This is a genomic window from Kosakonia sp. CFBP8986 (assembly GCF_034044935.1).
Lineage (GTDB): Bacteria > Pseudomonadota > Gammaproteobacteria > Enterobacterales > Enterobacteriaceae > Kosakonia > Kosakonia cowanii.
Genome location: NZ_JAXCXB010000003.1, coordinates 1 through 461,373, shown reverse-complemented (window position 1 = coordinate 461,373; position 461,373 = coordinate 1). Strand labels below are relative to the sequence as shown.

Genomic DNA, 461,373 nt, shown 5'->3' with positions numbered 1-461,373 from the left:
GATGGTGGTGTTTTTGTTGATCAGCGGAGTCATCACGCCGCCCATGGTTTCGATACCCAGCGACAGCGGGGTAACGTCCAGCAGCAGAACGTCTTTAACTTCACCGGTCAGAACGCCGCCCTGAACCGCAGCACCGATAGCTACTGCTTCATCCGGGTTCACGTCTTTACGCGGATCTTTGCCGAAGAACTCAGCCACTTTTTTCTGCACCATCGGCATACGGGTCTGGCCACCGACCAGGATCACGTCGTTGATGTCAGAAACGGAGAGGCCCGCATCCTGCAGCGCAACTTTCAGCGGCTCGATAGAACGGCTTACCAGGTCTTCGACCAGGCTTTCCAGTTTCGCGCGAGTCACTTTGATGTTCATGTGTTTCGGACCGGTCGCGTCTGCGGTGATGTACGGCAGGTTCACGTCGGTCTGCTGGGCAGAAGAGAGCTCGATTTTTGCTTTCTCTGCCGCTTCTTTCAGGCGCTGCATTGCCAGCGGATCGTTGCGCAGATCGATACCCTGATCTTTCTTGAACTCTTCCACCAGGTAGTTGATCAGACGGCTGTCGAAGTCTTCACCACCGAGGTGGGTATCACCGTTGGTCGCCAGTACTTCGAAGGTTTTTTCGCCGTCAACATCGTCGATTTCGATGATGGAGATATCGAAGGTACCGCCGCCCAGGTCGTATACCGCGATAGTGCGGTTGCCGGTCTCTTTATCCAGACCGTAAGCCAGCGCAGCCGCTGTCGGTTCGTTGATAATACGTTTTACTTCCAGGCCCGCGATACGGCCGGCGTCTTTGGTCGCCTGACGCTGCGCATCGTTAAAGTAAGCCGGAACAGTGATAACCGCTTCAGTTACCGGTTCGCCCAGGTAATCTTCCGCCGTTTTCTTCATTTTTTTCAGCACTTCAGCAGAGATCTGCGGCGGTGCCATTTTGTTGCCTTTCACATCAATCCAGGCGTCGCCGTTGTCGGCTGCCATGATTTTGTAAGGCATGATAGATACGTCACGCTGGACTTCTTCGTCCTGGAAGCGACGGCCAATCAGGCGCTTGATCGCAAACAGCGTGTTTTGCGGGTTCGTCACTGCCTGACGTTTAGCCGGCTGACCTACCAGAGTCTCGCCATCCTGTGTGTACGCAATTACGGAAGGCGTGGTGCGATCGCCCTCAGCGTTCTCAAGCACGCGTGCCGAAGCGCCATCCATGATGGCTACACAAGAGTTGGTTGTCCCAAGGTCGATACCAATAATTTTACCCATCTAAACGTCTCCACTAAAAATTCGTCATCAGCTGGTTGTGAACCTGTAATAAGGGCAAACCTCACGGTTTCAACTGCCCTGTATTGATTTTTTTACAAGCCCACAAAATGCGGTTGACTACAAGATGGGGTCGCCGCGCCGCGCATCAAGGGGGAGACAGTAAAAAATTTTTTAATTTCCCCCTGTTCAGATCATAGACAGGCCGGATGGCGCTATTTATGATGCCGCGCCCCGCTTGCAGAAAACGCCCGCGGGGTAATTATTTCTCCCCTTTATCAATTGATTCTTTTGAGGAATTATGGGCAACACTAAGTTGGCTAATCCGGCTCCGCTGGGCTTAATGGGCTTCGGCATGACCACTATTCTGCTTAACCTGCACAATATTGGTTTATTCCCGATGGATGTCATTATCCTGGCGATGGGCATTTTCTATGGTGGTATCGCACAAATTTTTGCCGGCCTGCTTGAGTATAAAAAAGGCAACACCTTCGGCTTAACGGCTTTTACCTCTTACGGTTCTTTCTGGTTGACGCTGGTAGCAATTCTGCTGTTCCCGAAAATGGGGCTGACAGAGGCGACCAACGGCCACTTCCTCGGCGTCTATTTAGCCATCTGGGGCGTCTTTACCCTGTTTATGTTCTTCGGCACGCTGAAGAGCGCGCGCATGTTGCAGTTTGTCTTCCTGAGCCTGACGGTGCTGTTTGCGCTGCTGGCGGTGGGACATCTGGCGGATAACGAAAACATCGTCCATATCGCGGGCTGGATTGGCCTCGTCTGCGGTGCCAGCGCGATCTACCTGGCGATGGGCGAAGTGCTGAACGAGCAGTTTGGCCGCACCGTGCTGCCGATTGGCGAAAAAGCCTGATTCCTTTCTCCCCTAAAATGCGAAGCCGGGCTTCGCATTTTTTTCGCGTTACTACCCATTCTGGCGTTATCCCGCCGGGCCATTTTCCGTTAACGTAGCGCCCACCTCTGCTACTGTGAAGAATTCACCATGACTCGCCTCACCCCCCTTTCGCTGGCGCTGCTTTTACCGCTCCAGACGCTTGCTTCACCTGGCCCCGTTACGGATATCACGCTGCAATCGGCTAACGCCTTTGGCCCACATGATGGTCAGAATATTACGGCTCTTTATCGCGCCACCACTGCATCAACGCCACAGAGCACCAAGATATGGCTGAATGTGGATTGCACCACGCACGCCAAAAACTTGTTAATTACCGAAGTAGCCACCGGCACGCCTCATGAAGTACGCGCCTTTGGTGCAGGTTCTATCAACCGCTATGTGCCTGGCGTCGCCCTTTCAGCCGAGGGGGAAGCGATGTTCAGCGGTAATGCGGAGCTGGATGTCTGCGGGCTAAAGCTACCGCCACCGGCGTGGCGGATCTTATCTGCGGCAGATAAAGAGGGCGACTGGCAGGCCGTGGACGTTAACAACAGCATTCGCGATGGCGACATACTTCGGCTGCGGTTCGGCACCGATTATGGACAGATTCATCGTGACGCCAAATATGGCGCGCCTTACTCCATGAAAATTCACGATATTCGCTTCCATTGTCAGAGCGGAAACGGCACGCCGCTCAACGCTTACTGGCTGGATGAGCACGATCGGTTAACCCTCCAGCAAGCGCCCTCCTCTGACGTCACGCCGCTTACTGAAGATCAGCTGGCTGCGGGCAAAGCGCTTTGCGCCGTGAAGGATATTCGCCAGTTCAACGGCCAGGGGCCGTTAACGACACGGGAGAAAACATTAGCGGCAAATCAGCCCACGCCGCCCGACTTCTCCGGTAACGATCCTGCGCTATTGGGCGAGGCAACCTTGCCGCAAGAGGTCGAAAAGCGTGTGCAACAGGCGATTGGCTCTCCTGAGCAACGCCCTGCTTTTCGCCATTTGCGCTACAAACAGAATGCCGATAGTTCTATGCCGACAATTTTCCGTATCGATACGCAGCCGGACGGTACAACCTTAACGCTCAAAACGGCACCGTTAGCTAATATCGCCTTCTATTTTCAGGATCAGAGTCTGTTTAACCTTGTCGAGTTGAAAAGCGTGGAGTCGATGGCAGTAACGCCTGCTGTGACGCAAACCCTTGAGAGCGATATTGCGCTGCCGCCCGTAGCCGGCGGGCATTTTCAGTGGCGCGTGCAGCAACAGGTTGCGAAAAAAGCGCAACAGGTGACAAAGAGCCAGACCTGTAAAGCTGACGCGCAGTGGCAAGAGGCCGCCACCCTTAACCCGCGCTTCAGCGGCCGCCTGCTGGAGTTCACTTGTACCGACGATCGCGGTGACGGGAGAGCGATGAGCAGCGACTATGCCTGGCTGGAGACATTACGGATATTTATTCGTATCGGTTATCACGAAGAGGGTAAGAAAGTCCGCTTCGCGATAAGCGACGTGGAGATTGAGCAATAAAAAACGGAGCCTGAAGGCTCCGTTTTTTTATAAGGATTCGAGCGGGGTGTCGGCCACGCTATCGGCATGATGCAGATCCTGGCGCAGCCAAACGCCCAAACCAAACCCCATCAAGGAGAGCGCCAGCACGTACCAGGCCGGTGCCATCGGCGAGACGCTCATCAGCATCGTCACCGCAATCGGCGTCAGCCCGCCGAAAATGGCATAAGAGACGTTGTAAGAGAAAGAGATGCCGGTAAAGCGCACCTCCGCCGGAAAGGCGCGCACCATCACATAGGGCACCGCGCCCACAACGCCAACGCACAAGCCGACAAGGCCATAGAGCAGAAAGAGTTGTTCCGGGTGGCTGCCAACGCGGTGATAGAAGAGCCAGCTGGAAGCGGCGAGCAGCAGGCTGCCGACGATAAAGGTGCGGCTGGCACCGAAGCGATCGACTAACAGCCCCGCCGCCAGACAACCAAAGCAGAGCATGACCGTAGCGATGCTGTTTGCCTGTAAGGTCAGGGCGGGCGCGAAGCCATACTGCTTTTGCAGCCAGACCGGTGACATCAGAATGACGACCACAATCCCGGCTGAGAGCAGCCAGGTCAGCAGCATTGAAACCACTACCGCTTTTTTGTGCTTCAGCACCACCGCTTTTACCGGCAACTCCTGCGCCAGCGCTTTGCGCTGCTGCATCTCCAGGAAAATGGGCGTCTCACGCAGCCAACGGCGTAAATACATTGCCACCAGCCCGCACGCGCCGCCAAGCAGGAAGGGAATACGCCAGCCGCCGTCGTGGATCGCCTGCTGCGTCATGCTGGTGTTGACCAGCGTGGCAACCACCGATCCCAGCAGGATGCCAACCGTTAAGCCCGCCGTCAGCGTGCCGCAGGCGATACCGATGCGGCGCGCCGGGACATGCTCAGCAACAAACACCCATGCGCCTGGCACTTCGCCACCAATCGCTGCGCCCTGTAACACGCGCATAAACAGCAGTAACAGCGGCGCGACAATGCCCATTGAGGCATAGGTCGGCAGCAGGCCAATCGCCAGCGTTGGCAGCGCCATCAGCAGGATGCTGAGGGTGAACATCTTTTTGCGCCCGACCAGATCGCCGAAGTGCGCCATCACAATGCCGCCCAGCGGGCGCGCCAGATAACCAGCGGCGAAAATACCAAAGGTCTGCACCTGACGCAGCCACTCGGGGATATCGGCCGGGAAGAAGAGTTCCCCGACCACGGCGGCGAAAAAGACGAAGATGATGAAATCGTAAAACTCCAGCGCCCCGCCGAGGGCGGCGAGGGTCAGGGTTTTATAATCCTGTTTATTCAGAGGGCGTGTGTAATGTGACATAGCGAACCGTTGATAAGAGTGAACGATTATATTTTTACGAGTTATGTAAACTAAAAATGACTATACCGTAAAAATATCAATACGCCACTGCCGGGATCGCATATGTCAGAAAAGCGCTGCTTTCAGGATAAAGTTTCGCGCCTTGCGCTTTTAGGACGAAAAGCTGCTACGACCTGCGGATCCGTTTCCACATAGGGGCCATCAAGAAGCTGTACACAATACGGTACACTGGCAAAAATCCCCGCTACTTTCACTTCACCGTTCTCGCTTTTCAGCCCTTCCAGGGTCTCTTTAATCGATTTCGGCTGGCCTGGCAGGTTGAGGATCAGCGCCTGTTTACGGATCACGCCCACCTGGCGCGAAAGAATGGCCGTCGGCACAAAATTGAGGCTGATCTGGCGCATCTGCTCGCCAAAGCCCGGCATCTCGCGATCGGCAACGGCGATGGTGGCATCGGGGGTCACATCGCGTCGCGCCGGGCCGGTTCCGCCAGTGGTCAGCACCAGATGGCAACTCATCTCATCCACCAGCTCACATAACGTTTGCTCAATGATGGTCTGCTCGTCGGGGATCAGGCGCGTTTCGATATGAAACGGGGTAGTTAAGGCCGATGCCAGCCACGCTTCGAGCGCGGGTAAGCCTTTGTCTTCATAAACGCCGCTGGAGGCGCGATCGGAAATCGAAACTAAACCAATGCGTAAGGTATCCATAATTATTCCGTTGCATAAAACCGTTTACGGAATGATACACGCTGAGGGGAGAGGCAAACAGAGTGGAGAGAAGAAGCGTGACCGGGAGCCCGGCCACGCCTGATGATTACAGCAGATCGCCGATCATTTTTTCCAGTTTTTCCTGGTCAACGGCAAACTTGCGGATACCGTCCGCCAGTTTATCAACCGCCATCGGATCCTGGTTGTGCTGCCACAGGAATTCCGCTTCGCTGATGCGCTCCGGACGCGCTTTCACTTCGCCGGTGTAAACCAGTTTGCGCTCCAGCGCGCCTTCGCTTTCTGAAAGCTCTTTCAGCAGCGCCGGGGCGATGGTCAGACGGTCGCAGCCAGCCAGCTCAATGATTTCGCCGATATTACGGAAGCTTGCGCCCATTACCACAGTTTCATAACCGTGCTCTTTGTAGTACTGGTAGATTTCGCTCACGGAAACCACGCCCGGATCTTCTGCCGGTGCGTACTCTTTCTTGTCGGTGTTGGCTTTGTACCAGTCAAGAATACGACCTACGAACGGAGAGATCAGGTAGACGCCCGCTTCGGCACAGGCACGCGCCTGGGCGAAGGAGAAGAGCAGCGTCAGGTTACAGTTGATGCCCTCTTTTTCCAGCTGTTCTGCTGCGCGAATGCCCTGCCAGGTGGAAGCCAGCTTGATCAGGATACGATCGTTGCTGATGCCCGCATCGTTATACATTTTGATCAGGCGTTTGGCTTTGGCGATGGAGCCTTCGGTGTCGTAAGAGAGGCGCGCGTCAACTTCAGTAGAGATACGGCCCGGGATCAGTTTGAGGATTTCCAGACCGATGTTAACGGCCAGGCGGTCGGACGCATCAACCACTTGCTGCGCGCGATCGCTGCTCTGGCTGCGCGCCCAGGTCACAGCTTCGTCAATCAGTTTACGGTATTCCGGGATTTGGGCTGCCCCAAGGATCAGAGAAGGGTTGGTTGTAGCATCCTGCGGCTGATAGAGCTTCATTGCCGCGATATCTCCGGTATCAGCCACGACTGTTGTGTACTGACGCAGGGAGGTCAATTTATCCGTCATGATAATGTTTCTCTTTAAACGATACCCTGAATAAATCACGTCGAGACCGATGACGCCTTTATGGCTTGTCGGGCGCAAAGGCTGCCAGCGCACCTGAACGAGAAGTATGACGAGTATACTTGTTAGGGGGATGTAACCGGTCTGGCAAGATGATAACACGACGCCCTGTCAGCGCAACCGCAGACAATGCAGGTGGCATTGTATGATAAACTCCCTGATTAATTGCCTGCGAAGGGATAAGCCCGTTGTAAACTCGCCGTCGCAGGTTACCTCCCCCGGCATCGACAAGAGGGTCGTTAATGCCAGAATTCTTCTCTTTTATCAGTGAGATCCTGTGGGGATCGCTGATGGTATACCTGCTGGCAGCGGCGGGTATCTGGTTTGCATTTCGCAGCCTGTTTGTTCCCTTTCGTTTTTTCCGCGACTTTGGCAAAAGTCTGAAAAGCGGCCGCAGCGTGCCGCCCGGTGCCCTCACCTCGTGGCAGGCGCTCTGCCTGAGCCTGGCGACGCGCTTAGGCAGCGGCAACCTGGCGGGCGTGGCGTTTGCCCTCACTGCCGGCGGCCCGGGCGCGATCTTCTGGATGTGGATCGCGGCGCTTATCAGCATGGCGACCAGCTTCGCCGAGTGCGCGCTGGCGCAGCTCTATAAAGAGCGCGATGCCAATAACCAACTGCGCGGCGGCCCGGCCTGGTATATGGCGCGCGGCCTTGGCATGCGCTGGATGGGCGTACTCTTCTCCATTTTCCTGCTCCTCGCTTATGGGCTGGTGTTTAACACCATTCAATCCAGCGTAGTGACGCGCGCCGTTCACTTCGCCTGGCAGGTGCCGGGCACGCTGACCGGCCTGGTGCTGGCGGTGGGCTGCCTCCTGTTTATGACCCGCGGTCTGGCGGTGCTCTCTCGTCTGATGCAGTGGATGGTGCCGCTGATTGCGCTGGCATGGATTGTGGTGAGCTTCAGCATCAGCCTCTGGCATGCCAGCCTGTTACCAGAGGTTTTCGAGACCATTTTTAAAAGTGCCTTCGGCTGGCAAGAGGCGGCGACCGGCACCATGGCCTGGACACTAAGCCAGGCGATGACCAGCGGGTTTCAGCGCAGCATGTCGACTAACGAAGCCGGAATGGGCTCCTCGCCGAATGCTGCGGCGATGGCAGCCTCCTCCCCGCCCCACCCGGTTGCGCAGGGCATTGTGCAGATGATTGGCGTGCTGACGGATACCTTTCTGGTCTGTACCGCCAGCGCGATGATGCTGCTGCTGGCAGGTAGCGGGCCGACGGAGACGGAGAGTAGTCTTATCGGTATCCAGTTGATGCAGCAGGCGATGGTCTCTCTTGCTGGCAGCTGGAGCGCCGGGTTTCTCGCGCTGGTGGTACTGCTGTTCGCTTTTACCTCGATCCTTGCGAACTACCTCTATGCCGAAAACAACCTGATCTTTTTAGGCCGCAATAGCCGGGGCAACCTGCTGCTGCTGCGTGGGGTGGTGGTGGCAATGGTGCTGTGCGGTTCGCTGGTCAGCGTACCGCTAATTTGGCATATCGCTGATGTGGTGATGGCGCTGATGGCGATGATTAACCTGACGGCCATTCTGCTACTGTCGCCGGTGGTTAAGCTGCTGGCGGGCGACTACCTGCGCCAGCGCAAGCTGGGCATCGAACCGGTGTTTAACCCGCAGCGTTACCCGGAGATTCAGCGCCAACTTGCGCCAGGCAGCTGGGACTCGCTTCCCCCTCCGTCTCGCTAATCGCAACTATCGATCAAGCCAGGTGATTTTTTTGTTAAAGTCAGCGGAAATTTCTCACACAGCAAGGAGTGAGCATGCTGATTTTGATTTCACCTGCCAAGACGCTCGATTACCAGAGCCCGCTGGCAACCGAGCGCTACACCCAGCCAGCGCTGCTGGCCCATTCCCAACAGCTGATTAAGACCGCCCGCACGCTTTCCGCGCCGCAGATTAAAAAGCTGATGGGGATAAGCGACAAGCTCGCCGACCTCAACGCCACCCGTTTTCACGACTGGCAACCCGACTTCACCCCGGAAAATGCGCGTCAGGCATTGCTCGCGTTTAAAGGCGATGTTTATACCGGCCTGCAGGCTGAAACCTTCAGCGACGCGGATTTTGACTTCGCCCAGCAGCACCTGCGTATGTTATCCGGCCTGTATGGCGTGCTGCGTCCGCTCGATTTGATGCAGCCCTATCGTCTGGAGATGGGTATTCGTTTTGAGAATGAGAGAGGCAAAGATCTCTACCAGTTCTGGGGCGATATCATCACCGACACGCTGAATGAGGCGCTCGCCGAACAGGGCGATGAGATTGTGGTTAACCTGGCGTCCGATGAGTATTTCCGCGCCGTGAAGCCGAAGAAGCTCAATGCGCGCATCATCAAACCAGTGTTCCTCGACGAGAAAAACGGCACGTTTAAGGTCATCAGTTTCTACGCCAAGAAAGCGCGTGGCCTGATGAGCCGCTACATCATTGAGCAGCGTCTGACGAAGCCGGAGCAGCTAACGGGCTTTGACCGCGAAGGGTACTTCTTTGATGAGACGGCCTCAACGCCAGACGAGCTGGTGTTTAAACGCCACGAGCAGTAAGCGGAAAAGCGTCCCCCACCCGCAGGTGGAGGACGCTTAAGATTACGCTTTTTGCATCATCAGCTGGCGTAACGCCGCAAAATCCGCAGGCAGGGAGTGAGAGAGCAGCGGCAGATCTGCACGGTCAGCCAGCTCTTTCGGCAGCGGCAGCGTTTCGCCGAGGATAGCTTCCACGCTCTCTTTGAACTTCGCCGGATGCGCAGTGCCGAGGAACAGGCCATATTCACCCGGATGAAGCTGATCGCGCAGGGCGCGGTAAGCAATCGCGGCGTGAGGCTCTGAGACGTAGCCCTTTTTCTTCAGTTCAACGATCGTCGCTTTGGTGGTTTCATCATCCACCGCCGCGTAACCCAGCTCGTTCAGACGCCAGATTTTACGGCGGAACAGCTCCTCCACGCGCGGCCAGTTGTTCGGCTGGCTGACATCCATGGCGTTTGACAGTGTCGCCTGCGTCGCTTTTGGCTGCCACTCGCCCTCTTTCAGAAAGCGCGGCACGGTGTCGTTAGCGTTGGTAGCGGCGATAAAACGCTTCACCGGCAGGCCGAGTGACTTCGCCAACAGCCCGGCGGTCAGATCGCCAAAGTTGCCGCTTGGCACCGACACCACCAGCTGATTGCGCGCCTCTTGCGGCAACTGCGCCACCGCTTCGAAGTAGTAGCACACCTGCGCCAGCAGGCGGCTGATGTTAATCGAGTTGGCGGAGTTGAGGCCCAGCGCGCTCTTCAGCTCTTCATCGTCGAAGGCCTGTTTAACCAGCGCCTGGCAGGCGTCGAAGTCAGCATCAATGGCAACCGTTTCGATATTGCCACCCAGCGTGCAGAAGAGCTTCTCCTGCAGCGGGCTGATTTTGCCCTGCGGATAGAGGATCACCACGCGAACATTCTTCATGCCGTAGAAGGCATGAGCAACGGCCGCGCCGGTGTCGCCAGAGGTCGCAGTCAGAATGGTGACCGGTTTGTCGCCGCTGATGGCGCTCAGCATCTGCGCCATAAAGCGCCCGCCGAAATCTTTAAACGCCAGCGTCGGCCCGTGGAACAGCTCAAGGCAGCCAATATCGTTTTCGACCGGTTTTACCGGTGCAGGAAAGGCAAACGCAGCACGCACGCGGGCTTCCAGCGCTTCCTGCGGGATCTCATCGCCGATAAAGGCGGAGAGGATCTTCGCGCTGCGGCTGACGAAGTCCTGCTCCAGCATCTCGTCGATTTCCGTCAGGTTGAATTCCGGCAGATCGTGCGGGAAGAAGAGCCCCTGATTTTTGCCAAGCCCTTGTGTGACGGCCTGCGCGAAGCTGACCTGCTCATTGTGATCTTTTAAGTTGTAGAGTTTCATTGGTTATCCCACTACCCTTGCGCCCGCCGTGTCCAGCCGGCAAATATGAACGAAGCCTTCCTGATTTTGCAGATAATGTTTGCCGAGCCAGTCGGCCACGCGCTGCGCGGTATCCGGCTTGTCGCACAACGCAAACAGCGTTGGACCCGAACCAGAAATGCCGCAGGCCTGCGCGCCGATATCCGCCACCGCCTGACGCGCCTGTTCAAAGCCTGGCAGCAACTTCATGCGATAGGGTTCGGCAATCACATCTTTCATCAATTTCGCCGCCAGCGCGGGCTGGCGGGAGTAACAGGCATGAATAAATCCAGCCAGGTGACGCCCGTGAGCAATACACTCCTGACGGCGATACTGCGCCGGTAAAATGGCGCGCGCTTCTGCCGTCGAGACTTTAATGCCCGGGTAGGCAAGCACCCATAACCACTCATCAAAGCATGGCACTTGCTGGCTGATAATGCCGCCTTCCTCGATCATCAACTGCATGCCGCCGAGGTAACAAGGCGCGACGTTGTCGTAATGCACGCTGCCGGAGATGCGCCCTTCCAGCTCCCCCATCAGCGCCAGCATGCGCGTCTCATCAAGGGGTTTACCGCAAAACTCGTTCATCGCCACCAGCGCCGCGACGACCGAACAGGCGCTGGAGCCGAGACCGGAGCCGATCGGCATGTTTTTTTCCAGCGTCATCGCTACCGGCACCTGCTTGCCAATCTCCTGGCAGAAGAGCTCCCAGCATTGATAGACAATATTCTCCCGCGCTTCGCTCGGTAATTTACTGGCGAAACGCCCTCTGTTTTGCAGACTAAAGTGTTCAGCGGCTTCCACCGACACCGTGTCGCCTAACAGCGTGCCATCGACGGGCGTGACCGCCGCGCCGAGGACATCAAACCCTACGCTCATATTGGCGCTAGACGCCGGCGCATACACCTTCACCATCTCAGACCCCTAACTTCCACGAAAGCGTACGCAGCAGGTCGGCAAACACGCCCGCCGCCGTAACATCATTACCCGCGCCGTAACCGCGCAGCACCAGCGGCAACGGCTGGTAATAGTGGCTGTAAAACGCCAGCGCGTTCTCGCCGTTTTTCACTTTATACAACGGATCGTTGCCATCGACTTCAGCGATCTTCACCCGGCAGGTGCCATCCTCTTCAATGTTGCCAACATAACGCAGCACATTACCGGCGTCACGGGCCTTCGCCACGCGGCTGGCAAACTCATCATCCAGCGATGGCAGACGCGCCATAAAGCTGTCGACATCGCCAGAATCATCGAAGCTTGCTGGGAGCACCGGCTCGATCACGATATCCGTCAGCTCCAGCTCGCGCCCGGTTTCACGGGCCAGGATCAACAGCTTACGTGCGACATCCATGCCGGAGAGATCGTCACGCGGATCCGGCTCGGTGTAGCCCATCTCCCGCGCCACTTTTGTTGCTTCCGACAGGCTCATCCCTTCGTCGAGCTTACCGAAAATAAAGGATAAAGAGCCGGAGAGAATACCTGAGAAGCGTTGCAGTTCATCGCCGGCGTTAAGCAGGTTTTGCAGGTTTTCAATCACCGGCAGACCCGCGCCAACGTTGGTGTCATAGAGGAATTTGCGGCGCGATTTCTCTGCGGCGCGGCGCAGCTGATGGTAGTAATCCATCGACGAGGTGTTCGCTTTTTTGTTCGGCGTGACGACGTGGAAACCTTCGCGCAGGAAGTCGGCATACTGATCGGCGACCGCCTGGTTGGAGGTGCAATCGACGATCACCGGGTTCAGCAGGTGGTACTCCTTCACCAGACGAATCAGTCGGCCAAGGTTAAACGGCTCCTTCGCTTCGGCAAGCTCGGCCTGCCAGTTATCCAGATTCAACCCGTGAACATTGGTCAGCAGCGCTCTTGAGTTAGCGACGCCGCAGACACGTAGATCGATATGCTTACTCTTCAGCCACGTTTGCTGGCGCTTCAGCTGTTCCAGCAATGCGCCGCCAACGCCGCCGACGCCGATCACAAAGACTTCAATCACCTGATCGGTGTTGAACAACATCTGGTGGGTGACGCGCACGCCAGTGGTGGCATCGTCATTACTGACTACAACAGAGATGGAGCGCTCAGAGGAGCCCTGGGCAATTGCCACGATATTGATATTGGCACGCGCCAGTGCGGCAAAGAATTTCGCCGAGATGCCGCGTAAGGTGCGCATGCCGTCACCGACAACGGAGATGATCGCCAGACGCTCCATTACCGCGAGCGGCTCCAGTAATCCCTCTTTCAGTTCAAGATAGAACTCTTCACTCATCGCGCGCTGCGCACGGGCGCAGTCGGACTGCGGCACGCAGAAGCTGATGCTGTATTCGGATGAAGATTGGGTGATCAGCACAACGGAGATGCCGTTGCGCGACATAGTGGCGAAGACGCGGGCGGCCATGCCGACCATGCCTTTCATTCCCGGACCGGAAACGCTGAACATCGCCATATTGTTAAGATTCGAGATGCCCTTGACCGGCAATGCATCGTCATCCGAGGTGGCGCCAATCAGCGTACCTGGTGCTTGCGGGTTGCCGGTGTTTTTAATCAGGCATGGGATCTGGAACTGGGCGATGGGGGTAATGGTGCGGGGGTGAAGAACTTTAGCGCCGAAGTAGGAGAGCTCCATGGCTTCCTGATAGGACATCGACTTCAGCAGCCTTGCGTCCGGCACCTGGCGCGGGTCGCAGGTATATACGCCGTCGACATCCGTCCAGATCTCACAACAGTCGGCGCGTAAACATGCGGCCAGCACGGCGGCGGAGTAATCGGAGCCGTTACGCCCGAGCACCACCAGTTCGCCCTTCTCATTCCCGGCGGTGAAACCGGCCATCAGCACCATATGATCCTGCGGAATACGGCTCGCTTCGATACGGCGCGTGGATTCAGCGATATCGACCGTCGATTCGAGATAGTGCCCGACCGCGAGCAGTTTTTCGACCGGATCGATAACCGTCACTTTGTGACCGCGTGCTTCCAGCAGCCCGGCCATGATCGCGATAGAGAGCTTTTCACCCCGGCAGATGAGCGCAGCGTTAATGCTGTCCGGGCACTGGCCCAGCAGACTGATGCCGTGCAGAACATGTTTGATCTGCGCGAACTCGGCATCGACCACGGTTTTGAGTTGTGCGAGCGGAAAGCCGGGCTGCGCATCTGAAAGCCCCTGCAGCAGCTCGGAGAAAATCCGCTCCGCATCGCTAATGTTGGGAATTGCATCCTGTCCGGAGATGGTTTTTTCAATCATCGCGACAAGATGGTTGGTAATTTTTGCGGGAGCAGAGAGTACGGTTGCGACTTGCCCCTGCCTGGCATTACTTTCCAAAATATCGGCAACACGCAGAAAACGCTCCGCATTTGCCACTGATGTACCGCCGAACTTCAACACTCTCATGCTTTACCCCTTGATTTTTGCTCGAAAAAAAAGCCCGCACTGTTCAGGTGCGGGCTTTTTTCAGTATTTCCTGTACGCGTCAGCCCGCACCGTTACCTGTGGTAATGGTGATGGTTGTAATAGTGGTAATCGTGCAGATGCGTGCCATGGATGTTGTGCTCTGTATTATTATCTGTCTGTGCTGTATGCCTATATTGGTTAAAGTATCTGCCTGCTTAAGTCAATTTATTTTTTATTTATGCAGAATTTATTCAATTCCCGTCTGCGCTAAAAGCGGAGCCGTTTACAGCCCGATCAGGGCGATGGGAAATCGATATCGCAGCATCTTCAGCTATAAAAGAATCTTATTACAGCGCGTTACTCGATAAGCTTTTTTTCGATATCGTGAAGCAAACGGTGCAACATGGCGGTGTCGCGCTGCTCAAGTAAGCCAAGCCGCTGATCCAGCCAGTCGACCATTTTCATATCGTCAACCACGTCTAATTTTTTGAGTAAATTATGTGCCCGCAAACGCAGTGCGCTTAACTGGTTATCATCAACCTGAGAAATGGTTTGTGGCGCCCTTTGCATTAACGCAGATAATTGATAGCAAAATACCATCACCGCCTGGCCGAGATTAAGCGAAGGGTAATCTGCCGCCATCGGCACGCCGGTTAAAATATCCGCCAGCGCCAGTTCATCATTGGTCAGCCCGGAATCCTCGCGCCCAAAAACCAGCGCCGCACCGCTAAGCCAGGTACTTTTTTCCTCTAATAGCGGCACAAGCTGCTCAGGCGTCGCGTAATAGTGAAATTTCGCCCGACTGCGCGCGGTAGTAGCAATGGTGAAAGGAATATCAGCCAGCGCGTCGGCGAGCGTGGCGTAGTGTTTCGCATTATCAAGAATGTCGCCCGAACCGTGCGCAACGCGCCGTGCAGCCTCCTGTAAATGGACCTCGCTGTCGACGATACGTAAGTCAGTAAAGCCCATCGTTTTCATGGCGCGCGCCGCTGCGCCGACGTTTTCCGCTCGCGCGGGAGAGACAAGAACAATTGCCAGTTGCATCGAAACCTTCTTTTTTCATGCCCGCCGAAAAAATGTGACATCAATCAACATATTACGCGGTGCGAATTTACAATTACATAACACTAATCGCCGATCTGACCCATCTCTACGCTTAAAAAAAGCTAAACTGTTTATCAGCAATATTACCTGTTAAGATGTTAACAGAACGGGCATATCCCTCTGTTTCTTCTTGGCATTTTAATACAGAAATGTCTGCCTGTGTTGGATTCAGGCTATTTATCAATTAGCGCACGCAACTACTTGGTTTATTGAAAATTTGTAATAGAAGCTAGCAGCTGGCTATCAGAATTTCGCTAAAGTGTTAACGTGCTACAATTGAACTTGATATATGTCAACGAAGCGTAGTTTTATTGGGTGTCATTTGCGTCTTAGCCTGTTATGTTGCTGTTAAAATGGTTAGGATGACAGCCGTTTTTGACACTGTCGGGTTCAGAGGGAAAGTGCCCACGACCAAGCTAATGATGTTGTTGACGTTGATGGAAAGTGCATCAAGAACGCAATTACGTACTTTAGTCATGTTATGCCGTCATGTTAATTTTCGACATGCACCAGGCTGGTCAGGGACTTTTGTACTTCCTGTTTCGATTTAGTTGGCAATTTAGGTAGCAAACATGCAGATCCCGCACATTCTTATTGTTGAAGACGAGTTGGTAACACGCAACACGTTGAAAAGCATTTTCGAAGCAGAAGGCTACGATGTCTTTGAAGCGACTGATGGCGCTGAAATGCATCAGATCCTTTCTGAACACGATGTAAACCTGGTGATTATGGATATCAATCTGCCGGGTAAAAATGGTCTTTTACTGGCGCGTGAGCTGCGTGAGCAAGCAAATGTCGCGCTGATGTTTCTGACCGGTCGCGACAACGAGGTCGATAAGATCCTCGGTCTTGAAATTGGCGCTGACGATTACATCACTAAACCTTTTAACCCGCGTGAATTGACTATCCGCGCGCGCAACCTGCTGTCCCGTACCATGAATCTCGGTACCATCAGCGAAGAGCGCCGCAGCGTCGATAGCTACAAATTCAATGGCTGGGAGCTGGATATCAACAGTCGTTCGCTGATTAGCCCGAACGGCGAGCAGTATAAGCTGCCGCGCAGTGAGTTCCGCGCGATGCTGCACTTCTGCGAAAACCCGGGCAAGATTCAGTCGCGTGCTGAGCTGCTGAAAAAAATGACCGGGCGTGAGTTGAAACCGCACGATCGTACCGTGGATGTCACCATCCGCCGTATCCGTAAGCACTTTGAATCAACGCCGGATACGCCAGAAATTATCGCCACCATTCATGGCGAAGGTTACCGCTTCTGCGGCGATCTGCAGGAATAAACGAACGCAAACGAAAAAGCGGCGCAGTGCGCCGCTTTTTTTATTTCCAGATCCTTAACTCATCTTCCTTCGCAGGCTCAGCTGCGATCCGTTTTATCCCTGCCGCTGACAGTGCGTACCAGTCAAATTTACGTGTCAGGAACATCACCGCAGTCAGCGCCACAAACAGCACGCCGGTTCCCAGCAAGAGCGCATTATCCTCAGAGTTGAGCAGCCCCCACATCACCCCATCAAGCAGCAGTAGCGCGGCGGTAAAGCTCAGACTGGCACGCCAGCTTTTCATTACGCCCTGCAGATAGAATCCGTTCAACAGCGCACCGAGCAGGCTGGCAATAATCCACGCGACGGTAAATCCGGTATGTTCAGAGAGCGCCAGTAATACCAGGTAAAACATCACCAGCGACAGACCAACCAGCAGATATTGCATCGGGTGCATCTGCCGCGCGGTAAGGCTTTCAAACACGAAGAAGGCCAGGAAAGTCAGTACGATCAGCAGGATGGCGTACTTTATCGCTCGGTCAGTCAGCTGATACTGATCCGCCTGGGTGACGATATTGACGCTGAACGCCGGCAGTTCCCAGTTGTTCTTACTGGAGAGCACGGTCATATCGCGCACTTTACTGTCCAGATTGTTGGCAAACCAGCTGCTCTGCCAGTGCGCCTGGAATCCGCTCTCGCTCACTTCACGTTTTTCCGGCAGGAAATCGCCCATAAAACCCGGGTGCGGCCAGTCGCCCTTCAGCGCCATCTCGCTATTACGGCCAAGCGGCACAACGGAAAATTCACCGGTTCCACTCAGATTGAACGACATCGCCAGCTTGAGCGGTTTTTGCAGGCTCGCCAGCGGCATATGCACACCCTGCAGATCGCTCGTCAACCCAGTGCCCGGCTCGACGCGCAGCGCTTCGCCATTCACACTTGTGCTGCGCACCAGGCCAATGCCGCGTGAGTCGCTCACCGCCAGCACGATAAACGGCTCGCCAAGCGTCACATTTTCACTCGGTTTGATATCCAGCCGCTTCGGGTCGAACTCGGCGTTAATATCAATGTTGTTGTGCCAGAGCTGCCCGTCATAGATACCAATTTTGCGCGTTTCAACCTGCTGATTGCCGTTGACCATCAGCGATTCCGGCAACCATAAGCGGATGAAACTTTGCTTACGGCGTATCTCTTTCGGCGGTTCGTTTTCGCCGCTGCTCTCCAGCGATACGGTGGTTTCCGTCACCGGAATGGCGATCAGCGGGCCAATCAATTTTTGCGAGCCGGCGCTGCTCTGGCGCAGCGTATCGGTCACTTCATGTCGATAATCGGCGCGCTCGCCAATCAGGCTGCTGAGCATTGTCAGCGGGATAAGTAACACACACAGGCAACTTGCCAGCGTAACCATTTTCCAGAACAGGGGGGATTTCAACATAGCCTTCTCCTTAGTGATGCGCGCAGCATAACGAGGCTATGTGTGAAGCATTTGAAGTTATGTGAAGTGAGGGTGAAGTGTCAGACGGGCTTCGCAGCCTCCTTCCGCACGGTTGGAAACAGTGATAGCGCCGTGATGCAAGCGCGCGACCTCCTGGACAAATGCCAGCCCTAATCCGCTGCTCTTCTGCCCGTTCCCGCGCGGCAAGGAGTAGAAGCGCTCAAAGATGCGCGGCAGCGCGTAATCAGGGATGCCGCCGCCGCTGTCGCTCACGGTAATCACCACCTTGTCGGCTTCCTCTGCGGCGCGCAGCACAATATTGCCACCAGCAGGTGTAAAGTCGATGGCATTATCCAGCAGGTTTCCCACCGCCTGCGCCAGTAGCTCTTTGTCACCTGCTACCACTGCATCGTTGGCTTCAAAAACAATGTTTAGTGCCTTTGCCGCTGCCACCGCGCTTCGCTCCTCCTGCAATTGCTGAAACAACACACTCATCTCAACAGGCACAAAGGCGATCTCCAGACGGTTCTCCAGCTTCGCCTGGTGCAGCAGCTTCTCAACCAGGCGCTGCATACGGCTATTCTGCGCAAGAATATTCTCGGTGAAGCGGGTCGCGACTGGCTGGGGAGGATGTTCACGCAGGATCTCCGCCGCGCCGCGGATCGCCGCCAGCGGGCTTTTCAGTTCATGGGTCAGCGCGTAAACATACTGCTCGATGTAGTTTTTCCCCTCCAGCTTGACGCGCATGCTCTCCAGCGCCTGCGCCAGTTTGCGCAGTTCACTGCTGCCCAGCTCGGGCAGTGGCACCGGGCGGTCTTCGGTTACCGAATCCGCATAACGAGCGAGCTTGCCGATCGCGCGGTTGATCCACCAGACCATTGCCCCGCCAATCAGCAGCGCAATGCCAAGCAGCGCGCCGCCGGCCCACAAAATGCGCCGCTCGCTGCGTTTTATCACCGGATCCATGGCGCTGTTGGGCTTACCGACGCTCACCACGCCAATGATGCGCCCCGCATCCGTCACAGGCGCAGCGACATACATCACCGTACTTTGCGGATCGCCCGCAACCAATGGTGAGCTACGCGCGCCATACTGCCCGCGCAGCGTTAACCAGACATCATTCCAGCGCGAATAGTCCTCGCCCAGCGCCTTGCCCGTCGAATCAAATACCACGCGCCCGCTCGCGTCCGTCATATAGACATGGTACTCATTGCGCACTTTGTGAATGCCGTTGATATGGGCGTTAATCGGGTGCTGATGAAGGGTGGAAAAGGCCTGCGCCAGTCGCCCATCCTGCGCATGCCCGCTGCGAAGATCCTCGCGGGCAAACTCCGCCAGCAATGTCGCGGTATCAATCAGCGTGCCTTCGGTGGCGCGACGCACGCCGGGTTTGATCTCCTGTACGAAGATAAACAGCACAAACCAGGCGGCCACCGCCACAATCAGGAAGTAGCCCAGCAGCAGGCGCATGCCGATACGCATCAGCGCAGCCCCAGGCTGTAACCCATGCCGCGATGGGTATTGATTGGCGTCAGTTCAGGATTGATTGCGCGCAGCTTGGCGCGCAGCGTTTTGATATGTGTGTCGACAGTACGATCAAAGCTCTCTTGCCCATCGCACCAGACCTGGTCCATCAACTGCTGGCGCGAGAAGATCCTGCCCGGCGCCTGCAATAGTGTTTTCATTAACAGGAACTCATACCGCGTCAGGTTCAGCGTTTCGCCGCACCAGAGGATAATCGCCGCCGTTTCATCCAGTTCAAACTCGCCGACGCGGATACGGTCGCTATGCAGCGACGCTTTCTGCAACCTACGCAACACGGTGCGCACGCGGGCGCACACTTCGCGCGGCGAGAAGGGTTTGGCGATATAGTCATCCGCGCCCATCTCTAGCCCCAGCAGTTTGTCGACCTCTTCACTGCGCGCGGTCAGAAACAGCACCGGCAGCGCGGGTGCGCGCGCCAGCAGACGCCGGCACAGCTCAAAACCGCTGATATCCGGCAGGCCAACATCAAGGATGACCAATTCGGGCAACCGCTGCGCCGCTGCATCCAGTACCGGTAATCCCCGCTCAAACGCGGTGACAGCAAACCCATCCTGTTGCAGCATATAGAGTAAGGTTTCAGCGATGCTGGCTTCATCTTCCACCAGCCAAATCAGCGGTTGCGGCATAGACACGTTGCTTATTTACCCCACGGCATGATCGGCACCGCGCTAATGGCGTTCTTCGGTGAACCTTCGACCACTTTATCGGAGTAGGCTAAATAGGCCAGCGCGTTACGTTTGGCATCGTAAAAACGAACCACCTGTAACTTTTTGAAAACTAAAGAGGTGCGCTTCTGGAACACGACGTCGCCCTGCGCTTTGCCGTTCTTGATTTTATCGCTCAGCTCAACCGGCCCTACCTGCTGGCAGGAGATCGCAGCATCGGAGGTATCCTCCGCTAACCCTAACCCGCCTTTGATGCCGCCGGTTTTTGCCCGGCTGATGTAGCAGGTGACATTCTTCACATCGGGATCGTCGAACGCTTCCACCACGATTTTGTGATCAGGGCCGAAAATCTTAAACACCGTATCCACCGATCCAATCTGCTCCGCCTGTGCGGAAGCTAGTGAGGTCAACAGGAGAGCAGGAATAACAAACTTTGTATATTTCATATTGTTACCATTTTTGAATATTACGTTGCGCAACTATTCAGTTTTCATATGAGAAACTGTTTGCAGATCACCCATTTACAAAATTTATGATTAAAATCAGTCACAATGCGCGGGTCAGCGCAAAAAAAACACTGCATGCTAAACCCCTTAAAACCCGCTATTATCCCTCCCCTGATATCAAGCGTTCACCGCTGCTGTGCTATGGAAGAGGATATTTTATGGATCAGGCTGGCATCATTCGCGACTTACTTGCCTGGCTGGAAGGCCATCTCGATCAGCCGCTGTCGTTAGATAATGTGGCGGCAAAAGCGGGTTATTCCAAGTGGCATTTGCAAAGGATGTTCAAGGATGTCACAGGCCACGCTATCGGCGCCTATATCCGCGCCCGCCGTTTGTCGAAATCCGCCGTTGCGCTGCGTCTTACCGCCCGCCCGATTCTTGATATCGCGCTACAGTATCGCTTCGATTCCCAACAAACCTTTACCCGCGCGTTTAAAAAACAGTTTGCCGTTACCCCAGCGCTTTATCGCCGTTCACCGGACTGGAACTCGTTTGGCATCCGGCCGCCGCTGCGTCTGGGCGAGTTCGCCTTACCGACGCACAACTTTGTCACGCTGCCACCGATGAAGCTTATCGGCACCACGCAAAGCTACACCTGCGCGCTGGAGGAGATCTCCGATTTTCGTAACCAGATGCGTATCCAGTTCTGGCGCGAGTTTTTAAGCAATGCGCCTACCATCCCGGATGAGCTGTACGGCCTGCACGAGCCGCGGCCAAGCCAGGAAAAAGATGACGAGCAGGAAGTCTTTTACACCACCGCCCTGACGCCGGAGCAGGCGAATGGTTACCTGAGCAACGCTCAGCCGGTCGCGCTGGAAGGGGGAGACTATGTTGCCTTCTCCTATGATGGCGCACCGGAAGGGTTGCAGGAGTTTATCCTGACCGTCTACGGCACCTGCATGCCGATGCTGCAGCTGACGCGTCGTAAAGGCCAGGATATCGAACACTTCTACCCGCAACGCAACGCCACCAACGATCGTGAACCGCCGACGCACATTCGCTGCGAGTATCTGATCCCTATCCGCCGTTAACGCTGCATCTCATCGAGCGCAGGGGCGTCCAGATGCGAGACGTCGCCTGCGGTTTCCACCACCCAGCCTGACGCCAGCCATGGGCTCTGCTGATAGTCGATGCGGGAGATGGAGCAGTTGCGCAGGCGCAAACGGCGCTCGGCATAAGCCGGCAAGCCAAGAATCGTGCTCACCAGACACCCCAGCGCCATGCCGTGGCTCACCAGCAGCGGACGGCTGCCTTGTGGCAATTCGAGACAGGCTGCCAGCGCGGCATGCATACGATCGCTCAACTCCTGCATTGATTCGCCTTCGGGAATGCGGCCATCTGCGGTGCCGTTGACCAGTTGACGACGCCAGCCCTCTTCCTCTTCGGTTAAAGAGTCAAGGGGGCGTCGCTCCAGCACGCCCATATTGAGCTCGCGCAGGCGCGGTTCCAGCGTCACGTCGCAGCCGCAAATGTCCGCGATAATCTCCGCCGTGCGGCGCGTACGCCCCAGGTCGCTGGTGATAATGTGGGTGATGCCCAGTGCTTTCGCGCGTTCCGCCACCTGTCGGGCCTGTGTTTCGCCCTTGTCGGTTAACGGACTGTCAGACTGGCCTTGAATACGACGCTCGGCGTTCCAAAGGGTTTCACCGTGGCGAACAAGGTATACCTGTAACATGTATTGTTATCCATTATACTGCGATGAATTTATTTCTCTGAGGAAGGCTCAAGTCCGCACGGGAAAAGCAGTTTCCTCTCGGACATGCCTTAGATGATTATGCACCAAGTTGTCTGCGCTACCACCAATCCCGCCAAAATTCGGGCGATTCTGCACGGTTTTAACCAGATTTTCGGCGAAGGATGCTGCCATATTGCCGCTATTTCCGTCGAGAGCGGCGTCCCGGAACAACCCTTCGGCAGTGAAGAAACGCGAGCTGGCGCACGAAACCGCGTGCGAAACGCGCGCGCGGCGCAGCCGAACGCGGATTTTTGGGTGGCAATCGAAGCGGGTATTGATGAAGGAAGCACCTTCAGTTGGGTGGTGATTGAGAATGGCGAGTTAACCGGCGAATCCCGCTCGGCAACGCTACCGCTGCCGGAGGTGATTCTGCGCGATGTGAACGTTGGCGAAGCGCTGGGGCCGGTGATGTCACGCTATACCGGCATTGATGAGATTGGCCGCAAAGAGGGAGCCATCGGCGTCTTTACCGCCGGGGCGCTGACCCGCGAAAGCGTCTATCACCAGGCGGTGATTTTAGCGCTCAGCCCGTTCCATAACGCCGTTTATCGCTGAGCGTTAAGTAACGCTTTTTCCAGCCACAGACGTAAATCCGTCGGCGCGGCTTTCAGGCTGTTGGAGCCGCGCGTGATGGTCGCAATGCCCGCGCCAAGCTCGTTTTTCAACTCGCGCTGGCTCATCTCGCCGCGCAACAGCTCTTCGATAATACGCACCCGCGTGCCCAGCGCTTCACGCTCGTCCGGCGTAAGCATCAGGTTAAGCAATGGGATATGCAGTTCGTTGTCGTACGCCTGCCTGAGCAGATCAACAAAGCGTTGCCACTCCTGCTCGCGCTGTTCGGCCATCGCCGCTGAATAGGGGGATTGCTGAGTCATAGTTTGTCGCCGTGTTAGGGATTTTTATGCTGCGTACTCGTGCATGAGTACGCAGCATAGCATAAACCACACTAATCAGTAACGGCGCTGCCATTCAGCGTCACTGAGGATGGTCGCTTTCTCGTCCTGCAGGAAGTAACGGTAGTAGGCATCATAAGCCAGCACGTTTTTCACATAACCGCGCGTTTCCGAGAAGGGAATACTCTCGATAAACGCCACCGCATCCAGCTTGCCGCCGCTGTTATTCAGCCAGCTACGCACCCTTCCCGGCCCGGCGTTATAAGCCGCCGAGGCAAAAATACGGTTATCGCCAAACTGCTGGTAGACATACTGCAGATAGCTGGTGCCGATCTTGATGTTGGTTTCCGGATCGAAGAGCTGGCTGGAGTTACTGTAGCCCGGGATCGAAAACATCTTCACGGTGTGCGTGGCGGTAGCAGGCATAATTTGCATCAGCCCGCTCGCGCCGACCGGCGAGCGCGCCGTCGGGTTCCACGCACTCTCTTGGCGAGAGATAGCCATCGCATAACTCGGCGAAATCTGCTTATCGCCGGTATAGCGCGTATAGAGATCGCGATACGCCAGCGGGAAACGCTCCTCTAACTGATCCCACAACTTGCCGCTGATCGTCGCCTGCACGCTCAGATCCCACCACTGCTGCTCAAAAGCATAGCGCGCCAGCTGCGCCTGCTGTTGCTGGCTGCGGCTGGAGACCAGATTCGCCCACTCGCCGCGCGCGGTGTTATCCATCTTCCAGTACATCAGCTCGCGCACGCGCGCCATCTCTGCACTCTGCAACAGGGTCGGATCGACGTTGCCATCAGCCTTATCTATCTTCAACTGATACGCTTCGCCGAGTCGCTGTGCGGCGGCCATCGGGTAGAAGCCGCGCTGCTGCATCAGCGCATGGAGGATCTCTTTGGCGTCGTTTTCACGCCCGCGCTCCAGCAGCAGATCTGCCTGCCAGTAGCGCCACTCATCTTTCTCTTTCGCCTCCATCGGCAGGCGCGAAAGCCAGGTATTCAGCCCGCGGCGGTCGCCATTACTGAGCGCCATACGAACACGCCGCTCCAGCAGTGAAATGGATTGCGAACGCATAATCGTATCGTCGCGCCAGCGCGCCTGCTCGCTGGTAACATCATTGCCCATCAGCCGCCACGCGACCGTCTCGCGTAGCTGCTGCGTCTGCTCTTCGTTGAGTTTTTGCGCCTGCGCCAGCGACGGGATCATCAGCCGGGCATTTTCCACATCCTGGCGCGCCACGCTTTCAAACGCTTCTGCCGCCATCTGGCGCGTAAAGTCCGTCGCTCCGGTGGTGGTAGCGAAACTCATCACCGTCATCGGATCGTTGGCGAGCGTCACGATCGCCGACGAGATGGTCTGGTAATCGGGCGGCATCTGGCTCGCCAGCAGCGTAACAAGCCGCGTATTGCCGGCTTTCATCGCCAGGCGGATCCGCTCCAGGTAAGCAAGCGGATCCTGTTTGCCCGATGCGCGCCACGCACCAAACAGCTGATCGCAGGCGTTGGGCTGGCTTTTGCCGCTCAGCCAAAGATCCTTCGCGCCCGCCCAGGCTTCATCCGCCTGGCCGCTGTTCCATTTAGCGAAGTAGTAGTTGCACTGCGCCTCGGTGGTCGTGGGTTTGTCCGGGCTAAAGGCCAACAAACCCTGCCAGTCCTGACGCCGCGCCAGCTCATTCACAAAGCGGTTTTTCAACGTCCGCGCGGCGGGCAGCGTCGGATACTGCTGCACAAACTGGGTGACAGTGAGCGCCGGTTCGCTCATCAAATCGTCGGTGATCTGCCGGTATTGCAGGTAGGGGTAAAGGGGATAAGTTTGCAGCGTCGGCATTAGCTGCTGCACAACGTCCATCTGGTTGTTGTCCCAGGCGCTTTTGATTTGCGCATACCGATCGCGTTGTTCATCCAGTGAGTCCGCCCGCGCCGCATTGCTGAAGGACAGCAAACACACGCAGGCCGCCGCTAACCGCCAGGCGGCATGTTTAGCTCTCTGCACAGCTCTTTCCTCTTATCTGTCACATTTTTACAGCATCATGCCGCATACAGGGGTTAATGCTAACCGGGCATCCCGTAACGCGCCACGTTACGCACACTTTTTTACCTTTCTGGTGTGATTTAACAGTGTGAGCGCAGCTGGCTGGGATTAGCGCGCGAAAACGGCTACACTCCGCTGTTAAATGCACTACTCATAACAAAGAGGCGAAGTCCACCGTGGCTCAATTCGTATATACCATGCACCGTGTCGGCAAAGTTGTTCCGCCGAAACGTCATATTCTGAAAAATATCTCCCTCAGTTTCTTCCCCGGCGCAAAGATCGGTGTACTCGGCCTTAACGGTGCCGGTAAATCGACGCTGCTGCGCATCATGGCCGGTATTGATACCGACATCGAAGGGGAAGCGCGCGCGCAACCGGGTATTAAAATCGGTTACCTGCCGCAGGAGCCGCAGCTCAATCCTGAGCAGACGGTTCGTGAATCGGTTGAAGAAGCCCTTTCTGAAGTGGTTAACGCGCTGAAACGTCTGGATGAAGTTTACGCACTCTACGCTGAGCCGGAGGCGGATTTCGACAAGCTCGCCGCTGAGCAGGGCAAGCTGGAAGAGATTATCCAGGCGCACGACGGTCACAACCTGAACGTGCAGCTTGAGCGCGCCGCCGATGCGCTGCGTCTGCCGGAGTGGGATGCGAAAATCGCCACTCTCTCCGGGGGTGAACGCCGCCGCGTCGCGCTGTGCCGTCTGCTGCTGGAAAAGCCGGACATGCTGCTGCTCGACGAACCAACCAACCACCTGGATGCTGAATCCGTTGCCTGGCTGGAACGCTTCCTGCACGACTTCGAAGGTACCGTAGTGGCGATTACCCACGACCGTTACTTCCTCGATAACGTTGCGGGCTGGATCCTGGAGCTTGACCGTGGTGAAGGTATTCCATGGGAAGGCAACTACTCCTCCTGGCTGGAGCAGAAAGATCAGCGCCTGGCGCAGGAAGCTTCTCAGGAAGCGGCTCGCCGTAAATCCATTGAGAAAGAGCTGGAGTGGGTTCGCCAGGGCGCGAAAGGCCGTCAGTCGAAGGGCAAAGCCCGTCTGGCACGCTTTGAAGAACTTAACAGCACTGAGTACCAGAAACGTAACGAAACCAACGAACTCTTTATTCCGCCAGGCGCGCGCCTGGGCGATAAAGTGGTTGAAGTCAGCAACCTGTGCAAAGCCTACGGCGACCGACAGCTGATCGATAACCTCTCCTTCTCCGTACCGAAAGGGGCTATCGTCGGCATTATCGGCCCGAACGGCGCTGGTAAATCGACGCTGTTCCGCATGATGTCCGGTCAGGAGCAGCCTGATGCCGGTACGATCACGCTCGGTGAAACGGTGAAACTGGCCTCTGTTGACCAGTTCCGTGACGCGATGGATAACAACAAGACCGTCTGGGAAGAGGTCTCCGGCGGGCTGGATATCATGCGTATCGGCAACACCGAGATGCCAAGCCGCGCCTACGTTGGCCGCTTTAACTTCAAAGGCACCGACCAGGGCAAACGCGTTGGCGAACTCTCCGGCGGTGAGCGCGGTCGTCTGCACCTGGCGAAGCTGCTGCAGGTTGGCGGCAACATGCTGCTGCTCGATGAACCAACCAACGACCTGGATATCGAAACCCTGCGCGCGCTGGAAAACGCCCTGCTGGAGTTCCCGGGCTGCGCGATGGTTATCTCGCATGACCGCTGGTTCCTTGACCGTATCGCCACCCACATTCTGGATTATCAGGATGAGGGTAAAGTGGAGTTCTTCGAAGGTAACTTCACCGAATACGAAGAGTACAAGAAACGCACGCTGGGCGCCGATGCGCTGGAGCCGAAGCGTATCAAGTACAAACGTATTACCAAGTAATAAGCAGAGCGAATGGGGAAACCCATTCGCTTTTTTTTCCGCAAACCCTCAGCAAATTCCTCTTCTTTCCCGCGCTAAAAAAGTATTTTTGTTTTTCTGTTATTCAGGACGAATAAGCTACCTCGTTATATTCGCCATAGAAATAAAATAAAAATAAACCGCATCAGACAATGCTAATCCAAAGCAGAAATAACTGCGCAATGACTATCGGCAGAATATCTGTTTTAGCTTTCGCTAAAAAAGCAGCATCTTGAATAACGCTACACCCAGTCGCTACCATTTTGCTTCCTCGCAACAGGCAGTAAACGGAGCCTTCTCATGCACATCATTACTGACGATCGCTTCCTGGCGTGCGGGCTGCGGGCGCTGTCTGATCAGGGAATCTTCAACCTTGCCGAAGAGGACGTTATCGTCGATTTCGATAATCACTTTCTGATTATTACCACGCTGCCGACGTTAAAAACGATTATGTCTGGCGACCAATGTTTTGAGCATTTTTTATTACAGCCCTTTTTTAAAATCGAAAAACGCATCGCTATAAAAACGTTGCCGCTCCAGCTGAAATATCGCCCCTGGCGGCAGCGCAAATATACACCACCATCTCCGCCCCTCACGCGCAAAGAGCGGGCACTGCTGACGTATGTGATGAACAGCGAGTATCAAAACGGGATTTTTGATTATGGCGAGCTGGGCAGCAAAACCCTGAGCACCCACAAATACAATCTGCTGCGCAAAGTGAACCTGCGCTCGATTGCCGCGCTGGCGCAGGTGCATATGCGCTGGAAAACGCTCTCTCATCTGCGCTGTTTCTGGCCGGAGGGCGCATGCGCCAGACCGGCCAGAGAGAGCGCGCTACGCGCCCATCAGCTGTTTTACCAGGTCAACGCACTGCAGGAAGCGTGAGTCGTAATCGGCCTCTTCAACGCGAACATAGTCGATATTATTCGCCTCCAGCATCGAGACCAGCAGATCCTGAAACTCACGGCGATCGACAGAGCTGCCGAGGCTGCGCAAGCCGTCGTTGATCCACGGCGTGTTATTTTCCAGCAGGATCACCAGATCGAAACGATATTCATCAATCAGCGCCTGCACAAAGGGGTGCTCGCGCCCCTCATACTTTTTACAGAAGGCCTGCGTGGTGACAAAGTCGGTATCGATAAAGGCAACTTTATTGGCATACTTCACCGCAAAATCAATATATTGCGCATGGCCTAGAGCAATTTTGTCATAGTCGGAATATTGCAGCGCAATCTCATCCCCACCGAGATGGGAGAAGACGTAATCGCGACCAAACTCCCAGGCGCTGGTGGTATTGAAGATATTGGCAAGCTTGTTCACCAGCGTCGACTTCCCGCTCGACTCACCGCCAAGGATCGCCACCGTGCGCACAAAGAAGGGCTTCACTTCCGTCGGAATGTACTCCCAGTAGCGGAACGGGTTTTCACGAATCTGTGAGCCGCTGATGTTCATAAAAGTGCGCTCAGGATCGACCAGCACCGCTTCCGTGCCGAGATGCTGCAAATATTGCGGCGCATCCGCAGCCTCAGAGGTGTAGATCCAGTTCGGCGTAATACCCTTTTCCGCCATAAAGGCTTTGATGCCGTTGCTCCAGACGTCCCAACCGTGAGGATAGGGCTCCATCCCCTCTTCGTTGAACGCATGGATGCGGATATTTTTCTGGTACTTAAAGGTTTGCAGCAGCCAGCGCAAGCGATCGCTTACCGTCGGCTGCTGCGACATCGCGCTCTCTTCAAACAGCGCGCGATCGCGGGTTTCGTCATAACCGAGGATGATATGCAGCTCGTCAACCTGGCTACAGGCGCGCTGGATCAGGTAGATATGGCCGGTGTGCAGCGGATAGAACTTGCCGAACACCACGCCGATATTTTTCTCGCGACGCGGAAAATCCAGCCCGAGGAAACGGTGCAGCGCCTCCAGCTTTTGCGCGCTGGGGCTTTTGATTTTGGCATTCAGCAGCTGGCTTAAGTAGCCTTTGGTCATGCCGCTGGCATCCGCGACCTGCTGCAACGTGCAGCCCTTCTGGCGAATGGCGGTTTTTAAGTAGTCGAATGACGACATCGTTGCCTCCTGCAAATGTGATAAGCCAATTATAAGTCGTCAAAGACGCTTAGCGCATCGGCGAGCTTCTTCACGCCAAAGATCTGCATGCCTTCCGGCGCCTTTTTCGGCACGTTTGCCGCCGGAACAATCGCCCGGCGAAAACCGTGCTTCGCCGCCTCCGAGATACGCTCCTGGCCGCTTGGTACCGGGCGGATCTCACCGGCCAGCCCGACTTCGCCGAACACTACCAAATCCTGCGGCAGCGGGCGATCGCGCAGGCTGGAGACCATCGCCAGCAGCAGCGCTAAGTCGGCGCTGGTTTCCGTCACTTTCACCCCGCCGACCACATTGACAAACACATCCTGGTCCGACATCTGCAAACCGCCGTGGCGGTGCAGGACTGCCAGTAAAATCGCCAGCCGGTTCTGCTCAAGCCCTACCGCCACGCGGCGCGGGTTCGACATCATGGAGTGATCGACCAGTGCCTGGATCTCCACCAGCAGCGGGCGCGTTCCTTCCCAGACCACCATCACCGAACTGCCGGAGGTCACTTCATCCCCACGGCTAAGGAAGATGGCCGACGGGTTGCTCACTTCGCGCAGCCCCTGCTCGGTCATGGCGAAAACGCCCAGTTCATTCACCGCGCCGAAGCGGTTCTTATGGCTGCGCAGCGTGCGGAAGCGGGAGTCGGCATCGCCGTCGAGCAGTACCGAACAGTCAATACAGTGCTCCAGCACTTTCGGCCCCGCCAGCGAACCATCTTTCGTCACGTGGCCGACCATCACAATCGCCACGTCGCGGGTTTTGGCAAAGCGGGTGAGATACGCCGCGGTTTCGCGCACCTGCGCGACGCTGCCGGGCGAGGACTGGATATCCGCCATATGCATCACCTGGATGGAGTCGATCACCATCAGGCGCGGCTTCTCCTCTTCAGCAATCATGCAGATCTGCTCAATGCTGGTCTCGGAGAGCATATTCAGGTTAGTGGTCGGCAGCCCTAAACGGTGGGCACGCATCGCCACCTGCTGCAATGACTCTTCGCCGGTGACATAAAGGGTTTTCATCTGCTCGGCGAGCTTGCAGAGCGTCTGTAACAGCAGCGTCGATTTCCCCGCGCCAGGGTTACCGCCAATCAGAATGGCGCTGCCGGGCACCACGCCGCCGCCGAGGACGCGGTCAAACTCTTTAAAACCGGTGGAGAAACGCGGCAGCGCTTCGAGGCTGATGTCGGAGAGCTTTTGCACCTTCGACACGCCTGCGCTGCCCGCATAGCCGGAGAGGCGCTCGTTGCGCGCAACGGTTGGCGAAGCGGCCACGCGCACTTCGGTAATGGTGTTCCAGGCGTGACAGGCGCTGCATTGCCCCTGCCAGCGCGGATAATCAGCGCCGCACTCATTACAGACAAACGCACGTTTTGGAGCTTTCGCCACATTCACCTCTACTTCTTATTAATACTGCCGGAAAGGATACAAAATACGCCCATCAGGTCGGCGTGACGAATGGTCACTTCCGCCTTCTCATTCACGGTCGGTTTGGCGTGAAACGCGATGCCAAGGCCAGCAGATTTGATCATCGGAAGATCGTTGGCGCCATCGCCAATCGCCACGGTCTGATCCGCGGCGATCTCATACTCTTCCGCCAGCAGCTTCAGCGTTTTCGCTTTGTACTGCGCATCGACGATATCGCCCAGCACCTGGCCGGTAAATTTACCGTCGACGATCTCCAGCTGATTCGCCACCGCTGCCGTCAGATGCAGCTTGTCGCGCAGGTAGTCGGCAAAGAAGGTAAAGCCGCCGGAGGCAATCGCCACTTTCCAGCCGAGGGTTTCCAGTTTTAACACCAGCTGCACCAGACCCGGCATCAGCGGCAGATTTTCGCGCACCTGATGCAGGATAGCAGCATCCGCGCCTTTTAAGGTCGCCACGCGGCTGCGCAGGCTGGCGGTGAAATCGAGTTCACCGCGCATCGCGCGCTCGGTCACTTCAGCAACCTGTTCGCCGGTTCCGGCCAGTTTGGCGATCTCATCAATGCACTCAATCTGGATCGCAGTGGAGTCCATATCCATCACCAGCAGCCCTGGCGAGCGCAGGTGCGGGATTTTACCGAGCGGTGCGACATCCATGCCCTCATCGTGCGCCAGGCGCGTCGCGCGCGGCGTCAGCGAGCCTGCCAGGCGGATCACCTGATACTCATCGACGCTCCAGGCTGAAACAATCACCATCGCGGCACCCAGCTTGCGCTGATAGGTGGTCAGACGCTGCTTATCAAGGCTCCGGCTATAGAGCAACCAGCCGCTGCGACCAGCGTGATAATCCAGAGGCATCACCTCATCACCACTGAGAGAGAGCGGCAATCCCGGCCACTGAGAAACATCATCGGGCAGGTCGCACCAGGTCAGACTGTTAGGCATTAAAGCTCCTGTAAAAACGTTCGCGCCAGAAAGCACCGGAGGGGAAAATAACGCAAGAGGCTACCTTGTAATCAACGCTTCTGGCAACATTAAGCATCAAATTTACAACAGGTGACACATGAGTCGCGCAAAACTTAAATTTCGGCTGCATCGCGCCGTGATTGTCCTTATCTGTCTGGCGCTGTTGGTCGCGCTGATGCAGGGTGCTTCCTGGTTCAGCCAGAAGCATCAGCGTCAGCGAAATCCGCAGTTTGAAGAGCTGGCAAGAACCCTGGCGCGCCAGGTGACGATCAACCTTACCCCGCTGATGCGTACCGAAACACCCGATGAAAAACGCATCGCCGCCATCTTAAGCCCGCTGACGGAAGAGAGCCGCATTCTCGATGCCGGCGTTTATGATGCACAGGGCGACCTGGTGGCGCGCGCCGGTGAAAGTATTGAGGTGCGTGACCGGCTGGCGCTGGATGGCAAAAAGGCGGGTGCCTACTTCAACCAGCAGATTGTCGAGCCGATTCAGGGCAAAAGTGGCCCGCTGGGTTACCTGCGACTAACGCTGGATACCCACACGCTGGCGACCGAAGCCAAACAGGTGGATAACACCACCAATATTCTGCGTCTGATGCTGCTGCTCTCCCTGGCGATTGGCGTGGTGCTGACGCGTACATTGTTGCAGGGCAAACGTACCCGCTGGCAACAGTCCCCCTTCCTGCTGACGGCCAATAAAGCGGTGCCGGAAGAGGATGAGCAGGAAAAGCGAGAGTAGCCGCAGCGGCTTCCCGTACGCTCCCTGATTTTTTAGCAAGGATATCGCCTATGTCGACGCTTCGTCTTCTTATCTCCGACTCTTACGATCCGTGGTTTAACCTGGCGGTTGAAGAGTCGATTTTCCGCCAGATGCCCGCCACGCAGCGGGTGCTGTTTCTCTGGCGCAACGCCGATACGGTGGTGATTGGCCGGGCGCAGAATCCGTGGAAGGAGTGCAACACTCGCCGCATGGAAGAGGACAACGTGCGGCTGGCAAGGCGCAGCAGCGGCGGCGGCGCGGTGTTCCACGATCTCGGCAATACCTGTTTTACCTTTATGGCAGGCAAGCCGGAGTATGACAAAACCGTCTCCACCACCATTGTGCTCAATGCGCTACAGGCGCTGGGCATTAACGCGGAAGCCTCCGGGCGCAACGACCTGGTGGTCAAAACCGCCGAGGGGGACCGAAAAATCTCCGGCTCGGCCTATCGCGAAACGCCGGATCGCGGCTTTCACCACGGCACGCTGCTGCTCAATGCCGATCTCAGCCGTCTGGCGAACTATCTCAACCCGGATAAGAAGAAGTTGCAGGCCAAAGGCATCACCTCCGTGCGCGGTCGGGTGGCGAATCTGGTCGATCTGCTGCCGGGCATCACCCATGAGCAGATTTGCGCCGCCGTCACCGAGGCCTTCTTTGAGCACTATGGCGAACGTGTCGAGGCAGAGGTTATCTCGCCGGACAAAACCCCGGACCTGCCGAACTTTGCCGAAACCTTTGCCCGCCAGAGCAGCTGGGAGTGGAACTTCGGCCAGGCCCCGGCCTTCAGCCATTTACTGGATGAGCGTTTTACATGGGGCGGTGTGGAGCTGCACTTCGATGTCGAAAAGGGGCACATCACCCGCACGCAGATCTTTACCGACAGCCTGAACCCGGCACCGCTGGAAGCGCTGGCGGCACGTTTGCAGGGCTGCCTCTATCGCGCCGATATGCTGGCGCAGGCGTGCGATGCGCTACTGGTGGATTTCCCGCAGCAGCAACAGGAGCTGCGCGAACTGTCGGCGTGGATTGTGCAGGCAGTGCGATAGAACAATACGCATGATGGCGCTGCGCTTATCAGGTCTGATACGCGTAGCGCCAGAGAGATCACGCCATACGGTCTACGCTTCGGGCTGCCTGCTCAACCTTTCCTCTCATATCCCGTGCAATTCGACGGAAGCCATCGCTAATGCGTATATCGTCCGCCACAGCCTGCCAGAACTGGTTTGCCAGCGGGATAGCAACATCCCAGGCCTCCTTCTTAACCTGCGTGTCGACAACCAGATCAACGGCCTCTTGCCGCATCATGCCAGCGGTTGCAGGAGCAAAGGCCATCGGTAACATATCGTAGACCGGGGTCAGTTTCATCGGTGGTGTTGAGAGAAAAAAGGAGAGATTACCAGCATGCATATCACTATTAGCAATCAGCCGCCCAAATGCCCAAATCTGCTCCGTGAGTGTTAACGATTCGGCATCTGTTTGCCGCTGTTTCACTAACTCGGCGACAACTTTTGGCCATGCGCCTGGGGAAGAAACAAATTCACTTTGCAGTGACTCCAGGGAGACAATAGCGCGGCGGCCTTCTGTACCAACACAATCAAAGCGGCGCGTTTCGAGAAACACTTGTCGGTTTTCGCCCATCAACGCAACGGAATGCGTGCTTTCAATTCCGGCGTTTGCCAGGACAGCAAGCGCGAGGGATTCTGCAATCAATAAATCCCCCCAGCGCACGGCAGCTTCAGTGGTCTGCGGAGCGGTAAACTTAACCAGCCGGTGAGCATATTCCGCACCGGTTTGCGCATAACACATAAATTTTGGCTGTTCACCTCCAGCGGAGGAGCCGATGATTTCTCCTTGAAGCGCCTTGAAAGCAAGCTCGGCATAGCAGTTCAGCTTCTCATCTTCTGTTATTGCCGCAGGTGGAGAAGCCGCGATCCATTTTTGATAGCCTGCCTCGCCAATTAACCAGCCGCCGCTCTGCTCGTTCGCACTCATGGCGAGCGCAAAAAGCACATCTTCTTCCTGCCACAGGCGAATATCTTCCGGGAGTTCAAATTGTTGAGCAATGTTGCGTCCCCACGCTCGCCCTAAAAATCCCTGCGGACGTAAATCGGTCAGGTACCAGGGGATGCCATCAAACCATTGCCAGCTTCCGTCCTCCATACTCACCAGACAACTTCCCTGCGGCCAGCAGGGGCGTAATTCTCCCCATTTACAGGCCCGCCCATTTTCATCAATACGCCACAACGGAAAAAGCTCAATACCGCGAACAGGGCGCAATAAGGCATAACGCGTCGCGCGCGCTTTGCCGAATTGCAGGATATGAGGTTCCGACGCCGTAAGACGTGAAAACGTCGCCTGGCTGATCTTTAAGGTACTGCGCAAATCAGCGGCTGTGCGGGGACCTTGTAATAGTGAATCCGAAAGAAGCGGCATAGTGAATAGATACCTGAATAGATACTTGAATAGATTTATATCACTATTTTTATGATTTGAAAGAGAAAAAAATGAAGATGAAAAAATAAGTGAATAGATAGTGAGGGGGTAAAATGCCGGGCAACCTTACCGCCGCCCGGCAGGCAAAATTACGCGTTGTCGCCCAGCAGGACAGATTCCAGCGCGATTTTGATCATGTCGTTGAACGTAGTTTGACGCTCATCGGAGGTGGTCTGCTCGTGGGTGCGGATATGGTCGGAAACGGTGCAGATAGTCAGCGCTTTCGCACCGAACTCTGCCGCAACGCCATAGATACCCGCCGCTTCCATCTCAACGCCGAGAATGCCGTACTTCTCCATCACGTCGAACATCTCGCCATCCGGGGAGTAGAAGAGATCGGCAGAGAAGAGGTTACCCACGCGCGCGTCGACGCCAAGGTTTTTCGCCGCGTCAACCGCGTTACGCACCATGTCGAAATCCGCGATCGCTGCGAAGTCGTGATCCTTGAAACGCATACGGTTCACTTTGGAGTCGGTGCAGGCACCCATACCGATGACGATGTCACGCAGTTTCACATCCATACGCACGGCACCGCAGGAGCCGACGCGGATGATCTTTTTGACGCCAAAATCGGTGATCAGCTCTTTGGTGTAGATGGAGCAGGAGGGAATACCCATACCGTGACCCATTACAGAGATTTTGCGGCCTTTGTAGGTGCCGGTGTAGCCCAGCATGCCGCGCACGTTGTTCACTTCACGATAATCTTCGAGAAACGTTTCGGCGATGTGCTTTGCGCGCAGCGGGTCGCCCGGCATCAGTACGACGTCCGCGAAATCGCCCATTTCTGCATTGATATGTGGGGTTGCCATCGTTGCTTCCTTTGACTTGTTAGAAAATGGAGGGCGGGAAAGACCCCGCCCAAAAACATCAGAACATGGCTTTGCCATACTCCATATCAGAGACGCCGAAGTAGCGGGCGATCGTCTGACCAATATCAGCGAAGGTCTCGCGGTGTCCCAACGAGCCTGCTTTTACTTTCGGGCCGTAGATCAGTACCGGAATGTGTTCGCGGGTATGATCGGTGCCTTTCCAGGTCGGATCGCAGCCGTGGTCGGCGGTAAGGATCAGGATATCATCTTCACCCACCAGCTCCATCAGCTCCGGCAGACGGCGGTCGAACAGCTCCAGCCCGCCCGCATAACCGGCGACATCGCGGCGATGGCCCCAGGATGAGTCAAAATCGACGAAGTTGGTGAAGACGATGGTCTTATCGCCCGCTTCTTTCATCTCGGTAATGGTGGCATCAAACAGTGCGTCAAGGCCGGTTGCCTTCACTTTTTTAGTGATACCGCAGTTGGCATAGATATCGGCGATTTTACCGACGGAGACCACCTGCCCATCCTTCTCTTCAACCAGTTTTTGCAGCACCGTCGCGGACGGCGGCTCAACGGCCAGATCGTGACGGTTGCCGGTACGCTGGAAGTTACCCGCGTTGTCGCCCACAAACGGACGCGCGATAACGCGGCCAATGTTGTAGCCGCCTTCGGTCAGCTCTTCACGGGCAATTTCGCACAGTTCATAGAGCTTATCGAGACCAAAGGTCTCTTCGTGGCAGGCAATCTGGAACACCGAGTCGGCAGAGGTATAGAAAATCGGCTTGCCGGTTTTCATATGCTCTTCGCCGAGCTGGTCAAGAATGACCGTCCCGGAGGAGTGGCAGTTGCCGAGATAACCCGGCAGATTAGCGCGCTCGACCAGCTTATCCAGCAGTTCCTGCGGGAAGCTGTTTTCGGTATCGCTGAAGTAGCCCCAGTCGAAAAGTACTGGTACACCGGCGATTTCCCAGTGGCCTGACGGCGTATCTTTCCCGGAAGAGAGTTCATGCGCCCAGGCATACGCGCCAATAATCTCGGCGTTGCCGTCCATACCGGCAGGAATCGCGCCGGTTGCGCCTTCGTGGGCTTTCGCAAGCCCGAGGCGAGTGAGATTCGGTAGATTAAGCGGACCTTTGCGCCCGGTATCTGCTTCACCTTTCGCACAGGCTTCAGCGATGTGGCCGAGAGTGTCGGAACCCGCGTCGCCGAAGCGATCCGCGTCTTCTGTCGCGCCGATGCCGAAAGAGTCCAGCACCATGATAAATGCACGTTTCATATGTTCTCCGTACCTTGTGCTTTGAAAAAAAGCGATCAGATCAGTATACCGCTATTCAGTTATGCGGCGATAGACCGTCGGTGTCTCTTTTGGTGCGCGGTCGCTCACACTTATTGCCGCTTTCACCACCTGTGCGGCGCTCTGCCAGCTGGCTTCATCTTTGGCGTGAATAATGGCGAGCGGACGTTGGCCGTCAACCTGCTCGCCGAGGCGCACCATGTCGGTTAAGCCAACGCTGTAATCAATGGTATCGGACGCCTGGCGGCGACCACCGCCCAGCGTGACGACCGCCATACCCAGTTCGCGGGTATCCATTGCGCTGACAAACCCTTCATCGTCGGCGTAAACCGCTTTGCTCAGGGTTGCCGTCGGTAAATAGCGATCGTAGTGCTCAACAAAATCATGCGGACCTTTCTGCGCGGCGACCATGCGCCCGAAAATCTCGGCCGCTTTACCGTTATCCAGCACCGCCTGCAATTTCGCACGCGCGTCAGCGTCATCTTTTGCCAGTTTGCCGGAGATGAGCATTTCGGCGCTGAGGGCCATTGTCACCTCAAACAGACGCGGATTACGGTATTCGCCCGTCAGGAACTGCACCGCTTCGCGCACTTCCACCGCGTTACCGGCGCTAGAGGCCAGCACCTGATTCATATCGGTCAGCAGCGCGGTCGTACGCACGCCTGCACCGTTGGCAACGCCCACAATCGCTTCCGCCAGCTGTTCTGAACGCTCATAGGTCGGCATAAACGCCCCGCTGCCCACCTTCACATCCATCACCAGCGCATCAAGCCCTTCCGCCAGTTTTTTGGCGAGGATCGAGGCAGTGATCAGCGGAATGGAGTCAACGGTGGCGGTGATATCGCGGGTGGCGTAGAAGCGCTTATCTGCCGGTGCCAGCGAGTTGGTCTGGCCGATAATCGCCACGCCAACCTCTTTGATGATGTCGCGAAAACGCTGGTCGGAGGGGAAAATATCAAAGCCCGGAATCGCTTCCAGCTTATCGAGCGTGCCGCCCGTATGGCCGAGGCCGCGCCCGGAGATCATCGGGATATAGCCGCCGCAGGCCGCCACCATCGGGCCGAGCATCAACGATGTCACATCGCCAACGCCGCCGGTGGAGTGCTTATCGACCACCGGGCCATTAAGATCGAGGCTTTTCCAGTCAAGCACGGTACCGGAATCACGCATCGCCATGGTCAGCGAGACGCGCTCCGGCATACTCATATCATGGAAGAAAATGGTCATCGCCAGCGCGGCGATTTGCCCTTCAGAAACGGTGTTATCGCGAATTCCGTTGATAAAGAAACGGATTTCTTCATCACTCAGCGCGATGCCATCGCGTTTTTTACGAATAATTTCTTGAGCGAGAAACAAGGTAACCCCCTGAGGATAGAGAGGGCCGGGCAACGGATTCAGCCCGGCAATATGGCGAATGATGGCGCAGCGCCATCAGGCGATCATCAGTAAGCGCTACCGCTTTTACCGTCGCCGTGACCGAGCGCTTTCAGCAGGCTCGCCAGCAGGCTGGACGCGCCAAAGCGGTAGTGACGCGCATCGGCCCAGTCGGCGCCAAACAGCTCATCGGCAATCGCCAGGTACTGCTGCGCATCTTCCGCCGTGCGCACGCCGCCCGCCGGTTTAAAACCAACGCTTTCTTCTACGCCCATATCGCGGATCACTTCCAGCATGATGCGCGCGCTCTCAGGCGTGGCGTTGACCGGCACTTTACCGGTGGAAGTTTTAATAAAATCTGCCCCGGCGTTGATGGAGATTTCAGAGGCTTTGCGGATTAATGCTTCCTCTTTCAGCTCACCGGTTTCGATAATCACTTTCAGCAGCACATTCGCCGCCGCACAGGCCTCTTTACACGCTTTCACCAGATCGAAACCGATCTGCTCGTTACCGGCGATCAGCGCGCGGTATGGGAAAACAACGTCCACTTCGTCCGCGCCGTAGGCGATGGCCGCGCGGGTTTCCGCCAGCGCAATCTCGATATCGTCATTACCGTGCGGGAAGTTGGTGACGGTAGCGATGCGGATCTCTGGCGTCCCCTGCTCGTTCAGGGTCTTACGCGCAATCGGGATAAAACGCGGATAGATGCAGATCGCGGCAGTGTTGCCGACCGGGGTTTTCGCCTGATGGCACAGTGCAATGACTTTCTCATTGGTGTCGTCATCATTCAGGGTGGTCAGGTCCATCAGTTTCAGCGCGCGCAGGCTGCTGGCAGTTAAATCAGTCATATTCTCTCCGACGGCATAATGCCGGTTTCAGTTCGGTTTTGTGAGTATTCTAACATTCACCCACAATTACACTTCGACACGCATCACAGTTAGCAAAAAGTTTGCTTACGCTTGCATAACTGCAACGAGACATTGATCAAATTATTCCGGCACGGGTAGAGGACAACGCGCAAAAGAAGCCGCGGACACCCACGCCATTTGAATGTGAGAATTTTAACATAGGAGAGTGTGCCTGCCGACGAAAAAGCGTTACAGCCGGGAATCAGGCAGAGCGAAGAGCCGTTGGGTATTGTGAAACAGCGCGTTAGCAATCACATCCGGCGCTTCCGGACGCAGCTCGCAGAGGGTTGCAAAAACGTTTGCAGCCCGCTCCGGGCGATTGGGCTGCCCCTGAAAACCGTTGAGCGGCATATCGGGCGCGTCGGTTTCAAGCAGTAGTGAGGCGAGCGGCAGCTGCGCCATCACATCGCGGGTTTTACTGGCGCGTGGATAGGTAATGGTGCCGCCAACGCCGATACAGTAGCCAAGATCGATAAAGCGCTGCGCCTGTTGCAGACTGCCGGCAAAGCCGTGCACCACGCCGGTTCGCGGCAGGTTATGCTTTTTCAGCTGCATCGCCAGCTTGTCATGGGTGCGGCGGGAGTGAAGAAGGACCGGCAAATCATAGCGCTTCGCCATTTTTAGCTGCGCATCAAGCAGTTCCTGCTGGCGCTCAAACTGCGGATTATCGCGATAAAGGTCAAGGCCGATTTCGCCAATGGCGATCACCTTCTCAGGCCGTGTGGCGAGCAGCGCATCCAGCTCTTCCAGGCTCTGCTGCGTATGCTCCTCCACCACAATCGGGTGCAGGCCCAGCGCGGCATAGAGGGCGTGATGCTGCTGCGCCAGGTTGCAGACACGGTCAAAATAGCGGGCGGCGATGGCGGGCACAATAATACGCTCAACGCCCGCCTCTGCCGCGCGGGCGATACTGGCTGCTTCATCGCCTTTGAAGGGTTCAAAATCGAAATGGCAGTGGGTATCGATAAAGCGAAAACTCACGCGCTGTCCTCGTTATTGAGCGAAATATCATTGGCCTCCGGCGCGGTCACCAGCGGCAGATCAAGCGCGTCGTTCGCCACTTCGGCGGGCGGCACCACGCGCGTTGTCGGCGCAACCACCGGCGTATAGCGCAGCAGCGGCGGCGTCTCGGCCAGCAGCTTGCCCACCGTTGCCAGGAAGTAGCGTCCGCATAAGCGGCCAATTTTATAATCTTCCCGCAGCGCCGGTAAACGGCTGCCGAGCGCCATGCTTTTTAACAGCTTCGGCGGGTAGATTTCAATGATGCGCAGCTTGCCCGGCGGGGACTCAATAAACTGCTGCGTGGCGAGATAGCTCTTCTCATGGTGCTGCACCAGGTTGACCAGCGACTGCAGGCTGCTTTCGCCGAGCCAACGCTCCATACGCTTGAACCACTGCGGCGTGTAGTACATCTGCGACGGCACGGTGCGGATCACCACGATGGTATCGGCCCCGCGACGCGCGGCTTCCTGCACCGGGATTGCGTCGCTGACGCCACCGTCCAGATAGTTGACGCCGCTCAGCGCCACGCCGGTGCGATAGAAGCCTGGAATGGCACTTGAGGCGCGGATCAGGTCGAGCCATGTCTGATGATTAGGTAAAAAATACTCCGCCGAATAATCATCCTGGCGGCAGGCGCACATGTAAAAGGCTTTGCCGGCGTCAAAAGCGCGTACGCCATGATCCATTGCCAGTGGCATCTCCGTCGCGGTGGCGTTAACCAGCCAATCAAGATCGATAAGGTTGCCCCCGCGCACAAAGCGCAGCGGGTCGAAAAATTCCCGTCGCGTGGTGTAGCGCATAATCACTTTACGCGCGTAACCCGGTTGGTTGCAGACATACGCCGACAGGTTCTGCGCGCCGGCAGAGGTGCCAAAGAAGAGATCGAAAGGGTTGAAGTCGGCGCGCATAAACTCATCCAGCACGCCCGCGGTAAAGATGCCGCGCTGGCCGCCGCCTTCGCACACCAGTGCCAGACGTCCCGGTCGAAACGGTTTCAGCGCCAGCGGCGCAATATTTCCGAGCGTAATGGGAATATGTTGCCCCACTTCGTTTTCCTTTTAAGCAAATGTCACAACAAAGTAGCGCAATATTTAAGTCCCTGAAACAGCAAAGCCAGTCACGAGGACTGGCTTTAATGTAACCGAAGTTTAAGCGTGTTAAACGCTACGGGCGCCGACGACCCATGAACAGGCTGACCAGGAACAGAACGATACCAACGATGAAGACGATTTTCGCCGCACCGGCTGCTGTACCTGCCAAACCACCAAAGCCCAGAGCGGCGGCAATTAACGCGATAACCAGAAAAATAATGCCCCAACGAAACATAAAACTCTCCTTAACCATAGTTAATGTCGACCGCAAGCGATGGGCTCTCAGATGCCCATCCGCGATGTTTCCTGCTAAGTATCTATCGCGCCCGGACATCGCCAGGCGCGGATTTTTTCACGTACTCTTATTTAACTTTCAGGTCGTTCTTCACGCTTTTCACGCCATCAACTGCTTTGGCGATGCTTTCAGCGCGCTCACTTTGAGCCTTGGACTCTACCGTGCCGGATAACTGAACAACGCCGTCAGTGGTTTCCACTTTCACCATACGGGACGGGACGTTTTCATCGGCCAGCAGCTTCGCTTTGATTTCGCTGGTGGTGGCGGTATCACCCGCGTAACCTTTTGCAGTGCTCTCTTTCGCATCGCGAACGTGCAGTTTGTCGCTTACTGAAGCCACACCTTCTACACCTTTCGCCACGGAAACCGCCTCTTCAGCCTGTTTCTGGCTTTCGACGAAACCGCTCAGGGTTACCACTTTTTTGTCCGTTTTCACGGAGATATCGGTGCTTTTAATGCTTTCATGATCGACCAGTGCTGCTTTCACTTTTGCAGTAATGGTACTGTCGTCCATGAATCCACCGACTTTATTCATAGAGCTATCAATTTTGTCCCCTGCACTGGACGCGGTGCTTTGCGCTTTATCAGTGGTGGTTTCCGCCGCCAGGGCAGAACCCGTGGTCAGAACAGAGCCCAGCGTAATAGCCAGCAGGGTTTTAGAAAGAGTCAGCTTTGTCATAGTCATCGATGTTATTCCTGTATGTTTGCCCACCATTTGGGCTGAAGCAGCAAGAAGCTGCCAACTGCTGCGGTGAAACTCACCGTATCAACGTCAATGGTTGCGATCACATTCCGGCAAATCGCTGCGCTGATGCAGTTGTTAATGTTATCTGGTGATTAGTTGAGTGGATAAAAGACCATTAAACACGCATTGAACAGTACTTTCAGCCACACACCTTGTCATCACTTTGTTAAATATAGATCACTCTCGACAAAGATCCTGTTGGAGTGCGTAAAAAGCGAGCAACAGACAGAAAAAGCGAGGGTTTTAAGAACTTTCCGCAAGAAACGGCAGGGGAGAAAAGAGGCCGGAGCGCAGCGTCTGCCGCGCTCCGTAGAGGGATTAGTGTTCGCGGGTTTTATGGAAGGTCACTTCCGGGTAACGCTCTTGTGTCAGGTTGAGGTTAACCATGGTCGGCGCGATGTAGGTCAGGTTATCGCCGCCATCGAGCGCCAGCTGGATCTCGTTCTTACGTTTAAACTCTTCGAACTTCTTCACGTCGCTGCTCTCCACCCAACGGGCAGTTGCCACGTTGACGGACTCATAGACCGCTTCGACGTTGTATTCGCTCTTCAGACGCGCTACCACCACATCAAACTGCAGCACACCCACCGCGCCGACAATCAGATCGTTGTTGGCAATCGGGCGGAAGACCTGCACCGCGCCCTCTTCTGAAAGCTGAACCAGACCTTTAAGCAGCTGTTTCTGCTTCAGCGGGTCGCGCAGGCGAATACGGCGGAAGAGCTCAGGGGCAAAGTTCGGGATGCCGGTGAACTTCATCATTTCACCCTGCGTGAAGGTGTCGCCAATCTGAATGGTGCCATGGTTATGCAGGCCGATGATGTCGCCCGGGTAGGCCTCTTCAACGTGCGAGCGGTCGCCCGCCATAAAGGTCAGCGCATCGGAGATCACCACATCTTTACCGGTGCGTACCTGGCGCAGCTTCATCCCTTTTTCGTAACGCCCGGAAACCACGCGCATAAAGGCAACGCGGTCGCGGTGCTTCGGATCCATGTTGGCCTGGATCTTAAAGACAAAGCCGGTGAACTTCTCATCGTCCGCTTTCACTTCACGCACGTCGGTTTTACGCGGCATCGGCGCCGGTGCCCACTCAACTAAGCCATCCAGCATATGATCGACGCCAAAGTTACCGAGCGCGGTGCCGAAGAAGACTGGCGTCAGCGCGCCGCTCAGGAAAAGCTCTTGGTCGAACTCGTTGGAAGCACCCTGCACCAGTTCCAGCTCATCGCGCAGCTGCTGGGCCAGATCCTCGCCGACAGCGGCATCCAGCTCCGGGTTATCCAGCCCTTTGACGATGCGCACTTCCTGGATGGTGTGGCCTTTACCGGTCTGGTAAAGGTAGGTTTCATCTTTATAGAGGTGGTAAACCCCTTTGAACAGCTTGCCGCAGCCAATCGGCCAGGTGATCGGCGCGCAGGCAATCTTCAGCTCGCTCTCGACTTCATCCAGCAGCTCCATCGGATCGCGGATGTCACGGTCGAGTTTGTTCATAAAGGTGAGGATCGGCGTATCGCGCAGACGGGTCACTTCCATCAGCTTACGGGTACGATCTTCGACGCCCTTCGCCGCATCGATCACCATCAGACAGCAGTCAACGGCGGTTAGGGTGCGGTAGGTATCTTCGGAGAAGTCTTCGTGCCCAGGGGTGTCGAGCAGGTTGATCAGGTTCTCGCGGTACGGGAACTGCATCACGGACGTGGTGATGGAGATACCACGCTGCTTCTCCATCTCCATCCAGTCAGATTTTGCATGCTGGTTGGAGCCACGGCCTTTTACAGTCCCGGCGGTCTGGATCGCCTGTCCGAACAGCAGCACCTTTTCGGTGATGGTAGTTTTACCGGCATCGGGGTGCGAGATGATAGCGAACGTGCGGCGCTTCGCCACCTCTTGGTAATAAGGAGACAACGTCATAATTGAGATCTTCTGTGTAATTGCGCGGCACTGAGCCCCGCGTTAAAGACGAAAAATGCGGCTATTGTACTCAACGGTTGAGTGCAGACAATCAATGTTTACACAGGAGTTGCTCCAGTTCGTTCAGGGACGTTACCGTCCAGGTCGGGTTGATACCTTCAGGCAGCGCGCGGTTGTGGGCATTGAGCCAGCAGGTCGAGAGCCCCGCGTTGATGCCGCCCAGAATATCCGACTCCGCCGTGTCGCCAACCATTAAGACGCGATCGCGGGATGGGTTACCGGCCTGCTTCAGTGCGTACTCAAAGATACGCGGATCCGGTTTAGCCACGCCAACCTGTTCAGAAATCACTAACAGATCAAAATAGTCGCGCAGGCCGGTGCGTTCCAGACGAATTTGCTGCAAGGCGGTAAATCCGTTGGTGATGATGCCGATTTTCACTTTGCCCTTCAGGCTGTCGAGCAGCGACACCGCGCCCGGCAGCGGCGCGCAGATTTCCGCCATCGCATTAAGAAACGCCTCATTAAGCATGCCCGGCGGCACATCCAGCCGCTCGGACCAGCTCTGGAAACGCTTATGCTGCAACTGCAGCGCGGTGATCGCGCCGTTCTGGTAATCGACCCACAAAGGCTTGTTAACGGACTGATATTCTGCGAAATCCTGATCGGTGAATGTCACGCTATAGTCAAGAAACATCCGTTGTAAGCCGCCAAACGAGTCGAAGGTGAACAACGTTTCGTCAGCGTCAAAGAGTATCCAGTCCCATTTCATTACATCACCTTTATTCAATTACAGAGGAAGCGCCATGATGATGGCATCCTCACGCCCGTGGGCCGTGGGATAGTAGTTGCGCCTGATAGTCGCTTCGTTAAAACCTAAACTTTCATACAGCGCAATGGCGGGCTGGTTAGAGGCGCGAACCTCCAGCCACAGCGTCAACACATCGCGCTTTTCCAGCTCGCTGATCAGATGTTCAAGCAACTGGCGGCCCAGCCCCTGGCGCTGCCAGGCGGGATCGACGGCGATATTGAACAGCGTGGCTTCATCAAGCACCACCTGCGTGATGGCAAAAGCCGCCATCTCGTCACCCACCATCAGCCGATAGTTGAGGTAGCGCTCCCCCTGATTACTGGCGAGCGTTTTTTCGCTCCAGGGAAAGGCGTGCGCCCGGGTCTCTATGTCGTAAGCGCGGGGCAGATCAGTCGTGCTGAGGGAAGAAATCGTGTTCATGTTCGCAGATTTGTTGCCATAACGCGGCGCGTGCCGCAGGGTTTGCGCGTAGCTCATCAACAGCGGGCGTCGAGACTTGCGCGCCCGACAGCGGCAGCGGCGCATCAATGCCCAGCAGCCAGCTGTTGCAATGGCTCTCAGGCGGCAGCATCGCCACGCGATCCGGGGTGAGTTGCAGTACCTGATCTGCCGTTACGGTCAGGGCACGCAGCACGTCGGTGACAAGCGGATCGTTTAATGCAGGCAGCGCCGGCGAAACCATTACCAGACGAATATGCGCGGGCAGCGAAATGGCGATCTCGCCCTGTAACGCCGTCGGGCGGCGCAGGGTCCACTGGGTAATGCCCAGCTGCTGTAATTGCCAGTCGCGTCGGGAAGTCATCGTGAAACACTCCTGTATCAGGCGCGCAAATATAACAAACTCGTCGAAAATGCGCCATCAACACGCGGCATGTGGAGATAAAGACGCAGCCAACAAAGAGGCAGCGCGAAGGATAACGTGTATAATCGCCGGCTCAGTTTAAAGAGGAACACGTAATGTCTGCTTTTACCCCGGCAAGTGAAGTCTTGCTGCGCCACAGTGATGATTTCGAATCTAACCATATTCTTTTTGCCGGTGATCTGCAGGATGACCTGCCTGCTCGTCTGGAGAGTGCCGGGAGCCGTGCCTGGACCCAACAGTTCCACCAGTGGCAAACCCTGAGCCAGCAGATGGGCGAGCGCGCCAGTTTTAGCCTGGTGGCGGATAGCGCGATGATTGGTGAGAGCGATACGCTTATCTACTACTGGCCGAAAAATAAGCCGGAAGCGCTGTTCCAGCTGATGAATTTGCTCTCGCTGCTGCCGGTGGGAACGGATATTTTTGTGGTTGGCGAAAACCGCAGCGGCGTGCGCAGCGCCGAGCAGATGCTGGCTGAGTATTGCACGCTGAATAAGATCGACAGCGCGCGTCGCTGTGGGCTTTATCACGGTCGCCTCGATAAAAACCCTGCCTTTGATCCTGACGGTTTCTGGGGCGAGTACGCACTGGACTCCCTGACGATTAAAACCATGCCGGGCGTCTTTAGCCGCGATGGGCTGGATGTTGGCAGCCAGTTGCTGCTCTCCACGCTGACGCCGCATACCAAAGGCAAAGTGCTGGATGTTGGCTGCGGCACGGGCGTGCTGGCAGCGGCGCTGGCCAGCCATTCGCCGAAAGTGCGTTTGACCCTGTGTGATGTTTCGGCCCCGGCGATCGAAGCCAGCCGCGCGACGCTTGCCGCGAACGGCCTTGAAGGCGAGGTTTTCGCCAGCAATGTCTTCTCTGAGGTGACTGGCCGCTTCGATATGATCATCTCCAATCCGCCGTTCCATGACGGGTTGCAGACCAGCCTGGAAGCGGCGCAAACGTTGATCCGCGGCGCGGTGCGTCACCTCAACAGCGGCGGCGAGCTGCGTATTGTGGCGAACGCCTTCCTGCCCTATTCAGACGTGCTGGATCAGACCTTCGGTTTCCATGAAGTGATCGCGCAAACCGGACGCTTTAAGGTTTACCGTACCGTGATGACGCGCCAGGCGCTGAAAAAATAACGCCTCTTCCCGGCGGGCCTACTCGCCGGGTGAATTTCCCCACCTGTTAGCCGACGCCCATTTTTGCAGCAATCGACGACTCTGCGCGCAATTAACTGTTGACGAAAAGTTGAAAACATCTAGAATGCGCCTCCGTGGTAACGATACTTCTGGTATCGATGGTATGCGAAGGTGGCGGAATTGGTAGACGCGCTAGCTTCAGGTGTTAGTGTCCTTACGGACGTGGGGGTTCAAGTCCCCCCCCTCGCACCATAAACCACGCAGATATCGCTCGCACTGTGCGAAGGTGGCGGAATTGGTAGACGCGCTAGCTTCAGGTGTTAGTGTTCTTACGGACGTGGGGGTTCAAGTCCCCCCCCTCGCACCAACGAGGCGATATCTACAAGTAAGATGACTGTGCGAAGGTGGCGGAATTGGTAGACGCGCTAGCTTCAGGTGTTAGTGTCCTTATGGACGTGGGGGTTCAAGTCCCCCCCCTCGCACCAGATATCTTGCTCACCCCTCTTAATGCCCCTCTGTTTTTACACCATCATTTTCAAATTCAGCAGCATCAAAATGACACCGCCAATCAGAGCAATGCTTGATGGCAGCAGAACGTAATGACGTAATCGTTTGTGGTAAAGCATCACTGGCGTCAATAATAAGCCCAGTAAAATCACCGCGCGCCAGCTGTTGACCGACAGGTCTGCCAGTACTAATGCGGCCACAATCATGCCCGGAAAAACGATCCCCCAACGACTTCCCAACGCGCGCTGCAGCATGGTTTCATCTCTTCAATCACGAATGATAACCAATATCATATGATAAATTTTCTCATCTGTCAGCGAGCTCGCAGTGTTGGAAGATTCTGCATCTTCTAATGACAGCCATTAAGTAAGGTGATAAATTAAGCACCGCTTAAATAAAAATTCTTATTACTAATATTTCGCGATGACCATTTCATTGCGCAACGCTATTTTACGACTCATAACGCACTGAAAAACTGCGGATAAATACGACTTATAGGTATGACATCACAAACATGGCAATCTCTTTGTAATAAGAGATATCGATTGTCCCTACGTCTCTTTTTACTGCTCAACGCCATTTCAGCACTCTTTTCTATGCTGGTGCCGCTCTATAATCTGCACGCCGTGACCGTGCCGGTTTGCGCGATCTTCACGCTCAGCGCGGTGTTACCCGCGTGGCACAAATTTTACCCCAGAAGCAAAATCAACATCACACTGATCTCACTCCTGTTTGGCTGCCTTTGGGCGTGGCATGTGGTTCTTAAAGCGAAACTGATAGGGGATGATGCTTCGGCCTATCTGTTAATCGCGCTACTCAGCGTTCTGTTTATCGGCACTATCGCTTTCTCCAATAATGTCATCGCCTTCCTTCTCCACTCTCTGCCGCTTTTTGTAACCAGCTTATGGCTGAATGAGTCTGAGAGCTGCATGCGCCTCATCTATAGCTTCTCTCTGCCCGTTATTGGGATTGCCATTCAGCATGCAATTCAGAAGCGTAACGATAGTTTTGCCCGCGCCCTGATGCAGCGGTTGATGCAGGAGCGCAAAACCCTTAACGACCTGAGCATGCTTGACCCGCTCACCGGTCTCTATAACCGCCGCGGATTGCAGCATAAACTCGATAACCTGCTTGCCGTCGATGACAGCAGCCGTTTTGTTCTGCTACTGGATATCGATCACTTCAAAGCCTATAACGACCATTATGGGCACATGATGGGCGACCAGGCGCTTATCCGCGTCTCTGCTGCGCTGCGCGACGCAGTGCGCTCGCGGGACATTGTGGCGCGCTTCGGTGGCGAAGAGTTTATGATTTTGTTGAATAACATCGACCAGGATCAGGCGCGGATGGCCGCAGAGCATATCCGCCAGCGGGTTTACGATCTCAAGATCCCTCATATGTTTAATGAAAGCGTCGCCACTAATGTCACCGTCAGTATCGGCATTGCGCCGTTGCAGAATAACGATATTGATGCCGCGCTGACGCAGGCGGATAAAGCGCTGTATGAAGCCAAGCATTTAGGCCGCAACAGTATTCTGGTCAGCGGAGACTTACAGCTCGCCTGACGTGCGCTGGCGCTAACTTTACGATAAACAACTTGCTATCGGTTTGGCCTCTGGATAGGATTGGCAATCATTATCATTTAGATTCCTTCTGCAGCTGGGGCTATGGCATACCGTACCGCATCGATTACGCAACAAGTTATCTGGCAAAGCCCGCTTCATGACGAGCGCGACTCGCTGGCGACTGCCATGCGGGATGCGATTGCCAGCACGCGGGCCCATCTGCTCGATTTCCTGCGCCTTAATGAAGATGTCCCCCATCATGCAATGACGCTGGCGGAGTGGTCGCGCCCAACGGCGTTAAGCTCGCTTATTGCCACCTACTCCGATCATATTTACCGTAACAACCCCACAGAGCCGCGTGAAAGCAAACCGCTGCTCTCGCTGTGGGCGCAATGGTATCTCGGGCTGATGGTGCCGCCGCTGTTGCTGACGCTGTTGACGCAAAAGAGCGCGCTGGATTTAGACCCCGATAACTTCCACGTTGAATTTCACGAAAGCGGTCGCGCTGCCTGCTTCTGGATCGATGTTCAGCAGGATCACAGCCTGACGCTGAAGAATGATGCCGAACGTATTGCCGCCCTGGTCACCCATACCATCCAGCCCGTTATCAAGGCGCTGGAAGCGACGGGCGACATCAATGGCAAACTTATCTGGAGCAACACCGGTTACCTGATTAACTGGTATCTGGGCGAAATGATGCCGCTTATCGGCGAAGCCCGGCTGGCCGCCCTGCGCCAGATCTGCTTTTTCGAAAAAGCGCTTGCTGACGGCAGCGACAACCCGCTATGGCGCACGGTCGTGCTGCGCGACGGCGCGCTGGTTCGTCGGACATGCTGCCAGCGCTATCGCCTGCCGGATGTTCAGCAGTGTGGCGATTGCACGCTGAAATAGCGTCGTACGCTGGAATAGCAAAGGGGCGATAATTCGCCCCTTTTTTGTATCAGGCAACCTGCCGATTTTCCTCTTCTGCGCGACGCGCCTCTTCCGCCTCTTGCTCCAGCAGTTGCTTCTCATACACCTTGAAGAAGGGGTAGTAGATAACCGCCGAGATTGCGGCGAGGAGCAGAACCAGCACGGCAGCGCGGAAATCCCAGCCTAATGCCCACGCGGCACCAATCGGCGCGGGCGCGGTCCACGGTACAACCGAAATCACGCGGCCAATCAGATCCATCTTCATCACCGCCCAGGCAATAATCGCATTGAGCGTCGGTGCCAGCAGGAAGGGAATAAAGAACACCGGATTCATCACAATCGGTGTGCCGAAAATCACCGGCTCATTAATGTTAAACAGACTTGGCACAACGCTGAGACGACCAATCGATCGTAGATGGACCGAGCGACTACGCAGGTAGCAGAACACCAGCCCCATGGTTGCGCCCGACCCGCCAATCACAATAAAGAAGGTCCAGAACGCCTCCATAAAGATATGCGGCAGCGGCGCGCTTTGCGCCAGCGCGCTCTGGTTGATACCCAGGTTGGTCAGCCAGAACATCTGCAGCATGCCAGAGACAATCGCTGCGCCGTGGATACCGGCAAACCAGAGCAGATGACCAATGATCACCGCCAGCAGGATCGCAGGCAGCGAGTCTGCCGCCGACACCAGCGGTTTAAACAGCGCCATGATCGCCTGCGGGATGAGCATATTGAACTGGGACTGAATCAGCAGGCTGAGCGGATAGAGCGTCAGTACCACCACCAGCACCGGGATCAGCAGATCGAAGGAGTTCTTAATCATCGGCGGCACCTGGTCCGGCAAGCGGATGCCAATGTTGTGCGCCTTCAGAAAACGCATCATCTCCACGCAGTAGATTGCCACAAGGATGGCGGTGAAAATCCCCGTGCCGCCAAGGCTGTCCACCGGTAGCGTGCCGCTGGTTTTCGGCGCGGCAACCAGTAAAAACGCCATCAGCGAGAGCATCGCGCACATAAAGGGATCAAGCTGATATGACTTCGCGTAGTGCTTGCCGAGGTTGTAGGCGATAGCGGCGCAAATGTAGATCGACATGATCCCCATTGTCATATCAAACGGCGTAAGGATCCGCCCTTCATACTGCTTCGCCAGATCCAGCCAACCGCGGGCAAAACCCCATGTGGTATCCGGCGAAAAAGGGGGATAAGCAAATACCAGTAAAAACGAACCGACAATCATAAAGGGCATCGCGGAGATAAAGCCGTCGCGGATGGCCATAACGTGGCGCTGGGAAGAGATACGCCCGGCTATCGGGCTGACATAGTTTTCAATAAACCGAAAGATAAGGTTAAACGCAGCATGGTTAGCAGACATCGTCGATCTCCTGTCAGACTTGCAAGGTAATGGCAACAGCAGCAGTGCAGCCGTGCCGCGATCGGTTTCGGATGGTTGAAACCATGCTGATTAGCGGACCAGCATTACAACTGAGTAGAGTAGGTTTCATAAGAGGCTCTTTTTATTTTAGGGTCAGGGGGAGTGACAAAATGAGTATTAACCTGCCCTGAGAACACTGCAACTGGTTCATGTAACCGGTTTCCGCGATTGTGAAGGGGATCGAGAAACGTAATGTAAGCGGTTTGTCATGATGGATTATTTACAGAGATAACTCGCTTGTGACAGATTAGCTGCGGTCTTTCGCAGGAGAACATCATGAGTTTGCAGTCCGTACGGCAATTCTTTGCCGATAACGCCCCCGATATCGATATTATTGAACTCAATCAAAGTACGGCAACCGTTGCGCTGGCGGCGGCGGCCCATCGTGTCGAGCCGGGCCAGATCGCCAAGACGCTGTCGTTAAAGGTGAAAAACGAGGTCATTCTGGTTGTCGCGAAAGGTGATGCCCGGCTTGATAATAAAAAACTGAAAAACACCTTCGGCGCAAAAGCGCGCATGTTGAGCAGTGATGAAGTAGTCACGATTACCGGTCATCCGGTCGGCGGCGTCTGCCCTTTTGGGCTGGAAACTCCGCTGGCGGTCTACTGTGATGTCTCGCTCAAACAGTATCCGGAAGTGTTGCCGGCGGCGGGCGCGATTCACAGCGCGGTGCGTATCTCACCGGAGCGCATGGCGGCGCTGACGTCCGCAAAGTGGATTGACGTTTGCCTGTAGGGTTGCTGCGCCAGGCCCGGTCCTGGCGCTTACGCGCAATGAAGCGAGCGTTACATCAGCTCAGATGCCGCCCGGGTGCTGGGCGGAATCCAGGTCAGAATATCCGCGGCATCAAGTAAACCGACATCGGATGTCACGCCCAATTTTGTCATGGCATTAAATTTGTGCGCGCGGATGGTTTTCACATTGCGGTCCAGCTGCGAGGCGATCTCTGCAATGGAAAAGCCCCGCGTCATATAGTGCAAAATCTCCCTTTCGGTTGGGCTTAACATACGAAACTGGCTGACGTAGCCATGATTAATCATGTTCTCGTTAACCCGCCGGGTTTCGCCAAGCAGCGTGGTGAGTTGCTCAAGCAGCATCGGCAACTCTGATGATTTACTTAAGATGCCGTGCAGGCGCGACGGAGAGAGGTGCCCCACCAGCCGCGCTTCTCTGTCATCTCCCGCCAGCACAATGCGCTGAACGTCCGGGCAGGAGAGCGAGAGCAGATGCAGGCACATCAGGCATTCGCGCCGCTCTTTACGCTGACCAAAAAGCGAATAGATGACCGAGAAATAGGCAGACTTTTTTAATGCCTGCCGAAAGGCAATATGATCCTTAAAAAAATGAAAAGAGTAGTTTGCAAAAACGGGCTCGCTGAATAAACTCTGCAACCCTTCCCGACTCATCATGCATTTTTCAATGATGGCTACATGTCCCGCTTGGCTAATGTTTTCCATTCATTATGGTCTCCATATGCTGATCCTAAATTCAGCTCTTTCATACCCTGATGGCTATTAATCCACGTGTACAAATCTGCATTACTGCGCAGTGATAATCGTCGCATTGCGCTATTTTTCTGCGCGCTGACGGTTTTGTTGCTTTTTTTGAGCAACATGGCGATTTGATTTATTCCCCACCCCTTTCCAAGAAGGCGTAACACTTTCCTTTCCGAAAAGGTGAGTAATTTTCGCGGCGCTGGCGTCTCTGCACAGTGCTGTCGTACCGCAGAAAGTAGCGTTGGGCTCACTTTAGGAGCGTTTTCTTCTCCGCCGCGTAGCGCATTAACCACACTGTCGATAGGCTCAATGTCGGCGAGTAGCATGGTTTGCGGCTGGATTAAAAAGTCCACCGCATCAGGATAAAATTCTGGGGAAATAAAGAAGAGCCAGCGCGTTTTATCGCATTGCGAGATCAAGGTGTAGTAGTGTTCACAGCGCTGCTGCGCAGACCGCAGCCCACCGGAGAAATCAATGATAACCAAGCTGCTATCCGCTAACTGCGGCAGCGTGACCTCCTCTATCGTGGCGTAATGCGTTACCGGATACTCAGGAAAATGATGCTCAAATATGCTGCCAATACCGGCCCTAAGTACGGGAGCCTGGCTAATAATAATCCCGTGATTGCCGCCTGGTGATAGCATAAAAACCTCCGCTTCCATTTGCGCTCTCTATCAATCCTCGTAATGAGTATTTACTCAATCGGTACCAATAATGCGTAAATTAACAATAATGTTCCGAACCAGCCGTTATAAGAATTGTTGGAATTTATGATTAGCAATTTAATATAAATATTTAAAATCATAATATTGCCAACGTGCGTGACAACATAACACAACGACTCTTCAAATACTTAGTGCCTTATTAAAAATAAAATAATTAAAAGAATATAATCAAATTGTATATAGTTAATAAAAGATTAATAACCTTAATAAATATTTAATCGCGCGTGTAACCCAGGAATATTAACGCTTACCAGGATTATCCGTAATATGTCATCGTAATTTACATGGCCTTTATAATAATATTCCTAGAAAGATTGGCACGGTAAATAACCATGGCGAAATCATTATCCGAATTTATTGCACACTTCTTGATCTGCGTTAGCGCCAGCCTCCCCCGCACCTGTGCTAAAAAGAGGTGTTCCGTTCCCCCTTTGCGAGCGGCGTGACCAGATAACCAGGGCAAGCATGCAAACAGACCACTCAACGCAGCGAACCATTACGCGCTTGTGTATTCAGTGCGGCCTTTTTTTGTTACAGCACGGCGCAGAGAGCGCGCTGGTGGAGGAGTTGTCGAGCCGCCTGGGGAAAGCGCTTGGCATGGACGCAGTCGAGAGCCTGATCTCCTCAAATGCCATCGTGTTAACCACCATTAAAGATGGCCACTGTCTGACCTCAACGCGCAAAAGCAGCGATCGCGGCATTAACATGCATATGGTGACGGAGGTGCAACATATCGTCATTCTCGCCGAGCATAAGCTGCTGGATCTTCAGGATGTAGAGAAGCGCTTCACCCAGCTAAAACCGCTGCGCTATCCGCGCTGGCTGGTGACGCTGATGGTCGGTCTCTCCTGCGCCTGCTTCTGCAAGCTCAATCGCGGCGGCTGGGACGGTGCGTTTATCACCTTCTGCGCCAGCAGCATCGCGATGTATGTCCGTCTGCTGCTGGCAGGAAGACATATGCATCCGCAAATCAACTTCTGTATTACCGCTTTTGTCGCCACCACCGTTTCCGGGCTGCTGCTCACCCTGCCCGCTTTTCTGCACTCCTCAACGGTAGCGATGGCCGCCAGCGTGCTGCTGCTGGTGCCAGGCTTTCCACTTATTAACGCTGTGGCCGACATGTTTAAAGGGCATATTAATACCGGGCTGGCGCGCTGGGCGATTGCCAGCCTGTTAACACTCGCGACCTGTATCGGTGTGGTGATGGCGATGACACTCTGGGGGCTGCGCGGATGGATATAATCTCGTTCTTCTACGCACTGGCACAAGATATGCTGCTGGCGGCCATTCCGGCAGTCGGGTTTGCGATGGTGTTTAACGTTCCTCACCGCGCGCTGCGCTGGTGCGGACTGCTTGGCGCCATCGGCCACGGCTCGCGTTTTGCCATGATGCATTGGGGTTTTAATATTGAGTGGTCGACGTTTGTCGCCTCAATGCTGGTAGGCTGCATTGGGATCCGCTGGTCGCGCTGGTATCTGGCGCACCCGAAGGTCTTTACTGTGGCAGCGGTCATTCCCATGTTTCCGGGAATCTCAGCCTATACGGCGATGATCTCGGCGGTAAAAATTAGTCACGTTGGCTACAGTGAAGCATTAATGATCCTGCTGTTGACCAACTTCCTGAAGGCCTGCTCGATCGTCGGTGCGCTGTCGATCGGTTTATCGCTGCCAGGGTTATGGATCTACCGTCGACGCCCGCGCGTTTAAGTTGCCTAAAAAATAACTTGCAATTAAATCGTACGCTACCTATATTTAAAACCATGAAGAAAAGCTCAACATCCACCGCGAATGAGCAGCTCGCGCTAGATAACCAGTTTTGTTTTGCACTCTACTCAACAAACCTGGCGCTGCATAAGCTTTATCGGCAGTTGTTAACGCCGATGAACCTGACCTATCCGCAGTATCTGGTCATGCTGGTGCTGTGGGAGAAAGACGACCTTACGGTGTCGGAGATTGGCGAGCGTCTGTTCCTCGACTCCGCCACGCTGACGCCGTTGTTAAAACGTCTGCAAAGCGCCGGGCTGATTGATCGCCAGCGTTCGCGGCATGATGAACGCCAGGTGGTTATCACCCTGAGCGAAAGCGGCCGTGAGTTACAGCAACAGGCTAAAGCCATCCCGGAAGCGATACGCTGCGCGGTGGCCTGCGATGATGCAACGCTGCGTGATGTCAAAAAGCAGCTGGAGCAGTTTCGTCAACAATTTCACCAGGCATAAATTCCCTTTCGGGGATTTATGCTGATATATAAATCGCACGCTATTTTATAGCAAACACTCAAGATGATAAGGAACCTGTCATGTCTTTAGAAAAAGTTGTTTACACTGCCAAAGCCAAAGCAACCGGAGGCCGTGACGGCCGCGCAACCTCTTCTGACGGCGTTCTCGACGTCAAACTGGGTGTGCCGAAAGAGATGGGCGGCGCGGGCGGTGAAGTAACCAACCCGGAGCAGCTGTTTGCCGCAGGCTACTCTGCCTGCTTCCTCGGCGCGATGAAGTTCGTGGCTGGCCGCGACAAAATCAGCATGCCGAAAGAGGCCTTTATTGAAGGTGAAGTGGGTATCGGCCCGTTGCCGACCGGTTTTGGTATTGAAGCCAAACTGAACATTCACCTGCCGGGGATGGACGCAGACGAAGCCAAAAAACTGGTCGACGCCGCGCACATCGTCTGCCCTTATTCTAATGCCACCCGTGGCAACATCGACGTTACGCTGAACATCATCGCGTAACGCATTTTTTAGCCAGCACTTTTGGGAAATGACAAAGCCGGGGCAACCCGGCTTTTTTCGTGCTGTGCTCTCCTTTCCGCACGCTGTGTTACTATGTGCCTTTCTGTCGGCGGCCTGTATTGCGCCCGCCACTCTTTCTGTCGTTACCCTGTTTGAGAACGTGTTATGTCTTCCAGAATCCTGACGTCGAATGTTATCGGCATTGATGAATTTATGCGTGATAACGCCGCGATACTGGCGCGCGCGGAAGGCGGTACCGTCGCCGTATTTGCAAATAACAGCCCTGCGTTTTACGCGCTCACCGCCGAGCGCCTTGAGCAGCTACTGGCGCTGGAAGCGCAGCTTTCGCGCCCGCCGAGCGATGTGTCGCTTGATGCGCAATTCTATGAAGAGCCTGCCGCCGCGCCGGTGAGCGTGCCAATGGGCAAATTCGCTATGTATCCGGGCTGGCAGCCAGACGCCGATTTTCAGCGCCTGGCCGCGCTGTGGGGCATCGCCCTCACCCAGCCAGCCACGCCGGAAGAGCTGGCGTCGTTTGTCGCTTACTGGCAGGCGGAAGGGAAAGTCTTCCACCACGTGCAGTGGCAGCAGAAGCTGGCGCGCAGCCTGCAAATCGGGCGCAGTAGCCAGAGCGGCGCGGCGAAGCGCGATATCAACACGCTCTCTGAACCGGACAACCACATTCCACCTGGCTTTCGAGGTTAGCGATGAAAAACGTTGGCGAATTGATGAAGCGGTTGCAAAAGATGATCCCGGCTCACGTCGAACCGGCGTTCAAAAACAGCGAAGAGTTGATGGCCTGGCAAAAGCAGCAGGGCGAACTGCGCTCAGCGGCGCTGGAGCGTGAAAACCGCGCCATGAAGATGCAGCGCACCTTTAACCGTTCTGGCATCCGCCCTCTGCATCAAAACTGCTCTTTTGACAATTATCGCGTCGAGACGGAAGGCCAGATGCGCGCCCTCAGCCAGGCGCGGCAGTATGTCGAAGAGTTTGATGGCAACATCGCCAGCTTTATCTTCTCCGGCAAACCGGGCACTGGCAAAAACCATCTTGCCGCCGCCATCTGCAACGAACTGCTGCTGCGCGGTAAGTCGGTGCTGATTATCACCGTGGCGGACATCATGTCGGCGATGAAAGAGACCTTCGGCAACCGCGAAAGCAGCGAAGAGCAGTTGCTGAATGATTTGAGTAGTGTCGACCTGCTGGTGATCGACGAAATCGGTATGCAGACCGAGTCGCGCTACGAAAAAGTGATCATCAACCAGATTGTCGATCGCCGCTCCTCTTCAAAGCGCCCGACCGGCATGCTGACTAACAGCAATATGGACGAAATGAATAAGCTGCTCGGCGAACGCGTGATGGATCGCATGCGTCTCGGCAACAGTTTGTGGGTCATCTTCAACTGGGACAGTTACCGCAGCCGCGTCACCGGTAAAGAGTACTAAAATCAGCGCCTTCAACGCCGCGTTATCCCCAATGCGGCGTTTTTACCCCTTTTACGCTGTGCGATAGCGATCACCTTTCCCGCTTTCTAAACCAATTCTGAATAAACCGCCGATAAGATGACACTACAATTGCAGGCAGGTGACATCGTCATTAAATTATATCCCCTGTTACAAATATTCATGACCAGTAATATCTCTGGCGCTTTTGAGGAATAACGGTTGTCCGGATTGCTCTCCCTTGTCCTGTTTATCGCCTCAGTGGCGATTTATGCTACGAAAGCGGGCCGCAATAAGTGGTGGTTTAGCGCCACGCTTCTCGTATTAGGCCTGTTTGTTCTATTAAACATCACCCTTTATGCCAGCAACTACTTTACCGGCGACGGCATTAACGATGCGGTGATCTACACCCTGACTAACAGCCTGACCGGCGCGGGTATCGGCAAATATCTGCTGCCCGGCGCAGGCTTAGTGCTGGCATTGGTCGCTCTGTTTTGCGCCCTCGGCTGGGTGCTGCGCCGTCGCCGCCATATGCCCCACCATTTTGGTTACAGCCTGCTGGCTTTGGCGCTGGCCTTAGGCTCGGTGGATGCCAGCCCGGCGTTCCGCCAGATAACGGAGCTTGTGAAGTCGCAAACCCGCGAAAGCGATCCCGATTTTGCCGCCTGGTACAAAGTGCCCGCAAAGCAGATCCCCAACCCGCAGTTGAACCTGGTCTATATCTACGGCGAAAGCCTCGAGCGCACCTACTTTAATGAGGATGCTTTTCCCGGACTGACGCCGGAGCTTGGCGCGCTGAAAGCTGAAAGCCTCGATTTTAGCCATACCGAACAGCTGCCCGGTACCGATTACACCATTGCCGGCATGGTCTCCTCGCAGTGTGGCATTCCGCTCTTCGCGCCGTTCGAAGGCAATGCCTCCGCGTCGGTCTCCAGCTTCTTCCCGCAAAACCTCTGCCTCGGCGATATTCTGAAAAACTCCGGGTATGAGAACCACTTTGTGCAGGGGGCGAACCTGCGTTTTGCCGGTAAAGATGTGTTCCTCAAATCTCACGGTTTTGACCATCTGATTGGCGCCGAGGAGCTGAAAAACCAGGTCGCGGATCCCAGTTATCGCAATGACTGGGGCTTTTACGACGATACGGTGCTGGATACCGTCTGGCAGCAGTATGAATCCCTCTCCCGCGCCGGTAAGCGCTTCTCTCTGTTTGCGCTGACGGTGGACACCCACCACCCGGACGGCTTTATCTCCCGCGGCTGCGAGCGCAAAAGCTACCGTTATGACGATAAAGTGAACCAGTCATTCAGCGCGGTGACCTGCAGCCAGCAGAATATCGCCAGATTGATTAACCGCATCAAAGCGTCGCCGTGGTTTAAAGATACGGTCATTGTGGTCTCGTCCGATCATCTGGCGATGAACAACAGTGCCTGGAAATACCTGAACAAACAGGATCGCAGCAATCTCTTCTTCGTCCTGCGCGGCGACCAGCCGCAGCAGGATCTCTCCGGCATTAAGCGCAGCACGCTGGATAATGGCGCGACCGTGCTCGATATTCTCGGCGGCGACAACTTCCTCGGCCTCGGTCGCAGCAGCCTCTCCGGGCAGTCGCTCTCCGGCGTCTTCCTCAACATGAAGCAGAAGGTGCTGGCGTGGAAGCCGGATATCATCCGCCTGTGGAACTTCCCCAAAGAGATGAAGGATTTCACCATCGATGGGGAAAAACAGACCATCACCTTCTCCGGCAGCCAGTTCCGCCTGCCGCTGCTGGTGCGCGTGTCGGAGAAAATCGAGCCGTTGCCGGAGAGTGAATACTCCGCGCCGCTGCGTTTCCAGCTGGCGGATTTCGCGCCGCGCGACAACTTTGTCTGGGTCGATCGCTGCTACAAAATGGCGCGGCTCTGGGCACCTGAACTCGCACTTTCAACCGACTGGTGCGTCTCGCAGGGTCAACTTGGCGGTGAACAGCAGGTGCAGCGCGTGGATAAAACGCAGTGGCACGGGAAAACGGCTTTTAAACAGTCAGTTATCGATACTGCCCGCTACCAGAAGAGCGTCGATACGCTGAAGATCCTCGATGATGACATTCGCTATAAAGCCGACAGTTTTATTTTTAATGTCGCGGGCGCGCCGGAAGAGGTGAAACAGTTTAACGGCATCTCACGCCCGGAAAGCTGGGGGCGCTGGTCAAATGCCCAGCTTGGTAAAGAGGTGGCCATTGAGTACCAGCAGCCGCTGCCGGCGCAGTTCGATCTGGTGATCACCGCGAAAGCGTTTGGTGATAACGCCAATCGCCCGATCCCGGTGCGTGTCGGCAATGAAGAACAGATGTTGACGCTGAGTCATGAGGTGAGCACCACCACGCTCCATTTCACCAATCGCGCGGGCAGTAACAAGCTGGTAATTGTGCCGCCGGATCCGCAGTCGACCAACGAAGGGAATATCCTCGGTCATGCGCCGCGTCAGCTGGGGATTGGTCTGGTAGAGATAAAAGTGGTGAAACGCGAAGGGTAAAAGCGCGCCCTGCAGAGCAGGGCGCAGCGGGAAATCAGAAGGTTTCCCAGTTTTCGCCAGAGGTAGTCGCGACCACTTTACGCGGCAGCACCGCCGGCGCGGCTTTGTTACCACCGGCTGTTTTCGCAGCAGCACGCTGCTCGTTCATCAGGCGGAACACGGCAACCGCTTCAGTCAGACGGCTGGCCTGCTCTTCCAGCGCGGCGGCCGCCGCGGCAGACTCTTCCACCAGCGAGGCGTTCTGCTGTGTCACGCGATCCATCTCGGCAACGGCAAGGCCAACCTGGTCGATACCGCGGCTCTGCTCATCAGAGGCAGAGGCGATTTCGCCCATGATATCGGTCACGCGTGTAACGGCGTTAACGATCTCATCCATCGTTTCACCGGCGCTCTCAACCAGCGTGGAACCCACTTCAACGCGACCAACAGAGTCCTCAATCAGGCTCTTAATCTCACGCGCCGCCTGGGCACTGCGCTGGGCAAGGTTACGCACTTCACCAGCAACCACGGCAAAACCACGGCCCTGTTCACCGGCACGCGCCGCTTCCACCGCGGCGTTAAGCGCCAGGATGTTGGTCTGGAAGGCAATCCCATCAATCACGCTGATGATGTCAGCGATTTTCTGCGAACTGGCGGTGATATCACGCATGGTCTGCACCACGTTATCCACCACTTTGCCGCCTTTCTGCGCCGTTTCCGACGCGCTCAGCGCGAGGTTGCTCGCCTGACGGGCGTTTTCGGCGTTCTGTTTCACCGTCGCAGTCAGCTCTTCCATGCTGGCAGCGGTCTCTTCCAGAGAAGCGGCCTGCTGTTCAGTACGTGAAGAGAGATCGTTGTTACCCACGGAGATTTCGCTGGCACCGCTGTAAATCGCGTTAGCGCCATTACGCACATCGCTGACGGTGCGCACCAGTTCACCCTGCATGTGACGCAGGCTGTCAGCCAACACGCCCATTTCGTTGGAGCCCTGCACTTCAATGCGCTGGCCCAGATCGCCACCGGCGATATGGCGAATGTTGTCGATCAGGTGGTTCAGCGGTGCGATCAGCGCACGTTTGATCCCCACCCATACGGCGATGATCACCAACAGCACCACCAGCAGCACGCTGATAATGATCCAGATAGCAGAACCGTAGGAGCTCTCACTGTCAGCCACGGCGGCGTCATACAGACGATCGTTCTGCTGTAAGTAGGAGACATACTGCTTCTCGAAGCCATCCTGGTAGCTTTGCGTCGGCTGATCGAAGAACTCGTTGATCTTGCCTGCACCAAGTAACTGGATCAGATCCGCCAGCGCGTTGTGGTAGATATCGTAATTACGCTTGATCTCCGCCGCTGCCTCTTCGCTCTGACGCGGATCGCGCGGCAATGCCTGGTAGGCATTCCAGTTCACTTCCGCCTGTTTCAACGAGGTGCTGGCAATCTGCATCAGTTCCGGAACGGTCGCGCCGCTGCCGATATTGTTCTGATCCATCATGTAGCGGATACCCGCGCGGTTCAGGGTGTTACGGGTTTGCAGCAGCGCAACCCAGCTGCCGTTAAGCGTGGATTGTTGCTGACGAATGGTTTGAAGGACGGTGAAGTTTTCTTTGTCTTGCTTTAGCGAATTAAAGAACAATCCGCCGGAGGTGAGTTGTAAAAGGCCAAATAATCCGAGAACCAGTAACAAGCTGGTCACGATTTTGATGCGCGTTAACATATCATTCTCTTTCCTTATAGATAGTAAGTAGATTTTCGGCCTGGCGGGGAAAAACTTTATGGCTAAATGCACTATTTTGTAGGGAGATTAATAGCGCCATCAGCCTGTTACGTTGGCTAAATTGTGGCGATCTTACGTGATCTTGCTCACATAATTTTTCGGAATAGTTGTAGTGTAAAACCTCTTAGACCCACTTCGATACCGCTCACCGCGCTTATATAACCGCTCGGCAAAATCGCCCCCTTTCGCGCGCGTGATTTGCCATCATGGCGGGCAGCATTTGTCCTGTTTAACACCACACACATCTCTTCCCTATTTCTGATAAAAACCAGGTCTGCTATGGATACAAAAAAACTCTTTAAGCACGTTCCGTGGGTCATCCTTGGGGTAATCGGTGCTTTTTGTCTGTCGGTCGTCGCGTTACGCAGGGGTGAGCATGTCAGCGCCCTGTGGATCGTGGTCGCCTCCGTCTCTGTTTATCTTGTTGCTTATCGTTACTACAGCCTCTACATCGCCCAAAAGGTGATGAAACTTGATCCAACCCGCGCCACACCTGCGGTGATCAATAACGACGGTCTTAACTACGTACCAACCAACCGCTACGTGCTGTTTGGTCACCACTTTGCCGCTATCGCCGGCGCCGGCCCGCTGGTCGGCCCGGTACTCGCCGCGCAGATGGGCTACTTGCCCGGCACCCTCTGGCTGCTGGCGGGCGTCGTTCTGGCGGGAGCGGTGCAGGACTTTATGGTGCTGTTTATCTCCTCACGGCGTAACGGTGCGTCGCTCGGCGAGATGGTTAAAGAGGAGATGGGCCGCGTGCCGGGTACCATTGCCCTCTTCGGCTGCTTCCTGATCATGATTATCATCCTGGCGGTGCTGGCGCTGATTGTGGTGAAAGCGCTGGCAGAGAGCCCGTGGGGCGTCTTTACCGTCTGCTCAACGGTGCCGATTGCGCTGTTTATGGGCATCTATATGCGCTTCCTGCGACCGGGCCGCGTCGGCGAAGTGTCAGTAATCGGCATTGTGCTGCTGGTAGCGTCAATCTGGATGGGCGGCGTGATTTCCCAGGATCCTTACTGGGGCCCGGCGCTGACCTTTAAAGACACCACCATCACCTTTGCGCTGATTGGCTATGCCTTTATCTCAGCCCTGCTGCCGGTGTGGCTGATCCTCGCCCCGCGCGACTACCTGGCAACCTTCCTGAAAATCGGCGTGATTGTTGGCCTGGCGTTGGGGATCGTGATCCTCAACCCGGAACTGAAGATGCCTGCGGTAACGCAGTATATCGACGGCACCGGCCCGCTGTGGAAAGGCGCGCTCTTCCCGTTCCTGTTTATTACCATCGCCTGCGGCGCGGTCTCCGGCTTCCATGCGCTGATCGCCTCCGGTACCACGCCGAAACTGCTGGCCAATGAGACCGACGCGCGCTTTATCGGTTATGGCGCGATGCTGATGGAGTCCTTTGTGGCGGTGATGGCGCTGGTGGCAGCCTCCATTATCGAACCGGGCCTCTATTTCGCCATGAACACGCCGCCTGCGGGCCTTGGCATCACCATGCCAAACCTGCATGAACTCGGCACGGAGCATGCGCCGATGATCATGGCGCAGTTGCAGGATGTCACTGCGCACGCCGCGGCGACGGTCAGCTCCTGGGGCTTTGTGATTTCGCCAGAGCAGATCCTGCAAACCGCGAAAGATATCGGTGAACCCTCCGTGCTCAACCGTGCGGGCGGCGCGCCAACGCTGGCCGTCGGGATCGCCCATGTGTTCCACAAAATCATTCCAATGGCGGATATGGGTTTCTGGTATCACTTCGGCATTCTGTTTGAAGCGCTGTTTATTCTGACCGCGCTGGATGCGGGCACCCGCGCAGGCCGCTTTATGCTGCAGGATCTGCTGGGTAACTTCGTGCCGTTCCTGAAGAAAACCGACTCGCTGGTGGCCGGTGTAGTGGGTACTGCCGGTTGCGTTGGCCTGTGGGGTTACCTGCTCTATCAGGGCGTGGTCGATCCATTAGGCGGCGTGAAGAGCCTGTGGCCGCTGTTCGGTATCTCTAACCAGATGCTGGCCGCCGTGGCACTGCTGCTCGGCACCGTGATCCTGGTGAAGATGCAGCGCACCAAATACATCTGGGTAACGGTCGTTCCGGCCACCTGGCTGCTGATCTGCACCACTTGGGCGCTCGGCCTGAAGCTCTTTAGCAGCAACCCGCAACTGGAAGGCTTCCTCTACATGGCTAACCAGTACAAAGCGAAGATTGCCGCGGGCGGCAGCGAACTGAGCGCAGAGCAGATTGCCAACATGAACCATATCGTGGTGAACAACTACACCAACGCCGGGTTAAGCATTCTGTTCCTTGTAGTGGTTTACAGCATCATCTTCTACGGCATCAAAACGTGGCTCCAGGTACGCAATAACACCACGCGTACCGATAAAGAGACGCCGTATGTGCCGGTGCCGGAAGGCGGCGTCAAAACCTCTTCACACCATTAATCTCAACCCTGTGCCGGAGCGGGCTCGCCCCTCTCCGGCATTACCAATATCTGGATGCGCGAATGTTTGGTAACTTAGGCCAGGCGAAAAAGTACCTTGGGCAGGCGGCAAAAATGCTGATTGGTATTCCGGACTATGACAACTATGTTGATCATATGAAAACCAACCATCCCGATACGCCCTATATGACCTACGAAGAGTTTTTCCGCGAGCGTCAACAGGCGCGTTACGGCGGCGATGGCAAAGGCGGCGTCCGCTGTTGTTAAAGGAGAGTCCATGACACCTGTTGCAGTTACCCTGCTGACCGGCTTTCTCGGTGCCGGCAAAACCACCCTCTTGCGCCACATCCTCAATGCACAACACGGCTATCAGATTGCGGTTATCGAAAATGAGTTCGGCGAGGTCTCCGTTGACGATCAGCTGATTGGCGATCGCGCCACGCAGATCAAAACACTGACCAATGGCTGCATCTGCTGTAGCCGCTCGAATGAGCTGGAAGATGCATTGTTGGATCTGCTTGACGGGCTCGATCGTGGCGAACTCCACTTTGATCGGTTGGTGATCGAGTGCACCGGCATGGCCGATCCCGGCCCGATCATTCAGACCTTCTTCTCCCATGAGATCCTCTGCCAGCGATATCTGCTCGACGGCGTGATTGCGCTGGTCGATGCGGTGCATGCAGATGAGCAGATGAACCAGTTTACGCTGGCGCAATCGCAGGTTGGTTACGCGGATCGTATTCTGCTGACCAAAACCGATGTCGCGCCGGATAACGCGCCGCTGCGCGAACGGCTGGCCCGCATCAACGCCCGCGCGCCCATCTACACCGTGACCCACGGCGATATCGATCTCGCGTTGCTGTTTAATACCAGCGGTTTTATGCTCGAAGAGCATGTGGTCGCCGCCAAACCGCGCTTCCACTTTATGGCCGATAAGCAGAACGATATCAGCTCGATTGTGGTGGAACTGGACTACCCGGTGGATATCAGCGAGGTGTCGCGGGTGATGGAGAACCTGCTGCTGAGCTTTGCGGAGAAGCTGCTGCGCTACAAAGGGATGCTGTGGATCGACGGCGAGCCGAACCGCCTGTTGTTCCAGGGCGTGCAGCGCCTCTACAGCGCGGACTGGGATCGCCCGTGGGGCGACGAAACACCGAACAGTACGCTGGTGTTTATCGGCGTGCAGCTGCCGGAGGAGGAGATCAGAGCGGCGTTTGCCGGGCTGAAAAAGTAACTGCCTGATGGCGCTACGCTTATCAGGCCTACAAAAACACACCAGCACGTATGTAGGCCGGATAAGGCAAAGCCGCCATCCGGCAAAAAACCGAATCGCGACTCACAATGGACATCGGGTCACGCGTAGGCCGGATAAGCGCAAGCGCCATCCGGCAAAACCGAATGGCGACTCACAATGGATATGGGGTCACGCGTAGGCCGGATAAGGCAAAGCCGCCATCCGGCAAAACCGAATGGCGGCCCACAATCGATATGGGGTCACGCGTAGGCCGGATAAGCGCAAGCGCCATCCGGCAAACGACGCCAGCTAAGGCTACTGACGCACCACTACCAGCTTCTGGTTCACAAACTCTTTGATCCCCAGATCCGACAGCTCACGCCCAAAGCCCGAGCGTTTCACCCCACCGAACGGCAATTCTGCCGCGGTATCGGTCAGCCAGTTGATGTAAACCATCCCGGTTTCAATCCGCGAGGCCAGCCCTTTCGCGCGCTCAATATCCCGGCTGAAGATCGCCCCGCCAAGGCCATAATGGGAGTCGTTCGCCAGGCGCACCGCCTCTTCATCGTCTTGCACCACATAAACCTGCGCCACCGGGCCGAAGAACTCTTCGAAGTACGCCGGGTTATCACGGGTAATGTGAGTCAGGATCGTCGGCTCAAAGAAGTTACCTTCGCTGTTCGCCGGTTTACCCCCGAAGTGGAGTTTTGCCCCCTTCTGCACCGCTTCACTCACCTGTTTGCTAAGGGTCTCCAGCGCATCTTTCGATGATAGCGGCCCAAGCGTGGTGCTCTCATCAAGCGGGTCGCCCATCTTCACCTGCTGGAAAGCGTCGGTGAACTGGCGCAGGAACTGATCGGCCACTTTCTGGTGCACGATAAAACGTTTCGCCGCGGTACAGACCTGCCCGGCGTTTGCCAGACGCGCCTGCACGCCTGTTTTCACCGCCTTCTCCAGATCGGCGTCGTCGAGCACGATAAAGACGTCGTTACCGCCCAGTTCGAGGGTCGATTTTTTGATGTGCTTCGCCGCCTGCGACGCTACTGCACTACCCGCTTTTTCCGAACCGGTCAGGGCTGCGCCCTGCACGCGCGGGTCAGCGATAATCGCCGAGACCTGATCGGAAGAGATAAACAGGTTAGTCCATGCCCCTTCCGGTGCACCCGCTTCGCGCACCAGATGGGCGAAGGCTTCGGCGCAGTGCGGCACGATGCTGGCGTGCTTACAAATTACCGGGTTACCGGCGGCCAGGTTCGGGGCCAGCACACGAATGAGCTGGTAGTAAGGGAAGTTCCACGGCTCGACCGCCATGATGATGCCGATCGGATGGTGTTCAACCCAGGCATCGCCCAGCTCGGTGTCATATTTCACCGGGGCAAGGAATTTTTTTGCGTTGTCCGCATAGTAACGAGCGATCTGCGCACAGATCTGCACCTCGCTGCGGCTCTGGGCAATCAGTTTCCCCATCTCCTGGGTGGCGATTTTCGCCAGCTCCTCCTGATGGCTCTCCAGCAGGTCAGCCAGTTTATGCAGTACCGGCAGCCGCTGGTCGATGCTCCCTTTTGCCCACTCGGAGTGGTAAAGGGCGTCAGCCTGGCGCAGCGTCGCCTCAATATCGGCATCGCTGTGGTTCGGATACGCTTTAATCAGCTGATTGTTGAAAGGATTCACTGTCTGGTAAGCCATATGGGTCTCCTTAATTTACCGCTTAGGGTAATAAGGGTAGTAAAGCGTCAGGAGGCGTGAAGTAAAGTTGAGTATATCCGGAGTGTTCTTATGTTTCATTTAGCGTGATATTTTTGCCGCCATGAAATTTAAAACTCAAACAAGAAATTAAAAATCAAAGGCTTATATTATTTTTAAAGTAATAGAACCTTATTTAACCCTGAAATATTTCTGGATAAGTAAATAAACGCTCCTGCCTGTCACTTTTTGTTCAATTAAAGCTTAATTAACGCCGCTTTATTTCCACCCCGCCTGCATCCGCTATGCTTAATACCACACAAATAACAGGAGGAAATATGCAGCAGAGCATTCGCGGGATCGATCATATTGGTATTACCGTGCCGGATATAAAAGCCGCCACCCGTTTTCTTACCGAGGCATTAGGTGCGGAGCTGATTTACCAGTCCGTCGCACCGGAAGATGAGGATATTGATAGCGAAGCACAGCAAAAGACGCTGCGGCTGGTGCCGGGCACGGTGATCAAAGCGGTGAGCATGCTCAAGCTACAACACGGGCCGGGCATTGAGTTGTTTGAAATGCAGGGGCCTTCACAGCGTGAACCGCTGCGGGCGAACGACTTTGGTCTGCAACACTTTGCGGTCTATGTCGACGATATCGACGCCGCGCTGAAACAGTTTGCCGAAGCGGGTGGCGAAGTGTTTACCGCGCCGCAGCCGCTCGGTTTCCCGACCGAGAAGGGCGACGGCAACTGCTTTTGCTATGGCCGCACGCCGTGGGGCAGCATCGTCGAATTTATCGCTTACCCAACGCCGATGCCCTACGAGCGCGACACGCCGCTGCGCCGCTGGAAACCGTGACCATTAGCCCGGAGCAGGCTTTGAACAGCCCCACCCAATGTGGCGGCTTCTGCATAACGCGTTTCGCGATCCCAGGCGCGCTGTGCTATACCGGAAAACCGCTCCAGACCGAGATGATGAATAGCCGTGACTCGCGATATCGCACAAACCTTTTTCCGCTCAGCGGCGCTGCCAGGCGTGGAGCTGCGTAGCACCCGCAACAGCACGCAGGCGTATAAGCGCCACCGCCATGCGGAACTCTCCATTGGCGCGATTATCGACGGCCAGACCCGCTGCGTCTGCCACCAGCAGGAGTACCTGCTGCGGCCAGGCGATCTGATTGTGATTCCAGCCCTGACGCCGCACAGCTGCAACCCGCTCGCCGGGCAAGCGCGCAGCTACCATATGCTCTATCTGGCAGATGAAAACCGTGGCCAACAAGTGATTCGCGACCCGCAGTTGTTCGAACACTTCCTGCATATTGTCGCGCTGATGGAGAACAACCAAACACAGCCATTGCAAGGAGCCATCCAGACTCTGCTCGCCGCCCTGCCGCAGGTACCTGATGATGAACCGCTCCACGCGATCAGCGAGCAGGTGCAGATGGCGTTGCAGGAGAATTTGCAGCAGCCACCGACGCTGGATGCGCTGGCCCACGCCTTTTCACTGCGCAAAGAGACGTTGATCCGCACCTTCAAACGGGACACCGGTTTAACGCCCGGCAGCTTTCTCAACCTCGCGCGCGTTGAGTTCGCTAAAAGCCGCCTGCGCGCCGGGGATAAACTGGCAGATGTCGGCTACCAGAGCGGTTTTGCCGACCAGAGCCACTTTCATAAAACCTTTGTCAGCTACACCGCCGCCACGCCGCGCCAGTATGCGCTCGGATCAATATCAGACAATAAATAGCGCCTCACAGCGGCTATGGTGACCGCAATTTTTATGCGAGGTCACTATGGATATCTTTCCCGCCGCTTTTCCCGCCCTGGCGCTGGCGCATTTTGTCGCGCTGCTCAGCCCCGGCCCGGACTTTTTCCTGCTGATAGGTTACGCCATTCGTTACCGCCTGCGCGGCAGCGTCGGGCTCTGCATCGGCATCGCTTTGGGTAACGCGCTCTATATTCTGCTGGTGATTATCGGGGCCAGCGCGCTGCGCCACTTCAGCGGGCTGTTTACCGCCATCGAACTGCTCGGCGCGCTTTATCTGCTGTGGATTGGCTCACACCTGGTGCGCAGCCGCCCGCAAACGCTGGCGCTGGATGAGACGCGTCAGCGCTGCCCCGGCATCGGTAAACAATTTTTACTTGGCCTCGGCTCGGCGCTGCTTAACCCGAAAAACGCCCTCTTCTACCTGGCGCTGATGACCGCCCTGCTCGGCCCGGATGTGACGCTACTGCAACAATCTGTCAGCGGGATCTGGATGGTAATGGTAGTGCTGCTGTGGGATGTAGCGCTGGTCAGCCTGATTGGCCTGCCTGCGCTGCAACGGCGTCTGAGCCGCAGCATCTGCTGGATAGAGCGCATCGCGGGCGTAGTGCTGATGGTGTTTGGTGGGTGGATCTTATGGAAAACCCTGTAGGGCGTTATTCGAATAGCTCGGCATGGGTGCCCAAATCGGTGAATACCACCAGATGCTTTTCGTCATCAAGGCGATAGACCAGCAGATAGTCGCCGCCGATATGCAGCTCGCGAAACCCCTGCATATTTCCGGTTAAAGCATGATCGTTATAGTGGGCGGGAAGCGGGTTGCCGGAGAGCACCATCGACATGATAGCGGCCGTCTCATGCATGTCCCGGCGTCCCGCTTTGTTGTATCGCTCCCAGGCCTTCACAAAGGTTTTGGTGTAATCGGAGCGGAATGGCAGGCGCGCGCGTTTACTCTTTCCCATTGTTTAAGCTGTCCATTAGCTGTTCAACACTCTCAAAGCGTCCCTGCTTTTGCGCGGCGATCTCTTCGGCCTCAACCATTGCGTTACGTAACCGGGCGGTGGGTTTCGCGGTGATTTCAAAAGGTATCCCTTCGTTTTTAACAATTTGCTCAGCAAACAGGCGTATCGCCGTGCTCCAGTTGAGGCCGCAATTTTCAAGTACCAGCCCGGCGCGTGCTTTAAGTTCGCTGTCGATACGCGATCGGATAACAGAATCCATATAACCTCCTGTGCGTTTGTGGGCACAGTGTAGCTACAAAATTGATTCTTTGCACCTTCGCCTCGTCTCGCTCTATGCTTATCAGATGGAAAAATTAGCTGAACTGAAGCGCGCCAAACGACTGGCGCTGTCGCTGCTGCTGATCGCTGCCGCAGTATTTGTTACTACTCTTTTTCTGCCGCCAAACTTCTGGGTGAGCGGGATCAAAGCCATTGCCGAAGCGGCGATGGTCGGCGCGCTGGCCGACTGGTTTGCGGTGGTGGCGCTGTTTCGCCGCGTGCCGCTGCCGTTTATTTCTCGCCATACGGCGATTATTCCGCGCAATAAAGACCGGATTGGCGACAATCTTGGTCAGTTCGTGCAGGAGAAATTTCTTGATACCCAATCACTGGTGGCGCTGATCCAACGGCATCAGCCCGCGCAGATGATCGGCGTCTGGTTCAGCCAGCCGGAGAACGCGCAGCGCGTCGGCACGCATCTGTTGCAAGTGATGAGCGGCTTTCTCGAGATGACCGATGACAGCCGTATTCAGCGGCTGATCCGCCGGGCGGTGCACAAAGCGATCGATAAAGTCGATTTAACGCAAACCAGCGCCCTGATGCTGGAGAGCCTGACACGTAACAACCGCCACCAGAAGCTGCTGGACACGCTAATTACTCAGTTGATTGCGCTGTTGCAGCGGGAAAATACACGTACCTTTATCGCCCGGCAGGTGGTGCACTGGCTGGAGACCGACCATCCGGTGAAGGCGAAAGTGCTGCCGAAAGAGTGGCTGGGGGAGCAGAGCGCGGCGCTGGTCTCCGATGCTGTTAACTCTCTGCTGGATGATATCAATGCCGATCGCACGCACCAGATCCGCCAGGCCTTCGATCGCGCGACGATGAAACTGATCGCTAACCTGAAAAGCGATCCGGAGATGGCAGAGCGCGCGGAAAACATCAAAGAGTATTTGAAGAACGATGAGGCGTTTAACCGCTACGTTGGCGAGATGTGGGGCGATCTGCGCAACTGGATGAAAGCGGATATGCACTCCGACGATTCAAAAATGCAAAAGCGTATCAGCGAAGCCGGGCTGTGGTTTGGCGAAACGCTGCTGGCGGACGGCGCGCTGCGCGCCTCGCTTAACGAGCACCTCGAACAGGCGGCCCATCGTGTTGCGCCGGAGTTTTCAGCTTTCCTGACGCGTCATATCAGCGACACGGTGAAGAGTTGGGATGCGCGGGATATGTCTTACCAGGTGGAACTCAATATCGGCAAGGATCTGCAATTTATCCGTATCAACGGCACGCTGGTCGGCGGCTGTATCGGCCTGATTTTGTACCTCCTGTCGCAGATCCCGGCGCTCTTCAACCTCTCTGCCCTGTGAGTTGCCGGATAGCGGCTTACGCCTTATCCGGCCTACAAAAGCGAACCGTAGGCCGGATAAGCGCAGCGCCATCCGGCAATTGATGACAATTCTGACCAATAAAACAAAAGTTAACTGCAATTCGCTATCAGTATGCGATCTCATTATTGGCGAGAGGGAAGTTTTCTACGTGCCCTTGTTTAAATTCGACGCCAACAACAACACTTCTGGGCGAATCATGCTGAGTGCGCGATTTGAGAATGTAGTTAACAACAAATTGTCCATTCATTGAAAATGAATAAAACGAGGGGGGAATACACAGCTTTTCATCGCGCACTTTCAGTTGCGGTAAAAACGTATATTTTCTCTCTTGCACGGGTGTCTCACGTGGATTTATCGCAATATAGCTCGGCTGAAAATCTCTTGCATTTGGAACCACAAAGCAGACGTTATCACCCTCTTTCAGTACGGTTGTAGTTTCATCCGCCTTCAGGCGATCGCCCTGTCCAGGACAGCCTGTCAACGCGATTAAGCCTGCAACAACAAGCAGTAAGCGTGTACTTTTATTGATAGTTAGCTCCATGGAAACCCCCGCATCGTTTGCTTATATTTCGCGCCGATTACGGCTTCTGCTATGTCTCCATCCATCTTCACATCTCCTCTTGCAAGCAGTGCAATCCAGGCTCTGTAACCGTAAGTTTTAAGGATGAAATAATCTGCGATAATTTGTGCCTGCTGTTCCATGGGATAACAGCGTAAAAGACGACCATCTAATCTGTAGCGGTAGCTAACGAACCTGCTTGCTAAGCCCCTAAGAAGGATATTCATACCCCGGTTTCTTTGCCAGACGTGGCTCATCTCATGGATAAAAAGATTCTGCAGAGATAGCCCTTCACAGGAGAAATCATCCCTGTACCAGTAACGAAAATAGAGTTCGCCATTTGGACTCATCGCCGTCTCATCATCCTGTAACTCAAAGGGAAAAAAGCTACCGTGATGGATCCAAACCTTATGGTATTCAATCGTATCGCCGAAAACGCGCTTAGCTAGTGTAACTTCCCCATGCTTAAGTATTCGAAGACTTCCCTCATTTTGATTACTCATATCCAACTCCTTGTAGCAAACAATCCTTATCGACGCGCTGAACGCATGTTTATTCGACGCTGATTTTGTATAACCCAGGCGTAAAAAACTGTGCTCTAAAATCCACTTCTTCTCACTCCTCAATCACAAACCGTGTCGCTTCAAAGCGGTTCAAAATCAGGTGCACGAGATAGACCATCGTCAGCGTCGCCACCAGCGAAACGGTGACGGAGACAATGCGGTACAGGTCGCTGAACACCAGGTCGGTATCCGGGTGCAGGTTCTGGCCAAACATAATGCCGATGGTGGTGACGCTGGCGAAACCGACGCCCGCGCCCACCTTCTCCATCACATGCAGCCGCGCGCTAAACGCCAGCCCAAGGCCGATCAGCGGCATCATCAATAGCATATGGCTGCTGTGGTTATAGAGAATCAGCTGCACCAGCAGGATGTAGAGACACGCCAGCACCACGCCCGCCACGCGCCACAGCGAACTCAGCACCGAGCCGCGATAGTGCATCGGAAAGAGGATCAAAATTCCCGCCATCAATGCCGAAAGCGAATCGCTCAGGTCGCTCATCTGGAAGACAACAAAAATCATCGTCGCCACCGTGCCGGAGAGCAGCGATTCGTGGCGTACCCGGGCAGCGTTTTTCTCAATCAGCGGCGGACGGGTGCGCGGCTCGACGTCCGGCAGCAGAAAGTGCATCAGCGCGCTAAGGGCGACGGCCATAATACTGGCCTCAATATTGGAAAAGAGCAGCGTATGCCAGTCGCTCGACGGGTAGCTCATAAAGTTGAGCATCGTGCTCTGGCACACCACGCCAGTAGAACCAAAGAGAAACAGCGGGCCTTTACTCATAAAGCGGAAACGCATTACGTAGAGCCCAAACACCACCAGCGTCATGATCACCGGCCACTGCATCAGATAGCCGATGATGAACACCATTTCGACGCAGTTAATCACTGCGCTGAACACGAACTGTTTGGCGACGTGGCGGTTAAACACCGGCACCAGCGACAGCAGCATCACCGGGTAGATGACATAGAAGACGCCATACTGCGTGTTGTAAAAGCTCGACACGCTCAGGGCAATCATTCCGGCAAACACGATGCGCAGCGTCTGGCGGAAATCATTCGCCGTGTAGACGATATTGCCATGCGGCGTAAAGACGCGGGCCAGCGTGTTAATAGACATAGTGCAGCAGGCTTACCAGGCGGATTTGCAGCCCGGAGAAGAAGCGGGCGAAGATCCCTTCGCTGTTATAGAGCTGCACCGTGGCGCGCGCGCCGGTCGGCAGTTCTTTTGGCAACGGCTCATCCAGCGCCACATGAATGCGCATGCGCTGCGCATCGCGCACCCAGCGGTTGGAAGTTTCCGGCTCCGAAAGCTGACCGTTTACCGCTTCCTGCCCGGCGAGTGTGCCCGCATCGCTGCTGGTGACATGCGCGTGGAACACCTGGCCCGGCAGCGCATCAAACACTACCGCCGCATCGGTGCCAACATGGGTATGGCGCAGGCTCTTTTCACGAAAATCGGCGACGATATCGCTCTTCTCATGCACCAGCGCCAGCGACGCGCCGCCCGCCTGGGCATAAAAACCGGGGCTGAGCTGCAGGTTGCTGACCGTGCCGTCTGCTTCGGCGCGCACCTGCGTCCAGCCAAGGTTCAGCTGCGCCTGTTGCAGGGCGTTGCGGTATTTTTGCAGCGTGACGTTATGCGCTTCATCACGTTCACCGCGCTGAATACGCAGTGCTTCAATGCTGGCGTTAAGGTTCGTCACCGACTGCTCACTCCCCTGCCAGGTGGTGCGCACGTTATCGAGGTCGGACTGCGAGACACTCTGCATTTTGCCGAGGCGCTGGTAACGCTCAAAGGTGACGCGATTATTCTGCGCTGTCAGCTGCGCCGTTTTCAGGTTTGCCTGCGCGGCGGCAATCTGCGCGTCGAGCTGTTGATTGGTCAGACGCGCTTGCGCCAGCGCAATCTCCGCAGCTTCGACCTGGTTTTCAAAAGGTGTGGCGTCGAGTCGGTAGAGCAGATCGCCGCGCTTTACCCGGCTGTTGTTCTGCACGTAAACCTCAGAAACATAGCCAGAGACGCGGGCAGAAACCGGCGTCACCACGCGCATCACGGTGGAGTCCGGCGTCAGCGGGATCCAGATATCGGCGACAATAAAATAGACAAACATCAGCAGGAAAGAGGCAATACTGACCCTTACCCAGCGGGCAAATTTTTGTTCAGGCGTCATCATTTTCTTATTCGGTTTTATTATCTTCTTCGCGCATCACGCGCAGATTACAGGCGAGTTGGCTCAGCGTAGCGCTGAACTTTTGCAGATCTTCCGCCGGGATACTCTCTGTTGCCCGCAGCTGACAGGCTTCAATCACTTGTGTGATTTTCTCCAGCAGAGCGCACCCTTTGGCGGTCAATTTCAGCAGGCGGATGCGCTTGTCGTACGGCGATGTCGTACGCGCAATCAGCCCCTGCGTCTCCAGCTGGGCGAGCGTGCGCATCAGTGGCGGCAGTTCAATGCCCTGCACTTCCGCCAGCTCGCTGACCGAAACATTGTCCCCCAGTTGCTGCAACTGCATCAGCACCGTCCAGCTCGACTGGGTAATGCCAGTGTCGCGCAGGGCATGATCAATGGTTGCTCGCCACTGGCGCACCACCATTGCCATGCGCATTCCCAGCGGCCGGCGAGCAAACAGTTCATCTTCGGTCATTACGTCCCCTCACATTAGCGGAGGGGCACGATAAAGGTTATCAGGGTAACTATCAAGAAACGGCGGGGCAAAGAGCATGGATTGTGAAAGGCGCGGAGGTCAATCAAAAAACACCATTCCCTTATAGGGCTTCGCGCGACAAGCCGCCAGACGCTGCGCCAGATCGCCGACGTGTGCTTCCAGCTTATGACCGTCCGGGTCAAGGAAGTAGTACGAGGCCCCTTCGCTTTTGTTCACCTTCCAGCTCACCACGCCCGCCTGTTCCAGCCGCGTGATAAACGCCGCCAGTTCGTGCTCGCCAATGCTAAACGCGTAGTGGGTGTAATCGCTTTGATCGGCAGGAATAACCCGGCGTGCCTCATCGACGGAGAGGCAAATCCAGATATCGCCGCAGGTGAGATACGCGCCGTTATCCCAGCGTGCATGCAGCTTCAGGCCGAGCAACTGATGGTAGAAATCGACGCTGCGCGCCAGGTCGCTGACCGCAAGCGTAAGGTGGTTAAGGGTAGTTAGCACGGTCTCGCTCTCCATTAAAAGTTAAACGCCGAAGCCATTCTTTCCTGCTCGCTGCGCGCGATGCCCAGCGTTTCAGCATGGCTGCGCCACTGGCTTACGCTGCTTAATACCTCTTGTTTAATCGCGTGCGCTCGTGAACTACTCAACTGGAAAAAATCGATAACTGACATTGCCAGTTCAAACTCGAGGCTGTTATCGCTATCGCTGATATTAAGATGCAACCCTTGTGCATCCGGCACCGGATTAATGTCATAAGCGGGCGACAAACGCCAGCCACCCTGCTGATAAATAAAACCGTGGTTACGCAGGTGATCGTCGTTATTAGAAACGGCGATATTGAAAACGATGCGTCGCCATAGCTGGGCTAAATCGTCGCGGCTGCGGGCACCCTTTTCCGTCAGGAACTGCGCCAGTTCAAGGTAAGACGCCTCGTAATCACCATCGTAATAACCAAGCTGTGTCATCGCAGAGGTAAAGTGCAGACGGGAATCGGACGTTCTGTCAAAACGCCTGGTCAGAAAGGTATGGTACTCGCGGTCGAAACGCTCAATACGGCATTCAGCCATATCGATTCCCGCATTACGCGCCAGTTGCCAGGTCAGAAACTCCCACGCCGCAATGTCGTAATCATCGTAGCGGCTGGGGAATTTGGCGATCCATAAATGATCATCTTCATCACGCACGCTGGCTTTAGGCCGCGCGCCGCCCAGCGAGGAGCCCGGCGACATCAGCATTTCCAGCCATTTCAGGTACTCAGCATCGTCACGCTCGTCATGCCGTTCGACCTGCTCTGCCGCATGCGCCAGCTCTCTTAACGAGGTCAGTGGTGGTGCCGCTAGCCGGTGGTTATCGTCAAGAAAAGTGCCGTCTGGATCGCGTTTGAAGCGCAGCGCGCCCTGGCGGTGAAAATCATGCACCCCCAGCAGAAAATCGATTTCGCCCAGTTGCCGTGGACGACGCGCTTCATGCCGGGCAAGGATAGCCTCCCGCCGTTTCATCAGTAGCCGCCCCCAGCGATCCGGACAGGAGTCGAGAAAAACGCGAAAATTTCGTGATGCCTGGCTGTGCTGCTCGCCTGAGTAGAGTTCCAGGTCGGGATCGACTTTCTGCGCGAAGGGCGATATCAGCCACTCATCGTTATAGCGAAAACTAAAATGCTCGCCATTGCGTATCCTGTCTGCGCGCAGCAGGCCAACCCGCGCAGGCTCGGCAAAATCTTGCCAGTCGGCATACACCCAAACATCCGTGGTCATTAACGCGGCTCTCCTCTCTTCCTTAAAAGCTCTATATCTTGCAACTTGCGCCCCAGTTCATCATCCCTGGCAAGCAGAAGAAAATCATCGACCAGCCCGAGTACGCCAAGCACAGCCACATAGTGCCCAAGCGAAACCCCCGGGTCGCCCTGCTCGATTTTTCGCAAGGTGAGACGGCTTAACCCCGTTCGTTCCGAGAGCATAGTCTGAGTGAGTTTTCGGCGTTTGCGGGCGAGTTTGATGTTCTCACCAAACTGCGTAAGCACTTGTTGATGGCGGGGGAAGATAACCGCGCTGCGTTTATCTCTTGCTGTCATGGTCACTATACTTACCATTAATATTGAATTTGGTAAGTATAGTGACCATGAAATCGAAGGTAAAGTATATAAAATGAACACCACCGCATTCTTTTATCAGGTCGCGGCGGTGCTCAGAGGGTTATTTCGCGGCTTTCACCTCGGCGACAAACTCGGGTAGCTCCCAGGCACCGCCCGCGCGGATGCCGCGGCACAGGCCGGTGGTGCCTTCGCTGCTGTGACGAAACGCTTCGCCGTCCCACACCCACTCGGCGGATGCCCAGCAGTCGCCAATTCCGCGCCCGCGCTGCGCGAGGGTGATGGCACCATTGCTGTAGTCGGTTCCCGAGCTGGTGACGAATTGCGGTTTATCTTGCAGGGCGTTGTCGACCACCCAGTAGCCATACCCTTCGTTATAGGCGGCACGCCAGCAGAGTGCGGAAACCAGGCCATGTTTGGCGTCCAGCGGCGTCAGGGTGAGGTCATTATCGCCCTTAACCGTCTCCTCTTCCGGGTTGGCGAGCCGGTCGCAGTCATCATCTTTACCGAGTGTCGCGAGCAACTGTGGCGTCAGTTTTTTTGCTTCGGCTGCGCTAAGGGTACGCGCCTCGCCTTTGCTTACGGTTGCGGCCTGGATCACCGGGGCGCTAATCGCGGCAGTAACGGAGGTTTCAGGCTTATTGCCTTTTTTACTCAGTGCGCCCGGCGTGCCGATGCGCCCCTGCACATCGTCAACCTTCAGCAGCGCGGCGGAAGCGCCGTCGCCAGAGAGCACAAACGGTTTCGCGCCGCCTCTGAACTCAACTTTGCCACTGCCCTTCACCGCAGCAATCATCTGCGTTGCCTGCTCGTCCGTCAGACGCCAGGTGTCGTTATCGCCGGGGGTTAACGCGCCGAGCGATTTGCCGTTGATCCACAGCGCCAGTTTCGTCGGCGACGATGGCGGTTCACTCTCGTCCATATCTGCCAGCACCACCTGCACGGTGACGGGGGTTTGCGGCCCCGCTTTACGGGTGATCAGCACCGAACCGGTTGGGTCGTCCTCCACACTGTAGCCCGCTGCGCGGCAGGTCAGGGTGTTATCGCACACCACTTGCCAGTCTTTATGTTCGAACGAGACGCTGGCAGGTGCCGCCAGCGCAGGAAAGCTCAGGGTCGCTGCGGTTATCAGCGCTGTGGTGATACTGCTTTTCATGCCATCACTCCATAATGAGAAAGGCGTCAGGGGTGCGAAAGAGAATCAGGAAAATGATGAGGCGAGAGAGTTCTCGCCTCAGAAAAGCACAGGAATTAATCGAGGTTGAGATCGGCGTAGGAGTTGACCACGCGGGAGACAATGCCGTAATCCATCGCCTCTTTGGTGTTCATCCAGAAGTTGCGATCGGTGTCCTGCTTCACCTTCTCCACCGGCTGGCCGGTTGCGTCAGCAATCATGCGGTTGACGCGCTCAAGGGTACGGATGATCTCTTTGGCTTCGATTTCGATGTCGCTCGCCTGACCACGCACGCCGCCCAGCGGCTGGTGGATCATAAAGCGGGTGTTCGGCAGCGAGTAGCGGTGCTCTTTTTTCGCCGCGAGGAAGATGGTGATCCCGGCGCTGGCGACCCAGCCGGTGCCGATGATGTGCACTTCCGGGGTGATAAATTTGATCATGTCGTGGATGGTATCTGCCGCTTCGACATGGCCGCCCTGGCTGTTGAGATAGATTTTGATCGGCGCATCGCTGATGCCCTGCAGCAGCAGAAGCTGGGTCACCACTTTCTCAGTCAGCGCCTGGTTGATCTCACCGGAGATGATGATCGAACGCGCATCCAGCAGTTTCTGCTGCATCAGCTGGCTGGCATTGCCTGCTTCTTTCTCTTTTTTGTCGTCATCATCGTGGTTAGTAATAAAATGCATGTGCTCTCTCCCTTCAGGTTATGGAGCTAAGCATAGCCCAACGCAGGGTGGGCGGGAACCACCAGATATTTCCTGCGCCCTTTTCGCCTTCAGCTTATATCGCTGCGTCGTAGTCCCATATCCCTTAACTGCTCGTCACTCAGCCTGCGCAGTTCGCGTCGGGTTTTCGCCAACAGGTGCCAGCGCCGCAGCTGGCGCCAGAGTAAAACAAAGCCGGAAAACGGGCGCCGTGGTCGATTTTCGAAAAATTCCATGTTGCTCTCCTCGCCTGAAAAGAGCTCTATCTTCGCTGCGATCGCCCTGCACAATACAGACTCAGAAAATACTTTTCTTTAACATACAGATGCCGTAAAAGGGGATCTGAACGCCACTTTCCCGCCCGATCTGTACTGTTTTTTGTAACTGTATGGTGACTTTTTAGGATACAGCATGACCCGCTACCAACATCTGGCCACGTTACTGGCAGAGCGCATTGAGCACGGCTTATATCGCCACGGTGAAAAATTGCCTTCGGTGCGCAGCCTGAGCCAGGAGCATGGCGTCAGTATCAGCACCGTACAGCAGGCCTATCAGGTACTGGAAACGTTGCAGTTAATCACCCCGCAGCCGCGCTCCGGTTACTTTGTCGCGCCGCGCAAAGCCAAACCGCCGGTGCCGGCGATGTCGCGCCCGGTACAGCGCCCGGTTGATGTCACGCAGTGGGATGAAGTGTTAACCCTGCTTGATGCGCGCACGGATAAAGAGATTATTGCCTTCGGCGGCGGCGCACCGGACCTCAACCAGCCGACCCTCAAACCGCTGTGGAAAGAGATGAGCCGCATCGCGCAGCACCAGGTGATGGACGCCCTCAGCTATGATCCCCTGCCCGGTCAGCAGGAGCTGCGCGAGCAGGTCGCCCGCCTGATGCTTGATGGCGGCACCTCGTTAAACGCCGAAGAGATTGTTATCACCGCTGGCTGCCACCCGGCGCTGTCGCTGGCGCTGATGGCGGTCTGCGATCCGGGCGATATTGTCGCCGTCGAATCGCCCTGCTTCTACGGCACCATGCAGCTGCTGCGCGGGCTGGATATCAAAGCGATCGAAATCCCGACCGATCCGGAAACGGGGATCAGTATTGAAGCGCTGGAACTGGCGCTTGAGCAATGGCCGATTAAAGGGGTGATCCTGGTGCCCAACTGCCAGAACCCGCTCGGGTTTATCATGCCGGAAGCGCGCAAAAAGGCGGCGCTGTCGCTGGCACAGCGCCACGATATGGTCATTTTCGAAGATGATATTTATGGCGAGCTGGCCACCGACTATCCACGGCCGAGTACCATCAAATCCTACGATATTGATGGCCGCGTACTGCTCTGTAGTTCACTGACCAAAACCGTGGCGCCGGGACTGCGCATTGGCTGGATCGCGCCGGGGCGCTATCTGGATCGGGTGATCCATAAAAAATATGCCGCCATCGGCACTAACGTCCCTTCCACCCAGCTGGCGGTGGCGGCGTTTATCCGCGACGGGCACTATCATCGCCACGTACGCCGGATGCGCCAGGTCTACCAGCAGCGGCTGGCGGTCTACACCTGTTGGGTACGGCAATATTTTCCATGCAATATCTGCGTGACGCGCCCGCAGGGCGGCTTTCTGCTGTGGGTCGAACTGCCGGAAAGCGTCGATATGGTCTGCGTTTCCCGCGCGCTCTGCCGGTTAAAGATCCAGATCGCGCCCGGTTCGCTCTTTTCAGCCTCCGGCAAGTATCGCAACTGCCTGCGCCTCAACTGCGCCCTGCCGCCGGATGAAGAGAGACGGGAAGCGATCAAACAGCTGGGGGCGACGATCCACAACGCGCTGGAGGAGTAGCCTCAGAGAATCGCCTCGTTGGTCAGAATACGCCGCGCGCCGAGGTAATGATCCTGCCAGTAATCATTGGTCAGGTTACTGATACGGATCTTCAGCCCGCTGCGCGGTGCTTCGATAAAGCTATTGTTGCCAAGGTAGACGCCAACGTGGTCTGCCGGGCCGCGCCTTTTACTGTGAAAGAAGATCAGATCGCCGCGGCGCAGCTTATGGCGGGCCACTTTTTTCAGCCCCCTATCCCGGAACATCGCCCGGGTGGTGCGCGGCAGTTTTCGCGCCAGCACCTTGTTATAGGCGTAGACCACCAGCCCGCTACAGTCGAAACCCCGCTGCGGTGAGACGCCGCCACGCACGTAAGGTTTACCGAGCTGCTTCTCCAGACGGTTCATCACCGTCAGCAACGATGCGCGAACGCGCGCTTTTCGCCTCGCCTGATGATGCGCGGCAGTCGTCTGGGCGTTTGTCTCAGACGTGGTTAACAGAGGCGTCGCTCTGCGCGCGGGGGTTTGCACACACCCGGTTGCAAGCGACAGCACAAGAAGCGTAAAAAAAAGCCCCAAAAACCCTCGGAGCAGGCTCCGACTGGGGGCGACGATGGATGACAAAATCACAGCTTTCACGAGAACAACACATTTAAACCAATGAGTTAAACGGAAGCACCGGCTACAGCCAGCACCATAAATAGTGCGTTTATTGACGCGTAAACGCCTGAACCTTCTGGGCAATCCCTTTATTGAGCTGGCAGACGCGCGCTTCCGATACGCCGATCACCTGCGCAATCTCTTTCAGGCTCAGTTCATGCTGGTAATAGAGCGCGAGGATCAGCTGCTCACGCTTGTCGAGGGTGGCTACCGCGCTGCGTAACGTGTAGGCGGGCAGCAGTTCATCCTCGAGCTGGCGGCTACGGAGCGTGCTGGCGTGCAGATCACTCTCCAGCAGGGTATCCAGGCTCTCCAGCGCACTGGCCGAGTGCAGCAGCAGATATTGCTGCCAGGCTTCCGGCGTCACCGACAGCCGCTCACTCAGCTCCTCAAAGCGCGGTTCATACCCCAGCTCACGGGTGATTTCGCGGATCGCATCCGTGAGCTTATGCGTCTGTTGACGCAGCCTGCGCGGCCGCCAGTCCTGCTGGCGTAACTCATCCAGCACCGCGCCGCGAATGCGCTGAATGGCGTAACCGGCAAACTGTGCGTCCGGCGGGCCATAGCGGCGCAAGGAAGCCAGCAGCCCCATCAGGGCAATTTGGCGCATATCCTCTTTGCTCATTACGCTGCTGGTCTGCCAGCTGAACTGTTTGACGACTTTATGTACCAGCGGCAAATAATCACTGATATAACGCGCTTCATCAGCGGGATTTAAGGTTTTTGCGGCAGTTAAATTCATCATTTACATTACGTATGAGGAACAGCGGATAAAACAATTAATAAAAAGTTTCGGCAACACCTAATTAACAAAATGAGAAGAGAAGTAGCTAATAACTTACAAAAGCGCTCCTCAACGGCGTCAAACAATACACCACAAACCCGTTTTTTAATCCTTTGAAAAGCGCCAACTAATGAAATCACATGTAATTTACGCCGCGCTTTCCGTATTATTAACGCCACAAACCGGTGAACTACGAATATTTATTCTGTTATTTATCCGATTCAGCCAACGGCATTATTTCTTGCAATAAGTCTCTGACGGATTGGTATCAATCGTTAACCTTTTATGAATAAACACAATTGCACCGTAAATAACTGGGTCATCGATCCTGCGTCAGGCGCGATCCACCATGTGGTGACCGGCGAGGAGAAACGGCTGGGAACGCACCCGCTCAGACTGCTGGCTGTTTTGCAGCAACACCCCGGCGAGATCCTCTCCCATGAGGCGTTGGCCGCGCAGGTCTGGGAAGATCGCGCGGTCAGCAGCAATAGCCTCGCCAATGCCATTCATGCGCTGCGCACCGCCCTGGCGGATAACGGTAAGCAACAGCGAATTATTCGCACCATCCCCAAAAAGGGATACGTGCTGGAGGCAAAATATTGCCGTCCTCTGGTCAGCGGGCCGCCGCCAGACCCGCGCCCTGTCGCACCTGAAGTCGATATCCCCGTACAGGAGACGGCACCTTCCGCGCCTGAGTTACCCGCGCCACCCCGGCAACCGACGCCCGTTGTTGCGCAACCTCTCCCCTGCATTAACGTTCTGCTTATTATGCTGTTCTTTATATTCACTGTTCTCTGTAGCGGTTATCTGGCGCTCACCTATAACAACAAGATAGTGGCAAAAGAGGTGGCAAAAAATATCTACAGCCATCTGCGTATATTTGCCCTGCTGGCACCGGGCGAGAGAATGAAAGAGCCGACGGCTATTTATGATCGCTTAAAAGAGAGCTATACCCGGCTTAATCGGCAGGCAAAGCAGAAGGCGCTGCGTATTGCTATTTACTATCGCAGTGAAAATCAAACCTTGAATTATACCTTCCGCATACATAATGGCTGCGAGCAGCGGGTACTGGTGATGCAAATTGACCACTGGCGTTCCGATACGGCGTTATTAAATAAGCTGATTGTCAGTGAGACACGGAGAAAAATGGATGAGATGGCACGCTGTAACAGCCAGTAAATGGACACTATTTTTGCTTGCTATCACCCTGGCGGCGTTAGCCTGCGGCATCGTTTTCCAGCGCGGGCAGCGCGCCCTTAACCAGACGGAGGAGATCGTACAGCAGGTGGGGTTTTACGATTTGATGCTGCATCAACAGGAGATCTACGATTCGCGCATGAGCACGGCGGGCAATATTATTATCAGCACGCTCAGCAGCCCGCACGATGCGGCCTTTATGCTCAAAAGTAACTTTGTCCACACGCGCCAGCGGTATGGTAAACACTATTTTGCCTACGCACCGGTGCTGTTCAACCCGGCAAAAGATAACCGCATGGTGACAAACAATGTTGATCTACTCACCTACTCGGAGAATGCCATGCAGCAGATTGCGCCCGACGGCGTGCCGCTGGTCTGTCAGCAAAATGGCATGATTTTTCGCTATCAGCTGGAGCCGGATTAAGCAAAAACGCGGGGATTAAGTTTGCGGCGTCGGTGGTCGTTTTAGGTAGCCAGATAGCCGCCAAACGTTAACCGCCCTCTGTGAGACGCACATCATGACAGCGCCCCCCTTTTCTGACGCGACCCTCTTTTTACTTAACCAGGCGCAGGCCGACCTTGATCAATTGCCGGAGATTGACCAGCCTAAGATCGAACGCCTTCGCGCAGCGCTTAACGCTGGCGAACTTGAGCTCGATCCCGATGCGCTGGTGCAGGCCATCTTCACTTTTCACCAGCGCTGACGCGCCGCTTAATGATCACTTATGCGCATCATGAGCAGCGTCACACTCTCGTTTCGCGCCCCGTGTAAGAATAAATTATTCTTAAATAGACAGTTATGAATAATATATTATTCCTTTTTCGGCTGCCGGGGCCGTGAGGCGGCAGGCAGAAAGTCATAACGCAGAGTGAAGTGAGACGTGATGAACATTGATCTATCCACATTGACGACCGAAGGCCGCAACAGCGCCAGCGCCAATATCGACATGCTTGATACCGAGGCGATGTTGCGGGTGATTAACCGTGAGGATCAGAAGGTCGCACTGGCGGTTGAGCAGGTGATCCCGGCGATTACGCAGGCGGTCGATGCAATTGTCAGCGCCTTTAAAAAGGGCGGACGCCTGATTTACTGCGGCGCGGGCACCTCCGGGCGTTTAGGTATTCTGGATGCCAGCGAATGTCCGCCCACTTACGGTACGCCACGTGAGCAGGTTGTCGGCCTCATTGCCGGCGGCCATCGCGCCATTTTGCAGGCGGTGGAGAACGCCGAAGATAGCCTGACGCTCGGCGTCGACGATCTTAAATCCCTTAATTTCAATGCCAACGACGTGCTGGTCGGCATCGCCGCCAGCGGGCGCACACCCTATGTGATTGCCGCCATGGAGTATGCCAAAAGCCTGCATGCCACCACCGTATCGCTGACCTGCAACGCCGGTAGCCCGATGACGCAGATTGCCGATATCGCCATTACGCCGGTGGTCGGCGCGGAAGTGGTCACCGGCTCTTCACGCATGAAAGCAGGCACGGCGCAAAAACTGGTGCTTAATATGCTCACCACCGGGGCGATGATCCGCAGCGGCAAAGTCTACGGCAACTTGATGGTGGACGTGGAGGCGACGAACCAGAAGCTGGTGCAGCGGCAGGTCAACATTGTTATGGAAGCCACCGGCTGCGACAGCGACGAGGCGAAGCACGCGCTACAGGCCAGCAACGGTCACTGTAAAACCGCCATCCTGATGGTGCTGGCGCAGATTGACGCCGAAGAGGCCGCGAGTTTGCTCGTGGATAACGGCGGGTTTATTCGCCAGGCGCTGGCCCACGCAGGAGTGAAGTGATGGCCAAAATCACGCCGGAAGTGATCGCCTCCATCCTGCAACAGGTCGGTGGCGAAGCAAATATCAAAAGCTGCGGTAACTGCATGACACGCCTGCGCCTGGCGCTGCATAACGACGCGCTTGTCGACAAGGCCGGGTTGCAGGCGCTGCCTGGCGTGCTCGGCGTGGTGAACAGCGACGATCAGTTGCAAATCATCGTGGGCCCCGGCAAAGCGCAAACCGCGGCAGAGATGATGAGTCTCTTAATCAGCCGTGACAACGCGCCCGCGGAATCGGCCTCGCTTAAAGAGGTCGCCCGCGACACCAAACAGCAGATGAAGGCGAAGCAGACCAGCGGCCTGCATCAGTTTCTGGCGAAATTCGCCACCATTTTCACGCCGCTTATCCCCGGCTTTATCGCCGCCGGGATGCTGCTCGGCTTCGCCACGCTGATTGAGCAAAGCCTGCTGGTTGGCGCGCAGGATAAGAGCAGCGCGCTCGCGCACGTCGTCGGTTATATGAAAGTGTTCGGCAAAGGGTTGTTCACCTTCCTGCCAATCCTGATCGGCTACAACGCGCAAAAAGCCTTTGGCGGCAGCGGCGTCAACGGCGCGATTATCGCCGCGCTGTTTGTGCTCGGCTACGACGCGAAAGCAACGGTCGGCTACTTCTCCGGGATCGACAACTTCTTCGGCATGAGCATCGATCCGCGCGGCAATATTATCGGCGTGCTGATCGCCACGATCCTCGGCGCGTGGATCGAGCGGCAGATCCGCCGGTTTGTGCCCGACAATCTCGATATGATCCTCACCTCGCTGCTGACGCTGCTGATCACCGGCGCGCTCACCTTTACATTGATCATGCCGATCGGCGGCGAGCTGTTTAAAGGAATGTCGTGGCTGTTTCTGCACCTGAACGGCAACCCGTTTGGCTGCGCGGTGCTGGCGGGCCTGTTCCTGATTGCGGTGGTGTTTGGCGTGCATCAGGGCTTTATTCCGGTCTACTTCGCCCTGATGGATGCGCAGGGTTTCAACTCGCTCTTTCCGATTCTGGCGATGGCGGGCGGCGGCCAGGTGGGCGCAGCGCTGGCGCTCTACTTCCGCGCGGCGCGTGAATCGACGATCCGCAACCAGATCCGCGGCGCGATCATTCCCGGCCTGCTCGGCGTCGGTGAACCGCTGATCTACGCCGTGACCCTGCCGCGCGTTAAACCTTTTGTTACCGCCTGTATTGGCGGTGCCTGCGGTGGATTTTTTATGGGTGCGGTGGCGTGGCTTGGCTTACCGGTCGGGTTGAATACGGTGTTTGGCCCTTCCGGGCTGGTGGCGCTGCCGCTGATGACCTCCGATCATGGCATCTACGCCGGGATGGCGGTCTATGCGGCGGGCGTGGTGGTGGCCTATCTCGGTGGGTTTATCGTCACCTGGCTCTTCGGCCATAAAGGCGTCGATCTCAGCTAAGAAAAAACCCGGCGCAGCGGCCGGGTTTATTACATCAGAATGCGTAAGAGAGGCTGCCGACGATGCTGCGCTCGGCACCAAAGTAGCAGTAGTTGGCGGAGTTACACGAGGCGACATAGCGTTTATCGGTGAGGTTGTTCACGTTCACCTGGGCGCTCAGCCCTTTCAGCCCGACATTCGACAGATCGTAGCCGACGGCCAGATCCACCAGCGTGTAGGAGGGCAGCGTGTGGGTATTCTCACGATCGGAGGTGATGCCGTTAACATACCGCACGCCGGAACCGAGGGTCAGACCATTCAGCGCACCCGCTTTGACGTCATAGCTCAGCCAGGCGCTGGCCTGGTTACGCGGGGCGTAAACCGCGCGTTTGCCCTGCTCCTCGGGGCTGCTTTTCTTATAACGAATGTCGTTATAGGTGTAAGCCGCTTGTAAGCGCAGGTTATCCGTCAGCTGACCCACCGCTTCCAGTTCAACCCCTTCCGATTCAATCTCACCAATAGCGCGGTAGGGATCGGTCGGCTCCACTTTGGTGGCGATATTGTTCTGGTTGATGCGGTAGACCGAGGCGCTGTACATGGTCTGCGAACCTTCCGGCTGGAACTTCAGCCCCGCTTCCCACTGCTTGCCCTTCATCGGTTGCAGGATTTTGCCGTTCTCATCGGTAAAGCTGGTCGGCGTAAAGGCCGTCGAGTAGCTTACGTAGGGCGCAAATCCGCTGTCGAAGAGGTACATCAGTGCCGCACGGCTGCTGATATGGTCTTTCTCCAGCGTATCGTGAGTGTCACCGATCTTATTGCTGTTAGTGATCTTCACCTGATCGTGACGGCCGCCGAGGGTCAGGCGCCAGCGATCGAGCGACATCTGATCCTGCACATAGATCCCGGTCTGCTCCAGTTTATGCTTTTCACGGCCATACACGGAAATTGAGAGCGGATCGGCACCGTAAACCGGGTTAAAGGCATCGATCGCCGGGAAGCTGCCATAGGACGAGGTGACGTTGTTATTGCGATGCTGATAATCAACGCCCACCAGCAGACGGTGGTTGATGGCACCGGTATCGACGCTGCCATCAAGCTGGTTATCCAGCGTCACAGCCGAGAGGGACTCATCTGAGCCGGAGTAACCGCGGTTCAGCTCGGTCTCATTCAGCCAGCCCGAGGCATAAACCTGATTGAGATCGACTTTGGTACGCAGGTAACGCAGCTTCTGGCGCACCGACCAGCCGCTGTCAAACATGTGCTCAAAGTTATAGCCGACCATGTTTTCACGGCGTTTGTACTTGTCGTACTTATCTTCGCCCTCAAAGAAGGTGTTGGAGATTTTGCCCCCGGCGTGCGGCACTACGGTGCCTTCATAGGGCAGGCCAGAGTGGCTGCCACCTTCCGGATCGCGATGCAGATAGGCCATCACATCGAGGCGCGTGCTGTCGGTAATACGCCAGGTGACGCTCGGCGCGATGGCGTAACGCTGCTCTTTCAGGTGATCAAACTGGGAGTCGGCATAGCGGGTCATACCGGTTAAACGCACCGCCACGCGATCGTTATCATCCACCGGCCCGGTCACATCAAACGCCGCGCCGCGCTGGTTGTTATTGCCCGCGAAGAGTTTCACTTCACCGCCCGGATCGAACGACGGTTTGCGCGAGTTCAGCGCCACAATGCCGCCCGGCGACGATCGGCCATAGAGCACGGATGCCGGGCCGCGCACCACTTCCACGCTGTCTAAAAACCACGGGTCGATCACCAGCGAGCTGTGGGAGTTGGTGTCGCCCATCATCTTCAGGCCGTCGAGATAGACGTTATCGAGGCTGCCGTCGGAAAAGCCGCGCAGCACGATGTAATCAAAGCGGTTAGAGGCGCCGATTTGGTTGCTGTAGACGCCCGGTGTGTAGCTGACGGCCTGGCGCACGCTAGTTGCGCCCTGCTCTTCATACTGCTGGCGCGTGACGATCGAGACCGCCTGCGGCGTTTCGATATCCGGCGTCTCAAGCTTGGTCGCGCCGCTCTGCACCTGCGACGTTACCACCACAGTATCTTTAGCGTTTTCCTGCGCCAGCGCCGAAACGCTCATCCCACCGGTTATGCAGCCAATCATCAATGCCAGTCGCGTTTTTGCGAACATGAAACTCTCCAGAAGCGGTTATTATTGTAAATAAGAATTATTACCCTTTTGGATTCGCCAATAGCTATGCGCAATGACAATTCACATATGCGCGGTGACAAAATGGCGTGCAGGGCGAGAGAAAAGGTCTACGGGGAGGCGATCGGCTGTCGCGCTTCACTCGGCGCGATGCCATACCGGCGACGAAAAGCGGTAGAAAAGTTGGTGGCGTGTTGATAGCCCGACATCCAGGCCGCTTGCTGCACGCTGTAACCCTGGGCGAGGTAGCGCCGCGCCAGCGCCAGGCGGCAGTCGCGCAGATAGTCAAACACCGAGTGGCCATACGCCTGGCGGAACTTCACCCGCAGGCTGCTGGTGCTCATCGCCGCCAGTTGCGCCAGCGCGGTCAGGGTGTACTCTTTTTCCGGCTGCTGCTCGAGCAAGCGGCGCACCGACTCAAGCCGTTGCCCCTCACCGCCGCAGGCGCGCGTACAGCGCTCCACGCCCGCCATCCGCTGTGACAGCGCGTGCCCGACCAGTTGCAGCATCACCCCTTCAAGGATCAGTTCGCGCGAAAGTGCGGGCAGCGTTGAAATCTGGCTCTGTTGTAAACCGGCGAGCAGAAACTCGGGCACCTGCCATAAAAAGGTTGGCGCGCCGTGCGACTCCCACTGCTCCAGCAGCGCGGTAAGCAGCGGCGAGCGCTGGCAGCTGGCCGGATCGACGCCGAGCGACAGCGTGCGCAGGGAGTTATCCGCCAGATGACGAGCGTTCATCACTTGCTGCTCGCTCAGGCGCGAGGTAAAGGCCATGCCGGAGCGGACGATAAACTCCTCGCCGTTGAGGCGCAGCATTACGCTGCCTTCCAGCACCACCAGCATATAGAGCGGGCAGCTGTGCAGGGAGGTGGTTTCATAGGGTTGCAGAACGCGAATGTCGGATCGGGTCAGGTTCAGGCCGCTGGAGAAGCGCATCTCCTGCACATCGCCCTGGATCACGATGCGTCGCTCTTCGCTCAGCGAGCGGCAAGAAGCCAGCGCCGGAAAACTGTAATCAATGCCGTAGCGCTCGCCAAAGCCGATAAAATCTTCAACGGAAAAGTCTCTTTTTTGCATAACCGGCAGCCGTTCGCTCTCGATCAAACCCAGGCCCCACGCCGGGCGAAACGGCCTACACCTTACCATCCGCACCCGGCTGCTTCAATGCTATTGAGAACGATTCTCATAAAACAGATCCGTGGGCGTAGCGGGCATCATGGGCAAGAATTGCTCACCCTGTCGGCCTATAACGGCAAATAAGAGTGCCTCCTTTATATCAGGCAATATCACTCTGCCGGGGGCATGTTTATCTCTTTGCAACCTCTCACATTGCCATCACATTGGCTCCGCACTTTCACGCTAATATATCCCTCAATCTTTCCTGCTTATTTTTTCTTTATTTCTCCACATTATGAAATTTCGTAAAACGGACCTATTTATAAATAAAATATTTACCCAAAAAACATAATTTCAATTAATGTACACCGTAATGAGAATGTTCATTCTCATCCTTATTTAACCGGGGGTCGCGATGTCGCAAAAAGCACTACAGGAGCAACGCCATCAGCAGCGTAAAGACGAGATCATTGCGGCTGCCCGGCGGCGTTTTCGCATCAGTGGCTTTCATGCCGCCAGCATGTCGCAAATCGCCCTCGAAGCGCAGCTGAGCGTCGGTCAGATTTACCGCTACTTCATCAATAAAGACGCCATTATTGAAGAGATGATTTGCCGCATTATCGACTACCGCATCGCCGAAATGGAGAGCAAAGCCGAGACTACGCATCTGCCGGAAATGCTGGCCTGGCGGCACACGCTCAGCCCGGATGACGATGCGTTAATGCTGGAGATGTCCGCTGAAGCGACGCGCAACCCGCAGGTGCAGGCGATGATGATTGAAGCCGATGCCCGCATGTTTACTACCGCCTGCCAGCACTTGCACAACAGCCACCCTCACCTGTCGCAAGAGCGCATACGGTGCTGCGTGGAATTATTGGCAGTGTTAATGGAAGGCAGCACATTTCGCCGCCTGACTCCGCAAAAATGCGACCCGGCACAATTACAGCAGCTTTATCAGGAAATTACCGCGATGTTATTTGCGAAGAAATAAGAAGCCGTAGATGAAAAAGCGGCGGCGCTATTTCTGACGCCGCAGAAATAACCTATTTACTCGCCTGCTCCACACTCCTGTTAATCAAAACGGGCAGGTTCGCTCATGCCAGGAAAACTGAAATGAAGTTAATAAAAACAACCATGTTGGCCGCGATCGCCCTTGTCGGTTGCGATAACGCCACGCCACCTGCACAACGCCCGCCCCAGGAAGTGGGGATTGTCACCTTAAAAAGCCAGCCGCTGGACGTTACCAGTCAGCTTACCGGGCGCATATCCGCCACGCAGTCGGCAGAGGTTCGCCCTCAGGTGGGTGGCATCATTCAAAAACGGCTGTTTACGGAGGGCGATACGGTAAAGGCCGGGCAGGCGCTTTACCAGATCGACCCTTCCAGCTATCGCGCCGCCTTTGATGAAGCCAGTGCGGCACTGAAACAGGCGCAGGCACTGGTCGTTTCCGACTGCCAGAAAGCCACGCGCTATGCGCAACTGGTGAAAGAGGATGGTGTTTCGCGCCAGGATGCGGATGATGCGCAATCCACCTGCGCGCAGGACAAAGCCAGCGTGGCGTCGAAAAAAGCCGCGCTGGAGAGTGCGCACATCAATCTCAACTGGACCACCATTAGCGCACCGATTGGCGGACGCATCGGCATCTCCTCCGTCACGCCCGGCGCGCTGGTGACGGCTGAGCAAACCACTGCGCTCGCCACGATTCGCGGGCTGGAGAGCATGTATGTTGATCTGACGCGATCCAGCGTCGATCTGCTGCGCCTGCGCAAGCAAGCGCTCGCCAGCGACAACAATACGCTGGGGGTGACGTTAACGCTTGAAGATGGCAGCACCTACAGCGAAAAAGGCCGCCTGGCGTTGACGGAGGTATCCGTTGATGAGTCCACCGGATCCGTTACGTTACGCGCGATCTTCCCGAACCCGCAGCACCAGCTGTTACCGGGAATGTTTGTCCGTGCGCGCGTCGATGAAGGGGTAATGTCTGATGCCATTCTCGCACCGCAGCAGGGAATTACGCGCGATGCAAAAGGCAATGCCGTCGCGCTGGTGGTGAATGCGCAGAACAAAGTAGAGCAGCGTACGGTTGAAACCGGCGACACTTACGGCGACAAATGGCTGGTGGTAAAAGGCCTCGCCAGCGGCGATAGGCTCATTGTGGAAGGCAGCGACAAAGTGAGTGCTGGCGCAACGGTGAAAGCGGTGCAGGTGCAAGAGACTGAAGGAGGGAAAGCCTGATGTTCTCGCGCTTTTTTGTCCGCCGCCCGGTCTTTGCCTGGGTTATCGCCATTCTTATCATGATGGCCGGTATTCTGGCGATCCGCTCACTGCCCGTGGCCCAGTACCCGGATGTCGCCCCACCTGCTGTCAAAATCACCGCCACCTATACTGGCGCATCGGCGCAGACGCTGGAAAACAGCGTCACCCAGGTGATTGAACAACAGCTCACCGGGCTGGATAACCTGCTCTACTTCACCTCCACCAGCAGCTCCGACGGCCAGGCGACCATCACAGTCACGTTTGAGCAGGGCACCGACCCGGATACCGCGCAGGTTCAGGTGCAGAATAAAGTCCAGCAGGCGGAGTCGCGCCTGCCAACGGAAGTCACGCAATCGGGCGTCACGGTAGTGAAATCTCAAAGCAACTTCTTGTTGATTATGGGGTTGTACGATAAGACTGACCGCGCCAGCAGTTCTGATATTGCCGACTGGCTGGTGAGCAACATGCAGGATTCGCTGGCGCGCGTGAACGGTGTCGGCAGCCTGCAAGTCTTCGGCGGTGAATACGCGATGCGTATCTGGCTGGATGCAGACAAGCTCAAATCCTTCTCGCTGATGCCGTCTGATGTGCAATCGGCCATCGAAGCGCAGAACATCCAGGTCTCCGCCGGTAAAATCGGCGCCCTGCCCGCGTCCGATAAACAGCAGTTAACCGCCACCGTGCGCGCCCAGTCGCGCCTGCAAACCGTGGCACAGTTTCGCGACATCATCGTCAAAAGTGAAACGGACGGTGCCGTGGTGCGCGTTAAGGATGTGGCGCGCGTCGAGATGGGCAGCGAAGACTACAGCGCCCAGGCAAAGCTGAACGGCCACCCGGCGGCGGGTCTGGCGGTGATGCTGGCACCCGGCGCGAATGCGCTGGACACCGCCACGCTGGTCAAAAACAAGATTAATGAGTACCGCAACAACATGCCGCAGGGCTACGACGTGGCCTACCCGAAAGACAGCACCGATTTTATTAAGATCTCCATTGAAGATGTGGTGAATACGTTAATCGAAGCCATCATTCTGGTGGTCTGCGTCATGTATCTGTTTTTGCAAAATATCCGCGCCACGTTGATCCCGGCACTGGCGGTGCCGGTGGTGCTGCTCGGCACCTTTGGCGTGCTGGCGCTGTTTGGTTACTCGATCAATACCCTAACGCTGTTTGCCATGGTGCTGGCGATAGGGCTTTTGGTGGATGATGCGATTGTGGTGGTGGAAAACGTCGAGCGCATTATGCGCGACGAAGGTTTGCCTGCCCGCGAAGCGACGGAGAAGTCGATGGGCGAAATCTCCGGCGCGCTGGTGGCCATCGCGCTGGTGTTGTCTGCCGTATTTCTGCCAATGTCCTTCTTTGGCGGCTCGACCGGGGTAATTTACCGCCAGTTCTCCGTCACCATTATTTCAGCGATGGTGCTCTCGGTGGTGGTCGCGCTGACGCTCACCCCGGCGCTGTGCGGTGCAGTGTTAAAACAGAGCGCGCCCCATAAAAAGGGCTTCTTCGGCGCCTTTAACCGCTTTTACAACAACACGGAACAGAAATATCAGCACGGCGTATTGCGTGTGCTGCGCCGCGCGCTATCCGTGCTGGGAATCTATGCCGTGCTGTGCGGCGCGATGGCGCTGGTGATGTGGCGCTTGCCGGGCAGCTTCCTGCCGACGGAGGATCAGGGCTCGATTATGGTGCAGTTCACCCTGCCCGCCGGGGCCACGGCAACGCGTACCGATGTGGTGGCGAAAAAGGTCACGGAGTGGTTCCTCAACAATGAAAAAGCCAATACCGATGCCATTTTTACCGTTACCGGTTTTAGCTTTAGCGGCAGCGGGCAGAATGCAGGGATGGCCTTCGTCTCGTTGAAAAACTGGTCTGAACGCGACGGTGCGCAGAACACCGCCCAGGCGATTGCCCAGCGCGCCAGCCAGCAGTTAGCCACGATCCGCGACGCCACCATTTTTGCGATGACGCCACCGTCGGTTGATGGCCTCGGCCAGAGCAACGGTTTTACCTTTGAGCTGCTCGCTAGCGGCAGCACCGATCGCGATCGGCTGCTCACGCTGCGTAACCAGTTGCTGGCCAATGCCAATCAGCGTGCTGAGTTGCAGGCGGTTCGCGCCAACGATCTGCCGCAGATGCCGCAGTTGCAGGTCGATATCGACAGCAACAAAGCTGTGGCGCTGGGGCTCTCCCTGAGCGATGTGAGCGATACGCTCTCCAGCGCCTGGGGCGGCACCTACGTCAATGACTTTACCGATCGCGGCCGGGTGAAAAAGGTCTATATCCAGGGCGATAGCGACTTCCGCGCGTCCCCTTCCGACCTGCAAAAATGGTACGTGCGCGGCAGCGATAACAGCATGACGCCGTTTTCAGCCTTTGCCACCACCCGCTGGGAGTACGGCCCGGAGAGCCTGGTGCGTTACAACGGTTCGGCGGCGTATGAAATTCAGGGCGAGAATGCCAGCGGCTTTAGCTCCGGCGCGGCAATGACCGAAATGGAACACCTCGCCGATAATCTGCCCGCCGGGACCACCTGGGCGTGGAGCGGACTGTCATTGCAGGAGAAACTCGCCAGCGGCCAAGCGATGAGCCTCTACGCCATCTCCATCATGGTGGTGTTTTTGTGCCTTGCCGCGCTGTATGAAAGCTGGTCGGTGCCGATCTCGGTGATTTTAGTTATCCCGCTCGGCCTGCTCGGTGCGGCGCTGGCGGCATGGATGCGCGGGCTAAGCAACGACGTTTACTTCCAGGTCGCGCTGCTCACCACCATCGGTTTGTCGTCGAAAAACGCCATATTGATTGTTGAATTCGCCGAAGCCGCGGTGCAGGAGGGCCAGTCGCTCTCACGCGCGGCCCTGCGCGCTGCACGTACCCGCTTGCGCCCAATCATGATGACCTCGCTGGCGTTTATAGCCGGGGTCGCGCCGCTGGCGATTGCCACCGGGGCGGGGGCCAACAGCCGCATCGCCATCGGTACCGGCATTATCGGCGGCACGCTGACGGCAACACTGCTGGCGATTTTCTTTGTTCCCCTTTTCTTTGTGCTGGTGAAAAAACTCGTCACCGGTAAACGCGCGCGTCAGGAGTAATTATGTTGCGTATAAGTGTTCTGTTTCTTGCCCTGCTGAGCGCTGGCTGTGTCTCCCTCGATCCGACTTATCAGCGCCCGCAGGCTCCGGTTCCGGCTACCTTGCCGGGCAGCAGCGGCCAGGCGCAGGCCGTCGCCACAGAGTGGCAGCAGATTGTGAATGATGGTCGCCTGAAACAGGTGGTCAGCAATGCGCTGACGCAAAACCGCGATGTCCAAAAAGCGATTGCCGATATCGACGCGGCGCGCGCGCTTTATGCTGAAGATCGCGCCGCGCTCTTCCCGACGGTGAACGCCGAACTAAGTAACACCCGTAGCCGCACCGTGGCGGGCGGGCTCACCAGCAGCGCGGAAGCCGACGGCGCGGTCTCCAGCTTTGAACTCGATCTCTTTGGCCGCAATCAGAGCCTCGCCCGCGCCGAGCGTGAAACCTGGCTTGCCAGTGAATATACCGCGCAAAATACCCGGCTGAGCCTGGTGGGGGAAATCACTACCGCCTGGGTGACGCTGGCGGCAGATAACAGCAACCTTGCCCTCGCCAGGCAGACGATGGAGAGCGCGCAAAACTCGCTGAACATTGCCAAACGCAGGCAGGCAATCGGCGTCGCGGCCGCAGGGGATACCGCGCAAGCGATGGCGGTATTTCAGCAGGCGCGCGCCAGCGTTGCCAGCTATCAGACGCAAGTGATGCAGGATAAAAACGCGCTCAACCTGCTGGCGGGCGAGACGGTGCCGGAATCGCTGTTGCCGGGCACGCTGGAGAGCCTGGCAGATAACAGCATTACGCTGACTCCTGCGGGCGTCTCCTCCTCCGTGCTGCTGCGCCGCCCAGATATTCAGGAAGCGGAGCATAATCTGAAAAGCGCGAATGCCAATATCGGCGCCGCGCGGGCAAACTTCTTCCCCACTATTTCACTCACCGCCAGCGCGGGCGTTGGCAGTAGCTCACTTTCGTCCCTCTTCAGCCATGGCATGAAGGTGTGGTCATTTGCGCCGTCCATCACGCTGCCGCTCTTTACCGGTGGGAAAAATATGGCGCAGTTGCGCTACGCCGAGGCGGAGAAAAAGGGGCTTATTGCCACCTATGAGAAGACAATTCAGAGCGCGTTTAAAGATGTTGCCGATGCGCTGGCGCGCCGCGAAACGCTCACCGAGCAACTGGATGCTCAGCGTGAATATGTCGCAGCCGAGCAAAAAGCGCTGGATATCGCCCAGCGCCAGTACAAGGCGGGAACCGGCGATTATCTCTCGGTTCTAACAGCCCAGCGCTCGCTCTGGTCGGCTCAGGAATCATTGATTTCACTGCAACAAACCGACCTGCAAAACCGCATCACGCTCTGGCAATCCCTCGGCGGCGGCGTCAGCTAATCTTGCGGGTTGGCTGACCTCACCCCTTTTTCCCGCCCGGCTTTAAACCCCGGTGAAACTCATTGATGCGTTTCACCGTTTTAATCGCCCGCTGCGAATTGGCTGACGCTACCGACAGCACAATCATCTCCAGGCAGAGCAACACCGTGCCGTGCAGCGGGATTTTGCCTTTCTCGCCGCCGCGCGGGACATGGATCACCACATCCGCTTGCTGGCTGAAGCGCGAGTCGACGGCGTTGGTCAGCAGGATCACCGGAATGCCGAGCCGCCGCGCCTCTTTCAGCGTGGTCAGCCCTTCGCGGTGCGCCGATTTCTGCGCCATCATCACCAGCACATCGCCGCGCTGTAGCCCAATCAGCTGCTCGGAGAGCGCGATGCCGGTGCGGTTAAGTTCAATAGCGGGTAAGCCGATGCGGTTGAAAAGCCGCGCACTGTACTCCGCCAGGATCCCCGATGCGCCAATGCCGAAAATCGCTACCTGGCGGGCGTCGACCAGCAGAGCCACTGCCTGCGCAATGGCGTAACGGTTGGCGGGCGCGGAGAGCACCTCGCAGGTGTGCTGATGCCCTTCGAGGACAAAATCGATACCTGAATTGACGTCGCAGGCGAGCGCATTCACCGTGGTGCTCATCTTCTCAGCCGACGACGCCGCCGGGCCAAACCACTGCTCCAGCGTCTGCTTCAGATCGCGCAACCCGGCAAAGCCCAGCGCCTGAATCGCCCGCACCACGGTGGCATCAGAGGTGTGGGTGGCGGCAGCAATCTCCATCGCCGTCTGCTCCAGCACCGCTTCGCGATGATCGTGGATATAACGCGCCACCGCCTGCAAACGCGGTGACAGTGTCTGCACCCGCGCGCGAAAACGCTCGCCGTAGACATCGACGCGGCTTCTGGCCCGCTTTGCGTTCTGCATGTTCACTTCCCTTGTTGCGGCAGCGGTCGCCCGGCAATCTGCGACTGCACCTGCGCCACCATCAGGCTTAACGAGGCAAAGGAGTTAGAGATCGCCTCTTCCCGTGAAATCAGTACATAGCGCCCGTTGTGACAGGCAGTGAGGAAATCGCACCAGCCGGGCATCACCGCGTCCATGGCAGCCATCTCATCCTGCGGCGTGCCGCCGGTATCGCCGCGCCATGTCGCAAAGACAAAGTCCGCATCCAGCTCCGGTAGCCGCTCGGCGCTGACATCCATCCGCCCGCCTTCAGGAATGCTGTCGATAAGCGGCGGGAAGCGAAAACCGGCATCCCGCAGCACGCGGCCCAGCGAGTGGTAGCTGTGTAAGACGTTGATTTTGCCGTTGTTGGCCTGGATAACCGACACCGTTATCTTGCGGGTATCAATGGTCTTTTTCAGCGCCGCAATCTGCTCCTGATAGCGCCGCATCAGGATCGCCAGCCGCGCCTGCGTGCCGGTCAGCTGCGCCAGCTTGCGGTAGATCTCCGGTGCGCCGCCCTGCAGATGATCGATGCTCACCGTGGGCGCGATCTTCGCCAGTTGCTCCACTGGCGTGTTGCGGCTTGGCTCGGTAATGATCAAATCGGGTTTTGCTGCTGCAACGGCTTCCATATCGATATCGGCGGAGCCAATAAAGCGGATGTCAGAGTTATCAAAGTCGACGCCGGTTAACAGCGCGCCGGAGCGTAAAACGTGGCGACCATCCGCCTGCGTGCGCCCGTGGCTGGCGACCGGCGGCACGCCAAGCTCAATCAGCGGAATGGTGATATCAAGATCGTGCAGCGAGACAATGCGTTTCGGGTGCTGCGGTACCTTGACCACGCGCCCTAAATCGTCGGTGAAAGTCTGCGTTGGCTCTGCGGCCGCGGCGGCGAAACCGGCCAGCAGCAGCAGGGAGAAGAGGATGCGCATAGAACTCCTTAAGGTTACAAGCGATCGCGCCGCTGCCAGAGCAGCAACAGGAAAAAGGGGCCGCCCACCAGCGCAATCACAATCCCGGCGGGAAGTTGCAGTGGCGCAAACGCCAGCCGCCCAATCGTATCGGCAGCCAGCACCAGCAAACCACCGAGCAGTGCGCTGCCCCACAGCAGCGCGCGCTCGCCGCCGCGCAGCAGAAAGCGCGCCATATGTGGGGCGATCAGCCCGACAAAGCCGAGGCTGCCGACGCAGGAGACGCTGGCTGCGGTCAGCAACACCGGCGCGAACACCCGCAGGCCGTTAAGCAGCATCAGCCGCACGCCCAGCCCGGTTGCTGCCTGGTTGCCGAGCTGCGCGACATCCGCCGCGCGGGCGGTGAGCAGCAAAATAAGCGCCGCAGGCAGCGCCCAGCAGAGCGCCACACCCAGCAGCGGCCAGCTGGCAGCCTGTAAACTGCCCGCCAGCCACAGCATCGCGGTCTGTACGTCGCGCACGTCGGCGGTGGTCATAAAGAGGCCGATACCGGCGGCGAAAGTCCAGGAGAGGCCAATACCCAGCAGCACAAAGCGCGGTCGGGAGACATCCCGCGCCAGCGCGATCACCAGCCCGGCGGCAAGCAGGCCGCCCGCCATTCCCGCCAGCGGGCGCCAGACAACGCTCACCGCCGGAAAGCTGAACACCAGCGTTAACACCGCAACGCTGGCCCCCTCTTTCACGCCAATTAAGCCCGGATCCGCCAGCCCATTGCGCGTCATGGATTGCATCGCCGCGCCCGCCATGCCGAGCATCGCTCCGCAGAGCAGCGCCATGCAGAGCCGCGGCAGGCGCAGATCCCACACCACATAGTGCTGCTCGCCGCTGAGCATCTGCGGCATAAACAGCGCCCGGGCAAGGCTTGATGTCGGCACGGGCAGCGATCCGTGCGAAACGCCGAACAGCAGTAGCCCCAGCGCCAGCAGCAGCAGGCCGCTTAGCCACAGCAGCGCGCGCGGGCGCAGCAGGCGGGAGAAGCCGCCGATCCGAAGCGCACGCAGCCCGGCACGATGCAGTTGGTGGCTCATTTGAAGAACCTCGCCGCCAGCAGCATAAACAGCGGCGCGCCGACCAGCGCAGTCATCACCCCGGTTGCCAGCTCCTGCGGCGACAGCAGCGTACGCGCGGCGATATCCGCCAGCAGCAGCAGCGCCGCGCCTCCAAAGGCGGAAAGTGGGATCACCACGCGCAGATCGCTCCCCGCCAGACGGCGCACCATATGCGGCACCACCAGCCCGACAAACCCGACAGGCCCGGCAATGGCCACCGCCGCGCCGCACAGCAGCGCAATGGCGAGTAAGGAGAGCAGGCGAATGCGCGCCAGCGAAACACCAAGGCCGCGCGCCAGCGTATCGCCGAGCGCCAGCATATTCAGTGCTGGTGCCAGCCCAATCGCCAACCCGAAGCCAGCGGTGGCAGCCATCGCCGCAGGGGTGATTTGCGCCCAGCTTAGCCCGGCAAGATCGCCCGCCAGCCAGGTGCGCATGCTCAGCAAGGTCTGCTCATCAAGGATCAGGATCGCGGCGGTGATTGACGAGGCAAAGGCCGACAGCGCCACGCCGCAGAGCGTCACCTTCATCGGCGTGAAGCCAGCGCGCCCGGCCGAACAGAGCAGCATCACCAGGGAAAAAAGTAGGGCTGCGCCGGTGGCGGCAATCAGCGGGCGGCTCACGGCGACATCGCCCACCGTGATGCCAAGCGCGGTAGTTGCCACCACCGCCAGCGCGGCACCGGCATTCAACCCAAGGATGTGCGGCTCGCCTAAGGGGTTGCGAATAACCGACTGCAAGAGTGCCCCGGCCACGCCCAACGCGCCGCCGGTAAAGATCGCGGCGACAAGACGCAGCAAACGCAAGCTGATGATCACCCGGTGATCGAAATTGTGCGGATCAAAGGCGATCAGCGCCTGTACCACCGTCGGCGGTGCGATGTAGCGCGCGCCAAGTCCCAGGTGGGCAATGGCCGCCATCATCACTAATGCCAGCAGGCCAAGCGCGGCGATGCTCACGCGGGCAGAGTGACGAATGATCATGCGCCGCTACCGCCTGGTTTGCGAAAGGGCATAAAGAAGGGCTTGCCGGTCAACGGGTTAACCGACATCTGTACCTCGACATCAAACACGCGTTTGATCAGCTCCGGCGTGCAGGCTTCGCCTTCGTTGATCACCCCCTGCAAACGTCCCTGCTTGAGGAAGATCAGCGTGTCGGCGTAGTTCACCGCGAAGTTAAGATCGTGCAGCACCACAATCACCGTGCGGCCATGATCGCGGGTTAAAGTATGTAGCAGTTCAAGGATCTCCACCTGATAGCGAAGATCGAGGAAGGTGGTTGGTTCATCAAGTAGGATCACCGGCGTTTGCTGCGCCAGCGCCATCGCAATCCAGCAGCGCTGCCGCTGGCCGCCGGAGAGGCTATCCACGGGCTGATGGGCAAACCCGGCGGTGCCGGTCATTTCCAGCGCCTGCTGCACCGCGTTTTCATCCTCTTGCGACCACTGGCGCATAAAGCTCTGCCAGGGAAAACGCCCGCGCGAGACCAGCTCAAACACCGTCAGCCCTTCCGGCACAACCGGCGATTGCGGCAAGATGCCCAACTGGCGGGAGACGGCTTTTGTCGGCTGCTGATGAATCGCTTTGCCATCCAGCAACACGCTGCCGCCCAGCGGTTTCAGCATGCGGGCAATGGTGCTGAGCAGAGTGGATTTCCCGGAGCCGTTTGCGCCCACCAGCACACTCATTTTGCCGAGGGGAATGGTCAGGCTGATCTCATCGACAATTATCTGCTTGTGATAGCCCGCCGACAGGCGGTCGAGCACGATACCTTGCCCGCTTTCAGGTTGTTCCACGTGTTGTGGCATGTTGACTCCTGCGCCGCAACAGCGTGGCTACCCGCGCGTGCGTTAGCATCAAATAAAAATAAATCTCATTCTCTTTTGAAATTTTGCAGTTTGCTACTGTAGTAGTCAAGTATCCTAATCAGCTAGTTCACTTAGCCGCTCTGGCAGATTGCGTCCGCATATTTGAAAAATAGAATGAGCCATTAAGTTATTTATTTTTAATAAGTTAATTAACTAAACCTACTGCACAAACTGCCCTCTTACCGCTGCGCTTCTTCTGTAGTGAATATCTCACTTTTATCATTTACTACTACATAAGCCCATGATTGAATGATTATCAATTACAAATCCGAAGCCGCACACTACGGCTAACGGATACGCTTTATCCACCAGCAATAACCATAAAAAAACGTTCACGCCTGCCGGTAACGCAGGCACGCTTCGGGAAAGAAGAAGACATGGCAGATTTAACGGGTTGTTATTCCGGGCAAAAAGGGCGCGCGCGCCTCTCTGCGCTCATTTTAGGCGCGCTCGTTTCACCACTCACGCACGCCGCAGATAACAAAGAGGGCGACACCGTAACGGTAGTGGCAGATGCCGCCGCCGATAAACCGGCCACCTCCGGGTATCAGCCGCTCAGCTCCTCCACCGCCACCCTGACCTCGATGCCGCTGCTGGATATTCCGCAAGTGGTGAATACCGTCAGCGACCAGGTTCTGGAAGATCAACACGCCACTACGCTTGATGAAGCGCTCTACAACGTCAGCAACGTTGTGCAGACCAACACGCTCGGCGGCACGCAGGATGCGTTTGTGCGCCGCGGTTTTGGTGCCAACCGCGACGGCTCGGTGATGACCAACGGCCTGCGCACCGTGGTGCCGCGCAGTTTTAACGCCGATGTCTCCAGGGTGGAAGTGCTGAAAGGCCCGGCCTCAACGCTGTATGGCATTCTCGATCCCGGCGGGCTTATCAACGTGGTGACCAAACGCCCGGAAACCACCTTTGGTGGCTCCGTTTCCGCCACCTCCAGCAGCTTTGGCGGCGGCACCGGTGAGTTTGACGTTACCGGCCCGATCGAGGGCACGCGGCTGGCCTGGCGCTTGATCGGCGAATACCAGAACGAAGATTACTGGCGTAATTTCGGCAAGCAGAAAAGCACCTTTATCGCCCCTTCGCTGAGCTGGTTTGGCGATAACGCCACGATCAACGTGCTCTACTCCCATCGTGATTATCAGATGCCGTTCGATCGCGGCACGATCTTCGATCTTGCGACCAAACAGCCGGTCAATGTCGACCGTAAAACCCGTTTTGATGAGCCGTTTAATATTACTGACGGTGAATCTGACATCGCGCAGCTCAACGCTGAATACCGCTTTAACAGCCAGTGGACCGGAAAGCTGGAGTACGGTTTCAGCCAGGATAAATACAGCGATAACCAGTCGCGGGTGATGGCCTATAACGCTGCCACCGGCGGGCTGACGCGCCGGGTGGATGCCACGCAGGGATCGACCCAGCGCATGCACACCACGCGCGCCGATCTGCAGGGCAACGTGACGCTCGGTGGCTTTTATAACGAGATCCTCACCGGCGTCGCGTATGAAAATTACGATCTGCTGCGCACCGATATGATCCGCTGTAAGAACGTGAAAGATTTCAACATCTACAACCCGAGCTACGGTCGTGCGAGCAAATGTACAACCGTCTCGGCCTCCGACAGCGATCAGCGCATCCAGCAAGAGAGCTACTCGGCGTATGCCCAGGATGCGCTCTATCTGACGGACAACTGGATCGCCGTCGCCGGGATGCGCTACCAGTATTACACCCAGTATGCGGGCAAAGGGCGGCCGTTTAAGGTCAACACCGACAGCAGCGATGAGCAGTGGACGCCAAAATTTGGCCTCGTCTACAAAGTCACACCGTCGATCTCGCTGTTCGGTAACGTGGCAAAAGCCTTTATGCCGCAGTCGTCAATTGCCAGCTATATCGGCGACCTGCCGCCAGAAACGTCGACTTCCTATGAAGTGGGTGCCAAATTCGACCTCTTCGACGGTGTTACCGCCAATATCACGGCGTTTGATATTCACAAACGCAACGTGCTGTATAACGAAATCGTCGGCGATGAGACGGTAGCGAAAACCGCCGGGCGCGTGCGCTCCCAGGGCGTTGAGATGGATGTGGCAGGTGCGCTGACGCCGAATATGAATGTGATCGCCAGCTACAGCTATACCGCAGCGAAAGTGCTGGAAGATCCGGACTACGCCGGGAAACCGCTGCCGAACGTGCCGCGTCACACCGGTTCGCTGTTCCTGACCTATGACATTCACAATGTTTACGCCGGTAATACGCTGACCCTTGGCGGCGGTGGGCACGGCGTCAGCCGCCGCTCGGCCACCAACGGCGCGGATTATTATCTGCCTGGCTATGTCGTCGCGGACGCCTTTGCCGCTTACAAAATGCAGCTGCGCTACCCGGTGACGCTGCAGCTGAACCTGAAAAACCTGTTTGATAAGACCTATTACACCTCATCGATGGGCACCAATAATTTGGGTAACCAGATTGGCGATCCGCGTGAAGTGCAGTTCACGGTGAAGATGGATTTTTAAGGTTTAACCGGTAACCCTTCTGCATTGCCCGATGGCGCTTACGCTTATCGGGCCTACGCGTTGAACCCTCGCTTTTCGTAGGCCGGGTAAGGCGCAGCCGCCACCCGGCATCTCCTCTGCATTGCCCGATGGCGCTTCGCTTATCGGGCCTACGCGTTGAACCCTCGCTTTTCGTAGGCCGGGTAAGGCGCAGCCGCCACCCGGCACCTCCCCTGCATTGCCCGATGGCGCTTACGCTTATCGGGCCTACGTGTTGATGCCTCGCTTTTCGTAGGCCGGGTAAGGCGCAGCCGCCACCCGGCACCTCCCCCGTACCGCCGGTTCATTAAACAGTCACCTGCACGCCATGCTTTTGCAGCATTGGTTTCACACAATGCCCGCTTTCGAAACCCGTGACGTTTTTTTTCAGGCAACTATGAAAAAGTACTGGCTTCCCTGGCTTATTCTCTCGCCGTCGCTGCTGTTCCTGGCGCTGTTCACCTACTTTCCCCTGCTGCGCTCGGTCTACGACAGCCTGTTTGATACGCGCATGGCGAGCGACAACCCGCCGTTTGTTGGCGCGGCTAACTTTACGCGCCTGCTGGAGGACAGCGTCTTCTGGCAATCGCTGCTCAATAACCTGCTCTATATCCTGCTGACGGTGATCCCGGGCGTCACGCTGGCGCTGCTGCTGGCCGTCGCGCTGTGGGAAAACCACCGCGTCAACCGCTGGCTGCGCACCGCTTTTTTCTTCCCGATGATTATCCCGATGGTCAGCGCGGCTGCGCTGTGGCTGTTTATCTTTATGCCTGGCCTCGGCATGCTCGATCACTACCTGGCCACCCTTTTTGGCCCGATGAATAACAACTGGCTCGGTCGCAGCAACAGCGCGCTGTTTGCGCTGGCGCTGATTGGCGTATGGAAATTCGCTGGCTACTACATGCTCTTCTTTCTCGCCGGCTTGCAGGGTATTCCGGCTTCCACGCGCGAAGCGGCGGTGATGGAGGGCGCAACGCCGACCCAGGTTTTCTTCAAAGTGACGCTGCCGCTGCTGCGTCCGACCCTGAGCTTTGTGCTCACCACGGCGCTGATCTACTCCGTAACGCAGATCGATCACGTTGCGGTGATGACTCACGGCGGGCCGGACAACGCCACCACCGTGCTGCTCTACTACATCCAGAATCTCGCCTGGGAGACGCACGATCTCGGTAAAGCGTCGGCGGCCACCTTTTTAACGCTGGTCGGCCTGTTCATCTTTTCGCTGGTTAACCTGAAATTACTGGAAAGAGGAGCGCACTATGAGCGTTGAGATCTCGCCTGCCCTCAATTCGACGGCTGCCGTTGCCCGCCCGCGCTGGCTGCGCCTGCGCCACTCCCGTTCGTTTACCCTCGCGCTGCTGATGAGCTGCCTGGCGCTGCTGTGGGTCAGCCCGTTTATCTGGATGCTCTCGTCCGCTTTCAGTACCACCACCTTCGGCGAAGAGATGGCCTCAATTCTGCCGCGCTTCCCGCTAACGCTGGATAACTTCCGCGAGGCGTGGAACAGCGCCGACTGGCTGAGCCTCTATGGCAACACGCTGATTTTCGCCTTCGGCACCTTCTTCGTGCAGCTTTTTACTATCACTACCGCCGGGTATGTCTTCGCCTGCCATGAGTTTCGCGGCAAGCAGACGCTGTTCGTCCTCTTTCTGGTGCAGCTGATGATCATGCCGGTGGTGATGATGATCCCCAATATGCTGACGCTGAAAACCTTCGGCCTGCTCAACACCTTAACCGGCGTGATGATGCCCTACTTCACCTCGGCGTTTGGCGTGTTCCTGATGCGCCAGGCCTTTCTCGCCATCCCGAAAGAGATCGAAGAGGCGGCGCTAATGGAGGGCTGCCGCTGGTGGCAGGTGCTGTTCCGCGTGATGTTGCCGATGTCCTGGCCGTCGCTGCTCGCCTTCGCCACCGTCAGCATTACCTATCACTGGAACGAGTATTTATGGCCGCTAATGATGCTCAACGATCCCGATAAACAGGTACTGACGGTCGGGCTGGTCTCCTTCGCCATGGGCGCGGAGTCCGGCGGGCAGTGGGGGGTGATCAGCGCCGGAACGCTGATGGTCTGCCTGCCGCTGATGATTGCCTTTATCGCGTTTCAGAAACAGTTTCTTCGAAGCTTTGGCTTCTCCGGCATTAAATAAGGAGTGCAGTGATGTTTTTAGCGCAAATTTCCGACACCCACTTTCGCAGCCAGCATGAGAAGCTGTACGGGTTTATTGACGTCAATGCCGGTAACGCCGATGTGGTGTGCCAGCTAAACGCCCTGCGCGAACGTCCGGACGCGGTGGTCGTCAGCGGCGATATCGTCAACTGCGGCCAGCCTGCGGAGTACCGCGTGGCGCGCCAGGTGCTCGGCAGCCTCGACTATCCACTGTTTGTCATTCCCGGCAATCACGACGACAAAGCGCACTTTCTTGAGTATATGCACCCGCTCTGCCCGCAGCTGGGCAGCGATCCGCACAATATGCGTTACGCGATTGATGAGTTCCCCACTCGCCTGCTGTTTATTGACTCCAGCCTCGCCGGGGAGTCAAAAGGCTGGCTGACACCGGAGACGCTGAACTGGCTGGAGGCGCAGCTTACACAGAGCAAAGATCGGCCTACCGCGCTCTTTATGCACCACCCGCCGCTGCCGCTCGGCAATGCGCAGATGGATCGTATCGCCTGTGAAAACGGCCATCTGCTGTTAAAGCTGATTGAGCGTTTCCCGGCGCTGACGCGCATCTTCTGCGGCCATAACCACAGCCTGACCATGACCCAGTATCGCCAGGCGACGATTGCCACTATTCCCGCCACCGTCCACCAGGTGCCGTACTGCCACGAAGATACCCGCCCCTATTACGATATGTCACCGCCCGCCTGCCTGATGCACCGCCAGGTCGGCGAGCAGTGGGTCAGCTATCTGCATTCACTTTCTCACTACCCCGGCCCATGGCTCTACAACCCACAGATCAGCTGCCCGGTGGATGAGCGCTAAAACCATGTTAAGACTCAATCAGGTTAGTAAAAGCTTTGAGGGCAACGCGGCGCTGAATGCGGTCTCTCTGGAGATTGCCGACGGCGAATTTGTGGTGCTGGTCGGCCCGTCCGGCTGCGGTAAAAGCACGCTACTGCGGCTGATCGCCGGATTAGAGAGCGTCAGCAGCGGGGAGATCTGGCTCGATAACCAGCAGATCACGACCCTTTCGCCGCGCGATCGCAACTTTGCGATGATCTTTCAGAACTACGCCCTCTTCCCGCATCTTTCCGTGCGCGACAACATCACCTTCGGCATGAAGGTGCGCAATGAGGAGCGAGCAAGCTGGCAACCACGGCTGGAGCGCGTGGCGCAGATGCTGGAACTCGATACGCTGCTGGAGAGAAAACCGGCGAAGCTCTCCGGCGGCCAGCGACAGCGCGTGGCGATGGCGCGCGCCATCGTGCGCAACCCGAAGCTCTTTTTGATGGATGAACCGCTCTCCAACCTCGATGCCCGCCTGCGCAGCGACGTGCGCGACAGCATTATGGCTATGCACCAGCAGTTACAGATAAGCACCATCTACGTCACCCACGATCAGACCGAAGCGATGTCGATGGCCGACCGCATCGTGGTGATGAATGGCGGGCATGTGCAGCAGGTGGGCCGCCCGGAAGAGCTCTATGCGCACCCGGTGAATCTGTTTGTCGCTGGCTTTATCGGCTCACCGGCGATGAACCTGCAACGGTTGCCCTGCGCCGGGGGCGATGTGTTGCTGGGCGAGCAGCGCCTGCTGCTGCCGGCTCACGCCCGTCATCATGTTGAGGTGTGGCTCGGCATTCGCCCGGAACATATCTCTGATGTGCCAGAAGCAGGCAATCTGATGCTGCCTGCCACCGTCACCCAGCGCGAACTGATGGGCGCTGATTACCAGCTGCATGTCACCACGCCCATCGGCAACCTGCGCTATATCCGCCGTCACCGGGGTGATGTTCCCAACAAAGGGGACACGCTCAGCGTCGGTTTTTCACCGTTTGATTGCCACCTTTTTGCTGCCGATACGCAGCGTAATTTACACCAGGAGAGAGACCATGCATAAGTTAATGCGAGCGCTTACTTACGGCATAACCCTTGCGGTAAGCGCCAGTGCGGCGGCGCAGGAGAAGATCGACTTTATGTTTCCGGCACCGGTCGACGGCAAGCTGACGATGGAGATGACGCGCATCATCAAAGCCTTCAACGACTCGCAAAAAGAGGTTGAGGTACGCGGCATTTTTACCGGCAACTACGACACCACCAAAATGAAAGCCGAGTCCGCGCAGAAGGCGGGCCAGCCGCCTGCGCTGGTGATCATGTCCGCCAACTTCACTACCGATCTGGCGTTAAAAGATGAAATCCTGCCGATGGATGAGCTATTCAAATATGGCGATAAAAAAGCGGGCGATTTCCTGCAAAGCGCCTTCTGGCCTGCGATGCAGAAGAATGCGCAGGTGATGGGCGTAACCTATGCCATCCCGTTCCACAACTCGACGCCAATCCTCTACTACAACAAAACGCTGTTTGCGCAGGCGGGCATCACACAACCGCCACAGGACTGGAAAACGCTACTGGAGGATGCGAAAAAGCTGACGGACCAGAGCAAAGGCCAGTGGGGCATTATGCTCCCCTCCACCAACGACGATTACGGCGGCTGGATCTTCTCCTCGCTGGTACGCGCCAACGGCGGCAACTACTTCAATGAGAACTTCCCCGGCGAGGTCTATTACAACGCGCCGACCACCATTGGCGCGCTGCGCTTCTGGCAGGATCTGATCTACAAAGAGAAAGTGATGCCCTCCGGCGTGCTGAACTCAAAACAGATCAGCGCCGCCTTCTTCTCCGGCAAGGTGGGGATGACGATGCTGAGCACCGGCGCGCTTGGCTTTATGCGTGAGAACAGCAAAGGGTTTGAGCTGGGCGTGGCGATGATGCCTGCCCAGCTGCAGCGCGCGGTGCCGATTGGCGGTGCCAGCCTGGTGAGCTTTAAAGGCATCTCAGACGCGCAGAAAAAAGCGGCTTATCAGTTTATGACCTACCTCATCAGCCCGGAGGTGAACGGCGCGTGGAGCCGCTTTACCGGCTACTTCTCGCCGCTGAAAGCAACCTACGACACGCCGGAGATGAAGGCTTATCTCAAGCAGGATCCGCGCGCGGCGATTGCGCTGGAGCAGTTGCAGTATGCGCACCCGTGGTACTCCACTTATGAAACCGTCGCCGTGCGCAAAGCGATGGAGAACCAGCTCGCCGCGGTGGTGAACGATGAGAAAGTGACGCCGGAAGCGGCGGCCGCCGCCGCACAAAAAGAGGCGGATACGCTGATGAAGCCGTATGTCGATAAAACGGCGCTACAGCCGGTGAAATAGGGAATGTGTAGCCCCGCAGGGAGGCGGGGCAGATTTATCCAGTAAGCACTCACTAACGTAGCAGTATCATGCTTACCGTCGCCTGGCGGGTTTGCGCATCGTAATAGAGTGAAAAGGTATCTGCTGCAGGGTCGCCGGGTTTTCGCCACTCTTCTGCACTGGTTATCGGATGCGGATCGCGCTCATAGCCGAGGGTTTGAATGTACTGCCGCAGCGCCTCGACGCTCTCTTTGCTGGCGTTCTCGAAAATAATGCTGTTGATGGAGGGATAACCGTCACCATTATGAAATTCCAGATGATACGTCGTGGTGATACGAGGAGCCTGTGCAATCGCCTTTTCAGTCAATGTGTTGTAATCCCAAAGATTACGCTCGGTGTAGACCGTCGTTTCCCCCAGCCCGGAGAGCATCAGCCAGAGCAGAAAGAAGAGCACCAGCGCGAGTGAAACCACAAACAGGCTGCCCCACTTCACTATGCGGAAGATTAACGCGGTGGCTGCGTGGGGCTTGTGTATCATTATTTTTTATCCTGCACCGTAGTTTGACTCGCCGCTCTTTTCCTACTCTTCGCGCGCCATAATCTTTTCGATAAACGCATCAAGCTGGTGGCGTTGCAGATAGGTTTTCACCTGACGCTCCCAGCCGGAGCCATCACCGAGCACCGCGCGGCTGTGCGTCGGGGCATAGAGATAACGCGTGTCGTAGAGGTTCATCAGTGACTGGTTCATCGCATCGATATTGGCCGGCATTTTCTTGCTCTTCTCCTGCTGGATAGCCAGCGAACGCAGCACTTTTTCACGCGATGCTTCATTGGGCGTCCACGACTGCTCACTCAGTTCGCTCAGCACCAGGAACTGCGGCTGATACTCTTCTGCCAGCGCGGCCTGTAACCGGTCGTGGCCGTCGAGGATGACGAACGACGCCAGCCCGGCGATATACCACACCAGAATTGGCGGCAGCGCGTTTTCGCGGCACTTCTTGCGCCACCACTTCACGCGGCCGGACTCGGCATCCACCGGATAGCGGCTGAGCAGCAGATGACCGCCCCACCACCAGTCAACCCACTTCACCTTCTCCGGATTTTGCAGATCGGGAAAATCTTCGCTGTAGAGCGACCAGTTCACGCCAATATAGGTGCTGTGGTCGGGCGTCTCAAAACGCCACTCTTCGCGCGGCACTTTGCGGTCACAAACATAGGGTGCCTTCGGCTTTGCCGCCAGCATCGGGCGCAGCAGCCAGCGGCGCGGCGGCAACAGTGGAACGGGCGCTTCCATCAATTCACGGGCAAAGTAGCGGCACCAGTGGCTGATCCAGTTCTCTTCGCCCGCCCGTTTAGCGCTTTCTACGTCCGCCGAACTGATGGCAGGCAGCAGCAGATCCTGGCCGGGGTGATCGGCGTTAAACACCAGCCAGACGCCGGAGTGGTCGTTTAGCATCGTCGCCCAGAAAAGGGGTTCGCCATCGACCTGCAGCGCCATGCGGCCGTTGTTGCCGCTCTGCATCTCCATCGCCTGACCGTTGCCTTCGCGCACCACCAGTTCCAGCCCCTGCCAGCGATCCTGACGGTCATGCAGATCTTTCCACCAGTACTCACTCATCCTCTTCTCCTTACGTCGTGACCCGCAGAGTGTAAGGCAAAGTTGCCGAATCGATAACTACCAGAATGGCATGGCTCACGCAGGAGATTAAAGGAAAGGGATCTCCTGCCGTTTATTACATCTCACTACTTTGTGAAAGGAACCACAATGTTACATGCCATTTTGAACAGCAAAGCACGGCGCGTGGATGTGAGCGCTAAGGCCGCGCAAAGCTGGCGGTCGGTATTTCAAAACTATGAAGATCTCTTAACCGCCGCATTCTGGGGGCGAATAAGCTACCTCTCACAAGAAGCCATACAGGCTTTACTCTCCTCCCTGCTCGCTACCGATACAGGCCCGTGGGGAAAGTTTGAATCCCTTACGTTCTGGCCCAAATATCCCTTTCCTGATGTGTTGGATAGCGCTGTCGCGCCGTGGATAAATGAAAAGGATGAGTATGCCGAGCCCGATGTTGTCCTGACCTTCGAACACGCCACGCTGATGGTGGAAGTCAAACCACCCGAGGGTGGTCAGCAGTATCAGCAGCAGTGGTGTAAGGAGATCTACGCGTGGAAAAACAGTGAAGAGGCCCAACAGGCACTGCATTTTTTCGCGGTCGGCAACCTGCCCAGGGAGGCTACCTTACTGTTTGATAACCTGAAGGCCTTGTTCAAAGAGGTCACTTTTTACGGCGCAGAGTGGCGCGAGGTTCGCGCAAAAATGGAACACCCCGCCAGCGGCTGGCCGACTGAGCAGGATCAACGCATTGTCGCCGATTGCCTGCGCGCCCTTGAACTATATGGCATTCGTGCGCCGTTGTTGCCGTGGCAGCCCTTTCTTTCGTCTCTTCATCACGCCGACCTGTCGGCTGGCTTCCCCTCTTTACAAGGAAAATCCTGATGTCCGATCCATTTAGCGTCGTGCGCCAGGCGCACCGGATTTGTGCGGCCTACTATCAGCAGATGCTGCCGCTCATCAATGAAACCGCCTATCGCCTTGGGGCAGAGTTTTTTCGCCGCGATCACTGGAGCTTCAGCCCACCGCCGCAGCGTAACAGCAACCCTTTTACCTGCTGGGAGTGGGATTTTCTGCCGCTACTGGATGCCTCCTTCGTTTTCGCTCACCAGCAGACCGCCAGCAAAATGGGGAGCGAGGATTTCGTTGTTGATTTCCGCCTGGTAACGGACAGCGAACTGGCCTGGGAGCAGCGCAACAAACAGTATGGCGAAGATGAAAAACCGCTCGCCAGCGCATTGAAAACCGCGCCAGAAAATGCAGCAAGCTTGCTTGAAATCTTCCTCTTCGCCGCCTGTAAAAACGGAACCTACGATTCCCCTTACACGCTGTGGAACAGTTATCGCGGTTATCCAAAAACTGACGGTACGGTCACGATTGCACAAGATGAAGCCATCAAAGCGATCGGTTTCAGTGTTCAACTCCATGAGCTGGCCCATGACGGCAGCGTTGACGCGCTTGTTAAACGCATTGAGGCTCATCTGGCAATACTGCGGGCGGATAAAACAGCATAATGCCCGCCAGCAGCGGGATCGCCAGCCGAAACCGCTGCTGACACGCCTGCATTACCGCTGGGATATTTACCGCGTGAAACATCCGAAAAGAAACCATTTCTCTTGAAGCCCCCCCTCCCTTTGCTGATGCTTAAAAATTACCTTCGTACCCCGTTCGTTCCACCACCTTTTTGAGCGACCACCGCTTTCATCTTTCAGGCGCAAGATGATGATTATCAGGGGCTTACCATGTCCGACTACGATATTCTTCCTAAAAATATGCCCGACACCACAAGCGAACTGGCCGATCGTTTTGAGACGGCGCTGCCGGAGGCATCATTCAAAAATGATTATTCACAGCTTGCCGCTGATATTTATGAGCTTTTCCTCGACCCGGAGGATATTACGCATCAGCCACCAAGCGGCCGGGCAAGCAACAGCCCCCCGCCTGATGAAAATAAAAAACAACAGCTGAGGGATTTCATTGAAGAGGCGTTAAATAAAAAACTGCCTCAGCTGATCGAATTTCACGGGAAGGGTTATAACCCCGTCAGCCCGGACAGAAACGCACTGCAGAAGCTTCAGGATATTCTGCACAATGAACGGCTGAATATTCCTGAAGCGCTGCGTCAACCCGCCCGGCGATTTGTTGACACGCTCAGTGCCGTGCTCAGCTCAGAAGCGGCGCTCTCCCCGGATCTGCTCCAGGCATCAGACGACGTTCTTCAGCACCTGCGCGCCGCGCTGGATGACCTCAGCGCCACCCGGAAAATCAGCACGCTGAACTGGGAGGAGGAAGCTGAGCAGACGGCGCGCGAAGCACGCGGGCAGCTGGTTACCCGCGCCGCTGAGCAACTTTTCCCGCAGGAGAGCCAGGCCGCCGCGCGCGAGAAAAGTCGCCAGACTCTCGACAGTTTACTTTTCGCGCAAAGCAACGCGCTCAGCGCAGAGTATAAAAAATTCGACCTGCTGAAAGCCTCACTGGCCGCGGAAAGCCGCCTGACCCGCCAGCGGCTGGCGGCCCATTTGCAGACCCGGGCAGACACCCTTCTTCAGGGCGCGCGGGAAGCACGCCGCACCGCGCTGGATATGCTGCTCGCGGAGTCCGGCAGCGGGCAGATGCACCCGGAGCAGCTTATGCACTGGAGCCAGGGCTACCAGCAGTATGCCCGCTATCTGCGGGCTGTGGATGATGCCCCCACCGGGCATGCCCTTGCCGGGAACCCGCTGATTGCCGCCGTAAACAGGGCGGCGCGAGAGGGCAAATCGGCGCGCGCCAGGCTTGCCGGCAGCATAGTGCCGCTGGCGGATGTGCTGGGCTCGGTGGCCGTGCATCTTTTACAGGAGAAGCAGCGTACGGAACCCGCCCCCGCCGATCCTCAGCCCGGACAGAAGAGAGCGTTAACGGAGAGAATAAAAAACGTGGTCTGGGACAAGGGGAGGAAGAAGGGTCGTGCTGCGCGCGCGGCCTCCGTCTGGCTGGCGAAAACCTCCGCCAGCAAAGCCAGCCGGGCAGCCTCAAAAACCAAACATACCCTGCATCGGGTTCCTGCCGTCAGCGAGGGCACCCGCCAGGCCATCAGCAACACCGCCCTGCTTCTGCTTGATGAGATCCAGCAGGCAGAGCGGCGGCTCAGGCTCCTGCCGGGCTATGCCTGGGTGCGTCAGGAGGCGGTACAGCAGCAACTGCTGCTCAGCCGGGAGATCGCCGATCCCCATGAATCAGCGTTAATGGATGAACTGGTTTCCCGGCGGCTTGCCCTGGAGAAAGACCACTGGCAGCAGATCGCGGACAATGCCGCCCGGCAGATGGAAGCCCTGCTCGCTCCCCTCACCCGGCTTGCGGAAACAACCTGGTTCAACGAGTTTTACTTTGCGCTGAGTGATGAGCTGCGGTCCCGCCCGGCGCCGGGAAGCGCTGAAGCAATTGCGCGTATGGATGAAACGGTGATCCAGGCCGCTGAACAGCTGGCCGGTATTGGCCGTCAGCTGAACGCCGCCGCCGTGCGGCTGAGCGGCCACGGGCATGAGGGCGGAAAAGCGCTGCAGGAGAAAGCCGGTGAGTGGCTGATGACGCTGAAAACCCTGAAAAGCCAGGTCAAAACCCAGGCCATTCAGCTCACCGGCCAGGCGCCGGATAACTTCTCCCGCAGCGGCATGCTGGCGCGCGGCATCGCGGAGTGGGCGCAGACACTCAGGCAGGATTACCTTGCAGGCCTCACGGGTGATGAACGCACCCGCGCAAATGAACTCTTCGATACATTACTCACGGAACTGCTCAGCGGGCAGCGTCAGCACTTTGCCGGGCCTGACGATCCGCAGGCAGAGAGCCTGCTGAAACGCGTCGCCATTGCGTTAAAACATTCCGCGGAAGGGACAACGGTCTACCCGCCGACGGCGGAGGAGATCCTCGCGGGCACCCGCACTGTCCCGGCAGATGTTCAGCACTGGGCGGAGAAGAAGATCCTCACCGGTGCGCTGTCAGCGGCGATATCAGGCGGCATGAAACTGCTGACCGGGCCTGTTTCCCTGCCCGTGCGCATCGCCCTGCGCGGTGCGAAAACCGGCTGGACGCTGAACAAAAACCTCAGGGCGATGAACCGCGTGCGGCTGGGTGAAGGACCGGCAAATGAGCGGGTCAGAAACCGGCTGTTTCATCAGGAGCTGTCGAAGCTGGCCTTCCGGCTGACGCTCTCCTTATCCCCGGCGGGTGGATATGGCGTGGCCGCCACCGTCGTCGGCAGCCAGTTGCTAAAGGATAAAAAAACCTACGCCAGGGCGCTGACCAAAAAAGTGATTGTCGGCCTGCCACAGGAAGCGCTGTGGTTCGGGCTCGCGTATGGCGGTTACGCCGGCGTGAACGCGGTGGTCAGGGCCAGCGCGGAGCGCGCGATGCAGAAAGCCTGGGAGCAGGCGGTGCATGCGCGGCGCGAGAGAATTAACCGCATGCTGCAGCAGTTCAGCATGGCGGATATTGAGGAAGAGGAGAGTGATTCAGAATCAGATGAAACCACAGAGGAGACCGGAACTGAATTAACCGCTGACGACACCATCGCCGGGGATAGAGATATCAGTGAAGACCAGGCGGTTGAAACAACAACGTCACAGCGTGAAACCTCTACAGCAGCAAGCACTGACCAGACCACCACAAATAAAAGAAAAGTGCCGTTATTATCCCGCAGCGGCCGGGTAAAAAGGTTTGCGCCAGGCAGCGGCGCTCCCCGACCTGGCATAGCACTGAATACCACACCGGATAAGGATGATAATAAAGCTATCTCCTCTCAGGTTTCCGGTAGCTTGAAAGGTATCGTCGAAAATCTGACTACCGGGCGTGGATTTTTAAATTCCAGCTTTAAAAACGGACAAGAAGGCGCAGTTTATAATGCGGGCAGCAATTTTTATATTTATATAAATCAAAAATACTGGCCCATTGATTTTAAAAGCAATCAGAAGGGTGTCATCACTCTAAACCCTTATAAAAATGAGAGTGAAATAAAAATAGAGGTTCATCTCAAGAATAATACGTGGATAGCAACTGAAAATGAAAACACAAAAAACAATTACCCTGCCCTCCCTGTTAAGCCTAAAAACCCGGCAGATGAAGGTGATAAAGCCGTTACGAATTCAGACAAACAGGTCGGGGGAAACGCGACTTCGTCAGTAGATTTATCTAACAGCACAGCCACACCTGAGCTTTATAAACAAGTTAAAAGCTGGCCAGCGCACAGCGCCTTTTATTATGACAATATGGCTGGTGGCAAAGAGGCTCAAATTTACACGGATAGTGAAAGCCATAAACACTATATCTATCTTAATGGTTTTTACTGGCCGATAATTTTCACAGGAAATGCGACAGCATCTATCTCGGTGAACACTAATGGTGCTCAGCAGAAAAAAATCTTTAATATAAGAAAAGTAAATCAACAGTGGGGACCGGCACCGACATTTGACACAAGCCCACTACCTGTAAAAAATGTAGGTAATTTTAGCATTGAAGATTATATTAAGGCATTTTTCAGTACTGATAACGCCGCAAAAATCACCTCCGAAAAATTACAAAAATTAAACAATGGATTGTTCGTGGACAAGTCTACGGGTCAGCACTATATACAGGCCAACGGATATTACTGGCATATCACGTCTATTCTCCTTCGTGGCTCTGAAGAGCTGAAAACCTGGAAAATACATGAAGCCGGGACGCGTGAATATCTCAACATACATTATAATGAAGCCCTTGGCGCATGGGTCCCATTGCAAACCAAGGATAATGCGTATGATATTGATAACACTATTGTGCCTGATACATTATCGACAGATTTAATTGGCGAAATGAAAAAATGGGATCTTGATTCGTCTGTGCGCCCTGCTGGTTCAGGACCTGGGATAGAGGGAGTGGTATATCAAGATAAAACGGGGGAATATTATATCTATCTGCAAAACCGCTACTGGCATTTCAGTTGGGTAAAACCAAATGTAGGTGGCGTAACAGTCACCGCAGATGGCATTGAGAAATTTTTCGTTCTCGTTAGGGAGAACAGTCAATGGCACTATTTTGATGAAGAGTTGATATCAGACGCATTCGATCTCGATAGTCTTCTAAAAAGCATCCAGGATGCTACGCTTGATAATGAAACGCAAGAAAAAATAGATGCAATATTATGGAAAGATAATTTCACGTCGCTGGATAATTTATTATATAACTTACAGAAAACACTTGAGCAGGGTTTTTATAGGCTCTATGAAAAGCCGACCAGCGGTGCTCTCATGAGTATAATCTCATTAAGTAATAAGGTTTCAGAACTGCAAAAATCCATTGCTTATTACAACCCTGACAAGGGTAATAAAAATGAAGAGCGTAACTGGAATCAAAACCTACTGAATTTATATCGTGAAGAATTTACAAGCGAGCAAGAAGAGAGTTCATATTTATATGCCGCGCGACAAGCTAAAGTTGCGGCAGATGAGGCCAATAAAAAGATTGCCCAACTCAGCATTGCGGCTATTGATCGACAGATCAAAGAACAATACGCCGCTATCTCTGCCCGTATGAAAGATATATCTTACTGGCTTGATTTCCTTTTAGAGAGGCCGTTATCAGTTGATAAACCAATAGCCCAGGAGAACATAGACGCCCTTAAGTTAACAATTAATACGCATCAAACCAGAATCAAACAACTCAGTACCTTGAGGAAACAAACACTCGATCGGAAAGCTGAATACCAAAAAGTCATAGACGACTATAATAAAAATTATCGTTTGGTAAATATCAGTATTGACTATGTGAAAAAAGCCCTTGCCGTTAAGAAAAAACCAGCAGGATTTAATGATGATGTAAGCATAGCTGAAGAGTTACTAATTGATTTCACCTTACAGAAAATTGCCATAAGAAATTCAGCAACAGAGGCTTATACCCAACTCGAACTCGATAAATTAAAAACATTGAGCATTTCACAAACAATGATTGCGCAACTCATTGAACGCCATACTCTCAGCCAGGAGTTAATAGAAAAAATCCAGCAATCATCTATTCGGTTGCCGACATTGAAAAACAGCTATCAGGATATAGAATGGAGCAATAAAGAAGCAGAGAGAATTTACCAGGAAAGCTATGCAGACGATGAAAATTCCGAAGCGAATCAATTATTACCACCCTTGCTCTACTGGTTATTAAAAAACAACGGTAACTATAACACCCTGAGGACGATAGATATAGATAACGTTATTGATATTTATTATGCTGATGCCTATTTATTGAACCCACTCAAGAAAATCAAGAAAATGCCAGAAGGGTATACACCATTGGCACATATGTTAGGTAGCAATTATTTCAACTCTGATAGCGAGTATTATCAGCAATTTGCCACCTACAAGGAAAAATACAGTGATTACGAGGCCAGTGAAAATACCAAAAACTTCCTTCTTTCATCCGACCTCTCTTTAAATGAGATCACATCCAGGGTCAAAAAGCGTTTCTATTTTAACGTACTACAGTCAACTGACATTAATGATAAACATGATGGCGGAATGTTATTTATTGAACTAGAAGATGGCCGCTGGGTTTTCTTCTCTCTTTTTCCTGACGCTCTTTTTAGCCGGACGTTCTCTCGTAAAGAGATGATGGAAAATATCTGGTTAAAGACAATTGCCACCCTTACTCCTGAAAAAACACATTATCACGGCGTTGAGTCTGTTTTCCTCGAATCTTTCTTTCTTAAAAACTTTGACCCTGACAATAAGAATAAAAAGGCTGGAAAATACAGCACCGTTGAATCCAGAAAGAAAAAGGAGTTCGAAGATTTAATAAAAAACACCTTATACAAGGATAACGATGGCATTACTTACGATACTCCTTTTAAAGATCGCGCATATTATGGATTAACCTATGACTTTTCACTTAATACTGAGCAACCACAAGAGACGCTATTAGAAACCTTGAATAAAGCTTTTCATGATGTTCTGAAGCGCTCCGCTACTAATCGAAAAACGGCGTTATACCAGCCGACACTATTTCAACAAATAGCTGATGCAGTTATTCCTTTTTATGCTGAGATACGTGGTTCAATAAACGACCCAGAGCACAAGGTTGATGCCACATCAATTATGCTTGATGTCGTGAGCATTTGCTTTGTTGCTTCTCAGGCGGGAACTAAAAGTGCAGCATTGCTTAAAAATGCCAAAGGGATGGGCAAAATAATTGGCGAAGGAAGGAAAATTGGATTAGTAGGAAAAGGACTGCAAAAATACGTAATTAAACAAATGGGAAAACAAGGCTTCATCAACGCATCGGGGCTGGCAAAAATCAGCGCCAATGCGCTCATCGATCTTGTTTCACCGGTTAATTTAGCAGATTTATCAAAAATCTCTTTCTCTAAAAGTAAACTTACCTCTGGCTTGAGCAATATCATTAACACTGATGTGCAAGGAGCGTTAAAAGGTAGAAGCATTCCTGCTAAATACATAACCACAAATATTTCATTGGATGATTTATCAAAGGCTCATGTACACGGCGTTGACGTTTATACCTCAACAACAGACAGTAAAATAAATGGCAAGTATTTTATTACATCCGATGGCAATCTCTATCAAATACGCTGGGATGATTATGCGCACACCTGGCGAACTGTTGACCCTAATAACCCGGGACGTTTTAGTTATGGTGAACCGGTTATTTTAGAAGATGGAAACTGGGTAATAAATAAAAATTATGGCGGGTTACGTGGCGGTGAAATAAAGTACCCACTGGTTACTATGGGTGAGCAACCAATGAGGGAAGGTTTAAAAGAGGAGAAAGTCTTTGAAAACATCATCAGCACTCCAGATGTTAATGCAGAGGCATATCTTGAAGAAATAAAAAAAACCGGCGGATTAAGTGGCGCCATATTATCCCCGTCTGAAAAATGTGAACTTGTTATTACAACCATGGCTACTTTTATGAAAAAAAAGGATTTTACAAACATCAGGTGTCGGGGCATGGCTTTTTTTGTTAACGGCATGGATACTTCAGCAACCAATCATTTCGTGCTTATCGGCACAAAAAAGGGTAGAGATTACGCCTTTGACATTACTGCAGGCCAGTTTAATGGACTCTATCCAGAGTTGAGTGGACCAATCATTATGCCCGAGGAGATGTGGGCTCAAAAGTATGCCAATATTACGTCCGAAAGAAAGCTTATAAAGTACGCTGATTATCCCCTGAACGAACTGCGTAAGGTAAAAATAGATTACGGGTCTTATAGCCCTTATCTCGTGCGGGGGCCCAATAGCCAACTGCCTAATGCATTGGTCCTCAAGCGACCTATCTGGTATTTTCCTAAAAAAAGTGTCGATGATGTTGCTGCCATCGCTAGCACCAATAAAAAAATGGCATTCGACACCATTGAGCAGGCCAATCCTGTACGCGAGGCGGCAAGACGTAGCAGGCTAACAAGCCAGGCATCCGACATCAGTTGGGATTATGCGGTTACTCTTCTTGAGAATGCCGAACTTATAAGTAAAGGCCCGGCCATAACGCTACGTACCGGCATACGTCAGGCAACAAAATACCAACGCGCTAGCGCCTCCTCCCCAGGCAACGTTAATGATCTCTTTGCAAGTAGTACCATAATCAACAGCCATGAGAATCTGCTTAGTGTAAAGCAGGGCGAAATATTGATGTTTATGGAGGTTGATCCTAATTTACCGGCCAAAGGACCGCGCCCGATCCATATTATGGTAAGCCTCGGTAATGGCCGCTTCGCTGGGGTAAAAAATAGCGTACTAAACAGCAGCCTCGGTGAGGGCAAACGAATATTAACCGCAGAACAGCTTGGCGAGTTTGTGAACGGGACATTCAGGCGCAGGGGAAATGCGCAGTTACCAGACTTGCAGCTTATCGCGGGCAGACCGAAAGGGCTGCAGCTTGACTCCCCTTCATTAAAATCTCTTGCAGAAGATGCCCCGTTATCGGCAGCGAACAGCAGCGATATCGCCACCACTACCACTGAATTCCTCAGCAAATCAGGGGAACTGGCAGAAGAGCAGGCCAGGGCTTTGAAAGATCTATTAACGCCCCTGTTATCCACTACCACCACTGGCGTTGTTCATCAGCCCATAAACAACTTATTAACGAATGCCGTCCTGATTAAGAAAAAACAGCTGGCAAACGTGCCCAAAGGACAATTGATCATTTTTGATAAAACCTCTGATGCAGCATCGACAAGGCATGCCATGTACAGCCTGGGTAACGGTGAGTTTTTTATGGTAAATCCCGGACACCTTGATGCGGGTCTGCCAATCGATAAAGCTATTGTCAAAGCAGAGCAGTTCTCAGATGAGATTTTTAAAAACCGCAAAGTCTATGCAGGCAATGTCTCACTGACTAATCTTCGCATGAAGTCACTGCTGGGACAGGACGCCAGTTTTGTCGTCAACGGCAATCAATTAATCATTACAGCACATGGTGCTGCATCAAGCGTTAATGCAATGGATGCCTCTGAACTTGCAGAGGTGATTCGTGGCCTGGGGCTGCGTGAAACATCCACAGTGGACTGGTCGAAAATAAAAGAAATCAGGCTTAACTCCTGCTTCGGCGCGTTTGGCTCGTTACCCACCGGTAAGGTTCTGGCGCATATCCTGAACAAAAAAGTAACGGCGTATCCTTTTTACTTCAGCGAGAGAATGCGTGATACCAGGCGCTTCTTTACCCGGGCCAGGACTTACCTCCCTGGTGACCTGCCAACCATCGACGTAGAGAAAATGATAAAACAGCAAAGCCGCAATCACGATTTGTGGGTCAGGCTACTGGGTCTGCAACGGAAAGCCCCGGCGAGGGGAGTGACTGTTGCCAACAGTCGTTTTGACAATGCGCTTGAAGATGTTGCAAAACTGGCGAATGGCGACACAACGGTTGGGCAGTTCATGAAAGATTACCCCGATTACAAAAGCGGGCTGAGTGTGACAGAGAATGAACTCAACACCCTCGTCGGAGAAACTATTCCTGATGATGAAACCTTTGCCATGCGGTGCTGGGATATTCTGATGGCCAGCACCTATACCGCGAATCTGGTGGATAAATATCTTGAAAGCTAGTTAGCGGATTGAGGTATCGCTCACTGAAAGATGCCCTGCGCTATCGGTGGAGAGGGTAAATTGGGCGGTGATCATATGCAATCCTTGCGGGGTATGAATATCCCAGGCCACGGTATATTCGTTGCCATATTTAAAGGTGGCATCAAATAGCGGTAAACAATGACCGTCCGGAACAGAGAGGGGTTTATCGTTAAACTGAATAAAAACAGGTTCATCTTTACTGCTATAGATCTCTACAGCCGTCAACTTTTCACCCGATTTCATGATTGATAATGCGCAAACGCTATTGCCTTTTAAAATGACCTTTGTGGCAGTGCGCGGTGTAAATCTGTCGCCAGGCCCAGGACAACCGGTAAGAAAAAAAGCCATTGATAATAAAAGATACTTATTCATTTATTCCCTCTCACAAATAACAGCGCAGGATTATCAACAAATCTTGTCACCGCTGCGCAGAGGGAATAAGCAGAAAACTAAAATTCAGATTATTTTTTATATTGATGCGTTAGATGAAATTTTAAATTACGGACCTAAATTAATTGCCAGAAAATATTAAAAGCACATAAAAAAGGCCAGCCACATAGCATGGCTGGCCTCAAGTTAACGGCTGCGCCTGATTAGCTGAGCTTAAACACCGCTACCGCCTCTTCCAGCAGCTGAGACTGCTCTTTCAGCGAGTAGGCTGCGGCAGAGGCTTCTTCAACCAGCGCGGCGTTCTGCTGGGTCACGGTATCCATCTGCGCCACCGCGAGGTTGATCTGATCGATCCCACGGCTCTGCTCGCCGGTGGAGAGCGCGATCTCCGACATCAGTTCAGAAACCTGCTTCACCGAGTTGATAATACGCTGCATGCTCTCGCCTGCGCTGGTAACGCGATCGCTGCCCACCAGCACCTGACGACCAGAGAGTTCAATAAGCTCTTTGATCTCTTTCGCCGCCACGGAGGAGCGCTGCGCGAGGTTACGCACCTCGGTTGCCACCACGGCAAAACCACGCCCCTGCTCGCCTGCGCGCGCCGCTTCAACGGCGGCGTTAAGGGCCAGGATGTTGGTCTGGAATGCAATATCTTCAATGATGCCGATAATGGTGCCGATCTTGCCGGAGCTGGTTTCGATCTCCTTCATCGACACCACAGCTTCTTCAACAATCGCATTCCCCTCTTGCGCCGCGCTGCGCATATTCCCCGCCAGGCTGTTGGCCTGCTGGGTGTTTTCAGAGGTGTGTTTCACGGTTGAGGTCAGCTCTTCCATGCTGGCAGCGGTCTGCCCCAGCGAGGCGGCCTGCTCTTCGGTACGCGCCGACAGATCGGTGTTACCCGCGGCGATCTCTTCTGCGGCGTAAGCCACGCTCTGGCTGGAGTTACGCACCTGAGAGATGATCTGCACCAGCGAGAGACGCATCTGCTCCAGCGCGCTCATCATGCCGCCGATCTCATCTTTGGAGCTGGAAACCACCGGCAGATTCAGTTCGCCCGCCGCCATTTTCTGGCAGTGCAGGCGCGCGGCATCCAGCGGCGACAGCACACGACGACGCAGCAGGATAAAGATGCCCACAATGATCAGCGTAAACAGCAGCGCAAAGACGCCGATGGTCACCATGCTGTTAACGAAGCGGCTCTGCGCCTCATTGTTCAGCTGCTGGGCATACTTTTCACGGAACGCCAGCAGGTTATCAAGGGTGATCTCAAACTGACGATCTAACTGAGGAATGGTAGTGCTGACCAGCTGGTTAAAGCGCGCGGTGTCGTTGTTTTTCGCGGCATCCATCAGCGGACGTAAACCGTTATCAACATAGTTCTGCCAGGCCCGGCGATACGGCGTAGCAAGCGCATCTTCACCGGCAACGCGCGGCGCGGCGAGATAGTTATTAAACGCCGACGAGGCTTTTTGCATCACCTCATTGGCGCTCTCAAGGGAGGCCTGGGTTTTCTGGCTATCGCCCAGCGAGGCGTTAATCATCGCCTCCATCAGGCGTACGCGCAGGGTACGGCTATGGTTAATCGGATCGATGACCGACAGCACCACGCGGATCTCTTTGTTTACGTTATCCAGCGAGTCGTTACTGCGGGTAAGCGACCAGAGGTTAGACGCGGAGCTGATAAGGAAGATAGAGAGTAACAGACCAAAAACGAGCAATGAAAAACGCCTGACTGACATAGTGATCCCTTGGGTGATAGAGCGACAAAACGATGTGGCACCGCATAAAATGCGAATTGCCTTAAAAGAGTTATCGACCAAAAGGGGGCGAAATTTAAATTAAATAATCATATTTACACTAAATATGAATCCTCAAAAATCCATTCATAAAACAAATTTGAACCCTTCGCGCAAAGAAGATCTCGCATTCGTAATAGGATTCATTATCATTGCGAAACTATTTCGATGATCCCATAAATCACCATAATGTTAATGAAGGATAGTGTTGAATGAAGAAGGTTCTCTGCGCGCTGGGGCTGGCGCTTGCCTCATTAAGTTCTGCTTATGCCACCACATATCCCCTCACCCTTGAAAACTGCGGCTACAAAGAGACCTTCACCAAAGCCCCTGAGCACGTGGTCGCGTTAGGGCAAAACACCGCCGAGATCCTGCTGCTGCTCGGCTTAGAGGATAAAATCGCCGCCACCGCCTTCTGGCCGACCAAAGTCCTGCCGCAGCTGGCGGAAAAAAATGCGAAGATCAAAACCCTGACGGTAGAGATCCCGACCCTGGAGTCGGTGCTGGCGCAAACCCCGGATTTCGTAGCCGCGCAATCGCCGCTGCTGCTGGGGCCGGAGAGCAAAGTGGCGAAGCGCGAAGATCTCGCCACCGTCGGCGTTAACAGCTATATGTCACCGGGCATGTGCGCCACCAAAAAAGGCACCGGCGATATGTACGGCAGCCGCCAGAAACTGTGGGACATGACCTATCTCTACCAGGAGATCGAAGATTTCGCGAAGATCTTTAACGTTGAAGATCGCGGCCAGGCGCTGGTTGCCGACTTCAAAAAGCGCGAAGCCGATCTGCGTAAAGAGTTTGGTAAAAACAAAAAAGATCTCTCCTTCGTCTTCTGGTTCTCCAGCTCATCCCCTTCCGCTGACGCCTACGTCGGCGGCAAAAACAGTGCCTCCGGTTTTATCGCCAATGTGCTCGGCGGCCATAACGCCATCACTACCGAAACCGAGTGGCCGACCGTTGGCTGGGAGAGCATCATTGCCGCTAACCCGGATGTGATCGTCGTCTCCAGCCTCGACCGCAATCGCTGGGCGCTGGATAACGCGCAGGAGAAGATTAAGTTCCTGAAGAGCGATCCCGCCGTCAGCCAGCTTGAGGCGGTGAAAAAAGGCCACATCGTGGTGATGGATGGCCAGGCGATGAATCCCACCATTCGCACCATTTATGGCGCAGAGCAGGTTGCTGAACAGCTGAGAAAGATGGGGCTTAATTGATGGCAGCGTTGCACCCAACGCGACAAACGTTGTGGTTAAGTAGTGCCGCGCTGCTTGCCGTTGTGCTGCTGGTGGTAGTGATAGCGGTAGGAGCCAGCGTCGGTGAGCTGGCGATTCCGTTACCCAGCGTTTTCTATGCGATTGGCAATAAACTTGGGCTGACCGCCGAGCCGCTCAATCGCATCTATGAAAGCGTGATCTGGGATTTCCGCCTCAGCCGCTCGCTGGTCGCCGCCTGTTGTGGTGCCGGGCTGGCGATTTGCGGTGCGGTGCTGCAAAGCCTGTTGAAAAACGCCCTGGCCGAGCCGTATGTGCTCGGCGTCTCGGCGGGCGCATCGACCGGTGCGGTCTCTGTGGTGGTGCTGGGTCTTGGCGCGGGTGCGGTATCGCTCTCGGCGGGTGCTTTTGCCGGAGCCTTCGCCGCCTTTGCGTTCGTGGCGTTTCTCACCAACGGCGCGCGCGGCGGCAACGAGCGCACCATCTTAGCCGGGGTTGCCGCTTCGCAACTCTTTAACGCCGTCACGGCGTATACCATCAGTACCTCCGCCAGCGCCCAGCAGGCGCGCGACGTAATGTTCTGGCTGCTGGGCAGCTTTAGCGGCGTGCGCTGGCCGGAGTTCCAGCTGGTGCTGATCGTGGTGCTGATTGGTCTGGCGATCTGCCTCTACTACTCGCGGGCGCTGGATGCCTTCACCTTCGGCGACGATGCGGCGGCCTCGTTAGGCATCGCCGTGCCGTGGGTGCGCCTCGCGCTGTTTACCACCACCGCGCTGATCACCGCCACGATTGTCAGCATGGCTGGCTCCATCGGTTTTGTCGGGCTGGTGGTGCCGCATATGATGCGCTTCTTCTTTGGGCCGCTGCACCGCAGGCTGCTGGTAGCCTGTGCGCTGGCGGGCGCGATTTTGATGGTGCTGGCGGATATCGCCTCGCGCATGCTGATCGCCCCGCAGAGCCTGCCGGTCGGCGTCGTCACCGCGCTGGTTGGCGTGCCGTTCTTCGCCTTTATTATTTACCGTTCAAGGAATCGCTAATGAGCATCGCCGCTGAAAACGTCACCTGGAAGGTGGGTAAGAAAGTGATCGTCAACGATGTCTCACTGACGGTTGCGCGTGGCGAAACGGTAGGTCTGCTGGGGCCGAACGGCTCGGGGAAATCCTCCCTGCTGCGCGTGCTGGCGGGGCTGCGCCGCCCGCATAAAGGACGTGTATTGCTCGACGGGCAGAACCTTCACCGGCTGCCCAAAAAGCAGCTTGCCCGCCGGGTGGCGTTCGTTGAGCAGCACGGCATGACCGATGCCAATATGCGCGTACGCGACGTGGTGAAACTGGGGCGTATTCCGCACCACTCCCCTTTCTCCAGCTGGAGCACGGAGGATGATGAGACCATCTCCGCCGCGCTGGCACGCGTCGACATGCTGGAGAAAAGCCAGCAGGGGTGGCTGACACTCTCGGGCGGCGAGCGGCAGCGCGTCCACATTGCCCGCGCGCTGGCGCAGATGCCGTCAGAGATCCTGCTTGATGAGCCGACCAACCATCTCGACATTCACCACCAGCTCCAGCTGATGAAGCTTATCAGCGAGCTACCGGTGACCAGCATCGTCGCCATTCACGATCTCAACCATGCGCTGATGTTTTGCGACAGCCTGATTGTGATGCAACACGGTACTGTGGTGGCGAGCGGTACGCCGCAGGCGATCCTCACCGAAGATCTGCTGTGGGAGGTGTTTCGCGTGAAGGCGAAAATCACGCCATCGCCCTGCCATGACAAAAACCATATCCACTTCATCGCCTGACATCAGGATTTTCGCATGTCTTTTCCCCACCTGCGGCCAGCGAAACAGCTCTGGCCGCCTGTTTTACTTGGTAGCCAGTTTGTTTTTAATATCGGCTTCTACGCCGTGGTGCCCTTCCTGGCGATCTTTCTGCGCGATGACTTACTGCTCTCCGGCGGGCTGATCGGCCTGGTGCTTGGGCTGCGCACCTTCTCGCAGCAAGGGATGTTCTTTATTGGCGGCGCGTTATCGGACCGCTTCGGCGCGCGCGTGATTATTCTCTGCGGCTGCATTATCCGCGTCGCGGGCTATCTGATGCTGGCGTTCGGCCACTCGCTGGGGCCAATTATTGTCGGCGCCTGCCTGACAGGCATTGGCGGTGCGCTCTTCTCCCCCTCGATTGAAGCGTTACTGGCGCGCGCCGGAGCCCAGAGCGAGAGCCGCGGCAAGCGCAGCCGCGCCGAGTGGTTTGCGCTTTTTGCCGTCTGCGGCGAGCTCGGCGCGGTGCTTGGCCCGGTGGCGGGCGCGCTGATGACCGGGCTCGGTTTTCGCCAGGTGGCGTTAGCAGGTGCTGGGGTGTTTGTTGTGGCGCTGATTGTGCTCTTCTTCTGCCTGCCGCCCGCGCCGCCAAAACGCCAGACGCTGGCGGTCACGCCATGGTGGACCACCTTTCGCCAGCCGCGCTTTGTCGCCTTTATCCTCGCCTACAGTTCGTGGTTATTAAGCTACAACCAGCTTTACCTGGCGCTGCCGGTTGAGATCCAGCGCGCGGGCGGCAGCGAAAAAGATCTCGGGCCGCTGTTTATGCTGGCCTCGGTGCTGATTATCACCCTGCAACTTCCCCTCGCCCGCTTAACGCGCCGCATTGGTGCCGCGCGCATGCTGCCGGTGGGCTTTTTGCTCATCTCCGCAAGCTTTGCCAGCGTCGCGCTCTGCGCCGCTAGCACGCCGCCTGCGGGCTGGATGCGGCTGCTGCCCGCCATCAGCTTCGTCTCGTTATTAACCCTCGGGCAGATGCTGCTGGTGCCTGCGGCGAAAGATATGGTGCCGTGGTTCGCCGACGACGCGACGCTCGGCGCGCACTATGGCGCGCTGGCGACAGCGGGCGGTTTTGCCGTGCTGGCGGGCAACCTGCTGTTTGGCAGCCAACTCGACCGGGCGTTAACCCCCTCGGTTGCGGCGATCTACCCCTGGTTGCAGCTGGCTATCTTCCCGCTCTGTAGCGCGGTGGCGTTAATCTTTATCTGCCGCCCGATGCGCAGGAGCTAAGCGGGCGCTCAGTTGCAGCACCAGGCTGAACGCGGCGGGTAACACCGTCAGCGTTACCAGCGTTGCCACCAGCAGCCCGCCGATAATGGCGTAGGCCATCGGCCCCCAGAACACCTGATGGGAGATGGGGATCATGCCGAGGATCGCGGCGCAGGCGGTCAGCATAATCGGTCGCGCGCGGTGCTCCGACGCGGCGATAATCGCCTCATCAGGCTGCATCCCAAGGTGCAGATTGCTGTCCACTTCGCTAATCAGGATCACCGCGTTGCGGATGATCATCCCCGCCAGTGCAATTACCCCCAGCAGCGCGACAAACCCCATTGGCGTGCCGGTCGGCAGCATCGCCAGCACAATTCCCGGCAGGCCAAACGGTGCCATGGTGACGGCCAGCAGCATGCGCGAGAAGCGCTGAAGCTGAACCATTAATAGCAGCAGCATAATAATCAGCGTCACCGGCAGCACGGCATACACCGAACCGTTGCCTTTGTCCGACTCGGCAACGGTGCCGCCCTCCTCAATGCGATACCCGGCAGGCAACTGGGCGCGTAGCTTATCCACCGTCGGGCGCAGACCGGATGATACCGCTTCCGCGCGCAGGCCCGGCGCGAGATCCGTCTGCACGGTGATAAAGGGCAGCCGCTGATGACGCCAGATCACCGGGTCGTCCAGCCCCCACTCCGGCGTCGCCACTTCGCTCAGCGGAATTTTTGTGCCGTTAGACGTCGGCAACATCAATGTGCCGAGCGTACCGATATCGAGCCGCTCGCGATCGTTGCCGCGCAGCACCACATCCACCAGCCGATCGTTATCCCGCACCGTGGTCAGCGTCGCGCCGGACCAGACGGTATCAAGCATCCGGGCAATGCTTTCCGAGGAGACGCCCGCCGCGCGCGCGGCGGTCTGATTGACCTGTAAGCGGATCATCCGCTCCGGCTCCCCGGCGGTCAGGTTCACTTCCCGGGTCAGCGGCGAGCCGCCAATCTGCGCCGCCAGTTGATGAGCCAGCGTCTGCACTTTTGCATAATCCGGCCCGCTCACGCGGTAGCGTACCGGCCAGCCCACCGGCGGCCCCAGCTCCAGCGGCGACACGCGAGAGGTAATCGCGCTGAACTGGCTTGCCAGCAGCGTCTCCAGCCGTTGGCGCAGCCGGTCACGGGCGGCGAGATCTTTTGCCACCACCACCAGTTGCGCGGTGTTCTCGTTGTCCTGCAAAACCTCCATCGGCAGATAAAAACGCACCGCGCCGGAGCCGACGTAGCTGCTGTAGCGATCGAGATCCTCATTACCGGCCAGCGCCCGCTCCAGGCGCTCCACCTGCTTTTGCGTCTCGGTCTGCGAGGCGTTAGCGGGCAGCGAGAGCGTCACCAGCAGCTCCGGGCGATCGGAGGCGGGGAAAAACTCCCCCTGCAAATAGGTGGTGCCGACCAGCGACAACCCCAGCGCCAGCAGCGCGAGTGCCAGCGTGGTCAGCCGCCAGCGCAGCGCGAGGCGCAGCAGCGCCTGATAACCGCGTTTCAGCCTGCCGACGCGATCGCCGTGCTTATCGATGCGCGCGGGCAGCAGCCAGGTGCCGGTAAGCGGGGAGAAGAGGATCGCCACCACCCACGAGCAGAGCAGCGCGATCAGCACCACGGCAAACAGCGAGTAGCAGTACTCCCCGGCGCTGGAGGCGGCGAAGCCGACGGGAATAAACCCGGCGATCATCACCAGCGTGCCGGTGAGCATGGGAAAGGCGGTGGTTTTAAAAGCATAGGTAGCGGCTTGCCTGCGCGACTCCCCCGCTTCGAGGCGTGCGACCATCGTCTCCACGGTGATCATTGCGTCATCCACCAGCAGACCGAGCGCGATAATCAGCGCGCCGAGGGAGATGCGTTGCAGGCCGATCCCGGCGAGCATCATCCCGGCGAAGGTCATCGCCAGCACCAGCGGAATGGCGGCAGCCACCACCAGGCCCGCGCGCAGGCCCAGCGAGACAAAGGAGACGGCGAGCACAATCACCACCGCTTCTACCAGCACGCGGACAAAACCGCTCACCGCCCCGCTCACCACCTGCGACTGATCGGCCACTTTCACCATCTCAATGCCGTGCGGCAACTGGGCCTGGATCTGCGCCATGCGCTCATCCAGCGCCTTGCCAAAGCGCAGCATATTCCCGGTCGAAGCCATTGAGATCGCCAGCCCGAGCGCCGGTTGCCCGTTGACGCGAAACTGCGGCGCGGGCGGCTCAGCGGCCTGGCGGGTGACGGTGGCGATATCGGTGAGCGGAATATAGCGATCGTTGATATGCAGCGTCACCGCCCGCAGGCTCGCTTCGCTGCTTAACGCGCCGCTGACGCGCAGCGCCACGTTATCCTCGCCGGTGCGGATGGTACCGGCGGGCGCGATGGCGTTTTGCGCCTTCAGCGCCGTGCTGATCTGCTCAATATCCAGCCCCATTCCCGCCAGCTGACGCGGGGAGAAGGCGATAACAATCTGCTCCTGCTGTTCGCCGATCAGGCTTATTTTGCCGATATCGTGCAGCGACATCAGGCTGCGGCGGATGGTCTCCAGCCGATCGCGCAGTTCACGCGGCGAGTAACCGTCGGCGGTAAAGCCATAGATGGTGCCGAAGGTGTCATCAAACTCATCGTTGACCTGCGGCCCTTGCGCGCCCTGCGGCAGATCGGCGGCGCTGTCCTGCATCTTTTTCCGCACCTGGTACCAGATGCCGGGCACCGCTTTTGGCGGCGTGTCATCACGCAGGTTGACGTTGATAATCGTGCTGCCAGCGCGGGTTTCGCTCTCAATAAAATCGAGATGCGGGATCTCCTGTAACTTCTTCTCCAGCACATCGGTGACCAGCTGCGTTGTCTCTTCGACGCTGGCACCCGGCCACTGAGCGGTGACGACCGCCGTTTTGATGGTGAACGCCGGATCTTCATTACGCGGCAGCTGCTGATAGCAGAGCACGCCCATCACTATCACCAGCAGCATAAAAAAGGTGACCAGCTGCTGATGTTCCAGCGCCCAGGCCGAGAGGTTAAAGCGCGAGCGTTTCATGGCTGCAACTCCCCGGCGATCACCTGCTCACCGGCGCGCAATTTACTGACGCCCGCAGTAATTACCCTGTCGCCGGGGCGCAGACCGGAACGGATAAACACCGATGAGGCGCTGTAGCCGCCCAGCGTCACCGCGCGCGGCTGCGCCCGGTTTTTGTCATCAATCACAAACAGCGCCGGTTGTTGACCAAGGCGGCTTAATGCAAAGGCGGGCACCGCAAAGCCTGCGGATGCTGATTCCGGCAGCGCAATGGTGGCGCTGGCGCCGAGCGCCATCGCCGCAGGCGGGTTTGCCAGTGCCAGCCGCACCTGCCAGGTGCGCGTCTGCGGATCGGCCTGCGGGCTGATGTCGCGCAGGCTGCCGCTCGCCTTCACTGACGGATCCGCCAGCAGCGCAACGGTGAAAGTTGCGTTTGATGCCAGCTGGCGCGGGTCGGCAACGGCAAACACCACATCGCGCGCCTCGCTGGTAGCGAGGGTAAAGACCGCCTGCCCGGCGCTGACCACCTGCCCGGCAGAGGCGTTAACGCGCGTAATGATGCCGTCTGCCGGGGCGACCAGCTGCGTCCAGCTCAGATTCTGCTCGGCGTTGCGTAATGCCGCAGTGCTGCTTTTCAGTTTTGATGCTGCCGACTGCCAGTCGGCGCGGGCGCTGTCGAGCTGCGTGCGGGCAATCGCGCCGGAGGGCATTAATGCCTGCATCCTTTTCAGATTCAGCGCTGCTACCTGCTCAGCCGCGCGGGCGCTCTCCACATCGGCGCGCGCGCTAGCGAGCTGGTTTTTACCGGTTTCGCTCTCAAGGGAGGCCAGCACCTGCCCGGCATGCACCCGGGCGCCAATATCCACCTCACGGGAAATCATGCGGCCATCCAGGCGGAAGGCCAGCGTTGTCTCATCATGAGCACGGATCTCGCCGGTGCGCACCGTTTGCGGGTTTGCCGCACTGTTAGCAACGACCAGGTAACGCACCGGACGCGGCGGTGCCGGTTTGTCGGTTTTCTTCTCGCCACAGCCGGTCGCGGCCAGCGCCAGCAATAGCAGCAGAGGAAGCCCGCGCACAGCGTGCAAAAGCCTGTGCGCGAGCGGGCGTGCGTAAGGGATAAACTGTTCTGACATAGCGCCACTCCGGATCGGTAATGGCGCTATTACAGGCGTGACGCGTCGAGATTCAGCCCACGTTTCGTCAAGGTTTTATCAAGGCTGCAACTTTTCTTGCGCCGCAACCACGTGGGGAAGGTGAAGGGTGATCGCCAGCCCGCCCGCTTCCGGCAGCACGGCGCTGATGCTGCCGCCGTGGGCATGGACAATCGCCTGGGCGATGGATAACCCAAGGCCGCTGCCGCCGGAATGGCGCGCGCGCGAAGTCTCGGCCCGCGTGAAGCGATCAAACATCAGCGGCAGAAAATCAGCCTCCACGCCGGGGCCGTCATCGGTGAAATCAATCAGGTAGCCGCTCGCCTGCGAGGTGAGGGTGATAAACAGATGGCCGCCCTGCCGCCCGTAACGCACCGCATTCTCCATCAGCACGGTAAAGACCTGCCCTAAGCGGAAAGCGTCGCCCTCCAGCGGCGCGGGCGTTGGCGCGGTCAGGGTAAAGGTGAACCCGGCGGCGTCGGCCTGCGGTTTCATCCACGCCGCGCGTTCGCGCAGCAGATCGTCTAAGAGCAGCGGCTGGCAGTTGAGCATCAGCTGCCCGGCGTCAGCCAGCGAGAGCAGGTGCAGCTCATCCGTTAAGCGGCGCAGCAGTTGTAATTGCTTCATCACCATCGACATCTGCGCAGGGCTTGGCTCAAACACGCCATCCAGCATCCCCTGCAGGCGACCAATCGCGGCGGTGAGCGGTGAGCGCAGCTCGTGGGCCATCGCCACGTGGGAGGCGCGCAGTTCGCGCTCATAGCGCGCCAGCTGGCGGGTCATGCCGTTAAAGTCGCTGGCAAAGCGTACCATTTCAGCGGGGGCTTCTTTTACCAGCTCGGCCTGTGCGCCAAATGTTCCCTGCGTCACCTCTTCGGCGGCGTCGCGCAGGCGGCTAAATTGCAGGGTCAGCGGGCGGGCATAGCGCAGCCCCATAAAGACGATAAAGGGGATCATCACCAGCACCAGCACGCTGACCAGGATCCAGTCCGTCGAGGCGATAGAGGGGGTGGAGTAGCTCAGCCCCCACCAGGTGTCGACAATTTCGTGAAAGCGCGTCGGGTTGATCTCCGGGTTCTCTTTCAACAGCAGAAACTCGGCGCGCACCGGCGCAGGCATGGCATGCAGGATCCAGACAGTCTGCACGGCGTAGCGCAGCCACATACAGAGCGCGATGATGATCACTGTACCGATCGCCAGCGCAAGGATGCGCACGCAGATCCAGCGCCAGAGCGACTGTTGAGCTAAATTTTTCATGGTTGAGAGAACCTGTAACCGACGCCGCGCACATTGCTTAACACGCCGCTGACGCCCGCGTTTTCCAGCTTTTTACGCAGGTTGTAGACGTGCGTATCGACCACCCGCTCCAGCGCTTCGCTTTCGGGCAGGCAGTGCTCCAGCAGATGCTGGCGGGAGAAGGCTCGCGTGGGATGGCGCATCAGTGTCGTAAGCAGGGAGAATTCCGTCGGCGTCAGCTCCAGCGCGCGCGTCTGGTTATCTTCTTGCGTGACGGTCACGCTAATGGCGACGGTGTCGACCGCGAGGTTGTGCCAGCGCAGCACCTCTTCCTGGGTTTCCGCGCGCTGCGTGCGCCGCAGTACCGCCTGCACGCGCGCCACCACTTCGCCGGGGTGATAGGGTTTCACCACATAATCATCCGCGCCGTAACGCAGCGCGCCGATGCGATCCGGCGCATCGCCGAGCGCCGTCACCATGATCACCGGCACATCGCTTTTGCGCCGCAGCGCCGCCAGCACTTCGCTGCCGTTCATGCCGGGCAGCATCACATCGAGCAGGATCAGATCGGGCTTGCAGCGCTGCGCCAGCTCCAGCCCGGCCAGGCCGTCGCTCGCCAGCGTCACCTCATAATTTTCACGGCGCAGATAGGCCTCCAGCACGCCCGCCGCATCCGCGTCATCCTCAATCACCAGCACTCTTTTCGCCACCATTTCCCCACCTTGACCGTTTCTTAACACTTTGCTGACGGTTTATTGATACGACCTGTCTATGTTCCCTTTCAGCGCTTGCGCACACCCTTTCCCACCGACGAGATGTGACGATGATAACCAGAAAACGTACGTTGTATAGCCTCTGCGCCCTGCTGGCGACCACCGCCTCTGCGGCGCACGCCGATGATGATCCATCGGCACAAAATGGCGTTACTGTAGGCATCGGCGCACAGTCTGCGCCGCGCTACAGCGGTTCAGACAAGCAGCGCCTGCAATTCGTTCCGCTGATTCAGGCACGCGATAACGCCCTCTTCATTGATTCGCAAAAGGGCATCGGTTACGACCTGCAAAGCGAGAACGGCCTCTATCTCGAACATACGCTCGGCTATGGCCTCGGCCGCGATGACAGTAACTCCTCCTGGCGCGACGGCGCCAATAACCTGAAAGGGATGGGGAAAATCGATGCCACGATGAATACGGCGCTTGCCGTCGGCTGGTCGATCACACCGTGGCTCTCTGTTGAAGGTAAAGCGACGCTGCCGCTGACCGACAGCCAGGGCGTGCAGTATCAAACCTCGGTGACGCTGCTGCCGGTGCAGAGCGCCAGCGATACCGTTGCACTCCAGTCTGCTGCCCTGTTTGGCGACAGCCGCTATATCAACACCTTTTATGGCGTCAGCGCGCGGCAGAGCCAGCGCAGCGGTTTTCGCCCCTATGATCGCGCGGGCGGTTTCTACGGCGTCAACAGCTCGCTCACCTGGAGCCATCAGTTCGACGAACACTGGGGAACGCTGCTGAGCGCGGGCTACACCTGGCTTGGCGATCGCGCGGGCGACAGCCCGATTGTCTCGCAACGCAATGAGGGCACCGGCACGGTAGCCGTAACCTGGACCTTCTGAACAGGGGGAGATGGTGAAAAAAGAGGATTATCAGCTGGTGGGGAAGATCTGGTTTGGCTGCTTACTGGTTTACCTCGCCGCGTATCTGACATATATCTCTTTGTAATGATTGCCAACAAAACAGCGATGAGATGAATAAAGACGCCCATACCCAAACAGCCCTTTGCCTCGACACGCCACGGCTGGTCTGCACGCAAATCGAGGCGCAGGATCGCGATTTTTTTAGCCGCCTGATGGCGAGCAATGAGGTGCAGCATTACATCTCGGATGAGCGCGCGCCAGAGGAGATCGAGGAGGCTTTCACCACCCGCTTGCCGCCCTGGCAGCCGGGGAGCGCGCACTGGCTCTGCCTGGTGGTGCGCGACAGAGCGAGCGGTGAAAGGCTCGGCGTCACCGGCTATATCCATCGCGAAGCCGACTGCGCGGAAGTGGGCTTTCTCTTTGCTCCCCAGGCGCAGGGAAAAGGCTATGCGCGCGAGTCGTTACAGGCGGTGTGCGATTTCGCCTTCCATAAAGGCGGCATCCGGCGGCTGACGGCGATGGTCACCGCCGGCAATCACCCCTCTCGCCGGCTGCTGGAAAAAGTGGGGTTTGTGCTGGAGGGCGAGCTGCGCGAGAGCTACTGGCTGCATAACCGCTGGCACAATGACTGGCTGTTTGGCCTGCTGCGCCAGGATTATCTCCATCAATAACGAGGGTGTTATGACGCTGAACATCACCACCATTACCCCGGTAGTCGACGGTTTTCAGCCGCTAAAACAGGCGAGCGTGGCGGAAGGATTTAATATGCTGCGCAGGCTTGAGGAGAACTGGCTCAATCAGCACAACCGCTTTGATAAGCCAGGCGAAATGCTGCTGGGCGCGTGGATTGACGGCAAACTGGTCGGCGTTTGCGGGCTGAATATCGACCCGTTTGTGCAGGGAGATCGCGCAGGCCGGGTGCGCCACCTCTACGTTGCCGCAGCCTATCGCAGCCTGGCGGTGGGCAGCGCGCTTTTGAGGGAGATTATCGCCCAGGCCGCGCAGAGTTTTGACAATCTCTACACGCATGCACCGCAGGCGGCGTTCCGCTTTTACCAACGCGCAGGCTTTGTGCCAACGGAAGGGATTGAGCGGGTGACGCACTGCCTGCGGTTGGGGCAAAACTAGCCGGTAAGAGTGCCCTACCGGCTGCTGGCGTTACGCGCGCATCGGCTCGCCGCGCACCGGGCGGTCGCCCGCCACGAAGTAGTCGGCGTTGCTGCGCGGCAGCGGTGTGCGACCACGGATATTATCGGCAATCTTCTCGCCAATCATAATGGTGGTGGCGTTGAGATTACCGGTGATGATCAGCGGCATAATCGAGGCATCGACCACGCGCAGCCCTTGCAGGCCGTGCACGCGCCCTTCCCCGTCCACTACCGCCATCTCGTCGCTGCCCATTTTGCAGGTGCCGCACGGATGGTAGGCGGTTTCGCCGTGGTTACGCACAAACTCATCCAGCTGTTCGTCGGTCTGGCACTCGATACCGGGGCTGATCTCACGCCCGCGATATTTGTCCAGCGCCGGCTGGTTGATGATCTGGCGCGTAATGCGGATCGCATCGCGAAACTCCTGCCAGTCCTGCTCGTGAGCCATGTAGTTAAACTGGATGGCCGGGTGCATACGCGGATCGCGCGATTTCAGGCGCACAAAGCCGCGGCTCGGCGAGCGCATGGAGCCAACGTGGCACTGGAAGCCGTGGGCTTCAACCGCATTGCTGCCGTTGTAGTTAATCGCCACCGGCAGGAAGTGGTACTGAATGTTCGGCCAGGCGAACTCTTCCCGGCTGCGGATAAAGCCGCCGCCTTCAAACTGGTTGCTGGCACCAATGCCGGTGCCGTTAAACAGCCACTCCGCGCCGATTTTCGGCTGGTTCCACCACTTCAGCGCCGGGTAGAGCGACACCGGCTCTTTGCACTCGTACTGCAGGTACATTTCGAGGTGATCCTGCAGGTTTTCACCGACGCCCGGCAGATCGTGCACCACGGGAATATCGAACTTTTTCAGTAGATCTGCCGCGCCGACGCCGGAGCGTTGCAGGATCTGCGGCGAAGCGATGGCACCCGCGCAGAGCAGCACTTCGCGGCGCGCATGCACCTGCTGCGGCGTATTGCTGGCACCGTGCAGATACTCAACGCCCACCGCCCGCTTGCCGTCGAACAGAATGCGATCGGTGGTGGCATGGGTGATGATGGTCAGGTTGGAGCGCTTTTTCGCGGTATCGAGATAGCCGCGCGCGGTGCTCGAGCGACGTCCTTTCGGCGTCACAAAGCGATCCATCGGGCCAAAGCCCTCTTGCTGATAACCGTTGAGATCCTCAGTGCGCGGATAGCCCGCCTGCACGCCCGCTTCGATCATCGCCGCAAACAGCGGGTTGTTGCCCGGTTTGCAGGTGGTGATGCTGACCGGGCCTTCGCCGCCGTGGTAGTCGTTTGCACCGATATCGCGCGTTTCCGACTTGCGGTAGTAAGGCAGGCAGTCGAGGTAGGTCCAGCGCTCAAGCCCCGGTTCCTGTGCCCAGTTATCGAGATCCATTGCGTTGCCGCGCACGTAGCACATGCCGTTGATCAACGACGATCCGCCCAGCCCTTTACCGCGCCCGCACTCCATGCGGCGGTTGTTCATGTGCGGTTCGGGCTCGGTTTCATACGCCCAGTTGTAGCGTTTTCCCTGCAACGGGTAAGCCAGCGCCGCAGGCATCTGCGTGCGGAAATCAAAACGGTAATCGGGACCGCCCGCTTCAAGCAGCAGCACGTTGACGTCGCTATCTTCGGTCAGTCTTGTTGCCAATACGTTCCCTGCGGATCCGGCTCCGATGATGATGTAATCAAATTCCATTAGTCGCTCCTCAGGTTAAAATTCACTCAAAATACAGACTGAAAACGGGTCATTTCGAGCTGCACAGACTTCACCTGGGTGTAGTTTTGCAGCGTCATCAGGCCGTTTTCACGCCCGACGCCGGAGTGCTTGTAGCCACCCACCGGCATTTCGGCGGCGGATTCGCCCCAGGTGTTGATCCAGCAGATCCCCGCTTCAATCTGATGAATGACGCGGTGCGCGCGGTTGAGATCCTGCGTCACTACGCCAGCGGCCAGACCGAAGTCGGTGGCGTTGGCGCGGCGCACCACTTCCTCTTCGCTTTCATAGGTGAGGATCGCCATCACCGGCCCGAAGATCTCTTCGCGCACGATGGTCATCTCATCGCGGCAATCGGTAAAGACCGTTGGCGCAACCCAGGCACCCTTATCGAACTCGCCGCCAGTCAGACGTTTGCCGCCGCAGAGCAGGCGGGCGCCTTCACTGATGCCGGATTCGATATAGCGCATCACGTTGTCGCGGTGCGGGAAGCTCACCAGCGGCCCGAAGTTGATGGCCGGATCGTTTGGATCGCCCGCTTTAATCCGCGCCACGCGATCGGCGATCTTCACTTCAAACTCAGCCTGCCATTTCGCCGGAACAAACACGCGCGTGCCGTTGGTGCAGACCTGGCCGGAGCTGTAGAAGTTGGCCATCATTGCGATATCGGCAGCGAGATCGAGATCCGCATCGTCAAAGATGATCAGCGGCGATTTACCGCCCAACTCCATGGTGACCTCTTTCAGGGTCGAACCGGCGGCGTTTGCCATCACTTTTTTACCGCTGGCCACACCACCTGTGAAGGAGACTTTGTCGATGCCCGGATGCTCGGTCAGCAGCTGGCCAGTGACCGCGCCGCTGCCCGGCAGAACGTTAAAGACGCCGTCCGGCAGGCCCGCTTCGGTGTAGATTTCCGCCAGTTTCAGCGCGGTAAGCGGTGTGACTTCGCTCGGTTTGAAGATCATCGCGTTGCCCGCAGCCAGCGCAGGTGCGGATTTCCACAGCGCGATCTGGATCGGGTAGTTCCATGCGCCAATACCAGCGACCACGCCAAGCGGCTCACGGCGGGTGTAGACAAAGGAGGTGTCGCGCAGCGGGATCTGCTGCCCTTCCAGCGACGGGATCAGCCCGGCGTAGTACTCCAGCACATCGGCACCGGTGACGATATCAACCGCCTGGGTTTCGCTCAGCGGCTTACCGGTGTCGAGGGTTTCCAGCGCGGCCAGCTCGTCATTGCGCTCGCGCAGAATATCGACCGCGCGACGCAGGATGCGTGAACGCTCCATCGCCGTCATCGCGGCCCAGATTTTCTGGCCTTTACGCGCGCTTTCTACCGCGCGATCGACATCGGCCTGCGCCGCTTCGTGCACTTCGGCTAATACTTCGCCATTGGCCGGGTTGATGGTCTGGAATGTTTTTCCAGCCGCGGCCGGAACGTATTGACCATCAATATAGAGCTGCTGTTCTGCGAATCGGGACATGATTCCTCCTTCCTCAGGGATTCTTTGCGCCAGCCAACTGCTGGCGGATGAATTGGGTGGTGAGCGTTCGGGCAACGTCCGGGTTGAACGGTTTGCCGCTCAGGGCTGCGCGCAGCCACAGGCCATCAATTAATGACGCCAGGCCGTGCGCTGCCAGCCGGGCCTGCTCGCGCGGCAATTCGCGGCGAAACTCCGCCGTCAGGCTGGAGAAGAGGCGTCGGCTGCTGACGCGCTCAAGGCGGCCCAGCTGCGGTTGATGCATGCTGCTGGCCCAGAAGTCGAGCCAGGCTTTCATCGCCGCGCTATGCACCTGGGTCTCATCGAAGTTACCGTCGACAATCGCCAGTAAACGCGCTTCGGTCGTGGCCTGGGCTAACGGTTTCAGGCGTACCGCCACCGCATCGCGCAACTGGCGCGTGATGTCGCGCATGGTGGCTTCCAGCAGGCCGTTTTTGTCCTTGAAGTAGTGGCTGATGATGCCGGTCGATACCCCGGCCCGGCGCGCAATCTGCGCAATGGTGGCGTCGTTAATCCCGACGTCGTTGATCGTATCCAGGGTCGCATCAATCAGCTGCCGACGGCGTATCGGCTGCATTCCCACCTTTGGCATGACTCCCTCTTCCACCGCAAAGTAAGGGCTCTATTTAATCTTTTTTTGATTGCACGTTCAATATAAAAAAAGAATTTGTTAAGGTAATGTACCTGCACTGTTACAAAAACGAAGCGGCAGTGTGTAAGCTGTAGCAGGCTCAATCCGTAACAAAAATGAGGGAAAAACAACAAGAAAAGAGGCAGCACGTTGCAAGTAATCTTTTGATTTATTTACAGGAAATTAACCAGAGGTAACCGATGATTAATCCACCTGCCAGTGAAAAAGACAGAATCAATCCTGTGGTGTTCTACACCTCCGCCGGACTGATTCTGACATTTTCACTTGTCACCATTCTCTATAGCGATCTCGCCGCGGCGTGGATCCAGACCACCGTGAACTGGGTGTCGTCCACCTTTGGCTGGTACTACATGCTGGCCGCCACGCTCTATATCGTCTTTGTCATCTATATGGCCTGTTCGCGCTACGGGGCGATCAAGCTCGGGCCAGAGCAGTCAAAACCGGAGTTCAGCCTGTTAAGCTGGTCGGCAATGCTGTTTGCCGCCGGGATCGGCATCGATTTGATGTTCTTCTCTGTCGCTGAACCGGTGACGCAGTATATGCAGCCGCCGGAAGGCGCCGGGCAGACAATGGAAGCCGCGCGCCAGGCGATGGTCTGGACGCTGTTCCACTATGGCTTAACCGGCTGGTCGATGTACGCCCTGATGGGGATTGCGCTCGGCTACTTCAGCTACCGCTACAACCTGCCGCTGACCATCCGCTCGGCGCTCTACCCGATTTTTGGTAAACGCATTAATGGCCCGATTGGCCACACGGTGGATATCGCAGCGGTGATCGGCACCATTTTCGGTATCGCCACCACCCTCGGTATTGGCGTCGTGCAGCTTAACTACGGCCTGAAAGTGCTGTTTGATGTGCCGGAAGGGTTAACCGCGCAGATGGCGCTGATTGTGCTGTCGGTGGTTATCGCCACCATTTCGGTCACCTCCGGCGTCGATAAAGGCATTCGCATCCTTTCTGAACTGAATGTCGCGCTGGCGCTCGGGCTGATCCTGTTTGTGCTGTTTATGGGCAAAACGGATTTCCTGCTCAACGCGCTGGTGCTGAATGTGGGTGATTACATCAACCGCTTTATGGGCATGACGTTGAACACCTTTGCCTTTGACCGCCCGACGCAGTGGATGAACAGCTGGACGCTCTTCTTCTGGGCCTGGTGGGTGGCGTGGTCGCCGTTTGTCGGCCTGTTCCTTGCGCGTATCTCCCGCGGTCGTACCATCCGCGAGTTCGTGCTCGGTACGCTGATTATTCCGTTTACCTTTACCCTGCTGTGGCTGTCGGTGTTTGGTAACGCCGCGCTGTATGAAATCATTCACGGCGATGCCGGTTTTGCCCAGGAAGTGATGGCGCACGCCGAACGCGGCTTCTACAGCCTGCTGGCGCAGTACCCGGCGTTTAAACTGAGCGCCTCGGTTGCCACCATTACCGGCCTGCTCTTTTATGTCACTTCTGCGGACTCCGGCTCGCTGGTGTTGGGTAACTTCACCTCGAAGCTGAAAGATATCAACAGCGATGCGCCGAACTGGCTGCGTATCTTCTGGTCGGTGGCGATTGGCGTGCTGACGATGGGGATGCTGATGACCAATGGCATTTCCGCCCTGCAAAACACCACGGTGATCATGGGTCTGCCATTCAGCTTTGTGATCTTCTTTGTGATGGCGGGGCTTTATAAGTCGCTGAAAGTGGAAGATCACCGCCGCGCCAGCGCCAGCCGCGAAACCGCGCCCTATATTCCCGCGAGCAACGATCGCCTGAGCTGGAAAAAGCGTCTCTCGCGCCTGATGAACTACCCGGGCACGCGTTACACCCAGCAGATGATGGAGACGGTGATCTACCCGGCGATGCAGGATGTGGCAAAAGAGCTGGAGCTGCGCGGCGCTCGCGTCACGCTGGAGAGTGTCCCTGCGGAAGAGGATAAACCGCTCGGCCACCTCGATTTGCGTGTGCATCTCGGCGAGGAGCAGAACTTTGTTTACCAGGTCTGGCCGCAGCAGTACTCCGTTCCCGGCTTTACCTACCGCGCGCGCAGCGGTAAGTCGCACTACTTCCGTCTGGAGACCTTCCTGTTAGAGGGCAGCCAGGGGAATGACCTGATGGATTACAACAAAGAGCAGGTGATTATCGATATTCTCGATCAATATGAACGTCACCTGAACTTTATCCATCTGCACCGCGAAGCGCCCGGCGCAAATATTGTTTATCCGCAAACGTAATGTCATAAGGCCACGCAAGTGGCCTTATTTTTTCAAGCAGATGAATTTGCGCTAAATGACGATGTTTTTAGGAAAAATCTGCAAATACGACTCAGCTTTTCAATTTCATGCGTTGCGCTCTGTATCTGAAGATGTCGATCTGTAAAATGTCGTCTTTCATGGAATGGTTGCGGATTGACGTTAAACGTTTATTCCCGCCAACCGTGAGCACAGCAAAAAACCAAAAAAAGAAACACCTCGCAAACCTTTGAACGCGCGGGGCAATAGCTCCGGGAGAGTTGCTATGTTTGACCGTATCACCGTCACCCCGCCAGCCGGCGCCGAGTCGCTGATGTTCTGGAAACTTAACGGCACAGAAGTGATGTCGCGATCCTTTGCCCTGAACGTCACGATGTTAAGTGAAGATGGCAATATCGACCGTAGAGCGCTATTAGGGAAACCCTTGACTATTAAGGTGCCAACCCAGAGCCTGCAACCGCGTTATTTCAACGGCAAAATCACCGAAGTGAACCTGCAAAGCACCGAGCTTGATGGTGTGCGCTACGCAGTATATCTCCTGAAAATTGAATCCGATTTATGGCCGCTGCTGCGCGACCGTAACCAGCGTATTTTCCAGAACCAGCGCGTGCCGGACATTATTAAAACCGTGCTGTCGGAATATGGCGTTAAAACGGAAGATAAGCTGACCGGCGACTACCGTAACTGGGAGTATTGCGTTCAGTATCAGGAGAGCAGCTACAACTTTATTAGCCGCCTGATGGAACTGGAAGGGATCTACTTCTACTTCCGCCATGAGGCGGATTCCCACACCATGGTGCTGATGGATGCGGCAGAGCATCATGAACCTTTCAGCGGATATGAAGTTATCCCCTATCACGCCACCCTTTCCGGCGGGTCGACGGATAAAGAGGGTATTGGTCAGTGGGCGATCAGCGAACGCGTTACGCCCGGCCTTTACAGCATCGATGATTACGACTTCCGCAAGCCGAATGCGTGGATGTTCCAGGCGCGGCAGAACCCTGCTTCGCCCTCACCTGGCCAGATTGACTATTACGAGTGGCCGGGTCGCTTCGTCGAGCACTCACACGGTGAGTTTTACGCCCGCATCCGCCAGGAGGAGTGGCAGGCCGAGCAGCAGCGCATTGACGCCAACGGCACGGCGCTCGGTATCACGCCGGGTTATACCTTTACCCTCGGCAACCCGCCTTTTGCCGGCAGCAGCAACGATTATCTCGTCGTCAGCGCCGCCTACACGCTGGAAGAGAACAGCTACGCCAGCGGCAGCGCTTCCGACACTATTCATCAGATCCAGTTTGTGGTGATACCCGCGACAACCACCTTCCGTTCGGCACAACGCACAGAGTGGCCGCGTACACACGGCCCGCAGACCGCTCGTGTGGTTGGCCCGCAGGGTGAATCAATCTGGACCGACCGCTATGGCCGCGTGAAGGTGAAGTTCCACTGGGATCGCCATGCAAAAGGCGATGACACCAGCTCCTGCTGGGTGCGTGTATCCAGCGCATGGGCTGGCCAGGGCTTTGGTGGGGTGCAGATCCCACGCGTCGGCGATGAGGTGGTTATCGACTTTATCAACGGCGACCCGGATCGCCCGATTGTCACCGGTCGCGTCTATAACGAAGCGAGCATGCCGCCGTGGGAGCTGCCGGGCGACTCAACCCGTATGGGCTTTATGACCCGCAGTAAAGACGGCAACAAAGATAACGCCAGCTATCTCTTCTTCGAAGATAAGCTCGGCAACGAGTCGGTTGACCTCCACTCCGAGCGGGATATGAACGTCTCCGTTGAAGGTATCCACAAGGAGACCGTGCATAAAGAGACGATCTATAACCATAAACTCACCCGCGCCATAACGGTGGAAGATCACGACACGCAGACCTTTAATAAAGGACAGACCATCTGCGTGAGCGCCGAAGGCCGTAAAGAGACGATTGTCGATAACGAGACCAAATCAGTCACCGGTTACTCCGACAACAGCTATACCAAGAATCTGGTGATCAAAACCGACGCCTCGGTCAGTACCCTGGCGGCAGATAAGATCATGTATGAAGTGCCGGAAGTGGTGTTTGGCCAGGTGGTGAATGCCCAGGGTCAGGCGTCGGCGGTAACACCGGTGCCTTTTGATATCAGCAAACCGGTGGGCCCCGTCATGTCGGCGCCAGGATCGATGCCTTCCCCGGCTGACTATATGTCCTCAGCTTCATCAAGTGCCATTGGCGCCGCCACGAAAGTGACCTACAAGAAAGGCGTAGTGACACACGTCGAAGGGGTCGATAAGTTAACGGTCGATCAGAACCACATTGTCGACATCCATGGTAATGCATCAAGGAATATTCAGGGCGTGCTCACCGAGACAGTGCTTGGGGAGATGAACCTTTATTCTCCAAGCAGGATAACCATCAAAAGTGATACGGAAGTAAATATCGATACGCCATGGGCTATTGAAAAGAAATGGAACTCTGTAGGTATCAGCGCAGTTAATCTGGCTGCGGTAGGTTTTTCCGGAGGAGTAACAACAACCAAGATGGAAAGTAATTCTGTTAATATTGTTTGGAATAAAGGAATTAAATGTAAAGTAGGGGATGTAGAGTACACCAACTTAGGGTTAGCTTTGAAAAAAGCTGCATTGACATCATTCGTATGAGGCTTGTTATGGATATACTTCTAAAGGCGTTTTATTATATTTTTGTTGGCGTTGCAGCGACAGCAATTTGTTATTTAGCGGTCAAAACTCTGCTTGACAAAAAAATAGCCACAGACATCTTAAAAGATCCCTATTATGTGGATGCAACGATAACTGAAATCATGCCTGGCACACCAAGTAGTTATGGTATTGTAAATATTACGGTTGATTACTCGTTTAAGGCTGTAAATGGTCAGACATTCACGAAAAAAAACGTTTTGACAGCGATCAAAACAATGGATTTGCAAAAATTCAATGTGGGTTCAACAATACCTGTTGTTTATCTTAAAAATAACCCATCAAAAAACATGTTGAATATGAAAAATGCAGCGGAGTAATAAAAGTTACTCTACTGAAATCATGACTTTTATTTTTAGAAAATAAACACCCCAAAGCATGAATAAAAACATAAGGATTGTAAAATTATGGTTATGGACTTCCTTTCTTATATCATGCCGAAACTTGCATGGATCATTCCGTTAGGAATGTTGATTTTCGTTGCCTATGTTGTTATCCAAAATAGAGTGTCAGATAAACTTGATGATTATATAAAAGAGAATGGCGTCGATGTTGAGGCGATCATGACAATGATCAAGCCCGATGCTGCTCAAAGAGTAAAAAATAAAATAGTTGCTGTCATTACAGTGCAGTATGAGTTTGAAGGGAAAAGCATAAGATCTAATCGTGGTCTTAGCTTTTATATAACAGATAAAGATAAGTTTGAGGTTGGAAATAAAATCAGGATAAGAATAAACCCTGGCAATCCGACGCAGTTCTATTATCCTGATTACAGGACGTACTAAATAGTTACATCAAAAAACATGACAACCACTGCTTTTTATAGCAAGTAGTCTGTGACTTTGATGTAATGCCTTCTAACTCATCTAATTTTAAGAATTGATATGATTGAAATATTTTTGAAAGCGTTAGTTTACATATTCGTTGGCGCTTTTGTGTTAGCCATTTGTATTACAACTGTCCAAAATTTTATTGAGAAAAAAACAGCTAAAAAGATTATGACAGATCCCTGCTATGTTGACGCAACGATTACCGAGATAATGCCGGGCACGCCAACCAGTTATGGGATCGTCAATATCACAGTCGATTACTCTTTTACAGCCATAAACGGCGAAACTTACATGAAAAAAAACGTCCTGACCGGGATTAAGACGATGGACTTACAAAAATTCAATGTGGGTTTCACCATCCCCGTCGTTTACCTTAGAAACGATCCGTCAAAAAACATGCTTAATATGAGAAATGCGATAGAGGATTACCTGCGGTTTAGATGGAAAAAGAAATCCTGATGTTACTGCATAAGTAGCTTTCAACTAAAACAATAAGGATTGAAATATAAAATGATGGAATTACTCTCTTATATAATGCCTAAACTTGCATGGATTATACCGCTGGTAATGCTGTGCTTCGTTATTTATGTTGCCAGCAACATTAGAGAGCGTCGTATATATGACGAATATATTAAAGAGAATGGTGTTGACGTTGAAGCTATAATGACTGAAGTCACTTACGACCAATACCAACGAATCAATAATCACCTGGTGGCAATACTCACGCTGGAATATAGTTATGAGGGTAAAAAGATCACCCCAAAACGAGGGGTTGTTTTTTGGGTTACTGACCGAGAGAAATTCGTTCCTGGTACGCCGATTAAGATAAGAATCAACCCTGAAAAACCCACTGATTTTTATTATTTGGAATATGAAACCCGTTGATCATTAATAAACATATGCAAACAAAAGTATTTTCCTGAAAGAAATGAACGACATACTGTACGTGGAACCTTTTTCCATAAACTAAACTTTAAAAGATTATATGGACAATTACCTAAAAGCGATCCCCATAATCCTTGTAACGGCAGTGGTTATTGCAATCGTTTACTCGATTATAAGAAGCATATTTGATGGGTTTACCAAAAAGAAAATAATTAGCAACCCTTGTTATGTCGATGCAACCATTACGCAGATTATACCGCGCACACCATCGAACCTCGGCATAGTTAGCATTTATGTTGATTACCAATTTACCGCAGAAAACGGGGAGACATATGAGAGTAAGAATGTACTCATAAATATCAAAACCATGGATCTTTATAATTACAAACAGGGTTCAACCATTCCTGTGGTCTATCTTAAAACTGATCCAGCCAAGAACATACTCAATATGCGCGATGCAATGCTGGATTATAAAAGACGATAGCCACTACTGGAGGAACAGAACTATCATGATGGAATTTTTATCAACCGTTTCACCAAAGTTAGGCTGGATTATCACTGGCGGCATGCTGCTTGTTTTCGTTTATATCGGCATCACTAACTGGCGAAGCCAGTCCAAAGATACAAAAACCAAACAAAACGGCACTGACCTTAAGGCAAATATCGTTGATTTAAAACTCGATGAGCGCCAGGGCGTTAATAATCATCTTACGGCAGCCGTGACGGTGAAATATATATTCAAAGGAGAGGAAGTTATCGCCAAACGTGGTATTGCTTTCCCTTTTATTGAAAAGGATCAGTTTTTTCCTGGTGCCTGTCTCAATATCCGTGTCGACAATGAGACAGGCCAGCACTTCTATTTCAGCGATTACAAAACCTATTAACTCTGTGGTGTTGCGGGGCAACTGCCCTCCTGTTTGCTACGCACTTTCACCAGCACCTGATGCAACTGCCCGATGGAGAGATCGCGCACCATGGGCTCTGGTTCGCCACGCAACCAGCGAAAAAAATAGCAGATGCCGAGTAGATCGAGACCTTCGCTTGTAAAGAGGTACTCGTTCTCCTTTAGCGAGAAAAGCGAGCGAAAATCCTCTTCATCTGTTTCAAAACGGACAGCAAAAAACTTCTCTGCTGCTTCAAGAAGCTCAACGCCGTCATCACCGCAAATACCCAGATCCTCTTCCAGCAGCGTGCTTTCATCGATCGCTTTGCGCGTACATCCCGAAAACTCACGCACAAAAGCAATCACCTCTTCTACGCTCGGACTCACTGTTGCACTCCTCTCGCCCGGCTTTATGGCGCCGGGCTTAATGACTACTGACCTTCAAAGCCGTAATACTGCACCGGATAGCGCTGACCGTTGATCTCCAGATCGCGCCAGGGTTTGCTGACGGTTTTCGGCATACTTTCGCGCAGCGCTTTTTCGGCGTTCTGCGACAGCGTGACGCTGCCCGCCTGACGCCACTCATTGCCCTGATGGGTATAGACCGAGATCCCGGCGTCGTTGCGGTTATAGAGCAGCACTTCCGGCGTGCCGTCGTTGTTGAGATCCTGCATCCAGATCAGGCAGGCGCTGCTATCCACCATGCAGGTGCTCAGCGTGTGATCAACGTACTGCGTTTGTGCCTGCCACCAGCTCTCCGGCGGCGCTTCGCTGCCCGCGCGCAGCGGGATGCTTTTCTGCAACGCGTTAATGTCTTTCTTCGTGCCTTCGTGATAGCCGCCGAGGATTTGCATCAGCATCGCTTGCTGCTGCACCGGATCTTTAAGCCACTGCGGATGCGCCTTCAGCATATGTAACGCCGCTTTGCCACGACGCCCTGCGTTGCTTAACGTATAGAGATCGCCTTCATCCGCTTTTGCTTTGCCCTCGGCGTATCGCGCCAGCTGATTGTTAACGGTGATGCGCAGCGGATCGACAACCGGCGTATGCAACAAAAACCAGCCGCAGGCTGTTAGCGCCAGCATCAGGACGGTGAAACGGTTCATGTTAGCCGCGCCCTGCGTCCAGGCCCGGCGCTGATAGTGGACCAGCAGCAGAGACCCGATCAACGCAAGAAGCGTAAGAGCCACGCCGTAAACGCGATCCACCGTCCAGCCATATTCGGCGATGCGCAGCCACAGCGCCCAACCCGCCAGCGCGGCGAGCAGCGGTGTGATCCACTGCGCCACCAGCACCAGACGCGCAACCATCCTTGACCAGCGCGAAGCAGTTGGCGCTTTTTCGCCAACCATCGCGCTGAACGCCAGCATCAGCAGCGTCATGGTCAGCAGCAGCGTCGCGGCGGAGACAGAGGCCGGGATAATCGCCAGCCCGGTAAAGGGCAAGCAGGCCAGAAACAGCAGAGAGATAACCGCGTGCAGCGGCAGCAGGACGCTGACCGCGAGCGTCAGCAGGTTACGGAACAGCCCGGCAGCGCCCGGCAGGCGTCGGCAAAAAACGATGCCTGCGGCGATGGCAGCACCCGTCGCCATCGGCGGGAACAAAGGGTTATCAAAAAAGAGGTGCTCGAACAGCGTAATGCCAATCATGCTGAAGAGTTTGCTCCACAGCAGCAGCACCAGCCAGAACAGCCCGGTCATCACCGCGGTCACGCCCAGGGTGAAGGTGTTGTTCCACAGCGCGCCGGTGATAAAAGCATGTTTATCCGCTTTCTGCCCGGACGGCGTGCAGAACGCCGCCAGAAACGGCATCACCAAAGTAAGCAGAAATGTCGATGCACCGAAGTTTGTGCCATGAAAATCATCGTTCGGCAGCCCGGGAAAGTTCCAGCGCAGCCAGCCGGTCATCAGCGCGATAAACGGCAGCGTCAGCAGCGCGCAGAGCCACGACTTAACGTCTTTGACGCGATAAAGCGTGAAGGCGAGTACGCTGGCAAATGCAATGGCAAGCGGCGACAGATAAATTGAGTAGTTATCATGCAGCTTAAGCGCGTCCGGCAACGCCCATAGCAGCCCGGCGAGCGTGCCAATGGCGATAATCACCCACCTGGTTTTTGCCGGGAAATCCTCTTTTTGCAACATCGCGGTTCCTTTGCTGTTTAGCTGTGTGAAACGTAGTTATACGCTTCTTTTTTCGTCAAAAACCACTACGGGTTTTTGCTGGCTCTTTTCTTGCTCTGCTTTGTACGGCGCACGCTCAGGCATTGTCCATGCTGAGATGGGGAGCGCAATCACTTGTTTGGGTGGGGATTAAAACCTGGATCAACTCTTTGTCTTTTTCAGACTTATTTAATGCGTGTCGTTTGATACAGAGACAGGTCTAACATTTTTCTTAACCGCATTGATTTTCTTCTATTAATACAATCGGGGGAGCTGGCACTCTATGCCCCGACTGCAAATGGAGTGCGAAGGAAGTGATATGAATAAACTAAAAAGAGCGTCACTGCTTATTCTGCTGGTCATCATTGGCTTCGTGCTGATTGATTGCAGCATGCAGAAAGTTGCTGAGCGCCACGAAGGTTATAGCGAGGCAAACCTGTGGGCCTATTATCTTTACACCGATAGCGACATTCGCCATGCGCCGAGAGCCTCTGAGAAATATCACTTCACCTTTACCGCCGAGGATGGCACTCAGCCAAGGGACAGCAGCATTGTTTACGGTCCGGGCACTGACATAACCGTCATCAGAAATTATTTAACCTCACTGGGTTATGTCAGCGTAAAGCGCGAAGGCTTACTTGAAAGATGGCAGCGCGAGGGGGAAACCCCGCCCTACTTTGTTATTACCCGGGATCCGCAAACACGGACGCTGACGCTGACTCGCTCCAGTTTTTAAATAGGCTTTTCTCTTACCGCGCCATTTACTCCGAGCACCTACCGGTAAGTTAAGGTAAAGGTCGCTGTTGCACTGGCGACACCTGCGCTGACGCGAGGAGCAGTCTGGTAATAGCGAGCCTTAAACTGGACGGTCTCGGTGCCGCCGCCGGGCGAGATGTAGTAAATCCTGCGCTGCCCAAAACGCACAGCCCGATCGTCGGGCGCGAAATAGAGCTGCACACCGATTCCCGTTGCCGCGATATCGCCAGGCGCGCTATCCAGCTTCATCACGCCCGGCACGTTTGAGGGATCCTGTTCCGCATCGACCTGCACGTAGATACGGGCGTCTTTATCGCACTCCAGCTCAATCCAGAAATCTTTCCATTCGGTATAGGCGCCGGGGCCATAAAAGAGCGATTTTTCATGATCGCCCAGCAGCACATAGAGCTCCGGTGTCAGGATCGTGCAGGCCGTGGTGGTAACCGTGTTGGTGCCGCCCAGCGTAACATTGGCAAAATAGAAGCGGCTGGCGATTGAGGCGCGAGCCAGCACGCCCGGGGTCAATGTTCCTGGCGTTATCGCGCCGGTTTTGATTAATTCCGCTTTCATACCGGCACCGATATAAACACTGGTATTCGGCGGTACGCGCTGATCGTAAGGCAGCTGTTTTCGGGATCCGATATTGGTTAAGCGAATCCCCACACCGGGCAAATTCGTTGCATAAATTCGGTTTCCGATGGCGCTCTGAGTGCGCCACTGGCTCATCTCCCAGCGGTAAATCCAGCTCTCAGTACATCCGGCGATGTTGTTCCCGCCGTTATAGGCACTCGTAACTGCCGTCGCAATCACGATACCGACAGGCGTATCACGTTGTACCGAGACGTTGCCGAAGCTGATGGCATTGCCGATCTCACCCGCCAGATTACTGGCAAAACCGCAGGCGGCCTTCGCGCCGCCGGAGAGGCACCAGAGCGCCAGCAGGCCGGAGAGTGATTTTACGAACCGCGTCATGCCAGACACTCCTGTTCTGTTTCAATTACCGGGCTGTTGCCGACGTTGTCCGGCAGGCGAAAATGGACTTCACACTGCTGATCCGCGTTCCATTTCACCTTAAGTTTCCCTTCCTCCGGCACGCCCGCGAGATAGACCACCCCGTCGTCGCCGACGATGCCGCTGCTCCCCTCTTTAAGCGTTGCCTGTGCGCCGAAGGGTACTGGCCGGCCCTGATAAGAGAGCTTCATCAGCACGCGCCACCCGACACGGGTGTTGAAGTTCGCCATCACCACAGCGCCGTTTGTCGGGGTAACGGTTTGCACTGCGCTATCGATATCCACCTCGTCGCCAAGGGTAGTGGTATCCAACACCACGCGGTTTTTCCGGTACGGCGTGACATAGGGCACCACCGCATAGCCACGCCGGTCGGTGTAGAGACCGGTGTTGTTCTGCACTTTCGCATCACGAGCGCCAGGCGCTTGCAGCACGGCCAGCGCCTGGCCCAGCGGCTGAGAGAGAGTTACGCCGTGCGGATGGGCAACCATGCCGCCTTTCAGGCCGTAGTTAATCTGTTGATAGTGCGCGTCATAGTTGTAGCCGCCGGTTATCTCCCCCTGCCCGCCTTTGTAACCGGCGCTGAGACTCCCCGCGCTGCCCGCGCCGTGATGCGTGTGGCTCTGCTGGATACTGTAGCTCAGGTTGTTGTCGGCAAGCGTCGTGCCGCTGAGCCCCACCTGCTGGCGGGTGTCGCCGTGCCGTGCGCTGTTCAGGCTGTAGCTCGCCCACGCGTTGGGCAGAAAACGGCTAAGCGGCACTTGGACGCTGAAGGCCAGCTGTTGCTCTGCGGGCTGGGCGCGAGCTGGATAGATGTTATAGCTGTAGGCGAGGTTGTAACTGATGCCACTGAAATTGCCGCTCCAGCCGGTGCTAAGCGTGCGTTCGTAGCCCTCCTCCTGCCAGAAACTCTGCTGATAACCGGAGAGATAAAGCGAGCCGTAATCACCCACGCTCTGGCTGAGATCGAGCTGAAGCTTTTGCCGCTTATTACTGCCCTCCGCGCGCCGATCGTTCGCCTCCTGAAAGGTGTAAAACCCGGCGGTGGAGTAGCGGTACGCCGCAAGGGTAAAGCGGGTATCGGTGGCCTGAAAATCCTTTGCATATTGCAGCCGGTAGGAGTGGCCGTGGTGAGCGTCGTTGCCGTTCAGCGTGCTCTGGGCAACCGACATATCGGCAGACAACGAGCCGAGATCGCCAAGCCCAAAACCGAGCCCTGCCGCCCCGGCGTGGTAATTTTGCGCTGCGATCGCGCCGCCAAAAAGGGTAACGGCGCGCGGCAAGCCGTAGATGGCTGTCGCCTGACCGAAGGCTGGCTCATCGCTGCTTCGGTTACCGCTGCGATACTTCCCGGCGGTGAGGGCATACTTCAGGCGGCCTTCGCGCTGCATAATCGGCACTGCCGAGAAGGGCTGGACAAAGGTGTGCTCGCTGCCGTCCGCCTCTTTGATGGTGACAGTGAGATCGCCGCTGCCGGAGGTGGGATAGAGATCGCGGATAACAAACGCCCCGGGCGCGACGTAGCTCTGGTAAATGATGTAATCATTCTGCCTGATGGTCACCTGCGCACTGGAGTGGGCGATGCCGCGGATCACCGGGGCAAAGCCGCGCAGGCTGTCTGGCAGCATGTTGTCGTCAGAGGCGAGCTGCGCACCGCGAAACTGCACGCTGTCAAAAATCTCCGACGATGTGTAGCTGTCGCCGAGGGTCAGTTGCCCCTTCAGCCCTTTGATGTTGCGTTGCAGATAGGTGTTAATCGACGCCCAGCGGCTGCCGTGGTCGCTGGCGTAATGCCCGGTCGAGTCGTTACGCAGCCGCCACGCCCCGAGATTGACCCCGCTTTGCAGGCTGGCGTAGTAGCTGTCGCGTGAGCCTTTGCCCACGTCCAGCCAGCGATGGCTGCCGCTGAGGCTATAGTTCAGCAGCGCAGCAGTCACACCCTCGTCCCACTCGGTGGGATCGACATCTCCTCTGGCGCGCGCATCCATCGCCGCCTGCGGCAGGCTAACGTTGAGCCTTAACTGGCTGAACCGCAGTTCGGCGGCGGCCATCGGGATGTAATGGCTGATATCCTCAAGCAGTTCCTCCGGCGACAGCGCCGCCATCCCGGGAAAGGCGTCGATTTTCACTCCCCAGCTTCGCAACATCGCGGGCGTGATCTGCGCATGCAGACGCTTGTCCGCGCCCGCGATAAACGCAATATCCTGCGCCTCCCCCTGCTTTTCACCGTTCACATAGACGGTCACGCGGTAGGTGCCCGGCAGCTGACCGTCCGGTTCAGCAAAGAAGGCGAGATCGGCCACCGGCTGGCCCGGGTTATCAAGCTCCAGCGCATGAAGATTAAACATCTCGCGCGCGTCCGCATGGCGAAGGTAGCCGGGCAGCAGCAATACTATCGGCACCAGCGTCGGTAACAACGCCCGCTGCCGCGAAGTCGGGATTTTCATCACCTTCCCCTCAGAGCGGCCGATGTTCAACCCGGCTGACGCCGCCGTAATCGCTAATCGCCTGCCAGCTGACGCGCGATACCGCAGCCGAGGGCAGCGTAAAGCTGGCGTTGCCCAGGGGCGGCACCATATCAACGTCCTTAACCTCGGTTCCGTCCACTTTCAGGGTGAAGAGCGTGACGTAATAGGGCGTGGGATTTGTGACGGTCAGGCGATTGCCGCGGTGAGTGAACCGCAGATTTTGATAAGCGCTTCCCGGCTCGCCCGGCAGCCCGCCGGGGCGGTAGAAAAGCTTGATGCGCGATTTGATCACCACCTGCAGCATGTTGCTGCGCGCAACGCTGTCATCCATGGCGGGAATCGATTTAACGTTCAGCCAGAACACCGATTCGCGATCCTGCGCCAGCGCGCCGCCGGTGCGGATGATGCGCAGCAGGTTCTCTTCATCCGCGTTGATGCGAAACAGCGGCGGCGTGACGATAAAGGGCGCTTTGCGACCCTGCTCACCGCTATCGACCCAGCTCTGCACCAGATAGACATTCGATTTATTCGGGTTGCGGATGGAGAGCGAAGCCTCTTTTTTATCACCGTTATAAATAACACGCGTCCCACCAATCACGATCCCGGCCTCTGCGGGCCCGCAAATCAGAGCCAGCAATAACGCCAGCACAACATGCAGATGCCTGTTCATCTTCTTCTCTCCGGAGACAACATCCTTGTTATGCGGAGATACACCGTTAATGTGTATCTCCGCGTCAGTCGGGCATTAGCGGTAGTTCAGGGTGAACTGCGAGGTGGCGTTAGCCGTACCGGTGGTGACCGTCGTGCCGGTCGAGACATAGCGAGCGGTGAAGTCCAGCGTGTTGCTGCCTTCATCGAGGGTGTAATCGCCCGAGGCTGAGTAGAGCGGAATGGCGGAGCCATTTTTATCCGCGATTTCGATCCCGACGCCGCTCGCAACGTTACTTCCGCTGTCCAGCGACAGCAGGCGCTGATTAACGGCATGCGCGGTACCGTCGAATTTCACCTTCAGCGCGGTGACGGTGTCGGGGCAATCATTGAGCGTAATGCTGAAGTGTGTCGGAGCAGCTTTCAACCCGGCAGCGCCGTTGAGCGTCGTCACGGAGACTTTGCCTAAATCAACGTTCATGCTTTGCGAGCCGCTGTCGACCGCGCAGGTCTGGTCGGTAATGCTGCCAGTGAAGTAGATGGTGCCGTCTGCGGCCTGCGCCGTGCCGGCAAGCCCCATCCAGACGATAAAAGCCGTGTTTGCTAACCGCATTTTCATTTTCTTCTCCTTGATAAAAATGACGCAGAGCCATGCCCTGCTCTACAACGGCGGCGAAAAAATCTGCTTCAGACTTTCCCGTTAGTGCCAGAGTGGTGAGTTCAGGGGAAGATTTTTAAAAACTGAGAAAGGCAGCATAAAACGTCAGGGAACGCGCTTTTTGGCAAGATAAGAGAGATAAAATAACGGGACGTTGAGAAGATAACACTGGCAACGTGAACAGCTGGATCACGTTGCCAGTAAAGGTTAATGCGTTATTACGACGTGCTTGCAAAAAATAACGATTTAAAAACAGCAAGATAACGTCTTGCCTGAAGAGGCATCAGAAAAATTTTGACTCTACCCTAAATTTTTCTGATACTACTTTGCGTTTTGGCACTAAATGGTTGATTTTGCGAAACATCTCCCCAGACGTTGAGAAACCGCTGCGTGTTGGTGGCCGTGTAGATCACCGTATGCCGGATGTTACGGTGCCCGAGATAATCCTGTATCAGACGCGTATCACGCCCCAAATCTGCCAGTGCGTAACCGCACCCGTGCCGCAACATGTGCGGATGAGCGGAAATGCTGATTCCCCCCAGTTCGCCATAGCGTTTAAGCAGCAACCGCACCTGATGACGCGAGAGCGGCCCGCCTTTTTGCGAGAGGAAGAGCCAGTCGCTGTCCGCATCCCGCCAGCGGCGACGCTCGTTCAGCCAGCGCGTCAGCGCAGGCAGTTCGGTGTCGAACAGCGGATGCTGCGTGGAGAGGCTATTTTTGAGCCGCCGGACGTAGACTGACCGCCCTACCAGATCGATATCCGACAAGCGCATATCGCACAGTTCGCTGACGCGCAGCCCGTGTAAAAAACACATCTGGATGAGGCTGTAATCCCGCGCAAAATGCAGCCCCCGGTCTGTTGCCAGCAATATTTGCCTCACCTCGTGGCGAGTCAGGTGTTTTCTCTTAACTGACATTGTCTTACTCCTTACTTAAAAAAGGGGAATAAAATCAGGCCAGTACCGTGAATGTAGCCCGGCCTGAATCCAGCGACAGGATAGCATTTTGAAAAGGGGGAGTTGGGGAGGAATTTTTTTAGAGGTGGTTATTTGGCTGGGGGAAGGAGTGCGAGTATGGATTGGCGCTGCGCGGCATCAACTTTGTTCCATGCATCGATCAGTGCTGCAAGATCGTTATCTTCGGCATAGAAATAAGCGAGCGGAACCTCAAGTACGCGTGCCAGTTGCTGGACGATTTCGATATTCGCCTGATGGATGCCCTTCTCATAGCGATTGATTCGCGGGCTGGCAACGAACTCATCAATGCCTGCCAGAATGCCGAGCTGCTTTTGCGACAAGCCTTTAGCGAGGCGCGCTGCCTTGAGCCGCCTGCTAAATACTTCATTGTGCGAGGGAGAATTTTTCATGGCTACGATAATCGTAGTAATGCTTATCGCCTGATACTACGAAATACGTAGCTCTGTTAGCTGCTTTGGTCTTTGCACTGAAGTTACAGCAAATCTGGATCCTCCCTGCAAAACTACGAAATACGTAATTTACCCTCTGTTCGCAGAACTACGAATAACGTAGTATTTTGTTGTTAGCTCACCAAAACGGAGGATCAAAGGAATGAAAGCAAACTGGCATAAAGCTGACGTGATAGCTGCGGTGCATAAGAAAGGAACCTCTTTAGCTGCACTTTCCAGAGCGGCTGGCTTAAGCTCTTCGACCTTAGCCAATGCACTGGAAAGGCCATGGCCCAAAGGCGAAGCTATTATCGCAAATGCGATTGGTGTTCTGCCGCAGGAGATTTGGCCGGAAAGGTATTACAGAGAGGGGGAATTGGTGGAAAGGAGGCTTCTAATTCGCAATCCTTTATCAATAAAGGATTTACGTTAAAAAAGACGTAAAGTTGCGATTGATCATGTATTCATTGTTTCAAAAATGCTTTTTTGACTGGCTCATATGTTAATCTAGAAGGTTTTTACGTAAAATATGACGTAAAAACCTCCTCGAACACACGGAACTGCCATGGCAAACTTCGATGCTGATTACTGCTACTCTTTCCCCGCTGTGCGAGGTATGCAAGCTGGAAGGCCATTCTACATTGCGACTTGCCCGATGCGCATCATACCTAAAATTTTCAGCTTTGACGAAACGGATGTCCCGCCAGAGCTGCGAGCGCAGCGCATTTTGAATAAATCTCGCATACCTGAAATGGTGCGTTATCTGCTTGAGAATCCGAAGGATTATGTCTTTTCGGCTCTCACTGCATCGATTGCTGTGGATGTGCAGTTCGATGAGTTTTCCGGTTCAAATAACCTTGGAACATTGCGTGTGCCAATGGATGCGCAAATTCTTATCAATGACGGTCAGCACCGTCGTAAAGCGATCGAGGATGCATTGTCGGAGCGACCTGAACTGGGGCAAGACAACATTCCGGTCCTGTTTTTTGTTGATGAAGGGTTGAAGCGCAGCCAGCAAATGTTTGCTGACTTAAACAAATATGCCATTCGCCCAAGTCCTTCTTTATCGGCTCTGTACGATCATCGCGATGTAAGCTCAAACCTTGCGCGTTACCTGGCGATGTCTATTGAACCTTTTGTCGGTCTTACGGAGCTCGAAAAATCCAGTATTAGTACACTTTCAAATAAGCTCTTCACGCTTAGCAGTATCAAGCAAGCGACCCGTGCGCTTTTGGGTAAAGACCCAAAAGTTGGCAGTATCGAAGACAATACCAATATAGCCGCGATTTACTGGCAGGCAGTTTTCCAGGTCATGCCTGACTGGCAGCTTGCCGCAAGAAAAGAAGTCTCTCCGGCGCAGTTACGTCAGGACTATGTGCATGCCCACGGTATTGGACTGCAAGCTTTAGGTCTACTTGGTCGTGCATTACTGACTGAAGAACCTGAGCAATGGCAGGAAAAAATTAAAGAATTGAAAAATTTCGACTGGCGCAAAAGCAACCCTGAAATGGTTAAGCGAGCAATGCAGCATGGCAAGTTGAGCAAGACTGGCACTTCAATTCAGCTAACCTGTAATGCGTTAAAGCAAGCGCTCTCTCTCCCACTTACCCCCGAAGAACAAGAGCTTGAAGCTCAAATGGTTGCCTTATGAGTAAATTAGTTCAGGCCTTTGATCTGGCCGAATATGAAGACTTTATCAATCAGGAGCAGTTCTCAGGACGCCCCCTGGCTGAATATGTTGCTGAAGTGCAAAGAATTTATTGTGCGGATAAACGCCCTTGGGTAATTGGCTACAGCGGTGGGAAAGATTCTTCCGCCGTGATTACCCTGGTATATCTGGCGTTGCTCGGACTCCCTCCGGAAATGCGCAGTAAAGATGTGTTTTTGGTCTCATCCGATACGCTGGTAGAAACGCCAGTTGTTGTTGATCTGATTAAAAAGACTATGTTGCAGATAGAGGCTGGTGCTAAACGCAATGGTCTCCCGATCACTCAACATGCAGTAATGCCAAAAACCAATGAAACCTTCTGGGTTAATTTGCTGGGGAAAGGATACCCAGCCCCAACCCGGAGTTTCCGCTGGTGTACAGAGCGCATGAAAATCAATCCGGTTAGTGACTTTATAAAAGATAAAGTCAGCCAGTTTGATGAAGTTATTGTTGTTCTGGGTTCGCGTAGCAGCGAGAGTTCATCGCGTGCGCAGGTCATCGCAAAACATAAAATCGATGGTACACGCCTTGCACGCCACACCACGTTACCCAATGCATTCATCTATACACCGATCGATACATGGGATGTGGAAGATGTCTGGAAATTATTGAGAGGAGCATTTCGCTACTCTCCTGATGATATTGAAGAGTGGGAAAGCCCGTGGGGGGGTAATAACCGTCCGCTATGGACGTTATATATGGATTCTTCTGCACAAGGTGAGTGCCCGCTGGTCATTGATGACAGCACTCCCTCTTGTGGCAACTCCCGATTTGGTTGCTGGACATGTACTGTCGTCACGAAAGATAAAGCGATGGAAAGCCTGATACAAAACGGTGAGGAGTGGATGTCTCCTCTGCTCAAATATCGTGATCTCCTTGCGTTCACAACCGATCCTGTTAACAAGGATACTTTCCGTAACTACAAACGTCGTACCGGGAAAGTGAGCTATCAATACGCTAAAGATGGCGAAGATATCACTGCAGAACGCAAACACGTGCCGGGCCCGTACTGGCTCAAGTATCGCCAGCAGTGGCTAAAAGACTTGTTAGAAATCGAACGCGATTTGAATGCGCAAGGTCATACCATCACGCTGATCACACAGCCGGAGCTACATGCTATTCGGCAAGAGTGGCTGAAGGACCCCAACGAACCAGATTGGTACGATACCCTGCCCGGCATTTATCGGGAGGTTTACCAACGCGATCTGGACTGGGTTGTTGACGATCAATCCAGGTTTGATGCCAGCGATGCCGATTTGCTGATGCAAATTGCACAAGGTTTTGACGTTGAACCTGAAATGGTAATGAAGCTGATCGAGCTTGAAACCTCAATGGAAGGTTTGAGCCGTCGCCAGGGAATCTTCGACAAACTGGGTACCATCTTGAAACAAGATTGGGGCACTCTGGAAGAGATTCAGCAGCAACATGCAAAATTACAAACGCGCAATGACCGTGATATTCATCAGGAAGAAGTAGCAAAACTGGAAGCTGAACTTCAGGTATTACAACGCAGAATCGTTGATGCCAGTGAATCATCTCTCTTTGCCGGCGAGGAAAACGAACGTGTTAATTAAGCAACTGGTTTTGCGCAACTTCCGGGTATTTAACGGTACGCATACCATTGATCTGGCTCCCAGAAAGCGACCAAATGATACAAACCAGCGTCCTATCGTCCTCTTTGGTGGGTTAAATGGCGCAGGCAAAACTTCAATTTTATCTGCCATAAGATTGGCGTTGTATGGACGTCTGGCATTCGGTCAGGCCACTCAACAGCAAGATTATGTTGAACAGCTCAGCTCCCTGGTTCATAAGGGCGCTTATGTCACAGACAATCCTGATGAAGCTGCCGTAGAGCTGAGCTTCACTTACAACAAAGATGGGCGTGAAGCCGAATTCACTGTCACGAGAAGCTGGAAAAAAGGCAGGAAAGATAATTTATCGCTGCAGCAAGATGGGATCCCTCTTAAAGAGATGAATTACGATCAATGCCAGGGATTCCTTAATGAATTAATCCCACACGGTATTGCTGACCTGTTCTTTTTTGATGGTGAAAAAATTGCTGAACTCGCAGAAGACGAGTCCGGTAAGATCCTGCGCACTGCGGTACGCCGCCTTTTGGGGCTGGACCTCATCGCAAAATTGCATAACGATCTGACGATTTTTATCAAACGTCAGCAGACCAACCAGCTTGAAGGTTCGCAGCAGCAAAAGCTGGCAGAACTCGAGGCGGAAGGCCAAAAGTTAGCATTTCAGGCAGAAGAACTACTCGAAAAAGCTGACTTTGCAAAAATACGTATTGATCTTTTATCCAAAGAAATCATTCGCTACGAAGGGCAATTGAACGCTCAGGGCGGCGCATTTGCGCAAACCAAAACCCAGGAAAAGATTAAAGTTGAGACGCTCCTGAAAGAAAAAGAGCGGCTCGAAAAAGCATTGCGTCAGGAGTGCGATGGATCATTACCCTATGCCCTGGCTCCCAATATTTTAGGGCAACTACTTAAAAGAATTGCTGAAGAAGCAGAGATCAAACAAGCCAAAAGTTTTGAGAAGGAGCTGGAGAAGTTCCTGGCACAACTCAAAAATGATATTGCGTTCCGCACCAGTAGCGGGAGTAGTACACAAATTATCGCGACCGAAGCGATCGCTGATAATTTGAAAGATTACATGGCGGCAAAGCCGAAGGGTGATTTGCTCTTTGATGTTTCTGAAAGAGAAGCAGGCATGCTGCAGCAATCAATTGAGCAAGATAGCCAAAAAGCGTGGCAGCGTTTCGACTCATACCGTCTTCAGTTGACTGATATCGAGCAACAACTTGAGCAAGCTGCCGCAAATATTGCGCGAGCGCCAGAAGACGATCAGTTAATGGATATCTTTGACAAGCTGCGCGAGCTTGATAAAGAGCGTGAGAAAAAACGCCAGGAATATATATCCCTGCTTGATGAAGCCAGAAAAATAAAGCAACAACAGCTAGATTGCGTACGTAAAATACAGAAAAACCATGATATTGCGCGTAATCAGCATGGCTCTAACAGTGCATTGAGAAACGCACAAGAAGCTATTAACTTGCTTAGCCGATACAGTGATGTCTTAACACAAGCTCGAGTAAAAACACTGGCAACGAACTTTGAAAATGCCTATAGAAAATTAGCGCGGAAGGAAGATCTGCAATTAAATGCCCATATCAACCCAGATACATTTGATGTCGAATTGGTTGATGAAAATGGCTCAGTCATTAATCGCAAATTACTTTCTGCGGGCGAAAAGCAAATTTATGCCATTGCCATTCTTGAGGCGTTAGCAAAAACATCTGGGCGTGACTTGCCTGTGATTATTGATACGCCATTAGGCCGTCTTGACTCACAGCATAGGGATAAATTGATCAATCATTATTTCCCTGAAGCCAGCCATCAGGTCGTATTGTTATCAACAGATACCGAAGTGGATGAGCGCTATTTCGTTGACAGGCTGCGGGATGACATTTCGCATGCTTATGAAATTGTATTTAACGCACGAACCAAGTCCTCTTCGCTAAAACCGGGTTATTTCTGGGAATTAACTAAGGAGGCAATCTGATGCTCCCTAATCGCATGCAATTAAGCCGACAGACAGAAGAGCAGCTCAAAAAATTGAAAGGTTACACTGGCGTCACCCCAAATGTGGCCGCACGTTTAGCTTTTTTTCGCTCAGTTGAGAGCGAGTTTCGTTATTCACCAGAAAGAGATACTAAGAAACTAGATGGTTCTTTAGTGCTGGATAAAATAACGTGGTTGGGTGATACAGTCATGGCGACTGAGATGGTACTTAAATTATTATACCCCACTCTTGATAATAGAGAATACATGCAAGCCTGGGCATACCATGTACAAGATGGAATTGCATCTATCAGAAATTACAGAAAGTTATTAGATTTAGCTGTAAACATTTAAAAAAAATGCGCTTTTATTAGCGCATTTTAATTTTTCAAACTAATTAAATGAAAACACTTTAACAGCTAACTCAACATACCTATCTGCCAAATCCCTTATCGAACCTTCATCCCAACAGTTTCGACTATGTATGAAAGAGTGCATTCCAATACCTGTATTCTCAAAATTATTCCTTTTATCTGAAAACATTTTATTTTCATTTTTGTTATTTCTGCCTGGATCTAAAAGGACGATATTGCCTATAGAATTTTTTATTTTTTCCATATCAATATTTTTATCTTGAGGGGCAGCAGAATAGGGGTAAATATGTTCAAGCGTCATACTATTGAAATCGTATACTAAATTATGATCTTCTTTTTTTAATCTATTTAAACTACTGCCTTGGCAGGGTAATGACAACCACTCCCAATTTTCTTGTATTGTTAATAAAAAGCATTTCAATGCTTTATTATCACCTTTTTTTTGATAAGTTAATCCTCTGATACCAGTCATGAATTTGATATCATCAGGATCTTTATCAGAAATAACTTTACTGAATTCGTTAAGCAAAGTAAGAAGCTCAAATCGATCCCGTTCTAAGTGTATTTTATTAGCCAATGTCGAATATAGCTTAGCAAATATAGTTGCATGTAAGTCAGTTATCATTTTACATCTAATGAAAAACTTACAAACCTCACTTATTATATCCTTAAAGTTTTTTTCTGATGAAAAGCTCGCGGCAAGTAATAAAGGCATAGCATACAAATGCTTTAACCTATTAATAATCAAATCAAGTTTACTTTTATGCCAATTATTATTTTCTTCATTATCAAACGGCCATTCTCCATTTGATATGAACTCTAACCGTTCGACACACTCTCTTATAAAAGCAACGCTTTCACATACTTCTTCTTTATTACGGGTCTCATTGAAAAAATTATTCTTATACACCCCCAAAACGGATGATGCTGTATAATTATTACCAGTAAGCATTATGAGAATCCATCTTAAATAATCAGTAACTTTCTTAGATGGATGCTGCAGGATGTAATCCCAGTTATCGGAAATACTTCTTTCTAAAGCAGGTTCATTATGACATATACCTATTGTATGTGCTTTTAGAAGCTCCCCTTCTGTTAAATTTATTCCTCTATCATTTAGAACAGTAAATAACTTATAAGCATCTTCAATGCTATTGGTCACAATATGAATAACCAAGAAAGACTCTTCGAAAAGCTTAACAATATCATCGATTATCTCTAAACATTCTGATAATTTTTTATTTTTGAAAAGTTCTTCTCTTAAAAAAGAAAGAAAACTTTTCCGTGCGTCGAGCATCAACTTATGTGAATGCCTGACTGCCTTGAGTGGTTTTGCATCAATCAAAGACTGATAAAAATCATTATCAGCACTTCCTATTATTATTCGCACATGTTTTTTTATTTGCCGATTTTCCCTTTCCTCAAAGGTGAAATATTTTTCAATATCCTTCAATATCATTCCAATATATTCAGAGTCCTTATCTTCATCACATTTCAGATTCGTTATGATATCTCTGATGACCGAAAAAAACAGAACTATCGTAGATAATCTTTGCTGGCCATCTACCAAAAGATTTTCTATTTTCGTGTGTGCTGCAAATGTTTTCTCTTGTGCACAGACAACACCGCCAAAAAAATGCTCGCAGTTTCTTCCTGCTCTTTTTTTATCTAATGCATCTTGTATATCATTGCAAAACTGCTCAATTTGCTCATCCTCCCATGAGTAATCACGTTGATATTTTGGTGTATAAAAGACATTATTGTTTTTGAACAACTCACCAAAAGACATATAATCCGGTTTAACATTCATTATAGCCACCTTATTAACTTATTTGTATAATTCCCAAAAGGCTTTATCGCGCATTTTTAAGACCTTTTTATTGCCATTAATATAAAGGCTATAATGCTTATCAAGCTGTCTAATCTGCCCCATCAGCGATTCCTGCTCTCCCTTATCATCAATATTAAACACGGCTTTAATATCTGCATTCTTGATTTCAGAAACACGATGAATCACCCACGTTAATATATAAGAGGAATAATTATTTTCACTAGTCTTAAAGTGAGTAATCTCTTGCGTTGACAAAATTGCACCTACTCCGTATTCACGCCCTTCCTTAAGGATTTTGCGCAGGCTAGCAAAATTCTGACGCATAAAGTTATCTGCCTCATCCACTAAGATCATTTTAGTAAGCTGTCGATATTCCCCCTGTACCATTGGTTTACCACGCTTCTGCATCTGCGCATAAAACAGATCTAATGTGAGCGCGACCACCAAGTTTTGTACTTCTGGCGGGTAGCCTGCCAGTTCAATAACGGTCACGCCGTCAATTAAATCGTACAAACTGGTCATATTCTCGGGGATAGTTTCGAATATCTTGTAACGAGCCAACTTAGAGAGTGCAGCGTAAAGCGAATCCTCTTCGACTTTTTCCTGATCAAGAAAACGCAGCCATACATCTTCAATGGTCGGAGCCGTTTTTGACCATGTGCTTGGATCTTCTGGTGAAATGCCTGCCGAGTCGTAACATTCCAGAATCAGGTTTTCTAACTTAAGCTGTTGCTTATGTCCTAAACCATACGCTTTCGCCATCGTTTCAGACAATCCACCGGCAGTGTGGATCGGCAGCATTGGCGTATCACCAAAAAGAGATAATGGGTTATAGGGCAGTTTGAATAACTTGTATTTTTTAGCACCAGTAGCGTTCAGAAAATCATCATCTACATAGTCAGATTTATAGTCAAAGATAAGCAGGCCAATAGGTTTGCTATCAACATTGCGCGATTGTTTGCGGATCAACTGCGTAACAAGAGCTTTTGTAAATTGGGTTTTGCCGGTCCCCATAGTGCCGATGATGCCAGTGTTGGTGTTCATAAATTTTGCTGTATTGGTCGGCTCCCAATACAGAGCATCATTTTTTACAGCATCATGCCCAAAGAGCACTGTTAATGAAGTATCAGAAGTTGCACCGCTCTTTTCTGCTATTGATAACTCAAGGGGCTGGATGTCAGGGTCAAGAACAGACGCCTGCAGCTCGATTTCTATTGGAGTGTCGGTGACTTCCGCGTTCTGAGGTTTGAGAAGATATTTTTCTGGCACTTTATAACGATCGGCGAGGGGCTCGCCTTCTTTGTCAGAAGCAATAAGCGAAGACAACAAGGAATACGGGATCTCAATTTGTAAAATATTATCCACTGTCATTTTATAAGTAAGATCGAAGCACGTTGCGCTATCAACGTGTGCCACGACAATACCGTCAGGATAATCGTTGAGTTCAGCTATCTCATAATCTCCCGATAGCCACCATTCACGGCGCTTTAATAAAGGAGAGAGTAAAGTATTATCGAGCACACCATAGAGCCGCAGTTTTTCGACTTGCATTAAAACCTGGCGGATGAAAAGTGCACGATAGAATTGTGATGCCAGCGTTTTTGGCTCAAGAATGTCTTGCTGTAAATAACGTTTTAGCTCGCGGGCTTGCTTACCTGCATAGCTGTAGTCAGGTCTGGCACCCGTTTTAACTTCTAATGGTAATAAATAGAGGGACTCATCTTTGAACCCGACGAAAAGTACATCATCAGAGATGGCCCCTTGACGATATCCTTGAAGGTTCCTGGACAAATCGCTCTCTTTCATTTTCAAGCCAACGTTGCCGGAAACACGGATCATTTCAGCGACAGAAAGAGGGATCCAGCAGATATCAGATTGACGCAACATGGATTGCACGAACTTATAGGCACCGATAATGCCATGCTTCTCTTTGCGCTCCTTCTCGTTGGAACGCAACATTTTCAACAGCCACTCACCATTAAAGGCATTAAATTCTGAGAGAAGATGCTGACTATCTACAGCGGTTTGCCCTGTCTGTTTTTCGGTTTGAAGTAAACGCAGGAACAAATCAACTTGTTTCGTGACCGTGACAGCATCGTAGCCTGCACAGCTGGTGTACTGGTCGGAGTAATGAATAAGAACAACGTCTTTTTGATTGGTAAAGAAATCGAGTGTCACTTTCGGATCGATGATCGTAGTCCAAAGTGCACTGTTATATGAACGTGTAAGTAACTCTTTGAAATTACCGCTCACCGCGAGGCCAATTCCCTGACCGTGATACTGGCTGTTACTCTGTCTTGCTGGTTGCCATAAACTACCTACTAATTTTGCAATACGCAGAGCAACGTATGGTTCAGTATCAACACCACGCAAACCAAAAGCAGTAAAGAAAGCATCTTCTTGTGTTTCAGTACCTTCTCCAGCAATCAAGCCATGGCACAGCACACCACTTGAGGCATCCTCGATACGGATTTGGCGGCAATCGACAGGAGCGGTGTTAGTAAAGAACGCCAGGTGCGCGTAAGCAAGCTCTTTACTGCCAGCTGGTAAGTTAAACTTACTAAAGGTTAGACGGCTGCGCAGTAAGTCAATCAGCATGTCTGCTTCTGCACGCCATGCTCCGCTGTTCAGATCAAGATCAATTTTGAGCTGTTCATAGCTTCCGCTTTCAGCAAAACGATCAAACATATTTGGTAACAGATGTTCATCATAGCAGTTGACGTGAATGTAAACAGCCCGCTCTTTTTCCTGCTTGAAATATTCAACCAGCCCAAGGAACAGCTCTTTTGCATGACCTTGATTAATAGCATTGATGATCAGTGAATTACTTTCTGCACTTTGGAACAAACGAGCATAAGCATCTGTAAACTCGTAAAGCTTATCTTTCACAAGCCGCTTAACGTATTCATGGCTCACATTTTTCTGCGGAACAACATCGATCCAGAAACGGTTTTCCTCAACCGGCTGTAACTGCGCATACTCATGCTCATTGTGATAAACAAAGGGCATCAATCCGGAAACAACTAAGCGATCGCGAGTAATTGGGGGTAATGCGGCAAATGAAGACGAATCATATTTTTCAGACTCAGAGATGATGGATTCCACTAATTGTAAGTGGTAGGCAAGTACCAATGGATGCATTGAGGACAGCCGTTCAATACTTCCGCTACGATACACCCCTATTTGTAAAAGACACTTTTCATCTGAAGTTAACGTCTTGCTCAATCCAATCCGCTGAAGCACTTCTTCAAATGTGATAAGTAAATGATCAACTAAAGCACGGTAATCTTTTGACCATGCGACGAGGCTGGGCAATGTATTACGCTGAAGATAATATTCAAACAGTTGGTTATAAGCGCTATGAAGCTCTGGATAGCATACAAGCAGTTCATCTAAAGCTAATTCAGAATCATCACCTCTTGTACCGAGTAAACGCTTGTCAACCAGCGATGCCTCCAGCATAAGCAACTGCTGTCGGACCCCAACAACCTTGTGCTCAATATTATCCAGAATGACACGCCCTTTAAGGCGATTCCAGGTAGCGTTACCTTCTTCTTTGAAGAGCTTAGTGAAACGATTCTGATCAAAAAGAAGTGGCAGGGTTAAACCCTCTTCCGCTCCAGGCCCTTCGATATTAAAAGATAAACGAGACTCACCCGAAACAAGGGCGAATTGAATTAAATCACTGCGATTGGCCAGCGTTTCAAAATTAACGCAAGAAAACTCTTTACAGTCGATATCTTCACTGCCTTCATCAAGCATCTTTGTCTGGCCGCCAGACTCTGCAATACGTAGATTATTATCTTCTAATTGCAGCGTGAGTTGCCCTTTACCAGGTTCAATTCGGTAGCAATTTTTAATATCCTCTAACCAGAACTGACCTTTCTCAATAAGCAACACACGGAACTTATATTCCTCAGCCGAATTATTACGATTTGTGATCTCAAGGCTAAAATAGCAAGGCTGACCGTAGAAAGGTATCAACATACTAATACGGGAGTTTTTCCCACCCGCTCTACTTATCTTCCAGGACAGCTCTTTCTTTAACTTAGTATTATGAGCGATTTTAATGTTACTATCCTGAAGATCGTTGCCCTGGAAGACAAAATTCAGTTCGATCTGCTTATCACCGGGATTAGATTGCACCATGACACTGATATCACGTATCCCCGCTTTACTGGTGCTCTTTACACGCTGCCAAACTTCACCATTAACGACGCTAACGGTATCCAGTAATAATTTCTGTTCGCTGTTTTTCTCTTTTTCCTTTTGATATTCAGAAAAATCAAGAGAACGCCAGTCATCTTTATCGGTGAAATGGTCCTGAATAAACTTCGCACTAAACTCAGGAAGAGCATTTTCTAACTGCCCGCTATAGCGTTCAACGCTATCCTCGATCTGACGGTATAATTTCCGGTTCTCGTTTAGCCGTGTTTGCAGCTGCTTATCACTAAAATTAAGTAGCTCCTCATCTTTAAAGAGATTTAATTCTGAAAAATCGAGATTACCATCTTCCAGTAAGCGGTACAGAGAAGAAAAACCAAATACTGTTGCACCTTCATCCAGAACCGTTGCCAACTGATCCTTGAGTAGACAACGGGATAGCTCCGAGCTATTACTACCCGGAGTGATAAGTGTTTCTAATTTCTGGCTAAATGTTTTTGGATACCAAATAGCGCCCGGGGCTGATACATCTTTAGTACTATTAATTAAAGTATCAAGCATGCTGTTATGAATTATCAACAGTGCTGTATCTGCAAAATTACCACTACGGCCTGCGACCTCATCACGCAAAAGAGAGATGTAATTCTCCGTGAACGCGGGTTCGTTTGCACCATGTAGTACAGGTATAAGCTTAACACCGTTACAGTCGATGAAAGGCAAATTTTGCTCTGGTGCAATGTCGAGCTGATTGCCTCCGGAAATAGAGTCAAACGCCTGCCATAACTTTAAGGCGTTAACCGGATCTGGGGATTTAAATTGATAACGTTCCCCAGGCTGGATAATTCCGCATACCCATTCAATGAAAGTTTCAGCCAAATAAACTTCATATAGTTTTACGGACATATACAGCATCTCCACTATCACTCATTCTTTCAACATTGCCCATGCGCTCATAAAATGCTACTAATGTCTGCGCTGACTGGTTATCAAGGTAAAAACCACGCTGTTCAAATCCAGCTATCAATTCATGTAGACGAAGTTTTGGATTGTTACCTATAGTAAGGTTAGTAAGTAATAGTAAGCGGTCTTGATTTAGCACCAACACTTTACCTGCACGACCTCGTACCTGAATAAAATCAGAGCATATCTGCGCTTCAATCTCATTCATATATTTTCTATTTACAGATGCACGCTCTGATTTTTTACCTTTGAATTGTTCGATTGCAACAGATAACAATTCCTTAAAAGCATCTTCCAGATTTGAAGAGGGTTCTCGTGCCGGGAGGTCGCGTTCTTCCTTACTAATAAACTTTTGAATATAATTATTTATATCATTAAGAACTTCATTTGTGGGGTCTGGATAAGCGCATACATCCTGATACACTTGCCATAAAGGCCGTTTTTTAAATCCCTTCCCCCACTGCAACACTTCTAAAGCAGATAGAATCGGGAACACTTTTTCATTTTGCTCAGCAAGCCACTTGTAACCAAAACGCTTTATTTGATCTCGCTCAGAGCTAGCTTTTTCGCTATCTAAGATGAAAAATAAAGATTTACTTTCTGGCTGCCCATTACGCCAATTATCAAGGTTCAATGCTAACTGAGCACACCAACTGAAGGCATATAATTTGAGAGTATTAGTTAACTCTTGAAGAAGATACTGTGGCCGACTTGCAAGAAATGCCAAATCTGCTTGAAATTTTTCTACCAGATAAGGAAGATAGGGTTGTTCTTCAGAAAATGGTCCCTTTCCGAGTAACATAATCTTTTTATTAAGAACATTCAGCATATTCTCTTCGATAAAATTTAATTTATCTTTAATCGGGTAGGTAAGGCTATACTCCCCCAAGAGATTAGCAAATAGTGTGCCGAGGCGTTTGTCAGCTGCGGAACCCAGATTTATTTTATCACCTGAAAACTGCGCATGGAATAAAAGAAAAAGCGGGGAAACTTTAAAGATGTCATGGTTCGCAAAATACATTCTTTCCAACACCGACCAAAATGCTGGATTATCAAGTAATCCCTGTAATTCATTCTTGCAATCTTCACGAAACTGGTCAGAATCATACGAATCGATTTTGCGCTTCATAGCATAACTAAGCACTAAGCCTGTAACCAACTGCCAATTAATATCATTATTCTTATTCCTTACTGGCAGGTAACTATCGAGCTGATTATTACCAACTTTTAAGGGCTTTGCTATAGGGAACATAAAATTATCCCTCTAAGCCGCTAACAGTAATCATATCTTCATACCCTTTTACTCTATAAACTTTGTACCTACCGTCATAAAATTTTATTTCGCGACTCGTTTTAGCATGCTCAGCGATTAGCTCAATTATCTCATCTAATAATACAATCGCATTTTTATCATATTTATTAGGACGATAACCATTATTTAGTTTTCGTATTAATTCAAAAAGATTCAGACCTATGCGAACTGGTTTAATTTTATGCTCAGCAACTTTTATATAAACGTCAAAGCAAGTTGAATTAACTGTATTTTTATTCAGGATAGCATCCCAATCAGGCATCAATTCAACTGGGACAGTAACTTTTATCCCACCGTATTCGCCTAAGAAAAACTCTTCCTTTTGCATAGTCAACTCAGGGGCTTTGCGATTGGCATATCGTTGTATTCCAGCTATAAGTTCGAAGGAATAAAAACGATTGAGCTTTTTCTTTTGCTCTGAGTCGCCAGTGTAATTTTTGTGCAGATGCCAGACCTCGGAATAATGCTCTAATAATGGCTCTCCAAAAAATACAGCAAATTTTTTATGATAATTATTCCCTATATCCTCATCTTTTAACAACCAAAACAACCGAATCAACGATGCTGCATCACCCCGTTTAATGTCATCACGGCTAAATCTAATGTGTAAAGGAATAAGTGAAATCAAAAATTCATCCAGTTCAGAATCGATTAATCCAAGCTCATAACGCAAGACAAATTGATCAAGTTCATAATTATGTATCCTGACAGGATCAAACTCAGAGAGTTTGTTTATGAGTTCATTTTCAACACCCTTAAATAAGTTGTCGAATAAATACCCCGGGCCTGTCAATAAATGATGAACAAAGTCTAGTAAAGTTCTGGTATTAACGAATTGATCCTTGATTAGCCTGGCCTTAAATAATTGTGTTATTAACACATCCTGAACGCCTGGCATGCATAACAATTTATAATTCGCTACTTCTTTAAGGTCAGGACTCCTTGCTTCATCGCTGCGAAAAATAAACTGGAATAAATTTTTATCATCATCACGCGTTAAGTTTTCAAGCAATGATTTTATGAATGCTGAATACTTTTTCTCTTCTGAAAATTGAAATTTTGGATAACGTTCAAAATCAAAGAATGTGCAGTTTTCGTTCCGGTAAGGTCGTGTTACGCCCTGAGGAGACGATAAAAAAGCATCTATGGCAGACTTGACTTTATCATGGGCGTCATCACCCTCTCTTGAAAAATTAGCCAGCATGCCGGTATTAATACCGATCAAGAGAGGAGGCGCATCATGAGCATGGCTGCTAAACAGATCATTTAGAGCATCAATGGCCGACTGGCGAGGGGAGAAGCTGTGAGTAGCATCCAGATGAAAATGAAAGCGCTCTCGATAATGAGGAATTGCCTTGAGGCGCGTCAATATCTCTGACTTTCCATCACCACTACTACCACATAAAAAAATGATTTCTCCATCATCTGCTCGATCAAGATATCGTTGCAAATCGGATTCAATTTCCTGTTGAACAAAGAGTTGTTCCTTCAGTTTATCGAACTCATCTTTCTTACGCTCGGTGACAGTGGTAACGGAAAAGGAAGATGATTTTGCGAGTACATTCAAGGCGTTACGTAAAGTTATTGCGCCCATAACAACATTGTCCCTGGCAAAAAATGATAACCATTTTATATAAATGTGAGCTTTAACTCCACCCAGCAATGTATATTTGAAGTGACATATCACGCATATTTATATCTTACAGTCAGCTTTGGCTTATCAGTGCCTACTATTTTAAGGGGGGAACGCATCCTTCTTGGATATATACTATTTCGCCAGATGACTATCACACGTTAGATATGTCTTAGAACCCAATATCGATTCGATTTTATTTACGTTGCAGCGCCGTATCTGAACTAAAGCGAAATCATGCTTACAAGTAATAAAATCGGCGGTATGAAGAGCAAGAAGTTTGAAGAAACAGCAAGAAAATGCAGATTTCAGAAACAAAAAAACCGCTTCAAAGCGGCTTTTTTGCATCTTTTGGTGCCGAAGGCCGGACTCGAACCGGCACGTATTTCTACGGTTGATTTTGAATCAACTGCGTCTACCGATTTCGCCACTCCGGCACGGAAGGGGATGCGGAAACGTGTTGGATTATACCTGCCATCGAGGGCTATGCAAGTCACTATCCTGCAGCCCTCTGCTAAGTGATGAAAAAAACAGCGTAATGGCAAACTGCTGCGCCTGCCTCTTTAACCCGGCGGCATATCTTTTGCACGCGAACATCACAAATAATTGGCCTCCTCAGGCTAACCCACCCGCAAAAACAGCGCCCGCTCCGCTTCGCGCCGCCGGGTCAGGCCGGGCAGCACTCTGCCGCCCGCTTTGTTCCAGCGCAGAAACTGGTCGGCGGCTTGGGTATATTCGCCCTGATTTAACAGCTTGAGCAGCGTCGAGCTCTGCAAGTTCCCGGCGCCAAGGTTGAAGGTAAACGACACCAGCGCGTCGAACTGATCCTGGTCGAGATCGACCGTCACCAGCCGGTGCACGCCGCGCTCGCTCGTCTGCAAATCCTTGCGCAGCAGCGCATCCGCCTCCGCTTCGGTAATCGGGCGGGGAAAGTTCTCGTTCGGCAGGATCAGGTGCCCGTAGCCGATGGTCCACTTGCCAACGGCATCGCGATACTTCTCGAGCCGTAGTCCTTCAAAGGATTTGATTAATGCGACGCCAGCATCGCCGGTGTGTTGCGGTTGATTCGCCATCATCGTTGCTCCTGTAGAGAGAGAATGGCGCTGAGCGTTGACTGCGCGTTGCGCCCTTATTTGAGGATGGTTCGGACACATCGTGTTGCAAAGTCGCCACGGCTTAATAGACGGATGGAAAATCCTAAAAAACGCGGCTTTCAGAGCAATCGCTTAACGAAACGGGCGGTATGCACAGCCGCAGGCTGCCAGAGCGGCGGCAGATGCCCTACACTTCAAGCGTCTCCCTCAACATAAAGGAATCCGTGATGAGCATCATCAAAAACTACGCCGCGCCACAGGCTGGCGCCGAGCTTGAGCTTCAGGAATACGATGCAGGCCCGCTGGCGGCTGAAGATGTTGAAGTCGCCGTGGATTATTGCGGGATCTGCCACTCTGACCTGTCGATGATCGACAACGAATGGGGCTTCTCCCAGTATCCGCTGGTTGCCGGGCATGAAGTGATTGGCCACGTGGTGGCACTGGGTGACGCCGCGCAGAACAAAGGGCTGAAAGTGGGCCAGCGCGTTGGTATCGGCTGGACAGCGCACAGCTGCGGCCACTGCGACGCCTGTATCGACGGCAACCAGATCAACTGCCTGGAAGGCGCAGTGCCGACCATTCTGAACCGCGGCGGCTTCGCCGATAAAATCCGCGCCGGCTGGCAGTGGGTGATTCCCCTGCCGGACAGCATTGATATTGAAACCGCCGGTCCGCTGCTATGCGGCGGCATTACCGTCTTTAAACCGCTGCTGATGCACAATATCACCGCGACCAGCCGCGTTGGTGTGATCGGTATTGGCGGTCTGGGCCATATCGCCATCAAACTGCTGCGCGCGATGGGCTGCGAAGTGACGGCCTTCAGCTCGAACCCGGCAAAAGAGGCGGAAGTGCGTCTGATGGGCGCAGATTATGTAGTGAACAGCCGCGATCCGGAAGCGCTGAAAGCGCGCGCCGGTCAGTATGATCTGATCATCAACACCGTTAACGTCGATCTTGACTGGCTGCCCTTCTTCGAAGCGCTGGCGCACGGCGGCCATTTCCACACCGTTGGTGCCGTGATGAAGCCGCTGGAAGTGCCGGCCTTTACGCTGATTGGCGGCGATCGCAGCGTCTCCGGTTCCGCAACCGGTACGCCGTACGAGTTGCGTAAGCTGATGAAGTTTGCCGGTCGTGCGAAGGTTGCGCCAACCATCGAGATGTTCCCGATGTCGCAGATCAACGAAGCGTTGCAGCATGTGCGCGACGGTAAAGCGCGTTACCGCGTAGTGTTGAAAGCGGATTTTTAAGCCGTTCAGCCCGGTGAGCGTTAATGCCGCCGGGCAGGTTTAAGGCCGGACGGCGCGTTGTTGAGCGTGCGAGTTAAATGCCGGATGGCGGCTTCGCCTTATCCGGCCTACGCGGTTTCAGCGACATATGCTCTACGGCAACTGTGCCCGGTTAACCACCGGGCACCTCTTCCTATTTCCCTATCGCGGCAAACACTTCGGCAATCGCTACTGCGCCGGGATCGGTCACGCCCTCGAGGTTCTCACTGTTGACGTAAGATGAACGCCCCGCGCCCGCTTTCTGCATGGTGGCGGTGCTCTCTGCCCCTTTCTGCGCGGCATCGATGGCAGCGCCTAATCCGCGATCGCGCAAGGCTTCCAGCGCCGGTTGTAGCGCATCGATCAGCGTGCGGTCGCCGAGATCCGCCCCGCCATAGTGTTTCATCTGCTTTAACCCCAGCAGCAGCGCGTCGGGCAACGGCGTGGCGTTGTGCACCGCCTGGCCTGCGGCGGTAAAGAAGATCGACATCAGCACGCCGCTGGAGCCGCCCATCACCGTGGCCAGCCGCTCGCCAATCAGTTGCAGCAACTGCGCGGTGTTGTTCAGCGGCAGCGCGTTCTGCTCCAGCAGGCGCTTAATTTCGCGTGCGCCTTCGGCAAAGGTCGAGCCGGTATCGCCATCGCCCACTTTCGCATCCAGCGCGTTGAGGCGGTTCTCCAGGTCGATCAGCGTCTGCGCCGCGGTGCCGACCAGCGCTTTTACCTGCGGGTTATCGGAAGGCTCAATCTCCAGCCCGGTGTAAACGGCTTTGTGTGGCTGGGTTTTCATCGGCGCGAAGGCGACCGGTTTCTGCCAGCCGACGGTCTGCACTTCGGCGCAGAGCGCCTGCTCAAACTCATCCGTTAAACGCAGCAGCGAAAGGGAGAAGCCTTTCATATCGAGCGAACTGACCAGCGGCGCGGGGCCAATCAGGTAGGCCAGTTGATCTTTCAGCGCCGAATGGGCCAGCTCTTTGGTCAGCAGCGCCATCTCCAGCGCCGAAACGCCGCCGAGGTTGTTGATCAGCACCGCCACGCGATCGTTGCCCACCGCCGCGCGCAGCGGTTCGACCAGCGTATCGATCAGTGATTTACTGTTGTGGGTCTCAAGGGTACTCGCACCCGGCTCGCCGTGAATGCCGAGGCCAAGCTCAACGTGGCCCTGCTGAATGCGCCCCTCTTCGCTGTCACTGCCCGGCAGATTGCAGCTCTCCATCGCCAGCCCGAGACTGTAGACGTTGTCGCAGGCCTGCTGGGCGAGGTCGCGCACTTCGCTCAGGGATTTGCCCTGCTCTGCGGCGTAACCGGCAATTTTATGCACCAGCGCCGTGCCGGCGATGCCGCGCGGCTGTTTGTTATCGGGCAGCGCGATGTCATCGGCGACAATCACCATCTCCACTTTCAGGCCGTAGCGCTTGGCCTTCTCGGCGGCGAGGCCGAAGTTGAGCCGGTCGCCGGTGTAGTTTTTGACAATCAGCAGGCAGCCGCGATCGCCGGTCACCGCCACAATGGCGTTCAGCACCGCGTCTACGCTCGGTGAAGCAAAGAGATCGCCGCAGACGGCGGCGGTGAGCATGCCTTTACCGACAAACCCGGCGTGGGCCGGCTCATGGCCGGAGCCGCCGCCGGAGATAACCGCTACGCGGCTTTTATCCCAGTCGGCGCGGGCGACGATGCGGATCGCCGGATCGCTCTCAAGGCGTACAAGGTTGCCATGCGGGGCGGAGATCACCAGCCCTTCGATGGCGTCGTTGACCAGCTGTTTGCGGTCGTTGAAAAAGAATCTGGACATAATCTTCCGGGAGTGTAGTGAAACATCCCTCAAGCATAGCCCGCACCGGGCGCAGCGGGGCAAAGACCAGATTTTACTGAAAGGTATCAGGGCGTGGTGCGGCCAAAACCGGCGTGGTAACCGTGGGTATTACGAAGTTTGTCGAGGCGGTTGCCCTGCCAGAAGGTCATAGCAATCGCCAGCAGCAGCAGGCCGCCATGCAGGTACATCGCAAGGTGCGTATCGAGGAGGAAAAACCCGGCAATCACTGGCAGCAGCGCGCTCATCCAGAGCTGATCGAGCAGGGTCTCCGCCGCGTTAAAGCGTGCCAGCACGCGATCCGCCTGCGCCTCTTCGGGCGAGCCGCGGCGCACCGTACCAACGGCTTGCGCCAGCGCAGCGGCACGGCGGATAAGCCACTGTACCAGCAGCAGCGCCAGCACGACCACGGCGGCTTCAAAGGCCAGCAGCGCGCTGTCGCCCACAGAAGAGGTCAGCCACTGCCCGCTCAATACGGCCATGGTGAAAAGGGCGTTGAGGATGCCGAACAGCAGTGCGGTAGAGAAACGGAGGGCAAAGCGCCTGGCGAGGGACAACATCGTGTGCTCCTTGCAAAAAAGAAGAGAGGCCGCAGCCTCTCTCTTGGGATTTACTGGCTCTTGCGTGACATTAGCCACAGGCTCAGCAGGAAGAAGGATGCGCTTGGCAGCAGCGCCCCGACCACTGGCGGAATGCCGTAGACCAGCGTCAGCGGGCCGAAAATCTGATCCAGCACGTAGAAGACAAAGCCGAAGCTGATGCCGGTGATGACGCGCACGCCCATTGCCACGCTACGCAGCGGGCCGAAGATAAACGACAGCGCCATCAGCATCATCACCGCCACGGAGAGCGGCTGGAAGATCTTGCTCCACATATTGAGCTGGTAACGCCCGGCGTCCTGGCCACTCGATTTCAGGTACTTCACGTAGTTGTGCAGGCCGCTGATGGAGAGCGCATCGGGATCGAGCGCCACCACGCCGAGCTTGTCCGGCGTCAGGTTGGTTTTCCAGGTCCCGGTAACGGTCTGCGAGCCGGTCACCTGTTTCGGATCGGTCAGGTTAGACTCGTCGACCTGCGACAGATTCCAGATTTTGTGCTCGGCGTCGAACTTCGCCGACGCGGCATAGCGCACCGACTGCAAACGGCGCTCTTTATTGAACGCATAGATACTGACGCCACCCAGCTCGGTGTCGCTCTTCACGCGTTCAATGTAAACAAAGTTACTGCCATCTTTCGCCCACAGGCCAGACTGGGTCGAGAGCAGCGAGCCGCCGTACATCGACTGTGCACGCTGGTTACGTGCCATCTGCTCGCCCTGCGGCGCAACCCACTCGCCAATCGCCATGGTCAGCAGCACCAGCGGGATCGCGGTTTTCATCACCGCCAGCGCAACCTGCATACGGGTGAAGCCAGAGGCCTGCATTACCACCAGCTCGCTGCGCTGTGCCAGCATGCCGAGGCCGAGTAGTGCGCCAAGCAGCGCCGCCATCGGGAAGAAGATCTGGATATCTTTCGGCATGCTGAGCAGAGTATAGAGACCTGCGCCGAGGGCATCGTAGCTCCCCTGCCCGGCCTTTTTCAGCTGGTCGACAAACTTGATGATGCCCGAGAGCGACACCAGCATGAACAGAGTCATCATGATGGTGGTAAAAATGGTTTTACCGATATAGCGGTCGAGAACGCCAAAAGCCTGCATTATACCGCTCCTCTACGGGTAAAACGGGCACGAACCCGGCGCATCGGCACCGTATCCCACAGGTTCAGCACCACGGCCAGCGCCAGATAGAGCAGGTTAACCGCCCACATCCAGATCATCGGGTCGAGCTTCCCTTTCGCGCCATTGGAGCGCAGGGTGGTCTGCAACAGGAAGAAGATGAGATAGAGCAGCATTGCCGGCAGCATCGAGAGCACGCGGCCCTGACGCGGGTTGACCACGCTCAGCGGAACCACCATCAGCGCCATCATCACCACGGCGAAAATCAGCGTTAAACGCCAGTGCAGCTCGGCGCTGGCGCGCGGGTTGTCAGTATTGAACAGCGTACGCATGTTCATCTGCTCGGTATCCGTCGGATCAAGCGCCACGGCCTGATGACCAATAACGGCCTGGTAGTTCTGGAAATCGGTAATGCGGAAGTCGCGCAGCATCGCAGTGCCTTCAAAGCGCGTACCGCTGTTGAGGGTCACTACCTGCGAACCATCTTTATGCTGGGAGAGCTGCCCGGAGTCCGCCAGCACCACAGAAGGACGGGCGTTGCCTTTTGGACGCAGCTGGGCAAGGAAGACATTGGTGAAGTTCTTACCGTCCACGCCTTCGATAAAGAGCACCGAGTTGCCATCCGTCGCCTGCTGGAACTGGCCCTGCGCCAGCGCAGCCATGCCGGGGTTGGCTTTGGCATCAGCCAAAACCTGATCCTGATGGCGCGAAGACCACGGCCCGGCCCACATCACGTTGACCGCCGCCACGACACCGGTAAACAGCGCCAGCACCAGTGCCGCTTTCACCAGCACCGCCCGGCTCAGGCCGCAGGCGTGCATCACCGTAATTTCACTTTCTGTATAAAGTTTACCCAGCGTCATCAACAGACCCAGGAAGAGGCTCAGCGGCAGGATAAGCTGCGCCATCTCTGGCACGCCAAGCCCGAGCAGAGAGAGAACGAGGTTCGTGGGGATTTCGCCGTCAGCGGCTGCGCCTAAAATCCTGACCAATTTCTGACAAAAGAAAATCAGAAGCAGGATGAATAGGATTGCAAGCTGGCTTTTCAGCGTCTCCCGCACCAGATATCTTGTGATTATCACTTTAATTACGCCCGTAAAAACCAGTCTTTTTCCTGGAAAATCGCTTGTTTCATGGCTTAAACGTCATTTATTCTCTTGAGTCGTCGAAATGATCGCTAAGATTAATATACTCAGCGGATACGTGCGTGAGACCCGATTCTGACGTGCCGAAACCGCAGTAACGTTAAGATTAACACGAAGTCACCGCAACAGCGGACCTGAGTTACGAAAGCTTGCAATTCTATCCGTAGCCGCCGCCGTTGTCTTTAAGATTCAGGAGCGTAGTGCATGGAGTTCAGTGTAAAAAGCGGTAGCCCGGAGAAACAGCGGAGCGCCTGCATCGTTGTTGGCGTCTTTGAACCGCGCCGGCTCTCTCCGATTGCCGAGCAGCTGGATAAAATCAGCGACGGTTATATCAGTGCGCTGCTGCGTCGCGGCGAACTGGAAGGCAAGCCGGGTCAAACCCTGCTGCTGCACCATGTGCCAAATGTGCTTTCCGAACGTATTTTGCTTATTGGTTGCGGAAAAGAGCGTGAATTGGATGAGCGTCAGTACAAGCAGGTCATTCAGAAAACGATAAATACGCTGAATGATACCGGCTCGATGGAAGCGGTCTGCTTCCTGACCGAACTGCACGTTAAAGGGCGTAACACCTACTGGAAAGTGCGCCAGGCCGTTGAGACGGCGAAAGAGACGCTCTATAGCTTCGATCAGCTGAAGACCACCAAAAGCGAGCCGCGTCGCCCGCTGCGTAAAATGGTCTTCAACGTGCCGACCCGTCGCGAGCTGACCAGCGGCGAACGCGCCATTCAGCATGGTCTGGCGATCTCCGCCGGTATCAAAGCGGCGAAAGATCTCGGCAATATGCCGCCAAATATCTGTAACCCGGCCTATCTCGCCTCTCACGCGCGCCAGCTGGCGGACTCCTACAGCAAAAACGTCACCACCCGCGTGATTGGCGAACAGCAGATGCGCGAGCTGGGCATGTGCTCCTACCTCGCCGTCGGTCAGGGTTCGCAGAACGAATCCCTGATGTCGGTGATTGAGTACAAAGGCAACCCGTCTGAAGATGCGCGCCCGATTGTGCTGGTCGGCAAAGGGCTGACCTTTGACTCCGGCGGTATCTCGCTCAAGCCTGGCGAAGGCATGGATGAGATGAAGTACGACATGTGCGGCGCGGCGGCAGTGTATGGCGTGATGCGCATGGTTGCTGAACTGCAACTGCCGATCAACGTCACCGGCGTGCTGGCGGGCTGTGAAAACATGCCTGGCGGACGCGCGTACCGTCCGGGCGACGTGCTCACCACCATGTCCGGTCAGACGGTCGAAGTGTTGAACACCGACGCCGAAGGCCGCCTGGTGCTGTGCGATGTGCTGACCTACGTTGAGCGTTTCGAGCCGGAAGCAGTGATCGACGTGGCAACGCTAACCGGTGCCTGCGTGATTGCGCTGGGCCACCACATTACCGGTCTGCTGTCGAACCACAATCCGCTGGCCCATGAGCTGATTGGCGCGTCTGAGCAGGCGGGCGATCGCGCATGGCGTCTGCCGATGAGCGATGAGTATCAGGAGCAGTTAGAGTCCAATTTTGCGGATATGGCGAATATCGGCGGCCGTCCTGGTGGTGCCATCACCGCAGGCTGCTTCCTCGCGCGCTTTACCCGCAAGTACAATTGGGCGCACCTGGATATCGCCGGTACCGCGTGGCGTTCCGGTAAAGCGAAAGGCGCCACCGGGCGTCCGGTCGCCATGCTGTCGCAGTTCCTGCTCAATCGCGCCGGATTTAACGGCGAAGAGTAACATGTGACTTTGTGCGCCGGATGGCGGCTGCGCCTTATCCGGCCTACAAAACAGCGTAGGCCCGGTAAGCGTAGCGCCACCGGGCTTTGCATTTAAAACCTCAACCAAAAGCCCCATATATGAAAAATGCGACGTTCTATCTTCTCGACAATGACAACACTGCGGATGGCTTAAGCGCCGTCGAGCAGCTGGTGTGTGAGATTGCCGCAGAACGTTGGCGTCATGGCAAACGCGTGCTGATCGCCTGCGTCGATGAGCAGCAGGCCATTCGTCTTGATGAAGCGCTGTGGGCGCGACCGGCGGAGAGTTTTGTGCCGCACAACCTGGCCGGTGAAGGCCCGCGCGGCGGTGCGCCGGTCGAGATTGCCTGGCCGGCGAAACGTAACAGCAGCCCGCGCGACATCTTGATCAGCCTGCGCGCGGAATTTGCAGATTTTGCCACCGCTTTCACAGAAGTGATAGACTTCGTCCCTCACGAAGACTCTCTGAAACAACTGGCTCGCGAACGCTATAAAGCCTACCGCGTGGCCGGTTTTAACCTGAACACGGCAACCTGGAAATAATGGAAAAGACATACAACCCCAAAGATATCGAACAGCCGCTGTACGAGCAGTGGGAAAAGCAGGGCTATTTCAAACCGAACGGTGATGAAAGCCAGGAAAGCTTCTGCATCATGATCCCGCCGCCGAACGTCACCGGCAGTTTGCATATGGGCCACGCCTTCCAGCAGACCATCATGGACACCATGATCCGCTACCAGCGCATGCAGGGGAAAAACACCCTCTGGCAGGCCGGTACTGACCACGCGGGTATCGCCACCCAGATGGTGGTGGAGCGTAAGATTGCCGCTGAAGAGGGTAAAACCCGCCACGATTACGGCCGCGACGCCTTTATCGACAAAATCTGGCAGTGGAAAGCGGAATCCGGCGGTACCATTACCCGCCAGATGCGCCGTCTCGGCAACTCCGTGGACTGGGAGCGCGAGCGCTTCACCATGGATGAAGGCCTCTCCAATGCCGTGAAAGAGGTGTTCGTCCGTCTCTACAAAGAGGATCTGATTTACCGTGGCAAACGCCTGGTGAACTGGGACCCGAAACTGCGCACCGCCATCTCCGATCTGGAAGTGGAAAACCGCGAGTCTAAAGGCTCGATGTGGCACATCCGCTACCCGCTGGCTGACGGCGCAAAAACCGCCGACGGTAAAGATTACCTGGTGGTTGCTACTACCCGTCCGGAAACCCTGCTCGGCGATACCGGCGTAGCGGTAAACCCGGAAGATCCGCGCTACAAAGATCTGATTGGCAAATTCGTGCTGCTGCCGCTGGTTAACCGCCGCATTCCGATTGTTGGCGACGAACACGCCGATATGGAAAAAGGCACCGGCTGCGTGAAGATCACCCCAGCGCACGACTTTAACGACTACGAAGTGGGCCGTCGTCACGCCCTGCCAATGATCAACATTCTGACCTTCGACGGTGATATTCGTGAAAGCGCAGAAGTGTATGACACCAAAGGCAATGAATCCGACGTCTACGCCAGCGATATCCCGGCTGAGTTCCAGAAGCTGGAGCGCTTTGCCGCGCGTAAAGCGATCGTTGCTGCCGTTGACGCCCTTGGCCTGCTGGAAGAGATCAAACCGCACGACCTGACCGTTCCGTATGGCGATCGCGGCGGCGTGGTAATCGAACCGATGCTCACCGATCAGTGGTACGTGCGCGCCGATGTGCTGGCGAAACCGGCCGTTGAAGCGGTCGAGAACGGCGATATCCAGTTCGTGCCGAAGCAGTATGAAAACATGTACTTCTCCTGGATGCGCGACATTCAGGACTGGTGTATCTCCCGCCAGCTGTGGTGGGGCCACCGCATTCCGGCGTGGTACGACAACGACGGCAACGTCTACGTTGGCCGCAGCGAAGAGGAAGTGCGCCAGGAGAACAGCCTCTCTGCGGATGTCGCGCTGCGCCAGGACGACGACGTGCTCGACACGTGGTTCTCTTCCGCGCTGTGGACCTTCTCTACCCTCGGCTGGCCGGAAAACACCGACGCGCTGCGTCAGTTCCACCCGACCAGCGTGATGGTGAGCGGCTTCGACATCATCTTCTTCTGGATCGCGCGCATGATCATGATGACCATGCACTTCATCAAAGATGAGAACGGCAAACCGCAGGTGCCGTTCAAGACCGTCTATATGACGGGTCTTATCCGCGATGACGAAGGGCAGAAGATGTCGAAATCGAAAGGCAACGTTATCGATCCGCTGGATATGGTTGACGGTATTTCGCTGCCGGATCTGCTGGAAAAACGCACCGGTAACATGATGCAGCCGCAGCTGGCGGAAAAAATCCGCAAGCGCACCGAGAAGCAGTTCCCGGACGGCATCGAGCCGCATGGCACCGACGCCCTGCGTTTCACCCTCGCAGCACTGGCCTCTACCGGCCGTGATATCAACTGGGATATGAAGCGCCTCGAAGGTTACCGTAACTTCTGTAACAAGCTGTGGAACGCCAGCCGCTTTGTGCTGATGAACACCGAAGAGCAGGATTGCGGCTTCAACGGCGGCGAAATGGTGCTGTCGCTGGCGGATCGCTGGATCCTCGCCGAGTTCAACCAGACCATCAAAGCCTACCGCGATGCGCTGGACAGCTACCGCTTCGATATTGCAGCCGGCATTCTCTATGAGTTCACCTGGAACCAGTTCTGCGACTGGTATCTGGAGCTGACCAAGCCGGTGATGAACGGCGGTTCCGAAGCCGAGCTGCGCGGCACGCGCAACACGCTGGTAACGGTGCTGGAAGGTCTGCTGCGCCTGGCGCACCCGATCATTCCGTTTATCACTGAAACCATCTGGCAGCGCGTGAAAGTGCTGAAAGGTATTGATGCCGATACCATCATGCTGCAACCGTTCCCGAGCTTTGACGCCGCCCAGGTGGATGAGCAGGCCGTGGCCGATACCGAGTGGCTGAAGCAGGCGATCGTTGCGGTGCGTAATATCCGCGCCGAGATGAACATCGCGCCGGGTAAACCGCTTGAGCTGCTGCTGCGCAGCGCCAGCCCTGAAGCGCAGCGTCGCGTAAACGACAACCTGAGCTTCCTGAAGACTCTGGCGCGTCTGGAGAGCATCACACTGCTCTCTGCCGACGAGAAAGGGCCGGTTTCCGTCACCAAGATCGTTGATGGCGCTGAGCTGCTGATCCCGATGGCCGGTCTTATCGACAAAGAGGCCGAGCTGGCGCGTCTGGCGAAAGAGGTGGCGAAGGTTGAGCAGGAGATTGGCCGCATCGAGAGCAAGCTGGGTAACGAAGGCTTTGTTGCCCGCGCGCCGGAAGCAGTGATTGCCAAAGAGCGTGAGAAGCTCGACGGCTATGCGCAGACCAAAGCGAAGCTGATTGAGCAGCAGGCGGTTATCGCCGCGCTGTAATGTTCAGCACGAAAAAAAGCCGGGCATCGCGCCCGGCTTTTTTATTGGCTGCGGGATAACTCCCGCTGCTTTTGTAGGCCGGATAAGGCGTAGCCGCCATCCGGCACTTTCTACCGAACTTAAATCGCCGCCGGATAGAACGACAAACCACGCGCCAGCAGGTTAGCCGGATCTTTCGCCGGCTGAACGCCGTGATCTTCCAGCGTCAGCGCTTCCAGGTTGCCATGCACATGGGTATTTTCCAGCAGGTAGCGGGTCATACGCACTTTCGCCCACGGCCACGCCAGGAACAGCGTCACCAGGCACACCGCCATATTACTGATGGCGATCCACAGCATGCGCCCAACGGTCACCGTGGAAGAGAAGCGAATATCCCCTTCCAGCGCCAGCTGGCTGTAGAGGTAAGCGCGCAGCTTCACGAAAGCAAAGGTAAAGCAGATAATCGCGCCGAGAATATAGATCAGGTAGGTCAGCATGATTTTGCCGTACATCGGCCCCATCATCATCGCCATCTGCTCCGGATCGCCCTGCAGTAAATAGGCAGACTGCATCAGTTCAATCATCGCCGGCACAATCAATACCATCACCAGCGCGATAAACGGAATAAACAGCAGCATCGACAGCAGCACAATACCGATGCATTTTTTCATTGAGAAACTGCCGGAGAATTTTAATTTGCCGTACTGCAAATTATTCGCCAGCATGCCATACCACTGCGCGGCAAATACGCCCTGCATCACGCCAATACCCAGCAATACGGCCAGCGATCCCACGATGCTCACCGTAACAATGGCGCTAATTGAGCCGCTGCTTGCCGCCATGGTCGCGAAGATAGAGAAAATAATCCCCACGCCAACCATAATCAGCAGCGGGCAGCCCATCATCACCCACCACGCGCGCAGCGGGCTGGCGTAAAAGTTAAAGCGCACGCCGTTAATCTCGGTCATCAGCATCTGATAACGCAGACCCTGCGTAATTAACCATGGGAAGAAGAGAATAAATAAACCCATCATGCAGAGTTGCAGAATAACGTTCCCATGTACCACGTTAATTAAAAAAATCACATACAGCGCCAGCAGGCAGAGCCAGCCAACAAAAATGGAGCTGCCGGTCGCGTGGTAAGAGAAACGAGCCCCCTCCAGATCGGTGTTTTCGTAGAAATAACGACGCGCGCGAATTAACGCCCACGGTAAATAAATCCCCAGCGTTATTAAGGTCAGCAGAATATTAACCAGCCAAACAACGAAATAGCCTTTCCCGCTACCCTGAAAGCGGAAATGGCGCACGGGAGCCGCCACAGAAGCATGAATGTCGGAAGTCATAACAATCCTTATTGTAAAAAAGAGGTGCTAACGGAGTTAACCACAGCAATATTGCTTAAGAATTATCTCCACTGTGCAGTGTAAATACCTTACGGTCAAAAAAATAGCGCCCAATATTCCTGGTCTTGCCAGATGGGCCCTGTAGTGGTATTAACCAGGATCCCCGAAAAAGCAACAGACAGAGTGCGAAAATGAATGTAACCGCGCCGGTAGAGGTCAAAATGCGCCGCATTGCCGCGACAGATAATGCGGCTATCGCCTCGGTGATCCGTCAGGTGTCAGCCGAATATGGCCTGACGGCTGATAAAGGCTACACCGTTGCCGATCCTGAACTGGACGAGCTTTATCAGTTATATAGCCGCGAAGGCTGCGCTTACTGGGTCGTTGAATTGAACGGCGAGGTGGTGGGCGGCGGCGGCGTGGCGCCATTGAAGTGCAGCGAGCCGGATATCTGCGAACTGCAAAAGATGTATTTTCTGCCCTGCGCGCGCGGCAAGGGGCTGGCGAAAAAGCTGGCGCTGATGGCGCTCGATCACGCGAAAAAAAGCGGCTTCACGCGCTGCTATTTAGAGACCACCGCCTTTTTAACCGACGCCATCGGTCTGTATGAGCACCTGGGGTTTGCGCATATCGACGGCCCGCTGGGCTGCACCGGGCACGTCGATTGCGAAGTGCGGATGTTAAAAACGCTCTAATCAAGTGCGGGCGCATCGGCCCGCGCCATCACTGCTCTTCCGACGCCAGCACCAGCCGTACAATCGCGGCGGCTTTCTGCGGCGGTAGCGCCAGTACATCACCCCAAAGCTGTTGCAGCATATCGCAGACCAGCTTCTCTTTGCCGATGGCATTTTGCGGCGCATCCAGCAGTTGCAGATCCTGACCATACTTCTGCGCCATCGGCTGCACCACCATGGCGACATCCCGCTGCGCATTGGCCCGCTCTTCGGCTGTCACGGTGTGTTTATTGGGCCCGTAAGAGGCGTTGAGCATGGCGGCTTCGGTATCGAGGCGGCGTTTTAACATCTCCGGGGAGATAAAGCGCACCGGGTTGATGCCCCCTTTTACCGCCGGGTATTGAAAGCGGAAGCAGGCATCATCGCTCTTGGCCTGAATTTCGGCGGCCTGCTCCATCATCACGCGCATTTCGGCGACCACCAGATCGTCCGGCGCAAACTGCAAACGCTGCATCTGCACCGCGAGGATCTGCGGCTGAATGGCGTCGATCACCTTCTGCTCATTCGCTCCCTCTTTCATCATCACCATCACCTGGGCGCGCAGTTTCGCCATCAGGGCGGGATCGTGTTCGGCGATAAATTTCCACGCCGGGACCTGCTGCACCGTCGCGTCAAACTTCTCATCCGCGGTCTGGGCTAAATTCTCTCCCTGCAAATATTTAATGTCGATCACGTTCCACAGGGCGATAAACACCACCACCAGCACGATCGCGCTTCCTTTGCTCAGCCACCCTTTTTTACGCAGCAGGCTGGCGACCACGGCGATCGCCATCCCGGCGTAGCCCGCCATCAGGATATGTGTCCAGTTCATTATTTTCCTTTGATCTCAAATCAGGCCGGTACGCCGCTGTGAAAACGGAACTCCGTATCCGGTGAGCTAATCAGCGCCGCTTCCACTTCGCCGAAATGGCGCACACGCGGCGCAATATCGGTGGCCGAAATCTGCTGCGCCAGCGCGAGGTAATCCTGGTAGTGGCGCGCTTCGGAACGCAGGAGCGACAGGTAAAATTTTTGCAAATCCGCGTCAAGACACGGCGCAAGCGCGGCGAAGCGTTCGCAGGAGCGCGCTTCGATATAGGCACCGCAAATTAATTTATCGACCAGAGTCAGCGGTTCATGAGTGCGAACTTCTTTCAGCATCCCTTTGGCATAACGGCTGGCGGTAATTTTGACATAGGGAATATTGCGGGCGAGCATCGCTTCGCGCACCTGCCAGAAGTGGTGCAGCTCCTCTTTGATCAGCAGCACCATGCTGTCGATCAGCGCCTGGCCCCAGGCATCATCGGTCTGTGGCATCACGCTTTTGCCGATCTGCTTATGCAGGGCGACAAAGTCCGGCTCAGGGCCTTCGCGGAAGGTAAATGCTTCATAGGGCTTCAGCCAGGCCAGCAGCGCTTCTGAGCCGGTTTTATCGGCAACATAGCGGCGCACCAGCAGCATGGCGGTTTGGGCAGCCTTCAGTTCGCAGACCAGATGATCGGTGAGCAGCAGCGGCAGCATCTCGGGCTGACGGGCTTTTTCTATCCAGGCGGTGGGAGTGGGGCAGTGCAGAAAAGCGCGAACCGGGGCGAGTAGTTGCGGGTAATCCATGGCATTTCCTTGCTTTGCGGCAGCATGGCGCTGCCGCAACGTTCACTTAGTGACGGACACCGTCATCTTCTTCGTCAACGTAATCTTCGTCGTCTTCGTCGTCGCCCTCTTCGCCGTTCGGGTCTTCGTAGTACGTGCCCCAACCGTCGTACTCAACGTCGAATTTCTCTGCCAGATTGATCAGCTGCTCAACCTGCGCGTCGATCAGATCGGCATTCAGCGCGCTTTCGCTCAGCACGTCGCAGCAGATGACCACTTCGCCCTCTTCCAGCTCCAGCTCTTCCGGCTCGGTCACTTCGTAGCCGAGTTTGAAGGCTTCAACGGCCGCTTTTTCCAGCGTTTCGAAATCATCTGCCGACAGGTGATGCTCAATGGTGTAGAGCGCATCAGGATCGCTGCCATCTTCCAGCAACTCTTCAATAATCAAACGCGTCTCTTCGCGCTGCTCTTCCAGGTGTTCCGGGTTTGCCATGGGTCGTTCCTCATCAAAGTGGCAGATACTCTTATTGTCACACACCGCCGCCGTTGCCTCCACTCTTCGCCGAAAAGATTTATCCATCAGGGTTGCAAATGAATATTCATCCATATAGATTGAATTTTAATTCAATAAGTGGCGTTCGCCATGCGAGGAAAAAATGTCACCTTTTTACCAGAAACATTTTCTGAAACTGCTCGATTTTACCCCTGCTGAAATCCACGCTCTGCTGCAACTTGCCGCGCAACTCAAATCAGATAAGAAAAAAGGCCAGGAAGTCCAGAAGCTTACCGGCAAAAACATCGCGCTCATCTTCGAAAAAGACTCTACCCGCACACGATGCTCTTTCGAAGTTGCCGCTTACGATCAGGGCGCTCGCGTCACCTACCTCGGCCCAAGCGGTAGTCAAATCGGGCATAAAGAGTCAATTAAAGATACCGCGCGGGTACTGGGCCGGATGTATGACGGCATTCAGTATCGCGGCTATGGCCAGGAGATTGTTGAAACCCTGGCGCGCTTCGCGGGCGTGCCGGTGTGGAACGGCTTAACCGATGAGTTTCACCCCACGCAGCTGCTGGCGGATCTGCTCACCATGCGCGAGCACCTGCCGGGCAAAGCCTTTAACCAGATGACGCTGGTTTATGCAGGCGATGCGCGTAACAACATGGGCAACTCGATGCTGGAAGCCGCCGCGCTAGTGGGCCTCGATTTACGCCTTGTAGCACCGAAAGCCTGCTGGCCGGAGGCGAGCCTGGTGGCGGAGTGCCAGGCGCAGGCGGTGAAAAACGGCGGCAATATTCTGCTGACCGAAGATGTCGCCGTCGGCGTGAAAGATGCGGACTTTATCTACACCGATGTCTGGGTATCGATGGGTGAAGCGAAAGAGAAGTGGGCAGAGCGCATCGCCCTGCTGCGTCCTTACCAGGTCAACAGCAAAATGCTGTCGCTGACCGGCAACCCGCAGGTGAAGTTTCTCCACTGTCTGCCGGCATTTCATGACGATCAGACCGCGCTTGGCAAGCAGATGGCGCAGGAGTTCGGCCTGCACGGCGGGATGGAAGTGACGGATGAAGTGTTTGAATCACGGGCAAGCGTGGTGTTTGATCAGGCGGAAAACCGCATGCACACCATCAAAGCGGTGATGGTCGCCACGCTCAGCGAGTAAGGCGTTTCCCCTCTCCTCGCAGAGAGGGGGAGCAATCAGGCCACCAGCAGCTTAACCACCACTTTGCGCACCTGCGCCGGTGCGTTGACCGCGCAGAGCGGTTTATGCACTTCGCCAGGATAGAAGACGACAAAATCTCCTGCGCTCAGCACCACGGTTTTCTCCTGCTCGCCCTGCGGCAAAAAGGCGATATCTTTATCCGCCAGCCAGTCGGTATCCGGCGCGCCCGCAGGCTGCGTGCTGAAGGTCATCCCCTCTTCGCCTTTTAAAACGATCTGGATATCCAGATAGCGCGCGTGATACTCGGCGCGGCGCTCGGCAAAGGGCTGCGTCATATCTTCCGATACGAGGTAAAAGAGGCGGTTGCCATCGACATCGTGTTTGCCAACCGGCGTCGCTGCGGTCACATGCTGCTTGATATGCTCGATCGCCTGGCGCAGCTCTTCCGGCAGCCAGGGTTGTAGGTTGTGAATATTGCCAACGATCATTGCTAAACCCTCAATTAAAACAGCGTTTCATTTCCACCATTTATACGAGGATTCCCCCGCGCCTGCTACCCCTATCTGCCTGAGTTTTGCGTTAACGCATGTTTCAACGCTGGCGCGTAAGCGGCGTTTAAAACGCATTACTATTCATAGAGAACCGTTTGCACTGCGTAAAGTGTGCATCAAACGCTTGATCCGTGAAAACAGCTGCGTATAATCCGGGACAATTTGCCGGGAGGAAGCATGGTCCAGTGTGTTCGAGAGTCTCTCTTACCGCGTCTGAATACAGGCGCCGGCCTGCCGTTTTTCGCTCCCGTGGCTTACCCCATATCCAGCCCCTCTTTTGAGGGGCTTTTTTTTGCGCCGTCGTCAGGAGATAACCATGGCTAATCCGCTATATCAGAAACATATCATTTCCATAAACGATCTCAGCCGCGAAGAACTTGAACTGGTCCTCCACACGGCGGCGAGCCTGAAAGCCAACCCGCAGCCGGAGCTGCTGAAGCATAAAGTGATCGCCAGCTGCTTCTTTGAAGCCTCCACCCGCACGCGTCTATCTTTTGAAACCGCCATGCACCGCTTAGGCGCAAGCGTGGTCGGCTTCTCCGACAGCAGCAACACCTCGCTCGGCAAGAAGGGCGAAACGCTGGCGGACACCATTTCGGTGATTAGCACCTATGTCGATGCGATTGTGATGCGCCATCCGCAGGAGGGCGCGGCGCGCCTGGCGACGGAGTTCTCCGGCGGCATTCCAATCCTCAACGCCGGTGACGGTGCGAATCAGCATCCGACGCAGACGCTGCTGGATCTCTTCACCATTCAGGAGACCCAGGGCCGTCTGGAGAACCTTAATATCGCGATGGTGGGCGACCTGAAATATGGCCGTACCGTGCACTCGCTGGCGCAGGCGCTGGCGAAATTCAACGGCAACCGCTTCTACTTTATCGCCCCGGACGCGCTGGCAATGCCGCAGTACATCCTCGATATGCTGGATGAAAAAGGGATCGCCTGGAGCCTGCATGCCAGCATCGACGAGGTGATGGCCGAGGTCGATATTCTCTATATGACGCGCGTGCAGAAAGAGCGCCTCGATCCGTCAGAGTATGCCAACGTCAAAGCGCAGTTTGTGCTGCGCGCCGCCGACCTTGAGGGCGCGCGCAGCAATATGAAAGTGCTGCACCCGCTGCCGCGCGTCGATGAGATCACCACCGATGTCGATAAAACCCCGCACGCCTGGTACTTCCAGCAGGCCGGGAACGGTATTTACGCCCGCCAGGCGCTGCTGGCGCTGGTTCTGAATCGCGATTTGGCTCTGTAAGAGGGAAACGACAATGACGCATGACAACAAACTTCAGGTCGAAGCCATCAAACGTGGCACCGTGATTGACCATATTCCGGCGCGTATCGGCTTTAAGCTGCTGACGCTGTTCAAGCTGACGGAAACGGATCAGCGCATCACCATCGGCCTGAACCTGCCTTCCGGTGAAATGGGCCGTAAAGATCTGATTAAAATCGAGAATACCTTTCTGACCGACGAGCAGGTGAACCAGCTGGCGCTCTATGCGCCGCAGGCGACGGTGAACCGCATTGATGAGTATGAAGTGGTGGGCAAATCGCGCCCGAGCCTGCCTGAGCGCATCAGCGGCGTGCTGACCTGCCCGAACAGCAACTGTATCAGCCACGCCGAGCCGGTATCGTCGAGTTTTGCGGTGAAAAAGCGCGAAAACGACATCGCGCTGAAGTGCAAATATTGTGAAAAAGAGTTCTCGCACCACGTGGTGCTGGCTAACTAATTGCGGCTGGTAAAGCCGGGTGCCCTCCCTATAATGGATCGGCATCCCTTTTACCGCAGATTACAGGAGTGATTTATGACTAAAGTTATCGCTACGGAAAACGCGCCAGCCGCGATTGGTCCTTATGTGCAGGCCGTCGATCTTGGCAATATGATCCTGACTTCCGGTCAGATCCCGGTCGATCCGAAAACCGGCAGCGTGCCGGATGCGATCGATGCCCAGGCGCGCCAGTCGCTGGAGAACGTGAAAGCGATCGTTGAAGCGGCAGGTTTGACCGTGGGCGACATTGTGAAAACCACCGTTTTCGTCAAAGATCTCAACGATTTCGCCACCGTTAACGCCACCTACGAAGCCTTTTTCACCGAGCATAACGCCTCCTTCCCGGCGCGCTCCTGTGTCGAAGTGGCCCGTCTGCCGAAAGATGTGAAAATCGAAATCGAAGCCATCGCCGTTCGTCGTTAATGCCTTCAGCCGCCATCAGCGCTCCTGCCTGATGGCGGCTTCGCCTTATCAGGCCTACAAAACCAGACCACAAACCGCATTCCCGTAGGCCGGATAAGCAAAGCGCCATCCGGCAAACAGCCCGCACATCACCCTCCGACGCAATGCCTGATGGCGGCTTCGCCTTATCAGGCCTACGAAACTGCGCCTTTCAGGCTTGGAAAAACCCATGTCACTGAAACGGCGTAGGCCGGATAAGCGTAGCGCCATCCGGCACTTATCCGCGCTACTGCCAGCCATAGCGGCGGTAAAAGATCCCCTTCACGCACTGGGTCAGGATCATATACCCCGCGAGAATCGCCACCAGCCACGGGAAATACCCGAGCGGCAACGCCTGCAATTGCAGGTAACCCGCCAGCGGTGAGAAGGGCAGCGCAATGCCAACGCAAATGCCCATCAGCGTCATCGCCACCAGCGGCCAGGCGGGGCGGCTCTGAATAAACGGCACGCGGCGGGTGCGGATCATATGCACAATCAGCGTTTGCGACAGCACGCCCACCACAAACCAGCCGGACTGGAACAGGGTTTGCGCCTCCACCGTATTGGCCTTAAACACCCACCACATTACGGCGAAGGTAATAATGTCAAAAATGGAGCTGATCGGCCCGAAAAAGACCATAAAACGCCCGAGATCGGCCGGGTTCCAGCGCTGCGGCTTCGCGATCTGCTCCTCGTCGACGTTATCGAACGGGATCGCCACCTGCGACACATCATAAATCAGGTTCTGAATCAGCAAGTGCAGCGGCAGCATCGGCAAAAAGGGCAGAAATGCACTGGCCACCAGCACGCTAAAGACGTTCCCGAAGTTCGAGCTGGCGGTAATTTTGATGTACTTGAGCATATTGGCAAAGGTGCGACGCCCTTCGATTACCCCCTGCTCCAGCACCATCAGGCTCTTCTCCAGCAGGATGATATCCGCCGCTTCACGGGCGATATCGACCGCGCCATCCACCGAGATACCAATATCCGCCGCCCGCAGCGCAGGCGCATCATTAATGCCGTCGCCCATAAAGCCCACTACGTGCCCTTCGCGCTTCAGCAGGCGCACAATGCGCTCTTTGTGCATCGGCGTCAGGCGGGCAAACAGCGTCACATGCTGCGCCACGTGCGCCAGCTCGTTGTCGCTCATGCGTTCGATTTCACTGCCAATCAGCACATCCCCCACCGCTAAGCCCACTTCGTGACACACTTTGCCGGCGACCAGTTCGCTGTCGCCGGTAAGGATTTTGACGGTGATGCCACTGGCTTTCAGCGCCTTTAACGCCGGGGCGGTGCTCTCTTTCGGCGGATCGAGAAATGCGATATAGCCTTCGAGGATCAGATCCGACTCATCAATCCGCTGATAGTCACCGCTACGCGCGGGCAGATACTTGGTCGCCACCGCCACGACGCGCAATCCCTGGCGGTTAAGGGTGCTGGTGACGCGCTCAATGCGCCGTAGCATGCTGTTATCCAGCGGCACAATCTCACCGTTGTAGCGCACATGGCCGCAGACGCTGAGCATCTCGCTGAGCGCGCCTTTGCAAATCAGCTGATGGGCATCCGCATCCTGCGCTACCACCACCGACATGCGGCGGCGCTCGAAGTCAAAGGGGATCTCATCCACTTTGCGCCACTGTGTGGCAAGCGTCTGCGCCATCTCCGCCTCGACGCTCTCCAGCACCGCAGTATCGAGCAGGTTTTTCAGCCCGGTCTGGTAGTGGCTGTTGAGCCACGCGCAGTGCAGCACGCGCTCGCTCACTCTGCCGCTGATATCGGTGTGGTTCTCCAGCACGATTTTGTCCTGCGTCAGCGTGCCGGTTTTATCGGTGCAGAGAATATCCATCGCGCCAAAGTTCTGAATGGCGTCGAGGTGTTTCACAATCACTTTCTGTTTTGAGAGCTTCACCGCGCCGCGCGCCAGCGTCGAGGTGACAATCATCGGCAGCATCTCCGGCGTCAGCCCAACGGCGACAGAGAGGGCAAACAGCGCCGCTTCCCACCAGTCGCCTTTGGTAAAACCGTTAATCAGCAAGACGATGGGCGTCATCACCAGCATAAAGCGGATCAGCAGCAGGCTGACGCGACCGATCCCCTTCTGGAAGGCGTTGGGTTCGCTCTCCTGCTCGCCGACCCGGCTGGCGAGTTGCCCAAACCAGGTCTGGCCGCCGGTGGCAATCACCAACGCCTGCGCGGTGCCGCTCACCACATTGGTGCCCATAAAGCAGAGGGTGTCGCACTCCAGCGGGTTACTCTGCGCTACCTGACGGGTGATGGCGCTCTTCTCAACCGGCAGCGATTCGCCGGTCAGCGACGCCTGGGCGACAAAGAGATCCCGCGCCTGCACGATGCGCAGATCCGCCGGGATCATATCCCCGGCGGAGAGCTTGACGATATCGCCCGGCACCAGCTGATCGATCGGCAGCTCGCACCAGTCGCTCTCGCCACTATCACTCATCACGCGCCGCACCGTCGCGGTGTTGGTGACCATCGCTTTTAACGCATCTGCCGCTTTGGTCGAGCGCGCTTCCTGCAACCAGTTCAGCAAGGTGGAGATCGCCACCATCAGCGCGATCACCCCTGCGCCAAAGAGATCTTCCGAAGCATAAGAGATGATGCCGAGCACGGTGAGCAGCAGGTTGAACGGGTTGCGGTAGCAGAGCCAGAGATGCACCCACCACGGCGACGGTTTCTGCGCCGGAATCAGGTTCTCGCCGTGGATCTCCCGCGCCAGCCGCACCTCCTGCGCGTTTAACCCCTCCGGGTGGCTGTTAAAGGTTTCCCACAGCTGCGGCTGCTCCATCAGCGCTGTTTGCAGGCAGCGTTCACTCATTGAGGGCGGGATCTCGCCTTGGGTGGCGCTACGCACGCCGGGAAGCGGATCGCGCGTGACCAGGCGGCGCGGTAAGTGGCGGTTCAAGCGAGCAAAAAGCTGCCGGGTAAATGTTTTCAGCATAGCGATGTCCTTGCCCCCGCCTCACGCGGGTGCGTTAACTACGGGCGCGACAATGCCGCACCAGAAGGTGTTAATAACTCGGGCAGGGACGAGATGACGTCGCTGCCTTACGCATCCGGTAAGGCAGCAAATGCGGGCTTACCGGAAGGGTCTTCTCCATCGGGGATGAGGGGTGGGATCGGGATCCATAGCGCCTCCGGTAAGGGTTAAAAGGGAATGATTACGCAGCGGTATCATATACCCCGAAATGTAAACCGAACGTATACGACCGCCACTCGCGCCGCGCAGGGATAAACCAGACTTTACTCATTGTTGTTATTTGCTCTGAAGTGCAACACTTTCTGACTCTGCCAACCCCCATCGCCAGTATCAGGAGTGCTGCATGCCAAACCGGCTGACCATTAATGACATCGCGCGTTTAAGCGGAGTGGGAAAATCGACCGTCTCGCGCGTGCTGAACAATGAAAATGGCGTCAGCCAGCAGACGCGCGAACGGGTGGCGGCGGTGGTCAATCAGCATGGCTTCTCCCCTTCCCGCTCCGCACGCGCCATGCGCGGGCAGAGTGACAAAGTGGTGGCGATTATCGTGACGCGGCTCGACTCCCGCGCCGAAAACCTGGCAGTACAAACCATGCTCCCGGCCTTTTATGAGCAGGGCTACGACCCGATCATGATGGAGAGCCGCTTTCAACCGGAGCTGGTGGCGGAACATTTGCAGATGTTGAGCCAGCGTAATATCGACGGTGTGGTGCTGTTCGGTTTTACCGGCATTACGCCCTGCCTGCTTGCCGCCTGGCGCGACTCGCTGGTAGTGATGGCGCGCGACGTCAGCGGCTTTTCCTCCGTCAGCTATGACGATGAGGGCGCCATTGAACTGCTGATGGCGAAGCTCTACGCAGAGGGACACCGGCAGATCGCTTTTATTGGCGTCCCGCACAGCGATATCACCACCGGCAAGCGTCGCCACCAGGCTTATGAGACCTTTTGCCGCCAGCACGATTTGACGCCGCGCGCGGTGCTGCCCGGTCTGGGTATGCAGCCGGGTTACGATCATGTGGCGCAGGTGCTGACGCCCGAGACCACTGCGCTGCTCTGCGCCAGCGACAGCCTGGCCCTCGGTGCCAGCAAATATCTGCAGGAGCGGCGCATCGCGCTTCAGCTTGCCAGCGTCGGCAACACGTCTCTTATCAATTTTCTCCACCCGGAGATCCTCACCGTCGATCCGGGCTACGCCGAAGCCGGTCGTCAGGCGGCGGCGCAGCTAATCGCTCAGGTGACCGACGTTGACGCCCCCCGCCAGCACGTCATCCCTGCCCGTCTGGTTTAACTTTTGCGCGCTTTTTTGATGCATTTTTAATCATCATAAAAGCGTGAAATTTTATATCTCCCCTGAATGCCCCGCCCGCTGTAGCGTCAGATTTTTACTTTGTCCTGAGTCAAAAAAGACGTAAACATCTTTGATGCAAATCACTATATATAGAAATTAGAATGCCACCCGGCCCTACATGTTGTAGTTCTTGACTATTATACGAACAAACCTACAGCCCGGAATGCAGGTCATTCTGTGGATAATCGGGGCCAGAACGGGACGAACTTATTGGTTTTAATAATGAATAACCAACCGATGGGACGTCTTTATCGTGTGGATAACCTGTTTTGCAGAAGGGAGTGATCATGACACCGCATGTGATGAAACGAGATGGCTGTAAAGTGCCTTTCAGCTCGGCGCGGATCCAGGAGGCAATCTGGCGCGCCGCAACCGCAGCGGGAGTCGATGACGCAGACTATTGCGCCACCGTCGCAGCAGTTATCAGTAGCCAGATGCAGGATCGCGCGCAGGTCGATATCAGTGAAATCCAGACCGCCGTTGAAAATCAGCTGATGTCTGGCCCTTATAAGCAGCTGGCGCGCGCCTATATTGAGTACCGTCACGATCGCGATATCGCCCGCGAAAAGCGTGGCCGCCTGAACCAGGAGATCCGCGGCCTGGTGGAGCAGACCAACTCGGCGCTGCTTAACGAGAACGCCAACAAAGACAGTAAAGTGATCCCGACCCAGCGCGACCTGCTGGCGGGGATTGTCGCTAAGCACTACGCCCGCCAGCACCTGCTGCCGCGCGATGTGGTGCAGGCTCATGAGCGCGGCGAGATTCACTACCACGATCTTGACTACTCGCCCTTCTTCCCGATGTTCAACTGCATGTTGATCGACCTGAAAGGGATGCTGACTCACGGCTTTAAGATGGGCAATGCGGAGATTGAGCCGCCGAAATCGATCTCCACCGCCACGGCGGTGACCGCGCAGATTATCGCCCAGGTCGCCAGCCATATTTATGGCGGCACTACCATCAACCGCATTGATGAAGTGCTGGCACCCTTTGTTACTGAAAGCTTTGAAAAGCATCGTAAAGTGGCAAACGAGTGGCAGATTGCCGACGCCGACGCCTACGCCCGCTCGCGCACCGAGAAGGAGTGCTACGACGCGTTTCAGTCGCTGGAGTATGAAGTCAACACGCTGCATACCGCCAACGGCCAGACGCCGTTTGTCACCTTCGGCTTTGGCCTCGGCACCAGTTGGGAATCGCGGCTGATCCAGCAATCGATTCTGCGTAACCGCATCGCAGGCTTGGGTAAAAACCGCAAAACCGCAGTGTTCCCGAAACTGGTGTTTGCCATTCGCGACGGGCTGAACCACAAGTTCAGCGACCCGAATTACGACATCAAACAGCTGGCGCTGGAGTGCGCGAGCAAGCGCATGTACCCGGACATTCTCAACTATGACCAGGTTGTGAAAGTGACCGGTTCGTTTAAAACCCCGATGGGCTGCCGCAGCTTCCTCGGCGTGTATGAAGAGAACGGTGAGCAGATCCACGATGGGCGCAACAACCTTGGCGTTATCAGCCTCAACCTGCCGCGTATCGCGCTGGAAGCGAAAGGGGATGAAGCCGCTTTCTGGAAGCTGCTGGATAGCCGCTTAGCGCTGGCGCGCAAAGCGCTGATGACCCGCATCGCCCGCCTCGAAGGGGTGAAAGCGCGTGTAGCACCGATCCTCTATATGGAGGGCGCGTGTGGCGTGCGTCTGCAAGCGGATGACGATATTGCGCCGATTTTCAAAAATGGCCGCGCGTCGATCTCACTGGGCTATATCGGCATTCATGAGACCATCAATGCCCTTTCCGGCAATAAACATATTTACGACAGCGAAACCCTGCGCGCGAAAGGGGTGGCGATTGTTGAACGCCTGCGCCAGGCGGTGGATCAGTGGAAAGAGGAGACCGGCTACGGCTTCAGCCTCTACAGCACGCCGAGCGAAAACCTCTGCGACCGCTTCTGCCGCATCGATACCGCCGATTTTGGCGTGGTCGATGGCGTGACCGATAAAGGGTATTACACCAACAGCTTCCACCTCGACGTGGAGAAGAAGGTGAACCCGTACGACAAAATCGACTTCGAAGCGCCCTATCCGCCGTTAGCCAGCGGCGGGTTTATCTGTTACGGCGAGTACCCGAACATTCAGCACAACCTGCGCGCGCTGGAGGATGTGTGGGATTACAGCTATCAGCATGTGCCCTATTACGGCACCAATACGCCGATTGATGAGTGTTATGAATGTGGTTTTACCGGCGAGTTTGCCTGCACCAGCAAAGGCTTTACCTGCCCGAAATGCGGCAACCATGACGCCTCCCGCGTATCGGTCACCCGCCGCGTGTGCGGTTATCTTGGCAGCCCGGACGCGCGCCCGTTCAACGCTGGCAAGCAGGAAGAGGTGAAACGCCGCGTGAAACACCTTGGTAATGGGCAGATGGGTTAAGCCCGGCGATGTGCCCGATGGCGCGACGCTTATCGGGCCTACGGTTGCCATACCGGTTTTTTGCAAAGCGACTCTGAAGCAATTTCGCAACACAGTTATGGCGGCAAGTGGGAAGCGATTTCGCAAAGCAATTGGCGTCATAACAAGGCGGCAAACGAAGGAATCCCGGGGAGCTTACATAAGTAAGTGACCTGGGTGAGTGAGAACAGCCAACACAGTTATGGCGGCAAGTGGGAAGCGAAAATGAAATATCATCAATACTACCCTGTCGACATCGTCAACGGCCCCGGAACCCGCTGCACCCTGTTCGTCTCCGGCTGCGTGCATGAGTGCCCAGGCTGCTACAACAAAAGCACCTGGCGGCTGAACTCCGGCCTGCCGTTCACGCAGGAGATGGAGGATCGGATCATCGCCGATCTCAACGACACGCGCATTAAGCGCCAGGGGATCTCGCTTTCCGGCGGCGATCCGCTGCATCCGCAAAACGTGCCCGATATTTTAAAGCTGGTGAAGCGCATCCGCACCGAGTGCCCCGGCAAAGATATCTGGGTGTGGACCGGCTACAAAATCGATGAGCTGAACGCCGCACAGCAGGAGGTTGTTGAGCTGATCAATGTGCTGATCGACGGCAAGTTTATGCAGGATCTGAAAGACCCGATGCTGATCTGGCGCGGCAGCAGCAATCAGGTAGTGCACCATTTGCGGTGATGGGGCTACAGGCGGTGATTAGCGCTGTGGTAAGCCGCCTCTTTTTCGCGTTTACCAATCGCCACGACAAACACCGTCACCACGTTGTCTCTAACCTGGTAAATCAACCGATAGCCCGAGGCGCGAAGCTTTATCTTGTAGCAATCCGGCAAGCCATGCAGCCGGGCTTTTTCTACTCTCGGCTGAACCAGCACTTCTGCGAGCTTCTTTTTAAACTGCGCCTGAACCGTCACGCCCAGTTTTTTCCACTCTTTCAATGCGCGCGGATCAAACGCCAGCTCATACATCATCCAGCCTGACCTTGATCCCTTTTTGCGGGTTCGCCAGGCGCTCTCTGACCACCTCCAGCAGTGCCGCTTCGTCTTCGCTCACCGTTACGGTTTTAACCGGCATGCGGCCATTCTCGGCAACATATTGAAACAGCAGGCGCACCGCTTCGGTGGGCGTGATGTCGAGTTTCTCCAGCACTTTCCAGGCCTCCTCTTTGAGCTTGTCATCCAGTCGAACATTGAGCGTTGCCATTATGCCTCCGGGCAGGTGGGAATGTGTAATGCAATATAGCATTACATTGGCATTACATCTGTTTTTGGATAACCGCTCTCAAAACCGGCTTACGCAGGCCATCGCCACGCGTTGAAAGGTGTCGAAATCGGCGCAGGCGCAGAGCCTGGCGGTGGCGCGTTCGCGCAGAAAGGTGACGAAGATATCGTAGATCGCCATCGCCTCTTCATACTCGCTTTTGCTGATCGCCAGTAAAAAGATGACGTGCGCCGTCTCCTCGCCCCATGCGATGCCCTGCGGGGCCAGCACGGTGTAAACCACGGTTTTCTTTGCCAGCAGGCCAAGGGCGTGCGGCAGCGCGATGCCTTCGCCGAGCAGGGTGCTGACAATTGCTTCGCGCTCCACCACCGAATCGAGGAACTCGCCATCGACAAAGCCCTCCTGCTGTAGCTCGGCGCAGAGGGTGCGGAACAGGGTTTGCTGATCCATCGCCTCATCGATAATGCGAAAGTGGGCGGCGTCGAAATACTTCTTCAGCATCCACGGGCGGGTGCGATCCACCAGCACCAGTTTGCCAATCTGCTCCAGCTGGTAATCGCTGGGGAACGGCGCGATGGTCACCACTGGTTTATCTTTTTCGCTGATGCGCGCGGTAGAGATAACAAAATCTTCCGCCAGCTTGTCGCACTGCTCGTAATCGCGCAGCGTCACGGTGCGGGTAATGACGATTTGCGGATATTTGCGTGCCAGCACCGCTTCAATCATCCGCACCATCGCATTCCCGGCATCGCACACCAGCAGCACGCGCGGCTGGCGCTGGTAGCCAACGTTGTAGTGCCGCTCCAGCCCGACGCCGATATGCAGCACCAGAAAACCGATCTCATTTTCGCTGATGGTATAGGGCGTATATTTCCCCCAGCTCGACACCGCTGCCAGCGTCATATCCCACGCCATCGGGTAGTGCTGTTTTATGTTATCCAGCAAGGGGTTAGGGATCATGATCTGGTAGCGAACGCGGGTGATCATGGTTTTGATATGGGTCAGCAGGTCGGCATGCAGCTGCGCATCGCCCTGCAGGTTGTAGTTATAGTGGGTATTGATATAGCCGAGGATGTAGTTCACCAGCGTTTCGTCATCATCAGCACTGATGGCGCTGGGCGCCGGATCCTGCACCCGCCGGGCGGCAATATGCACCCGCAGCCAGTGCTCCTCCGCCTCCGCCAGCGGTTTGCCAGCCAGCTGCTGCAACGCACTGGCAATATCCCGCGCGGCGTGGTGCACCTGCTCATCGCCATCGTCGGCGGTGAACTCCGAGAGTGGAAACCCTTCGCTAATACGCCGCACGGCGACGGCGCAGTAGAGCTGGATAAAGCGATCGCCCTCATCGGTGAGGCGAATATGGTAGCGGCTAAAGCAGTCGTGCAGAAACGGCGCCAGCGCCTCGGGCACGCCCGCGTTAAGCGCATCTTCGGTAATCAGCGGGTTATGGGCGTTGTGCTGCGCCAGCTCCCACAGCAGGTCGGTGAGGCAGGCGCGCAGCGCCATCTCGCTGCCGAAGAGCTTCATGCCGTGGCGCGGCCGGGTCTCCAGCGTCAGGCGATAGCGGGAGAACCACTCGCGCACCTCGGTCATATCGTTTTGCAGCGTGGCGCGGCTGACAAACCACTCGTCAGCCAGATCCTCCAGCTTGAGGGAGAAGGCCGAGGTGAGAAAGCGCACCACCAGATAGTGCACCCGCTCCGGCCCGGTGCGCGGAATGCGCAGCGCGCGCGGGCGGGTGGCCTGGAGGGCGTGATAAAGCGCGGCATCGAGCACCTTCAACTGATAACCGCTGCCGCGGCTCAAAATAAACTGCGCGCCGTGGTTCTCCAGCAACGCATTGAGCGCAGTGATATCAGCGCGGACGGTACGCGTGGAGACCGACAGCCGCTGCGCCAGCTCATCCTGCGGCAGCGTCTCGTTCTGCAGCAGGCTGAAGAGTCGCGCTAAACGTTGGTTCGGAAATCGCACGTCGTTACCTCATGGTTAAAAGTGGCGTAAAGCGTTGAAGCCTATGCAGATAATCAAAGCGCAGCCGCCATCCGGCGATAGCCTTACACCAGCGCTTTGGTCATCATAAGTAACTGGCGGACATCCGCCGGGCGGGTCTCGCCACTCACCTTATCAATAATTGAACTATAAATGTGCGGAATGATTTTGCTGACGCCCGCCGCCAGCGCGATCTCGACGATCTCGCTGAAATTCTCCAGATCGATGCCGCCGGTCGGTTCCAGCCAGAAGTCGTGTCGCGCGCAGGCTTCGGCTACGGCTTTGTACTCCTCGCGGCATTGCAGCCCGCCCATCGGGAAATATTTGATTGAGCTGCCGCCCATATCTTTCAGCAGGGCAATCGCCGTTTCCACCGGCACAATCGCATCGGCGGCCTGGCTGCTAAGCGGCCCGGTGGAGATTTTCACCTGCCCCGGCGTGCCGGTGGGCGAGACCAGACCGTTAACCACCGTCTCGTTCTGCCCGAGCAGCGCGCGGCTGGTGCCCACGCCGGTAAAGACCTGGTTCACATGCTGCGGCTGCACTTCGCGGGAGATGGCGCTGACCATCGCCGACTGGTTCGGATCGCCAGCACCAAGGCCGACGGAGAGCGCGTTATCGATTCTCAGCGCATACTGGCGCATATCGGCCACCGCTGAGTCGATATCCGGGTAGTTTTTTGACAGCACGCCGACCAGCACATGCCCTTCCGCCGCTTCATAGATGGCGCTGGCGTTATCAATACTGCCTGCCAGCACGTTCAGACATACGCGGTCGTGGTAAAAATTGGGGGTCAGTTTCATGGGCGTGGCTCCTTATTCAGTTCCTCGGCGATGCGTTGCGCGATGATGGTCAGTTGCTCGGCGCTGACGCTGCGCACATCGGCTTCGATAATCCCTTCATTGGCTTTGTAGCCGCGAAAATAGATGGCGTAATCCCCCTGTTTGAGGGCCTCGACCAGTTCGCCGGTGGCAATGCCGGTGGCGGCTTCGTCAAATTTGATTTCACTGCGGGCAATGTCGCGCCCGGCGCTGTCCCATACCACGCGGGCGCTGACGCCATTGAGGCTATTGAGCTGCTCAATAAAGGGGGTCATTTTGGCGACCATCTCCGCCCCGCTCTCCTTTTTCGCGCTGAGGTAGTGCTCGATGGCACAGGTGAGGCCAAGAATGCCCTCTTTGCCCACCTTCATCGCGCGGCCAATACCCGCCGTCTGGCGCTTCACCCACTCGACATACTGCGTTTTGCCAATCACCAGCCCGCTGGTTGGCCCTTCAATCGCTTTCGCACCGCTGTAGATCACCAGATCGGCTCCGGCGCGGTAGTAGCACTGCAAATCCTCTTCGGCGGCGGCATCGACAATCAGCGGCAGGTTATGTTTACGCGCTACCACGGCGGCCTGCTCGACGCTGAGCATGCTCTTCTGCACACAGTGATGGGACTTGATAAAGAGGATCGCCGCAGTACGTGGGGAGATCGCCGCCGCCAGCTGATCGGCGGAGCATTCGTTGGCGTAACCGGCTTCAACCACTTTGCCGCCGCCAAGCGCCACCATCGTGCCAACCGGTGCGCCGTAGTTCACGTTGTGCCCGCGCGGCAACACGATCTCACTGTTTTCGATCTTTGTGCTGTGCAGGTTCTCCAGCAGCCAGTCGCTCTCTTTCACCAGCACGGCGGCCACGGCTTGCGCCAGCCCGGCCGAGGCGCAAGAGACGACGGTCGCGCCTTCCACATCCAGCAGCTTCGCAATGTAGTCGCCAGTTTTATTCACCAGGTCTTTCATTTCAAAGTAGTGGTTCATGCCCTGCAACGCCGCCTCAACCACTTCCGGGCGCGGGGTCGAGACGCCGAGCGCCGTCATGCGCCCGGAGGCGTTAATCACCTGTTTTAACTGGTACTTCTCATAAATCGAAGACATGCTCTGCCCTCCCTTGTTCGGTCAGATAGCCCCGGCCCGCGCGAATGGCGGCCAGCGGCGTAAGTAACTGGTCAGCCTGCAAGGCGCTGTTCTCTGCATCGGTGAACAGCACCGGCTGGCGGCGAAGATCGAAAATTGTCAGATCGGCATCAAAGCCCACGGCCAGACGCCCCTTCTTCGCCAGGCGCAGGCCGTCGGCGGCGTGGTCGGTCACGCAGGCGATCACCTGCGGCAGCGAGAGGCCGATGGCGAGAAATTTGGACATCACGTTCGCCAGCGATCGCACCGGGCCATCGATGCGGTTGCGGCAGTAGATATCGGAACTGATGGTGTGCGGCAAAATGCCGAGGCCGATGGCCTGCTTCGCCACCGCAAAGCTGAAGCTGGCGCTGCCGTGGCCGACATCGAGGCGCACGCCGCGCGTAATGGCGTGGGTCACCGCAGCGCGCAGTTCGCCGCCCGGCGTCAGAATGCGGTTCGGCTTGCCGTTATAGCAGTGGGTGATGATGTCCCCGGCGCTCAGCAGGTCGGCAATCTCATCGAGGTTTGGCGGGTTATTGCCGATATGCACCATCAGCGGCAGATCGCCATTCTCCTGCTGCATCGCCTTCGCGCGTTCCAGCGGCGTGATGCCGTTGTCGCCAACCACGCTGCTGCTCATGCGTGCTTTCAGGCCAACAACAAAATCGGGGTGGCGCTGCACGGCGTCGCGCACGGCACGGGCGTCGATATTGTCGAGGTTCGCCAGCTCGTTCTGCGCAATCAGCCCGACGCGGGAGATATTGAGCAGGGCGTAAACGTCGGTCGTTGCCTGGCGGGTGATGGCGTAGAAGTCATCAATATCATCCGCGCCGGTGCTGCCGGCATCAATAACCGTGGTGACGCCGGTTTCAATCCCGACGCTGTCCGGCTGGTCGTGGTAAATCGGCGAGTTGGGGTAGCAGTGGACGTGGGAGTCGATCCAGCCGGCGCTGACATAGTGTTTGCCCGCCAGATCGACGGTTTTCACCGCCGGGCCGCTAATCTCGCCAAGTGCGGCGATTTTCCCGTCGCTGAGGGCAATATCCGTTACCGTATCGTCCACCAGACGCGCCCGGCGCAGGAGTAAATCAAACATATCTCTCTCCAGAAGTGACGGGTGCCGCAGCCCCCGTATCGATCAGAGTGCGACCGGGAAGATCGCGCCCAGCAACATTGCGCCGAGGATAGCGCCGCCGGTAATCGGCTTTTGCCAGAGGTAAAAAAGCAGCGCGCCCACCAGCGAGCCAATGCCAATCGGAATCGAGGCGGTCATGGCGCTTAAGATAATCAGCGGGCCAAGAAAACGGCCGGAGGCGTTACCCGCGCCCATCATTACGTCTGCGCCGTAGGTGGAATCGCTCTGATTAATGGTGAATTTACGCGCCAGAATGATCAGGTAACCAATCGCCAGGCCAATCACCAGCCCGGTGGCCAGCGAGGCAACAAAGTTGGCGACCGGGAAGACAAAGCCCGCGCCTAGCAGCAAGGCGGGCACACCAAGGCCAACGCCGGTCTGGATCGCGCCGCCGATATCGAGAATGCCGACCAGCGACCCTTCGATAATGCGCGCAAACAGGAAGCTGGCACCGAAGGCGGCGACCGCGCCATAAACGCCGGTGTCCATCCCCGCGCGCAGCATCGAGACAAACGCCACTTCGTTAAACGCGCCGATGCCGTAGAGGTAGTACATGTGCGTTCCGGCAAAAACGCCGGAGGAGAGCAGGCCAACGAAGATCGGGAATGACCAGTCGGCGTACCAGAAGCCTTTATTCTCTTCCATTGCAGATCCTTATTTGCCGCTCAGCGAGTTGTGGATGAGCTCCAGCCAGTTCGGCGCGCTCAGGTGGAACGACTCAATCATTTTCAGATCGAAGCCGCGGAAGAAGGCGCTCAGCACAAACAGGGCGACAATGGCGCTCATCATCACTTTGGTGACGCGGTTCCAGCCGCTCTCTTCCACCCCTTTACCAATCAGGATGCCGAGTACCAGGCCCGGTACGGCGTTGCCCATAATCAGCTGCGCTGCGCCGCCGAATACCGTCGCCCAGAAGCCCGATTTTTTGCCCGCGTCGATTGCCGCCAGCCAGAAGATCACCGGCATGATGGTGTTGACCAGCAGGTTAGCGGCAGGTACCAGCACTTTCACGGCGGTGACTTGCAGCGCTGCCGGCACGGACGAAGCCGTAAGGTTAAGGAAGGTGACGACCACCATGCCGATCACGCCACAGGCAATGGCCATCTTTTTCGGATTGTGCAGGGTTTCGCCGACGTTGCGGTTTTTGACCATCAGCGCCGCCGCGCCCCAGTTCGGGATGATGCGGTGGTCAACGTCCTGGGTAAACGAACCCGCCGCTACTGACGAAGCCCAGGCGTTAAAGAAGAAGCCTAAACCAAAGGAGAAGTGCGAAGCCGGATCTCCTTCGCAGGAGTTCAGCTCGCCCAGTGTACGAAATGCGCCCATTCCCTGAGTGGTTGGCGCGTGAAACATGCGTGCAGCCCCGGCGCCCACACCGACGCCGACCAGGCCGCCGATAATGAGCGATTTTATTAGTATGAGTAAGAACATCAGTCTGCCCTCTTCTACCCTGCCAGCAACGCCTGCGGGGTATGCGGTAAGTTAGTGCGTGACGAACTCCACCTTATCGAGATTGATGGCGGTCACGTTGACGGTCACGTCCAGCTCCACACTGTACGAGCGTCTTTCGCGACGCAGAAAGAGGAACAGAAAGGCCTCTTTGCGCGTCGTTTCCTGCGCCTGAACGACCTGCACATCCTGTGGCTCAATACGCAGTAAAATGTGCGGCGACGCCTTCATCACCGCGGCCTGAACATGGTTCAGCGCGTCAGCAAAGGCGCGCGTTTTGGCGTCGCCCTTGCCCTTCACCCTGACCGTGGTGGTGAACTGTTCTTTCATGGTTATGCGCCGTGTTTTTTCTGCCACGCCTGCACCAGGCGCTCGCCTAACTCTTCTTTATCCATAAAGCCGAAACCGAGTACTTTGCACCCTTCGTTAATCGCGGTGACGCCCTCGTCGATGGAGCGCATGCCGTGTTTCGCTTTATAGCCATATTTGTTCTGCGCGGTGATGGCACCTGCGCCGCCGCTGCCGCAGAAGGAGATGCCGAAGGTGGCGTTTTCCGCGTTCATCACATCGCCGAGCTTCATATCCGCCGCCACGCCCGGTACCACTACCGCGCGGCCGCCCGCTTTCTCGACGCCTGCCGCAACTTTCTGCCCTTTGCCCAGGCGGTCGCCAATCACTACGGTAATCTGTTCCATGGTTTGCTCCTTAAAGGTTCTCTTTTGCCACTTCGAAGTGCACTGACAGCAGCCAGGCCTCTTCTTCCGGGAGATTGCCAAACGCCGCCACCACGTCGTGGGCGAGGCGCATCGATTCAGGCGAGATCTCATCAAACAGGCTGGCATCCACTTCCGGCAGCGGCTCGCCGGTCACCGACCGGTGCGCCATCGCGCGAAGATGGGAGGTCAGCATCTGCTGCTGCACCGCATTCGGCGTGATGTTCTGCGCATGAAGCAAGGTGTAGACCTGCGACAGCATGCGCTCCGCCAGGGTTGCCGTTTGCGCCGCCTGCATGGTCGCATCGTTCATTACCGCTCCGTTATTCACTCGTCGTACCCCGTTGATGGCTCAGGAGTAAAGCTAACGGCGCGAAGGCAGAGTTTGTAGCGAGGAGTTTTCCACTTCGAAGTGGAAACCGGGAGGGCGTTAGTGATCTGCGCCACAAAAAAAGCCCACAGAGGGATTTTTCACTGAACGGCGGTCACAACGTTGGATAATGCACGAGGGATTTGGCGCGCAATGACGCAGAAAAAAAGGGGCAGCCAAGAGGAGAAAGTGTGAGGGGGATAAGGTTTGCTTATTGGGGGGCTGCTGGGGTTACGGAACCGCTGAAACCGCGTAGGCCGGATAAGGCGCAGCCGCCATCCGGCAATGGGGTTTGCATGTGGCTTTGGTGGAATGGTTCCGTTCACCAGGCGCTGGAGAGTTTCATTAATCTCTTATGCGGTGAACGGGATAAGGGGAGCGGCCGCGCTCCCCTTATCAATCCCCGCGGCCCCGCGAGGAAATCGGTACTGCGCACTGCGCTCACCTCCCACGTGCCTGACTGCGGCCGGCTCGACTCGACATCCTGTCTCGGTTCGCCTCTGTCCGCCATCCATGGCGTCCAGACCTTGTCATTCACGCTCCGGTTCGCCGATTTCAGCGGGGACACAACCCCTCGCTGTGAGATCTTGGGTAAAAGCAATATCGGTGTGGCTGTAGGTACGGTTTGGTAGGCCGGATAAGCGTGTAACGCGCCATCCGGCAATTGTGCCGCGGAGATCATGCCGGATGGCGGCTACGCCTTATCCGGCCTACAACGGCACGTCACGTATGCCGGAAAGCGGCATAAAAAAAGAGCCGCGACGGTGAGGTGGCGGCCCTTTCCTGATGGAATTCGGTTAGCGGAATTTCTGATGATAGGTATTGCGGGTACCGGCAATATCCTTCGCTGCGGCCTTCGCTTCTTTCACTTTACCTTCGTTCGCCAGCTTCATCGCGCCGTCGATCTGGGCAATCAAAATATCAAAACCGTGGCGGAAATCTTTCATCTCCGGGCTGTCCGGCGCTTTGCCTTCCAGCTTCGGCGGGGTCTCTTTCTGGGCGTCCTGCGCGGCGGTGCGCATTTTCCCTAACGCCTCTTTCAACTCAGAAGCATCGTCGGTTTTCTGCACCACTTTGTAGTTGTCATTCAGCGTTTCCATATCATCTTCAAGGTCAGCGGCAAACACCGCTGAACCCACAAACAACGACGACACCGCGAGGATCGCTAACAGGTTTTTACGCATTGCTCATTTCCTTTTTTATTATCACGCTTAAAGGCGCAGAACGCCGCGCCACGAATTATTGTCCGGCGATCTTCATCTCCGGCAGCAACACTGAACCACACTGGATGTTACTGCGCTGTTCAATATCGTCACCGACAGTAACAATATTGCGCCACATATCCTTCAGGTTGCCGGCAATGGTAATTTCGCTCACTGGATACTGAATTTCACCGTTTTCAACCCAGAAACCAGACGCGCCTCGCGAATAATCCCCGGTGATGCCGCTCACGCCCTGGCCCATCAGCTCGGTGACCACCAGACCGGTGCCCATCTCTTTCAGCATCTGCTCAAAGCTCAGGCCGCGCCCGGCAATGCGCCAGTTGTGAATGCCGCCCGCGTGACCGGTGCTCTTCAGCCCCAGTTTGCGCGCCGCGTAGCTGGTCAGCAGCCACTGCATCAGCACGCCCTCTTTGACGATATCGCGGCGCTCGGTGCGCACGCCTTCGCTGTCGAACGGCGTTGAGGCCAGCCCTTTACGCAGGTGCGGGTGCTCTTCAATGGTTAACCACTCCGGCAGGATCTGCTTGCCGAGGTAATCGAGTAAAAAGGTCGATTTACGGTAGACCGCGCCGCCAGCAATGGCGCCGACCAGGTGACCAAACAGCCCGGTCGCCACTTCATTAGCGAAAATCACCGGCGCTTTCATGGTCGACAATTTACGCGGAGAGAGGCGCGACAGCGTGCGGCGGGCGCACTCTTCACCCACCCACTCCGGTGTTTTTAACTCGTTGATATCACGGCTAATGGTGTAGGCGTAATCGCGCTCCATATCGCCATTCGCTTCGGCAATCACGCTGCTCGACAGCGAGTGGCGGCTGGAGCAGTAGCTCTGCAACATGCCGTGGCTGTTGCCGAAGACTTTAATGCCGTAGTGGCTGTTGAAGCTGCCGCCTTCGGTGTTGCTGATGCGTTTGTCCGCTTTCAGCGCCGCCTGCTCGGCGCGCGCCGCCCACTCAATTGCTTCATCGGGGGTCACTTCCGCCGGGTGGAAAAGATCGAGGTCCGACGCGTCAAAGGCCAGCAGCTCTTTTTCTGCCACGCCAGCGAACGGGTCTGGCGAGGTGTAGCGGGCAATATCAAGCGCCGCCTGCACCGTGCGGGCAATCGCCTCCGGGCTCAGATCCGTCGACGAGGCGCTGCCTTTGCGGTTCTGGTGATAAACGGTGATGCCTAAAGCACCATCGCTGTTAAATTCGACATTCTCCACTTCACCATAGCGGGTGCTGACGCCGATACCGGTGGTTTTGCTGACCGCCACTTCCGCGCCATCCGAACGGCCTGAGGCCAGATCAAGCGCGGTTGCGACCGCTTCTTCCAGAACTTTGCGCTGTTGTGCCACTTGTGTGATTACTTTCATCGCCAATGCCATAATTAAGGGAGAGAATCTTTGAAGTCTAACAGAGAACCGTTTTTCAGTGCGCGCCTTAACTGGTAACATTAGCCTCTTTTTTAAGGAGCCTGAGATGACAAAGCAGCCCGACGACTGGCTCGACGACGTGCCCGGTAACGAGAGCGAAGACGAAGATGATGAGATCATCTGGGTCAGTAAGAGTGAAATTAAGCGCGATGCTGAAGAGTTAAAGCAGCTTGGCGCTGAAATGGTAGAGTTGGGAAAAAACGCGCTGGATAAGATCCCGCTCGACCAGGATCTGCGCGACGCCATTGAGCTGGCGCAGCGCATCAAGAAAGAGGGTCGCCGCCGTCAGTTGCAGTTGATCGGTAAAATGCTGCGTCAACGCGATGTCGAGCCGATTCGCCAGGCGCTGGATAAGCTGAAAAACCGCCATAACCAGCAGGTTGCCTTCTTCCATAAGCTTGAACACCTGCGCGATCGCCTGATTGAAGAGGGTGATGACGCGGTGCCGGACGTGCTGAATCTGTGGCCGAATGCTGATCGCCAGCAACTGCGCTCGCTGATCCGCAACGCCAAGAAAGAGAAAGAGAGCAACAAACCGCCAAAAACCGCGCGTTTAATCTTCCAGTATCTGCGTGAGCTCGCAGAGAGCAGCGAAGAGAGCTAAACCGCACAGAACCCTCTTTACCCGAAGAGGGTTTTTTATTCCCTTTTAGCTGAAACGTTAAAGCTAAAGGCACGACACTTCACATATTCACGCCCTCCATTAGTTTCATTTCATCAATAAACGAGATCAATATCTCCCTTTCCACCTCTGCCCGACGCTCATTTTCAGCAGATGAAACGGATCACATTTTCCTGGCGACGCAAAACGTAGATTCCTGCTGTAACGCAGGTAATCGATTCAGCTAAAAAGGAAAATAAGATGAAAAAGACCGTGATGCTCTCCGCTATTGCGCTGCTGGTGTCCGCGCCGGTGATGGCAAAAACCTGGGTGCTGACAAGTGCTGAAGGCAATATCGAGCAGGGAAACTGGCGTATCACCAGCGATCAGCTGAACATTAAAGATCAGCAGTTCAGCATTGAGCAGGTGGTGCTGCACGGCGGCAAGCAGGAGGGGAGCAAAGTCATCAAGCTGACCAGCAAAAACGGCCTAACCATTGCCCTTAGCCCAACGCGCGGCATGAATTTGCTCTACGCAGATGGTTTTGGTGTGCATATGGGCTGGAGTTCGCCGGTGAAAGAGGTGGTGAACCCGGCGTTTATGAACCTGGAGAGCCGCAACGGTCTCGGCTGGCTGGAAGGCTTCAACGAAATGGTGGTGCGCTGCGGCTATGAGTGGACGGGTCACCCGGTCACCGCTGACGGGCAGCTTTACACCCTGCATGGCAAAGCGGGCAACACCCCTGCCTCGCAGGTTTCCGTCGATGTCAGTGAAAAAGCGCCGTATGAGATCCGCATTCGCGGGCTGGTGAAAGAGAGCACCTTTAAGAAAGCCGATCTGCAAACCGAGATGGAGCTGCGCTACATTCCGGGCAGCAACAGCTTCAGCCTGCATGATGTGCTGACCAACCACGCCGACTACCCGCATGATTACCAGATCATCTATCACAGCAACTTCAGCAAACCAATCCTCGAAGAGGGCGCGCGCTTTATCACGCCGCTGGAGAGCGTCAGCCCGTTCAATGACTACGCCAAAGGCGGCATGAAAACGTGGCAAACCTATGCCGGGCCGACCAAAGGCTTCGACGAAATGGTCTTTAATATCAAACCGCTGGCCGATGCGAACAAGCAGACCGTCGCCGCGCTGCTGAATAAAGCGGGCGATAAAGGCGTGGCGATTGACTACAACACCGATCAGCTGCCGGTGCTGACGCTGTGGAAAAATACCGATACCGAAAAACAGGGGTACGTTACCGGCATCGAGCCGGGCACCAGCTACGCCTACCCGGTCACCATCGAGCGCGAGCAGAAACGCGTTAAGCAACTTCAGGCAGGCCAGAGCACCCGCTTCGACCTCACCTATACTCTGCTGCACAACCGCGATCAGGTGGCGAAAGTTGAAGAGCGCGTGAAAACCATTCAGGGCGACAAAGCGCCGCAATCCATTGATACGCCGATGGCGAAAGAGTAACGCCAGGCATAAAAAAAACCGCGCCGGTCGCCCGTGCGCGGTTTTTTTACGCCTCAGCTATCAGGCTTTTTCAGCCGCGAGCTGCGCTTTCTTCTCCAGCTTATCGAGCAGCTTCTGATGAATGCCGCCGAAGCCGCCGTTGCTCATCACCAGAATGTGATCGCCCGGCTGGGCGCTTTTCACAATCTGATCCGCCAGCGTATCGACATCCGCACTCCAGTGCGCAGGCTGGATACAAGCCTCCGCCACTTCCGCGACCTGCCACGGAATATGCTGCGGTTGCAGGAGGAAGACTTCATCGGCGCGGCCCAGCGACGGCGCGAGATCATCTTTGCACAGCCCCATTTTCATGGTGTTGGAGCGCGGCTCCAGCACGGCGATGATCTTCGCCGTGCCGCCCACTTTACCGCGCAGCGCGGCGAGCGTGGCGAGGATTGCCGTCGGGTGGTGCGCGAAATCGTCATACACGCAGACGCCGTGCGCTTCACCGCGCAGCTCAAGGCGGCGGCGGGCGTTGATAAACGAACCGAGCGCATTGGCGGCATCCGCAGGCGTAACGCCAACATGACGCGCAGCGGCGATCGCCATCAGACCGTTATGCATGTTGTGCTCGCCCACCAGGCCCCAGTTGACCTGGCCGACGCATTCACCATCCAGCCACACTTCCCAGCTTGAAGCGTCGGTGGTCAACTTCTTCGCCTGCCATTGGCCCTGATCGCCCACCAGCTCCTGCTCGCTCCAGCAGCCCATCGCCATCGTCTGTTTCAGGTTGATGTCGTTTTCCGGCCAGATGATTTTCCCCTGCCCCGGCACGATGCGAACCAGGTGGTGGAACTGCTTCTGGATCGCTTTCAGATCGTCAAAAATGTCCGCGTGATCGAACTCAAGGTTGTTGAGGATCAGCGTGCGCGGGCAGTAGTGGACGAATTTGGAGCGCTTATCGAAGAAGGCACAGTCGTATTCGTCAGCTTCGATAACGAAAAAATCGCTCTCGCCGAGGCGCGCGGAAACATCGAAATTGCCCGGCACGCCGCCGATGACAAAACCGGGTTTATAGCCACAGGCTTCGAGGATCCAGGTCGCCATCCCGGCGGTGGTGGTCTTGCCGTGCGTACCGGCAACCGCCACAACCCAGCGGTCGCGCAGCACAAAATCATGCAGCCACTGCGGGCCGGACATAAACGGAATGTTCTTCTCCAGCACCGCTTCGACACACGGGTTTCCGCGGGTCATCGCATTGCCGATAATCACCAAATCTGGCGCGGGATCGAGCTGGCTTGCATCATATCCCTGAATTAAATCAATGCCTTGCTTCTCAAGCAGCGTGCTCATCGGCGGATAGACATTGGCATCCGAACCCGTTACCTGGTGGCCCAGCGAGCGCGCCAGCATTGCCAGCCCGCCCATGAAAGTGCCACAAATCCCCAAAATATGAATGCGCATACGTCATTATCCTTGCTTAACCTGGCGCACATTTTACGCATATGTTTAACGTCTGAGAAATGCATTTCAGGATAATCCGTACCCCGCTGGCGCGATTCACCTGTGCGCGAAGTTTTGAATGTTTGTTAGTATTGTTGCATGTCCGCTGCGTTTTCGTTTGCGAAAGCTCGGGTTGTTACCGTTTCGTTGGTTAACGGCCCTGAACTTCTCCGCCAAACACGCTGAAAACCGCAGGCTACAATCGCTTTACTCCATATTCAAAAATGCAGGGAAAGTGTTATGAAAACGTTAGGTGAATTTATTGTCGAAAAGCAGCATGAGTTCTCGCATGCCACGGGTGAACTGACTGCTTTACTGTCGGCGATAAAACTTGGCGCCAAGATCATTCATCGCGATATCAATAAGGCCGGTCTGGTCGATATCCTGGGTGCCAGCGGTGCTGAGAACGTACAGGGCGAAGTGCAGCAAAAACTCGACCTGTTTGCGAACGAGAAACTGAAATCCGCGCTGCGCGCCCGCGATATCGTCGCCGGTATCGCCTCTGAAGAAGAAGATGAGATCGTCGTTTTCGAGGGGTGCGAACACGCTAAATACGTGGTGCTGATGGATCCGCTGGATGGCTCCTCCAACATCGACGTTAACGTCTCTGTTGGCACCATCTTCTCTATCTACCGCCGCGTTACGCCTGTTGGCACGCCGGTCACCGAAGAGGATTTCCTGCAACCGGGCAACAAACAGGTTGCTGCCGGTTATGTGGTTTACGGCTCGTCGACAATGCTGGTCTACACCACCGGCTGCGGCGTTCACGCCTTCACCTACGATCCGTCACTCGGCGTCTTCTGTCTCTCCCAGGAGCGCATGCGCTTCCCGGAACGCGGCAACACCTACTCGATTAACGAAGGGAACTACATCAAATTCCCGCAGGGCGTGAAGAAGTATCTCAAGTTCTGCCAGGAAGAGGATAAAGCAACCCACCGCCCTTACACCTCGCGCTACATCGGTTCACTGGTAGCGGATTTCCACCGTAACCTGCTGAAAGGCGGCATCTACCTCTACCCGAGCACCGCCAGCCACCCGCAAGGGAAACTGCGCCTGCTGTATGAGTGCAACCCGATGGCGTTCCTCGCGGAACAGGCCGGCGGCAAAGCGAGCGACGGTAAAGAGCGTATTCTTGATATCCAGCCAGAGAGCCTGCACCAGCGCCGTCCGTTCTTCGTCGGCAATGAGCATATGGTGGATGATGTTGAGCGTTATATGCGTGAGTACCCGGACGCATAACAAGTTGTGATGGCCGGAGGGCGCGATAGCCCTCCGGCAAATCTTTACTTCACAAAGGTACGCTTCACGCGTTCGGACACGATGAAGTAAGGGATCCAGATACAGGCGCTCAGCACATTGCGCAGCAGCGGTTTCACCGTCTCAAAGACATAAGGCACATTCAGATAGTGGTGCCCCAACAGCAGATCGACGGCGACAAAGGCCGTACCCACCCCCACCAGTACAATGTAATGCCGCGGCAGCTGACGCTTTTTACGGAAAAAGAGGCTGCTGACAAACAGCGCATAGGCAAACATGCCGACAAACGACGCCAGCTCGAAAAAGAGGATCCCTTTCTGCCCCGAGCCAATCAGCGCGAAGTTCTCCATTAAAAAGCGCAGCGTAAAGTTAATGGATATCAGGTTGACGATGATCGACGCAACCAACCCCAGCGCCGGAAGATAGAGCCAGCCGCGGATCTTTTTAAACTCGCGCTCCTCGCAGATGGCACAATAGTCGCTGCCCTTCAGCGCCTCGCTATCACATTGAATACATACAGCCATAACACCTTACCTTTGATTATGCTTGCGTCTGCAAACGGAACGACGCCATCGCTTCAAGCAGCTCTCGTGATTGCTGCTCCAGCGAGCGCGTCGCCGCAGACGATTGTTGTACCAGCGCCGCATTCTGCTGCGCCGTTTCATCCATCTGACTTACTGCAATATTAACCTGCTCAATACCGCGACTCTGCTCTTGCGAGGCGTTAGCAATTTCGCGCATCAATTTAGTCATGCGCAACACCTCTTCGGCGATCTCATCCATCGTTTCACCGGCCTGCATCGCTAGATCGCTGCCTTCGGAGACCTGCGCCTGCGAGCTGCTGATAAGCTGGCGGATCTCTTTCGCGGAGTCGGCGCTGCGGCTGGCGAGGCTGCGTACTTCGCCCGCCACTACCGCAAAGCCTCTGCCCTGCTCACCCGCGCGCGCCGCTTCGACGGCGGCGTTGAGCGCCAGAATATTGGTCTGGAAAGCAATGGCGTCGATCACGCTGAGGATATCGGCGATGCGATCGGAGCTGCCAGCGATATCGCGCATTTTCTCAATCACATAGCAGACCATTTCGCTACCGCGATCGGCGGTCTCGGAGACGGTTTTCGCCAGCTTATGCGCCTGCTCGGCGTTGTCGGCGTTGAGTTTCACCGTGGCGGTGATCTGCTCCATGCTGGCGGCGGTCTGCTCAAGCGAAGTGGCGGTAGATTCGGTGCGCTGCGAGAGATCGAGGTTGCCTGCCGCCAGCTCCCGGCTACCGGTATCAATCTGCGAACTGGCATCGCGCACGCGCATCACGGAGCCGATCAGCGCATGGCGCATCTCCTCAATCGCCGCGTTCAGGCGGTTAAACTCTTTTCCCGTCACTTCGGTTTTCGCGGCAATCAGGTTGCCCGCCGCCACCTGTTCCAGTTGTTGAATTGAGGTATCGAGGGGTTTAAGCAGCATATGGCGCAGCGCCAGCCAGGCCAGCACGATAATCCCGGCCACCAGCAGGGCGACCACAAAAATCAGCGACATAACGAAACGCTTACTGCTCTGCACGGCTGCCACTTCGGTTTTACCGCGCGCTTCGCCCCACGCCTGGAAGGCCTGCATATCGTTATCGAACTGGCGGGAGACAGGGATCAGTTTGCTTTCGAGGAGTTCGTAATAGGCATCGGCGCTCTGTTGGTTGAGCGCGTCCTGCATCGGCTTAATGCCCTGGCTGACGTAATCGCCATAGCTTTTCGCCACCTTTGCCAGCAGCACCGCGCCCTGCTCATCATCAACGCCCGCGCTGATAACGCCAGTGAGGGACTGCTCGCCGAGCGCGATTTCGTTATTAATCAGTTTTACGGAGTTGGCTGCATCATCAAGCAGCCCCACCTCCATCATGCGCACCGCCTGGCCGGCTTCGTTGCGCGCGCGCAGAATCATGGTGTAGCCGCTGTTCAGGCGCGCCATCTTTTCGCCCTGTAGCTGGTTGATTCGCGCCAGCGAGGCGGAGCTCTTATTGAGCGCATAAATACCGATGCCGCTGACCAGCAGCAGCAGAAGAGTCATAACAGCCAGCAGAGAAAGTAAGCCCGTACGGATCGAAAGCGTTTTAAGCATGATGTGGATTCCGGTAGCGAAGAACTTTTTGGCGTAAATTAAGCCCATTCGACAGTTATCGACCGCTACCGGAATTCCTTTAGAAGAAAAATAGCAATTTCAATATCTTGTTACTTTGTTGCCGTTGGGCTTACCCGCGTCACCGGCGAGTTCTGCCGGCTCTCCCACAGCACCGTCAGGCCGCGTTGCAGGGCGATAAAGATAAACAGCAGGATGCCGATGGCGATCTTCGTCCACCATGAACTGAGCGTGCCATCGAAGTTGATATAGGTCTGAATCAGCCCCTGGATACCCACGCCGAACAGCGTGCCAAGCACCGTGCCAACGCCGCCGCTCAGCAGCGTGCCGCCGATCACCACCGAGGCAATCGCATCCAGCTCGACGCCCACGCCCGCCAGCGCATAGCCCGCCTGGGTGTAGATGGAGAAGACAATCCCGGCAAGCGTTGCCAGCCCCGTTGAGAGCATATAGATGCGAATGGTGGTGCTGCGCGTCGAGATGCCCATCAGGTTCGCCGAGGTAGCGTTACCGCCAATGGCGTACACTTCGTTGCCAAAACGGGTGCGGTGAGCAAGGAAAATACCGACCACCACCACCATCAGCATCAGCAGCCCCATCGCGCTCAACCTCCCGCCGCCGGGGATGGTCCAGGCGAGGCTGGAGAGGGTGTCATACATCGGGTGGTTAATGGGAATCGACTCTTCCGACAGCAGATAGCTAACCCCGCGCAGGAAGAACATCCCGGCGAGGGTGATGATAAAGGCCGGGATTTTCAGCGCGTCGATCAAAAGCCCCATGAAGGCACCGAAAGCGCAGCCCATCAGCAAAATCAGCGGAAAGGCGAGCAGCGGCGAGATGCCCCAGGCACCAATCGCTTTTGCCAGGAAGACGCCGGTGAAGGCAATCACCGAGCCGACGGAAAGATCGATACCGCCGGAGAGGATCACAAAGGTCATGCCGACGGCGATAATGCCGAGAAAGGCGTTATCCGTCAGAATATTACAGATGACGCGGGTCGAGGCGAAGCCGGGAAACTGCGTCAGGCAGTAGAGATAGCCGAGCACGAAAACGCCCAGCGTGATCATCAACGGCAGGTTACGTTTTATCATGACCGCGCACTCCTTTAAGCAACGCAATAAAGCGCGGCGACTGGACAATCAGCACACACATCACCACCACCGCTTTCACTACCTGGTTAAGCTCCGGCTGAAAACCGGAGAGCAGGATGCCGGTGTTCATGCCCTGAATAATCAGCGCCCCCACCACCGACAGCACAATGTTGAAACGCCCGCCCATCAGCGAGCCGCCGCCAATCACCACCGCCAGAATGGCGTCCAGCTCCAGCCACAGCCCGGCGTTGTTGGCATCCGCACCGCGAATATCCGCGGTGACAATCACCCCGGCGATGGCCGCGCAAACGCCGCTCAGCACGTAGGTCAGCATCACCACCAGCCGCGTATTCACCCCGGCGTTTTTTGCCGCGCGGATATTAATCCCCACCGCTTCGATAAACATGCCCAGCGCCGTTTTGCGGGTAAACAGCCAGAAGATGAGTAACGTCACCAGCGCAATGATCACCGGCGTCGGGAAGAGCAGCAGCGAGCCGCTGCCGAGCCACGCCAGCGACGGCGCATTAAAGGTGACGATCTGCCCGGAGGTGATCAACTGCGCCACCCCGCGCCCGGCGACCATCAGGATCAGCGTGGCGACAAAGGGCTGAATCTTGAGGATCGCCACCAGAATGCCGTTCCACAGCCCGGCCAGCACGCCGGTGGCCAGCGCCGCCAGCAGCACTACCGTCAGGCTATGGCCGGAGACGGTTAATGATGCCGCCGTCGCGCCGGCAATCGCCATCACCGCACCGACGGAGAGATCGATGCCGCCGGTGGCAATCACCAGCGTCATGCCGATGGCCAGCAGCGCGACCGGCGCTGCGCGGTTAAGAATATCGATCGGGCTGCCAAACAGGCGGCCATCCTGCAGCACCACCTGGTAAAAATGGGGCGCGACCAGGCTGTCCACCAGTAAAACCAGCAGCAGGGCTAAGATCTGCGGCGTGCCGGTCGGCCAGCTAAAACGGCGCTTCGGCTGCGCCTGTTGGCCCAGTGATTGAGGCATCACACTCTACTCCTTACGCCGCAATGGCATTCATGATCGCCGGAACGGAAAGCTCGGCGAGCGGGATCTCGGCGACCTGCTTGCGATCGCGCATGATGATCACCCGATCCGCATAGCCCACCAGCTCCTCCAGCTCAGAAGAGATCACCAGCAGCGCCAGCCCGTCGGCGCAGAGGGTCTCGATCAGGCGGATGATTTCAGCATGCGCGCCAACATCAATCCCGCGCGTGGGTTCATCGAGGATCAGGAACTGCGGGCGCGTCAGCAACCAGCGCGAGAGCAGCACTTTTTGCTGATTGCCGCCGGAGAGAAACTCAATCGGCTGCTCGGCGCTCGGCGTGCGAATACCCAGCTGGCGGATAAAGCGCTCGGCAATCGCGTTCTGCTCTTTACGCGGGATTGGACGCAGCCAGCCGCGCTGGGCCTGTAGCGCCAGCACGATATTCTCGCGTACCGAAGCGGCGGCAATAATGCCGTCTGTTTTGCGATCTTCCGGGCAGAAACCGATCCCAAGACAGGAGGCGCGATGGGGCGAGCGCAGGGTTTGCGGCTGACCTTTGATCATCGCGCTGCCGCTGTCGGCGGGCTTAATGCCGAAGATCACCTCTGCCGTTTCGGTACGCCCGGAGCCTAGCAGCCCGGCAAGACCGACGATCTCACCGGGGCGAACCTCAAGGTCGAACGGGGCGATAACCCCTTTCTTGCCGTAGTTGTTAAAGGCGGCCACCGGCTTGTTGCTGAGCAGCGTGCGCCCGGCGCGTTGCAGGGCGTTACTCTCCAGCTCGCGGCCCAGCATCATCTTCACCAGCTCAATTTGCGGCAGCTCGCGCGTTTCGCGACAGCCGACAAAGCTGCCGTTGCGCAGCACGGTGATGCGGTCGCAAACGGTGTAAACCTGGTCGAGAAAGTGGGTCACGAAGATGAGGCTGACGCCCTGATCGCGCAACTGGCGCATCAGGGTGAAGAGCATCTCCACTTCCTGGGTATCAAGACTGGCGGTTGGCTCATCGAGGATCAGCACTTTTGCCGAGAGATCGATAGCGCGGCAGATGGCAACAATCTGCTGCATCGCCACGGAGAAGCGGTTAAGCGGCTCGCGCACGTCGAGCGAGAAGCCGTAAGATTGCATCAGCTCGCTGGCGCGCTGCTCCATCTCTTTGCGGCGCAACAGGCCGAAGCGGCGCGGCTCGCGGCCAATAAAGAGGTTATCCGCCACCGACATATTCGGTAGCAGGTTCACTTCCTGATAAACGGTGCCAATCCCCAGTTGTTGGGCATGGGCGGTATTTTTGGGATTGATGGCCTGGCCTTCAAGCCAGATGGTGCCCTTATCCGCGTGGTAAACCCCGGTCAGCGCTTTGATAAGCGTCGATTTTCCCGCGCCGTTCTCACCGAGCAGGGCCATGATTTCACCGCGTCGCAGCGAGAAATCCACGTTATCGAGCGCTTTTACGCCGGGAAAGAATTTACTTAAGCCTTCGGTACGCAGGATTTCCTGGTGTGCTTCCGCGTTCATTGTTGACCCCTTACACAGATGCCCTCTCCCCGGCGGGGAGAGGGACGACAGGACTCAGTAACCCATGTTTTTCTTCTTCTCCAGCTCCTCTTTCGCCGTATCCGGCAGATAGAGGGTGGATTTGGTAATGGTCAACTTCGGCGGCTCGGTGCCATCCTTTTTGAATTTCTCCAGCGCGTCGAATGCCGGGCCTGCCATGTTCGGCGTCAGCTCGACGCTGGCATTGGCTTCGCCATCGATCATCGCTTTATAGATATCCGGTACGCCGTCGATAGAGCCGGTGAGGATATCTTTGCCCGGTTTCAGGCCCGCTTCTTTAATGGCCTGAATGGCACCAATCGCCATGTCGTCGTTATGGGCGTAAACCATGCAGATGTTTTTGCCGTTGTTCTCGGCTTTGATAAAGCTCTCCATCACCTCTTTACCTTTACTGCGGGTAAAGTCGCCGGACTGAGAGCGGATAATTTTGATGTTAGAGGCTTTAGAGATCGCTTCTGCGAACCCTTTCTTACGGTCGATGGCGACGCTTGCGCCAACGGTGCCCTGCAGCTCAACCACGTTACACGGTTTGCCTGCGACGGTTTTCACCAGCCATTCACCAATCAGCTTCCCTTCGAGGACGTTGTCAGCGGTGACGGTAGTCATATAGAGCGATTTGTCTTTCACATCAATGGAGCGGTCGAGCAGGAAGACCGGGATCTTCGCCTCTTTCGCTTCTTTCAGCACCGGCTCCCAGCCTGTGGCAACTACCGGGGCGATAAATATGGCGTCAACGCCCTGCGCGATAAAGGAGCGCACCGCTTTAAGCTGGTTCTCCTGCTTTTGCTGACCGTCAGCAATCTTCAGCGTAATGCCGCGTTTGCTGGCTTCGCTTTTCGCGACGTTGGTTTCAGCGGCACGCCAGCCGGACTCCGAACCGACCTGTGAAAATCCCACGGTTAACGACGCAGCCATCGCCATAGACGACATAGCTGCCGAAACTGCTGTGACAAGAAGTAAACGCTTCCACATAAGAGCATCCTCGTAGGGTTATTGTTGGCTACTACTTCGCCTGCGGGGAAACTATAGACAATCGGAGATGTAACAAAATGAGTTACATCACAAATCGGAAAAGTGAATGAATTGTTAGTTATCAGTTGCGATCTGGCGCGCGAAAAGGGGAGGCGAAACACAGCAGGAATCTCCCTTGAAATTGCAGAAATTTACTGGCGCAGCAAAAACGCATTTTTACGCTGTAACCGCTTACACAAAATTATTCAGTATGCTGCTATGGATATGGACAAAGTTGTCATTAAATGGCGCCGGTAAAGGCTCTGAAAAGTCGCTGGCGAGTAAAACAGCCCAAGACATTCACCGCCAGTTGGCTATAATACCCGGCACTTGTTTGCCACACATTTTAAAGGAAACAAACATGAGCTTACTCAACGTCCCGGCGGGTAAAGATCTGCCAGAAGATATCTATGTTGTTATCGAAATTCCGGCTAACGCTGACCCGATCAAATACGAAGTCGACAAAGAGAGCGGCGCGCTGTTCGTTGACCGCTTCATGTCCACCGCGATGTTCTATCCGTGCAACTACGGTTACATCAACCACACCCTCTCTCTGGATGGTGACCCGGTAGACGTGCTGGTCCCGACGCCGTACCCGCTGGAGCCAGGCTCTGTGATCCGCTGCCGTCCGGTTGGCGTGCTGAAAATGACCGACGAATCTGGCGAAGATGCCAAGCTGGTTGCGGTTCCGCACACCAAGCTGAGCAAAGAGTACGATCACATTAAAGATGTGAACGACCTGCCGGAACTGCTGAAAGCGCAGATCACTCACTTCTTCGAGCACTACAAAGATCTCGAAAAAGGTAAATGGGTGAAAGTGGACGGTTGGGACAACGCTGAAGCGGCGAAAGCTGAAATCGTTGCCTCCTTCGAGCGCGCTGCCAAGAAGTAAGCCGTTTTCGTAAGAGAAGCCCTGTCGCGCAGTATGCGCACAGGGCTTTTTTTATTTGTGCAGATTGGGGTTGCCGGATGGCGGGTTAGCCCTCCGGCTTTCGGCGCTGGCCTGCTTTGCCGGATGGCGGCGATGCCTTATCCGGCCTACGACGTGCGCACGTCCAGCTTTCGGCGCTGGCCTGCTTTGCCGTGCCTTATCCGGCCTACGACGTGCGCCTTTGGCATGCGAGATAACAGTGGTTGCGGTTAAACGTAGGCCGGATAAGCGCAGCGCCATCCGGCAAAAATGCGCGGCGCAAAAAAAAACCGCGCCATTGGCGCGGTTCTCTGTGACTGATTACTACTTTTGATAATGGTCGCGGTCAAGCCAGTCGCCGCTTTCAATCAAGGTTTTCCCCTCAACAGAACGCTGGTAGACGTACATCCATGCGCCACCATACGGCGTCTGGATCAACTGCCGTTTATACTCGCCGCCTGCGGTACGCAGGGCGTCCAGCTCACCGAGCGTTGAGGCGTCGATGCGATAGACTTCACCCAGCACGCTGCCGTTGCCCGGCACCGCGCCTGGGTAGTGCCCCAGGCTGTACAGCTGATGATTTTCAACGCTGAAGTCGCCCAGCCACTGAGCGTTGGTCATCCAGTGGCTGTTGCCCTGCTTGCGTCGTAAACTGCCGTAGACAAATATTCGCATTGCTAAAACTCAAACTGATAGAGCAAATCAAGTGCCTGATCTACGCCAGACACCGCTTCAAGATACAGCTTAGGCATCAGGCGATAACGTAACGTGAGAGTCGCCAGTGAGTCAAAAATTCCTACACCATATTTTACTTGTAGACCCGGCAGCACATAGCCGCTGACCACCACTTGTGAGGAGTCGCCGACGCCCTGTGTGTCCAGCGCCAGGTTGCTGACGCCAAAGGTCTCGCCGATTTTACCCACAACCTGCCCACTTTGCGCAACCCCAAGACCAATTAACATCGACGTCATTGCCGCACTATCGCTCTGTTCGCTCTCCAGCCCCTGCCCGCGCAGCAGGTAGGACAACGCTTCCTGCTGTGACATCGCCGGGTCGGAGAAGATCTCCGCTTTCGGTTCATCCGCAGAGCCGGTCACGCGCACCCCAGCAATCACATCGTTCTCCGTGGCTTCCGGGTTACGGATCGCTTCGAGGTTAAGCAGCGGCTGATCCGGCGGGCCGGAGAAGAGCAGCTCACCTTTACGCACAATCAGATCCTGCCCGTATGCGCGGAAGCGCCCTTCCGGAATATTGATCTGCCCGTTCAGCCCAAGGCCCTGCTTATCCTGCGCCACTTTCAGATCGCCCGTCAGCCGCGCTTTCAGCCCGAAGGCCGAGAGCCGCACGTTGTTGCCGACATGCACCGTCACATTGCTGTTGATCGGGATCGACGCCCGCTGCTCCTCTTCCGGTTGCAGCTGGTCGTTGAGCATCACTTCATCGCTGGAGACGCCGACGGCGCTCTCCGGCACATCATGCACCACAATGCGCGCCCACGGCACATCAACATCGCCGTCGAGGGTAAACAGGCTCGGCGTCGCTTCAAACACCACATCCGGCGAGACATCGAGGCGCACCATCGGCGGCACGGTGATGCGCACCTTGCTGCCTTTCGCCGCAATACGCGCGCGCCAGTTGTCGATCTGGCTCCAGTCCGCATCGCCGCTGAGGTTAATCTGCCCCTGGCTAGTGCGCACCACGCCTTGCAGCGTGGAAGTGGTTCCGTTGAAGTTCATTGCCAGCTGGCTCGGCTGCATGTCGAACGGCATAAAGTTGCCCTCAACATCCAGCGCATTCAGCCCAAGCTGACCAAACAGCTGCGGGCTTTGAGCGTTGCCGCCAAGGCGCAGGTTGGCATTGAGCGTCCCCGCCGCTTTCTCGCCGCGGCTAAAGATGGCATTCGCCATCGCCAGCGAGAAGTTGCGAATGTTCACCGTCCCGCCGAGATTGCGTCGACCTTGTGGATCGGTGACCTGGATCTGGCCGTCGAACTGGCCATTATTGGTCAGCCGCATCAGCCAGCCGAGATCGGCGCGATCGTTTTGCAGCTTCGCATTCAGGTTCAGCGTGTCGAAGGCGACCGGCAATGGCGCACCGTTGACCTCCTGCGTCACTTTCACCCCACGACCAGCAAGCGTCACCTGCCCCTGTGGCAGACCTGGTTTGGTGCTGTCCCAGCTGACATCCGCTTTGCCGCTAAAGACACCGCTCGCCTGCGTCGCTTCCGGCATAAACGGTTTCAGCATCGCAAGGTCGAAACGATTGAGATTGACCACCGCGCGCCCTGCCGCACCGGCATCAATGGTTTGCGGCACGCACAGCTCGGCATTCGGGTTGAGCCAGCAGTGCGGGCCAATGGCGATCTTCTGCTCCTGGTTGCGGTAATCGAGCGCAATCGGGCGCGTCAGCGACCATGGCCCCACCGGCGTGGCGAAACGCGTGTCGCTGAGCGTCCCTTTCCATCGCTGCTGCTGGCGGTCGAAGCTGCCTGCCAGCGCCAGCTGACCGGAGACCGGTTCGCCCTGCACGCGCAGCTGCAATTTATGCTGCTTCTCATTGCCGTCGGCGGCCAGCGTCACCAGGCTGATGTTGACGCCAGGCTGGGCGATACGCTCAACGCGCACGTTCAGCTTGCCGCCAATCTGATCGCTGGATTTCACATCCCCTTCCACGCGCACGCGGGCGATGGAGAGCTCCTGCCAGCGCAGATTGTTGGCAGTAATGTCCGCCAGCGCCTGCGGCGCATCGACGGTGCCGCGCACTTTCACCACCCCTTTCGCCGTGCCGCCAAGACCCGGCAGCGCGTTATCGAGGCCTGGCGCATCGATAGTGGCGTCAAGGTTGAGATCTTTTACCCCCAGCTCGCCTTTGATATCAGCACTGTTTTTGCCCAGCTCAAGGTGCAGGCCGGGGATCACCCATTGCAAATAGCTGTTGCCTTTAAGCTGCCCGTCGACCTTGACCCGGTTCTGCTTAACGTTGCCGTTAAGCTTCAGCTCCGGTACATCCATCTGCCAGCTGCCGCCGTAAAGGCTGCCGCGGGTTTTCACCAGGCCATTGAGCTTCGCAGGCCACTCGGGGAAGGCTTTTGCCGTATCAATGCCGTTCAGCGTCAGCTCGCCGCGCCAGCTGATCGCCTGCTGCCAGTCGAGCAGCGCTTTCAGTTCGGTGGTGCCCTGCAGCGCAGCAATAGAGAGCTTATCGATGCTGATCTGCTGCTCGTTGCCTTTACCGTCCAGCGTGATGGTAGCTGGCGGAACCTGCTGCCCTTTTACCGCCGTACGGAACGAGAGCGCGTAGTCGGTCATTTTGCCGCTGAGCTTCAGCTTCAGGTTATCGGCCTGGTACTGCTTCTCGCCGGTAAAGGGCCAGTAGAGCTGCTGGCTGGTGATATCAAGATTGAGCGGTAACCCCGCTTCTGCCAGCCGCGTCTGCGCCCGCAGCACCATATCCACCGGGCCAGAGAGGTTTACGCCAAGCTCCAGCTGCTTGCGCATTTCGCCGCCCACTTTCAGCTTCACCTTCTCGCCTTTCAGCGGATCGACATTCAGCGTCGAGTTGAGCGTGATATCGACCGGCCAGCTGTCGCGCAGCTGCGCGGTGCCGGTGGCGTTGACCTGGCCCTGATTCGAGTCGATATCGAAGGCGTCGAGCTTCATCTGCCCGTCAATGCTGCTCACTTTCAGCAGCAGGCTGCGCACGAGGATATCGGTATCGCCGGTCAGGCGCAGCTGCTCACCGCGAAACGCTTCAATATTGAGGTTGAGCGGCAGATGCACATCCTGCATCTCCGGCAGCAGCGGCTTCTCAAACAACGCTTTCAGCGTTTCGCCCAGCGGTTTCTCTTCCGGTTTGGGGTTGTGAACCTTCGGATCGAGAACCTCTTCCTGCGCCACATCGGCCGCTTTCGGCAGCGCAATCAGCAAGCCCTGCAGCGAGGTCGGTTTCAGGGTCAGGTTTTTCTCCTGCCAGTTCAGGCCGGAGCTAAAATCCATCAGCGAGACGGTGGTGTCATCAATTTTGATATTGATGTTTTCCAGCGCCACCCGGCTCAGCGTAATCGGATAAGGCGTGGAGAGGTTCAGCGGCCCGCTATCTTCCTCTTCCACCTTCTGCGCAGGCGGCATCTTTTTGGTGTCGATCGCCACGTTGATATCTTTCAGTGACAGATCGTTAACGCAAACACTGCTGTTGCGCAGGCAGCCGAGGTTAAGCGCAAAGTGGATCTGCCCCGCGTCGACCGCCACGCCCGGCTGGGTATAGCGGATATTTTTCAGCGACAGATCGCGCCAGCCGCCGGTGACCTGACCGATCTCCAGCCCCGGCACCCAGCGGTTCGCCGCCTTAAACAGCAGATGCAGGCCGCTGGTGGTGCCGACCAGAAAGATCGCCGTGCCCAGCAGTAACACAAGAAACGCCACCACGCCGAGGCTGATCTTCTTCCATAAACTCATAATTCTGGCCCCAACCCGATGTAAAACTGCAACCCGTGCTCCTCTTTATCGCCGACCGGTACCGCGAAATCGAGCTTGATCGGCCCGACCGGCGACTGCCAGCGCACGCCGACGCCGGTGCCGGTTTTAAAGTTACTGCGGCGGATATCGCTCACCGCTTCGCCGCTGTCGACAAACACCGCGCCCCACCATTTGCCGGTGACGTTGTACTGATACTCCAGCGAGCCGGTCGCCAGTTTTGAGGCGCCGATCAGTTTGCCGCGTTCGTTCTCCGGGGAGATCGATTTGTATTTATAACCACGAATGCTGCGATCGCCCCCGGCGAAGAAGCGCAGATCCGGCGGCACGCGCTGGAAATCACCGGTTTCGATCCAGCCGAGGTTGCCGCGCGCGATAAAGCGGTGGCGATCGTAGAGCGTACGAATCCAGACGTTTTGCGCCTGCAAGACGAGGAAGTCGACATCCGATCCCCAGGCGGTGTTGGAGTAATCGACCGAGTAGCGCTGGGAGTCGCCCCAGGTTGGCATCAGGCCGCCGCGCGAGCGGGTACGGCTAATCATCACGCCCGGATAGAGCAGCATGGTGGTGTTGGTGACGTTGGCCTGGGTAAAGTGATCGAGGCTCCAGCGCAGGTTGATCGCCCGCTGCCAGCCGCTGGAGAGATCCCAGTAGCGCGACAGCGCGAGCGTCGTTGAGTCCGCTTCCGTATCGTTAAGATCGGTACGCTTGAACCCGCCCTGCACCAGGTAGTACTGCTCCAGCGGATTTTTCAGCAGCGGCATCTTGTAGCTGAAATCGAGCTGCTGCTCCGGCGCCGAGACGCTCATGCTGGTGGTAAAGCTGTGGCCGTAGGAGTTGACCCACGGTTTTTTCCACGTCGCTTTGACGCGCGGCCCGACATCGGTGGAGTAACCGACGCCGGTCTCAATGGTGTTTTCCGTGCGCGGCGAAACCACGCCTCTCAGCGGCAGCACTTTGGTCTTACGCGCTTTATCGAACTCCGGCGCGACAATCACCGAGTTAAACCAGCCGGTGGCGGAGAGGCGGCGGTTAAGCTCCGCCAGATCCTGGGTCTGGTAATAGTCCCCCTCGTGGAAAGGGATGAGGTTTTGCAGATACTCGTCGCGAATTTGCGAGCCCTGGAAGGTGACATCGCCGAAGCGGTAACGCTGACCGCTGTCATAATCGATATCCCAGAACGCCTGGCGGCGATCCAGCGCAATGCCCAGCTGGCTTTTGTTGAACTGGCTGTCGAAGTAGCCTTTGCGCAGCGCGACGCTGGTCAGGGATTTTTTAAAGCTGTCGTAGTCGTGGTGGTTTAACACCGTGCCGATGGCCGGGCGCTTTTTCAGCAGCGAAAGGTAGTCGCTGTCGGTACGCGCGCCGCCGCGCAGGATCACGTTGTTGCCGCCGATGCGCACAGGCTCACCCGCCGTAACGCGGGCGATCAGCACCTGGCGCCCCTTCTCCGGCGGTGGACGCAGTTCGAAAACAATGGTTGGCTCGTAGTAGCCTAACGCTTTTAACCCTTCGCGGATGGCATCATCAACGCGCGCCTGGAAACGGCGGTCGGGCGTCACTTCATCACTCTGGATAGTCGACAGTTGGGCGCGCACATTTTTCTGCAGTTGCCCGGTTAACCCCTCAAGTTGCAATCGCACATTGGCGGCGAATGCCGTTTCGCTCACCAGCAACAAACCGGCAAAACATAAAAGACGGATCTTTGGCACGTTCTCTCCTGAATATCCTCGCTCCCACTCCTGGAAGGAAACGTAAGCGCAGCTCCGCGCTGGGCCTGATTGTGCCACGACAGCAGCAGCCAGGCTGATAAAAACCCGCATTATCGGGTTGAAAAACGGACGACTAGCCCAAAATTTCTTATGTTTAAATCTAGTCTGATTTAGGTCGTACATTGTGTTAAAACACCATCCTTAACACAACCCTAACCGCAATGACACTCGCCGGGAGGTATTACCGTGAGCCTGTTCGATAAAAATAACCTTGTTTCTCAGTCTGATGCTCTGCCCGGACGCCCGACGCCGATGCCTGTCGCCAGTTTACACGCTGTTAACGAGCACTCGATGACACATGTGCCGGAGGGCATGGAGGTGGCGATTTTCGCCATGGGTTGCTTCTGGGGCGTGGAACGCCTCTTCTGGCAGCGCGAAGGAGTCTACAGCACTGCCGCAGGCTACACCGGCGGCTACACGCCAAACCCCACCTACCGCGAAGTGTGCAGCGGCCAGACCGGGCATGCCGAAGCGGTACGCGTGGTTTACGATCCGAACGTGGTGAGTTACGAGCAGCTGTTGCAGATTTTCTGGGAGAACCACGATCCGGCGCAGGGGATGCGTCAGGGCAACGATCGCGGCACGCAATACCGCTCCGCCATCTATCCGCTCACCCCGGAGCAGGACGCCGCCGCCCGCGAAAGCCTGGCGCGCTTCCAGGCCGCAATGCGTGAAGCGGGTGACGCACGCACCGTCACCACTGAGATCGCCAGCGCCAAACCGTTCTATTACGCGGAAGATGAGCACCAGCAATATCTCTATAAAAATCCGCAGGGCTATTGCGGGATCGGTGGTATCGGCGTGTGCTTGCCGCCGCAGCTTAACCCCTAAATAAAGGGGGGAATAGGCGACAAAAAGTGGCGAAATTAGCCGCTGGCAGGCTGTAACACGCTTACGCTATACTAACGGCGCAATTGCCGGTCCACCGCTTCGGGCCGGCATTCATTGTGTTTACCACATGGATATTCCAAAAAAACCTTCCGAGGATCCGGTTAACAGCTGGATAAATTATGTTAAACAGTATCTTAGTCATACTCTGTCTGATCGCGGTGAGCGCGTTTTTCTCGTTATCTGAGATCTCGCTTGCCGCATCGCGAAAAATCAAACTTAAACTGCTTGCCGATGATGGCAACATCAACGCCCAACGCATCCTGAAGATGCAGGAAAATCCCGGCACCTTCTTCACCGTAGTGCAGATCGGCCTGAACGCCGTCGCCATTTTGGGTGGTATCGTCGGTGACGCCGCCTTCTCCCCCGCGTTTTACAATCTGCTGCTCAATGTCGTTTCACCACAGCTTGCCGATCAGCTGAGCTTTATCATCTCGTTCACGCTGGTAACGAGTCTCTTCATCCTGTTTGCTGATTTGACGCCGAAACGCATCGGTATGATTGCGCCTGAAGTTGTGGCTTTGCGCATCATCAACCCGATGCGCTTCTGTCTCTTCGTTTTCCGCCCGCTGGTCTGGTTCTTTAACGGCATGGCGAACGTCATTTTCCGCATCTTCAAACTGCCGATGGTGCGCAAAGATGACATCACCTCTGACGATATCTACGCCGTGGTGGAAGCCGGTGCGTTAGCCGGGGTGCTGCGTAAGCAGGAGCATGAACTGATTGAGAACGTGTTTGAGCTGGAGTCGCGCACCGTTCCCTCGTCGATGACTTCGCGTGAAAACGTGATTTGGTTCGATCTGCATGAAGATGAGCAGAGCCTGAAAAACAAGGTATCTGAGCATCCGCACTCGAAGTTTCTGGTCTGTAACGGTGATATCGACCATATCGTTGGTTATGTCGATTCGAAAGATCTGCTTAACCGCGTACTGGCAAACCAGAGTATGGCCCTGAACAGCGGCGTGCAGATCCGCACGACGCTGATTGTGCCGGACACGTTGACGCTCTCTGAAGCGCTGGAAAGTTTCAAAACTGCGGGTGAAGATTTCGCGGTGATCATGAACGAATATGCGCTGGTGGTGGGGGTGATTACCCTGAACGACGTAATGACCACGCTGATGGGCGATCTGGTCGGCCAGGTGGAAGAGATGATCGTCGCCCGTGATGAAAACTCATGGCTGATTGACGGCGGTACGCCGATTGATGACGTGATGCGCGTGCTGGATATCGATGAGTTCCCGCAGTCCGGCAACTATGAAACCATCGGCGGTTTTATGATGTTTATGCTGCGTAAAATCCCGAAACGCACCGATGCGGTGAAGTTCTCCGGCTACAAGTTTGAAGTGGTGGATATTGATAACTACCGTATCGATCAGCTGCTGGTGACGCGTATTGATGCGCGCACCACGGTGCTGACGCCGAAACTACCGGATATGGAAGATAAAGGCGCGGCGTAATGCCGGAAACGGAAACATCAACGGCCCCATTGGGGCCGTTTTTTATAGGACTTTATTACTGCATAGCACAACAGATTAAGCCATTTCGGTCTGCAGGCGCAGAACCTGGCGGTTAACTTCAGACATAACAGAAAAGTGCTGTTTGTCTTTCACTTTCGGCAGAAGGATTTTGCCCTTATCAAACTCGAAAGCGCCAACGTCCTTGATATACAACCGTCCACGGAACAGGATCTTGACGTACTTAGCCACCTGAAGTGGGTTGTAACGCTGGAAAATTTTCATTCTTCTATCTCTCCTGTAAAACACATTACGCCCTTGCGGTGCCACATTTGGTCCGACGTTGATGAGCGCAAATTTTGATGCCCAGTGACTATAGTCCACAACATGAGCGATACATAGTCTGAATGGGTTTATTTACCTTTTGATGACAATTAATCAGAATTTTCTTTTCAAACCCTGAAACTTCGCAGTATAAGCCTACGTTTTTTAACCGATATGTGCGTTAACCCGCAAACTGGCACCCCAATTGCGGGAAAAGCGTATTGATCGCACATATGATTAAACTGCCGTACCGAGTGGTCGGATCACCTGCATATAAACATGAGAGATGGAGACACCATGACCCTACGTAACATTCTGGCAGCGACATGCTTGTTACTGCCGCTGGTCGCTTCAGCGCATAACTTTGAAACCAACCAGCGCGTGCCGCCTGTGGGCGTTGCCGATCGCGGGGAGTTGCTGCTGAATAACGACAAGTTTAGCTATAAAAACTGGAATAGCGCGCAACTGGCTGGAAAAGTGCGCGTGGTGATGCATATTGCCGGTCGCACCTCGGCAAAAGAGAAGAATGCCGCGCTGATTGAGGCGATCAAAAGCGCCAACCTGCCGCACGACAGATACCAGACCACCACCATTGTGAACACCGACGACGCCATTCCGGGCAGCGCGATGTTTGTGCGCAGCAGCCTTGAGAGCAATAAGAAGCTCTATCCATGGTCACAATTTATTGTCGACAGCGAAGGTTCCGTACGTAAAGCCTGGCAGCTGGAAGAGAAAGGCTCCGCGATTGTGGTGCTCGATAAAGAGGGTCGCGTCGAGTTTGCAAAAGATGGCAGCCTGAGCCAGCAAGAGGTGCAGCAGGTGGTTGCCCTGCTGCATAAACTGCTCAGTAAATAGAGACGCGAAAACCGGGGTTGAGGAACGACTCGCGTGGGGTGTAATCCAGCGTCAGTCCCTTCCAGTCATGAACGTGCGCCCCGGCCGCTACCGCCACCGCGTGGCCGGCCGCCGTATCCCAGACGCTGGTCGGCCCAAAGCGCGGATAGAGCTGCGCTTTCCCTTCCGCCACCAGGCAGAACTTCAGCGATGAACCAATCGCCGTGGTTTGATGCTCGCCCAACTGGTGCAGATACTCCTCCAGCTCCGGATCGTTCGAGTGCGAGCGGCTGATAACCACCAGCGGCGGTCGCGCATCACGCACCTGAATCGGCTGGCGATGACCGCCCTCCTCTTTCCATGCGCTGCCCTCTGCGGCGGCATACATCACATCAAGCACCGGGGCATAGACCACGCCCAGCACCGGTTTGCCCTGCTCAATCAGCGCGATATTGACGGTAAACTCACCGTTACGCTTGATAAACTCTTTGGTGCCGTCGAGCGGGTCCACCAGCCAGAAACGCTGCCAATTCTGGCGCGTCTCCCACGCCGGGGGATCTTCTTCAGACAGGATCGGAATATCCGGCGCTAACGCCTGTAACCCGCGCACAATCACATGGTGCGCGGCGATATCTGCCGCCGTCACCGGCGAGTCATCCACTTTACTGGTCACATCCATCGGCTGATGGCCGTCATACACCTGCATAATGGCATCGCCCGCGTCGCGCGCGAGCTGACAAATTGCATCTAACATATCCACCTCTCTCTGTGCAGTGGTGTGTAACTCATTGTTTTACTTATATCGCATTGCGCCGCGATCTGCCAACTGTGAGAGGGATTGCAGTTTCATTGCTCACTTTTATGGCACTATTCACAATTCTGTAAGCAACACACTGTATATAACAATTTCTTTTGTGGCTTAGATCGAAAAGGACGCCTCTGATGATTAAGTTTAGTGCAACGCTTTTGGCCACGCTGATTGCGGCCAGCGCGCAAGCGGCAACGGTGGATTTACGTATTATGGAAACCACTGATTTGCATAGCAATATGATGGATTTTGACTACTACAAAGATTCGGCAACGGAAAAATTTGGCCTGGTGCGCACCGCCAGCCTGATTAATGCCGCGCGCGGTGAAGCAAAAAACAGTGTGCTGGTCGATAACGGCGACTTAATCCAGGGCAGCCCGCTGGGCGACTATATGGCGGCGAAGGGGCTGAAAAAAGGTGATATTCACCCGGTCTACAAAGCGCTGAACACCCTCGATTACGCGGTCGGCAACCTCGGTAACCACGAATTTAACTACGGGCTGGATTACCTGCATATGGCGCTGGCCGGGGCGAAATTCCCCTATGTGAACGCCAATATCATCGATGCCAAAACTAACAAGCCGCTCTTCACTCCTTATCTGATCAAAGAGACGCCGGTGGTGGATAAAGAGGGTAAAACGCACACCCTGCGTATCGGTTATATCGGCTTCGTGCCGCCACAAATTATGGTGTGGGACAAAGCCAACCTGAGCGGCAAAGTGACGGTGAACGACATCACGGAAACCGCTCGCCACTATGTGCCGGAGATGCGCGTGAAAGGCGCCGATCTGGTGGTCGTCGTTGCTCACTCCGGCCTCTCGGCGGAGCCTTACCAGGCAATGGCGGAGAACTCCGTTTACTACCTCAGCCAGGTGCCGGGCGTCGATGCGATCCTGTTTGGTCACGCGCATGCGGTCTTCCCGAGCAAGGAGTTTGCCGCCATTAAAGGCGCGGATATCAGCAAAGGGACGCTGAACGGTATTCCGGCGGTGATGCCGGGCATGTGGGGCGATCACCTCGGTGTGGTCGATCTGGTGCTGAATAACGATGCCGGTAAGTGGCAAGTGAGCGACGCGAAAGCCGAAGCGCGGCCGATTTATGACGCCGCTGCCAAGAAAGCGCTGGTCGGCGAAGATGCGAAGCTGGTGCAGATCCTCAAGCACGATCACGATGCTACCCGCGAGTTCGTCGGTAAACCGATTGGCAAATCGGCGGACAACATGTACAGCTACCTGTCGCTGGTGCAGGACGACCCGACCGTGCAGGTGCTGAACAACGCGCAGAAAGCCTATGTCGAGCACTTTATTCAGGGCGATCCGGATCTGGCAAAGCTGCCGGTGCTCTCTGCCGCCGCGCCGTTTAAAGCGGGCGGGCGTAAAAACGATCCGGCCAGCTTTGTTGAAGTGGAAAAGGGGCAGCTCACCTTCCGTAACGCCGCCGATCTCTACCTCTACCCCAATACGCTGGTGGTGGTGAAAGCGACCGGCAAAGAGGTGAAAGAGTGGCTGGAGTGCTCCGCCGGGCAGTTCAACCAGATCGATCCCAACAGCGACAAGCCGCAGAACTTAATCAACTGGGACGGGTTCCGCACCTATAACTTCGACGTTATCGACGGCGTGAAGTACCAGATTGATGTCACCCAGCCAGCGCGTTATGACGGCGAGTGCCAGAGCATCAATCCAAAGGCGGAGCGCATTAAGAACCTGACCTTTGACGGCAAGCCTATCGATCCGAATGCAGTCTTCCTCGTTGCCACCAATAACTACCGTGCTTACGGCGGCAAGTTTGCCGGTACCGGCGACAGCCATATCGCCTTTGCCTCGCCGGATGAGAACCGCGCGGTGCTGGCGAAGTGGATCAGCGATGAGACGCAGCGCGCAGGGGAAATCCACCCGGCGGCGGACAACAACTGGCGTCTGGCACCGATCAGCAGCAGCCACAAGCTGGATATTCGCTTTGAAACTGCGCCATCGGAGAAAGCGGCGGCATTTATCAAAGAGAAAGCGCAGTATCCGATGCAGAAAGTCGGCAACGACGAGATCGGTTTCGCGCTCTACAGCATCGATTTACGCAAGTAAGCAATTTACCCGCAGTCGGTAGCGGCTGCGGGTGATTACGCCACATCGCGCTCGCGGTGATGGGCCAGCACTTCGGGCAAGTTCAGCTCAATCCAGTCTGCCAGCGCGGCAACCTTTTCACTCACCTGCTCGCCGAGCGGCGTCAGGCTATATTCAACATGTGGTGGCACCACCGGAAAGGCGACGCGGTTAACAAAACCATCCTGCTCAAGCCACTGCAGGCTCTGCGCCAGCATCTTCTCACTGACGCCGCCCATCTTGCGGCGCAGATCGCTAAAGCGGTGCGTCCCTTCGCGCAGAGCGACCAGAATTAAGACACCCCAGCGGCTGGTGACGTGTTTCAGCACATCCCGGGAGGGGCACTGCTCGGCGAAGAGATTGCCGTCGCGCATCTGTTCGCTCAGGGTTTGTGGGCGAGTTTGCTGTTTCATACTTACCTTTTTGTACGTACTTACTAAAAGTTAGCTAGGGTGCTAGCCTACCACAACACTTACCCCCACGCAGGAGAAACATCATGATTGCACTCACCGGCGCCACCGGCCAACTCGGCCAGTTTGTTGTAGAAGCCCTGTTAAAAACCGTTCCCGCAAAAGAGATTGTCGCCATCGTGCGTAACCCGGCAAAAGCTGAAGCGCTCAGCAAACAAGGCCTTATTGTTCGCCAGGGCGATTACAACGATCAGGCCGCCCTCACCCAGGCGCTGGCGGGCGTCGAAAAACTGCTGCTCATCTCCAGCAGCGAAGTCGGCCAGCGCGCCGCGCAGCACCGCAATGTGATCAACGCTGCGAAAGCCGCAGGGGTGAAATTTATCGCCTACACCAGCCTGCTGCATGCCGATACCTCACCGCTTGGCCTGCACGTTGAGCATGTGGAAACCGAAAAGCTGCTCGCCGAATCCGGCATCCCGTTTGCCCTGCTGCGTAACGGCTGGTACAGCGAGAATTACCTCGCGAGCGCACCGGCGGCGCTGGCGCACGGCGTCTTCATCGGTGCGGCGGGCGAGGGTAAAATTGCCTCGGCAACGCGTGCCGATTATGCCGCTGCTGCCGCGCGTGTAATTAGCGAAGAGGGTCATGCCGGCAAGGTTTACGAACTGGCGGGCGACAAGGCCTGGACGCTGAGCGACCTGGCGGCACTGCTGAGCGAGGCCAGCGGTAAAAAGGTGGTTTACCAGAACCTGAGTGAAGCAGATTTTGCCGCCGCGCTGAAAGGCGCAGGTTTGCCGGATGGGCTGGCAGAGATGCTGGCAGATTCCGATATCGGTGCCTCGAAAGGCGGGCTGTTTGACGACAGCCAGACCCTGAGCAAACTGATCGGTCGCCCGACCACCTCGATCGCCGACAGCGTTAACGATCTGCTGTAACGTTAATAATTGGTTAAATTTTATAGCCTCTCACCGGGTCATCCCTAATAATAGAGGGCATGTTGCGGGGGGAGGTGAAGTGTGGAAGGCGTACCTGAGCAGTTTATAGATGAGCGCGACAGCGCGCGGTTTCGCCACCTGGCGCAGTTGCCGGGGGTAGAGCTGTACCATGCGCATATCTCCCGCTACGCCTTTGAGCCACATACCCATGAAGCGTTTGGCATTGGCGCGATTGAATCCGGTGCCGAGCGCTTTCGCTATCGCGGGACGCAGCATGTCGCCCCGACCAACGCGATCGTCACCATGAACCCCGATGAGATCCACACCGGCGAAGCGGTAGGTGAAGAGGGGTGGCGCTACCGCATGGTCTATCTCGACCCCGATCTGCTTGAGCAGGTGACCGGCGTGCGTCACTGGTGGTTTCGCGACGTTACGCGGCTCGATGCGCTGCGTGCCCGCCAGATCTGCGGCCATATTTATGCCCTCTGGCACACCGACGATCCGCTGGCGCAACAGGGCGTGCTGCTCGATCTGATTGATACCTTTCGCCCGCTGGCGCAGCACGCGCCGCAGCGCCCGGAAGGGGCGCACCGTTTTGAGCGGGTGCGCGAATACCTGCATGACAACTATATGCGCAGCCTGACGCTCGACGATCTGGCAAGCGTCGCGTCGCTCAGCCCCTACCATTTCCAGCGCCAGTTCAAAGCCCATTTTCACGTCACGCCGCACCAGATGCTGATGGCAATCCGCCTGTGGCGCGCCAAACATTTCCTTACCCAGGGGATGCCTGCGGCAGATGTCGCTGCCCTCACTGGCCTGACGGATCAATCCCACCTCACCCGCGCCTTCACCCTGCGCTACGGCATTACCCCGGTGCGCTACCAAAAGCAGGTTGCGCGCCGATAATGCGCAATCTCCTACAATACGCCCCCGCCCTGCTCCCCTACACTGGCGTCAACCAGATAAAAGAGGTGAAGAGATGGTAAGTGGTGTGTTGTATGCCTTGCTCGCCGGGCTGTTTTGGGGGCTGATTTTTGTCGGGCCGCTGATCGTGCCGGATTACCCGGCCGCCCTGCAATCGACGGGGCGTTACCTGGCGCTGGGGCTGATCGCGCTGCCGCTGGCGTGGCTTGGGCGCGCGCGTCTGCGCCAGCTAACGCGAAGCGACTGGTGGACGGCGCTGTGGCTCACGTTAATGGGCAATCTGATCTACTACGTCTGCCTTGCCAGCGCTATCCAGCGCACCGGTGGCCCGGTGTCGACGATGATTATCGCCACGCTGCCGGTGGTGATCCCGGTGTGTGCAAACCTGCTCTACAGCCAGCGTGACGGCAAGCTCGCATGGGGCCGTTTGCTACCAGCGCTGATTGCCATCGCTATCGGGCTGGGGTGCGTGAATGTTGCCGAACTGCGCCAGGGCATTGCGGACTTTAGCTGGAGCCGGTATGGCTCAGGCATTGCGCTGGCCTTTGTTGCGGTGGCCTGCTGGGCGTGGTATGCGCTGCGTAACGCGCGCTGGCTGCGGGAAAACCCGGATAAGAACCCGATGATGTGGGCAACGGCGCAGGCGCTGGTGACGCTGCCGTTGTCCCTGGTAGGCTATCTTGCGGCGTGTCTGTGGCTTGACGTTCAGCAGCCCGACTTCGCGCTCCCCTTCGGCCCGCGTCCGCTGTTGTTTATCGGCCTGATGTTCATCATTGCGGTGCTCTGCTCGTGGGTGGGTGCGCTGTGCTGGAACATTGCCTGCCAGCGTCTGCCGACGGTGATTGTCGGCCCGCTGATCGTCTTTGAAACCCTTGCCGGGCTGCTCTATACCTTCCTGCTGCGCCAGAGCCTGCCGCCGCTCTTAACCCTGCTCGGCATTACTCTGCTGATTGGCGGCGTGGTGATGGCAGTTGCGTCGAAACCGCAGAAAGCCCGTATCACATCCCTTGAGCAGCCATAAAAAAACCCGGCTTACGCCGGGTTTTAATCAGAAGGTTTCCCAGTTGGCTTCGTTAACGCTGGCCGCAGCCGGCGTCTTCGCCATGGCAACCGGCGAGCGCAACGCAGGACGCTGAACGTCACGGCTACGGTTAACTTTGAACACCGCAACGGTTTCGGTCAGGCGCGCAGCCTGCTCTTCCAGCGCAGCGGCCGCAGCGGCGGACTCCTGCACCAGCGAGGCGTTCTGCTGGGTCACGCGATCCATCTCGGCAACAGCCTGGCCAACCTGGTCGATACCACGGCTCTGCTCATCGGACGCGGAAGAGATTTCGCCCATGATATCCGTCACACGCGTTACCGCACTGACGATTTCAGCCATGGTTTCACCAGCTTCATGAACCAGCGCTGAACCGGCGCTTACGCGATTACCGGAGTCATCAATCAGCCCTTTAATCTCTTTCGCGGCCTGCGCGCTGCGCTGTGCCAGCGTACGCACTTCACCTGCCACTACGGCAAAACCACGGCCCTGCTCACCGGCACGGGCGGCTTCAACTGCTGCGTTCAGCGCCAGGATGTTGGTCTGGAAGGCGATACCGTCGATCACGTTGGTGATCTGGGCAATTTTGCTGGAGCTGGCGGCGATTTCGTCCATGGTACGCACCACGCCATCTACCACTTCACCGCCTTTCTTCGCGGTACCGGAGGCGTTAAGCGCCAGCTGCGTTGCCTGACGGGCGTTGTCGGCGTTCTGTTTCACCGTCGCGGTCAGCTGCTCCATGCTGGCTGCGGTCTCTTCCAGCGAGGCCGCTTGCTGCTCAGTACGCGAGGAGAGATCGTTGTTACCGATAGAGATTTCACCGGCACCGGTATAGATAGTGTCTGCGCCATCGCGCACCACGCTAACGGTTTTCACCAGCGACTGCTGCATCTCTTGCACGTTCTGCGCCAGACGCGCCATCTCGTTGGAGCCTTCGGCGTGGATCGCGTGAGTCAAATCACCGGTAGCGATATGGCGAATGTGGCCCATAACTTCATGCAGCGGCTTCAGCAGCACGCGCTGCATTGCCACCCAGCTCATGGCGATAACAGCCAGCACGACGACCATTACTGCCGCCAGGATCCAGAGAATGCGGATGTAGTCATGTTCGTTCTGCTGCACGCCGTCGCTGGCAAGCTTAGCCTGCTCGGCGCGCCAGGCACGGTAGCTCTTCTCCATCCCTTCCTGTTTTTTCTGCGCATTCTGACGGAACATATCTTCCAGCTTACCGGCCAGCAGCAGGCGGTTCATCTCGGTCAGCGTTGCGTGGTAGGTGCTGTACTGCTTCTCCAGCTCGTCAGAGAGTGCCTGGTCCATACCCGGCGTCTGCGGCAGCTTGTAGTAAATATCGTAGTGCTGCTGCGCCTGGTTAAGCAGGTTGGTGGCGTCTTGCACCAGCTCACCGAGTTGGCCACCGTTAATCTGGCTGGCGGTGCTGCTCTGTAAGCGCAGCATGCCGCGGTTCAGGGTCACACGCGCCTGGTTGAGGCTGATCCACGCATCGGTAAATTCGGATACGTTCTGGCTCGATACCTGGGAAACATTGAAGTTGTGCTTGTCATTGTTTAGCGCACTAATGAAAACGCCAGCTGAGATCAGCTGAAGTGCGCCAAGCACAACTAAAACCATAATTAATAAAGTTATAACTTTGATACGTTTGAACATCGTCGGCCTTTATTGCGTACAGAATATTGTCAGAAGAAAGAGTATCGGCATCGATGAAAAGTTGTTTAATGTCAATAATTTGCCCTATCCAAAACTTTCCAGAAAAAGTAATTGTATTCAATGTGTTAATTTCGAAAGATTTTTTGTGATGCGTATCACGGTTTTTCACGCAAGAAAGGCATAAGAGCTACAGCGTTCTCCGTAAGGGGTATATCATCGCCATAAAGATGCATTTAAAATACAACTTATAGATTCCACGATGAGGTAACTGCTATGGCTTTCCGCGATCAACCCTTGGGCGAGCTGGCGCTCTCCATTCCCCGCGCCTCTGCTCTGTTTCGTAAATATGATATGGATTACTGCTGCGGCGGTAAGCAGACGCTGGGCCGCTCGGCGGCGCGTAAAGAGCTGGATATCGATGTCATTGAAGCCGAACTGGCGAAACTTGCTGAGCAGCCTCTCGACAAAGAGTGGCGCACGGCGCCGCTGGCAGAGATCATCGACCACATCATTGTGCGTTACCACGATCGCCACCGTGAACAGCTGCCGGAGCTGATTCTGCAAGCCAGCAAAGTGGAGCGCGTCCATGCCGATAAACCGAATGTGCCGCGCGGGTTAACCAAATACCTCACCATGCTGCATGAGGAGCTCTCCAGCCACATGATGAAGGAGGAGCAGATCCTCTTTCCGATGATTAAGCAGGGCATGGGCACGCAGGCGATGGGGCCAATCAGCGTGATGGAGAGCGAGCATGATGAGGCGGGTGAACTGCTGGAGGTGATTAAGCACACTACACAGAATGTGACGCCGCCGCCGGAAGCCTGCACCACCTGGAAGGCGATGTATAACGGTATCAACACACTGATTGATGATTTGATGGAACACATCAGCCTGGAAAATAACAATCTTTTCCCGCGTGCCCTCGCAGGTGAAAAATAAAAAGACGCCCGAGAGCGTCCTTGATATGGAAGTTTAGAGCCGCCTCGCGGCTCTTTTTTTATGGCTTGCGGTTAGCAATGCGCTTCTTACCGGCAAAGAGCCAGCCCGCGCCCAGCACCACGAACCACAGCGGCGTGACGATCAGCGCCTGGCGGGTGTCCGCTTCAAGGGTCAGCAGCACCAGCACAAACAGGAAGAACGCCATGCACACCCAGCACATTACTTTGCCGAGCGGCATCTTGTAGATCGATTTTTCGTGCAGCTGCGGGCGCTGTTTACGGTAGACCAGATACGAGCAGAGAATAATGGTCCAGACGAACATAAACAGGATCGCCGACACGGTGGTGATCATGGTGAACGCCGCAATCGCGCTCGGGTTGACATAGAGCATCACCACACCGCCCAGCAGGCAGATGCAGGAGAAGGTGAGCCCTTTCGCCGGTACCGCGCGTTTAGAGAGCTTGGCGAACGCTTTCGGTGCCACGCCATCCTGCGCCAGGCCAAACAGCATACGGCTGGTGGAGAAGACGCCGCTGTTGGCGGAAGAGGCGGCAGAAGTCAGCACCACAAAGTTGATGATGCTCGCCGCCGCCGGAATGCCGACCAGCACAAACAGCTCAACAAACGGGCTCTTATCAGCAACTACAGAACTCCACGGCGTGACCGACATAATCACGATCAGCGCGAAGACGTAGAACATGATGATACGAATCGGAATCGAGTTGATAGCGCGCGGCAGGGATTTCTCCGGATCTTTCGTCTCGGCGGCGGTCGTACCGACCAGCTCAATACCGACAAAAGCAAACACCGCTATCTGGAAACCTGCGAAGAAGCCGCTGATACCTTTCGGGAAAAAGCCCCCCTCATTCCACAGATGGCTGAAGGACGCTTCAACGCCGGTCGGCGATTTGAAATGCATCAGCACCATACCGACACCGACAATAATCAGCGCCACAATGGCGACGATTTTGATCATCGCGAACCAGAACTCCATCTCGCCGAACATTTTTACCGTCGCGAGGTTGAGGCTCAGCAGCACGACGACCACGGCCAGCGCGGCGATCCAGTCGGCAAGGCCGGGATACCAGAATTGAGCATAGGCGGTAATGGCGACCACATCCGCCATGCCGGTGACGACCCAACAGAACCAGTAGGTCCAGCCGGTAAAATACCCCGCCCACGGCCCGAGCAGGTCGGCGGCGAAGTCGCTAAAAGATTTATATTCGAGGTTGGAAAGCAGTAATTCGCCCATCGCACGCATAACGAAAAACAGCATAAAGCCGATGATCATATAAACGAAGATGATTGACGGGCCAGCGAGGCTAATTGTTTTGCCGGAACCCATAAATAAACCGGTACCAATAGCACCGCCAATAGCAATTAGCTGAATATGCCGGTTTGTAAGATTACGCCGTAGCGACTGTTCAGCCGGGGCCGCATTATCAGCGTCGGCTTTAACTTGATCTACCATGTTGTTTTCCTGTCTGTGTTGTTGGGCTCTGCTGGCCTTTACGTGTCTGCTTCGTCCTTAATGGACGCATCGATATTAGGTAAGAATCGGCGGGATGAATACTCTGAATTAAATCGAATGTTAAATATTTGTTTAAAGTGAGTGTTATATCACCTGGCAAATGCGAAACAGCTCACAAAAATACACCTGATTGTGCGCTTTGCAAGATAATATATTGCTAATAGTTCTGTTTACCAACGATCCGCGAAGTCAGAAACCCTCTCCTCTGTTAAAAGAGAGGGCTTCACGCTGGAGCTTACAGAATTTCCAGCAGTTCCACTTCAAACACCAGCGTGCTGAATGGCGGGATGGATGCGCCAGCGCCGCGCTCGCCGTAAGCGAGGTTGTGCGGAATGGTCAGTTCCCATTTGGAGCCAACCGGCATCAGCGTCAGGGCTTCGATCCAGCCTGCGATTACGCCGTTAACCGGGAATTCAGCCGGTTCGCCGCGCGCGACGGAGCTGTCAAATACGGTGCCGTCAATCAGCTTACCGGTGTAGTGTACGCGTACGCGGTCGGTGCGCGCCGGGATAGCGCCTTCGCCCTGGGTGATCACGCGGAATTGCAGACCGGATTCGGTGCTGTTAACGCCTTCGCGCTCGCGGTTTTCATCAAGGTATTTCACGCCTTCTGCCGCCATCTCTTCGAAACGGGAGCGACGAACCGCGTCAGCACGTTCGTGGATTTCACGCAGCGCGCGATGAACAACGTCTACCGGTACAGCAGGCTGTTTGCCCGCCAGCGCATCGGCAATACCCGCGACCAGCGCTTCCGGTAACAGCCCCTCTAACCCGGATTCGCTCAGCTGCTGTCCTACCTGCAAACCAATGCCGTAGCTGGCTTGCGCTTCGATCGTGTCAAAAGTTGGGGTGGTCATGGGTTTTCCTTCCATCGCTTTTTAAAGTAGCGCGCAGCATAACAGCCGCCCTGGGCCGGGCACAACTTTGTCACGGGAAAGATGACAAAAGGGCGCGAAAGGGAAAGAATGGTTCACGTTAGCAAAACCCTGCATTGTGGTGTCAAAATAGTACTTTATATGGGCTTTCATGCGCTTAAACGCCGCGAACGCCAATGCAGGAAGAGAAAGTGTATATACTCAACGAGACAGGATATTAAATGACGCGGAGCAGGAGGAGAGCCATGCCCGGGCGATTTGAACTGAAACCTACCCTTGCGAAGATCTGGCATGCCCCGGACAATTTTCGCCTGATGGACCCGCTCCCGCCCCTTCACCGTCGCGGCCTGATTCTGGCGGCGCTGCTGGTTATTATCGGCTTTCTGCTGCCGACAACGGATGAGAGCGTGCCGCAGCGCAGCGGTGAGGCGCGCGATGCGCAGCTCGATCTGCAAAACTCGCCGAATGTCGCGCCGCCGCAGGTGGTCAACGACCCGCAGCTCAACGCACCCAGCGCGGAAGCGTCGATGCAGCAGCAGGAGTCGATTGAGCAGCAGCCTTCCACTGAGCAGCAGCCCACCGCAGAGCAAAACAGCCAGCCGCTGGCGACCAATAGCGGCATTGAGCAGCAGTGGCGCACCTACCGGGTGGGCGAAGGGAAAACCCTCGCGCAGCTCTTTCGCGATCATAATCTGCCGCCAACGGATGTCTACGCGATGGCGAAGGTTGAGGGCGACGGCAAGCCGCTCAGCAATCTGCAAAGCGGCCAGATGGTGAAGATCCGCCAGAACGCCAGCGGCGTGGTCACTGGCCTGACGATTGAGACCAGCGGCCAGCAGGTGCTCTTTACCCGCCAGCCGGACGGCAGCTTTATCCGCGCCCGCTAAACCTCGAGCGCCGGGCAGCGATCACCCGGCGCGCTTATTGACCCACGCGATCCCCGTACAGACCAGCACCAGCGCAACAGCGTATTTCCACTCCAGAATATTCTCGCCGAGGAAGATGGCCGACAGCACCGAGCCCGCCACCGGTATCACAAAGTTGAAGGGCGCGATCATGCTGACGCGGTTCACTTTCAGCAGCGCGCTCCACAGGGCAAACGCCACCGAAGAGAGCAGCGTCAGGTAGGCGAGCACCGCGACTGCCGCCGCGCTATCCACCGCCAGCTTTCCTCCCGTAAGATAGCCGCCCGCCAGCAGCGCCAGGCCGCCTATCGCCAGCTGCCAGCCGGTCATCACCGTCGGATCGACCGTTTGCGAAATCCGCTTACCGTACAGCGTGGCGGCAGAGAGGATAAACGCCGCCAGAATGACAAAGCCGTCGCCCTGCCAGACAAAGCGAAAATCCGCCAGCCCGCCGTGGAAGTTCACCAGCATCACGCCAGCAAAGCCCAGTACGCAGCCGAGCGTTTTGTTGTAGCTCAGCTTGTCATTGTGATAGATGAAGTGCGCCAGCAGGACGCTGAAGAAGGTGCCGGTAGCATTCATGATCGATCCGTTCACCCCCGTCGTATAGGCAAGGCCAATATAAAAGAAGGTGTATTGCAGCGAGGTCTGGGTCAGCCCGAGCAGCGTCAGTTGTCCAAACTGCGAAGCGCTTAGCCTGGCGATCGGTTTACGCTGCGCTAGCGCGAACAGCAGCAGTAGCGCTCCGGCAAAGAGAAAACGGTACCCGGCGAACACCACTTTGGAGGGGATGTCGTCGGTAGCGATATGGAACAGTTCATAACCGATTTTGATCGCCGGGTAGGAGCTACCCCATAACAGACAGCAGAGCGTGGCGCAGGCGTAAGCGATATGACGACGGGCAAAAACGGGGGTGGGCAGAGGGGAGTCCATGGCTAATCTCAAAAATAAAATTGCGTTTCAATTTAGTATCTGAGAATGCAGCGCAAATAGCTACCGGGAAAGGCGGGAATTGTGGGCGGGGCAGAAAAGCAAAACGCCGGCACAAGGCCGGCGCTTCGTCTCTTATTGTCGTTCATGTTGCAGAGGCGTAAGCGCCTGCAGACCCGAACAACTCAGAGCGCAGTGAAGAGTAAAAAATTACTCAGCAACTACGTTTACAGTCAGCTTAGCGAATACTTCGCTGTGAACCTGGAAGTCCACTTCGTGCTCACCGGTGGTACGCAGAACGCCGTTCGGCATACGAACTTCGCTCTTCGCCACTTTAACGCCAGCTGCAGTTACAGCGTCAGCGATATCGCGGGTACCGATGGAACCGAACAGTTTACCTTCGTCGCCTGCTTTAGACGCGATGGTAACGGTGCCCAGTGCATTGATTTGCTCAGCACGAGCGTTAGCAGCCGCCAGAACGTCAGCCAGTTTGGCTTCCAGCTCAGCGCGACGTGCTTCGAAATACTCAACGTTTTTCTTGGTAGCCGGAACAGCTTTACCCTGCGGTACCAGGAAGTTACGAGCGTAGCCCGCTTTAACGTTAACCTGATCACCCAGGCTACCCAGGTTTGCTACTTTATCAAGCAGAATAACTTGCATTACCTTATCCTCTCAAAGTCGTATTAATGGACCGTGACCGATTACTGATGACGATCAGTGTACGGCAGCAGGGACAGGTAGCGAGCGCGTTTGATAGCGCGTGCCAGCTGACGCTGATATTTTGCACGGGTACCGGTGATACGGCTCGGGACAATCTTACCGCTTTCGGTGATGTAGTTTTTCAGCGTAGCGATATCTTTGTAATCAATCTCAACAACGCCTTCCGCGGTGAAACGGCAGAACTTGCGACGACGGAAATAACGTGCCATTTGGCTAGTCTCCAGAATCTATCAATTCAATCTGCTCGGCATGCAGAACCATTTTGCTCAGGCCGTTCTTTGCCTTGTGGCAACTGATGAACCCCTGAACGGTTACTGCGCTACCGACCGTTATACTGTGAGTAATGGCCTGGTTCTCCTGCCCGCTGATTATTACAGGCATTTGGCACCACGCCTGCCGGTGAAAACCGGCTTCCTCCTGCACAGAGCGGTGCTCAAGCACGAACTGGCAGTGTGGAATTCCTGACGGGCTGACCTTTCGCAGCGGCGTCCTGCACACGGTGCCGGACAACACCAGACGGTTGGTCATCAGGAATTACTCTTCAGAATCCCCAGCATCTGCATCATCTGCGGTTTCATTTGCGAAATCATCGCGACGCTCACGGCGCTCGTCTTTCGCTTTAACCATCGGAGATGCTTCGGTTACCGCGTTCTTAGTACGCATAACCATGCTACGGATAACGGCGTCGTTGAAGCGGAAGTTTGTTTCCAGCTCATCGATCGCTTCCTGCGGCGCTTCAACGTTCATCAGAACGTAGTGTGCTTTGTGCAGTTTATTGATCGGGTAAGCCAGCTGACGGCGGCCCCAGTCTTCCAGACGGTGGATCGTACCTTCTGCTGCAGTGATTGCACCAGTGTAACGTTCGATCATGCCCGGAACCTGTTCGCTCTGGTCAGGATGGACCATAAAAACGATTTCGTAATGACGCATCGAATTGCTCCTTACGGATTATTCAGCCTCCTGTCTGGGTCAGCCGAGGCCCGGGGAGGCAAGGAACGTGTTAAAGGTCGGCTGAAAAATTGACGCGTCATAATACTGGCGTCACCCCAGGAACTCAAGGTGAATTGCACAATTAATTCGCACTAAGCGCCAAGAGAAGCCGCCACGGCGAATTACACTTAACCAGCGCACCTCATAACCTAAGGAGAAGAGATGTACAGGCGATAGTTCCCGAAGACGTACTGGAGCGTAACATCATGAAATACATCGCACTTTTACTAGCAACCCTGCTGCTTAGCGCCCAGGCTAGCGCAGCGATCGCCCCGCCCCCACCGCAAGCCCGCAATATGGATGACGTGCAGAGCTTAGGTGTTATCTATATTAATCATAACCTTACCGACGAAAGCGACGCCGAACCGGTGTTGATTCAACGTCCGGATGCCGCCCCGCCGCTTAAAGATGACGGCTGAAGAAGCCGACCGTCGCCTCCAGCGCTTGCGGCGTAATACGATGAGCAACCCCCGCTTCCCACAGAGTGGTAAGCCTGGCGTCACGCTGTTCGTCGGCCAGCGCCTGCTGTAATCGGAAGGATTCAGCTGCGGGCACGACATCATCCGCTTCGCCATGCCACAGCAGCAGCGGGCGATCGGCAACTCTCTCCAGCTGGCCCGTCACTTCCCATTTCGCCAGCGGCGCGAGAATAGCGTCGAATATTTCCTGCTGCGCGGCGTTAGTGACTTCAAGTGGCGGGAACAGCGTGCGGGCAAGAGAGGTGAAGTAGCCCGATCCCATCAGGCTGGCGACGCAGCGCACCTCCGGGTGACGGGTCATAATGCCCAGCGCCGTCATGCCGCCCATGGATGCGCCGCCCACCGCCAGCCGGTTATCTTCAATCAGATTGCGCTGGTGCAGCGCATCACGCAGCGCAGCAAACTCTTCAAGATTGCCCTGCAAAATTTGCCAGAACTGACGCAAGCGGCGCTCAGCGTTGCCGCTAAAGCGCGCGCCATGATCGGGCGCGTCGGGCATGATCACGCGAAAACCCGCCTGCGCCAGCGCGACGGCGAAGTAGCTGTAAACCAGCTTTGATGAGGTGAAGCCGTGGTAGAACACGACGCAGGGGAGCGGTTGTTGCCCTTTTCCGGCCGGGAAGGCGTGCAGCGCCTCATTACCTGCAAAGTGGTCTGTCTGAATTTCAATCATTTTTCCCTCCGTGATCTATAGTGCAGATATGCCACCCGCAGCGCGCTGGCGCAAGCCAGATTCCGCATAAGCATTGCGCATGATGAGAGCCAGATTACGCTTTCAAAACACTTTCATTCGAAATCAGTGCTCAAGCTAACACTTCGGGAACATCACCCCCAAAGTGAAACCCATCAGGAACTACACTATGGCTATCAGTAGAGATAAGAAACCGATGCGCGCCCTGCTGCCGCTGTTGTTTGTCCTGCTTGTCAGCGGCTGTGCCGCGCTGGAAGGCAAACCGCAACCTGCGCCTCCGGCCACGGAAACGCCGCAAGAGATCAGTCGAAATCAGACGCAGGGATTGCGGGAGATCGGGGCGGTTAACGTCACAGTAATGGGCTCGCCCATGGATGTCGAAACAGCGCTCAAAGCCAAAGCCTCCGAGGCGAAAGCAGACTATTACGTCATCATAATGATGGATGACAGCGTATTCCCCGGCCGTTGGTATGGTCGCGCCCTGCTTTATCGATCGTAGCGAGGTATTGATTTTAAGGACTTTTACACTGCTTTGCGTCCATTGATGTTCTTCTGTGCACTATTGGGTTCTGACTTCTCTTGTGCGTAAGGAAGCCCCGATCCAACTCGGGGTAGCGAAAAATGGAGCTGACGACAATGAAACAATCTCTCGCCTTAAACTCGCTGTTACTCTCTGCCGGTATGTTGCACACCACCGCGCAGTCCGCCGAGTTCGCCTGCGCCGATCGCGTGACGGGGCTTAACGAAATTGGCCTTATTTCGGTCGATAACGTCGCCGGCAGCCAGCAAGATGTTGAGCGTGTCATTGCCCTGAAAGCGGATGAACAGGGTGCTTCCTGGTATCGCATTATTCGCATGCAGGAGGCGATGCAGGTTGATTCATGGCAGGTGCAGGCGATCCTCTACGCCTGAGTGTTGTCAATAAAAGCCACCAAATCAGGGCGTTTCTTTATGCCCCTACTTTCTTTAAGATTATGTTATTCGGGTGATACATCCGTGTAACATATTGTTACAAATCTACGCTAAATGTTGTCCGCTCCCTGCCGTTAAGGAGGCTCACACATACAAAAACGGACACATTATGAGCGCCCTCTTTCGTCGTGCCAGCCTTGGTGCAAAGCTCTCTTTGCTGACTGGTGCAAGCGTTGCGACGCTATTTCTCTTATTTACCTTTCTGATGAGTAACAACGCCAGCCAACAGCTGGAAACGCTGGCTATGGAAGATCTGCACAGCCAGTCTACCGGCGTGGTCGACATGGTAGAGATGTTCAACAGCAGCCTCACTGAAGAAGTTGAGAGCTACACCCGATTGTTTGGCAGTTTCCTGCCGCAGCCGCTTGCCATTGATCCGCAACAGCGCCGCGAGATTAACGGCATCGACGTTCCGCTGCTGAAAGCCGGTGACGTTGAGCTGCACAACAACAACGCCATTCCCGATGATTTCCTTAACCGCACCGGCGCGATTGCCACCCTCTTCGTGCGCAGCGGCAACGAATTTGTGCGTGTTGCCACGTCTCTGCGTAAAGAGAATGGCGATCGCGCGATCGGCACCAAGCTTGATCCCGCCGGCCCGGCGTTTGCTCCGGTGATGAAAGGTGAGGTCTATCGCGGCCTCGCGCTGCTGTTCGGCAAGCGCTATATCACCCAGTACCAGCCGGTAAAAGATGCCAGCGGCAATACCATCGCTATTCTGTTTGTCGGCGTCGATATCACCCGCTCCTGGCAGGTGATGCGCGGCAAAATTCTTGGACGCAAACTGGGCGAGAGCGGGCACTTCTTCGTGATTGACCGCAATCCGGGGAAAAACCTCGGCAACTACCTGTTCCACGGTGACCAGGAAGGCAAACGTCCGCAGTGGAGCGAAAGCGATCTACAGGCGGTGCTGAACAACGAGAGCGGCACCCTGACACAACAGAGCGCGGATGGCCGCACGCTGTTGCTCTCCTACACCGCACTGCCCGGCTGGAACTGGGCGGTCGTGGGTGAAGTGGATAAAGCCACGCTGCTGCACGATGTAAACGCGATGCGTAACCAGTTCCTGCTGGCGGGCGTGATCGTCTCCCTGCTCTTCGCGACGATGTTTGTGGTGATTATTCGCCGCTGGCTGTCGCGCCCGCTGCGTAGCGTGATCGATCTGGCACAGCAGTATGCCGCAGGCGATCTGCGCGCCACGCTGGCAGTGGATCGTCACGATGAAGTCGGAGAGCTGATCGCCGCGATCAATGGCATCGGCGATGGGCTGCATAAAATTGTGCTGCAGGTGCGTGAATCCGCCGCCGAGATCAACCTCGGCACCAATGCGCTGGCCGCCGACAGCAGTGAGATCAGCGATCAAATCAATAAGCAGGCCAGCAGCGTCGAAGAGACCTCCGCCAGCATGGAGCAGATTGCCGCTACCGTGCAGCAAAATGCCGCCAATATGGAGCAGACTCAGCACCTGGTAAATGAAACCACCGACGCGGTGAAAAAAGGCGGTCAGACCGTCGAACACTCCGTTGAGACAATGGAAGATATTCGCGCCGCTTCACAGCGTATCGCCGATATTACCCATGTGATCGAGTCAATTGCCTTCCAGACCAACATCCTCGCGCTTAACGCGGCGGTGGAAGCGGCGCGCGCAGGCGAACATGGCAAAGGCTTTGCCGTTGTTGCCCAGGAAGTTCGCGCCCTGGCGGCACGCAGTGCTAACGCGGTGAAAGAGATCGACGCGCTGATTGGCGATACGCTGAAAAAAGTGGGCGAAGGTCACTCTCAGTCGGAAGCGACCCGCATCGCGATGCAGGCGATCATCAATCACATGAACAATATCAACCAGTTGGTGCATGAGATTAACCATGCTTCCCATGAGCAGTCTGCCGGGATTAATCAGGTGAACCTGGCGATGACGCACATTGGCGATGCCACGCACATCAACGCCGGACGCGTGACCCAGAGTGAAGAGACCGCGCGCATTCTGCGTGAAAAAGGGGCGCATCTGAGCGAGCTGGTCAGCCTGTTCCGCTTAAAAATGGATTAATGGGCTCCGCCCGTGGCGCGCAGCAGCAGGTCACTTTTGACCTGTTCATCCAGTCGCGACGCGCCGCGGGTATCAAGCATCATCTGGCACCACGCCTGCGCTATTGGCGGCGATGCGTGCCGCAGCATTTGCGCACCGACGCCCAGTAGCCAGAGCTGCTGGGTAATCTCCCGCCCTTGCGCCTCGTCCGGCTTACGCAGCCGCGGCTGGAGCTGCCGCCAGGCGCGTTCGAAATGACGATCCCGCCCTTTTACTGCTGCAAACTCTTCGCTTAATAGCGCCAGCACGCCCGGCTGTTTGGCCAGCACGCGCAGCACATCCAGGCACATCACGTTTCCCGAACCTTCCCAAATACTGTTGACCGGCACTTCGCGGTAGAGCCGCGGTAGTTCGCTCTCTTCGCAGTAACCGATACCGCCCAGCACCTCCATCGCTTCGGCGACGAACGGTATGCCGCTTTTACACACCGCGAACTTCGCCACCGGCGTAAAGAGGCGCGCCCATAACGCTTCCTGAGCATCCGCCCGGTTATCCCATGCGCGGGCGAGGCGAAAGATCATCGCCGTTTGCCCCTCAAGTTGCAGTGCCATGCGGCTGAGCACGTCGCGCATTAGGGGCTGATCGACAAGGTTTTTGCCAAACGCCTGGCGGTGATGGGCATGATAGAGCGCCACGGAGAAGGCGCGGCGCATCAGGCCGTGGCTGCCGAGGGCGCAGTCAAAGCGCGTCAGTCCGCCCATTTTGAGGATCTGGCGTACGCCGTCGCCCTCTTCACCCAGCAGCCAGCCGCAGGCGTCAACAAACTCCGCTTCGCTACTGGCGTTCGAACGGTTGCCAAGCTTCTCTTTGAGCCGCTCGAGGCGCACGCCGTTACGCTCACCGTCCGGCAGAAAGCGCGGCACAAAGAAGCAGGAGAGGCCGCCCGGCGTCTGCGCCAGCACTAAGTGCGCATCGCTTTGCGGCACCGAAAAGAACCACTTATGCCCCACCAGCCGGTAGTGATCGCCGCTCTTCTCCGCCCGCGTGGTGTTACTCAACACATCGGAGCCGCCCTGCTTCTCCGTCATCCCCATGCCGATAAGCAGCCCGCGCTTCTCCCCGCCCGGCAGCAGATGGGGATCGTAACGATCGCTGAGCAGCGGTTGCTGCCAGCCTGCAAAAGCAGCGGGAAGTGCCTGCTGCAATAGTGGCGTGGCGGCAAAGGTCATGGTGATGGGGCACAGCGTGCCGGACTCCACCTGCGCATGGAGCACGAAACGGGCGCTGCGCGCGACAAACGATCCGGCGCGCGCCTGCTCTTCCCACGCCAGGTTATGGACGCGGTTGCTGCACAGTCCCTGCATCAAAAGGTGCCAGGCCGGGTGGAAGCGCACATCATCCAGCCGCTCGCCGGTGCTGCTGTAGCGCAGCAGTTCCGGTGGATAGGCATTTGCCAGCCGACCGAGTTCAAGAGATTCTGCCGTGCCGAGCTGCTGGCCGATGCTGGCGAGCAGTTCTGCATCCCACGCCGCGCCCTCGCGCATCACTGCGTCGTAGAGGGGACGGTCAGACAGAAACAGGTTGCTGTTATGCAGGGGAATGGGTTGGTTAAAAACGGTGTGCGTTTGCCAGCGCATGCTCTCGCCCTCCTTCAATGGCCACGCCGCTAAGTATGGACAGCCCGCGTTGGCGCTGCATGGGAGGGGGGTCACACAGCGGTAATATCATTGCGATCAATCGTGAAACGGCTCACATTATTCAGGAATAATATATTTCCCCGCTGACATTCTAATGAATAATTTATTCTCACCTTCCCAACGAGAATCATTATGCATTCACCTCACCCTGCGCCAGATGCGCATAAGCGTGCGCTTATCGCCGGCTCGATTGGCAACTTTATCGAGTGGTATGAATTTGCGGTGTATGGCTTTCTCGCCACCGTGATTGCGAAAAACTTCTTCCAGCTGGCGGGCGACACGGGGTTGACCAGCTTGATCCTCACTTACGCGTCGTTTGCCATCGCCTTTTTCTTTCGCCCGCTGGGCGCGGTGCTGTTTGGGCGCATTGGCGATCGTCTCGGGCGTAAACCGACGCTGATTATCGTCCTGGTGCTGATGACGCTGGCGACCGCCGCTATCGGCATGGTGCCGGTCTATGCCTCGATTGGCATTGCCGCACCGCTGATCATTACCGGGCTGCGTATTTTGCAGGGGCTGTTTGCCGGCGGTGAGTATGGCGGCGCGGTGTCGCTGATGACCGAGTTCGCTCCGCGCGGTAAACGCGGGCTATATGGCGCCTGGCAATCCTTTACCGTTGCGCTGGGGCTGCTCAGCGGCGCGGGCGTGGTGGCGCTGCTCTCGACGCTCCTTACGCCGGAAGCACTGCACGAGTGGGGCTGGCGTATCCCCTTCTTCCTCGCCCTGCCGATGGGCGTGGTCGCGCTGTGGCTGCGGGTGAGCATGGAGGAGACGCCAAGCTTTGTGCAGCAGCAGGAGAAACCGGTCGCCCAGCGCGCCAACCGTGCCGCGACGCTGAAAGCGATTTTTATGGGTATCGGCCGGGTGATGGTGTGGTCCGCCGCCGGGTACACCTATCTGGTGATTATGCCGACCTACCTGCAATCGGCGCTGCATACCGGCTTTAACCAGGCGCTGCTGATTGCGGTGATCTCCAATGTCGGCTTTGCGCTGACCATCATACCTGCCGGAATAGCGAGCGACCGTTATGGCCGCCGTACGGTCATGGTGACGGCAACAATCTTGTTGCTGATCCTCGCGCTGCCGCTGCTCAAAATCTTGCAGGCAGAGTCGAGCACGCTGGCGGTGAAAGCGGTAGTAGTGCTGATTGCGGGTGGTCTGGTGGGGGTGCTGGCAGGCCCCGGCCCGGCGATGCTGTCAGAGATGTTTCCAACGCGCGTGCGCTACACCGGCCTGGGCGTGGCCTATTCGCTCTCAAACGCGCTCTTTTCGGGCTGTGCGGGGTTGATTATTACCGGGCTGATTAAGCAGACCGGTAACCTGGATATTCCTGCCTATTACGTGATGGCAACAGCGGTGGTGAGTATTGCGGCGCTGATGACGCTCAATAAAGATGATCATCTGCGGTCTTTAGAGGAGTAATAGCGCGATTTTGCGTAGGCCGGATAAGCAAAGCGCCATCCGGCATTGTTCCGTAGACCGGATAAGCGAAGCGCCATCCGGCGTTGTTCAGTAGGCCGGATAAGCGAAGCGCCATCCGGCATTACGTGCACTTAACTGCGCTGGCGCACCGCTTCAAACAGGCAGATACCGGTCGCGACCGAAACGTTCAGCGAGGAGACGCTGCCCGCCATCGGAATGCTGATCAGCTCATCGCAGTGCTCGCGGGTCAGACGGCGCATACCTTCGCCTTCCGCGCCCATCACCAGCGCCATCGGGCCGGTCATTTTGCTCTGGAACAGGGTGTGATCCGCTTCGCCCGCGGTGCCGACGATCCAGATACTCTCTTCCTGCAACAGACGCATGGTGCGCGCCAGGTTGGTCACGCGGATCAGCGGTACATTCTCCGCCGCGCCGCAGGCCACTTTTTTCGCCGTGGCGTTCAGCTGGGCCGATTTATCCTTCGGCACGATCACCGCATGGACACCCGCCGCATCGGCGCTACGTAAACAGGCCCCGAGGTTATGGGGATCCGTGACGCCATCGAGGATCAAAAAGAAGGGTTGATCGAGGCTGGCGATCAGATCCGGCAGATCGTTTTCCTGATACTGACGGCCAGGCTTAACGCGTGCAATGATCCCCTGGTGCACCGCGCCTTCGCTCTTCTCATCCAGATACTGGCGGTTCGCCACCTGGATCACCACGCCCTGCGCTTCCAGCGCGTGGATCAGCGGCAGAAGACGTTTATCTTCGCGGCCTTTCAGAATAAAGACTTCCTGAAAACGCTCCGGGGCGCGCTCCAGCAGGGCCTGCACCGCATGGATGCCGTAAATCATTTCACTCATTGATGGTACTCATTTGGGGCGGTTTGCGCCGGGTTGTTAGGGCCGTGATAGATATCACCGGCGCCCATTATAACCAACCCACGCCTCAGGTCGAACTTAACCCGCCGCACGAGGCGGCAGGTTTATCTAAACCCCGGGCAATGCGCGTTAAAAACTCTCCCAGCTTGTCTCTGCCAGCGCCGGTTTAAGCGCGGCGGGCTTGCTTGCCGCTGGCTTTTTCGCGGCCTGCGCTTTATGGCCGGAGAGGGTAAAGATGGAGATAGTCTGCTCCAGCTCGCGCGCCTGCTCTTCAAGGGAGCTTGCCGCCGCAGAGGACTCCTCCACCAGCGCGGCATTCTGCTGGGTGGTGGTATCCATCTCTGCCATCGCCTGACCGATCTGCGAGATGCCGCGGCTCTGCTCTTCTGACGCGCCGGCAATCTCGTTCATGATATTGCGGACCTGGGCCACAGAGTTGACGATCCCCTCCATCGCTTCACCGGCACCCGCCACCAGCTTAGAACCGTTCTCCACCTGGCTGCCCGCTTCGTGGATCAGGGCTTCAATCTCTTTCGCCGCCGTGGCGCTGCGCTGCGCCAGCGTTCTCACCTCGCCTGCGACCACGGCAAACCCGCGTCCCTGTTCGCCCGCACGCGCCGCTTCTACTGCGGCGTTAAGCGCGAGGATATTGGTCTGGAAAGCGATGCTGTTAATAACGTTGATGATGTCGCCAATTTTGTGCGAGCTGGCGCGGATCCCCTCCATGGTGGTGACCACTTCACCAACAATCTTGCCACCGCGGTCGGCGCTGGAAGAGGCCTCTGCCGCCAGTTTGCTGGCGTGGCTGGCGTTTTCCGCATTCTGTTTCACCGTCGAGGTCAGCTCCTCCATACTGGCGGCAGTTTCCACTACCGCAGCGGACTGCTGCTCGGTACGCGAAGAGAGATCGATATTGCCCGCGGCAATTTCCGCCGAGGCGCGCGACACGCTCTCCACACCGCTACGCACACGGGAGATCACCTCTTTCAGGTTCTCATTCATCACGGAAACCGCTTGCAGCAGCAGCCCCGGCTCATCGCGACGTTGGGTGGTGATAGCCATGGTGAGATCGCCCTGCGAAATGCGCTCGGCGATGTGCAGCGTTTCACGCAGCGGACGGGTAATGTTACGGGTGATGCGCCAGGCAATCAGCAGCGCAATCGCAATGCCTACTGCGGCTGCAAGCAGCATGATAGTCATCGCATGAGACATGGTTTCCTTCACCTGCGCCTGCTGCCAGACGAAGAAATTCTCAACGGATTCGTTTAACTGAGTGGCGGTGCCGGTCAGGGTTTTGGACTGCGTTGCCTGATTGGCAAACGTAGTAACGAACTGGTCAATATTCCCCTGCAGGCTGGCAAGCTCGGTGGTCAAGGCGGCATTTAAAGAGGCGAGTTCTCCGCCCTGCCCGGCGAGCGCTTTACCATATTCCGCGCTTTGCTGAAGTGCGGTGCTGAGACGGGCAGCCGTATCAGCACTGCCGGAGTCAATCAGCTCTTCAATTAACAGCGCCGACTGCTGCAACCGGGCTTCAAGGCGCACGGCCACCACCGCGCTTTCAGGTGGCAAGCTATCGCTGACGCTCAGTGAGGCGGCCTGCTGGGCGATATCTTCAATCTTTGCGCTACGCAATGCGGCGGCCAGCTCATTACGGCGTTGTATTGACGAAACAAAGGTGCTCCTTTGTGCCATATAGGTTTCGGTTTGCTGTTGCAGGCTGTCAATTTTTGTCTGGCCTTCCTGGCTCCAGGAAAAGGTATCCAGCGTTTTCGCCAGCTCAATAATCTGTTGTAAAGCTTTGAGGTTTTTATCAGCGTTTTCTGCCGAGCCGGTATATTGATAAAGGGTGCGGTTAAGACGTGCGGTGCTGAGTGTATTTACCATCTGGACGGTAACCGCTTCTTTATCCGCATTTTCTTCAACTTTTTTAAAGCCAATAAGACCTGTTGCAACGGTAATCATCATAATAATAAGCACGATAATAAAACTGGAGGTCAGTTTTTTGCCGACGCTTAGATTATTCGCGATGTTTCCTACAAAAGCGGTAACGGACATACGGTTCACCATAAAGTTAGATTGGGGGCGCTATTTCCAGTTATCGTCAGCCTTAAAATTTAACTTTATGATTTATTCTTCAGCTTATACGTAAAGTACAGTATTCATGATCTAAATCACGTATTACTGCAACGAACGACGAATCCATTTCGGCATAAAATATTACCGCTTCGCTTAGGATATATCATATTTATTTAGCTTTTTAGAGCTGGCATTTTATTAGGGTGCTATTAATGTCGTTGTAAATAAGTTTGCACCCGGCGGTTGCGCGCTGGAGCAAGAGTGCCTGAGCGAAGCGGCACAGCCCTTCGGCAATGGTCGATAGATGATGCAAACTTGTAAGCAAGCAGGGTTATAAAGTTCATGACACATATAATTATTTCAAAGAATGTAACTGCATATTAAGGTCAAAGAGAAATGATTATTATTAATTGCGATGGTAATACTTTTCATATTTAAAGCGATGGTTAAAAAAAGAACAACCAGGGCAAATATTCACTATTAATTGAGGCGGGGAATTAAACCAACGCTAAACCAGACGGGTAACCAGCATTGACATCATTAAATAATAGCCATAACGGGCATTAAATATCAGCGTTACGCAATTTACATTTTGAGACCAGCGCAATTTTTCAGACAGCCGCTCACTTGATAAGTTCACTGCGAAATTATTGAGGAGTAACAAACGTGAAAAAATTATCCGTACTTTTATCTTTATCTCTGGTGATGGCATCGGGTTCAGCCCTGGCAATGGGTTTTACCGCGGAACAAAGTAAGAACTACACCAATCTCAATGCTGAATTAGGCAAAAGCTCAGACGGCTTATATGCAGAGAGCAACTGGGTAAAAAATACTAAAGATGGCGCGCAGCTGGGCAGCCTGGGTGTAGGTTATAACTTTGGCCTCGGTCCGTTGACCCTCTCAGCCGGCACTAAAGCCGTCTACCTCGGGCCGAAAAAAGGCGATAACGGCGTGGCCTTCCCGATTGGCGGCGGCATCGACTGGGCGCTGACGGACAGCATTCATCTCTATGGCGAAGGCTACTCTGCACCGGAAGGTCTGACCAACAGCGTGAAAAACTACGTCGAAGCGAATGGCGGCATTAAATGGACACCTATCACGCCGCTTACGCTTAAAGCCGGTTACCGCCACGCAAGCGTCGATGGCAAAGATGGTCGTCCGGGCCACACCATTATCGACGGGGCCTATTTAGGCGCTGGCGTCACCTTCTGATATCTCGCACAGCGGGGAGCGCGCGTCTCCCCGATTCCCCCGCCTTAACATTGGCGCGCAGGCAGGATCGATCCTCTACCGCGACTCACCTTCCAGTAACAAAGATAAAACCCTGCGAGCCCAGGGATGACACCCGCCCAGGCATTACCGCATAAAGATTATGTTTTACAGAGTTATATTCGTTCGAATAATAACTTCTCTTGACCATCATATTTGTTACTATTTCGCTGTTCTTTATATCCGTTCAGGGCAACTAACCTATGGAATAAATTAATTATGAGTGAACAAGATCTTTCGACAAAAAAGCCGGGTAACACGATTAATAAGCCGGTGTTTTTTACATCGGCGTTATTAATCGTGCTCCTTGTGGCTTTTGCCTCGCTTTTTCCCGAACTGGCTGACAGCAAATTCAAGCTGCTACAGCAGGAGCTTTTCACCAATGCCAGCTGGTTTTATATCCTTGCCGTCGCGCTGATCCTGCTGAGCGTCACCTTCCTTGGGCTTTCGCGCTACGGCGATATAAAACTTGGCCCCGACCATGCACAGCCCGATTTCAGCTACCACTCCTGGTTCGCCATGCTCTTCTCGGCAGGCATGGGGATCGGCCTGATGTTCTTTGGTGTGGCGGAGCCGGTGATGCACTATTTATCGCCACCGGTGGGGACACCTGAAACCATTGAGGCCGCCAAGCAGGCGATGCGCCTGACCTTTTTCCACTGGGGTCTGCATGCCTGGGCCATCTACGCGATTGTCGCCTTGATCCTCGCCTTCTTCAGCTACCGCCACGGTTTGCCGTTGACGTTGCGCTCCGCGCTCTACCCGATTATTGGCGATCGCATTTATGGGCCTTTGGGTCACGCCGTCGATATTTTCGCGGTGATCGGTACGGTCTTTGGCGTCGCCACCTCGCTGGGCTATGGCGTATTGCAGGTCAATGCTGGTCTGAATCACCTTTTCGGTGTGCCGATTAATGAAACCGTGCAGGTCATTTTGATCGTCGTGATCACCGGTCTTGCCACCATTTCCGTGGTATCGGGGCTGGATAAAGGGATCCGCATTCTTTCTGAACTGAACCTCAGCCTGGCGCTGCTGCTGCTGGCGTTAGTGATGCTGCTTGGCCCGACGGTGCTGCTGCTTAAATCCTTTGTCGAGAACACCGGCGGATATCTCTCCGAGTTGGTGAGTAAAACCTTTAACCTTTACGCCTATGAACCAAAGTCGAGCAACTGGCTGGGTGGCTGGACGCTGCTCTACTGGGGCTGGTGGCTCTCCTGGTCGCCATTTGTCAGTATGTTTATCGCCCGCGTCTCCCGTGGCAGAACGATCCGTGAGTTTGTCACTGGCGTACTGTTTGTCCCGGCAGGTTTCACGCTGCTGTGGATGACGGTGTTTGGTAACAGCGCGATCCATCTCATCATGACCGAAGGCGCACGCGACCTGGCTGACACCGTGCAGCAGGATGTCGCGCTGGCGCTGTTTAACTTCCTTGAGCACTTCCCTTTCTCCAGCATCCTGTCGTTTATCGCCATGGCGATGGTGATCGTCTTCTTTGTCACCTCTGCTGACTCTGGTGCCATGGTGGTGGATACTCTCGCCTCCGGTGGCTCAAGCCATACGCCGGTCTGGCAGCGCATCTTCTGGGCAGGGCTGATGGGCGTGGTGGCGATTGCGCTGCTGCTGGCGGGCGGGTTAAGCGCCCTGCAAACGGTGACCATTGCCAGTGCGCTGCCCTTCTCGGTGATCCTGCTAATCTCGATTTATGGGCTGTTGAAAGCGTTGCGCCGGGATCTCACTAAACGTGAAAGCCAAAGCATGGCGACCATCGCGCCGACTGCGGCGCGCAACCCGATTCCGTGGCAGCGCCGGTTACGTAATATCGCCTATCTGCCCAAACGCTCGCTGGTAAAACGTTTTATGGATGATGTTATCCAGCCGGCCATGACGCTGGTGCAGGAGGAGCTGAATAAGCAGGGAACACGCAGCACCATCAGCGATGCGGCGGACGATCGTATTCGCTTCGAAGTCGACCTGGGCGATGAGCTTAACTTTATCTATGAAGTGAGGCTGCGCGGGTATAACACCCCTACCTTTGCGATTTCGGGTCTGGAGAGCGATGAACAACAGGCGGAGCAGCATAAGTACTATCGCGCGGAAATCTACCTGAAAGAGGGCGGGCAAAACTATGATGTTATGGGCTGGAACCAGGAGCAGTTGATCAACGATATTCTTGATCAATATGAAAAGCATCTACACTTCCTGCATCTGGTGCGTTAACCACGACAACACCGCCTGCGGGCGGTGTTTTTTCATCTGGTTATCAAGCCCTGGCGTGCTAAATTTTGCCGAAACGACAACGCGTTAATGGAGACTCTGGATGGCTAATTTTTTTAAGAAGTGGTTTGGCGGCGGTAATGATAAAGCGAAGGATGAAGTGCTTCGCGAACCCGACCTGACCATTGCCCGCGCCAATAATGAGATGCAGCAGCGTACGCAGGCGGCAACGGAGATGTGGGGGATCGACAGCGCCGAGTGGGGCGTCGATCTCGATGCAGGGACCATTACCTTTACCAATCATGAAAAGGGGTGGGTCATTACCGCACCGGTTCAAGTGGTGGGCACCTATGATACCGAAGAGGGCTCCTGGCTATGGGGCTGGGATCACCCTTCCGTGCGTGAACCGCTGGGCGAATATGCCGCCTGCGTGCGCACGTTCGGCGAGCAGCATGGTCTTGAGGCCTTAACAACACGCCAGATTAACGCCTCGACAGAAGATGCCTGGACCTTTACCGCACTCGCCTGCCATCTTGGCGGCGGTCAGGGTGGATATAGCGGCCTCGCTGGCACCACCCGGGTATTTATGGTCTATGACAATGTGACTATTAATAAACAAGCGTAACGGTATGTTGCAAATCTGGAAAATAACGCCCAGAACGGCCTATTTTCCAGATCTAATGATTAAGCTAAATCTCAATTAACGCCCAACTGTTATCATAAAAATAGCGCAAACTGTTATGCTTTCTAATAACTAATTCAGCTGTTTTCTGATAAACGCCAGCCTGACAAAAAATCACCTATCTCACTGAAAAATAAAACATTTAAAACCATACCTTTTCTGTTTTTTATTACCAACAATAGAATAAAAAGCAGATAGTTCTCAAAAAAAGAAGAGAGCACAAATATCTTTTATAATTAAATAAACAGTGATTAATTCAAAAGTGCGACTTATTATTTAATATACAAAGTGTTTCACCGCTTATAAGAAAACTTTTTTTAGCGACAATTCTTATAAGGCGATTTAAATATGCATCTTTATTCGTTCAGGGCGATTTTTTATTAATTAAAAGACGCAGGTTTGACTCAGCTGGAGATCTTTTCCAGAGAACGCTCACCAACGCAGGGGTGGCAAAAAAAGCAGAGCGCACTGAAAGAGTGAGAGCCTCGCTTCGCAGCCCCTAACAGGAGGAGACCATGAGCACCATTGATACCGAAAAAAAGGCAGGCATGCTTATTGAGAAGGCTGTTAAACAGCTGCTGAACACCGATGAGGCAATCTCTTTTCGCGCCGTGCTGGAAATACTCAATGACAAACGCAAACAGGCAGTAAACCGCGAAGGTATTGCCGCCTGCGACAGCGCTATTGATGAGATTCAGGCGATGATTGCCAAAACGACGAACGAACGTTCGCGTGTGCCGGTGAGCCGTAAGAACTTCCTCGCACAGTGGAAGCCAGGCGCAGACGACAAGATCCATTAATAAAAAACGGCAGCCTCCACTTGCGCAGAGGCTGCCGTGCTAAATCCATTTATTTAGATATCATCCTGGGTGCGATGAACAATCATCTCCAGCGCGTTGCGCAGGATGTCATTCTGGACAACATCGGATTCCGTCTCGAGGCGGCTAATAAGGGCCAGAATCAGATCCTTATTAGTTACCACGGTTTTCACTGATTTCAGTGCAAAGGTCAGCTCGTCAATAATCTGTTTTTCGGCCTCAAAGGCATGAAGCTTGCTGTCTGTAGTCTCAAATGTCTTAAAAGTCGCGTTATTCATCATAAACTCGCTAGAAAAAGTGACGTGGCTATCCTTTGCAGTCAGCCCAGTATGTTGTACAGATTTCCCCACGAAACTTGTACAACACCGACAAGTTAGACGTGAAAACGTTAGCGCGCAATCTTTTTAAAGATATATCCTCTCGTTTTGATAACCTTGCCCCTACCGAACCCTTGTAGAGCGCGCTCTGACGCGGCTTTTCGTGGGGATGCAAACCTGCTCAGGAGAGAAGAAATGGGCTGTGATGACCGCGATTTTTATCAAGATGATGAAGGTATAACGACAGATTTAACCCTGCTCGCTTTTGGCACGCAGGCGGTGCAATGCACTGCCCTTGAGTGCGATGTAGTGGATGAAAATATAAGGGAGACAATCGCCTTTCTTATTCATCAGCAACACGCCATTTTTGATACCGCGATTATCGAAGCGCAGAACTATACGGCGCGGATCTATTCCGCAGCGCTCAGCGATCTGACGCTAATAAAAATCTATCTGCTGTCACAGGAAGAGAGGGAGTTCGGTTTACTCTTTTCGACGGAAATCGATCCAGAGCACGGCATCGGTATGAAATTCAATGGATATGACTTAACGGAAATTGGTAGCGCCGAAACGGCTTTCCTCTGACGCATTATTTCGCGGAGCGTTATTGCCCTGACGCTATAAAGAAAAACCCCCTCTTTGCAGAAGGGGTTTTGATTATCAATCGGCTTTTTTCTTGCGCGACGCGCGTTTTGCTTTGGTCGCGGCGGCTATTTTTTGCGTTTTCTCAGAGGGCTTTTTCGCTTTTTTCGCTTTGCCCTTGGCTTTCTCGCCGCGGAATTCGCTATCCGGTTCGAAATTCACCTTTTTATTGGCCTGGCGGCGCGGCGGTTTTTTGCTCGCGTTGCTGCGCCCTGCGGTGCCTTTCTTGTTACGCTCGCGATCGGTTTTACCCGGGTTACGCGGGGCGCGCTCGCTGGAGATAAGCGAGAAGTCGATCTTACGCTCATCCATATTGACCGCTTCAACCTTCACTTCAACCCGGTCGCCCAGACGATAGGTCTGACCGCCGGATTCGCCAATCAGGCGCTGACCAACCTGGTCAAAGCGGTAGTAGTCGTTATCCAGCGACGATACGTGCACCAGACCATCGATAAACAGGTCAACAAGACGCACGAAGAAGCCAAAGCCGGTGACGCTGGCGATGACGCCGGAGAAGGTGTTACCCACCTGATCCTGCATAAAGTCGCACTTCAGCCAGTCCGCAACATCACGGGTCGCTTCATCGGCGCGGCGCTCGGCCATTGAGCAGTGCTGACCCAGCTGGAGGATCTCTTCCATGCTGTAGTGCCAGCCGCCCGTTGCGGTGCTGTTACCCTTCTCGCCCTGCTCTTTTGCCAGCAGATACTTGATCGCACGGTGCAGCGAGAGATCCGGGTAGCGGCGAATCGGCGAGGTAAAGTGCGCATAGGATTGCAGCGCCAGGCCAAAGTGGCCGCGGTTTTCCGGATCGTAGATCGCCTGTTTCATCGAGCGCAGCAGCATGGTTTGCAGCATCTCGTGATCGGGACGATCGGCGATCGACTCCAGCAGCGCGGCATAATCGCGCGGCTCCGGCTTGTTGCCGCCCGGCAGCTCCAGACCCAGCTCGGCGAGCACGGTACGGAACGAGGTAATAGCGTCGTTGGTCGGTTTATCGTGAATACGGAACAGTGCAGGCTCTTCTGCCTTCTCAACGAAGCGTGCCGCAGAGATGTTGGCGAGGATCATGCACTCTTCAATCAGCTTGTGCGCGTCGTTACGCTGCGTCTGCTCAATACGCTCAATTCGGCGTTCGGCGTTGAAAATAAACTTCGCCTCTTCGCTCTCAAAGGAGATGCCGCCGCGCTCGGCGCGCGCCTGCTCAAGGGTTTTATAGAGGGTATGCAGCTCTTCAATGTGTTTTACCAGCGGCGCGTATTGCTCGCGCAGCTCGCCATCGCCCTGCAACATATGCCACACCTTGGTGTAGGTCAGACGCGCGTGGGAGCTCATCACCGCTTCGTAGAACTTGTAGCCGGTCAGACGCCCTTTGGCGGAGATGGTCATCTCACACACCATACAGAGGCGGTCTACCTGCGGGTTCAGGGAACAGAGGCCGTTGGAGAGCACTTCCGGCAGCATTGGAACAACCTGCGACGGGAAGTAGACGGAGGTGCCGCGATTACGCGCTTCGTTGTCCAGCGGCGTACCGTGGCGCACGTAGTAGCTGACATCGGCGATGGCAACCCATAAGCGCCAGCCGCCGCCGCGTTTCTTCTCACAGTAAACGGCGTCATCAAAGTCGCGGGCATCTTCGCCATCAATAGTGACCAGCGGCAGATTACGCAGATCGACGCGGCCCACTTTGGCCTCTTCCGGCACCTGCTCTTTCAGGTCAGCAATCTGCTTTTCGACTTCCGGCGGCCACTGGTAGGGAATTTCATGGGTGCGCAGCGCCATATCGACGGCCATGCCGGTGCCCATGTTGTCGCCCAGCACTTCAACGATTTTACCCACCGCTTTGGTGCGGCGAGTCGGGCGCTGGGTCAGTTCGACCACTACTACAAAGCCCATGCGCGCGCCCATAATCTCTTCAGGCGGAATAAGGATATCGAAGCTCAGACGGCTATCGTCCGGCACTACAAAGCCGACGCCAGCGTCGGTGAAGTAGCGGCCTACAATCTGCCCGGTTTTCGGCACCAGTACGCGGACAATGCGCGCTTCGCGGCGCCCTTTGCGGTCCGCGCCCAGCGGCTGTGCCAGCACCTGATCGCCGTGGATGCAGGTTTTCATCTGCTCGCTGGAGAGATAGAGATCGTCTTTGCGGCCTTCGACACGCAGAAAACCGTAGCCGTCGCGGTGACCAATAACAATGCCTTTCAGCAGGTCGAGACGTTCGGGTAAGGCGTAGCACTGGCGGCGGGTGAAGACCAGCTGCCCGTCGCGCTCCATGGCGCGCAGACGTCGGCGCAGGGCTTCATGTTGTTCTTCGCCTTCGATATTAAGCTCAACAGCCAGTTCATCGCGGCTGGCAGGCTTTTCGCGTTTGGAGAGATGGTCGAGGATAAATTCGCGGCTGGGAATAGGATTAGAGTATTTTTCAGTTTCGCGTTCGAGGAAAGGATCTTGTGACATAGCGGTTCCTCCGTTGTCAGCTCTGGCGGAGCGTTTCGTCATTCCACCAGCAATAATTTGTAAAGCGGTTGATTCTCTTCAACCAAATCGGCAAGCGTGTAGTTATCAAGTTCCTTCAGGAAACTCTGCACGGCTTTTGAGAGGGCGACTTTCAGTCGGCAAGCGTTGGTGATGTGGCAAAAATCGCTGTGGCAGTTCACCAAAGTCAGCGGTTCAAGAGAGCGCACAACATCACTGATACGAATATCTCGCGCGGGCTTACCCAGGCGGATACCGCCATTTTTTCCACGCACCGCCGCGACATAGCCTTCACGACTTAGCTGATTGATTATCTTAACCATATGATTACGGGAGACACCATACGTTTCTGTCACTGCAGAAATGTTGGTCATCTGCCCTTCCGGCAATGCCGCCATGTAAATCAAAGCGCGTAAACCGTAATCGGTAAAGCTTGTTAACTGCACACCAACCTCAATAACAGGAAAAAAAGCGAGATACCCGTAGGTATTGACTTTATTGATGATAAACCAGCCACCAGTCAGGTCGCTAATTTATTTGAACAGAAAGGTAAAAAAAGCGAGGAGAAAGGGCGCGAATTTCGCGCCCTTAAGCAGGATTATGCGTCGAACGGGTCGCGCAGAATCATGGTCTCAGTGCGATCCGGACCAGTAGAGATGATATCGATCGGTACACCAGTAAGTTCTTCAATACGTTTGATGTAATTGAGCGCTGCCTGCGGCAGACCGCTGCGCTCTTTCACGCCAAAGGTGGTTTCAGACCAGCCCGGCATGGTTTCGTAGATCGGCTCGATACCTTCCCAGTTGTCGGCAGCCAGCGGCGTGGTGTCCACTTCGCGGCCATCCGGCATGCGGTAAGCAACGCAGATTTTCACCTCTTTCAGGCCATCCAGCACGTCCAGCTTGGTCAGGCAGAAACCAGAGAGGGAGTTGATCTGTACGGCACGGCGCACGGCAACGGCGTCCAGCCAGCCGGTACGACGACGACGACCGGTGGTCGCGCCAAATTCGTTACCCTGCTTGCAAAGGAACTCGCCGGTTTCATCAAACAGTTCGGTCGGGAACGGACCTGCACCCACGCGAGTGGAGTAGGCTTTGATGATGCCCAGCACGTAATCAACGTAGCGCGGGCCAAGGCCGGAACCGGTAGCAACACCGCCTGCGGTGGTGTTTGAGGAGGTGACGTACGGATAGGTACCGTGGTCGATATCCAGCAGCGTGCCCTGCGCGCCTTCGAACATCACGAAGTCGCCGCGCTTACGCGCTTGATCCAGCAAGTCGGAAACGTCAACAACCATAGCGGTCAGGATGTCGGCAATTGCCATCACATCGTCCAGCACTTTCTGGTAGTCAACCGCTTCAACTTTGTAGTAGTTCACCAGCTGGAAGTTGTGATATTCCATCACTTCTTTCAGTTTATCGGCGAAGGTCGCTTTATCGAACAGGTCGCCAACGCGCAGACCGCGACGGGCAACTTTATCTTCATACGCCGGGCCGATACCGCGACCGGTAGTGCCGATCGCTTTCGCACCGCGCGCTTTCTCGCGAGCGACGTCCAGCGCAACGTGATAATCAAGGATTAACGGGCAGGCTTCAGAGAGCAGCAGACGTTCGCGAACCGGGATACCACGGTCTTCCAGTTCTTTCATCTCTTTCATCAGTGCAGCAGGCGACAGCACAACACCGTTACCGATGATGCTGGTGACGTTTTCGCGAAGAATGCCTGATGGAATAAGATGGAGGACGGTTTTTTCACCGTTGATTACGAGAGTATGGCCTGCGTTGTGACCGCCCTGGTAGCGTACAACATATTTAGCCCGTTCAGTCAGAAGATCGACAATCTTCCCTTTACCTTCGTCACCCCATTGGGTGCCCAGTACGACGACGTTGTTACCCATTTTTCAAAATCACCGTTTGCTTAAAAATGGATTCTACCACCGCTTTTTTAGAGAATCAGCACTTTTTCCGTGCAAAATTCCCGCGAGTTAGCCGATTATTGCCTCAGCCAATCGTTTTCCTCAACATGTAGTAGACAACGATGCCTGCAACCACAAGTCCACCGCCAAAACGGCGCAAAATATTATCCGGAAGCTGGCTCAATGAGGCGATCATTCGCCGCCAGGCACGCGGATAAAGCATCGGGCCAAGCCCTTCAAGCACCAAAACTAACGCCAGCGCGAGCCAGATTGTTGCGTTCATGGGTCATCCTCACAAAAGAAAAACCACCGCCCGGAGTGAGGCGGTGGTTTTCATTATCAAAACCGTTGACGCGATATTAGCGTGCGGTTGAGGTCGGCGTCTTCATATAACGGAAGAAATCGCTGTCCGGGCTCAGCACCATCACATCCTGGTTGCTGTCGAAGCTGTTTTCGTACGCACGCAGGCTACGGATAAAGGCGTAGAAGTCCGGATCCTGGCTGAAGGCATCAGCAAACAGTTTCGCCGCTTCGGCATCGCCTTCACCACGCATGATGCGACCCTGACGCTCGGCTTCCGCCAGCGTTTTGGTCACTTCATAGTCCGCAGTAGCGCGCAGTTTTTCCGCCTCTTCCTGACCCTGTGAACGGTGGCGACGCGCAACCGCTTCACGCTCGGCGCGCATACGGTTGTAGATCGCATCCGACACTTCCGTCGGCAGGTTGATCTGCTTGATACGCACATCGACCACTTCAATACCGAGCGCGGCCATACTGTTCGGGTTGATGACCGGCACTTTGCCGTTCGTTTCAGCCTGAACGCGTTCCGCGGCTTTTGCGATAGCGTCATCCGCCGCTGGCGTGACCACTTCATCTTCGGTGCCCGCAGAGCCGGAGTTCAGCGCGTCGCGCACTTCCGAGGTCAAACGGCCGCGGGAGTCGGTGACAATATCTTTCACATCCAGGCGACCAATCTCAGAACGCAGACGGTCAGAGAACTTACGTTTCAGCAGCACTTCTGCCTGGGAGACGTCACCGCCGCCGGTAGCCAGGTAGTAACGGCTGAAATCGCTGATGCGCCACTTGATGTAGGAGTCGACGATCAGGTCTTTCTTCTCTTTGGTCACAAAGCGATCCGCCTGGTTATCCATGGTCTGGATACGCGCATCAAGCAGTTTGACCGATTCAATAAAAGGCAGTTTGAAGTGCAGACCCGGCTCGAAGACTAACGGCTTGTTGTCGCCGTCACGCAGCACTTTACCGAAGCGCAGCGAAATTCCGCGCTCGCCCTCTCGCACCACGAAAATCGAGGTGAAAAACACTACCAGCACGATGATGATGATCGCGATTACTGACTTACGCATCGTTATTCCCCCTGACGCTGGTAGTCGTTACGCTGCGCGTTGACGCGGCGTTGATCCATGATATCTCCCGCAGAGGAAGTCGAACTGCTGTTGGCGCTGCTGCCGGAGTTGGAGGCAGGCGGCAGACGCAGCAGATTATTTGCGCCGTTACTGTCGCTCTTCGCCGCCGGCGCGTTACCGCCTTTCAGCATCTGATCCAGCGGAAGCACCATCAGGTTGCCGCCTTTATCATTCACCAGCACTTTACGGGTGTGGCTCAGCACTTTCTCCATCGCTTCGATATAGAGACGCTCACGGGTGATTTCCGGAGCAGCTTTATACTCAGGCAGGATCTTGGCAAAACGCGCCACTTCACCCTGCGCTTCCAGCACGGTCTGCGTTTTGTACGCGCGCGCCTCTTCGAGGATACGCTGCGCCTGACCGTTCGCACGCGGCTGCACTTCGTTGGTGTAGGCTTCCGCTTCACGGATGAACTGCTGCTCGTTCTCACGGGCGGCAATCGCATCATCAAACGCGGCTTTCACCTCTTCCGGCGGACGAGCGGCCTGGAAGTTGACGTCCAGCAGAGTAATACCCATGTTGTAAGGACGAATGGTCTCTTCCAGCTCGCGCTGGGTATCGCTACGAATAACGGTACGCCCTTCGGTCAGAATACGATCCATGGTGTATTTACCGATCACGCCGCGCAGGGCGCTGTCGGTCGCCTGGCGCAGACTGTCATCGGCGCTGGCAACGCTAAACAGATAGCGCTGAGGATCGGTTACGCGGTACTGCACGTTCATCTCAACGCGCACGACGTTTTCATCAGAGGTGAGCATCACGCCGGAGGCAGCCAGTTCACGAACGGATTCGACGTTTACCGCCGTCACGTTGTCGATAAAGGTTGGCTTCCAGTTCAGACCCGGTTCAACCAGGTGACTGAACTTACCAAAGCGTGTCACCACGCCGCGCTCCGCTTCTTTAATGGTGTAGAAGCCGGTTGCAGCCCAGATCACCACGGCAGCAACGGCAGCGATGCCGAACACGCGCCCGCCCAGTGGACTGCGGGGGCCAGAAGCGCCTGGATTACTCCCGCCGGTGCCTTTGCCACCGCCCAGACCGCCGAGCTTTTTGCTCAGCTTGCGGAAGATATCATCCAGATCAGGTGGCCCCTGATCGCGACCGCCTTTGTTTCCATTTCCCTCAGAGTTGCCGCCTGGTTTGCTGCTTCCCCACGGGTCGCGGTCTTGTCCGTTGTTACCGGGCTGATTCCACGCCATGTATGTGCTCCATATTTATTTTGCGGTGTATGCCCGCACAGGCGGGCACCCCCAAAGGGGAAAAATCTTCAGGCTTTGCCGATCAAACGATGTACTCTTCGAGCGCCGGTTCTTGTTTACAGAGTCGACGCCAGTCAACGATGGGCATCCGTATCTGCATACCTACGCTGCCATCCTCTTCCGTCCACTCTTTTTCTATTGCCTGAAGCTGATAAAACCGGCTTCTTAAACGCCCCTCTTCCGCTGGCAGCCGCAGCGTGTGCTGCGCAACTTCGCCGGCAAGACGTTCTGTCAAAGCCTGGAATAACAGTGGTACGCCAGCCCCCGTCTGGGCGGAGAGCCAGACGCGGGTCGGTTTGTTCTCTTCATCTCTGTCGATACGCGGTTCAAAATCCTCCAGCATATCGATCTTGTTCATTACCAGCAGCGTCGGGATCTCATGTGCGTCGATCTCTTCGAGCACGGTGTTCACCGCGTCGATATTTTCCTGTACGCGCACATCAGCGCCGTCAATCACGTGCAGCAGCAGCGTCGCCTGGCGCGTCTCCTGCAGCGTCGCTTTAAACGCGGCAACCAGATCGTGCGGCAGGTGGCGAATAAAGCCGACGGTATCGGCCAGTACGGTTTCACCGACATCGGCAACGTCAATGCGGCGCAGCGTCGGATCCAGCGTGGCGAACAGCTGGTCAGCTGCGTAGACCTGCGCTTCGGTTATCTGGTTAAACAGCGTCGATTTACCGGCGTTGGTATAACCCACCAGTGAAACCGTAGGAATATCCGCCTTAGTACGGGAACGACGCCCCTGTTCACGCTGCTTCTCAACCTTTTCCAGGCGCGAGAGGATTTGGGTAATGCGATTACGTAACAAACGACGGTCGGTTTCGAGCTGGGTTTCACCCGGACCACGCAAACCAATCCCGCCCTTCTGTCTTTCAAGGTGGGTCCAGCCACGCACAAGGCGCGTCGCCAGATGGCGCAACTGCGCCAGTTCTACCTGCAATTTCCCCTCGTGCGTTCGTGCACGCTGGGCAAAAATATCCAAAATCAGGCCGGTGCGATCGATAACGCGACATTCGCACAGTCGCTCCAGGTTACGTTCCTGGGCAGGGGATAGCGCATGATCAAAGAGTACGACGGACGCACCCGTTGCTTTTACGGCTTCTGCAATCTCGACTGCTTTACCTTCACCAACGAAATATTTGGGGTGCGGTGCTTTACGGCTACCGGTAATCACCTGCATTGCTTCGACACCGGCGGAAGAGACCAGAGCTTCAAACTCCTGGAGATCTTCCATATCTTTGTCTTGCGAAAAATAGATGTGTACCAGCACCGCCTGCTCACCGGCGTCATAACGGTCAAACAAGCGTAAACCCTCATTAAATACCAGCGGGGAACACAGCTAAACTGGCTCCCCGATCTGGAAATCAGCCTTCAACCTTACTCGGTTTCTTCGCTGTCCTGCTGTGCAGAGCCTTGCGCGTTGCTACCATGGTGGTAGTTGTTGTTGGAGCCGCCACCCGCATTGTTGCTGTGATGTGAAACCGGGCGGGACGGAACAACGGTCGAAATCGCGTGCTTATAAACCATTTGGCTGACTGTGTTTTTCAGCAAAATAACGAACTGATCGAAAGACTCAATCTGTCCTTGCAGTTTGATACCATTCACCAAATAAATTGAAACTGGAACACGTTCCCGACGCAGTGCGTTCAGGAACGGATCTTGTAAAGATTGCCCCTTAGCCATTCTATCTTTTCCTTATATGCTTGTTTTGTACTTAGAACCCGGAAGCTCTGAAAACTGCGTAAAAATTTGCGCACGATACGCGGTAATTGTACACATTCACCCTGCGATAGCACTAACTACCTGTAACACGTCATGGTAAGACTTTTCTGGCTTTTCACTCTCTAACCAGTGAACCTCACTCCATCCGCGTAGCCAGGTCATCTGTCGCTTGGCTAACTGCCTCGTCGCGCAAATACCTCGATAAACCATTTCATCGTATGAAATCTCGCCTTCGAGATAGGACCACATCTGGCGGTATCCCACACAACGAACGGAAGGCATATCCGTATGCAAATCTCCGCGAGCAAAAAGCGCCCGCACTTCTGCTTCAAAACCTGAAGCTAACATCTGGTGAAAACGCTGCTCGATTCGCTGATGGAGCAGTTCACGGCTCGCCGGGGCGATGGCGAACTGATGCACCTGGTAAGGCAGAGCGTCTCCTGACGTTTGCGTCAGATCTGTTAAAGTTTTACCCGAAATGAAAAAAACTTCCAGTGCCCGGGAAAGCCTTTGCGGATCATTCGGATGGATTCGTGCTGCAGCGACAGGATCGATTATCTGTAACTGCGCATGTAACGCATCCCATCCACGCTCTGCAGCCTGCTGTTCAATCTCGGCTCGTACCTTCGGATCGGCTGATGGCAAGGGGGATAATCCTTCCAGCAGCGCCTTAAAGTAGAGCATCGTGCCGCCCACCAGCAGAGGAATACGGCCCGCATCGGTGATCGCTTTCATTTCTGCCAGCGCATCGCGGCGGAAATCAGCTGCCGAGTAGGCCTGCGCCGGATCCCGGATATCAAGCAACCGGTGCGGCGCAGCGCGAAGCTCTTCCGCGTTCGGTTTAGCTGTACCGATATCCATGCCTTGATAAATAAGGGCTGAATCAACGCTTATCAACTCAACTGGCAAAACTTTACGTAACGCGATTGCGAGCGCGGTTTTACCGGAGGCCGTTGGGCCCATCAAAAAAATTGCCTTCGGCAGGCTTGCCTTACTCACTTCACTCATCGTTCAGGGCGTTCATCGCCTTTTGTAAATCAACAGGTTGTAATAAACCATCCGGCGGGGTCTTTACCAGATGCGGACAAAGCCGTTCAACGTCGGCCAATAAGGTGATCGCCTGAGCGATACTCCACTGCGCATGTTCAGTCGCCAGACGGCGCGCCAGCCAGTGGGAAATATTCACCGCGTCAATGCTTGTCTGCTGCGCCAGGTAGCCTAACAGTTCAGGAATCAAGTTTTGTAAATTTTGTTGGCGCAAGGGTAAAGGCACCGCGCGAATGGTCACGTGATGGCCATCCGGCACAAATTCAATGCCCATTTGCGTCAGCACGGGCTGCGCGCGCTTAAGCGCCGCGCTCTCCTCGGAAGAGATTTTCAGGCGTACCGGAATCAACAACGGCTGCCCGCAGCCCGGCGCATTATCCGGCGAGAGTTGCGCATGACGCAGCCAGCGCTCGGCCACCGGCAGTGCCAGCAGCGCCAGCTTGCCGTCGCGCTCAAGCAGGGCATAGTGCGGCGCAATCAGCGTCAGCACGCGGCCAAAACTCTGGCTGTGTCCGTCGAGCGCAGGCGTTGCAGCGGGTGCTCGCTTCTCCGCTTTCGGCTCAGCCACCGGCGTTTCCAGCAGCTTCTGATAAAGCGCGCCCTGCTGTTTCTGATAACCCGGCTGCGCGTTTGGCCAGCTGCGATCGCCGCTTGCAGGCGAACGGGAAGAGGCACCGGAGGAGGATCCGCCGCCAGAAGAGGGCGAATAAGATCCTGCCTCGGGTTCGCGCGCGGCGCGCGGTTCAGCGAACTGATTGCGCCCGGCGGCCACGCGGTTTTCCGGCAGCGCGCGCGGCGCGGGTTCGTCCGAGAGCGGCAGCGTCGCGTCAAGCTGCTGCTGCAACACGCTCAACACACCCTGGTAAATAAAGTCATGCACCAGCCGCGACTGGTGAAAGCGCACTTCATGCTTGGCCGGATGGACGTTAACATCCACCTGATGCGGGTCGATCTCAAGATAGAGCACAAAAGCGGGTTGCTGATCGGCGCCGAGCTTATCTTCGCAGGCCTGGCGAATGGCATGGTTAATCAAGCGGTCGCGCATCATGCGGCCATTCACATAGCAATATTGAATATCGGTAAACGCAGCGGTGTTGCTCTTCGGATCGGCGACCCAGCCACGCAGGGCTAAATCGCCGTGTTGCCACTCAATCGCCAGTGCCTTTTCAAGAAAAGGCATCCCGCAAATGGCACCCAGCCGACGCTCTTTCTGCCCGCCCTGCGCGACGGCGCGGTACTGGCGCACCATCTTGCCGTTATGGTTGAGGTTAATAGTGACGTCGAAGCGCGCCAGCGCGATGCGGCGGATCACCTCATCGATATGGTTGAACTCGGTCTTTTCCGTACGCATAAACTTGCGCCGCGCCGGGGTGTTATAGAAGAGATCCAGCACTTCAAGAGTGGTGCCAACTGGGTGGGCGGCAGGTTTTACCGTGACCGCCATCTCGCGCCCTTCGGCATAGGCCTGCCACGCTTCCTGCTGCTCAGCGGTGCGCGAAGTGAGCGTTAAGCGCGAAACCGAACTGATACTCGCCAGCGCTTCGCCGCGAAAGCCAAGGCTAATGATCGCTTCTAAATCATCGAGAGAGGCAATCTTACTGGTGGCATGGCGCGCTAACGCCAGCGCCAGCTCCTCTTTTTTGATCCCGCAGCCGTTATCGCGGATGCGGATAAGCTTGGCACCGCCGCGCTCAATATCGATGTCGATACGCGTCGCACCGGCATCCAGACTGTTCTCCACCAGCTCTTTTACTACCGACGCAGGGCGCTCAACCACTTCGCCTGCGGCGATCTGGTTCGCAAGCTGTGGCGGTAGAACCTGTATCGGCATGAAAAGAATCCTTAGTTAAGCAGACCATCTGCGGGCGCGCCCGCGTTCGCCATTTGCGCGCCGCCCTGCGGGGCTGATTGCAGAGGATGCGCAAGGAAGTAGTTACGCAGACCGCCATAAATGGCCGCCGCGATTTGCTGTTGGTAATCGTCGCTGGCAAGCAGCCGCTCTTCGCTGCGATTGCTGATAAACCCGGTTTCGACCAGCACCGAGGGAATATCCGGCGAGCGTAGTACGCCAAGGCTCGCATGCTCCGGGCGGCGTTTATGCAGCGCGCCCACGCGCTGAAGCTGGCTCAGCATATTGGTGGCGACATCATAGCCGACACGTTGGGAGTGGCCGAATTGCAGATCGAGCACCGCCTGGCTGAGGTAAGGGTCGGACTGGCTGTTCGCCAGCACATCGCCTGCGCCGCCCAGCAGTTCCGACTGCTTCTCGTGCTGCTCAAGCCAGCTTGCCATTTCGCTGTTGGCACGGCGGTTTGAGAGCACCCACACCGAAGCGCCCGTCGCGTCGCGGTTCGGCGCGGCATCCGCATGAATTGAGACCAGGAAGTTGGCGTTCTGTTTACGCGCCACGTCGGAACGGCCCATTACCGAAATAAAGTAGTCGCCGTCGCGGGTCATCACCGGTTTAAACATTGGGTCGGCATTCAGCAAAGCGCGAAGCTTACGCGCAATGGCAATCGTCACGCTCTTCTCCTGCGTGCCGCCTGCGCCAATTGCGCCAGGATCCTGGCCGCCGTGACCGGCATCAATCGCGATAATCACTTTATCACCAGAGGCCGCGCGCGCCTGGGCGGCAGGCCGGGTGGTGGTATTACTGCTGACCACGCTGGTGATGCGATCGTTATCCGGTTTAAACGGGTTGCGCGCAGGCGCGCTCGGCTGCGGCCTCATAACCGGCGTCTCGGCGCGCTTCACCACCACGGGTGGCGGCGGAGGCGGAGGTGGCGCATCAGCATCGATGGTGAAGACCACCGTATACCCTGCCCCGCTCTGCTGTTTTACCGCGCGGGTTTTGCCGTTTTGCGTCAGGTCGACCACCAGGCGGATCGACTGGTTATCCTTCGCCGTCCCGGCACGGATGCTCTTTACCAGGTTATTCCCGCTGAACTGCAGCGGCAACCCCTGGATAATGCCGGTCTGCTTAATATCGAGCGCCACGCTGCGCTTGCCCTGCTGGCTAAACGCATAGTCAGGATCGCCCATAAAACTGAAGGTGATGCGCGCCTGGCTTTCGCCATTCGATACCTGAATATCCGCTAAACTCGCGGCGTTAACCTGGAAACAGAGCATCAACAGCGTAAGCGCCAACCAACTTGTTATGCGAGAGATCATCCCGTCACCTTTCCTGTTAACCAGCCATACGCGCCAGTAACGATTCGCCCGATGAGGATACCGCGCCAATGCGCGCCTCACGCCCCTGCGCCTGATAATCTAAATGGATTTCAATATCCGGCTCCGGCAATACGCCTGTGCCCTGCTGCGGCCACTCGACGAGGCAGATCGCGTCGTTGGCAAAATAGTCGCGGATGCCCATAAACTCGAGCTCTTCCGGATCGGCAAGCCGATAGAGATCGAAGTGATAGACCATCAGCTTATCGAGGTCGTACGGCTCTACCAGCGTGTAGGTCGGGCTTTTCACATTTCCGTTGTGACCCAGTGCCTGCAGGAAGCCGCGGCTAAAAGTGGTTTTGCCGGCACCAAGATCGCCATACAGATAGATCACCGTTGCGCCCGCGCACGCTTGCGCCACGCGCTGGCCGAGATCGAGGGTGGCTTGTTCATCAGGTAAAGGAATCACGCGATTAATCATTTTCTGTATCAATTACATCCGGGTTAACAACACGCAGCAGCGTGCTAAAAAGATCGGTAGCCAGCATGCCGCGCTGGCCATACTGCGCCGCCCGCAGATCCGCCGCCGCGCCGTGCGCGACGCAGCCTGCAGAGGCAGCATCATACAAACTGAATTTCTGTCCGAGCAGCGCGCCGATAATACCAGAGAGCACATCGCCCATGCCGCCGCTGCCCATTCCGGCATTGCCGGCATCAATAATACCGCACTCGCCTTCCGCGCTCGCCACCACCGTGCCTGCGCCTTTCAGCACTACCACGCCCGCATAGCGTTTTACCAGACGCTGCGCCGAAAGTAAGCGATCACTCTCAATTTCCGCCACGCTGCAGTTAAGCAGACGCGCCGCTTCGCCGGGGTGCGGCGTCAATACGCGATTGTGACGTTTATCGGGGTTGATTGCCAGAAGGTTCAGCGCATCCGCATCCCACAGCATCGGTTTACGGAAGTTCTCCACTTTTTGCAGGGCTTTTTTACCCCACTCCTGCTGACCGAGGCCGGGACCAACCACCACCACGTCGGCCCATTCGAGGCTCTCATCAAGGGACTCTGGAGTAAGTTCATCAACCATAAGCTCCGGCCGCTGGGTGATGATGGGGGCAATGTTCTCGCGGCGCGTCAGAATACGCACTAAACCAGCACCAGTGCGCAAAGCCGCTTCGCCCGTCATACGGATCGCGCCCGCCGTACCGTGGTCGCCGCCAATAATCACCAGTCGGCCATTATCCCCTTTATGAGAGGTTGGCGGGCGAGGCGTAAACCATTCTGAAAGTTGGCTGGCGTCAAAACGGGAAAGGGGTGGCTGCTGCCCATCAAGCCAGGCCTCAAGGCCCAGCGCATGGTGATGCAGTTGCCCTACCACATCGCGCGCTTTGCCGGTCAGCAGCCCCGGTTTCAAGGCGATAAAGGTGATGGTGTGGCGCGCCTGAATAACAGCGCCAGGTATTGTACCGGTCTGTGCATTAAGGCCCGAGGGGATATCAAGAGAAATACGCGGCGCAGCGTGCTGGTTAGCGCGCGTAATCAGCGCCGCAACGTTGTCGCGCGGTGCGCTGCTCAAGCCGGTGCCGAGCAGGCCGTCGATAATCAGATCAATGCCTTCAGGCCAGAGCGCCTCTTCGGCGTGGATCATGCCGCCAGCATTGAGCCAGGCCTCACGCGCCTGTGCCGCCTCTTCCGGCAGCGGTTTATCGCTCTCGATCGCGATGAGGGTAACCTCAATGCCCGCAGCGGCAGCAAGGCGCGCGACAACATAGCCATCGCCGCCGTTATTGCCATGCCCGCAGAGCACCAGCCAGTGCTTTGTATTGGGAAAGTTATCCCGCGCCAGCTGGAAGGCGGCCTGGCCTGCGCGCAGCATCAATTCATATAACGTAATGCCAAGGCTGTCGGCCGCCTCTTGTTCGAGACGTTTCAGGTCGCCAGCAGGCCAGATGGAGTGTGGTATACTTGCCGCGTTTTTTTTCATCTCTATGGTCCGTCATGTCACAGTCCCTCGATCTCAATCAGTTAGCGCAACAAATCAAGCAATGGGGCACTGAATTAGGTTTTCAGCAGGTCGGTATTACCGATACCGATCTCACCGCCAGCGAGCCGAAGCAGCAGGCGTGGCTGGATAAGCAGTATCACGGCGAGATGGAGTGGATGGCGCGTCACGGTATGATGCGCGCCCGCCCCCATGAGCTTCTCCCCGGCACGCTTCGCGTTATCAGCGTACGTATGAACTACCTGCCGCCGAACGCGGCCTTCGCCAGCACGCTGAAAAACCCGGCGCTCGGCTATGTCAGCCGCTACGCGCTGGGTCGCGATTATCATAAGCTGCTGCGTAGCCGCCTTAAAAAGCTTGGCGAACTGATCCAGCAGCAGTGTGCTTCGCTGAATTTTAGACCGTTTGTCGACTCCGCGCCCATTCTTGAACGGCCGCTGGCGGAAAAAGCCGGGCTTGGCTGGACAGGTAAGCACTCACTTATTCTTAGCCGCGATGCGGGGTCGTTTTTCTTTCTTGGCGAACTGCTGATTGACCTTCCCCTGCCCGTCGATCAACCGGTCGAGGAAGCGTGCGGGCGCTGCGTCGCCTGTATGACCATCTGCCCAACCGGGGCGATTGTCGAGCCTTATACCGTCGATGCGCGTCGCTGTATCTCCTATCTCACCATTGAGTTAGAGGGCGCGATCCCCGAGGAATTCCGCCCGCTTATCGGTAACCGGATTTACGGCTGCGATGACTGCCAACTTATCTGCCCGTGGAACCGCTTCTCGCAGCTTACGGATGAAGCGGATTTCAGCCCGCGCAAAGCTCTGCACGCACCGGCGTTGATTGAACTGTTCGCCTGGAGTGAAGCGCACTTTTTAAAAGTCACGGAAGGTTCAGCTATTCGCCGTATCGGTCATCTGCGCTGGCTACGCAATATTGCGGTCGCGCTGGGCAATGCGCCGTGGGATGAGGCAAATATCGTGGCGCTGGAGCAGCGACTGGGTGAGCACCCACTTCTTGATGAGCACATAACCTGGGCGATTGCGCAGCAAATTGAGAAGCGTAATGCCTGCGTCGTTGAAGTGCAGCTGCCACAAAAACAGCGCCTGGTGCGGGTGGTGGAAAAGGGTCTGCCGCGCGATGCCTGAGCCATCCACAGCTTGTGAATAAAATAAAAAACACATTACGTTTCAACGTTAACAAATTCGTCAAGCGATCGTGTTAACATTTTGAAATGTTATTTTTATTTTAAAATTCAATGGGTTACAAAGAAATAATTTGATAAGCGAAGCAATAGAATCCGGGCTAAGCAAAGCTCTTCCTGTGGATAACTCTGTTCACAATACTTTTTTAGCATAAAAGGAAATCGCCCGCAGCGCGGTTCTTCGCTGTGGATAATTTTTTGGAGATGAAAGATTGGAGCGGGAAACGAGACTCGAACTCGCGACCCCGACCTTGGCAAGGTCGTGCTCTACCAACTGAGCTATTCCCGCATACTTATCTGGCCTGGCTGATTGCCGTGAACCAGTAAATCTGGATGGTGCGTGCCTTGCGGCATTTCAAATTTGGAGCGGGAAACGAGACTCGAACTCGCGACCCCGACCTTGGCAAGGTCGTGCTCTACCAACTGAGCTATTCCCGCATATTTATCAGAGTTCAGTGTCAAAAAACTGAAGCCTGTAAATTGGATGGTGCATTTCAAATTTGGAGCGGGAAACGAGACTCGAACTCGCGACCCCGACCTTGGCAAGGTCGTGCTCTACCAACTGAGCTATTCCCGCTTATCAGCGCTATTTCAACACGTTAAAGCATTTAACCGCTGAAATTTCGTGATGCCGTGTTTCACATTTCTGTGTCTTCACGGGAGGCGCATTATACGAGAAATCATTTCTGCTGCAAGCCCCTGAAAGCAAATTTTCGTTTTTTTTGTTTAACTGCCGATTTAATCGACAAAAAGCGCATTTTTGCAGCAAAACCGCGCCAGCACTGGTTTGCAGAGCCGAAAACGACATATCGGCTCTGCGCACTCAGACGCTTACAGTTTAATAAAGTGTTCGCGGTAGTAAGCCAGCTCCGCCACCGATTCGCGGATATCATCCAGCGCCTGGTGAGTATTCTGCTTTTTCAGGCCGGTCAGCACTTCCGGTTTCCAGCGGCGCGCCAGCTCTTTCAGGGTGCTGACATCCAGATAGCGATAGTGGAAGTAGGCTTCCAGCTCCGGCATGTACTTAAACAGGAAACGGCGATCCTGGCCGATGCTGTTGCCGCAAATGGGCGATTTCCCGGCCGGTACCCACTCTTTCAGAAACTCAATCGTCGCCAGCTCTGCCGCGCGATCGTCAAAGGTGCTCGCTTTAACGCGTTCAACCAGGCCGCTGCCGGTGTGGGTTCGCACGTTCCACTCATCCATCAACGCCAGCTGCGCGTCGGATTGATGCACTGCCATCACCGGCCCTTCCGCCAGGATATTAAGGTTGGCGTCGGTCACCAGTGTCGCGATCTCAATAATGCGATCGCGCTCGGGATCCAGGCCTGTCATTTCGAGATCAATCCAAATGAGGTTGTTTTCATTTGCGCTCATGCTATTTTCCACCCTTATCGCGTCACTATATTCATCTAGAATTGCGTGTATCATAGAGGTTTTGCCCATCCGGGGCGACCAGGAGCCAGCACGATTGAGTAAAAATAAACTCTCCAAGGGACAGCAGCGCCGCGTTAAAGCGAACCATGAGCGCCGACTGAAAACCTCGACGGAGAAACCCGACTACGATGACAACCTGTTTGGCGAAACGGCCGAAGGGGTAGTCATTAGCCGCTTTGGTATGCATGCCGATGTAGAATCCGCCGATGGCGATGTGCATCGCTGCAACATTCGCCGCACTATCCGCTCGCTGGTCACCGGCGATCGCGTGGTCTGGCGGCCAGGCAAAGCGGCCGCAGAAGGCGTCAACGTGAAAGGGATCGTCGAAGCGGTGCACGAGCGTACCTCGGTGCTTACGCGCCCGGATTTCTACGATGGCGTTAAACCCATCGCCGCCAATATCGACCAAATCGTTATCGTCTCGGCGATCCTGCCAGAACTCTCACTCAACATTATTGACCGCTACCTGGTGGCCTGCGAAGCGCTGGACGTTGAACCGCTGCTGGTGCTGAATAAAACCGACCTGCTCGATGAAGAGGGCCTGGCGTTCGTTAACGAGCAGATGGATATCTATCGTCATATTGGCTACCGCGTATTGATGGTCTCCAGCCATGCGAAAGATGGCCTTGATCCGCTGATCGCAGCATTGACCGATCGCATCAGCATCTTTGCTGGCCAGTCCGGCGTCGGCAAATCGAGCCTGCTTAATGCGCTGCTCGGCCTCAACGAGGAGCAGATCCTCACCAATGACGTCTCTGACGTTTCAGGTTTGGGCCAGCACACCACCACCGCCGCGCGCCTCTACCACTTCCCGCAGGGCGGCGATGTGATTGATTCTCCGGGCGTGCGCGAGTTTGGCCTCTGGCATCTCGAACCGGAACAAATCACCCACGGTTTTGTCGAATTCCATGATTATCTCGGTCACTGCAAATATCGCGACTGCAAGCACGATACCGATCCCGGTTGTGCCATCCGCGAAGCGGTAGAGAACGGCAAAATCGCGGAGAGCCGCTTCGAAAATTATCACCGTATTCTCGAAAGCATGTCGCAGGTAAAGACGCGTAAAAGCTTTTCTGAATCAGATGACTGACAACTAAGCTAAGCGTCGTTAGAATCGTCCCCCATTTTAAGACTCCGACGCCGCGCGTCGGGTCAGGAACGACAGTAAACAATGGCCTGGAGGCTACCTTGTTAAACTCATTCAAACTTTCGCTTCAATACATTCTGCCGAAACTGTGGCTCACTCGCCTGGCGGGCTGGGGCGCAAGCAAACGTGCAGGCTGGCTGACCAAACTGGTTATCGATCTGTTCGTGAAATACTACAAGGTCGATATGAAAGAGGCGCAGAAGCCGGATACCGCCAGCTACCGCTCTTTTAACGAATTCTTCGTGCGCCCGCTGCGCGACGAGGTGCGCCCGCTCAATACCGATCCGAATGTGCTGGTCATGCCGGCGGATGGCGTAATCAGCCAGCTTGGCGCGATCGACAATGACAAAATCCTGCAGGCTAAAGGCCATAACTACAGCCTCGAAGCGCTGCTGGCAGGCAACTACCTGATGGCGGACCTGTTCCGTAACGGTAGCTTTGTCACCACCTATCTTTCACCGCGCGACTACCACCGCGTACATATGCCGTGCAACGGCATCCTGCGCGAAATGATCTATGTCCCGGGCGACCTCTTCTCCGTTAACCACTTAACGGCGCAGAACGTACCTAACCTCTTTGCCCGTAACGAGCGCGTTATCTGCCTGTTCGACACTGAGTTTGGCCCGATGGCGCAAATTCTTGTCGGCGCGACCATTGTTGGCAGCATCGAAACCGTCTGGGCGGGCACCGTCACGCCGCCGCGCGAAGGGATCATCAAACGCTGGACCTTCCCGCAAGGTGAAAGCGAAGGCGCGGTCGCGCTGCTGAAGGGCCAGGAGATGGGCCGCTTTAAGCTCGGCTCCACCGTTATCAACCTGTTTGCGCCGGGTAAAGTGCAGCTGGTTGACGCCTTACGCAGCCTCTCCGTGACCAAAATCGGTCAGCCGCTGGCGCTCTCCACCGAGCCGTTTGTGCCGGTTGATGCGCAGGAGCCTGCACCGCTGCCGGAAGAAGAAATTAAAGCGGAACATGACGCCAACCCGCTGGTTGACGACACTAAAGAAGACGTTTAAGCCTCACCCCAGGGAGACTGTAGTGCGCCTGATTATCGCTTTTCTGATGGCCTGGTGCCTCAGCCAGGGAGCCGTTGCCGCAACGGCTCCCGATGCCCGTCAAATTGCCCAAGAGCTGGAGCAAGCCAAAGCGGCGAAAAACACGCCGGACCAGGCGGAAATTGTAGAGACGTTGCAAGGCGCGTTGAACGCGCTGGACGAGCGTAAAGGCTCCCTTGAACGCGCCCAGCAGTATCAGGACGTGATCGACAACTTCCCCAAACTTTCCCGCACCCTTCGCGCCCAGCTCGATAATCTGCGCGACGATCCCTCTTCTGTTTCACCCGGCATGAGCAGCGATGCGCTCAACCAGGAGATCCTGCAAGTCAGCAGCCAGCTGCTGGAGAAGACGCGGCAGGCGCAGCAGGAGCAAGAGCGCGCGCGGGAGATCAGCGACTCCCTAAGCCAACTTCCCCAGCAGCAGACCGATGCCCGCCGCCAGGTTACGGAAGTGGAGCGTCGCCTCGGTGCGCAAACCAGCAACTCGGCACTTGCGCAGGCACAAAATTTTGCCGCCCAGGCGGAATCGGCAAAGTTGAAGGCGCTGGTGGATGAATTAGAGCTGGCGCAACTGTCAGCCAATAACCGCCAGGAGCTGGCGCGTATGCGCTCAGAGCTGGCGCAAAAGCAGAGTGAGCGGCTGGATGCTTATCTACAGGCGCTGCGCAATCAACTCAACAGCCAGCGTCAGCGCGAAGCCGAGCAGGCGCTGGAGAGCACGGAGATGCTGGCGGAGAACAGCGCGAATCTGCCCGCCAGTATCGTCGAGCAGTTCCGTATCAACCGTGAGCTATCACAGGCGCTGAACCAGCAGGCGCAGCGTATGGATCTGGTCGCTTCGCAGCAGCGCCAGGCAACCGGGCAAACGCTACAGGTGCGCCAGGCGCTTACGACTCTGCGCGAGCAGTCTCAGTGGCTCGGCGCATCGAATATGCTCGGCGAAGCGCTGCGCGCGCAGGTGGCTCGTCTGCCGGAGATGCCGAAACCGCAGCAGCTGGATACCGAAATGGCGCAGCTGCGCGTGCACCGCATGCGTTATGAAGATCTCCTCAACAAGCAGCCGCAGCTGCGACAGATTCGCCAGGCGGATGGCAAGGTTCTGACCGCTGAGCAAAACCGTATTCTTGAAGCCCAGCTGCGCACGCAGCGCGAACTGCTCAATTCGCTGTTGCAGGGCGGCGATACGCTGATTCTGGAGCTGACCAAACTTAAAGTTTCCAATAGCCAGCTTGAAGATGCGTTAAAAGAGGTGAATGAGGCGACTCACCGCTATCTCTTCTGGACGGCAGATGTCAGCCCGATGGGCTTCTCTTGGCCGCTTGAGATTGTGCAGGATCTGCGCCGCCTGCTGTCGCTGAACACCATCAGCCAGTTGGGCAAAGCCAGCGCAATGGTGCTGACCAGCAAAGAGACGCTCTTCCCGCTGTTTGGCGCGCTGATTCTGGTGGGGGTGAGTATTTACTCACGTCGCCACTTCACCCGCTTCCTGGAGCGCTCCAGCGCCCGCGTCGGCAAAGTGACCCAGGATCACTTCTGGCTCACCATGCGCACCGTCTTCTGGTCCATTCTGGTGGCGTCACCATTGCCGGTGCTGTGGGCAACGCTCGGCTACTGTTTGCAGGAGGCGTGGCCCTATCCGCTGGCGGTAGCGATTGGCGATGGCGTCACCGCCACCGTGCCGCTGCTGTGGGCAGTGATGATCTGTGCGACTTTCGCGCGCCCAACCGGGCTATTTGTCGTCCACTTCGGCTGGCCGCGAAACCGCGTGGCGCGCGGGTTACGTTACTACCTGATGAGCATCGGCTTTATCGTGCCGCTGATTATGGCGCTGATTATGTTCGATAACCTGAACGACCGGGAATTCTCCGGCTCGCTCGGGCGGCTCTGCTTTATCCTGATTTGCGGTGCGCTGGCGATTGTCACTCTCAGCCTGAAACGCGCCGGCATTCCGCTGTATGTCGATAAGAGCGGCAACGGCGACAATATGGCCAACCATCTGCTGTGGAACCTGCTGCTCTGCGCCCCGCTGTCGGCGATTCTCGCTGCCGCGGTCGGTTATCTGGCAACCGCGCAGGCGCTGCTGGCAAGGCTGGAAACCTCCGTTGCTATCTGGTTCCTGCTGCTGGTGGTCTATCACATTATTCGCCGTTGGATGTTTATCCAGCGTCGCCGTCTGGCCTTTGAGCGTGCACGCCACCGCCGCGCAGAGATCCTCGCGCAGCGCGCACGCGGCGAAGAGGATGCCGCCCATCAGCTCAGCACCGAAGGCACCGCCGAAATCGATGAGCAGGAAGTCGATCTCGACGCCATCAGCGTCCAGTCCCTGCGGCTGGTGCGCTCGATCCTGATGCTGATCGCCCTGCTGTCGGTGATCTTCCTCTGGTCTGAGATCCACTCTGCCTTTGGCTTCCTCGAGAATATTCCGCTGTGGGATGTCACCTCAACGGTACAGGGCGTCGAGAGCCTTGAGCCGATTACCCTCGGCGCTGTGCTGATTGCCATCCTGGTGTTTATTATCACCACCCAACTGGTGCGCAACCTCCCTGCTTTGCTTGAACTGGCGCTGTTGCAGCACCTTGAACTGGCGCCGGGGACAGGTTACGCCATCACCACCATCACCAAATATCTGCTGATGCTGTTTGGCGGGCTGGTGGGCTTCTCGATGATTGGTATTGAGTGGTCGAAGTTACAGTGGCTGGTGGCCGCGCTCGGTGTTGGTCTCGGGTTTGGTCTACAGGAGATCTTCGCCAACTTTATCTCTGGCCTGATCATCCTGTTTGAGAAACCGATCCGTATCGGCGATACGGTAACGATCCGCGATTTGACCGGGAGCGTCATGAAGATCAATACCCGAGCGACCACCATCAGCGACTGGGATCGTAAAGAGATCATCGTGCCGAACAGGGCCTTTATCACCGAGCAGTTTATTAACTGGTCGCTTTCGGACTCCGTCACGCGCGTGGTGTTGACGGTGCCCGCACCGGTCGATGCCAACAGCGAAGAGGTGACACAGATCCTTTACACCGCTGCTGAGCGCTGTTCGCTGGTGATTGATAACCCGCCGCCGGAAGTGTTCCTGGTCGATCTGCAGCACGGGCTGCAGCTGTTTGAGCTGCGCATCTACGCGGCTGAGATGGGCCATCGCATGCCGCTGCGCCACGAAATCCACCAGCTTATTCTGGCGGGCTTCCGTGAACACGGCATCGACCTGCCCTTCCCGCCGTTCCAGATGCGCCTTGAGAGCCTCGACGGTAAACGCGCGGCCAAAACGTTGTCTTCAGCGGGGAGAAGCAGCCGCCCGGCGGGCAGCCTGTAACTCTTTGGGTGCCGGCTTATCCGGCCTGCGGAGGGGTTACTCTTCAGGCCGGGTGAGGCGTAGCCACCACCCGGCACAAACGGGGAGTTAAGCCCGGTCGACGCTAAACGCCATCACTTCTGCCAGCGTTTCAGCCTGCAGCGCCAGCATCACCAGGCGGTCAACGCCCAGCGCAACGCCGGAGCAGTCCGGCAGGCCTGCTTTTAACGCTTCCAGCAAATTGACATCCACCGGCTGCTGCGGCAATCCGCGCGCGGCGCGCTTGCGGTTATCCTGCTCAAAGCGCTGCTGCTGCTCGCGGGCGTCGGTCAGCTCATGGAAGCCGTTCGCCAGCTCAATGCCTTTGAAGTAGACCTCAAACCGCTCCGCGACGCGGTGATCTTCGGTGCTGATCTGCGCCAGCGCCGCCTGGCTTGCCGGGAAGTGGTAAACAAAGGTCGGACGATCTTTACCGATCTGCGGCTCCACACCCATGGTGAACAGCAGTTGCAGCAGGGTATCGCGATCCTCTTCCGTATCGGCAATATTGCTCAGATCCAGCTTTGCCGCCACTTCACGCAACTGGGCTTTATCCGCCGAAAGCGGATCGACCTCCAGATAGCGCTGGAACGCCTGCTGATAGGAGAGTGATTCTGCTGCCGGGCACTCGAGCACCTGTTGCAGCAAATCATCCACCTCATTCATCAAACGGTACATGTCATAGTGCGGACGATACCATTCGAGCATGGTGAATTCAGGGTTGTGATGACGCCCCATCTCTTCATTACGGAAGCTGCGGCAGAGCTGGAAAACCGGGCCACAGCCCGCGGCCAGCAGGCGCTTCATATGGTATTCGGGGCTGGTCATCAGATAGAGATTGAGGCCCTGAGAGTGGCCGGGGCCAACAAAACGGGTTTCAAACGGGACCAGATGCACATCGGTCACCGTTGCCTGACTCATACAGGGCGTCTCCACCTCCAGTACGCCGCGATCGGCAAAGAAACGGCGAATTTCCGCCATAATTGCCGCGCGTTTCAATAAGTTGGGGATGGATGCGCTCGGCTGCCAGGTTGCCGTCTCGCTCATGGTTCTTTCTCCGATTTCTAACAAGGGCACGAAGTCTACCCGCATCGATCTGGTTAGACAAATTTTGCACAAATAATTTTCATAGCCCTCGTCAATAAATAGATATGAGCTATTTAGAGATGATATCGATCAAGCTGGAAGCCGTATCACGCCGAAGAACAGCAAAACACTCGAACACGTCAAATTTCCCCTCAGTCAATATGGATATACTGCCCGCTACCCCAAAAGGAGCAGTGGACCTCTTCCGTAATGAAGGCAAGCGCACCTGGCTTATCGTTGCGGAACAACAATAATCTGGAGGAATGTCGTGCAAACCTTTCAAGCCGATATCGCTGTGATTGGCGCAGGCGGAGCAGGATTACGCACCGCGATTGCCGCGGCGCAAGCCCATCCCAACGCTAAAATCGCACTGATTTCAAAAGTCTATCCCATGCGCAGCCACACCGTTGCCGCCGAGGGTGGTTCCGCCGCCGTCGCCCAGGATCATGACAGCTTCGAATACCATTTCCACGATACCGTGGCGGGTGGTGACTGGCTTTGCGAACAGGATGTCGTCGACTACTTTGTCCATCACTGCCCCACGGAGATGACCCAGCTTGAACAGTGGGGTTGCCCGTGGAGCCGCCGCGATGACGGCACGGTCAACGTGCGTCGCTTTGGCGGCATGAAGATCGAGCGCACCTGGTTCGCTGCCGATAAAACCGGCTTCCACATGCTGCATACGCTGTTTCAAACCTCGTTGCAGTTCCCGCAAATTCAGCGTTTTGACGAACATTTCGTGCTCGATATCCTGGTGGATGACAACCACGCGCGCGGCCTGGTCGCGATGAACATGATGGAAGGCACGCTGATTCAGATCCGCGCCAATGCGGTGGTAATGGCCACCGGCGGCGCAGGCCGCGTTTACCGCTATAACACCAACGGCGGCATCGTTACCGGCGACGGTATGGGCATGGCGCTGTCGCACGGCGTGCCGCTGCGCGATATGGAGTTTGTGCAGTATCACCCGACCGGCCTGCCCGGCTCCGGCATTCTGATGACGGAGGGCTGCCGCGGCGAAGGCGGTATTCTGGTGAATAAAAACGGCTATCGCTACCTGCAGGATTACGGCATGGGGCCGGAAACACCGCTCGGCGAGCCGAAAAACAAATATATGGAGCTTGGCCCGCGCGACAAAGTGTCGCAGGCCTTCTGGCACGAGTGGCGCAAAGGCAACACCATCGCCACACCGCGCGGCGATGTGGTGCATCTCGATCTGCGCCACCTTGGTGAGAAGAAGATCAAAGAGCGCCTGCCCTTTATTTGCGAGCTGGCAAAAGCCTATGTCGGCGTCGATCCGATCAAAGAGCCGATCCCGGTGCGCCCGACCGCGCACTACACCATGGGTGGCATTGAGACGGATCAGAACTGCGAATCGCGCATCGCCGGGCTGTTTGCCGTCGGTGAGTGCTCCTCGGTCGGCCTGCACGGCGCGAATCGTCTTGGCTCTAACTCACTGGCGGAACTGGTGGTCTTTGGCCGCCTGGCGGGCGAACAGGCGGTTGAACGCGCCTCAACGGCCCGTCCGGCAAATGACGATGCGCTCAACGCTCAGGCCGCCGATGTTGAACAGCGTCTGAAGGCGCTGGTGAACCAGAACGGTACTGAGAGCTGGGCGAAAATCCGCGATGAGATGGGCGAATCGATGGAAGAGGGCTGCGGCATTTACCGTACGCCGGAGCTGATGCAGAAAACCGTCGATAAGCTCGCCGAGTTGCAGGAGCGCTTCAAACGGGTACGCATTACCGACACCTCCAGCGTCTTCAACACCGATATTCTCTACACCCTCGAGCTGGGCCACGGCCTGAACGTTGCCGAATGTATGGCCCACTCGGCGCTGGCGCGCAAAGAGTCGCGCGGTGCCCATCAGCGTCTCGACGAAGGCTGTACCGAGCGCGATGACGTTAACTTCCTCAAACATACGCTCGCGTTCCGCGAGGCGGACGGCACAACCCGCCTCGAGTACAGCGACGTGAAAATCACCACGCTGCCGCCGGCGAAACGCGTCTATGGGGCAGAAGCGGAGTCGGGTGAGAAGAAGGAGACGAACAATGTCTGAGATGAAGAACCTGAAGATTGAAGTGGTGCGCTATAACCCGGAGGTCGACAACGCGCCGCACAGCGCCTTCTACGACGTGCCTTACGATGAAGCCACCTCGCTGCTCGATGCGCTGGGCTATATCAAAGATAACCTCGCGCCGGATCTCACCTACCGCTGGTCGTGCCGGATGGCGATTTGCGGCTCCTGCGGCATGATGGTCAACAAAGTGCCGAAGCTGGCCTGCAAAACCTTCCTGCGTGACTACACCAAAGGGTTGAAAGTCGAGGCGCTGGCGAACTTCCCGATTGAGCGCGATCTGGTGGTTGATATGACCCACTTTATCGAGAGCCTCGAGGCGATTAAGCCCTATATCATCGGCAATACGCGCACACCGGATCAGGGGCCGGGCAAGCAGACCCCGGCGCAGATGGCGAAGTATCACCAGTTCTCCGGCTGCATCAACTGCGGTCTCTGCTATGCCGCCTGCCCGCAGTTTGGCCTCAATCCGGAGTTTATCGGCCCGGCGGCGATTACGCTGGCGCACCGCTATAACCTCGACAGCCGCGACCACGGCAAACAAGAGCGCATGGCGCAGCTCAACGGCCAGAACGGCGTGTGGAGTTGTACGTTTGTCGGCTACTGCTCGGAAGTGTGTCCGAAGCACGTCGACCCGGCCGCCGCTATTCAGCAGGGCAAGATTGAGAGTTCGAAAGACTTTCTTATCGCCACCCTGAAACCACGCTAAGGAGTGCATGATGACGACTAAACGTAAGGCCTGGGTTCGCCCCATGCCGTCAAGCTGGTGGAAAACCCTGCCGTTTTATCGCTTCTATATGCTGCGCGAAGGGACGGCGATCCCGGCGGTCTGGTTCAGCCTGGAGCTGCTGTATGGTCTTTTCGCGCTGAAAAACGGGCCGGAGAGCTGGATGGGCTTTGTCGCTTTTCTGCAAAACCCGGTGGTGCTGCTGCTCAACCTGATCGCGCTGGCGGCGGCGCTGCTGCATACCAAAACCTGGTTCGATCTGGCACCGAAAGCGTCGCTTATCATTGTGAAGGGCGAAAAAATGGGGCCAGAGCCGGTGGTAAAAGGGCTATGGGTGGTGGCTGCCGTGGTCACGGTGGTTGTACTGTTTATCGCCCTGTTCTGGTGAGGAATTGATGATGATTAACCCGAATCCAAAACGTTCTGACGAACCGATGTTCTGGGGGCTGTTTGGCGCAGGCGGTATGTGGAGCGCCATCTTCGCCCCGGTGATGATCCTGCTGGTCGGCCTGCTGCTGCCGCTCGGTCTCTTCCCCGGCGAGGCGCTGAGCTACGAGCGCGTTATCGCCTTTGCCCAGAGCTTCATTGGCCGCGCTTTTCTCTTCTTGATGATTGTGCTGCCGGTCTGGTGCGGCCTGCACCGCATCCACCACATGATGCACGATTTGAAAGTGCCTCTGCCCCAGGGCAAATGGATTTTCTACGGCCTCGCGGCGATTATTAGTGTCGTTGCGTTAGTCGGCGTGATTTTCCTGTAAAACCTGTCGCTCTCCTGCACGCGCGGGAGAGCAAATTTCCCGCCATCTTCTACACTTACGTAAAAGCCAGGAGGGAGAATACCATGCGTTTACTGCCTATCTTCGCAGCGGTCACCGCTGCTTTTTTAGTCACGGCCTGCAGCACGCCCACACCGCCAAAAGGCGTTACCGTGGTGCAGAATTTCGATACGCAACGCTACTTAGGGAAATGGTACGAGATCGCCCGCTTCGATCACCGCTTTGAGCGTGGTCTGGAGCGCGTCACCGCGACCTACAGCCTGCGCGACGATGGCGGCTTAACCGTTGTCAACCGGGGTTATAACCCGGATCGCGGCAAATGGCAGGAGTCGGTCGGTAAAGCTTACTTCACCGGCGACCCGCGCACTGCATCGCTGAAGGTCTCATTCTTTGGCCCGTTCTATGGCGGCTACAACATCATCTCGCTGGATAAAGAGTATCGCCATGCGCTGATTTGCGGCCCGGATCGCGACTACCTGTGGATCCTCTCCCGCACGCCGACCATTTCGCCCGAGGTGAAAGAGAAGATGCTGGCAGACGCGACCCGTCAGGGCTTCGAAGTGAACAAGCTAATCTGGGTCGATCAGCCCCATTAATGGGCGCTGATTTTTAAGCCAATAATTCCGGCCACAATCAGACAGAGGCTAACGATACGCGCCAGGCTTGCGGACTCGCCGAGTAATACAATCCCGGCGATCGCCGCGCCAACGGCGCCAATGCCGGTCCAGACCGCATAGGCGGTGCCGACCGGCAGGGTTTTCATTGCCCATGAAAGCAGCACGACGCTAATAAGCATCGCCACGACGGTAATAATGCTGGGAGTGATGCGGGTAAAACCGTGGGTATATTTCAGGCCGATAGCCCAGACGACTTCAAGAAGACCGGCGATAACGAGAATAAACCAGGACATGGTTGGCTCCAGTACGGGGCCGTCCCCGAATAAAAAGTGACGCTGTCGGGTCGTCCCGCCAGCCAGGTGATGAGTGTCAGATTTTCCCTTCTTTCCCTGAGGATTTCAACCCCACAAACCCCCATTCATTTTCAGGAAGTTAAAGCAAGAAATAGCCCCTCTTCGCAGCGGAATTCAGGCATTTATTCATCATATCCAGCGAATATGATGAATCGCTTTCCTGGTTACAGGAAGCCGTGCGCCCTCCTCTGACTGCGAAGAAAAATATGTTCAAAATGCTTGTGATTGATCGCTGTTACTTCACCCGCTCAGGGATGGAATCCTGGCTCAATCAAATTGATTTATTTCCCGCCGCTTTTCTGGTTACCGCTCTGCATAATTTGATGCTGGCGAAAGAGCATATTGTTCAGTGGCAGCCGGATTTGGTCATTATTGATTTACACAGTTTTAAAGATGAAATTCATCATATTCAACAACTTGCTTCGCTCTTCTCGGTATGTGGTGCATCCTGCCAGGTGATGCTACTGGAGTCGGGCCACGACACACAGCTGTCGGCGTTTTGCGCGCAATTCCCAATTGCGGCGATCCTGCAAAAGACGGATCCGCTGGAAAAAGTGGCGCAGGCCATTGATAAGATGATGCAGGCGCGTCCGATCAGGCAGTCACGGCGAGTCGTGACGCCGCTATTAACGCGTCAGGAAGAGAAGGTATTAACCCTGTGGATGGAAGGCAGAGATAACGCAGCAATCGCAGCAAACATGAGGATCAACGGGAAAACCGTTTATACCTACAAAAGAAACATTCGTATGAAGTTGGGGATGGGAAACCGCTTTACGCCGTTTTTGTCACTACCAGAGGCAAACTAACGGTACGGCACAGGCCGTACCGGCAGTCATCACTGTTGTGCTTTGGTCGCAGCGCCAGAAATTGCGCTACCGCCATCGGAGATATCTTCGCCGACGCCACGGGTGGTATTACACGCCGTCAGCACGGATGAAAGAACCAGTACAGAAAAGATCGCAACAAATGTCTTCTTAACCATAATATCTTCCTTTTATTGTCAATATCGTTTGTGTATAGCCACTTAAGCATAGACAAATTCCCGAAAAGCAACGGGAAAAAAGCGGATTTTTAAGACGAAAGGAAGTTATTAGCTGGCGGCGTGCGAAATGATATGACCAAGCGTCTGCACATCTTCGCCGATACCGCGCGCGGTATTGCAGCCTGCGAGCAGTGCGCAGCTGATAAGCAGCAGTGAGAGGAGTTTTGCGAGACGTTGCATGATCCGGGCCTCAACGAACCCGCGACGCAGCAGAGCGCTACGTCGCGGTTGCGCGCATTACTTCACGCGAGATACATATTCGCCGGAGCGGGTATCAACTTTGATCACTTCGCCAACCTGTACGAACAGCGGCACTTTAACCACAGCGCCGGTGCTCAGAGTCGCCGGTTTGCCGCCGGTACCTGCGGTATCACCTTTCAGGCCTGGATCGGTATCAACGATTTCCAGTTCAACGAAGTTCGGCGGCGTAACGGAGATCGGCTGGCCGTTCCACAGCGTCACGATGCACTCGGCCTGATCCAGCAGCCATTTTTCGCTGTCGCCAATCGCTTTTTTATCAGCAGAGAGCTGCTCAAAAGTTTCGTTGTTCATGAAGTGCCAGAACTCACCGTCGTTGTAGAGGTAAGTCAGGTTCATATCAATAACGTCCGCGCCTTCAGCCGAGTCGGTAGACTTGAAGGTTTTCTCAACGCGGGTACCGGTCAGCAGACGACGCAGTTTAACGCGTGCGAACGCCTGGCCTTTGCCCGGTTTCACGAATTCGCTGGCCTCAACCGCGTACGGTTCACCGTCCATCATGATTTTAAGACCGGCACGAAAATCGTTGCTATAGTAAGTCGCCATAAGGCCCTCTGAAATTGTTAACTGGTAGCTTAGCCAAAAAAATGGCACACATTGTAACCCTAAAATCCCCTTCCAGAGAAGATTGGTTATTGCAACTTGCCGATGTAATCACCGATCCCGATGAACTGCTACATATTTTAAATATAGAACCTGATGAAGCCCTGCTGCGCGGACGCGAAGCAAAGCGGCTTTTCCCGCTGCGGGTGCCGCGGGCGTTTGTCGCGCGCATGCGCAAAGGCGATGTTAACGATCCGCTTCTGCGTCAGGTACTTACCACCAGCGAAGAGTTTATCTCCGCGCCGGGTTACAGCACCGATCCGCTGGATGAGCAGAGCAGCGTGGTGCCAGGGCTGCTGCACAAATACCGTAACCGCGCGCTGCTGCTGGTAAAAGGCGGCTGTGCGGTAAATTGTCGCTACTGTTTCCGTCGCCACTTCCCGTATGCCGATAATCAGGGCAACAAGCGGAACTGGCAGGGCGCGCTGGACTATATCGCCGCGCACCCGGAGCTGGATGAGATCATTTTTTCCGGCGGCGATCCGCTGATGGCCAAAGATCACGAGCTTGAGTGGTTGATCGCGCAACTGGAAGCCATTCCACACCTTAAGCGCCTGCGCATCCATAGCCGCTTGCCGATTGTCATCCCGGCGCGTATCACCGATACGCTGGTTGCCCGTTTCGCCCGCTCCTCGCTGCAAATTCTGCTGGTGAACCATATCAACCACGCGCAGGAGATTGGCGACGATTTCCGTGCGGCAATGGCGCAGCTACGCCAGGCGGGCGTCACGCTGCTCAACCAGAGCGTGCTGCTGCGCGGCGTAAATGACAATGCGCAGACGCTGGCGGATCTCAGCAACGCCTTATTTGACGCTGGCGTGCTGCCTTACTATCTGCATGTGCTGGATCGGGTAGAGGGCGCGGCGCACTTTATGGTGAGTGATGAAACGGCGCGGGAAATTATGCGTGAGTTACTGACGCTGGTGTCGGGGTATATGGTGCCGAAGCTGGCGCGGGAGATTGGCGGTGAGCCGAGTAAAACGCCGCTGGATCTACACCTGCGTCAACAGTAAAAAAAAGCACGGTCGCGAAATACGCAACGCGACCGTGAAAAAGCGCTTGCACGGGAAACAAGCGCGTGTCGGAACTTAAAAGGTCTCCCAGCCCTCGTCGGTGCCGCCGGCAGGTGCCAGACGCGCACGCTGTACGGGTGCTTTCACTGTGCTGGCGCTGGCGCGAGCTGGCTGCTGGCCCGGTAAACGGAACACATCCACCAGCTGCTGCAGTTTCGTGGCCTGCTCTTCAAGGCTACCCGCTGCCGCCGAGGACTCCTGCACCAGCGAGGCGTTCTGCTGGGTAGTGGTATCCATTTCAGACATCGCCTGCGCAATCTGACCGATGCCACGGTTCTGCTCATCAGAGGCGGCGGCGATCTCCTGCATCAAATCCTTCACCTGCATGACCGAGTTAACGATGCCGCTCATGGTTTCACCAGCCAGATCTACCTGACGGGAACCCTCCTGCACATAGTTCACCGATTCGCTGATCAAGGTTTCAATCTCTTTGGCTGCCTGCGCACTGCGCTGGGCCAGAGAGCGAACTTCGCCCGCTACCACCGCAAAGCCGCGGCCCTGATCCCCTGCCCTTGCTGCTTCTACCGCCGCGTTCAGCGCAAGGATGTTGGTCTGGAAGGCGATGCCGTTAATCACCGAGGTGATTTCAGAGATGCGTTTTGAGCTCTCCATAATGTCTTTCATGCGGTTTACCGCCACGCTGACCACGGTACCGCCCTGTGCTGCGGTATCAGAAGCGGTAATCGCCAGCTGGCTCGCCTGATGGGCGTTCTCGGCGTTCTGTTTCACCGTCGAGCTCAGCTCTTCCATGCTGGCGGCCGTTTCAACAACTGCTGCCGACTGCTGTTCGGTACGTGCTGAGAGTTCGTTATTGCCTAACGCAATCTCATTCGCTGCAGTATTCACCGAGCTTGAAGCGGCGCGCACCATCTTCAGCGATTCAGAGACACGCTCAACCAGCAGGTTAAACGCGGCAACCGCACGGCCAATCTCATCCATCCGTCCGGTTGTCAGCGCCTGACTCAGATCCAGTTTCTCACTGATATTTTCCATGCCATCGCGCATATCGTTAAGACGACGCTTGATGTTAAGCACGGTAAAGAGACCAAACAGACCGAGAACCAGCGTCGCGACCAGCGTGGCGGAAATGGATAAAACCATCGAGCGGTTAATTAAGCTGGAGTTAGCAGAGACGGCGTCATTTACCAGTTTGCCGTTATAAGCAACCTGATCGGTAAAGTCGTTAGTTAATATGGCAATACTGTCAGCAACCGGCCCGCCTTTACGCATAGCCTGAATAATGGCAGCCCGGTCATTACCTTCTGAGACTTTAAAAAATTGATCCATTACTGCGCGAAACTTTTCTAAATCGCCCAGCGTTTTATTCGACATCTCCTGATCATGTTGATCGGAAACCAGATCTTTAATGTAACCCTGGTGCATGGCGTAAACGTCGTCATACAACTTTAATGCGTTCTGTTTGATTTCCGCCATCCCGGCGGGTTCTTCAGTCAGACCGTGAACGAAGAGCTGGCCGCGGATCGTCAGCACTTTCAGCATCTCTTTGTTCATCATGTCGAGGCTGGGTAAGGTATTTTCTTTAAAGTTCGTTTGCGACTCACCCAGTTTCGATAAAGAAAATATCGCAATCAGGTTTGTGCCGATAAGGCTTAAAATCAGTAACGAGAAAGCAAGTAACAATCTTTTTGTAATATTCATTGGTAACTCCCGACACGTCATGCAAGAAATAGAATTGTTTTTTCACACTCCCTCGCGTTTTGTCCTGAAGTGAATATCGGCAGCGAAAATTATTACTTTATCCCGATATATCCTCTTTTTAAAAAAAAGATCAGATTTATGGAAATATAATTAAAAAAAGCATCAAGCTTAAGAAAACTTAATATTCAGAGAGGCGAAATTTAATTAGCAGGAAAATTATAATCGTCTTATTTACAAGCAGAGAATAAATAACAGCGATGGGAAAAATATCAGTTCTTTCAGCGCGCCCGCCATCACTGGCGGGCAGAAGGGAAAAATCAGTTAGGGCACTTGTAAACCTGAGCGTTCATTTCACTGGCGGTCGGCACAAAGCTCGACAGCACGCCCTGCGTCGGGCTGCTTACGTTATAGAGCACGTTACCGCCCATAGCGGCGGCCTGGTTGCGCAGAGCATTTGCCGCGCCGCGCATTGAGCCGCCCTCTTCGCCATGCTGGCCAGAGAGCCAGTTGCTCTGCTTGCCGCTGGCGGTGCCGAGATACTTGCACTGCGCGGCGGGCTTATCTTCCACAAAACGCACGTTCTGGCCGCCTGCGGTGAGATCATTGCTGCTGCTGCAACCCGCCAACAGAAACGCTGCGCCAACCATTCCCGCCAAATATTTTACCGACATGTTATTCCCCGTAATCAATGAGCTGGACGCGGTTCGTCCGTGTCTAAACCTTATACTAAAAAGATGACTAAAAGAAAAACGTCGCCATCGCAGCTCAGATAAATCAGCAGAAAATTGCAAAAAAGCCCCGCCAGTTACGGCAGGGCTTGCAGAGATTAACAGCCATCAAATTTATACGGCGGGCCGGATGAGGTGGTGCCAACGGTTTCGACATTCACGCTGCCCTGCGGGTCAACGTTAAGTCTGAACACGTGCCACAACGTATTACGCTGCGATCCGCTGGCGTTTTCCACCGCCCAGTTCCAGCTGCGACCATCCGACAGCGAAAGCGTCACCTTCGCTCCCGTCATTAGCGGGCCGGTTGCCGGTTGGCTGTTGTGTACCGAGTAACAGTACGCGCCGGGGTGGAAATTACCAATCGAGACGGTTTCCGGTCCATAGCCATTGCGCACGTCATTCTCCAGCCCCGCTTCTGCGCCGACCGGGTGCGTCGTCATATAGTAGACGTGCTGCCGGGCACCGCCTGGATTGCTCGCTTTTGGCGGCACAATCAGGTGCGCGTCGAGATTCGCCGGGGTGGCGTTCCAGCTGACAACAATCTTCGCCACTGCGCCCTTCAGGCGATGCGTCAGGGTGAAATCCTGGGCAAAGAGTGTTCCTCTGACGACCGTGATCGTGGTTTGCAACGGGAAGTAGTCAGGCGCGGTGACCTCAACATAGTAGCTCCCTGACAAGACATTGAGGCTGTAGCTGCCGTTACTGTTGGCCTGGGTGGAGTAGACCGGCTGCGCGTCGCCTTTGCTATGAAAGAGTTTGATCTCAGCGCCGGGCACGACAACCGGTGCAGGGTTACTATAGCCCCATACCGCCTGGGCTCCCCACACGCCGCCGCGCAGGTTGACCTGCTGCGGATGGAAGCTCACCGTCTTGTCCGCATCAATGCTGGCCTCGTTATTAAGCGACGCGGAAACCTGCACATTCATCACATCTGTCGTGGTGCTCTCAAGCAGAGCGGCGGCGATCCCCTCATCGTTAGTCACGCTCAGGCTGTTGATGGTGGCGGCAACGCCTTTATCCTGTAACCACTGCACCGTCGCGCCGCTGACCGGGTTGTTATTGACGTCTTTGACCCGCGCATGGAAGGTAAAGCTGTCTGTGCCGTTGGCGGTTTTATCAGTGGTTGATCCCTCCAGCGTGACGCTCGCCAGCGCAGCGGTTGAGATATCGCCGATAAAGTCGACCGCTTTACTGGCCGAGGTTCCCGCCACGCGGGCCGTTACGGTAAACCGTCCGGCGCGCAGGCTGTTAACGCTGGTGGTTACCTGACCATCCAGATTGCTGACCCCCTGTGTGCGGGTCAGCACCGCGCCAGCGCTGACGGTGAAATCAACGGTGATACCGCTCAGCCGGTTCCCCTTCACATCGGTCACCGTCGCCGAGAGGCTATTGACCGCATTGCCATTCGCCACCGCGCCATTGCTCTCCACCACCAGGTTGGCATCGGAGATTTGCGCCGTGACCACATCGGCAATGAATAGCGTCGCTTTGCTCAGGGTGCTGCCGTTTACCGTTGCGGTCACCGTGTAGAGGCCGGCGATATCGCTGACCACCGTGGTTTGCGCCTGCCCATCCGGCCCGGTAATGGCGGTCGTCGCGGCAAGGGTTGCGCCTGGCGACACGCTAAAGTTGACGGTAACGCCGGGGATCGGGTTGTCATTAGCATCGACAACGGTGGCCGTGACGCCATTCGGCGCAATACCGTTAGCGATCGCGCCATCGGGCGAGATAAGCAGGTTTTCATTGGGCAGTTGCGCGGTGGTGCTGTCAGCAATAAAGCGGGTGCTCACCTGCGCAGCCTGCGGCGTGCCAACCAGTTTCGCCGTGGCGTTAAAGGTTCCCGCCCGGCGGCTGGTTAAGGTGGTTTGCGCCACGCCTTGCGCATCGGTAAGCGCCTGCGCGGGCAGAACGCTGACCGGGCTGTCGGGAATAAACTGTATCGCCATGCCCGGCACCGGGTTGCCAAACGCATCGGCAATACGGACCGTCATGACGCTGCCCGCCTGGCCATTGGCCAGCGCATCTTGCGCCACGCGGCTCTCGATAAAGCGGGCGCTCTGGCGATCGACACTGAAGTTGACATTTTGCGTCAGCGCCTGACCATTAACCGTCGCGGTAATCTGCGTCGCCACCGCGCGCGTATGCGTCAGTAGTAACGTCGCCTGACCACGGGCATCGGTCAGCACCGCATTGCCGCCAATCAGCGTCGCGCCGTTATCCGCCGCGAAGCCCACCGCGTAGTTCGCCAGCGGGTTGCCATAGCGGTCAGTAACTGTCGCACGCACCGCATTGGCCTGCTTTCCATCCGCCAGCGCGTTATCAGTCATAATGTCGAACGCGGAAAGCGTGGCGGTGGCGGTATCGGCGATAAACATTACCCGCGCGCTGCTGCTGTTACCATTGCGTAACGTGGCGGAGACCACCCCTTCACCCGCAACGCGGCTCTTCAGCTTCACCGTCGCCAGACCCTGGCTGTCGCTCACCGCGCTGAGCGAGGTATTATCCTGCCCCTAGTCGTTAAACAGCGTGGCCGCCGGTTTGCCTTTGCTGTCGGCAAGCTGAGCAATATGGAACGTGACGCGCTGCCCGGCGACCGGCTGTCCCTCCTTCACCACGCTTGCCGTCAGGGTAAAAGCCTGCTGGTTATCAGCCAGCTGCGGTGCGGTGGGCGTCAGGGCGATCGGCGCGACCGTTTCGCTGGCGCGCATCACGCGGAGTGTAGTGGTCGCAGGCGTGGCGCGGTTGCCGTTTTTATCAACGCCAACCGCGGTCAGCACATACTCCTGCGCGACGCTGGCGGCTTCGCTGCGCGTGGCGCGATAGGCCGGAACCTGCACATGGAGTGCGGTCAATGCCGGTTGTTGCCAGCTGCCGCCGTTGGCGGCAAAGTTCGCCGAGGCGCTCCACTCAATACGCTCAAGACCATACTTCGCTTTGCTAATCGTCACCGGGATGGTCAGCGTCGTGCCTGCTTCCGCGGTGAGCTGCTTTGGCAGCGAGAGCACCACCAGCGGCTGCTTGCGGTACTGCATCACGATGTCGTAATTGCGATCGACAAGGGCGTATTTGCTGCCGATCAGGCTGCGGTGCAGATCGACATTGTCGGCAGAGATCTGCCGCCACAGCGGCACACCGAAGCGGTAGTTCAGTGCCATATCAAGGCGTGTATCCTGGCTGTCACCAAAGGTGCGCTCGCCGGAGAGCGTCAGCAGCGGAAACGGCGTGTAGTTAAGCCCGAGCGTGACCGCAGAGGGGTTACGTTGCAGATCGCCCGGCCCGCTGGCAGGCGTGAGGGCGATGCCTTTACCGAAGTAGTGCTCATATTTCAGCTTTGCTCCCCACTGCGGGTGCGCAGGCAGCCAGCCGTCGAGGCGAACATCAATGCCGTTTGCCGGGCGTTCGTCATACTCTTTCATGCCTTTTAGCGTCGAGGCGTGCCAGCCGGTGAGGCCATAATAGGCGTTGGCTGAGAGCTTCAGATAATCGGCCCAGGCTTCGCCACCGATGCCAAGACGCGCATTCTTGCCGCTGTAGTCATAGTCGTAAAACGCATTGATGCCCAGCATGCCGCCTGCCAGCAGGTGACGGTAGCCCAGCCCGACGTTGCCAATGTTGCGCGCCTCGCTTTTGCGCAGCCCCCACTGGCTGAACAGCAGCTGTCGTTCACTCTCCAGCAGTGGCAGCAGCAGATCGCCGCTCACCTTCCCTTTGCTGTCCAGCGACGCGCTGACGCTCCCTTTTTGATCCATCCAGTCGCTAAGCTGTTGGTTGATCACCCCTTCGCCAAGGCTGCGGGCGTAGGCAAAGGCTGAGCGGCTAACATCTTCCGACATCAGTAGCTGCGCGGCCTGCGTCGCTTTCGGTGCCAGCCACGTCTCGGCCGTTGTCGGTTCAACCGGCTGCGACGGCTCTATATTCAGCGTTGGCAGAGGCGGATTATTTTGCGGCTGGGGTGCAACCGCCGGTGAAATGGCGTGGGATAACATTCTGGGCTCGCTGATGAGCGCCTGTAGCCCGGCCATGGTTTCATCCATGCTGCGGTAATCGGCATATTCCGTTGCCTGTGCCGCAGAGGTGAAGGGAAAAAAGAGCGGGCTGAATAACTGGAGCGCGATAATTCCCCACGCGGTACCACGCTTCCAGCCGGGAAGTTGTCTGGTTTTCATTATTACGTCATCAAGGAAAAACACGAAAAAGCCGTTTTTAGAAACGGCGTTTAAAACAGAAATTGGCGATGCCTCTGTCAGATATTGGCAAGATTCCGCATCTTTTCTTTAACGATTTGGTAACTCGTGTAGTGCGCCTTCGCACACAGGGTATCCAGCTTGAGATCGAGCTGCATGGTGTAGATCTCTTTCGCCTCTTTACCCATGATGTTTTTATTAATATTCAGAAATTTGTAGCCTTCGCCTATTTTTGAATAGTCATCAGAGTAGTTTTTATAGGTAGAGGTATCCGTACCGCGAATGAAGTTAAATTTGTCGATACAGGCATTGTTAGTGGATGCAATAACGATCCCATCGAAAAAGGGCGATTTGCGCTCTGCCGCCACGCCCTGTGGCGCGCTGGCGTTACTGACGCTGGCTGCTGAAACCCTCTCTTTTGGGCTGTTTTTGTTACCTGCACAGGCGGAGAGAAGCAATACGCACGCAGTGCTTAATATAATGGCATTTAAATTGTTCATTTTATTTTTCCCCTTAAAATTAAACCATTAACAAAAATACCAGGTTTTAAATGTGCGAGTGCCGTGAGGATATGACTACCCACACACTGCACGCGCCTAATAATGTTCAATAATAAATTCCCAATCTTCTTTTTAGCTATTTATATCGGAACATTAGGTACAAACAAGATAAATTATCGTCATATAAGCCACTTTCAGCGTTACGCATAATTATTATAAAAAAAATAATAACAAAATCCCGGTCATTCATGGAGAATTCTCTGGTAAATTGTCGGAATACGTCTCTTAAAAGTAAAAAAAAACGGCTTTATTTATTGACAATACAGGTAGCATCGACAATATGGTTACACTTTTTGTGCAGTCTCATAATTCTGAATATAGTGATTTAATTAACAGGATAAGATAATCGTTAATTAATTTTGTTATTACAGAAGTATCTAACATCTTATTTTTAATTTATTCCATGATGAACCGCATCATGAAAGGTATCAATATGCTCTTTATTATAGATAAGGAAATCTATTTCAGACCCGCCGATGGCGCGATATGGAGCGCGGGCGCTGAAAATGAAAAACGATTTTTAACCCTCGCCGGCAGCCGCTTGCTGCTCTTTTTTATTGAGCATCGCGGCGAGATCGTGACCCGCGATGCGATCTTCCAGGCGGTTTGGGAGCGGTATGGTTTGCACTCCACCAACAACACCCTCAACCAGTACATCTCACTGCTGCGCAGAACGATGACGGACCATGGCTTAGGCGCGCAGGTGATTAAAACCATCCCCAAAACCGGCTTTATCTTCAGCCGCGATCTCTCCGTTATCGCCCTCACGGAACAGCATGATGTGACGGCACCAGCACCAGCACCTATACCTGTACCTGTCCCTGCGCCACTACCAGCCGCGCCTGACCCGCTGTTTGCGCGTAAACAGTACGGTGCGCTGGCGCTGCTGGTGCTGTTTTTGCTGTGCACCTTTATGCTCTTTGGCCTGTGGCAGAGCCGTACCCTCAGCGCACCGCTGCCTGAGTTTGGCAAAAGCGTGGTGACCTTCACCCAGTGCGATTTTATGCCGGCGGAGAGCGAGGAGGAGTCCAGGTTGCTGGCGTCTAGTGACAAACTCAAATTTATGACGCTGGTGGACGATCTGGCCGTTGAGCAGGAGCCAACGCGGGATAAAGCCCCGCTGGCCTGCCCGGCCAACTCGCCTGCGGGCTGAAATGCAGACAAAAAAAGAGCGGGCATTAAGCCCGCTCCTCTTCGTTGAACCCGCGCCCGGTTTCCCGGGCACGTGTTCGGCAGCCATTACATCATGCCGCCCATACCGCCCATGCCACCCATACCGCCAGCAGCACCTAAATCAGGCGCGTCGCTTTTCGGCAGATCGGTAACCATGCACTCGGTAGTGATCATCAGACCGGCTACGGAAGCCGCGTACTGCAGTGCAGAACGGGTTACTTTAGTCGGATCCAGGATACCCATGTCGATCATGTTGCCGTACTCTTCGGTCGCTGCGTTGTAACCGTAGTTACCGTCGCCCGCTTTAACCATGTTCGCAACAACAGACGGCTCTTCGCCGCAGTTCAGCACGATCTGACGCAGCGGGGATTCCATTGCGCGCAGCGCAACTTTGATACCCACGTTCTGGTCTTCGTTCTGGCCTTTCAGCTCAGCCAGTTTGCTGGCTACGCGAATCAGCGCTACGCCACCACCGGCAACCACGCCCTCTTCAACGGCAGCACGGGTTGCGTGCAGCGCATCTTCAACGCGGGCTTTCTTCTCTTTCATCTCAACTTCGGTCGCAGCACCTACTTTGATTACCGCAACGCCGCCTGCCAGTTTCGCTACGCGCTCCTGCAGTTTTTCACGGTCGTAATCGGAAGTGGCTTCTTCGATCTGCTGACGAATCTGCGTTACGCGGCCCTGAATAGCGGCCTCTTCACCCACGCCATCGATGATGGTGGTGGTGTCTTTGTTGATGACAACGCGTTTCGCCTGACCCAGATCTTCCAGGGTCGCTTTTTCCAGCTCCATACCGATCTCTTCAGAGATAACGGTACCGGCAGTCAGGGTTGCGATATCCTGCAGCATTGCTTTACGACGGTCGCCGAAGCCCGGTGCTTTCACCGCAGCTACTTTCACGATGCCGCGCATGGTGTTCACCACCAGGGTCGCCAGCGCTTCGCCTTCCACATCTTCAGCGATGATCAGCAGCGGTTTGCCTGCTTTAGCAACGGCTTCGAGAACCGGCAGCATTTCGCGGATGTTGGAGATTTTCTTATCAGCCAGCAGGATGAACGGGCTTTCCAGTTCTACTGCGCCAGTTTCCGGCTTGTTGATGAAGTAAGGGGAGAGGTAGCCACGGTCGAACTGCATACCTTCAACCACGTCCAGCTCGTCCTGCAGACCGGTACCGTCTTCAACGGTGATCACGCCTTCTTTACCGACTTTATCCATCGCTTCAGCGATCAGTTTACCTACGGTTTCGTCGGAGTTAGCGGAGATGGTACCAACCTGAGCGATAGCTTTAGAGTCAGAGCATGGTGCGGAGAGCGCTTTCAGCTCTTCAACGGCAGAGGCGACAGCTTTGTCGATACCGCGTTTCAGATCCATCGGGTTCATGCCCGCAGCAACGGCTTTCAGACCTTCAGTGATGATGGACTGTGCCAGAACGGTCGCGGTGGTGGTGCCGTCGCCCGCAGCGTCGTTCGCTTTGGAGGCCACTTCTTTCACCATCTGCGCGCCCATGTTTTCGAACTTGTCTTCCAGCTCGATTTCACGTGCTACGGAAACACCATCTTTGGTGATGGTCGGTGCACCGAAAGATTTATCCAGAACCACATTACGGCCTTTCGGACCGAGGGTAACTTTCACTGCATCTGCCAGAACATTCACGCCGCGCAGCATTTTTACACGAGCGTCGTTACCGAATTTTACGTCTTTAGCTGCCATTTTCTGTATTCCTTAAATTCGTTCAGGTTCGTTCGCGCGCGTTGTTACGCTTCAACAATTGCCAGAATGTCGCTTTCGGACATAATCAGCACTTCTTCGTTGTCGATCTTCTCAGCCTTCACACCGTAACCATCGTTGAAAATCACGATATCGCCCACTTTCACGTCCAGCGGCTGAACAGTACCGTTTTCCAGGATGCGGCCCTTACCGACAGCGATGATTTCGCCACGAGTTGATTTGCCTGCCGCAGAACCGGTCAGAACGATACCGCCAGCAGATTTAGACTCAACTTCCTTACGTTTGACGATCACACGATCATGTAACGGACGAATACTCATTTGATAGCTCTCCTTTGAGAAAGTCTTTATCAGTTATGGTGAGGCCGGGTCCATGCGGTTATCCGGCTGGTGACCTGAGAGATGGGGTTAGGCCTCTCCCCCTTCAAGGGGTAAAACAAAAAAAATTTTCGAAAATGCAATCGGCTGCCCCCTCCCTTTCCTGGCGGGGAACGGCGAGCCATAAGTAAAACAGCTTGTGCTACCATCGAGGCTCCCGATAAGAGACAAACAGAAAAAATGAGCGGATTAAAACAAGAGCTGGGGCTGGCGCAGGGTGTTGGACTACTCTCTACCTCGTTACTGGGCACCGGGGTCTTCGCCGTTCCGGCGCTGGCCGCACTGGCCGCCGGTAACAGTAGCCTGTGGGCGTGGCCATTACTCATCGTGCTGGTTTTTCCGGTGGCGATTGTCTTTGCCATTCTCGGACGCCACTTCCCCAGCGCTGGCGGCGTCGCCCACTTTGTCGGCATGGCGTTTGGTCCACGTTTGCAGCGGGTAACCGGCTGGCTGTTTCTCTCGGTGATCCCGGTTGGGTTGCCTGCGGCCCTGCATATCGCTGCCGGTTTCTGGCAGGGGCTCTTTGGCTGGCAGGGGCCGATGCTGCTGATGGCGGAGCTGATGACGCTGGCGCTGATCTGGCTTATCGGTACGCGCGGCGCCGGCTCCAGCGCCAACCTGCAATCCATTATCGCCGGGCTGATCGTTGCCCTGCTGGTCGCCATCTGGTGGCGCGGCGGCATTACGCTGCACGATATCCCCTTCCCCCCGCTCGGCGAGATTACCCTCCCGGAGATGTCCGCTTCATTAGCGGTGATGTTCTGGTGTTTTGTTGGGCTGGAGGCGTTCGCCCATCTCGCCTCGGAGTTCAAAAACCCGGAGCGGGATTTCCCGCGTGCGCTGATGATTGGCCTGCTGCTGGCGGGCACCGTCTACTGGGCCTGTACCGTGGCGGTGCTGAAATTCGATCTCTGGCATCACCTGGGCGCAGCGGCTTCGCTGCCGGTGATTGTCGTCGATCTCTTTGGCAAGCAGGCGCTGTGGGTGGCCTGCATTATTGGCTATCTCGCCTGTTTCGCCAGCCTCAATATCTATATTCAGAGCTTCGCGCGGCTGGTGTGGTCGCAGGCGGCGTACAAACCCGACAGCGCGCTGGCAAAACTCTCGGCGCGCCAGCTGCCGCTTAACGCCCTCAACGCGGTCATTCTCTGCTGCGTGGCCTGCACGCTGGTCATTTACGCTTTCAACATCAATCTCGACACGCTGATCATCTATGCCAACGGCATCTTTATCATGATCTACCTGCTCTGCATGCTGGCGGGATGTCGCTTGCTGAAAGGGCGCAATAAGGCGCTGGCGATGTTGGGGAGCGAGCTCTGCCTGCTGTTGCTGATCATTCCAGGCTGGAAGAGTTTGTATGCGGTGGTGATGCTGGCGGCGCTGTGGCTCTTTCTACCGAAGCGGCGCACCACAACGGTTCGTTCTGTGTCGGAATAAAAAAATGCCCGGCGAGGCCGGGCAGCGGAGCTTAACGATCGTCTTTATGATCCAGACGGTTGTTGGGGTCATCTTTACGCTGATATTCGCCTTCAAAGGTGTCGCCACCGCCAAACCCGGCGCCTGCGCCCGGCCCGCGCGAAAAGCGAAGGTGGGGCATCAGCTTGAGGGTGATCAGCTTCTGCACCGGCGGCACCAGCAGCAGCAGGCCGAGGAAGTCAGTAAAGAAACCGGGCAGCAGCAGCAGCAGGCCAGCGATCACCAGCGACACGCTCTTGATCATCTCGGCCGCCGGGCTTTCACCCGCCGCCATCTTCTGCTGCATCGCCATCAGATTTTTAAAGCCCTGGTTGCGCACCAGCGACATGCCGATAACCGAGGTGAAGAGCACCAGGATAAGGGTCATCAGCACGCCAAAGACGTGAGCCACCTGGATGAAGATCGAAATTTCGATGTAAACGTATAAGAAAAAAGCAATAAACGGTATCCAGCGCACTGGCTTCTCCTGTGAACGAGCAACGGTCATCTCACCGTTGCTAAAATGAGTCTGCGAATTCGCATAAGGATGAGATGGTGGCAAAGTTGAAAAATTCAATTTCACCGGCGGTGTAAAGTTTTGTTTGTTACGCAGCGGTGACTTATTTCACATATTGGTAATTATGATGGGTCCAGTAAGATAATAAGTGATCCCGATTACGGCAATTCGCCCGCGCCAGCATATAATTTCACTCTTCTGGCCGATTGAGGGAATAATCGTCGGTCGAAAAAGACACATAACCACATAAATATTGTGTGATTGGTGTATTCATTCGTAGCTTGAAAAAGAAGGTTCACATGTTAAACAACATTCGTATCGAAGAAGACTTGTTAGGTACCAGGGAAGTGCCAGCGGATGCCTACTACGGCGTGCATACTCTGAGAGCGATTGAAAACTTTTATATCAGCAACAACAAGATCAGTGACATCCCTGAGTTTGTTCGTGGCATGGTGATGGTGAAGAAAGCCGCAGCGCTGGCGAACAAAGAGCTGCAAACCATCCCTAAAAGTATTGCTAACGCTATTGTTGCCGCATGTGATGAGGTGCTGAACAACGGCAAATGCATGGACCAGTTCCCGGTTGACGTCTATCAGGGCGGCGCGGGCACGTCTGTGAACATGAACACCAACGAGGTGCTGGCAAACATCGGCCTTGAGCTGATGGGTCACCAGAAAGGGGAGTATCAATTCCTCAACCCGAACGATCATGTCAACAAATGCCAGTCCACCAACGATGCCTACCCAACCGGGTTCCGCATCGCGGTCTACACCTCGGTGGTCAAACTGATCGACGCCATCAAACAGCTTGGCGAAGGCTTTGAAAACAAAGCGGTGGAGTTCAAAGATATCCTGAAAATGGGCCGTACCCAGCTGCAGGATGCGGTGCCGATGACCCTCGGCCAGGAGTTCCATGCCTTTAACGTGCTGCTGAATGAAGAGACCAAAAACCTGCTGCGTACCGCGGAACTGCTGCTCGAAGTGAACCTCGGCGCAACGGCTATCGGTACCCGCCTCAACACGCCGGATGGCTACCAGCAACTCGCCGTGCAGAAACTGGCGGAAGTGAGCAACCTGCCGGTAGTTGCCGCAGAAGATCTGATCGAAGCGACCTCCGACTGCGGCGCCTACGTAATGGTGCACAGCTCGCTGAAACGCCTGGCGGTAAAACTGTCGAAAATCTGTAACGACCTGCGCCTGCTCTCCTCCGGGCCGCGCGCCGGGCTGAACGAGATTAACCTGCCGGAACTGCAGGCAGGCTCCTCCATTATGCCGGCCAAAGTGAACCCGGTTGTGCCGGAAGTGGTAAACCAGGTCTGCTTTAAAGTGATCGGTAACGACATCACCGTCACCATGGCTTCCGAAGCGGGTCAGCTGCAGCTGAACGTGATGGAGCCGGTGATTGGCCAGGCGATGTTCGAGTCGATCCACATCCTGACCAACGCCTGCTACAACCTGCTGGAAAAATGCATTAACGGCATCACCGCCAACAAAGAGGTGTGTGAAAGCTACGTCTATAACTCCATCGGTATCGTCACCTACCTCAACCCGTTTATCGGCCACCACAATGGCGATATCGTCGGCAAGATCTGCGCCGAAACCGGGAAGAGCGTGCGTGAAGTGGTGCTTGAGCGCGGATTGCTGACGGAAACGGAACTGGATGATATCTTCTCTGCCCAGAACCTGATGCATCCGGCCTATAAAGCGAAACGCTATACCGATGAAAGCGAACAGTAACCTTCCCCCAGGTTAAAAAATATGAAAGGCACGTCCTCCGCGACGTGCCTTTTTCTTTTGGGTGGTTACTTACCAATAACAATTTCATATCACTTGGAAAACAAGGAAGCCCACTATGTTTGCTGCAGAGCTTGTCCTCGTCTTACTTGCCATCTACCTTGGCGCCAGGCTCGGGGGGATCGGCATTGGCTTTGCCGGTGGCCTCGGGGTGCTGGTGCTGACGCTCTTTTTTCAAATTAAACCCGGCGCCATCCCGTTTGACGTCATCGAGATCATCATGGCGGTCATCGCCGCGATTGCCGCCATGCAGGTGGCGGGCGGGATGGATTATTTAGTCAGCCTCGCCGAGCGACTGCTGCGCCGCCATCCGAAGTACATCACCTTTCTCGCCCCGCTGGTCACCTGGTTCATGACCATCCTGGCGGGTACCGGCCACACTGCCTTCTCAACGCTGCCGGTGATTACTGAAGTGGCAAAAGAGCAGGGCATCCGCCCCTCGCGCCCGCTCTCTATCGCCGTGGTAGCGTCACAAATCGCTATTACCGCCTCGCCCATCTCTGCGGCAGTGGTCTTCTTTGCCGGTATCCTTGAGCCGCTGGGCGTCAGCTACCTGACGCTGCTGGCGATCTGTATCCCCGTCACGCTGATTGCCGTGATGCTGACCGCCATTGTCTGTAACTTCCTCGGCTGCGAACTGAAGGACGACCCGGTCTACCAGGAGCGGCTGGCGAAAGGGGAAGTGAAGCTGCGCGGCGAGCAGGTGTTCGCCCTGAAGCCCCACGCCAAACGCTCGGTGATGCTCTTTCTGGTCGGTATTATCGCCGTGATGCTCTACGCCACCGCCATCAGTCCGACGGTGGGGCTTATTGCCAACCCGGTGCTGCCGCGTAACGAAGCGATTGTGGTGTTTATGCTGACCATCGCCACGCTTATCTGCCTGAGCTGCAAAGTCGATACCGGCGAGATCCTCAACGCCGGTACCTTTAAATCCGGCATGAGCGCCTGTATCTGCGTGCTCGGCGTGGCGTGGCTCGGCGATACCTTCGTCAAACACCATATTGAAGATATCCAGATGGTGGCAGGCGATCTGCTGCACAGCTACCCGTGGCTACTGGCGGTGGTGCTCTTCTTTGCTGCTACTCTGCTCTACTCGCAGGCGGCGACCACCAAAGCGCTGATGCCTGCCGCGCTGCTGCTTGGCGTCTCCCCGTTGACCGCCGTGGCTTCCTTTGCCGCCGTGTCGGCGCTGTTTGTGCTGCCAACCTACCCGACGCTGCTGGCGGCGGTCGAGATGGATGACACCGGCTCAACGCGCATCGGCAAATTTGTCTTCAACCACCCCTTCCTGATACCCGGCGTGATCGCCATCGCGCTCTGCGTGGTGCTCGGCTTTATCTTCGGCACTATCTTGTTGTAAAAGTCTATAAATCGGGCTGCCCGGCGGCCCGATCTTCCCGCGTCGCATGCTATAGTCCCTGCTTTCGCTTTCAGGAGGTTGAGAATGAACACGCCCGACGCCGTTGTTGTACTCTGCACCGCTCCGGATGAAGCCACCGCCCAGGATCTGGCGGCCAAAGCGCTGGCGGAAAAACTCGCCGCCTGCGTGACGATCCTCCCCGGAGCGACCTCGCTCTACTACTGGGAAGGCAAGCTGGAGCAGGAGTATGAAGTGCAACTGCAGCTGAAAACCGACGTTGCGCACCTGGACGATCTCTTCGCCTGCCTGAAATCGCACCACCCTTATCAAACCCCTGAACTGCTGGCGCTGCCGGTTTCTCACGGAGAGCACGACTACCTCACATGGCTCAACGCATCCTTACGCTGATCCTGCTGTTATGCAGCACATCCGCTTTCGCCGGGCTGTTCGACGCGCCCGGCCGCTCTGACTTTGTGCCTGCCGACCAGGCGTTCACCTTTGATTTTCAACAGCATCAACATGACCTGACGCTCAACTGGCAGGTGAAAGAGGGTTACTACCTCTACCGCCAGCAGATCCGCGTCACGCCTGCGCAGGCGCAGATCGGCGCGCTCGATCTGCCGAAGGGCGAGATGCATGAAGATGAGTTCTACGGCAATACCGAGATCTATCGCCAGAAGCTGAACCTGCCGCTAAGCATCGCGCAGGCGGGGAAAGGCGCGACGCTCACCGTCACTTATCAAGGCTGTGCCGATGCCGGTTTCTGCTACCCGCCGGAGACCAAAGTGGTGCCGCTGATGGAGGTCGCTGCCGCGCCGGTGGTCGAACCCAAAGCCGCACCAACGACTGAGACTGCGCCCGAGCGCCCGCTGCCCTTCTCCGCCCTCTGGGCGCTGTTGATCGGCATCGGTATCGCTTTCACTCCCTGCGTATTGCCAATGTACCCGCTGATTTCCGGCATTGTGCTCGGCGGCAAACAGCGCCTTGCCACGCCGCGTGCGCTGCTGCTGGCCTTTATTTATGTGCAGGGGATGGCGCTGACCTACACCGCACTGGGGCTGGTGGTGGCCGCCGCCGGGCTGTCGTTCCAGGCCGCGCTGCAACACCCCTACGTGCTTATCGGCTTGTCGCTGCTGTTTAGCCTGCTGGCGCTGTCGATGTTCGGCCTCTTTAACCTGCAACTGCCTTCCGCGCTGCAAACCCGCTTAACGCTGTGGAGCAACCGCCAGCAGGGCGGCTCCGTCGGCGGCGTGTTCGCCATGGGGGCGATTGCCGGGCTTATCTGCTCGCCCTGCACTACCGCGCCGCTCAGCGCCATCCTGCTCTATATCGCCCAGAGCGGAAACCTTTGGCTCGGCAGCGGCACGCTCTACCTTTATGCCCTCGGCATGGGCCTGCCGCTGATCCTTGTGACGGTGTTCGGCAACCGCCTGCTGCCGAAAAGCGGGCCGTGGATGGAGCAGGTCAAAACCGCCTTTGGCTTTGTGATCCTCGCCCTGCCGGTCTTTTTACTGGAGCGCGTGCTGGGCGAAGCCTGGGGACTGCGGCTCTGGTCATTGCTCGGCGTCGCCTTCTTCGGCTGGGCCTTTATCACCAGCCTCAACGCCACGCGCCCCATCATGCGGGTGCTGCAAATCGCCCTGCTCGGCGCGGCGCTGGTTTGCGCTCGTCCATTGCAGGACTGGGCTTTTGGCGCGCCCGCGGCACAGGCGCATGCGCCGCTGGCCTTCACATCAGTGAAAACCGTCGACGATCTCAACCGGGCGCTGGCGCAGGCCAATGGTCGGCCTGTCATGTTGGATCTCTATGCTGACTGGTGCGTGGCCTGTAAAGAGTTTGAGAAGTACACCTTTAGCGACCCGAAAGTGCAGGCGACGCTGAAAAACACGCTGTTATTACAGGCCAACGTGACGGCCAATGACGCACAGGATGCCGTGCTTCTGCGCCATCTGAATGTGCTGGGGTTACCTACCCTGCTCTTTTTTGACGCGCAAGGGCGAGAGCAGCCAGCGGCCCGGGTGACCGGGTTTATGCCTGCCGACGCCTTTGCCGACCATTTGCGCAATCACGCCCCGTAAACAACACTTGGTGGGGTAGTTTGACGCAGTAACGGAGGAGACCACTGTGCAACGCGAAGACGTTTTAAGCCAGACATTGCAACTGCTTGAATTAAGAGGCATTGCGGACACCACTCTTGAAATGGTTGCCGAGCGCGTCGACTATCCGCTGGAGGAGTTCCGCCGTTTCTGGCCCGATAAAGAGGCGCTGCTCTATGATGCGCTGCGCTATTTAAGCCAGCAGATCGATACCTGGCGCCGCCAGCTGCTGCTGGATGAGAGCCTTAACCATGAACAAAAACTGCTGGCGCGTTACGCCGCGCTGACCGAGTGCGTGAGCAACAACCGCTATCCGGGCTGCCTGTTTATCGCCGCCTGCGCCTTCTTCCCCGCCCCGGATCACCCGATTCACCAGCTGGCGGATCAGCAGAAGCTTGAAGCGTATAACTTCTCTCACAAGCTGCTGAACGAGCTGGAAGTGGACGATGCGGCGATGGTGGCGAAGCAGATGGAGCTGATCCTGGAAGGGTGTCTTAGCCGTATGCTGGTCAACCGCAGCCAGGCGGATGTCGACACCGCCCAGCGGCTGGCAGAAGATATTCTGCGCTTTGCCCGCTGCCGCAAGGGCGGCGCGCTGACCTAAGCGCTCAGCAACCCCGCCCACGCGGAGAGAAACAGGCACAGCGCCATCACGCGCTGAAAGGCGACAAGTGACGCCGGGGTGCGGAACAGCCGGTTAACGGCTTTGCCGAGCAGCGCCCAGGCGACAAGGGAGATGAGCGAGATCAGGAAAAACGATAGCGCCATCACCGAGACCTCGCGCAGCGGATGACCGCTGTGTGGGGCAAACAGGCTCACTACCGCTAACGCCATCATCCAGGTTTTCGGGTTGATGAGTTGTAATATCGCCGCCGCACGTATGCTGAAGGGCTGCTGCGCCTCACCGTGCAGATCGGTGGCCGGCGCACGAAACAGCTGCCAGCTCATCCAGCTTAACCACGCCACGCCCGCCCAACTCATCACCGTTCTCACCAGTACATGTTCCTGCAATATCTGTCCTGCGCCCGCACCGGAGATAAAGACAATCGCGCTGGCGGCAACGCAGGCGCTCACCACCGCAGGCAGCGTGGCTTTGACGCCAAAGCGCTGGCTGCTGGCGAGGATCAGGATATTGGTCGGGCCGGGGGTGATCGACGCGACAAAGGCGAAGAGCAAAAACGGCAGGAAGGTAGAGATCAGGGTCATTGTCAGGCTCCTTAGGTGTCAGCCTGTCAATGTCGCGTTATTTTATGTCATCGTCTGGAAGGTTTGTGCAGAGCCTGCGGTAGTGCGCCGGAGAGAGACGATAAGCGCGCTGGAACCAGCGCCCAAGATGGCTCTGATCGGCAAATCCCACGGCAGCAGCGACATCCGCGGGCAGATCGCCCCGCGCCAACTGCGCACGCGCGGTGGTCAGGCGCAACTGCACAAGCCAGGCGTGCGGGCTTAAACCGAACTCGCGCTTAAAGCAGCGCGTCAACGTAAAGCGATCGGTGCCGGTTTCGCGCGCCAGGTCCGTTAAGCCAATATTGTCGCCGATATGCGCATGAAGATAATCCCGCGCGCGATGGGCAATTGCCACGCTCTGGATCTGCGTCGGGATGCGTTTGCGCCACTGGCAGTGGTGCGTCAGCTCGCCAAGCAGCGCATCCATCGTCCCCTGCTGGACAATGCGCATCTCATCGCTGTGCAGCGCAGAGAAGGTTTGCGCAATGGTGCGAATCAGCCGCGGTTCACGGGCGATGGTATGGGAAAAGTGCAGCGCATAACTGGAAGGCACCGCGTCATACAAGCCACGCAGCGTGGTGTTGAGCCAGCGATCGTCGAGGTAAAAGGTGAGATAGGTAAAGCCGCCCTCTACCGGCGCATCGCCATCGTGGATCTCGCCCGGCTCGAGTAAAAAGGCGTCACCCGGTCGGCTATGGTGCCGCTCGCGACGGCAGTGAAACTGCTGAGTGCCAGACAGCGTAATACCCACCAGATAGCTGTCATGCCAGTGCGGGTCATACGCATGCCCCTCGAAATGGGCGCGGATGGTTTCAATCCCCGTATCCGCATGCTGTCGCAGCTCAAGCCAGTCTTTAGACATTTCGCCTCCGTATACTATCGAAAAGTAGCATTCATCACCGTAATGTAAAAGTCTGGAAGATTTGTGCAGCCCCCGATTTTCGGCGCGGTTTTGCGCGTTTTGCCGCAAAGTTGAGCAACTGAAAGGGATTTCGGGAAATTTGGTTGACGCCCACGGGCGATTACGGTTTAATGCCGCCCGTTGCCCGGATAGCTCAGTCGGTAGAGCAGGGGATTGAAAATCCCCGTGTCCTTGGTTCGATTCCGAGTCCGGGCACCACTATTTAAAGAACCCAGCCTATGGCTGGGTTTTTGCTTTCCTGCGACCGGACTCTTCATCGAACTTCGTTCGATTATTCGCCGCGAGCGGCTCACCCCTTCGGGGCCAGCGCGACAAGCGCGCTGTTCAACGCCTGCGGCGCTAGTCCGGGTCCGGGCACCACTATATGCGGTTTTTATTTATAAATTAACAGGGTGCAAAGATATGTTATTTATTGAGGTAAAAAAAGCAACGTTTTCACCTTCATTTGGGGCATCAGATACTTCTAAAAAAATAATACCTCCCCCTACCCTGATAGCTAAAACCCCATCATCTTCATAGGCTATGATCTTTCCGAAGAATAAAAGATTATTTCCTACAACATCAATTTTGGAAGTTTCCTGCACTGAAATATCAATATTTTTACCCCATTGAAAAATATCATCTATATCTATTTCAACGTCATAGGTATTACCTTGTCGCGGCGGCATTCCGACCCATGTAGCCGCTCCACAGCCTAAAGCAGAGGTAAACTCAACTTTATGCTCATCAACTGCAGTAATCATTATTTCTGTCATTTTAAAATTGGCACCCTTACAACAAGATTATCCGCATTCATTACATTGTTTATAGGTTCCAATGTCCATATTTCTTCATGGTAACGATGTTTAGTCGGTTTACTATTCATTTCATGACTACCATAACGAATACTTCTCTTGCCGTCAGCAGATACTATCCTGTCTGGATCTGGCATCCACATTCCTGGAAAGGTGTTTGTATGGGGGCCAGCACCAAGGAACTCATCCCATCGATTAAGAGCATTTTCTGGTTTAACCGGTTTAGTAAGTGAATAAAACCAGAAGTAATGCCGGAATGATATGGTTTCACAATCCCGGCACTGCTAGTTATTCACTAGGCATCATTTTCTGCATACTTAATCAGTCGCAGACATTTTTCCTCAACCGTTGGCTCCTTGTCTAAATGTGATGTCCAACCTTCCAAAAACTCACTAGCAAGGAAAATTTCCAGAAAATATTCAGCACCTACTTTTGAGGCTTCATCTGGTATGCCCCCCTCATCCGGCTCATCTGCAACAATTGCAATAGTATCAGGATGCCATGGCTGCTTCGCGTAGATGGTTTTTTCTTCCTCGAAACTATTTAACCGATCAATTAAATCACTTAATGTCATTCTATTTCCCCTATACCGCATATCCGCCGTAGCCATCAAGATGAAATATTTTCCAGTACCCGCTTCCTGGAGTGTGTTGAGATCTCGGGACTAATCGCATCGTTCCCTCCTCAATTTCATGGTGCCGTATCCCCCCTCAGGCAGCCTTCTGGGAGCAATCCCTGTATGCGTACGCTCTGGTTTAATACCTAACTTGTTAAGTTGTTCTGCAAAAGCACTATCATTTTCCATAGCCTTTTGCGGATGCGCCAGCCAAGCGCGTCATAATGATAGACCGCCTGCTGCTGAAAGGTGCGCTTACCGTCACGCAGGTAGCTGGCATGGATGATTTCGCCGATTGCCAGGCTGCCGCCGAGCACAGCCTCTGTGCGCTTGCCCGTTTTCCAGCCCTTGAGATGTTTCGCCATCAGAGCCATCTGGCGGTCGATATAGGCCGCCAGCGTTTCGCCGGGGTTCTGCGTGTCGCGGAAGATATTGAGCGCCGGTGCATCCGCGCCGGGTGGCGTGAACACATTCTGAAAACCAGACGCGAAAATGAGAGTTCCCGCGCAGATATTATTCCCCGATGAGGTACAGATATGGCCTGTAACTTCCCTATGTTAACACGGTGAGCTCCCACTCAACCTCACCCCGTGCATTGATGGTGTCTCTTCTTATCTGAGAGGGAATTCGTGATGAGCGTGCCGCAAACCAAAGCTGAACTGCTTTCCGCTATCGATAAAAATTTCGCTAAATTAATGAGTTACTTAAATAGAATCCCACCGCAAATCACGTCAGAGCTTTCCATGGAGGGTCACGCTAAAGGGACAACGATGAGCGTGCATAACCTGGTCGCCTATCTGCTCGGATGGAACAAGCTAGTCGTGAAGTGGATAACCAATGATGCCACAGGCCTGCCTGTCGATTTCCCGGAAACGGGGTACAAGTGGAACCAGTTGGGTCTCCTCGCGCAAAAGTTTTACTCGGATTACAGCGCGTTAAGCTATGGCGAGCTGGTTGAAGAACTGCAACGCGCCAAAAGTGAAATCGTCCAGCTTATTGATGCGCGCACGGATGAGGTTTTGTATGGAAGACCGTGGTACACGAAATGGACGATGGGCCGGATGATCTCATTTAACACTTCCTCGCCGTACGCCAACGCGAATGGGCGTTTAAGGAAGTGGGCGAAAGATAAGGATCTGCTTTTGAAGTGATTATCAGCGTTATTAAGTGGACACTAACTCCCTAAAATTGTGGTGTTGGTGTCCACTTAATTCCAGATTTAAAGCGCGCTCAGCACCCCTTCTTTCACCGCTTTTACCGCCTGCTTCATCTGCTTTAACTCTTGCCGCAGGGCATGCTCATTGTCGTTATCGGGGATCAGCACAATGCAGTCTCCGGCGATTTTCACGGTAACGCCTTTGCCGGTGGTGAACCCGGCTTCTTTCAGCCATTTGCCGCTCAGGTTGAGGCAAGGCGTGCTGGTATCGCCCTGATTAGGGGCATAGCCGACGGTGTAGCGGCGTTCGGTTTTGGGGAATGGGTGAGCCTGGGTAGGGATCGTAGCCATAAGGGCAGCCTCCGATGAGTAATGATTATTACCGTCACCAGAGGTTCCAATCTCTTGGGTGGCGGAATCGGGCGGGGTTGGAACTACCGGCCTCATCGATACCGGCGCGTCTTGCGACGCCCCCGCCCGACCCACCATTGAGGTGTAGCCGAACGCACGACATAAAAAAAGCGTGAACGCGCTATATGTCGCCGATGAAGTCATTCAGGGTTCCAATCCCGGCACCTGATTTTGCAGGTGCCGGTGAAAAATAGCGCTGATGCCCAAAGCCGACAAGCGGTTTTACTTCTTCCTGCAAAACAAAGTGTTATTCCGGAATTTGCCTCGCAAAATGGGTGTTCTCCCCCTGCCCTCGTTTGCACGCAGCCGGGATCGCTCTTCAGAACATTGTATTGGCGTTGGCGGACTTCTCCGGCACCGACTGAATGATGTCCCAGTGTTCAACAATTTTCCCGTTGCTCACACGGAAGATATCCATCACCGCCTGGCCGCGATCTTTACTGTCATTGGTCGAGTGAACCTGCAACCAGACTAAATCGCCGTCGGCGGCGCTGCGCACAATCCGCGCGGCAGAGTGCGGGTTCTCCTTGAAGAAACCGGTGAAGTAATTCACAAACGGCGCTTTGCCGTCCGGCACATCGGGGTTGTGCTGGCGGTAATGCTCATCAACGACCTTCGCGGCCTCTTTCACCTCGTGGCGGTTGAAGAATTTATCATAAAAATCAACCACCAGCTGTCGGTTAGCCTCTTCTATCGCCACATTGCGCGCGTTTGCCGCAGGGGCCGCCACAACGCTGCCAGACGCGATCAGCACTGTCGTTAACAGCGCACCGCTAATAAGCTTTTTCATTGTGCTCTCCTTTAGTACATTACCTTTGGTCACAAAAATAGACCGTTGAAAACGCGGATGGTACATTGCCCGCAAAACCTCAACAAGAGGTCAAAATTCAGGTACTTAGTCACACGAAGCTGACTATTGGCGGCAAAAGAGAGATAACGAATGAGCGACAACGACCAGAATGATATCGCCGAGTTTGGGCAGCCCTGCCCGATCCGGGATGTGCTTAATCAAATCGGCGATCAGTGGAGCCTGCTGATTTTGGAAGCGCTGGCAGAACGCACGCTGCGCTTTAATGAACTGAACCGGGAAATTGGCGATATCTCCCGCCAGATGCTCTCCCGCACGCTAAAACGTCTTGAAACAGACGGTTACGTCAGCCGCACCGTTTATGCGGAAGTGCCGCCGCGCGTGGAGTACACCCTAACGCCGCTGGGGAGATCGTTTCTGGAACCGATGCAGAAACTTATTCAGTGGGCGGATGAAAACCATGCTGATATCTGCCGCTCCCGCCGACGCCAGCATGAACAGCAGCAGGAACAGGCGCGCGGCTAAGACGGTTACGGGCTGAAACAGATGACGGCGCAAGCGGTTGTTGCGTAAGGTAAACGTCCATTTCAGGAACCAACAGGGGCTATTTATGAGCAGATTTGAAGGCAAACGCGTGCTGATCACCGGTGGCACCAGCGGAATGGGGCTGGCGGGTGCACAACGCATCGTCAGCGAGGGTGGCGAGGTCGCCATCACCGGGCTGAACGAAACGCGCCTGGCTGAGGCCCGCAAGCTGCTGCCCACCTCATCGCTGATCCTGAAAAGCGATGCTGCCAGCGAAGCAGATATCGAGTCGCTGGCAACGGCGATTAGTCAGTGGGGATCCCTCGACGGCCTGTGGCTGAACGCCGGTTATGCCGAAGTCGGCGCGCCGGAATCGGTCACCGCCGAGAGCTTTAACCGCATGATGAACGCCAACGTGCGCGGCCCGATGCTCCAGCTGGCAGCGCTTTCTGGTGCATTACATTCCGGCGCGTCAGTGCTGGTCACCGCCTCCTCTTCCGTCTATGAAGGTGCGGCGATGACCAGCCTTTATGCCGCCACCAAAGGCGCAATCGTTGCGATGGTCAAGAGCTGGGCCAGCGCGCTGGCACCGCGCGATATCCGCGCCAACACGCTGGTGCCGGGGCCGATTGAGACCAACTTCAGGCACTTTATGCCCGAAGAGTCGCGCCAGCAGTTTGAGGATTTTGTGGTAAGCCAGGTGCCGCTCAGACGCGCCGGTACCGCACAGGAAGCCGCCGCCGTCGCGCTCTTTTTGCTCTCGGATGATGCGTCATACGTTACCGGCAGCCAGTACGCAGTGGATGGCGGGCTGGTGCATTACTGATTCGATAAGTGCCTTAACGTGCTGAAAAATTGGATCCGCTGTTAAGGCGGATTTTTTCCTCAAGCAGATTCGTTTCATTAGTTATGCTGTATAACGCAGGTGCGTTGTATACCATCGAATTAATTTTTTCAGAAAACCATTCAAGAGATTTATATTCTGAGTGTGATTAAGAAAAATATTAGATATTACAAACGGATAAAATTTTTTGGGCTGAAGCAACATGATTCTTAATTTCGGAATTAGTCTCGCAAAAACGATCTTAAGTGATATCGCAGCCGCAATTACTGGTTTATATTTTTTCGCCGAAAGGACATTAACAAGTAACAAAGTTGGGACAGATGTTTTAGAGGATGCCTTAATGCCCGCCTCTCACAATAATTAATAAAATCAATCAGTTATTTCTAAAAGTAAGTGTATATTTTGAGCATGTGAACTTATTCTCTATAATGCCGCGAGAGAACAGAGAGGGACATTATGGCTACCGCAAACATCAACACCGCAATGCTAACCTGGGCGCGTGAGCGTTCCGGTTGTTCCGTGTCTGATTTTGCACACAAGTTAATGATTGATGAAGAGCGCCTGCTCAAATGGGAATCTGGCGAACAAACTCTGACATTCAATCAGGCCATGCAGTTTGCTGATAAAGCCCATGTCCCGTTTGGGTATCTCTTTTTATTACACCCACCTGTTGAGACGCTACTTATCCCTGATTTAAGGACTGTCGACGGTAAACTTGTCAATCGACCAAGCGCAGAACTGTTAGATATCGTCAAGCTTATGCTTCAGCGTCAGGAGTGGTACCGCGAGTATCTAAAACAGCAGTTTATAGAGCCTAATCCCTATGTTGGCCGATTCTCCCTGCAAGATGATGTAAAGACCATTGTTGAGAGCATCAGGAAAGTTCTCAACCTGGCCTCCCATCCACAGCGGGGTAACAGTGATGATTATTATCGGGATTTGGTTAATCGAATCGAATCCGTTGGCATCTTAGTGATGCGCCAGGCAAATTTGGGTCATTTCACCCGCCCTCTTCGCGTAGAGGAGTTCCGCGGATTTGCTATTACCGATGAATACGCGCCAATTATTTTTGTTAATCACGCTGATGCTCCTGGCGCCCGTCTGTTTACCCTTATTCATGAGTTATGCCATATCTGGATAGGCCAATCAGGTATTTCTGATGGCGATACCCATGCATCTCGTAGAGAGGAAGTGTTGTGCAATGCCGTTGCCGCTGAATTATTAGTGCCTGCTGAAGAGTTCCAGCTTCTCTGGCAGCAGGATAATGAGAACTGGCAAGATAATCTTCCTCCGTTAGAAAACCATTTCAGAGTCAGTAGCTGGGTGCTTGCCCGCCGTGCACTAACATTGGGTTTTATTCAACATGATGATTACTCGCACTTTATCGCAAAACTTAAAGCTGCATGGCTGGAACGTGAGAAAAGCGAGAAAGGGGGGCCTACCTATTACAAAACAAAAAAAGCGCAGATCAGCCAACCCTTCTCGCGCGCTGTCGTAGGCCAGGCTCTGAGCGGTCAGCTTTTGCTTCGGGAAGCAAGTATGCTTCTTGATGGTATAAAGCCAGCAAAAATCCCCGGTTTCGCTAAGGAGTTGGGTTTATGAGATATCTGTTAGATGCCAATACTTATATTCAGGCTAAAAATCAGTATTACGGCATGGATATCTGCCCAGCCTACTGGGAGTGGCTCGATCTCCAGTTTCAACAAAATATGTTGGCAAGCGTAGAAATGATCGGCCGCGAGTTAAAAGAGGGGAATGATGAACTGGCGGAATGGGCAAAAGCTCGCCCTGAGCACTTTATCAAACATGATGATAATGACACTCAACTGATCTTCACGCAGATTGCCGAGATAGTGATTAGCGGTGATTACAACCCTGCGAATCGGGACAACTTTCTGGCCAAGGCCGATCCGTGGATCATTGCTAAGGCCAAAGTTATCGGCGCCATTATTGTTACGCATGAATCCTTCGTTTCGCCCAATACAAAGAAAGTTAAAGTACCGAATATTTGCCAGCAATTTGGCGTGCCGTGTATTAACACCTTTCAATTTCTGCGGGAGCTTAAAGCACGCTTTGTGTTGGAGTCCTGAAAAGAAGTGATGCTCTGTAAAGCATGGATTTGTCTTTTCCCCCTTTTCAGCCGATAGTCTCTTTTTCCCTGTTACCGAAACGGACATTCGTATGCTCAAGAGCGTTAACCGCCCTGCGCTGTACGGCGCGGCGCTGATCCTGTTACTGATCCTTATTTATACCGGTCTCTTTACCCATGACCGCGCCACCTGGCTGATGGAAGTGATCCCGGTGATGATCGTGGTGCCGCTGCTGCTCGCTACCTGGCGGCGCTACCCGCTGACTGCCCTGCTTTACACGCTGATTTTCTTCCACGCCATCATCCTGATGGTTGGCGGGATGTACACCTATGCCAAAGTGCCGCTCGGCTTTGATGTGCAGCACTTGTTCAACCTTAGCCGCAACCCATACGACAAACTTGGTCACTTCTTTCAGGGGCTGGTCCCGGCGCTGGCGGCGCGGGAGATTTTACTGCGTGGGCAGTACGTGCGCGGTGGCAAGATGCTCGACTTTATCGTCTGCTGTATTGCGTTAGCCATCAGCGCCACCTATGAATTAATTGAGTGGTGGGCCGCGCTGGCGATGGGTCAGGGTGCGGATGACTTCCTCGGTACGCAGGGCGATCCGTGGGATACCCAGTCGGATATGCTCTGCGCCCTGCTCGGCGCGCTGACCACCGTGCTGCTGCTCGGGCGCTGGCACAAACGGCAGCTCAATCTCTGATCCCAGACTGGAGCCCGCACCTGTCGACACCTATACTGCGGGCTATCCCTTCTTAATCGCTGAACGCCTATGACGACGCAACTTCTCACCCGCGACTGGCGCCTGCCGGCGGCGCTTACGCTGCTGGCGGCAGGGCTGGTCGCCGCTTTCGCCCTGCACACGCACTGGGGCGCATTTTTGCAGTGGTGCCTGGCGGCGCAAATCACCCTGCACCGCTACCTGGTGATGTATCTGCTGCAACTCAATAATCATCAGTACAGCGGCGGGCTATGGCTGCTGACCGGGGCGTTCTTCTACGGCGTACTGCACGCCATCGGGCCGGGACACGGCAAATTTATTGTCGCCACCTATCTCAGCACCAATAAGGAGAGCGAGACCGCTGCGCGCATGGTTCCGCTGCTCGGCAGCCTAATGCAGGGCGTCAGCGCGATCCTTTTTGTCTTTATCCTCGCGGTCGGGTTTAACCTCGCCTCGGGCGATCTCAGCGAAAGCCGCTGGTATGTCGAGAAGGTCAGCGCCGTGCTGATTGGCGGCTTCGGGGCCTATGTCATCTGGCGCGCGGTGAAGAGCCTGCGACCGCGCGCGCTGCGCATCCGCTCCCTGACGCATGTTCACGACGCGCAGTGCGGCTGCGGGCATCACGGCGTTGGCGTGTCGACGCAGGGCGACTGGAAAACCCGGCTGGGGGTGATTCTGGCGATTGGCGCGCGGCCCTGTAGCGGAGCCATTATGATTTTGCTCTTCTCGAATGCGCTCGGCATTGTTACGTGGGGAATGGCGGCGGTGATGACCATGGCTTTCGGCACAGCGCTCTCGATCATGGGGCTGTCGCTGGCGGTGCGTTATGCGCGTAACCGCACGGCAGCCTTGTTTGGCAGTGAGTCAGGTCGCTTACGCTGGCTGGTTCCGGGGCTAAAAATCGCGGGTGGCGTGGCGCTGATGCTCTTTGCGCTGGTGCTGTTTTTAACGGTGATCCCGGTGAGTGCTAACGGGGATTATATTGCGGCAGGGTGTTAAAAAAACCCGGAGGGCTAAGCCGTCCGGGTTTTATTTAGTTACTCGTCAATCTTCGGATGCTGCTGCACCAGGCGGGAGCGTTTCTCCTGCAGCTGGGCAATCTCTTCATCCAGATCTTCGATTTTCTGTTCGATGTTGTCGTGATGTTCTTGCAGAATTTCACGCGCTTCCTGCATATCCGACGCTGCCGGGGTTGCCCCTTTCAGCGGCAGGTTCGCCGTCTCTTTCATCGTCAGGCCGGTAATCAGGCCAACCACCGCGATCACCATCAGGTAGTACGCTGGCATCATCAGATTATTTGAGGTCTCCACCAGCCAGGCGGTCAGCGTTGGCGTCAGACCGGCAACCAGAATGGAGATGTTAAAGGCGCTGGCGAGCGCGCTATAACGGATATGCGTCGGGAACATCGCTGGCAATGTGGAAGCCATTACGCCGGTGAAGCAGTTAAGGATCACCGCCAGCAGCAGCAGGCCAGCGAAAATCATCCCCATCACGCCGCTATTGATCATGCTGAAGGCCGGAATGGCCAGCGCCAGCAGCGCGATACTACCAATCAGCACAAACGGACGGCGGCCGAAGCGGTCACTCAACAGACCCATCACCGGCTGCACAAACAGCATACCGATCATAATGGCGATGATAATCAACACCCCATGATCTTCCGAGTAGTGCAGGTTATGCGACAGGTAGCTCGGCATATAGGTCAGCAGCATGTAGTAGGTGACGTTGGTGGAGATCACCAGACCAATACAGGTCAGCAGGCTGCGCCAGTGTTTGCTGGCAATCTCTTTAAAGGAGACGCGCGGCCCTTCCTGCAGCCCTTCGCGGTCGCCCTGCTCGAGCTTATCGACATGCTGCTGGAACGCCGGAGTCTCTTCCAGCGCATGACGCAGGTAGAGGCCAATCAGGCCCAGCGGCAGTGCCAGGAAGAACGGAATACGCCAGCCCCAGTCGAGGAAGTTCTGCTCGCCAACAATCGTCGACAGCAACACCACCACGCCCGCGCCGAGGACAAACCCGGCGATGGAGCCGAAGTCCAGCCAGCTGCCCATAAAGCCGCGTTTACGGTCCGGGGAGTATTCGGCCACGAAGATCGACGCGCCGGTATACTCGCCGCCGACCGAGAAGCCCTGCGCCATCTTACATAACAGCAGCAGAATCGGTGCCCAGATACCGATCGACTCATACGAAGGTATAAGCCCGATAGCAAAGGTACTGACGGACATGATCACTATCGTGATCGCGAGGATTTTTTGCCGTCCATATTTATCCCCCAGCATGCCGAAGAAGAGGCCGCCAAGTGGACGAATCAGGAATGGAACGGAGAAGGTCCCGAGCGCGGCTATCATCTGCACGCTGGGATCTGCATCGGGGAAGAACACTTTGCCAAGTGCGTAGGCCACAAAGCCATAAACACCGAAATCGAACCACTCCATCGCGTTACCTAACGACGCGGCGGTGATGGCTTTACGCAGTTTCGCGTCGTCAATAATCGTGACGTCGCGTAGCGTTATCGGTTTGATTTTTTTCCTTTTTAACATCTCTGTTTTCCTCTTAAGACTCTCGCCCTGTATCGCCCGTTTACCCATCCGTGGCAGGCGTTTTTTATCGGCCTTACGGCCATTCTTTCAAGCGTAGCAGGTTTACTTACACTAACTGTTCAAAGCCTGTACAACCGAACCTGTTGACGCCTGTTGGGCAGTGATTGAGCGAATTACCCTATCAGGGTTTATAAATGTGATCAAATTCACATAGTTGTAACCGGTAATCATCAACCACCGTTCTTACCTCACTTTTTGCCTCATTTCAAAAAAGCGCGATCGGCTTTCGACCCACCTTTTTACAAGCCATTTACATCGAAAATAAATAAAGAAACATCGATAAATGTTTACGCGAATTATGTGATCGGTGTAACTAAAACACCGTTTCATTCTTATTGAATAGATATTCCAATCGCCTCATGATAGCCCCACTAATAGCAGCGTTAAGGGCTAACTCATCGGTATTGATGAGTCTGTTCAGGCCGCTCTGCCGCCGCCCATCGTCAATGCGCTGGCTTCTGAATGCTTTAAATCTCTGAAACATCGAATGATTCATTTTTTAGCTTTCTCGTTCATCTGAATGACGAGTCGTGAGGATCGTGTATGAAAATTAAGGCCACCATTGAACGTATTCCTGGCGGGATGATGTTAGTTCCGCTCCTGTTAGGCGCCATTCTTAATACCCTGGCGCCCGATACCGGCGCCTATTTTGGCTCCTTCACGAAAGGCATGATTAGCGGAACGGTGCCGATCCTGGCGGTATGGTTTTTCTGTATTGGCGCCTCGATTGATCTTCGCGCAACCGGCACGGTGCTGCGCAAATCGGGCACGCTGGTGCTGACCAAAATTGCCGTCGCCTGGCTGGTGGCGATGATTGCCGCTTCCTTTATTCCCGATACCGGCATTCAGACCGGCTTTTTCGCCGGGCTGTCGGTGCTGGCAATTGTCTCAGCGATGGATATGACCAACGGCGGGCTCTATGCCAGCCTGATGAATCAGTACGGCAGTAAAGAGGAGTCGGGCGCATTTGTGTTGATGTCGCTGGAGTCCGGCCCGCTGATGACCATGGTGATCCTCGGCTCCGCTGGCCTCGCCTCGTTTGAACCGCACCACTTTGTCGGCGCGGTGCTGCCGTTCCTGATCGGCTTTGCCCTCGGCAACCTCGACCACGATCTGCGCGCCTTCTTCAGCAAAGCGACACCGGTGCTGATCCCCTTCTTCGGCTTCGCGCTGGGTAACACCATCAACCTGAAAGTGATTATGGAGACCGGCCTGCTGGGGATTTTCCTCGGCGTGGCGGTGATTATCATCACCGGTATTCCGCTGATTATGGCGGACCGACTGATTGGCGGCGGGAATGGTACCGCGGGCGTGGCGGCCTCTTCCGCAGCGGGTGCGGCGGTGGCTAACCCGGTGATCATCGCCCAGATTAACCCGGCCTTTGAACCGGTTGCCGCATCAGCAACCGCGCTGGTCGCCGCGAGCGTAATTGTCACCGCCATTCTGGTGCCGATTATTACCGCGCTCTATGCTCGACGCTTCGGCAAGGTGCCGACGCCGGAAGAGATGGCGACGCGAACCGAGTCGACGAGCCACTAAAGGTCGTCGAAAACCTCATCAACCATCGCCGTCGCCAGACGGGCTGCCGAGCAGAGCCTCGGCATCCCCAACGCGACGGGCTGCCAGCTCTGCGTCACCGACCAGCAAATCGGGTGGCGCTCAGCATCACACCAGTCCCCGAGCCAGCCCAGCAGATCTTTATACTCCATCACCCCTGGCGTGGATGGCGCGGCCAGCCATTGATGATAGAAGTGGCGCGTCCCCTGCGACGCATCAATGCCCTGCGCCAGAAACTCTGCCGCCATCACCCGCAGGTTATCTTTCAGCATCGTCGCCACATCCTCATTCGCCAGCCGGCAGGCATCGCCAAACGCCCCCCAGCGCAGCTCCTCCAGCGCGACGTAGCAGCGTCCGGCCATCGACCAGCCGTTGTAGCTTCCCGCGCGCCAGTGGGTAAAAACTTGTTCACTGTGATGACCGGCCTGCACCGCCAGCCCGCGCTGCGTCAGCGCTTTCTCCTTAAATGCCGCGCGCTGGCTAAAGTGCTCCAGCAACACGTCGTACTGCTGCTGCGCGCCGGGCGTGACGCTGCCGGGACGCCGCTCGGCGTGCTGCATCGCCTTCAGCCGCTGCGTAATGCGCGTCAGCGCCAGATAACCGGGATCGAGCATGCTCGCCAGCTTCTCTGCCAGCCCGAGCCGCAGAGCGTCGTTCTCCTCAAGCTTGCCGGAGATCGCCCACGGGCGCAGCTGCGTCTGGGTCATGATCTCCTGCGCCAGCCGCTCACGAAAAAGCTGCTGCTGTGGCGCGATCGTCGTCTGACGCGACGCATCGATGCCCTGTACCAGATCGACAATAAATTTCGGATGGATAGATTCCAGCACCCGGCCAGGGCCGTCGAGCAGTCGATTTTTCATGGTTGCTCCGCCGCGAAGAGCGTCTGGATATCGTCACGTAACAGCCGCGCATCCTCATGGATCCAGTGCGCCGTCCTGATACAGTGCAGCAAATGGCGACGCAGCGCGCTCACCGAGGATTCGTTCTGCTGGCGGATCGCCATGCTCTCGCGCAGGCTCTCCTGCAGCCCGGAAAGACTCTGGGAGAACTCAGCAAAAAAGGTCGCCATGCCTGCGGTGACGGAAACATCAACCTGCGCGCTTAACGCTTTGCGGATCTGCTCGCAGAAGTGCGCCACATGGGCGGTCAGCTTCTTATGCAACGTGCCGAGGTCGATCACATACCGGGTACGCGTCGCCACATAGTCGTCCCAGCCCCAGTTGGGGTTATTGAGCCAGCGCGAGACCGTTTCGCGCACGCCGCCAATGCGGCTGGCCTGTGCGGCGCTGCTCTCTTCCGGCGCGATGACATTGTTAAACAGCGTGCGGGCATTGAAGTTGAGCGTGCTCGGCTGAAACGCGGGAAAAGAGATGCGGGCACGAAAACCAGCATGGCTCAGCTCCGCTTTGATGCGCGTTTCGATTGGGCGCATGGCATCGTTCAGCGAGCGCGTCAGCGTGTTCTCCAGCTCATCAAAACGCAGCGCCAGTTCACGGCTGATGCGCTCCTGCGCCGCCAGCAGGATCGTCTCGCAGGCGGAGCGCATTTTACTCAGGGCGATCTGCGCCTGGCCTTCATCTTCCAGCACCAGCTGGCCGGGGCTTAAGCGCTCATCAAGGCGTAAATCCGCCTGGCTCTCGCTGGCCATCGCCATCAGTTGCCCATCATGGAACCAGGCGTCGATCGCTTCGACAATTTCAAACTGCTGGCCGTTGATAAAGATCTCTGCCGCCGCGAGTGCCTCTTCCACTTCATGATCGACCTCATCACGCACCCGCGCCTGGCTGGTGCGCAGCAGGGTCATGTCCTCTTCCAGCCGGGTGATATTCTGCTCCAGCTGCTCATAGGCGACGGTCAACCCCTGATAGCGGAAATCGAGATACTCCCGCGCGCTCTGGGTGTAGTTGAGGAGTTTATGCGAGGCGGATCGCAGCGCATAGAGGGAAGCGTTGGCATGGGCCGCGTGCAGCAAGTTGCGGATCGGCAGCTCAAACAGCGAATCCTGCCACAGCAGATCGGCGGCGTGACGAATATGTTCAGTATCATCCAGATCCGCCATGCGCCAGCGCCGACCAAGCGCCGCTTCGGCAAAGTCCTGCACCCAGGGCTGATCGTTTGGATCGGGCAAGCGCCCCTTTTTCTGCAACTCGTGACGGGCGCGGTTCGCCAGATAGCCCCACATTGAGGAGACCGGGTAGATCTGCGTCGGTGTGATATTGCCTTTCATTAAGGTGCCAGAGATAAGCGCGCGAACCTGGTGCTCATCGTCGCTGTTGCGATCTTTTTGATCGAACTTATTCACCAGCGCGTAGAGCGGAACCGAGCGGCCAACGGCCGAGAGCGCCTGGCGCACCTCTTCATCAGAGATCGATTTCAGCTGGGTATAATCCATCACCGCCAGCACCGCCGAGGCGCGCGCCAGCTGCTCGCTGAGCATCTTCTGTAAATGGGGCTGCCCGGCTTCGTTCGGCCCCGGCGTGTCGAGCAGGGTCAGTTGACCAAGGTTGCTCTCCAGCCCCGCCAGGTGAACAAACTCCACTTCGATAACCGGAATATGTTCAATCGCCGCGTAGGCCGAGAAGGGAAAATCGACGCCCAGCGCTTTCGACAGGCGTACAAGATCGTTGAGGCTTTTCAGGCAGTGGAAGATCGGCTGCGCGCCAAGATAGTGCTTATCAAAGGCATCGCCCTGCGCAATGCGCGCCAGCAGCGAATCCATATCGCGATCGATCTCAATCTTCTGCGCCAGCTTGTCGCGATCGTAATTGAACAGCCGCGTCTGCAACTGCTGCGCAAGCGCATCAATCGGGCCGACGTGAGAGAAGTGGAGCACGGGCTCTTTCTGGCCGGGCGTATGGCGGATCAGCGTCGGCAAGGCCGTCATCGGGCGGTTGCGGTTCGGCAACACTTCCGTCCCGACAATCGCGTTGATGGTGGTCGACTTGCCCGCTTTCATGGTACCGACAATCGCCAGCACCATCTCCAGCCGGGTGATTTTGCGCAGTTCGTTCTGTAAGGTCGCCTCTTGCGCCTCAACGCCGCGGGCGCTGAAGTGCAGGGGTAACACATTTTTATTTTGCGCCGCGCCGCTGATATTTGTCTCATCAAGCTCCGCCGCCGGCATTTTTTTTAGAGCCAGCAGGTTGTGCAAAGAGAGTTGTAACAGCCGTTCTGCTTCCTGACTTAATTCAAATATTGTTTGTGTGTGCATGTCAAAAGTCTTTCCTTAACGCAAATTTTCTTTGTTTTATTTAGCCGTTGAGTTTTATTAGTGAAGTTTCGGCTTTTATAATTACGTGTAGAAAATATCTTCGAAAAGATAAACACCTGATGGCATTCGGGAAAATAAAAACTTTCCCGTAAAAAGGGACAGCAATAGTACTCTGGTCTTTAAAAACCAAAGGGTTAGAGCTTAGCGCATTTTTATGAATAGCCAGGATATATCATCATAGATTTACCCACCCGATCTGAGAGGTAATTATTCGCCGGGAATGGCGCATTTAACAGGTGTGACAGCCTGGTTACAAATAACACCGGTTGCTAACTGTCACCATATCTGAATTAGTAAATGCTGGCAATTTCAACCGGCAAATATTCTAATTATCACACATAAGTACATTCTCAATGATGTGATGAGATAAGCATCGCTTAAGCGAATGACAGGTGGTGTCGCGGGGGTTGTTTTTTTATCTCCGGGATTAAAGAAATAATAACAACGGCAATTGTACGGTTTTGCTGTATAATCGCGCGCTTTCAGGCACTGCGCCTTTTGTGCCGGTAAACATCCGGCTCTCTCTGCTCTTGTTTGAGGTAACCCCTATGCAACTTCCCCACTGCCCAAAATGTAATTCCGAATACACCTATGAAGATAATGGCATGTTCGTTTGCCCGGAATGCGCCCACGAGTGGAACGATGCCGAACCCGCGTCGGTGAGCGATGAATTAATCGTCAAAGACGCAAATGGTAATCTGTTAGCCGACGGCGATAGCGTGACCGTAATTAAAGACTTGAAAGTAAAAGGCAGTTCTTCAATGTTGAAGATCGGCACCAAAGTGAAGAATATTCGCCTGGTGGAAGGCGACCATAATATCGATTGTAAAATCGATGGCTTCGGGCCAATGAAACTGAAATCAGAATTCGTTAAAAAGAATTGATGATTCGCTGGCGGTGTTTACCGCCGGGCGCACCACCGAAACAGGGAGCCGATCGCGGCTCCTTTTTCTTTTTTCATCCTGGCGCAATCAATACATAACCCAATTGCAACATTCCCCCGGCACTCTGGAGGCACATTAACTGAGTCTGCGGGGGAATGATGACTATCCACTTATCCAGACATCCGACCAGCTTCCCAACACGTTACCAGGAGATCGCCGCCAAACTGGAGCAGGAGCTGCGTACCCACTATCACTGTGGTGACTGGCTGCCCGCCGAACAGCAGCTGGCCGCGCGCTTTCAGGTCAACCGCCACACTCTGCGCCGCGCCATCGATCAACTGGTCGAAAAGGGCTGGGTGCAGCGCCGCCAGGGCGTTGGCGTGTTGGTGTTGATGCGCCCATTCGACTACCCGCTCAATGCGCAGGCGCGTTTTAGCCAGAACCTGCTCGATCAGGGGAGCCATCCCACCAGCGAACGTCTGCTGGCGGTATTGCGCCCGGCCTCCGGCCATGTCGTCGATGCGCTCGGCATTACCGAAGGCGATAACGTCATTCATCTGCGCACCCGCCGCCGGGTGAACGGTGTCGCGCTTTGTCTTATCGATCACTACTTTGCCGACCGCCAGCTCTGGCCGCTACTGCAAGAGTTTGACAGCGGGTCGCTGCATGACTTTCTGCGCGATCGCGCCGGTCTTGAGCTGAAGCGCACGCAAACGCGCATCAGCGCACGCCGTGCGCAGGTGAAAGAGAGCCGCTGGCTGGAGATCCCCACTATGGCGCCGCTGCTCTGTGTGCGCACCCTTAACCACCGTGACGGTGAGATCAACGCAACGGAGTACTCCGTCAGCCTGAATCGCGCCGACATGATCGAATTTACTATGGAGCACTGAATGCAGGTTGATACCCCTACGCGCCACACCGGCCGGGTCGAGGCCTCTGTTCCGGTGCGCGGAGAGAATGCATGACACTACAACCCGCCTTCGCGTCGGCGGTTCACGACGCTCAGCACGCCTTTCGTCGCCTGTTAAAAGCAATGAGCGAGCCGGGGGTAATTGTCGCCCTGCCGCAGCTGAAACATAGCTGGCCGCCGCTCAACGCGGCCACCACCAGCGTTCTGTTGACACTGGCAAACAGCGACACGCCATTGTGGATCGCAAACGCGCTGGATAACGATCTGCTGCGCCAGAACCTGCGCCTTCACACCCAGGCGCCACTGCTGGATACGCCGCAGCAGGCGCTCTTTGCCATTGCCGACAGCACCCTTAACCATCAACAGCTCAGTGCCCTGCCCGTGGGCCAACCGTTAAACGCAGAGAGCAGCGCGACGCTGATTTTACAACTGCCCGCGCTCAGCGGCGGGCGGATGCTGCGCCTCACCGGCCCCGGCATTCAGGAGGAGCGAATGATCGCCCCGCTGCTGCCGGAGTGCATCACCGATGAATTAACCGACCGCCCGCACTCGTTTCCGAGCGGAATCGATGTGATCCTCACCTGCGGCGAACGCATGTTGGCAATCCCGCGAACCATCATGGTGGAAGTGTGTTGATGGGGTAAGAATGGCCTTAAACCTGGTGTGAGACGCTGCGCGACTTATCCTAACGCATATCAGATATGCCCCTGATCAAGGGATGATGAAAAACCCGCTGCCGACGGGGCCTGAAGCGGGTTATGATGGCGCGCGGATTGTGCTGGATTAGACTGACCATTGTGGCTATATTGCGTCCCGCAACGCCCGGCGCGATCGGGGCGGAAAGCAGCCAGTATGTGGTCGTTTGTAGGATGAAGCGGACAGACTCGCACCAGAGGGTTGCCAGAAAATAACGCAACCGGGTCTTAATACCCGCGTATGACACGACGTAGTGCGCTCAGCGCGGCTTGATGAGTATCGACTTGCATGAATGTGCTTTTTATTTGTAGCCGGAACCAATGGCGCAGCCCCACCGCTGAGCAGCTGTTTCGCCGCTATCCTGGGCTCAATGCCCGCTCCGCCGGTATGCAACGCCAGGCAAAAAAAACCGTTTCACCCGCTATTCTCTCCTGGGCAGATGTTATCTGCGTCATGGAAGAGGAGCACAAAGAGCGCCTGCTGACCGACTATACCCGTCTGGTGCAGCATAAACCGCTGCATGTGCTCAATATCCCGAATCACTACGCCTTTATGGACCCGCAGCTGGTCGCCATGCTGGAAGATATTGTTCCCGAACGGCTAGGGCTGCGCGTCCCTGCCTAAGCGCTAAAAATTACCCCGCCGGGTGGAGAAACTGCACACGCGGCGCGGGTGAGATGAGCGGCGCGTGCTTATTCACATACTCCGTCAGCAACTCCGCCATCGGCACATCGTAACGATCGCGGATGGCGATGTCGCGAATGCCAAAATCGCTCACCTGCTCATTACACGCCACGCGATAGATTTTATCCCGCGCCAGCGGCTGACCGTTGACCTCAATCGAGGTCATGCGATCCCCGGCGGGCCGGGTGAAATCGACGCTGAAACGCAGGCCGCTGACGTGGGCATAGGCCCCGGAAATAATGTTCTGCTGCGCATAGTTGTGCTCAATGAACGCTTTGATCTGTTCGCCGCTCATCTCCCGCGTCACCAGCGGCAGGCGAAATGGCAGCGCATTCAGCACGTCGCCATAGGTCACGGGCCCGGCCGGAATGCTGTCGCGCAGAAATGCGCCGACGGTAAAGGCGATATCGGCGTTGGCATACTCCCGCTCGGCATCTGCCAGCAGGCTGCCGAGGTTGGTCTGTCCGGAGCGCACCCGCTCACGCTGGCCGTTGAGGGTAAAGGGGAGCGCCATCACCACGTTATTAAGCACCTCCGCGCTCGCAGCCCGCGCTTGCTCGATACAGGATTCGGTTTCGCTATCCGCTTTCAGCGCCGTTAAGCTCGCCACATCCAGCAGCTTTTCACTCCACGCAACGATCTTTTTATCTTTAATGCTTAAGGTGAGATGACCGAGATAGTCGCCATACTGCCCGGCGTTAACCATCACCGTTCTGCCCATCTGCTTGCCGGCCTGCACGGCAATATGGTCGTGACCATCCACCAGCACATCGATCTCCGGCACCGCTTCCACCAGCTTCGTGATATTCACCGCCGGGTCGGTTTTCCCGAGATGCGCCAGCACAATGATCAGATCGCTCTTCCTCTTCACCTGCGCTACCGTGTTGCGCACCGCCTGAATCGGATCGCTAACGGAAAATCCGGCCAGTTTGCTGTCGGTGGTTGCCACCATCGCATTGAGCGGCGACACGCCGATAATGGCGATATTGAGCCCCGCCACCTTTTTCATCACATAGGGGCGAAAGGCGAGCTTGTCATGATGGTAAATATTGGCAGAGACAAACGGGAAGCGGGCTTTATCCCGCAGCGAGAGCAGTTCCGGGCCGCCGAAAATAAAGTCCGCATTGCCGGGCGTAAAAGCGTCGTAACCCATGGTATTCATGGCGCGCACGTTGCTTTCCCCCTGCGTCAGATCGGTCACCGGCATGCCGCTTACCGCATCGCCAACGTCCACAAACAGCACGTTGGCGTCTTGTTCGCGCAGATTTTTCACATAGGCGCTCATTTTGCCGTAGCCGATACCCGATTCGCTCATCCCGCGCCCGTGCGTATCCCCGGTGTGAATAAGCGTCACTTTTGCCTCTTGCGCCTGCGGTGCGCTGATACTCATCAGCAGCAGAAACGCGATTACCCCTTTTTTCATTGTTACGTCCTTTTCCTTTTTTATGACCGACAAAAACAAAAAAACCTGAAACGCAGCGCAGAGGTTAATCACCAGTGCGTGGGTTTCAGGTTTAGCCGTGAGGGAGTCACTATCCTTACGGCGGATAATCTAGCGGGCGACAGGCGTCCCGGCAAGCCAGCTTTTTATCACCCTGTGAGCGCCGTCACCTCACACCGCAATGCGTTGCAGCGCCTGCGCCAGCTGCGCGCGGGTGAAGGGCTTGCGTAACAGTTCGACCTCCGGCAGCGCCGGGTTGTGGGCAGGGCGCAGATCCTGGCCGCTGATCAGCAGCATCGGCAAGTTTGGCGCGTGCTGGCGAGCGGCGGCGATCACCTCCGCACCGCTTAAGCGCCCCGGCAGCATTAAGTCGCTGATCAGTGCGCCAATCTCGGTGGAAGCCGCAAGCATCTGTAGCGCCGCATCGCCGTTTTCCGCCTCCAGCGTCAGGTAGCCCAGCTCGTGAAGCTGCTCGCACAGGGTCTGGCGCACGTCGGCTTCATCCTCCAGCACCAGAATCAGCGTATCGCTGCGCACATGGCGCGCATCGCTGGCCGGTTCAACGCTGCTCACCGCCGGGAGAGTTGCGCGCGGCAGTTGTAAACGCACCGTGGTGCCCTGCCCTGGGGCGCTTTCGATCTCCACGCGCCCGCCGGACTGGCGCACAAAGCCGTAAACCATTGATAAGCCCAGCCCGCTGCCGCTGCCGGTCTGTTTGGTGGTGAAGAAGGGTTCAAACACCCGCGCTTTGACCTCCTGCGACATGCCGCAGCCGCTGTCGATCACCTCCAGCGCCACCATATCCTGCCTGCGTCCGTCGGTGCGGGTGACGCGCTGGTTCCAGGTGCGCACTTTGATCACGCCCGTTTGCCCCTCCATCGCATCGCGGGCGTTCATCACCAGGTTGATGATGGCGTTCTCCAGTTGCCCGACGTCAATCCACGCTGGCCAGGCGGCGTGCTGCGCTTCAATCTCAAGGGTCAGCGTTGAGGGGAGCGAGTGGCGCAGCAGCTCCTCGAGATTCTCCAGCAGCGCCTGCATCTCTACCGCGTGCGGGTGGAGCGACTGCTTGCGTGAGAAGGCCAGCAGCCGCTGGGTGAGCAGCGCCCCGCGCTCGGCGGCTTTCAACGCGCGTGAGATGCGCGCTGCGTCCGGCGAGTCGGTTGAAGTCAGCTCCAGGCTGCCAATAATCACCGCCAGCAGGTTATTAAAATCGTGCGCCAGCCCGCCGGTAAGCTGGCCGACCGCTTTCATCTTCTGGCTATGCAGCAGCGCCTCCTCCAGCCCTTTGCGCTCGGTACGATCCAGCACCACGTTAACCATGCCGCGCCCCGGCACCGGGCTGAAGCGCAACTCAATGGTGCGGTTATCCGCCAGCCGCAGCTCCTGGGTTAACGGCAGCGGGCGCGCCAGATTCTCCTGCACATGGCCGGGAAGATCGCTCACCTGGCGCAGCAGGCTGTGGTAGTGCTGACCGCGCCGCAGCGGCTCCTCGCCGAGGCCCAACAGCAGCGGGTATTGCGGGTTCCACACTACCAGGCAGCCCCGGTTATCAAACAGCGCAAAGCCGTCGCGCATGGCATGAAAGGTGGTCTCCAACTGCGTGCTTTTCTCTTTCAAAAGCGTGGAGGTGTGCTCCAGCGAAGCGGTGTTGCGGGCAAAGACGTTAAAGGCGCGCGCCAGTTCGCCTAATTCGTCGCGCCGTTGCAGCGCAGGCACCGAAACATTGGATTCCCCGCGCGCCAGCCGCGACATGGCGCGTGAAATGGCGGTCAGGTTCGATCCCAGATTGCGGTAGATATACCAACCGGCGCAGGCGGTGATCGCCAGTGCCAGTAGCGCGAACAGGCTGATAAAGATGCTGATGGAGCGCATCTCCTGGTGGCTCTGGGCGGTGCGCTGTTCGGAGGCCTGCGCCACTTCCGCCACATACTGGTTGATATCGTTATTAAGCAGCGCGCCCAGCGCTTTGATATGAAACATCGACCAGGTGATCGCCAGATCGCTCTCCTCCAGCTGGCCCGCGAGCGGCATCAGCTTGTTAAGCTCGGCCTGAAAATCGGGCAGGATAAAATCGAGCAGCGGATCGCCCGCCCGCGTTGGGAGCTGGCCGACAATCTCTGCCAGCTGCGCCAGCGTGGCGCGCGGTGATGGCGTCTGAATGGCAGCGAGAAGCAATCTGTCCATCTCACTGAGCAGGCGCGGGTCGGGGGTGTTCAGCCCGTCGCGCGCGGCGATGGTCTGCAAATGGCGTAAATAACTCTGATTCTGGTAGAGGGAGCTGAGCAGCGCGTTGCGCTCAAGGTGGCGGCGCTGCCCGCGTTGCAGCATCTCCGTGACGCTCTGCTGTAACGCCTGGCTGCGGCGGGTGATCTGCGCCACCAGCTGCGGTTCGAGCCGCGCCAGCGGCGCGTTTGCCAGCTGTGTGAGCGAGCGTTGCAAGGCGCTTTGCGTCGCTTTCAACCGCTCCGCCTCCCCTTTATATTCCTGCGCGCCAACCACCTGCGAAAGCCGCACCGCAGCAGTGGCGACGCTGGCGGTATCACGCGCGAGGTTCATGCTGGCGGTCATATCATCCAGCGTCTGCTGCTGCACCTGCTCCTGCAACTGGCTGGCATGGCGAAAGCCGAGCACCGCCACGGCGCAGACCATTAACGTCACCGCCACCACCAGCACATTGAAAAAGAGCAGTCGCCCGCGGGCGCTGGTGAAAAAAGGGTTGGCGCGATAGGGCATAGCGGCTCCGGAAGAGGTCACAACAGTGGCGTGGCGCCACTATGACAAATATGAACAGCTTCTGACATTCTCCATTTACCAACGTGTGATGAAGTGCGTAAATCGTCACTCGCAGGAGCTTCGTCATGCCTAATGTGCCCGTGCTGGAGATGCGTAATATTGCCAAAGTGTTCGGCAAGTTTTACGCCCTCAAAGGGGTGGACCTGACGGTCTGGCCCGGCGAGATCCATGCCTTAATGGGAGAGAACGGTGCCGGCAAAAGCACGTTGATGAAAATCCTCGCCGGGGCCTACAGCGCCACCAGCGGCGAGATCCTGATCGACGGCACGCCTCACACCATTCGCGGGCCAAAAGACGCCCTTGCCGCCGGTATCACCCTGATCTATCAGGAGATGCAGCTTGCGCCCAACTTAACGGTGGCGGAGAACATTTTTCTCGGCAGCGAAATCGCACGCGGCGGGCTGGTGCAGCGCAAAACCATGGCGGCGCAGGCGCAGGCGGTGATTGACCGTCTCGGTGCCAATTTCAGCGCCACCGACCGGGTGATGAAGCTGACCATCGCCGAACAGCAGCAGGTGGAGATCGCCCGCGCGCTGCACCGCAACAGTCGTATTATGGTGATGGATGAACCCACCGCCGCCCTCTCCTCCCGTGAAACTCACCGCCTGTTTGAACTGATCATGCGCCTGCGCGATGAGGGGATGGCGATTATCTATATCAGCCACCGCATGGCGGAAGTGTATGAGCTTTCGGATCGCGTCAGCGTGCTGCGCGACGGCCAGTATGTGGGCAGCCTGACGCGCGATAGCCTGAATGCCGCCGAACTGGTGCGCATGATGGTCGGGCGACCACTCAGCGATCTATTTAATAAAGCGCGCGATATCACCCCCGGCAAACCGCGCCTTACCGTTCACCATCTCACCGATGGCGGCAAGATCCAGCCGGTCAGCCTGCAGGTGCGCGCCGGTGAAATTGTCGGCCTTGCCGGGCTGGTCGGTGCCGGGCGATCCGAACTGGCGCAGCTGATTTTCGGCGTGCGCAAAGCGACCGGCGGCATGATTGAGATCGATGGCGAACCGGTGGTGATCCACTCCCCGCGTGCGGCGATCGATCTCGGCATCGGCTTTTTGACCGAGAACCGCAAAGAGCAGGGGCTGTTCCTTGAACTGGCGGCGCAGGAGAACATCACCATGGCGACGCTGGAGCGCGATGCGTCATGGGGCATGCTGAACCGCAAAAAGGCGCAAACCCTCTCCGATGACGCCATCAAATTACTCAATATTCGCGTGCCGCACGCGCAGGTACGGGCGGGCGGTTTGTCCGGCGGCAACCAGCAAAAACTGCTTATCTCGCGCTGGGTGGCGATTGGCCCACGCATCCTGATCCTTGATGAGCCAACGCGCGGTGTTGATGTCGGTGCGAAGAGCGAGATCTACCGGATCATGAACCAGATGGCGCGCGAAGGGGTGGCGATTCTGATGATCTCCAGCGAACTGCCGGAGGTGGTCGGCATGAGCGACCGCGTCTATGTGATGCGCGAAGGCACTATCGCTGGCGAGTTGCAGGGCGAGGCTATCACCCAGGAAGAGATTATGACGCTGGCGACCGGCGTTAACGACACCCATCACCAGGCGGTACACCATGACTGAAATGAAACCACACCCGGCCACCACGCCGCAGCAGGAGGCCAAATCTGCCTCCGCCAAAAAAGTGCTGATGGGCGATCTGATGCAAACCGTCGGTATCCTGCCGATTCTCATCCTGATCGTCGCGGTTTTTGGCTTTATCGCGCCGAACTTCTTTACCGAGAGCAACCTGCTCAACATTACCCGCCAGGCGTCAATCAACATCGTGCTGGCGGCAGGCATGACCTTCATCATTCTCACCGGCGGGATTGACCTTTCGGTTGGTTCGATCCTCGGCACCACGGCGGTGGCGGCAATGGTGGTGTCGCTGATGCCAGAGCTGTCGATGCTCTCGGTGCCCGCTGCGCTGATGCTCGGCCTGCTGCTCGGCCTGTTTAACGGCGCGCTGGTCGCCTTTGCCGGGCTACCCCCCTTTATTGTCACGCTCGGCACCTATACGGCGCTGCGCGGCGCGGCCTATCTGCTGGCGGATGGCACTACCGTTATCAACTCCGATATCAGCTTTGAGTGGATCGGCAATAACTACCTCGGCCCGGTGCCGTGGCTGGTGGTGATCGCGCTGGCGGTGATTGCGGTGTGCTGGTTTATTCTGCGCCGCACCACCCTTGGCGTTCATATCTACGCGGTCGGCGGCAACATGCAGGCAGCGCGCCTTACCGGCATCAAAGTGTGGCTGGTTTTACTCTTCGTCTACGGCATTAGCGGGCTGCTCTCCGGCCTTGGCGGGGTGATGAGCGCCTCGCGCCTTTACAGCGCCAACGGCAACCTCGGCATGGGCTACGAGCTGGATGCGATTGCGGCGGTCATTCTCGGCGGCACCAGTTTTGTCGGCGGCATCGGCACCATCACCGGCACGCTGGTCGGCGCGTTAATCATCGCCACCCTTAACAACGGCATGACGCTAATGGGCGTCTCCTACTTCTGGCAACTGGTGATCAAAGGGGCGGTGATCATCATAGCGGTGCTGATTGACAAATACCGTACCCGACACCATCAGGCAGCATAATAAAACCCTACAAAACAGTAACATAAGTGAGGATTACAGCATGCGTCTTAAACCTCTTGTCACCGCGCTCTGCGCCACGGCCCTGCTCGCCGCGACGCCGTTCGTTCAGGCGAAAGAACTGAAATCTATCGGCGTTACGGTAGGCGATCTCGCCAACCCCTTCTTTGTGCAGATCACCAAAGGCGCGGAGCTGGAAGCGCGCAAGCTGGCGGGCGATAAGGTCAAAGTGACGCTGGTCTCCAGCGGCTACGACCTCGGTCAGCAGGTTGGCCAGATTGATAACTTTATCGCGGCGAAGGTCGACATGATCATCCTCAACGCCGCGGATTCAAAAGGCATCGGCCCGGCGGTTAAGCGGGCGAAAGAGGCCGGGATTGTGGTAGTGGCGGTGGACGTGGCGGCAGAAGGTGCCGACGCGACAATTACCTCCGATAACACCCAGGCGGGTGAAATGGCCTGTAAATACATCACCGATCGCCTGAAGGGCAAAGGCAATGTGGTGATCATCAACGGGCCGCCGGTTTCTGCGGTACAGAACCGTGTCGAAGGGTGCCAGAAAGAGTTTAAACGTCACCCGGATATCAAGGTGCTCTCTGATAACCAGAACGCCAAAGGCAGCCGTGAAGGCGGGCTGGAAGTGATGACCTCCCTGCTGGCGGCGAACCCGAAAATCGATGGCGTGTTCGCGATTAACGATCCGACAGCGATCGGTGCCGATCTGGCAGCCAAACAGGCACAACGTAACGAGTTCTTTATCGTTGGCGTCGACGGCAGCCCGGATGGTGAAGAGGCGCTGAAGCGTAAGAACTCGCTGTTTGTCGCCACCCCGGCGCAAGACCCGCAGGTGATGGCGGCGCGCGCGGTAGAGATTGGTTACGACATTCTGCAAGGCAAGCCCGCGCCGAAAGAGCCGGTGCTGATCCCGGTGACGCTGATCGATAAGCAGAGCGTTGCCAACTACAAAGGCTGGACGGTGAAATAAGCCCTCTCCCTCCCCGCGCGGGAGGGAAAGCGCGATACGGAGAGACGATGAAACGCTCTGCCATTAATGACATTCTCGGCCACACGCGGCAGTTTTTCTCGAAGCACGACGTTCATCTGCCGCCTTTTGCCAGCTTTGCGCCGACCCAGTGGCGCGAGCTGGATCATGAGGCGTGGCGTGAAGTGTTCGAGCTAAAGCTGGGGTGGGATGTCACCGCCTTTGGCGGCGACAACTTTTACGCCGAGGGGCTGACGCTCTTTACCCTGCGCAACGGCTCGCCGGACGGCGCGCCTTTTGCTAAGTGCTATGCAGAGAAGATCATGCATGTGCGCGACGGGCAGCTAACGCCAATGCATCTGCACTGGCGCAAGCGCGAGGACATCATTAATCGCGGCGGCGGAAACTTAATTATTGAACTGTGGAACGCGGATGCGCAGCACCAGACTGACAGCAGCGACGTTACCGTGGTCATCGATGGCTGCCGACACACGCACGCGGCGGGCAGCCAGCTGCGCCTCTCACCAGGGGAAAGCATTTGTGTCACACCGGGGCTTTATCATAGCTTTTGGGGCGAGCCGGGGTTTGGCGATGTGCTGGTCGGCGAGGTTTCATCGGTTAACGATGACCAGCACGACAACCACTTCCTCAACCCGGCGAACCGCTTTAGCGACGTGCTGGAGGATGAACCGGCACATCTGGTGCTCTGTAATGAGTACTCACTCTTTTTAGGGTAAAGGAGGCGGTTATGCCCATGATCTCTCTCGCCGCAGGGCTGGCGCATGCGCGCGAGCACCAGTATGCCCTGGGCGCATTTAACGTGCTCGACTCCCACTTTCTGCGCGCGCTGTTCGCCGCCGCAAAGCGTGAGCGCTCGCCGTTTATTATCAATATTGCCGAAGTGCACTTTAAGTATGTCTCGCTGGAGTCGCTGGTTGAGGCGGTGAAGTTTGAAGCCGCGCGCAGCGATATTCCGGTGGTGCTGAACCTCGATCACGGGCTGCATTTTGAGTCGGTGGTGCGCGCCCTGCGCCTCGGTTTCAGTTCGGTGATGTTCGACGGCTCCGCGCTGGAGTATGAAGAGAATATTCGCCAGACGCGGGAAGTAGTGAAGATGTGTCACGCCGTGGGCGTCTCGGTGGAGGCGGAATTAGGCGCGGTTGGCGGTGATGAGGGCGGCGCGCTGTATGGCCACGCCGATGAAGCCTGCTTTACCGATCCGGCGCTGGCGCGGGAGTTTGTCGATCGCACCGGCATCGACACGCTGGCGGTCGCCATCGGTAATGCGCACGGCAAATATAAGGGTGAACCGAAGCTCGATTTCGCCCGCCTTGACGCCATTCGCCAGCAGACCGGCCTGCCGCTGGTGCTGCACGGCGGTTCGGGCATCAGCGATGAAGATTTTCGTCGCGCCATTTCGCTTGGCATTCATAAAATCAACTTCTACACCGGCATGTCGCAGGCGGCGCTTGGCGCCATTGAGCAGCGCATGGCGGATCGCCAGCCGCTGTATGATGAGTTCGCCCAGCTACTGCTCAGTGTTGAAGAGGCGATTGCCGATACGGTGGCCGGGCAGATGCGCATCTTCGGCAGCGCGGGGCAGTGCTGATGGCCCGCCACGGGGTTATTGCCGCCGGCAATATGCTGGTGGATCACGTCCACCATATTGCCCAGTGGCCGGAGCGCGGCTGGCTGGCGGAGATCGTTCAGAGCGAGCGCTCGACGGGCGGCGCGCCGCTTAATGTGCTGCTGACGCTGGCGAAAATGCACGTTGGCCTGCCGTTGCAGGCGGTCGGGCTGGTGGGTGAAGATGGCGACGGCGACTACATTATGGCGATGCTCGATCAGTACCATGTCAATCGCCAGCATGTGCAGCGCACCCCTTCCGCCCCAACCTCGATGTCGCAGGTGATGACCGATCCCTCCGGCCAGCGCACCTTTTTTCACTCGCCCGGTGCCAACCGGCTGCTGGATATCGACGCGTTTGAGACGCTTAACGGCGAGATGAAGATTTTCCATCTCGGCTATCTGCTGCTGCTCGACAGCCTTGATAAAGCTGATGAGGAGTACGGCACGCGCAGCGCGCGGCTGCTGGCGCAGATGCGCGAGCAGGGGTTTGAGACCTCGCTCGATCTGGTGTCGCGCAAAGGTGACCCGCGCTATAAACCGCTGGTGCTGCCCTGCCTGCCGCACCTGGATTATCTGGTGATCAACGAGTTGGAAGCGGGCGAGTTCAGCGGCCTGCCGATGCGCACGGCGCAGGATAAGCCACACGTTGAGAATATTGGCCGCGCGGCGGCGCAGCTTTTGGCGGCAGGGGTTAAACAGCGGGTGGTGATCCATTGCCCGGAAGGGGCATGGGGTGAAGCGCCGGATGAAGCCGGAGCGTGGATCCCGTCGCGGATGTTAAGCCAGGCGGAGATTGTCGGCAGCGTCGGAGCAGGCGATGCCTTTTGCGCCGGATTTTTATACGGTTGCCATGAAGCGTGGCCGTTAGCGCACAGCATTCAGTTAGCCCATGCCTGCGCCCGCGCCAGCTTGTTGTCCGCCAACGCGATTGACGGCGCAAAAACCCTCGAAGAGTTACAGCTTGATATCGCAGTTTAGACGTTCGTCGGTCGGGAAGTTGTATGCCGGATAAGCGTTAGCGCCATCCGGCACACGCCGTTTCAGCCACATCGTTCCACATATTCACAGACCAGGGACATTCGTAGGCCGGATAAGCGTCAGCGCCATCCGGCATGGGGTGCGACGTTCAGTCACACCCTTCCACATATTCACAGACCGCGGGCATTCGTAGGCCGGATAAGCGTTAGCGCCATCCGGCATGGGGTGCCACATTCAGCACATCGCCGGATGGCGGCTGCGCCTTATCCGGCCTACGCCGTTTCAGTCACGCCGTTCCACATATTCACAGACCGGATAAGCTAAAGGCGCACCGGCTTGATGTTCCAGATATGCTCCGCGTACTCCTGGATCGTGCGGTCAGAGGAGAAGTAGCCCATGTTGGCGATATTGCGCATCGCTGTGGTGGTCCACTCTTCCGGATGCTGATAGAGCGCATCCACTTTATCCTGACAGTCGACATAGCTGCGGAAATCCGCCAGCACCTGGTAGTGATCGCCAAAGTTAATCAGCGAATCAACCAGATCGCGGTAGCGTCCCGGATCCTGCGGGTTAAACAGACCGGTGGCGATCTGCGTTAACACCTGGTGCAGCTCTTCATCTTTTTCGTAGTACTCGCGCGGTTTATAGCCCTGACGACGCAGCTCCTCCACCTCATCCGCGGTATTACCAAAGATAAAGATATTCTCCTCGCCGACGTGATCCAGCATCTCCACATTCGCGCCATCCAGCGTGCCGATGGTCAACGCACCGTTAAGGGCAAACTTCATATTACTGGTGCCCGATGCTTCGGTGCCCGCCAGCGAGATCTGCTCTGAAAGATCCGCCGCCGGAATGATCACCTGCGCAAGGCTGACGCTGTAGTTAGGGATAAAGACCACTTTCAGCTTATCGCCGATATCGGGATCGTTGTTGATCACCTGCGCGACATCATTGATGAGATGAATAATGTGCTTCGCCATGTAGTAAGCCGAGGCGGCTTTACCGGCAAAGATATTGACGCGCGGCACCCACTCCGCCGTCGGATCGGCCTTGATGCGGTTATAGCGGGTGATGACGTGCAGCACATTCATCAGCTGACGTTTGTACTCATGAATACGTTTGATCTGCACATCGAACAGCGCTTTCGGGTTAACCACCACATTAAGCTGCTGGGCGATAATCGTCGCCAGCCGCTTTTTGTTCTCCAGCTTGGCATGGCGCACCGCCTGGTTCACCGTCGGGAAGTCGATATGCTGCTCAAGCTCGCTCAGCTGGCTGAGATCGGTACGCCAGGTGCGGCCGATATGCTCATCCAGCACTTCCGAGAGCGACGGGTTAGCCAGCGCCAGCCAGCGGCGCGGCGTCACGCCGTTAGTGACGTTAAGGAAGCGCATCGGGAAGATGGCGGCGAAATCGGCAAACAGCGACTGCACCATCAGGTTGGAGTGCAGCTCCGATACGCCATTCACTTTATGGCTCACCACCACCGCCAGCCACGCCATCCGCACGCGGCGACCGCTCGACTCATCAATGATCGACGTGCGGCTCAGCAGCTCGATATCGTTCGGGTGCTGCTCCTGCAACGTCTTCAGGAAGTAGTCGTTAATTTCGAAAATGATTTGCAAATGGCGCGGCAGAATTTTGCCGAGCATCTCGACCGGCCAAGTTTCCAGCGCTTCGCTCATCAACGTATGGTTGGTGTAGGAGAAGACCTGGCAGGTCACTTCAAACGCCTCGTCCCAGTCGAACTTATGCTCGTCAATCAGCAGGCGCATCAGCTCCGGGATCGACAACACCGGGTGGGTGTCGTTGAGGTGAATGGCGATTTTATCCGCCAGGTTGCTGTAGGTCTGATGCAGCTGGAAGTGGCGATGCAGAATATCCTGCACCGTCGCCGAGACCAGGAAGTACTCCTGGCGCAGACGCAGCTCGCGCCCTGAGTAAGTGGAATCATCCGGGTAGAGCACGCGGGAGACGTTCTCGGAGTGGTTCTTATCCTCCACCGCCGCGAAGTAGTCGCCCTGGTTGAATTTACCGAGGTTAATCGCGCTACTGGCCTGCGCATTCCACAAACGCAGCGTATTGGTCGCGTCTGTATCATAACCGGGGATAATCTGGTCGTAGGCCACCGCGAGGATCTCTTCGGTTTCAACCCAGCGGCTCTTTCTCCCCTCCTGCTGAATACGCCCGCCAAACCGCACTTTGTAGCGCGTGTTGTGGCGTTTGAACTCCCACGGGTTGCCATACTCCAGCCAGTAATCGGGGGACTCTTTCTGACGCCCCTCGACAATGTTCTGTTTGAACATGCCGTAGTCATAGCGAATGCCGTAGCCGCGCCCCGGCAGCCCGAGGGTTGCCAGCGAATCGAGGAAGCAGGCTGCCAGACGCCCGAGGCCGCCGTTACCTAAGCCCGGATCGTTCTCTTCGTCGATCAGCTCTTCAAGGTCGAGGCCCATCTCATCCAGCGCGTTTTTCACATCCTCATAAATCCCGAGCGAGAGCAGCGCGTTGGAGAGCGTACGGCCAATCAGAAACTCCATGGACAGGTAGTAGACCTGGCGCACCTCCTGGGAGAGTTGCGCGCGGGTGGAACGCAGCCAGCGCTCTACCAGCCGATCGCGAACGGCAAACAGCGTGGCGTTCAGCCACTCATGTTTGTTAGCGATAACCGGATCTTTACCGATCGTGAACATCAGTTTATAGGCAATCGAGTGTTTCAATGCCTCGACACTTAGTGTCGGTGAAGCATAGGTAAACGGAGCATTCATATGCGTGATTCCTGGAAAACTATTTCAACCGAGTGTAAAGATCGCGGTATGACTGCGCTGCGACCTGCCAGCTAAAATCCATTGCCATTGCCTGGCGCTGAACAAAACGCCACAGCGAAGGACGGGACCACAATACGAAAGCACGACGAATCGCGCGAAGCAACGCTAATGCGTTGCTGTCCTCAAAAACAAACCCGCTGGCCACGCCGTCGGCGAGGTTCTCCAGTGAGCTGTCAGAGACAGTATCGGCTAACCCGCCGGTGCGTCGTACCAGCGGCAGGGTGCCATATTTCAGACCATACAGCTGCGTTAACCCGCACGGCTCAAAGCGGCTCGGCACCAGAATCACATCCGCGCCGCCCATAATGCGGTGCGAGAAGGCTTCGTGATAGCCAATCTGCACGCCCACCTGGCCGGGGTGCTCTGCCGCTGCCGCGAGGAAACCCTCCTGCAGCACCGGATCGCCCGCGCCGAGCAGCGCTAACTGACCGCCCTGCTCCAGCAAACCGGGCAGCGCTTCCAGCACCAGATCGAGCCCTTTCTGGCTGGTCAAACGGCTCACCACCGCAAACAGCGGCACTTTGTCGTTCACCTTCAGCCCCATGGCGATCTGCAACTGGCGTTTGTTCTCCGCCTTCTCCTCCAGAGTGTCACGCGTGTAGCGCGCGCCGAGCAGCAGGTCAGTTGCCGGGTCCCAAATCTTCTCGTCAACGCCGTTGAGAATACCGCTCAGGCGGCCCTCTTTCTGGCGCTGGCGCAGTAACCCTTCCATCCCATAGGCAAAGTGCGGTTCGGTGATCTCCCGCGCGTAGGTCGGGCTGACGGCGGTGATGTGATCCGCGTAGTACAGTCCCGCTTTCAGGAAGGAGATCTGGCCGTTGAACTCCAGCCCGTGCATGTTAAAGAAAGACCATGGCAGATCGATGTCATCCATATGCTGCGCATAAAACATGCCCTGGTAGGCAAGGTTATGCACGGTAAACACCGATTTCGCCGAGTGGTCTTTCAGCGCCATATACGCTGGCGTCAGACCGGCGTGCCAGTCGTGCGCATGCACAATGTCCGGCCGCCAGAAGGGATCGAGGCCACAGGCCATTTCACTGCCGACCCAGCCGAGCAGCGCAAAACGCAGCACGTTATCGGTGTAGGCGAACAGGTTAGTGTCATGGTAAGGGCTACCGGGGCGCTCATAGAGGTGCGGCGCATCGATCATGTAGATCCCCACCCCGTTGAAGTGGCCGAAGAGCAGAGAGATCTTGCCAGCGAAGGTATCGCGGCGGGAGATCACTTTTGCGTCGGTTACACCACGGCGAATATCCGGGAACGCAGGCAGCAGAACGCGCGTATCTACCCCATCGGCAATTTGTGCCGCGGGCAGCGCGCCAATCACGTCCGCCAGACCACCGGTCTTCAGCAACGGAAACATCTCAGAACATACATGTAAAACCTGCATTATCGCTCCTGTCAAAACCGTTCGGCTCGCGTTGCCGTTCACGGAAAAACAGCACGCGGACCCCTTCCGCGCAAGGATGTAAGTGGTGCTTTCAACCTTGTAATTTGCGCAGCATTTCGCGCGTAACCAGCACAATGCCCTCTTCCGATCGGTAGAAGCGTCGTGCGTCTTCTTCTGCGTTTTCGCCAATCACCGTGCCTTCCGGTATCTCGCAGGCTCTGTCGATAATGCAGCGGCGCAGGCGGCAAGAGCGCCCGACCCAAACATCAGGCAGCAGAACCGCCGAGTCGATATTGCAAAATGAGTTGATGCGTACGCGGGAGAAAAGCACCGACTGCACAACAACCGATCCTGAAATAACGCAGCCGCCGGAAACCAGCGAGTTCAACGTCATGCCATGGCTGCCGGATCTGTCCTGCACGAATTTCGCCGGCGGCAATGATTGATTATAGGTACGGATAGGCCAGTTTTGATCGTACATGTCCAGTTCGGGCATGACCGAGGCCAGATCCAGGTTGGTTTTCCAGTAGGCTTCCAGCGTGCCGACATCGCGCCAGTAGGGCTCGGAATTCGGGTCGGATTGCACGCAGGACAAGGGGAAAGGGTGGGCGAACGCCATACCGGATTTGACGATTTGCGGAATAATATCTTTACCGAAATCGTGGCTGGAATTTTCGTTTTTATCGTCCGCTTCCAGCAGATCGTAGAGGTACTCGGCGTCAAAAATATAGATGCCCATACTGGCGAGCGCGCGGGTCTCATCGCCCGGCATGCTCGGCGGATTGGACGGTTTCTCGACGAAGTCGATCACTTTGTCGTTCTCATCGACCGCCATTACGCCGAACGCGGTAGCTTCATGCACCGGCACCGGTAAACAGGCCACCGTACACTGCGCGCCCTTCTCAACGTGGTCGAGTAGCATGCGCGAGTAGTCCTGCTTATAGATATGGTCACCGGCGAGAATGACGATGTACTCCGCGCCGTAGCGACGAATAATATCGAGGTTCTGCGTGACCGCATCGGCGGTGCCGCGATACCAGTTTTCACCGTGAACGCGCTGCTGAGCGGGCAGCAGATCGACAAACTCGTTCATCTCGTTGTTGAAGAAAGACCAGCCGCGCTGGATGTGCTGAATCAGCGTGTGGGACTGATACTGGGTGATAACGCCGATGCGGCGGATGCCTGAGTTGATGCAGTTGGAGAGCGCAAAGTCGATGATGCGGAATTTGCCGCCAAAGTGGACGGCGGGCTTGGCGCGTTTTTTGGTTAAATCTTTCAGGCGTGTGCCGCGTCCACCCGCCAGAATCAGGGCGACGGATTTTAACGGCAGCTGGCGCGCCAACATTGTAGGGTCGTTCTTATCTAATCTCACCATGACTGACTCCGTTTATCTGACCGCTGAAAGAGGCACACGCCGTGCTTGGGTGCCTGCCAGACAGTTATCACCACCGGATTCTCTTCTCCGGCAAAGGGCGACAGGGCATGCCAGTCGCCGGTCGGTAACGCTATTTCCGCCAATTCAGAGGTGGCGTTCATCACAAGTAAGTAGTTATTCGATAACAGGATTTGCAGGCGAGGCGCCCCCTCCTGCCACTCCTGCGGCGTTAATGGCCGCCCATGCTGATTAAGCCAGGCGACATTGCCGTCACCCTCTTCCCACCACGCATCGTCCGTCAGCGCGGCGATGTGCGACCGCGCCTTGATAAGCGCAGCAGTAAAGTCGATTAACCCTTGGTCCGCCTGGCGCCAGTCGAGCCAGGTCAGCGCGTTATCCTGGCAATAGGCGTTATTGTTCCCGTGCTGGCTGTGGCCCATCTCGTCGCCCGCCAGCAGCATCGGCGTCCCCTGCGACAGCAGCAGCGTCGCCAGCAGCGCATGCTGGCTTGCGCGTCGACGCGCCATCACATCGGCGCTGGCATCCAGCCCTTCCACACCGTGGTTGAAACTGTGGTTATCGTTAGTGCCGTCGCGGTTATCTTCCCCGTTCGCCTGGTTGTGCTTGTGGTTAAAGCTGACGCAGTCACGCAGCGTAAAACCATCATGGGCCGTCACCAGATTGACCGTCGCCGACGGCAGGCGTCCGTTGCGTTTAAAGAGATCGCTGGAGGCGGCAAAGCGCCCGGCGAACGCGCCCATCGGCAGCGACTCTGTCAGCCAGAAGCGGCGCACGGCGTCGCGGAAATGGTCATTCCACTCGGCAAAAGGCGCAGGGAAATTGCCCACCTGATAGCCGCCTTCACCGATGTCCCACGGCTCGGCAATCAGCTTCAGATCCCGCAACAGCGGATCGTTTTGGATCGCCGCAAAGAGCGGTGCCTGTGGGTTAAATTCCGGTGTGCGCCCCATGACCGGGGCAAGATCAAAGCGGAAGCCGTCAATGTGAAACGTCTCGACCCAGTAGCGCAGGCAGGCGTGGGCATACTCCACCACCCCGGGCTGGCTCAAATTGAGGGTGTTACCGCAGCCGGTCCAGTTGTGGTAATCGCCATCTTCTCTGATCCAATAGTAGCTACGGTTGTCGATTCCGCGCTGGCAGAAGGTCGGGCCGGCAAGGTCCGTTTCAGCGCTGTGGTTAAGCACAATATCGAGGATCACTTCGATGCCCGCTTCGTGCAGCGCTTTCACCGCCGCGCGGAACTCGTTAATCGCCTGTTCAGGATCGTGGGCGTAAGCCGGATGCAGCGCAAAAAGCGCCAGCGGGTTGTAGCCCCAGTAGTTGCTCAGCCCGAGGCGTTGCAGGCGCTGCTCGTGAGCAAAATGGGCAATAGGAAGCAGTTCGAGGGCGGTGATGCCCAGCTGTTTAAACCAGGCAATCATCACCGGATGCGCGAGCGCTTTATAGGTGCCGCGGATCTCTTGCGGAATGTCCGGGTGCAGCCAGGTCAGCCCTTTGACATGGGCTTCATAAATCACGCTGTTGCCCCACGGCGTGCGCGACGCTTTGTCCGCTTCCCAGTCAAATGCGTCGTTGACCACCACGCTGCGTAAGCCAAGAGGCGCGCTGTCGTGGGGATCGGGTTGGTCGAAACCGGCGTGGAACAGCGGGCTATCTATCGCCTCACCCTCTACGCGCCGTGCGCAGGGATCGAGCAGCAGTTTCGCCGGGTTAAAGCGGTGCCCCTGCGTCGGTTGCCACGGGCCATGCACGCGATAACCGTAGCGCTGGCCCGCTTTCGCGCCGGGAAGAAAACCGTGCCAGATATCGCCCGTGCGCACCGGCAGATCGACGCGCTGCTCATTGCCCTCGGCGTCGAACAGGCACAGCTCCACGCGCTCAGCATGGGCCGAGAAGAGGCTAAAGTTGACGCCCCCGCTCTGCACCTCTGCGCCGAGCGGGCTCGCGGAGCCAGCCGTCAGGGAGATCATTCCCCCTCCCGCACCAGCCAGATGGTGCCGAGCGGCGGCAGGTTGAGCAGCAGCGAGTTGTCACGCCCGCGGTTAGCAATCTCATCGGTCTGCACCAGGCCACCGTTGCCGGTGTTGCTGCCGTGGTAGTGCATCGAGTCGCTGTTCAACACTTCGCGCCAGCGCCCCGGCTGGTTGATACCGATGCGGTAACCCGGGCGTGCGACCGGCGTAAAGTTGCTGACGACGATAATTTCGTTGCCCGCTTTGTCGCGGCGGACAAAAGCAAATACCGACGCTTCTTCATCATCCACCACCAGCCACTCAAAGCCGTAGGAGTCAAAGTCCATTTCATGCAGCGGCTTATGGTGACGATAGAGGGTGTTCATATCGCGCACCAGGCGCTGTACGCCGTGATGCCAGTTGTCGTCGCCTTCCAGCAGATGCCAGTCGAGGCTGCTGTCGTGGTTCCACTCGCGGCCCTGGGCAAACTCGCAGCCCATAAACATCAGTTTCTTGCCGGGGAAGGCCCACATCCAGGCGTAATAGGCGCGCAGGTTGGCAAACTTCTGCCACGCATCGCCCGGCATACGATCGAGAATCGACTTCTTACCGTGTACCACTTCGTCATGGGAGAGCGGCAGAATAAAGTTTTCGGTGTGGTTGTAGACCATGCCGAAAGTGAGCTTGTGGTGGTGATATTTGCGGAAGATCGGATCGAGCTTCATGTAGTCGAGCGTGTCGTGCATCCAGCCGAGGTTCCACTTGTACCAGAAGCCAAGACCGCCGCCTGATGGCGGGCGCGAGACGCCGGGGAAATCCGTCGACTCTTCCGCCATCGTCACTGCGCCCGGTGCCAGTTCGCCGATAATGCGGTTGGTGTCGCGCAGGAACTTAATCGCTTCGAGGTTTTCGCGGCCACCATATTCGTTAGGCACCCACTCGCCCTCTTTGCGGCTGTAGTCGCGGTATATCATTGACGCCACCGCATCGACGCGCAGCGCGTCAATACCGAAGCGTTCAATCCAGTAGAGGGCGTTACCGACCAGGTAGTTGCTCACTTCCCGACGGCCATAGTTGTAAATCAGCGTATTCCAGTCCTGGTGATACCCTTCGCGCGGATCGCTGTGCTCGTAGAGGTGCGTGCCGTCAAACTCCGCCAGACCAAAATCATCGGACGGGAAGTGGCCCGGCACCCAGTCGAGGATCACGCCAAGACCGGCAGCGTGCGCGGTATGGATAAAGTGCAGGAAGTCGTCGCGGGTGCCGAAACGGCGCGTCGGCGCATACATCCCGGTAGGCTGATAACCCCAGCTACCATCAAACGGATGTTCGTTGATCGGCAGCAGTTCAAGGTGGGTAAAGCCCATCCACTTGGCGTAAGGCACCAGTTGGTCGGCTAACTCACGGTAGCTAAGCCAGAAGTTGTTATCCGTATGGCGTCGCCAGGAGCCAAGGTGCACTTCATAAATACTGATAGGCGCATCGAAATTGTTCGCCTGCTTGCGCTCTTCGCTCTGCGTTTTTTTGCCCGGCAGACCGCAAATCAGCGAGGCGCTGTCGGGGCGCATCTGCGCTTCGAAGGCGTAAGGGTCAGATTTGATACGCAAATGACCGTTCGCATCGAGTAATTCGAATTTATAGAGCTGACCGTTGAGCGCACCGGGAATAAATAACTCCCAGATACCGCTTTCGCGGCGCAGGCGCATTGGGTGGCGGCGGCCATCCCAGAAGTTGAACTGACCGACCACCGACACGCGCCGCGCGTTTGGCGCCCAGACGGAGAACCGCGTGCCGACGACGCCATCCATCGTATCGGCGTGGGCACCCAGGGTCTCATAAGGACGCAGGTGGGTGCCTTCACTCAGCAGCCAGGCATCCAGCTCCTGAATTAATGGGCCGAAACGGTAAGGATCATCAATCAGATTCTGTTGGCCGTGCCAGAAGACGGCAAACTGATAATTAAAGGGATTTTTGCGGCGCGGCACGATGCCGCTGAAAAAGCCGCGGGAGTCAATACACTCCAGCTTCGCCACTTTACGCCCGGTTTTGGTTTCAATCACCCAGACTTCCGTGGCGTCGGGTAAAAGCGCGCGAACTTCCAGACCCGCATCGGTACGGTGCATTCCGAGAACAGAAAATGGATCGGCAAAATGGCCGACAATAAGCGCATTAATCACGTCTTTATCAACATGAACAGACATGGTTCTCATCCTGTTGTTGTGTTATCGCCTCTTCCACCGCCGTTGCGTGCGGTTGCGATACTCTTTTGAACCTGAACGGTGCCGCACGTCATGTGCAATCTGATTGCTCCGTTCCACTTTCAGGCAAAATGTAAGACACCCAGCCTAAAGCATAGCCAACGCTTTCAGACTTCTGGGAAAATAAACGCCCATCTTTTAATTTCATTTAAAAAGATCAAAAAAAAGGGTGCCGAAGCACCCTTATAAGGAGGATTGTTCTACGCCAGCTGGCGCAGCATACGTCGTAGCGGCTCTGCGGCACCCCAGAGTAACTGGTCGCCGACGGTAAAGGCGGAGAGGTACTCCGGCCCCATGTTCAGCTTGCGCAGGCGGCCAACCGGAGTGGTCAGCGTGCCGGTGACGGCGGCAGGCGTCAGTTCGCGCATCGAGATCTCACGATCGTTCGGCACCACTTTCGCCCACGGGTTGTGTGCCGCCAGCAGCTCTTCGATGGTCGGGATCGAGACATCTTTTTTCAGTTTGAGAGTGAAGGCCTGGCTGTGGCAACGCAGCGCGCCGATGCGCACGCAGAGGCCATCAACCGGAATGGCTGACGCGGTATTGAGGATTTTGTTGGTTTCCGCCTGCCCTTTCCACTCTTCGCGGCTCTGGCCGTTATCGAGCTGTTTGTCGATCCACGGGATCAGGCTGCCTGCCAGCGGCACGCCGAAGTTCTCGGTGCTGAGATCGCCGCTGCGGGTCAGCGCCGTTACTTTGCGTTCAATATCGAGAATGGCAGAGGCCGGGTTTTCCAGTTCGCCAGCCACGTGGTGATGCAGCTGGCCCATCTGCGTCAGCAGTTCACGCATATGGCGTGCACCGCCGCCGGACGCGGCCTGGTAAGTGGCGACCGATACCCACTCAATGAGATCGTTGGCGAACAGGCCGCCAAGAGACATCAGCATCAGGCTGACGGTACAGTTGCCGCCAACAAACGTTTTGATGCCTTTATTCAGCCCGTCGGTAATGACGTCCTGGTTTACCGGGTCGAGAATAATGATCGCGTCATCTTTCATACGCAGCGAGGAAGCCGCATCAATCCAGTAACCTTGCCAACCGCTTTCACGAAGCTTTGGATAGATTTCGTTGGTATAATCGCCGCCCTGGCAGGTGACAATGATGTCGAGCGCCTTTAATGCCTCCAGATCGAACGCATCCTGAAGGGTGCCGGTCGTCTGGCCTGCAAACGCGGGCGCGGGCTGGCCGAGCTGGGAAGTAGAGAAGAAAACAGGGCGAATGGCGTCAAAATCATGCTCTTCAACCATGCGTTGCATGAGGACGGAGCCGACCATACCGCGCCAGCCGATAAAACCAACATTTTTCATAACGAGTTCCTGCGAAGATGTGTGCTGTGTATGCGAGCCAGCGATAACTGGACATCGCTCCACATTACAAAATGCAGCCAAAGTCGCAAGTGAAATTAATAAATGATCGCCACTGCGTTAGAAATGCCGCTAATCACGCCATTTTCGCCGCAAATGTCCGGAATAATAATCAATGAATGAAATCATCTCTGCCGCCGTCTTGTTGATATTAATAATGGATCCGCTGGGCAACCTGCCGATATTTATGTCGGTGTTAAAACACACCGAGCCAAAACGCCGCCGGGCAATCATGATCCGCGAGCTGCTTATTGCGCTGCTGGTGATGTTTATTTTCCTCTTCGCCGGCGAGAAAATTCTTTCTGTCCTCAGCCTGCGCGCCGAAACGGTGTCGATCTCCGGCGGCATTATTCTCTTTTTGATTGCTATCAAGATGATTTTCCCCAGCCCCACCGGCAGTAGCTCTGGCCTGCCCGCCGGGGAGGAGCCGTTTATTGTGCCGCTGGCGATCCCGCTGGTTGCTGGCCCGACGCTGCTGGCGACGCTGATGCTGCTGTCGCATCAATACCCGAATCAGATGGGGCATTTAGTGATTGCGCTGCTGATCGCCTGGGGCGGCACGGTGGCGATCCTGCTGCAGTCGTCGCTCTTTTTGCGGTTATTGGGCGAAAAAGGAGTGAATGCGCTCGAGCGGTTGATGGGGCTGATCCTGGTGATGCTCGCCACGCAGATGTTCCTCGACGGCATCCGCATGTGGATGAAGGGATAACGGATAACGGATAACGGGTGACGGGTGACGGGTGACGATTGCCGGATGGCGGCTACGCCTTATCCGGCCTACGCCGTTCCAGCAACACCGAATCTCATTCGTAGGCCGGATAAGCGCAGCGCCATCCGGCACATGCCGCTTCAGCAACACCGAACCTCATTCGTAGGCCGGATAAGCGCAGCGCCATCCGGCACATGCCGTTCCAGCAACACCGACCTCATTCGTAGGCCAGATAAGCGCAGCGCCATCCGGCACATGCCGTTTCAGCAACACCGAACCTCATTCGTAGGCCGGATAAGCGCAGCGCCATCCGGCACATGCCGTTTCAGCAACACCGAACCTCATTCGTAGGCCGGATAAGCGCAGCGCCATCCGGCAAAAAGCAGACCCTAGGCGGCTTTCTCGCCGTGCGCGACATCGGCGGCAAACACATACCCCAGGCCGCGCAGCGTTTTGATAAGCGCTGGCTGATGCGGGTTGACCTCAATCTTGCGCCGCAGGCGCATAATCAACACATCAATGGTGCGGTCAAACACCTCCACACTTTCACTGTGCGTCAGGGTTAAAAGCTGCTCGCGGTTCAACACGCGCCGCGCATTTTGCACCAGCGCCAGCAGCAGGCTGTACTCCCCCTGCGTTAAATCGACTACCTGCTGCTGCGGGTTGAGCAACTCGCAACGTATCGGGTCAAGATGCCAGCCGTTAAATGCAAAACCGCCACTTTTCGCTGGAGTTGCTTCAGCCGCCAGCACGCCGGTGCGGCGCAGCACGGCGTTGACGCGCGCCACCAGCACGCGGGCGTTAAACGGTTTGCCGATATAGTCATCCGCCCCCATCTCCAGGCCGACCACCACATCCGCTTCGCTGCCCATGCCAGTTAGCATCACTACCGGCAGCGCAGGACGAATTTTTTGCAACTGCTGCAATACGCGCAGGCCGTTGATATCGGGCAGCACCATATCGAGCAGCACCAGCGCGATCTCCGGGTGCTGCGCGCAGAGCGTGATCGCATCCAGTCCGTTATGGCAAAGATGAACCGTAAAGACGTGCTCGCTCAGCACATCCTCCAGCAGCGCACATACCGCCGTATCGTCATCTACCACCAGGATCGCAGGTTTCATTATTCGCTTCCACAGGCTCGCTTTACTCACTCTTATCTATTCTGTTGGCTGCCTTTAATAAATGCAGTGAATAAATGCTGATTTTTTAAGCGCGGTCACATCCCCCTCGCCTTTCGACACGTCACATTTGACGATGGACTGCGCTTCGTCACTATTATGCCCACTTTTGCGCCGTAATATCCCCTCACGCCCCCTGCATTGCGATGGCATAAAAGATGCATAACCGGGAGCGACAGCGGAAACGCAATTTTTTAACTGGAGCGAAAGTGATGGAAAAAGTCGTCACGGTTTGCCCGTATTGCGCCTCGGGATGCAAGATTCACCTCGTGGTCGATAACGGCAAAATCGTTCGGGCAGAAGCAGCGCAGGGGAAAACCAACCAGGGAACTCTCTGCCTGAAAGGCTATTACGGCTGGGATTTCATTAACGATACCCAGATCCTGACGCCGCGCCTGAAAACCCCGATGATTCGCCGCCAGCGCGGCGGCAAACTGGAGTCGGTCTCCTGGGACGAGGCGCTCGATTATGTCGCCAGCCGTCTGAGCGAGATCAAAGCAAAATATGGCCCCGATGCGATCCAGACTACCGGCTCATCGCGCGGCACCGGCAACGAAACCAACTACATCATGCAAAAATTCGCGCGCGCCGTTATTGGTACCAATAACGTCGACTGCTGCGCGCGTGTCTGACACGGCCCCTCGGTTGCAGGTCTGCACCAGTCGGTCGGTAATGGCGCGATGAGTAATGCCATCAATGAAATCGATAACACCGATCTAGTCTTTATCTTTGGGTACAACCCGGCGGATTCGCACCCGATCGTCGCCAATCATGTGATTCGCGCGAAGCAAAACGGGGCGAAAATCATCGTCTGCGATCCGCGTAAAATTGAAACCGCGCGCATCGCCGATCTGCATGTCGCGTTGAAAAACGGTTCTAACATTGCCCTGCTGAATGCGATGGGCCATGTGATTATTGAGGAAAAACTCTACGACGAGGCGTTTGTCGCCGGCCGCACGGAAGGGTTCGAGGAGTACCGCAAGATCGTTGAAGGTTATACGCCGGAGTCGGTTGAAGAGGTCACCGGCGTCAGCGCCCAGCAGATTCGCCAGGCCGCGCGCATGTACGCCGGGGCGAAAACCGCCGCCATCCTGTGGGGCATGGGCGTCACCCAGTTCTACCAGGGCGTGGAGACCGTGCGCTCGCTAACCAGCCTGGCGATGCTCACCGGCAACCTTGGTAAAGCGCACGTTGGCGTCAACCCGGTGCGCGGGCAGAACAACGTGCAGGGTGCCTGCGATATGGGTGCGCTGCCGGATACCTTCCCTGGCTACCAGTATGTGAAAGAGGAGGCCCACCGCGAGAAGTTTGCCAAAGCCTGGGGCGTGGAGAGCTTACCGGCACATACCGGCTATCGCATCAGCGAACTGCCGCACCGCGTGGAGCACGGCGAAGTGCGCGCCGCCTACATCATGGGCGAAGATCCGCTGCAAACGGATGCCGAGCTGTCGGCGGTGCGTAAAGCGTTTGAGGGTCTGGAGCTGGTGATTGTGCAGGATATCTTTATGACCAAAACCGCGTCCGCGGCGGATGTCATCCTGCCTTCGACCTCATGGGGCGAACATGAAGGGGTCTACACCGCAGCGGATCGCGGCTTCCAGCGCTTCTTTAAAGCCGTCGAGCCGAAGTGGGATCTGAAAACGGACTGGCAAATTATCAGCGAGATCGCCACCCGCATGGGATACCCGATGCACTATCGCAACACGCAGGAGATTTGGGACGAGTTGCGTCATCTCTGCCCGAACTTCTACGGCGCCACCTATGAAAAAATGGGTGAGCTGGGCTACATCCAGTGGCCATGTCGCGATGAGTCAGAGGCCGATCAGGGCACGTCGTATCTGTTTAAGGAGCAGTTCGATACACCGAACGGCAAGGCGCAGTTCTTCACCTGCGACTGGGTCGCGCCGATGGATAAACTGACCGAAGAGTACCCGATGGTGCTCTCCACCGTGCGCGAAGTGGGCCACTACTCCTGCCGCTCGATGACTGGCAACTGCGCCGCGCTCGCCGCACTGGCTGATGAACCGGGCTATGCGCAGATCAACACGGCCGACGCCGCAAGGCTGGGCATTGAAGATGAAGCGCTGGTGTGGGTTAACTCGCGCAAAGGCAAAATCATTACCCGGGCGCAGGTCAGCGATCGCCCGAACAAAGGGGCGGTGTATATGACCTACCAGTGGTGGATTGGTGCCTGTAACGAGCTGGTGACGGAGAACTTAAGCCCGATAACCAAAACGCCGGAGTATAAATACTGCGCCGTGCGCATTGAGCCGATCGCCGATCAGCGCGCCGCCGAGCAGTATGTCATTGATGAGTACAGCAAGCTGAAAACCCGGCTGCGCGAAAGCGCGATGGGTTGAGAAAAGCGGGGGCAAATGCCCCCGTTTTTTTGCTTTTCACCCCTGCACGCAAAATTTTTGCGCCCTTCATACAAAGTTAAAACATTATTTCATTAACCTGTTGTTTTATCTTTCATTCCTGTAAAGCCCCTCACATAAGAATCATCGCATGGCTCACAATTCAAAAACGCAAAATTTTTTCGTATTGCGCATTAAAAAATCAAAGTGATTTAATCAACGCATAAAATAATTTTCAGCGTGGGATTAAATATGCAAATGCGAACATTAAGTGATCAATTAAATTTATTATTGCTGGGCTTTACCTCATTAAAAGATGAAGGGAAATTTAATGAGCCAAATCTCGATGGTACGCCTGGGGATTATATTTCCTTTACCAGTTGGGAGTGGCCGCAGGGCGTCGGGTTATTTGGCATGGTCAGGCTGTGGGAATTTACGCGCCGGGATGACATTTATAACCAAATCGATCGCTGGTTTGAGGAGAATATCGCCAAAGGGCTGCCGCCGCTTAATATCAACACCACCGCGCCGATGCTGCCGCTGTCGCTCTTCTGGTCCCATCACCGTAACCCGCGCTATCAGCAGGTGCTGGATGCCTGGGCCGATCGTGTGATGAGCGAATTGCCGCGCACGCCGGAGCGCGGCTTCCAACATGTGGTTTCCGACGGCATCAACGAGCAGGAGATCTGGGACGATACGCTGTTTATGGTGGTGCTGTTCCTCGGCCATTACGGCACCGTGTCCGGCCGTCAGGAGCTGGTGGATGAAGCCGTGCGCCAGTTCCTGCTCCACGCCCGCTATCTTAACGATCCGCACACCGGGTTGTGGTTTCACGGCTGGAGCTTCGCGGAAAAGAGCAACTTCGCCAATGCGCGCTGGGCGCGCGGTAATGCCTGGATAACCGTCGGCATTCTGGAGTTTATTGAACTTACCGATCTCGGCGGCGGCGTCCGCGATTACCTGCTTGAGTGCCTGAAAGCGCAGGTTAACACCCTGCTCGATCTGCAAGCGGAGAGCGGCGCATGGCACACCCTGCTCGATCACCCCGACTCCTATGAAGAGATCTCCGCCACCGCCGGGTTCGGTTATGGGCTGTTAAAAGGCGCGCGGCTCGGCATTGGCGATGCGCGCTGGAAAGCGGCGGGATTAAAAGCGCTGGCCGCCGTGCAAAAGAATATTGATAGCCGCGGCACCGTACACAATGTTTCCTACGGCACGCGCATGGGCAGAACCCTGCAATTTTATAAGGATATTCCCCTACAACCGACGGGCTACGGCCAGGCGCTGGCGATTTTATGTCTCAGCGAAGGTCTGCGTCTGACAGAAAATAAATAAAACAACAGCTCTGTACCTGGAGAAAATAATGACAACGCCACAAGATAATTATTGTTATTTTCCGCTCGCGATAAATAACGCCGTGCGCTACTGGCAATTATCGCCCATTTATTCCCTGCCCTATGATGTTGCTGACCAGCCAATGCAGGGCGAAATGGATCCCTTTTTCTTTTTAAGTAAACATAAAAACTTTATTCCCCACACCTACCCGTGCCGCACGGAATTTCAGCGCGATTTCGCCGGCCAAAAACCCACGCCGTTTGGCGAGACCGCAATGACAATCTGGTGGTTTCCGTTTGGCTCGAATCGTGTCGATCTCTCCGGCTTCTGGTTTCGCCCAACGCGCGTCGGCGCGCTGGCAAAAAGTCACTTTGTGGCAGAACAGCCAGGTGAGCACACCTTTCGCCTGACCACCTGCGGCGCAGCGGTCGTGTCGGTGAACGGCAACGAGGTGGCGTGGAAGGCGGATTATCAGCGCAACCTTGAGAGCGTATTTGAATTTACGGTTACGCTAAACACCGGGTTAAACGAGATTGCCGTCTGGTTTGACGATCTGGCCGAGCGCGATATCCGCTTCTTCTTTCAACTCGACTATCTGCAAGGCGCGCCGCTGCACATTGCGCTGCCGACGCCGGTGGGCGGTGAGATGACCCGTCATATGGAGCAGTTGCTCGACGGCATCTCCTTTGACCAGGCGACCTACACCTCCGGCCCGGTGCGTCTGCGCTTCCCGCAACCGGCAGCGGAGACCCTGCATCTCGCCATTCGCGTGGTGGGGGATTTTATCTCCTTAGACAGGCCAGTCGAACTTTCGGCAACGTTGCAAAAAGGCGAAACGGAGGTGGAGATTGCGCAGAGCGAAGCGCTGCCCGCCGATTTCCGCAATTTTGTCATCAGCTTAGAGAAAGCAGGCTTTCGCATCACCCGCACGCTGGGGGTGGAGATCTGCCACGCCGAACAGCAGGCGCAGGTGCCCTCCACCCAGCAGGCGCGCATCGACGAAGCGCTGCACTATGTAGCGACCCAGGGCGAATACAGCAGCGTTAAAGCGCTGGCGCGGCTGGCCTGTCATATGAACGACGCGCAGACTCACGCCATGCTTGAAGGGGTGCTGCCCTCGGTCGAAGCGTGTCATGACTGCGCAGATTTCACCCTCGTACCGCTGCTGTGGTGCCGTATCGCCTGGGGCGAGCAGATCGCCGCCGGGACGCGGGCGAAAATCGATCATGCGGTCCTCAACTTCCGCTACTGGATGGATGAGCCGGGCAATGATGTGCAGTGGTACTTCTCCGAAAACCACGCCCTGCTGTTTCACACCGCCGCCTATCTGGCGGGTAGATTCTTTGCCGACAGCACCTTTACGCGCAGCGGTAGAAGCGGGCGGGAGCAGGCCGATGCTGGGCGCACGCGCGTGCTGGCGTGGCTCGACCATTTTGAGCAGTGTGAAATGGCGGAGTGGAACTCGGCACCCTATTTTCCGATTGATTTAAAAGGGTTAACCGCGCTCGCCGCGCTGGCGGACGATGCTGAAATCGTTGCCCGCAGCCAGCGCGCGATCGCCCGTTTATTAGAACAGATTGCGCGTTCTGCCCACCAGGGAACGCTTACCGCCTCGCAGGGGCGTTCCTACGAATACACCTTACGCGCCGGGCGCTCGCTGGAACTATCTGCCCTCTCCCGCCTGCTGTGGGGCAAAGGCAACTACGGCTGCCGCTTCCACGCCCTGCCGCAAATTGCGCTGCTGCTGCGCCAGCAAAAACTGTCGCTGGCGCCGGAACTGGCCGAGGTTGCCGTCTGGCAGGGTGATAGCGCGCTGGAGTGGTGTTTCGCCCAGGGCGCAAACCGCATCGCCCGCCTCTATCACTACAAAACACGCCAGGCGGCAATGGGCTCGATTGCCGGCTATCGCTGGGGCGAATGGGGTTATCAGGAGACGCCGATCCACCTGCGTATCGGCGACCGGCCGGAAGCGCAGATGTGGATCAATCACCCCGGCGAAACCCTGCACGGTGGCTTTGGTCGCCCTTCCTACTGGGGCGGGTGCGGCACGCTGCCGCGCGTGCAGCAGTATCGCGGCCTGGCTGTAGTCCTCTTTAACACCCATGACGGACAACCGGACTTTACCCACGCCTGGCTGCCGCAGAGCGCTTTTGATGAGAAGCAGATCGATGCAGCGCGTATTCTGCTGCGCGGTGGTGAAGGCATGGTGCAACTGACCGGCAACCGGCCTTTTGAGGTGGTCGATGGCGGCCCGACCCGCGAGTGCGAAGTGCGCCTCTCCGGGCGTGAAACCTGCTGGCTGATCCGCCTCAATGACGATCCCGCACTCACCACGCTGGCGCAATTTGCCAGCCACTTTGCTGATTTGCAGGTTGAAACGCGGGGCGACGGCACGCTGCACGTGCGCGATGCGAATTACGGTGAGGTGCTGTTTTATGCCGACGGACGCGTGCAGGCGCAGGGGCGCACACTCGACCCGGCGACGTGGACCGTTGATGGCGAAAGCCGCGAACTCACTCTCTAATCCCTCTGGCGCGTAACGACCCGGCGGGCGACCGTGCGGGTCGGGAGACAGTTTATGGAAACGCAAATTGATAAGGCGCGCAGCCCACAGGCGGCGGCGCAAAACGACGTTAACCCGAATGCGATCCACAACCCCGCCCGGGCGGTGGCGAAGCCGAAAAGCAACTACCGATGGGTGATCTGCTCAATGCTGGTGTTTGCCACCACGGTCAACTATATGGACCGGCAGATCCTCGGCCTGCTGGCACCGATGCTGCAAAAGGATATCGGCTGGACGCAGATCGAATATAGCTGGCTGGTGAATGCCTTCACCATTGCTTACGGCATCGGCACGCTGGTGTGCGGGCGCATTATCGACAAGCTCGGCACCCGCATCAGCTACGCCATCGCCATGGTGGTGTGGAGCGCCGCCGCCATGCTGCACGCGGTGGTCGGCACCGTGGTCGGTTTTATGATTGTGCGCGTGATTTTGGGGCTGGGTGAAGCGGCTAACTTCCCGGCGGCGATGAAAGTGATCTCCGACTGGTTCCCGAAAAAAGAGCGCACGCTGGCCACCGGTATTCTTGGCGTGGCGGTCAACATTGGCGTGGTGATCTCACCGGCATTGATCCCCTTTATCGCCATTCACTACGGCTGGCACGGCGCGTTTCTGATCCTCGGCGGCGTCGGCTTTGTCTGGCTGATCCCGTGGTTTTTAGCCTTTGGTAAAGCGAGCGATAAAGCCACCCAGGAAGAGCTGACGTGGATCCGCCAGGACAAAGAGGAGGCGGTGAACGTCTCCGCCATCAAATGGACGCAGTTGCTGAAGTATCGCCAGCTGTGGGCGTTTGCCCTCGGCAAGATGCTGACCGACCCGATCTGGTGGTTCTTCCTCTTCTGGCTGCCGAAGTGGCTTAACGAATCACGCGGGCTGAATATGGAGGGCTTAGGTTTACCGCTGATCGTGATCTATCTGTTTGCGATTGTCGGCAGTCTCGGCGCGGGCTGGTTGCCGGGCAAGCTGATGAATATGGGCTTTAGCGCAGCGAAAGCGCGTAAAACCACGATGCTGATTTGCGCCTGCCTGGTGACGCCGATTTTTGCCGCCACCCAGGTCGATAATCTGTGGGCAGCGGTGGCGCTGGTCGGTCTGGCGGCAGCGGCGCATCAGGGCTGGTCGGCGAATATTTTGACCTCCGTTTCCGACCTCTTCCCCAACGCGGCGGTCGGCTCTGTGGTCGGGATTGGCAGCACCTTCGGCATGATCGGCAGCGTGATTTTCTCAACGGTTATTGGTGCCGTGCTGGAATCTTCTGGCAATTACTGGGCGCTGTTTGCCATCAGCTCTGTCGCCTATCTGGTCGCCTGGGGCGTGATGTACCTGCTATTGGTGCCAAAAATGGAGCGGGCGAAATTCGATTAACCCGCTCGCGCTTAAAACGGGGACGCTTCGGCGCCCCGTTTTGCTACCGACTGACGCTCAACCATCGTGCAGGCCAGCTCAATCCGCCGCGGGGTTTCAACGCTGCCGGCAATCATATCCTGCAACAGCTCGAGCGCGAGGGTGCCCATCTCCTGCACCGGCAGATGCACCGTGGTCAGCGCCGGGGAAGCAAACTCCGCCTGCGGCAGATCGTTCATGCCGACCACCGACACCGCCTCCGGCACGCCGATGCCCAGTTTTGTCAGCCCCTGCATCGCCCCCAGCGCCAGCGAATCATTGGCACACAGAATTGCGGTATGCGGGTGTTTCCCCTTCGCAAACCACGCCATCACCGCCTGCTCGGCCAGCTCCGGCAGCCAGTCGGTCACGGTGATAATATCGCCCTCGTCGCAGGAGAGGTGCGCATCGCGCATCGCCTCCCGCCACCCCTCTTCCCGCTGCGTAATGGTGCGTCGACCAGGATGGGTGAGAAACAGAATATGCTGGTGCCCGTGGGCAATTAGATAGTCGCAGGCCATGCGGGTGGCAGAGCGGTTGCAGGGCAGCACGCTGGAGAGGCGCATCAGCGGATCTTCGCTATTGACCAGCACCGCCGGTTTGCGCAGCCCGGCCACGGCGGTGAGAAAACCGGGGTCATCCACCGTTAATGCCAGCACGCCGCCGATGTCGGGTTCGCTCAGCAGCGCCTGCAAGGCCGGGTCATCCTGGCCGCTCAGGGCATGGGTCGTCAGCTCGACGCCGAGCACTTTTGCCCGCTCTTTTAACCCTTGCAGTACATACCAGCTGAACTGATAGCGGTTGTAATCGAGCATCGCCGCCTGCGACACCGCCAGCACAATACGCGTGCCGCCAATCTCCTGGGCCGGTGTGTAACGCATGGCGCGAGCGACCTCCTGAATGCGGGCGCGCAGCGTCTCGCTTACCCCCTTCTCGCCCGAGAGCGCACGCGAAACGGTGCTAAGCGACGTGCCGCAGCGGGTGGAGATATCCTCCAGCCGCACGCGGCGATAAGCGGCGTCGCTCTGCTCATCATCGGGTTTATGCGAAACCATACTTGCGTCCATCCTTATGCCGGTTCGAAGGCATCAGCATGGCATTTACATAAAGGGTGTCAATAAGTTGGAGAGAGGGAGGTGGAGAAATGAGAGGCGCGTCGTTTTCGCGACAGCAAAGGAAAGAAACGCTCCCCGACACACGTGTCGCCGGGGAGCCTGTGCCGGTTACTGCCCGGCGGTTTTATCAAATTTGCCCAGCATTTCGCGCTCGTAGGCCTGCGCTTTTTTGCGGTCAAACTGGTGTTCCCACTTGGCGATCACCAGCACCGCCAGCGCGTTGCCGACCACGTTCAGCGCGGTACGCGCCATATCGAGGATACGGTCAACACCGGCGATAAACGCCAGCCCTTCCAGCGGAATACCGACGCTACCAAGGGTCGCCAGCAGCACCACAAACGACACGCCCGGCACACCGGCGATGCCTTTCGAGGTCACCATCAGCGTCAGCACGAGGACGATCTCCTGCCACAGCGACAGGTCGATACCATAAAGCTGGGCGATAAAGATTGCCGCGATGCTCTGGTAAAGCGTCGAGCCGTCGAGGTTAAAGGAGTAACCGGTCGGCACCACGAAACTGGTGATCGACGGCGGCGCGCCGTAGGCTTCCATCTTTTCGATAATGCGCGGCAGCACGCTTTCCGAGCTGGCGGTGGAGTAAGCCAGAATCAGCTCATCCTTCAGGATGCGGATTAGGGTCCAGACGCTCAGCCCGCAGACGCGCGCCACCAGACCTAACACCACCAGCGCAAAGAAGATAATCGCGACATAAACGAGGATCACCAGCTTCGCCAGCGGCCAGAGCGAGGCGAAACCAAAGTTGGCGACCGTCACCGAAATCAGCGCGAAGACGCCAACCGGCGCGTAACGCATCACCATATGGGTGACTTTAAACATGGTTTCGGAAATGGAGCGGAAGACGGTTACCAGCGGCTCGCGGTGCGTCGCCGGCAGCGACGAGAGACCCAGGCCAAACAGCACCGAGAAGAAGATAATCGGCAGCATGTCGCCTTTCGCCATCGACGCGATAATGTTGGTCGGCACCAGTGACAGGATGGTTCCCATCAGACCGTGAGCGTGGCTCTGCACGTCCGCAGTGGTGCTTTGGTATTTCGAAATATCCACCGTGGCCAGCTGCGACATATCAATGCCCGCGCCCGGCTGGAAGACGTTGGCCAGCGTAATGCCGAGCACAATCGCAACCGTAGTGATCACTTCGAAATAGATAATGGTTTTCGCGCCGATTCGACCAAGCTGCTTCGCGTCGCCAACGCCTGCAATACCCACCACCAGCGTGGAGATCACAATCGGCACCACGATCATTTTGATCAGATGAATAAAGATATCGCCCGCCGGAGACAGGAAATTCGCAATCAGCCATTCGCGGCTATCGCTCTGATAATGCAAGTAACTACCCAGAAGAATACCCAGCACCAGAGCCAGCAATATCTGCCAGGCCAGGCTGATTTTCATATTTTTCATCACTACAGACATCCTCAATGAAGCGCCATTCCATGCACAGGAACGACACATACTGAAAGGGTATGATTTGCGTTGCACGGTATTGCGGGGGTTTTTAACGCGCATTATCAGTACCATTTGCAAGGTGTAACGCGCAACCCTATAGCGGGAGGGGGTTTGACTGATTTTTTAAGGAAAAACCGTCTTTTATTCCAGTTATGAAAAATAACTACTTGTTATAGAAAACTTTTCACTCTGCGTAATTCCAATATTTAACTTTGGAAATTAATACACTGAAATTGTTCGGTTGCGCACTTTTTAATCATCAGAAATGTCGTACAACCGATCCCACACCGAAATTTCCACTGCGATTTTCTATTTAAAGAGTGAATAATCCATGACAACAATTATTAAGAGCCTATTGATTCAGTGGTTTATTTTCAGGTGCTTACGCTTGTTCACCTTTTATCCAGCGAATAGCACGGTAATCAAATCGCCTTATTCCATAACGTACTGTTATGAAGGAAATTTCTCTCTCCGCGTGCTTTTTAGCGCCTTTCAGGTGCGGCACAAACGGTTTTGCCAATTTGCAGTTGCGTTGCCTAATGCGTGATCTATCGCGCAAATAATAAACAAAGCAGGCAAAGGCCCTACAATTAACGTTCTTGTGACATATTATTAACATCTTACAAGGAGAGCAACCGCCATGAGCCAAATACATAAACACGATATTCCCGCGAACATTGCGGAGCGTTGCCTGATCGATCCACAGCAGTATGAAGCCAAATATCAGCAGTCCGTTAGCGACCCGGAGACCTTCTGGGGCGAAGAGGGCAAAATCCTCGACTGGATGAAACCCTACACCACCGTTAAGAACACCTCTTTCGCGCCCGGCAATATCTCCATCAACTGGTATCAGGATGGCACCCTGAACCTGGCCGCGAACTGTCTCGATCGCCATCTCGCCGAGCGCGGCGACCAGCCGGCGATTATCTGGGAAGGCGATGACGCCAGCCAGAGCAAAACCATTACCTACCGCGAACTGCACCGCGATGTCTGCCGCTTTGCCAACGTGCTGGTGGATCTGGGCATTAAAAAAGGCGATGTGGTAGCGATCTATATGCCGATGGTGCCGGAAGCGGCGGTGGCGATGCTCGCCTGCGCGCGTATTGGCGCAGTTCACTCGGTGATTTTTGGCGGTTTCTCGCCGGAGGCGGTTGCCGGACGCATTATCGACTCCAGCTCGCGCTTAGTGATCACCGCCGATGAGGGCGTCCGCGCCGGGCGCGCCATCCCGCTGAAGAAGAACGTCGATGACGCGCTGAAAAACCCCAACGTGAAGAGCGTTGAACATGTGGTGGTATTCAAGCGCACCGGCGGCAATATCGAGTGGCATGAAGGGCGCGATCTCTGGTGGAGCGATTTAACCGCGACTGCCCGCGATGAGCATCAGCCTGTGGAAGTGGGCGCGGAAGATCCGCTCTTTATCCTCTACACCTCCGGTTCGACCGGCAAACCAAAAGGCGTCCTGCACACCACCGGCGGCTATCTGGTCTATGCGGCAACCACCTTTAAATATGTTTTTGATTACCATCCGGGCGACGTCTACTGGTGTACGGCGGATGTTGGCTGGGTCACCGGCCACAGCTACCTGCTCTACGGCCCGCTGGCCTGTGGTGCCATCACGCTGATGTTTGAGGGGGTGCCGAACTGGCCGACCCCGGCGCGCATGAGCCAGGTGGTGGATAAGCATAAGGTCAATATCCTCTACACCGCGCCGACGGCGATCCGCGCCCTGATGGCGGAAGGAGATAAAGCGATTACCGGCACCGACCGCTCTTCGCTGCGCATTTTGGGTTCCGTCGGCGAGCCAATCAACCCGGAAGCCTGGGAGTGGTACTGGTCGAAAATCGGTAATGGCAAATGCCCGGTGATGGATACCTGGTGGCAGACGGAAACCGGCGGTTTTATGATCACCCCGCTGCCTGGCGCGACCCAGTTGAAGGCCGGTTCGGCCACGCGCCCCTTCTTTGGCGTACAGCCTGCGCTGGTTGATAACGAAGGTAACGCGCTTGAGGGCGCGACCGAAGGCAACCTGGTGATCACCGACTCGTGGCCAGGCCAGGCGCGGACGCTGTTTGGCGATCACGACCGCTTCGAGCAGACCTACTTCTCCACCTTTAAAAATATGTACTTCAGCGGCGACGGCGCGCGCCGGGATGAGGATGGCTACTACTGGATCACCGGGCGCGTGGACGATGTGCTCAACGTCTCCGGCCACCGTCTCGGCACGGCGGAAATTGAGTCGGCGCTGGTGTCGCACCCGAAAATCGCCGAAGCGGCGGTGGTCGGTATTCCGCACAATATCAAAGGCCAGGCGATCTACGCTTACGTGACGCTCAACCACGGCGAAGAGCCGTCGCCAGAGCTCTATACCGATGTGCGGAACTGGGTGCGTAAAGAGATTGGCCCGCTGGCGACGCCGGATGTGCTGCACTGGACCGACTCGCTGCCAAAAACCCGCTCCGGCAAGATCATGCGCCGCATTTTGCGCAAGATTGCCGCCGGCGATACCAGCAACCTCGGCGATACCTCAACCCTCGCCGATCCGGGCGTAGTGGAGAAACTGCTCGAAGAGAAGCAGTCCATTACGATGCCGTCGTAACCCTGGGCCGGATGCGCTGGACGTCGTTATCCGGCTGGCTTTGAAGATAATCATTACGCCGGATGGCGGCTGACGCCTTATCCGGCCTACATAAGCCCGTGCGGGTTGTAGGCCGGATAAGAGGCGTTACGTCGCCATCCGGCAAAGAAAGCCCCTATAAACCTCTGGAGACCTGCGATGAACGACCTTTATCAGCAGATAGAAAACAGTGCGCATTTCAGGGAGTTAGTTGAAAAACGGCAACGGTTTGCCTTTCTCTTATCCATCATCATGCTGATTATCTACGTCGGCTTTATCATGCTTATCGCTTTTGCCCCACACTGGCTTGGCACGCCGCTGCATGCGGGCACCACCGTCACGCGCGGCATCCCGATTGGTATCGGCGTGATTTTGATTTCGTTCGTGCTGACAGCGGTCTATGTCTGGCGCGCCAACAGTGAGTTTGAACGGTTGACCCGGGCGGTACTGAGCGAGGTAAAAGCGCCATGAAGAGAGTCCTGACGGCGCTTGCCGCCACACTTCCGCTGGCGGCAAATGCCGCTGATGCCATTACCGGCGCGGTACAACGCCAGCCGACCAACTGGCAGGCGATTATCATGTTCCTGATTTTCGTCTTGCTGACCCTCTACATCACCTACTGGGCTTCAAAACGCGTCCGCTCGCGCAACGATTACTATACGGCGGGCGGCAATATCACCGGTTTCCAGAATGGGCTGGCGATTGCCGGTGACTTTATGTCTGCCGCCTCGTTCCTCGGTATCTCGGCGCTGGTCTACACCTCTGGCTACGACGGGCTGATCTACTCCCTCGGCTTCCTCGTCGGCTGGCCAATCATCCTCTTCCTGATTGCCGAACGGCTGCGTAACCTCGGGCGCTACACCTTTGCCGATGTCGCCTCCTATCGCCTGAAGCAGGGGCCGATTCGTATTCTCTCTGCCTGCGGTTCGCTGGTGGTGGTGGCGCTCTATCTCATCGCGCAGATGGTCGGTGCGGGCAAGCTTATCCAGCTGCTGTTCGGCCTGAACTACCATATCGCGGTGGTGCTGGTTGGCGTGCTGATGGTGATGTATGTGCTGTTCGGCGGCATGCTCGCCACCACCTGGGTGCAGATCATCAAAGCCGTGCTGCTGCTGTTCGGTGCCAGCTTTATGGCCTTTATGGTGATGAAACATGTCGGCTTCAGCTTCAATAACCTGTTTAGCGAAGCGATGGCGGTGCACCCGAAAGGCGATGCAATCATGAGTCCTGGGGGGCTGGTGAAAGATCCGATATCGGCGCTGTCGTTAGGCCTTGGGCTGATGTTCGGTACTGCCGGTTTACCGCATATTTTGATGCGCTTCTTTACCGTCAGCGATGCGCGGGAAGCGCGTAAAAGCGTGCTCTACGCCACCGGCTTTATGGGCTACTTCTACATCCTGACCTTTATCATCGGTTTTGGTGCCATCATGCTGGTCGGCGCGAACCCGGCGTTTAAAGATGCGGCGGGCGCGCTGATCGGCGGCAACAACATGGCGGCGGTGCACCTCGCCGATGCCGTGGGTGGCAACCTGTTCCTCGGCTTTATCTCTGCCGTCGCCTTCGCCACCATTCTGGCGGTGGTCGCAGGCCTGACGCTGGCGGGCGCTTCGGCGGTGTCGCACGATCTCTACGCCAACGTCTTCCGCAAAGGGGCGACGGAGCGCCAGGAGCTGCGGGTGTCGAAAATCACCGTGCTGATCCTCGGCGTGGTGGCTATCCTGCTGGGCATTCTGTTCGAGAATCAGAACATCGCCTTTATGGTGGGGCTGGCCTTCTCTATCGCCGCAAGCTGTAACTTCCCGATTATCCTGCTGTCGATGTACTGGTCGAAACTGACCACCCGCGGGGCGATGATTGGCGGCTGGCTCGGCCTGCTGACGGCGGTGATTTTGATGGTACTCGGCCCGACTATTTGGGTGCAGATCCTCGGCCATGCCGCACCGGTCTTCCCGTATGAATACCCGGCGCTCTTCTCCATTGCCGTGGCCTTTATCGGCATCTGGGTCTTCTCGGCGACCGACAATACCGAAGCGGGCAAACGCGAGCGCGAGCTGTTCCGCGCCCAGTTTATCCGCTCACAAACCGGCGTCGGTATCGAGCAGGGCCGCGCGCACTAACCTCCCCCTACTCCCCGGCCACTTTTGGCCGGGGATCACACTTTCCCCTCTCTGCCATAGGCATATTTCGCCATCGCGCTACAGTAACCTCATCGAATTGAAACAACGTTCCATTAATTCAGCAGGTCAATTCATAAGAGAGGATGCGATGAAGAGCTATGCGTTAGTGGGCACGGGCGGGCGTGCCGGGTTGTATATTTCCGCCATTGGCGGCCAGTGGAGAGAGAATGCCCGCATGGTGGCGTTCTGCGATACCAACCAGACGCGGATGGATTACGCCAACCAGCTATTAATGCAGGAGGGCGCGGCTTCTGTTCCCACATGGCTTGCTGCGCAGTTTGAGGCGATGATCCGCGAAACGCAGCCCGATACGATTATCGTCACCACCATGGACAGAACCCACGATGACTATATCGTGCGTGCCCTGCGCGCGGGCTGTGATGTGATCACCGAAAAACCGATGACCATCGACGAGACGCGCGCGCTGCGTATTCTTGATGCCATTGAAGAGACTGGCAAAACCGTGCGCGTGGCCTTCAACTATCGCTATGCGCCGCACCACAGCAAAGTGCGTGAACTGCTGATGAATAACACCATCGGCGAGGTTTACTCGGTGCATTTTGAGTGGCTGCTCAATACCGAACATGGCGCGGACTACTTCCGCCGCTGGCACCGGGAGAAGCGCAACAGCGGCGGCCTGCTGGTGCATAAATCGACTCACCATTTTGATCTGATGAACTTCTGGCTCGATAGTTATCCGCTGCGAGTGTATGCCGAGGGCGGCCTGCGCTTCTACGGTAAAGAGAACGCCGAGAAGCGCGGCGTGACGCACTTCTACCCGCGCGCGCACGGCTATGCCGCTGCCCAGGACGATCCGTTTGCGCTGCATATGGCCGACAACCCGCAGTTAAAAGCGCTCTATCTTGATGCGGAACATGAGGATAACTACTGGCGCGATCAGAGCGTGTTTAGCGATGGCATCACCATCGAGGATACGATGTCGGTGCTGGTGAAGTACCAGAATCAGTGCCAGCTGACCTACTCGCTGAATACCTATCTGCCGTGGGAAGGTCTGAACGTGGTGTTTAACGGCAGCCTCGGGCGGCTGGAGATGAAAATCGTCGAGAAATCCTATGTGAACGCGGGCGGCGAGCGCGCGAATGAGGGGAGCCTGACCTCGTGTGATATCACCGTTTTCCCGATGTTTGCCGCGCCGTGGAAAGCGGAGTTTACCCTCGGCGAAGGCGGGCATGGCGGCGGAGATAACGCGATGCTGGCGGATCTGTTTGGCACACCGGAGCATGATCCATTGCAACGCGCAGCCGATCACCGTGCGGGGGCGATGTCGATATTGACCGGCATTGCGGGCAATATCTCCCTCCAGCAGCAGCGGCCGGTCAATTTCAACGAGTTTGAGTTGGTCGCGCGGTTGAAGAAGGCGACGCACCACGCATAAAGAGAGGCATTGGAGCCGTTGAATGCCTGATGGCGCTACGCTTATCAGGCCTACGGATTGGCATCATGCCTGCGGTTTTGATGGCGCTGCGCTTATCAGGCCTACGGATTGGCATCATGCCTACGGTTTTGTAGGCCGGATAAGGCGCAGCCGCCATCCGGCATTGCTGTCTTGCTTACTTGTCCTCGATCAGCAGCGCTTCCAGCAGATCGAGGTCGTGCAGCATCTTTTGCAGCGTCTCGTTACTGATCTGCCGCGTGGCGCGCAGGTGATAAAGCTCGGCACGCTCCGAGCGCAGCGCCGCCAGGCGGAAGCGGCGTTCGAGGTTCTCTTCCTGCAACGTGTTTTCCACATCATTGCGCCCATCGGCGCGGCGGCGCAGGTTACCAATCACCCGCGAACTCACCTCTGTCAGCAGCTGGGTATCGATATTCTCTTCGGTATCCGCTGCCAGGCGCTCTTCCATCTTCTGGATCGCCACAATCGCCACATCGGCGGTCGCCGCGCGCGCCATGCGCTCCTCTTTCTGTTGCTGGGCGTGGTCACGCACTTCGATACGCTGCAACAGCATCGGCAGGGCAATCACGCCGACAAACAGTGAAAAGAGGATCACCCCGGCGGCGAGGAACACCAGCTCATAACGCGCCGGGAAGACATCGCCGGTCGGCAGCAGAAGCGGAATCGACAGCACACCGGCGAGGGTAATCGCCCCGCGCACACCGGCAAAGGTGGCAATCAGCAGCTCGCGGGTGCTCCATGCGCCAAACTCCATCGGCTTGTTGGTCAGGAAGCGACGGCTGAAGTTCTTCATCACCCACAGCCAGCCAAAACGCACCAGCATCAGCGCGGCGTAAATCAGCAGGATATCGGTAAACAGCATCCAGGTTTCAACGTTCGGATCGGCTTCTGCCGCCACCAGCGAGGACTCCAGAATACCCGGCAGTTGCAGGCCCAACAGCAGGAACACCATGCCGTTAAAGACAAACTCCAGCATCGACCAGGTGCTGTTTGCGCGCAGGCGCATCGCCAGCGGCGCGCTGCGCATCACGCCGGAGCGTGTAATGGTCATCCCGGCGGCGACGGCGGCAAGAATGCCGGAGAAGCCGATATGCTCGGCAATCAGGTAAGAGGCGAACGGCAGCAGGAACAGCAGCACGATTTGCGTGGCCGGTTCGTCCCCGCCCCAGCGGCTGAGGAAACGCAGCGAACGGCCATAGAGCCAGCTGACGGCGAAGCCGGCCAGCAGGCCGCCAATCGCCACTTTGAAGAACTCGACCGTGGCGCCGCCGACGGTAAAGACCATCGTGCCCATCGCTACGGCGACCGCGAACTTCAGCGACACCAGGCCGGAGGCGTCATTCATCAGCGCCTCACCCTGCAGGATGCCCATGATCTTTTTCGGGATGCGCCCTTCCCCGACGATGCCGGAGAGCGCCACCGCATCGGTTGGCGACAGCACCGCGGCCAGCGCAAAGGCCGGCACCAGCGGAATGCCCGGCACCATCCAGTAAATTAAGAAGCCGATACCCACCACGGTGACCAGCACCAGTGCCAGCGCGAGGCCAAATATCTCGCGCCCGTGCTCAAGGAATTCGCGCGTCGGCGTTTTCCAGCCGTCGGCAAAGAGCAGCGGCGGAATGAAGAGCACGAGGAAGAGTTCCGGGTCGAACTCAACGTGCAAACCGAAGGTCGGTAAGGCGAGTAACGCGCCGATGGCGATCTGCATCAGCGGTAAGGGGATTTGAAACGGCAGAACTCGAGTGATAACACCGGAGAGCGATACCACAAGGGTCATGATGAGAATGGTAAAGAAGATTTCCATGCGTTCCCTGTTTGCAGTGTGTTGTTATACCCGCATCAGACCTGAGACGGGGCCTTTCAGCTTAACGCAAAGCAACCGGGCTGTGGGCAAAAAAATGGGCAACCGAAGTTGCCCATTGTCCGAATGTTTAATGATTAGATAGCCCAGCCGCCGGCATAAAACGCTACCAGCGCGATAGCGATCACCACGGTGCCGATGTTCAGCTTGCGCCATTCACCGGACACCACGCGGCCAATCACCAGCGAAGCGAAGCCGATCATAATGCCGGTCACGATGTTACAGGTCAGCACGATAAACACGGCGGTAATGAGGCCAGACATGGCGTCAACGAAGTCGGCGAAGTCGATTTTCGCCACGTTGCTCAGCATCAGCAGGCCAACATACATCAGCGCCGGTGCGGTGGCGTACGCCGGCACCAGGTAGGAGAGCGGAGAGAGGAACAGGATCAGCATAAACAGCACGCCGACGGTGATCGCCGTCAGGCCGGTTTTGCCGCCCGCTGCGGTGCCCGCCGCCGATTCGATATAGACCGCAGCCGGCGCCGCGCCAACCAGACCAGAGAAGACGCTGCTCAGGGAGTCGGTGGTCAGCGCTTTACCGCCATCGATAATCTGCCCATCTTTATCCAGCAGGTTCGCCTGCCCTGCGACCGCGCGGATGGTGCCGGTGGCGTCAAACACCGCCGTCATCACCAGCGCCAGCACGCTTGGCAGCACCACCGGGTTGAGCGCGCCCATAATATCGAGGCTGCCGATCAGCGAGTTGCCTTTGTCATCGCTCAGGGATGGCATGGCGAAAATACCGGAGAAGTGCACGGTCGGGTCGAAAATCAGGCCGACAACGGAGATGCCGATGATGGTCAGCAGAATGCCGCCCGGCACTTTTAGCTTCTCCAGACCGATAATCACCGCCAGGCCAATCAGCGACATGATCACCGGGAAGCTGGCGAAGTGGCCAAGGGCAACCGGCAGACCATCAATCGGATTTTTAACCACAAGGCCAACGCCGTTGGCGGCGATCAGCAGCAGAAACAGGCCGATACCAATACCGGTGCCGTGCGCAACGCCCTGCGGCAGGTTACGCAAAATCCAGCTGCGAATGCCGGTGGCGGAGATAACGGTAAACAGCACACCCATCAGGAACACCGCGCCGAGTGCGACCGGGACGCTGATCTGCTGGCCCAGCACCAGGCTGAACGCGGTAAAGGCGGTAAGTGAAATCGCACAGCCGATGGCCAGCGGCAGGTTGGCCCACAGCCCCATCACGATGGAGCCGACACCGGCGACCAGACAGGTGGCAACGAAGACGGCAGCCGGCGGGAAACCGGCTTTGCCCAGCATACCGGGCACCACGATGACGGAGTAAACCATCGCCAGGAAGGTGGTTAAACCGGCCACAATCTCCTGACGAACGGTGCTGCCACGGGCAGAAATTTTGAACAGTGCGTCAAGCGAACTGCCGGTACGCGCAGATGGCGTAGACATAGATACATCCCCTGAGAATTTTATTGTGCGTTGGCATGCGTGGTGGACAGTCCACTGCCGGTCAAACGTCTTCTCCCTGTGCTTTTTTGTGACAAGGGGTCACAAAAAAGCAAACGTTTAACTCCGCGCATCCAACGGTTGGTCAAAAAAAGGCAAACGATTATCCAGCGTTTAGACGCCGCTTTTCAACCAAACTTTGCCGCTTTCTGCCAAATATCGCCGAAAGCGGCTAAGAACTGCCCGCCGGATGCGCAAACGTTATCGTCGATGCGCAACTTTGCAACATTCTACGAACATTCTCACTCGCCGGGCAGCGAGAAGGGGCCGCCCTGTTCAATGGCGCGTTTCCAGGTTGGCCGCATTTCAACGCGTTTCTTCCACGCCTGCAGATTGGGCAGATTCTCAATGCCGCCGCGCGACAGCAGGGCGAACACCGGGAAGCTCATCTGCACATCCGCCATGCTCAGTTCATCACCGGCAAACCACGGGCGGTGCGCCAGCTCCCCTTCAATAAAGCGCGCGTGGGTCTCCAGCTGCTTATTTAAAAAAGCATTCTCGATCCCTTTCCCGATAAGCTTGCCGACGCTGCGCACACCGAACGGCACCGGCGGTTTGCCGAGTTGCCCTACCACCAGCTTCATTAATAGCAGCGGCATCAGCGAGCCTTCCGCGTAGTGCAGCCAGAAGCGGTAATCGATCTTCTGCTGTGCATCGTGCGGCTTGAAGCGCTGCTCCGTGTCGTAGGTCTCTTGCAGGTATTCGAGGATCGCCCCCGATTCGGCGAGGATAAAGCCGTTATCCTCCACCACTGGCGATTTTCCCAGCGGGTGGATCTTTTTCAGCGCGTCCGGTGCCAGCATATTTTTCTGTCGCTCATAACGCACGATATTGTAGGGAACGCCCAACTCTTCCAGCGCCCAGAGGATGCGCTGTGAGCGCGATTTATTCAGATGGTGCACTGTAAGCATGACTCTCTCCCGCATTTATATTCGTTTTAACTATAGAGAAGCGCGGGCAAAGCGCCGAAAAAATCATAATGAAAGAGCTTAAAAAACGAGCAGAGAGGCGATGAACAACTATACTTATTTTGTCAGCACAAACCGGAACCTTACTCGCTACACAAGGGGTGTTGATGTCGGGGGAAACCCTCCCGTTTCGATGCGGGATAGAGCGAAAGACAATGACCGGAAAACGACTAAAGCGCCCCAGCGGGCGCTTTAGTTTTTTTAAGTTCACTCATCTTCCAGCAACCGCGCGCCAGGTCCCTGTTTGCCCAGCGTATCGCCAGGGTTGCGTAGCGGACAGTCGCTGCGCGACAGGCAACCGCAGCCGATACAGCCATCCAGTTCGTCGCGCAGAGCGACCAGCGTGTGGATACGTCTGTCCAGCTCTTCGCGCCACTGGGAAGAGAGCGCTTTCCACTCTTTTTTACTCAGCGTGTGCCCTTCCGGTAGCACGCCAAAGGCCTCGCCAATGGTCGCCAGCGGAATGCCGATACGCTGCGCGATTTTGATAATCGCCACATGGCGCAATACATCACGCTGATAACGCCGCTGGTTACCGGCATTGCGCGAACTTTTTATCAGCCCTTTACTTTCATAAAAGTGCAGCGTTGAGACGGCAACCCCGCTGCGCTTCGCCACTTCACCGGGGCTGAGAAGGGCTTTGATTCGCGGCGTTTTCTTTTCCATAAAACCTCTTTACCTCAAGTTAACTTGAGGAATTATACTCGCCCGCAGACAAAACGACGAATCGGGAAAGAGGAAGCTTTATGTCCCATCAGCAAATTATTCAGACCTTGATTGAATGGATTGATGAACATATCGACCAACCAATGAACATTGATGTTGTCGCCAGAAAGTCAGGCTATTCAAAGTGGTACTTACAGAGGATGTTCCGCACGGTGATGCATCAGACGCTTGGGGAGTACATTCGCCAGCGCCGCCTGCTGCTGGCTGCCGAAGCGCTGCGCACCACTAAACGGCCGATTTTTGATATTGCGATGGATTTGGGTTACGTCTCGCAGCAAACTTTTTCGCGCGTCTTCCGCCGCGAGTTTGATCGTACGCCAAGCGACTATCGCCACCAGGCGTAACTCACTTTAGCGAAGGCGGCTGCTGCACCCAACGTTTAAACTCCTGCGGCGGTAGCGCCTTCGCAAAGTGCCACCCCTGGCAAAACTGCACGCCGCGCTTAAGCAGCCAGGCGACCTGCTCTGCCGTCTCCACCCCTTCCGCAATGATCTTCAGCCGCAGGCTCTGCGCCATATCAATAATATGTTCCGCAATTAAGTGGCTGGTGCTGTTAGTGGAGAGCGTGTCGATAAAGGATTTGTCGATCTTCAGGATATCGACGTTCAGCGAGTAGAGGTTGTGCAGGTTGGAGTAGCCGGTGCCGAAATCATCGATCGCCACTTCATACCCCGCCTGGCGAAACGCCTGGATCACCGGCGTGGTTTTTGGCACATCGATAAAGCCACGCTCGGTCACTTCAATTTTGATCTGCTCGGCGCGCACCGCATAGTCGCGCGCTTTGTTGGCAATCAGCGAAATTAAGCGCGACGAGTGGAAGTCAGAGGCCGACAGGTTGATGGAAATATAGAGATTCGGCACCACCGCCAGAAAATCCCCTAAATCATTGAACACCTCATCGACGACATAATCCGTCACGCGCTCAATCATGCCCTCTTTTTCCGCCAGCGGAATAAACTCCGTCGGGCTCATCACCTGACCGTTAAAACCTGGCCAGCGCAATAGCGCCTCGGCGCCAACGCAGGTGCCGTTTTTAATATCAATAATAGGTTGGTAATGAAGGCGAAGCTGACGACGGGTTAAAGCGCGGTGGAGCCTGCGGCGTGGTGAGGTAATTTCCCGCCGTGTTCGCGTCCAGATAAAAAAGATCAGCGCACTACAGACCATCCCTAACGGCAGCGTAAAGACCGCCTGCCGGTAAAGGGAGTGGAAATAGTTTTCGCGCGACGTCGAAACAATAATGGCGATAGGCCGTGAGGGTGCATACGCAATGGTATAGAAGCGATCGCCCAGTAAGAAGGAGCTATCATGGCGGTGGATTAACGATGCAAAGGTCTTCAGGCGCGCATTCTTACTGAGCGAGAAAAAGCCGCCGGAGCGCGTATCGTAAACGCCATACGCTAAACGCGGATCGTCTGATGTCACATCGCTATAGGTCAGCGGGTTAATCACCGCGACATAATTTCCCCGCTGCACGTAGACCATTTTATAGCCAGCATAAAAAGGGGTGTCGCGATAGTAATAGAGCGCCGTGCCATGCTTCCCTTCATAATCCGCTGGTGAAATAGCATACGATTGCGCGGGGGTAACGGCGCTGGAACATAAAAAGTGGTTGCCCTGGGCATAAATAAGATCGGCGACATACTGGCTGCCATGAACAATATTAAGCATCACGTCGCGATGTTGCGGCGTACACGGCGTGCCGCGATAGTTTTCCGCCGCGCGGCGTACGCTATCTGCCTGCTGGATAACAAGATCGGTTTTATTCAGTGCCTGGCGGGCAAATGCGCGCAGGTGCGTGCGCGTCTCTTTTACGGCATGGATATGCGCAACCCATAGCGAGATCATTACCGGGATAAGAACCACCAGTATCATTCCGCTAATTCTGAGCATTTTATGAGGCACACTGAGCTTCATGTCCGCCGAAATCCATGCATTTTATGTGCCTTTTATATTGTTGGGCAGGAGGCTTTTAGAAACAGGTGATTACGTTGCATCAAACCCTGATCATTAGCAACTGACTTTTCTCTTCCGGATCCTGATATTTAACGATGCTGAGAATATTCCACCGTAAGGCAAACTAAAAGTGTGCCCCTGGTTTTATATTTAACTAAATATTTCGTCCTGCCGTTCCCTAAGGCGAAACGACCGGGAATAAGAGGAAGTGACCATATAGGTAATAGAGTACCGACATTGGCTATTTTTCACTCAATTATCCGGCTAAAAGTAGCCATAGCATAAACCGGTGCTTAATAGTTAAGTCATAATGTACTCACGCTTAATAATATAAGCAGGCTTAATTATCTGGCGAAAAACAGGGCAATTTATAAGGTGGTGCGTTTCCACAATCAGAACATCCTCATGACCACGGTTATCGCGATTTTGTCGTTTTATTGCTGCGCTTATGTAAAATTTATTTTTTATTTCCCGGCAAGAGTAAGTTAAATACAAATATTTAATGCGCGCGATCTCACCCGGCGACGATAATGTTGCGACCCGCTTTTTGCCGACTTAAAAAACTAAAAAAGCTCTCTTTTTGTACTGGTGAATAAAACAACAAATGTGATAGAGTTCACAAATTCCGTGTATGCGGAACCCCACTTTTACATTGTTGTGTTAACCCGACGGACAACTGCTTTCGCGCGCTGCGCAGGCCTTTGCTCGCCAGGTGTTTGATTCTCCTGAGGATAGTAAGATGGCAACCCTTACCACCAGCGTGGTGCTGTTCCGCTGGCAGTTATTGAGCGCACTTTTAATGTTTATGGCCAGTACGCTGAACATTCGTTTTCGCCGTTCAGATTACTTTGGGCTTGCGGTGATCAGCAGCGGCATGGGGCTGGCAGCCGCCTGCTGGTTTGCCACCGGCCTGCTTGGCCTGTCGGTGATGGATTTCGCCAAAATCTGGCAACACTTTGCGTCGGTGTGGGAAGAGATGACCCGCAACGCACCGCCAGAGTGGCCGATGGTGATGACCTGATAAGCAGCCGGCCCGGATGATCCCCCCAGCAAAGCGCTATTTCCCCAGCTTTGACAGCATCTCCGGGCGCATAAATTTCTGAATAACCAGCATAAAGAGCACCGACGGCACTAACAGGATCAGCGCCGTAATCGACGAGATCTGATAATTCCCGGACATGCTGGCGGTATAGAGCAGGATCGGCAAGGTGGTGATATCCGGCGCGCCGACAAAAAAGGTGGCGGTGAACTCATCCAGCGACTCCAGAAAGACGAAGATACTCGCCGCAATCAACCCTGGCGCCGCCTGCGGCAGCGTAATGTGGAAAAAGGTATAGAGCGGCCCGGCACCCAGATTGCGCGATGCCCTCGCCAGCAGCGGATCGAGTGACGAAAACGCCGCAACGCTGATCCAGATTGAGTAGATCAACCCATGCACGCTGTGCACCAGCACCACCCCGGCAATCGTGCCGTTTAATCCCCACTGATAAAAAAGCCGCGCCACATTCATATAGACCGTTAAATTCGGAAAGGCCTGCGGAATCAAAAAGAGCAGCATAAAGAAGGCGCGCCACGGCATTCCTCGCTGCGCAAGCGCGTAACCCGCCGGCACCGAAATCAGCAGACAGACCAGCACCGACAGCAGCGCAATCAGCACGCTTACCCCCAGTGAACCGGAGATGTCGCTATAGGGGCTAAATACCTGGTTCCAGTACTTCAGCCCCCACTGGCTCGGCAGCGTATGGGGGAAAAACCAGCTCTCCGCCACCGTCCAGATCAGTAAATTAAGCAGCGGCCCGAACAGCGCCAGCACCAGAAAGGTGAGCAGCAGCGTTTGTAAAAGAAAGCTGCCGCGAATTTTTTGCCGTAACCGGTTCATGCCTGCTCCCCTTTTGCCTGCAACGTATGGCGTAAATAGAACCATGACAGCGCGGCGCAAATCAGATAAGAGATCACGCCCATCGCGTTGGCGACCGGGTAATCACCGTACGAGTTGACGCGAAAAGCCATATCCACCGTCATCATGGTCGGCGTGCCGGTGCCAATCATCAACGGTACCGAAAGTACCGACATCATCGTCACGGTCGAGAGCACCATCGCCACGCCGATGGTCGGTAAAACCTGCGGCAGAATAATGTCGAACAGAATACGTACGCGCGACGCGCCGAGGTTTTGCGCTGCCAGAATATGGCTGCGATCTACTGCTGCCATCGCGCCGCAAATCAGCAGAGTTGAGAAGGCCATCTGTTTCCAGACGAAAGTAATAATGATCCCGCTCCAGCCGAGCAGCGAGGTGGTCTCTGTCGGCGTTAACAGCCCGGCGGCCACCAGCGCATTGTTCATCAGACCGTTTTTCGCCAGAAAGGTACGCATCATCTGCGCCGTAACGATAAAGGGAATAAAGAGCGGCAGGCGGTAGAGAAAAGCGAGCGCCCGGACAATACCCTGCCAGGGGGAGAGCACAATGATGGCGGAAATCGTTATCGACAGCAGTGCGAGGATCGCCAGCGACACCAGCACAATGATCACCGTAAACAGGATATCGCTGGAGTAGAGCGAGAACATCTTCGCAAAGTGCGCCAGCGTTAACGTATGGGTCTCATCGGTAAAAGCCGAGATCAGCGAATAGCCGAGCGGCCAGAGAAACAAAACCGCGATGGTCAGCGTTGCCGGGCCAACCAGCAAAAGGGATTTCATCGTATGTCGCATGGTAAACCTGAATAGTCACAAAAACGCCCGGATCGGCGATCCGGGCATGGGGTTAATCAGTTCGATACCTGACGCTCGTAGCCCTCTTTGATATCGGTAAAGTACTGATTAATGGGGAAGCTTTTACCGTAGCGGCTCAGCGTTTCCGGTGAGATCTCGGCGAACAGTTTCTGCCAGGTCGCCGCATCCAGTTTCTCTTTGACATATTTCGCGTCGATGCCCGGATACCAGTTGAACTGCTTCACAATCCCCTGCGCCTGCACCTCCGGGCTGGTCGCCAGCGCGATAAACTCCTGCGCCAGTTTGGCCTGCGCCGCGTGAGCTGGCACCACGTAGTACATCGGCTGGCCCGGCATACCCGGCGCGATTAACGTCAGCTTGATGGAGGGCGGCAGCTTGCCCTGATCCCGCCAGCTGTAGAACATATCAACCCATACTGGCCCCATGGCGATCTCGCCCCGGCTCAGCATATCGAGTGTGCCGGCGTTGCCCGGTGTGAAGGTGACGTTCTGGTTGAACGCTTTCAGTTTGGCGAAGGCCTGATCCCAACTCTTTTCAACGCTTTTATCGTAGGGTTGCGCCGACAAGCGCGCGGCATCGGTGCCGTAGGCGTAGATCCAACCGACCACAAAACTGACGCCGGACATGCCGTTTTTAATGCCGTTATAGCCAAATGCCTTCGGGTTTTTCGCCGACCACTGCACCAGCTCGTCATAGGATTTCGGCGGTGTGCTCACCAGGTCGCTGTTATAGGCAATCGCCGTCTGGCTAAGGAACATCGGCATCACATAGCCATCAACATTGACGCCCAGCGCATTTTTCGCGTTATCGGCGCTGACCAGCGAACCGGTATTAATGGCTGCGCGATACTTCTCCAGCAGCCCCTTCTCCACCAGCTGACCGCCGACCGCCTGATGCACAACGGCAACGTCGATATCCCAGCTTTTCGCCCCGCTCGCCTGCTGTGCGCTCAGCTTTTCGAGGATTTTGTTCGACCCGGCATCGCCCGGGCCGGTGCCGACAACCTGCACTTTTACCCCAGGATGTGCGGCTTCAAACTTCGGCCCAAGCCACGTTTTTACGTAATCCACCATATTCTGATCGCCTGCCGTTGCCACATTGAGCACCGTTTCAGCTTGTGCGCCCTGCGCGACAGCGCCCAGACCGAGCGCGGCGATAACCGCCAGTTTCGTTGTTACAGACATGTTTTTCCCCTAAAAGAAGCCCTGTTGGTTGGCATTAAAAAGTGGTCTCAAAGCGATGCAGCGCCGGTGCCGGGACATGCAGTTTTACCGGCGTTTGCGCAGGCCAGCTCCGCTCTGCGTCGGCAAGCAGGATCTGCCCGTTGCAGCGCACGCTGTGGCGATAGTGATGACCCAGAAACGCGCTCTCCTCCACCACGCCCTCGAGCACCAGGCCCTGCGGCAAGTCGTATTGCGCGGTTGCGGGCAGCAACTGGACATCTGCACTGCGGAAATAGAGGCGTTTATCGCTGCTCTGTTGTTCAATCAGGCAGTTATCGGCCCCCATAAAATCCGCGACGAAGGGCGTGGCCGGGTGGTGATAGATCGCCTCTGGTGTGCCAATCTGCTCAATGCGCCCCTGATTGAGCACCGCAATGCGATCGGCCATCACCAGCGCCTCTTGCTGGTCATGCGTCACAATCAGCGAGGTAAAACCGAGGCGCTTTTGCAGCGCTTTAATCTCATGGCGCACATTGAGGCGCACTTTGGCATCAAGGTTTGATAACGGCTCGTCGAGCACCAGCACGTCCGGTTCTATCGCCAGCGCACGGGCGAGGGCAACACGCTGACGCTGGCCGCCGGAAAGGGCCGTGACTTTACTCTCGGCATAGGGTTCAAGATTGACGATGCGTAATAATTCCCGTACCCGCTGCTGGATATTCTCTTTTTTCCAGCGCCGCACTTTGAGGCCATAACCAATATTTTGTGCCACGGTGAAGTGAGGCCAAAGCGCATAACTCTGGAACACCATGGTGATATTTCTCTGCTCGGGCGTGAGGTGCGTAATATCCCGATCGTTAATTGCCACCGTACCCGATTGCGCGGGGATAAAACCGCATAATGCATTGAGTAGTGTCGTTTTTCCGCAGCCGGAGGGGCCAAGCAGCGCAATCATTTCACCCTTTTCGACGGATAAATGAATATCGTGCAGTACCACTTTCTCGCCATAGGAAATTTTTAGTTTATCGATATGCAAATAACTCACGGGCGATCCCTTGTTGCGCATCTTATTTAGCAATGAACACGTGTTCATTTATTTGTAAAAAAAATGCAACTTTGTAGCGACATGATGTGAGCCTACTTTGTCCGCTATTTGTGACAATTTGATTAAGTGATAACGCTTTTTAGCGAGGCGACATGAAAATAGATGTGCTGGGGTGCGGGAGCGCCTTTTCGCGGCAGCAAAATACGTCCGCTATTCGGGTCATCGACCGGAAGAGGCGCCAATGGTTGATTGACTGCGGCCCCACTATTCCGCGCGCGCTCTGGCAGCGAAATCTGGAGATTAACGAGATTGACGCCCTCTACTTTACCCATGTGCACCCGGATCACTGCATCGGCCTGACGGCACTGCTCAATCACTGGAAAAGCTTTCAGCGGCGTAAACCGCTGATTATCTGGTCGCAGCGTGAGCAGCGCCCGGTACTGATGCAGCTGGCAAGCCTGGCAAACTGGCCGCAGGCAGAACTGGGTTTTCCGATTGAGTGGCGCGACAGCGAAGCCGCGTTTAACTGGCAGGGTTGGCAGATCCACACCGCCTTTACCCACCATGAAATTCCCAATCTCGCGCTGCGTATTGAGGCTGATGGGTGCGCGCTCTTTTACAGCGGCGATGGTCGTCCGACGGCAGAGAGTATCGCCCTGATGCACAATGCTGACCTCGCCTTCCAGGAGTGCGCCTCGTTGACGGCATTAGGCAGCGACGCCTCCCATGGCGACTTTCCCGATTGCCTGGCGCTCTATCAGCAATTGCATCTGCCAGCGCTCGGCTTATACCACTGCAACGATGCTGCCCTTGCGGCATTAGCAGAGGCGTGCGCACCCTATCCGGGGCTGTTTCTTAGCGAGGATGGCAGGCAGTTTGACCTTCTCACCCAGCAGGCGGCCCATTATGGCTAAACAGACGGTCACCGCCGAGGATGTGGCGAAACGGGCAGGCGTTTCCCGCGCGGTGGTTTCGCGGGCGCTGAGCAGCAACGGCAGTATCTCGCCCGCCACGAAAGAGCGGGTATTGCGTGCCGCACAGGAGCTGGGCTATCAGGTCAATTTCCTTGCCCAGGGCTTAAACCGTCAGCGCAGCCACCTGATTGGCGTGATTGTGGCGCGTATTGCCGATCCGTTTCGCAGCCGCCTGCTGGAGGAGCTGCTGCATGAAATTCAGCGGCGCGGCTACCAGGCGCTGGTCACCGAGATTTCCGGCGAGCAGGATCTGGTTGCCACGCTGCGCCGTTTTACCCAGTTTCGCGTCTCGGGGGTGATTGTCACCTCCGGCCAGCCTCCACAAGCGATTGTGAATGAGTGCGTTAACCTGCACATCCCGGTGGTGGGCATCAACCGCGACCCCGATATTCCGCTGGTCGATTTTGTCTGCTCCGATAACCGCGCCGGGGCGCAGCTGGCAGCAGAACAGCTGCTTAGCGCGGGCTGTCGTCGCTTCGGCTGGCTGAATACTCACGGCTCAACCTGGGCGGGACGCCGCCGGGGCGAGGCCTTCTCCCAGGCTTTAGAGGATGGCGGCGTCGATACGGCGCAGCAGCTGCAGATCATCATGGCGCATGAAGAGGGTTATGCGGGCGGTTGGCAGGCGGCGCTAGCGCACGACGCTGAGCTGCCCGACGGCATTTTTTGCGCCAACGCTCAGCTGGCTTGCGGCTTTCTCGACGGCATGCGCCAGCGCGGCAAGCAGGCACCGGACGATTTCCATCTGATCGGTTTTGATAACACGCCGCAAAGCGGGCAGTTCAGCTACCAGTTAACCACACTGCATCAAAACACCACGGAGATCGCCCACCGTGCGCTGACGCGTCTGCTGGAGCGGGCGAAAAATCCGTTGCAGCCTTCCCACGTCGAGTGGGTTAAGGTGGAACTTATTCATCGACACACATCGCCACGCATTGGCTAAGAGCTATCTATGACAGAAGAGTTTACCCACGCGCTCTGCGCGCTGATTCGCCGCCTCGGCCTTGAGGCCAAACAGCTTCGTGATAAAGGGCTGACCGTTGAGCAGAAAGGTCGCCAGGATTTTGTCTCGCAGGCGGATGTTTATGTCGAGACGCAGCTGCGCGAGTGGCTGAAGGCACAGCGCCCGCAGGACGGCCTGCTTGGCGAAGAGCGCGGGCTGGAGCCGGGCAGCGAGGGAACATGGGTTATCGACCCGATTGATGGCACCACCAACTTCATTCTTGGTATGGATTACTGGTGCATCTCCGTCGCCTGGGTGCACGATAACCGCATCGAGCTTGGCATTATCTACGCGCCAGATCGCGAAGAGTTTTTCTTTGCCCGCGCGGGCCACGGCGCGTTCCTCAACGATCGCCGCTTGACCCTGACAGAACCCTCGCCGGATGCCGTGGTACTCGGCGTCGGGCGCTCAAGCCGCCGCGCGCCGCGTGAATATACCGATGCGCTGGAAAAACTGCTCGATCAGGGCGTGGAACACCGCCGGTTTGGCGCCGGTGCGCTGATGCTGGCGCACGTCGCCGCAGGGCTGGTGCACGGCTATTACGAAGCGCACCTGCACAGCTGGGACGCGCTGGCCGGGCTGGTGCTGATCAGTGAAGCGGGCGGTCGGCACAACGACTTTCTTGCTAATGATGGCTTAACCAACGGCAACACGGCGTGGGCCGCCACGCCAGCAGTGTGGCAGCAGCTGCAACCGCTGCTGCTGCCGTCAGGGAAGTAACTTACTTAGCGGGCAGGCCACTGGTTGAGATCGATTCCGCGCTGCGGCGCGGTTTTGGCAAACTCCCGCAGCACCGCTTTCACATCCGGATCGAAGTAATCGACATTCTCATGCTCAACCACCACCACGCTGCGCTCCGGGATCTTCGCCAGTAATGCCTGTAGACGGGGGTTATGCAAAAAGGTCAGGTTCTGCTGAATGCGCAGCACATAGTGATCGCCCCGACGTGCAAGCTGCAACGCATTGCGATGGCAGTGGTAGAGGCTAAGCGCCATCTGCACCGCCAGCCCCAGCGCAATCCCCATCAACATACCGAAAACAATAATCCCCGCGACGGTGGTAAGAAACGGCACATACTGTTGATACCCGGCGCGAAACTGCTCGATAAAGAGGCGCGGTGTCGCCAGCTTATAGCCGGTGTAGAGCAGCACAGCGGCAAGGCTTGCCAGCGGGATCACCGATAACAGCTCGCCAAACCAGAGACCACACACCAGCAGCAGTACGCCGTGCAGCAGCACCGAGAACTTACTTTGCGCGCCGTTGCTGACGTTGACCGAACTGCGCACAATCACTGCGGTGATCGGCATTGCGCCCACCAGGCCTGAGAGCAGGTTACCCGCGCCCTGCGCCACCAGCTCTTTATCCGGCGACGGCGGCGGGTTCTGCGGGCGCAGCTTCTTCAGCGCCTCCTGGCTGAGCAGGGTTTCGAGGCTGGCTACCAGCGCCAGCGTGATCGCGACCGTGTAGACCGCCGGGTTTTGCCAGGCGCTCCAGTCCGGCCCCTCCAGTTCGGCCATCAGATCGTTAAGGGAGCCAAACTCCGGCAGGGTGATGCGCGGTAACGCGGGAAGCAGATGCGGCGCAAAGTAGCTCAAGGCAATCACCATCACGCTGCCGAGCAGCACCGCCACTAGCGGTCCGGGGATCCAGCTCAGACTTTTGATCCGCTTCATTGCCGCCGAGTCCCATCCCCATAACAGGAGCAAACCGCCTGCCGCGACGAATAACGAGGTCAGCGAAACGGTAAAGTCACCGCTGAAGAGCTGGCCTAAACCGCTCTCCTCAACTTCACCAAGCGCGACCGGGATCTGCTGCATAATCAGCAACAAACCGATCGCCGCCAGCATCCCCTTAATCACGCTACCGGGCACCAGCCCGATAAACCGCCCGGCGCGCAGCAGGCCCATCGCCAGTTGCAGCACGCCTGCCAGCACCAGTGCGAAGAGAAAAGCGGAGAAGGAGCCGAGCGACTCCACCGAAGCCACGACAATGGTTACCAGCCCGGCAGCCGGGCCGCTGACGGCAAAACGCGACGGACTTAGCGCGGTGACCAGTAGCCCGCCGATGATCCCGGTTAGCAGGCCAACAAAGGGCGGTAGCCCGCTGGCGTGGGCGATGCCCAGGCAGAGTGGCAGCGCCACCAGAAAAACGACCACGCCTGCCAGGGTATCCTGGCGCAATGTGGCGATGGGAAGAGAACGGGCCAGCAACGGTTTTAACCTTTTCACAGTGCGACTCCCTTATAGACGGTGAACAAAATCTGGCTGGTTTGATGCGGGAACTTTTACTACTAGCACTGTCGGCGGAAATATAATCCTAAGGAAAATCTTATTGTGGATTTAAATTAGTAAAAAAAGTCTGAATGTAAAATTATGAAAAATAAATTCGCGCGAAATATACAGATATCAAGAAAATATTGAGCTTATTGATAACTTGATAAACAGTAGGGTTTAATTCCGGCATTTAACCAGATGATAATAAAGTTATATCACTGCGCTGTTTGATTATAAGCAATAATTACTTTATTAGAGACACTGCCATTTGCAGGGAGTTATGTTAGCTCCCGCTTTGCATGGCGGCAAAAATCACTATCTTTGAGCAGAACCTCCAGTGCTTCAAGCGCCGCAGACTGCTGTTTATTCTGACAAATCAGCGAGAACGCAGCGTGTTTAAACAGGATGTAAGCGTCCCCCTGAATAATGCTCAGCGCAAAGGCGATCTCTTTCTCATTCACAGTTAATAACGTAAGGGTATTAATGCAGTTGACAATCAGGCTGTCATCTTCAATAGCATCATGATTAATTATCTGAACCAGCGCCTCTTTAATAAACGCATCGTCATACTCGCCATGATATAAGCCGACGATCTTTACCGCTTCGATGCGGATATCGTCATCACCGCCGCTATCCGTGGCAATATCAAGCAGCGCTTTTGCTGAACTGCGATCGAGTATTTGATTAAAACCGCGCAGGGGTGTGCCTCCGTCCATGGAAGCACGGTTCCAGGCAACTCTATTTCACGACCTTATCCCAGGCCATCTGCCAGGCGCTACCGGCACCCGGCGCGTAGGCGCTGGCAAGCCCTGCACACCAGCCGGTGTAGGGATAGGGTTTGCACTGATACAAATGATTGTCGCTGCCGAGCACAATATCTCCGGCTTTATACGCATGGCCGGCAGCATATTTCGGGTAGCTCTGCTGATCCGGCGTATCGTCACCGTGATCGGTTGTCATAACGTTTAATACCGCCGACAGAAGGGATTTATTCCCCGCCTTATCAATGGCATTTACGCTGTAGGCGTAGTTACTGTTCGCCGTCAGATCGTCATCGGTATAGGTATTACCGCTGGCATCAGCCACTTTCTGCTGATTGCGGAACACTTCATAGTGATCCACGCCCGAGCCGCTATCGGTGGAGGCTTTCCAGGTCAGATGCACGCTGGTGGCGGTCGCCTGCGCGTTCAGCCCTGTGGGTACGCCCGGCGCAGTGGTGTCTTTCTCCGGCGTCTCAATCACGCTGCCGTCGTGGATCAGCTGTGTGTAGGCTTTGCGGAACTGCCCGTTGTAAGGCACATGGTTAACGTTTTCGCCCTCATCCCAGTTGATGGACCAGGTCATTAACCCTCTGAGCGGCAGCCCCTCTTTTTCCATATCGGCGAAGAGGCGGTAAACATCCTGCGGGGTTTTAACAAACCCGGTCGCGGCAGCAGCGCCATTACTCGGCAGGCCGATGACTAATTTGCTGGAAGGGATTTTTACCGCAGAGAGGCCGTGCTTGTCGGTAATGATCTCTTTGCTGAAGTGGTAGAGAAACTCATATTTTTTGCTGTCGTCATTCTGCGCGTAATTCACCCACCAGCCATCTTTCGTGGTGTCGTCTGGCTGAAAACCAATCCCAAACGCGCCCTGGTTATAGAACTGCGGTGCGATAAAGTCGTAATACCCTTCGAGGCTGTTAATGTATTTCTGGTACTGCGGATTCGCTTTGGTCAGATAGGGAATTTCTGGCGCCATACTGATAATAAAGTGTTTACCCTGCTGTTGATAATGGTCACGCACTTTTTTCAGCGCCGCCGGAATAACGGTTTCGTTATCCGCTTTTTTAATCGCGCTCTGTTCGAGATCGATATCCAGACCGTCGAAGCCATATAAATCAACCAGTCGGATAATTTCGTCGGCAAAATGTTGCGTATCGCCATTGGCTTCGTGCAGCTCAATATGCGCATCCGCGCCGCCAAGGGATAACAACACCGCCTGGCCGCGCTCATTCAGCGCCGCCACTTCCGCGCGGAAGCTTTGATCGGTGCCGTAGTAGGGGATAAAAGTCGGCATACTTTTGCCATCTGACGACTTCATAAAGGAGGCCATTACCACGTTAAAGGCTTTCGGCGTATCTTTTAATGCCAGCTTCAGCGGGTAGCCCTGCTCATAATCGCCGGAAAAACCCTGATCCCAGTTGTGCCAGTAGCCGACTAATAATTTTTTGCCTTCAATGGAGGGCATGGTATCGGCGTAATCGGTGTTAGCGAATACAGGGCCGCTCACGCCCACCATCCCCGCCAGCGCCAGCGAGGCGAAAACATTATTCATCTTAAATATGCTTTTCATGATAATCCCTTAAATATGATCCACGCAGATCGAATGATAAATATCGGGTGCAAAGTACAAACAATGAAAATCATATTAAAGGCTACCAGGATAATTTCATTATTTAAGTGACAGGAAGATTCTGCTATTTATTTGGCGAATTTTATTGTGATAAAGAATTTTCTGGATAAGTGAGTTATTGTGCCAGATATACGTATGCTCTGTTTCGTACCGTTTTTTATTTATCAGAACATGGCACGCAGTAGTGCGCGCAGGAAAGTGCGGATTTCCATTGCCAGATCGCTGTGTGAAAGGCTGAGAAAAAGCATCAGCAACAGAGTGATGATAACGATAAGCGTGACCCGGGTTTTCATCGCGATTTGCCTCCTGCTTGCCGAAAAAGTGTGGCCGCTTAAGCGTGCGCTATTTCAGGCACTTGCACCAGCGGACATTGTTAACGGTGTAATAAAACGAAACGGTAATTTCATTTCGTGATTACAAGTTTTTAATATAATCACGCCGCCACAGGATGTGAGAGGCTCCTTTGCCTGACACGGTGGTTTAACAGGAAGCGCGCACTGCAACTTGAGATACACGCCCATCTATCGACTTCGGAGAGTGATTATGGACTACAAGTTTTACTCCGCCGTGGTGATGCTCGCCACGCTCAGCTTTTCCGCCGCTGCGGCTGTCACGGCCGATGCCTCACTCGGCAAACTGATTAACGAGCGGCTGTCATGGATGAAAGATGTCGCAGGCGCTAAGGCACAGCAGCACCAGGCCATAGAAGATTTGGCACAGGAGCAGAAAGTGCTGGCGCGCGCCGTTATCGACGCCGAGGCGCTGGGGCTGGATGGTGAGAGCGTGAAGCCCTTTATTCAGGCGCAAATGGATGCCGCGAAAGCGATTCAGTACCGCTACCGTGCCGACTGGCTGGCGACACCGGAGACAAACTGGCAGCCGCGTCCGCTGGATGAGGTGCGAAAACAGATAAGCGAGCTGAGCGATCGTATTCTGCGCAAAGTGGCGGAACGCCTGAAAGCCAGCGGCAAGTTGACCGATGCCGATAAAGAGGAGTTTATGCGCACGGTGCAGCAGCACAATTTGACTGAGCAGGATAAAGCGCATATGTGGCGTGCGCTGGAATCGATTTCGCTGAAAGTGTAAAGCAAAAGACCCCGCCGGAGCGGGGTCTTCTCGTTCATATTACGACGCCAGAGAAAGGCGCTAAATCAGAACGGGATATCGTCGTCGAAATCCATCGGCGGTTCGTTGTTAGACGGTGCCGGGGCAGACTGCTGCTGCGGACGAGACTGCGCGCCGCCGCTGAACTGGTTGTTGTTGCCCTGCGGCTGCTGAGGCTGACCCCAACCGCCCTGCTGCTGGCCGCCACCTGCCGGTGCACCGCCGCCGCCCTGGCGACCGCCCAGCATCTGCATGGTGCCACCAACGTTCACCACCACTTCGGTCGTGTACTTTTCCTGGCCGGACTGATCGGTCCATTTGCGGGTGCGCAGCTGGCCTTCGATATAGACCTGAGAACCTTTACGCAGATACTCACCGGCAACTTCCGCCAGCTTGCCGAACAGCACAACGCGGTGCCACTCGGTCTGCTCTTTCATCTCGCCAGTCGCCTTGTCACGCCACGATTCGGACGTAGCCAGCGTAATGTTGGCAACTGCGCCACCACTCGGCATATAGCGTACTTCCGGGTCCTGGCCCAGATTACCGACGAGAATAACCTTGTTTACGCCTCTGCTGGCCATGATCGTGTCTCCTGAAATCGTTTCGTAGTAGTGTAAACGCGCGAGTGTACCATTTCCACGTAGCATTTTGATAGCTGCGAAGCAGGTTCCAGACATCGTCCGCGAAGTGCGTATTTTACACACTTACGCGGAAGTTGCATTCCTATACTGTATATTCATTCAGGTTAATTTGTGTCATAATTAGCCGTTTGTGATCGCCGGTTGTCCTTCAAACACACCGGGCATTACGTGTTCCACCGGGTAAAAGGTGAATGGATTGGATAAGATAGAAGTTCGGGGCGCGCGCACCCATAATCTCAAAAACATCAACCTCGTCATCCCTCGCGACAAACTGATTGTTGTCACCGGGCTGTCGGGTTCGGGCAAATCCTCGCTGGCTTTCGATACGCTCTATGCAGAAGGGCAGCGTCGCTACGTCGAATCGCTCTCTGCGTATGCCCGCCAGTTCCTGTCGTTGATGGAAAAACCGGACGTTGACCACATTGAAGGTCTCTCGCCTGCCATCTCTATTGAACAGAAGTCGACATCGCATAACCCGCGTTCCACCGTCGGCACCATAACCGAAATTCACGATTACCTGCGCCTGCTTTACGCACGCGTTGGTGAGCCGCGCTGCCCGGATCACGGCGTGCCGCTGGCGGCGCAAACCGTCAGCCAGATGGTGGATAACGTGCTGTCGCAGCCGGAAGGCAAGCGCCTGATGCTGCTGGCACCGGTGATCAAAGAGCGTAAAGGCGAGCACACCAAAACCCTCGAAAACCTGGCAGGCCAGGGCTATATCCGCGCCCGTATCGACGGCGAAGTGTGCGATCTCTCCGATCCGCCGAGCCTCGAACTGCAAAAGAAACACACCATTGAAGTGGTGATTGACCGCTTCAAAGTGCGCGACGATCTCACGCAGCGCCTGGCGGAATCCTTTGAAACCGCGCTGGAGCTTTCGGGCGGTACGGCCATCGTTGCCGATATGGACGATCCTAAAGCCGAAGAGCTGCTCTTCTCGGCGAACTTCGCCTGCCCGATTTGCGGCTACAGCATGCGCGAACTGGAGCCGCGTCTCTTCTCGTTCAATAACCCGGCGGGCGCCTGCCCGACCTGCGACGGTCTTGGCGTTCAGCAATATTTTGACCCTGACCGCGTGATCCAGAACCCGGAGCTGTCGCTGGCTGGCGGCGCTATCCGCGGCTGGGATCGCCGTAACTTCTACTATTTCCAGATGCTGAAGTCGCTCTCAGAGCACTACAAATTCGACGTCGAAGCGCCGTGGGAAAGCCTCAGCGCCAACGTGCAGAAAGTGATTCTGGCAGGTTCCGGCAAAGAGTCGATTGAGTTCAAATACATGAACGATCGCGGCGACACCTCCGTGCGCCGCCATCCGTTTGAAGGCGTGCTGCACAATATGGAGCGCCGCTACAAAGAGACCGAATCGAGCGCGGTGCGCGAAGAGCTGGCGAAATTTATCAGCAACCGCCCTTGCGCCACCTGCGAAGGGACGCGTCTGCGTCGCGAAGCGCGCCATGTTTACGTTGAAGATACGCCGCTGCCGACCATCTCTGATATGAGCATCGGTCATGCGATGGACTTCTTCACCAACCTCAAACTTTCCGGTCAGCGTGCAAAAATCGCTGAAAAAGTGCTCAAAGAGATTGGCGATCGTCTGAAATTTCTCGTTAACGTCGGCCTGAACTACCTGACGCTTTCCCGCTCGGCAGAGACCCTCTCCGGCGGTGAAGCGCAGCGTATTCGTCTGGCCAGCCAGATTGGCGCAGGCCTGGTCGGCGTCATGTACGTGCTGGATGAGCCTTCTATCGGCCTGCACCAGCGCGATAACGAACGTCTGCTTGGCACTCTTGTGCACCTGCGTAACCTCGGTAACACGGTGATTGTGGTTGAGCACGACGAAGATGCTATCCGCGCCGCGGATCACGTGATCGATATCGGTCCTGGTGCCGGTGTGCACGGCGGCCAGGTGGTCGCGGAAGGCCCGCTGGAAGCAATCATGGCGGTGCCGGAATCGCTGACCGGCCAGTTCATGAGTGGCAAACGCAAAATTGAAGTGCCGAAAGAGCGTGTGAAAGCCGATCCGCAGCGCGTGCTGAAGCTGAGTGGCGCACGCGGCAACAACCTGAAGGATGTGACGCTGACGCTGCCGGTCGGCCTCTTTACCTGTATTACCGGCGTTTCCGGCTCCGGCAAATCGACGCTGATTAACGATACGCTCTTCCCGCTCGCCCAGCGCCAGCTTAACGGCGCGACGATTGCCGAGCCTGCGCCTTATCGCGATATTCAGGGGCTGGAGCACTTCGACAAAGTAATCGATATTGACCAGAGCCCGATTGGCCGTACGCCGCGCTCCAACCCGGCGACCTACACCGGCGTCTTTACGCCCGTGCGTGAACTCTTCGCCGGCGTGCCGGAGTCCCGTTCACGCGGCTATACGCCGGGTCGCTTCAGCTTTAACGTCCGCGGCGGGCGCTGTGAAGCGTGCCAGGGCGATGGCGTGATCAAAGTCGAAATGCACTTCCTGCCGGATATCTACGTGCCGTGCGACCAGTGCAAAGGCAAGCGCTATAACCGCGAAACGCTGGAGATTAAATACAAGGGCAAGACCATCCACGAAGTGCTGGATATGACCATTGAAGAAGCGCGTGAGTTCTTCGACGCGGTTCCGGCGCTGGCGCGTAAGCTGCAAACGCTGATGGATGTCGGCCTGACCTATATTCGTCTCGGCCAGTCGGCCACCACCCTTTCCGGTGGTGAAGCGCAGCGCGTGAAACTGGCGCGTGAGCTGTCGAAACGCGGCACCGGGCAGACGCTCTATATTCTTGATGAGCCGACCACCGGTCTGCACTTCGCCGATATTCAGCAACTGCTTGAGGTGCTGCATCAGCTGCGCGATCAGGGCAACACCATCGTGGTGATTGAGCACAACCTCGACGTGGTGAAAACCGCAGACTGGATTGTCGACCTGGGGCCAGAAGGCGGCAGCGGCGGCGGCGAGATCCTCGTCTCCGGCACGCCGGAAACCGTCGCCGAATGCGAAGCGTCGCACACGGCACGGTTCCTGAAACCGCTGCTCAGCTAGTCAGACGGAGAGCTGTTGCCGGATCCCCTCCGGCACCAGCTCCATCGCCTGCTGATACGAGGCGTCCACCAGGTAGTAGATTTGCGAGTCTGGCAAAGTGCCGTCCAGATAGACCGTGCTCCAGTGCGCTTTATTCAGATGGCGGCTGGGGCGCACATCGCTGTGCTGATCGCGCAGCAGTTCCGCCAGCGCCGGGCTGGTTTTCAGCGCGACCGCCGGGCGATCCTCAATCTCTTTCACCATCGCAAACAGCACGTCGGCGACCTTAATCTGCGTCGCTTTCCAGTCGCTGTGCACGCTCTGCTCCGCGCCAGGCTTGGCCATGCAATATTGCAGTAACTCCGAAATTGTCATCGTTTATTCCCCTTGTAGTGTCGCGATAATCCGCCGCGAACCGCCGTGGATGCGATGCTCTCCCAGCCAGATCCCCTGCCATGTCCCCAGCAACACGCGCCCATTCTGCACGGGCAGCATCAGCGACACGCCAAGCGTCGATGATTTGATATGCGCAGGCATATCATCCGGCCCTTCATAATCATGCTCATAGGGCGCGCTGTCCGGCACAGCACGTAAAAAGTGGCGCTCCATATCCTGGCGCACCGTGGGATCGCAATTTTCATTCAGGGTGAGAGAAGCGGACGTGTGCTGAAGCAGCAGGTGCAACAAACCGGTTTTCACGCTCTTAAGCGCAGTAACCTGCCCCAGCACCTCATCAGTGATCAGGTGGAAGCCGCGCGATTTCTGGCTAAGCGTAAGCGTCTGTTGATGCCACATAAACTGCTCCTTATCAAAAAATGAACCTCTGTAAGTGTGCAGCATGTAGCCAAAAGGGGAAACCCGACGCCCTTTTTTTCTCTAAAAAAGGGCGCTGGATTAATAGTCGGAGTCGACAATCACCTCTTCACCAAACGCACCGGCCTGCGGCAGTGGTTGGTAGGTTGAGTTCGCGGCGCGCAGCACGCGGATCGGGCGCGCTTCGCTTTCACGCGCGGCGGTGATGTCACCGTCAGAGTCGCCGTAATAGATGCGGATTTTTTTGTCCTTCAGCCACTGCACCTTGTTGTTCTGGCCCGGCTGATCGCCGGCAAAAATCACCGGGTTCATATTGGCAGCGGGAATATGAAAATCATCCTGCAGAGTTTTGCTCACCGTCTCGGTTTTAGTCTGGCTACGGCCGGTGATAAAGAAAATGGTATCGCCACGTTTAACGTGCATGGCGATCAGCTGGCGCGCGACCTCTTTGGGAATGCTGAACTCATCCCAGCCGTTATTCATCTTTTCCCAGAATTCCGGGTTGTGCAGATAGGCATCGCTATCCGGCGACCAGGTTTTCTTGCCGCGCCAGAAGCCGGGGCTGGAGAAGAGCACGGTATCGTCGATATCAAACCCTACCGCCATTGGCGGGCGTTCAACCAGCGAGCTTTCGATTTGCGCTACGGAAACCCAGTGTACCGCGGCCTGCTCAGAGAGTTTTGCAACGTTAGTGCCCGTTGAAACCGGCGTCGGCACCGAGGCGTAAACCGCCGCGCTGCTAAAGGCCGCCCACAGGCAGAGCGCGCCGAACGCGTGTCTGAACTTTTGCATAATTTTCCCTGCTTCTTAATGCTTTAGTTTTTATAAATGAGGTGAATAGTCTTAAACCTGAGTGACCATAACCGCAGGGCGAGGCGAAACAAAGTTTTTTCTGGTAAATCCGCCAGCATTGGTGGGTCACCCTCTGCCCGATCGCAGAGGGTGAAAAGAGAAGTAAGTGAATACTTACATCACTGCCGCGAAGGCCTGCGCCACGCGGTGAACGTTGCGGTTGTTAAGCCCGGCGACGCAGATACGGCCGCTGGAAACGAGGTAAATACCAAACTCTTCGCGCAGACGCTCCACCTGCGCAGCACTCAGCCCGGTATAACTAAACATGCCGCGCTGCTTCAGCAGGTAGGTGAAATCCCCGGTCGGCATCGCCGCGTTCAGCGCATCAACCAGCGTCTGACGCATTGCCTTAATGCGGGTGCGCATCGCTTCAACTTCTGCTAGCCATGACGCCTTCAGCCCGGCATCGTTCAGCACGGTCGCCACCAGCTGCGCGCCGAAATTCGGCGGGCTGGAGTAGTTGCGGCGCACTGTCGCTTTTAACTGCCCGAGCACGCGTCCGGCGGCATCGGCATCTTCACACACCACCGAGAGCCCGCCGACACGTTCGCCGTAGAGGGAGAAGATTTTTGAGAAGGAGTTGCTGACCAGTGCAGGCAGCCCGGCGTGGGCAATCGCGCGGATCGCATAGGCATCCTCTTCCATCCCTGCGCCAAAGCCCTGATAGGCGATATCGAGGAACGGGATCAGCGTGCGGGCTTTCAGCACCTCAACCACCTCATCCCACTGCGCAGGCGTTAAGTCGGCACCGGTCGGGTTATGGCAGCACGGGTGCAGCAGAACAATGCTCTGCTCAGGCAAGCTGTTTAATTTTTCGAGGAATGCCGCGAAACGCACGCCGTTAGTTTCGTTGTCATACCACGGGTAGGTAGAGACCTCGAAGCCTGCGCCTTCGAAAATCGCGATATGGTTTTCCCATGTCGGATCGCTGACCCAGACGCCGGAGTTGGGGAAGTAACGTTTCAAAAAGTCTGCGCCAACCTTCAGCGCGCCGGAGCCGCCGAGCGTCTGAATGGTGGCGACACGCTGCTGCTCCAGCACCGTATGGCCGGCACCAAACAGCAGCGGCGCGATGGCGTGACGGTAGCTGTTAAGCCCTTCCATCGGCAGATAGAGCGACGCGCCATGCGGCTGCGCGTTTAGACGCGCTTCGGCTTCCGCCACCGCCTGCAAACGCGGAATTGTGCTCTCTTCGTCGTAATAGAGCCCGATGCTGAGGTTAACTTTGTCGCTGCGGGGATCCTCTTTGAACCTCTCCATCAATGAGAGGATCGGGTCGCCGGCATAGGCGTCAACTTTCTGAAACACGCGTGTATTCTCCAGGTTTACAGTGGGCGAAACACCACAATAAACCGGAAGCCGGACAAGGTCGAGGGGGCAGTAAAGCGGAAACGAAATAAGGATTAACAGCCCAGCGCCGCCCGTACTTGCGCGATGCGTTCAGCCACCGCCCCGCTGACGCGAATAAACGGCACGCCGCGTTGGGTCAACTGTTCGAGATACCAGGCCTGCTGGCGCTGGCGGAAAGTTTCATCCTGGCGGGTGCCATCCTGCACAAACGGGAAGTCATCCTCGCACAACACCACCAGCTGATAGTGCCGCTGCGCCAGCGCATAGAGTGCCGCAGGCGCTTCGCCAAACATTGTCAGCGTATAAAAGAGCGTCGTCAGCGGTGAGGTATCGCATACCAGCCAGCGCACCGCAGGCGTGCTCTCTTCCCGTTGCACCTGGGTTTGTGCAATCGCCAACATATCGTCATACACCAACTCGCCGCCCTGCTCCTCCCAGCGCTCGCGACCATACTCGGCCACATACGCCGTTCCCAGCGCCTCTGCCAGCGCGGCGCTGAGGGTACTTTTGCCCGTTGATTCGCCGCCCAGCAGGCAGATGCGCTGAACAAAGTCGTGATAGACGGGCGCGGCCAGCATCTGCCGCCAGTGGTGGACATCGCTACGGATCAGCGTCCCGGATGGCGCATCCTCACCCTGCCCGCGCGTTAGCCGCACATGCGTCACCGGGCGGGAAAACCGTTCGCTCAGCACGCGGGCGAAGCCATCGCCATACTCCTCCGCCGTAAAGACCGCGTCGGGCTGGCAGCGCAACACCTGCAAACAAATATCCGCAACATAGTGACGATGCAGATCGCCATCAGCGTCGTTATGCGGTAACGGGCCTAAACCCAGCGCCGCCACGCGCGCCGGTGTCAGAACAAGGATCTCACATTGCGGAAACCGCGTCCGCAGCCAGCGCTCGCGCTTCTCCGGCTCGCAGCCGGGCAGTTCTGGCACGGAGTAGCTGATGAGCCACAGGCGTTCGCACTGCGCCAGCGCGGTGTTGATTAACCGTTCATGACCACAGTGCAGCGGCGCGAATTTGCCGACAATCAGCCCGCTGGCGAAGCGTTTCATGGCTTAACCAGCGCCTTGCGCCACTGGTAAAGCCCGTGCCAGGCATTACACCAGAAGATCAGATAGAGCCCGGCGGTCAGCCACAGATCGCGCGCCGCATAGAGCGGCACGGCGATGGTGTTGACCAGCAGCCAGAAGTACCAGCTCTCCAGCCGCCGCCCCATCAGCATAAACTGCGCGAGAATGCTGAAGACCATAATCGCCGAGTCCAGCCACGGCGACCAGGCATTGGTAAAACGATGCAGTAGCCAGGCATAGCCGCCTGCGACAATCACCGCGCCCACCAGCAGGAAAGCAATATGTTGCAGCGGCGTTTTGCGCACCGCCAGTTGCTGACCGTGATTGCCCTTCAGCCAGTTGAGCCACCCGGCGATACTGCTGACGATAAAGAAGAGTTGCAGGGTGACATCCGCGTAAAGCTGAACGGAGTAGAAGACCCAGCCGTAGAGCACGCAGCCGATAATGCCCGTCCACCACGTATGCACATTGTTGCGCGCGGCAAGCCACACGGAGAGGGCGTAAGCCAGGCAGGCGGCGATTTCCATCGGCGACACGGGGCGTTCCTTTTAGTCGATATAGATAAGGGTCGCCCTTGAGGTCAGGCGTGTAATAAGTTCGTAAGCACTCACATTTGTTGCCTGCGCGATGCGCTCGACGGGTAAACCTTCCCCCCACAGCACTACGCGATCGCCGGGTTTATCCTGCGCTTCTGGCCCCAGATCGACGCAAATCATATCCATTGCCACGCGCCCAACAATCGGCACTTCGCGCCCGTTGACCAGCACCGGTGTGCCGGAAGGCGCCGCGCGCGGGTAGCCGTCGCCATAGCCCATCGCCACCACCCCTAAACGGGTATCGCGCGCGCTCTGCCAGGTGCCGCCATAGCCGACCGGTTCACCCGCCGCATGCTGGCGCACGGCAATCAGCTGCGAGGTAAGCGTCATCACCGGCTGGAAGCCAAAATCGCTACCCCACGGTTTATGGTCGAGAGGCGAAACACCGTAGAGGATAATGCCGGGGCGCACCCAGTCGAAGTGGGATTGCGGCCACAGCAGCGTGCCGCCCGAAGCGGCAATCGAACGCATGCCCGGCTTACCTTCGGTAAAGGTAGTAAAGAGATCGAGCTGGCGCTCGGTCGCGCCGCAGTCGGGCTCATCAGCGCGGGCAAAGTGGCTGACGATGTTCACCGGCTGGCGCGCATTCTTGCACTGGCTGAGACGGGCGTAGAAGGCTTCCGCTTCGTGAGGGTGTACGCCAAGGCGATGCATACCGGTGTCGAGCTTCATCCAGACATCCACCGGCGCGCTCAGGGTGGCGGCTTCCAGGGCTTCAAGCTGTTCGACGCTGTGGATCACCGTATGTAGCTGATGTTCAGCCACCAACGTTAAATCGCTGGCGGCAAAGAAGCCTTCGAGTAACAGAATCGGTTGAGTAATGCCCCCTGCGCGCAGGTGCAGGGCCTCTTCAAGACGGGAGACGCCGAAAGCATCGGCATCGGGGAGCGTTCGCGCGGTCTCGAGAAGACCGTGTCCATAAGCGTTCGCTTTCACGACCGCAACCAGTCGGCTGGCGGGAGCCAGTTCGCGCAGGCGTTGCAGATTGTGTCGCAGAGCGCGGCGGTTAACTACTACGGTTGCCGCTTGCATGTTTTTCCTCAAAAACAATTTTGTCGATCGTTCGTGTGCAGGCGCGTTCAACGCACCTGCGGCGCGAAGAGTAACGAAACGTTATTCGTCGTCGTATTGTGGCCCGGCATAGTTATCGAAGCGTGACCACTGCCCATTGAATGTCAGACGTACCGTGCCGATAGGGCCGTTACGCTGCTTACCAATAATGATTTCAGCGATGCCTTTTAAGTCGCTGTTTTCGTGATAAACCTCATCACGGTAGATAAACATGATTAAGTCGGCATCCTGTTCGATAGAGCCCGATTCACGCAGGTCGGAGTTGACCGGGCGCTTATCGGCGCGCTGCTCCAGCGAGCGGTTAAGCTGCGACAGCGCCACCACCGGCACCTGCAACTCTTTCGCCAGCGCTTTCAGCGAGCGGGAGATCTCGGCAATTTCCAGCGTACGATTGTCCGACAGCGACGGCACACGCATCAGCTGGAGGTAGTCGATCATAATCAGGCCAATGCCGCCATGCTCGCGGGCGATACGCCGCGCACGAGAGCGCACTTCCGTCGGCGTCAGGCCGGAGGAGTCATCGATATAGATATTACGTTTTTCCAGCAGAATGCCCATCGTGCCGGAGATGCGCGCCCAATCCTCATCGTCGAGCTGACCGGTACGGATACGGGTCTGATCGACGCGCGACAGCGACGCGAGTGAACGCATCATAATCTGTTCGGAGGGCATCTCGAGACTGAAGATAAGCACCGGTTTATCCTGCAACATCGCCGCATTTTCGACAAGGTTCATCGCAAATGTCGTTTTACCCATTGAGGGACGCGCCGCGACAATAATCAGATCCGACGGCTGCAAACCGGCGGTCTTTTTGTTCAGATCGTCATAGCCGGTGTTCACGCCGGTCACGCCGTCATGAGGCTGCTGGAACAGCAGCTCAATACGCGCCACCGTCGCCTCGAGCACATCGGCGATGTTCTTCGGCCCTTCATCTTTATTGGCGCGGCTTTCGGCGATTTTAAACACGCGGGACTCGGCCAGATCGAGCAGATCTTCACTGCTGCGGCCCTGCGGATCGAAACCGGCGTTGGCGATCTCATTCGCTACCGCGATCATCTCGCGCACTACCGCACGTTCACGCACGATATCGGCATAAGCGCTGATGTTCGCCGCACTTGGCGTATTTTTTGACAGTTCAGCGAGATAAGCGAAGCCGCCGACAATATCGAGCTGGCCTTGCTGCTCCAGCGATTCGGCAAGGGTAATCAGGTCGATGGGTTTGCCCATCTCCTGCAGGCGGTGCATTTCCGTAAAGATATGGCGATGCTGGCGAGTATAAAAATCCTCGGAGACCACGCGTTCGGCGACGTCATCCCAGCGCTCATTATCCAGCATTAAACCGCCCAACACCGACTGCTCCGCTTCGATCGAATGCGGAGGCACTTTCATCCCCTCAAGCTTGTGGTCGCGGGGCTCAGTCTGTTTGTTGAAGGGTTTATTTCCTGCCATAGTGAATGGAGTTATCCGGGTAATGAATGGGTTGAGAGATTATCACAGATCAGGAGGAAGCATGGCGACAAGAATCGAGTTTCAACAGCACGGCGGCCCTGAAGTCTTAAAGGCTGTGGAGTTTACGCCCGTCGATCCGGCAGAAAATGAGGTGCAGGTCGAAAACAAAGCCATTGGCATTAACTATATCGACACCTACATCCGCAGCGGTCTCTATCCGCCGCCGGGCTTGCCAAGTGGGCTGGGAACCGAAGCCGCCGGCGTGGTCAGTAAAGTGGGTTCTGGCGTCACGGATGTGAAAGTTGGCGACCGCGTGGTGTACGCGCAATCGGGGCTGGGGGCATACAGCTCCATGCACAATGTGCCTGCCGATAAAGTCGCCGTCCTGCCCAACGCCATCTCCTTTGAACAAGCCGCCGCCTCCTTCCTGAAAGGGCTGACCGTCTTCTATCTGCTGCGCAAAACCTATGAAGTGAAGCCCAATGAGATGTTCCTGTTTCACGCTGCGGCGGGCGGCGTTGGCCTGATCGCCTGCCAGTGGGCAAAAGCGCTCGGCGCGAAACTGATTGGTACCGTTGGCTCGGCGCAAAAAGCGCAGCGCGCTCAGCAGGCTGGCGCCTGGCAGGTGATCAACTACAGCGAAGAGAGCGTGGTTGAGCGAGTGAAAGAGCTGACCGGCGGTAAAAAAGTGAGCGTGGTGTACGATTCCGTTGGCAAAGACACCTGGGAAACCTCCCTCGACTGTCTGCGCCGCCGCGGTCTTATGGTCAGCTTCGGCAACTCCTCCGGGCCGGTGACCGGCGTCAATCTGGGCATCCTCAACCAGAAGGGATCGCTCTACGCCACCCGCCCTTCGCTGAACGGTTACATCACCACGCGCGAAGAGTTGCAGGAAGCGAGCAATGAGCTCTTCTCGCTGATCGCCAGTGGCGTAATCAAAGTGGAGGTGGCTGAGGGCCAGAAGTTTGCGCTCGCCGATGCGCAGCGCGCCCATGAAGCGCTGGAGAGCCGGGCCACTCAGGGATCGAGCCTGCTGATTCCGTAAGTGATTGTGCAGAAAGAATTAGGGCTTCCCGCAGGAAGCCCTTTCTTTTTTAGTTCGGCTGTATTGTAGGGTACAGCGCGATGAATTCGTTACGCCGGAATAGTGACAGATTTACGCGCTAAATCCTATTTGCTTCAACAGGCTGCACGGGGAAATGTTTCAAGGTTGTGACGAAGCGCTCACTCCTTTGCTAACCGATCCCACGATTGCGCAATAAATCTGCACGCCTTAGCGTTTCGACGCCACCAGATTGAGGGCGTGTTCCACCACATTGATATCTGCCCCCGCTTTGTGCGCATTTTCACTCAGGTAACGACGCCACTGACGCGCCCCCGGCACGCCCTGGAACAGGCCCAGCATATGGCGTGTGATATGGCCGAGATAAGCTCCCTGGCTCAGTTCGCGCTCAATATAGGGGTACATCGCGCGCACCACCGTCACCGGGTCGGCATCCGGTGTATCGACACCGAAAATCTCTCTGTCCACCGACGCGAGGATACCGGGGTTCTGGTAGGCTTCGCGCCCGACCATCACGCCATCCATATGTTCAAGATGCGCTTTCGCCTCTTCCAGCGATTTGATGCCGCCGTTGATCGACATCATCAGGTGCGGGAAATCGCGTTTTAGCTGATAGACGCGCGGGTAATCGAGCGGCGGAATTTCACGGTTCTCTTTCGGGCTAAGGCCAGAAAGCCAGGCTTTGCGGGCGTGGATCGTGAAGCTTTCGCACTCGCCTTTACCGGCTACGGTGCCAATAAAGTCGCAGAGGAATTCATAGCTGTCCTGCTCATCAATGCCGATACGGGTTTTGACCGTGACCGGAATAGAGACGACATCGCGCATCGCTTTAATGCAGTCCGCTACCAGCTGCGCTTCACCCATCAGGCAAGCGCCGAAACGGCCATTCTGCACGCGGTCAGAGGGGCAGCCGACGTTAAGGTTGATTTCATCATAGCCGCGCGCTTCAGCAAGCTTCGCACAGTGAGCCAGCTGCGCCGGATCGCTGCCGCCAAGCTGCAACGCCACCGGATGCTCCTCGTCGCTGTACGCCAGGTAATCGCCTTTGCCATGAATAATCGCCCCGGTAGTCACCATCTCGGTATAGAGCAGCGTGTGGCGCGACAGCAGACGCAGGAAGTAGCGGCAGTGCCTGTCCGTCCAGTCGAGCATCGGGGCAACCGAGAATCGGCCGGGCCAGTGAGAAGCCGAATCGGCGGACGTTACGCAGGTTTGAGGGGTGTTTGTCATATCAGGATTACCGTGCATTTTTTGGGCAATTAAAATCAATCTCTCGTTATCGCTCCCACCTCAGGCGCGGGCAAAAAACCGACTCCAGAAATCGCGGGCGGCCATTCTAGCACAGAGAAATGCGTTAAATTTGATGGCGTGCGGCCCGCATCCGCAAACAGGCCCGCGCCGTCACGCTGGTCAAAACTTAACCATGACCTATCATTTTTGTTAGTCAGCGTAGTTCTATTCCAATAAATCGCACTATTCACTTCACCTCTGCGGGTGACAGGAGCTGAAACATGACCACACCTTATGTTCGCCTTGATAAAGATAATGCTGCGGTACTGCTTGTTGATCATCAGGCAGGCTTACTCTCTCTGGTGCGGGATATCGATCCCGACAAATTCAAAAACAACGTGCTGGCATTAGGCGATCTCGCAAAATATTTTAAGCTTCCCACCATTTTGACCACCAGTTTCGAAACCGGGCCAAATGGCCCACTCGTTCCTGAACTAAAGGCGCAATTTCCCGATGCGCCTTACATTGCGCGCCCGGGCAATATCAATGCCTGGGATAACGAAGATTTTGTGAATGCCGTTAAAGCCACAGGCAAAAAGCAGCTGATTATTGCCGGTGTGGTGACGGAAGTGTGCGTCGCTTTTCCTGCTTTATCGGCGCTGGAAGAGGGATTTGAAGTGTTTGTGGTGACCGATGCGTCAGGAACATTCGACGAGATTACGCGTCATTCGGCATGGAATCGCATGTCGCAGGCTGGCGCGCAGTTGATGACCTGGTTTGGTGTCGCCTGTGAATTACATCGCGACTGGCGCAATGATGTTGAAGGGCTGGGGACGCTCTTCGCTAACCATATTCCCGATTACCGCAACCTGATGACCAGCTTTGCCATTCATAACAAGCAGTAACCGCAGTAGAAAACCGGAGGCGTAGCGCCTCCGGTTAATCCTTAGAATGTCAGGCTAAGCTGCGCGCCGGCACCCCAGGTTTCGTCTTCGCCCACCAGCCCCATCAGATCGAGATGAACGCGGTTGAACGGCGAGAAGCCAACACCGGCGGTGAAGACATCTTTGTCATCGCCCTTCACATCAGCGCGGTAACCAGCACGCACTGCCAGCCAGTTAAGCGGACGGACTTCTGCCCCGACGCCAACATACTGCGAGTTCTTCTCGCTCTTAAAGCCTTTGGTCTCAGTCAGATCGCCGTCAGCGCTCAGCGTTACCAGCTCGTTATGCCATGCAGCACCGGCGGTGACGATCGGGCTAATCTGGTAGGTATCTTTGTAGTTGCGCACTTCGCCCGTTCTGCCGTTACGAATAATGGCATCCTGGGTGTCGATATTACGCGAGATGAGGTTCTGGCCGGTTAAGCCAAGCGTCACGTTTTCATTGAGGTCGGCGGCGAGACCAACGTCAACGTTGAAGCCGGTGTCATCGCGGCGGTAGCGGCTGCTGTTCCAGTCACTGCTGTCGTAGTCATAAATCGACGCCGTGTAGTTGTAGACCCACACCTTTTGCAGCTTCGGCGTTACGCCAACGGAGAGCGGAATGCCGCCCGCGTCAAACTGATGTGCCAGCGCCACGCCAAAGTCGGTAACAATCGCGCCACGTCCGGAAGCGGTGGAGTTCAGGTTACGGGTGATCTCATCGCTGCCGTTTGGCGAGAGCGCCGCGCCCAGTGCTTCACGCACCGCAACGGCATCGCTGTTCTGAATGCTGCGCAGGTAATCAATATCCTGCTGATCGATATTGGAGCTAACGCGCGCGTGAGCGTAGGCTTTGGTGACGAAAGCCGCAGAGAGCACATCGTTAGGGATGCTGACCGCAATACCGGCTGCCGCTTTAGCCTGCGCAGTTTTGCCACGCAGTTTAACCAGCTCGTCACCCAAATCTTTGGCCGCGTTCTGGAACTGATCGACGGTGCCGAAAGGGTTGGTAATAATGTCTATTGCCGTCAGATTATCGACGACATCTTTATATTGATCGACTTTGTCATTGATGTAGTCAATTTCGTCGCGCAGATTATCCTTATCTGAAATTTGTGCCTGTACGCTTGGCAGGATCACGGTGACATCATCTTCCGGCTGACCTTTCGCCAGCAACGCCGGGTTGATTAATGCTCCACTGCCATAATTTGCCGATGCGACGCCCGTTCCACCCATTGCATCGTTACGCGCCTCTGCCCATGTATTGGCTGCTCCCGCCTGATTTGCCATAAAAAAGGAGACACCAATAGCGACCACCGAAAGTTTCGCATTTATTTTCACAGTATGTTCTCGTAGCCAGATGAGTATTTAAGCCTGTTAGTTTGCGCACAAACAGGAATTTATATTGCTGTGAATAACAGTAGAAAAAGGCACTACCTCTTCCGAACGCTCCAGGGCGGCCGGATCATATTTATAGTGATGGCACTCACTATTTATAGAAGAGGAAAATCATTTCGGGAAGGAAAGTTCCGAAAGTGTCTTTAAATTTGGCGGTCTCGGCGTTTCCGGCAGGACATGGTAAAGTGTGAAGCTTCATCTTTTCACCAACCCGAGAGCGCCAATGGATAAGACCACTTCGCAAGAGATGTTAGTGCAGGCTGAAAAGCTGTGCGCGCAGCGCAACGTGCGCCTGACTCCACAGCGTCTGGAAGTTTTACGTTTGCTGAGCCTGCAGAAGAGCGCCATCAGCGCCTACGATCTGCTCGACCTGCTGCGGGAGAGCGAACCGCAGGCGAAGCCGCCCACGGTTTATCGCGCGCTCGATTTTCTGCTGGAGCAGGGTTTTGTGCATAAGGTGGAGTCCACCAACAGCTATGTGCTGTGCCATCTCTTTGATCAGCCGACGCACACCTCTGCGATGTTTATCTGCGACCGCTGTGGCGCGGTTAAAGAGGAGCAGGCGGAAGGGGTGGAAGATATTATGCATGCACTGGCGGCGAAGATGGGCTTTGCCCTGCGCCACAATGTCATTGAAGCCCACGGCTTATGCGCGGCCTGCGTCGAGGTCGAGGCCTGCCGTCATCACGACCATTGCCAGCACGATCACAGCCTGCAGGTGAAGAAAAAACCACGTTAAAATTTCTGTTTCTGTTTCTGTTTCTGTTTCTGTTTCTGTTTCTGTTTCTGTTTCTATTTCTATTTCAGATAGTAATCCCAAAAGATTTCGCGTTTTAGCAAGGCGGCAAGCGCGCGAATCATGGGGAGCATACGAAAGTATGTGACTCATGTGAGCGAGTGCAGCCAACGCAGATAAAACGTGAAAGATGAAGGGATTCGGCAAGCGCGCGAATCATGGGCAGAATACGAAAGTATGTGACTCATGTGAGCGAGTGCGGCCAACGCAGATAAAACGTGAAAGATGAAGGGATTCGGCAAGCGCGCGAATCATGGGCAGAATACGAAAGTATGTGACCCATGTGAGCAAGCGCAGTCAACGCAGATAAAACGTGAAATATGAAGGGATTGGAGATTAGGGAGGTACATCCTTGTACCTACGGGCAGGGTAGCCTGTGAGGGTTAATACACTTGAGGGGGAAGTGTTGGCTACCAGCGGTATTCGTTACGTGATTCCCAATCTGTAACTTCCTTCTCCGCTTCGTCTTTCGCGTAACCGTAACGCTCCTGGATTTTACCTACCAGCTGGTCACGTTTACCTTCGATGACGGTCATATCGTCATCAGTCAATTTGCCCCATTTCTCTTTAACAGTGCCTTTAAACTGTTTCCAGTTACCGCCGACTTCGTCTTTGTTCATAACTGACTCCTTATCGTTCGGTTAAAATGACGTTCTTGCGTGCTGAACGTATTAATTATTGTAGATAAGGATTCGGCGTTCGGTTTTTTATTCGGAATCTTTAACCATACACGCCAGACGAAGCCGCAGATCCTCATGCATTATCTGCATTGGCAAACCAGCTGCCGTTGCGCCAGTGATGACGCCAGATCAGCGCCAGCGTGATACCACGCAGCGCCAGGAAAACCGCCAGAGAGAGCCATAAACCGTGGTTGCCAAACCACGGCACCGTCAGCAGGGTCAGGCCAAAACCGGCAGCGGCAACCGCCATACTGTTACGCATTTCAGCCGCGCGCGTCGCACCCACAAACATGCCGTCGAGCAAATAGCACCACACCCCCACCAGCGGCAATACCACCTGCCAGATAAGATAGTGTCCGGCAACCGCCTGCAGTTCAGGAATGGAGGTCAGCAGCGCAATAAGCGTGCTTCCTGCCAGCGCGTAGACAAGGGCAAAGGCGAGCGCCACAAACCCTGCCTGCCTGCAGGCCGCGCGCCAGACGTGCAGCAGTTGGCTACCATCGCGCGCGCCGTAAGCCTGACCGGAGTGGGCTTCGACGGCATAGGCAAAGCCGTCAAGCGCATAGGCGGTAAAGGTGAGGAACATCATCAGCACCGCGTTGGCGGCGACCGTTTCGCTGCCGAGACGAGCACCCAGCACGGTGATGGAGCCAAAGCAGAGTTGCAGCAGCAGCGAGCGCAGCATGATATCGCGATTGAGCGCCAGCAAGCGGCGAACGCCGCCGCGCCATGCGGATTTCAGCATCGAAAGAGAGATGGCCTGCCGGCGTAAAACCTGCCGCACCATCAGCAAGCCGATAAAGAAGGTGACATATTCCGCGATAACCGTCGCGAGCGCAGCGCCCTGCACATTCATATGCAGGCCCATCACCAGCCAGAGGTCGAGAACGATATTGAAGAGATTGCCGACCACCAGCAGTATCACCGGTGCGCGGGCATACTGCACGCCGAGCAGCCAGCCAAGCAGCACCATATTGCCCAGCGAGGCGGGTGCGCTCAGCCATCGAATGGCAAGGAAGCGCCGCGCCTGCTCCAGCACTGCCTCGCTGCCGCCGGTAATATGCAGCGCCAGGTCGATAAGCGGCGTACGCAGCAGCGCAATGACGATACCTGCGCCGAGCGCCAGCAGCAGAGGCTGGACGAGCGCACGTGAGAGTGCAGAGGGATTTTTTGCACCAAATGCCTGGGCGGTCAGCCCGGTGGTGCTCATACGCAGAAACAGCAGCAGCATAAAGAGGAAGCTGGTTGCCGTTGCGCCAATCGCCACGCCGCCAAGGTAGACGGGGCTATCCAGATGACCAATCACCGCCGTATCAACTAAACCCAGCAGCGGAACGGTGATATTCGATAAAATCATCGGCAGCGCAAGCCGCCACAAAGCTTTGTCGGATGCGGTTAACAGCGGCATAGCGTAAGCGTCGTTAAAGAGAGGAAGCGTGGCGCTGCGGCGCTAAACGGGCGCCACAGCAGAGAAAAGAGGCGTTACAGCCATTCACCGTTACGGATCACGCCAACTGCCAGCCCTTCAATGGTGAAGTTCTGTTTACGCAGATCAACAACAATCGGGGAGAAGTCGCTGTTTTCCGCCAGCAGTTCAACGGTGTTGCCATGTTTTTTCAGGCGCTTCACCGTCACTTCATCTTCGATACGGGCGACGATCACCTGGCCGTTACGCGCATCCTGGGTTTTATGCACCGCCAGCAGATCGCCGTCCATAATACCGATATCTTTCATCGACATCCCGCTAACGCGCAGCAGGAAGTCCGCATGCGGTTTAAAGAGATTCGGATCGACCTGATAGTGGCTTTCGATATGCTGTTGCGCCAGCAGCGGCTCACCCGCAGCGACGCGACCAATCAGCGGCAGACCAATATCGTTCTCTTCTTCCAGCAGCAGGCGGAGACCGCGCGATGCACCAGATACGATTTCGATCACCCCTTTGCGCGCCAGCGCTTTAAGGTGTTCTTCGGCTGCATTTGGGGAACGGAACCCCAATTGCTGTGCGATTTCCGCACGCGTCGGTGGCATACCGGTTTGGGTGATGCGATCGCGAATCAGATCGAACACCTCTTGCTGCCTGGCCGTTAATGCTTTCATCCCGCCCCCTGGGTGTATATACAGTTATGCTGTGAGTATATACAGTCAACGGCGATTTTGAAACCACATTTAAGCAAAAATCCAGAGTGTTATAGAATTATGGAAACGCTATCGAAAATGTGACCAAAGAAGCGAGACCCAGGTAAAGACCGCCAGTAAGATTGTCATCAGCACCGCCGCCGATCCCATATCTTTTGCCCGGCCGGAAAGCTCATGGAATTCAGACCCGATACGGTCTACAACCGCTTCGATAGCGCTGTTGAGGATTTCGACAATCATCACCAGCGTGACCGAGCCAATAAGCAGGACGCGCGTGATGACATCAATATCCAAAAATGCAGCGATAATAATAGCCAGAACAACGGCTACGCCCTCCTGGCGAAATGCAGCTTCATTAATCCAGGCTGCGCGTACGCCTTTCCACGAATATCCTGCGGCTTTAATGATCCGGGTAAAACCGGTGGTATTATTGGCCATGAAAAGAACCTTTTTAACTATTAAGCGTCAATGAGTAGTGGTACACGCAGCGGTACCACAGAAATTATGCGTGCTTTCTGATATTCTTGCGGCGCAATGGCACTATTAATAACCAGAGGCTTTACACCCTTTATGTCCGGCTGGCCACGAATTTACTACAAATTACTGAACTTACCATTAAGCGTGCTGGTAAAAAGTAAATCGATCCCCGCAGAACCTGCACAGGAACTGGGGCTCGACACATCACGTCCTATTATGTACGTGCTGCCTTACAACTCAAAGGCTGACTTAATGACCTTGCGCGAGCAGTGCCTGGTGCATGAATTACCCGATCCCCTCGAACCGCTGGAGATCGATGGCGCGCTGCTGCCACGCTACGTGTTTATTCACGGCGGCCCGCGCGTATTCACCTATTACACGCCGAAAGAAGAGTCGATCAAACTGTTCCACGACTATCTGGATTTACACCGCAGCCATCCCGATCTGGATGTGCAGATGGTGCCGGTATCGGTGATGTTTGGCCGCTCGCCGGGGCGTGAAAAGGGTGAAATCAACCCGCCGTTGCGCATGCTCAACGGTGTGCAGAAATTCTTCGCTGTTTCGTGGCTTGGCCGCGACAGCTTTGTGCGCTTCTCCCCGCCGGTTTCGCTGCGCCGCATGGCGACCGAACATGGTACGGATAAGATCATCGCGCAGAAACTGGCGCGCGTGGCGCGTATGCACTTCGCCCGTCAGCGTCTGGCCGCCGTTGGCCCACGCCTGCCGGCGCGTCAGGATCTCTTCAATAAGCTGCTGTCGTCGAAAGCGATTGCCCGCGCGGTGGAAGATGAAGCGCGCAGCAAAAAGATCTCCCACGATAAGGCGCAGCAGAACGCGATCGCGCTGATGGAAGAGATTGCCGCTAACTTCTCTTACGAGATGATTCGCCTGACCGACCGTATCCTCGGCTTTACGTGGAACCGGCTCTATCAGGGGATCAACGTGCACAACGCCGAGCGCGTACGCCAACTGGCGCACGAGGGCCATGAAATTGTCTATGTGCCCTGCCACCGCAGCCATATGGACTACCTACTGCTCTCCTACGTGCTTTACCACCAGGGCCTGGTGCCGCCGCACATTGCGGCCGGGATCAACCTCAACTTCTGGCCCGCCGGTCCGATTTTCCGCCGCCTTGGCGCCTTCTTTATTCGCCGTACCTTTAAAGGCAACAAGCTCTACTCGACGGTGTTCCGTGAATATCTGGGCGAGCTGTTCAGCCGCGGTTATTCGGTGGAGTATTTCGTTGAGGGCGGTCGCTCGCGCACCGGGCGTCTGCTCGATCCGAAAACCGGTACCCTGTCGATGACTATCCAGGCGATGCTGCGCGGCGGCACGCGCCCAATCACGCTGGTACCGATCTATATCGGTTACGAGCATGTAATGGAGGTCGGCACCTACGCCAAAGAGCTGCGCGGCGCGACGAAAGAGAAAGAGAGCCTGCTGCAGATGGTGCGCGGCCTCAGCAAGCTGCGTAACCTCGGTCAGGGCTATGTGAACTTCGGCGAGCCAATCCCGCTGATGAACTATCTGAACCACCATGTACCGGAGTGGCGCGAATCGATCGATCCGATTGAAGCGATCCGTCCGGCATGGCTGACGCCGACGGTTAATAGCATCGCCGCCGATCTGATGGTTCGCATCAACAATGCCGGGGCGGCAAACGCCATGAACCTCTGCTGTACGGCGCTGCTGGCTTCGCGCCAACGCTCATTGACGCGCGAGCAGCTCACCGAGCAGCTCGACTGCTACCTCGAGCTGATGCGCAATGTGCCCTACTCCCCGGACTCCACCGCACCGTCCGCCAGCGCCGCTGAGCTTATCGCTCACGCGCTGCAGATGAACAAGTTTGAGGTCGAGAAGGACACCATCGGCGATATCATCATCCTGCCGCGCGAGCAGGCGGTGCTGATGACCTATTACCGCAACAATATTGCGCACATGCTGATGTTGCCGTCGCTGATCGCGGCGATTGTCACCCAGCATCGCGCCATCTCACGCGGTGAAATTCTGCGTCATGTGGAACTGCTCTACCCGATGCTGAAGGCCGAGCTGTTCCTGCGCTGGGAAAACGCAGAGCTGGCGGAGGTGCTGGATAAGCTGATTCAGGAACTGGTGCGCCAGGGGCTGATTACCCTGAAAGAGGATCTGCTGAGTATCAATCCGGCACACTCACGCACTCTGCAGTTGCTGGCCGCAGGCGCGCGCGAGACGCTGCAGCGTTATGCCATCACTTTCTGGCTGCTGAGCGCCAACCCGGCGATGAACCGCAGTACGCTGGAGAAAGAGAGCCGTACGCTGGCGCAGCGTCTGTCGGTGCTGCACGGCATCAACGCACCGGAGTTCTTCGATAAAGCAGTCTTCAGCACGCTGGTGCTGACGCTGCGCGACGAGGGTTATATCAGTGATACCGGCGACGCCGATCCGGCGCGCACGCTTGGCGTTTACCAGATGCTGGCGGAGCTGATGACATCGGATGTGCGTTTAACGATCGAGAGCGCGACGCAAGCGGAGTAACGGAAGTGCCGGATGGCGCGTAAACGCTTATCCGGCCTGGGTGATAATACTGAACGGTATGCTCATTGCCGGATGGCGCGCAAACGCTTATCCGGCCTGGGCGGTTTCAGGGGCACCGAACCCGTAGGCCGGATAAGGCGCAGCCGCCATCCGGCAACTCAGCGCCCGAGCCCGTCAATTCAGCGCACGACCCCGACAAACCCGCGCTATACGTGCAGGTAACTCACCGCCAGCCCCAGAAACAGCACCAGGCCAACGTAGTTATTGTTCAGAAAGGCTTTAAAACAGGCATCGCGCTCGCGGCCTGCAATCAACACCTGCTGATAGACAAACAGCGCCCCGGCAACCAGCACGGTGGCGTAATAGATCCACCCCAGCCCGTTCAGCCAGCCGACTGCCGCCATCATCGCCATCACCAGCACCTGCAAAATGCCGATAATCAGTTTGTCGTGACGCCCAAAGAGGATCGCCGTCGACTTGATACCAATCTTCACATCATCGTCGCGATCGACCATCGCATATTCGGTGTCATAGGCCACCGCCCACAGGATGTTGGCGAAGAACATAATCCAGCAGCTCAGCGGTACGGACTCGCTCACAGCGGCAAACGCCATCGGTATCGACCAGCCAAACGCCGCCCCCAGTACCACCTGCGGCAGATGTGTATAGCGCTTCATAAACGGGTAGATCCAGGCCAGCCCCAGCGCCGCGACCGAGAGCAGGATCGTCATCAGATTGAGGGTAAGCACCAGCGCAAAAGCCAGCAGCACAAGAATGATAAACAGCCCGCGTGCCTCATTTTCCGTCACCGCGCCGCTCGGCAAAGGACGATTCGCAGTACGCTTGACGTGCCCATCAAATTTACGATCGGCGTAATCATTCACCACACAGCCGGCCGCGCGCATCAGCCAGACGCCGGCGACAAACACTAACAAAATCCACAGCGGCGGTACGCCAGGTGTTGCCACCCACAGCGCCCACAGCGTCGGCCACAGCAGTAACAGCGCACCAATTGGTTTGTCCGTACGCATCAGCCGATGAAAGGCCAACAGTTTAGTTGGCGTGAGACTCCACTCCATTTTCAGTTCCTCTTAGTACAGCGGTGACGCGGGCAGAAACAGTTCGGTCAACATCAGCGGTTTACCGCCGAGACGCAGGCGGGAGCGCCGCCCCCATAACTGCTCGTGGCGTCCAATATCAATAAAGTCACGCGTAAGTGTAGAAGAGGTGAAAAGATATCGCCCCAGCGGCGTACTCCCCAGCTTCTGTAGCGCCAGTTCGGGGCCGCTCAGGGTTGACTCGGGCACCACGGTGCGACCAGCAAGCCAGGGCTCTCCGTCGGCGCAGAGCAGAATTTCCCGCAGCCAGTAACGGGCTTCATCGGGCAGATGATCGCGCTCTTCGACGATCTCATCAGGCGTGACAAACCCCTCGCGAATCAGCGTAACCGTGACCTTTTTGCCCTGTTGTTCAAAACGTTTGGTCATGGAATCTTCCAGCAACAGCCACTCGAGCAGTTGCGGTTCCAGCGCGGGGATTGCGTCCAGGTAGCGCAGCGCACGCAATTGCGTAAGCGCAGGATGTGACATGCCATACTCTCCGGTACATAACGTCGCAGTAGTGTATCGCAGAACCGATTAGTGAGTGGCGGGAAAGTTTATTCGCTTTTCATCCGTGCAACAGTTGCGCAACAGCACACCCGCACGGCGGAAAAAAAGGTGCGTCTGGCGACGCACCAGTTACTACAAATATCAACAACGTGGGGAGATATTACCCCTTGCCTTTTACACTGCTGATAAAAGTGGCACGGGCAGTTTTCGACCCGAGACGCTCTGCTTCATTCAATAATTTCAGGGCCTTATCGATATCACCCTTCTCAGCCGCCTGTTTGATCGCCCGGTTAAAGTAGCTCTCGGTATCATTGAGCATCGGCTCGCTTTTCGCGGCAGGTGCCGGAGCAGGTGCCGCCACCGGCGCAGGTGCGGGTGCAGGCGGCGTGTTATAAGCAGGTGCGGCGGTGTTGCCGACTGTCACCGCACTCGGCGCTGAGGAGCCAAACAGCGGGCCGACAAGAATGCTTGAGCTGCTGCTGTTTTTCACTTTCAGCTTAACCACGCCTTCGGTGATATGGCGGGCAATGGGGTCGGGAATCGAAGGAACCGCGTTGCCCACACCTTTGGCATAGGCTTTAGCAGGATCGAGCAGCGTTGTAGTTTTTTGCAGATCGCTCTGCGTAGTAAAGACAAGAATATAGAGTTTCTGCTGGCCCAAAGCGGGCGTCAGCCGCATTACCCCTTCCAGCCGATCGGCGCTCATCACGCCCGGCTCCTGATAGGTAAAGTAGCTGCCGGGAAAGTAAGCCGCAGGTACCATATTTTGATCGAAAACCAGTACATTTGGCGCGAAAACACCGCTCTCTTTATTAACTTCGCTGGTAAGTGTCAGGGTCAGCTCGCCGATGTTTGCCGGTACGCTAAAGGCGGCGACCGGTCCGGTAATACCGGCAACATTAAGATGCTGGCCGCCAGTAGAGAGCTGTACCGACTGGGTATTACTGGTATCGACAGGCGTCCAGTTAAGCTGCTGTAAAGCTGAGGTCGGGATCGCGGGCGCAGCGGCGGTATTTTGCGGCACGATATTGACATCAGCCAGCGTGATACCCGGCACGCTCGCCAGTAAACCGACGGAGAGGGACAGGGCGATGAGACTTTTTTTCATTTTCATTGTTATCACCTTCAGGATGCAGAACAGCGGTAGCCAGGCAATAGCGCGCTGTTTGTAAGGATCAGAGGGGCTTGCGCCCCTCTTTTGGTCATCAGACTGCTATAAGGCTTACCACCAGATTTCCATCTGAGCGCCGAAGGACCACTCGTCGTTGTCACCGCGACCGAAGGACTGACCGCCGGTTCCATTACGGGTTGCCAGCGAGTAATCGACGTTGTTGCCAGGATTACCGTTGTAGTTGTAGCCCCATTTCTCATCCCATTTCGCGTAGGTTGCGAAGACGCGGATTGCCGGACGGGACCAGATGCTGTCGCCAGCTTGCCACTGTTGCGCGAGGGTGATTTTGTACTGGTTGTTGGTGTCGTTAGTACGCTGGGATTTCACGTTGTCATAGCCAACTTCCAGCAGGGTGCTCATGATCGGCGTCCACTTGTACATTGGGCGCACACCCACGGTCCACCATTTGGTGCCGTTGTTGTTATCCCAGTCGATGTCCTGGTACATACCGACATACATCAGGTCCCAGCTATCGCCAAGAGAGATGGCACCGTGGTCGAGAATACGCAGCAGCGAGCCGTTGTTGTTGGTGCTGTAGGCGTTATTCGGGAAGGTGCTGTTGGTATCAATACCGACACCGCTGCCCTGAGAAAGCCCTTTGCCCTGCGAGGTCAGAGCATCAGTCCCGTACTGAACCACAAATTTGTTATAGCCTTTCAGCATGCTCTGAACATGCTCAGCGGTGAACATCCAGCCATCTTTGGTCGCCGTGGCACCATTCAGGTATTCACCGTCACGCGTGTTTGCACGACCATAGTCCACACCCAGTTCCAGCGTGCCGCCCGGGTTGACTTCCATCTGACCTAAACGCACATCGAAGACATCGTTGGCGGTTTTTCTGTTGTAATCGTAAATATTGTTGCTGGAGAAGGTGGAAGAACCACCCGCTTCCGTTGAGCGAGTCACGGCGAGAGAGAGTTTACCGAAGCCAAGATCAACGTTTTCCAGACCCGCGCCCGGACCAGAGATATCCCAGTAGTAGAAGTCGATCATGTGTACATCATGACGCTGGTAGAAGCGTTTACCTGCCCAGATGGTGGAACCCGGCAGCGCGTCAATCAGGTTTTTACCCTGCACGTTCGCTTCACGGAAGGCAGGATCGGTCGCTTCCCAGTCATTCTGCTGGGCGACGGAATAGGCTACGTTAGTGTCGAAGTAGAAGCTTTTATCGCCCTCTTTCCACACTTCCTGACCGAGTTTTAATTCTGCATAGGTTTCACATTCGTTGCCGAGACGGTACTTGGAGCCCGCACCGGTGGCCTGGAAGCACTGCTGCTCGCCGCCGCTGCCGGTCCAGCCAATGCCGGAACGTGCATAACCTTTAAAATCAACAGCGTCCGCCTGAGCAGACAAAATGCCTGCCGTAATGGCGATTGCCAGAGGAACTTTGCGCAGAGTAATCATCGTTCTATCTCCTGAGAGCTTGCTTTTCTTTTTTTACACGCCCCCGTCCGGCTAACGCTTTGTTGGCTGCCGTATTCACCCGTTCGCCTACCTTTGTAGGCTCACAAGTGCATGCCGTTGCCGCCTCGACATCATGCGAATGGCTTTGTGTAATCTCTTTGTGGGGTAGCTTAAACGCCAGGTTCTTTATGCAACCGGCGGCAGGCGGTGCCATCTTCACGGAACAGATGGCAACGCTCCGGCGGTAAGCCGATGGCGAATGTGGCACCCTCTTCTACCAGCACCACGTCGTTCTGGCGGTAAACCAGGTTCTGACGTATTGCGGGGATCTGGATATGAATCTGTGTTTCGTGACCGAGCTGTTCGACGACCTGAACAGTGCCGGAGAGCGTGACATCGGCGATATCGCTGGGCAGCAGATGCTCCGGGCGAATGCCGAGCGACATATTGGCGCCGACCTGCACGTTGGCGCTGTCGACCGGCAGCCATACCTGCTGGCGGTTGGGCAGCTCAACCTGCACCTGCTCAATCGCCGTGGCGGTCACTTTTACCGGCAGGAAGTTCATCTTCGGCGAGCCGATAAAGCCGGCGACAAAGCGATCTGCCGGGTAGTGATAAAGCTCAAGCGGCTTGCCGACCTGCGCCACGCGTCCGGCGTCCAGCACCACGATTTTGTCCGCCAGCGTCATCGCTTCGACCTGATCGTGGGTGACATAAATCATCGTGCGGCGCAGGCGCTTGTGCAGACGGGAGATCTCAATACGCATCTGCACGCGCAGCGCGGCATCAAGGTTGGAGAGGGGTTCATCGAGCAGAAAAACGCGCGGCTCGGCCACCAGCGTACGGCCAATTGCCACACGCTGACGCTGACCACCGGAGAGCGCCTTCGGCTTACGCTCCAACAGGTGCCCCAGTTGCAGCACTTCGGAGACCTGGGTGACGCGCGATTTGATTAAATCTTTCTTCGCGCCCGCGAGCGTGAGGCCGAATGACATATTGTCCGCTACCGACAGGTGTGGATAGAGCGCATAGGACTGGAACACCATGCCGATACCGCGCTCTGCGGGCGGCACGTCGTTCATGCGGGTATCGCCAATCAACAGATCCCCGCTGGTAATCGTCTCCAGCCCGGCAATCATGCGCAGCAGCGTTGACTTACCGCAGCCTGACGGGCCGACAAACACGACGAACTCACCTTCGTGAATGTCCAGACTGATATCTCTCGATACCACCACATCGCCCCAGGCTTTCGTGACATTTCGCAGCTGTACGCTCGCCATCCCCATCTCCCTTCGTTACAACCTGATACCAACGGATACATTCAAAGTGGCCTGACTATGGCGTAAGGATTTTTCCGGCGAATCCTCCACCCCCTGCGTTTTTTATGGGGGAGGAGATGGGAGGATGAGACGCGCTGCTCTGCCCCCCCGGCGAGCGGGCGGCGGGTAAATTCGTGACCGGCTTTGCAAAAAACGGCGCATTTTTATGTGCGCTGCGACACATAACAAAAATCCCTGTAACAGAGATCACACAAATCACCCCAGGGGCGTAGGGGTGGGGATGATGAGAAGCGCTTGCCAAAAAAGGAGACTACTCCCGTCAAACCACCTTATGCGTATTTATGAGCACATCATCTAAAGGACGGGATATATGAAAATCAAAACAGGCGTACGCATCCTCGCATTGTCCGCAGTGGCAACGATGATGTTCTCCGCCTCTGCCCTTGCCAAAATCGAAGAAGGTAAGCTGGTTATCTGGATTAACGGCGACAAAGGCTATAACGGCCTGGCCGAAGTGGGTAAAAAATTCGAGAAAGATACCGGCATCAAAGTGACCGTTGAGCATCCGGACAAGCTGGAAGAGAAGTTCCCGCAGGTTGCGGCAACCGGCGACGGCCCGGATATCATCTTCTGGGCACATGACCGTTTCGGTGGCTACGCACAATCTGGTCTGTTGGCAGAAGTGACGCCGGACAAAGCCTTCCAGGAGAAGCTGGTTCCCTTCACCTGGGACGCGGTGCGCTACAACGGCAAGCTGATCGCCTACCCGGTCTCTGTTGAATCCCTGTCGCTGATTTATAACAAAGACTTAGTGCCGAACCCGCCGAAAACCTGGGAAGAGATCCCGGCGCTGGATAAAGCGCTGAAGGCGAAAGGCAAGAGCGCATTAATGTTCAACCTGCAAGAGCCCTACTTCACCTGGCCGCTGATTGCCGCCGATGGGGGTTACGCCTTTAAATATGAAAACGGCAAATATGATGTGAAAGATGTCGGCGTGGATAACGCGGGCGCGAAAGCCGGTCTCAGCTTCCTGGTGAAACTGATCAAAGACAAACATATGAATGCCGACACCGATTACTCGATTGCCGAAGCCGCGTTTAACAAAGGCGAAACGGCGATGACCATCAACGGGCCGTGGGCGTGGACCAATATCGACAAGAGCAAGATCAACTACGGCGTCGCGCAGCTGCCGACCTTCAACGGTAAACCGTCGAAAACCTTCGTTGGCGTGCTGAGCGCAGGCATCAACGCCGCCAGCCCGAACAAAGAGCTGGCGAAAGAGTTCCTTGAAAACTACCTGCTGACCGATGAAGGCCTGGCGGAAGTGAACAAAGACAAACCGCTGGGCGCGGTGGCACTGAAATCCTATCAGGATCAGTTAGCGAAAGATCCGCGCATCGCTGCCACCATGGCGAACGCCAAAACCGGCGAAATCATGCCAAATATCCCGCAAATGTCCGCCTTCTGGTACGCCACCCGTACTGCGGTGATCAATGCTGTGACCGGTCGCCAAACCGTGGATGCAGCGCTGAAAGATGCGCAGGGCCGTATCACCAAGTAAGAACGTAACGGCCCTGTTCCTCCCGGAGCAGGGCTAACTGGACAGGCTGTATACACGCCAGATTTCACGCTGCCTCGCTCACAACGAAGCGGCGTGAAGAGGGGCGTGTAGAGAGGACACTCCCATGGATGTTGTAAGAAAACGCCACTGGTGGCAAAGCTCGCAGGTTGCATGGGCCGCCATCGCCGTAACCGGGCTGCTGGTGGCTTACCTTGTCGTCATGATGTATGCCCAGGGGGAATACCTTTTTGCCATCACCACGCTCGTGCTGAGTTCGGCGGGCCTCTACATTTTTGCCAATCGTAAAGCCTACGCCTGGCGCTATGTCTATCCGGGTCTTGCGGGCATGGGGCTGTTCGTCCTCTTCCCGCTGATTTGCACCATCGCCATTGCCTTTACCAACTACAGCAGCACTAACCAGCTCACCCAGGAGCGCGCGCAGCAGGTGCTGCTCGACCGCTCATACCAGGCGGGCAAAGCCTATAACTTCGGCCTCTATCCGGACGGGGATAAGTGGCAATTAGCGCTGACGGACGGCGAGAGCGGCAAACACTATCTCTCCGACGCCTTTAAACCCGGCGGCGAACAGCAGCTGAAGGTTAAAGAGGTCGATGCGCTGCCTGCGGGCGAGCGCGCCAATCTGCGTGTGATTACGCAAAACCGCCAGGGGCTGAACCAGCTCACCGCGGTACTGCCGGATGAGAGCAAAGTGGCGATGAGCTCGCTGCGCCAGTTCTCCGGCACCCGGCCGCTCTATCAGGTTGAGCAGGACGGCACGCTGCTCAATAACCAGAGCGGCGTCAAGTATCGCCCGAATAACCAGACCGGCTTCTACCAGGCGCTTAACGCTGACGGCAGCTGGGGCAGTGAGAAACTGAGCCCCGGTTATACCGTCACTATCGGCTGGGATAACTTCACCCGCGTCTTTACCGATGAAGGTATTCAGAAACCGTTTATCGAGATTTTTATCTGGACGGTGATCTTCTCCATCCTCACCGTGGTGCTGACGGTAGCGGTCGGCATGGTGCTGGCCTGCGTCGTGCAGTGGGAGTCGTTAAAGGGTAAGGCTGTCTACCGCCTGCTGCTGATCCTGCCTTACGCCGTGCCGTCGTTTATCTCGATCCTGATCTTTAAAGGGCTGTTCAACCAGAGCTTTGGTGAGATCAACATGATGCTGAGCGCGCTGTTCGGCATTAAACCGGCGTGGTTTAGCGATCCGAATACCGCCCGCGCGATGGTGGTGATCGTTAACACCTGGCTCGGCTACCCCTACATGATGATCCTCTGCATGGGCCTGCTGAAAGCGATCCCAGAAGATCTCTATGAAGCCTCGGCAATGGACGGCGCCGGGCCGTTACAGAACTTTTTCCGCATCACCTTCCCGCTGCTGATAAAGCCCCTGACGCCGCTGATGATCGCCAGCTTTGCCTTTAACTTTAACAACTTCGTACTGATCCAGCTGCTGACCAACGGCGGGCCGGATCGCATCGGCACCACCACACCGGCAGGCTATACCGACCTGCTGGTGAGCTACACCTACCGCATCGCCTTTGAAGGCGGCGGCGGCCAGGACTTCGGTCTTGCGGCGGCTATCGCCACGCTGATCTTCCTGCTGGTGGGCGCGCTGGCCATCGTCAATCTGAAAGCCACGCGCATGAAATTCGATTAAGGAGGAGGAAAACTATGGCTATGGTGCAGGCGAAATCGCAAAAGCTGCGGCTCTTTTTCACCCATGCGTTACTGCTGCTGTTTATCGCCGCGATTATGTTCCCGCTGCTAATGGTGATCGCCATTTCACTGCGTGAAGGCAACTTCGCCACCGGCAGCCTGATCCCGGAGCGCATCTCCTGGGAGCACTGGCGGCTGGCGCTGGGCTTTAGCGTTGAGCATGCCGATGGGCGCGTGACGCCGCCGCCCTTCCCGGTGCTGTTATGGCTGTGGAACTCGGTGAAGATCGCCGTGATTACCGCCATCGGCATTGTCGCGCTCTCCACTACCTGCGCCTACGCCTTTGCCCGTATGCGTTTTCGCGGTAAAGCGACATTGCTGAAAGGGATGCTGATTTTCCAGATGTTCCCGGCGGTGCTGTCGCTGGTGGCGCTCTATGCCCTGTTTGATCGTTTAGGCCAGTACATTCCGTTTATCGGGCTGAATACGCACGGTGGGGTGATCTTCGCCTACCTCGGCGGGATCGCACTGCATGTCTGGACGATCAAGGGGTATTTCGAAACGATCGACAGCTCGCTGGAAGAGGCCGCCTCGCTGGATGGCGCGACCCCATGGCAGGCGTTCCGCCTGGTGCTGCTGCCGCTGTCGGTGCCGATTCTGGCTGTGGTGTTTATTCTGTCGTTTATTGCGGCCATTACCGAAGTGCCGGTCGCCTCGCTGCTGCTGCGCGATGTCGATAGCTACACGCTGGCGGTGGGGATGCAGCAGTATCTCAACCCGCAGAACTACTTATGGGGCGATTTCGCCGCCGCGGCGGTGCTCTCCGCCATCCCGATTACCCTGGTGTTCCTGCTGGCGCAGCGCTGGCTGGTCAATGGCCTGACGGCCGGTGGGGTGAAGGGCTAAATTTCATCGTTGTCATACCCTTGTTGTTATTGCCACTGCACCCTCAATTTCGGCGGCCTGAACAGGCCGCCTTTTTTATTCGCGGCGCAGGCGCTGGGAATTACAGATCCACAGCGTGATCACCAGCAGCAGGATCGCCGCCGAGTAGATCAGCACATCCATCGGCGACTGATGATCGATGATGATCAGCCGCACAATCGCCGTAATGCCGATATAGACAAAGTAGCGCAGCGGGAAGTGAAGCCCGGACTGAAAATACTTCACAATCAAGGCGATAAATTCGAAGTAGAGGAAGTAGACCACCAGCCCTTCGACCAGCTCATATTTGCTGGTTTGTACCGGCGCGAAGAGCGCAATGGCCAGATGCAGCGTCTCTTTGCCCAAAAAAACAATCAGGATAATACCCAGCGCCAGCAGACCCAGGCTGAGTATGCCCTGCAAAATAGTTGAAACAAACGCCACCCGCGGGTGATTAAGCGACGACATAACAGCACCTCATTATTGTTAGAAGATCCTCTGTATATCGCGTAAATGTGATCTTGATCTACTTTTTTTACTTAGATTATGTGACAGCCCGTGATGAGATGTATCGCTGAGCCAGCGAAGCGGGAGAGTAATGAGCGATGATGACGATACGTAAAGCGAGCGTGGAAGATGCCGCGCTGTTGAGCGAGATGGGCTATGCCAGTTACACCCACCATTTCGCGCACTTATGGCAGGAGAAGAGTGAACTGGAGGCATTTCTGCACCAGGAGTACGCTCTGCCATCCCTGCGACAGAGCCTGCAAAGCGAAGCGGGAAACTGGTTTATCCTCTGCGATGCCGATCCGGTGGGTTTTGCTAAAGTCACGTGGCATTGCGCCAGTGACGATGAAAGCCCGGCAGGCACGCTGCTGCATAAGCTCTATTTCTTACCTGGCAAAACGGGAAAAGGCTACGGCGAGCATCTCATTAATGAGATAGCGCGTGAGGCACAAGGCCGTGGTGAGACCTTTTTCTGGCTGGAAGTGCTGGATGCCAACCCGCATGCGCAGCGTTTCTATCAGCGCCAGGGGTTCGCGTTTATTAAGAGCGCCCTCTTCACCACACCTTCGCAACAAAGCACGCTGCATATTTTCGGCAAAGCGCTTTAAGGAGCCATCATGCACACCGCCTCTCTTCGCCACGCCGCCGTTCGCAACGTGACCTGCGGTGAAAATGTGGTGATTTATGAGCCCGCCAATCTGTATGACTGCACGCTGGCGGATGAGGTTTTTGTCGGCCCGTTTGTAGAAATCCAGGGCAATACGCAGATAGGCAAAGCCACGAAGATCCAGTCCCACACCTTTATTTGTGCGTACGTCACCATTGGCGAAGGCTGCTTTATCGGCCACGGCGTGATGTTTGCCAACGATCTGTTTCGCGACGGCAAACCCGATCCAAATCGCGAAAACTGGGGGCGGATTACGATTGGCAATGGGGTATCTATTGGCAGCGGTGCGACGATTCTGGCGGTCTCGATTTGCGATGGCTGCGTAATTGGCGCGGGCAGCGTGGTGACAAAGTCGACTACGGTGAAAGGCGTTTATGCGGGCAACCCGGCGCGACTGCTGCGCCGGTTGTAGAACAGCGCCCTTCTCAGCGCGAGAAGGGCGTTTGCTTACTGGAAGTTAACTGACTTATCGCTGGTCAGGCTGTAGAGATCGAACTTACGGCCCAGTTTCTGGCCGCCGTCACGCGTCAGCGGTGTCCAGCCGATGGCGGCACGGCTGCGGGTCGGGCTGGCGCTGAACAGATCCAGCGGTACAGAGACATACACCCCTTTGGTGAAATCACCTTCGCCGTACTGCGCGGCGGAAACGTTGGTTTTCGTCGCATACGCCCCGACCACGATGCCGCTGTCGAAGTGTTTCGACACTTCCAGCGTCACCCCTTTATCGCCCGCCAGATACTGCCCGGCGCTCGCTTTCACCAGCACATTATCGGCAAACCACGGCGTCCAGTAGGCGGTGAAGTGCCCGGTTTTCACACTGTAATCGGTGAACTTCATCATGTCCTGGGCGCTGCGCCAGTCACGCTGCTTCACGTAGTTCGCGTCAATGCCGAAGGCGAGCGGCCCGTCGACCGGACGCCACAGCACCTCTGCACCCGCGCCGCCGTACATGGTCTCCAGATAACCGCCATAGACCTGGCCATAGAAGTTATTGCCGAGGTACTGGAGGTAGTTGGCCTGCAGGTTGTTCACATAGACATCGTTCTGCACATATTCACGCACGCGGGTACGCACACGCGGCAGCGCGGAGTCCTTCGGCGGGTTGGTGTAGTTAAACTTGTCATAGTTATTGGAGATGTTGCCGAACAGGCTGCCGGTGGTCAGCAGATGGTCGGTGACCCACCAGTCGGCGGTCGCCATTATCCCCAGCTGATACATGTAGAAGCCTTCCGGCCCGCCGAGCGACTGGTTAAGCACCGGATCGAGATGGAAGTCGAACGCCGTGCGGTCGATATACCAGCCCTGCTCGGTTTTATCCGGCACGATTGGCGTGACGCGTTTTTGCACCAGCTCCGTATCCTGTCCCAGCGGTTCGCCCTCAAGGTGGCGTTTCAGGCTGGCGACATCCGTTTCGGTGGTCACGGCTGGCATACGCAGACGGTTTTCCGTCACCCGGATGGTGCGAATACCGTCCGGCAAATCATTCATGATGATACGGTTTGCGCGCTCAACCCCTTCCTGGTTATGACGATATTTCACCTGCTCGCCGGTAACATAGAGCGTATCGCCCTTGACCTGAATTTGCGGATCCGCAAGACCGGCATTGTACTTCAGCAACGTAAGCTGATTCGCCACCACCGAGTGTTGCAGGATCGCATCCTGCGGCTGCGGTTGATACTTCGGCCGTGGGTTATCGTTATACGCCGGACGCAAATTATTGAAGTTATTACGCAGGGTGAAGCCGAACATCCAGGTATTGCCGCGCTCGTAGCTCAGGTTGATGTCTGCCCAGTCCGACACGCGATAGATCGCGCCGACGTTCACTTTGCTGCGCTGCGGCAGTTTGCCGGCGAAATCCTGCTGATAGTTGTTGCCGTCATACTCCAGCTTCAGGCGCAGCGGGTTCCACGGCGTCTGGTACTCCACGCCGCCGAACAGCGCGCTCGGGCCGCGGAACATCTGGCTGGTATCCGTTGAACCGGCCTGTTTATAGCGGGTATCGCGCACGCAATAGGCTGACTTGTAGCTACAGAGCGGGTTTTTAATGTTGCCATTAGTGCCCAGGTAGCCCCAGCCAATACCGAGGGAGAAATCAAACGGCCCCCAGGCTTTGTTCGCCACCAGATATTCGCCATCGAACAGCCCTGTCCCGCCGATATCACGCGCGCCGACGGAGACCTGCGGCAGCCAGTAGCCCTCTTCCCAGAGGCGTAATTTCAGATCGAACGCTTTATCTTTATAGGTCTGGTTGCCGGAGAACGCTTCGACCGAGCTGTATTTGCGCGTGCGCACGTCGGTGTAACGCAGTGTAGTTTCCAGCCACGGGAAGAGCTGCACCGAGCCTGAGTAGTAACGATACTGGTCGTTATCGCGGTAGTTCAGGCTCAACTCGCCTTCGGGCGCCATGCGCGCGGTGGGCGTTTGCAACAGGCCAACGCCGCCGAAATCTGACTGCGAAGGCCCGATCGGGTCCGGCCAGGACTCCGCGTGACAAGCGGCGCTCACGCCAAGCGCCAATATGCTAATAACAAACGATTTTTTCATTATTATTCCGGTATCCGATGCGTCAGGGACTGGAGAATGTCGGCATTGAGCTTGTCATTCTCATCGCTCCACAAACCCGGTGCGAAACCGACGAAAATCACGCTGCCGGGCATCGGCTCGACGTGACGACGGTTCCAGTAAGCCACCGGTACCTTTTGCGTTTTACCGTTGGGATAGACCACCCAGGCGTAGCTGCGATCTGCGCCGCTCAACAGATCCATCTCGTCGAGGTAGCTCACCACATCGCGCTCTGGCGTAAAGGGTTTCTTGCCCGGACGGCTCACCAGCCCGACGACGGTAATGGTGGTCGGCTGCGGTCCCACCCACAAGGTGTAGTCGCCTTCCAGCGGTCGGTTAGCGCGGCGGTGCGTGCGCAAAAAGTCGGGATCGAGTTCAACAAGCTGCCTGCCGGTGACCTTGATTCCCTGCAACTGCTGACGCAAGCCGTTAATAGCAGCAGCGCTGTCACCGCCCTCTTCTGACGCGAGCGTGGTGAGCCGGGCCAGTAGCGCCTGATGGCGTGCCTGCTCGGTAATGGTCGCCCTGCGCTCGCTGACCACCGCACCCGGCCACCAGCTGTTCGCCAGCCGCGGCTGGCCCACCAGATCGACCAGATGTTCGGCATTGGTTAAGGTTTTCGGTTTGCTGTCGCCGGGGGTGTAAACATCAACGTTGCCCGCCGCCAGCGCCAGCGGGGAGACGAGGCTTGAAAGCATCAAAAGGAGCGCGCGTGTTTTCATTGTTTGCCCGCCTTAATCAGCGTGGTTTTCACCGGGAACCAGTCCGCGCCAAGATACTGTTCAGACTGGCGGATCACCCCGTCCTCATCCACCCAGTAGCGGTTGCGCCAGCTTTTTTGATCCGTTGTGACCTCTTCGTCCAGCACGCGAACGCGGGTTTCGTCGCTGCCCAGCTGCACGGTGTCGGTGCCATTCCAGTGGAACACCGAGCGGGCAGTGGCGTAGCGCACCTGTTTGTATTCGGTCCAGCCCATCATGCGCGTCCAGCTGGTGCCGTCGATAATTTGGTTAGGTTTCGCCAGCGGGTCTGCCGCCAGGTTGGTGACATCAAGCAGGTTATCGGTGCCAAGGTGGGTTTTTACGATGCGATAGTTTTGCGTCACGATGACGGCCTGATCTTGCGTCACCCATTTTTGCTGGCCGTTTTCGGCAAATGCCAGCACCACAAACAGCTGCGGGCCGTTATTAAGCCGCATATATTGGCTGGCGTAGGGCATATTACGGATATCTTCATCGGTAAGCTGCACGCCCGGCGTGCCAAATACGCTATTCCAGAGTGAATTCCCGAGGCCTTTGATCGGGCCAGAACATGCCTGAAGGAGCAGGCAAATCAAAATGATACCAGGTCGCTTCACGACTCTTCTCCGAAAGGGACGAAATAACCACACCGAAGTGTGGTTATAGTTAATGCACTCGCTATTACTGAGTACTTGTCGTGGTGGTGGTTGTGGTCCCCGTATTGGAACCATCACCGCCACCGGTTGCCGCCAGAGCGACACCTACCGCTGACCCTACGGTGCTCGCACTCGTTGCCGCAGAGCTGCCTGCAGAAACAGAGGTCGCTGCCGAGCCTGCTGCGTCACCGGTTTGCACCGGTGCAGCGAAAGCAGACGTCGCCGCAAGCGCGGTTATGGCAAAAATGCCATAAAGAGCTTTTTTCATATCAATTTCCCTTCATTGAATGAATGGAGATTTGCCTGAAAAAATTCAGGCGATAGGGAGTATACACAACTAAAGCAGATGAATTACGCCTCAGGAAATAGCGGGGAACCTTTTAGGAACATTAGCCGGAGCGTATATTTAGCAAACAGCTATCTTTATAAATACTTTAAAAAACATAGACATAAATAATCACACATTATTCATACAATAAGGCTAGTCCTAAAATAGATAGCAAGCGTTACGCTATGCGCCCTGATTTTCGGATAAACCTGATGAATGATATTACGCGCGATAAAGAAGGCTATTCCGCCCGGATTAGCCCTAACAGAAATAACATTATTGGAATTACTTATATATTGATTGGCGCAGACGGCGGATATTTACGGCGCGGCGGGAATAATTACGCAGACAAAAAAAAGCGCCGCCGAAGCGACGCTTTCTCTGTTAACCACGCCAGGATTTGTAGCGGTTAATCAGGCCGTTTGTCGAGCTGTCATGGCTGGAGATGGAGCGATCGTCGCCCAGCTCTGGCAGGATACGGTTCGCCAGCTGTTTACCCAGCTCAACGCCCCACTGGTCAAAGGTGAAGATGTTGAGGATGGCGCCCTGGGTGAAGATTTTGTGCTCATAGAGCGCAATCAGCGCGCCGAGGCTAAACGGCGTAATTTCACGCAGCAGGATGGAGTTGGTCGGGCGGTTGCCTTCAAACACTTTGAATGGCACCACGTGATCCAGCGTCGCCGGATCTTTACCCTGATCGCGATACTCCTGCTCAACCACCTCGCGGGATTTGCCGAACGCCAGCGCTTCGGTCTGAGCGAAGAAGTTAGAGAGCAGCTTCTGGTGGTGATCGGAAAGCGCGTTATGGGTAATGGCCGGAGCGATGAAATCGCACGGCACCATTTTGGTTCCCTGGTGAATCAGCTGGTAAAACGCATGCTGACCGTTAGTGCCCGGCTCACCCCAGATGATTGGGCCAGTCTGGTAATCCACGGCGTTGCCATTACGGTCAACGTATTTACCGTTGGACTCCATGTTGCCCTGCTGGAAGTAAGCGGCAAACCGGTGCATGTACTGGTCATACGGCAGGATCGCTTCGGTTTCAGCGCCGAAGAAGTTGTTGTACCAGATACCGATCAGCGCCAGCAGCACCGGCAGGTTCTTATCCAGTTCGGTAGAGGCGAAGTGCTTGTCCATCGCGTGCGCGCCGGAAAGCAGCTCAACAAAGTTGTCGAAGCCCACGGAGAGGATGATCGACAGGCCAATCGCCGACCACAGGGAGTAACGGCCGCCTACCCAGTCCCAGAACTCAAACATATTAGCGGTATCAATCCCGAACTCACCCACCGCTTTCGCGTTGGTCGAGAGCGCAGCAAAGTGCTTCGCCACATGCTTTTCATCACCGGCGGTTTTCAGGAACCAGTCGCGCGCGCTGTGGGCGTTGGTCATGGTTTCCTGGGTGGTGAAGGTTTTCGATGCCACGAGGAACAGGGTGCTTTCCGGGTTCACTTTCTTCAGCACTTCGGCGATGTGGGTACCATCGACGTTAGAGACAAAGTGCATGTTGAGGTGATTTTTATACGGGCGCAGCGCTTCGGTGACCATAAACGGGCCGAGATCCGAGCCGCCAATGCCGATGTTGACCACGTCGGTGATCGGCTTGCCGGTGTAGCCTTTCCAGCTACCTGAAATGATCGCTTCAGAGAAGCTTTTCATCTTCTCCAGCACCGCGTTCACTTCCGGCATCACATCTTTGCCATCGACCATAATCGGCGTATTGCTACGGTTACGCAGCGCGACGTGCAGCACGGCGCGATCTTCGGTACGGTTGATTTTCTCACCGGAGAACATCGATTTGATGGCACCGGCCAGATCGGTCTCTTTCGCCAGCGCCAGCAGCGCGTCGAGGGTCTCTTGCGTGATGCGGTTTTTGGAGTAATCCACCAGCATCAGATCGTCGAAGGTGGCGGAGAATTTGGTAAAGCGGTCACCGTCTTTTGCGAAGAGATCCGCAAGAGTGACGTCCTTCATTTCAGCGTAGTGTTTCTGTAGTGCCTGCCAGGCAGAAGTCTGCGTTGGATTGATGTTTTTCATAGCAATACTCTTCTGATTTGAGAAGTGAGACTGCCGTCGATTGTAGCGCCTGCGCGGGGAAGGTGTGATGGTTTTTATGTCAAAGGTTTGGTCGATGTGCGCAAAAGCCAGGCAAAAAACAGCGAAAACCAGCACAACATAAGTCATTTTACTAACAGCAAAAGCAGCATGAAAAATCCGCATAATCCCGACGTTGACACTATGCCCGCCCAGCCTTTATTTATAAATACACTGTTTTGCGAATGTTTTTTGCAGGAAAACTGCACGCTTCAGTTTCATCTACCCAGGCCACCGCTGTGGGGTGAAAGGCGAAGGTTCAACCTTGTGCCATGGCTGAAATGATATCCCCTGACACGAGGTAGTTATGTCAAGTTTCGTTGTCGCTAAATTTGGCGGCACCAGCGTTGCCGATTACGATGCCATGAACCGCAGTGCGGACGTGGTGCTCTCCGATAACAGTGTCCGTCTGGTGGTGCTCTCCGCTTCCGCAGGCGTGACCAACTTACTGGTTGCGCTGGCCGAAGGCCTTGAAGCGACCGAGCGTTTCGTCAAGCTCGACGCCATCCGCAAAATTCAGTTCGATATTCTGGAGCGTATGGGTAGCCAGGCGGTGATCCGCGAAGAGATCGAACGCCTGCTGGAAAATATTACTACCCTTGCTGAAGCTGCTTCACTGGCAACGTCGGCAGCGCTGACGGATGAACTGGTCAGCCACGGCGAACTGATGTCGACCCTGCTGTTTGTGGAAGTGCTGCGTGAGCGTAGCGTGCAGGCGCAGTGGTTTGATATTCGCAAAGTGATGCGTACCAGCGATCGCTTTGGCCGCGCCGAGCCGGACGTAGCCACCCTCGCAACGCTTGCCACCCAGCAGCTTGCCCCACGTATCAACGAAGGCCTGGTGATCACCCAGGGCTTTATCGGCAGCGAAGCGAAAGGCCGCACTACCACGCTGGGCCGCGGCGGCAGCGATTACACCGCAGCGTTACTGGCTGAAGCGCTGAGCGCGTCGCGCGTCGATATCTGGACCGATGTACCGGGCATTTACACCACCGATCCGCGCGTGGTGCCGGCAGCAAAACGCATTGATGAAATCGCCTTTGAAGAGGCGGCAGAGATGGCGACCTTCGGCGCGAAAGTGCTCCATCCTGCGACGCTGTTACCGGCGGTGCGCAGCGATATTCCGGTGTTTGTTGGTTCAAGCAAAGATCCGCAGGCGGGCGGTACGCTGGTGTGCAATAACACCACCAATCCGCCGCTGTTCCGCGCGCTGGCGCTGCGTCGTAAGCAGACGCTGTTAACGCTGCACAGCCTGAACATGCTGCACTCGCGCGGCTTCCTCGCCGAAGTGTTCGGCATTCTGGCGCGGCACAATATTTCGGTCGATCTGATTACCACCTCGGAAGTGAGCGTGGCGCTGACGCTGGATACCACCGGCTCCACCTCCACGGGCGATACGCTGCTGACGCAGGGGCTGTTGATGGAGCTTTCGGCGCTCTGTCGGGTGGAAGTGGAAGAGGATCTGGCGCTGGTGGCGCTGATTGGCAACGATTTGTCGAAAGCGTGCGGCGTGGGCAAAGAGGTGTTCGGCGTGCTCGAACCGTTCAATATCCGCATGATCTGTTACGGCGCGTCGAGCCATAACCTCTGTTTCCTCGTCCCCGGAAAAGAGGCCGAACAGGTGGTGCAGAAGTTACACCACAACCTGTTCGAGTGAGATTTTGCCTGATGGCGGCTGCGCCTTATCAGGCCTACGGGGATGATGCCCTTTGTAGGCCGGGTAAGCGCAGCGCCACCCGGCAAGCAGACTCGCAAGCCAAAAACAGGCACAATATCGTGGTTCTGCCTGATGGCGGCTGCGCCTTATCAAGCCTACGTAAACCATGCATATTTCAATTGCATGGCCCTTTGTAGGCCGGGTAAGCGCAGCGCCACCCGGCAAGCAGCCTCCGCAAGCCAAAACCAGCCGCAATATCGTGGTTCTGCCTGATGGCGGCTGCGCCTTATCAGGCCTACGTATACCATGCATATTTCAATTGTATGGCCGTTTGTAGGCCGGGTAAGCGCAGCGCCACCCGGCAGGGTTACGCCATCACCGTTTCAAACAGCAACTGGTCGAGATCGCGGACATTGCCGCTGCGGCTCTCGGGCAACGCATCGGCCACTTCACCGCGCGCCAGCTCCTGGCTTATAAAATCATGCATCAACGGCCGACGCGCGCCGTACTGCGCTTCACCTGCGCGCTGCTTCACTTCCAGCAGCTCATCGATTTCAGCCCGCAGCGGCGCGCCGAGATCGCTTCTTGCCAGCAGGGTGGCGAAACGCATCGGCGGCATCCCTTTCCCCGCCTCTATCCAGCGCACCGCCAGCAGCGGACGTAGCACATAAAAATACTTCTTCAGCCGCACCTGCTCATCCTGCAAGTAGCTGCGAAAGTTCTTCTTCGCCATCGCGTAGTAGTGCCAGCGCGCGCGAACCGGTGAAAACCAGTGCGGCACCTGATCGCGTAACGCTGCCAGCACGCCCTCATCCTGCTGATAGACCACCGGCGAATCGAGCCACTCGATAAGCGTCGGGTTTGCGGCCTTCAATAACCCCAGCGCTTTGCGCCACTCCCAGCCACACACATCCAGCTCCGCGTCTATCGGCAGCTCGATCACATCACGCTGCGGTTCGACGCGCAGGTACCACTGCGGCTTGTGCACATACAAAAAGCGCACATCATAATCACTGTCCGGCGAGGCAAAGCCCCAGCCACGACTGCCTGATTCGCAGGCGTAGAGCACTCTCACATCATATTTGCGCTCTACTGCCTCTAACTCGAGCCGCACGCGTTCACGCATGGCGGCATCAACTCCGTGCTGTTCCATTTCTTACTCCTTTAACCTTTTACGCACACCACCTGACGCAGGGTATGCACCACTTCCACCAGCGAGGCCTGCGCCGCCATCACGGCGTCGATATCTTTATAGGCCATCGGGATCTCATCGATCACCTCGCTGTCTTTACGGCACTCCACATGCGCGGTAGCGCGGATCTGATCTTCAACGGTAAAGCGCTTTTTCGCCGCAGTACGGCTCATGGTGCGCCCGGCACCGTGGCTGCATGAACAGAAGCTCTCTTCATTTCCCAGCCCACGCACGATAAAGCTTTTCGCACCCATTGAGCCGGGAATAATCCCCATCTGCCCTTTTTGCGCCGACACCGCGCCTTTACGCGTTACCAGCACCTCTTCACCAAAGTGCGTCTCTTTTTGCACATAGTTATGGTGGCAATTCACCGCTTCCTGCTGGGTCATAAAGGGTTTAGTGACAATACTCGACAGTGCTGCCAGCACGCGCGACATCATCACTTCCCGGTTATGACGGGCGAAATCCTGCGCCCACTCAACCGCTTCCAGATAGTCGTCATAGTGCTTGCTCCCCTCGCGGAAATAGGCGAGGTTTCGGTCCGGCAGATTGGCGATATGCTGCTGCATATCCTGCTGGGCCAGGGTGATAAAGACGTTGCCGATGGCGTTACCCACGCCGCGCGAACCGCTGTGCAACATCACCCAGACCCGCTGCTGCTCATCCAGACACACTTCAATAAAGTGGTTACCGGTGCCCAATGTTCCCAGATGCTGATAATTGTTAGTTTTCAGCAAGCGCGGATATTTATCCGTCAGCCGCTTAAAGCGCGGCGCAAGCGACGCCCAGTGCGCATCCACCTCTTCGGGCGGTCTTGACCATGAGCCTTTATCCCGCTTCGATCGGTTTACCGAGCGCCCGTGCGGCACAGCTTGCTCAATGGCGCTGCGCAGCCCGCTCAGGTTATCCGGCAGTTCGCCTGCCAGCAGCGAGGTGCGCACGGCAATCATGCCGCAACCGATATCCACGCCGACCGCCGCCGGGATAATCGCCCCTTTGGTCGGGATGACGCTACCAATGGTGGAACCTTTCCCGAGGTGCACATCCGGCATCACCGCCAGATGTTTGAAGATAAACGGCATTTTGGCGGTATTAAGCAACTGCTCACGCGCTTCTGGCTCGACCGGCACGCCGTGGGTCCACATCTTCACCGGCGCGCTGTTTTCACGCGCCAGCAGGTTGTAATCGTTATGCTGCATTATCTTTTCCTTTAATGTTTACAAGGCCGTGCAATACCTGGTCGAGACCACCGAAGACCGAGATCTTATCGATGCGCTCTGCGACACGCTCCAGCGTTTCCAGCTCTTTCAGGCGCAATGCCACCGGGTTGCTCTCCATCACTTTTGCCGTGTTCAATAACGAACGGGTGGCGGCGGTCTCTTCGCGGCGGCGGATCACATTCGCCTGCGCCGACTTTTCTGCCTCGACTAAGCGCGACAGAATGGTTTTCATCTCGCCCGGCAGGATGATGTCTTTCACGCCAAGCGATGCCACTTCGATGCCGAAGGCCGCCATGCGGTTCGCCACCTGTACGCTAACCACATCAGCAATAATCTGCTTATCTTCCAGCAGCTCATCCAGCGTGCGGGTACCGATCGCTTCACGCAGGGCAAACTGCAGCTCGCGGTAGAGGTGATCCAGCGGTTTGCTCAACTGGGCAAACGCGCTCAGCACATCGCTGTAACGCCAGTTCGCCGCCAGGTTGAGGCGCAGGGTCACTTTATCTTTGGTCAGGATCTCCTGACCGCTCACTTCCAGCACCTGCAGGCGAAGATCGACCACTTCCGCTTCCACCAGGTGGTTCACTTTCCAGTAACCGCTGATACCCGCCGGTAATAGCGCCTGGGTTTCGCCATCGATTTTCAGCACGCCCGCATGCCAGGCGGGAACCTGCACCACCAGGATTGCGTCGCGCCCTTTCACTGCCGCGCCGCGTTTCGGCTGCAATACGGCGTTAAGAATGTCGGCCGGGACGCTCACCTCGTCGGTATTGATGCGCACCAGCGTCAGGGTGTCGTCCGCTTTCCAGTAAAGACGACGCGTGGCAGGCGGCAGGATCTCCAGCAGCATGCCGTTCAGGTAGAGCGCACCCGCTTCGTTATCGCCCAGATCGGCTGCCAGGCAATACTTTTCTACCCACTCCGGCTGGAAACGGCGCAAATACTCGGCAAGCCCGGCCGGCACTTCACTGCCGTCACGGTTAACAACCAGCACATCCGGCTTTTTGCCAAACCATGGCAGACGGTGCTCTCCGGTTTCCAGAACCTGGTAGTAGTCGCCCTCTTTTGCCAGTAACGCTAACTGACCTTTTCGAATTGTGATTTTGTTGGTCATCTCTGATCCCTCTTATTTTTGTTGTTACGACCGCGGATGCAGGGGCGAAGCGACAGGGGAAACACTGTTTTGCCTGCCGCCCGGCGCCATTATCGGCGGTCGTCTCATGTCACCGTAAACTGCGCGATGACGGGGTACTGCATCATGATTATCTGGAGAGATAATGGTTGCGAATTCGGGAGTCGAACCCGATCAATAACCGATTTTTCGCACATGTCTCTGCACTGACGGAACGCCTCCGGGAAAACGGCGCTTGCCGCTCCTGATGCGCCGGCGGGGTGAATAACCCCAGCGAACTCAGCATGTTGACGAGATAACTATTGCGAGAGGCGTGCCAAAAAGAGGGTAACGAACAAATAAATTTTTATCTTATTGAAAATTAATAACTTAATTTTTTAAGTCGATGCCAGGCATTGTGCCAGCCTACGAGATTTCTTATCTTTATATATCGCCTTTTATTATTCAGGATAAAGATGAAACGTCGGGTTGTGATTGGGGTGCTGGGAACAGTGCTGGATAAACGCGGAAAACGGCATAACCGCTTTCGCAAATGGCGACCGACGGTGGCACTCTGCCAGCAAGCGGATTTTCCTGTCGATCGGCTGGAGTTGATCCACCAGCCGCGCGATGAGGGGCTGGCGGCGCACACCGCAGAAGATATCGCTGTGCTCTCGCCGCGCACCGAGGTGCGCAACCACCCGGTGGCGATCAAAAACCCGTGGGATTTCGAAGAGGTCTACGCCGCGTTTCTCGATTTCGCCACCCACTACCCTTTCGACACCGACAATGAAGAGTACCTGGTGCATATCACCACCGGGACGCACGTGGCGCAGATCTGCTGGTTCCTGCTCACCGAAGCGCGCTACCTTCCCGCCAGCCTGTTGCAGACCGGCCCGGCGGCGAGAGGCGCGAACGATAAAGAGATCTCAGCGGGCGTCTGTTCGGTTATCGATCTCGATTTAAGCCGCTATGCCACGCTGACCAGCCGTTTTCAGCGCGAGCAGCAGCAGTCGGTCTCGTTCCTGAAATCCGGTATTGATACACGCAACGCCACTTTTAACCGCCTGATCGATCAGATTGAGCGTGTCGCGCTGCGCTCCTCTGCGCCGATTCTGCTTACCGGCCCGACCGGGGCAGGAAAATCGTTTCTGGCAAAACGCATCTTTCAGCTACGCCACTCCCGCCATCTCGTTGCCGGGCGGCTGGTGGCGGTGAACTGCGCCACCCTGCGCGGCGATAACGCCATGTCGACGCTGTTTGGTCACGTTAAAGGGGCGTTTACCGGCGCGCAGCAGGCGCGAACCGGCCTGCTGCGCGAAGCGGACGGCGGGGTGCTGTTTCTTGATGAGATTGCTGAGCTGGGGCTGGATGAGCAGGCGATGCTGTTAAAAGCGATTGAAGAGAAGACCTTTTTCCCCTTCGGCTCAGATAAAGAGGTGCAGAGTGACTTCCAGCTGATTGCCGGTACCCATCGCAATATGCAGCAGTGGGTTGATGAGGGGCGCTTCAGGGAGGATCTCTACGCGCGTATCAATATGTGGACCTTTGAACTGCCGGGGCTGGCGCAGCGGCGGGAGGATATCGCGCCCAATATCGAGTATGAGTTGCAGCGTTTTGGTCTTGAGCAGCAGACGCAGATCCGCTTCGACAAAGGGGCGCGCGAGCGTTACCTGGCCTTCGCCTGCTCGGCGCAGGCGGCGTGGCGCGGCAACTTCCGCGAGCTGAGCACCTCGATTGCCCGCATGGCAACGCTGGCGGAACAGGGCCGCATCACCGATACGCTGGTGGCGGAGGAGATCGCGCGGCTGGAGTACAACTGGCGTGGCGCGCCATCAATGGGCGATTTGCCGGTCGACATGGAGACGCTGGATCTCTTCGACCGACGCCAGCTGGAGAGCGTGGTGGAGGTGTGTCGCCGCACGCAGAGCCTCTCTGAAGCGGGCCGGGAACTGTTTGCGGTCTCGCGGCAGAAAAAAGCCAACCCCAATGATGCCGACCGGTTGCGTAAATATCTCGCGCGCTTTGGCCTGAGCTGGGAGAGCGTGCGCGGCGCAACATAAACGATCTTCATCATAATTCGTTTGAATATTAATCCTTAGCACGATAAACATTGGCTATGGTCGGGCTTGAACCCGACCGTTAATAAACCCCCGAATCGTTTACGAGAACGGGGAACAACACAACACAATGTCATCGCAAGGAAATCCCCATGCTCGCAACCTTCACGCGGCTGTTCCCGCTCTGGGCCGTGCTGCTCTCCGTTCTCGCCTACTTTTTCCCGCCGACATTTGTCGCTATCGGCCCGTGGGTCACCACGCTGCTGATGCTGATTATGTTCGGCATGGGCGTACATCTTACCCTCGACGACTTTAAGCGCGTGCTCTCCCGACCGGCCCCCGTCGCGGCGGGTACGTTTCTTCACTACCTGGTGATGCCGCTGGCGGCGTGGCTGCTGGCAATGATTTTCAAGATGCCGCCGGATCTCTCGGCTGGAATGGTGTTGGTCGGCAGCGTCGCCAGCGGAACCGCATCCAACGTGATGATCTATCTTGCTAAAGGCGATGTCGCGCTGTCGGTGACCATCTCTTCGGTCTCAACGCTGGTGGGGGTTATCGCCACGCCGCTGCTGACGCGCCTCTATGTCGATGCCCATATCCAGGTCGATGTGATGGGGATGCTGCTGAGTATCCTGCAAATCGTGGTGATCCCGATTGGGCTGGGGTTGATTGTTCATTACCTCTTCCCGCGCGTGGTGAAAGCGGTAGAACCCTGGCTGCCCGCCTTTTCGATGGTCTGTATTCTGGCCATCATCAGCGCAGTGGTCGCCGGTTCCGCGTCGCATATTGCTTCTGTTGGGCTGATGGTGATTGTGGCGGTGATCCTGCACAACGCAATTGGTCTGCTGAGCGGTTACTGGGGCGGGCGTCTGTTTGGTTTTGATGAGTCCACCTGCCGGACGCTGGCTATCGAAGTGGGAATGCAGAACTCGGGGCTGGCCGCCGCGCTCGGTAAGCTCTACTTCTCACCGCTCGCCGCCCTACCCGGCGCGCTCTTCTCGGTGTGGCATAATCTTTCCGGCTCGCTGCTGGCAGGCTACTGGTCGGGTAAACCGGTAGAGGGCCGTCAGACAGAAAAGCGTAAAGCGAGTTAACGGATAGAGGGAGAGCGGATCGTAGCAGGTCGATCTGCTCTCCCTGATATGGCTTAACCCACGGTGACGGTAACGGGTTTTCCCAGTTTGCCCAGCATTGTTATCAGCGCATCGACGGTAAATTTACTGGTTTTCTGATTCACTACGTCAGAGACGCGCGGTCGTGAAATATTCAGTTTCGCAGCGACGTCGGCCTGCTTAAGTTTGTTTTCATCGATCCAGTCTGAAATCTCCTGCATCAACTGTTGTTTGATCGCTAATAAGGCGAGCACCTCTTTTTCAGCCTCCTGCGCGAGAAGTTGCGATTCGGCATCATCGAACCCCAGTTCGGAAAAGATATTCGCATCGGCGGGGGTGATATGACCGATCGGGCCATGGTTATCTTTTTTCATGTTGACTCCTGTGGTGCTCAATAACATCACGGTAGCGCAAGCGGGCCATCGTTTTATCGGCTAAAGCCGTGCGCTGCGATCGTTTGTTAAAGCAGTGCAGAATATAAATAGCCTCTTCAAAACGGGCTATATAGAAGATCCGGTAAGCGCTAGTACGATCGCGAAGGCGGATTTCAGCGACGCCGGGGCCAATTTCAGCCATTGACTTCCAGTCCGTTGCATCCAGCCCTGCCTGAATTTTATGCAGTTGATATCCTGCATCTTTACGCACCTCCGCAGGGAAAGCGCGTAGATCGTTGAAGGAAGTCCCCATCCAGATGACAGGTTTTAACGCAGGCCGGAAAGTGAGCATACTACATCCTTGTATAAAATTTTATACCTATTGTGGAGTGTAGATTACCCTTGTGAACGAGAGTGTCACCTGGCTTCGCGATAACCTGCGAGCCAATTTCCAGTTATGGCGTTCTTGCCTGCGCTTTTGACGCGTTATCGCGTAGACTCGTGACACTTCCTTAGGAGAACATGCCATGGCCGTGACCAGACTGACGCAGAAAGAGATGACCGAAAGTGAACAGCGGGAGCTTAAAACGCTGCTCGATCGCGCCCGCATTGCGCATGGACGCCCACTGAGTAACTCTGAGGCGAACCATGTTAAGAAAGAGTACATCGATAAGCTGATGGCGCAGCGTGAAGCGACCGCGAAGAAAGCCCGCCAGGTGAAAAAGCAGCAGGCTTATAAACCTGATGAGAACAGCACCTTTTCGTGGTCGGCAACCACGCAAACGCGCGGACGCCGCTGATTAGCGCCCTTTCTTTTTCCTGCCCGGCTGGGTAAAGCGCTTACCGGCCGGTTTCGCCCGGCTTTTCTCTTCCGGCTTCGCCGCTTTCACCGCGGGCTTTTTCGCCGCCTGCGGTTTCGCTTTGCTCTGCCCCTTCGGTTTCGCTTCCGAGGTGGAGTTCTCAATAAGCTTAAACAGCGCAATCAGCTCATCATCGGTGAGATCGCGCCACTCGCCGGGCGGCAATCCGGTCAGGCTGACGTTCATAATGCGCGTGCGCTCAAGCTTGGTCACCTCATAACCAAAGTGTTCGCACATGCGGCGAATCTGGCGGTTAAGCCCCTGCACCAGCGTGATGCGGAAGGTAAAAGGCGCTTCCCTCTTCACTTTGCACTTTTTGGTTACCGTACCGAGGATCGGCACACCTGCGCCCATCCCGCGTACAAACTCATCGGTAACCGGCTTGTTGACCGTGACCAGATACTCTTTTTCGTGGTCGTTTCCCGCCCGCAGGATCTTGTTCACCAGATCGCCGTGGTTGGTCAGGAAAATCAGCCCCTGCGAATCTTTATCGAGCCGGCCAATGGGGAAAATGCGGCTACTGTGGTTAACGAAATCGACGATATTGTCCTTTTCGCCCTCTTCGGTGGTACTGACGATGCCAACGGGTTTATTCAGCGCGATAAACACCAGATCTTCTTCATTTCGCGGTTCGATAAGTTGCCCGTTCACTTTCACCACGTCTCCGGCCACCACCTGGTCGCCAATCCCGGCGCGTTTGCCGTTGATAAAGACGTTGCCCTGTTCGATGTAACGGTCAGCCTCGCGGCGTGAGCAGATTCCGCTTTCGCTAATGTATTTATTTAAACGTGTTGATTGGGTTGGCAGCATAAGTTCTCCTCTGAAAGCGGAATATAACGTTGTTAGGCAGAAGAGAAAAATGGATTTTTGCCCCAGCGGCGAAGAAGTGTGCGCTAACTCGTTAAAATATATGCACTATGTGAAAGCGAGCAAAGTAGTCTGCGAGACGCTTTCCAGACTGAAAATGAATCGCTTTTTTGGTGCGCCGGGCATGCCATGATTTTGCCTTGAACAAAACAACCGTAGTTTATAAACTACTAGGCAACAGGCATGAAAGAGATAGTCCAAACCGACGCGTTTAAACTCTGGGAGTCATCATTACGCGATGCGAAATTGCGAGCGATTATCTCAGCGCGTCTTTTTAGATTGGCAAATGGCCTCACCGGAGATGTGAAACCAGTCGGGGAAGGGATAAGCGAATTACGAATACATTATGGTGCCGGTTACCGCATCTATTTCCAGCTGCGGGGTAATACCGTTGTCGTGTTGTTGTGTGGGGGGGATAAAAGTACCCAACCAAAAGACATTATCTACGCCAAATACCTGGCAAAATGTGTTTAACCATCAGGTGATTACCATGAATAAATTAACCCCTTATGATCCCGCAGCGGCACTGGTTAACGATGAGGCGATAGCGCTCTTCATGGCGGATGCACTGGAAACCGGCGATGCGGCTTATATCGCCCGAGCATTAGGGGTGATCGCTCGGGCCAAAGGGATGAGCGACATCGCTGCAGAAACCGGTTTGTCACGCGAGCAGCTCTATCGCTCTTTCAGCGAAAAGGGGAATCCGACACTGAAGACGACACTCTCCGTAATGAAAGCGCTGGGCATTGAACTGACAGTCAAACGCTAAGCTGCCCTGCCCGCAGGCACGGCGTGGATTAATACTCTTCGCGGGATTCGTCTTCGTCGGGCTGCTCCAGCACGCTGTAGGCCACCGAGCAGAAGAGCGAGTTGAGGCGCTTCATATCGCCGAGCAGGCCGAGGTGCAGCGAGCTGGTTTCAATACTCTGCACGTTTTGCTGATGCAGACGATCGACGTGCGCATGGGAGTAACGGCGGTTCAGAATGCGGAAGCGGTGCTTGCTGCGGCGCAACCGTCGCGCGCTGGTGACATCGCGGGAGAAAAAGACCGACATCGCCAGCTTCAGGTTGTTAAGCAGCTGCTCATGGAGGGCATCCAGCTCTTTCAGCCCTTCAAAGGAGAACGCGCGCCGCGCGGCGAGGGATTTATCGGCGATCTCACTGCCCATGCGCTCAATAATGTCGGAGGCCTGCTCAAGGTTGAGGGACATCTCAATCACCTCGCCCCAGCGTTTAGACTCCTCTTCCGCCAACTCATCTTTCGGCATGCGCGCCAGGTAGAGTTTGATGGCGGTGTAGAGCACATTCACATCGTCAGCCTGCTTACGCAGCTCCTTCTCCTGACGCGGTTCGCCATGCATCACCTTGTGTAGCCCTTCGAGCATCTGCTCCATCGCATCGCCCATGCGCAGCGTTTCGCGCGCGGCATTGGCCAGCGCCAGCGTTGGCGTATCGAGCGCGGAGCTGTCGAGGTGCTTCGGCTTGAGACGCGCCTCCAGTTCAGGCTCTTCGTGGATAATTCGTTTACAGAAGCGCGCCATCGGGCTGGCAAACGGCACCATCGCCAGGCAGCGGATGACGTTGTAGAAGACATGGAAATAGATCACCAGCTCCGATTCCGGCAGCGGCAATTTCTGCATCCCGTCAGCAAGAAGGTGAACGAAAGGCAGGATAAGCAGGCTACCCACCAGCTTGAAGAGCAGGCTCCCAAGCGCAACGCGGCGGGCAGCGGCATTGGCCCCGCTGTTATTCAGCATCGCCAGCAGACCAGATCCGAGGTTGGCACCAATCACCAGGCACAGCGCCACCGGGAAGGAGATAATACCGGCCGCGGTTAACGTCGCGGTCAGCAACACCGCGGCAAGACTGGAGTAGCTGATGATGGCAAACACCGCGCCAATCAGCGCGTCGAGCATGATATCGCCGGTCAGCGAGGCGAAAATCACCTGCACGCCATTCGCCTGAGTAATTGGCGTCACGGCCTGCACAATCAACTCCAGCGCCAGCAGGATCAGCCCAAGGCCGATGCTGACGCGGCCAAGCTGCCCTTCGCGGGTCTGTTTACGCCCAAGAAAGAAGATCACGCCGACAAAAATCAGCAGCGGCGAAAGCCATGAGAGATCGAAGGTCAGCACCCTCGCCATCAGCGCGGTACCCACATCCGCGCCGAGTACGATCACCAGCGCGGGGGTCAGCGCCACCAGATCCTGGGCGACAAAGGAGGCCACCAGCATGGTGGTGGCATTGCTGCTCTGCACCAGCGCGGTTACGCCAATACCGGCGCAGAAGGCGAGCGGTTTTTTCTCTACGCTGCGGCTAAGCACCGTGCGCAAACGCGCGCCGAACACGCGCATGACGCCGGTTCGTACAATGTGTGTGCCCCACACCAGCAGGGCGACAGCAGAAAGAAGATGTAGCAAAGTTAACACGGAATCAGCTTCTCCTTATCGTTATGCGCTGCCTGTTATCCACATGGATACGGCAACTTTATGAAGTAAGTATAAGGCGTTAAACCTGAGACGGGCACAGGGCGCGCAATCCGCGCCCTGTGAGTTGTAAGAATAGATGACAGTTATGTGACAGAAGCGAGGCGTTGGCGGTTAACGCGTTAACGCGGCATCCGCGCGTGGGGTGCCGTTACGTTTTGCCCAGACCACCGAGCCAATTTTTAACGCTTCCGACAACATAAACAGAACTATCGCGACCAGGGCCGAGCGGAATCCCGTTAGATGCAGCATCATCGGAATCAGCGCAACAGAGCATTTTAATGAGCACACGCGGGCAATTTCCTGCACCACAAAGAAAATCATATTGATATTTTTCTTCGCCAGAAACGACCACGCAGAAAATATTAACGAAATAATTAATGCAATATTAATAAAGAACATCAACTGGACTAATCCGCCCGTCACACCACTGACGCCTAAGCGGCCATAGTTGGAATAAAACGCGCTGATATCAGAATAAAAAGGCACGTTACCGCTCTGCATCGAAAAGAAGAGATATCCGAGCAGCGCCAGCACGTCCATCACGCCCCAAAAGATAAATATTTTATTTCTTAAATTCATAATCTTCATCCCTTACGCCTGGAATCCAGTGCCATGATTTACCTGACACCGCCCAGGCATCATCACCCTCAAGATATTTCTGGTAGATCGTCCGCTTTTCGCCATAGCGGCGGATCACCGAACGATTATAGAGGAACTCGCGCGTATCGGATGCCAGGTCTGCCGGCAGCGGCGTCCACAGCTGAATTTTATCGCGCGAGGTATTCATATAATCTTTGCCGTCAGAGCCGAAGACGCGCCCCTCGTCGCCCATACTGGTCGCACGGTTAAGCAGCATCACCGCAGCATTCTTCACGCCGTGGAAGTCCGTTTCGCTGGTTTTCCAGTAGCCGGGGCCAAACTCATCCGTTACCGGCGCAAAATCGCTGCGGGTCGGTGCCGGACGCCCGTGCACCGCCACGCTATCTTTAAAGCCGTTGATAATCGTACGCACAAAGACGGCGTTGAACGACAGACTCTGCACGCAGAACAGCTCAGCGCTTTCGGAAATAAAGAACGGATAGTAGAAGCGGTTGCGCGAGCTGACATTTGGCCGGACTACCACCACAATGCCTTTATCAATCAGGCTATCGATATAGTTCTCTTTTTGATGGCCCAGCGGATCGTGCGGTAAACCATATTTAAAACCGTGATGGGGTTTTATGCTGTAGCCATCAATACTGCCTAAAAGATTATTGGGGCTGCTTTCAATAAAGTACTCTTTTTTAATGATGTTTTTTGCAATATCTGGCGCGAGGATATTCTCATAATCCTTCGGCAGTAAATTTCTTTTCCTGATATCATAAATATCCATTTTATAATACTCACGTTTAATTGATGTCAGCCAAAAGCAGCGCAAAAAAGAGAGCAACTTTACTTTTTAATCTGCCTCCATCATACGCATGAAGCGGAATGAGGGCCTAAGAAAATATCATACTTTAAGAATGTTCTTAGTTCAAATTTGTATTATGTCTGCTTTGCGATAGTTTCGTGAAAATGAAATGAAAAAACGGGGCAATTAACCTGCCCCGTATAATTTAATCCGCATCGTAACCTAAATGGGACGCCAGCCAGCGTTCCACTTCCGGCACGCTCATCCCCTTGCGACGCGCGTAATCTTCCACCTGATCACGCTGAATTTGCGCTACAGCGAAATATTTACTCTCTGGATGGCTGAAATACCAGCCGGAGACCGAGGCACCCGGCCACATGGCGAAGGACTCCGTCAGCTTCATGCCGGTATGTTTCTCCACATCCAGCAACTGCCAGATGGTCCCTTTTTCCGTGTGCTCCGGGCAGGCCGGATATCCCGGCGCCGGGCGGATACCCTGGTAATTTTCGCGGATCAGCGCCTCGTTGCTGAGGTTTTCATACGGCGCATAGCCCCAATAGACTTTGCGTACCCGCTCATGGAGATACTCGGCAAAGGCTTCTGCCAGCCGATCGGCTATCGCTTTGACCATGATTTTATTGTAGTCGTCGTGCGCGGCGTCGTAGGCGTCTGCCAGCGCGTCCTCTTCCAGCCCGCCGGTCACGGCGAAAGCGCCAATGTAATCCGCTTTACCGCTCTGTTTCGGCGCGACAAAATCGGCGAGGCAGTAGTTAGCAAAGCCGATTTTTTCCGTCTGCTGGCGCAGATGGCAGCCCAGCGCCAGCAGCTCTGTGCGGGTTTCATCCTGGTAGATCTCGACGTCATCGCCGACGCGGTTCGCCGGAAATAAGCCAACCACGCCGCGCGGGTTGAGCCGCTTTTCTGCGCCGAGCATATCGAGCATCTCGTTGGCATCGGCAAAGAGCCGTTTTGCCTCCTCACCCACCACCTCATCTTCGAGGATGCGCGGATATTTGCCCGCCAGCGACCAGGTCATAAAGAAGGGCGTCCAGTCGATGTAGTTACGCAGCGTCTCAATACTGGCCGTGACCTCCTGCACACCTAACCGATGCGCGACCGGTGGCGTGTAACTCGCCCAGTCGAATGCGAGATCGTTTTCGCGCGCGGCCTGCAGCGTCACCGGCGGCGTACGCGGTTTTTTACGCGCGTGCTGGATGCGCACCGTTTCATACTCTTTGCGGGTGCGGGCGACAAATTCATCGTGCTGCGTGGCAGAGAGCAGCGCAGAGACCACGCCGACGGTGCGCGAAGCGTTCTGCACGTAGACCGTCGGCCCGCTGTAGTTCTGTTCGATTTTGACCGCCGTATGGGCTTTCGAGGTGGTCGCGCCGCCAATCAGCAGCGGAATTGTGAAGCCCTGACGCTCCATCTCTTTCGCCACGTTGACCATCTCATCGAGCGAAGGAGTGATAAGGCCGGAAAGACCAATCAGATCGGCATTCACTTCGCGGGCGGTTTTGAGGATTTTATCCGCCGGCACCATCACGCCAAGATCGATAATTTCGTAGTTGTTGCACTGCAGCACCACGCCAACGATGTTCTTGCCGATATCGTGTACATCGCCTTTTACCGTGGCGATCACCATCTTGCCGTTGCTGCTGCCCTTCTCTTTACTGGCTTCGATGTAGGGCTCCAGATAGGCCACCGCCTGCTTCATCACGCGGGCTGATTTCACCACCTGCGGCAGAAACATTTTGCCCTCGCCAAATAGATCGCCGACCACGTTCATGCCGTCCATCAGTGGCCCTTCGATCACTTCGATGGGGCGTGCGGCCAGCTGGCGGGCCTCTTCGGTATCCTGCTCAATAAATTCGGTGATGCCTTTTACCAGCGAATATTCGAGGCGCTTTTTCACCTCCCAGCTGCGCCACTCCGCCTGCTGGGCGGCGGCACCCTCATCGGCACCTTTACTGCCGCGATACTTCTCTGCCAGGTCCAGCATGCGCTCGGTGGCATCGTCGCGGCGATTAAGGATCACATCTTCTACCCCATCGCGCAGCTCGGCGGGCAGATCGTCATAAATCGCCAGCTGACCGGCGTTGACGATGCCCATATCCATACCGTTACGAATGGCGTAATAGAGGAACACGGCGTGAATCGCTTCACGCACCGGGTCGTTACCGCGAAACGAGAAGGAGACGTTCGACACGCCGCCGGAGATCAGCGCGTGGGGTAACTCGCGTTTGATATCTTCGCAGGCGCCGATAAAGTCCTGCGCATAGTTGTTGTGCTCTTCGATCCCCGTCGCTACGGCGAAGATGTTGGGGTCGAAAATAATATCTTCCGGCGGGAAACCCACCTCCTGAGTCAAAATCTGGTATGCGCGACGGCAAATCTCAATCTTGCGCGCGCGGGTATCCGCCTGGCCCACTTCATCAAAGGCCATCACCACCACCGCTGCGCCATAGCGGCGCACCAGCTTCGCGTGATGAATAAAGGCGTCAACGCCCTCTTTCATTGATATGGAGTTAACAATGCCCTTGCCCTGGATGCACTTCAGCCCTTTTTCAATCACCTCCCACTTGGAGGAGTCGATCATGATGGGCACGCGGGCAATATCCGGCTCACCGGCAATCAGGTTGAGGAAACGCACCATCGCCGCTTCGGCGTCGAGCATCCCTTCATCCATATTGATATCGATGATCTGCGCGCCGCTCTCCACCTGTTGACGGGCGACATCGAGCGCTTCATTGTACTTCTCTTCTTTAATCAGGCGTTTGAATTTGGCTGAGCCGGTAACGTTAGTCCGTTCGCCGACGTTCACAAACAGGCTCTCATCGCCAATGTTGAGCGGCTCAAGACCGGCGAGACGGCAGGCAACGGGCAGATCCGGCAGTTTGCGCGGCGGCACGCCGGCAACCGCGCGGCTCATCGCCGCAATATGTTCCGGCGTGGTGCCGCAGCAGCCGCCGACAATGTTAAGGAAACCGGCCTGCGCCCATTCACCGATTTGCGCCGCCATGGTGTCGGCGTCGAGATCGTATTCACCAAACGCATTCGGTAAACCGGCGTTCGGGTGCGCGGTGACGTAACACTCGGCAATGCGCGACAGTTCCTGCACATACTGGCGCAGCTCGTCCGGCCCCAGCGCACAGTTGAGCCCGAAGGTGAGCGCATCGGCATGGCGCAGGGAGTTATAGAACGCTTCGGTGGTTTGCCCGGAGAGCGTACGCCCGGAAGCGTCGGTAATGGTGCCGGAGATCATGATCGGCAGATCGATGCCCAGCGCGTCGAACTCCTCTTTTACCGCGAAGATAGCCGCTTTGGCGTTGAGGGTATCGAACACCGTTTCGATCATGATTAGATCGGCTCCCCCCTCCACCAGCGCGCGGGTTGATTCGCGATAGGCAGTAACTAGCTGATCGAAGGAGATATTACGAAACGCCGGGTCGTTAACGTCCGGCGAAATGGACGCGGTGCGGTTGGTTGGGCCAAGCACGCCGGCTACATAGCGCGGTTTATCCGGCGTCTGCGCGGTCCACTTATCAGCGCTGGCACGCGCCAGCTTCGCGGCAGCAACGTTGATCTCCGCCGACAGGGATTCCATCTGGTAATCCGCCATGGCGATGGTGGTGGAGTTAAAGGTGTTGGTTTCAATGATATCTGCGCCTGCTGCAAAGTAGGCATCGTGGATATCAGCAATCACCTGCGGTTTGCTGAGAACCAGCAGGTCATTGTTACCTTTCAGATCGCAGGGCCAGTCGGCGAAGCGCTCGCCGCGGAAATCCTGTTCACTTAAACGATAGCTCTGGATCATGGTGCCCATGCCCCCATCCAGAACCAGAATGCGTTCACTTAACTGCTGTTTCAGTTGCTCAACGTTGTTGCTCACACTCACTCCCGACGGCGCCAGATCAGGCCAAAAGGCCAGCAGAACATACTGGCATAAAGTCACAGGCCGGAAAAGCAACGCGGGGGGAATATGAGAGAAGTTCACCATCACTCATCCGATCAGTAGTAAGAAGAGTTACGTTATACTCTGGCAAAACGAAAATCATTTCCACGATACAGAAAAGGAGCTCCTATGGTCGCTTCCGTCCCCGCAAAACGTGGCAGAAAAGCCGCCGCTCCGGCCGCGCCCGCTGGCGGGCAGGTGCAATCCTTAACGCGCGGCCTCAAATTGCTCGAGTGGATCGCCGAATCACACAGCAGCGTCGCGCTGACCGAGCTGGCACAGCAGGCCGGTTTACCCAACTCCACTACTCACCGTTTACTGACTACCATGCAGCAGCTGGGCTTTGTCCGCCAGGTAGGCGAACTGGGGCACTGGGCGATTGGCGCGCACGCCTTTATCGTCGGCAGCAGCTTTCTGCAAAGCCGCAACCTGATGGCGATTGTGCACCCGATTCTGCGCAAGCTGATGGAGGAGTCCGGCGAGACGGTGAACCTGGCGGTGCTGGATAAGAGCGATCATCAGGCGATCATTATCGATCAAGTGCAGTGTACGCAGTTGATGCGCATGTCGGCACCGATTGGCGGCAAATTGCCGATGCACGCCTCCGGCGCGGGAAAAGCGTTTCTTTCGCGGCTGGATGATGAGCAGGTCGGTAATCTGTTGCATCGCCAGGGGCTGCACGCTTACACCCACGCCACGCTGGTGTCGCCGCTGCATCTGAAAGAGGATCTCGCCCAGACGCGTAAACGCGGCTACTCCTTTGATGATGAAGAGCATGCGCTCGGCCTGCGCTGCGTCGCCGCCTGCATCTTTGACGAGCATGGCGAACCGTTCGCCGCCATCTCCATCTCCGGGCCGATTTCGCGCATCACCGACGATCGCGTCACGGAATTGGGCGCGATGGTGATCCGCGCGGCAAAAGAGGTGACGCTGGCTTACGGCGGCATCCGCACCTAAACAAGAGTGTTCTCTATGGGCGCGAGCACTCTCGCAGGCGACAGAAGGGATCTCTGATTGTTGTTCCCCCTCAGGCAGTGGCACTTTGGCAAAAATGCCCTTTCTGAGGTTCTGTTGTATGAAGTGTAATAGTCGTACGCTTGCCGCCCTCCTGCTGGCGCTCCCTGTTCCGGTGTGGGCGCATGTGAAATGGTTTGTGGATTATGATGTCAAACTCGCCCCGGCCTCGCTGGCGGCGATTGCCGGTTCGCTCAGCTTTTGGGCGCTGCTGGTTTTCGCCACGCTGGTGATTTTCGCCACCTCGCTGGCCGACCGCCGCCTCCCCTCATTCCCTGAGATCCCGCGCTTTCGCCCGCCGCTTCTGCACGCCCATCGCTGGGTTCCGGTGATTATGCGTGTGGGAACCGGCCTCTTTTTTCTTATCCTCGGCCTCTTCTACCCACAGGTGATCCTCACGCCAGAACTGATCGTGGCCAACCCGTGGTTGACCTTCATTCACTTCGCCATTGCCATCACCGCCGTGACACGGAAAACCAGCTTTATCGCCGGGCTGCTGATGCTGTTTCTTTATAGCTATGCGGTGCAGCTTTACGGCGCGTTCCATATGCTCGATTACCTGCTGTTTATCGGCCTTGGCATCTATCTCCTTAGCCAGACCTTTCTGCCGGCGGAAAACGACGAACGCGTGATTGCCCTGGTGCGGCTGGTTCTCTGCTACTCCTTTTTATGGGGCGCCGTGGAGAAATTTATGCAGCCGAATCTCTATTTCCAGTTGCTGGACGCGCACCCGTGGCTGGCGATGGGGCTGGACTGGGATTTCTTTGTGCGCGGCTGCGGGTTTGTGGAGCTGTGCCTGATTTGGCATATCTATAGTGGCAAGCTGGCAAGCTACGCCTGCATCACTCTCTTCGCGCTGATTGCGGTGCTGGCCTTTATTCCCTTTGGCATCACGGATGTGGTCGGCCACCTGGCTTTTATTGTGCCGTTGATTGCGATCCTGCTTACGCCACGGGAAACCGTGCTGTTTCGCAGCGCCGCAGCCAATACCGCCGCCTTTTTGGCGATGCTGCTGACGCTGTTACTGTTTGGCTCACTGAGCTACTCGGTGTTGCAGTACAACACCCATCTGCATTAACCCGCCTGCCGCAGCGTGCTTTGGGCGAAGCGAATGCAGAAGCGCTGGCGTTTGCGGTAGGCGTAGACATCCTCCACGTGCCCCTGACGAATGCGCGCCTGCAAACCACGCCAGTAGTCGGCGCGAAAGAGATCGGCGTGCATCTCTTCAAACAGCGGGCCGATCTCCGGGTCGGCGCAGAGCCAGTGGCGAAACTCTTCAGGAAAGACATCGCCCGGCGCAACGCTGTACCACGGCTCGGCGCTGAGTTCATCTTCCGGGTATCGCGGGGCGGGGATATCGCGGAAATTCACTTCCGTCATGTAACAGATTTCGTCGTAATCATAAAAGACCACCCGGCCGTGGCGCGTCACGCCGAAGTTTTTAAACAGCATATCGCCGGGGAAAATATTGGCGGCGGCAAGCTGGCGAATGGCATTGCCATACTCTTCCACCGCGTCGCGCAGTTGCTGGCCTTTCACCTGCTCGAACCAGAGATTGAGCGGCACCATGCGCCGTTCAATATAGAGATGGCTGATGGCAATCCGATCGCCAAGATCGGTGATTTTGCCCGGCGCCTGCTCCAGCAGCAGCGCCATTAACGGCGGCGCAATCTGCCGCTTCTCCAGCACAAAATTTTCAAACTCCTGGGTGTCTGCCATGCGCCCGACGCGATCGTGCTCCTTTACCAGTTGGTAGCAGGCGCGAACGTGGGCGGCGCTCATCTCTTTTTGCGGCGGGAAGACATCTTTGATCACTTTGAAGACGCGATCGAACCCCGGCAGGGTAAACACCAGCATCACCATGCCGCGAATGCCAGGCGCTTCGATAAACTGCTCATCACTGTTAGTGACGTAGTGGAGATATTCGCGGTAACTCTCTGTTTTCGCATGCTTCTGGCAGCCAATCGCCATATAGAGCTCGGCGGTGGTTTTGCCCGGCAGGATCTCGCGCAGCCACTCGACGGTAGCCGCCGGGAGCGGCGCATAAACCATAAAGTAGGAGCGGGCGAAGCCAAATACGATGCTCGCTTCGGCGTGCGTGGTGAGGCAGGTATCAACAAACAGCTCCCCCTCGTCGCTGCGATGGATTGGCAGCAGAAACGGCAGCGTTCCCGCCGGGGTGATGAGTTTGCCTACCAGCCAGGCGGCCTTGTTGCGGTAGAAAAGCTCGTTCGCTACCTGTAAATGCGCATGGTTGAGCGCATCCATGCCAAAGGCTTCCAGCAGGTGAGCGCTGATATAACGCACGTCACGCGCTTTGTCCTGCCACGGCAGCCGCAGCGGCAGATCCGATAACACTTTTGTCAGCAGCACTTCCCAGCCACGCTCCGGCCAGAAGGCTTTCGCCAGCGGGCGTGGAATGGTACGAAAACGGCGTTCGGGCTGTGAACTGAAGATGAAAAGCCGCTCGGGTGACAGGGAGCGATGATCAAACAAGCGGCAATAGACCGAGTTAAAGAAGCTTTCGGCAATTTCAAAGCGGGGATAGTCGGGCAGCAGCTGCGTGTAGTGCGCTTTCACCTCTTGCAAAAATTCCACGTCCGGATGCTGGCTGTCGGTGATACAGCGCAACTGCTCCACCACCAGACCGACGTGGTGATCGTAGAGGTGGATACGCTGTTTCATCGCCTGCTGCACGGCGTGCCAGTCCGCCTGCTCAAAGCGCTGCTGCGCCCCGGCGGTCACTTCCAGAAAGCGCCCATACTGCGCGTCAAAACCCTGCAGGATGGTTTGTGCAATTAACAACGCCAGGCCACGCGACATGTGCACCTCCAGGTGACGGCCGGATTAGTGTGTAAGCCGGAGACGCGCCCGCGCCATCCGGCAGCCACAATGCAGTCGGGCGCATTAGACGCCGAACTGCGCCTCTTCTGTCGATCCGGTTAATGCCGTGACCGACGAGGCTCCGCCCTGAATAATGGTGGTCACTTTGTCGAAGTAACCGGTGCCCACTTCCTGCTGGTGCGAGACGAAGGTGTAGCCCTCTTTCCCGGCGGCAAACTCCGGCTGCTGCACCTTCTCAACGTAGTGCTTCATCCCCTCGCCCTGCGCGTAGGCGTGCGCAAGGTCGAACATGTTGAACCACATGCTGTGAATACCCGCGAGGGTGATGAACTGGAATTTATAGCCCATATCCGACAGCTCCTGCTGGAAGCGCGCGATGGTGTCGTCGTCGAGGTTCTTTTTCCAGTTAAAGGAGGGCGAGCAGTTGTAGGCCAGTAGCTTGCCGGGGAATTTCGCGTGGATAGCATCAGCAAAGCGGCGTGCCAGCGCCAGATCGGGTGTCGAGGTTTCGCACCACACCAGGTCAGCGTAAGGGGCATAAGCGAGGCCACGGCTGATCGCCTGTTCAATGCCTGCATGCGTACGGTAGAACCCCTCGCTGGTGCGCTCTCCGGTAATAAAGGCGCTGTCATAGGGGTCGCAGTCAGAGGTGATCAAGTCGGCGGCATCCGCATCGGTACGCGCGACCACTAAGGTCGGCACGCCGAGCACGTCAGCGGCCAGACGCGCGGCAACCAGTTTTTGCACCGCTTCCTGGGTCGGAACCAGCACTTTACCGCCCATATGGCCGCACTTTTTCACCGAGGCGAGCTGATCTTCGAAGTGAACCGCCGCTGCACCGGCTTCAATCATCGATTTCATCAGTTCAAAGGCGTTAAGCACGCCGCCAAACCCCGCTTCCGCATCGGCAACGATCGGCAGGAAATAGTCGACATAACGTGGGTCGCCAGGCTCAATGCCGCTCGACCACTGGATCTGATCCGCGCGGCGGAAGGTGTTATTGATGCGTTCAACCACCGCTGGCACCGAGTTCGCCGGGTAGAGGGATTGATCCGGGTACATGCTGGCGGCAAGGTTGGCATCCGCCGCTACTTGCCAGCCGGAGAGATAGACCGCCTCAATGCCCGCTTTCGCCTGCTGCAACGCCTGCCCGCCGGTTAATGCGCCAAGGCTGTTCACGTAACCCTTTTTCGACTCACCGTTCAGCAGACGCCAGATTTTGGCTGCGCCAAGCTGCGCCAGCGTGCACTCCGGGTTGACCGAGCCGCGTAACTTCACCACCTCTTCCGCGCTGTACGGGCGGCGAATGCCTTCCCAGCGTGATTGTGTCCATTCCTGTTGCAGCTCTTCAATTTGTTGGGTACGGGTTTTCATATGCAGATGCTCCCTATTCTTCTCCTGGCGTACCAGGCGTTATTGATGAAGGCCGTTTGCTCAGGGTCAGCACACCCACCGCAGCCTGTTTGTCATAAGCGGGGATGGTGAACGCTGCCCTGGCCAACGTGGCAAACAAATTAGCCCGGGTAGTTACGCCAGCAGGCGGTAACCCGGCAGGGTTAAGAAATCAATCAACTCATCGGAAGTGGTGATTTGCTCCATCAGCCGTGCGGCATCGTCAAAACGCCCGCTGCTGTAACGGTGCTCCCCCAGCTCTTCCTGAATGACCTGCATCTCTTCAGCCAGCATCTGGCGGAATAGCGCTTTGGTCACCGGTTTGCCGTTGCTCAGCGTCTTCTGGTGGTGGATCCACTGCCAGATAGAGGTTCGGGAGATTTCCGCGGTGGCGGCATCTTCCATCAGACCGTAAATGGGCACACAGCCGTTACCGGTGATCCACGCTTCGATGTACTGCACCGCCACGCGGATATTGGCGCGCATCCCCTCTTCGGTGCGCTCCCCTTCACAGGGTGCCAGCAACTCTTCGGCGCGGATCGGCGCATCCTCGTCGCGGGTGACAAAGAGTTGGTTTTTATGCTCGCCCAGCGCCGCGTTGAAAATCTCCATCACGCTGTCGCCAAGGCCAGGGTGGGCAATCCACGTGCCATCGTGTCCGTTATCCGCTTCCAGCTGCTTGTCGGCTTTTACTTTGTTCAGCACCCAGTTATTACGTTCGGCATCTTTGCTGGGGATGAATGCCGCCATGCCGCCCATGGCAAACGCGCCGCGACGATGGCAGGTTTTGATCAGCAGACGGGAGTAGGCGCTGAGGAAGGGTTTATCCATCGTCACCACCTGGCGATCCGGCAGCACGCGGTCCGGGTAGTTTTTCAGGGTTTTGATGTAGCTGAAGATGTAATCCCAGCGCCCGCAGTTCAGCCCGACAATATGATCACGCAGCGCGTGGAGGATCTCATCCATCTGGAAGACGGCCGGCAGCGTTTCAATCAACAGCGTTGCTTTGATGGTGCCGCGCGGCAGGTTAAAGCGATCTTCTGTGAAGCTGAAGACCTCGCTCCACCAGGCGGCCTCTTGCCAGGCCTGAGTTTTCGGCAGATAGAAGTAGGGACCGCTGCCTTTAGCCAGCAGGTTTTTATGGTTGTGGAAGAAGTAGAGCGCGAAGTCGAACAGACTGCCTGGGATCGCCTCTCCACGCCAGGTGACATGTTTCTCCGGCAGGTGTAAGCCGCGCACGCGGCACACCAGTACCGCCGGGTCGGGCTTCAACTGATAAATTTTTCCCGCTTCATTGGTGTAGCTGATAGTGCCATTGACCGCATCGCGCAGGTTGATCTGCCCATCGATCACTTTTCCCCAGTTTGGCGCCAGCGAATCTTCAAAGTCCGCCATGAACACTTTCACGTTTGCGTTCAGCGCGTTGATGACCATTTTGCGCTCAACAGGCCCGGTGATCTCTACGCGACGGTCCAGAAGATCGTCAGGAATACCGCGGATCGTCCAGTCGCTTTCACGGATGGAAGCGGTTTCCGAAATAAAGCCTGGCAGCTTGCCGTTATCAATCTCTTGCTGCTGCTGAACGCGCGCGGCCAGCAGTTGATTGCGTTTAGGCGTGAAGCGCGCGACCAGGTCGCTCAGGAATTCTACCGCCGCCGGCGTCAGGATCTGCTTCTCCTGCGCGCCAAAGGGCTGCGTAAAGGCCAGTTCTTCAGTTGTGGTCGCCTGTTGTGTCATGGTGCGGTCTCCTCTTTTGGCAGCGAACTCATTTTCCAGGGCAAACGACGATCGGTTGTGCAGTTTTCGTGCAGCAGGATCAATCCTGGACAATAAATTTTCCAAAATCAAAAACAATTTCCATTTTAATTATTAATTGATGATAAGTACTTGATTATAGAGAGGATAAATTTTTATTGGGGAGTGAAGTGATTTTCGCAAACAAAAAAGGCACCCGAAGGTGCCTGTCGTCTGATGCTGAAACGCTTAATCCAGCGTCGGATTCATATGACGCAGATCGTATGGCGTGATCTGGTAGACGTAGTAGTTGAGCCAGTTGATGAACAGCAAATTACCGTGGCTGCGCCAGGAAGCGCGCGGTTTGTTTTGCGGATCGTTTTGTGGGAAATAGTTGTGCGGCAGTTCAGGTTGCAGGCCCGCTTCCACATCACGGAAATATTCGCTCGCCAGCGTGTCGGGATCGTATTCCGGATGGCCGGTGACAAATGCGATGCGCTTATCTTTGCTGGCGAAGAGATAGGCATCGCCATCTGCCGTTTCCGCCAGGATATCGAGATCGGTGTAATCACGGATTAGCGCAGCGGGGAAATCAGCATAGCGCGAGTGCGGCGCGAGGAAATAGTCATCGAAGCCGCGCGTCAGCAGGGCATGAGGCTGCAGGAGGTGGTGCTCGTAGACGCCGGAGAGTTTATCGCTGCGGGTCTGTTTCGGAATGCCGTAAAGGATATTGAGTGCTGCCTGTACTGCCCAACAGACGAAAAGTGTAGAGGTAACGTGATCTTTAGCCCATGCCAGCACCTGCTCGATCTGCGGCCAGTAGGCAACATCGTTAAACTCGACCAGGCCTAACGGCGCGCCGGTGACAATCAGGCCATCGAAATTTTCGTCGCACACTTCATCGAAATTACAGTAGAAGGTGTTGAGGTGCTCAGCGGGTGTATTGCGCGACTCGCGTGAATCGATTCGCAGCAGGCGGACATCAACCTGCAACGGGGAGTTGGAGAGTAAACGCAGGAACTGGTTTTCCGTCTCGATCTTTTTCGGCATCAGGTTGAGGATAAGCACCTTCAGGGGACGAATTTCCTGCACTGTCGCGCGTGAAGTCGTCATCACAAAGACGTTTTCATCCCGGAGAAGATTGACGGCCGGCAGCTCGTCCTGCACCCGAATCGGCATAACTTATATCCTCACAACATACGTTTATACGTTTAGACATCCAGACAGCTGACAATACCCATAAATGGTCTGAATGTCGAGCCTGCCGGTGGAAGGTGAGAAAGTTTCACATCACGGCTTACGGGGTAACGCCTTAACTGATGATAGTGGGATTGTTATTGCCCGGCGGTTTTGGCTTTTTAGCCTGCTGCAGCGCGTCTAAAACCTGTGGGTCGCTAAGTGGGGCGGGATTGGCGATGACATAAGGCGCGCGGCACCGGCCATATGCCGCACCGAAAGTCATTTCCATGATGGCTCGCTCCTCCACCGCCGATAAACCGCCTTCGTTCATCTCCAGCGCATGGGCGAGAATGGCCAGCTTACCGGCTCCGGGCAGAGCATGCCAGAAAGAACGGGGGGCGACTTCGAGGATCAGATCCCGGAGCAGTTTCTCTGCAAGAAAGAAGTCGGCAACAATGATGCGCTGGTTGCTAAAGGGCTGGTGGCCGGAAGCCTGCTGCTGAGTGGCGAGATTGCGCACAATCATGCGGTTTTTATACAGCTGAACGTAAAGCGTGACCATGGCTACTTCCTTTAGCGACGAAGGGGGGATTGAAAAGCGTGAAAAAAGAATAGCAAAAAGCCTCATGCTTTCGCATGAGGCTTTCGGCTTTGTTTGATGCCTGGCAGTTCCCTACTCTCGCATGGGGAGACCCCACACTACCATCGGCGCTACGGCGTTTCACTTCTGAGTTCGGCATGGGGTCAGGTGGGACCACCGCGCTAGTGCCGCCAGGCAAATTCTGTTGTCATGCCGCATTCGCCGCACAACGTAATCTGTATCAGCTGAAAATCATCTCTCATCCGCCAAAACATCTTCGGCGTTGTAAGGTTAAGCCTCACGGTTCATTAGTACCGGTTAGCTCAACGCATCGCTGCGCTTACACACCCGGCCTATCAACGT

411 protein-coding genes, 8 tRNA genes, 2 rRNA genes, 3 pseudogenes and 1 other annotated feature (1 of these 425 only partly in view) are annotated in these 461,373 nt (G+C 55.9%); of the genes and pseudogenes, 180 read left to right on the top strand and 244 right to left on the bottom strand.

All coding sequences use genetic code 11. The features are described 5' to 3' along the window. A protein-coding gene (gene dnaK, locus SOM48_RS08905) for a molecular chaperone DnaK (RefSeq protein WP_076768922.1) crosses the window boundary here: on the bottom strand, positions 1-1,254 show its 5' portion. It extends 672 nt beyond the left edge of the window; 1,254 of the gene's 1,926 nt are visible here — the first part of the coding sequence; it begins with the start codon at positions 1,252-1,254; the stop codon falls past the left edge of the window. Between the two features lie 298 nt (positions 1,255-1,552). Between dnaK and satP the strand changes: the two genes are divergently transcribed. Beyond that, a complete protein-coding gene (gene satP, locus SOM48_RS08900) occupies positions 1,553-2,119 on the top strand; it encodes an acetate uptake transporter (protein WP_076768923.1) in 567 nt (188 codons plus the stop codon). A 129-nt stretch (positions 2,120-2,248) separates the two neighbouring features. Continuing rightward, on the top strand, positions 2,249-3,667 hold the full coding sequence (locus tag SOM48_RS08895) for a hypothetical protein (protein WP_320511812.1): 1,419 nt from the start codon (positions 2,249-2,251) through the stop codon (positions 3,665-3,667). 27 nt (positions 3,668-3,694) lie between these two features. On the opposite strand, the gene SOM48_RS08890 is transcribed toward SOM48_RS08895, so the two are convergent. From SOM48_RS08890 to tal, 3 genes are all read right to left on the bottom strand, one after another. Continuing rightward, positions 3,695-5,002: an MFS transporter gene (locus SOM48_RS08890; protein WP_320511811.1), complete on the bottom strand. Its 1,308-nt coding sequence runs from the start codon at positions 5,000-5,002 to the stop codon at positions 3,695-3,697. A 122-nt stretch (positions 5,003-5,124) separates the two neighbouring features. Beyond that, on the bottom strand, positions 5,125-5,712 hold the full coding sequence (mog, locus tag SOM48_RS08885) for a molybdopterin adenylyltransferase (protein ID WP_320511810.1): 588 nt from the start codon (positions 5,710-5,712) through the stop codon (positions 5,125-5,127). A gap of 106 nt (positions 5,713-5,818) precedes the next feature. Beyond that, a complete protein-coding gene (gene tal, locus SOM48_RS08880) occupies positions 5,819-6,772 on the bottom strand; it encodes a transaldolase (RefSeq protein WP_042713423.1) in 954 nt (317 codons plus the stop codon). A gap of 299 nt (positions 6,773-7,071) precedes the next feature. Between tal and SOM48_RS08875 the strand changes: the two genes are divergently transcribed. Both SOM48_RS08875 and yaaA read left to right on the top strand, forming a co-directional pair. Beyond that, on the top strand, positions 7,072-8,514 hold the full coding sequence (locus SOM48_RS08875; RefSeq protein ID WP_139966668.1) for an alanine/glycine:cation symporter family protein: 1,443 nt from the start codon (positions 7,072-7,074) through the stop codon (positions 8,512-8,514). Positions 8,515-8,588: 74 nt separating this feature from the next. After that, positions 8,589-9,362, top strand: a complete 774-nt coding sequence (yaaA, locus tag SOM48_RS08870; RefSeq protein WP_094419323.1) for a peroxide stress protein YaaA — start codon at positions 8,589-8,591, stop codon at positions 9,360-9,362. 42 nt (positions 9,363-9,404) lie between these two features. On the opposite strand, the gene thrC is transcribed toward yaaA, so the two are convergent. The 6 genes from thrC to yjjY all read right to left on the bottom strand — a co-directional run bounded on the left by thrC (position 9,405) and on the right by yjjY (position 15,670). Next, positions 9,405-10,691 carry a threonine synthase gene (gene thrC, locus SOM48_RS08865; protein WP_320511809.1) on the bottom strand — a complete coding sequence of 429 codons (1,287 nt, stop codon included), beginning with the start codon at positions 10,689-10,691 and terminating at the stop codon, positions 9,405-9,407. A 3-nt stretch (positions 10,692-10,694) separates the two neighbouring features. Continuing rightward, positions 10,695-11,624 carry a homoserine kinase gene (thrB, locus tag SOM48_RS08860; protein ID WP_128483673.1) on the bottom strand — a complete coding sequence of 310 codons (930 nt, stop codon included), beginning with the start codon at positions 11,622-11,624 and terminating at the stop codon, positions 10,695-10,697. Position 11,625: 1 nt separating this feature from the next. After that, a complete protein-coding gene (thrA, locus tag SOM48_RS08855) occupies positions 11,626-14,088 on the bottom strand; it encodes a bifunctional aspartate kinase/homoserine dehydrogenase I (RefSeq protein WP_128483674.1) in 2,463 nt (820 codons plus the stop codon). 23 nt (positions 14,089-14,111) lie between these two features. Beyond that, positions 14,112-14,229, bottom strand: a sequence feature (Thr leader region). Continuing rightward, positions 14,168-14,236: a thr operon leader peptide gene (gene thrL / locus SOM48_RS08850; RefSeq protein WP_124971581.1), complete on the bottom strand. Its 69-nt coding sequence runs from the start codon at positions 14,234-14,236 to the stop codon at positions 14,168-14,170. (Overlaps the previous feature by 62 nt.) A gap of 209 nt (positions 14,237-14,445) precedes the next feature. Continuing rightward, complete coding sequence (locus SOM48_RS08845) at positions 14,446-15,132, bottom strand: tRNA/rRNA methyltransferase (RefSeq protein WP_312479821.1); 687 nt, start codon at positions 15,130-15,132, stop codon at positions 14,446-14,448. Between the two features lie 397 nt (positions 15,133-15,529). Beyond that, a complete protein-coding gene (gene yjjY, locus SOM48_RS08840; RefSeq protein WP_086870418.1) occupies positions 15,530-15,670 on the bottom strand; it encodes a YjjY family protein in 141 nt (46 codons plus the stop codon). A 94-nt stretch (positions 15,671-15,764) separates the two neighbouring features. On the opposite strand from yjjY, the gene arcA reads away from it, so the two are divergent. After that, positions 15,765-16,481, top strand: coding sequence for a two-component system response regulator ArcA (gene arcA, locus SOM48_RS08835; RefSeq protein WP_023480336.1), 717 nt, complete (start codon positions 15,765-15,767; stop codon positions 16,479-16,481). A 40-nt stretch (positions 16,482-16,521) separates the two neighbouring features. Here the strand turns inward: arcA and creD are convergent, their stop codons facing one another. From creD to creA, 4 genes are read right to left on the bottom strand one after another with little or no spacing between them, the layout of a single operon-like run. Further along, a complete protein-coding gene (gene creD, locus SOM48_RS08830) occupies positions 16,522-17,895 on the bottom strand; it encodes a cell envelope integrity protein CreD (RefSeq protein ID WP_320511807.1) in 1,374 nt (457 codons plus the stop codon). 57 nt (positions 17,896-17,952) lie between these two features. After that, on the bottom strand, positions 17,953-19,377 hold the full coding sequence (gene creC / locus SOM48_RS08825) for a two-component system sensor histidine kinase CreC (RefSeq protein WP_313354110.1): 1,425 nt from the start codon (positions 19,375-19,377) through the stop codon (positions 17,953-17,955). Further along, the gene (creB, locus tag SOM48_RS08820) at positions 19,377-20,066 is read right to left on the bottom strand and encodes a two-component system response regulator CreB (RefSeq protein WP_128483678.1); all 690 of its coding nucleotides are present in this window, start codon (positions 20,064-20,066) and stop codon (positions 19,377-19,379) included. The genes creC and creB overlap by 1 nt, the downstream gene beginning before the upstream one ends. Before the next feature lie 11 nt (positions 20,067-20,077). Further along, the gene (gene creA / locus SOM48_RS08815) at positions 20,078-20,551 is read right to left on the bottom strand and encodes a protein CreA (protein WP_023480363.1); all 474 of its coding nucleotides are present in this window, start codon (positions 20,549-20,551) and stop codon (positions 20,078-20,080) included. A 218-nt stretch (positions 20,552-20,769) separates the two neighbouring features. On the opposite strand from creA, the gene robA reads away from it, so the two are divergent. Further along, entirely contained in the window at positions 20,770-21,642 is an 873-nt protein-coding gene (gene robA / locus SOM48_RS08810) for an MDR efflux pump AcrAB transcriptional activator RobA (protein ID WP_076768931.1), read from the top strand. Here robA and gpmB read toward each other — a convergent pair. Then, positions 21,639-22,286 carry a 2,3-diphosphoglycerate-dependent phosphoglycerate mutase GpmB gene (gpmB, locus tag SOM48_RS08805; protein ID WP_023480352.1) on the bottom strand — a complete coding sequence of 216 codons (648 nt, stop codon included), beginning with the start codon at positions 22,284-22,286 and terminating at the stop codon, positions 21,639-21,641. The genes robA and gpmB overlap by 4 nt on opposite strands. Positions 22,287-22,385: 99 nt before the next feature. On the opposite strand from gpmB, the gene yjjX reads away from it, so the two are divergent. Beyond that, a complete protein-coding gene (gene yjjX / locus SOM48_RS08800) occupies positions 22,386-22,901 on the top strand; it encodes an inosine/xanthosine triphosphatase (protein WP_320511847.1) in 516 nt (171 codons plus the stop codon). Here yjjX and trpR read toward each other — a convergent pair. Both trpR and sltY read right to left on the bottom strand, forming a co-directional pair. Further along, positions 22,892-23,221 carry a trp operon repressor gene (gene trpR / locus SOM48_RS08795; RefSeq protein ID WP_023480369.1) on the bottom strand — a complete coding sequence of 110 codons (330 nt, stop codon included), beginning with the start codon at positions 23,219-23,221 and terminating at the stop codon, positions 22,892-22,894. The genes yjjX and trpR overlap by 10 nt on opposite strands. A gap of 75 nt (positions 23,222-23,296) precedes the next feature. Further along, entirely contained in the window at positions 23,297-25,237 is a 1,941-nt protein-coding gene (gene sltY, locus SOM48_RS08790) for a murein transglycosylase (RefSeq protein ID WP_139567757.1), read from the bottom strand. Between the two features lie 215 nt (positions 25,238-25,452). Here sltY and ettA point away from each other — a divergent pair, with 215 nt between their 5' ends. Both ettA and SOM48_RS08780 read left to right on the top strand, forming a co-directional pair. Continuing rightward, positions 25,453-27,120: an energy-dependent translational throttle protein EttA gene (ettA, locus tag SOM48_RS08785; RefSeq protein ID WP_042715999.1), complete on the top strand. Its 1,668-nt coding sequence runs from the start codon at positions 25,453-25,455 to the stop codon at positions 27,118-27,120. A 318-nt stretch (positions 27,121-27,438) separates the two neighbouring features. Then, positions 27,439-28,023, top strand: a complete 585-nt coding sequence (locus SOM48_RS08780) for a LuxR C-terminal-related transcriptional regulator (protein ID WP_313354113.1) — start codon at positions 27,439-27,441, stop codon at positions 28,021-28,023. On the opposite strand, the gene nadR is transcribed toward SOM48_RS08780, so the two are convergent. From nadR to serB, 3 genes are read right to left on the bottom strand one after another with little or no spacing between them, the layout of a single operon-like run. Continuing rightward, positions 27,973-29,199: a multifunctional transcriptional regulator/nicotinamide-nucleotide adenylyltransferase/ribosylnicotinamide kinase NadR gene (gene nadR, locus SOM48_RS08775; protein ID WP_023480307.1), complete on the bottom strand. Its 1,227-nt coding sequence runs from the start codon at positions 29,197-29,199 to the stop codon at positions 27,973-27,975. The genes SOM48_RS08780 and nadR overlap by 51 nt on opposite strands. A 29-nt stretch (positions 29,200-29,228) precedes the next feature. After that, the gene (radA, locus tag SOM48_RS08770) at positions 29,229-30,611 is read right to left on the bottom strand and encodes a DNA repair protein RadA (RefSeq protein WP_023480209.1); all 1,383 of its coding nucleotides are present in this window, start codon (positions 30,609-30,611) and stop codon (positions 29,229-29,231) included. Positions 30,612-30,619: 8 nt separating this feature from the next. Continuing rightward, positions 30,620-31,591, bottom strand: a complete 972-nt coding sequence (serB, locus tag SOM48_RS08765) for a phosphoserine phosphatase (protein WP_076768934.1) — start codon at positions 31,589-31,591, stop codon at positions 30,620-30,622. Between the two features lie 118 nt (positions 31,592-31,709). On the opposite strand from serB, the gene SOM48_RS08760 reads away from it, so the two are divergent. Together SOM48_RS08760 and lplA are read left to right on the top strand one after the other, a co-directional pair. After that, on the top strand, positions 31,710-32,354 hold the full coding sequence (locus SOM48_RS08760) for a YtjB family periplasmic protein (protein ID WP_076768935.1): 645 nt from the start codon (positions 31,710-31,712) through the stop codon (positions 32,352-32,354). 50 nt (positions 32,355-32,404) lie between these two features. After that, a complete protein-coding gene (gene lplA / locus SOM48_RS08755; protein ID WP_320511806.1) occupies positions 32,405-33,421 on the top strand; it encodes a lipoate--protein ligase in 1,017 nt (338 codons plus the stop codon). 58 nt (positions 33,422-33,479) lie between these two features. On the opposite strand, the gene yjjJ is transcribed toward lplA, so the two are convergent. The 13 genes from yjjJ to SOM48_RS08690 form a co-directional block, all read right to left on the bottom strand. Then, on the bottom strand, positions 33,480-34,808 hold the full coding sequence (yjjJ, locus tag SOM48_RS08750; protein ID WP_139567760.1) for a type II toxin-antitoxin system HipA family toxin YjjJ: 1,329 nt from the start codon (positions 34,806-34,808) through the stop codon (positions 33,480-33,482). 149 nt (positions 34,809-34,957) lie between these two features. Continuing rightward, complete coding sequence (gene deoD, locus SOM48_RS08745) at positions 34,958-35,677, bottom strand: purine-nucleoside phosphorylase (RefSeq protein ID WP_023480392.1); 720 nt, start codon at positions 35,675-35,677, stop codon at positions 34,958-34,960. A 58-nt stretch (positions 35,678-35,735) separates the two neighbouring features. After that, entirely contained in the window at positions 35,736-36,959 is a 1,224-nt protein-coding gene (gene deoB / locus SOM48_RS08740) for a phosphopentomutase (protein WP_320511805.1), read from the bottom strand. A gap of 51 nt (positions 36,960-37,010) precedes the next feature. Beyond that, positions 37,011-38,333: a thymidine phosphorylase gene (gene deoA / locus SOM48_RS08735; protein ID WP_320511804.1), complete on the bottom strand. Its 1,323-nt coding sequence runs from the start codon at positions 38,331-38,333 to the stop codon at positions 37,011-37,013. 86 nt (positions 38,334-38,419) lie between these two features. Further along, entirely contained in the window at positions 38,420-39,199 is a 780-nt protein-coding gene (deoC, locus tag SOM48_RS08730) for a deoxyribose-phosphate aldolase (protein ID WP_288880508.1), read from the bottom strand. A 249-nt stretch (positions 39,200-39,448) separates the two neighbouring features. Then, on the bottom strand, positions 39,449-40,240 hold the full coding sequence (locus SOM48_RS08725; protein ID WP_320511803.1) for a TatD family hydrolase: 792 nt from the start codon (positions 40,238-40,240) through the stop codon (positions 39,449-39,451). Next, positions 40,237-41,307: a patatin-like phospholipase family protein gene (locus SOM48_RS08720; protein WP_076768940.1), complete on the bottom strand. Its 1,071-nt coding sequence runs from the start codon at positions 41,305-41,307 to the stop codon at positions 40,237-40,239. Before SOM48_RS08720 ends, SOM48_RS08725 begins: the two co-directional genes overlap by 4 nt. Positions 41,308-41,425: 118 nt before the next feature. After that, on the bottom strand, positions 41,426-41,587 hold the full coding sequence (locus tag SOM48_RS08715; RefSeq protein ID WP_023480205.1) for a DUF1328 domain-containing protein: 162 nt from the start codon (positions 41,585-41,587) through the stop codon (positions 41,426-41,428). Positions 41,588-41,714: 127 nt separating this feature from the next. Beyond that, positions 41,715-42,332 carry a molecular chaperone OsmY gene (gene osmY / locus SOM48_RS08710; protein ID WP_023480446.1) on the bottom strand — a complete coding sequence of 206 codons (618 nt, stop codon included), beginning with the start codon at positions 42,330-42,332 and terminating at the stop codon, positions 41,715-41,717. A 378-nt stretch (positions 42,333-42,710) separates the two neighbouring features. Continuing rightward, a complete protein-coding gene (prfC, locus tag SOM48_RS08705) occupies positions 42,711-44,300 on the bottom strand; it encodes a peptide chain release factor 3 (protein WP_054802772.1) in 1,590 nt (529 codons plus the stop codon). A 91-nt stretch (positions 44,301-44,391) separates the two neighbouring features. Further along, positions 44,392-45,069, bottom strand: coding sequence for a pyrimidine 5'-nucleotidase (gene yjjG / locus SOM48_RS08700; RefSeq protein WP_054802771.1), 678 nt, complete (start codon positions 45,067-45,069; stop codon positions 44,392-44,394). Positions 45,070-45,087: 18 nt separating this feature from the next. Further along, positions 45,088-45,528, bottom strand: a complete 441-nt coding sequence (rimI, locus tag SOM48_RS08695) for a ribosomal protein S18-alanine N-acetyltransferase (RefSeq protein WP_042716028.1) — start codon at positions 45,526-45,528, stop codon at positions 45,088-45,090. Further along, positions 45,497-45,910 carry a DNA polymerase III subunit psi gene (locus SOM48_RS08690; protein WP_042716030.1) on the bottom strand — a complete coding sequence of 138 codons (414 nt, stop codon included), beginning with the start codon at positions 45,908-45,910 and terminating at the stop codon, positions 45,497-45,499. The genes rimI and SOM48_RS08690 overlap by 32 nt, the downstream gene beginning before the upstream one ends. 155 nt (positions 45,911-46,065) lie before the next feature. On the opposite strand from SOM48_RS08690, the gene rsmC reads away from it, so the two are divergent. The 4 genes from rsmC to SOM48_RS08670 all read left to right on the top strand — a co-directional run bounded on the left by rsmC (position 46,066) and on the right by SOM48_RS08670 (position 47,582). Beyond that, on the top strand, positions 46,066-47,097 hold the full coding sequence (gene rsmC / locus SOM48_RS08685) for a 16S rRNA (guanine(1207)-N(2))-methyltransferase RsmC (RefSeq protein WP_320511802.1): 1,032 nt from the start codon (positions 46,066-46,068) through the stop codon (positions 47,095-47,097). Between the two features lie 165 nt (positions 47,098-47,262). Beyond that, positions 47,263-47,349: transfer RNA gene (locus SOM48_RS08680), tRNA-Leu, on the top strand. 28 nt (positions 47,350-47,377) lie between these two features. Next, positions 47,378-47,464: transfer RNA gene (locus SOM48_RS08675), tRNA-Leu, on the top strand. 31 nt (positions 47,465-47,495) lie between these two features. Beyond that, positions 47,496-47,582 (top strand) — tRNA-Leu (locus tag SOM48_RS08670). A gap of 36 nt (positions 47,583-47,618) precedes the next feature. Here SOM48_RS08670 and SOM48_RS08665 read toward each other — a convergent pair. After that, positions 47,619-47,858: a DUF1435 domain-containing protein gene (locus SOM48_RS08665; protein WP_128483687.1), complete on the bottom strand. Its 240-nt coding sequence runs from the start codon at positions 47,856-47,858 to the stop codon at positions 47,619-47,621. 246 nt (positions 47,859-48,104) lie between these two features. Here SOM48_RS08665 and SOM48_RS08660 point away from each other — a divergent pair, with 246 nt between their 5' ends. After that, on the top strand, positions 48,105-49,169 hold the full coding sequence (locus SOM48_RS08660) for a GGDEF domain-containing protein (RefSeq protein ID WP_076768942.1): 1,065 nt from the start codon (positions 48,105-48,107) through the stop codon (positions 49,167-49,169). 102 nt (positions 49,170-49,271) lie between these two features. Further along, the gene (gene fhuF, locus SOM48_RS08655) at positions 49,272-50,060 is read left to right on the top strand and encodes a siderophore-iron reductase FhuF (protein WP_139567766.1); all 789 of its coding nucleotides are present in this window, start codon (positions 49,272-49,274) and stop codon (positions 50,058-50,060) included. 49 nt (positions 50,061-50,109) lie between these two features. Here the strand turns inward: fhuF and SOM48_RS08650 are convergent, their stop codons facing one another. Beyond that, positions 50,110-51,453 (bottom strand): PTS sugar transporter subunit IIC, encoded by a 1,344-nt coding sequence (locus SOM48_RS08650; protein WP_023480312.1) that lies wholly within the window; start codon positions 51,451-51,453, stop codon positions 50,110-50,112. A gap of 336 nt (positions 51,454-51,789) precedes the next feature. Here SOM48_RS08650 and SOM48_RS08645 point away from each other — a divergent pair, with 336 nt between their 5' ends. Then, positions 51,790-52,248, top strand: a complete 459-nt coding sequence (locus SOM48_RS08645) for a YbaK/EbsC family protein (RefSeq protein ID WP_042715755.1) — start codon at positions 51,790-51,792, stop codon at positions 52,246-52,248. 50 nt (positions 52,249-52,298) lie between these two features. Here the strand turns inward: SOM48_RS08645 and bglJ are convergent, their stop codons facing one another. Both bglJ and SOM48_RS08635 read right to left on the bottom strand, forming a co-directional pair. Beyond that, complete coding sequence (gene bglJ, locus SOM48_RS08640) at positions 52,299-52,919, bottom strand: DNA-binding transcriptional activator BglJ (protein WP_076770267.1); 621 nt, start codon at positions 52,917-52,919, stop codon at positions 52,299-52,301. Between the two features lie 20 nt (positions 52,920-52,939). Further along, on the bottom strand, positions 52,940-53,671 hold the full coding sequence (locus SOM48_RS08635) for a LuxR C-terminal-related transcriptional regulator (RefSeq protein ID WP_369811826.1): 732 nt from the start codon (positions 53,669-53,671) through the stop codon (positions 52,940-52,942). A gap of 528 nt (positions 53,672-54,199) precedes the next feature. Here SOM48_RS08635 and SOM48_RS08630 point away from each other — a divergent pair. The 7 genes from SOM48_RS08630 (at position 54,200) to opgB (ending at position 60,411) form a co-directional block, all read left to right on the top strand. After that, positions 54,200-54,976 (top strand): threonine/serine exporter family protein, encoded by a 777-nt coding sequence (locus tag SOM48_RS08630; RefSeq protein ID WP_312480168.1) that lies wholly within the window; start codon positions 54,200-54,202, stop codon positions 54,974-54,976. Next, entirely contained in the window at positions 54,967-55,440 is a 474-nt protein-coding gene (locus SOM48_RS08625; RefSeq protein WP_042715758.1) for a threonine/serine exporter, read from the top strand. The genes SOM48_RS08630 and SOM48_RS08625 overlap by 10 nt, the downstream gene beginning before the upstream one ends. Positions 55,441-55,493: 53 nt before the next feature. Continuing rightward, complete coding sequence (locus tag SOM48_RS08620) at positions 55,494-55,949, top strand: MarR family winged helix-turn-helix transcriptional regulator (RefSeq protein ID WP_054802767.1); 456 nt, start codon at positions 55,494-55,496, stop codon at positions 55,947-55,949. Between the two features lie 80 nt (positions 55,950-56,029). Further along, positions 56,030-56,458: an organic hydroperoxide resistance protein gene (locus SOM48_RS08615; RefSeq protein ID WP_042715761.1), complete on the top strand. Its 429-nt coding sequence runs from the start codon at positions 56,030-56,032 to the stop codon at positions 56,456-56,458. A 165-nt stretch (positions 56,459-56,623) separates the two neighbouring features. Next, entirely contained in the window at positions 56,624-57,163 is a 540-nt protein-coding gene (gene dnaT / locus SOM48_RS08610; protein ID WP_054802766.1) for a primosomal protein DnaT, read from the top strand. Positions 57,164-57,165: 2 nt separating this feature from the next. Then, positions 57,166-57,903: a replicative helicase loader DnaC gene (gene dnaC / locus SOM48_RS08605; RefSeq protein WP_023480325.1), complete on the top strand. Its 738-nt coding sequence runs from the start codon at positions 57,166-57,168 to the stop codon at positions 57,901-57,903. A gap of 219 nt (positions 57,904-58,122) precedes the next feature. After that, entirely contained in the window at positions 58,123-60,411 is a 2,289-nt protein-coding gene (gene opgB / locus SOM48_RS08600; RefSeq protein WP_289747162.1) for a phosphatidylglycerol--membrane-oligosaccharide glycerophosphotransferase, read from the top strand. 34 nt (positions 60,412-60,445) lie between these two features. Here opgB and tsr read toward each other — a convergent pair whose 3' ends face one another. Beyond that, the gene (gene tsr, locus SOM48_RS08595; RefSeq protein ID WP_128483691.1) at positions 60,446-62,110 is read right to left on the bottom strand and encodes a methyl-accepting chemotaxis protein; all 1,665 of its coding nucleotides are present in this window, start codon (positions 62,108-62,110) and stop codon (positions 60,446-60,448) included. 339 nt (positions 62,111-62,449) lie between these two features. On the opposite strand from tsr, the gene SOM48_RS08590 reads away from it, so the two are divergent. From SOM48_RS08590 to yjiA, 3 genes are all read left to right on the top strand, one after another. Beyond that, on the top strand, positions 62,450-64,603 hold the full coding sequence (locus tag SOM48_RS08590) for a carbon starvation CstA family protein (protein WP_094419297.1): 2,154 nt from the start codon (positions 62,450-62,452) through the stop codon (positions 64,601-64,603). Between the two features lie 62 nt (positions 64,604-64,665). Continuing rightward, positions 64,666-64,869: a YbdD/YjiX family protein gene (locus SOM48_RS08585; protein WP_054802764.1), complete on the top strand. Its 204-nt coding sequence runs from the start codon at positions 64,666-64,668 to the stop codon at positions 64,867-64,869. A gap of 10 nt (positions 64,870-64,879) precedes the next feature. Continuing rightward, entirely contained in the window at positions 64,880-65,836 is a 957-nt protein-coding gene (gene yjiA, locus SOM48_RS08580) for a GTPase (protein ID WP_313354235.1), read from the top strand. Between the two features lie 315 nt (positions 65,837-66,151). Here the strand turns inward: yjiA and SOM48_RS08575 are convergent, their stop codons facing one another. Continuing rightward, entirely contained in the window at positions 66,152-67,522 is a 1,371-nt protein-coding gene (locus tag SOM48_RS08575) for an NAD-dependent succinate-semialdehyde dehydrogenase (RefSeq protein WP_023480374.1), read from the bottom strand. A gap of 335 nt (positions 67,523-67,857) precedes the next feature. Between SOM48_RS08575 and SOM48_RS08570 the strand changes: the two genes are divergently transcribed. The 3 genes from SOM48_RS08570 to SOM48_RS08560 all read left to right on the top strand — a co-directional run bounded on the left by SOM48_RS08570 (position 67,858) and on the right by SOM48_RS08560 (position 69,934). Then, positions 67,858-68,379: a VOC family protein gene (locus SOM48_RS08570; RefSeq protein WP_054802761.1), complete on the top strand. Its 522-nt coding sequence runs from the start codon at positions 67,858-67,860 to the stop codon at positions 68,377-68,379. Between the two features lie 120 nt (positions 68,380-68,499). Further along, positions 68,500-69,264, top strand: coding sequence for an AraC family transcriptional regulator (locus tag SOM48_RS08565; RefSeq protein ID WP_313275678.1), 765 nt, complete (start codon positions 68,500-68,502; stop codon positions 69,262-69,264). A 46-nt stretch (positions 69,265-69,310) separates the two neighbouring features. Next, the gene (locus tag SOM48_RS08560; RefSeq protein WP_139567772.1) at positions 69,311-69,934 is read left to right on the top strand and encodes a LysE family translocator; all 624 of its coding nucleotides are present in this window, start codon (positions 69,311-69,313) and stop codon (positions 69,932-69,934) included. Positions 69,935-69,938: 4 nt separating this feature from the next. On the opposite strand, the gene SOM48_RS08555 is transcribed toward SOM48_RS08560, so the two are convergent. Together SOM48_RS08555 and SOM48_RS08550 are read right to left on the bottom strand one after the other, a co-directional pair. After that, the gene (locus tag SOM48_RS08555) at positions 69,939-70,244 is read right to left on the bottom strand and encodes a type II toxin-antitoxin system RelE/ParE family toxin (RefSeq protein ID WP_054802758.1); all 306 of its coding nucleotides are present in this window, start codon (positions 70,242-70,244) and stop codon (positions 69,939-69,941) included. Further along, positions 70,231-70,503, bottom strand: coding sequence for a type II toxin-antitoxin system RelB/DinJ family antitoxin (locus SOM48_RS08550; protein ID WP_305206907.1), 273 nt, complete (start codon positions 70,501-70,503; stop codon positions 70,231-70,233). Before SOM48_RS08550 ends, SOM48_RS08555 begins: the two co-directional genes overlap by 14 nt. A gap of 85 nt (positions 70,504-70,588) precedes the next feature. On the opposite strand from SOM48_RS08550, the gene SOM48_RS08545 reads away from it, so the two are divergent. After that, positions 70,589-71,869 (top strand): DUF445 domain-containing protein, encoded by a 1,281-nt coding sequence (locus tag SOM48_RS08545; RefSeq protein ID WP_139567773.1) that lies wholly within the window; start codon positions 70,589-70,591, stop codon positions 71,867-71,869. A 127-nt stretch (positions 71,870-71,996) separates the two neighbouring features. Here SOM48_RS08545 and SOM48_RS08540 read toward each other — a convergent pair whose 3' ends face one another. The 11 genes from SOM48_RS08540 to SOM48_RS08490 all read right to left on the bottom strand — a co-directional run bounded on the left by SOM48_RS08540 (position 71,997) and on the right by SOM48_RS08490 (position 79,876). Next, entirely contained in the window at positions 71,997-72,431 is a 435-nt protein-coding gene (locus tag SOM48_RS08540; RefSeq protein WP_139966689.1) for a putative T6SS immunity periplasmic lipoprotein, read from the bottom strand. Further along, entirely contained in the window at positions 72,422-72,952 is a 531-nt protein-coding gene (locus tag SOM48_RS08535) for a type IV secretion protein Rhs (RefSeq protein ID WP_139966690.1), read from the bottom strand. Before SOM48_RS08535 ends, SOM48_RS08540 begins: the two co-directional genes overlap by 10 nt. A gap of 112 nt (positions 72,953-73,064) precedes the next feature. Next, on the bottom strand, positions 73,065-74,129 hold the full coding sequence (locus SOM48_RS08530) for a DUF2955 domain-containing protein (protein WP_320511801.1): 1,065 nt from the start codon (positions 74,127-74,129) through the stop codon (positions 73,065-73,067). Further along, complete coding sequence (locus SOM48_RS08525; protein ID WP_320511800.1) at positions 74,119-75,186, bottom strand: HlyD family secretion protein; 1,068 nt, start codon at positions 75,184-75,186, stop codon at positions 74,119-74,121. Before SOM48_RS08525 ends, SOM48_RS08530 begins: the two co-directional genes overlap by 11 nt. Positions 75,187-75,190: 4 nt before the next feature. Further along, positions 75,191-75,658 carry a MarR family transcriptional regulator gene (locus SOM48_RS08520; RefSeq protein ID WP_042714558.1) on the bottom strand — a complete coding sequence of 156 codons (468 nt, stop codon included), beginning with the start codon at positions 75,656-75,658 and terminating at the stop codon, positions 75,191-75,193. Between the two features lie 99 nt (positions 75,659-75,757). After that, positions 75,758-76,174 carry a FosA family fosfomycin resistance glutathione transferase gene (locus SOM48_RS08515; protein WP_315080644.1) on the bottom strand — a complete coding sequence of 139 codons (417 nt, stop codon included), beginning with the start codon at positions 76,172-76,174 and terminating at the stop codon, positions 75,758-75,760. Positions 76,175-76,188: 14 nt separating this feature from the next. Continuing rightward, positions 76,189-77,427, bottom strand: coding sequence for a type II toxin-antitoxin system HipA family toxin (locus SOM48_RS08510; RefSeq protein ID WP_320511799.1), 1,239 nt, complete (start codon positions 77,425-77,427; stop codon positions 76,189-76,191). Then, on the bottom strand, positions 77,427-77,744 hold the full coding sequence (locus SOM48_RS08505) for a helix-turn-helix domain-containing protein (RefSeq protein WP_206616705.1): 318 nt from the start codon (positions 77,742-77,744) through the stop codon (positions 77,427-77,429). Before SOM48_RS08505 ends, SOM48_RS08510 begins: the two co-directional genes overlap by 1 nt. A gap of 121 nt (positions 77,745-77,865) precedes the next feature. After that, positions 77,866-78,918 (bottom strand): DUF1176 domain-containing protein, encoded by a 1,053-nt coding sequence (locus tag SOM48_RS08500; protein ID WP_320511798.1) that lies wholly within the window; start codon positions 78,916-78,918, stop codon positions 77,866-77,868. 95 nt (positions 78,919-79,013) lie between these two features. Further along, positions 79,014-79,622 (bottom strand): ATP-dependent Clp protease proteolytic subunit, encoded by a 609-nt coding sequence (locus SOM48_RS08495; RefSeq protein WP_023480386.1) that lies wholly within the window; start codon positions 79,620-79,622, stop codon positions 79,014-79,016. 89 nt (positions 79,623-79,711) lie between these two features. Then, complete coding sequence (locus tag SOM48_RS08490) at positions 79,712-79,876, bottom strand: DUF1127 domain-containing protein (protein WP_076768952.1); 165 nt, start codon at positions 79,874-79,876, stop codon at positions 79,712-79,714. 175 nt (positions 79,877-80,051) lie between these two features. Here SOM48_RS08490 and SOM48_RS08485 point away from each other — a divergent pair, with 175 nt between their 5' ends. Further along, positions 80,052-81,467: an aminotransferase-like domain-containing protein gene (locus SOM48_RS08485; RefSeq protein WP_320511797.1), complete on the top strand. Its 1,416-nt coding sequence runs from the start codon at positions 80,052-80,054 to the stop codon at positions 81,465-81,467. Positions 81,468-81,469: 2 nt separating this feature from the next. On the opposite strand, the pseudogene SOM48_RS08480 reads toward SOM48_RS08485, so the two are convergent. Together SOM48_RS08480 and SOM48_RS08475 are read right to left on the bottom strand one after the other, a co-directional pair. Further along, positions 81,470-81,853 (bottom strand): annotated as a pseudogene (locus tag SOM48_RS08480) (C40 family peptidase); the annotation flags it as partial. A 301-nt stretch (positions 81,854-82,154) separates the two neighbouring features. Continuing rightward, a complete protein-coding gene (locus tag SOM48_RS08475; RefSeq protein ID WP_054802753.1) occupies positions 82,155-82,850 on the bottom strand; it encodes a FliA/WhiG family RNA polymerase sigma factor in 696 nt (231 codons plus the stop codon). 324 nt (positions 82,851-83,174) lie between these two features. Here SOM48_RS08475 and SOM48_RS08470 point away from each other — a divergent pair, with 324 nt between their 5' ends. The 5 genes from SOM48_RS08470 to murP all read left to right on the top strand — a co-directional run bounded on the left by SOM48_RS08470 (position 83,175) and on the right by murP (position 87,321). After that, positions 83,175-84,068 carry a winged helix-turn-helix domain-containing protein gene (locus tag SOM48_RS08470; protein ID WP_320511796.1) on the top strand — a complete coding sequence of 298 codons (894 nt, stop codon included), beginning with the start codon at positions 83,175-83,177 and terminating at the stop codon, positions 84,066-84,068. Positions 84,069-84,081: 13 nt separating this feature from the next. Further along, a complete protein-coding gene (locus SOM48_RS08465; RefSeq protein WP_128483707.1) occupies positions 84,082-84,510 on the top strand; it encodes a hypothetical protein in 429 nt (142 codons plus the stop codon). A gap of 94 nt (positions 84,511-84,604) precedes the next feature. Next, on the top strand, positions 84,605-84,790 hold the full coding sequence (locus SOM48_RS08460) for a flagellar biosynthesis anti-sigma factor FlgM (protein ID WP_054802749.1): 186 nt from the start codon (positions 84,605-84,607) through the stop codon (positions 84,788-84,790). A gap of 180 nt (positions 84,791-84,970) precedes the next feature. Next, entirely contained in the window at positions 84,971-85,882 is a 912-nt protein-coding gene (gene murQ, locus SOM48_RS08455; protein WP_320511795.1) for an N-acetylmuramic acid 6-phosphate etherase, read from the top strand. Beyond that, the gene (gene murP, locus SOM48_RS08450) at positions 85,882-87,321 is read left to right on the top strand and encodes a PTS N-acetylmuramic acid transporter subunit IIBC (RefSeq protein ID WP_320511794.1); all 1,440 of its coding nucleotides are present in this window, start codon (positions 85,882-85,884) and stop codon (positions 87,319-87,321) included. Before murQ ends, murP begins: the two co-directional genes overlap by 1 nt. A 34-nt stretch (positions 87,322-87,355) precedes the next feature. On the opposite strand, the gene foxA is transcribed toward murP, so the two are convergent. Together foxA and SOM48_RS08440 are read right to left on the bottom strand one after the other, a co-directional pair. Continuing rightward, on the bottom strand, positions 87,356-89,443 hold the full coding sequence (gene foxA, locus SOM48_RS08445) for a ferrioxamine B receptor FoxA (RefSeq protein WP_076768955.1): 2,088 nt from the start codon (positions 89,441-89,443) through the stop codon (positions 87,356-87,358). Positions 89,444-89,571: 128 nt separating this feature from the next. Continuing rightward, the gene (locus tag SOM48_RS08440; RefSeq protein WP_320511793.1) at positions 89,572-90,537 is read right to left on the bottom strand and encodes a helix-turn-helix transcriptional regulator; all 966 of its coding nucleotides are present in this window, start codon (positions 90,535-90,537) and stop codon (positions 89,572-89,574) included. A gap of 454 nt (positions 90,538-90,991) precedes the next feature. Between SOM48_RS08440 and SOM48_RS08435 the strand changes: the two genes are divergently transcribed. From SOM48_RS08435 to SOM48_RS08420, 4 genes are all read left to right on the top strand, one after another. Then, complete coding sequence (locus tag SOM48_RS08435; RefSeq protein ID WP_042714534.1) at positions 90,992-91,567, top strand: TetR/AcrR family transcriptional regulator; 576 nt, start codon at positions 90,992-90,994, stop codon at positions 91,565-91,567. Positions 91,568-91,689: 122 nt separating this feature from the next. Then, the gene (locus SOM48_RS08430) at positions 91,690-92,811 is read left to right on the top strand and encodes an efflux RND transporter periplasmic adaptor subunit (protein WP_312200862.1); all 1,122 of its coding nucleotides are present in this window, start codon (positions 91,690-91,692) and stop codon (positions 92,809-92,811) included. Next, on the top strand, positions 92,811-95,918 hold the full coding sequence (locus tag SOM48_RS08425; RefSeq protein WP_320511792.1) for an efflux RND transporter permease subunit: 3,108 nt from the start codon (positions 92,811-92,813) through the stop codon (positions 95,916-95,918). The genes SOM48_RS08430 and SOM48_RS08425 overlap by 1 nt, the downstream gene beginning before the upstream one ends. A gap of 2 nt (positions 95,919-95,920) precedes the next feature. Then, entirely contained in the window at positions 95,921-97,285 is a 1,365-nt protein-coding gene (locus SOM48_RS08420; protein WP_319551419.1) for an efflux transporter outer membrane subunit, read from the top strand. 19 nt (positions 97,286-97,304) lie between these two features. Here SOM48_RS08420 and SOM48_RS08415 read toward each other — a convergent pair whose 3' ends face one another. From SOM48_RS08415 to SOM48_RS08395, 5 genes are read right to left on the bottom strand one after another with little or no spacing between them, the layout of a single operon-like run. Then, entirely contained in the window at positions 97,305-98,198 is an 894-nt protein-coding gene (locus SOM48_RS08415; RefSeq protein WP_042714521.1) for a MurR/RpiR family transcriptional regulator, read from the bottom strand. Between the two features lie 2 nt (positions 98,199-98,200). Next, positions 98,201-99,151, bottom strand: a complete 951-nt coding sequence (locus SOM48_RS08410; RefSeq protein ID WP_320511791.1) for an iron-siderophore ABC transporter substrate-binding protein — start codon at positions 99,149-99,151, stop codon at positions 98,201-98,203. A 14-nt stretch (positions 99,152-99,165) separates the two neighbouring features. Next, positions 99,166-100,218, bottom strand: a complete 1,053-nt coding sequence (locus tag SOM48_RS08405) for a FecCD family ABC transporter permease (protein ID WP_320511790.1) — start codon at positions 100,216-100,218, stop codon at positions 99,166-99,168. Next, on the bottom strand, positions 100,215-101,222 hold the full coding sequence (locus tag SOM48_RS08400; protein WP_320511789.1) for a FecCD family ABC transporter permease: 1,008 nt from the start codon (positions 101,220-101,222) through the stop codon (positions 100,215-100,217). Before SOM48_RS08400 ends, SOM48_RS08405 begins: the two co-directional genes overlap by 4 nt. Next, positions 101,219-102,046 carry an ABC transporter ATP-binding protein gene (locus SOM48_RS08395; RefSeq protein WP_320511788.1) on the bottom strand — a complete coding sequence of 276 codons (828 nt, stop codon included), beginning with the start codon at positions 102,044-102,046 and terminating at the stop codon, positions 101,219-101,221. The genes SOM48_RS08400 and SOM48_RS08395 overlap by 4 nt, the downstream gene beginning before the upstream one ends. Before the next feature lie 437 nt (positions 102,047-102,483). Here SOM48_RS08395 and SOM48_RS08390 point away from each other — a divergent pair, with 437 nt between their 5' ends. The 6 genes from SOM48_RS08390 (at position 102,484) to SOM48_RS08365 (ending at position 110,010) form a co-directional block, all read left to right on the top strand. Continuing rightward, positions 102,484-104,628, top strand: a complete 2,145-nt coding sequence (locus tag SOM48_RS08390; protein WP_313275586.1) for a TonB-dependent siderophore receptor — start codon at positions 102,484-102,486, stop codon at positions 104,626-104,628. 415 nt (positions 104,629-105,043) lie between these two features. Next, entirely contained in the window at positions 105,044-105,916 is an 873-nt protein-coding gene (locus SOM48_RS08385; protein WP_076768957.1) for a carbohydrate ABC transporter permease, read from the top strand. Then, positions 105,906-106,793, top strand: coding sequence for a carbohydrate ABC transporter permease (locus SOM48_RS08380; RefSeq protein WP_139568600.1), 888 nt, complete (start codon positions 105,906-105,908; stop codon positions 106,791-106,793). The genes SOM48_RS08385 and SOM48_RS08380 overlap by 11 nt, the downstream gene beginning before the upstream one ends. 11 nt (positions 106,794-106,804) lie before the next feature. Next, the gene (locus tag SOM48_RS08375) at positions 106,805-107,629 is read left to right on the top strand and encodes a phosphodiesterase (RefSeq protein WP_320511787.1); all 825 of its coding nucleotides are present in this window, start codon (positions 106,805-106,807) and stop codon (positions 107,627-107,629) included. Positions 107,630-107,633: 4 nt separating this feature from the next. Continuing rightward, positions 107,634-108,707 (top strand): ABC transporter ATP-binding protein, encoded by a 1,074-nt coding sequence (locus SOM48_RS08370; RefSeq protein ID WP_312120718.1) that lies wholly within the window; start codon positions 107,634-107,636, stop codon positions 108,705-108,707. After that, entirely contained in the window at positions 108,700-110,010 is a 1,311-nt protein-coding gene (locus tag SOM48_RS08365; RefSeq protein WP_320511786.1) for an ABC transporter substrate-binding protein, read from the top strand. The genes SOM48_RS08370 and SOM48_RS08365 overlap by 8 nt, the downstream gene beginning before the upstream one ends. A gap of 52 nt (positions 110,011-110,062) precedes the next feature. On the opposite strand, the gene SOM48_RS08360 is transcribed toward SOM48_RS08365, so the two are convergent. Then, on the bottom strand, positions 110,063-110,527 hold the full coding sequence (locus SOM48_RS08360) for a hypothetical protein (protein WP_313354264.1): 465 nt from the start codon (positions 110,525-110,527) through the stop codon (positions 110,063-110,065). 42 nt (positions 110,528-110,569) lie between these two features. Next, the gene (locus SOM48_RS08355) at positions 110,570-111,607 is read right to left on the bottom strand and encodes a hypothetical protein (RefSeq protein WP_320511785.1); all 1,038 of its coding nucleotides are present in this window, start codon (positions 111,605-111,607) and stop codon (positions 110,570-110,572) included. A gap of 147 nt (positions 111,608-111,754) precedes the next feature. Between SOM48_RS08355 and SOM48_RS08350 the strand changes: the two genes are divergently transcribed. The 3 genes from SOM48_RS08350 (at position 111,755) to SOM48_RS08340 (ending at position 122,661) form a co-directional block, all read left to right on the top strand. Then, positions 111,755-112,486: a hypothetical protein gene (locus tag SOM48_RS08350; RefSeq protein ID WP_320511784.1), complete on the top strand. Its 732-nt coding sequence runs from the start codon at positions 111,755-111,757 to the stop codon at positions 112,484-112,486. Further along, a complete protein-coding gene (locus SOM48_RS08345; RefSeq protein WP_320511783.1) occupies positions 112,486-113,115 on the top strand; it encodes a hypothetical protein in 630 nt (209 codons plus the stop codon). Before SOM48_RS08350 ends, SOM48_RS08345 begins: the two co-directional genes overlap by 1 nt. Before the next feature lie 228 nt (positions 113,116-113,343). After that, positions 113,344-122,661 (top strand): hypothetical protein, encoded by a 9,318-nt coding sequence (locus SOM48_RS08340; RefSeq protein ID WP_320511782.1) that lies wholly within the window; start codon positions 113,344-113,346, stop codon positions 122,659-122,661. On the opposite strand, the gene SOM48_RS08335 is transcribed toward SOM48_RS08340, so the two are convergent. Further along, positions 122,662-123,030, bottom strand: a complete 369-nt coding sequence (locus SOM48_RS08335; RefSeq protein WP_341850044.1) for a putative T6SS immunity periplasmic lipoprotein — start codon at positions 123,028-123,030, stop codon at positions 122,662-122,664. It abuts the gene before it with no gap. Between SOM48_RS08335 and SOM48_RS08330 the strand changes: the two genes are divergently transcribed. Then, on the top strand, positions 122,924-123,214 hold the full coding sequence (locus SOM48_RS08330; protein WP_320511780.1) for a hypothetical protein: 291 nt from the start codon (positions 122,924-122,926) through the stop codon (positions 123,212-123,214). The two genes, SOM48_RS08335 and SOM48_RS08330, sit on opposite strands and share 107 nt — an antisense overlap. 61 nt (positions 123,215-123,275) lie before the next feature. On the opposite strand, the gene SOM48_RS08325 is transcribed toward SOM48_RS08330, so the two are convergent. Further along, on the bottom strand, positions 123,276-124,814 hold the full coding sequence (locus SOM48_RS08325) for a methyl-accepting chemotaxis protein (protein WP_128483728.1): 1,539 nt from the start codon (positions 124,812-124,814) through the stop codon (positions 123,276-123,278). A gap of 269 nt (positions 124,815-125,083) precedes the next feature. Between SOM48_RS08325 and eitA the strand changes: the two genes are divergently transcribed. Genes eitA through SOM48_RS08305 form a run of 4 tightly spaced genes read left to right on the top strand, consistent with a single transcriptional unit; the run spans position 125,084 to position 129,125 of the window. Continuing rightward, positions 125,084-126,082 carry a siderophore ABC transporter substrate-binding protein EitA gene (gene eitA, locus SOM48_RS08320; RefSeq protein WP_076768965.1) on the top strand — a complete coding sequence of 333 codons (999 nt, stop codon included), beginning with the start codon at positions 125,084-125,086 and terminating at the stop codon, positions 126,080-126,082. Next, on the top strand, positions 126,082-127,116 hold the full coding sequence (locus SOM48_RS08315; protein WP_094420563.1) for a FecCD family ABC transporter permease: 1,035 nt from the start codon (positions 126,082-126,084) through the stop codon (positions 127,114-127,116). The genes eitA and SOM48_RS08315 overlap by 1 nt, the downstream gene beginning before the upstream one ends. After that, entirely contained in the window at positions 127,116-127,877 is a 762-nt protein-coding gene (gene eitC, locus SOM48_RS08310; RefSeq protein ID WP_320511778.1) for a siderophore ABC transporter ATP-binding protein EitC, read from the top strand. Before SOM48_RS08315 ends, eitC begins: the two co-directional genes overlap by 1 nt. A 15-nt stretch (positions 127,878-127,892) precedes the next feature. Then, entirely contained in the window at positions 127,893-129,125 is a 1,233-nt protein-coding gene (locus tag SOM48_RS08305) for an MDR family MFS transporter (protein ID WP_320511777.1), read from the top strand. Here SOM48_RS08305 and SOM48_RS08300 read toward each other — a convergent pair. The 4 genes from SOM48_RS08300 to SOM48_RS08285 all read right to left on the bottom strand — a co-directional run bounded on the left by SOM48_RS08300 (position 129,090) and on the right by SOM48_RS08285 (position 135,246). Further along, positions 129,090-132,164, bottom strand: coding sequence for an efflux RND transporter permease subunit (locus SOM48_RS08300; protein WP_313354277.1), 3,075 nt, complete (start codon positions 132,162-132,164; stop codon positions 129,090-129,092). The genes SOM48_RS08305 and SOM48_RS08300 overlap by 36 nt on opposite strands. Further along, positions 132,161-133,279: an efflux RND transporter periplasmic adaptor subunit gene (locus SOM48_RS08295; protein ID WP_320511775.1), complete on the bottom strand. Its 1,119-nt coding sequence runs from the start codon at positions 133,277-133,279 to the stop codon at positions 132,161-132,163. Before SOM48_RS08295 ends, SOM48_RS08300 begins: the two co-directional genes overlap by 4 nt. Before the next feature lie 78 nt (positions 133,280-133,357). Further along, entirely contained in the window at positions 133,358-134,554 is a 1,197-nt protein-coding gene (locus tag SOM48_RS08290; RefSeq protein ID WP_320511774.1) for a sensor histidine kinase, read from the bottom strand. Then, positions 134,551-135,246 (bottom strand): response regulator, encoded by a 696-nt coding sequence (locus tag SOM48_RS08285; protein WP_042713947.1) that lies wholly within the window; start codon positions 135,244-135,246, stop codon positions 134,551-134,553. The genes SOM48_RS08290 and SOM48_RS08285 overlap by 4 nt, the downstream gene beginning before the upstream one ends. 110 nt (positions 135,247-135,356) lie before the next feature. Here SOM48_RS08285 and SOM48_RS08280 point away from each other — a divergent pair, with 110 nt between their 5' ends. From SOM48_RS08280 to SOM48_RS08270, 3 genes are all read left to right on the top strand, one after another. Continuing rightward, complete coding sequence (locus tag SOM48_RS08280) at positions 135,357-136,145, top strand: MipA/OmpV family protein (protein WP_320511773.1); 789 nt, start codon at positions 135,357-135,359, stop codon at positions 136,143-136,145. 131 nt (positions 136,146-136,276) lie between these two features. After that, positions 136,277-136,837 carry a GNAT family N-acetyltransferase gene (locus SOM48_RS08275; RefSeq protein ID WP_289745281.1) on the top strand — a complete coding sequence of 187 codons (561 nt, stop codon included), beginning with the start codon at positions 136,277-136,279 and terminating at the stop codon, positions 136,835-136,837. Between the two features lie 10 nt (positions 136,838-136,847). Then, positions 136,848-137,294 (top strand): GNAT family N-acetyltransferase, encoded by a 447-nt coding sequence (locus tag SOM48_RS08270; RefSeq protein ID WP_320511772.1) that lies wholly within the window; start codon positions 136,848-136,850, stop codon positions 137,292-137,294. 30 nt (positions 137,295-137,324) lie between these two features. Here the strand turns inward: SOM48_RS08270 and betA are convergent, their stop codons facing one another. Genes betA through betI form a run of 3 tightly spaced genes read right to left on the bottom strand, consistent with a single transcriptional unit; the run spans position 137,325 to position 141,113 of the window. Next, positions 137,325-139,004: a choline dehydrogenase gene (gene betA / locus SOM48_RS08265; RefSeq protein WP_042713955.1), complete on the bottom strand. Its 1,680-nt coding sequence runs from the start codon at positions 139,002-139,004 to the stop codon at positions 137,325-137,327. Between the two features lie 26 nt (positions 139,005-139,030). Continuing rightward, positions 139,031-140,503, bottom strand: coding sequence for a betaine-aldehyde dehydrogenase (gene betB / locus SOM48_RS08260; protein ID WP_289745278.1), 1,473 nt, complete (start codon positions 140,501-140,503; stop codon positions 139,031-139,033). Positions 140,504-140,516: 13 nt separating this feature from the next. Beyond that, positions 140,517-141,113 carry a transcriptional regulator BetI gene (gene betI, locus SOM48_RS08255; RefSeq protein WP_054803993.1) on the bottom strand — a complete coding sequence of 199 codons (597 nt, stop codon included), beginning with the start codon at positions 141,111-141,113 and terminating at the stop codon, positions 140,517-140,519. A gap of 239 nt (positions 141,114-141,352) precedes the next feature. Here betI and SOM48_RS08250 point away from each other — a divergent pair, with 239 nt between their 5' ends. From SOM48_RS08250 to SOM48_RS08220, 7 genes are all read left to right on the top strand, one after another. Next, complete coding sequence (locus SOM48_RS08250; RefSeq protein WP_023480491.1) at positions 141,353-143,383, top strand: choline transporter; 2,031 nt, start codon at positions 141,353-141,355, stop codon at positions 143,381-143,383. A gap of 283 nt (positions 143,384-143,666) precedes the next feature. Further along, complete coding sequence (locus SOM48_RS08245) at positions 143,667-146,045, top strand: type VI secretion system Vgr family protein (RefSeq protein WP_320511771.1); 2,379 nt, start codon at positions 143,667-143,669, stop codon at positions 146,043-146,045. Positions 146,046-146,053: 8 nt separating this feature from the next. Further along, positions 146,054-146,422: a hypothetical protein gene (locus SOM48_RS08240; protein ID WP_312200932.1), complete on the top strand. Its 369-nt coding sequence runs from the start codon at positions 146,054-146,056 to the stop codon at positions 146,420-146,422. A gap of 87 nt (positions 146,423-146,509) precedes the next feature. Beyond that, positions 146,510-146,887, top strand: a complete 378-nt coding sequence (locus SOM48_RS08235) for a hypothetical protein (RefSeq protein ID WP_320511770.1) — start codon at positions 146,510-146,512, stop codon at positions 146,885-146,887. A 99-nt stretch (positions 146,888-146,986) separates the two neighbouring features. Then, complete coding sequence (locus tag SOM48_RS08230) at positions 146,987-147,391, top strand: hypothetical protein (protein ID WP_312200937.1); 405 nt, start codon at positions 146,987-146,989, stop codon at positions 147,389-147,391. A gap of 51 nt (positions 147,392-147,442) precedes the next feature. Beyond that, positions 147,443-147,817, top strand: a complete 375-nt coding sequence (locus SOM48_RS08225; protein WP_312200939.1) for a hypothetical protein — start codon at positions 147,443-147,445, stop codon at positions 147,815-147,817. A 509-nt stretch (positions 147,818-148,326) separates the two neighbouring features. After that, entirely contained in the window at positions 148,327-148,701 is a 375-nt protein-coding gene (locus SOM48_RS08220; RefSeq protein ID WP_312200942.1) for a hypothetical protein, read from the top strand. Here the strand turns inward: SOM48_RS08220 and SOM48_RS08215 are convergent. Both SOM48_RS08215 and SOM48_RS08210 read right to left on the bottom strand, forming a co-directional pair. Then, entirely contained in the window at positions 148,698-149,087 is a 390-nt protein-coding gene (locus tag SOM48_RS08215) for a hypothetical protein (protein WP_312200945.1), read from the bottom strand. The genes SOM48_RS08220 and SOM48_RS08215 overlap by 4 nt on opposite strands. A gap of 44 nt (positions 149,088-149,131) precedes the next feature. Then, the gene (locus SOM48_RS08210; protein WP_320511769.1) at positions 149,132-150,841 is read right to left on the bottom strand and encodes a DUF4153 domain-containing protein; all 1,710 of its coding nucleotides are present in this window, start codon (positions 150,839-150,841) and stop codon (positions 149,132-149,134) included. Positions 150,842-151,178: 337 nt separating this feature from the next. Between SOM48_RS08210 and SOM48_RS08205 the strand changes: the two genes are divergently transcribed. Continuing rightward, entirely contained in the window at positions 151,179-151,595 is a 417-nt protein-coding gene (locus tag SOM48_RS08205; protein WP_320511768.1) for a hypothetical protein, read from the top strand. Positions 151,596-151,633: 38 nt separating this feature from the next. Here SOM48_RS08205 and SOM48_RS08200 read toward each other — a convergent pair whose 3' ends face one another. The 6 genes from SOM48_RS08200 to SOM48_RS08175 form a co-directional block, all read right to left on the bottom strand. Further along, the gene (locus SOM48_RS08200) at positions 151,634-152,587 is read right to left on the bottom strand and encodes a fimbrial protein (RefSeq protein ID WP_320511767.1); all 954 of its coding nucleotides are present in this window, start codon (positions 152,585-152,587) and stop codon (positions 151,634-151,636) included. Then, a complete protein-coding gene (locus SOM48_RS08195) occupies positions 152,584-155,070 on the bottom strand; it encodes a fimbria/pilus outer membrane usher protein (RefSeq protein WP_320511766.1) in 2,487 nt (828 codons plus the stop codon). Before SOM48_RS08195 ends, SOM48_RS08200 begins: the two co-directional genes overlap by 4 nt. A 10-nt stretch (positions 155,071-155,080) precedes the next feature. Then, positions 155,081-155,761: a fimbrial biogenesis chaperone gene (locus SOM48_RS08190; protein ID WP_312200956.1), complete on the bottom strand. Its 681-nt coding sequence runs from the start codon at positions 155,759-155,761 to the stop codon at positions 155,081-155,083. A 75-nt stretch (positions 155,762-155,836) separates the two neighbouring features. Then, positions 155,837-156,358 carry a fimbrial protein gene (locus SOM48_RS08185; RefSeq protein ID WP_305206952.1) on the bottom strand — a complete coding sequence of 174 codons (522 nt, stop codon included), beginning with the start codon at positions 156,356-156,358 and terminating at the stop codon, positions 155,837-155,839. Positions 156,359-156,702: 344 nt separating this feature from the next. Then, positions 156,703-157,314 carry a tyrosine-type DNA invertase gene (locus SOM48_RS08180; RefSeq protein ID WP_320511765.1) on the bottom strand — a complete coding sequence of 204 codons (612 nt, stop codon included), beginning with the start codon at positions 157,312-157,314 and terminating at the stop codon, positions 156,703-156,705. Between the two features lie 128 nt (positions 157,315-157,442). After that, positions 157,443-157,763: a helix-turn-helix domain-containing protein gene (locus tag SOM48_RS08175; protein WP_320511764.1), complete on the bottom strand. Its 321-nt coding sequence runs from the start codon at positions 157,761-157,763 to the stop codon at positions 157,443-157,445. A 202-nt stretch (positions 157,764-157,965) separates the two neighbouring features. Here SOM48_RS08175 and SOM48_RS08170 point away from each other — a divergent pair, with 202 nt between their 5' ends. From SOM48_RS08170 to dndE, 5 genes are all read left to right on the top strand, one after another. Continuing rightward, positions 157,966-158,235 carry a helix-turn-helix domain-containing protein gene (locus SOM48_RS08170; RefSeq protein WP_076768976.1) on the top strand — a complete coding sequence of 90 codons (270 nt, stop codon included), beginning with the start codon at positions 157,966-157,968 and terminating at the stop codon, positions 158,233-158,235. A gap of 132 nt (positions 158,236-158,367) precedes the next feature. Beyond that, on the top strand, positions 158,368-159,453 hold the full coding sequence (dndB, locus tag SOM48_RS08165; RefSeq protein ID WP_076768977.1) for a DNA sulfur modification protein DndB: 1,086 nt from the start codon (positions 158,368-158,370) through the stop codon (positions 159,451-159,453). Then, positions 159,450-161,084, top strand: coding sequence for a DNA phosphorothioation system sulfurtransferase DndC (gene dndC / locus SOM48_RS08160; protein WP_054804004.1), 1,635 nt, complete (start codon positions 159,450-159,452; stop codon positions 161,082-161,084). Before dndB ends, dndC begins: the two co-directional genes overlap by 4 nt. Beyond that, the gene (gene dndD, locus SOM48_RS08155; protein ID WP_320511763.1) at positions 161,074-163,083 is read left to right on the top strand and encodes a DNA sulfur modification protein DndD; all 2,010 of its coding nucleotides are present in this window, start codon (positions 161,074-161,076) and stop codon (positions 163,081-163,083) included. The genes dndC and dndD overlap by 11 nt, the downstream gene beginning before the upstream one ends. Further along, a complete protein-coding gene (dndE, locus tag SOM48_RS08150; RefSeq protein ID WP_320511762.1) occupies positions 163,083-163,436 on the top strand; it encodes a DNA sulfur modification protein DndE in 354 nt (117 codons plus the stop codon). The genes dndD and dndE overlap by 1 nt, the downstream gene beginning before the upstream one ends. A 39-nt stretch (positions 163,437-163,475) precedes the next feature. On the opposite strand, the gene SOM48_RS08145 is transcribed toward dndE, so the two are convergent. The 6 genes from SOM48_RS08145 to SOM48_RS08120 form a co-directional block, all read right to left on the bottom strand. Further along, entirely contained in the window at positions 163,476-165,266 is a 1,791-nt protein-coding gene (locus tag SOM48_RS08145; protein WP_320511761.1) for a DUF262 domain-containing protein, read from the bottom strand. Positions 165,267-165,284: 18 nt separating this feature from the next. Then, positions 165,285-170,354, bottom strand: a complete 5,070-nt coding sequence (gene dptH, locus SOM48_RS08140) for a DNA phosphorothioation-dependent restriction protein DptH (RefSeq protein WP_320511760.1) — start codon at positions 170,352-170,354, stop codon at positions 165,285-165,287. After that, positions 170,335-171,663: a DNA phosphorothioation-dependent restriction protein DptG gene (dptG, locus tag SOM48_RS08135; protein ID WP_270221199.1), complete on the bottom strand. Its 1,329-nt coding sequence runs from the start codon at positions 171,661-171,663 to the stop codon at positions 170,335-170,337. Before dptG ends, dptH begins: the two co-directional genes overlap by 20 nt. Positions 171,664-171,667: 4 nt before the next feature. Beyond that, on the bottom strand, positions 171,668-173,317 hold the full coding sequence (dptF, locus tag SOM48_RS08130) for a DNA phosphorothioation-dependent restriction protein DptF (protein ID WP_320511759.1): 1,650 nt from the start codon (positions 173,315-173,317) through the stop codon (positions 171,668-171,670). A gap of 391 nt (positions 173,318-173,708) precedes the next feature. Further along, positions 173,709-173,793 (bottom strand) — tRNA-Leu (locus SOM48_RS08125). 183 nt (positions 173,794-173,976) lie between these two features. Continuing rightward, a complete protein-coding gene (locus SOM48_RS08120; RefSeq protein WP_094422773.1) occupies positions 173,977-174,429 on the bottom strand; it encodes a lysozyme in 453 nt (150 codons plus the stop codon). Between the two features lie 248 nt (positions 174,430-174,677). On the opposite strand from SOM48_RS08120, the gene ahr reads away from it, so the two are divergent. Further along, entirely contained in the window at positions 174,678-175,697 is a 1,020-nt protein-coding gene (ahr, locus tag SOM48_RS08115; RefSeq protein WP_023480305.1) for an NADPH-dependent aldehyde reductase Ahr, read from the top strand. 172 nt (positions 175,698-175,869) lie between these two features. Here ahr and SOM48_RS08110 read toward each other — a convergent pair whose 3' ends face one another. The 5 genes from SOM48_RS08110 to SOM48_RS08090 form a co-directional block, all read right to left on the bottom strand. After that, positions 175,870-177,507, bottom strand: coding sequence for a dihydroxyacetone kinase subunit DhaK (locus SOM48_RS08110; protein ID WP_320511758.1), 1,638 nt, complete (start codon positions 177,505-177,507; stop codon positions 175,870-175,872). 86 nt (positions 177,508-177,593) lie between these two features. Next, the gene (locus tag SOM48_RS08105) at positions 177,594-178,085 is read right to left on the bottom strand and encodes a hypothetical protein (RefSeq protein WP_320511757.1); all 492 of its coding nucleotides are present in this window, start codon (positions 178,083-178,085) and stop codon (positions 177,594-177,596) included. Positions 178,086-178,135: 50 nt separating this feature from the next. After that, positions 178,136-179,221, bottom strand: a complete 1,086-nt coding sequence (lptG, locus tag SOM48_RS08100) for an LPS export ABC transporter permease LptG (RefSeq protein WP_042714001.1) — start codon at positions 179,219-179,221, stop codon at positions 178,136-178,138. Then, positions 179,221-180,321 (bottom strand): LPS export ABC transporter permease LptF, encoded by a 1,101-nt coding sequence (gene lptF, locus SOM48_RS08095; RefSeq protein ID WP_054804011.1) that lies wholly within the window; start codon positions 180,319-180,321, stop codon positions 179,221-179,223. The genes lptG and lptF overlap by 1 nt, the downstream gene beginning before the upstream one ends. Before the next feature lie 63 nt (positions 180,322-180,384). Continuing rightward, a complete protein-coding gene (locus tag SOM48_RS08090; RefSeq protein WP_216848985.1) occupies positions 180,385-180,435 on the bottom strand; it encodes a hypothetical protein in 51 nt (16 codons plus the stop codon). 153 nt (positions 180,436-180,588) lie between these two features. On the opposite strand from SOM48_RS08090, the gene pepA reads away from it, so the two are divergent. The 3 genes from pepA to SOM48_RS08075 all read left to right on the top strand — a co-directional run bounded on the left by pepA (position 180,589) and on the right by SOM48_RS08075 (position 185,518). Beyond that, a complete protein-coding gene (gene pepA, locus SOM48_RS08085; protein ID WP_023480432.1) occupies positions 180,589-182,100 on the top strand; it encodes a leucyl aminopeptidase in 1,512 nt (503 codons plus the stop codon). A 119-nt stretch (positions 182,101-182,219) separates the two neighbouring features. Beyond that, complete coding sequence (gene holC / locus SOM48_RS08080; RefSeq protein WP_124970281.1) at positions 182,220-182,663, top strand: DNA polymerase III subunit chi; 444 nt, start codon at positions 182,220-182,222, stop codon at positions 182,661-182,663. Then, positions 182,663-185,518 (top strand): valine--tRNA ligase, encoded by a 2,856-nt coding sequence (locus SOM48_RS08075; protein ID WP_139966746.1) that lies wholly within the window; start codon positions 182,663-182,665, stop codon positions 185,516-185,518. The genes holC and SOM48_RS08075 overlap by 1 nt, the downstream gene beginning before the upstream one ends. 119 nt (positions 185,519-185,637) lie before the next feature. Here SOM48_RS08075 and SOM48_RS08070 read toward each other — a convergent pair whose 3' ends face one another. After that, positions 185,638-186,840 (bottom strand): YjgN family protein, encoded by a 1,203-nt coding sequence (locus SOM48_RS08070; protein ID WP_139569588.1) that lies wholly within the window; start codon positions 186,838-186,840, stop codon positions 185,638-185,640. 191 nt (positions 186,841-187,031) lie between these two features. Here SOM48_RS08070 and SOM48_RS08065 point away from each other — a divergent pair, with 191 nt between their 5' ends. Continuing rightward, positions 187,032-187,535: a GNAT family N-acetyltransferase gene (locus tag SOM48_RS08065; protein WP_139569587.1), complete on the top strand. Its 504-nt coding sequence runs from the start codon at positions 187,032-187,034 to the stop codon at positions 187,533-187,535. A 28-nt stretch (positions 187,536-187,563) separates the two neighbouring features. On the opposite strand, the gene SOM48_RS08060 is transcribed toward SOM48_RS08065, so the two are convergent. The 3 genes from SOM48_RS08060 to rraB are packed head-to-tail and all read right to left on the bottom strand — an operon-like array spanning position 187,564 to position 189,636. Beyond that, positions 187,564-188,385 (bottom strand): topoisomerase II, encoded by an 822-nt coding sequence (locus SOM48_RS08060; RefSeq protein ID WP_320511756.1) that lies wholly within the window; start codon positions 188,383-188,385, stop codon positions 187,564-187,566. Positions 188,386-188,405: 20 nt separating this feature from the next. After that, the gene (gene miaE / locus SOM48_RS08055; protein ID WP_128483761.1) at positions 188,406-189,164 is read right to left on the bottom strand and encodes a tRNA isopentenyl-2-thiomethyl-A-37 hydroxylase MiaE; all 759 of its coding nucleotides are present in this window, start codon (positions 189,162-189,164) and stop codon (positions 188,406-188,408) included. Positions 189,165-189,210: 46 nt separating this feature from the next. Further along, a complete protein-coding gene (gene rraB, locus SOM48_RS08050; protein WP_023480438.1) occupies positions 189,211-189,636 on the bottom strand; it encodes a ribonuclease E inhibitor RraB in 426 nt (141 codons plus the stop codon). 98 nt (positions 189,637-189,734) lie between these two features. On the opposite strand from rraB, the gene argL reads away from it, so the two are divergent. Further along, entirely contained in the window at positions 189,735-189,830 is a 96-nt protein-coding gene (gene argL / locus SOM48_RS22670; protein ID WP_225975695.1) for a putative translational regulatory protein ArgL, read from the top strand. Continuing rightward, a complete protein-coding gene (gene argF / locus SOM48_RS08045) occupies positions 189,800-190,804 on the top strand; it encodes an ornithine carbamoyltransferase (RefSeq protein WP_042714033.1) in 1,005 nt (334 codons plus the stop codon). Before argL ends, argF begins: the two co-directional genes overlap by 31 nt. Before the next feature lie 35 nt (positions 190,805-190,839). Here the strand turns inward: argF and SOM48_RS08040 are convergent, their stop codons facing one another. Then, the gene (locus tag SOM48_RS08040) at positions 190,840-191,292 is read right to left on the bottom strand and encodes a YhcH/YjgK/YiaL family protein (RefSeq protein ID WP_320511755.1); all 453 of its coding nucleotides are present in this window, start codon (positions 191,290-191,292) and stop codon (positions 190,840-190,842) included. Positions 191,293-191,532: 240 nt separating this feature from the next. Between SOM48_RS08040 and SOM48_RS08035 the strand changes: the two genes are divergently transcribed. From SOM48_RS08035 to ridA, 4 genes are all read left to right on the top strand, one after another. After that, complete coding sequence (locus SOM48_RS08035; RefSeq protein WP_223284269.1) at positions 191,533-191,679, top strand: pyrBI operon leader peptide; 147 nt, start codon at positions 191,533-191,535, stop codon at positions 191,677-191,679. Then, complete coding sequence (gene pyrB, locus SOM48_RS08030; protein WP_023480227.1) at positions 191,672-192,607, top strand: aspartate carbamoyltransferase; 936 nt, start codon at positions 191,672-191,674, stop codon at positions 192,605-192,607. The genes SOM48_RS08035 and pyrB overlap by 8 nt, the downstream gene beginning before the upstream one ends. A 13-nt stretch (positions 192,608-192,620) precedes the next feature. Further along, positions 192,621-193,082, top strand: a complete 462-nt coding sequence (gene pyrI, locus SOM48_RS08025) for an aspartate carbamoyltransferase regulatory subunit (protein WP_023480436.1) — start codon at positions 192,621-192,623, stop codon at positions 193,080-193,082. A 75-nt stretch (positions 193,083-193,157) separates the two neighbouring features. Next, positions 193,158-193,544, top strand: coding sequence for a 2-iminobutanoate/2-iminopropanoate deaminase (gene ridA / locus SOM48_RS08020; RefSeq protein WP_023480382.1), 387 nt, complete (start codon positions 193,158-193,160; stop codon positions 193,542-193,544). Positions 193,545-193,809: 265 nt separating this feature from the next. Here ridA and mgtA read toward each other — a convergent pair whose 3' ends face one another. Next, complete coding sequence (mgtA, locus tag SOM48_RS08015; RefSeq protein WP_320511754.1) at positions 193,810-196,518, bottom strand: magnesium-translocating P-type ATPase; 2,709 nt, start codon at positions 196,516-196,518, stop codon at positions 193,810-193,812. Positions 196,519-196,900: 382 nt separating this feature from the next. Between mgtA and treR the strand changes: the two genes are divergently transcribed. From treR to nrdG, 3 genes are all read left to right on the top strand, one after another. Beyond that, a complete protein-coding gene (gene treR / locus SOM48_RS08010) occupies positions 196,901-197,845 on the top strand; it encodes a trehalose operon repressor TreR (RefSeq protein WP_288881534.1) in 945 nt (314 codons plus the stop codon). Positions 197,846-198,192: 347 nt separating this feature from the next. Then, complete coding sequence (nrdD, locus tag SOM48_RS08005) at positions 198,193-200,328, top strand: anaerobic ribonucleoside-triphosphate reductase (protein WP_289745216.1); 2,136 nt, start codon at positions 198,193-198,195, stop codon at positions 200,326-200,328. 243 nt (positions 200,329-200,571) lie between these two features. After that, complete coding sequence (gene nrdG / locus SOM48_RS08000; protein ID WP_054804021.1) at positions 200,572-201,036, top strand: anaerobic ribonucleoside-triphosphate reductase-activating protein; 465 nt, start codon at positions 200,572-200,574, stop codon at positions 201,034-201,036. A 5-nt stretch (positions 201,037-201,041) separates the two neighbouring features. Here the strand turns inward: nrdG and SOM48_RS07995 are convergent, their stop codons facing one another. The 13 genes from SOM48_RS07995 to pmbA all read right to left on the bottom strand — a co-directional run bounded on the left by SOM48_RS07995 (position 201,042) and on the right by pmbA (position 211,763). Further along, complete coding sequence (locus tag SOM48_RS07995) at positions 201,042-201,326, bottom strand: type II toxin-antitoxin system RelE family toxin (protein ID WP_320511753.1); 285 nt, start codon at positions 201,324-201,326, stop codon at positions 201,042-201,044. Continuing rightward, positions 201,316-201,558: a type II toxin-antitoxin system RelB/DinJ family antitoxin gene (locus tag SOM48_RS07990; RefSeq protein ID WP_320511752.1), complete on the bottom strand. Its 243-nt coding sequence runs from the start codon at positions 201,556-201,558 to the stop codon at positions 201,316-201,318. Before SOM48_RS07990 ends, SOM48_RS07995 begins: the two co-directional genes overlap by 11 nt. Positions 201,559-201,636: 78 nt before the next feature. After that, positions 201,637-203,547: a BglG family transcription antiterminator gene (locus tag SOM48_RS07985; protein WP_320511751.1), complete on the bottom strand. Its 1,911-nt coding sequence runs from the start codon at positions 203,545-203,547 to the stop codon at positions 201,637-201,639. Between the two features lie 83 nt (positions 203,548-203,630). Further along, on the bottom strand, positions 203,631-204,368 hold the full coding sequence (gene dagF, locus SOM48_RS07980; RefSeq protein ID WP_042714055.1) for a 2-dehydro-3-deoxy-phosphogluconate aldolase: 738 nt from the start codon (positions 204,366-204,368) through the stop codon (positions 203,631-203,633). Beyond that, positions 204,365-205,483, bottom strand: coding sequence for a DgaE family pyridoxal phosphate-dependent ammonia lyase (locus tag SOM48_RS07975; protein WP_320511750.1), 1,119 nt, complete (start codon positions 205,481-205,483; stop codon positions 204,365-204,367). Before SOM48_RS07975 ends, dagF begins: the two co-directional genes overlap by 4 nt. Then, positions 205,467-206,600: an amidohydrolase/deacetylase family metallohydrolase gene (locus SOM48_RS07970; protein WP_320511749.1), complete on the bottom strand. Its 1,134-nt coding sequence runs from the start codon at positions 206,598-206,600 to the stop codon at positions 205,467-205,469. The genes SOM48_RS07975 and SOM48_RS07970 overlap by 17 nt, the downstream gene beginning before the upstream one ends. Positions 206,601-206,642: 42 nt before the next feature. Continuing rightward, entirely contained in the window at positions 206,643-207,284 is a 642-nt protein-coding gene (locus tag SOM48_RS07965; RefSeq protein ID WP_023480214.1) for a DUF4310 family protein, read from the bottom strand. Between the two features lie 9 nt (positions 207,285-207,293). Further along, entirely contained in the window at positions 207,294-208,070 is a 777-nt protein-coding gene (locus SOM48_RS07960) for a DUF4311 domain-containing protein (RefSeq protein ID WP_023480218.1), read from the bottom strand. A gap of 51 nt (positions 208,071-208,121) precedes the next feature. Then, positions 208,122-208,418, bottom strand: a complete 297-nt coding sequence (locus SOM48_RS07955; RefSeq protein WP_023480238.1) for a DUF4312 family protein — start codon at positions 208,416-208,418, stop codon at positions 208,122-208,124. 2 nt (positions 208,419-208,420) lie between these two features. Continuing rightward, on the bottom strand, positions 208,421-208,783 hold the full coding sequence (locus SOM48_RS07950) for an SFCGS family glycine-rich protein (protein ID WP_023480243.1): 363 nt from the start codon (positions 208,781-208,783) through the stop codon (positions 208,421-208,423). A gap of 10 nt (positions 208,784-208,793) precedes the next feature. Continuing rightward, a complete protein-coding gene (locus SOM48_RS07945; protein ID WP_083699312.1) occupies positions 208,794-209,132 on the bottom strand; it encodes a glycine dehydrogenase in 339 nt (112 codons plus the stop codon). Between the two features lie 836 nt (positions 209,133-209,968). Next, a complete protein-coding gene (cybC, locus tag SOM48_RS07940; protein WP_023478426.1) occupies positions 209,969-210,355 on the bottom strand; it encodes a cytochrome b562 in 387 nt (128 codons plus the stop codon). Between the two features lie 55 nt (positions 210,356-210,410). Further along, complete coding sequence (gene pmbA, locus SOM48_RS07935) at positions 210,411-211,763, bottom strand: metalloprotease PmbA (RefSeq protein ID WP_320511748.1); 1,353 nt, start codon at positions 211,761-211,763, stop codon at positions 210,411-210,413. Positions 211,764-211,857: 94 nt separating this feature from the next. On the opposite strand from pmbA, the gene yjgA reads away from it, so the two are divergent. Together yjgA and SOM48_RS07925 are read left to right on the top strand one after the other, a co-directional pair. Beyond that, complete coding sequence (gene yjgA / locus SOM48_RS07930; protein WP_023478484.1) at positions 211,858-212,415, top strand: ribosome biogenesis factor YjgA; 558 nt, start codon at positions 211,858-211,860, stop codon at positions 212,413-212,415. 258 nt (positions 212,416-212,673) lie between these two features. Then, on the top strand, positions 212,674-213,882 hold the full coding sequence (locus tag SOM48_RS07925) for an aldose 1-epimerase family protein (protein ID WP_139966756.1): 1,209 nt from the start codon (positions 212,674-212,676) through the stop codon (positions 213,880-213,882). 60 nt (positions 213,883-213,942) lie between these two features. Here the strand turns inward: SOM48_RS07925 and mpl are convergent, their stop codons facing one another. Continuing rightward, entirely contained in the window at positions 213,943-215,325 is a 1,383-nt protein-coding gene (gene mpl / locus SOM48_RS07920; protein WP_320511747.1) for a UDP-N-acetylmuramate:L-alanyl-gamma-D-glutamyl-meso-diaminopimelate ligase, read from the bottom strand. 279 nt (positions 215,326-215,604) lie between these two features. Here mpl and fbp point away from each other — a divergent pair, with 279 nt between their 5' ends. Then, on the top strand, positions 215,605-216,603 hold the full coding sequence (gene fbp / locus SOM48_RS07915) for a class 1 fructose-bisphosphatase (protein WP_023478503.1): 999 nt from the start codon (positions 215,605-215,607) through the stop codon (positions 216,601-216,603). A 44-nt stretch (positions 216,604-216,647) separates the two neighbouring features. On the opposite strand, the gene SOM48_RS07910 is transcribed toward fbp, so the two are convergent. From SOM48_RS07910 to ytfQ, 6 genes are all read right to left on the bottom strand, one after another. Next, positions 216,648-217,145, bottom strand: coding sequence for a DUF2569 domain-containing protein (locus SOM48_RS07910; RefSeq protein ID WP_320511746.1), 498 nt, complete (start codon positions 217,143-217,145; stop codon positions 216,648-216,650). Between the two features lie 16 nt (positions 217,146-217,161). Next, the gene (locus SOM48_RS07905; protein ID WP_128483773.1) at positions 217,162-218,727 is read right to left on the bottom strand and encodes a methyl-accepting chemotaxis protein; all 1,566 of its coding nucleotides are present in this window, start codon (positions 218,725-218,727) and stop codon (positions 217,162-217,164) included. 110 nt (positions 218,728-218,837) lie between these two features. After that, positions 218,838-219,836, bottom strand: a complete 999-nt coding sequence (gene yjfF / locus SOM48_RS07900; RefSeq protein ID WP_023478490.1) for a galactofuranose ABC transporter, permease protein YjfF — start codon at positions 219,834-219,836, stop codon at positions 218,838-218,840. Continuing rightward, positions 219,823-220,848, bottom strand: a complete 1,026-nt coding sequence (gene ytfT, locus SOM48_RS07895; RefSeq protein ID WP_164896952.1) for a galactofuranose ABC transporter, ATP-binding protein YtfT — start codon at positions 220,846-220,848, stop codon at positions 219,823-219,825. The genes yjfF and ytfT overlap by 14 nt, the downstream gene beginning before the upstream one ends. A 10-nt stretch (positions 220,849-220,858) precedes the next feature. Then, positions 220,859-222,361 (bottom strand): galactofuranose ABC transporter, ATP-binding protein YtfR, encoded by a 1,503-nt coding sequence (gene ytfR, locus SOM48_RS07890; protein ID WP_094419218.1) that lies wholly within the window; start codon positions 222,359-222,361, stop codon positions 220,859-220,861. 54 nt (positions 222,362-222,415) lie between these two features. Next, positions 222,416-223,372, bottom strand: a complete 957-nt coding sequence (gene ytfQ, locus SOM48_RS07885; RefSeq protein WP_023478471.1) for a galactofuranose ABC transporter, galactofuranose-binding protein YtfQ — start codon at positions 223,370-223,372, stop codon at positions 222,416-222,418. A 400-nt stretch (positions 223,373-223,772) separates the two neighbouring features. Between ytfQ and ppa the strand changes: the two genes are divergently transcribed. Next, positions 223,773-224,303, top strand: a complete 531-nt coding sequence (gene ppa, locus SOM48_RS07880) for an inorganic diphosphatase (RefSeq protein ID WP_023478348.1) — start codon at positions 223,773-223,775, stop codon at positions 224,301-224,303. 342 nt (positions 224,304-224,645) lie between these two features. Here the strand turns inward: ppa and SOM48_RS07875 are convergent, their stop codons facing one another. From SOM48_RS07875 to tamA, 3 genes are read right to left on the bottom strand one after another with little or no spacing between them, the layout of a single operon-like run. Beyond that, positions 224,646-224,996 (bottom strand): gamma-glutamylcyclotransferase family protein, encoded by a 351-nt coding sequence (locus SOM48_RS07875; RefSeq protein ID WP_023478402.1) that lies wholly within the window; start codon positions 224,994-224,996, stop codon positions 224,646-224,648. 2 nt (positions 224,997-224,998) lie between these two features. Continuing rightward, a complete protein-coding gene (gene tamB, locus SOM48_RS07870) occupies positions 224,999-228,775 on the bottom strand; it encodes an autotransporter assembly complex protein TamB (protein WP_288881507.1) in 3,777 nt (1,258 codons plus the stop codon). Continuing rightward, positions 228,772-230,505, bottom strand: a complete 1,734-nt coding sequence (gene tamA, locus SOM48_RS07865) for an autotransporter assembly complex protein TamA (protein WP_023478416.1) — start codon at positions 230,503-230,505, stop codon at positions 228,772-228,774. The genes tamB and tamA overlap by 4 nt, the downstream gene beginning before the upstream one ends. Positions 230,506-230,751: 246 nt before the next feature. Between tamA and msrA the strand changes: the two genes are divergently transcribed. Together msrA and paeA are read left to right on the top strand one after the other, a co-directional pair. Further along, complete coding sequence (msrA, locus tag SOM48_RS07860; RefSeq protein ID WP_054803025.1) at positions 230,752-231,396, top strand: peptide-methionine (S)-S-oxide reductase MsrA; 645 nt, start codon at positions 230,752-230,754, stop codon at positions 231,394-231,396. Between the two features lie 179 nt (positions 231,397-231,575). Further along, a complete protein-coding gene (gene paeA / locus SOM48_RS07855; protein ID WP_023478420.1) occupies positions 231,576-232,910 on the top strand; it encodes a polyamine export protein PaeA in 1,335 nt (444 codons plus the stop codon). A gap of 75 nt (positions 232,911-232,985) precedes the next feature. Here the strand turns inward: paeA and SOM48_RS07850 are convergent, their stop codons facing one another. Next, complete coding sequence (locus SOM48_RS07850) at positions 232,986-233,192, bottom strand: DUF1107 domain-containing protein (RefSeq protein WP_023478541.1); 207 nt, start codon at positions 233,190-233,192, stop codon at positions 232,986-232,988. Positions 233,193-233,528: 336 nt separating this feature from the next. Here SOM48_RS07850 and SOM48_RS07845 point away from each other — a divergent pair, with 336 nt between their 5' ends. Next, positions 233,529-234,086 carry a YtfJ family protein gene (locus tag SOM48_RS07845; RefSeq protein ID WP_023478441.1) on the top strand — a complete coding sequence of 186 codons (558 nt, stop codon included), beginning with the start codon at positions 233,529-233,531 and terminating at the stop codon, positions 234,084-234,086. Here SOM48_RS07845 and cysQ read toward each other — a convergent pair. Then, the gene (gene cysQ / locus SOM48_RS07840) at positions 234,076-234,819 is read right to left on the bottom strand and encodes a 3'(2'),5'-bisphosphate nucleotidase CysQ (protein WP_139566754.1); all 744 of its coding nucleotides are present in this window, start codon (positions 234,817-234,819) and stop codon (positions 234,076-234,078) included. The two genes, SOM48_RS07845 and cysQ, sit on opposite strands and share 11 nt — an antisense overlap. A gap of 188 nt (positions 234,820-235,007) precedes the next feature. Here cysQ and SOM48_RS07835 point away from each other — a divergent pair, with 188 nt between their 5' ends. Continuing rightward, positions 235,008-236,951 (top strand): bifunctional 2',3'-cyclic-nucleotide 2'-phosphodiesterase/3'-nucleotidase, encoded by a 1,944-nt coding sequence (locus tag SOM48_RS07835; RefSeq protein ID WP_320511745.1) that lies wholly within the window; start codon positions 235,008-235,010, stop codon positions 236,949-236,951. 35 nt (positions 236,952-236,986) lie between these two features. Here SOM48_RS07835 and SOM48_RS07830 read toward each other — a convergent pair whose 3' ends face one another. Beyond that, positions 236,987-237,382, bottom strand: coding sequence for a winged helix-turn-helix transcriptional regulator (locus SOM48_RS07830; RefSeq protein ID WP_023478486.1), 396 nt, complete (start codon positions 237,380-237,382; stop codon positions 236,987-236,989). Between the two features lie 83 nt (positions 237,383-237,465). Here SOM48_RS07830 and SOM48_RS07825 point away from each other — a divergent pair, with 83 nt between their 5' ends. The 3 genes from SOM48_RS07825 (at position 237,466) to SOM48_RS07815 (ending at position 240,259) form a co-directional block, all read left to right on the top strand. Further along, positions 237,466-238,314 (top strand): SDR family oxidoreductase, encoded by an 849-nt coding sequence (locus SOM48_RS07825; RefSeq protein WP_076768991.1) that lies wholly within the window; start codon positions 237,466-237,468, stop codon positions 238,312-238,314. 81 nt (positions 238,315-238,395) lie between these two features. Next, on the top strand, positions 238,396-239,220 hold the full coding sequence (locus tag SOM48_RS07820) for an AraC family transcriptional regulator (protein WP_054803026.1): 825 nt from the start codon (positions 238,396-238,398) through the stop codon (positions 239,218-239,220). A gap of 73 nt (positions 239,221-239,293) precedes the next feature. Beyond that, on the top strand, positions 239,294-240,259 hold the full coding sequence (locus SOM48_RS07815) for a DMT family transporter (RefSeq protein WP_139966764.1): 966 nt from the start codon (positions 239,294-239,296) through the stop codon (positions 240,257-240,259). Between the two features lie 27 nt (positions 240,260-240,286). Here the strand turns inward: SOM48_RS07815 and SOM48_RS07810 are convergent, their stop codons facing one another. After that, complete coding sequence (locus SOM48_RS07810; protein ID WP_139566759.1) at positions 240,287-241,942, bottom strand: methyl-accepting chemotaxis protein; 1,656 nt, start codon at positions 241,940-241,942, stop codon at positions 240,287-240,289. Positions 241,943-242,215: 273 nt separating this feature from the next. Here SOM48_RS07810 and ytfE point away from each other — a divergent pair, with 273 nt between their 5' ends. After that, positions 242,216-242,881 carry an iron-sulfur cluster repair protein YtfE gene (gene ytfE / locus SOM48_RS07805; RefSeq protein WP_320511744.1) on the top strand — a complete coding sequence of 222 codons (666 nt, stop codon included), beginning with the start codon at positions 242,216-242,218 and terminating at the stop codon, positions 242,879-242,881. Between the two features lie 58 nt (positions 242,882-242,939). Here the strand turns inward: ytfE and cycA are convergent, their stop codons facing one another. Both cycA and fklB read right to left on the bottom strand, forming a co-directional pair. Further along, the gene (cycA, locus tag SOM48_RS07800; RefSeq protein WP_076768994.1) at positions 242,940-244,352 is read right to left on the bottom strand and encodes a D-serine/D-alanine/glycine transporter; all 1,413 of its coding nucleotides are present in this window, start codon (positions 244,350-244,352) and stop codon (positions 242,940-242,942) included. Positions 244,353-244,647: 295 nt separating this feature from the next. Next, entirely contained in the window at positions 244,648-245,268 is a 621-nt protein-coding gene (fklB, locus tag SOM48_RS07795; protein ID WP_054803029.1) for a BamJ family beta-barrel-assembly machinery protein, read from the bottom strand. Between the two features lie 263 nt (positions 245,269-245,531). Here fklB and SOM48_RS07790 point away from each other — a divergent pair, with 263 nt between their 5' ends. Then, positions 245,532-246,173 (top strand): LysM-like peptidoglycan-binding domain-containing protein, encoded by a 642-nt coding sequence (locus tag SOM48_RS07790; RefSeq protein ID WP_139566760.1) that lies wholly within the window; start codon positions 245,532-245,534, stop codon positions 246,171-246,173. Positions 246,174-246,194: 21 nt separating this feature from the next. On the opposite strand, the gene SOM48_RS07785 is transcribed toward SOM48_RS07790, so the two are convergent. The 5 genes from SOM48_RS07785 to rpsF form a co-directional block, all read right to left on the bottom strand. Further along, positions 246,195-247,124: a DMT family transporter gene (locus SOM48_RS07785; protein WP_320511743.1), complete on the bottom strand. Its 930-nt coding sequence runs from the start codon at positions 247,122-247,124 to the stop codon at positions 246,195-246,197. A 207-nt stretch (positions 247,125-247,331) separates the two neighbouring features. Further along, entirely contained in the window at positions 247,332-247,781 is a 450-nt protein-coding gene (gene rplI / locus SOM48_RS07780) for a 50S ribosomal protein L9 (RefSeq protein WP_042711846.1), read from the bottom strand. 41 nt (positions 247,782-247,822) lie between these two features. After that, entirely contained in the window at positions 247,823-248,050 is a 228-nt protein-coding gene (rpsR, locus tag SOM48_RS07775; RefSeq protein WP_005974788.1) for a 30S ribosomal protein S18, read from the bottom strand. Positions 248,051-248,054: 4 nt separating this feature from the next. Beyond that, positions 248,055-248,369, bottom strand: coding sequence for a primosomal replication protein N (gene priB, locus SOM48_RS07770; RefSeq protein ID WP_023478447.1), 315 nt, complete (start codon positions 248,367-248,369; stop codon positions 248,055-248,057). 6 nt (positions 248,370-248,375) lie between these two features. Beyond that, complete coding sequence (gene rpsF / locus SOM48_RS07765; RefSeq protein ID WP_023478405.1) at positions 248,376-248,771, bottom strand: 30S ribosomal protein S6; 396 nt, start codon at positions 248,769-248,771, stop codon at positions 248,376-248,378. Positions 248,772-249,037: 266 nt separating this feature from the next. Here rpsF and SOM48_RS07760 point away from each other — a divergent pair. Then, positions 249,038-249,223: pseudogene (locus tag SOM48_RS07760) on the top strand (hypothetical protein); the annotation flags it as partial. Positions 249,224-249,233: 10 nt separating this feature from the next. On the opposite strand, the gene yjfP reads toward SOM48_RS07760, so the two are convergent. After that, on the bottom strand, positions 249,234-249,983 hold the full coding sequence (yjfP, locus tag SOM48_RS07755) for an esterase (RefSeq protein WP_320511739.1): 750 nt from the start codon (positions 249,981-249,983) through the stop codon (positions 249,234-249,236). Positions 249,984-250,170: 187 nt separating this feature from the next. On the opposite strand from yjfP, the gene bsmA reads away from it, so the two are divergent. From bsmA to SOM48_RS07740, 3 genes are all read left to right on the top strand, one after another. Next, positions 250,171-250,500, top strand: coding sequence for a biofilm peroxide resistance protein BsmA (gene bsmA / locus SOM48_RS07750; RefSeq protein WP_320511738.1), 330 nt, complete (start codon positions 250,171-250,173; stop codon positions 250,498-250,500). A gap of 122 nt (positions 250,501-250,622) precedes the next feature. Continuing rightward, complete coding sequence (gene yjfN / locus SOM48_RS07745; RefSeq protein WP_042711837.1) at positions 250,623-250,913, top strand: DUF1471 family protease activator YjfN; 291 nt, start codon at positions 250,623-250,625, stop codon at positions 250,911-250,913. Between the two features lie 169 nt (positions 250,914-251,082). Then, entirely contained in the window at positions 251,083-253,017 is a 1,935-nt protein-coding gene (locus SOM48_RS07740) for a methyl-accepting chemotaxis protein (RefSeq protein WP_139566765.1), read from the top strand. On the opposite strand, the gene SOM48_RS07735 is transcribed toward SOM48_RS07740, so the two are convergent. Beyond that, positions 253,014-254,633 carry an isovaleryl-CoA dehydrogenase gene (locus SOM48_RS07735; RefSeq protein ID WP_320511737.1) on the bottom strand — a complete coding sequence of 540 codons (1,620 nt, stop codon included), beginning with the start codon at positions 254,631-254,633 and terminating at the stop codon, positions 253,014-253,016. The genes SOM48_RS07740 and SOM48_RS07735 overlap by 4 nt on opposite strands. A gap of 192 nt (positions 254,634-254,825) precedes the next feature. Here SOM48_RS07735 and SOM48_RS07730 point away from each other — a divergent pair, with 192 nt between their 5' ends. After that, positions 254,826-256,115, top strand: coding sequence for an MFS transporter (locus SOM48_RS07730; protein WP_312481278.1), 1,290 nt, complete (start codon positions 254,826-254,828; stop codon positions 256,113-256,115). 131 nt (positions 256,116-256,246) lie between these two features. Here SOM48_RS07730 and rlmB read toward each other — a convergent pair whose 3' ends face one another. After that, complete coding sequence (gene rlmB, locus SOM48_RS07725) at positions 256,247-256,978, bottom strand: 23S rRNA (guanosine(2251)-2'-O)-methyltransferase RlmB (RefSeq protein WP_023478470.1); 732 nt, start codon at positions 256,976-256,978, stop codon at positions 256,247-256,249. A 147-nt stretch (positions 256,979-257,125) separates the two neighbouring features. Next, on the bottom strand, positions 257,126-259,051 hold the full coding sequence (locus SOM48_RS07720) for a methyl-accepting chemotaxis protein (RefSeq protein WP_320511736.1): 1,926 nt from the start codon (positions 259,049-259,051) through the stop codon (positions 257,126-257,128). A gap of 687 nt (positions 259,052-259,738) precedes the next feature. Between SOM48_RS07720 and SOM48_RS07715 the strand changes: the two genes are divergently transcribed. The 4 genes from SOM48_RS07715 (at position 259,739) to SOM48_RS07700 (ending at position 264,037) form a co-directional block, all read left to right on the top strand. Continuing rightward, positions 259,739-260,284, top strand: a complete 546-nt coding sequence (locus SOM48_RS07715; RefSeq protein WP_023478513.1) for a YfaZ family outer membrane protein — start codon at positions 259,739-259,741, stop codon at positions 260,282-260,284. 276 nt (positions 260,285-260,560) lie between these two features. Further along, complete coding sequence (locus SOM48_RS07710; protein WP_320511735.1) at positions 260,561-262,558, top strand: BCCT family transporter; 1,998 nt, start codon at positions 260,561-260,563, stop codon at positions 262,556-262,558. Positions 262,559-262,658: 100 nt separating this feature from the next. After that, positions 262,659-263,180: a DUF6882 domain-containing protein gene (locus tag SOM48_RS07705; RefSeq protein ID WP_288881466.1), complete on the top strand. Its 522-nt coding sequence runs from the start codon at positions 262,659-262,661 to the stop codon at positions 263,178-263,180. 572 nt (positions 263,181-263,752) lie between these two features. Next, a complete protein-coding gene (locus SOM48_RS07700) occupies positions 263,753-264,037 on the top strand; it encodes a hypothetical protein (RefSeq protein ID WP_320511734.1) in 285 nt (94 codons plus the stop codon). 53 nt (positions 264,038-264,090) lie between these two features. Here the strand turns inward: SOM48_RS07700 and SOM48_RS07695 are convergent, their stop codons facing one another. Then, positions 264,091-264,336: a biofilm development regulator YmgB/AriR family protein gene (locus SOM48_RS07695; protein ID WP_094192953.1), complete on the bottom strand. Its 246-nt coding sequence runs from the start codon at positions 264,334-264,336 to the stop codon at positions 264,091-264,093. Between the two features lie 231 nt (positions 264,337-264,567). Here SOM48_RS07695 and SOM48_RS07690 point away from each other — a divergent pair, with 231 nt between their 5' ends. Then, positions 264,568-264,957, top strand: coding sequence for a hypothetical protein (locus tag SOM48_RS07690; RefSeq protein ID WP_312202403.1), 390 nt, complete (start codon positions 264,568-264,570; stop codon positions 264,955-264,957). Between the two features lie 75 nt (positions 264,958-265,032). Here the strand turns inward: SOM48_RS07690 and rnr are convergent, their stop codons facing one another. The 13 genes from rnr to nnr all read right to left on the bottom strand — a co-directional run bounded on the left by rnr (position 265,033) and on the right by nnr (position 280,006). After that, positions 265,033-267,468: a ribonuclease R gene (rnr, locus tag SOM48_RS07685; RefSeq protein WP_312202401.1), complete on the bottom strand. Its 2,436-nt coding sequence runs from the start codon at positions 267,466-267,468 to the stop codon at positions 265,033-265,035. Positions 267,469-267,506: 38 nt separating this feature from the next. Continuing rightward, positions 267,507-267,932, bottom strand: coding sequence for a nitric oxide-sensing transcriptional repressor NsrR (gene nsrR, locus SOM48_RS07680; RefSeq protein WP_023478375.1), 426 nt, complete (start codon positions 267,930-267,932; stop codon positions 267,507-267,509). Between the two features lie 152 nt (positions 267,933-268,084). Next, entirely contained in the window at positions 268,085-269,383 is a 1,299-nt protein-coding gene (purA, locus tag SOM48_RS07675) for an adenylosuccinate synthase (RefSeq protein ID WP_023478343.1), read from the bottom strand. A 103-nt stretch (positions 269,384-269,486) separates the two neighbouring features. Then, positions 269,487-269,684: a DUF2065 domain-containing protein gene (locus SOM48_RS07670; RefSeq protein WP_023478406.1), complete on the bottom strand. Its 198-nt coding sequence runs from the start codon at positions 269,682-269,684 to the stop codon at positions 269,487-269,489. Between the two features lie 76 nt (positions 269,685-269,760). Further along, positions 269,761-270,765, bottom strand: a complete 1,005-nt coding sequence (hflC, locus tag SOM48_RS07665; protein ID WP_023478485.1) for a protease modulator HflC — start codon at positions 270,763-270,765, stop codon at positions 269,761-269,763. A 2-nt stretch (positions 270,766-270,767) separates the two neighbouring features. Beyond that, positions 270,768-272,024, bottom strand: coding sequence for an FtsH protease activity modulator HflK (gene hflK / locus SOM48_RS07660; RefSeq protein WP_139566775.1), 1,257 nt, complete (start codon positions 272,022-272,024; stop codon positions 270,768-270,770). 82 nt (positions 272,025-272,106) lie between these two features. Then, on the bottom strand, positions 272,107-273,387 hold the full coding sequence (gene hflX, locus SOM48_RS07655; protein WP_023478522.1) for a ribosome rescue GTPase HflX: 1,281 nt from the start codon (positions 273,385-273,387) through the stop codon (positions 272,107-272,109). A gap of 74 nt (positions 273,388-273,461) precedes the next feature. Continuing rightward, on the bottom strand, positions 273,462-273,767 hold the full coding sequence (gene hfq / locus SOM48_RS07650) for an RNA chaperone Hfq (RefSeq protein ID WP_023478362.1): 306 nt from the start codon (positions 273,765-273,767) through the stop codon (positions 273,462-273,464). 96 nt (positions 273,768-273,863) lie between these two features. Next, on the bottom strand, positions 273,864-274,814 hold the full coding sequence (gene miaA, locus SOM48_RS07645; RefSeq protein ID WP_076769004.1) for a tRNA (adenosine(37)-N6)-dimethylallyltransferase MiaA: 951 nt from the start codon (positions 274,812-274,814) through the stop codon (positions 273,864-273,866). Then, on the bottom strand, positions 274,807-276,684 hold the full coding sequence (gene mutL, locus SOM48_RS07640) for a DNA mismatch repair endonuclease MutL (RefSeq protein ID WP_320511733.1): 1,878 nt from the start codon (positions 276,682-276,684) through the stop codon (positions 274,807-274,809). The genes miaA and mutL overlap by 8 nt, the downstream gene beginning before the upstream one ends. 11 nt (positions 276,685-276,695) lie before the next feature. Beyond that, positions 276,696-278,024, bottom strand: coding sequence for an N-acetylmuramoyl-L-alanine amidase AmiB (gene amiB / locus SOM48_RS07635; protein WP_094419190.1), 1,329 nt, complete (start codon positions 278,022-278,024; stop codon positions 276,696-276,698). A gap of 16 nt (positions 278,025-278,040) precedes the next feature. After that, positions 278,041-278,502, bottom strand: coding sequence for a tRNA (adenosine(37)-N6)-threonylcarbamoyltransferase complex ATPase subunit type 1 TsaE (gene tsaE / locus SOM48_RS07630; protein WP_054803039.1), 462 nt, complete (start codon positions 278,500-278,502; stop codon positions 278,041-278,043). Further along, positions 278,495-280,006 carry a bifunctional ADP-dependent NAD(P)H-hydrate dehydratase/NAD(P)H-hydrate epimerase gene (gene nnr, locus SOM48_RS07625; RefSeq protein WP_320511732.1) on the bottom strand — a complete coding sequence of 504 codons (1,512 nt, stop codon included), beginning with the start codon at positions 280,004-280,006 and terminating at the stop codon, positions 278,495-278,497. The genes tsaE and nnr overlap by 8 nt, the downstream gene beginning before the upstream one ends. Positions 280,007-280,020: 14 nt before the next feature. On the opposite strand from nnr, the gene queG reads away from it, so the two are divergent. Next, a complete protein-coding gene (gene queG, locus SOM48_RS07620; protein WP_320511731.1) occupies positions 280,021-281,160 on the top strand; it encodes a tRNA epoxyqueuosine(34) reductase QueG in 1,140 nt (379 codons plus the stop codon). A gap of 269 nt (positions 281,161-281,429) precedes the next feature. On the opposite strand, the gene SOM48_RS07615 is transcribed toward queG, so the two are convergent. The 4 genes from SOM48_RS07615 to orn all read right to left on the bottom strand — a co-directional run bounded on the left by SOM48_RS07615 (position 281,430) and on the right by orn (position 282,593). Beyond that, positions 281,430-281,505, bottom strand: a tRNA-Gly gene (locus SOM48_RS07615). 73 nt (positions 281,506-281,578) lie between these two features. Next, positions 281,579-281,654, bottom strand: a tRNA-Gly gene (locus SOM48_RS07610). A gap of 63 nt (positions 281,655-281,717) precedes the next feature. Next, a tRNA-Gly gene (locus tag SOM48_RS07605) sits at positions 281,718-281,793 on the bottom strand. 254 nt (positions 281,794-282,047) lie between these two features. After that, a complete protein-coding gene (gene orn / locus SOM48_RS07600; RefSeq protein WP_023478488.1) occupies positions 282,048-282,593 on the bottom strand; it encodes an oligoribonuclease in 546 nt (181 codons plus the stop codon). A 94-nt stretch (positions 282,594-282,687) separates the two neighbouring features. Between orn and rsgA the strand changes: the two genes are divergently transcribed. The 3 genes from rsgA (at position 282,688) to mscM (ending at position 288,168) form a co-directional block, all read left to right on the top strand. Further along, entirely contained in the window at positions 282,688-283,743 is a 1,056-nt protein-coding gene (rsgA, locus tag SOM48_RS07595) for a small ribosomal subunit biogenesis GTPase RsgA (protein ID WP_181162184.1), read from the top strand. 98 nt (positions 283,744-283,841) lie between these two features. After that, positions 283,842-284,813 (top strand): archaetidylserine decarboxylase, encoded by a 972-nt coding sequence (asd, locus tag SOM48_RS07590; protein WP_042718523.1) that lies wholly within the window; start codon positions 283,842-283,844, stop codon positions 284,811-284,813. A gap of 22 nt (positions 284,814-284,835) precedes the next feature. Next, positions 284,836-288,168: a miniconductance mechanosensitive channel MscM gene (gene mscM, locus SOM48_RS07585; RefSeq protein WP_320511730.1), complete on the top strand. Its 3,333-nt coding sequence runs from the start codon at positions 284,836-284,838 to the stop codon at positions 288,166-288,168. A gap of 87 nt (positions 288,169-288,255) precedes the next feature. Here the strand turns inward: mscM and epmA are convergent, their stop codons facing one another. Further along, positions 288,256-289,233 (bottom strand): elongation factor P--(R)-beta-lysine ligase, encoded by a 978-nt coding sequence (gene epmA, locus SOM48_RS07580; protein ID WP_128483793.1) that lies wholly within the window; start codon positions 289,231-289,233, stop codon positions 288,256-288,258. Between the two features lie 307 nt (positions 289,234-289,540). Here epmA and frdA point away from each other — a divergent pair, with 307 nt between their 5' ends. The 5 genes from frdA (at position 289,541) to SOM48_RS07555 (ending at position 293,448) form a co-directional block, all read left to right on the top strand. After that, entirely contained in the window at positions 289,541-291,331 is a 1,791-nt protein-coding gene (gene frdA / locus SOM48_RS07575; protein WP_320511729.1) for a fumarate reductase (quinol) flavoprotein subunit, read from the top strand. Next, on the top strand, positions 291,324-292,058 hold the full coding sequence (locus SOM48_RS07570; protein WP_320511728.1) for a succinate dehydrogenase/fumarate reductase iron-sulfur subunit: 735 nt from the start codon (positions 291,324-291,326) through the stop codon (positions 292,056-292,058). The genes frdA and SOM48_RS07570 overlap by 8 nt, the downstream gene beginning before the upstream one ends. Positions 292,059-292,068: 10 nt before the next feature. Continuing rightward, positions 292,069-292,464: a fumarate reductase subunit FrdC gene (frdC, locus tag SOM48_RS07565; protein ID WP_054803044.1), complete on the top strand. Its 396-nt coding sequence runs from the start codon at positions 292,069-292,071 to the stop codon at positions 292,462-292,464. Positions 292,465-292,474: 10 nt separating this feature from the next. Further along, positions 292,475-292,834, top strand: coding sequence for a fumarate reductase subunit FrdD (frdD, locus tag SOM48_RS07560; protein WP_320511846.1), 360 nt, complete (start codon positions 292,475-292,477; stop codon positions 292,832-292,834). An 83-nt stretch (positions 292,835-292,917) separates the two neighbouring features. Next, a complete protein-coding gene (locus tag SOM48_RS07555) occupies positions 292,918-293,448 on the top strand; it encodes a lipocalin family protein (protein ID WP_042718507.1) in 531 nt (176 codons plus the stop codon). On the opposite strand, the gene sugE is transcribed toward SOM48_RS07555, so the two are convergent. Beyond that, positions 293,445-293,762, bottom strand: coding sequence for a quaternary ammonium compound efflux SMR transporter SugE (gene sugE, locus SOM48_RS07550; protein ID WP_023478475.1), 318 nt, complete (start codon positions 293,760-293,762; stop codon positions 293,445-293,447). The genes SOM48_RS07555 and sugE overlap by 4 nt on opposite strands. A 266-nt stretch (positions 293,763-294,028) precedes the next feature. On the opposite strand from sugE, the gene SOM48_RS07545 reads away from it, so the two are divergent. Further along, entirely contained in the window at positions 294,029-294,628 is a 600-nt protein-coding gene (locus SOM48_RS07545) for a helix-turn-helix transcriptional regulator (RefSeq protein ID WP_054803046.1), read from the top strand. A gap of 29 nt (positions 294,629-294,657) precedes the next feature. Here SOM48_RS07545 and ecnB read toward each other — a convergent pair whose 3' ends face one another. The 3 genes from ecnB to efp form a co-directional block, all read right to left on the bottom strand. Continuing rightward, entirely contained in the window at positions 294,658-294,804 is a 147-nt protein-coding gene (gene ecnB, locus SOM48_RS07540) for a lipoprotein toxin entericidin B (RefSeq protein WP_023478333.1), read from the bottom strand. 108 nt (positions 294,805-294,912) lie between these two features. Further along, entirely contained in the window at positions 294,913-295,044 is a 132-nt protein-coding gene (locus tag SOM48_RS07535) for an entericidin A/B family lipoprotein (RefSeq protein ID WP_034811937.1), read from the bottom strand. A 57-nt stretch (positions 295,045-295,101) separates the two neighbouring features. After that, positions 295,102-295,668: an elongation factor P gene (efp, locus tag SOM48_RS07530; RefSeq protein ID WP_076769010.1), complete on the bottom strand. Its 567-nt coding sequence runs from the start codon at positions 295,666-295,668 to the stop codon at positions 295,102-295,104. A 41-nt stretch (positions 295,669-295,709) separates the two neighbouring features. Between efp and epmB the strand changes: the two genes are divergently transcribed. Next, a complete protein-coding gene (gene epmB, locus SOM48_RS07525; RefSeq protein WP_320511727.1) occupies positions 295,710-296,738 on the top strand; it encodes an EF-P beta-lysylation protein EpmB in 1,029 nt (342 codons plus the stop codon). A 75-nt stretch (positions 296,739-296,813) separates the two neighbouring features. Here epmB and SOM48_RS07520 read toward each other — a convergent pair whose 3' ends face one another. The 5 genes from SOM48_RS07520 to SOM48_RS07500 all read right to left on the bottom strand — a co-directional run bounded on the left by SOM48_RS07520 (position 296,814) and on the right by SOM48_RS07500 (position 303,869). Beyond that, positions 296,814-298,457: a methyl-accepting chemotaxis protein gene (locus SOM48_RS07520; RefSeq protein WP_289744767.1), complete on the bottom strand. Its 1,644-nt coding sequence runs from the start codon at positions 298,455-298,457 to the stop codon at positions 296,814-296,816. Positions 298,458-298,774: 317 nt separating this feature from the next. Continuing rightward, positions 298,775-299,128, bottom strand: coding sequence for a DUF4156 domain-containing protein (locus SOM48_RS07515; RefSeq protein WP_042718501.1), 354 nt, complete (start codon positions 299,126-299,128; stop codon positions 298,775-298,777). 155 nt (positions 299,129-299,283) lie between these two features. Then, positions 299,284-301,668 carry an Ig-like domain-containing protein gene (locus SOM48_RS07510; protein ID WP_320511726.1) on the bottom strand — a complete coding sequence of 795 codons (2,385 nt, stop codon included), beginning with the start codon at positions 301,666-301,668 and terminating at the stop codon, positions 299,284-299,286. Positions 301,669-301,695: 27 nt separating this feature from the next. After that, a complete protein-coding gene (locus tag SOM48_RS07505; RefSeq protein WP_320511725.1) occupies positions 301,696-303,351 on the bottom strand; it encodes an inverse autotransporter beta domain-containing protein in 1,656 nt (551 codons plus the stop codon). A 77-nt stretch (positions 303,352-303,428) separates the two neighbouring features. Continuing rightward, positions 303,429-303,869 carry a hypothetical protein gene (locus tag SOM48_RS07500; RefSeq protein WP_320511724.1) on the bottom strand — a complete coding sequence of 147 codons (441 nt, stop codon included), beginning with the start codon at positions 303,867-303,869 and terminating at the stop codon, positions 303,429-303,431. 478 nt (positions 303,870-304,347) lie between these two features. Here SOM48_RS07500 and SOM48_RS07495 point away from each other — a divergent pair, with 478 nt between their 5' ends. Beyond that, a complete protein-coding gene (locus tag SOM48_RS07495) occupies positions 304,348-305,082 on the top strand; it encodes a winged helix-turn-helix domain-containing protein (RefSeq protein ID WP_320511723.1) in 735 nt (244 codons plus the stop codon). A gap of 86 nt (positions 305,083-305,168) precedes the next feature. On the opposite strand, the gene groL is transcribed toward SOM48_RS07495, so the two are convergent. Further along, a complete protein-coding gene (gene groL, locus SOM48_RS07490) occupies positions 305,169-306,815 on the bottom strand; it encodes a chaperonin GroEL (RefSeq protein WP_320511722.1) in 1,647 nt (548 codons plus the stop codon). A gap of 44 nt (positions 306,816-306,859) precedes the next feature. Continuing rightward, positions 306,860-307,153 (bottom strand): co-chaperone GroES, encoded by a 294-nt coding sequence (locus SOM48_RS07485; protein WP_007372708.1) that lies wholly within the window; start codon positions 307,151-307,153, stop codon positions 306,860-306,862. Positions 307,154-307,390: 237 nt separating this feature from the next. Between SOM48_RS07485 and yjeH the strand changes: the two genes are divergently transcribed. Beyond that, positions 307,391-308,647 (top strand): L-methionine/branched-chain amino acid transporter, encoded by a 1,257-nt coding sequence (gene yjeH / locus SOM48_RS07480; protein ID WP_320511721.1) that lies wholly within the window; start codon positions 307,391-307,393, stop codon positions 308,645-308,647. A 31-nt stretch (positions 308,648-308,678) separates the two neighbouring features. On the opposite strand, the gene SOM48_RS07475 is transcribed toward yjeH, so the two are convergent. Further along, positions 308,679-309,143, bottom strand: a complete 465-nt coding sequence (locus tag SOM48_RS07475) for an FxsA family protein (RefSeq protein WP_042718491.1) — start codon at positions 309,141-309,143, stop codon at positions 308,679-308,681. A gap of 338 nt (positions 309,144-309,481) precedes the next feature. Here SOM48_RS07475 and aspA point away from each other — a divergent pair, with 338 nt between their 5' ends. From aspA to SOM48_RS07450, 5 genes are all read left to right on the top strand, one after another. Further along, a complete protein-coding gene (aspA, locus tag SOM48_RS07470; RefSeq protein ID WP_023478344.1) occupies positions 309,482-310,918 on the top strand; it encodes an aspartate ammonia-lyase in 1,437 nt (478 codons plus the stop codon). 115 nt (positions 310,919-311,033) lie between these two features. Continuing rightward, positions 311,034-312,335 (top strand): anaerobic C4-dicarboxylate transporter, encoded by a 1,302-nt coding sequence (locus SOM48_RS07465; RefSeq protein ID WP_076769014.1) that lies wholly within the window; start codon positions 311,034-311,036, stop codon positions 312,333-312,335. Positions 312,336-312,419: 84 nt separating this feature from the next. After that, entirely contained in the window at positions 312,420-312,743 is a 324-nt protein-coding gene (gene cutA / locus SOM48_RS07460; protein ID WP_320511720.1) for a divalent cation tolerance protein CutA, read from the top strand. Then, on the top strand, positions 312,719-314,413 hold the full coding sequence (locus SOM48_RS07455) for a protein-disulfide reductase DsbD (RefSeq protein WP_320511719.1): 1,695 nt from the start codon (positions 312,719-312,721) through the stop codon (positions 314,411-314,413). Before cutA ends, SOM48_RS07455 begins: the two co-directional genes overlap by 25 nt. Before the next feature lie 46 nt (positions 314,414-314,459). After that, positions 314,460-315,035 carry a transcriptional regulator gene (locus SOM48_RS07450; protein ID WP_023478395.1) on the top strand — a complete coding sequence of 192 codons (576 nt, stop codon included), beginning with the start codon at positions 314,460-314,462 and terminating at the stop codon, positions 315,033-315,035. Here SOM48_RS07450 and SOM48_RS07445 read toward each other — a convergent pair. Both SOM48_RS07445 and SOM48_RS07440 read right to left on the bottom strand, forming a co-directional pair. Further along, the gene (locus SOM48_RS07445; protein WP_320511718.1) at positions 315,032-315,637 is read right to left on the bottom strand and encodes a LysE family translocator; all 606 of its coding nucleotides are present in this window, start codon (positions 315,635-315,637) and stop codon (positions 315,032-315,034) included. The genes SOM48_RS07450 and SOM48_RS07445 overlap by 4 nt on opposite strands. 37 nt (positions 315,638-315,674) lie before the next feature. Further along, positions 315,675-316,520, bottom strand: coding sequence for an AraC family transcriptional regulator (locus SOM48_RS07440; RefSeq protein WP_054803055.1), 846 nt, complete (start codon positions 316,518-316,520; stop codon positions 315,675-315,677). Positions 316,521-316,702: 182 nt separating this feature from the next. Between SOM48_RS07440 and SOM48_RS07435 the strand changes: the two genes are divergently transcribed. Beyond that, positions 316,703-316,778 (top strand) — tRNA-Phe (locus tag SOM48_RS07435). A gap of 179 nt (positions 316,779-316,957) precedes the next feature. On the opposite strand, the gene SOM48_RS07430 is transcribed toward SOM48_RS07435, so the two are convergent. From SOM48_RS07430 to SOM48_RS07415, 4 genes are all read right to left on the bottom strand, one after another. After that, on the bottom strand, positions 316,958-317,335 hold the full coding sequence (locus tag SOM48_RS07430; protein ID WP_320511717.1) for a hypothetical protein: 378 nt from the start codon (positions 317,333-317,335) through the stop codon (positions 316,958-316,960). Beyond that, complete coding sequence (locus SOM48_RS07425) at positions 317,332-317,511, bottom strand: hypothetical protein (RefSeq protein WP_320511716.1); 180 nt, start codon at positions 317,509-317,511, stop codon at positions 317,332-317,334. The genes SOM48_RS07430 and SOM48_RS07425 overlap by 4 nt, the downstream gene beginning before the upstream one ends. A gap of 158 nt (positions 317,512-317,669) precedes the next feature. Continuing rightward, positions 317,670-317,948, bottom strand: a complete 279-nt coding sequence (locus SOM48_RS07420; protein ID WP_288881700.1) for a hypothetical protein — start codon at positions 317,946-317,948, stop codon at positions 317,670-317,672. A gap of 188 nt (positions 317,949-318,136) precedes the next feature. Continuing rightward, positions 318,137-318,460: a DcrB-related protein gene (locus tag SOM48_RS07415; protein ID WP_320511715.1), complete on the bottom strand. Its 324-nt coding sequence runs from the start codon at positions 318,458-318,460 to the stop codon at positions 318,137-318,139. A gap of 162 nt (positions 318,461-318,622) precedes the next feature. Between SOM48_RS07415 and SOM48_RS07410 the strand changes: the two genes are divergently transcribed. After that, positions 318,623-319,141, top strand: coding sequence for a ClbS/DfsB family four-helix bundle protein (locus SOM48_RS07410; RefSeq protein WP_320511714.1), 519 nt, complete (start codon positions 318,623-318,625; stop codon positions 319,139-319,141). 68 nt (positions 319,142-319,209) lie between these two features. On the opposite strand, the gene SOM48_RS07405 is transcribed toward SOM48_RS07410, so the two are convergent. Both SOM48_RS07405 and SOM48_RS07400 read right to left on the bottom strand, forming a co-directional pair. After that, positions 319,210-319,701, bottom strand: a complete 492-nt coding sequence (locus SOM48_RS07405) for a SymE family type I addiction module toxin (protein ID WP_320511713.1) — start codon at positions 319,699-319,701, stop codon at positions 319,210-319,212. Between the two features lie 175 nt (positions 319,702-319,876). Next, positions 319,877-320,347: a nuclear transport factor 2 family protein gene (locus SOM48_RS07400; RefSeq protein ID WP_320511712.1), complete on the bottom strand. Its 471-nt coding sequence runs from the start codon at positions 320,345-320,347 to the stop codon at positions 319,877-319,879. A gap of 150 nt (positions 320,348-320,497) precedes the next feature. Between SOM48_RS07400 and SOM48_RS07395 the strand changes: the two genes are divergently transcribed. The 6 genes from SOM48_RS07395 (at position 320,498) to SOM48_RS07370 (ending at position 325,544) form a co-directional block, all read left to right on the top strand. Then, positions 320,498-320,890 carry a winged helix-turn-helix transcriptional regulator gene (locus SOM48_RS07395; RefSeq protein ID WP_054803060.1) on the top strand — a complete coding sequence of 131 codons (393 nt, stop codon included), beginning with the start codon at positions 320,498-320,500 and terminating at the stop codon, positions 320,888-320,890. Positions 320,891-320,975: 85 nt separating this feature from the next. Next, a complete protein-coding gene (locus SOM48_RS07390) occupies positions 320,976-321,716 on the top strand; it encodes an SDR family oxidoreductase (RefSeq protein ID WP_320511711.1) in 741 nt (246 codons plus the stop codon). A gap of 474 nt (positions 321,717-322,190) precedes the next feature. Beyond that, positions 322,191-323,336 (top strand): ImmA/IrrE family metallo-endopeptidase, encoded by a 1,146-nt coding sequence (locus tag SOM48_RS07385; protein WP_320511710.1) that lies wholly within the window; start codon positions 322,191-322,193, stop codon positions 323,334-323,336. Continuing rightward, positions 323,333-323,824, top strand: a complete 492-nt coding sequence (locus SOM48_RS07380; protein ID WP_270221136.1) for a DUF4411 family protein — start codon at positions 323,333-323,335, stop codon at positions 323,822-323,824. The genes SOM48_RS07385 and SOM48_RS07380 overlap by 4 nt, the downstream gene beginning before the upstream one ends. Positions 323,825-323,915: 91 nt before the next feature. Then, entirely contained in the window at positions 323,916-324,527 is a 612-nt protein-coding gene (locus tag SOM48_RS07375) for a DUF2238 domain-containing protein (protein WP_320511709.1), read from the top strand. A 69-nt stretch (positions 324,528-324,596) separates the two neighbouring features. Further along, a complete protein-coding gene (locus SOM48_RS07370; RefSeq protein WP_320511708.1) occupies positions 324,597-325,544 on the top strand; it encodes a nickel/cobalt transporter in 948 nt (315 codons plus the stop codon). A gap of 38 nt (positions 325,545-325,582) precedes the next feature. Here the strand turns inward: SOM48_RS07370 and proP are convergent, their stop codons facing one another. Then, entirely contained in the window at positions 325,583-327,085 is a 1,503-nt protein-coding gene (gene proP / locus SOM48_RS07365; RefSeq protein ID WP_076769024.1) for a glycine betaine/L-proline transporter ProP, read from the bottom strand. Between the two features lie 603 nt (positions 327,086-327,688). On the opposite strand from proP, the gene kdgT reads away from it, so the two are divergent. Beyond that, positions 327,689-328,684, top strand: a complete 996-nt coding sequence (gene kdgT / locus SOM48_RS07360) for a 2-keto-3-deoxygluconate transporter (RefSeq protein ID WP_279793811.1) — start codon at positions 327,689-327,691, stop codon at positions 328,682-328,684. Here kdgT and SOM48_RS07355 read toward each other — a convergent pair. Both SOM48_RS07355 and crfC read right to left on the bottom strand, forming a co-directional pair. Continuing rightward, on the bottom strand, positions 328,681-329,562 hold the full coding sequence (locus SOM48_RS07355; protein ID WP_139566807.1) for a diguanylate cyclase regulator RdcB family protein: 882 nt from the start codon (positions 329,560-329,562) through the stop codon (positions 328,681-328,683). The genes kdgT and SOM48_RS07355 overlap by 4 nt on opposite strands. After that, entirely contained in the window at positions 329,559-331,913 is a 2,355-nt protein-coding gene (crfC, locus tag SOM48_RS07350) for a clamp-binding protein CrfC (RefSeq protein WP_320511707.1), read from the bottom strand. Before crfC ends, SOM48_RS07355 begins: the two co-directional genes overlap by 4 nt. A 608-nt stretch (positions 331,914-332,521) precedes the next feature. Here crfC and SOM48_RS07345 point away from each other — a divergent pair. The 5 genes and pseudogenes from SOM48_RS07345 to SOM48_RS07330 all read left to right on the top strand — a co-directional run bounded on the left by SOM48_RS07345 (position 332,522) and on the right by SOM48_RS07330 (position 335,087). Continuing rightward, positions 332,522-332,857 carry a zinc ribbon domain-containing protein YjdM gene (locus tag SOM48_RS07345; RefSeq protein WP_023478448.1) on the top strand — a complete coding sequence of 112 codons (336 nt, stop codon included), beginning with the start codon at positions 332,522-332,524 and terminating at the stop codon, positions 332,855-332,857. A gap of 164 nt (positions 332,858-333,021) precedes the next feature. Next, a complete protein-coding gene (gene phnF, locus SOM48_RS07340) occupies positions 333,022-333,747 on the top strand; it encodes a phosphonate metabolism transcriptional regulator PhnF (RefSeq protein ID WP_320511845.1) in 726 nt (241 codons plus the stop codon). Positions 333,748-333,818: 71 nt separating this feature from the next. Continuing rightward, complete coding sequence (gene phnH / locus SOM48_RS07335; RefSeq protein WP_320511706.1) at positions 333,819-334,403, top strand: phosphonate C-P lyase system protein PhnH; 585 nt, start codon at positions 333,819-333,821, stop codon at positions 334,401-334,403. A 40-nt stretch (positions 334,404-334,443) separates the two neighbouring features. Beyond that, positions 334,444-334,554, top strand: a pseudogene (phnP, locus tag SOM48_RS22665) (phosphonate metabolism protein PhnP); the annotation flags it as partial. Between the two features lie 197 nt (positions 334,555-334,751). Next, positions 334,752-335,087: a low molecular weight protein tyrosine phosphatase family protein gene (locus tag SOM48_RS07330; RefSeq protein WP_023478546.1), complete on the top strand. Its 336-nt coding sequence runs from the start codon at positions 334,752-334,754 to the stop codon at positions 335,085-335,087. A gap of 10 nt (positions 335,088-335,097) precedes the next feature. Here SOM48_RS07330 and SOM48_RS07325 read toward each other — a convergent pair whose 3' ends face one another. Further along, the gene (locus tag SOM48_RS07325) at positions 335,098-336,570 is read right to left on the bottom strand and encodes a bifunctional metallophosphatase/5'-nucleotidase (RefSeq protein ID WP_312480135.1); all 1,473 of its coding nucleotides are present in this window, start codon (positions 336,568-336,570) and stop codon (positions 335,098-335,100) included. 189 nt (positions 336,571-336,759) lie between these two features. Beyond that, positions 336,760-339,324 (bottom strand): ATP-binding protein, encoded by a 2,565-nt coding sequence (locus tag SOM48_RS07320; protein ID WP_320511705.1) that lies wholly within the window; start codon positions 339,322-339,324, stop codon positions 336,760-336,762. A 125-nt stretch (positions 339,325-339,449) separates the two neighbouring features. On the opposite strand from SOM48_RS07320, the gene SOM48_RS07315 reads away from it, so the two are divergent. From SOM48_RS07315 to SOM48_RS07290, 6 genes are read left to right on the top strand one after another with little or no spacing between them, the layout of a single operon-like run. Beyond that, on the top strand, positions 339,450-340,973 hold the full coding sequence (locus tag SOM48_RS07315) for a sugar ABC transporter ATP-binding protein (RefSeq protein WP_320511704.1): 1,524 nt from the start codon (positions 339,450-339,452) through the stop codon (positions 340,971-340,973). Between the two features lies 1 nt (position 340,974). After that, a complete protein-coding gene (locus tag SOM48_RS07310) occupies positions 340,975-341,976 on the top strand; it encodes an ABC transporter permease subunit (protein ID WP_180344267.1) in 1,002 nt (333 codons plus the stop codon). Between the two features lie 40 nt (positions 341,977-342,016). Continuing rightward, a complete protein-coding gene (locus SOM48_RS07305) occupies positions 342,017-342,958 on the top strand; it encodes an ABC transporter substrate-binding protein (RefSeq protein WP_042712719.1) in 942 nt (313 codons plus the stop codon). A gap of 47 nt (positions 342,959-343,005) precedes the next feature. Further along, positions 343,006-343,692, top strand: a complete 687-nt coding sequence (locus SOM48_RS07300; protein WP_023478366.1) for a D-lyxose/D-mannose isomerase — start codon at positions 343,006-343,008, stop codon at positions 343,690-343,692. A gap of 11 nt (positions 343,693-343,703) precedes the next feature. Next, on the top strand, positions 343,704-344,564 hold the full coding sequence (locus SOM48_RS07295) for a ketose 1,6-bisphosphate aldolase (RefSeq protein ID WP_054803068.1): 861 nt from the start codon (positions 343,704-343,706) through the stop codon (positions 344,562-344,564). Further along, positions 344,564-345,562 (top strand): carbohydrate kinase family protein, encoded by a 999-nt coding sequence (locus SOM48_RS07290; RefSeq protein ID WP_139566813.1) that lies wholly within the window; start codon positions 344,564-344,566, stop codon positions 345,560-345,562. Before SOM48_RS07295 ends, SOM48_RS07290 begins: the two co-directional genes overlap by 1 nt. 320 nt (positions 345,563-345,882) lie before the next feature. Here SOM48_RS07290 and glgP read toward each other — a convergent pair whose 3' ends face one another. The 6 genes from glgP to asd (SOM48_RS07260) form a co-directional block, all read right to left on the bottom strand. Then, complete coding sequence (glgP, locus tag SOM48_RS07285; RefSeq protein ID WP_054803069.1) at positions 345,883-348,330, bottom strand: glycogen phosphorylase; 2,448 nt, start codon at positions 348,328-348,330, stop codon at positions 345,883-345,885. Positions 348,331-348,349: 19 nt separating this feature from the next. Then, a complete protein-coding gene (gene glgA, locus SOM48_RS07280; protein ID WP_023478535.1) occupies positions 348,350-349,783 on the bottom strand; it encodes a glycogen synthase GlgA in 1,434 nt (477 codons plus the stop codon). A 91-nt stretch (positions 349,784-349,874) separates the two neighbouring features. Further along, complete coding sequence (glgC, locus tag SOM48_RS07275; RefSeq protein WP_094419145.1) at positions 349,875-351,158, bottom strand: glucose-1-phosphate adenylyltransferase; 1,284 nt, start codon at positions 351,156-351,158, stop codon at positions 349,875-349,877. Continuing rightward, positions 351,152-353,149, bottom strand: a complete 1,998-nt coding sequence (glgX, locus tag SOM48_RS07270; protein ID WP_320511703.1) for a glycogen debranching protein GlgX — start codon at positions 353,147-353,149, stop codon at positions 351,152-351,154. Before glgX ends, glgC begins: the two co-directional genes overlap by 7 nt. After that, positions 353,146-355,332 (bottom strand): 1,4-alpha-glucan branching enzyme, encoded by a 2,187-nt coding sequence (glgB, locus tag SOM48_RS07265; protein ID WP_128483824.1) that lies wholly within the window; start codon positions 355,330-355,332, stop codon positions 353,146-353,148. Before glgB ends, glgX begins: the two co-directional genes overlap by 4 nt. Before the next feature lie 257 nt (positions 355,333-355,589). Continuing rightward, positions 355,590-356,696 (bottom strand): aspartate-semialdehyde dehydrogenase, encoded by a 1,107-nt coding sequence (gene asd, locus SOM48_RS07260; RefSeq protein ID WP_288881654.1) that lies wholly within the window; start codon positions 356,694-356,696, stop codon positions 355,590-355,592. Positions 356,697-356,868: 172 nt separating this feature from the next. Between asd (SOM48_RS07260) and SOM48_RS07255 the strand changes: the two genes are divergently transcribed. Next, a complete protein-coding gene (locus SOM48_RS07255) occupies positions 356,869-357,462 on the top strand; it encodes a YhgN family NAAT transporter (RefSeq protein ID WP_023478474.1) in 594 nt (197 codons plus the stop codon). A gap of 389 nt (positions 357,463-357,851) precedes the next feature. Here the strand turns inward: SOM48_RS07255 and SOM48_RS07250 are convergent, their stop codons facing one another. Next, entirely contained in the window at positions 357,852-358,583 is a 732-nt protein-coding gene (locus SOM48_RS07250) for a response regulator (protein WP_139966803.1), read from the bottom strand. A gap of 269 nt (positions 358,584-358,852) precedes the next feature. On the opposite strand from SOM48_RS07250, the gene fdhF reads away from it, so the two are divergent. The 4 genes from fdhF (at position 358,853) to SOM48_RS07230 (ending at position 366,257) form a co-directional block, all read left to right on the top strand. Next, a complete protein-coding gene (gene fdhF, locus SOM48_RS07245; protein WP_320511702.1) occupies positions 358,853-361,000 on the top strand; it encodes a formate dehydrogenase subunit alpha in 2,148 nt (715 codons plus the stop codon). A gap of 249 nt (positions 361,001-361,249) precedes the next feature. After that, positions 361,250-362,332 (top strand): beta-galactosidase BglB, encoded by a 1,083-nt coding sequence (gene bglB / locus SOM48_RS07240; RefSeq protein WP_320511701.1) that lies wholly within the window; start codon positions 361,250-361,252, stop codon positions 362,330-362,332. 28 nt (positions 362,333-362,360) lie between these two features. After that, a complete protein-coding gene (locus SOM48_RS07235; protein WP_320511700.1) occupies positions 362,361-364,856 on the top strand; it encodes a hypothetical protein in 2,496 nt (831 codons plus the stop codon). A gap of 54 nt (positions 364,857-364,910) precedes the next feature. Then, on the top strand, positions 364,911-366,257 hold the full coding sequence (locus SOM48_RS07230) for an MFS transporter (RefSeq protein WP_094192994.1): 1,347 nt from the start codon (positions 364,911-364,913) through the stop codon (positions 366,255-366,257). 11 nt (positions 366,258-366,268) lie between these two features. Here SOM48_RS07230 and SOM48_RS07225 read toward each other — a convergent pair whose 3' ends face one another. Next, a complete protein-coding gene (locus tag SOM48_RS07225; RefSeq protein WP_320511699.1) occupies positions 366,269-367,330 on the bottom strand; it encodes a LacI family DNA-binding transcriptional regulator in 1,062 nt (353 codons plus the stop codon). A gap of 168 nt (positions 367,331-367,498) precedes the next feature. Beyond that, a complete protein-coding gene (gltP, locus tag SOM48_RS07220; protein WP_181162182.1) occupies positions 367,499-368,812 on the bottom strand; it encodes a glutamate/aspartate:proton symporter GltP in 1,314 nt (437 codons plus the stop codon). Positions 368,813-369,497: 685 nt separating this feature from the next. Here gltP and acs point away from each other — a divergent pair. From acs to SOM48_RS07200, 4 genes are all read left to right on the top strand, one after another. Then, on the top strand, positions 369,498-371,456 hold the full coding sequence (gene acs / locus SOM48_RS07215; protein ID WP_312202137.1) for an acetate--CoA ligase: 1,959 nt from the start codon (positions 369,498-369,500) through the stop codon (positions 371,454-371,456). Between the two features lie 177 nt (positions 371,457-371,633). After that, positions 371,634-371,945, top strand: a complete 312-nt coding sequence (locus SOM48_RS07210; RefSeq protein ID WP_054803074.1) for a DUF485 domain-containing protein — start codon at positions 371,634-371,636, stop codon at positions 371,943-371,945. Then, positions 371,942-373,591 carry a cation/acetate symporter ActP gene (gene actP / locus SOM48_RS07205; RefSeq protein ID WP_076769036.1) on the top strand — a complete coding sequence of 550 codons (1,650 nt, stop codon included), beginning with the start codon at positions 371,942-371,944 and terminating at the stop codon, positions 373,589-373,591. Before SOM48_RS07210 ends, actP begins: the two co-directional genes overlap by 4 nt. A gap of 148 nt (positions 373,592-373,739) precedes the next feature. Then, positions 373,740-375,047 carry a Gfo/Idh/MocA family protein gene (locus SOM48_RS07200; RefSeq protein ID WP_320511698.1) on the top strand — a complete coding sequence of 436 codons (1,308 nt, stop codon included), beginning with the start codon at positions 373,740-373,742 and terminating at the stop codon, positions 375,045-375,047. Positions 375,048-375,222: 175 nt separating this feature from the next. Here SOM48_RS07200 and SOM48_RS07195 read toward each other — a convergent pair whose 3' ends face one another. The 4 genes from SOM48_RS07195 to soxR all read right to left on the bottom strand — a co-directional run bounded on the left by SOM48_RS07195 (position 375,223) and on the right by soxR (position 380,044). After that, positions 375,223-376,869: a Na+/H+ antiporter gene (locus SOM48_RS07195; RefSeq protein ID WP_320511697.1), complete on the bottom strand. Its 1,647-nt coding sequence runs from the start codon at positions 376,867-376,869 to the stop codon at positions 375,223-375,225. Between the two features lie 134 nt (positions 376,870-377,003). Next, entirely contained in the window at positions 377,004-378,353 is a 1,350-nt protein-coding gene (gene ghxP, locus SOM48_RS07190; RefSeq protein WP_042712688.1) for a guanine/hypoxanthine transporter GhxP, read from the bottom strand. Positions 378,354-378,652: 299 nt separating this feature from the next. Continuing rightward, positions 378,653-379,321, bottom strand: coding sequence for a glutathione S-transferase family protein (locus tag SOM48_RS07185; protein ID WP_076769037.1), 669 nt, complete (start codon positions 379,319-379,321; stop codon positions 378,653-378,655). A 264-nt stretch (positions 379,322-379,585) separates the two neighbouring features. Continuing rightward, positions 379,586-380,044, bottom strand: a complete 459-nt coding sequence (soxR, locus tag SOM48_RS07180; protein WP_076769038.1) for a redox-sensitive transcriptional activator SoxR — start codon at positions 380,042-380,044, stop codon at positions 379,586-379,588. Between the two features lie 80 nt (positions 380,045-380,124). Here soxR and soxS point away from each other — a divergent pair, with 80 nt between their 5' ends. Next, positions 380,125-380,448 (top strand): superoxide response transcriptional regulator SoxS, encoded by a 324-nt coding sequence (gene soxS, locus SOM48_RS07175; RefSeq protein WP_042712678.1) that lies wholly within the window; start codon positions 380,125-380,127, stop codon positions 380,446-380,448. 1 nt (position 380,449) lies between these two features. Here the strand turns inward: soxS and SOM48_RS07170 are convergent, their stop codons facing one another. Further along, positions 380,450-382,021: an EAL domain-containing protein gene (locus tag SOM48_RS07170; RefSeq protein WP_139566824.1), complete on the bottom strand. Its 1,572-nt coding sequence runs from the start codon at positions 382,019-382,021 to the stop codon at positions 380,450-380,452. Between the two features lie 778 nt (positions 382,022-382,799). Here SOM48_RS07170 and SOM48_RS07165 point away from each other — a divergent pair. Beyond that, positions 382,800-383,081 carry a YjcB family protein gene (locus tag SOM48_RS07165; RefSeq protein ID WP_023478396.1) on the top strand — a complete coding sequence of 94 codons (282 nt, stop codon included), beginning with the start codon at positions 382,800-382,802 and terminating at the stop codon, positions 383,079-383,081. Between the two features lie 36 nt (positions 383,082-383,117). Here SOM48_RS07165 and SOM48_RS07160 read toward each other — a convergent pair whose 3' ends face one another. Genes SOM48_RS07160 through SOM48_RS07145 form a run of 4 tightly spaced genes read right to left on the bottom strand, consistent with a single transcriptional unit; the run spans position 383,118 to position 386,998 of the window. Continuing rightward, a complete protein-coding gene (locus SOM48_RS07160) occupies positions 383,118-383,939 on the bottom strand; it encodes an ABC transporter permease (RefSeq protein ID WP_139966811.1) in 822 nt (273 codons plus the stop codon). After that, positions 383,936-384,769 carry an ABC transporter permease gene (locus SOM48_RS07155; RefSeq protein ID WP_313354801.1) on the bottom strand — a complete coding sequence of 278 codons (834 nt, stop codon included), beginning with the start codon at positions 384,767-384,769 and terminating at the stop codon, positions 383,936-383,938. The genes SOM48_RS07160 and SOM48_RS07155 overlap by 4 nt, the downstream gene beginning before the upstream one ends. A gap of 56 nt (positions 384,770-384,825) precedes the next feature. Then, positions 384,826-385,974: an ABC transporter substrate-binding protein gene (locus SOM48_RS07150; protein ID WP_042712672.1), complete on the bottom strand. Its 1,149-nt coding sequence runs from the start codon at positions 385,972-385,974 to the stop codon at positions 384,826-384,828. Positions 385,975-386,008: 34 nt separating this feature from the next. Continuing rightward, complete coding sequence (locus tag SOM48_RS07145) at positions 386,009-386,998, bottom strand: ABC transporter ATP-binding protein (RefSeq protein WP_288881615.1); 990 nt, start codon at positions 386,996-386,998, stop codon at positions 386,009-386,011. Between the two features lie 152 nt (positions 386,999-387,150). Here SOM48_RS07145 and SOM48_RS07140 point away from each other — a divergent pair, with 152 nt between their 5' ends. Genes SOM48_RS07140 through SOM48_RS07130 form a run of 3 tightly spaced genes read left to right on the top strand, consistent with a single transcriptional unit; the run spans position 387,151 to position 389,695 of the window. Continuing rightward, positions 387,151-387,912: an MBL fold metallo-hydrolase gene (locus tag SOM48_RS07140; RefSeq protein ID WP_320511696.1), complete on the top strand. Its 762-nt coding sequence runs from the start codon at positions 387,151-387,153 to the stop codon at positions 387,910-387,912. After that, positions 387,905-388,915, top strand: a complete 1,011-nt coding sequence (locus SOM48_RS07135; RefSeq protein ID WP_288881610.1) for a LacI family DNA-binding transcriptional regulator — start codon at positions 387,905-387,907, stop codon at positions 388,913-388,915. The genes SOM48_RS07140 and SOM48_RS07135 overlap by 8 nt, the downstream gene beginning before the upstream one ends. Before the next feature lie 9 nt (positions 388,916-388,924). Beyond that, positions 388,925-389,695: an inositol monophosphatase family protein gene (locus SOM48_RS07130; protein ID WP_076769044.1), complete on the top strand. Its 771-nt coding sequence runs from the start codon at positions 388,925-388,927 to the stop codon at positions 389,693-389,695. A 5-nt stretch (positions 389,696-389,700) separates the two neighbouring features. On the opposite strand, the gene SOM48_RS07125 is transcribed toward SOM48_RS07130, so the two are convergent. The 4 genes from SOM48_RS07125 to SOM48_RS07110 form a co-directional block, all read right to left on the bottom strand. Then, complete coding sequence (locus SOM48_RS07125; protein WP_054804265.1) at positions 389,701-391,164, bottom strand: SulP family inorganic anion transporter; 1,464 nt, start codon at positions 391,162-391,164, stop codon at positions 389,701-389,703. Between the two features lie 362 nt (positions 391,165-391,526). Next, positions 391,527-391,964, bottom strand: a complete 438-nt coding sequence (locus tag SOM48_RS07120; RefSeq protein ID WP_320511695.1) for a hypothetical protein — start codon at positions 391,962-391,964, stop codon at positions 391,527-391,529. Positions 391,965-391,986: 22 nt separating this feature from the next. Beyond that, the gene (locus SOM48_RS07115) at positions 391,987-393,582 is read right to left on the bottom strand and encodes a glycosyl hydrolase family 18 protein (RefSeq protein ID WP_076769045.1); all 1,596 of its coding nucleotides are present in this window, start codon (positions 393,580-393,582) and stop codon (positions 391,987-391,989) included. A gap of 224 nt (positions 393,583-393,806) precedes the next feature. After that, complete coding sequence (locus SOM48_RS07110) at positions 393,807-393,935, bottom strand: hypothetical protein (protein ID WP_255563494.1); 129 nt, start codon at positions 393,933-393,935, stop codon at positions 393,807-393,809. 250 nt (positions 393,936-394,185) lie between these two features. On the opposite strand from SOM48_RS07110, the gene SOM48_RS07105 reads away from it, so the two are divergent. Continuing rightward, complete coding sequence (locus SOM48_RS07105) at positions 394,186-394,728, top strand: chorismate mutase (protein WP_320511694.1); 543 nt, start codon at positions 394,186-394,188, stop codon at positions 394,726-394,728. A 65-nt stretch (positions 394,729-394,793) separates the two neighbouring features. Here the strand turns inward: SOM48_RS07105 and ssb1 are convergent, their stop codons facing one another. Beyond that, on the bottom strand, positions 394,794-395,327 hold the full coding sequence (gene ssb1 / locus SOM48_RS07100; protein ID WP_054804260.1) for a single-stranded DNA-binding protein SSB1: 534 nt from the start codon (positions 395,325-395,327) through the stop codon (positions 394,794-394,796). A 256-nt stretch (positions 395,328-395,583) separates the two neighbouring features. Between ssb1 and uvrA the strand changes: the two genes are divergently transcribed. Next, the gene (uvrA, locus tag SOM48_RS07095) at positions 395,584-398,409 is read left to right on the top strand and encodes an excinuclease ABC subunit UvrA (protein ID WP_042712659.1); all 2,826 of its coding nucleotides are present in this window, start codon (positions 395,584-395,586) and stop codon (positions 398,407-398,409) included. On the opposite strand, the gene SOM48_RS07090 is transcribed toward uvrA, so the two are convergent. From SOM48_RS07090 to dnaB, 8 genes are all read right to left on the bottom strand, one after another. Beyond that, positions 398,410-398,763: an MmcQ/YjbR family DNA-binding protein gene (locus SOM48_RS07090; RefSeq protein WP_054804259.1), complete on the bottom strand. Its 354-nt coding sequence runs from the start codon at positions 398,761-398,763 to the stop codon at positions 398,410-398,412. It lies immediately after the preceding gene. A 3-nt stretch (positions 398,764-398,766) separates the two neighbouring features. Continuing rightward, the gene (locus SOM48_RS07085; RefSeq protein WP_320511693.1) at positions 398,767-399,183 is read right to left on the bottom strand and encodes a secondary thiamine-phosphate synthase enzyme YjbQ; all 417 of its coding nucleotides are present in this window, start codon (positions 399,181-399,183) and stop codon (positions 398,767-398,769) included. A gap of 99 nt (positions 399,184-399,282) precedes the next feature. Next, positions 399,283-399,993, bottom strand: a complete 711-nt coding sequence (gene aphA / locus SOM48_RS07080; protein ID WP_313354815.1) for an acid phosphatase AphA — start codon at positions 399,991-399,993, stop codon at positions 399,283-399,285. Between the two features lie 174 nt (positions 399,994-400,167). Further along, positions 400,168-401,361, bottom strand: a complete 1,194-nt coding sequence (gene tyrB / locus SOM48_RS07075; RefSeq protein ID WP_320511692.1) for an aromatic amino acid transaminase — start codon at positions 401,359-401,361, stop codon at positions 400,168-400,170. Positions 401,362-401,456: 95 nt separating this feature from the next. Further along, positions 401,457-402,461 (bottom strand): AAA family ATPase, encoded by a 1,005-nt coding sequence (locus tag SOM48_RS07070; protein ID WP_320511691.1) that lies wholly within the window; start codon positions 402,459-402,461, stop codon positions 401,457-401,459. Then, positions 402,458-403,015 carry a nicotinamide riboside transporter PnuC gene (pnuC, locus tag SOM48_RS07065; RefSeq protein WP_320511690.1) on the bottom strand — a complete coding sequence of 186 codons (558 nt, stop codon included), beginning with the start codon at positions 403,013-403,015 and terminating at the stop codon, positions 402,458-402,460. Before pnuC ends, SOM48_RS07070 begins: the two co-directional genes overlap by 4 nt. 12 nt (positions 403,016-403,027) lie before the next feature. After that, a complete protein-coding gene (gene alr, locus SOM48_RS07060) occupies positions 403,028-404,107 on the bottom strand; it encodes an alanine racemase (protein WP_312480088.1) in 1,080 nt (359 codons plus the stop codon). Positions 404,108-404,188: 81 nt separating this feature from the next. Continuing rightward, entirely contained in the window at positions 404,189-405,595 is a 1,407-nt protein-coding gene (gene dnaB / locus SOM48_RS07055) for a replicative DNA helicase (protein WP_023478500.1), read from the bottom strand. 61 nt (positions 405,596-405,656) lie between these two features. On the opposite strand from dnaB, the gene SOM48_RS07050 reads away from it, so the two are divergent. Continuing rightward, positions 405,657-406,640 carry a quinone oxidoreductase gene (locus SOM48_RS07050; RefSeq protein ID WP_076769048.1) on the top strand — a complete coding sequence of 328 codons (984 nt, stop codon included), beginning with the start codon at positions 405,657-405,659 and terminating at the stop codon, positions 406,638-406,640. Between the two features lie 228 nt (positions 406,641-406,868). On the opposite strand, the gene dusA is transcribed toward SOM48_RS07050, so the two are convergent. After that, the gene (gene dusA / locus SOM48_RS07045) at positions 406,869-407,906 is read right to left on the bottom strand and encodes a tRNA dihydrouridine(20/20a) synthase DusA (RefSeq protein WP_376749886.1); all 1,038 of its coding nucleotides are present in this window, start codon (positions 407,904-407,906) and stop codon (positions 406,869-406,871) included. Positions 407,907-408,169: 263 nt separating this feature from the next. On the opposite strand from dusA, the gene ycaC reads away from it, so the two are divergent. Continuing rightward, positions 408,170-408,793 (top strand): isochorismate family cysteine hydrolase YcaC, encoded by a 624-nt coding sequence (gene ycaC, locus SOM48_RS07040; protein ID WP_054804256.1) that lies wholly within the window; start codon positions 408,170-408,172, stop codon positions 408,791-408,793. 41 nt (positions 408,794-408,834) lie between these two features. Here the strand turns inward: ycaC and SOM48_RS07035 are convergent, their stop codons facing one another. Then, the gene (locus SOM48_RS07035; protein WP_083699447.1) at positions 408,835-410,100 is read right to left on the bottom strand and encodes a conjugal transfer protein TraF; all 1,266 of its coding nucleotides are present in this window, start codon (positions 410,098-410,100) and stop codon (positions 408,835-408,837) included. A gap of 331 nt (positions 410,101-410,431) precedes the next feature. Here SOM48_RS07035 and zur point away from each other — a divergent pair, with 331 nt between their 5' ends. Then, a complete protein-coding gene (zur, locus tag SOM48_RS07030) occupies positions 410,432-410,947 on the top strand; it encodes a zinc uptake transcriptional repressor Zur (RefSeq protein ID WP_023478461.1) in 516 nt (171 codons plus the stop codon). 467 nt (positions 410,948-411,414) lie between these two features. Here zur and SOM48_RS07025 read toward each other — a convergent pair whose 3' ends face one another. From SOM48_RS07025 to SOM48_RS07010, 4 genes are all read right to left on the bottom strand, one after another. After that, positions 411,415-411,624, bottom strand: coding sequence for a CsbD family protein (locus tag SOM48_RS07025; protein WP_042712644.1), 210 nt, complete (start codon positions 411,622-411,624; stop codon positions 411,415-411,417). A 133-nt stretch (positions 411,625-411,757) separates the two neighbouring features. Continuing rightward, positions 411,758-413,092 carry an MATE family efflux transporter DinF gene (gene dinF / locus SOM48_RS07020; protein ID WP_076769050.1) on the bottom strand — a complete coding sequence of 445 codons (1,335 nt, stop codon included), beginning with the start codon at positions 413,090-413,092 and terminating at the stop codon, positions 411,758-411,760. 74 nt (positions 413,093-413,166) lie between these two features. Beyond that, positions 413,167-413,781: a transcriptional repressor LexA gene (gene lexA, locus SOM48_RS07015; RefSeq protein WP_023478391.1), complete on the bottom strand. Its 615-nt coding sequence runs from the start codon at positions 413,779-413,781 to the stop codon at positions 413,167-413,169. A 108-nt stretch (positions 413,782-413,889) separates the two neighbouring features. Beyond that, positions 413,890-414,258, bottom strand: a complete 369-nt coding sequence (locus tag SOM48_RS07010) for a diacylglycerol kinase (protein WP_054804254.1) — start codon at positions 414,256-414,258, stop codon at positions 413,890-413,892. Positions 414,259-414,390: 132 nt separating this feature from the next. Between SOM48_RS07010 and plsB the strand changes: the two genes are divergently transcribed. After that, positions 414,391-416,811 (top strand): glycerol-3-phosphate 1-O-acyltransferase PlsB, encoded by a 2,421-nt coding sequence (gene plsB / locus SOM48_RS07005; RefSeq protein ID WP_320511689.1) that lies wholly within the window; start codon positions 414,391-414,393, stop codon positions 416,809-416,811. A 206-nt stretch (positions 416,812-417,017) separates the two neighbouring features. On the opposite strand, the gene ubiA is transcribed toward plsB, so the two are convergent. The 5 genes from ubiA to malK form a co-directional block, all read right to left on the bottom strand. Beyond that, positions 417,018-417,890 (bottom strand): 4-hydroxybenzoate octaprenyltransferase, encoded by an 873-nt coding sequence (gene ubiA, locus SOM48_RS07000; RefSeq protein ID WP_023478407.1) that lies wholly within the window; start codon positions 417,888-417,890, stop codon positions 417,018-417,020. 12 nt (positions 417,891-417,902) lie between these two features. Beyond that, positions 417,903-418,400, bottom strand: coding sequence for a chorismate lyase (gene ubiC / locus SOM48_RS06995; protein WP_139966823.1), 498 nt, complete (start codon positions 418,398-418,400; stop codon positions 417,903-417,905). A 181-nt stretch (positions 418,401-418,581) separates the two neighbouring features. Further along, positions 418,582-419,535: a maltose operon protein MalM gene (gene malM / locus SOM48_RS06990; RefSeq protein ID WP_320511688.1), complete on the bottom strand. Its 954-nt coding sequence runs from the start codon at positions 419,533-419,535 to the stop codon at positions 418,582-418,584. Positions 419,536-419,643: 108 nt separating this feature from the next. Then, positions 419,644-420,996 carry a maltoporin gene (locus tag SOM48_RS06985; protein WP_320511687.1) on the bottom strand — a complete coding sequence of 451 codons (1,353 nt, stop codon included), beginning with the start codon at positions 420,994-420,996 and terminating at the stop codon, positions 419,644-419,646. A 170-nt stretch (positions 420,997-421,166) separates the two neighbouring features. Next, entirely contained in the window at positions 421,167-422,276 is a 1,110-nt protein-coding gene (malK, locus tag SOM48_RS06980) for a maltose/maltodextrin ABC transporter ATP-binding protein MalK (protein ID WP_023478364.1), read from the bottom strand. A 370-nt stretch (positions 422,277-422,646) separates the two neighbouring features. Here malK and malE point away from each other — a divergent pair, with 370 nt between their 5' ends. The 3 genes from malE (at position 422,647) to malG (ending at position 426,411) form a co-directional block, all read left to right on the top strand. After that, the gene (gene malE / locus SOM48_RS06975; protein ID WP_320511686.1) at positions 422,647-423,837 is read left to right on the top strand and encodes a maltose/maltodextrin ABC transporter substrate-binding protein MalE; all 1,191 of its coding nucleotides are present in this window, start codon (positions 422,647-422,649) and stop codon (positions 423,835-423,837) included. A gap of 124 nt (positions 423,838-423,961) precedes the next feature. Further along, entirely contained in the window at positions 423,962-425,506 is a 1,545-nt protein-coding gene (malF, locus tag SOM48_RS06970) for a maltose ABC transporter permease MalF (protein WP_320511685.1), read from the top strand. A gap of 14 nt (positions 425,507-425,520) precedes the next feature. Next, entirely contained in the window at positions 425,521-426,411 is an 891-nt protein-coding gene (gene malG / locus SOM48_RS06965; RefSeq protein WP_023478487.1) for a maltose ABC transporter permease MalG, read from the top strand. Between the two features lie 75 nt (positions 426,412-426,486). Here malG and psiE read toward each other — a convergent pair whose 3' ends face one another. Then, on the bottom strand, positions 426,487-426,897 hold the full coding sequence (gene psiE / locus SOM48_RS06960; protein ID WP_023478361.1) for a phosphate-starvation-inducible protein PsiE: 411 nt from the start codon (positions 426,895-426,897) through the stop codon (positions 426,487-426,489). A gap of 137 nt (positions 426,898-427,034) precedes the next feature. Here psiE and SOM48_RS06955 point away from each other — a divergent pair, with 137 nt between their 5' ends. Together SOM48_RS06955 and SOM48_RS06950 are read left to right on the top strand one after the other, a co-directional pair. Continuing rightward, positions 427,035-427,544: a GNAT family N-acetyltransferase gene (locus SOM48_RS06955; protein WP_320511684.1), complete on the top strand. Its 510-nt coding sequence runs from the start codon at positions 427,035-427,037 to the stop codon at positions 427,542-427,544. Positions 427,545-427,553: 9 nt separating this feature from the next. Then, entirely contained in the window at positions 427,554-428,015 is a 462-nt protein-coding gene (locus tag SOM48_RS06950; protein WP_320511683.1) for an acyltransferase, read from the top strand. 35 nt (positions 428,016-428,050) lie between these two features. Here the strand turns inward: SOM48_RS06950 and SOM48_RS06945 are convergent, their stop codons facing one another. The 5 genes from SOM48_RS06945 to pgi all read right to left on the bottom strand — a co-directional run bounded on the left by SOM48_RS06945 (position 428,051) and on the right by pgi (position 433,923). Further along, positions 428,051-430,147: a YjbH domain-containing protein gene (locus tag SOM48_RS06945; protein WP_076769055.1), complete on the bottom strand. Its 2,097-nt coding sequence runs from the start codon at positions 430,145-430,147 to the stop codon at positions 428,051-428,053. A gap of 2 nt (positions 430,148-430,149) precedes the next feature. Continuing rightward, positions 430,150-430,887 (bottom strand): capsule biosynthesis GfcC family protein, encoded by a 738-nt coding sequence (locus tag SOM48_RS06940; RefSeq protein ID WP_076769056.1) that lies wholly within the window; start codon positions 430,885-430,887, stop codon positions 430,150-430,152. Then, positions 430,884-431,522, bottom strand: a complete 639-nt coding sequence (locus SOM48_RS06935) for a YjbF family lipoprotein (RefSeq protein WP_023478525.1) — start codon at positions 431,520-431,522, stop codon at positions 430,884-430,886. The genes SOM48_RS06940 and SOM48_RS06935 overlap by 4 nt, the downstream gene beginning before the upstream one ends. A gap of 64 nt (positions 431,523-431,586) precedes the next feature. Continuing rightward, the gene (yjbE, locus tag SOM48_RS06930) at positions 431,587-431,829 is read right to left on the bottom strand and encodes an exopolysaccharide production protein YjbE (protein ID WP_071789442.1); all 243 of its coding nucleotides are present in this window, start codon (positions 431,827-431,829) and stop codon (positions 431,587-431,589) included. A gap of 444 nt (positions 431,830-432,273) precedes the next feature. Then, positions 432,274-433,923, bottom strand: coding sequence for a glucose-6-phosphate isomerase (gene pgi, locus SOM48_RS06925; RefSeq protein WP_054804247.1), 1,650 nt, complete (start codon positions 433,921-433,923; stop codon positions 432,274-432,276). A gap of 364 nt (positions 433,924-434,287) precedes the next feature. Here pgi and lysC point away from each other — a divergent pair, with 364 nt between their 5' ends. Further along, positions 434,288-435,637 (top strand): lysine-sensitive aspartokinase 3, encoded by a 1,350-nt coding sequence (gene lysC, locus SOM48_RS06920; protein WP_054804246.1) that lies wholly within the window; start codon positions 434,288-434,290, stop codon positions 435,635-435,637. A 367-nt stretch (positions 435,638-436,004) separates the two neighbouring features. Here lysC and SOM48_RS06915 read toward each other — a convergent pair whose 3' ends face one another. The 3 genes from SOM48_RS06915 to SOM48_RS06905 are packed head-to-tail and all read right to left on the bottom strand — an operon-like array spanning position 436,005 to position 439,163. Beyond that, complete coding sequence (locus SOM48_RS06915; RefSeq protein WP_320511682.1) at positions 436,005-436,790, bottom strand: nucleotidyltransferase domain-containing protein; 786 nt, start codon at positions 436,788-436,790, stop codon at positions 436,005-436,007. Between the two features lie 11 nt (positions 436,791-436,801). Continuing rightward, on the bottom strand, positions 436,802-438,028 hold the full coding sequence (locus SOM48_RS06910) for an RtcB family protein (RefSeq protein ID WP_320511681.1): 1,227 nt from the start codon (positions 438,026-438,028) through the stop codon (positions 436,802-436,804). Continuing rightward, on the bottom strand, positions 438,018-439,163 hold the full coding sequence (locus tag SOM48_RS06905; protein WP_139568491.1) for a slipin family protein: 1,146 nt from the start codon (positions 439,161-439,163) through the stop codon (positions 438,018-438,020). The genes SOM48_RS06910 and SOM48_RS06905 overlap by 11 nt, the downstream gene beginning before the upstream one ends. Positions 439,164-439,636: 473 nt before the next feature. Here SOM48_RS06905 and rtcR point away from each other — a divergent pair, with 473 nt between their 5' ends. After that, a complete protein-coding gene (gene rtcR / locus SOM48_RS06900; RefSeq protein WP_320511680.1) occupies positions 439,637-441,223 on the top strand; it encodes an RNA repair transcriptional activator RtcR in 1,587 nt (528 codons plus the stop codon). 149 nt (positions 441,224-441,372) lie between these two features. Beyond that, entirely contained in the window at positions 441,373-442,314 is a 942-nt protein-coding gene (gene panS, locus SOM48_RS06895) for a ketopantoate/pantoate/pantothenate transporter PanS (RefSeq protein ID WP_128483859.1), read from the top strand. Between the two features lie 53 nt (positions 442,315-442,367). Here the strand turns inward: panS and SOM48_RS06890 are convergent, their stop codons facing one another. Both SOM48_RS06890 and SOM48_RS06885 read right to left on the bottom strand, forming a co-directional pair. Further along, on the bottom strand, positions 442,368-442,706 hold the full coding sequence (locus tag SOM48_RS06890) for a helix-turn-helix domain-containing protein (protein WP_139568488.1): 339 nt from the start codon (positions 442,704-442,706) through the stop codon (positions 442,368-442,370). After that, positions 442,693-443,058, bottom strand: coding sequence for a type II toxin-antitoxin system RelE/ParE family toxin (locus SOM48_RS06885; RefSeq protein ID WP_139568487.1), 366 nt, complete (start codon positions 443,056-443,058; stop codon positions 442,693-442,695). The genes SOM48_RS06890 and SOM48_RS06885 overlap by 14 nt, the downstream gene beginning before the upstream one ends. Positions 443,059-443,233: 175 nt before the next feature. Here SOM48_RS06885 and SOM48_RS06880 point away from each other — a divergent pair, with 175 nt between their 5' ends. After that, complete coding sequence (locus SOM48_RS06880) at positions 443,234-443,506, top strand: YjbD family protein (RefSeq protein WP_042712605.1); 273 nt, start codon at positions 443,234-443,236, stop codon at positions 443,504-443,506. Here SOM48_RS06880 and rluF read toward each other — a convergent pair whose 3' ends face one another. Next, the gene (gene rluF / locus SOM48_RS06875; protein WP_320511679.1) at positions 443,507-444,376 is read right to left on the bottom strand and encodes a 23S rRNA pseudouridine(2604) synthase RluF; all 870 of its coding nucleotides are present in this window, start codon (positions 444,374-444,376) and stop codon (positions 443,507-443,509) included. 240 nt (positions 444,377-444,616) lie between these two features. Here rluF and SOM48_RS06870 point away from each other — a divergent pair, with 240 nt between their 5' ends. After that, positions 444,617-444,907, top strand: a complete 291-nt coding sequence (locus tag SOM48_RS06870) for a type II toxin-antitoxin system RelE/ParE family toxin (protein ID WP_128483861.1) — start codon at positions 444,617-444,619, stop codon at positions 444,905-444,907. Positions 444,908-444,923: 16 nt separating this feature from the next. Beyond that, complete coding sequence (locus SOM48_RS06865; RefSeq protein ID WP_042712602.1) at positions 444,924-445,202, top strand: addiction module antidote protein; 279 nt, start codon at positions 444,924-444,926, stop codon at positions 445,200-445,202. Positions 445,203-445,230: 28 nt separating this feature from the next. Here SOM48_RS06865 and SOM48_RS06860 read toward each other — a convergent pair whose 3' ends face one another. The 4 genes from SOM48_RS06860 to metH form a co-directional block, all read right to left on the bottom strand. Then, a complete protein-coding gene (locus SOM48_RS06860) occupies positions 445,231-446,862 on the bottom strand; it encodes a Na/Pi cotransporter family protein (protein WP_042712600.1) in 1,632 nt (543 codons plus the stop codon). A 171-nt stretch (positions 446,863-447,033) separates the two neighbouring features. Next, the gene (locus SOM48_RS06855; protein ID WP_232374410.1) at positions 447,034-447,510 is read right to left on the bottom strand and encodes a hypothetical protein; all 477 of its coding nucleotides are present in this window, start codon (positions 447,508-447,510) and stop codon (positions 447,034-447,036) included. After that, a complete protein-coding gene (locus SOM48_RS06850) occupies positions 447,485-448,294 on the bottom strand; it encodes a DUF8093 domain-containing protein (protein WP_241658780.1) in 810 nt (269 codons plus the stop codon). Before SOM48_RS06850 ends, SOM48_RS06855 begins: the two co-directional genes overlap by 26 nt. A gap of 223 nt (positions 448,295-448,517) precedes the next feature. Next, positions 448,518-452,204, bottom strand: coding sequence for a methionine synthase (gene metH, locus SOM48_RS06845; protein WP_320511678.1), 3,687 nt, complete (start codon positions 452,202-452,204; stop codon positions 448,518-448,520). A gap of 192 nt (positions 452,205-452,396) precedes the next feature. On the opposite strand from metH, the gene iclR reads away from it, so the two are divergent. Together iclR and SOM48_RS06835 are read left to right on the top strand one after the other, a co-directional pair. After that, the gene (iclR, locus tag SOM48_RS06840; protein WP_023478496.1) at positions 452,397-453,224 is read left to right on the top strand and encodes a glyoxylate bypass operon transcriptional repressor IclR; all 828 of its coding nucleotides are present in this window, start codon (positions 452,397-452,399) and stop codon (positions 453,222-453,224) included. A gap of 118 nt (positions 453,225-453,342) precedes the next feature. Next, complete coding sequence (locus SOM48_RS06835; RefSeq protein ID WP_320511677.1) at positions 453,343-454,359, top strand: hypothetical protein; 1,017 nt, start codon at positions 453,343-453,345, stop codon at positions 454,357-454,359. Here the strand turns inward: SOM48_RS06835 and aceK are convergent. From aceK to SOM48_RS06800, 7 genes are all read right to left on the bottom strand, one after another. Next, positions 454,356-456,104 (bottom strand): bifunctional isocitrate dehydrogenase kinase/phosphatase, encoded by a 1,749-nt coding sequence (gene aceK, locus SOM48_RS06830; protein WP_139569520.1) that lies wholly within the window; start codon positions 456,102-456,104, stop codon positions 454,356-454,358. The two genes, SOM48_RS06835 and aceK, sit on opposite strands and share 4 nt — an antisense overlap. Before the next feature lie 84 nt (positions 456,105-456,188). Beyond that, positions 456,189-457,499 carry an isocitrate lyase gene (gene aceA, locus SOM48_RS06825; RefSeq protein WP_320511676.1) on the bottom strand — a complete coding sequence of 437 codons (1,311 nt, stop codon included), beginning with the start codon at positions 457,497-457,499 and terminating at the stop codon, positions 456,189-456,191. 153 nt (positions 457,500-457,652) lie between these two features. Further along, positions 457,653-459,254: a malate synthase A gene (gene aceB, locus SOM48_RS06820; RefSeq protein WP_288883365.1), complete on the bottom strand. Its 1,602-nt coding sequence runs from the start codon at positions 459,252-459,254 to the stop codon at positions 457,653-457,655. 246 nt (positions 459,255-459,500) lie between these two features. Next, on the bottom strand, positions 459,501-460,430 hold the full coding sequence (metA, locus tag SOM48_RS06815; RefSeq protein WP_042712586.1) for a homoserine O-acetyltransferase MetA: 930 nt from the start codon (positions 460,428-460,430) through the stop codon (positions 459,501-459,503). A 133-nt stretch (positions 460,431-460,563) separates the two neighbouring features. After that, the gene (locus SOM48_RS06810) at positions 460,564-460,992 is read right to left on the bottom strand and encodes a YjaA family stress response protein (protein WP_313354844.1); all 429 of its coding nucleotides are present in this window, start codon (positions 460,990-460,992) and stop codon (positions 460,564-460,566) included. Positions 460,993-461,090: 98 nt separating this feature from the next. Beyond that, a 5S ribosomal RNA gene (gene rrf / locus SOM48_RS06805) occupies positions 461,091-461,206 on the bottom strand. Between the two features lie 91 nt (positions 461,207-461,297). Beyond that, positions 461,298-461,373: ribosomal RNA gene (locus SOM48_RS06800) — 23S ribosomal RNA — on the bottom strand; the annotation flags it as partial.

Coding starts and splice junctions, on each gene's coding strand:
- ahr (WP_023480305.1), top strand. CDS start 174,678: ATGAGCATCATCAAAAACTACGCCGCGCCACAGGCTGGCGCCGAGCTT.
- osmY (WP_023480446.1), bottom strand. CDS start 42,332: ATGACTATGACAAAGCTGACTCTTTCTAAAACCCTGCTGGCTATTACG.
- SOM48_RS08305 (WP_320511777.1), top strand. CDS start 127,893: ATGTCTTTTCCCCACCTGCGGCCAGCGAAACAGCTCTGGCCGCCTGTT.
- SOM48_RS08185 (WP_305206952.1), bottom strand. CDS start 156,358: ATGAAAATGCGGTTAGCAAACACGGCTTTTATCGTCTGGATGGGGCTT.
- SOM48_RS08780 (WP_313354113.1), top strand. CDS start 27,439: ATGCACATCATTACTGACGATCGCTTCCTGGCGTGCGGGCTGCGGGCG.
- SOM48_RS07120 (WP_320511695.1), bottom strand. CDS start 391,964: ATGGACGGAGGCACACCCCTGCGCGGTTTTAATCAAATACTCGATCGC.
- SOM48_RS07140 (WP_320511696.1), top strand. CDS start 387,151: ATGAAAATAGATGTGCTGGGGTGCGGGAGCGCCTTTTCGCGGCAGCAA.
- zur (WP_023478461.1), top strand. CDS start 410,432: ATGGATAAGACCACTTCGCAAGAGATGTTAGTGCAGGCTGAAAAGCTG.
- mutL (WP_320511733.1), bottom strand. CDS start 276,684: ATGCCGATACAGGTTCTACCGCCACAGCTTGCGAACCAGATCGCCGCA.
- SOM48_RS07425 (WP_320511716.1), bottom strand. CDS start 317,511: ATGCCAGATCCAGACAGGATAGTATCTGCTGACGGCAAGAGAAGTATT.
- SOM48_RS07380 (WP_270221136.1), top strand. CDS start 323,333: ATGAGATATCTGTTAGATGCCAATACTTATATTCAGGCTAAAAATCAG.
- actP (WP_076769036.1), top strand. CDS start 371,942: ATGAAGAGAGTCCTGACGGCGCTTGCCGCCACACTTCCGCTGGCGGCA.
- SOM48_RS07905 (WP_128483773.1), bottom strand. CDS start 218,727: ATGCTTAAAACGCTTTCGATCCGTACGGGCTTACTTTCTCTGCTGGCT.
- glgX (WP_320511703.1), bottom strand. CDS start 353,149: ATGATCTCCCTGACGGCTGGCTCCGCGAGCCCGCTCGGCGCAGAGGTG.
- SOM48_RS08170 (WP_076768976.1), top strand. CDS start 157,966: ATGAAAGCAAACTGGCATAAAGCTGACGTGATAGCTGCGGTGCATAAG.
- SOM48_RS07810 (WP_139566759.1), bottom strand. CDS start 241,942: ATGTTCAAACGTATCAAAGTTATAACTTTATTAATTATGGTTTTAGTT.
- SOM48_RS08245 (WP_320511771.1), top strand. CDS start 143,667: ATGTTTGACCGTATCACCGTCACCCCGCCAGCCGGCGCCGAGTCGCTG.
- dptG (WP_270221199.1), bottom strand. CDS start 171,663: ATGTTCCCTATAGCAAAGCCCTTAAAAGTTGGTAATAATCAGCTCGAT.
- robA (WP_076768931.1), top strand. CDS start 20,770: ATGGATCAGGCTGGCATCATTCGCGACTTACTTGCCTGGCTGGAAGGC.
- SOM48_RS08110 (WP_320511758.1), bottom strand. CDS start 177,507: ATGTCCAGATTCTTTTTCAACGACCGCAAACAGCTGGTCAACGACGCC.
- SOM48_RS08380 (WP_139568600.1), top strand. CDS start 105,906: ATGAGCGTTGAGATCTCGCCTGCCCTCAATTCGACGGCTGCCGTTGCC.
- nadR (WP_023480307.1), bottom strand. CDS start 29,199: ATGTCGTCATTCGACTACTTAAAAACCGCCATTCGCCAGAAGGGCTGC.
- acs (WP_312202137.1), top strand. CDS start 369,498: ATGAGCCAAATACATAAACACGATATTCCCGCGAACATTGCGGAGCGT.
- SOM48_RS08345 (WP_320511783.1), top strand. CDS start 112,486: ATGTCCGATCCATTTAGCGTCGTGCGCCAGGCGCACCGGATTTGTGCG.
- SOM48_RS08295 (WP_320511775.1), bottom strand. CDS start 133,279: ATGTCAGAACAGTTTATCCCTTACGCACGCCCGCTCGCGCACAGGCTT.
- SOM48_RS07790 (WP_139566760.1), top strand. CDS start 245,532: ATGCCCGGGCGATTTGAACTGAAACCTACCCTTGCGAAGATCTGGCAT.
- SOM48_RS07305 (WP_042712719.1), top strand. CDS start 342,017: ATGCGTCTTAAACCTCTTGTCACCGCGCTCTGCGCCACGGCCCTGCTC.
- SOM48_RS07315 (WP_320511704.1), top strand. CDS start 339,450: ATGCCTAATGTGCCCGTGCTGGAGATGCGTAATATTGCCAAAGTGTTC.
- murP (WP_320511794.1), top strand. CDS start 85,882: ATGGCCAAAATCACGCCGGAAGTGATCGCCTCCATCCTGCAACAGGTC.
- SOM48_RS08660 (WP_076768942.1), top strand. CDS start 48,105: ATGACATCACAAACATGGCAATCTCTTTGTAATAAGAGATATCGATTG.
- betB (WP_289745278.1), bottom strand. CDS start 140,503: ATGTCCCGATTCGCAGAACAGCAGCTCTATATTGATGGTCAATACGTT.
- ghxP (WP_042712688.1), bottom strand. CDS start 378,353: ATGTCTACGCCATCTGCGCGTACCGGCAGTTCGCTTGACGCACTGTTC.
- alr (WP_312480088.1), bottom strand. CDS start 404,107: ATGCAAGCGGCAACCGTAGTAGTTAACCGCCGCGCTCTGCGACACAAT.
- SOM48_RS06880 (WP_042712605.1), top strand. CDS start 443,234: ATGGCCGTGACCAGACTGACGCAGAAAGAGATGACCGAAAGTGAACAG.
- creD (WP_320511807.1), bottom strand. CDS start 17,895: ATGTTGAAATCCCCCCTGTTCTGGAAAATGGTTACGCTGGCAAGTTGC.
- SOM48_RS08575 (WP_023480374.1), bottom strand. CDS start 67,522: ATGGCTTACCAGACAGTGAATCCTTTCAACAATCAGCTGATTAAAGCG.
- SOM48_RS08365 (WP_320511786.1), top strand. CDS start 108,700: ATGCATAAGTTAATGCGAGCGCTTACTTACGGCATAACCCTTGCGGTA.
- ytfR (WP_094419218.1), bottom strand. CDS start 222,361: ATGAACGCGGAAGCACACCAGGAAATCCTGCGTACCGAAGGCTTAAGT.
- yaaA (WP_094419323.1), top strand. CDS start 8,589: ATGCTGATTTTGATTTCACCTGCCAAGACGCTCGATTACCAGAGCCCG.
- SOM48_RS08315 (WP_094420563.1), top strand. CDS start 126,082: ATGGCAGCGTTGCACCCAACGCGACAAACGTTGTGGTTAAGTAGTGCC.
- frdD (WP_320511846.1), top strand. CDS start 292,475: ATGATTAACCCGAATCCAAAACGTTCTGACGAACCGATGTTCTGGGGG.
- SOM48_RS07085 (WP_320511693.1), bottom strand. CDS start 399,183: ATGTGGCATCAACAGACGCTTACGCTTAGCCAGAAATCGCGCGGCTTC.
- SOM48_RS06940 (WP_076769056.1), bottom strand. CDS start 430,887: ATGAAAACACGCGCGCTCCTTTTGATGCTTTCAAGCCTCGTCTCCCCG.
- malM (WP_320511688.1), bottom strand. CDS start 419,535: ATGAAAATGAAAAAAAGTCTCATCGCCCTGTCCCTCTCCGTCGGTTTA.
- asd (WP_288881654.1), bottom strand. CDS start 356,696: ATGAAAAATGTTGGTTTTATCGGCTGGCGCGGTATGGTCGGCTCCGTC.
- SOM48_RS07925 (WP_139966756.1), top strand. CDS start 212,674: ATGAAAAAGACCGTGATGCTCTCCGCTATTGCGCTGCTGGTGTCCGCG.
- bglJ (WP_076770267.1), bottom strand. CDS start 52,919: ATGAGTCGGGAAGGGTTGCAGAGTTTATTCAGCGAGCCCGTTTTTGCA.
- dnaB (WP_023478500.1), bottom strand. CDS start 405,595: ATGGCAGGAAATAAACCCTTCAACAAACAGACTGAGCCCCGCGACCAC.
- efp (WP_076769010.1), bottom strand. CDS start 295,668: ATGGCGACTTACTATAGCAACGATTTTCGTGCCGGTCTTAAAATCATG.
- SOM48_RS08400 (WP_320511789.1), bottom strand. CDS start 101,222: ATGATCATTCGTCACTCTGCCCGCGTGAGCATCGCCGCGCTTGGCCTG.
- SOM48_RS07355 (WP_139566807.1), bottom strand. CDS start 329,562: ATGAAAAATCGACTGCTCGACGGCCCTGGCCGGGTGCTGGAATCTATC.
- SOM48_RS07170 (WP_139566824.1), bottom strand. CDS start 382,021: ATGAAGCTCAGTGTGCCTCATAAAATGCTCAGAATTAGCGGAATGATA.
- ycaC (WP_054804256.1), top strand. CDS start 408,170: ATGACCACACCTTATGTTCGCCTTGATAAAGATAATGCTGCGGTACTG.
- SOM48_RS08325 (WP_128483728.1), bottom strand. CDS start 124,814: ATGTCAGTCAGGCGTTTTTCATTGCTCGTTTTTGGTCTGTTACTCTCT.
- SOM48_RS07495 (WP_320511723.1), top strand. CDS start 304,348: ATGAAAGGTATCAATATGCTCTTTATTATAGATAAGGAAATCTATTTC.
- deoC (WP_288880508.1), bottom strand. CDS start 39,199: ATGACTGATTTAACTGCCAGCAGCCTGCGCGCGCTGAAACTGATGGAC.
- yjeH (WP_320511721.1), top strand. CDS start 307,391: ATGAGCGGATTAAAACAAGAGCTGGGGCTGGCGCAGGGTGTTGGACTA.
- SOM48_RS07330 (WP_023478546.1), top strand. CDS start 334,752: ATGAATGTGCTTTTTATTTGTAGCCGGAACCAATGGCGCAGCCCCACC.
- eitC (WP_320511778.1), top strand. CDS start 127,116: ATGAGCATCGCCGCTGAAAACGTCACCTGGAAGGTGGGTAAGAAAGTG.
- SOM48_RS07155 (WP_313354801.1), bottom strand. CDS start 384,769: ATGCGACATACGATGAAATCCCTTTTGCTGGTTGGCCCGGCAACGCTG.
- SOM48_RS08490 (WP_076768952.1), bottom strand. CDS start 79,876: ATGGAATTTTTCGAAAATCGACCACGGCGCCCGTTTTCCGGCTTTGTT.
- cysQ (WP_139566754.1), bottom strand. CDS start 234,819: ATGTTAGATGCAATTTGTCAGCTCGCGCGCGACGCGGGCGATGCCATT.
- SOM48_RS07995 (WP_320511753.1), bottom strand. CDS start 201,326: ATGATGTATGAGCTGGCGTTTGATCCGCGCGCATTGAAAGAGTGGAAA.
- SOM48_RS08105 (WP_320511757.1), bottom strand. CDS start 178,085: ATGTTGTCCCTCGCCAGGCGCTTTGCCCTCCGTTTCTCTACCGCACTG.
- ubiA (WP_023478407.1), bottom strand. CDS start 417,890: ATGGAGTGGAGTCTCACGCCAACTAAACTGTTGGCCTTTCATCGGCTG.
- SOM48_RS07090 (WP_054804259.1), bottom strand. CDS start 398,763: ATGACAATTTCGGAGTTACTGCAATATTGCATGGCCAAGCCTGGCGCG.
- SOM48_RS08385 (WP_076768957.1), top strand. CDS start 105,044: ATGAAAAAGTACTGGCTTCCCTGGCTTATTCTCTCGCCGTCGCTGCTG.
- SOM48_RS08330 (WP_320511780.1), top strand. CDS start 122,924: ATGATTGATAATGCGCAAACGCTATTGCCTTTTAAAATGACCTTTGTG.
- frdC (WP_054803044.1), top strand. CDS start 292,069: ATGACGACTAAACGTAAGGCCTGGGTTCGCCCCATGCCGTCAAGCTGG.
- SOM48_RS08355 (WP_320511785.1), bottom strand. CDS start 111,607: ATGAGTGAGTACTGGTGGAAAGATCTGCATGACCGTCAGGATCGCTGG.
- SOM48_RS07710 (WP_320511735.1), top strand. CDS start 260,561: ATGAGTGAACAAGATCTTTCGACAAAAAAGCCGGGTAACACGATTAAT.
- SOM48_RS08230 (WP_312200937.1), top strand. CDS start 146,987: ATGATTGAAATATTTTTGAAAGCGTTAGTTTACATATTCGTTGGCGCT.
- SOM48_RS08220 (WP_312200942.1), top strand. CDS start 148,327: ATGATGGAATTTTTATCAACCGTTTCACCAAAGTTAGGCTGGATTATC.
- metA (WP_042712586.1), bottom strand. CDS start 460,430: ATGCCGATTCGGGTGCAGGACGAGCTGCCGGCCGTCAATCTTCTCCGG.
- SOM48_RS06945 (WP_076769055.1), bottom strand. CDS start 430,147: ATGAAAAAATCGTTTGTTATTAGCATATTGGCGCTTGGCGTGAGCGCC.
- SOM48_RS07845 (WP_023478441.1), top strand. CDS start 233,529: ATGACCCTACGTAACATTCTGGCAGCGACATGCTTGTTACTGCCGCTG.
- dptH (WP_320511760.1), bottom strand. CDS start 170,354: ATGTCCGTAAAACTATATGAAGTTTATTTGGCTGAAACTTTCATTGAA.
- SOM48_RS07255 (WP_023478474.1), top strand. CDS start 356,869: ATGAATGAAATCATCTCTGCCGCCGTCTTGTTGATATTAATAATGGAT.
- SOM48_RS08280 (WP_320511773.1), top strand. CDS start 135,357: ATGATAACCAGAAAACGTACGTTGTATAGCCTCTGCGCCCTGCTGGCG.
- betI (WP_054803993.1), bottom strand. CDS start 141,113: ATGCCAAAGGTGGGAATGCAGCCGATACGCCGTCGGCAGCTGATTGAT.
- SOM48_RS08395 (WP_320511788.1), bottom strand. CDS start 102,046: ATGCCACAACACGTGGAACAACCTGAAAGCGGGCAAGGTATCGTGCTC.
- ytfE (WP_320511744.1), top strand. CDS start 242,216: ATGGCTTTCCGCGATCAACCCTTGGGCGAGCTGGCGCTCTCCATTCCC.
- SOM48_RS08535 (WP_139966690.1), bottom strand. CDS start 72,952: ATGAGTAATCAAAATGAGGGAAGTCTTCGAATACTTAAGCATGGGGAA.
- rpsF (WP_023478405.1), bottom strand. CDS start 248,771: ATGCGTCATTACGAAATCGTTTTTATGGTCCATCCTGACCAGAGCGAA.
- pgi (WP_054804247.1), bottom strand. CDS start 433,923: ATGAAAAACATCAATCCAACGCAGACTTCTGCCTGGCAGGCACTACAG.
- dagF (WP_042714055.1), bottom strand. CDS start 204,368: ATGAAACTGACCCCCAATTTTTACCACGACCGCGTATGTCTGAACGTG.
- SOM48_RS07950 (WP_023480243.1), bottom strand. CDS start 208,783: ATGGAACAGATTACCGTAGTGATTGGCGACCGCCTGGGCAAAGGGCAG.
- SOM48_RS08200 (WP_320511767.1), bottom strand. CDS start 152,587: ATGACGCGGTTCGTAAAATCACTCTCCGGCCTGCTGGCGCTCTGGTGC.
- pyrB (WP_023480227.1), top strand. CDS start 191,672: ATGGCTAATCCGCTATATCAGAAACATATCATTTCCATAAACGATCTC.
- fklB (WP_054803029.1), bottom strand. CDS start 245,268: ATGACCACCCCAACTTTTGACACGATCGAAGCGCAAGCCAGCTACGGC.
- SOM48_RS08500 (WP_320511798.1), bottom strand. CDS start 78,918: ATGAAAAGCAGTATCACCACAGCGCTGATAACCGCAGCGACCCTGAGC.
- SOM48_RS07225 (WP_320511699.1), bottom strand. CDS start 367,330: ATGGTTTCGCATAAACCCGATGATGAGCAGAGCGACGCCGCTTATCGC.
- hflK (WP_139566775.1), bottom strand. CDS start 272,024: ATGGCGTGGAATCAGCCCGGTAACAACGGACAAGACCGCGACCCGTGG.
- SOM48_RS08225 (WP_312200939.1), top strand. CDS start 147,443: ATGATGGAATTACTCTCTTATATAATGCCTAAACTTGCATGGATTATA.
- dptF (WP_320511759.1), bottom strand. CDS start 173,317: ATGGGCGCAATAACTTTACGTAACGCCTTGAATGTACTCGCAAAATCA.
- dnaC (WP_023480325.1), top strand. CDS start 57,166: ATGAAAAACGTTGGCGAATTGATGAAGCGGTTGCAAAAGATGATCCCG.
- SOM48_RS07465 (WP_076769014.1), top strand. CDS start 311,034: ATGTTTGCTGCAGAGCTTGTCCTCGTCTTACTTGCCATCTACCTTGGC.
- SOM48_RS06910 (WP_320511681.1), bottom strand. CDS start 438,028: ATGCAGCATAACGATTACAACCTGCTGGCGCGTGAAAACAGCGCGCCG.
- rpsR (WP_005974788.1), bottom strand. CDS start 248,050: ATGGCACGTTATTTCCGTCGTCGCAAGTTCTGCCGTTTCACCGCGGAA.
- miaE (WP_128483761.1), bottom strand. CDS start 189,164: ATGGATTACCCGCAACTACTCGCCCCGGTTCGCGCTTTTCTGCACTGC.
- SOM48_RS07150 (WP_042712672.1), bottom strand. CDS start 385,974: ATGTCTGTAACAACGAAACTGGCGGTTATCGCCGCGCTCGGTCTGGGC.
- SOM48_RS07195 (WP_320511697.1), bottom strand. CDS start 376,869: ATGGAAATCTTCTTTACCATTCTCATCATGACCCTTGTGGTATCGCTC.
- SOM48_RS07390 (WP_320511711.1), top strand. CDS start 320,976: ATGAGCAGATTTGAAGGCAAACGCGTGCTGATCACCGGTGGCACCAGC.
- SOM48_RS08630 (WP_312480168.1), top strand. CDS start 54,200: ATGCAAACAGACCACTCAACGCAGCGAACCATTACGCGCTTGTGTATT.
- SOM48_RS07325 (WP_312480135.1), bottom strand. CDS start 336,570: ATGAAAAAAGGGGTAATCGCGTTTCTGCTGCTGATGAGTATCAGCGCA.
- SOM48_RS08360 (WP_313354264.1), bottom strand. CDS start 110,527: ATGATACACAAGCCCCACGCAGCCACCGCGTTAATCTTCCGCATAGTG.
- SOM48_RS08060 (WP_320511756.1), bottom strand. CDS start 188,385: ATGAACTGGACACATATCCTGATGGCGGGCTACGCCGGGATGGCGATC.
- ridA (WP_023480382.1), top strand. CDS start 193,158: ATGACTAAAGTTATCGCTACGGAAAACGCGCCAGCCGCGATTGGTCCT.
- SOM48_RS07965 (WP_023480214.1), bottom strand. CDS start 207,284: ATGGAAGAGAATAAAGGCTTCTGGTACGCCGACTGGTCATTCCCGATC.
- SOM48_RS08205 (WP_320511768.1), top strand. CDS start 151,179: ATGAATAAACTAAAAAGAGCGTCACTGCTTATTCTGCTGGTCATCATT.
- SOM48_RS08550 (WP_305206907.1), bottom strand. CDS start 70,503: ATGGATTCTGTTATCCGATCGCGTATCGACAGCGAACTTAAAGCACGC.
- SOM48_RS07010 (WP_054804254.1), bottom strand. CDS start 414,258: ATGGCCAATAATACCACCGGTTTTACCCGGATCATTAAAGCCGCAGGA.
- SOM48_RS08590 (WP_094419297.1), top strand. CDS start 62,450: ATGGATACAAAAAAACTCTTTAAGCACGTTCCGTGGGTCATCCTTGGG.
- SOM48_RS07385 (WP_320511710.1), top strand. CDS start 322,191: ATGGCTACCGCAAACATCAACACCGCAATGCTAACCTGGGCGCGTGAG.
- SOM48_RS07185 (WP_076769037.1), bottom strand. CDS start 379,321: ATGCTTACAGTGCACCATCTGAATAAATCGCGCTCACAGCGCATCCTC.
- SOM48_RS08270 (WP_320511772.1), top strand. CDS start 136,848: ATGACGCTGAACATCACCACCATTACCCCGGTAGTCGACGGTTTTCAG.
- SOM48_RS07290 (WP_139566813.1), top strand. CDS start 344,564: ATGGCCCGCCACGGGGTTATTGCCGCCGGCAATATGCTGGTGGATCAC.
- ubiC (WP_139966823.1), bottom strand. CDS start 418,400: ATGTCACATCCTGCGCTTACGCAATTGCGTGCGCTGCGCTACCTGGAC.
- SOM48_RS08760 (WP_076768935.1), top strand. CDS start 31,710: ATGAGTCGCGCAAAACTTAAATTTCGGCTGCATCGCGCCGTGATTGTC.
- dusA (WP_376749886.1), bottom strand. CDS start 407,906: ATGCACGGTAATCCTGATATGACAAACACCCCTCAAACCTGCGTAACG.
- gpmB (WP_023480352.1), bottom strand. CDS start 22,286: ATGTTACAGGTATACCTTGTTCGCCACGGTGAAACCCTTTGGAACGCC.
- tal (WP_042713423.1), bottom strand. CDS start 6,772: ATGACGGATAAATTGACCTCCCTGCGTCAGTACACAACAGTCGTGGCT.
- SOM48_RS06915 (WP_320511682.1), bottom strand. CDS start 436,790: ATGGAACAGCACGGAGTTGATGCCGCCATGCGTGAACGCGTGCGGCTC.
- SOM48_RS07345 (WP_023478448.1), top strand. CDS start 332,522: ATGCAACTTCCCCACTGCCCAAAATGTAATTCCGAATACACCTATGAA.
- SOM48_RS08895 (WP_320511812.1), top strand. CDS start 2,249: ATGACTCGCCTCACCCCCCTTTCGCTGGCGCTGCTTTTACCGCTCCAG.
- yjfP (WP_320511739.1), bottom strand. CDS start 249,983: ATGATTGAAATTCAGACAGACCACTTTGCAGGTAATGAGGCGCTGCAC.
- SOM48_RS07295 (WP_054803068.1), top strand. CDS start 343,704: ATGCCCATGATCTCTCTCGCCGCAGGGCTGGCGCATGCGCGCGAGCAC.
- cycA (WP_076768994.1), bottom strand. CDS start 244,352: ATGGTAGATCAAGTTAAAGCCGACGCTGATAATGCGGCCCCGGCTGAA.
- foxA (WP_076768955.1), bottom strand. CDS start 89,443: ATGTTCGCAAAAACGCGACTGGCATTGATGATTGGCTGCATAACCGGT.
- priB (WP_023478447.1), bottom strand. CDS start 248,369: ATGACCAACCGTCTGGTGTTGTCCGGCACCGTGTGCAGGACGCCGCTG.
- proP (WP_076769024.1), bottom strand. CDS start 327,085: ATGTTAAAAAGGAAAAAAATCAAACCGATAACGCTACGCGACGTCACG.
- SOM48_RS08250 (WP_023480491.1), top strand. CDS start 141,353: ATGATTAATCCACCTGCCAGTGAAAAAGACAGAATCAATCCTGTGGTG.
- malF (WP_320511685.1), top strand. CDS start 423,962: ATGGATGTTGTAAGAAAACGCCACTGGTGGCAAAGCTCGCAGGTTGCA.
- SOM48_RS07910 (WP_320511746.1), bottom strand. CDS start 217,145: ATGGCTGTATGTATTCAATGTGATAGCGAGGCGCTGAAGGGCAGCGAC.
- amiB (WP_094419190.1), bottom strand. CDS start 278,024: ATGATCTCTCGCATAACAAGTTGGTTGGCGCTTACGCTGTTGATGCTC.
- SOM48_RS08570 (WP_054802761.1), top strand. CDS start 67,858: ATGCAGCAGAGCATTCGCGGGATCGATCATATTGGTATTACCGTGCCG.
- SOM48_RS08435 (WP_042714534.1), top strand. CDS start 90,992: ATGTCGCAAAAAGCACTACAGGAGCAACGCCATCAGCAGCGTAAAGAC.
- SOM48_RS07320 (WP_320511705.1), bottom strand. CDS start 339,324: ATGCCCTATCGCGCCAACCCTTTTTTCACCAGCGCCCGCGGGCGACTG.
- crfC (WP_320511707.1), bottom strand. CDS start 331,913: ATGCACACACAAACAATATTTGAATTAAGTCAGGAAGCAGAACGGCTG.
- SOM48_RS07050 (WP_076769048.1), top strand. CDS start 405,657: ATGGCGACAAGAATCGAGTTTCAACAGCACGGCGGCCCTGAAGTCTTA.
- argF (WP_042714033.1), top strand. CDS start 189,800: ATGTCACCTTTTTACCAGAAACATTTTCTGAAACTGCTCGATTTTACC.
- SOM48_RS08195 (WP_320511766.1), bottom strand. CDS start 155,070: ATGAAAATCCCGACTTCGCGGCAGCGGGCGTTGTTACCGACGCTGGTG.
- SOM48_RS08540 (WP_139966689.1), bottom strand. CDS start 72,431: ATGGAGCTAACTATCAATAAAAGTACACGCTTACTGCTTGTTGTTGCA.
- SOM48_RS08190 (WP_312200956.1), bottom strand. CDS start 155,761: ATGAACAGGCATCTGCATGTTGTGCTGGCGTTATTGCTGGCTCTGATT.
- lexA (WP_023478391.1), bottom strand. CDS start 413,781: ATGAAAGCATTAACGGCCAGGCAGCAAGAGGTGTTCGATCTGATTCGC.
- iclR (WP_023478496.1), top strand. CDS start 452,397: ATGGTCGCTTCCGTCCCCGCAAAACGTGGCAGAAAAGCCGCCGCTCCG.
- rimI (WP_042716028.1), bottom strand. CDS start 45,528: ATGAACACGATTTCTTCCCTCAGCACGACTGATCTGCCCCGCGCTTAC.
- SOM48_RS07230 (WP_094192994.1), top strand. CDS start 364,911: ATGGAAACGCAAATTGATAAGGCGCGCAGCCCACAGGCGGCGGCGCAA.
- malK (WP_023478364.1), bottom strand. CDS start 422,276: ATGGCGAGCGTACAGCTGCGAAATGTCACGAAAGCCTGGGGCGATGTG.
- paeA (WP_023478420.1), top strand. CDS start 231,576: ATGTTAAACAGTATCTTAGTCATACTCTGTCTGATCGCGGTGAGCGCG.
- SOM48_RS08375 (WP_320511787.1), top strand. CDS start 106,805: ATGTTTTTAGCGCAAATTTCCGACACCCACTTTCGCAGCCAGCATGAG.
- malG (WP_023478487.1), top strand. CDS start 425,521: ATGGCTATGGTGCAGGCGAAATCGCAAAAGCTGCGGCTCTTTTTCACC.
- SOM48_RS07825 (WP_076768991.1), top strand. CDS start 237,466: ATGATTGCACTCACCGGCGCCACCGGCCAACTCGGCCAGTTTGTTGTA.
- betA (WP_042713955.1), bottom strand. CDS start 139,004: ATGGAATTTGATTACATCATCATCGGAGCCGGATCCGCAGGGAACGTA.
- murQ (WP_320511795.1), top strand. CDS start 84,971: ATGAACATTGATCTATCCACATTGACGACCGAAGGCCGCAACAGCGCC.
- dndB (WP_076768977.1), top strand. CDS start 158,368: ATGGCAAACTTCGATGCTGATTACTGCTACTCTTTCCCCGCTGTGCGA.
- SOM48_RS08290 (WP_320511774.1), bottom strand. CDS start 134,554: ATGAAAAATTTAGCTCAACAGTCGCTCTGGCGCTGGATCTGCGTGCGC.
- SOM48_RS08715 (WP_023480205.1), bottom strand. CDS start 41,587: ATGTTTCGTTGGGGCATTATTTTTCTGGTTATCGCGTTAATTGCCGCC.
- rtcR (WP_320511680.1), top strand. CDS start 439,637: ATGAAACGTCGGGTTGTGATTGGGGTGCTGGGAACAGTGCTGGATAAA.
- SOM48_RS08625 (WP_042715758.1), top strand. CDS start 54,967: ATGGATATAATCTCGTTCTTCTACGCACTGGCACAAGATATGCTGCTG.
- lysC (WP_054804246.1), top strand. CDS start 434,288: ATGTCAAGTTTCGTTGTCGCTAAATTTGGCGGCACCAGCGTTGCCGAT.
- ecnB (WP_023478333.1), bottom strand. CDS start 294,804: ATGGTTAAGAAGACATTTGTTGCGATCTTTTCTGTACTGGTTCTTTCA.
- SOM48_RS08485 (WP_320511797.1), top strand. CDS start 80,052: ATGACCCGCTACCAACATCTGGCCACGTTACTGGCAGAGCGCATTGAG.
- SOM48_RS08650 (WP_023480312.1), bottom strand. CDS start 51,453: ATGTCTGCTAACCATGCTGCGTTTAACCTTATCTTTCGGTTTATTGAA.
- nrdG (WP_054804021.1), top strand. CDS start 200,572: ATGAAATATCATCAATACTACCCTGTCGACATCGTCAACGGCCCCGGA.
- SOM48_RS07410 (WP_320511714.1), top strand. CDS start 318,623: ATGAGCGTGCCGCAAACCAAAGCTGAACTGCTTTCCGCTATCGATAAA.
- SOM48_RS08275 (WP_289745281.1), top strand. CDS start 136,277: ATGAATAAAGACGCCCATACCCAAACAGCCCTTTGCCTCGACACGCCA.
- SOM48_RS07695 (WP_094192953.1), bottom strand. CDS start 264,336: ATGATGAATAACGCGACTTTTAAGACATTTGAGACTACAGACAGCAAG.
- SOM48_RS08240 (WP_312200932.1), top strand. CDS start 146,054: ATGGATATACTTCTAAAGGCGTTTTATTATATTTTTGTTGGCGTTGCA.
- SOM48_RS08340 (WP_320511782.1), top strand. CDS start 113,344: ATGTCCGACTACGATATTCTTCCTAAAAATATGCCCGACACCACAAGC.
- SOM48_RS07025 (WP_042712644.1), bottom strand. CDS start 411,624: ATGAACAAAGACGAAGTCGGCGGTAACTGGAAACAGTTTAAAGGCACT.
- yjfF (WP_023478490.1), bottom strand. CDS start 219,836: ATGATAAAACGTAACCTGCCGTTGATGATCACGCTGGGCGTTTTCGTG.
- SOM48_RS08210 (WP_320511769.1), bottom strand. CDS start 150,841: ATGTTGCAAAAAGAGGATTTCCCGGCAAAAACCAGGTGGGTGATTATC.
- soxR (WP_076769038.1), bottom strand. CDS start 380,044: ATGGAAAAGAAAACGCCGCGAATCAAAGCCCTTCTCAGCCCCGGTGAA.
- SOM48_RS07440 (WP_054803055.1), bottom strand. CDS start 316,520: ATGTCTAAAGACTGGCTTGAGCTGCGACAGCATGCGGATACGGGGATT.
- pyrI (WP_023480436.1), top strand. CDS start 192,621: ATGACGCATGACAACAAACTTCAGGTCGAAGCCATCAAACGTGGCACC.
- miaA (WP_076769004.1), bottom strand. CDS start 274,814: ATGAGTGAAGTGAGTAAGGCAAGCCTGCCGAAGGCAATTTTTTTGATG.
- SOM48_RS08545 (WP_139567773.1), top strand. CDS start 70,589: ATGGAAAAATTAGCTGAACTGAAGCGCGCCAAACGACTGGCGCTGTCG.
- SOM48_RS07670 (WP_023478406.1), bottom strand. CDS start 269,684: ATGAACGCAACAATCTGGCTCGCGCTGGCGTTAGTTTTGGTGCTTGAA.
- deoB (WP_320511805.1), bottom strand. CDS start 36,959: ATGAAACGTGCATTTATCATGGTGCTGGACTCTTTCGGCATCGGCGCG.
- SOM48_RS08420 (WP_319551419.1), top strand. CDS start 95,921: ATGTTGCGTATAAGTGTTCTGTTTCTTGCCCTGCTGAGCGCTGGCTGT.
- aceK (WP_139569520.1), bottom strand. CDS start 456,104: ATGTCGCGTGGCCTGGCGTTGTTAATTGCACAAACCATCCTGCAGGGT.
- SOM48_RS07135 (WP_288881610.1), top strand. CDS start 387,905: ATGGCTAAACAGACGGTCACCGCCGAGGATGTGGCGAAACGGGCAGGC.
- aceA (WP_320511676.1), bottom strand. CDS start 457,499: ATGAAAACCCGTACCCAACAAATTGAAGAGCTGCAACAGGAATGGACA.
- nnr (WP_320511732.1), bottom strand. CDS start 280,006: ATGAAAAAAAACGCGGCAAGTATACCACACTCCATCTGGCCTGCTGGC.
- soxS (WP_042712678.1), top strand. CDS start 380,125: ATGTCCCATCAGCAAATTATTCAGACCTTGATTGAATGGATTGATGAA.
- creB (WP_128483678.1), bottom strand. CDS start 20,066: ATGCCGCAACCGCTGATTTGGCTGGTGGAAGATGAAGCCAGCATCGCT.
- SOM48_RS06885 (WP_139568487.1), bottom strand. CDS start 443,058: ATGCTCACTTTCCGGCCTGCGTTAAAACCTGTCATCTGGATGGGGACT.
- SOM48_RS08665 (WP_128483687.1), bottom strand. CDS start 47,858: ATGCTGCAGCGCGCGTTGGGAAGTCGTTGGGGGATCGTTTTTCCGGGC.
- SOM48_RS07785 (WP_320511743.1), bottom strand. CDS start 247,124: ATGGACTCCCCTCTGCCCACCCCCGTTTTTGCCCGTCGTCATATCGCT.
- SOM48_RS07235 (WP_320511700.1), top strand. CDS start 362,361: ATGACAACGCCACAAGATAATTATTGTTATTTTCCGCTCGCGATAAAT.
- SOM48_RS08235 (WP_320511770.1), top strand. CDS start 146,510: ATGGTTATGGACTTCCTTTCTTATATCATGCCGAAACTTGCATGGATC.
- SOM48_RS08520 (WP_042714558.1), bottom strand. CDS start 75,658: ATGACCGAAGATGAACTGTTTGCTCGCCGGCCGCTGGGAATGCGCATG.
- ppa (WP_023478348.1), top strand. CDS start 223,773: ATGAGCTTACTCAACGTCCCGGCGGGTAAAGATCTGCCAGAAGATATC.
- rraB (WP_023480438.1), bottom strand. CDS start 189,636: ATGGCAAACCCGGAACACCTGGAAGAGCAGCGCGAAGAGACGCGTTTG.
- SOM48_RS08890 (WP_320511811.1), bottom strand. CDS start 5,002: ATGTCACATTACACACGCCCTCTGAATAAACAGGATTATAAAACCCTG.
- SOM48_RS06890 (WP_139568488.1), bottom strand. CDS start 442,706: ATGAAAAAAGATAACCATGGCCCGATCGGTCATATCACCCCCGCCGAT.
- SOM48_RS08425 (WP_320511792.1), top strand. CDS start 92,811: ATGTTCTCGCGCTTTTTTGTCCGCCGCCCGGTCTTTGCCTGGGTTATC.
- SOM48_RS07500 (WP_320511724.1), bottom strand. CDS start 303,869: ATGAACAATTTAAATGCCATTATATTAAGCACTGCGTGCGTATTGCTT.
- panS (WP_128483859.1), top strand. CDS start 441,373: ATGCTCGCAACCTTCACGCGGCTGTTCCCGCTCTGGGCCGTGCTGCTC.
- SOM48_RS08390 (WP_313275586.1), top strand. CDS start 102,484: ATGGCAGATTTAACGGGTTGTTATTCCGGGCAAAAAGGGCGCGCGCGC.
- SOM48_RS07970 (WP_320511749.1), bottom strand. CDS start 206,600: ATGTTTGATTTACTCCTGCGCCGGGCGCGTCTGGTGGACGATACGGTA.
- SOM48_RS06955 (WP_320511684.1), top strand. CDS start 427,035: ATGATGACGATACGTAAAGCGAGCGTGGAAGATGCCGCGCTGTTGAGC.
- SOM48_RS06905 (WP_139568491.1), bottom strand. CDS start 439,163: ATGACCAACAAAATCACAATTCGAAAAGGTCAGTTAGCGTTACTGGCA.
- SOM48_RS07165 (WP_023478396.1), top strand. CDS start 382,800: ATGGCAACCCTTACCACCAGCGTGGTGCTGTTCCGCTGGCAGTTATTG.
- SOM48_RS07300 (WP_023478366.1), top strand. CDS start 343,006: ATGAAACGCTCTGCCATTAATGACATTCTCGGCCACACGCGGCAGTTT.
- SOM48_RS07200 (WP_320511698.1), top strand. CDS start 373,740: ATGAAGAGCTATGCGTTAGTGGGCACGGGCGGGCGTGCCGGGTTGTAT.
- thrA (WP_128483674.1), bottom strand. CDS start 14,088: ATGAGAGTGTTGAAGTTCGGCGGTACATCAGTGGCAAATGCGGAGCGT.
- SOM48_RS08430 (WP_312200862.1), top strand. CDS start 91,690: ATGAAGTTAATAAAAACAACCATGTTGGCCGCGATCGCCCTTGTCGGT.
- tsr (WP_128483691.1), bottom strand. CDS start 62,110: ATGTTAACGCGCATCAAAATCGTGACCAGCTTGTTACTGGTTCTCGGA.
- SOM48_RS07740 (WP_139566765.1), top strand. CDS start 251,083: ATGAGCGCCCTCTTTCGTCGTGCCAGCCTTGGTGCAAAGCTCTCTTTG.
- tamB (WP_288881507.1), bottom strand. CDS start 228,775: ATGAGTTTATGGAAGAAGATCAGCCTCGGCGTGGTGGCGTTTCTTGTG.
- rlmB (WP_023478470.1), bottom strand. CDS start 256,978: ATGAGTGAAATGATTTACGGCATCCATGCGGTGCAGGCCCTGCTGGAG.
- deoD (WP_023480392.1), bottom strand. CDS start 35,677: ATGGCAACCCCACATATCAATGCAGAAATGGGCGATTTCGCGGACGTC.
- dnaT (WP_054802766.1), top strand. CDS start 56,624: ATGTCTTCCAGAATCCTGACGTCGAATGTTATCGGCATTGATGAATTT.
- SOM48_RS08145 (WP_320511761.1), bottom strand. CDS start 165,266: ATGAATGTTAAACCGGATTATATGTCTTTTGGTGAGTTGTTCAAAAAC.
- SOM48_RS07875 (WP_023478402.1), bottom strand. CDS start 224,996: ATGCGAATATTTGTCTACGGCAGTTTACGACGCAAGCAGGGCAACAGC.
- SOM48_RS08300 (WP_313354277.1), bottom strand. CDS start 132,164: ATGAAACGCTCGCGCTTTAACCTCTCGGCCTGGGCGCTGGAACATCAG.
- SOM48_RS08530 (WP_320511801.1), bottom strand. CDS start 74,129: ATGTCTATTAACACGCTGGCCCGCGTCTTTACGCCGCATGGCAATATC.
- prfC (WP_054802772.1), bottom strand. CDS start 44,300: ATGACGTTGTCTCCTTATTACCAAGAGGTGGCGAAGCGCCGCACGTTC.
- cybC (WP_023478426.1), bottom strand. CDS start 210,355: ATGCGTAAAAACCTGTTAGCGATCCTCGCGGTGTCGTCGTTGTTTGTG.
- SOM48_RS07515 (WP_042718501.1), bottom strand. CDS start 299,128: ATGTCGGTAAAATATTTGGCGGGAATGGTTGGCGCAGCGTTTCTGTTG.
- SOM48_RS06870 (WP_128483861.1), top strand. CDS start 444,617: ATGAAAGAGATAGTCCAAACCGACGCGTTTAAACTCTGGGAGTCATCA.
- SOM48_RS08690 (WP_042716030.1), bottom strand. CDS start 45,910: ATGACTTCCCGACGCGACTGGCAATTACAGCAGCTGGGCATTACCCAG.
- SOM48_RS07455 (WP_320511719.1), top strand. CDS start 312,719: ATGGCTCAACGCATCCTTACGCTGATCCTGCTGTTATGCAGCACATCC.
- tsaE (WP_054803039.1), bottom strand. CDS start 278,502: ATGATTAATCGCGTGATTCCTTTACCTGATGAACAAGCCACCCTCGAT.
- phnH (WP_320511706.1), top strand. CDS start 333,819: ATGACACTACAACCCGCCTTCGCGTCGGCGGTTCACGACGCTCAGCAC.
- treR (WP_288881534.1), top strand. CDS start 196,901: ATGCCAAACCGGCTGACCATTAATGACATCGCGCGTTTAAGCGGAGTG.
- satP (WP_076768923.1), top strand. CDS start 1,553: ATGGGCAACACTAAGTTGGCTAATCCGGCTCCGCTGGGCTTAATGGGC.
- ytfQ (WP_023478471.1), bottom strand. CDS start 223,372: ATGTGGAAGCGTTTACTTCTTGTCACAGCAGTTTCGGCAGCTATGTCG.
- glgP (WP_054803069.1), bottom strand. CDS start 348,330: ATGAATGCTCCGTTTACCTATGCTTCACCGACACTAAGTGTCGAGGCA.
- creA (WP_023480363.1), bottom strand. CDS start 20,551: ATGAAATATACAAAGTTTGTTATTCCTGCTCTCCTGTTGACCTCACTA.
- SOM48_RS07160 (WP_139966811.1), bottom strand. CDS start 383,939: ATGAACCGGTTACGGCAAAAAATTCGCGGCAGCTTTCTTTTACAAACG.
- SOM48_RS08070 (WP_139569588.1), bottom strand. CDS start 186,840: ATGACTTCCGACATTCATGCTTCTGTGGCGGCTCCCGTGCGCCATTTC.
- thrC (WP_320511809.1), bottom strand. CDS start 10,691: ATGAAACTCTACAACTTAAAAGATCACAATGAGCAGGTCAGCTTCGCG.
- SOM48_RS07735 (WP_320511737.1), bottom strand. CDS start 254,633: ATGCGCTGGCAAACGCACACCGTTTTTAACCAACCCATTCCCCTGCAT.
- SOM48_RS07070 (WP_320511691.1), bottom strand. CDS start 402,461: ATGAAACGCTTCGCCAGCGGGCTGATTGTCGGCAAATTCGCGCCGCTG.
- argL (WP_225975695.1), top strand. CDS start 189,735: ATGAATATTCATCCATATAGATTGAATTTTAATTCAATAAGTGGCGTT.
- SOM48_RS08585 (WP_054802764.1), top strand. CDS start 64,666: ATGTTTGGTAACTTAGGCCAGGCGAAAAAGTACCTTGGGCAGGCGGCA.
- thrB (WP_128483673.1), bottom strand. CDS start 11,624: ATGGTGAAGGTGTATGCGCCGGCGTCTAGCGCCAATATGAGCGTAGGG.
- ssb1 (WP_054804260.1), bottom strand. CDS start 395,327: ATGGCCAGCAGAGGCGTAAACAAGGTTATTCTCGTCGGTAATCTGGGC.
- SOM48_RS07505 (WP_320511725.1), bottom strand. CDS start 303,351: ATGAAAACCAGACAACTTCCCGGCTGGAAGCGTGGTACCGCGTGGGGA.
- purA (WP_023478343.1), bottom strand. CDS start 269,383: ATGGGTAACAACGTCGTCGTACTGGGCACCCAATGGGGTGACGAAGGT.
- yjjG (WP_054802771.1), bottom strand. CDS start 45,069: ATGAAATGGGACTGGATACTCTTTGACGCTGACGAAACGTTGTTCACC.
- SOM48_RS08410 (WP_320511791.1), bottom strand. CDS start 99,151: ATGCGCATCCTCTTCTCCCTGCTGCTGCTGGCCGGTTTCGCCGCCGCG.
- creC (WP_313354110.1), bottom strand. CDS start 19,377: ATGCGTATCGGCATGCGCCTGCTGCTGGGCTACTTCCTGATTGTGGCG.
- SOM48_RS06950 (WP_320511683.1), top strand. CDS start 427,554: ATGCACACCGCCTCTCTTCGCCACGCCGCCGTTCGCAACGTGACCTGC.
- psiE (WP_023478361.1), bottom strand. CDS start 426,897: ATGTCGTCGCTTAATCACCCGCGGGTGGCGTTTGTTTCAACTATTTTG.
- yjfN (WP_042711837.1), top strand. CDS start 250,623: ATGGAGCTGACGACAATGAAACAATCTCTCGCCTTAAACTCGCTGTTA.
- sugE (WP_023478475.1), bottom strand. CDS start 293,762: ATGTCCTGGTTTATTCTCGTTATCGCCGGTCTTCTTGAAGTCGTCTGG.
- SOM48_RS07555 (WP_042718507.1), top strand. CDS start 292,918: ATGCGTTTACTGCCTATCTTCGCAGCGGTCACCGCTGCTTTTTTAGTC.
- fhuF (WP_139567766.1), top strand. CDS start 49,272: ATGGCATACCGTACCGCATCGATTACGCAACAAGTTATCTGGCAAAGC.
- SOM48_RS08875 (WP_139966668.1), top strand. CDS start 7,072: ATGCCAGAATTCTTCTCTTTTATCAGTGAGATCCTGTGGGGATCGCTG.
- lptG (WP_042714001.1), bottom strand. CDS start 179,221: ATGCAGGCTTTTGGCGTTCTCGACCGCTATATCGGTAAAACCATTTTT.
- dinF (WP_076769050.1), bottom strand. CDS start 413,092: ATGCCGCTGTTAACCGCATCCGACAAAGCTTTGTGGCGGCTTGCGCTG.
- mpl (WP_320511747.1), bottom strand. CDS start 215,325: ATGCGCATTCATATTTTGGGGATTTGTGGCACTTTCATGGGCGGGCTG.
- SOM48_RS07815 (WP_139966764.1), top strand. CDS start 239,294: ATGGTAAGTGGTGTGTTGTATGCCTTGCTCGCCGGGCTGTTTTGGGGG.
- SOM48_RS07535 (WP_034811937.1), bottom strand. CDS start 295,044: ATGCAACGTCTCGCAAAACTCCTCTCACTGCTGCTTATCAGCTGCGCA.
- SOM48_RS07835 (WP_320511745.1), top strand. CDS start 235,008: ATGATTAAGTTTAGTGCAACGCTTTTGGCCACGCTGATTGCGGCCAGC.
- SOM48_RS08040 (WP_320511755.1), bottom strand. CDS start 191,292: ATGATCGTTGGCAATATTCACAACCTACAACCCTGGCTGCCGGAAGAG.
- SOM48_RS07310 (WP_180344267.1), top strand. CDS start 340,975: ATGAAACCACACCCGGCCACCACGCCGCAGCAGGAGGCCAAATCTGCC.
- SOM48_RS08510 (WP_320511799.1), bottom strand. CDS start 77,427: ATGACCACGGATGTTTGGGTGTATGCCGACTGGCAAGATTTTGCCGAG.
- SOM48_RS08525 (WP_320511800.1), bottom strand. CDS start 75,186: ATGATGACGCCTGAACAAAAATTTGCCCGCTGGGTAAGGGTCAGTATT.
- yjjJ (WP_139567760.1), bottom strand. CDS start 34,808: ATGCCGCTTCTTTCGGATTCACTATTACAAGGTCCCCGCACAGCCGCT.
- SOM48_RS08615 (WP_042715761.1), top strand. CDS start 56,030: ATGTCTTTAGAAAAAGTTGTTTACACTGCCAAAGCCAAAGCAACCGGA.
- SOM48_RS08120 (WP_094422773.1), bottom strand. CDS start 174,429: ATGGCGAATCAACCGCAACACACCGGCGATGCTGGCGTCGCATTAATC.
- SOM48_RS08505 (WP_206616705.1), bottom strand. CDS start 77,744: ATGACAGCAAGAGATAAACGCAGCGCGGTTATCTTCCCCCGCCATCAA.
- fbp (WP_023478503.1), top strand. CDS start 215,605: ATGAAAACGTTAGGTGAATTTATTGTCGAAAAGCAGCATGAGTTCTCG.
- SOM48_RS06850 (WP_241658780.1), bottom strand. CDS start 448,294: ATGGATATTTATGATATCAGGAAAAGAAATTTACTGCCGAAGGATTAT.
- SOM48_RS07955 (WP_023480238.1), bottom strand. CDS start 208,418: ATGAAAGAACAGTTCACCACCACGGTCAGGGTGAAGGGCAAGGGCGAC.
- SOM48_RS07570 (WP_320511728.1), top strand. CDS start 291,324: ATGTCTGAGATGAAGAACCTGAAGATTGAAGTGGTGCGCTATAACCCG.
- aceB (WP_288883365.1), bottom strand. CDS start 459,254: ATGACACAACAGGCGACCACAACTGAAGAACTGGCCTTTACGCAGCCC.
- rsmC (WP_320511802.1), top strand. CDS start 46,066: ATGTCTGCTTTTACCCCGGCAAGTGAAGTCTTGCTGCGCCACAGTGAT.
- SOM48_RS08335 (WP_341850044.1), bottom strand. CDS start 123,030: ATGGCTTTTTTTCTTACCGGTTGTCCTGGGCCTGGCGACAGATTTACA.
- pepA (WP_023480432.1), top strand. CDS start 180,589: ATGGAGTTCAGTGTAAAAAGCGGTAGCCCGGAGAAACAGCGGAGCGCC.
- SOM48_RS07545 (WP_054803046.1), top strand. CDS start 294,029: ATGTTCAAAATGCTTGTGATTGATCGCTGTTACTTCACCCGCTCAGGG.
- SOM48_RS07830 (WP_023478486.1), bottom strand. CDS start 237,382: ATGAAACAGCAAACTCGCCCACAAACCCTGAGCGAACAGATGCGCGAC.
- rluF (WP_320511679.1), bottom strand. CDS start 444,376: ATGCTGCCAACCCAATCAACACGTTTAAATAAATACATTAGCGAAAGC.
- plsB (WP_320511689.1), top strand. CDS start 414,391: ATGTCCGGCTGGCCACGAATTTACTACAAATTACTGAACTTACCATTA.
- bglB (WP_320511701.1), top strand. CDS start 361,250: ATGCAAATGCGAACATTAAGTGATCAATTAAATTTATTATTGCTGGGC.
- rnr (WP_312202401.1), bottom strand. CDS start 267,468: ATGTCACAAGATCCTTTCCTCGAACGCGAAACTGAAAAATACTCTAAT.
- SOM48_RS08845 (WP_312479821.1), bottom strand. CDS start 15,132: ATGCAACTGGCAATTGTTCTTGTCTCTCCCGCGCGAGCGGAAAACGTC.
- SOM48_RS07035 (WP_083699447.1), bottom strand. CDS start 410,100: ATGGCAAATCAGGCGGGAGCAGCCAATACATGGGCAGAGGCGCGTAAC.
- SOM48_RS07115 (WP_076769045.1), bottom strand. CDS start 393,582: ATGAAAAGCATATTTAAGATGAATAATGTTTTCGCCTCGCTGGCGCTG.
- eitA (WP_076768965.1), top strand. CDS start 125,084: ATGAAGAAGGTTCTCTGCGCGCTGGGGCTGGCGCTTGCCTCATTAAGT.
- lplA (WP_320511806.1), top strand. CDS start 32,405: ATGTCGACGCTTCGTCTTCTTATCTCCGACTCTTACGATCCGTGGTTT.
- SOM48_RS08075 (WP_139966746.1), top strand. CDS start 182,663: ATGGAAAAGACATACAACCCCAAAGATATCGAACAGCCGCTGTACGAG.
- SOM48_RS07485 (WP_007372708.1), bottom strand. CDS start 307,153: ATGAGTATTCGTCCGTTACATGATCGTGTGATCGTCAAACGTAAGGAA.
- SOM48_RS08475 (WP_054802753.1), bottom strand. CDS start 82,850: ATGATGAATTTAACTGCCGCAAAAACCTTAAATCCCGCTGATGAAGCG.
- queG (WP_320511731.1), top strand. CDS start 280,021: ATGTCACAGTCCCTCGATCTCAATCAGTTAGCGCAACAAATCAAGCAA.
- pmbA (WP_320511748.1), bottom strand. CDS start 211,763: ATGGCATTGGCGATGAAAGTAATCACACAAGTGGCACAACAGCGCAAA.
- SOM48_RS07990 (WP_320511752.1), bottom strand. CDS start 201,558: ATGGCAACGCTCAATGTTCGACTGGATGACAAGCTCAAAGAGGAGGCC.
- SOM48_RS08370 (WP_312120718.1), top strand. CDS start 107,634: ATGTTAAGACTCAATCAGGTTAGTAAAAGCTTTGAGGGCAACGCGGCG.
- SOM48_RS07705 (WP_288881466.1), top strand. CDS start 262,659: ATGGCTAATTTTTTTAAGAAGTGGTTTGGCGGCGGTAATGATAAAGCG.
- mgtA (WP_320511754.1), bottom strand. CDS start 196,518: ATGCTGAAAACATTTACCCGGCAGCTTTTTGCTCGCTTGAACCGCCAC.
- SOM48_RS07445 (WP_320511718.1), bottom strand. CDS start 315,637: ATGACCCTGATCTCTACCTTCCTGCCGTTTTTGCTCTTCGCCTTTGTC.
- hflC (WP_023478485.1), bottom strand. CDS start 270,765: ATGCGTAAGTCAGTAATCGCGATCATCATCATCGTGCTGGTAGTGTTT.
- trpR (WP_023480369.1), bottom strand. CDS start 23,221: ATGACTCAGCAATCCCCCTATTCAGCGGCGATGGCCGAACAGCGCGAG.
- SOM48_RS07375 (WP_320511709.1), top strand. CDS start 323,916: ATGCTCAAGAGCGTTAACCGCCCTGCGCTGTACGGCGCGGCGCTGATC.
- SOM48_RS07700 (WP_320511734.1), top strand. CDS start 263,753: ATGAGCACCATTGATACCGAAAAAAAGGCAGGCATGCTTATTGAGAAG.
- bsmA (WP_320511738.1), top strand. CDS start 250,171: ATGGCTATCAGTAGAGATAAGAAACCGATGCGCGCCCTGCTGCCGCTG.
- yjgA (WP_023478484.1), top strand. CDS start 211,858: ATGACAAAGCAGCCCGACGACTGGCTCGACGACGTGCCCGGTAACGAG.
- SOM48_RS06810 (WP_313354844.1), bottom strand. CDS start 460,992: ATGGTCACGCTTTACGTTCAGCTGTATAAAAACCGCATGATTGTGCGC.
- SOM48_RS08555 (WP_054802758.1), bottom strand. CDS start 70,244: ATGGGAAAGAGTAAACGCGCGCGCCTGCCATTCCGCTCCGATTACACC.
- yjjY (WP_086870418.1), bottom strand. CDS start 15,670: ATGACTAAAGTACGTAATTGCGTTCTTGATGCACTTTCCATCAACGTC.
- SOM48_RS06835 (WP_320511677.1), top strand. CDS start 453,343: ATGAAGTGTAATAGTCGTACGCTTGCCGCCCTCCTGCTGGCGCTCCCT.
- SOM48_RS08035 (WP_223284269.1), top strand. CDS start 191,533: ATGGTCCAGTGTGTTCGAGAGTCTCTCTTACCGCGTCTGAATACAGGC.
- groL (WP_320511722.1), bottom strand. CDS start 306,815: ATGGCAGCTAAAGACGTAAAATTCGGTAACGACGCTCGTGTAAAAATG.
- SOM48_RS07690 (WP_312202403.1), top strand. CDS start 264,568: ATGGGCTGTGATGACCGCGATTTTTATCAAGATGATGAAGGTATAACG.
- SOM48_RS08470 (WP_320511796.1), top strand. CDS start 83,175: ATGAATAAACACAATTGCACCGTAAATAACTGGGTCATCGATCCTGCG.
- SOM48_RS07105 (WP_320511694.1), top strand. CDS start 394,186: ATGGACTACAAGTTTTACTCCGCCGTGGTGATGCTCGCCACGCTCAGC.
- hfq (WP_023478362.1), bottom strand. CDS start 273,767: ATGGCTAAGGGGCAATCTTTACAAGATCCGTTCCTGAACGCACTGCGT.
- serB (WP_076768934.1), bottom strand. CDS start 31,591: ATGCCTAACAGTCTGACCTGGTGCGACCTGCCCGATGATGTTTCTCAG.
- SOM48_RS08350 (WP_320511784.1), top strand. CDS start 111,755: ATGTTACATGCCATTTTGAACAGCAAAGCACGGCGCGTGGATGTGAGC.
- SOM48_RS08635 (WP_369811826.1), bottom strand. CDS start 53,671: ATGGAAGCGGAGGTTTTTATGCTATCACCAGGCGGCAATCACGGGATT.
- glgB (WP_128483824.1), bottom strand. CDS start 355,332: ATGTCTGTTCATGTTGATAAAGACGTGATTAATGCGCTTATTGTCGGC.
- SOM48_RS06855 (WP_232374410.1), bottom strand. CDS start 447,510: ATGAAGATTATGAATTTAAGAAATAAAATATTTATCTTTTGGGGCGTG.
- rplI (WP_042711846.1), bottom strand. CDS start 247,781: ATGCAAGTTATTCTGCTTGATAAAGTAGCAAACCTGGGTAGCCTGGGT.
- SOM48_RS08415 (WP_042714521.1), bottom strand. CDS start 98,198: ATGCAGAACGCAAAGCGGGCCAGAAGCCGCGTCGATGTCTACGGCGAG.
- SOM48_RS07730 (WP_312481278.1), top strand. CDS start 254,826: ATGCATTCACCTCACCCTGCGCCAGATGCGCATAAGCGTGCGCTTATC.
- SOM48_RS08645 (WP_042715755.1), top strand. CDS start 51,790: ATGAGTTTGCAGTCCGTACGGCAATTCTTTGCCGATAACGCCCCCGAT.
- SOM48_RS08560 (WP_139567772.1), top strand. CDS start 69,311: ATGGATATCTTTCCCGCCGCTTTTCCCGCCCTGGCGCTGGCGCATTTT.
- aphA (WP_313354815.1), bottom strand. CDS start 399,993: ATGCAAAAGTTCAGACACGCGTTCGGCGCGCTCTGCCTGTGGGCGGCC.
- SOM48_RS06985 (WP_320511687.1), bottom strand. CDS start 420,996: ATGATTACTCTGCGCAAAGTTCCTCTGGCAATCGCCATTACGGCAGGC.
- SOM48_RS07975 (WP_320511750.1), bottom strand. CDS start 205,483: ATGTCTTCGATTTATGAGAAGTACCAGTTAAAACAGGTGATTAACGCC.
- SOM48_RS08440 (WP_320511793.1), bottom strand. CDS start 90,537: ATGCAAAAAAGAGACTTTTCCGTTGAAGATTTTATCGGCTTTGGCGAG.
- epmB (WP_320511727.1), top strand. CDS start 295,710: ATGGCACACATTGTAACCCTAAAATCCCCTTCCAGAGAAGATTGGTTA.
- mog (WP_320511810.1), bottom strand. CDS start 5,712: ATGGATACCTTACGCATTGGTTTAGTTTCGATTTCCGATCGCGCCTCC.
- SOM48_RS08065 (WP_139569587.1), top strand. CDS start 187,032: ATGAATGTAACCGCGCCGGTAGAGGTCAAAATGCGCCGCATTGCCGCG.
- SOM48_RS07720 (WP_320511736.1), bottom strand. CDS start 259,051: ATGTCCGTTACCGCTTTTGTAGGAAACATCGCGAATAATCTAAGCGTC.
- gltP (WP_181162182.1), bottom strand. CDS start 368,812: ATGAAAAATATGAAAATCAGCCTGGCCTGGCAGATATTGCTGGCTCTG.
- SOM48_RS06865 (WP_042712602.1), top strand. CDS start 444,924: ATGAATAAATTAACCCCTTATGATCCCGCAGCGGCACTGGTTAACGAT.
- dndE (WP_320511762.1), top strand. CDS start 163,083: ATGCTCCCTAATCGCATGCAATTAAGCCGACAGACAGAAGAGCAGCTC.
- SOM48_RS07370 (WP_320511708.1), top strand. CDS start 324,597: ATGACGACGCAACTTCTCACCCGCGACTGGCGCCTGCCGGCGGCGCTT.
- SOM48_RS07520 (WP_289744767.1), bottom strand. CDS start 298,457: ATGAATATTACAAAAAGATTGTTACTTGCTTTCTCGTTACTGATTTTA.
- SOM48_RS07960 (WP_023480218.1), bottom strand. CDS start 208,070: ATGTTCTTACTCATACTAATAAAATCGCTCATTATCGGCGGCCTGGTC.
- yjjX (WP_320511847.1), top strand. CDS start 22,386: ATGCACCAAGTTGTCTGCGCTACCACCAATCCCGCCAAAATTCGGGCG.
- orn (WP_023478488.1), bottom strand. CDS start 282,593: ATGAGCGCAAATGAAAACAACCTCATTTGGATTGATCTCGAAATGACA.
- aspA (WP_023478344.1), top strand. CDS start 309,482: ATGTTAAACAACATTCGTATCGAAGAAGACTTGTTAGGTACCAGGGAA.
- nrdD (WP_289745216.1), top strand. CDS start 198,193: ATGACACCGCATGTGATGAAACGAGATGGCTGTAAAGTGCCTTTCAGC.
- SOM48_RS07420 (WP_288881700.1), bottom strand. CDS start 317,948: ATGACATTAAGTGATTTAATTGATCGGTTAAATAGTTTCGAGGAAGAA.
- yjiA (WP_313354235.1), top strand. CDS start 64,880: ATGACACCTGTTGCAGTTACCCTGCTGACCGGCTTTCTCGGTGCCGGC.
- arcA (WP_023480336.1), top strand. CDS start 15,765: ATGCAGATCCCGCACATTCTTATTGTTGAAGACGAGTTGGTAACACGC.
- epmA (WP_128483793.1), bottom strand. CDS start 289,233: ATGAGCGAGACGGCAACCTGGCAGCCGAGCGCATCCATCCCCAACTTA.
- SOM48_RS08180 (WP_320511765.1), bottom strand. CDS start 157,314: ATGTCAGTTAAGAGAAAACACCTGACTCGCCACGAGGTGAGGCAAATA.
- SOM48_RS08495 (WP_023480386.1), bottom strand. CDS start 79,622: ATGCATTTTATTACTAACCACGATGATGACGACAAAAAAGAGAAAGAA.
- SOM48_RS08405 (WP_320511790.1), bottom strand. CDS start 100,218: ATGAGCCACCAACTGCATCGTGCCGGGCTGCGTGCGCTTCGGATCGGC.
- SOM48_RS08175 (WP_320511764.1), bottom strand. CDS start 157,763: ATGAAAAATTCTCCCTCGCACAATGAAGTATTTAGCAGGCGGCTCAAG.
- SOM48_RS08460 (WP_054802749.1), top strand. CDS start 84,605: ATGACAGCGCCCCCCTTTTCTGACGCGACCCTCTTTTTACTTAACCAG.
- SOM48_RS07395 (WP_054803060.1), top strand. CDS start 320,498: ATGAGCGACAACGACCAGAATGATATCGCCGAGTTTGGGCAGCCCTGC.
- malE (WP_320511686.1), top strand. CDS start 422,647: ATGAAAATCAAAACAGGCGTACGCATCCTCGCATTGTCCGCAGTGGCA.
- holC (WP_124970281.1), top strand. CDS start 182,220: ATGAAAAATGCGACGTTCTATCTTCTCGACAATGACAACACTGCGGAT.
- yjbE (WP_071789442.1), bottom strand. CDS start 431,829: ATGAAAAAAGCTCTTTATGGCATTTTTGCCATAACCGCGCTTGCGGCG.
- dndC (WP_054804004.1), top strand. CDS start 159,450: ATGAGTAAATTAGTTCAGGCCTTTGATCTGGCCGAATATGAAGACTTT.
- SOM48_RS07430 (WP_320511717.1), bottom strand. CDS start 317,335: ATGACAGAAATAATGATTACTGCAGTTGATGAGCATAAAGTTGAGTTT.
- glgA (WP_023478535.1), bottom strand. CDS start 349,783: ATGCAGGTTTTACATGTATGTTCTGAGATGTTTCCGTTGCTGAAGACC.
- glgC (WP_094419145.1), bottom strand. CDS start 351,158: ATGGTGAGATTAGATAAGAACGACCCTACAATGTTGGCGCGCCAGCTG.
- kdgT (WP_279793811.1), top strand. CDS start 327,689: ATGAAAATTAAGGCCACCATTGAACGTATTCCTGGCGGGATGATGTTA.
- SOM48_RS07850 (WP_023478541.1), bottom strand. CDS start 233,192: ATGAAAATTTTCCAGCGTTACAACCCACTTCAGGTGGCTAAGTACGTC.
- cutA (WP_320511720.1), top strand. CDS start 312,420: ATGAACACGCCCGACGCCGTTGTTGTACTCTGCACCGCTCCGGATGAA.
- SOM48_RS07400 (WP_320511712.1), bottom strand. CDS start 320,347: ATGAAAAAGCTTATTAGCGGTGCGCTGTTAACGACAGTGCTGATCGCG.
- SOM48_RS07405 (WP_320511713.1), bottom strand. CDS start 319,701: ATGACTTCATCGGCGACATATAGCGCGTTCACGCTTTTTTTATGTCGT.
- SOM48_RS07110 (WP_255563494.1), bottom strand. CDS start 393,935: ATGAAAACCCGGGTCACGCTTATCGTTATCATCACTCTGTTGCTGATG.
- SOM48_RS08620 (WP_054802767.1), top strand. CDS start 55,494: ATGAAGAAAAGCTCAACATCCACCGCGAATGAGCAGCTCGCGCTAGAT.
- SOM48_RS07130 (WP_076769044.1), top strand. CDS start 388,925: ATGACAGAAGAGTTTACCCACGCGCTCTGCGCGCTGATTCGCCGCCTC.
- SOM48_RS08285 (WP_042713947.1), bottom strand. CDS start 135,246: ATGGTGGCGAAAAGAGTGCTGGTGATTGAGGATGACGCGGATGCGGCG.
- SOM48_RS07250 (WP_139966803.1), bottom strand. CDS start 358,583: ATGAAACCTGCGATCCTGGTGGTAGATGACGATACGGCGGTATGTGCG.
- SOM48_RS07210 (WP_054803074.1), top strand. CDS start 371,634: ATGAACGACCTTTATCAGCAGATAGAAAACAGTGCGCATTTCAGGGAG.